The organism is Pseudomonas sp. KB_15 (genome assembly GCF_052114525.1).
GTDB lineage: Bacteria > Pseudomonadota > Gammaproteobacteria > Pseudomonadales > Pseudomonadaceae > Aquipseudomonas.
In genome coordinates this window covers 57,378-407,934 of sequence record NZ_JBFREX010000002.1, presented here as the reverse complement: position 1 = coordinate 407,934, position 350,557 = coordinate 57,378, and the positions used below count along the sequence as shown (strand labels likewise).

General features: G+C 60.0%; 291 protein-coding genes, 4 tRNA genes, 6 pseudogenes and 1 riboswitch (1 of these 302 running past the window's edge). Of the genes and pseudogenes, 160 read left to right on the top strand and 141 right to left on the bottom strand.

Going from position 1 to position 350,557, the window contains the following annotated elements; translation table 11 throughout:
- Nucleotides 1-155: 155 nt before the first annotated feature.
- The 5 genes from AB4Z35_RS04235 (at nt 156) to AB4Z35_RS04215 (ending at nt 4,854) form a co-directional block, all read left to right on the top strand.
- Nucleotides 156-827, top strand: a complete 672-nt coding sequence (locus AB4Z35_RS04235) for a DsbA family protein (RefSeq protein WP_442096123.1) — start codon at nt 156-158, stop codon at nt 825-827.
- 259 nt (nt 828-1,086) lie between these two features.
- Nucleotides 1,087-2,373 (top strand): OprD family porin, encoded by a 1,287-nt coding sequence (locus tag AB4Z35_RS04230; RefSeq protein ID WP_442096122.1) that lies wholly within the window; start codon nt 1,087-1,089, stop codon nt 2,371-2,373.
- An 851-nt stretch (nt 2,374-3,224) separates the two neighbouring features.
- The gene (locus AB4Z35_RS04225) at nt 3,225-3,446 is read left to right on the top strand and encodes a tautomerase family protein (protein ID WP_111286693.1); all 222 of its coding nucleotides are present in this window, start codon (nt 3,225-3,227) and stop codon (nt 3,444-3,446) included.
- A complete protein-coding gene (locus tag AB4Z35_RS04220) occupies nt 3,443-4,099 on the top strand; it encodes a DsbA family oxidoreductase (protein ID WP_442096121.1) in 657 nt (218 codons plus the stop codon). The genes AB4Z35_RS04225 and AB4Z35_RS04220 overlap by 4 nt, the downstream gene beginning before the upstream one ends.
- Before the next feature lie 44 nt (nt 4,100-4,143).
- Nucleotides 4,144-4,854, top strand: a complete 711-nt coding sequence (locus AB4Z35_RS04215; protein ID WP_008046538.1) for an SDR family NAD(P)-dependent oxidoreductase — start codon at nt 4,144-4,146, stop codon at nt 4,852-4,854.
- A 100-nt stretch (nt 4,855-4,954) separates the two neighbouring features.
- On the opposite strand, the gene gstA is transcribed toward AB4Z35_RS04215, so the two are convergent.
- The gene (gene gstA / locus AB4Z35_RS04210; protein ID WP_442096120.1) at nt 4,955-5,584 is read right to left on the bottom strand and encodes a glutathione transferase GstA; all 630 of its coding nucleotides are present in this window, start codon (nt 5,582-5,584) and stop codon (nt 4,955-4,957) included.
- A gap of 153 nt (nt 5,585-5,737) precedes the next feature.
- On the opposite strand from gstA, the gene AB4Z35_RS04205 reads away from it, so the two are divergent.
- A complete protein-coding gene (locus AB4Z35_RS04205; RefSeq protein WP_057400177.1) occupies nt 5,738-6,061 on the top strand; it encodes a winged helix-turn-helix transcriptional regulator in 324 nt (107 codons plus the stop codon).
- A 289-nt stretch (nt 6,062-6,350) separates the two neighbouring features.
- Here AB4Z35_RS04205 and AB4Z35_RS04200 read toward each other — a convergent pair whose 3' ends face one another.
- From AB4Z35_RS04200 to AB4Z35_RS04120, 17 genes are all read right to left on the bottom strand, one after another.
- Nucleotides 6,351-6,926 carry a hypothetical protein gene (locus AB4Z35_RS04200; RefSeq protein ID WP_442096119.1) on the bottom strand — a complete coding sequence of 192 codons (576 nt, stop codon included), beginning with the start codon at nt 6,924-6,926 and terminating at the stop codon, nt 6,351-6,353.
- A gap of 117 nt (nt 6,927-7,043) precedes the next feature.
- Complete coding sequence (locus AB4Z35_RS04195; protein ID WP_442096118.1) at nt 7,044-8,396, bottom strand: phospholipase D family protein; 1,353 nt, start codon at nt 8,394-8,396, stop codon at nt 7,044-7,046.
- A 120-nt stretch (nt 8,397-8,516) separates the two neighbouring features.
- On the bottom strand, nt 8,517-10,346 hold the full coding sequence (locus AB4Z35_RS04190) for an AAA family ATPase (RefSeq protein ID WP_442096117.1): 1,830 nt from the start codon (nt 10,344-10,346) through the stop codon (nt 8,517-8,519).
- Nucleotides 10,347-11,549: 1,203 nt separating this feature from the next.
- On the bottom strand, nt 11,550-12,278 hold the full coding sequence (locus AB4Z35_RS04185; protein ID WP_442096116.1) for a hypothetical protein: 729 nt from the start codon (nt 12,276-12,278) through the stop codon (nt 11,550-11,552).
- 664 nt (nt 12,279-12,942) lie between these two features.
- Complete coding sequence (locus tag AB4Z35_RS04180) at nt 12,943-16,254, bottom strand: DEAD/DEAH box helicase (RefSeq protein ID WP_442096115.1); 3,312 nt, start codon at nt 16,252-16,254, stop codon at nt 12,943-12,945.
- Complete coding sequence (locus AB4Z35_RS04175; RefSeq protein ID WP_442096114.1) at nt 16,247-17,032, bottom strand: hypothetical protein; 786 nt, start codon at nt 17,030-17,032, stop codon at nt 16,247-16,249. Before AB4Z35_RS04175 ends, AB4Z35_RS04180 begins: the two co-directional genes overlap by 8 nt.
- 110 nt (nt 17,033-17,142) lie before the next feature.
- Nucleotides 17,143-17,418, bottom strand: coding sequence for a hypothetical protein (locus AB4Z35_RS04170; protein WP_442096113.1), 276 nt, complete (start codon nt 17,416-17,418; stop codon nt 17,143-17,145).
- The gene (locus tag AB4Z35_RS04165) at nt 17,415-18,395 is read right to left on the bottom strand and encodes an integrase domain-containing protein (protein WP_442096112.1); all 981 of its coding nucleotides are present in this window, start codon (nt 18,393-18,395) and stop codon (nt 17,415-17,417) included. The genes AB4Z35_RS04170 and AB4Z35_RS04165 overlap by 4 nt, the downstream gene beginning before the upstream one ends.
- 893 nt (nt 18,396-19,288) lie before the next feature.
- On the bottom strand, nt 19,289-19,618 hold the full coding sequence (locus AB4Z35_RS04160) for a hypothetical protein (protein ID WP_442096111.1): 330 nt from the start codon (nt 19,616-19,618) through the stop codon (nt 19,289-19,291).
- Between the two features lies 1 nt (nt 19,619).
- A complete protein-coding gene (locus AB4Z35_RS04155; RefSeq protein WP_442096110.1) occupies nt 19,620-20,954 on the bottom strand; it encodes a tyrosine-type recombinase/integrase in 1,335 nt (444 codons plus the stop codon).
- Between the two features lie 172 nt (nt 20,955-21,126).
- A tRNA-Thr gene (locus tag AB4Z35_RS04150) sits at nt 21,127-21,202 on the bottom strand.
- A 78-nt stretch (nt 21,203-21,280) separates the two neighbouring features.
- Nucleotides 21,281-22,105 (bottom strand): FkbM family methyltransferase, encoded by an 825-nt coding sequence (locus tag AB4Z35_RS04145; RefSeq protein ID WP_442096109.1) that lies wholly within the window; start codon nt 22,103-22,105, stop codon nt 21,281-21,283.
- Nucleotides 22,106-22,449: 344 nt separating this feature from the next.
- Nucleotides 22,450-23,679, bottom strand: coding sequence for a methyltransferase (locus AB4Z35_RS04140; RefSeq protein ID WP_442096108.1), 1,230 nt, complete (start codon nt 23,677-23,679; stop codon nt 22,450-22,452).
- Nucleotides 23,660-24,349 carry an ABC transporter permease gene (locus tag AB4Z35_RS04135; RefSeq protein WP_442096107.1) on the bottom strand — a complete coding sequence of 230 codons (690 nt, stop codon included), beginning with the start codon at nt 24,347-24,349 and terminating at the stop codon, nt 23,660-23,662. Before AB4Z35_RS04135 ends, AB4Z35_RS04140 begins: the two co-directional genes overlap by 20 nt.
- Nucleotides 24,346-25,041: an ABC transporter permease gene (locus AB4Z35_RS04130; RefSeq protein WP_442096106.1), complete on the bottom strand. Its 696-nt coding sequence runs from the start codon at nt 25,039-25,041 to the stop codon at nt 24,346-24,348. The genes AB4Z35_RS04135 and AB4Z35_RS04130 overlap by 4 nt, the downstream gene beginning before the upstream one ends.
- Nucleotides 25,042-25,118: 77 nt before the next feature.
- The gene (locus tag AB4Z35_RS04125; protein WP_277533627.1) at nt 25,119-25,865 is read right to left on the bottom strand and encodes an ABC transporter substrate-binding protein; all 747 of its coding nucleotides are present in this window, start codon (nt 25,863-25,865) and stop codon (nt 25,119-25,121) included.
- Nucleotides 25,866-25,878: 13 nt separating this feature from the next.
- Nucleotides 25,879-26,652, bottom strand: coding sequence for an ABC transporter ATP-binding protein (locus tag AB4Z35_RS04120; protein ID WP_007972784.1), 774 nt, complete (start codon nt 26,650-26,652; stop codon nt 25,879-25,881).
- 564 nt (nt 26,653-27,216) lie between these two features.
- Between AB4Z35_RS04120 and gabP the strand changes: the two genes are divergently transcribed.
- The gene (gabP, locus tag AB4Z35_RS04115; protein ID WP_442096105.1) at nt 27,217-28,608 is read left to right on the top strand and encodes a GABA permease; all 1,392 of its coding nucleotides are present in this window, start codon (nt 27,217-27,219) and stop codon (nt 28,606-28,608) included.
- Between the two features lie 71 nt (nt 28,609-28,679).
- On the opposite strand, the gene AB4Z35_RS04110 is transcribed toward gabP, so the two are convergent.
- From AB4Z35_RS04110 to AB4Z35_RS04095, 4 genes are all read right to left on the bottom strand, one after another.
- Nucleotides 28,680-29,135 carry a hypothetical protein gene (locus tag AB4Z35_RS04110; protein WP_442096104.1) on the bottom strand — a complete coding sequence of 152 codons (456 nt, stop codon included), beginning with the start codon at nt 29,133-29,135 and terminating at the stop codon, nt 28,680-28,682.
- A 6-nt stretch (nt 29,136-29,141) separates the two neighbouring features.
- The gene (locus AB4Z35_RS04105; protein ID WP_110660947.1) at nt 29,142-29,558 is read right to left on the bottom strand and encodes a hypothetical protein; all 417 of its coding nucleotides are present in this window, start codon (nt 29,556-29,558) and stop codon (nt 29,142-29,144) included.
- A 36-nt stretch (nt 29,559-29,594) separates the two neighbouring features.
- Entirely contained in the window at nt 29,595-30,569 is a 975-nt protein-coding gene (locus AB4Z35_RS04100; protein WP_442096103.1) for an alpha/beta hydrolase family protein, read from the bottom strand.
- Nucleotides 30,570-30,637: 68 nt separating this feature from the next.
- A complete protein-coding gene (locus tag AB4Z35_RS04095) occupies nt 30,638-31,696 on the bottom strand; it encodes a PDDEXK nuclease domain-containing protein (RefSeq protein ID WP_442096102.1) in 1,059 nt (352 codons plus the stop codon).
- A gap of 254 nt (nt 31,697-31,950) precedes the next feature.
- Between AB4Z35_RS04095 and AB4Z35_RS04090 the strand changes: the two genes are divergently transcribed.
- Nucleotides 31,951-32,400: a carboxypeptidase regulatory-like domain-containing protein gene (locus AB4Z35_RS04090; protein WP_442096101.1), complete on the top strand. Its 450-nt coding sequence runs from the start codon at nt 31,951-31,953 to the stop codon at nt 32,398-32,400.
- 30 nt (nt 32,401-32,430) lie between these two features.
- Here the strand turns inward: AB4Z35_RS04090 and AB4Z35_RS04085 are convergent, their stop codons facing one another.
- The 7 genes from AB4Z35_RS04085 to AB4Z35_RS04055 form a co-directional block, all read right to left on the bottom strand.
- Nucleotides 32,431-33,237 (bottom strand): TSUP family transporter, encoded by an 807-nt coding sequence (locus AB4Z35_RS04085; RefSeq protein ID WP_442096100.1) that lies wholly within the window; start codon nt 33,235-33,237, stop codon nt 32,431-32,433.
- 72 nt (nt 33,238-33,309) lie between these two features.
- On the bottom strand, nt 33,310-34,389 hold the full coding sequence (locus tag AB4Z35_RS04080) for a hypothetical protein (RefSeq protein WP_442096099.1): 1,080 nt from the start codon (nt 34,387-34,389) through the stop codon (nt 33,310-33,312).
- Nucleotides 34,390-34,718: 329 nt separating this feature from the next.
- Nucleotides 34,719-34,794, bottom strand: a tRNA-Phe gene (locus tag AB4Z35_RS04075).
- Between the two features lie 103 nt (nt 34,795-34,897).
- The gene (locus AB4Z35_RS04070; RefSeq protein WP_007989188.1) at nt 34,898-35,170 is read right to left on the bottom strand and encodes an oxidative damage protection protein; all 273 of its coding nucleotides are present in this window, start codon (nt 35,168-35,170) and stop codon (nt 34,898-34,900) included.
- Nucleotides 35,167-36,234: an A/G-specific adenine glycosylase gene (gene mutY / locus AB4Z35_RS04065; RefSeq protein ID WP_442096098.1), complete on the bottom strand. Its 1,068-nt coding sequence runs from the start codon at nt 36,232-36,234 to the stop codon at nt 35,167-35,169. Before mutY ends, AB4Z35_RS04070 begins: the two co-directional genes overlap by 4 nt.
- Nucleotides 36,231-38,465, bottom strand: a complete 2,235-nt coding sequence (locus AB4Z35_RS04060) for an AsmA family protein (RefSeq protein ID WP_442096097.1) — start codon at nt 38,463-38,465, stop codon at nt 36,231-36,233. The genes mutY and AB4Z35_RS04060 overlap by 4 nt, the downstream gene beginning before the upstream one ends.
- A 78-nt stretch (nt 38,466-38,543) precedes the next feature.
- Entirely contained in the window at nt 38,544-38,948 is a 405-nt protein-coding gene (locus AB4Z35_RS04055; RefSeq protein WP_442096096.1) for an acetyl-CoA sensor PanZ family protein, read from the bottom strand.
- 233 nt (nt 38,949-39,181) lie between these two features.
- Between AB4Z35_RS04055 and AB4Z35_RS04050 the strand changes: the two genes are divergently transcribed.
- The 7 genes from AB4Z35_RS04050 to AB4Z35_RS04020 all read left to right on the top strand — a co-directional run bounded on the left by AB4Z35_RS04050 (nt 39,182) and on the right by AB4Z35_RS04020 (nt 44,994).
- Nucleotides 39,182-40,846, top strand: a complete 1,665-nt coding sequence (locus AB4Z35_RS04050; RefSeq protein ID WP_442096095.1) for an OFA family MFS transporter — start codon at nt 39,182-39,184, stop codon at nt 40,844-40,846.
- A 263-nt stretch (nt 40,847-41,109) separates the two neighbouring features.
- On the top strand, nt 41,110-41,703 hold the full coding sequence (gene hisB, locus AB4Z35_RS04045) for an imidazoleglycerol-phosphate dehydratase HisB (protein ID WP_007939452.1): 594 nt from the start codon (nt 41,110-41,112) through the stop codon (nt 41,701-41,703).
- Nucleotides 41,703-42,341: an imidazole glycerol phosphate synthase subunit HisH gene (hisH, locus tag AB4Z35_RS04040; protein WP_007989198.1), complete on the top strand. Its 639-nt coding sequence runs from the start codon at nt 41,703-41,705 to the stop codon at nt 42,339-42,341. Before hisB ends, hisH begins: the two co-directional genes overlap by 1 nt.
- Nucleotides 42,342-42,599 (top strand): DUF2164 domain-containing protein, encoded by a 258-nt coding sequence (locus AB4Z35_RS04035; RefSeq protein WP_007989200.1) that lies wholly within the window; start codon nt 42,342-42,344, stop codon nt 42,597-42,599.
- 42 nt (nt 42,600-42,641) lie between these two features.
- Nucleotides 42,642-43,379 carry a 1-(5-phosphoribosyl)-5-[(5-phosphoribosylamino)methylideneamino]imidazole-4-carboxamide isomerase gene (hisA, locus tag AB4Z35_RS04030; protein ID WP_007972753.1) on the top strand — a complete coding sequence of 246 codons (738 nt, stop codon included), beginning with the start codon at nt 42,642-42,644 and terminating at the stop codon, nt 43,377-43,379.
- A 10-nt stretch (nt 43,380-43,389) separates the two neighbouring features.
- Nucleotides 43,390-44,160 carry an imidazole glycerol phosphate synthase subunit HisF gene (hisF, locus tag AB4Z35_RS04025; RefSeq protein ID WP_007972752.1) on the top strand — a complete coding sequence of 257 codons (771 nt, stop codon included), beginning with the start codon at nt 43,390-43,392 and terminating at the stop codon, nt 44,158-44,160.
- Nucleotides 44,161-44,238: 78 nt separating this feature from the next.
- Nucleotides 44,239-44,994 carry a substrate-binding periplasmic protein gene (locus AB4Z35_RS04020; protein ID WP_442096094.1) on the top strand — a complete coding sequence of 252 codons (756 nt, stop codon included), beginning with the start codon at nt 44,239-44,241 and terminating at the stop codon, nt 44,992-44,994.
- A 151-nt stretch (nt 44,995-45,145) separates the two neighbouring features.
- Here the strand turns inward: AB4Z35_RS04020 and AB4Z35_RS04015 are convergent, their stop codons facing one another.
- The 4 genes from AB4Z35_RS04015 to gpmI form a co-directional block, all read right to left on the bottom strand.
- Nucleotides 45,146-45,922, bottom strand: a complete 777-nt coding sequence (locus AB4Z35_RS04015; RefSeq protein WP_442096093.1) for a divergent polysaccharide deacetylase family protein — start codon at nt 45,920-45,922, stop codon at nt 45,146-45,148.
- Nucleotide 45,923: 1 nt separating this feature from the next.
- Nucleotides 45,924-47,243 carry a S41 family peptidase gene (locus AB4Z35_RS04010; RefSeq protein WP_008018959.1) on the bottom strand — a complete coding sequence of 440 codons (1,320 nt, stop codon included), beginning with the start codon at nt 47,241-47,243 and terminating at the stop codon, nt 45,924-45,926.
- A 31-nt stretch (nt 47,244-47,274) separates the two neighbouring features.
- Entirely contained in the window at nt 47,275-48,570 is a 1,296-nt protein-coding gene (locus AB4Z35_RS04005; RefSeq protein ID WP_442096092.1) for a murein hydrolase activator EnvC family protein, read from the bottom strand.
- 241 nt (nt 48,571-48,811) lie between these two features.
- Entirely contained in the window at nt 48,812-50,341 is a 1,530-nt protein-coding gene (gene gpmI / locus AB4Z35_RS04000) for a 2,3-bisphosphoglycerate-independent phosphoglycerate mutase (RefSeq protein WP_015093081.1), read from the bottom strand.
- A gap of 151 nt (nt 50,342-50,492) precedes the next feature.
- Here gpmI and AB4Z35_RS03995 point away from each other — a divergent pair, with 151 nt between their 5' ends.
- Genes AB4Z35_RS03995 through secB form a run of 3 tightly spaced genes read left to right on the top strand, consistent with a single transcriptional unit; the run spans nt 50,493 to nt 51,704 of the window.
- Nucleotides 50,493-50,906 (top strand): rhodanese-like domain-containing protein, encoded by a 414-nt coding sequence (locus AB4Z35_RS03995; RefSeq protein ID WP_008002917.1) that lies wholly within the window; start codon nt 50,493-50,495, stop codon nt 50,904-50,906.
- Between the two features lies 1 nt (nt 50,907).
- Entirely contained in the window at nt 50,908-51,162 is a 255-nt protein-coding gene (grxC, locus tag AB4Z35_RS03990) for a glutaredoxin 3 (RefSeq protein ID WP_008047737.1), read from the top strand.
- Between the two features lie 56 nt (nt 51,163-51,218).
- On the top strand, nt 51,219-51,704 hold the full coding sequence (secB, locus tag AB4Z35_RS03985; RefSeq protein ID WP_007972740.1) for a protein-export chaperone SecB: 486 nt from the start codon (nt 51,219-51,221) through the stop codon (nt 51,702-51,704).
- A 116-nt stretch (nt 51,705-51,820) separates the two neighbouring features.
- Here secB and trmL read toward each other — a convergent pair whose 3' ends face one another.
- On the bottom strand, nt 51,821-52,276 hold the full coding sequence (trmL, locus tag AB4Z35_RS03980) for a tRNA (uridine(34)/cytosine(34)/5-carboxymethylaminomethyluridine(34)-2'-O)-methyltransferase TrmL (RefSeq protein WP_007989218.1): 456 nt from the start codon (nt 52,274-52,276) through the stop codon (nt 51,821-51,823).
- On the opposite strand from trmL, the gene AB4Z35_RS03975 reads away from it, so the two are divergent.
- Nucleotides 52,275-52,715 (top strand): hypothetical protein, encoded by a 441-nt coding sequence (locus AB4Z35_RS03975; RefSeq protein WP_033052685.1) that lies wholly within the window; start codon nt 52,275-52,277, stop codon nt 52,713-52,715. The two genes, trmL and AB4Z35_RS03975, sit on opposite strands and share 2 nt — an antisense overlap.
- A gap of 556 nt (nt 52,716-53,271) precedes the next feature.
- Here AB4Z35_RS03975 and ntrC read toward each other — a convergent pair.
- Together ntrC and glnL are read right to left on the bottom strand one after the other, a co-directional pair.
- Nucleotides 53,272-54,708, bottom strand: coding sequence for a nitrogen regulation protein NR(I) (gene ntrC / locus AB4Z35_RS03970; protein WP_442096091.1), 1,437 nt, complete (start codon nt 54,706-54,708; stop codon nt 53,272-53,274).
- Complete coding sequence (glnL, locus tag AB4Z35_RS03965; protein WP_008002923.1) at nt 54,705-55,790, bottom strand: nitrogen regulation protein NR(II); 1,086 nt, start codon at nt 55,788-55,790, stop codon at nt 54,705-54,707. The genes ntrC and glnL overlap by 4 nt, the downstream gene beginning before the upstream one ends.
- Before the next feature lie 23 nt (nt 55,791-55,813).
- Here glnL and AB4Z35_RS03960 point away from each other — a divergent pair, with 23 nt between their 5' ends.
- Nucleotides 55,814-55,972 (top strand): hypothetical protein, encoded by a 159-nt coding sequence (locus tag AB4Z35_RS03960; protein ID WP_157221388.1) that lies wholly within the window; start codon nt 55,814-55,816, stop codon nt 55,970-55,972.
- Between the two features lie 48 nt (nt 55,973-56,020).
- Here AB4Z35_RS03960 and AB4Z35_RS03955 read toward each other — a convergent pair whose 3' ends face one another.
- The 3 genes from AB4Z35_RS03955 to glnA form a co-directional block, all read right to left on the bottom strand.
- The gene (locus AB4Z35_RS03955) at nt 56,021-56,641 is read right to left on the bottom strand and encodes a DUF4124 domain-containing protein (RefSeq protein WP_442096090.1); all 621 of its coding nucleotides are present in this window, start codon (nt 56,639-56,641) and stop codon (nt 56,021-56,023) included.
- Complete coding sequence (locus tag AB4Z35_RS03950; protein WP_442096089.1) at nt 56,638-57,153, bottom strand: DUF4124 domain-containing protein; 516 nt, start codon at nt 57,151-57,153, stop codon at nt 56,638-56,640. The genes AB4Z35_RS03955 and AB4Z35_RS03950 overlap by 4 nt, the downstream gene beginning before the upstream one ends.
- 291 nt (nt 57,154-57,444) lie before the next feature.
- Entirely contained in the window at nt 57,445-58,851 is a 1,407-nt protein-coding gene (gene glnA / locus AB4Z35_RS03945) for a type I glutamate--ammonia ligase (protein ID WP_008002929.1), read from the bottom strand.
- A gap of 328 nt (nt 58,852-59,179) precedes the next feature.
- Here glnA and thiI point away from each other — a divergent pair, with 328 nt between their 5' ends.
- Together thiI and typA are read left to right on the top strand one after the other, a co-directional pair.
- Nucleotides 59,180-60,634, top strand: coding sequence for a tRNA uracil 4-sulfurtransferase ThiI (gene thiI, locus AB4Z35_RS03940; protein ID WP_008002931.1), 1,455 nt, complete (start codon nt 59,180-59,182; stop codon nt 60,632-60,634).
- 139 nt (nt 60,635-60,773) lie between these two features.
- Nucleotides 60,774-62,594 carry a translational GTPase TypA gene (gene typA, locus AB4Z35_RS03935; protein ID WP_007989225.1) on the top strand — a complete coding sequence of 607 codons (1,821 nt, stop codon included), beginning with the start codon at nt 60,774-60,776 and terminating at the stop codon, nt 62,592-62,594.
- A gap of 219 nt (nt 62,595-62,813) precedes the next feature.
- Here typA and AB4Z35_RS03930 read toward each other — a convergent pair whose 3' ends face one another.
- Nucleotides 62,814-63,251, bottom strand: a complete 438-nt coding sequence (locus AB4Z35_RS03930) for a YkgJ family cysteine cluster protein (RefSeq protein WP_007989226.1) — start codon at nt 63,249-63,251, stop codon at nt 62,814-62,816.
- A 256-nt stretch (nt 63,252-63,507) separates the two neighbouring features.
- Here AB4Z35_RS03930 and AB4Z35_RS03925 point away from each other — a divergent pair, with 256 nt between their 5' ends.
- From AB4Z35_RS03925 to AB4Z35_RS03905, 5 genes are all read left to right on the top strand, one after another.
- Nucleotides 63,508-65,958 carry a glycogen/starch/alpha-glucan phosphorylase gene (locus tag AB4Z35_RS03925; RefSeq protein WP_442096088.1) on the top strand — a complete coding sequence of 817 codons (2,451 nt, stop codon included), beginning with the start codon at nt 63,508-63,510 and terminating at the stop codon, nt 65,956-65,958.
- A 289-nt stretch (nt 65,959-66,247) separates the two neighbouring features.
- Complete coding sequence (locus tag AB4Z35_RS03920) at nt 66,248-69,454, top strand: DUF2339 domain-containing protein (protein WP_442096087.1); 3,207 nt, start codon at nt 66,248-66,250, stop codon at nt 69,452-69,454.
- Nucleotides 69,451-70,827, top strand: coding sequence for a DUF3999 domain-containing protein (locus AB4Z35_RS03915; RefSeq protein WP_442096086.1), 1,377 nt, complete (start codon nt 69,451-69,453; stop codon nt 70,825-70,827). Before AB4Z35_RS03920 ends, AB4Z35_RS03915 begins: the two co-directional genes overlap by 4 nt.
- 307 nt (nt 70,828-71,134) lie before the next feature.
- The gene (locus tag AB4Z35_RS03910; protein ID WP_008002944.1) at nt 71,135-72,145 is read left to right on the top strand and encodes a class 1 fructose-bisphosphatase; all 1,011 of its coding nucleotides are present in this window, start codon (nt 71,135-71,137) and stop codon (nt 72,143-72,145) included.
- A 3-nt stretch (nt 72,146-72,148) separates the two neighbouring features.
- Nucleotides 72,149-72,751, top strand: coding sequence for a DUF924 family protein (locus tag AB4Z35_RS03905; protein ID WP_008002945.1), 603 nt, complete (start codon nt 72,149-72,151; stop codon nt 72,749-72,751).
- A gap of 117 nt (nt 72,752-72,868) precedes the next feature.
- Here AB4Z35_RS03905 and AB4Z35_RS03900 read toward each other — a convergent pair whose 3' ends face one another.
- Both AB4Z35_RS03900 and AB4Z35_RS03895 read right to left on the bottom strand, forming a co-directional pair.
- On the bottom strand, nt 72,869-73,633 hold the full coding sequence (locus tag AB4Z35_RS03900) for a methyl-accepting chemotaxis protein (RefSeq protein ID WP_442096130.1): 765 nt from the start codon (nt 73,631-73,633) through the stop codon (nt 72,869-72,871).
- 93 nt (nt 73,634-73,726) lie between these two features.
- Nucleotides 73,727-74,749: pseudogene (locus tag AB4Z35_RS03895) on the bottom strand (HAMP domain-containing protein); the annotation flags it as partial.
- A gap of 294 nt (nt 74,750-75,043) precedes the next feature.
- On the opposite strand from AB4Z35_RS03895, the gene AB4Z35_RS03890 reads away from it, so the two are divergent.
- The gene (locus tag AB4Z35_RS03890) at nt 75,044-75,298 is read left to right on the top strand and encodes a hypothetical protein (protein WP_008002948.1); all 255 of its coding nucleotides are present in this window, start codon (nt 75,044-75,046) and stop codon (nt 75,296-75,298) included.
- 30 nt (nt 75,299-75,328) lie between these two features.
- Nucleotides 75,329-75,898, top strand: a complete 570-nt coding sequence (locus AB4Z35_RS03885; protein ID WP_442096085.1) for a lipocalin family protein — start codon at nt 75,329-75,331, stop codon at nt 75,896-75,898.
- Nucleotides 75,899-76,011: 113 nt separating this feature from the next.
- On the opposite strand, the gene AB4Z35_RS03880 is transcribed toward AB4Z35_RS03885, so the two are convergent.
- The gene (locus tag AB4Z35_RS03880) at nt 76,012-77,376 is read right to left on the bottom strand and encodes a formimidoylglutamate deiminase (RefSeq protein ID WP_442096084.1); all 1,365 of its coding nucleotides are present in this window, start codon (nt 77,374-77,376) and stop codon (nt 76,012-76,014) included.
- A 146-nt stretch (nt 77,377-77,522) separates the two neighbouring features.
- Between AB4Z35_RS03880 and hutC the strand changes: the two genes are divergently transcribed.
- On the top strand, nt 77,523-78,233 hold the full coding sequence (hutC, locus tag AB4Z35_RS03875; RefSeq protein WP_161793960.1) for a histidine utilization repressor: 711 nt from the start codon (nt 77,523-77,525) through the stop codon (nt 78,231-78,233).
- Nucleotides 78,234-78,243: 10 nt separating this feature from the next.
- On the top strand, nt 78,244-78,816 hold the full coding sequence (locus AB4Z35_RS03870; RefSeq protein ID WP_108230791.1) for a HutD family protein: 573 nt from the start codon (nt 78,244-78,246) through the stop codon (nt 78,814-78,816).
- A gap of 6 nt (nt 78,817-78,822) precedes the next feature.
- Here the strand turns inward: AB4Z35_RS03870 and AB4Z35_RS03865 are convergent, their stop codons facing one another.
- A complete protein-coding gene (locus AB4Z35_RS03865) occupies nt 78,823-80,460 on the bottom strand; it encodes a HAMP domain-containing methyl-accepting chemotaxis protein (protein ID WP_442096083.1) in 1,638 nt (545 codons plus the stop codon).
- Nucleotides 80,461-80,911: 451 nt separating this feature from the next.
- On the opposite strand from AB4Z35_RS03865, the gene hutU reads away from it, so the two are divergent.
- The 19 genes and pseudogenes from hutU to AB4Z35_RS03770 all read left to right on the top strand — a co-directional run bounded on the left by hutU (nt 80,912) and on the right by AB4Z35_RS03770 (nt 105,071).
- Entirely contained in the window at nt 80,912-82,594 is a 1,683-nt protein-coding gene (gene hutU / locus AB4Z35_RS03860) for a urocanate hydratase (protein ID WP_442096082.1), read from the top strand.
- Between the two features lie 151 nt (nt 82,595-82,745).
- The gene (locus AB4Z35_RS03855) at nt 82,746-84,218 is read left to right on the top strand and encodes a purine-cytosine permease family protein (protein ID WP_442096081.1); all 1,473 of its coding nucleotides are present in this window, start codon (nt 82,746-82,748) and stop codon (nt 84,216-84,218) included.
- 69 nt (nt 84,219-84,287) lie between these two features.
- Nucleotides 84,288-85,256, top strand: coding sequence for an ABC transporter substrate-binding protein (locus AB4Z35_RS03850; protein ID WP_007989251.1), 969 nt, complete (start codon nt 84,288-84,290; stop codon nt 85,254-85,256).
- A 70-nt stretch (nt 85,257-85,326) separates the two neighbouring features.
- A complete protein-coding gene (locus AB4Z35_RS03845) occupies nt 85,327-86,178 on the top strand; it encodes an ABC transporter permease (protein WP_007989253.1) in 852 nt (283 codons plus the stop codon).
- Nucleotides 86,175-87,005, top strand: a complete 831-nt coding sequence (locus AB4Z35_RS03840; protein WP_007989255.1) for a quaternary amine ABC transporter ATP-binding protein — start codon at nt 86,175-86,177, stop codon at nt 87,003-87,005. The genes AB4Z35_RS03845 and AB4Z35_RS03840 overlap by 4 nt, the downstream gene beginning before the upstream one ends.
- Nucleotides 87,006-87,172: 167 nt before the next feature.
- The gene (gene hutH, locus AB4Z35_RS03835; RefSeq protein ID WP_442096080.1) at nt 87,173-88,696 is read left to right on the top strand and encodes a histidine ammonia-lyase; all 1,524 of its coding nucleotides are present in this window, start codon (nt 87,173-87,175) and stop codon (nt 88,694-88,696) included.
- Nucleotides 88,697-88,814: 118 nt separating this feature from the next.
- Nucleotides 88,815-90,347 carry a histidine ammonia-lyase gene (hutH, locus tag AB4Z35_RS03830; protein ID WP_442096079.1) on the top strand — a complete coding sequence of 511 codons (1,533 nt, stop codon included), beginning with the start codon at nt 88,815-88,817 and terminating at the stop codon, nt 90,345-90,347.
- A 109-nt stretch (nt 90,348-90,456) separates the two neighbouring features.
- Nucleotides 90,457-91,863 (top strand): amino acid permease, encoded by a 1,407-nt coding sequence (locus tag AB4Z35_RS03825; protein WP_442096078.1) that lies wholly within the window; start codon nt 90,457-90,459, stop codon nt 91,861-91,863.
- 17 nt (nt 91,864-91,880) lie between these two features.
- Nucleotides 91,881-93,086, top strand: a complete 1,206-nt coding sequence (hutI, locus tag AB4Z35_RS03820; protein ID WP_442096077.1) for an imidazolonepropionase — start codon at nt 91,881-91,883, stop codon at nt 93,084-93,086.
- Nucleotides 93,087-93,096: 10 nt separating this feature from the next.
- Nucleotides 93,097-93,816, top strand: a pseudogene (hutG, locus tag AB4Z35_RS03815) (N-formylglutamate deformylase); the annotation flags it as partial.
- Nucleotides 93,817-94,010: 194 nt separating this feature from the next.
- Entirely contained in the window at nt 94,011-94,967 is a 957-nt protein-coding gene (locus AB4Z35_RS03810; protein WP_008002961.1) for a choline ABC transporter substrate-binding protein, read from the top strand.
- A gap of 146 nt (nt 94,968-95,113) precedes the next feature.
- Nucleotides 95,114-96,019 carry an alpha/beta hydrolase gene (locus AB4Z35_RS03805; protein WP_442096076.1) on the top strand — a complete coding sequence of 302 codons (906 nt, stop codon included), beginning with the start codon at nt 95,114-95,116 and terminating at the stop codon, nt 96,017-96,019.
- A gap of 104 nt (nt 96,020-96,123) precedes the next feature.
- Nucleotides 96,124-97,095 (top strand): prolyl aminopeptidase, encoded by a 972-nt coding sequence (gene pip / locus AB4Z35_RS03800; protein ID WP_108230780.1) that lies wholly within the window; start codon nt 96,124-96,126, stop codon nt 97,093-97,095.
- Entirely contained in the window at nt 97,092-97,529 is a 438-nt protein-coding gene (gene dtd / locus AB4Z35_RS03795; protein ID WP_442096075.1) for a D-aminoacyl-tRNA deacylase, read from the top strand. Before pip ends, dtd begins: the two co-directional genes overlap by 4 nt.
- Before the next feature lie 321 nt (nt 97,530-97,850).
- The gene (locus AB4Z35_RS03790; protein WP_442096074.1) at nt 97,851-99,665 is read left to right on the top strand and encodes a glucan biosynthesis protein G; all 1,815 of its coding nucleotides are present in this window, start codon (nt 97,851-97,853) and stop codon (nt 99,663-99,665) included.
- Entirely contained in the window at nt 99,658-102,228 is a 2,571-nt protein-coding gene (gene mdoH / locus AB4Z35_RS03785) for a glucans biosynthesis glucosyltransferase MdoH (RefSeq protein WP_442096073.1), read from the top strand. The genes AB4Z35_RS03790 and mdoH overlap by 8 nt, the downstream gene beginning before the upstream one ends.
- Nucleotides 102,229-102,424: 196 nt before the next feature.
- Nucleotides 102,425-103,222 (top strand): transporter substrate-binding domain-containing protein, encoded by a 798-nt coding sequence (locus AB4Z35_RS03780; RefSeq protein WP_204931013.1) that lies wholly within the window; start codon nt 102,425-102,427, stop codon nt 103,220-103,222.
- Nucleotides 103,223-103,384: 162 nt separating this feature from the next.
- Nucleotides 103,385-104,344 (top strand): amino acid ABC transporter permease, encoded by a 960-nt coding sequence (locus AB4Z35_RS03775; RefSeq protein WP_007996293.1) that lies wholly within the window; start codon nt 103,385-103,387, stop codon nt 104,342-104,344.
- Complete coding sequence (locus tag AB4Z35_RS03770) at nt 104,337-105,071, top strand: amino acid ABC transporter ATP-binding protein (RefSeq protein ID WP_442096072.1); 735 nt, start codon at nt 104,337-104,339, stop codon at nt 105,069-105,071. Before AB4Z35_RS03775 ends, AB4Z35_RS03770 begins: the two co-directional genes overlap by 8 nt.
- 157 nt (nt 105,072-105,228) lie before the next feature.
- On the opposite strand, the gene AB4Z35_RS03765 is transcribed toward AB4Z35_RS03770, so the two are convergent.
- The 11 genes and pseudogenes from AB4Z35_RS03765 to ubiE form a co-directional block, all read right to left on the bottom strand.
- Nucleotides 105,229-105,942 carry a methyl-accepting chemotaxis protein gene (locus tag AB4Z35_RS03765; RefSeq protein ID WP_442096129.1) on the bottom strand — a complete coding sequence of 238 codons (714 nt, stop codon included), beginning with the start codon at nt 105,940-105,942 and terminating at the stop codon, nt 105,229-105,231.
- Between the two features lie 141 nt (nt 105,943-106,083).
- Nucleotides 106,084-107,145: pseudogene (locus AB4Z35_RS03760) on the bottom strand (methyl-accepting chemotaxis protein); the annotation flags it as partial.
- Between the two features lie 235 nt (nt 107,146-107,380).
- Complete coding sequence (locus tag AB4Z35_RS03755) at nt 107,381-108,088, bottom strand: 16S rRNA (uracil(1498)-N(3))-methyltransferase (protein ID WP_442096071.1); 708 nt, start codon at nt 108,086-108,088, stop codon at nt 107,381-107,383.
- Nucleotides 108,085-108,879 carry a twin-arginine translocase subunit TatC gene (gene tatC, locus AB4Z35_RS03750; RefSeq protein ID WP_007996287.1) on the bottom strand — a complete coding sequence of 265 codons (795 nt, stop codon included), beginning with the start codon at nt 108,877-108,879 and terminating at the stop codon, nt 108,085-108,087. Before tatC ends, AB4Z35_RS03755 begins: the two co-directional genes overlap by 4 nt.
- Nucleotides 108,876-109,316, bottom strand: a complete 441-nt coding sequence (gene tatB / locus AB4Z35_RS03745) for a Sec-independent protein translocase protein TatB (RefSeq protein WP_442096070.1) — start codon at nt 109,314-109,316, stop codon at nt 108,876-108,878. The genes tatC and tatB overlap by 4 nt, the downstream gene beginning before the upstream one ends.
- 10 nt (nt 109,317-109,326) lie before the next feature.
- Nucleotides 109,327-109,599: a twin-arginine translocase TatA/TatE family subunit gene (locus AB4Z35_RS03740; RefSeq protein ID WP_007989280.1), complete on the bottom strand. Its 273-nt coding sequence runs from the start codon at nt 109,597-109,599 to the stop codon at nt 109,327-109,329.
- A gap of 25 nt (nt 109,600-109,624) precedes the next feature.
- A complete protein-coding gene (locus AB4Z35_RS03735) occupies nt 109,625-109,957 on the bottom strand; it encodes a phosphoribosyl-ATP diphosphatase (RefSeq protein ID WP_007952422.1) in 333 nt (110 codons plus the stop codon).
- Nucleotides 109,950-110,351 (bottom strand): phosphoribosyl-AMP cyclohydrolase, encoded by a 402-nt coding sequence (gene hisI / locus AB4Z35_RS03730; RefSeq protein WP_007989281.1) that lies wholly within the window; start codon nt 110,349-110,351, stop codon nt 109,950-109,952. Before hisI ends, AB4Z35_RS03735 begins: the two co-directional genes overlap by 8 nt.
- 81 nt (nt 110,352-110,432) lie before the next feature.
- The gene (ubiB, locus tag AB4Z35_RS03725; RefSeq protein WP_007996283.1) at nt 110,433-112,037 is read right to left on the bottom strand and encodes a ubiquinone biosynthesis regulatory protein kinase UbiB; all 1,605 of its coding nucleotides are present in this window, start codon (nt 112,035-112,037) and stop codon (nt 110,433-110,435) included.
- Complete coding sequence (locus tag AB4Z35_RS03720) at nt 112,034-112,657, bottom strand: ubiquinone biosynthesis accessory factor UbiJ (RefSeq protein WP_442096069.1); 624 nt, start codon at nt 112,655-112,657, stop codon at nt 112,034-112,036. Before AB4Z35_RS03720 ends, ubiB begins: the two co-directional genes overlap by 4 nt.
- Nucleotides 112,657-113,427, bottom strand: a complete 771-nt coding sequence (gene ubiE / locus AB4Z35_RS03715) for a bifunctional demethylmenaquinone methyltransferase/2-methoxy-6-polyprenyl-1,4-benzoquinol methylase UbiE (protein WP_007989286.1) — start codon at nt 113,425-113,427, stop codon at nt 112,657-112,659. The genes AB4Z35_RS03720 and ubiE overlap by 1 nt, the downstream gene beginning before the upstream one ends.
- Before the next feature lie 155 nt (nt 113,428-113,582).
- Between ubiE and AB4Z35_RS03710 the strand changes: the two genes are divergently transcribed.
- The 3 genes from AB4Z35_RS03710 (at nt 113,583) to AB4Z35_RS03700 (ending at nt 115,383) form a co-directional block, all read left to right on the top strand.
- Nucleotides 113,583-113,858: a polyhydroxyalkanoic acid system family protein gene (locus tag AB4Z35_RS03710; protein ID WP_442096068.1), complete on the top strand. Its 276-nt coding sequence runs from the start codon at nt 113,583-113,585 to the stop codon at nt 113,856-113,858.
- A 243-nt stretch (nt 113,859-114,101) separates the two neighbouring features.
- On the top strand, nt 114,102-114,524 hold the full coding sequence (locus AB4Z35_RS03705; RefSeq protein WP_007996278.1) for a phasin family protein: 423 nt from the start codon (nt 114,102-114,104) through the stop codon (nt 114,522-114,524).
- Nucleotides 114,525-114,534: 10 nt separating this feature from the next.
- The gene (locus AB4Z35_RS03700; protein WP_442096067.1) at nt 114,535-115,383 is read left to right on the top strand and encodes a phasin family protein; all 849 of its coding nucleotides are present in this window, start codon (nt 114,535-114,537) and stop codon (nt 115,381-115,383) included.
- A gap of 192 nt (nt 115,384-115,575) precedes the next feature.
- Here AB4Z35_RS03700 and AB4Z35_RS03695 read toward each other — a convergent pair whose 3' ends face one another.
- The 10 genes from AB4Z35_RS03695 to AB4Z35_RS03650 form a co-directional block, all read right to left on the bottom strand.
- Complete coding sequence (locus tag AB4Z35_RS03695; RefSeq protein ID WP_442096066.1) at nt 115,576-116,196, bottom strand: TetR/AcrR family transcriptional regulator; 621 nt, start codon at nt 116,194-116,196, stop codon at nt 115,576-115,578.
- Between the two features lie 59 nt (nt 116,197-116,255).
- On the bottom strand, nt 116,256-117,938 hold the full coding sequence (gene phaC / locus AB4Z35_RS03690; RefSeq protein ID WP_442096065.1) for a class II poly(R)-hydroxyalkanoic acid synthase: 1,683 nt from the start codon (nt 117,936-117,938) through the stop codon (nt 116,256-116,258).
- 115 nt (nt 117,939-118,053) lie between these two features.
- A complete protein-coding gene (phaZ, locus tag AB4Z35_RS03685) occupies nt 118,054-118,908 on the bottom strand; it encodes a poly(3-hydroxyalkanoate) depolymerase (RefSeq protein ID WP_116264197.1) in 855 nt (284 codons plus the stop codon).
- A gap of 162 nt (nt 118,909-119,070) precedes the next feature.
- The gene (phaC, locus tag AB4Z35_RS03680) at nt 119,071-120,750 is read right to left on the bottom strand and encodes a class II poly(R)-hydroxyalkanoic acid synthase (protein ID WP_442096064.1); all 1,680 of its coding nucleotides are present in this window, start codon (nt 120,748-120,750) and stop codon (nt 119,071-119,073) included.
- Between the two features lie 260 nt (nt 120,751-121,010).
- A complete protein-coding gene (locus tag AB4Z35_RS03675) occupies nt 121,011-121,382 on the bottom strand; it encodes a gamma-butyrobetaine hydroxylase-like domain-containing protein (protein WP_442096063.1) in 372 nt (123 codons plus the stop codon).
- A 143-nt stretch (nt 121,383-121,525) separates the two neighbouring features.
- Nucleotides 121,526-122,863, bottom strand: a complete 1,338-nt coding sequence (gene hslU / locus AB4Z35_RS03670) for an HslU--HslV peptidase ATPase subunit (protein WP_442096062.1) — start codon at nt 122,861-122,863, stop codon at nt 121,526-121,528.
- A 54-nt stretch (nt 122,864-122,917) separates the two neighbouring features.
- A complete protein-coding gene (gene hslV, locus AB4Z35_RS03665) occupies nt 122,918-123,448 on the bottom strand; it encodes an ATP-dependent protease subunit HslV (RefSeq protein ID WP_007975582.1) in 531 nt (176 codons plus the stop codon).
- Between the two features lie 235 nt (nt 123,449-123,683).
- Nucleotides 123,684-124,397, bottom strand: a complete 714-nt coding sequence (locus tag AB4Z35_RS03660; protein ID WP_007999206.1) for an SPOR domain-containing protein — start codon at nt 124,395-124,397, stop codon at nt 123,684-123,686.
- 1 nt (nt 124,398) lies between these two features.
- Complete coding sequence (argS, locus tag AB4Z35_RS03655; protein ID WP_442096061.1) at nt 124,399-126,135, bottom strand: arginine--tRNA ligase; 1,737 nt, start codon at nt 126,133-126,135, stop codon at nt 124,399-124,401.
- 238 nt (nt 126,136-126,373) lie between these two features.
- Nucleotides 126,374-128,593: a primosomal protein N' gene (locus tag AB4Z35_RS03650; protein WP_442096060.1), complete on the bottom strand. Its 2,220-nt coding sequence runs from the start codon at nt 128,591-128,593 to the stop codon at nt 126,374-126,376.
- Between the two features lie 286 nt (nt 128,594-128,879).
- On the opposite strand from AB4Z35_RS03650, the gene rpmE reads away from it, so the two are divergent.
- From rpmE to AB4Z35_RS03635, 3 genes are all read left to right on the top strand, one after another.
- A complete protein-coding gene (rpmE, locus tag AB4Z35_RS03645; RefSeq protein ID WP_007975586.1) occupies nt 128,880-129,098 on the top strand; it encodes a 50S ribosomal protein L31 in 219 nt (72 codons plus the stop codon).
- 35 nt (nt 129,099-129,133) lie between these two features.
- A complete protein-coding gene (locus AB4Z35_RS03640; protein WP_442096059.1) occupies nt 129,134-129,922 on the top strand; it encodes a thermonuclease family protein in 789 nt (262 codons plus the stop codon).
- 182 nt (nt 129,923-130,104) lie between these two features.
- Nucleotides 130,105-131,373: a malic enzyme-like NAD(P)-binding protein gene (locus AB4Z35_RS03635; RefSeq protein WP_442096058.1), complete on the top strand. Its 1,269-nt coding sequence runs from the start codon at nt 130,105-130,107 to the stop codon at nt 131,371-131,373.
- A gap of 266 nt (nt 131,374-131,639) precedes the next feature.
- On the opposite strand, the gene AB4Z35_RS03630 is transcribed toward AB4Z35_RS03635, so the two are convergent.
- Nucleotides 131,640-134,078 carry a penicillin-binding protein 1A gene (locus AB4Z35_RS03630; protein ID WP_442096128.1) on the bottom strand — a complete coding sequence of 813 codons (2,439 nt, stop codon included), beginning with the start codon at nt 134,076-134,078 and terminating at the stop codon, nt 131,640-131,642.
- A 218-nt stretch (nt 134,079-134,296) separates the two neighbouring features.
- Here AB4Z35_RS03630 and AB4Z35_RS03625 point away from each other — a divergent pair, with 218 nt between their 5' ends.
- The 11 genes from AB4Z35_RS03625 (at nt 134,297) to hemE (ending at nt 150,098) form a co-directional block, all read left to right on the top strand.
- Entirely contained in the window at nt 134,297-135,361 is a 1,065-nt protein-coding gene (locus AB4Z35_RS03625) for a pilus assembly protein PilM (RefSeq protein WP_442096057.1), read from the top strand.
- The gene (locus tag AB4Z35_RS03620; protein WP_442096056.1) at nt 135,361-135,927 is read left to right on the top strand and encodes a PilN domain-containing protein; all 567 of its coding nucleotides are present in this window, start codon (nt 135,361-135,363) and stop codon (nt 135,925-135,927) included. The genes AB4Z35_RS03625 and AB4Z35_RS03620 overlap by 1 nt, the downstream gene beginning before the upstream one ends.
- Nucleotides 135,924-136,547, top strand: coding sequence for a type 4a pilus biogenesis protein PilO (gene pilO, locus AB4Z35_RS03615; RefSeq protein WP_442096055.1), 624 nt, complete (start codon nt 135,924-135,926; stop codon nt 136,545-136,547). The genes AB4Z35_RS03620 and pilO overlap by 4 nt, the downstream gene beginning before the upstream one ends.
- Complete coding sequence (locus AB4Z35_RS03610) at nt 136,544-137,071, top strand: pilus assembly protein PilP (RefSeq protein ID WP_442096054.1); 528 nt, start codon at nt 136,544-136,546, stop codon at nt 137,069-137,071. The genes pilO and AB4Z35_RS03610 overlap by 4 nt, the downstream gene beginning before the upstream one ends.
- Before the next feature lie 13 nt (nt 137,072-137,084).
- A complete protein-coding gene (pilQ, locus tag AB4Z35_RS03605) occupies nt 137,085-139,154 on the top strand; it encodes a type IV pilus secretin PilQ (protein ID WP_442096053.1) in 2,070 nt (689 codons plus the stop codon).
- A 4-nt stretch (nt 139,155-139,158) separates the two neighbouring features.
- Entirely contained in the window at nt 139,159-139,677 is a 519-nt protein-coding gene (gene aroK, locus AB4Z35_RS03600; RefSeq protein ID WP_015093141.1) for a shikimate kinase AroK, read from the top strand.
- Nucleotides 139,678-139,827: 150 nt separating this feature from the next.
- Nucleotides 139,828-140,928, top strand: coding sequence for a 3-dehydroquinate synthase (gene aroB, locus AB4Z35_RS03595; RefSeq protein ID WP_007999227.1), 1,101 nt, complete (start codon nt 139,828-139,830; stop codon nt 140,926-140,928).
- Nucleotides 140,929-140,938: 10 nt separating this feature from the next.
- Nucleotides 140,939-142,528, top strand: a complete 1,590-nt coding sequence (locus tag AB4Z35_RS03590) for an AAA family ATPase (protein WP_442096052.1) — start codon at nt 140,939-140,941, stop codon at nt 142,526-142,528.
- Between the two features lie 350 nt (nt 142,529-142,878).
- On the top strand, nt 142,879-147,324 hold the full coding sequence (gene gltB, locus AB4Z35_RS03585) for a glutamate synthase large subunit (RefSeq protein ID WP_442096127.1): 4,446 nt from the start codon (nt 142,879-142,881) through the stop codon (nt 147,322-147,324).
- 32 nt (nt 147,325-147,356) lie between these two features.
- Nucleotides 147,357-148,775 (top strand): FAD-dependent oxidoreductase, encoded by a 1,419-nt coding sequence (locus AB4Z35_RS03580; protein WP_007997363.1) that lies wholly within the window; start codon nt 147,357-147,359, stop codon nt 148,773-148,775.
- A 255-nt stretch (nt 148,776-149,030) separates the two neighbouring features.
- Nucleotides 149,031-150,098 carry a uroporphyrinogen decarboxylase gene (gene hemE / locus AB4Z35_RS03575; protein ID WP_007997361.1) on the top strand — a complete coding sequence of 356 codons (1,068 nt, stop codon included), beginning with the start codon at nt 149,031-149,033 and terminating at the stop codon, nt 150,096-150,098.
- 63 nt (nt 150,099-150,161) lie between these two features.
- On the opposite strand, the gene AB4Z35_RS03570 is transcribed toward hemE, so the two are convergent.
- Nucleotides 150,162-151,436 (bottom strand): MFS transporter, encoded by a 1,275-nt coding sequence (locus tag AB4Z35_RS03570; RefSeq protein ID WP_442096051.1) that lies wholly within the window; start codon nt 151,434-151,436, stop codon nt 150,162-150,164.
- 119 nt (nt 151,437-151,555) lie between these two features.
- On the opposite strand from AB4Z35_RS03570, the gene AB4Z35_RS03565 reads away from it, so the two are divergent.
- Complete coding sequence (locus AB4Z35_RS03565; protein ID WP_015093147.1) at nt 151,556-152,458, top strand: LysR family transcriptional regulator; 903 nt, start codon at nt 151,556-151,558, stop codon at nt 152,456-152,458.
- A gap of 511 nt (nt 152,459-152,969) precedes the next feature.
- Nucleotides 152,970-153,185 carry a DUF6124 family protein gene (locus AB4Z35_RS03560; protein ID WP_442096050.1) on the top strand — a complete coding sequence of 72 codons (216 nt, stop codon included), beginning with the start codon at nt 152,970-152,972 and terminating at the stop codon, nt 153,183-153,185.
- A gap of 139 nt (nt 153,186-153,324) precedes the next feature.
- Here the strand turns inward: AB4Z35_RS03560 and AB4Z35_RS03555 are convergent, their stop codons facing one another.
- From AB4Z35_RS03555 to AB4Z35_RS03460, 20 genes are all read right to left on the bottom strand, one after another.
- A complete protein-coding gene (locus AB4Z35_RS03555) occupies nt 153,325-154,551 on the bottom strand; it encodes a beta-ketoacyl-ACP synthase (protein ID WP_007997354.1) in 1,227 nt (408 codons plus the stop codon).
- Complete coding sequence (gene fabG, locus AB4Z35_RS03550) at nt 154,551-155,279, bottom strand: 3-oxoacyl-ACP reductase FabG (RefSeq protein WP_442096049.1); 729 nt, start codon at nt 155,277-155,279, stop codon at nt 154,551-154,553. Before fabG ends, AB4Z35_RS03555 begins: the two co-directional genes overlap by 1 nt.
- Nucleotides 155,276-155,737: a hotdog family protein gene (locus AB4Z35_RS03545; RefSeq protein ID WP_007997352.1), complete on the bottom strand. Its 462-nt coding sequence runs from the start codon at nt 155,735-155,737 to the stop codon at nt 155,276-155,278. The genes fabG and AB4Z35_RS03545 overlap by 4 nt, the downstream gene beginning before the upstream one ends.
- Nucleotides 155,734-156,930 (bottom strand): beta-ketoacyl-[acyl-carrier-protein] synthase family protein, encoded by a 1,197-nt coding sequence (locus AB4Z35_RS03540; protein WP_442096048.1) that lies wholly within the window; start codon nt 156,928-156,930, stop codon nt 155,734-155,736. Before AB4Z35_RS03540 ends, AB4Z35_RS03545 begins: the two co-directional genes overlap by 4 nt.
- On the bottom strand, nt 156,927-157,544 hold the full coding sequence (locus tag AB4Z35_RS03535) for a hypothetical protein (RefSeq protein WP_442096047.1): 618 nt from the start codon (nt 157,542-157,544) through the stop codon (nt 156,927-156,929). The genes AB4Z35_RS03540 and AB4Z35_RS03535 overlap by 4 nt, the downstream gene beginning before the upstream one ends.
- A complete protein-coding gene (locus AB4Z35_RS03530) occupies nt 157,544-158,269 on the bottom strand; it encodes a class I SAM-dependent methyltransferase (RefSeq protein ID WP_442096046.1) in 726 nt (241 codons plus the stop codon). The genes AB4Z35_RS03535 and AB4Z35_RS03530 overlap by 1 nt, the downstream gene beginning before the upstream one ends.
- Nucleotides 158,266-159,513 (bottom strand): NAD(P)/FAD-dependent oxidoreductase, encoded by a 1,248-nt coding sequence (locus AB4Z35_RS03525; RefSeq protein ID WP_442096045.1) that lies wholly within the window; start codon nt 159,511-159,513, stop codon nt 158,266-158,268. The genes AB4Z35_RS03530 and AB4Z35_RS03525 overlap by 4 nt, the downstream gene beginning before the upstream one ends.
- Nucleotides 159,500-160,657 carry a sodium:proton antiporter gene (locus AB4Z35_RS03520; RefSeq protein WP_442096126.1) on the bottom strand — a complete coding sequence of 386 codons (1,158 nt, stop codon included), beginning with the start codon at nt 160,655-160,657 and terminating at the stop codon, nt 159,500-159,502. Before AB4Z35_RS03520 ends, AB4Z35_RS03525 begins: the two co-directional genes overlap by 14 nt.
- The gene (locus AB4Z35_RS03515; RefSeq protein ID WP_442096044.1) at nt 160,657-162,996 is read right to left on the bottom strand and encodes an MMPL family transporter; all 2,340 of its coding nucleotides are present in this window, start codon (nt 162,994-162,996) and stop codon (nt 160,657-160,659) included. The genes AB4Z35_RS03520 and AB4Z35_RS03515 overlap by 1 nt, the downstream gene beginning before the upstream one ends.
- A complete protein-coding gene (locus AB4Z35_RS03510; protein WP_442096043.1) occupies nt 162,980-163,684 on the bottom strand; it encodes an outer membrane lipoprotein carrier protein LolA in 705 nt (234 codons plus the stop codon). Before AB4Z35_RS03510 ends, AB4Z35_RS03515 begins: the two co-directional genes overlap by 17 nt.
- Nucleotides 163,681-164,106: an acyl-CoA thioesterase gene (locus tag AB4Z35_RS03505; protein ID WP_007997707.1), complete on the bottom strand. Its 426-nt coding sequence runs from the start codon at nt 164,104-164,106 to the stop codon at nt 163,681-163,683. Before AB4Z35_RS03505 ends, AB4Z35_RS03510 begins: the two co-directional genes overlap by 4 nt.
- Nucleotides 164,099-165,643: an HAL/PAL/TAL family ammonia-lyase gene (locus tag AB4Z35_RS03500; RefSeq protein ID WP_442096042.1), complete on the bottom strand. Its 1,545-nt coding sequence runs from the start codon at nt 165,641-165,643 to the stop codon at nt 164,099-164,101. Before AB4Z35_RS03500 ends, AB4Z35_RS03505 begins: the two co-directional genes overlap by 8 nt.
- A complete protein-coding gene (locus tag AB4Z35_RS03495) occupies nt 165,624-166,565 on the bottom strand; it encodes an LpxL/LpxP family acyltransferase (RefSeq protein ID WP_442096041.1) in 942 nt (313 codons plus the stop codon). Before AB4Z35_RS03495 ends, AB4Z35_RS03500 begins: the two co-directional genes overlap by 20 nt.
- Entirely contained in the window at nt 166,562-167,296 is a 735-nt protein-coding gene (locus AB4Z35_RS03490; RefSeq protein WP_007993771.1) for a glycosyltransferase family 2 protein, read from the bottom strand. The genes AB4Z35_RS03495 and AB4Z35_RS03490 overlap by 4 nt, the downstream gene beginning before the upstream one ends.
- Before the next feature lie 146 nt (nt 167,297-167,442).
- Nucleotides 167,443-169,122 carry an AMP-binding protein gene (locus tag AB4Z35_RS03485; protein ID WP_442096040.1) on the bottom strand — a complete coding sequence of 560 codons (1,680 nt, stop codon included), beginning with the start codon at nt 169,120-169,122 and terminating at the stop codon, nt 167,443-167,445.
- Nucleotides 169,119-169,664, bottom strand: coding sequence for a hypothetical protein (locus AB4Z35_RS03480; protein ID WP_007993768.1), 546 nt, complete (start codon nt 169,662-169,664; stop codon nt 169,119-169,121). The genes AB4Z35_RS03485 and AB4Z35_RS03480 overlap by 4 nt, the downstream gene beginning before the upstream one ends.
- Nucleotides 169,661-169,915: an acyl carrier protein gene (locus AB4Z35_RS03475; RefSeq protein WP_007993766.1), complete on the bottom strand. Its 255-nt coding sequence runs from the start codon at nt 169,913-169,915 to the stop codon at nt 169,661-169,663. The genes AB4Z35_RS03480 and AB4Z35_RS03475 overlap by 4 nt, the downstream gene beginning before the upstream one ends.
- A gap of 9 nt (nt 169,916-169,924) precedes the next feature.
- The gene (locus AB4Z35_RS03470; protein ID WP_442096039.1) at nt 169,925-170,200 is read right to left on the bottom strand and encodes a phosphopantetheine-binding protein; all 276 of its coding nucleotides are present in this window, start codon (nt 170,198-170,200) and stop codon (nt 169,925-169,927) included.
- Entirely contained in the window at nt 170,178-170,990 is an 813-nt protein-coding gene (locus tag AB4Z35_RS03465; protein ID WP_277533900.1) for a lysophospholipid acyltransferase family protein, read from the bottom strand. The genes AB4Z35_RS03470 and AB4Z35_RS03465 overlap by 23 nt, the downstream gene beginning before the upstream one ends.
- A complete protein-coding gene (locus AB4Z35_RS03460) occupies nt 170,966-171,691 on the bottom strand; it encodes a beta-ketoacyl synthase chain length factor (protein WP_442096038.1) in 726 nt (241 codons plus the stop codon). The genes AB4Z35_RS03465 and AB4Z35_RS03460 overlap by 25 nt, the downstream gene beginning before the upstream one ends.
- Nucleotides 171,692-172,046: 355 nt before the next feature.
- Between AB4Z35_RS03460 and AB4Z35_RS03455 the strand changes: the two genes are divergently transcribed.
- A complete protein-coding gene (locus AB4Z35_RS03455) occupies nt 172,047-172,817 on the top strand; it encodes a ParA family protein (RefSeq protein WP_442096037.1) in 771 nt (256 codons plus the stop codon).
- A gap of 126 nt (nt 172,818-172,943) precedes the next feature.
- On the opposite strand, the gene trxC is transcribed toward AB4Z35_RS03455, so the two are convergent.
- Entirely contained in the window at nt 172,944-173,378 is a 435-nt protein-coding gene (gene trxC, locus AB4Z35_RS03450) for a thioredoxin TrxC (RefSeq protein ID WP_442096036.1), read from the bottom strand.
- 194 nt (nt 173,379-173,572) lie between these two features.
- Between trxC and AB4Z35_RS03445 the strand changes: the two genes are divergently transcribed.
- Together AB4Z35_RS03445 and AB4Z35_RS03440 are read left to right on the top strand one after the other, a co-directional pair.
- On the top strand, nt 173,573-173,869 hold the full coding sequence (locus AB4Z35_RS03445) for a type II toxin-antitoxin system HigB family toxin (protein ID WP_277533907.1): 297 nt from the start codon (nt 173,573-173,575) through the stop codon (nt 173,867-173,869).
- On the top strand, nt 173,866-174,267 hold the full coding sequence (locus AB4Z35_RS03440; protein WP_442096035.1) for a helix-turn-helix domain-containing protein: 402 nt from the start codon (nt 173,866-173,868) through the stop codon (nt 174,265-174,267). The genes AB4Z35_RS03445 and AB4Z35_RS03440 overlap by 4 nt, the downstream gene beginning before the upstream one ends.
- Before the next feature lie 6 nt (nt 174,268-174,273).
- On the opposite strand, the gene selO is transcribed toward AB4Z35_RS03440, so the two are convergent.
- From selO to AB4Z35_RS03415, 5 genes and pseudogenes are all read right to left on the bottom strand, one after another.
- Entirely contained in the window at nt 174,274-175,737 is a 1,464-nt protein-coding gene (gene selO, locus AB4Z35_RS03435; protein WP_442096034.1) for a protein adenylyltransferase SelO, read from the bottom strand.
- Between the two features lie 48 nt (nt 175,738-175,785).
- A complete protein-coding gene (mscK, locus tag AB4Z35_RS03430) occupies nt 175,786-179,145 on the bottom strand; it encodes a mechanosensitive channel MscK (protein ID WP_442096033.1) in 3,360 nt (1,119 codons plus the stop codon).
- Between the two features lie 34 nt (nt 179,146-179,179).
- Nucleotides 179,180-180,922 (bottom strand): potassium/proton antiporter, encoded by a 1,743-nt coding sequence (locus AB4Z35_RS03425; RefSeq protein ID WP_007981173.1) that lies wholly within the window; start codon nt 180,920-180,922, stop codon nt 179,180-179,182.
- 274 nt (nt 180,923-181,196) lie between these two features.
- Nucleotides 181,197-181,796 (bottom strand): annotated as a pseudogene (locus AB4Z35_RS03420) (methyl-accepting chemotaxis protein); the annotation flags it as partial.
- Nucleotides 181,797-182,099: 303 nt separating this feature from the next.
- A pseudogene (locus tag AB4Z35_RS03415) lies at nt 182,100-182,756 on the bottom strand (MCP four helix bundle domain-containing protein); the annotation flags it as partial.
- Between the two features lie 341 nt (nt 182,757-183,097).
- On the opposite strand from AB4Z35_RS03415, the gene AB4Z35_RS03410 reads away from it, so the two are divergent.
- The 4 genes and pseudogenes from AB4Z35_RS03410 (at nt 183,098) to AB4Z35_RS03395 (ending at nt 185,680) form a co-directional block, all read left to right on the top strand.
- The gene (locus AB4Z35_RS03410) at nt 183,098-183,328 is read left to right on the top strand and encodes a hypothetical protein (protein ID WP_007971835.1); all 231 of its coding nucleotides are present in this window, start codon (nt 183,098-183,100) and stop codon (nt 183,326-183,328) included.
- Nucleotides 183,325-183,627, top strand: a complete 303-nt coding sequence (locus AB4Z35_RS03405; protein ID WP_204930769.1) for a cell division protein ZapA — start codon at nt 183,325-183,327, stop codon at nt 183,625-183,627. The genes AB4Z35_RS03410 and AB4Z35_RS03405 overlap by 4 nt, the downstream gene beginning before the upstream one ends.
- A 100-nt stretch (nt 183,628-183,727) precedes the next feature.
- Nucleotides 183,728-184,816 (top strand): annotated as a pseudogene (locus AB4Z35_RS03400) (HAMP domain-containing protein); the annotation flags it as partial.
- Between the two features lie 18 nt (nt 184,817-184,834).
- Nucleotides 184,835-185,680: a methyl-accepting chemotaxis protein gene (locus tag AB4Z35_RS03395; protein WP_442096125.1), complete on the top strand. Its 846-nt coding sequence runs from the start codon at nt 184,835-184,837 to the stop codon at nt 185,678-185,680.
- Between the two features lie 131 nt (nt 185,681-185,811).
- Here the strand turns inward: AB4Z35_RS03395 and AB4Z35_RS03390 are convergent, their stop codons facing one another.
- Complete coding sequence (locus AB4Z35_RS03390) at nt 185,812-187,614, bottom strand: acyl-CoA dehydrogenase (protein ID WP_442096032.1); 1,803 nt, start codon at nt 187,612-187,614, stop codon at nt 185,812-185,814.
- A gap of 256 nt (nt 187,615-187,870) precedes the next feature.
- A complete protein-coding gene (putA, locus tag AB4Z35_RS03385) occupies nt 187,871-191,821 on the bottom strand; it encodes a trifunctional transcriptional regulator/proline dehydrogenase/L-glutamate gamma-semialdehyde dehydrogenase (RefSeq protein WP_442096031.1) in 3,951 nt (1,316 codons plus the stop codon).
- A 461-nt stretch (nt 191,822-192,282) separates the two neighbouring features.
- Between putA and putP the strand changes: the two genes are divergently transcribed.
- From putP to AB4Z35_RS03360, 5 genes are all read left to right on the top strand, one after another.
- Complete coding sequence (gene putP, locus AB4Z35_RS03380; RefSeq protein ID WP_277533930.1) at nt 192,283-193,767, top strand: sodium/proline symporter PutP; 1,485 nt, start codon at nt 192,283-192,285, stop codon at nt 193,765-193,767.
- Between the two features lie 289 nt (nt 193,768-194,056).
- The gene (locus AB4Z35_RS03375; protein WP_442096030.1) at nt 194,057-195,472 is read left to right on the top strand and encodes a PAAR domain-containing protein; all 1,416 of its coding nucleotides are present in this window, start codon (nt 194,057-194,059) and stop codon (nt 195,470-195,472) included.
- A complete protein-coding gene (locus AB4Z35_RS03370) occupies nt 195,469-195,858 on the top strand; it encodes a hypothetical protein (RefSeq protein WP_442096029.1) in 390 nt (129 codons plus the stop codon). The genes AB4Z35_RS03375 and AB4Z35_RS03370 overlap by 4 nt, the downstream gene beginning before the upstream one ends.
- 1,569 nt (nt 195,859-197,427) lie before the next feature.
- Nucleotides 197,428-197,751: a hypothetical protein gene (locus AB4Z35_RS03365; protein ID WP_442096028.1), complete on the top strand. Its 324-nt coding sequence runs from the start codon at nt 197,428-197,430 to the stop codon at nt 197,749-197,751.
- 233 nt (nt 197,752-197,984) lie between these two features.
- The gene (locus tag AB4Z35_RS03360) at nt 197,985-198,824 is read left to right on the top strand and encodes a 23S rRNA (adenine(2030)-N(6))-methyltransferase RlmJ (protein ID WP_015093178.1); all 840 of its coding nucleotides are present in this window, start codon (nt 197,985-197,987) and stop codon (nt 198,822-198,824) included.
- Between the two features lie 151 nt (nt 198,825-198,975).
- Here AB4Z35_RS03360 and msrA read toward each other — a convergent pair whose 3' ends face one another.
- The 5 genes from msrA to aceE all read right to left on the bottom strand — a co-directional run bounded on the left by msrA (nt 198,976) and on the right by aceE (nt 209,008).
- On the bottom strand, nt 198,976-199,626 hold the full coding sequence (msrA, locus tag AB4Z35_RS03355; RefSeq protein WP_015093179.1) for a peptide-methionine (S)-S-oxide reductase MsrA: 651 nt from the start codon (nt 199,624-199,626) through the stop codon (nt 198,976-198,978).
- A 216-nt stretch (nt 199,627-199,842) separates the two neighbouring features.
- Nucleotides 199,843-202,536, bottom strand: a complete 2,694-nt coding sequence (locus AB4Z35_RS03350; protein WP_442096027.1) for a putative bifunctional diguanylate cyclase/phosphodiesterase — start codon at nt 202,534-202,536, stop codon at nt 199,843-199,845.
- Nucleotides 202,537-202,765: 229 nt separating this feature from the next.
- Nucleotides 202,766-204,151: an alkaline phosphatase D family protein gene (locus AB4Z35_RS03345; RefSeq protein ID WP_442096026.1), complete on the bottom strand. Its 1,386-nt coding sequence runs from the start codon at nt 204,149-204,151 to the stop codon at nt 202,766-202,768.
- A 274-nt stretch (nt 204,152-204,425) separates the two neighbouring features.
- Nucleotides 204,426-206,351 carry a dihydrolipoyllysine-residue acetyltransferase gene (gene aceF, locus AB4Z35_RS03340; protein WP_442096025.1) on the bottom strand — a complete coding sequence of 642 codons (1,926 nt, stop codon included), beginning with the start codon at nt 206,349-206,351 and terminating at the stop codon, nt 204,426-204,428.
- An 11-nt stretch (nt 206,352-206,362) separates the two neighbouring features.
- Complete coding sequence (gene aceE, locus AB4Z35_RS03335) at nt 206,363-209,008, bottom strand: pyruvate dehydrogenase (acetyl-transferring), homodimeric type (protein ID WP_007902527.1); 2,646 nt, start codon at nt 209,006-209,008, stop codon at nt 206,363-206,365.
- A gap of 383 nt (nt 209,009-209,391) precedes the next feature.
- On the opposite strand from aceE, the gene glnE reads away from it, so the two are divergent.
- The 14 genes from glnE (at nt 209,392) to AB4Z35_RS03265 (ending at nt 227,154) form a co-directional block, all read left to right on the top strand.
- A complete protein-coding gene (gene glnE / locus AB4Z35_RS03330) occupies nt 209,392-212,331 on the top strand; it encodes a bifunctional [glutamate--ammonia ligase]-adenylyl-L-tyrosine phosphorylase/[glutamate--ammonia-ligase] adenylyltransferase (protein ID WP_442096024.1) in 2,940 nt (979 codons plus the stop codon).
- A gap of 307 nt (nt 212,332-212,638) precedes the next feature.
- Nucleotides 212,639-213,673 carry a lipopolysaccharide heptosyltransferase II gene (waaF, locus tag AB4Z35_RS03325; protein WP_442096023.1) on the top strand — a complete coding sequence of 345 codons (1,035 nt, stop codon included), beginning with the start codon at nt 212,639-212,641 and terminating at the stop codon, nt 213,671-213,673.
- Between the two features lies 1 nt (nt 213,674).
- Complete coding sequence (gene waaC, locus AB4Z35_RS03320; RefSeq protein ID WP_442096022.1) at nt 213,675-214,736, top strand: lipopolysaccharide heptosyltransferase I; 1,062 nt, start codon at nt 213,675-213,677, stop codon at nt 214,734-214,736.
- Nucleotides 214,736-215,857, top strand: coding sequence for a glycosyltransferase family 4 protein (locus AB4Z35_RS03315; protein WP_007996588.1), 1,122 nt, complete (start codon nt 214,736-214,738; stop codon nt 215,855-215,857). Before waaC ends, AB4Z35_RS03315 begins: the two co-directional genes overlap by 1 nt.
- Nucleotides 215,858-216,664, top strand: coding sequence for a lipopolysaccharide core heptose(I) kinase RfaP (gene rfaP / locus AB4Z35_RS03310; protein ID WP_442096021.1), 807 nt, complete (start codon nt 215,858-215,860; stop codon nt 216,662-216,664).
- Entirely contained in the window at nt 216,664-217,398 is a 735-nt protein-coding gene (locus AB4Z35_RS03305) for a lipopolysaccharide kinase InaA family protein (protein WP_442096020.1), read from the top strand. Before rfaP ends, AB4Z35_RS03305 begins: the two co-directional genes overlap by 1 nt.
- Nucleotides 217,395-218,147 (top strand): lipopolysaccharide kinase InaA family protein, encoded by a 753-nt coding sequence (locus tag AB4Z35_RS03300; protein WP_442096019.1) that lies wholly within the window; start codon nt 217,395-217,397, stop codon nt 218,145-218,147. The genes AB4Z35_RS03305 and AB4Z35_RS03300 overlap by 4 nt, the downstream gene beginning before the upstream one ends.
- Nucleotides 218,147-219,598, top strand: coding sequence for a lipopolysaccharide kinase InaA family protein (locus tag AB4Z35_RS03295; protein ID WP_442096018.1), 1,452 nt, complete (start codon nt 218,147-218,149; stop codon nt 219,596-219,598). The genes AB4Z35_RS03300 and AB4Z35_RS03295 overlap by 1 nt, the downstream gene beginning before the upstream one ends.
- Before the next feature lie 305 nt (nt 219,599-219,903).
- Nucleotides 219,904-221,661, top strand: coding sequence for a carbamoyltransferase family protein (locus AB4Z35_RS03290; protein WP_442096017.1), 1,758 nt, complete (start codon nt 219,904-219,906; stop codon nt 221,659-221,661).
- Nucleotides 221,645-222,775, top strand: a complete 1,131-nt coding sequence (locus AB4Z35_RS03285) for a glycosyltransferase (protein WP_442096016.1) — start codon at nt 221,645-221,647, stop codon at nt 222,773-222,775. The genes AB4Z35_RS03290 and AB4Z35_RS03285 overlap by 17 nt, the downstream gene beginning before the upstream one ends.
- The gene (locus AB4Z35_RS03280; protein ID WP_442096015.1) at nt 222,775-223,671 is read left to right on the top strand and encodes an antimicrobial resistance protein Mig-14; all 897 of its coding nucleotides are present in this window, start codon (nt 222,775-222,777) and stop codon (nt 223,669-223,671) included. Before AB4Z35_RS03285 ends, AB4Z35_RS03280 begins: the two co-directional genes overlap by 1 nt.
- Before the next feature lie 8 nt (nt 223,672-223,679).
- On the top strand, nt 223,680-225,122 hold the full coding sequence (locus tag AB4Z35_RS03275) for a PIG-L deacetylase family protein (protein ID WP_442096014.1): 1,443 nt from the start codon (nt 223,680-223,682) through the stop codon (nt 225,120-225,122).
- On the top strand, nt 225,119-226,273 hold the full coding sequence (locus AB4Z35_RS03270) for a glycosyltransferase family 4 protein (protein WP_442096013.1): 1,155 nt from the start codon (nt 225,119-225,121) through the stop codon (nt 226,271-226,273). The genes AB4Z35_RS03275 and AB4Z35_RS03270 overlap by 4 nt, the downstream gene beginning before the upstream one ends.
- A complete protein-coding gene (locus AB4Z35_RS03265) occupies nt 226,270-227,154 on the top strand; it encodes a glycosyltransferase (RefSeq protein WP_007996573.1) in 885 nt (294 codons plus the stop codon). The genes AB4Z35_RS03270 and AB4Z35_RS03265 overlap by 4 nt, the downstream gene beginning before the upstream one ends.
- A gap of 69 nt (nt 227,155-227,223) precedes the next feature.
- Here AB4Z35_RS03265 and AB4Z35_RS03260 read toward each other — a convergent pair whose 3' ends face one another.
- Both AB4Z35_RS03260 and AB4Z35_RS03255 read right to left on the bottom strand, forming a co-directional pair.
- A complete protein-coding gene (locus tag AB4Z35_RS03260; RefSeq protein ID WP_442096012.1) occupies nt 227,224-228,447 on the bottom strand; it encodes an acyltransferase family protein in 1,224 nt (407 codons plus the stop codon).
- A complete protein-coding gene (locus AB4Z35_RS03255) occupies nt 228,444-230,309 on the bottom strand; it encodes an O-antigen ligase family protein (RefSeq protein ID WP_442096011.1) in 1,866 nt (621 codons plus the stop codon). Before AB4Z35_RS03255 ends, AB4Z35_RS03260 begins: the two co-directional genes overlap by 4 nt.
- Nucleotides 230,310-230,463: 154 nt before the next feature.
- On the opposite strand from AB4Z35_RS03255, the gene msbA reads away from it, so the two are divergent.
- Nucleotides 230,464-232,266 (top strand): lipid A export permease/ATP-binding protein MsbA, encoded by a 1,803-nt coding sequence (gene msbA, locus AB4Z35_RS03250; RefSeq protein ID WP_442096010.1) that lies wholly within the window; start codon nt 230,464-230,466, stop codon nt 232,264-232,266.
- Between the two features lie 173 nt (nt 232,267-232,439).
- The gene (gene hldE / locus AB4Z35_RS03245) at nt 232,440-233,864 is read left to right on the top strand and encodes a bifunctional D-glycero-beta-D-manno-heptose-7-phosphate kinase/D-glycero-beta-D-manno-heptose 1-phosphate adenylyltransferase HldE (RefSeq protein WP_007991528.1); all 1,425 of its coding nucleotides are present in this window, start codon (nt 232,440-232,442) and stop codon (nt 233,862-233,864) included.
- Between the two features lie 164 nt (nt 233,865-234,028).
- Here hldE and AB4Z35_RS03240 read toward each other — a convergent pair whose 3' ends face one another.
- From AB4Z35_RS03240 to AB4Z35_RS03225, 4 genes are all read right to left on the bottom strand, one after another.
- Complete coding sequence (locus AB4Z35_RS03240) at nt 234,029-234,994, bottom strand: metal ABC transporter ATPase (protein WP_442096009.1); 966 nt, start codon at nt 234,992-234,994, stop codon at nt 234,029-234,031.
- 32 nt (nt 234,995-235,026) lie between these two features.
- Entirely contained in the window at nt 235,027-235,839 is an 813-nt protein-coding gene (locus tag AB4Z35_RS03235) for an aldo/keto reductase (RefSeq protein WP_116262964.1), read from the bottom strand.
- Nucleotides 235,836-237,011, bottom strand: a complete 1,176-nt coding sequence (locus tag AB4Z35_RS03230; protein WP_442096008.1) for an NAD(P)/FAD-dependent oxidoreductase — start codon at nt 237,009-237,011, stop codon at nt 235,836-235,838. Before AB4Z35_RS03230 ends, AB4Z35_RS03235 begins: the two co-directional genes overlap by 4 nt.
- 199 nt (nt 237,012-237,210) lie before the next feature.
- Nucleotides 237,211-237,543: a DMT family transporter gene (locus AB4Z35_RS03225; protein WP_007996562.1), complete on the bottom strand. Its 333-nt coding sequence runs from the start codon at nt 237,541-237,543 to the stop codon at nt 237,211-237,213.
- Between the two features lie 103 nt (nt 237,544-237,646).
- Between AB4Z35_RS03225 and AB4Z35_RS03220 the strand changes: the two genes are divergently transcribed.
- Together AB4Z35_RS03220 and waaA are read left to right on the top strand one after the other, a co-directional pair.
- Entirely contained in the window at nt 237,647-238,549 is a 903-nt protein-coding gene (locus AB4Z35_RS03220; RefSeq protein ID WP_177413774.1) for a LysR family transcriptional regulator, read from the top strand.
- 11 nt (nt 238,550-238,560) lie between these two features.
- Nucleotides 238,561-239,838 (top strand): lipid IV(A) 3-deoxy-D-manno-octulosonic acid transferase, encoded by a 1,278-nt coding sequence (gene waaA / locus AB4Z35_RS03215; RefSeq protein ID WP_442096007.1) that lies wholly within the window; start codon nt 238,561-238,563, stop codon nt 239,836-239,838.
- 148 nt (nt 239,839-239,986) lie between these two features.
- Here the strand turns inward: waaA and AB4Z35_RS03210 are convergent, their stop codons facing one another.
- Entirely contained in the window at nt 239,987-241,426 is a 1,440-nt protein-coding gene (locus tag AB4Z35_RS03210; RefSeq protein ID WP_442096006.1) for a TolC family outer membrane protein, read from the bottom strand.
- A 205-nt stretch (nt 241,427-241,631) separates the two neighbouring features.
- Nucleotides 241,632-241,737: riboswitch (TPP riboswitch) on the top strand.
- Nucleotides 241,738-241,901: 164 nt separating this feature from the next.
- On the opposite strand from AB4Z35_RS03210, the gene thiC reads away from it, so the two are divergent.
- The gene (gene thiC, locus AB4Z35_RS03205; protein WP_442096005.1) at nt 241,902-243,791 is read left to right on the top strand and encodes a phosphomethylpyrimidine synthase ThiC; all 1,890 of its coding nucleotides are present in this window, start codon (nt 241,902-241,904) and stop codon (nt 243,789-243,791) included.
- 151 nt (nt 243,792-243,942) lie between these two features.
- On the top strand, nt 243,943-245,235 hold the full coding sequence (gene cytX / locus AB4Z35_RS03200) for a putative hydroxymethylpyrimidine transporter CytX (protein WP_442096004.1): 1,293 nt from the start codon (nt 243,943-243,945) through the stop codon (nt 245,233-245,235).
- Here the strand turns inward: cytX and AB4Z35_RS03195 are convergent.
- On the bottom strand, nt 245,204-245,950 hold the full coding sequence (locus AB4Z35_RS03195; RefSeq protein WP_442096003.1) for an RsiV family protein: 747 nt from the start codon (nt 245,948-245,950) through the stop codon (nt 245,204-245,206). The two genes, cytX and AB4Z35_RS03195, sit on opposite strands and share 32 nt — an antisense overlap.
- 225 nt (nt 245,951-246,175) lie before the next feature.
- Here AB4Z35_RS03195 and AB4Z35_RS03190 point away from each other — a divergent pair, with 225 nt between their 5' ends.
- From AB4Z35_RS03190 to AB4Z35_RS03150, 9 genes are all read left to right on the top strand, one after another.
- The gene (locus AB4Z35_RS03190) at nt 246,176-246,793 is read left to right on the top strand and encodes an NUDIX domain-containing protein (RefSeq protein ID WP_442096002.1); all 618 of its coding nucleotides are present in this window, start codon (nt 246,176-246,178) and stop codon (nt 246,791-246,793) included.
- A complete protein-coding gene (locus AB4Z35_RS03185) occupies nt 246,784-247,236 on the top strand; it encodes a DUF1249 domain-containing protein (RefSeq protein WP_007977461.1) in 453 nt (150 codons plus the stop codon). The genes AB4Z35_RS03190 and AB4Z35_RS03185 overlap by 10 nt, the downstream gene beginning before the upstream one ends.
- Nucleotides 247,237-247,348: 112 nt before the next feature.
- Nucleotides 247,349-248,164: a 3',5'-cyclic-AMP phosphodiesterase gene (gene cpdA, locus AB4Z35_RS03180; RefSeq protein WP_442096001.1), complete on the top strand. Its 816-nt coding sequence runs from the start codon at nt 247,349-247,351 to the stop codon at nt 248,162-248,164.
- Between the two features lie 202 nt (nt 248,165-248,366).
- Nucleotides 248,367-248,975: a YqiA/YcfP family alpha/beta fold hydrolase gene (locus tag AB4Z35_RS03175; RefSeq protein ID WP_442096000.1), complete on the top strand. Its 609-nt coding sequence runs from the start codon at nt 248,367-248,369 to the stop codon at nt 248,973-248,975.
- 50 nt (nt 248,976-249,025) lie between these two features.
- Entirely contained in the window at nt 249,026-250,930 is a 1,905-nt protein-coding gene (gene parE, locus AB4Z35_RS03170) for a DNA topoisomerase IV subunit B (protein WP_007996550.1), read from the top strand.
- Entirely contained in the window at nt 250,930-251,919 is a 990-nt protein-coding gene (locus AB4Z35_RS03165) for an esterase-like activity of phytase family protein (RefSeq protein WP_442095999.1), read from the top strand. The genes parE and AB4Z35_RS03165 overlap by 1 nt, the downstream gene beginning before the upstream one ends.
- Nucleotides 251,916-252,440 (top strand): retropepsin-like aspartic protease family protein, encoded by a 525-nt coding sequence (locus AB4Z35_RS03160; protein ID WP_442095998.1) that lies wholly within the window; start codon nt 251,916-251,918, stop codon nt 252,438-252,440. The genes AB4Z35_RS03165 and AB4Z35_RS03160 overlap by 4 nt, the downstream gene beginning before the upstream one ends.
- A 7-nt stretch (nt 252,441-252,447) precedes the next feature.
- On the top strand, nt 252,448-254,715 hold the full coding sequence (parC, locus tag AB4Z35_RS03155; RefSeq protein ID WP_442095997.1) for a DNA topoisomerase IV subunit A: 2,268 nt from the start codon (nt 252,448-252,450) through the stop codon (nt 254,713-254,715).
- 443 nt (nt 254,716-255,158) lie between these two features.
- Nucleotides 255,159-255,872, top strand: a complete 714-nt coding sequence (locus AB4Z35_RS03150) for a PqiC family protein (protein WP_007996542.1) — start codon at nt 255,159-255,161, stop codon at nt 255,870-255,872.
- A 271-nt stretch (nt 255,873-256,143) separates the two neighbouring features.
- Here AB4Z35_RS03150 and AB4Z35_RS03145 read toward each other — a convergent pair whose 3' ends face one another.
- Nucleotides 256,144-257,676 carry an AhpA/YtjB family protein gene (locus AB4Z35_RS03145; protein ID WP_442095996.1) on the bottom strand — a complete coding sequence of 511 codons (1,533 nt, stop codon included), beginning with the start codon at nt 257,674-257,676 and terminating at the stop codon, nt 256,144-256,146.
- 135 nt (nt 257,677-257,811) lie between these two features.
- Here AB4Z35_RS03145 and serB point away from each other — a divergent pair, with 135 nt between their 5' ends.
- Nucleotides 257,812-259,026, top strand: coding sequence for a phosphoserine phosphatase SerB (gene serB / locus AB4Z35_RS03140; RefSeq protein WP_007996540.1), 1,215 nt, complete (start codon nt 257,812-257,814; stop codon nt 259,024-259,026).
- Nucleotides 259,027-259,157: 131 nt separating this feature from the next.
- Here serB and asd read toward each other — a convergent pair whose 3' ends face one another.
- The 3 genes from asd to AB4Z35_RS03125 are packed head-to-tail and all read right to left on the bottom strand — an operon-like array spanning nt 259,158 to nt 262,432.
- The gene (asd, locus tag AB4Z35_RS03135) at nt 259,158-260,018 is read right to left on the bottom strand and encodes an archaetidylserine decarboxylase (protein ID WP_442095995.1); all 861 of its coding nucleotides are present in this window, start codon (nt 260,016-260,018) and stop codon (nt 259,158-259,160) included.
- An 18-nt stretch (nt 260,019-260,036) separates the two neighbouring features.
- Nucleotides 260,037-260,852 carry a thiosulfate sulfurtransferase gene (gene rhdA, locus AB4Z35_RS03130; protein WP_442095994.1) on the bottom strand — a complete coding sequence of 272 codons (816 nt, stop codon included), beginning with the start codon at nt 260,850-260,852 and terminating at the stop codon, nt 260,037-260,039.
- A 41-nt stretch (nt 260,853-260,893) separates the two neighbouring features.
- Entirely contained in the window at nt 260,894-262,432 is a 1,539-nt protein-coding gene (locus AB4Z35_RS03125) for an HDOD domain-containing protein (protein WP_442095993.1), read from the bottom strand.
- Nucleotides 262,433-262,598: 166 nt separating this feature from the next.
- Here AB4Z35_RS03125 and motA point away from each other — a divergent pair, with 166 nt between their 5' ends.
- Both motA and motB read left to right on the top strand, forming a co-directional pair.
- On the top strand, nt 262,599-263,450 hold the full coding sequence (gene motA / locus AB4Z35_RS03120) for a flagellar motor stator protein MotA (protein WP_007983959.1): 852 nt from the start codon (nt 262,599-262,601) through the stop codon (nt 263,448-263,450).
- Nucleotides 263,451-263,453: 3 nt separating this feature from the next.
- A complete protein-coding gene (gene motB, locus AB4Z35_RS03115; RefSeq protein ID WP_442095992.1) occupies nt 263,454-264,482 on the top strand; it encodes a flagellar motor protein MotB in 1,029 nt (342 codons plus the stop codon).
- Between the two features lie 51 nt (nt 264,483-264,533).
- On the opposite strand, the gene AB4Z35_RS03110 is transcribed toward motB, so the two are convergent.
- The 4 genes from AB4Z35_RS03110 to rsgA form a co-directional block, all read right to left on the bottom strand.
- Entirely contained in the window at nt 264,534-265,025 is a 492-nt protein-coding gene (locus AB4Z35_RS03110) for a toll/interleukin-1 receptor domain-containing protein (protein WP_310064323.1), read from the bottom strand.
- Nucleotides 265,025-265,984 (bottom strand): caspase family protein, encoded by a 960-nt coding sequence (locus AB4Z35_RS03105; protein WP_442095991.1) that lies wholly within the window; start codon nt 265,982-265,984, stop codon nt 265,025-265,027. Before AB4Z35_RS03105 ends, AB4Z35_RS03110 begins: the two co-directional genes overlap by 1 nt.
- Nucleotides 265,985-265,986: 2 nt before the next feature.
- Nucleotides 265,987-266,394, bottom strand: coding sequence for a TIR domain-containing protein (locus tag AB4Z35_RS03100; protein WP_442095990.1), 408 nt, complete (start codon nt 266,392-266,394; stop codon nt 265,987-265,989).
- A gap of 199 nt (nt 266,395-266,593) precedes the next feature.
- The gene (gene rsgA, locus AB4Z35_RS03095) at nt 266,594-267,625 is read right to left on the bottom strand and encodes a small ribosomal subunit biogenesis GTPase RsgA (RefSeq protein WP_277534052.1); all 1,032 of its coding nucleotides are present in this window, start codon (nt 267,623-267,625) and stop codon (nt 266,594-266,596) included.
- A 107-nt stretch (nt 267,626-267,732) separates the two neighbouring features.
- On the opposite strand from rsgA, the gene orn reads away from it, so the two are divergent.
- Both orn and AB4Z35_RS03085 read left to right on the top strand, forming a co-directional pair.
- Complete coding sequence (gene orn / locus AB4Z35_RS03090) at nt 267,733-268,275, top strand: oligoribonuclease (RefSeq protein WP_007995036.1); 543 nt, start codon at nt 267,733-267,735, stop codon at nt 268,273-268,275.
- Between the two features lie 199 nt (nt 268,276-268,474).
- The gene (locus tag AB4Z35_RS03085; protein ID WP_007995034.1) at nt 268,475-269,086 is read left to right on the top strand and encodes a trimeric intracellular cation channel family protein; all 612 of its coding nucleotides are present in this window, start codon (nt 268,475-268,477) and stop codon (nt 269,084-269,086) included.
- On the opposite strand, the gene queG is transcribed toward AB4Z35_RS03085, so the two are convergent.
- Nucleotides 269,068-270,147, bottom strand: a complete 1,080-nt coding sequence (gene queG, locus AB4Z35_RS03080) for a tRNA epoxyqueuosine(34) reductase QueG (protein ID WP_007995031.1) — start codon at nt 270,145-270,147, stop codon at nt 269,068-269,070. The genes AB4Z35_RS03085 and queG overlap by 19 nt on opposite strands.
- A gap of 63 nt (nt 270,148-270,210) precedes the next feature.
- Between queG and AB4Z35_RS03075 the strand changes: the two genes are divergently transcribed.
- The 12 genes from AB4Z35_RS03075 (at nt 270,211) to AB4Z35_RS03020 (ending at nt 285,216) form a co-directional block, all read left to right on the top strand.
- A complete protein-coding gene (locus tag AB4Z35_RS03075; protein WP_442095989.1) occupies nt 270,211-271,710 on the top strand; it encodes an NAD(P)H-hydrate dehydratase in 1,500 nt (499 codons plus the stop codon).
- Nucleotides 271,698-272,168, top strand: coding sequence for a tRNA (adenosine(37)-N6)-threonylcarbamoyltransferase complex ATPase subunit type 1 TsaE (gene tsaE / locus AB4Z35_RS03070; protein ID WP_204933343.1), 471 nt, complete (start codon nt 271,698-271,700; stop codon nt 272,166-272,168). The genes AB4Z35_RS03075 and tsaE overlap by 13 nt, the downstream gene beginning before the upstream one ends.
- Nucleotides 272,169-273,599, top strand: coding sequence for an N-acetylmuramoyl-L-alanine amidase (locus AB4Z35_RS03065; RefSeq protein ID WP_007995025.1), 1,431 nt, complete (start codon nt 272,169-272,171; stop codon nt 273,597-273,599).
- On the top strand, nt 273,596-275,506 hold the full coding sequence (gene mutL / locus AB4Z35_RS03060; RefSeq protein ID WP_442095988.1) for a DNA mismatch repair endonuclease MutL: 1,911 nt from the start codon (nt 273,596-273,598) through the stop codon (nt 275,504-275,506). Before AB4Z35_RS03065 ends, mutL begins: the two co-directional genes overlap by 4 nt.
- Nucleotides 275,506-276,477 carry a tRNA (adenosine(37)-N6)-dimethylallyltransferase MiaA gene (gene miaA / locus AB4Z35_RS03055; protein ID WP_442095987.1) on the top strand — a complete coding sequence of 324 codons (972 nt, stop codon included), beginning with the start codon at nt 275,506-275,508 and terminating at the stop codon, nt 276,475-276,477. Before mutL ends, miaA begins: the two co-directional genes overlap by 1 nt.
- Before the next feature lie 94 nt (nt 276,478-276,571).
- Entirely contained in the window at nt 276,572-276,832 is a 261-nt protein-coding gene (gene hfq, locus AB4Z35_RS03050; RefSeq protein ID WP_003221112.1) for an RNA chaperone Hfq, read from the top strand.
- A gap of 12 nt (nt 276,833-276,844) precedes the next feature.
- Entirely contained in the window at nt 276,845-278,146 is a 1,302-nt protein-coding gene (gene hflX / locus AB4Z35_RS03045) for a ribosome rescue GTPase HflX (protein ID WP_057712241.1), read from the top strand.
- Nucleotides 278,147-278,242: 96 nt separating this feature from the next.
- Nucleotides 278,243-279,418: an FtsH protease activity modulator HflK gene (hflK, locus tag AB4Z35_RS03040; protein WP_007995017.1), complete on the top strand. Its 1,176-nt coding sequence runs from the start codon at nt 278,243-278,245 to the stop codon at nt 279,416-279,418.
- Nucleotides 279,418-280,287, top strand: a complete 870-nt coding sequence (hflC, locus tag AB4Z35_RS03035; protein ID WP_007995015.1) for a protease modulator HflC — start codon at nt 279,418-279,420, stop codon at nt 280,285-280,287. The genes hflK and hflC overlap by 1 nt, the downstream gene beginning before the upstream one ends.
- 310 nt (nt 280,288-280,597) lie before the next feature.
- The gene (locus AB4Z35_RS03030; protein ID WP_007983998.1) at nt 280,598-281,785 is read left to right on the top strand and encodes an ATP phosphoribosyltransferase regulatory subunit; all 1,188 of its coding nucleotides are present in this window, start codon (nt 280,598-280,600) and stop codon (nt 281,783-281,785) included.
- Between the two features lie 54 nt (nt 281,786-281,839).
- Nucleotides 281,840-283,132 (top strand): adenylosuccinate synthase, encoded by a 1,293-nt coding sequence (locus tag AB4Z35_RS03025; protein WP_007984000.1) that lies wholly within the window; start codon nt 281,840-281,842, stop codon nt 283,130-283,132.
- A gap of 149 nt (nt 283,133-283,281) precedes the next feature.
- Nucleotides 283,282-285,216, top strand: a complete 1,935-nt coding sequence (locus AB4Z35_RS03020; protein WP_442095986.1) for a methyl-accepting chemotaxis protein — start codon at nt 283,282-283,284, stop codon at nt 285,214-285,216.
- 120 nt (nt 285,217-285,336) lie between these two features.
- Here AB4Z35_RS03020 and AB4Z35_RS03015 read toward each other — a convergent pair whose 3' ends face one another.
- From AB4Z35_RS03015 to AB4Z35_RS03000, 4 genes are all read right to left on the bottom strand, one after another.
- Nucleotides 285,337-286,902 carry an ABC transporter permease gene (locus tag AB4Z35_RS03015; protein WP_442095985.1) on the bottom strand — a complete coding sequence of 522 codons (1,566 nt, stop codon included), beginning with the start codon at nt 286,900-286,902 and terminating at the stop codon, nt 285,337-285,339.
- Nucleotides 286,902-287,912 (bottom strand): iron ABC transporter substrate-binding protein, encoded by a 1,011-nt coding sequence (locus AB4Z35_RS03010; RefSeq protein ID WP_442095984.1) that lies wholly within the window; start codon nt 287,910-287,912, stop codon nt 286,902-286,904. The genes AB4Z35_RS03015 and AB4Z35_RS03010 overlap by 1 nt, the downstream gene beginning before the upstream one ends.
- A gap of 309 nt (nt 287,913-288,221) precedes the next feature.
- Nucleotides 288,222-288,308: transfer RNA gene (locus AB4Z35_RS03005), tRNA-Leu, on the bottom strand.
- A 167-nt stretch (nt 288,309-288,475) separates the two neighbouring features.
- Nucleotides 288,476-288,562 (bottom strand) — tRNA-Leu (locus AB4Z35_RS03000).
- A gap of 225 nt (nt 288,563-288,787) precedes the next feature.
- Between AB4Z35_RS03000 and rnr the strand changes: the two genes are divergently transcribed.
- From rnr to AB4Z35_RS02945, 11 genes are all read left to right on the top strand, one after another.
- The gene (rnr, locus tag AB4Z35_RS02995; protein ID WP_442095983.1) at nt 288,788-291,415 is read left to right on the top strand and encodes a ribonuclease R; all 2,628 of its coding nucleotides are present in this window, start codon (nt 288,788-288,790) and stop codon (nt 291,413-291,415) included.
- On the top strand, nt 291,412-292,179 hold the full coding sequence (rlmB, locus tag AB4Z35_RS02990; protein ID WP_442095982.1) for a 23S rRNA (guanosine(2251)-2'-O)-methyltransferase RlmB: 768 nt from the start codon (nt 291,412-291,414) through the stop codon (nt 292,177-292,179). The genes rnr and rlmB overlap by 4 nt, the downstream gene beginning before the upstream one ends.
- A gap of 316 nt (nt 292,180-292,495) precedes the next feature.
- The gene (gene rpsF / locus AB4Z35_RS02985) at nt 292,496-292,918 is read left to right on the top strand and encodes a 30S ribosomal protein S6 (RefSeq protein WP_007982042.1); all 423 of its coding nucleotides are present in this window, start codon (nt 292,496-292,498) and stop codon (nt 292,916-292,918) included.
- Nucleotides 292,919-292,946: 28 nt separating this feature from the next.
- Nucleotides 292,947-293,177 carry a 30S ribosomal protein S18 gene (rpsR, locus tag AB4Z35_RS02980; protein WP_002551829.1) on the top strand — a complete coding sequence of 77 codons (231 nt, stop codon included), beginning with the start codon at nt 292,947-292,949 and terminating at the stop codon, nt 293,175-293,177.
- 36 nt (nt 293,178-293,213) lie between these two features.
- Nucleotides 293,214-294,107: a hypothetical protein gene (locus AB4Z35_RS02975; protein ID WP_007995001.1), complete on the top strand. Its 894-nt coding sequence runs from the start codon at nt 293,214-293,216 to the stop codon at nt 294,105-294,107.
- A 19-nt stretch (nt 294,108-294,126) separates the two neighbouring features.
- A complete protein-coding gene (gene rplI, locus AB4Z35_RS02970) occupies nt 294,127-294,573 on the top strand; it encodes a 50S ribosomal protein L9 (protein WP_007973276.1) in 447 nt (148 codons plus the stop codon).
- 121 nt (nt 294,574-294,694) lie between these two features.
- Nucleotides 294,695-296,092, top strand: coding sequence for a replicative DNA helicase (gene dnaB / locus AB4Z35_RS02965; RefSeq protein WP_007982038.1), 1,398 nt, complete (start codon nt 294,695-294,697; stop codon nt 296,090-296,092).
- Between the two features lie 188 nt (nt 296,093-296,280).
- The gene (locus AB4Z35_RS02960; RefSeq protein WP_442095981.1) at nt 296,281-298,584 is read left to right on the top strand and encodes a YgiQ family radical SAM protein; all 2,304 of its coding nucleotides are present in this window, start codon (nt 296,281-296,283) and stop codon (nt 298,582-298,584) included.
- 339 nt (nt 298,585-298,923) lie between these two features.
- A complete protein-coding gene (locus tag AB4Z35_RS02955; protein WP_442095980.1) occupies nt 298,924-302,199 on the top strand; it encodes a transglutaminase family protein in 3,276 nt (1,091 codons plus the stop codon).
- Between the two features lie 88 nt (nt 302,200-302,287).
- Entirely contained in the window at nt 302,288-304,774 is a 2,487-nt protein-coding gene (locus AB4Z35_RS02950; RefSeq protein ID WP_442095979.1) for a circularly permuted type 2 ATP-grasp protein, read from the top strand.
- A complete protein-coding gene (locus AB4Z35_RS02945; RefSeq protein WP_442095978.1) occupies nt 304,774-305,664 on the top strand; it encodes a transglutaminase family protein in 891 nt (296 codons plus the stop codon). Before AB4Z35_RS02950 ends, AB4Z35_RS02945 begins: the two co-directional genes overlap by 1 nt.
- Before the next feature lie 229 nt (nt 305,665-305,893).
- Here the strand turns inward: AB4Z35_RS02945 and AB4Z35_RS02940 are convergent, their stop codons facing one another.
- Nucleotides 305,894-306,073, bottom strand: a complete 180-nt coding sequence (locus AB4Z35_RS02940) for a hypothetical protein (protein ID WP_007973286.1) — start codon at nt 306,071-306,073, stop codon at nt 305,894-305,896.
- A 68-nt stretch (nt 306,074-306,141) separates the two neighbouring features.
- Entirely contained in the window at nt 306,142-306,729 is a 588-nt protein-coding gene (locus tag AB4Z35_RS02935; protein WP_008003054.1) for a TIGR00730 family Rossman fold protein, read from the bottom strand.
- A 344-nt stretch (nt 306,730-307,073) separates the two neighbouring features.
- Between AB4Z35_RS02935 and azu the strand changes: the two genes are divergently transcribed.
- Nucleotides 307,074-307,520, top strand: a complete 447-nt coding sequence (gene azu, locus AB4Z35_RS02930; RefSeq protein ID WP_104451551.1) for an azurin — start codon at nt 307,074-307,076, stop codon at nt 307,518-307,520.
- A 175-nt stretch (nt 307,521-307,695) separates the two neighbouring features.
- Here the strand turns inward: azu and nadE are convergent, their stop codons facing one another.
- The 3 genes from nadE to AB4Z35_RS02915 all read right to left on the bottom strand — a co-directional run bounded on the left by nadE (nt 307,696) and on the right by AB4Z35_RS02915 (nt 310,871).
- Entirely contained in the window at nt 307,696-308,523 is an 828-nt protein-coding gene (gene nadE / locus AB4Z35_RS02925) for an ammonia-dependent NAD(+) synthetase (protein WP_442095977.1), read from the bottom strand.
- A gap of 4 nt (nt 308,524-308,527) precedes the next feature.
- A complete protein-coding gene (gene pncB / locus AB4Z35_RS02920; RefSeq protein ID WP_442095976.1) occupies nt 308,528-309,754 on the bottom strand; it encodes a nicotinate phosphoribosyltransferase in 1,227 nt (408 codons plus the stop codon).
- A 205-nt stretch (nt 309,755-309,959) separates the two neighbouring features.
- Complete coding sequence (locus tag AB4Z35_RS02915) at nt 309,960-310,871, bottom strand: LysR family transcriptional regulator (RefSeq protein ID WP_442095975.1); 912 nt, start codon at nt 310,869-310,871, stop codon at nt 309,960-309,962.
- A 175-nt stretch (nt 310,872-311,046) separates the two neighbouring features.
- Here AB4Z35_RS02915 and amaB point away from each other — a divergent pair, with 175 nt between their 5' ends.
- The 10 genes from amaB to AB4Z35_RS02865 all read left to right on the top strand — a co-directional run bounded on the left by amaB (nt 311,047) and on the right by AB4Z35_RS02865 (nt 322,074).
- Nucleotides 311,047-312,537 (top strand): L-piperidine-6-carboxylate dehydrogenase, encoded by a 1,491-nt coding sequence (gene amaB / locus AB4Z35_RS02910; protein ID WP_442095974.1) that lies wholly within the window; start codon nt 311,047-311,049, stop codon nt 312,535-312,537.
- 155 nt (nt 312,538-312,692) lie between these two features.
- Entirely contained in the window at nt 312,693-313,976 is a 1,284-nt protein-coding gene (gene amaA, locus AB4Z35_RS02905; RefSeq protein ID WP_442095973.1) for an L-pipecolate oxidase, read from the top strand.
- A gap of 362 nt (nt 313,977-314,338) precedes the next feature.
- On the top strand, nt 314,339-315,472 hold the full coding sequence (locus tag AB4Z35_RS02900; protein ID WP_442095972.1) for a branched-chain amino acid ABC transporter substrate-binding protein: 1,134 nt from the start codon (nt 314,339-314,341) through the stop codon (nt 315,470-315,472).
- Nucleotides 315,473-315,712: 240 nt separating this feature from the next.
- A complete protein-coding gene (locus tag AB4Z35_RS02895; protein WP_008001868.1) occupies nt 315,713-316,627 on the top strand; it encodes an ABC transporter permease subunit in 915 nt (304 codons plus the stop codon).
- Nucleotides 316,628-316,630: 3 nt separating this feature from the next.
- A complete protein-coding gene (livM, locus tag AB4Z35_RS02890) occupies nt 316,631-317,911 on the top strand; it encodes a high-affinity branched-chain amino acid ABC transporter permease LivM (protein WP_442095971.1) in 1,281 nt (426 codons plus the stop codon).
- Nucleotides 317,908-318,783, top strand: a complete 876-nt coding sequence (locus AB4Z35_RS02885; protein ID WP_442095970.1) for an ABC transporter ATP-binding protein — start codon at nt 317,908-317,910, stop codon at nt 318,781-318,783. Before livM ends, AB4Z35_RS02885 begins: the two co-directional genes overlap by 4 nt.
- Nucleotides 318,780-319,496: an ABC transporter ATP-binding protein gene (locus AB4Z35_RS02880; protein WP_008016858.1), complete on the top strand. Its 717-nt coding sequence runs from the start codon at nt 318,780-318,782 to the stop codon at nt 319,494-319,496. Before AB4Z35_RS02885 ends, AB4Z35_RS02880 begins: the two co-directional genes overlap by 4 nt.
- Before the next feature lie 192 nt (nt 319,497-319,688).
- Nucleotides 319,689-319,937, top strand: coding sequence for a hypothetical protein (locus tag AB4Z35_RS02875; RefSeq protein WP_442095969.1), 249 nt, complete (start codon nt 319,689-319,691; stop codon nt 319,935-319,937).
- Nucleotides 319,938-320,234: 297 nt separating this feature from the next.
- Complete coding sequence (locus AB4Z35_RS02870) at nt 320,235-320,996, top strand: SDR family oxidoreductase (protein ID WP_104451541.1); 762 nt, start codon at nt 320,235-320,237, stop codon at nt 320,994-320,996.
- A gap of 172 nt (nt 320,997-321,168) precedes the next feature.
- Nucleotides 321,169-322,074, top strand: coding sequence for a cation diffusion facilitator family transporter (locus tag AB4Z35_RS02865; protein WP_442095968.1), 906 nt, complete (start codon nt 321,169-321,171; stop codon nt 322,072-322,074).
- Nucleotides 322,075-322,176: 102 nt separating this feature from the next.
- On the opposite strand, the gene AB4Z35_RS02860 is transcribed toward AB4Z35_RS02865, so the two are convergent.
- The 7 genes from AB4Z35_RS02860 to AB4Z35_RS02830 form a co-directional block, all read right to left on the bottom strand.
- Nucleotides 322,177-323,310: an AGE family epimerase/isomerase gene (locus AB4Z35_RS02860; RefSeq protein WP_442095967.1), complete on the bottom strand. Its 1,134-nt coding sequence runs from the start codon at nt 323,308-323,310 to the stop codon at nt 322,177-322,179.
- A 201-nt stretch (nt 323,311-323,511) separates the two neighbouring features.
- Complete coding sequence (locus tag AB4Z35_RS02855) at nt 323,512-324,084, bottom strand: HupE/UreJ family protein (protein ID WP_442095966.1); 573 nt, start codon at nt 324,082-324,084, stop codon at nt 323,512-323,514.
- 27 nt (nt 324,085-324,111) lie between these two features.
- Nucleotides 324,112-324,726: an urease accessory protein UreG gene (ureG, locus tag AB4Z35_RS02850; protein WP_442095965.1), complete on the bottom strand. Its 615-nt coding sequence runs from the start codon at nt 324,724-324,726 to the stop codon at nt 324,112-324,114.
- A gap of 23 nt (nt 324,727-324,749) precedes the next feature.
- Nucleotides 324,750-325,424 (bottom strand): urease accessory protein UreF, encoded by a 675-nt coding sequence (locus tag AB4Z35_RS02845; RefSeq protein ID WP_442095964.1) that lies wholly within the window; start codon nt 325,422-325,424, stop codon nt 324,750-324,752.
- Entirely contained in the window at nt 325,421-325,921 is a 501-nt protein-coding gene (gene ureE / locus AB4Z35_RS02840) for an urease accessory protein UreE (RefSeq protein WP_442095963.1), read from the bottom strand. The genes AB4Z35_RS02845 and ureE overlap by 4 nt, the downstream gene beginning before the upstream one ends.
- Nucleotides 325,922-326,215: 294 nt before the next feature.
- Nucleotides 326,216-326,848, bottom strand: a complete 633-nt coding sequence (locus tag AB4Z35_RS02835) for a TetR family transcriptional regulator (protein WP_007991209.1) — start codon at nt 326,846-326,848, stop codon at nt 326,216-326,218.
- 173 nt (nt 326,849-327,021) lie between these two features.
- Nucleotides 327,022-327,576 (bottom strand): hypothetical protein, encoded by a 555-nt coding sequence (locus tag AB4Z35_RS02830; protein ID WP_442095962.1) that lies wholly within the window; start codon nt 327,574-327,576, stop codon nt 327,022-327,024.
- 389 nt (nt 327,577-327,965) lie between these two features.
- On the opposite strand from AB4Z35_RS02830, the gene AB4Z35_RS02825 reads away from it, so the two are divergent.
- On the top strand, nt 327,966-330,041 hold the full coding sequence (locus tag AB4Z35_RS02825; protein ID WP_442095961.1) for an AsmA family protein: 2,076 nt from the start codon (nt 327,966-327,968) through the stop codon (nt 330,039-330,041).
- 118 nt (nt 330,042-330,159) lie between these two features.
- Here the strand turns inward: AB4Z35_RS02825 and AB4Z35_RS02820 are convergent, their stop codons facing one another.
- On the bottom strand, nt 330,160-331,074 hold the full coding sequence (locus AB4Z35_RS02820) for a LysR substrate-binding domain-containing protein (protein ID WP_442095960.1): 915 nt from the start codon (nt 331,072-331,074) through the stop codon (nt 330,160-330,162).
- A 110-nt stretch (nt 331,075-331,184) separates the two neighbouring features.
- Between AB4Z35_RS02820 and AB4Z35_RS02815 the strand changes: the two genes are divergently transcribed.
- The 3 genes from AB4Z35_RS02815 to AB4Z35_RS02805 all read left to right on the top strand — a co-directional run bounded on the left by AB4Z35_RS02815 (nt 331,185) and on the right by AB4Z35_RS02805 (nt 333,116).
- Nucleotides 331,185-331,823 (top strand): FMN-dependent NADH-azoreductase, encoded by a 639-nt coding sequence (locus tag AB4Z35_RS02815; protein ID WP_442095959.1) that lies wholly within the window; start codon nt 331,185-331,187, stop codon nt 331,821-331,823.
- Entirely contained in the window at nt 331,824-332,129 is a 306-nt protein-coding gene (locus AB4Z35_RS02810; protein WP_442095958.1) for a DMT family transporter, read from the top strand. It begins immediately after the preceding gene.
- Between the two features lie 96 nt (nt 332,130-332,225).
- On the top strand, nt 332,226-333,116 hold the full coding sequence (locus AB4Z35_RS02805; protein ID WP_442095957.1) for an alpha/beta fold hydrolase: 891 nt from the start codon (nt 332,226-332,228) through the stop codon (nt 333,114-333,116).
- Nucleotides 333,117-333,205: 89 nt separating this feature from the next.
- Here the strand turns inward: AB4Z35_RS02805 and AB4Z35_RS02800 are convergent, their stop codons facing one another.
- A complete protein-coding gene (locus AB4Z35_RS02800; RefSeq protein WP_442095956.1) occupies nt 333,206-334,093 on the bottom strand; it encodes a DMT family transporter in 888 nt (295 codons plus the stop codon).
- Nucleotides 334,094-334,190: 97 nt separating this feature from the next.
- Here AB4Z35_RS02800 and AB4Z35_RS02795 point away from each other — a divergent pair, with 97 nt between their 5' ends.
- From AB4Z35_RS02795 to AB4Z35_RS02785, 3 genes are all read left to right on the top strand, one after another.
- Entirely contained in the window at nt 334,191-334,985 is a 795-nt protein-coding gene (locus AB4Z35_RS02795) for an AraC family transcriptional regulator (protein ID WP_442095955.1), read from the top strand.
- 64 nt (nt 334,986-335,049) lie between these two features.
- Nucleotides 335,050-335,358 carry a PsiF family protein gene (locus AB4Z35_RS02790; RefSeq protein ID WP_442095954.1) on the top strand — a complete coding sequence of 103 codons (309 nt, stop codon included), beginning with the start codon at nt 335,050-335,052 and terminating at the stop codon, nt 335,356-335,358.
- A 236-nt stretch (nt 335,359-335,594) separates the two neighbouring features.
- Nucleotides 335,595-336,608 carry an AI-2E family transporter gene (locus AB4Z35_RS02785; protein WP_442095953.1) on the top strand — a complete coding sequence of 338 codons (1,014 nt, stop codon included), beginning with the start codon at nt 335,595-335,597 and terminating at the stop codon, nt 336,606-336,608.
- A gap of 134 nt (nt 336,609-336,742) precedes the next feature.
- Here AB4Z35_RS02785 and AB4Z35_RS02780 read toward each other — a convergent pair whose 3' ends face one another.
- Complete coding sequence (locus tag AB4Z35_RS02780) at nt 336,743-338,017, bottom strand: Hsp70 family protein (protein WP_008001051.1); 1,275 nt, start codon at nt 338,015-338,017, stop codon at nt 336,743-336,745.
- A 297-nt stretch (nt 338,018-338,314) separates the two neighbouring features.
- Between AB4Z35_RS02780 and AB4Z35_RS02775 the strand changes: the two genes are divergently transcribed.
- Both AB4Z35_RS02775 and AB4Z35_RS02770 read left to right on the top strand, forming a co-directional pair.
- Nucleotides 338,315-339,259: a DnaJ C-terminal domain-containing protein gene (locus AB4Z35_RS02775; protein ID WP_442095952.1), complete on the top strand. Its 945-nt coding sequence runs from the start codon at nt 338,315-338,317 to the stop codon at nt 339,257-339,259.
- Between the two features lie 27 nt (nt 339,260-339,286).
- Nucleotides 339,287-339,592, top strand: coding sequence for a chaperone modulator CbpM (locus AB4Z35_RS02770; RefSeq protein WP_442095951.1), 306 nt, complete (start codon nt 339,287-339,289; stop codon nt 339,590-339,592).
- A 149-nt stretch (nt 339,593-339,741) separates the two neighbouring features.
- On the opposite strand, the gene AB4Z35_RS02765 is transcribed toward AB4Z35_RS02770, so the two are convergent.
- A complete protein-coding gene (locus AB4Z35_RS02765; RefSeq protein WP_442095950.1) occupies nt 339,742-340,869 on the bottom strand; it encodes a sensor histidine kinase in 1,128 nt (375 codons plus the stop codon).
- 245 nt (nt 340,870-341,114) lie between these two features.
- On the opposite strand from AB4Z35_RS02765, the gene AB4Z35_RS02760 reads away from it, so the two are divergent.
- Together AB4Z35_RS02760 and AB4Z35_RS02755 are read left to right on the top strand one after the other, a co-directional pair.
- Complete coding sequence (locus tag AB4Z35_RS02760) at nt 341,115-346,379, top strand: dermonecrotic toxin domain-containing protein (protein ID WP_442095949.1); 5,265 nt, start codon at nt 341,115-341,117, stop codon at nt 346,377-346,379.
- A 457-nt stretch (nt 346,380-346,836) separates the two neighbouring features.
- The gene (locus AB4Z35_RS02755; RefSeq protein ID WP_442095948.1) at nt 346,837-347,184 is read left to right on the top strand and encodes a DUF6124 family protein; all 348 of its coding nucleotides are present in this window, start codon (nt 346,837-346,839) and stop codon (nt 347,182-347,184) included.
- Between the two features lie 185 nt (nt 347,185-347,369).
- Here AB4Z35_RS02755 and ureC read toward each other — a convergent pair whose 3' ends face one another.
- The 4 genes from ureC to AB4Z35_RS02735 all read right to left on the bottom strand — a co-directional run.
- The gene (gene ureC / locus AB4Z35_RS02750) at nt 347,370-349,070 is read right to left on the bottom strand and encodes an urease subunit alpha (protein ID WP_442095947.1); all 1,701 of its coding nucleotides are present in this window, start codon (nt 349,068-349,070) and stop codon (nt 347,370-347,372) included.
- 160 nt (nt 349,071-349,230) lie between these two features.
- Nucleotides 349,231-349,536 (bottom strand): urease subunit beta, encoded by a 306-nt coding sequence (locus tag AB4Z35_RS02745; RefSeq protein WP_007999385.1) that lies wholly within the window; start codon nt 349,534-349,536, stop codon nt 349,231-349,233.
- On the bottom strand, nt 349,536-350,069 hold the full coding sequence (locus AB4Z35_RS02740; protein ID WP_007990854.1) for a GNAT family N-acetyltransferase: 534 nt from the start codon (nt 350,067-350,069) through the stop codon (nt 349,536-349,538). Before AB4Z35_RS02740 ends, AB4Z35_RS02745 begins: the two co-directional genes overlap by 1 nt.
- A 6-nt stretch (nt 350,070-350,075) precedes the next feature.
- Nucleotides 350,076-350,557: the 3' portion of a GNAT family N-acetyltransferase gene (locus AB4Z35_RS02735; RefSeq protein ID WP_442095946.1), read on the bottom strand. 52 nt of this gene lie beyond the right edge of the window; 482 of the gene's 534 nt are visible here — the last part of the coding sequence; its start codon lies off the right edge, out of view — the gene reads right to left on this strand; the stop codon is at nt 350,076-350,078.

The following is a 350,557-nucleotide window of genomic DNA, read 5'->3' as shown; positions in this document are numbered from 1 at the left end:
GCCGCCCGGAGCAAGCTCGCTCCTACGGGGTTTGTGACGCAACCATTCGACCGATTCAAGCAACAGACTGAAAGCCAATCCGGCGTTTTTCAGGGAGCGCTGCGGCACTAATCTGCCGACATCGAATTTTCCTGAATATCTGTCGGAGCTTGCCCATGATTCTGCATTACATCTACGACCCGTTGTGCGGTTGGTGTTACGGCGCCAAACCGCTGGTGCAAGCCGCCCAGGCTGTGCTGCCGGTGATTGCCCACGGCGGCGGCATGATGACGGGTGCCAATCGGCAACAGATTTCGCCACAACTGCGCAGTTACGTCTTACCTCATGACCGGCGCATCGCCGAATACAGCGGGCAGCCGTTCGGTGAAGCCTATTTCGAAGGATTACTGCGAGATCACACCGCCTTGTTCGACTCGGCTCCACCCATCGCTGCGGTACTGGCTGCCGAGCAAATGGCAGGTCGCGGGCTGGAGTTGCTGGGGCGTTTGCAAAGTGCTCACTACGTGGAGGGGCGCCGCATCGCCGACGAATCGGTACTGTTCGAACTGGCCCTGGGCATGGGGCTGGACCGTCAAGCCTTCGAAAAAGCCTTCATGGCGGCCGACACCGAAGGCCACATCAGGAACAGCCGGGCGCTTCTGGCCAAGGTGGGCGGGCAGGGTTTTCCGACCCTGGCGCTTGAGCACAATGAGCAATTCACTTTGATCGATATTGGGCCGTGGCTGGGCAAGCCCCAGGCATTTGCGCAGTGGCTGGGTCAGTCGCTGCCCGATCAGGGCTCATCCAATTTCGTAGCCACTTGTGGTCTTGATAGCTGCATTGATTGAATATTCCTGCCACGTAAAGCAATTTCTTAGACGATTTTTACCTGTTTTTAGATGATTCATGAAATTGACACATTGTTGAGGGCGCAGCTACGATTCGGCCCAACGCCTGTGGCCGACCGCCACGACTCAAAAACAATAAAAGGCCCGCCGCGAGAAATCGTGGGCGGGCCTTTTTGTTTTCGCCTTGAAATAAGAGCGCAATAGCGCCGTTTCGGCCGTTCGACACAGCGCGTATCAACCGTATCAAGGAAAAAATAAAATGTTGAACAAGCGAATCAGCCTGATCGCACTGGGGATTTTGAGCGCTACACAGGCCATGGCGAACGACCAGGCCGAATCCAAGGGTTTTGTTGAAGACAGCAGCCTCAAAGTGCTGCTACGCAACGCCTACATCAACCGTGACTTCAAAGACGGCAACCCGGATAAATCCGAGTGGGGCCAGGCAGCCATCGGCACGTTCTCGTCCGGCTTCACCCAAGGCACCGTGGGTGTGGGCGTGGACGCTTTCGGTCTGTACGCACTGAACCTGGAGCGCAGTGAAGACCGCAGCGGCGCGCAAGGTATCGATTTCTTCAAAAAGGGCGACAGCGGCCAGCCGGCTGACGACCTGTCTAAGGGCGGCGCAGCGATCAAGTTCCGCCTGTCCAGCACCACCCTGACCTACGGCGACCAGATGCCGGCCCTGCCGGTGCTGAACTACGACAACTCGCGCCTGCTGCCGGAAAGCTACACCGGCACCCTGATCACTTCCAAAGAGATCAAAGGCCTGCAACTGGACGCCGGTCGCTTCACCGCCGAATCGCGTAAAAGCGCCGAAGGCCGTGACAGCGGTGGCTTGAAGTCGATCAACGTATTGGGCGGTAGCTACCAGTTCACCGAGCAATTCAAGGCCGCGCTGTACGCTTCCGACGTCGAAGACGTGCTGAAGAAACAATACGTGAACGCCAACTACGTGTTCCCGATCGACAAGGATCAGTCCCTGACCCTGGACTTCAACGGCTACCGCACCAAGCTGGAAGATTCCTACGTTCGCGAAAACGCTATCACCGGCGACGACAACAAAATCTGGAGCCTGGCGGCCACCTTTATCACCGGCCCACACTCGTTCACCCTCGCGCACCAGCGCAGCACCGGTGACAGCAACCTGGGCTACGCCTACGGCGGCTACCAGAAAGATCAAGGTCGCATCGGCGACGGTGGCAACACCATCTACCTGGCAAACTCCTACTGGTCTGACTTCAACGCCGAAGACGAGCGCAGCTGGCAGCTGGGCTACGGCCTGGACTTCAGCACCTTCGGTGTACCGGGCCTGAGCTACAACTTCGCCTACGTACGCGGTGACAACATCACCACCTCCACCAGCGAAGGCGGCACCGAGCGCGAGATCTTCAACCAGATCAAATACGTCGTACAAAGCGGCCCGGCCAAAGACCTCAGCGTGAAACTGCGCAGCTCGGTCCTGCGCGTGTCGCAGAAGTCGAGCGAGTACAACGTCAGCGGCAACGAAGTGCGTGTGTTTGTGGATTACCCGATCAATATCTTTTGATGATGGGGTGTGGTCTCGAGGCCTGATCAGAGGCTGAGAAAGAAAAAGCCCCGACTGCTTCGGGGCTTTTTTGTGGGCACAAAAAAGCAACCGATAAGGTTGCTTTTAAAAGAGGTCTCACCCGGGCGCTGATTTTCAGGTCATCAACGGGGTTCCTAACGCCGACTATCGCCACCTGATGGCAGTCGGTTTCGCGCTCTTGTGCAGATTTTCTGTCACAGATGACGCTTGTGTCAACCCGAGCGGTAGCCTTGGGGTGGTGTTGGTCAGATCGGCGAAGTCGCGCGTATCGACATCTAACTTATTAGGATGGAGACCATTACGAAATGGAGAAATTGATCGAAACAACTGGGATCGTGATTCCTCGGCTGAAATACGGATAGCTGGTGTGCGCGACCCTACAGTGATAACGGCTTGCGCAATGCTTGATGCTCAATCCATTCGCAGGAAACTCGACTCAGTTGACGAGATGATCAGGGTTTCTGTAGGAGGCAACAGGAGGGGATATCGAACAAATCAATTTCAGAAGGACTTGCTGGCGTCTGTTCGCGAAATGAATGAGAGCCGTATCAGTTCTATCGCAGAGGGTAAGCCTTAGTAAATGCATTCGCGCTTCAGCGCGAACGTGTCGTCCGCTGCGACATGTCCCGAAGACGTGTCGCAAAAAGTGGAAAATTGCGACACGTAAGCAATCGGACGACAGAAAAACGATATAGAGTCCTACAGTACTAATTACACCACGTAACGAATGAAGTTCCCGCCCCCACCTTTATCCCCTCCCGCCAACCCCATACATTCACCTCCAACGCCTTTCCCATCATCCCGACGGGAAGGTCACTGGAGTTTCCCTCATGCCTTTCGTAAGCGTACGCATCACCCGCGATGGCGTTACCACTGAGCAGAAAGCTCAGGTGATCGCCGAAATCACTGAAACCCTGGAACGCGTTCTCAACAAGCGCCCTGACCTGACCCACATCGTGATCGAGGAAGTCGACACCGATAACTGGGGTTACGCCGGCATCACCACCACTCAGTACCGCAAGCAACTGGCCGAGGCGGAGGGGAAGTCATGACGTCGCCCGTCACCATCGATTTCATCTCCGATGTGGTGTGCCCCTGGTGCGCGCTGGGGGCGACGGCGCTGGAGCAGGCGATCGAGAACGTGGCCGGGGACGTCTCGGTCGAGCTGACCTACAAGCCGTTCGAATTGAACCCGGACATGCCGGCCGAAGGTGAGCCAGCGGTCGAGCACTTGATGCGCAAATACGGGCGCACTGCTGAAGACGTCGCCGCCGGCAAGGCCATGCAGATCGCTCGCGGCGAGGTCATCGGCTTCAAGTTCGATCTGGAGAAGCGCACGCACTTCTACAACACCTTTGATGCGCACCGTTTGTTGTTGTGGGCGTTGCAGGAAGGCCGGCAAGTCGAGCTGAAGAAGGTCCTGCTTCGGGGCTATTTCAGCGAAGGCCAGAACCCGAGTGATCACCAGGCGCTCGTGAGTCTGGCGACTGAAGCGGGGCTGGACGGGGCAACCGCACAAGAGGTGCTGGCGTCCGGCGCGTTCGCCGATGAGGTGCGGGAACTTGAAGCGTACTACCAGCAGCGTGGCATCAACTCGGTCCCGGCCATGGTGCTGAACGGTCGCCACCTGGTGTCCGGTTCGCAATCGGTCGAGTACTACGAACAGATGTTGAGAGAAATGGCCAAGGCACCGGCCGACGCCTGATCACAGAATTTCTACCCCATTCTTTATTGTCAGAGGTCTTCATCATGAGCATTTCGAAAAAAGTCATCGTTATCACCGGCGCATCCCAAGGTCTCGGCGACGGTATGGTCAAAGCCTTTCGTGAACTCGGTTACCGGATCGTCGCCACTTCGCGCTCGATCAAGCCGTCCACCGATCCGGACATTCACACCGTGGCCGGTGACATCGGCGAACCGGAAACCGCCCAACGCGTCATCCGTGAAGCGATTTCCCGTTTCGGTCGCATCGACACCCTGGTCAACAACGCCGGGATCTTCATCGCCAAGCCGTTCACCGCGTACACCGCAGAAGACTACGCCAATGTGTTGTCGGTGAACCTCAATGGCTTCTTCTACATCACCCAACTCGCCATCGCCGAAATGGAAAAGCAGGGCAGCGGCCACGTCGTCAACATCACCACCAGCCTGGTGGACCACGCCATCGACGGCGTGCCATCGGTATTGGCTTCACTGACCAAGGGCGGCCTCAACGCGGCAACCAAATCCCTGGCCATCGAATATGCCAAGCGCGGAATTCGGGTGAACGCGGTCAGCCCCGGCATCATCAAGACCCCGATGCACGGCGAGGAAACCCACGCCGCACTGGGCAATCTGCACCCGGTCGGGCACATGGGCGAGGTCGATGATATTGCGCAAGCGGTCGTGTATCTGGACGGCGCCAAGTTCGTCACTGGCGAAATCCTGCACGTGGACGGTGGTCAGAGCGCGGGTCACTGAAAGCGCTTTTTCAAAGCCCGGAAACAACAAAGCCCCTGCATTGCTGCAGGGGCTTCGTTTTGTATGGTGCCGGCATCAGGGAATCAAACCCGGGACCTACTCATTCCAGTTTTTCCGCCCGGAGAGCCCTCTGAACGGAGGGGCGCTCATACATTCGCTCATACCAGGCTTGGAGATTTTTCAAACCGTCGAAATGAATGTCGGCCTGGTAATAGCTCTTCAACCAGGAAGCTCGGCCCCATCCAATCAATGCGAAAAGATAAGCATCGACCACGGTGAAGGTTTCACCCATCAGGAACTGCCTATCGGCCAATTGTTCGTTGATCCACGCGAAACGCTTTTCAAGCTTGGGTTTGACGGTATTCACATACTTACCGGCTAGACCTGCGTACAGCAACGGAATGAAACCCTTGTGGATCTCGGAAGTCAGGAAGCTCAACCATTCCTGCAGTCGGTAACGATCCATGGTGCCGTTGGCTGGTGCCAAACCTATCTCCGGATGCTGGTCAGCCAGATACTGCACGATCACCGCCCCCTCACGCAGGAGTGTGCCATCGTCCAGCTCCAAAACGGGGACGTAACCCAATTCGTTCACGTCGTGATAGCTGTCACCCAGTTCAGTGATCTGCTTTTTGTTGTCCACCTTGATTAGCGTGACATCAATACCAAGCTCGTTCAGCACAATGTGGGGCGAGAGGGAGCATGCGGCTGGCATGTAATACAGCTTCATCTATGAACTCCAGAAAGTGGTGGAGATGTTCGCTTCCAGTCGGAGGAAGCAGCTCCGCGCATTCTAAAGTCATGGTATAAAATAGGAAGAAGGCACTATTTTGTGGTGTAGGTACAAAATATATACCGCCATTCATTTCGAGATTTCCTCACCATGAAAGACAACATATCGGGTTGCTCGGTAGAAGAGGCGATGCGCTTGTTGGGCGGTCGTTGGCGCCTGCTACTGGTTTCGTATTTGCTTGATGGCCCCAAGCGCTTCAATGTTCTGCGGCGCGATATCCCCGCGATATCGCAACGGATGCTCACGCTTGATCTGCGCGCCCTGGAAGAAGCCGGCCTTGTTAAGCGCACGGTGTATCCCACAGTGCCCGTTAAGGTGGAGTACGAGCTCACTGAAGATGGCCGGCGCCTGGAGCCTGTCGTTGAGGTGATGAAGCAATTTGGTTTATGGATCAAGAGCCGCCCAACTGCCTGACTCCTACAGTTCGTCTTGCGCTGATTGAAGATGTCCGCTGTGGTCGATGTCGAATGGTTTTCGCCCGGCCGTTAGATACGGGTTCAAATCGGTCACCGGCCAGGTTGACCGGTGTTAGATTTGGAGATTCTGGTAATCCTCTGGAGGCCTTATAGATCAAGGCCTGCAAGGTCTTTCAAAAAACAACCATAGGTGAGGATTTAAAACGCCAAAAGCTGAGTATGGAGTCCAAGTGCTTGACCCCATGACAAAGATGGCTTTTGCTCCGATATCGGAAAGGCGTTGTGAGCTATTGATTAGACTTTCCCGCTTTTTGCCTTGAAAGGCCCTCTAAGACGCACCTGATCTGAAAATCACTTAATGCGTGTTTAGGAACAAATTCCATCCCTTGGGGCAGCTGTTCAGGATAGGACAGGAGCGCTCCTTTTCCGGTCCCGAATTGCTCAAGGATAAAAGTTTTCAATAAGCTAGGTCGTTGGATGGCGTATGCAGACCGAAATACCGACAAATCACAAATCATGCCTGCGACTTCCACCCAACAGTGCCCATCCCAAGAGGCCTCAATCACCTCGCCGTCATAGCGAGGCATCGGGAGATTTCCAGTACACTTAAAAACGGGGACATCCTCAATAAGTAAATCCCCTAGCATGGCGATTGCGGGAATCGAATGGATTGCCCGGAGTGCAGCAACGAGTCCCGCACTTATCATCACGCAAGAGCCAAAAACGGGCGGTACAGAAGCTAAAGTATTCCTAACCACTTCGGTGATAGCTGCAGGCGAGCTGAGGGTAAAAGATGAATACTCATCGTAAGCTTCAATGCTGATGTCTCGATGGACGATCTTTTTGATTACCTGGTCTCGCAAATGAATACCTTATGATATTTGGTTCGTTTTGCTGAAGTGATGCGATCCAGAGGCGTTATCACACCTATGGTCAGTAGGGCTTAGCTTTGAACAGTGGCGTATTCAGGGAAGGATTGCTTAATAGACCTTCACATCAAACCCCAAGGCACGTAAGGCTTTACTGGTACGACCATTTCTAGGCGGCACCACCTCAGGTCTTGCCCAGCCAACAACTTCAGCAATGGAGTTCAAGCCGTAGCGGGCGATACTGAAGTTCGCATCACGGCCTGCGTAGTAGATGCGCTCCCAGATTTCCGAATCAGCACCTCCATAAAGCACGTAGTGTAGTAGCTTGCGGATGTCCCATCCCTTGCTGTTCCGTTCACTCATGATGAGCGACGCGAATAGCTTCACGCGCCCCTCTTTGTCCATGGATTGCACGCCAGGACGGCCTAACACAGACATAGGTACCTTGATGACATGGTTCATCGTGGCATGAGTTTTTCTGCACAGGATTTCAAACTCATCGACGCTCAAACTGAGCACTTTTTCATTGTCGAGTAGCACGCGGATTTTCGGAGCATTTTGGTAAAAGGTGACATCTTCGGAAGAGGGAGCGGACTGTAGGCCATGCCACCACTCCAGCTCAGCTTTCAACGCAGATTGAGGATCAGCATGATTTCGTTTGTAGTAATCCTCATAAGGCTTACGCAAGTCATCGCCCACATGGTTGTAGTAGTAGGCATGGAGGAACTGATCTACCTGCCAGGCTGGCGGTACGTTTTCATCGACCCAAATAGGGCGGTAGTCTGAGAGCTGTTGCTGGATACCCTGCAATATCCCCAGGGTGTCCAACCACTCTTTTTTGAAGTTGTCCTTACGCCGATCAAATGCGGCCTTGTTTCCCACAAAACTAGGACCTTGCCATTCCTCATGCTTTCTGGCCTTTTTCGCCGCAGCGTAAACGTCTTTGTTCAATGCGCTGAGACGCTCCATTTCGGCAATGTAGTCGGCAGAGATGGGGATGGTGACATCCAGCTCACGCAAGTACTCAAAGAAATCCTCCAACTGAGTGTCCATGCCATTGGCAACCAGTTCATCCTCGCTGACAAAAACACCCGCTTCGATATTGGTAAGCCAGCCATTGTCCGTGTGGTTGGCCGAACCAATGTAGGCACCATAGCCCTTCCACCAGATTACCTTAGGGTGAAAGCAGTCCGGCACGAATCGAGTGAACACGTTGTCCTGCTGGTGTTTGAACAGACGCTTGAGAAACTCAACCGAGACCGGCACCGTATGGTCGTAACGCATCCATAAATCCAATCGTAACTTATTGGAGACTGCGTGGCCCACAAGGTCCTTGGTGATATCAGATGCACTCCCGCCGTAGGCCACAGCAGCCAGCACGCTATCCACCTGCAACTCTCCCGAGAGTGCGGGCAAGATATCCCTAAGATGTGCTCCATTGATTCGGTTTGCGATCAGTTTCAAAGTTGAAGCCTTTCAATTCTTTCAAGCACCAATGGGTAGACCACGACGGTTCAGAAACGTAATGGGTCAAGTCGAGCGGATTAAGACGGGAAATACTCGCCCCGCGTTAATTCATACGGATCAGTCTGCAAGCGATAAAAGACCATCCATCAATTCTTTCAGCTCAGACCTCTCTTCATCGCCGTTCCGGTATAGCGAGCGCTGGATGATCTGCTCTGCGGTCATCAAAGGCCAGAAGCGGTCAGACACATCATCTGGCTTCATACCCACACCAACACCGATGATTGTCTTCGCGTCACAGGTATCGGTGTAGTTGCAAGAGTGCCCGGTCTGAGCTTTGACCAGATTAGGGCAAATATAATTTTCAATTTCGCGTTTACGCGTTGAGTAGAACGGGCGCCCTATTCCTTCGACCTCTTGCTTGCGCTTCTGATTAGCCTTTACCTGGCCAGGATCTCCACCGATATCAGAATCGAGGAATACGCACCAAGGTAAACCCAGCTCGTCGGCAAGTTTGTGCGTTACCCAATGCTTGACGTTGCCACAGCCACCCACATGAATAGGGACGAGTCGCTTGTCATCCAGATCGTGAGCAAGGTTGCCATTCGCTTTCAAGGCTGTGGCGATATGGCGAAGGAAGGTGATGTCAGACTTTCCCTCTACCAAGATAATGCCGGCGGCCCGTTCCATGCCGCTTTCGGGTAAAACGCCCAAACTTTCAGCAGCTTCTTTGAGCACATCTGCATCCGGCATTTTGACGATTTGGTTACCCCGTTCATCTCTTGTGACGTAACGGATACCGTCAATAGGTATTAGGCCAGCCAGTGCTGGTACATGGGTGGTGACGATAATTTGCCGGTTGGGTTGGTTGGACAGCGCCAGCAGTGCCTTCATCAACATCATCTGGTAGTTGGGATGCTGAGAGGTTTCTGGTTCTTCGATTGCGTAGATCACATTGCGCTGCGAAACAACCACCGCTTTTTCCGCCTCAGCGCGAAAGAAGTTCAGCAAGATCAATCGGCGCACGCCACTGCCGCGCTTGTTGATTGGGATGCCGTATTCACCGTCCAAGGTGAAGCTGAAGGTCCATTTCGGCTTTTCCTTGAAGCGTGGGGTAAGCTCATTGGCTAGTTCGGGGGCCATTTCTCGCAGTTTATCCAAGGTACGAGTGGCCACATCCAGCACGCTTTCTTCAATCTGCTGCTCTAGAGCGCTGATCTGCTCCTGCAGTACTGCTTGAGCGTCCTTGACGGCCTGCTGCAATGGATTTTTGGCCTCAGCGTCACCATCGCTGCTTTCACGATCAGCTTTGAAAAGGGCAAAGGTGGGTAGTAGGTCCTGAATCTTACCCCAGATAGACTTGCTGTCGGAGGACAGCCCCTTGTCCACATCCAGCAGCGTTTCTTGACAGGCTATCGGTGCCGCGGCATTGCGAATTGACTGCCGCCAGAGTGCGGCTACACGCTTGTCCAGCACCGCATTTGCAACACCCATCTGCTCACCGAGTTTTTTCAGATCGATCATCTTTAAGCTGAGCAGGTTGCTCAGTGCCGGATTGACGGGATGCTGGCAACGAATCGCTGTTTTATCTTGCTTGCCGGTAGCGGCCTTAAAGGTTTTGACGATTTCCAGAGCCCCTTCGGCATTGAGTAGGTACTCCTGGGCTAACGAGGTCTCGGCGATCTCATCCAACACTAGCGCTTCAGGAAGCTCTTCAAACTCACAAGCGATTTCAAACTGCTCTGCCCCCTCAGCCAGGCAGAAGCAATTCATATCATTCTTGTCCGCTTTGGCGCCGTCGGTCTCGAAGAAAATGGCCAAGGCCTCAAGGATTGTCGATTTTCCATAGTCATTGCGCCCAACGATTCCAGTCATGGCTTCGGCAATGGGAATGACTGTGATATCGCGATAACCACGGAAATTGGTGAGTTTGATGGATTTGATGCGCATGGAGGATGTCCCTATCAAAACGTGAATATTCTCTGGCCGCTGGTAAGCCACACGCCGCACGAGATCAGCGGGAACCAACAGCAACCTTTTTTATGTCACGATACTGGCAATAGGCTAGTTCACTGCTTTGTTAGCGTCCATTACCTTTCCAATACTCTGGGGTGACTTGCCCGCGTGGACCGCAATCTACCGATACGGCCAGTCATTTTTTTGAGCATAGCTAGCTAATGGCGGTAGCAATCCACCCTAAACGGTCAAGTACGTGCAATTCCGTTGCCCTTCGCCAAATAACGGCCTACTTCTCTAGGACCGCGCCGGGGACCCTGGCATTTTCTACGAAGAACGGGTGCGTAGACTCGCGCAAATTCGTTAGCGGCACCCCGCCAAAGTTAGTTAACTGGTTAACTCGGTTGGTTAACTGGGCTGAAAGCCTTACGGGGCGCGGCTTGTAGCCCGGTTAACTAAGCATTTTTACTGGTTAACTCGGCTATCCTTCTATTCGCCTGAGAGCCAAGCGGGCCGTGGCTTTCAGGGCGGTTAACTAAGGAGTTAACTGAGTAAATTGCTCGGTTAACTGGTTAACCGCTCGAACTGGCCGGTTAAATCGGCTAAGAGGCAGGCGGTCATGGGCTTTCAGGGCAGTTAACCTAGGAGTTAACCGACTGACTCACTCGGTTAACTCCTAGGTTAACTGGTTAACTCGATTGGTTAACTGGGCTGGGTCTTTGAAACCGTGGCCTGTAGTCCGATTAACTAAGCACTGACCTAATTAACTCGGCTATACGCCAGTCTTTACCGTTGATAGCTCGCGCTCGTTTCCTCGTTTTAAGCGCGGATGTGATCCGTCATTTCAGCTCTATCAATGACAACGGAAATACTAGGGGTGTCATTCTTCAAAACGACCCCCTCCTACGTGGAGACTGTGCGACATTTTGGTCTGCTGATCAGATGCTTTCTCAGCCGGTCTTTCCGCCGATCTGGGTGTGCCTGTACCCCAGAAAAAACACTGGGGTACAAGTTCCCCCGCTCAAGTCCCCGGAAACATTGGTTGTTCCCACTGTTCCCCCGTTCCCCCGTTTTTTGAAATCAGTCACACATTGGATGACGGACAATCGCGACAGATTGGGGGGGGGGATTGGCGCCTAGTTTTGAGCTGAGCCGAGTCGAGTCGAGTCGGCTAGAGCGAAGGGGGAGGCGTCATCGCTAGCGATAGGGATGCGCGTCTGTTTGGAAGAGCAGTTCTTCAATGTTGAAGCTGGACTTCAGGAGCTCTCGAAGCTTTTGCTTAGCGGTGGCAAGCGTGTCTCGATGCTCAGAAAGCCTGCTCAAAAAGGCCTTCGCTGAATCGTGATCCTCCCAGGTAAGGATCACCTGGTGTGGTTCGTTTGTATCGAGCCACGTATCAGCCCAGTAGTATTTATCACCATTCTTTAGCGCAACAGACGCCTCTGCATACTTGAAATTCAAGAGCTCGTCGCTCGTGGTTCTCTTTGGCATCTTGATTATGATTCGACCAGGAGTGGAGGTTCGATCCCAGGCAACCGTGTCAGACATCTCGCGAAGGAAATCGAACTTGCTGACGTAAAGCGCATCGCAACACGCGGCGAGCGCTGGGTCAACGATGTTAAGGCCCGCGTAAAGTTCATGCCCAAGATCAACGAACATGTTGCTGGCCAATGCAACTTCTTGCATGTGATTGTTCAAGGCATGCATCACTGCGGAGGCTTCGCCAGTTTCTGTCCCTCGGAAGTCACTTGCGGTTTGAAGGATCGACTCAGTCACGTCTTCAAGCGCCTGGAGGGAGTAGTAGAGCTTGGTTAGTGAGCGGCATGCCTTTCGCCTATCGTTGGGTGACAGTTTTCCGATTGCAGATAGTGACTTTCCAACTATGAACTCTACGACTTTGCCGATGAGGATCTCCGCAGTGAGCATGTTCTCTCCAATGACACCTAGAAGGTATTGGTTATGTATAGCTTGAATCACCGCTACTTTCCTAGGCGCGCCAAGTGTTTCCGTTCAGCCGTATAAGACCCTCGGACCAATGTCTGGCCGGTTGCTGCCAATCGTGGTGGATTGCCATTTTCCGCAGCGCTTCAATAAAGAGCTGCGCTGTGCGACTCGCCAATATTTCGAGTCGGCTCAAGAACTTAGGAAAAGGAGATCACGAAACGGGGAAAATTGAAGGAGGTTGGAGCCAGAAACGAAAAAGGCCCACCGTAAGGTGAGCCTAAGTCGTTGTTCTATATGGTGCGGCACCAGGAGTCGAAAATCAATATAACTACATGTTTTATATGATCTTTACGTTTTAATTTGGCAGCTTCTATCTCTAAAAATACCCTTCGGCTCTTGTTCTAACTTGCTGTGTGAGGGGCCTGGATTTATAGGCGCTTCAACGGATTTAGATGAGAGTAGCCATAGACATATGGCTACTTTCGGTTAGGCGCGGATATTTGATGTTCACGCAAGAGTGGAAATGCTTTGTGCGATGAGCCCGAGCATTATGAGTGAGCCACCTTCATACTCCTTTAGCTACACATGAATAAATCCGTTCGCATGATTTTCTGCTGTTTAAACTGTCCGAGTTACAGGTAGGTATTTAAAGGTTCACTAAGGCCAGGGCTTGAGTAATACGGCTCACCACGTCGCCAAAACTCTCACCTTCTTTAAGTGTTCCTGCGTAGGATTCTATGTCCTGATGCTTGTAATGTAACTCTCTTCTGGCTAATCGCTTTTTGCTTACTTCACGAAGAGCGACTTTTTCAACGCTGTCCAAGCCTTCCTTAACACACAAGGCTAAGCAGTTAAGGCCGACAGGTGATTCAGTATCCTCACCTCTATCGACGGTGATTGCTCTGAAAATCTGATTAGGAAGACCAAATATATAAGAAAGTTCGGGGATTATCCTCAAAACAAACTCTCTAGCGAACTCACACTTGCCGACTTTGTTGGCTGGAGTGCCAGTCGATGCCTCCATGCTAGCTAGCGTATGACCTGCCATCCAAAGCTCTAGCAATGGAAATATTATTTGACAAGCATGTTTGCCTCTTGAATTATCGTCCTTAAGCTTTTTGTAAGGGGTGCCCAAAAATACTTCTAAGGTCTCCTTTCTTATCAGAGTTGGAAGTAGGGAGGGGCGACGCTTTAGCCACTCGCGAAGCCATTGATACCAGGCGTCCGTGGTAGCCCAGTGATTGATATCCTTAGAAAGTGGCTCGCCAAGCTCTCGAATTATCGATGCCGATATACCTGATGCGGCTGCTAGGCGATCAGCCCAAGTGGGAAGTTGAGAGATGTCTATATTCGAGTTTCTTGATGATATTGCCGATTCTATTCTTGATGTTATCCATTGTTGGTCGCCTTTTTTTCTCGCTCGGAAGGCAGAAAAAGAGCGTTCAATAGTCGCGCGAGCTAATGCATCTCGCCCTTCTTGCTCCTCATTGTAATCGACCGGCAACCTGCTTAAAAAATAGCTTGGCAAGTTTGGGAGGGGTAATATGCCGCTGTGTATCTGGTCGAGAATTATCGTGAGAGGGTCATCGATAGTTAAACATTGATCGCTTTGAGAGAATATCGATCTTAAGTCCATCCAGTGATTATGGATTCTGCTAGTGCTGTTATCAAAATTAACGACTTTGCTCGGCACTACCAATACAAATCCATAGGAACTATCGCCTGCTCTGCCGGCACGTCCCGCTGCATTTAAGAGCTCGTGAGCCTCCAAGCGTTGCATGGCGTCAGCTTCTTGATCGAATCTACTATCACCACTAATAATTACCACTTCACTGGGGAGATTCATTCCCTGTGCTAGAGTTGATGTCGCCACTAAAACATTCAAGCCATCTGTTCGCTTGAAGAGCGATTCGTGCAAATGTCGCTCCATAGAAAGCAAAAGTCCGTGATGACACGCACTAGAGGATAATAACCTGCCCTCATTCGAAACTTTGATGTAGACATGCTCCTCCCCCCCAAACTCATCGACTACTATCTGGAAAAGGCGCAATTCTTCATCTGTCAGTAAGCATTTAGATGGTTCGAGGTCATCTGAGATTTTTTTTGCTGCACTGTTGGCGAGTGGTATAGTTTGTGTGAAAACTAGAGTCTTGATTTTTTGCCTGGCTGTTGAGGTTGCAATCGTAGCGGACACTTGATTTCCATTGGGCGTTAAATACCAGTTTTTCCCCTCTGGAACGGTGCCTGTAGATAGATTGACTGTTTCGCTAAGTACTGGCATTAATGCGTAATCTTTACGGCTTGCCGAGTGCCAGGTTTGATTCAAGCAAAAGAAGCCAAATGGCTGTACAAGCAACTCTCTTTTCAGCGAGGCAGGCGCATTTATATTTTTGACCTGAGATCGCACGGCTTTTAAGCGTTGCTTTAGTTTGGATATTTCATCGCCAGCATAAACCACGCATCCTCTTACTTGGCGGGTGGGCTTCCATGTTAGCGCCAAGGGCAAGCAGGGTCTATTCGTTAACTCAGAAACCCAGCCTGCAATCTCTTCCGAGTTTTTCATCATTGCCGATAGCAATAGCAAATCAGCCTTAGGTGCTACCGATGTAAAGTTTAGCAGGCAAAGCATAGAGTCTATCGAGCGCCGGCTATGATCCGTATCCCTTGGATGCAGTAAATGGCACTCGTCAAACACCAATAATCCTACACTTGAGAATATATCAGGGTCAAAGCTCAACATTGCTAAGCATCTTTCGGGTGTCATAACGGAAATTGCCGGGAGTGAGTCATTTTCCAGATTAAATAACAACTCATCCAGGATTTCTCGATGAACCTCTGCATTTGGAAAGGTGCTGGCTAGCGCCCTAGTTGTCTGGTCTACTAATGAAAGCGTTGGCGCTAAAAACACCACTTTCATATTGCGTAGTAGAGCTGTCGCGATTTTTAACTCGGAAAGCGTAGATTTTCCAGCTCCAGTCGGGAAGCTTATAACAGAAGATACCCCTGTTTCCAAGTAGCCTGAAGATATAGCTTGGCGATGATTTCTCCATAGATACGGTCTAGCTGAAGCTATGCTTTGCTTCATATCAAACCATTTAACCGCATCTATGCCCTTGGGAGGGTTGGTATTTATAACGCCGGATGGAATCAGATGGTCGGCGACCATCGCCAATAGGGATGCTAAATGCAGTGGGCCGGGAAAGATGTTATGGACTGGATGATCTCCCAGACCGACTAAATCATCAATTTCATCAACACATAATCCCTTTACTCGATCAAAAATAACCTTTGAGTCATGGTCTAGCAAGTCATGCTCATCATCAGTTCCTAGCAATGATGCCGCCAGTGCTCGGACTCCATGCAGTAGCATATAATACAGTGACTCAACAGCTTGCCCTAGGCTGTCAGTGCTTAGGAAGTTATCGGTCCCGGGGACACGCATGGCAAGTATTTTCGAAAGATTTCCATTTGCCAGATGATAAATTGCTTTGAGCAAAGTGGTTTCAACTGAAACCTCGGTGCTCACGATAATGTTTTTTGCTGTTTCGGCAGCGTCAGAACTTGCCTCTGCGATCAGAAACAGCAAGGTTGCAGATACTTCAGGGGAGATGCCATATGCACTTAATGCGCTAGATTTAATATTTTTTGGCATCAACTCCTGAGCGAGCAGTATTACGTGATGAGCTGAGCCGGCGACAAAGGCTGCGGCCATCCGGTTTTCCACATTCTCTGAAGCGGAAACTATCGCCTCATTGGAGAAAGCGAGGCGTGTCATTCGCTTGACTATTTCTATCACATTGTCAGGTAATCTTGACTGTTCCGTTTCCTCACGTAAACAAATACGTGCAGAAACTATCGATGCGTAGGCCTCGGTCAGTTGTTTTGGTAACTCAGCAAGGTCCAGTCCATCCAATTCGGGAGCGCTATTAATCAGTTCTACAGTATCGTTATCAAACATGAGCGGCTACCAAAGTATTGATGTGAGCAATTGATTTTTCAGCTAGCGAAGACATCCAGGGGCGCAGATGCTCTATGTAGAAAATTTCCCCTCCTCGCTTACTCACCTTGCCATCAATAACTTCATCGTAGTCTTTGAAAAGCTTTATTCGTCCGGTGGTCGTGGAGTGGTATTTGCCAACTGTTATACTAACTCGATAGTGTCTGGCGTTTTTCCATATTATGTTCTCAATTGCGAGGTCAGGGTCTACCTCCCTGCTGGTTTCCAATAAGGCAACGACCTCTGCAACTAAAACATTCTCCCTGTCTCCTTGATCGAGCAGCCTGAACTCTGGCCAAACCAAATCACGAATGGTTTTTCTCGAATCATCCGTGGCTTTATCTTCAAATATAGTAGCTGCAATAACTTCCCCCTCACTCAACTCAAGACAGAGTCCATCGAATCCCTTCAAGGCATGAATCATTTGAGGTGCCCGGATAAGTGAGTTCGGATTAGCCTTTTGAGCAGCTATCCACGATATCACTTGGAAGATCCAACCATCTCTATGCCAAGGATCTTCACCAGGAGGAACCGTAAGTAAGCCTATAGCGCCTTGAGCCGCACTGGCCCTCGATGCCGGCGGCCCAACATTCGCTCCCGCTATAATTTTTTGTACATGCCTAGACTGACCTAAAGCTACCCGCGCGATCTGCTCTGCGAGTAAATTTTCGTCCGTGATTGTCCAGACTTGACCATGGCAGAGGGTCGGATGGTCGTAGTATTCCAGCGAAATCGGCATTTTCTTCCTTGCTAGCTCATCTGGCGAAAGCCAGGCGCATGAAAAGGTTGGTCTACCTTGCCAATATGCCATCATTGCTGTCGTTGGTGACTACCAAAATCGGGTCCGATTCAGAGATTGAAAACCCATGACTGCTTTAGGCGTCGAGCAAGCAGCCGGGCCGTCAGCACGTAGTAGTAGCGCACCGCCTCACTCCGCCGGCTCATCCGATGGTTGAGAAACCAAACCACATGCTTTCTTTGCCAAACCCAAGGCGTCTCTCGCTGCCAACGTCTTGCGATCTCACTTTGGATAATCTTCGCTTGGTGTAAATGACGTTGCCGCGTTGCATGCGACCCGTTCAGTACTCCAGCCAAGAACAGCTCCATCTCGAATGATTTACTCATGTCCGTCCTCCAACGTAGGCGGCGGTCACGTCGATCCGACCGTGGCCCAGTTCATAGCTGATCTGCCTCCGTGCCTCATGATCAAGGCACTTATTGATTCGGCAACATTGGCCGCCGTTGATCGGCGCTCGGTGTTGGGTGATTTGTTCGTAGCGCTCACAAGCGTACGCCGCTCGTAGCTCATGGAAGCCCTTGAGGTTGTGTGCATGCAGGATGGCCCGCGCAGGGCGGATGATTTCTTGCAGAATATTCAGGTAGCTTTCATGTGGCGCAATCAGGTTGCGGCTACCCGCAGGCGATACCTGCCGTGCATACCCAAGTGCACATCGAATATGGTCGTCTATCGCAATCCAACGGGGCGCCGAGGCGCCGGCGCGACCGCCTTTGGTGCCATCCTGAATGTTAATCCTGCCTAGGTCGTTAGCCTCACGGCTTAGCCGTGGCAGGTCAGCCAAGATGGCTTCACGCAAGCGCATGCCAGTTGCTCGTGCCAGCAAAACGATCGCGGCAGCGCGTAGCTGATGATGGCCGCAAAGCGCATCGACGATCTGCTTAACCTGTTCGCGGTCTTGGCCCTGCGGCACTGAATGTCGAATCCCGGTGCGCTGCATACCCAACGCCTTGCTCGGACTTGGCAATTTCACATACTGATCACCGCGAATCGCTGCCATGGTCCTATTAACGCTGGATAGCCGATTTTGTGCGGTGCTGACAGCCAGGTCACCGCGCCTAACCACGTTGCGCAGATACGCCGCATAGTCCGCCAATACCTTCCGATCAATCTGCCGCGCATCATTGACCCCAGGCCCCGCTTCAGACCGACACCACTTCACAAATGCCCGCCACCGATCACTGTGTGCCTTGACCGTGCCGTAGTGGCCGCCACCGAACATATCTCTCAGCGTCTGCGGCCCTGCGTAGCTCAATTGCCTGCCGTAGCCGAAATTTCGGCCATCGCGCCTACCTACTAATGCCATGTCTATTACCTCGTATCCGTTTCTCCGATCCGTCGCCCCACGTCATCCCGCCAAGAATGTTGAGTGTTATCAGGGATCAAGGCCCCTGCGGCCTGTGGGGATGTCCTTTAACGCTGGACTGGCGGCTCCTTACGACCGGGAGCATGGGCATCTCATGATCTGGCTTCCTGAGCACCGAAACCGGTGGGCGGGTGGAAGCTGCGCTGGCTGACGAAACCAACGCCACGAGATCCTGAGTCGGGTGAAGGCAGCTATGCGATGACCGGGGCATGCCTGGCTGTCAGCCAGGTGCAGTCCAATCCATGGGCTGCGGCACCATCATCTGCATCGCTGTTGCTGGTGACTTTTCGGTGTTTGTCACGCCGATTGTCACGAGGTGGAATGCCGCAAAGCCTTGTACGAGTTGGGCTGCAGCAGTGGTAGGAGCGCCCGTCTCTTTCCGGGAGAAAGAGACGGGCGCAGGTTGGCGCAAGGAAATGGCCAAGCGGATAGGTTGCTGCAGAGCAGCTAGGAAGGGGGATGAGTTGCCGCAGTGGGCACTTTGCTAGAAGTAGGCATCCATCACATCGCTGTGATCGTGCGAGCCGCCGGACGCTAATCGCACTTTGGGAGAACCACCACGGTGTGGCGTAGCCTTAAAGGTTCTGGCTACCTGGGTTGCTGTCAACGACAGCGCTTTGCCCGATCTTTTCTACGCTTGTGGATAATTTGGGTCAAGGCCCGAATTTTCAGGCGCTCTGCGGCTGTGGATGAAATTATCCACCGGTGGAAATCAGTGGTTTTCCACAGACAGTTGTGTGGGCTTTAGATTTTTTAAGTGAGGTTCATCCAAACAGGGCGGCTTTGCAGCCCTGTTTGGATGGACCCGCGTGGCAGAACTGATTGCGAGAGTCTTACGGATGTACGCTTGCTTTACTGCGGCACTTTAAAAACCAAAGCAGTGTTAGCACCGTCGGCCAAAACAGCGTGTTGAGAACGTCGTGAGCGCTTGCCTGCCAGCGCCAGTATCCGAAGCTTCCTATATCGTCTCGCCGATCTACCCACTCGTCAGCGCACGCAATGATGAAAACAACAAGCCAGCCAATGTATGGCCTGAATCGTCGGGTGCCAGCGATCAACGTTAAATAGACCGCCATACCCAAATAGATATGCAACGCGTCTTTTGACAGCCCGGTTGCCGACACGATGGCGAGCTTGATGCTTTGTGCGGTTGAGATATCCATGTCAATTCCTCCTCTCTGCGCCAGTGCCAGGCTTCGCCTTTATCCGAGTCACGTTAACTCCAATCTGGTTCGCGAATTCGTGTGGAGTGACATGCTCCTGCCGGTTGGCCTCCAGGTATCGGCTCCACCAGTTCATGATCAGCCTGCGCTCCTCGATGAACTCGGCCTTGTGGATGTAGGCGGCACGGACGTTGTTGCGTTCCTTGTGGCTCATCTGCCTTTCAATGGCGGTCTCGGACCACAGTCCTGACTCGATCAGTGCGCTGCAGGCCATCGAACGAAACCCATGCCCGCAGATATCGGTTTTGGTGTCGTATCCCATCGTCCGTAGCGCGTTGTTCACGGTATTTTCGGACATGGGCTTCCAGGGTTTGGCATCCCCTGCGAAGACCAATGCGAATTTGCCTGTGAGTGCATGGATTTTTTCGAGTAGCGCCACTGCTTGCGGCGATAAGGGTACTAAATGGATATCCCCTGCCATCTTCGTACCCCTTGTGGAAAAGGGTACTCCCTCCAACGCGGGTCGAGTGTCCGGTATCTCCCAGGTGCCGCGCTTGAGGTCGAACTCGCTCCAGCGGGCGAAACGCAGTTCGCTGGATCGTACAAACACATGCAGCGACAGCATCACCGTCAGACGGGTAAGTGCCCGGCCTTTATAGATGTCGATCCGCTCTTGCAGTTCCGGCAGTCGCGATAAGGGTAGAGCGGGGCGATGTACCACCCGGGGGGCTTTGATCGAGCCTTCGAGATCGTAAGCAGGGTTTATGGTGATAAGCCGGAGGCGCTTTGCCTCGCGCATGATGCTCTGCAGGTAGTTTTGTACCCTTAAAGCAACGTCGATCGTTCCGCGCTTCTTGATCGCTTCCAAGGGCTGCATAAGGTCATGGGTATCAAGGTCGACAATGGCGCTTGCGCCGATCAGCGGGAATACGTGGGTTTTGAGGCGGCTCATCACTGTCTTGGAATGGCCTGGTGCCCACTTAGCCGACATTTCCGTATGCCAGTCGAGCGCAACGCTTTCAAAGGTTCTGCCTTTGATTACGGCTTCCGCCTTGGCTTGGTGCTTGGTCTCTATAGGATCAACGCCATCCGCAAGCATTCGTTTAACTTCCAAGCGCTTGCGGCGCGCATCAGCGAGGCCAATGACGGGGTAGTTGCCGAACGAGGTCAGTCCTTCGCGTCCGTCAGGTTTGACGTAACGGAGCCGCCAGCCTTTGCGGCCATTGGGTTGGACTAGGAGGTAGAGGCCATCGCCGTCGAAAAGCTTGTAGGCGCGGTCTGTAGGTTTTGCCAAGCGGCAAGCTGCGTCGGAGAGCGGAGCTGTGGTGCGCGACATAAGGGTACTCCCTTTTATCGAAGTGACCTGTATCCCAAACTCTACCCTTAAAACGGTTGGAATCCACCAGTTTCTGACGGAAACCGATGGAATCCCAAAACGAAAAAACCCGCCAGAAGGCGGGTTTTTCGGGGGTTCCAGAGATTTTGAAAGCCTTCTTTGGAACCTTGTATGGTGCCGGCACCAGGAATCGAACCCGGGACCTACTGATTACAAGTCAGTTGCTCTACCATCTGAGCTATACCGGCGTGTCAGGGCGACGATTATAGCGATTGGATTGGTTCTGTAAACCCCTGAATTTTGACTATTTTTACGCGGGCTTCAGGTCAGGCGCGCAGCAGGGTTTTCTTGAGTTTCTGAATGGCTTGCCAGGTTCGACTGTTTTGCATCGCGTGCAGTTGTGCTTCGGCCTGTTCGGCGCGTTGCAGGGCGGCGGCGAGCTGGTGTTCGGCGTCGCTGATCGGGTGGCTGAAGTTGTGGCCTTTGCAGAACTGGAATTCGTCCAGGTTGCACGGCGGGATGTCGAAGGCGGGTTTGAGGTTCAGGTGTTCTTCGGCGAGGTAGTAGGTGTTGATGCCGTCGAACAGGATGGAGTGGTAGCCGGCGTCGGTGACGAGGGTTTCCCAGGTTTGGTCGCGCTCCCACGGGGTTTCGATGAGGATGACCCATGGCCGCCACTGGGTGAAGTCCATGCCGCGCAGGACGGTTTCTTCGTGGCCTTCGACATCGATTTTCAGGAAGTGGATGTCGCGGCCCCGGGCGTGTTCTTCGCAAATGGACGTCAGGGTACGCGATTGGACGGTTTGGCTGCGCACGTCCATACCGGCATCTTTGTGCATCTGCGCCATGGCCGGATCGACGGTCGAGAGGCCGGTATTGGCGATGCCGTAGAAGGTCAGGCTGTCGGCGTTTTCGCCGGCCACACATTGCAGATTGGTGTCTTTGGGGCGTTGCTGGCACAGGGCTTCGTAGTAGTTGGGCATCGGTTCGACGTTGATGCCGGTCCAGCCGTTGTCGTAGAACGCCTTGGTGACTGAGTCTTGGGTAGGATCGTTTGCCCCGACGTCGACGTAGAAGCCGTTCTCGACGATTTTGAGGGCGCGCCACAGGCGTATGTCTTCGAAATTCTGTGCGTAGGAAATGAACGTCACTGGCGCATCCTGTCGTAAGAATGTTCTTGTTCGTGGCCGCGCTGCTGGCGCCCTTGCGTGTGTGTATAACAAGAGTAATGAATCGGTGCAATTTCCCCCGTCTGCGGTCCGGGATTAGGCATTTATGTCGTTTTCATTAAATGCTTATGCACAATGCAGTTGGCAGCGCACTGGGTTTAGGTCGAATTTGTGGATCCGTTCTCATTTGTCCGCAAATACCTGTTTTTTCGATTTTTTATGCAGGTGTACAAAAAATGAACAGCGTGATTTTAGCCCTGAAACAGGCGTGGATCTTGGATCCACGATAATTTCATCAACAGAGTTATCCACAAGCTGTGGTGTATTTAAGTGCGTTCAGCCAGGAGCAGGAAATTACGCGGGGTGAGTGGGGTTTCGCAAAAGGTGCCGACGCGGACACTGTAGCCCTGCTCGGCGAGGAAAAGTGCCCGGTCAAGGACCAGCCAAAGCTCCAGCGGACGTCGGAACAGTCCACGTAGTAGCTCAAGGTTGCGCACCTCGGCCAGTCGCTGCCAACCGGCAGCTTCGAGGGCTGGCCAATCTTGCGGGCCGATTGTGGATAACTCTTTAAGTGTGGCCAGGTGATGGCAGTAATCGGCGAAGGATTTGTCCAGCCAGGCGCTGGGGAGGGAAGGGGTTGGCAGGTACTCGTCAATGCCGCGCAGTTGCCGTTGCAGCAAGTCGAAGCCCAGGCGTCGGGCCATGGAGGTGTCGCGTTGACGTCGCACGCGGGCACCGGCGGTAACGGTTTCACTCATGGGCAACGCGAGGTCGTCGAGGGAAAGCTGTAGGCCGGAGCTTTGGGCGGCTGAGGAAATCGGTGAGTAGTCGGCGAGACTGATCCGGTTGTAGCAACATGGCGCAATGGCGAGTTGTTTGCAGCCTGTCGCGGTGGCAAGTTGAATCAGCCGCACATGCAAATCACCGCAGGCGTGAAGCGCGACGGGTGTGTGATTCGCACTCAGTAAAGAAGCTGCGTCTGCCGCGAGCACATCCTGTTCGATATGCAGCGCATGCAGGTGATGGCGTTGGCTGAGTGCCTGGCCGCTGGTTACCAGTGCCGGGTCGTATTCCAGGCAAGTCAGTTGTTGCCCCGGCTGCAGCAGGCGGCGCCCCAGATGTCCCTTGCCTGAGCACCAGTCCAGCCAATGCTGCGGAGCCTCGGAAAATTGCAATCGACTGGCGAAGGCTTCGATCTGTTGCCATTTACGCCCTGGTACATCGACGTTCAATCGATGGCCCGCCGCTTCTAGCACGCGTGCGGGCAATTCATCCACAGCACTCAAGGCAACGGATGTTGCCGCCAACGAAGCAAAAGGCTCCGGTGCGTGCAGACGATCAGGTTGGTTGTGAGCGTTTTCCGCGTCTTCCAGCGACCGCTCGCGTAGCCATGCGGCCAGCTCCGGGTAGGACGCTTCCCAGGGAAGCTGCAGATGAGTGAACGGCCGGGGTTTCCACAGTGCCTGATGCTCTGTCAGAAAAGCATCCAGCGCGGTGAAGCGGGCGAGCAGGGCCTCGCCCGTCAACACGCAATCTTCAACGCCCTTGGCAGGCATCGACGCGCAACCAGCGCTCCAGCAGCTTGAAGCCGCGTACCAGCACATAGGCCATCACCAGGTAGAACATGCCCGCGGCGAAGAAGATCTCCACCGGCAGGTAGGTCCGGGCAATGATGGTGCGAGCCATGCCGGTCAGTTCCAGCAGGGTCACGGTGCTGGCCAGGGCGCTGGCCTTGAGCATCAGGATCACTTCGTTACTGTAGGCGGGCAGGCCGATGCGTGCCGCGCGCGGCAGCATGATGAAGAGCAGCGCTTTTGGCTTGGACATGCCCAGTGCTCGCGCCGCTTCGATCTCGCCCGGTGGAATCGCCTGGATGGCACCGCGCAGGATCTCGGCGATATAAGCCGCGGTATGCAGGGTCATGGTCGCCGTGGCGCACCAGAACGGATCGCGCAGGTACGGCCACATCGAGCTGTTACGGATCACGTCGAACTGCGCCAGGCCGTAGTAGACCAGGAACAGTTGAACCAGCAGCGGCGTACCCCGGAAAAAGAAGATGTAGCCGTAGGGAAATGCCCGTACCCACCACAGGCGCGACGAGCGGGCGATGCCCAGTGGAATGGCAAGCAGCAAACCGGCGATCACGGCAATGGCCACCAGTTCCAGGGTCAGGGTCGCGCCCTGGGCCAGTTTCGGCAGCCACTTGATGATGACTTCCCAGTTCATTGGGTGCTCCTCGCGAAGCCGCGAGCGGCACGTTTTTCCAGGTAGTGCATGCCAGTCATCGCCAGCACCGTCAGGCCCAGATACATGAATGCGGCCACCATATAGAAGGTGAACGGCTGTTTGGAGACGGTCACGCCGATTTGCGCGTGACGCATGATTTCTTCCAGGCCGATCACCGACACCAGCGCGGTGTCTTTCATCAGGATCATGAACAGGTTGCCAAGGCCCGGAAGGGCGATGCGCCACATCTGCGGCATGATCAACCGGGTGAAGATGCGCCACTTCGACAGGCCCAGGGCCACGCCGGCTTCACGATGGCCTTTGGGAATGGCGAGGATCGCGCCGCGAAACACTTCCGTGGCGTAGGCGCCGAAGCACAGGCCCAGCGCGATCACGCCAGCGGCGAAGGCGTTGAGTTCAAGGTCGGGGTTGCCGAAGAACTCGCCCAGGGCACGCATCAGGTTGACCGTGCCGAAGTAGATCAACAGCACCCAGAGCAATTCCGGGATGCCGCGAACCAGGGTCGAATAAGTGCCGCCAAGCCATTGCAGCGGCTTGTACGGGGAAGTCTTGGCCAAGGCGCCGAGCAGACCGAGCACCAGCCCCAGGCACAGGGCCGAGAGTGCCAGTTTCACAGTCATCAGCGCGCCAGCGGCGAGCGCCGGGCCGAATCCGTAGAGGTCGATAATCATGGATTTCTTTTCAAATCGCGGCAGGCAATGCCGAGAACCGGTGCCGTCAAGGGACGGCGCCGGTCAGGCAGTCAGGATCAGTAGATGCTGAACGGGAAGTACTTGTCGTTGATTTTCTTGTAGGTGCCGTCAGCGACGATTTCTTTCAGGGCGGCGTTCAGCTTCTCGCGGATCGGGTCCTTCTTGCGCACGGCAATACCGATCTTGTCGCTTTCTTCCACTGGATCGCCCTTGAACTCGTAGGCACGGCCAGCGTCGCTTTTCAGCCACTCATAGTTGACGTACTTGTCGGCCAGGATGCCGTCCAGGCGGCCGGAAGTCAGGTCGAGGTAGGCGTTTTCCTGGGTGTCGTAGAGTTTGACTTCAACGCCCGGCATGTTGTCTTCCATGAAGGTGCCTGCCAGGGTCGAGCGCTGGGCGCCGATCACTTTGCCTTTCAAGGAGTCCTTGTCGGTTTTGAAGTCGACGTCTTTCTTGGCGATGAATTGCAGCTTGTTGGAGTAGTACGGGTCGGTGAAGTCCACCGCTTGCTTGCGCTCGTCGGTGATCGACATCGAGGAAATCAGGAAGTCGAACTTCTTGGCGTTGAGGGCCGGGATGATGCCATCCCAGTCGGAGGTCACGACGGAGCACTCGACTTTCATCTTGGCGCACAGGGCGTCGCCGATCTCTTTGTCGAAGCCGACGACATTGCCACTGGCATCTTTATTGTTGAACGGCGGGTAAGCCGCTTCGATGCCCATCTTCAGGGTTTCGGCCATGGCACCGGCGCTGAACGCCAGGGTGACGGCGGCAGCCAGGAAGACCTTTTTGTAGTTCTGCATGTGGGTAGCTCCGTTAGCGGTTGCTGGACATGAATTGTTTGCAGCGTGCCGAAAGCGGGTTTTCAAACACCTGCTGTGGCGATCCTTGCTCTTCTACCAGGCCCTGGTGGAGGAACACCACTTCGCTGGAGACCTGACGGGCGAAGCCCATTTCGTGGGTCACGAGCAGCATGGTGCGGCCTTCTTCGGCCAGTGCGCGGATGACATTAAGTACTTCCTGGACCATTTCCGGGTCAAGCGCGGAGGTGGGCTCATCGAACAGGATGACCTTGGGCTGCATGGCCAGGGTGCGGGCGATGGCCGCGCGTTGTTGCTGACCACCGGACAGTTGCGCGGGGTAGGCGTGGCGCTTGTCGGCGATGCCGACCTTGGCCAGCAGGGCTTCGGCGACTTCAATGGCTTCGGCCTTGCTCTGGCCGAGCACGCGGCGCGGGGCTTCGATGATGTTGTCGAGCACGCTCATGTGCGGCCACAGGTTAAAGTTTTGAAACACAAAACCGATTTCGCTGCGCAGACGATTGATCTGCTTGCCGTCGGCGGCAACCAGTTCGCCATTCTTTGCGGCTTTGAGCTTGAGTTCTTCCCCGGCAACCAGGATCTGACCCTGATGCGGGTTTTCCAGCAGGTTGATGCAGCGCAGGAACGTGGACTTGCCGGAGCCGGAAGAACCCAGGATCGAGATCACGTCGCCGTCGCGGGCGGTCAGCGAGATGCCTTTGAGCACCTCCAGCGAACCGTAGCGTTTGTGCAAGTTGCGGATTTCAAGCGCGGGCGTGGCCTCAGCCATGTGCGTTCCTCATATATGTTGCGCTCCTGCTGTTGGCGGCTTTCCTGACGAGGCGGCCAACCTAGCATAGCGTTTCAATGGCAGCCAACAGCGCTACGGACGGTAAACGGCTGGCGTGTGGCAGGTTGTCGCATCGGCGCAGCAGACTGTCGCCCCATCAACAACCGAACAGCCGTTTGAACCTTGCTCGTCGATAAAAAGCACGGCGGCTGTCGCAAAAAAAGGCGCGATGTTGCCAGCTTTGACGGGGTGTTGGAAGCGCTATCCGGCCAAATGCACAGGTTGTGCACTTTTAATGTGCGCAGGGCCATTTTCAGGTGTGTTTCCGGTGCGCTGATTTGTCACGCAAAGTGGGTCGCAGGGTAACGATCTGGCGAAGTGCCATTAAATTCAATGGGTTGCGATGACCGTCCGGTCAAAGCGAGATCGCCGGGCTAGAGGGATTTGAAACATTTTGGCGCAATTATTGCGTGCAGAATCCAGAACGCCCCGTTGGCTTCTTTTTACGAGAAGGATCGCCGAACGGGATGCATGCATTCGCTTCTCCTTACAAAGGTAGTTTTAATGAGCAGTACCCAAAGCTCTAATGGCCTCGAACAGGGGCTCAAACCGCGCCACGTGACCATGCTGTCGATTGCCGGGGTTATCGGCGCCGGCTTGTTCGTCGGCTCGGGTCACGCCATCGCCGCTGCAGGTCCGGCTGTTCTGTTGGCTTACGCCGCCGCCGGCATGTTGGTGGTGTTGGTGATGCGCATGCTCGGCGAAATGGCCGTTGCCTCGCCGGACACAGGTTCGTTCTCGACTTACGCCGACCGCGCGATCGGTCATTGGGCCGGTTTCACCATCGGCTGGCTCTACTGGTGGTTCTGGGTGCTCGTCATCCCGCTGGAGGCCAACGCCGCCGCGACCATCCTGCATGCCTGGTTCCCTGGCGTGGACATCTGGGCCTTCGCCCTGGTGATCACCATGCTGCTGACAGTGACCAACCTGTTCAGCGTCAAGAACTATGGTGAGTTCGAATTCTGGTTCGCCCTGATCAAAGTCCTGGCGATCATCGGTTTCATCATTCTCGGCGTAGCGGCGATCTTCGGCTTCCTGCCGAACAGCCAGGTCAGCGGCGTTTCGCACTTGTTCGACACTCAGGGCTTCCTGCCAAACGGCATGGGCGCAGTACTGGGCGCGATCCTGACTACCATGTTCTCCTTCATGGGCACCGAGATCGTGACCATCGCGGCCGCGGAATCGAAAAACCCTGGCAAGCAAATCTCCAAGGCCACCAACTCGGTGATCTGGCGGATCGGTTTGTTCTACCTCGTATCGATCTTCATCGTTGTGGCCCTGGTGCCATGGAACGACCCGGTACTGGCAAGCCTGGGCTCCTACCAGACCGTGCTTGAGCGCATGGGCATTCCGAATGCCAAGATTATCGTCGACATCGTGGTACTGGTTGCAGTGACCAGTTGCCTGAACTCGGCGCTCTACACGTCGTCGCGCATGTTGTTCTCCCTGGGCAAGCGCGGTGATGCACCGGCCATGTCCACGCGCACCAACAAAAGTGGCACGCCTTACTGGGCGGTAATGTTGTCCACTGGCGCAGCGTTCCTGGCAACATTCGCCAACTACGTGGCCCCGGCTGCCGTGTTCGAATTCCTGCTGGCGAGCTCCGGCGCCATCGCATTGCTGGTGTATCTGGTGATTGCGATTTCGCAACTGCGCATGCGCAAGCAGCGTATGGCTCGTGGTGAGAAAATCGTCTTCAGCATGTGGCTGTTCCCTGGCCTGACCTACGCGGTGATCGTCTTCATCGTTGCGGCCCTGACCATCATGCTGTTCCAGGATGCCCATCGTGTGGAAATCCTCGCGACCGGCTTGCTCAGTGCTCTGGTAGTAGCGGCCGGCTTGCTGGTTGCGCGCCGTCGCAAACTGGAAAATCGTGGTGCGGTGGTGCTGAACTGATCCATCCCGCGTAACGCAAAACGGCCGCTGTCAGTGATGACAAGCGGCCGTTTTTGTTTGCGCCGTAACCCTTACTCGGCTTTTTCTTCCGGCGCTTCCTGCGACTCGCGGTAGGCGTCCAGCGCAGTGCCGAAGTCAGTAATGAACTGTGGCTCGCTCAGCCATGCCTGGGCGGCGTCGCGGTCCATGCCGTCGGCCCACATGCGGTAGTCGATCAGCATGTCGGCGGCCAGGTGGGTGGCGGCCATGCCTTCGTCGTCGGCGTTTTCCATGTCCAGCAGTTCTGGGTGGTCGACGATGATAAAGGCCAGGTTCGTCAGCAGGACCGAGAGCATTTCGCTGCGGCTGACGGCTTCGGCGTCGCGCATTTTGCTGAACATCGCCAGAGTGTATTCCGGGATCGGCTCGGCGAGGTGGCCGAGTTCATCATCGTCCAGTGCGGCGGGTTTCCTGCCGTGGATATTGATCTGCTTGGCTTTGGCTTTTGCACGCTTGGCGCGTTTCTGTTGCTTGTTCAGGGAGGCCATGGGAACTCAGTTCGGTTTCTGTTGGGTTTGCGCGGCAATGGCGTCGGACGCTGCCACGTAGTCGGCCTGGAAGGCCGGTGATTCGATCCACGCCAGGGCGCCGGCCTCGTCGGTTTCGGTCGCCCATTGGCGATACTCGATCAGCGCGGCAAGGATGAAGTCCATTGCACCTTCCTCGCCTTCCTGCTCGTACACCAGTTCCAGCAACGGGTCTTCGAGGAAGGCCGTGCACAGGGCTTGCTGGCTGATCTTTTCGGCGTCGATCATTTTCTTGAACAGTTCGGTCAGGTCCACCGACTCGAAGTCGATGCGATCGTCGTTCGGGTCCAGTTCCACCGGCGCGGCAGCCCGCTGGGTGCGGTTCTGCTTGGCCTTGGCCTTGGCGCGGGAGGCGCGTTTTTGCTGCTTGTTGGCGGAGGCCATGGGCGTCGTTCCGTATTCGTTGAAAGGGCAATTGACTTAGCTGCGCGGTACTCGCCGCCCGGGGGTATCGGGGGCCAGTTCGCCGTTTTGCAGCCAGGCCAATGCAATGGGCCATAGTGTGGCTTGGTATGCGCTGCGAAAAAAGGCGAAATGTCCGACTTCTTCTTCGCCGATGTCTTCGGGATGGATACGCAGGTGGGAGTTTGTGCTGCCGGTGAAGTAGCCGAGCAGGCGTTCGATGGCCGGGACCGTGCCGTAGGGATCGTCGCTGATGCTGATGGCCAGGGTTTGCGCGGTGACACCGGCAAAGGGCAACTGCCCGGAGGTTGTGCTGATTGTGCGGCCGCTGGAGCGTTTCTCGTAACGGGCAGTAGAGAGGCTCCAGTCACGGACCACGCCGGCGGGCGTGTCTTCCAGCCAGCCGAGACGTTTGCCCGGAAAGTAGCCATAGATCATCGTCACCAGTGGCATCAGCACATGCCACTTGCCGAACATGCGCCAGCGATGGGCCGGCGCATAGTCGCGCCAGTAGGCGAATTGTGCACCGACCGTCACCAGACGCCGGATCAGGTGCCCGGACGCCCCCAGGCCCGCTGCACAGCCGCCAAAGCTGTGGCCGACCACATCGATAGGCTGCCCGGGGAACTCACGCTGTGCGCGCTTGAGCATCGCCTCGAAATCCAGCGCTCCCCAATCGGTCCATGAAGCCTTGAGACCTTTGAGCGATGCCGGCCGCGACTCGCCGATGCCGCGGTAGTCATAGGTGATGACATCGAAGCCGTGGGCGAACAGGTAGTCGGCGAAGCGCGAGTAATGGCGGCAACGGACCGAAGTGGCAGCATTGATGATCACGACCGGACGAGCGGCGTCCTGGGAAGGATGTCGCCAGGTGAAGCCGCCGAGGATGAAGCCGTCCGGGGCGGTTTCCTTGAACGGTTTGCCGGGGGTGGTGTCCGGCAGCGGCAACTCGATGCGAGTGGCGGCCAATGGAGGCGTGTCCTGCAAATTCATCGGCGTCAGACCTTTGCGGGTAGCTGCCAACGATAGTCTTGATGCCGTTGATGAACAATCCATTGGCCTCAACGCAGTGGTTGATCGAGCAGTCGTTCTTCAAGAGCCGCCCGTTCCCGATCCAGTTCGTTGCGCAGTTCCTCTTCACTCGGCAGGACGAGCTTGTACTTGCTGGCGAACAGTTGTTCGTTTCCTTCGAGCACCGAGTAACGCACCACGGATTCATCCTTTTGCGCACAGAGAATGATGCCGACAGTGGGGCCGTCTTCCACGCCGCGTTTCAGGTCGTCGTACATGCGCACGTACATGTCCATCTGCCCCACATCCTGATGGGTCAGTTCACCGCGCTTGATATCGAAGACGACGAAGCACTTGAGCAAGTAGTTGTAGAACAGCAGATCGATGTAGAAGTCTTTGCTGTCGGTACTGATGCGTTGCTGGCGGGCGATGAACGCGAAGCCCTTGCCCAGCTCCAGCAAGAAGCCTTGCAGTTGTTCGATCAGCGCTTGTTCGATCTCGTTTTCCTGAAGCTTGCCGGCATTGGGTAAACCAAGGAACTCCAGTACCACCGGATCACGGATGAAATCCCGAGGGCGGGCTTTCATGTTCTGAATGTTGGTAGCGGCCTCCTGCTTGACGCTGCCGCGATCGCGGCTTGCCAGCAGGCGTTCGTAATACAACGTATTGATCTGGCGTTCCAGGGCGCGGCTTGACCAGTTTTGGGTGGCTGATTCGTTCATGTACCAGAGACGGGCGCTGTCGTTGTCGACCCGAAGCAGGTGGCGGTAGTGGGTCCAGCTCAATTCGTGACGCAGTGCGTCACGAATTGGAAACGCCTGATAGAACTGGCGCATTTTTCGCAGATTGGTCTCGTCAAAACCCTTCCCGAAATCTGCCATAAGCCTGTTTGCCAGGGTCGAAAGCAACTCTTTGCCATACCTCGTCCGTCGTGCGCCGTTTTGTTCGAACTCAACGATGTGCCGCCCGATCTGCCAACAGGTTTGCACTTGAACGGTATCGACCGCCCGAAGCGCCTTCTGACGTGCCTGATGGATCAATTTGCCAAGGCTGCCAGACAGTGATGCGAGATATGGGTCGTGAGTGTCGTTGGGTGTGAGGGTCGTCATGAGGTCTTCCGCAGCAGGTTGAACAGCGAAAGAGAATGACAAGTGAGCACCTTTCGAAGATGCCGGGAGTTACTGAGAAACAGGCAGGAAATGCCGGGTTTGCGGGCAGGACGGGTCTGAATCTGGGCGAGGGCGGAGGAACAAATGGCGTAGTACGTTTCGTACTCAGGTCAAATCAATCTAAAACCCCTCCCTCCGGCTGGAAATCCAAAGGATGTAACGATTGGGTTCTGTAGAGCCCGGGAGTCGCCATCATGAAATATCTCCATTCACTCCTCTTGCCCCTCACCGCCTTAAGCGTGCTGATGTTTCCAGCGATGTCGCCCGCCACCAGCCTGGAGCCCATCGACAGTTCGGGGGTGCAGGTTCAGCGCCAGGAGCAAAACGGCATTGCCTACCTGTCCGGCGGTATCGGCGAGGATGAGTCCAGGGCCATCCAGCAGACCTCTGGCTATAACCTGCACATGACGTTCTCTGTCGGGTCGGGGAATGAATACACTCCTGGCGTGACCGTCGTTATTCAGAAATCCCCGGGGCAAACCGTGCTGACGCTCAATGACGCCGGTCCGCTGGTTTACGTGAAACTACCTGCCGGTAAATACACCGTCATTGCGACGCGCAACGGAGAAATACGGCATGACATTGCCGATGTTGGCAGTGGTGCAGCGCGTAACCTGGTTTTCCACTGGAATGATGCGAGTTAACGAGAAGCTTTAAACCCTGAGTCCTGCGACTCAGGGTTGTTCGTTATTAACACCCGCGTACGCTTGGACGAGTGCAACACGTAAAGGGTTGGTCTCTACGCTCAGCAGCTTGATGGCCAGGGCGCAGCAGACCACGATCAACATAGGTTTGATCAACCGTGGTCCAACCCGAACAGCGGCTCGTGCACCCAGTTGAGCGCCGACGAAGGCAGCCAAAGCCATGGCTATGGCGACCGGCCAGATAATCACACCCTTGGTGATAAAGACCGACAGGGAACCAAGATTGCATGAGGCGTTGGCAAGTTTGGTAAAGCTCATGGCCCGCATCATGCCCAAGCCGCAGAGCAGTACAAATCCGACAATAAAGAAAGAGCCCACACCGGGGCCAAATATACCGTCGTAAAAGCCCAGGATCGGCGCCACGGTAAACGAAAAAAGCAGAACACCGATTCTCTTGCGTCGATCTTCACTGGCCAGCTTTGGAGAAAGCGCAAAATAGATGGCTACCAGAATCAGCATGATAGGCACGCAAACTTCCAGATAGCGCTTATCAATAGAGCTGACCAGCAAGGCACCACTGGCGCCGCCGATAAATCCGCAGATAACCAGGAAACGGCCTTCGCGCCACTCGATCATGCCTTTGCGAGCAAAGGTTACCGTTGCTGAAACAGTTGCCGAAGCGGCCTGGAACTTGTTTGTGGCAATCGCACTGATCGGATCTACACCTGCCAGGAACAGTGCAGGCAAGGTGATCAAGCCGCCACCACCGGCAATCGCATCAAAAAAACCGGCGCAAAAAGCGACGAGCGCCAACATGCCTATTACATCCCAAGACATTGCATTCTCTCTTTATGGTTATTGGCCATTAATCACATGACTGGTCGTTCAACAGCCTGACCACATTAAAAATCAGCCCTGCAGCACTAACGGGTCGTCTGAAACAACGATAGGGGAAGAAAATTTTGAAAGTCCGAAAATACGAACCAGGGCCCGTCTGTTGTCTCTGATGACATCGCGACAGTGCAGAGCCCGGATGTTATTGATGACCATTGCCGATTCCTGGGTCAGCGTGTATTCGACCGGAGTTGCTTCACCCACACCCTGGCAAAGGGCGGTGTAAGCCGTTTTCACAAAGGTCGAGGCGTTGTCATTGACCGAAAAACGATACGAGTTAAAGCGGGCTGCGACCCCTGCCTTGTCGTCGAACTCCAGAATCGAAACGTTGCGGCCATCCTCCCCTTTGCCACTGACAAAGGAGTCACTACGAGTGAACTGGAAGTTACCCGTGGTCAGTGCGAGGCAGTTGGTGACGCCGATTTTTTCGAGTATGGGAGGTAGTGGAATGACTCGCGTAGGTTCCAGGCTCGGGTTCCACAAGGCGGAAAGTATGAGCGACGATGGAGAGGGTGAGTGCCCGTCTTTTGCGTTCACGGCGCACCAGTAAGGCGCCTCTGTATGCGGACCAAGCGCGAGGCCGGAATGGGAACTCAGTTCCTTGATGTCCGGCTCGGCTGGGATCTTGGTCAGTCCGCCGCCCTTGAAGTTGGCCACCAGTCGAACCAGTTTTCCTTCATTGTCCATGTCATAGGCAAAGGCACTGTTATCCACCAGTTTCAACAAGATCTGATTGCGGGCGGCCAGGCAAAGTACGTCGTAACGATTTTCCAGGGATGCTAGATCTGGCAGTTCATTTGGAGGGCTGACATCGGTGATTTTTTGCAGTCCTTCAAAAATCAACACGGAGATAAGGCCATCGGAATAGGCGTCCAGCAGTTCACATTGGTTTTTCGAAAACGAGAACTTTAATTCGGTCGCTGCCAGAGACGCTTTGGACTTGGCTCCTGGTGCCTGCGGCCCGCCGATGGCGGCCAGTTTTTTGGTGAACTTGTGAAGCAGTGTTGACTGCTGAATATCAAAGCAGAAAGTTCTGATTTCTTGTTCAGTAAATAACTCAGCGGTTTCGACGTCTGGTTTGATGGCGTCAGTCATTGCCTATATCTCTGTTGTGCATCTGCTCCCGGTTATGCGGCAGCTCCTCTTTCGATTCTGCACAAACTGAAGATCGGCGTATGTCATCCGTTTCCGTTAAAGCATACGGAGCGTTCTTACAGGCCAAATACTGCCAGGAAGAGGGTGATCTCCAATGTCGGAAGCTTTTCAGGACTCGGCCCCGGCAACCGTTGCGGATGCTGGCGGATGCTGGCGGATGTAGTGATAGGAGGTGGGGAATTGTCGCTTTGAAGGTGACCGGGCCAGTGCCTGATCAAATCGCAGGCATAAAAAAACCCTGAATCTTGCGATTCAGGGTTTTCGGTATTTGGTGCCCAGAGACGGAATCGAACCGCCGACACGGGGATTTTCAATCCCCTGCTCTACCGACTGAGCTATCTGGGCAACGGGGCGCATTAAACGGGTTTTTCAGGGGGTCGTCAAGCAAGTTTTCAAAAAAATTTTAATTATTACCGTCGCTTACGTTCAGACCCCCGATAAATCGGGGTTATTCCGATGGCGGTACGTAGCCTTCGGCCTTGGCGTAATCCTCACCGGAGAAGTACTTGTCCATCTCGCCCTGCAGATATTTGCGATCTTCGGCGTTCATCATGTTCAGGCGTTTTTCATTGATCAGCAGGGTCTGGTGTTTCTGCCAGTCGGCCCAGGCCTTTTGCGAGACGTGGTCAAAAATGTCCTGGCCTTTGGCGCCCGGGAAGGGAGCGCGCTCCAGGCCTGGCAATTCTTCTTTGTACTTGCGGCACATGATGGTGCGGGTCATGACGACTCTCCTGCGTTCAATACGGCGGCCGCGCGTTCGAGCAAGGTTTTGACCGGGGCGGCAAGGCCCAGGCGCGGCGGGGTGGCGAGGTTATACCAGAGCCAGTCAGCCTCGGCCACGTGATGGCCGCTCTCCTGGACCTGAACCAGCCAGGGTTCGATGGATAACTGAAAATGGCTGAAGGTGTGCACCAGGCTCGGCAATGCCTGTTGGGTGCCCAGCTCCAGCGAGTGCTGCGCTGCCAGATGTTCCAGGTCGTCGAGTGCGTCGAGTTCCGGCAGGCTCCACAAACCGCCCCACAGGCCCGTGGAGGGGCGACGGTAAAGCAGAATGGCGCCTTCGGCGTTGGCAAGCATCGGCATCAGCGTGCGCTTTTGCGGGATGGCTTTGCGCGGCTTGGGGATCGGGTAGCGTGTTTCCAGGCCGAGCATGTGCGCCTCACAGCCCTTTTCCAGCGGGCACAGCAGGCAGCTCGGTTTGCTGCGGGTGCAGAGCGTGGCACCGAGGTCCATCATCGCCTGGGTGTAGGCGTTGACCCGGTCGTGCGGCGTGAAGCGCTCAGCGTTGGCCCAGAGCTGTTTCGCGACCTTCGGCTCGCCGGGGTAGCCCTCTTGCGCGGTAAAGCGCGCCAGTACCCGTTTGACGTTGCCATCGAGGATCGGCGCGCGCAGGCCCATGCTGATGCTGGCGATGGCACCGGCGGTGGACAGGCCGATGCCCGGCAATTCAGTGAGTTTTTCCACATCCCGGGGAAATTCGCCGCCGTACTGCTCGACGACGATTTTCGCGGTCTTCTGCAAATTGCGCGCGCGGGTGTAGTAACCCAGGCCCGTCCACAGGTGCAGTACTTCGTCTTCCGGTGCCGCCGCCAGGGCTTTGACCGTTGGCAACGAGGCCATGAAGCGGTCGAAGTAGTTCAGCACGGTGCTGACCTGGGTCTGCTGCAACATGATTTCCGAGACCCACACCCGATACGGGTTGATGCCCTGCTGCCAGGGCAAATCATGACGGCCGTGGCGGTCGAACCAGTCCAGCACCGCCGTTGAAAACTGCTCGGCTCTCATCGCTTGAACAGCTCCTTGAGCGCGTCTTTGAGTTTCGGGTTGACCTTGTCGCCCCATTTCTCGTCGATTTTTTCGCTGATCCTGTCGCCAGCCAGTTTGGCCGCGACCTGGCTCATGCGGTCGTTATCCAAACGGCAAGCCTTGGCACCCAGTTCCAGCGGGCCGCGGCAGCGCAGTGGCCACTCGATGCCGACAAACTTGTCGCCGACCTGACAGGCCGGGTCCGGCATGGCGCTGGTATCGCCTTCGACGATGATGCCGACGCGGTAGTCCATGCCCAGCACTCGCAGATCGATGTCACCGTCACCGTTGACGGTCATGCCCGGGATGCGCACTTTCAGGTCCGGGTTGCTGGCCACGCCGTTACGCAAGGTCAGGTTACCCTTGAGCTCCTGGAACGGTGTGTCCTTGCCCCGGGGTTCGCCGCTGAGGGTTTTGCGGTTGAGCGTGGCGATGCCTTTGCACAGCTGTTGTTCAAGGTTGGCATTGAGCAGCACGCCATTGTTGATGACGAAACTGGCATTGCCATTAAGGGTTTCGATCAACGCTTTCTGGCTGTTGCCATTGCCGGTCAGGTTGCTGTTGAGCGTGACCAGGCCTTTGGCCGGCGGATTCTTGCCTTGGCTTTCGAGGATTTTTTCCAACGGCACACGGGTGATCTTCGTCTGCAGGTTCAGCGCCGGCACTGGCTGGCGCACATCCAGCGTGCCGGTGGTTTCGAAGTTGCCTTCGTACAGATCGCCGCGCAGGTTGGCCAGCGTCAGCAGGCCGCCCTGGCCGGTGGCCTTGAGCGCAGCGTTATGGATCGGCAGTTTTTGCAGGGTCAACTGGCCGAAGGTCAGGTCGGCGTCCACATCGAGCTTGCTCAAGCGTTCCACTGGCAACAGGCGCTCGCTACTCCACGCGTCCTTGGTCGGCGCGGGTGGCAACGGAGTGCTGCCGGCGCCGGCCATGGCATCGGCTTCGGTACTGGCGACTTCGGCCTGACGCACTTGCGTCGTGCTATTGGCCTCGGCGGATTTCGGTGGCAGGTAACGGTCGACGTTGAAGGTGTCGGCCTTGAGCACTGCGCGCAGCGATTGTCTGGCGAAGTCTTCGACGGCAATGCGGCCGCTGAAGGTGCTGTCGTCGACTTTCAGGTTGATGCTGTCGAACGCCAGGCTGGTCGGTGTCGCTGCCAATCGGCTGACCAGCTCGACTTTACTCAGGCTGCCTTCGGCCATGGCCGGGAGTTTCTGGCCGATGCTTTCGACGAATTTCGCCAGGTCGAACTGGGCAATCGAGATACCGCCGCTGACTTGTGGGGTCTTGTCGAGGTCGTTGACCTTCAGTTCACCCAGTGCCCGCAGTTGGTTGGCGGAGATCTTGATGCCGGTCCACTCGGCGACATTGGCGGCCTTGTCCAGCACTAGCTGGCCCTGGGCGGAGAACGTCATGGTCTTGCCTTGCAACGGGTCGCCGGTCACCTCACCGGACAATCTCATGTCTTCGAACTGATAGCGCTGCAGGGCACGTGCGATGCGCAGCTCACCATTGAGCTCGGTACGAACCCGCAGTGCCGGCTGGTTGGCGGACAGGAAAGCCGTGAGCTTGAGCGGAATGTTGACGGAGTCGTGAACCGCACCGGTGCTCAATTGAATACTTTCGGCGCTGAAGCTCTTGCCGGTTCGTTCGTCGGTGTATTCAACCCGCGCGTTGTTCACGGTCAGGCTGTCGATGTCCAGGCGGATCGGCTGGGGCGGTTTTTCCGCCGCGACGCTGGCTTCGGGTGCAGGTTCGATAGTGGCCGGCGGGGTGCTGGCCGCCGTGCCGGTGTTGGCCGTTGCAGGCACCTTGCCGATGTCCTCCCAGTTGCCGTGACCATCCTTGTCGCGGTTCAGGCGCAGGTTCAGGCCTTCGACGCGCACGTCGCTCATCTGCACTTCACGGCGCAGCAGCGGCAGTACGCGCACCGACAGGCCGAGCATCTGCAAGTCGGCGTAGGGTTCGGTCGGTTTGACCATGGTCGCGACACTGGCGTCGTGCAGCTCCAGGCCCAGCCACGGGAACAGGCTCCAGCCGATATCGCCATTGAGCGTCAGCTCGATGTGGGCCTTGTCGCGGGCAATCTGGCGAATTTCGTCTTTGTAGTCGTTGGGATCGAAGAGGTGGGTCAGGGCAAAGCCCAGCGCCACAATGATCAGCAACAGCCCGAGAAGTACCAGACCCAGGATTTTGCCGAACGCTTTCATGGGCGAGTCCTTGTAATTAATCGAATTCAAAATTTAGCCGAGGAGTATAGCGCTCCGGAACGGACGACCGGTCAGTGATCACGCCGGCAGTACATCCAGCGGCAGTTTCAGCTTGGCGGCCAGTGCCTGAGCCTCCAGATGCCCGGCAGGCGCGAGCAGGCGCAGGGTCATGCCCGATTGCGCGGCCATTTTTTGGGCTTCGGCAACCAGTCGCTCGGCAACACCACGGCGACGGGTAATTTTTCGCACACAAATTTGTGACAAGTGCCAGGCGTCCTGGTGCCTTTGCAAGCGGGCCGCGCCCAGCAGGCGATCATTGAAGCGACCGACGATCAGTGTGCCGTCGCGCAAACAGTCTTCGATCAACTGCGCGGCCCCGGAAAAAGGGGCGAACAGCCAGTCCGGGGCGTCGCAGTAGATCTTCTGCAGATCCTGCCGATCCTGGGCAGTGGCTTGGTTCAGCGGCTCGACAATGATCGGCATGGTGATTCCTGTGAGGTCATGAAGTGATAGAGATCAGATGACGTACAAAAGGTGATGTCAGTTTGGTTTTTCTGTCACTTGCAGATGGTAACCTTTGCCCGTTCGTCCGTCCTTCTGCGACCTGTTGTCGCACAACAAGGTGCTCCACCGAAAAAAAACGGTCATGTCTGCGTGCATAAAGGCCGGGAGTTAACTGTGGCTGGCGAACCATACTGATAATTGGGGGATACACAATGACCACGAGCATCACGGCGGACGGCTTCGGCGCCGACCAGCCTGCGTTCCTGTCCAAGGAGCGGATCATCGCCAAGCCCGGTTTCAACCGTTGGCTGGTGCCGCCGGCCGCGCTGGCCATCCACTTGTGCATCGGCATGGCTTACGGCTTTTCGGTGTTCTGGTTGCCGCTGTCAAAGGCGTTGGGCATCACGGCTCCAGTGGCCTGCGCGCCAGACATGAGTTTTATCGCACAGGTCTTTTCATCCCAGTGTGACTGGCCGATCTCGATGCTCGGCTGGATCTACACCCTGTTCTTCATCTTCCTGGGTTGCTCGGCCGCCATCTGGGGCGGCTGGCTGGAACATGCCGGGCCGCGCAAGGCTGGCGTAGTGTCGGCATTGTGCTGGTGCGGCGGTCTGCTGATTTCGGCGCTGGGGGTGTATACCCACCAGATCTGGCTGATGTGGATCGGCTCCGGGGTCATCGGCGGTATCGGCCTGGGCCTGGGCTACATCTCGCCGGTGTCGACCCTGATCAAGTGGTTCCCGGACAAGCGCGGTATGGCCACCGGCATGGCGATCATGGGCTTCGGCGGCGGCGCAATGGTCGGCGCTCCACTGGCTGCGGCGCTGATGGGGCATTTCGCTTCGCCAACCAGCGTCGGCGTCTGGCAGAGCTTCCTGGTGATGGCCGCGATCTACTTCGTGTTCATGATCGGTGGCGCGCTGTCCTACCGCGTTCCGCCAACCGGCTGGAAACCGGAAGGCTGGACGGCTCCGGCGAAAAAAGCCTCGAACGCGATGATCACCCATCGTCATGTTCACGTGAATGTGGCCTGGAAAACGCCGCAGTTCCGTCTGGTGTGGCTGGTGCTGTGTCTGAACGTATCGGCCGGTATCGGCATCCTCGGCATGGCGTCGCCGCTGTTGCAGGAAGTGTTCGGTGGCAAGTTGCTGGGCAATGACCTGGCGTTCGGCCAACTCGACGCTTCGCAACTGGCTTCGATTGCCGCCATCGCTGCCGGTTTCACCGGATTGCTCAGTCTGTTCAACATCGGTGGCCGATTCTTCTGGGCTTCGTTCTCGGATTATCTGGGCCGTAAAAACACCTATTTCGTGTTCTTTGCCCTGGGCTTTGCCCTGTACGGACTGATTCCGAACCTCGGTCATCTGGGCAGCGTTGCGCTGTTCGTGGCGGCGTTCTGCGTCATCCTGTCGATGTACGGCGGCGGTTTCGCGACGGTTCCGGCGTATCTGGCGGACCTGTTCGGTACGCAAATGGTCGGTGCGATTCACGGCCGTCTGCTGACGGCGTGGGCTGCTGCCGGTGTACTCGGTCCGGTGCTGGTGAACTACCTGCGTGAGTATCAGCTGAGCATCGGCGTCGAGCGTGCGGCGGCTTACGACATCACCCTGTACATCCTCGCCGGCCTGCTGGTGCTGGGTTTCCTGTGCAACCTGCTGGTGCGTCCGGTGGCGGACAAATACTTCATGACCGACGCCGAACTGGCCGCCGAACAGGCGCTGGGCCATGACAAAGGCGCTGACAGCAGCACCGTACTGGAGTGGAAAGCCGCGCCGGGCACCACGCCGCTGGCGATTGCCGCGTGGCTGGTGGTGGGCATTCCGCTGGCGTGGGGTGTGTGGGTGACCCTGCAGAAGACGGCGGTACTCTTCCACTAAGTAAAACGCATAGCCCCTGTAGGAGCGAGCCTGCTCGCGATAGCGGTCTGACAGTCGACAGATATGTCGAATGTGAGGGCTTCATCGCGAGCAAGCTCGCTCCCACAGTTGTTTTGTAGTGTGCCAAATGGCTTGTATGGACATGTCTATCGCCGACACCCCCGGATTCACTCCGTCAGGGATATCACCTCTCGTGTTTCTGTTTGGCGCCCGCAAGCCTATAATGGCTGCCTTTTTCGCCCAATGATTTTGCGGAGCTGGTGATGGCCGAACGTATGGCGTCTGTCGAGCGCGACACTCTGGAAACCCAGATCAAAGCCTCGATCAACCTCGATGGCACCGGAAAGGCCCGATTCGATATCGGTGTACCTTTTCTTGAGCACATGCTGGACCAGATCGCCCGTCACGGGCTGATCGACCTGGATATTGTCAGCAAGGGCGACCTGCATATCGATGACCACCACACGGTGGAAGACGTCGGTATCACCCTCGGCCAGGCCTTCACCAAAGCCATCGGCGACAAGAAAGGCATCCGTCGCTACGGCCACGCCTACGTGCCGCTCGATGAAGCGCTGTCGCGCGTGGTGATCGATTTCTCCGGCCGTCCCGGCCTGCAGATGCATGTTCCATACACCCGTGCCACCGTCGGCGGCTTCGACGTTGACCTGTTCCAGGAATTCTTCCAGGGCTTCGTCAACCACGCCAACGTCACCTTGCACATCGACAATCTGCGTGGGCATAACACCCACCACCAGATCGAAACCGTGTTCAAGGCTTTCGGCCGCGCCCTGCGCATGGCCGTCGAGCTCGATGACCGCATGGCCGGGCAAATGCCTTCGACCAAAGGCGTCCTGTAATGCAGACAGTCGCGGTTATCGATTACGGCATGGGCAACCTGCACTCGGTGGCCAAGGCCCTCGAGCACGTGGGTGCCGGCAAGGTGCTGATCACCAGCGATGCCAACGTGATCCGCGAGGCCGACCGGGTGGTTTTCCCTGGTGTTGGCGCCATTCGCGATTGCATGGCGGAGATCCGTCGCCTCGGTTTCGATTCGCTGGTGCGTGAAGTCAGCCAGGACCGTCCGTTCCTTGGCATCTGCGTGGGCATGCAAGCCTTGCTCGACACCAGCGAAGAGAACGACGGCGTCGACTGCATTGGCCTGTTCCCGGGCCAGGTGAAGTTCTTCGGCAAGGATCTGGTCGAGGACGGTGAGCACCTGAAAGTGCCGCACATGGGCTGGAACGAAGTGAAGCAGAAGGTCAGTCACCCGCTGTGGCACGACATTCCGGACCTGGCGCGGTTCTACTTCGTGCACAGCTACTACATCGCTGCCGCCAACGCGCGGCAGGTGGTGGGTGGCGGTCACTACGGTGTCGATTTCGCCGCGGCGCTGGCCGAAGGCTCGCGTTTCGCCGTGCAGTTCCACCCGGAGAAAAGCCATACCCATGGCCTGCAGTTGCTGCAGAACTTCGCTGCGTGGGACGGTCGCTGGTAAATGGCCGTCAAGAAGAAACCGCCGATCCTGACCCTCACTCCCGAGCAGGAGAGCGAGGCCAATCGCAAGATCAAGCGTTTCATGGAAGACCGCTTCGAACTCGACCTCGGCTCGTTCGAGGCGGCTGAGATTCTTGAGCTGTTTACCCGTGAAATTGCTCCGCACTATTACAACAGGGCGATTTTCGATGTGCAGGCGCACCTCAAAGAGAGGTTCGAAAGCATCGAAAGCGACTTGTGGGCGCTCGAAAAAAACTGATTTTCGAGCCAAGCTGAACATTCAATTCTGAAGGTTTGCCAGATGCTGATTATTCCCGCTATCGATCTTAAAGACGGTGCCTGTGTTCGTCTGCGCCAGGGCCGCATGGAAGATTCCACGGTGTTCTCCGATGACCCGGTGAGCATGGCTGCCAAGTGGGTGGAGGGCGGTTGCCGCCGTCTGCATCTGGTCGACCTGAACGGCGCCTTCGAAGGCCAGCCGGTCAACGGTGAAGTGGTTACTGCCATCGCCAAGCGCTACCCGAACCTGCCGATCCAGATCGGCGGCGGTATCCGCTCCCTGGAAACCATCGAGCACTATGTGAAAGCGGGCGTGAGCTACGTGATCATCGGCACCAAGGCCGTGAAAGATCCGGCCTTCGTTGCCGAAGCCTGCCGCGCCTTCCCGGGCAAGGTGATTGTTGGCCTGGACGCCAAGGACGGTTTCGTCGCCACCGACGGCTGGGCTGAAATCAGCACCATTCAGGTGATCGACCTGGCCAAACAGTTCGAAGCCGACGGCGTGTCCGCCATCGTTTATACCGACATCGCCAAAGACGGCATGATGCAGGGCTGCAACGTGCCGTTCACCGCGGCGTTGGCTGCGGCGACAAAGATCCCGGTGATCGCTTCCGGCGGCATCCACAACCTGGGTGACATCAAGACCCTGCTCGACGCCAAGGCACCGGGCATCATTGGCGCCATTACCGGCCGTGCGATTTACGAAGGCACCCTCGATGTCGCTGAAGCGCAAGCTTTCTGCGATTCGTACAAAGGCTGAGGAAACGACCATGGCCCTGGCCAAACGCATCATCCCTTGCCTGGACGTGGACAACGGCCGGGTGGTCAAGGGTGTGAAATTCGAAAACATCCGCGACGCCGGTGACCCGGTGGAAATCGCCCGTCGCTACGACGAGCAAGGCGCCGACGAGATTACCTTTCTCGACATCACTGCCAGCGTCGACGGCCGCGACACTACGCTGCACACCGTCGAGCGCATGGCCAGCCAGGTGTTCATCCCGCTGACCGTGGGCGGTGGCGTGCGTACCGTGCAGGACATTCGCAACCTGCTCAATGCCGGCGCGGACAAGGTCTCGATCAACACCGCAGCGGTGTTCAACCCTGAGTTCGTCGGCGAAGCGGCGCAGCATTTCGGTTCGCAATGCATCGTGGTCGCGATCGACGCGAAAAAGGTTTCCGGGCCGGGCGAAACCCCGCGCTGGGAAATCTTCACCCACGGTGGACGCAAGCCAACCGGTCTCGACGCTGTCGAATGGGCGAAGAAAATGGAAGGTCTGGGTGCCGGTGAGATCCTGCTGACCAGCATGGACCAGGACGGCATGAAAAACGGTTTCGACCTGGGAGTCACCCGCGCCATCAGCGACGCGCTGGGCATTCCGGTGATCGCTTCCGGTGGCGTCGGCAATCTGCAGCACCTGGCTGACGGCATTATCGAAGGCCACGCCAGCGCTGTACTGGCGGCGAGTATTTTCCACTTCGGCGAATACACGGTGCAAGAAGCGAAGGCTTATATGGCTCATCGCGGAATTGTGATGCGCTGAACAAACCAATGCAGGCCAGTGGACATCATGGCGTGCCCAAGGCACTCTTGGGTACGCCATGGATTTCGGTAGCCAGACATGCTTAAGTGCTTTCTTCTAGCCCTCGCCAGTGCTTCTCTGTTGTTCATCAGCGGAGCGCAAGCAGCAGACCGTCCCGATACCGATCTGGTGTTGCTGACGGAAAACTTCCCGCCGTACAACATGGCAAAGAATGGCAAGAATTTCGCGCAGGACGAAAACATCAATGGCATCGCCACGGACATCGTCCGCGAGATTTTCAAGCGCGCCAACATTACCTACAGCCTGACGCTGCGCTTTCCTTGGGAGCGGGTCTACAAACTCGCACTCGAAAACCCCGGATACGGCGCATTCGTCATGGCGCGGTTGCCGGATCGCGAGAAGCTATTCAAATGGGTCGGCCCAATTGGTCCGGACGACTGGATCATGCTGGCCAAGGCTGACAGCAAGATCACCCTCGAAACCTTGAATGACGCGCGCAAATACAAAGTCGGCGCCTACAAGGGCGATGCGATCGCCGAGACCCTCGCCAGGCAAGGGCTCAATCCGGTCGTCGTACTGCGCGATCAGGACAACGCGAAGAAACTGGTCAACGGCCAGATCGATCTGTGGGCCACCGGCGATCCGGCCGGGCGCTACCTGGCGCGCCAGGAGGGGGTTATCGGGTTGAAAACCGTACTGCGTTTCAACAGCGCTGAACTGTACCTGGCACTGAACAAGGACGTGCCGGACGAGACGGTGGCCAAGCTCCAGGCGGCGCTGGATCAGATGCGCAAGGAAGGTGTGGTGGACGAGATTATGGGGCGGTATCTCTAGGATTCAACATCAACCCCTTTAGCCACCATGCCCGGACCACTGTGGGAGCGAGCTTGCTCGCGATGACGGTCTGACAGTTGATAGAGATGTTGAAAGTGATGACGCCATCGCGAGCAAGCTCGCTCCCACAGGTGTTTTAAGTGACAGCAGGTTAGCGGTACACCCCATCCTTGCCATGCGCTGCGGTTGCCCGATTGCCGCGCTCGCTGATCATCTGTTTGATATCAATCCACTCGATCCCCTGGCCCCTGAGCTTGGGCAATTCGCGTTCCAGCACCGAAAGTGTCTGTGGATACGGATGCCCGATCATCACCACTGAGCCCTGCCTGTGCGCAAGGCTGATCGCTATCTGCAACTGAGTGAAGATCGCAGCTTCAGTACGCTCATCGTCGAGGAACACGTCCCGCGAAACGCTGGCCAGACCGATCTTCTGCGCTTCGGCAGCGGCCACGGTCCGGGCGCTGGTGCGGCTGTCGACGAAGAACTTGTGCCGTCGTTGCAAGTCCGCCATCAACCAGGCCATCGCCGCTGGTTGCGCGGTCATGCGGCTACCCATGTGATTGTTGATGCCGCTGGTGTACGGGACCATTTTGAACGCGGCGTTCAGGCGCTTTTCCAGCTCATCAACCGGCAGCTCGGGATGCCAGGCGAACGGTCCGGTGGCCGGATCCATGGGCATGTGCAGGATGACGATCTTGCCGGCGCTATGGGCTTCGCGGGCAAATTCGGTGGCGTGGGGCGTGTCGGGCATGATCGCCGTGGTCACCGGGCCGGGCAGGGCCAGCACGCGACGATCCCGGGGCAGGTTCTGCCCCAGGTCATCGATGATCAGACTCAGGTAGGCTTTGTGGGGCGTCGATCCGGCGGGTTCTGCGTGAGCAACACCCGCCAGACAACACAGCAGACCGATCAGCAACCGCAGAAGCATCTCAGCGGCCGGATGTGATGCTCAACCCTTTGAGCAGGCTCAGGGCCTGGGCCAGTTGGTAATCGTCGTCCTGCGGCATAGGTTTGGCTTTGCCGCTGGAGCCGGTCGGTTTGTCGGCGCCGCCGTTGCCATTGCCCAGGTGACCTTGCAGATCGGCTTCCTTGAAGTAGTCGCCGTCCTGTTCGCTGGTAATCTTGGCCTTGCGTACTTCGATGTCCGGCACGATGCCCTGGGCCTGGATCGAGCGGCCGTTCGGCGTGTAGTACAACGCTGTGGTGATCTTCAAGGCGCGTTCATTGTTCAGCGGCAGCACGGTTTGCACCGAGCCCTTGCCGAAACTAGTGGTGCCCATCAGCACGGCGCGTTTCTGATCCTGCAGGGCGCCGGCGACAATTTCCGAAGCCGAGGCGCTGCCGCCGTTGATCAGCACGACCATTGGCACGGCTTCGCTTTCGTCCTTGCCGGTGGCGGAGAAGCGCAGCTCCGAATTGGCGATGCGGCCCTTGGTGTAGACGATCAGGCCCTTGGTGATGAAGTGATCGACCACTTCCACCGCTGCCTGCAACACGCCACCCGGGTTGTTGCGCAGGTCGAGGATGATGCCTTTGAGCTTCTTGCCGTTGTCCTTGCGCAGCTTGGCCAGGGCCTTGGAAACCTCTTCGCCGGTCTTGACCTGGAACTGGGTGATGCGGATGTAGCCGTAGCCGGATTCCAGCAACTGGCTCTTCACGCTCTTCACTTGAATGACGGCGCGGGCCAGGGTCACGTCGAACGGCGTGCCGCCGTCGCGCACCAGAGTCAGGGTGATTTTCTGGCCGATCTTGCCGCGCATCTTGTCCACGGCTTCGGTCATGCTCTGGCCACGGGTGGGCTGGCCGTTGATCTTGACGATGAAGTCGCCGGCCTGAATGCCGGCCTTGGAAGCCGGAGTGTCGTCAATCGGCGACACCACTTTGATGAAGCCGTCTTCGGCACCGACTTCGATGCCCAGGCCGCCGAATTCGCCACTGGTGCTTTCCTGCAACTCGGCGAAATCTTCAGGGCCGAGGTAAGCCGAATGCGGGTCGAGGTTGCTGAGCATGCCCTTGATGGCGTTTTCCAGCAGGGTCTTGTCGTCCACCGGTTCGACATAAGCGGCCTTGATCCGGTCCATCACCTCGGCAAAGGTGCGCAACTCGTCCAGCGGCAGTGGCGCCTTGGTGGTCGCAGCAGTGCCCGCAGGCGCAACCGCCGGGGCTGGTTGAGCGGCAAACGCCAGAGGCGCGCCGATCACCAGGGCGATCGTCAGGGCCAGCGAGGTAAGGCGGGACAAATGCAGCATGTCGAACGAACTCCTGAATTAGGCGACGCGCTTATCCTTGCGCGTGACACCATTGCGCCGGGTCACTCGGGTGACCCTGCTGACGAATTGCGAAATACAGCGCTGGTGTGTCCTGCCCGCCACTGTTACCGACAGTGGAAATAGGTTCACCGGCTTTTACAACGTCACCCGCAGACTTGAGCAGCGTCTGGTTATGACCGTACAGACTCAAGTACCCGTTGCCGTGGTCGAGAATCACCAGCAGCCCGGCGCCGCGCAACCAGTCGGCGAACACCACGCGACCACCGTGCACGGCATGTACCGCACTGCCGGCAGACGCGCCGATCATCACGCCATCCCACTTGGTCCGGGCATCGTCGCCACGGTTTTCACCGAAGCGCGCCAACAGTCGACCATCGACAGGCCAGGGAAGTTTGCCGCGGGTTGATACAAACGGACCGCCAAAGGTCTCGCCGGAGCTGGAAACCAGTGCGCCAGGTGTCGACTTGACCGGTTTGCGCGGGGCATCGTCGCTGGCATCTGCCAACGCCTGGGCCTCACGTAAACGCTTTTTTTCGGCTTCCTGCTGGGCAATCAGCGCTTTTTGCCGCGCTTCTTCTGCCTCACGGGCCTGGCGGGCCAGGGTTTCCTCAATGGTTTTAAGGACTTTAGACAGGTCTGCCTGATCCTGCTCGCGTGCCGCCAGCTTCTGATCGCGAGCCTTTACGTCGTCATTGAGTTTGGCCAGGACTTGCTGGCGCTCCTTGCGGACTTTCTCGAGCTCGTCACGCTGGGTGTCGAGGCTGCTTTGCTGCACCAGCAGTTGCGCCTGCTGCATGGCGATGTCTTTCTCGACATTGGACAGTTGGCGCAGGGTTTCGTTGAAATTCTTCAACTGCACCAGGCGAGCCTGGCTCAGGTAGTCGTAATAGGTGAGGGTACGGGCGAATCTTTCCGGATTCTGCTGGTTGAGCAGCAGCTTGAGGTATTCCTGGCGACCGTTCTGGTAGGCCGCCCGGGCCTGAATGGCGATCAGTCGTTGCTGTTCAGTGCGCGCGCTCTGGAGTTTTTTTTTCTCCGCATCGAGCCGCTGCAACTCGGCTTCGCTTTTTTTCAGCTCTTTCTGCAGGGCTTCGACCTGCTTCTCGAGCTTGCCCATTTCGGTTTCGGTGCCCTTGAGCTCTTTCTGCACACCGGATTTTTCTTCCTGCAGCTTGCCCAGCAGTTTCTTCAGCTCGGCAATGTCCTGACGCGTGGCGTCCAACTGTTGTTGGGTATCTGCGCGCTCGTCAGCAAAGGCCGGTTGGAGCAGGCAAGTCAGGGCTAGGGCTATCAGGACGCGAAGCATAGGGGCGGGCGGCACCAGGGAAAGGGACGGCCTAGTATGCCCGCCATGGGCGGCAAAAAAAATGCCCATTTCTGACTGTGTGATAACTGGAGCGAAGTTGCCCTTGAAAACACCCCAAAACCATTGTGGGAGCGAGCCTGCTCGCGATGGCGTCCTGACATTCAACGGGTTAGTTGGCTGTCAGATTGCTATCGCGAGCAGGCTCGCTCCCACAGGGTACTGGGGTGTTTGAGCGGCCCGGTTACACCAGAATCGAAGTCCCGGTCATTTCCGCCGGTTGTTCCAGGCCCAGCAACTTCAGCATGGTGGGTGCCACGTCCGCCAGCACGCCGCCTTCGCGGACTTTCAAGTCGCGCTTGCCGACATAGATGAACGGCACCGGCTCGGTGGTGTGCGCAGTGTGCGCCTGGCCAGTGGTTTCATCGGACATTTGCTCGACGTTGCCGTGGTCGGCGGTGATCAAGGCTTCGCCGCCGACTTTTTCCAGGGCATCGACGATGCGGCCCACGCACAGGTCCAGGCATTCAACAGCCTTGACCGCCGCTTCGAACACACCGCTGTGACCGACCATGTCGCCGTTGGCGTAGTTGACCACGATCACGTCGTAACGCTGGTTTTCGATGGCGTCGACGATGCGGTCGGTGACTTCCGGTGCACTCATTTCCGGCTGCAAGTCATAGGTAGCGACTTTCGGCGACGGAATCAGAATGCGTTCTTCGCCCGGGAACGGTTCTTCGCGACCGCCGGAGAAGAAGAAGGTCACGTGGGCATATTTTTCGGTTTCGGCAATACGCAGCTGGGTCTTGCCGTTTTTCGCCAGGTAGTCGCCCAGCACGTTTTCCAGGCTGCCGGCAGCGAAAGCCGACGGCGCAGGGATGCTGGCGGCGTATTGGGTCAGCATGACGAAACCGGCCAGTTTCGGCTGGCGGGCACGCTCGAACTCACTGAAGTTGTCTTCGACGAACACGCGGGTCAGCTCGCGGGCGCGGTCGGCGCGGAAGTTCATGAACACCACGGCATCGCCGTCTTCGACTTTTACCGGCTCACCGATGGAGGTGGCTTTGACGAATTCGTCGCTCTCGCCGCGCTCGTATGCCGCTTGCAGGCCTTCCTGAGCGGTGGCAGCGTTGAATTCGCCCTGGCCATCGACAATCAGGTTGTAGGCCTGGGACACACGGTCCCAACGGTTGTCGCGGTCCATGGCGTAGTAACGGCCGATCAGGCTGGCGATCCGGCCTTTGCCCAGGGCCTGGAAGGTTGCATCGAGCAGTTCGATCGACGATTGCGCACTTTTCGGCGGGGTATCGCGACCGTCGAGGAAAGCGTGCAGGTAGATGTTTTGAGCGCCGCGCTTGAACGCCAGCTCGGCCATGGCGACGAGGTGATCCTGGTGGCTATGCACGCCGCCATCGGACAGCAGGCCCATGAAATGCACGGCTTTGCCGGCGGCGACAGCTTTGTCCACGGCGGCGCAGATGGTCGGGTTCTCGAAGAACTCGCCGTCGCGGATCGATTTGGTGACGCGGGTGAAGTCCTGATACACCACGCGGCCGGCGCCCAGGTTCATGTGGCCGACTTCGGAGTTGCCCATCTGGCCATCCGGCAGGCCGACGTCCATGCCGCTGCCCGAGATCAGGCCGTTCGGCACGGTGGCCCACAGACGATCCAGTACAGGCTTCTTCGCCGCGAAAATGGCATTGGATTCGGGGTTGTCGCTGTGACCGAAGCCGTCGAGAATCATCAGGACCAAAGGTTTAGGCGTGGTAGTCATGGAATCCGCTCTGGCTCGTTAAAAAGGGGCGATGGAAAAGGGAGTCGCAGTTTAAAGCGAAGTTCCGGCCGCGTCACCGCCGGACGGGGTTTGGCCCACCATAGTGGCTGTGTATACTGGCCGACATTTTAACGCCCTGGAACCTCCTTCGATGGTTGCTCACCTGATTGAATTCGCCACTAACCACTACATTCTCGTCGGTATCTTCGTCGTACTGCTGGCGTTGCTGATTGCCTATCAAATGCAGGGCGGCGGCCGTAGCCTGAGCACCGGCGAACTGACCGGCCTGGTCAACAAGGACGCTGGCGTGGTGATCGACATTCGTCCGAGCAAGGATTTCGCCGCCGGTCACATTGTCGGTGCGGTGAACATTCCCCAGGACAAACTGGCCGCCCGCGTTGGCGAACTGGAAAAGCACAAGGCCAAGACCATCATCCTGGTCGACGCCATGGGCCAGACCGCCGGCACCCACGCCCGCGAATTGATGAAATCCGGCTTCACCGCCGCCAAGCTGTCCGGCGGTATCTCCAGCTGGAAAGCCGACAATCTGCCGCTGGTGAAGTGATATGAGTAGCGTCGTCGTCTATTCCAGCGATTACTGCCCTTACTGCTCGCGAGCCAAATACCTGCTCGAGAACAAAGGCGTGGCCTTCGAAGAGATCAAGGTCGATGGCAAGCCGCAGGTGCGCGCCGCGATGGCCCAGAAAGCCGGACGTACGTCCGTGCCGCAAATCTGGATCGGCAGCACCCACGTGGGCGGTTGTGATGATTTGTTCGCCCTGGAGCGCGCGGGCAAGCTCGACGCGCTGCTCAGGGCCTGACGGCAAAACCCCAAACAAGCAAACCTAAAAGAACCCTGGATCAAGAAGGATCTGCGATGACTGACCAACAGAACACTGCTGCGAACGAAGAAGAAACTGCACCGCAATTCTCCTTGCAGCGCATTTATGTGCGTGACCTGTCCTTCGAAGCTCCGAAAAGCCCGGCGATCTTCCGCCAGCAGTGGGAGCCGAGCGTCGCCCTGGATCTGAACACCCGTCAAAAGACGCTGGAATCCGACTTCCACGAAGTCGTGCTGACTTTGTCGGTGACCGTGAAAAACGGTGACGAAGTGGCGTTCATCGCCGAAGTGCAGCAGGCCGGGATCTTCCTGATCAAGAATCTGGATGACGCTTCGATGAGCCACACCCTGGGTGCGTTCTGCCCGAACATCCTGTTCCCGTACGCTCGCGAAACCCTGGACAGCCTGGTGACCCGCGGTTCGTTCCCGGCACTGATGCTGGCTCCGGTGAACTTCGATGCGCTGTACGCGCAAGAACTGCAACGCATGCAGGCTGCCGGCGAGACTCCAACCGTTCAGTAAAAGCGTTTCAATACTGTGGGAGCGAGCTTGCTCGCGATGAGGTCATCAGTTTCAACGTCAATGTTGACTGAAGCACCGCCATCGCGAGCAAGCTCGCTCCCACATTTTTTTGGGTGTTATTTGAAGCCGTTTTGGCGCCAGGCTTCGTAAACCGCCACTGCGACAGTGTTCGACAGGTTCAGGCTACGGCAGCCTTCGCGCATCGGCAGGCGCAGGCGTTGTTCGGCGGGCAGGGCATCAAGCACCTCGGCCGGCAGGCCACGGCTTTCCGGGCCGAACAGGAACGCGTCGCCCGGGGCGAAGCTGGCATCGTGGAACGGCCGCGAGCCTTTGGTGGTGAACGCGAACACCCGCGGGTGACCGAGGCTTTCCAGGCAGCTGGCCAGGTCCGCATGGCGTTGCAGGGTGGCATACTCGTGGTAGTCGAGACCGGCCCGGCGCAGGCGCTTGTCGTCCATCTCGAAGCCCAGCGGCTCGATCAAATGCAGGTGGCAGCCACTGTTGGCGCACAGCCTGATAACGTTGCCGGTATTCGGCGGAATTTCTGGTTGGAAAAGGATGACGTGAAACATGCACGGCTCCGAAGGTAAAGATGACGCGCATTCTACGCCGCCAGAAGGCGTGCGTTCGAAACTATTCCTGCGGGTAATGGGCTCGCTGGCGATTGTCGGGATGATGGTCGGGATGATGATCGGTCGCCTGACCGCGCCAGACCCCAGTCAGTTGCAGCAGGTTGAAGTGACAAGCGATGGACTGGTGGTGTGGTTCAACAACGAGCCCGAGACCCATGGCGAAATGGTGGACGGCAGTGTCGCGCTGCTGTTTGGCGCCGAGGGCAAGGCGCAGAAAGGCCAGCTCAAGCTCGGCGGCAAGGACGTGAACTGGCGGGTACGTTTGAGCGATGGGGGGTTGTTGCTGACACTGGTGGCGGCCCGGCCCCTGCAGGGCGAGTGGGCCGGTAGCGAGGTCGATGACCGCTGGCGGCTGGAGATCCATCTCCGGGAGCAATAAAAGAGGGAATCCCCGGCCTGCCTGTACCAAGGTTCCCGAAACGGGAGGCTCGTCGCGAGTGCGGTATGAGCCTGGTGTAAAGAAGGAACCCCTGACCTGCCTGTATCAAGGGCCCCAAAACGGTCGGGCTCGTCGCGGGTGCGGTGTGAGCCCGGTGTAAAGAGGGGAATCCCCGGCCTGCCTGTACCAAGGTCCCCGAAACCGGGTAGGTGAACTGATTCACTTGAAAGGGTTATTGCAGGGGGCGTGCCAGGTTTTCATGTGTGGTAACAGAAAATTCTGAAGTAATGCTCAAGGCCCCGTAATTCGGGGCTTTGGTGTTTTTGGGGGGGGAGTTTTGCGGCAGATGGAGGCGGTGTTTCGATTCAGCTTTCGTGCGCGATTGCGGTTCACAGTGCATTCAGTCGGTGCATTGATGGCTCTAAAAGCATCGCGAGCAAGCTCGCTCCCACAGGGTTCGATGGTGTCTACACGATAGTGAAAACGCCGAAAAACCACTGTGGGAGCGAGCTTGCTCGCGATTGGGCCTAACGATCAGCGAATAACTACAGGCTGTTTAGCCCTCATCCCCCTCATCCTCATCCCCGCCATCTACCTTCATCCCCAATTCCTTGATCTTGCGCGTCAGGGTGTTGCGCCCCCAGCCCAGCAACACGGCGGCATCGCGGCGGCGGCCGGCAGTGTGTTTGAGGGCGGTCTCGATCATGATCCGCTCGAAGGCCGGCACGGCGCTGTCGAGCAGGCTCGACTGGCCGCGGGCCAGCGCCTGGTCGGCCCACTGACGCAGGGCTTGCTCCCAGTTGGTCACGGGTGCCGAATCCTGCGGCAGGCTCAGCAGCTCCGGCGGCAGGTCGCCGATGTGTACTTCACGACCCGACGCCATCACCGTGATCCAGCGGCAGGTGTTCTCCAGCTGTCGCACGTTGCCGGGCCACGGCAGGTTCTTCAGGTATTCCTCGGTTTCGCTTTTCAGCAGTTTTGGCTCGACGGCCAGTTCTTGCGCGGCGCGGCTGAGGAAATGCTTGGCCAGGGTCGGGATGTCTTCGCGACGGTCCGACAGGCGCGGGATGTGGATGCGGATCACATTCAGACGATGGAACAAGTCCTCACGGAATTTCCCGGCATGCACCAGGGTTTCCAGGTTCTGGTGGGTCGCAGCAATGATGCGCACATCGACCTTCACCGGCACATGACCGCCGACGCGGTAGAACTCGCCATCGGCCAGTACCCGCAGCAAACGGGTCTGGGTATCGGCCGGCATGTCGCCGATTTCATCGAGGAACAGCGTACCGCCGTCGGCCTGTTCAAAACGCCCTCGACGCAGGTTGGCCGCGCCAGTGAACGCGCCTTTCTCGTGGCCGAACAGTTCGGACTCCATCAGGTCTTTTGGAATCGCCGCCATGTTCAGCGCGATGAACGGCGAAGCCGCCCGCGGGCTGTGACGGTGCAGGGCGTGGGCCACCAGTTCTTTACCGGTACCGGACTCGCCGTTGATCAGCACGGTGATGTTGGAGTGGCTCAGGCGGCCGATGGCGCGAAACACCTCCTGCATCGCCGGCGCTTCACCAATGATTTCCGGCGTGCGGGTCAGTGCCGGGGCGACTTCCAGGCCCTGTTGTTCCTGGGCGTGCTGGTTGGCGCGTTTGACCAGGGAGACCGCTTCGTCGACATCGAACGGCTTGGGCAGGTACTCGAAGGCGCCGCCCTGATAGGACGCGACAGCGCTGTCCAGATCGGAGTGAGCGGTCATGATGATGACCGGCAGCCGGGGGTGCTGCTCGCGAATCCGCGCCAAAAGGTCCAGGCCGCTGGCGCCAGGCATGCGGATGTCGGAAATGATCACATCCGGCTGCTGGCGCGCCAGGCGGCTCATCACGCCATCGGCGCTGTCGAAGCTTTGCGTGGTCATGCCTTCCTGCTGCAGGGCTTTTTCCAGGACCCAACGGATAGAACGGTCGTCATCGACGATCCACACGGTTTCACTACGGCTCATGTCGATGTGGCTCCTTGTTCCAGTGGCAGAAAGATCGAGAAAGTGGTGTGGCCGGGGTGGCTGTCACATTCGATCAGGCCCTGGTGCTGGCTGATGATGTTCTGGGTAATGGCCAGGCCCAGCCCGGTACCGTCCGGACGACCGCTGACCATGGGAAAGAAGATGGTTTCCTGAAGTTCCGCAGGAATGCCCGGGCCGTTGTCGATGATCTCGATCTTGGTCACCAGGCGATGGCGCACGTGGCCGATGGTGAACTGGCGCATGGTGCGGGTGCGCAGGCTGATGCGCCCCAGGCGCAGCTCGTTCTGGCTGCTGATGGCCTGCATGGCGTTGCGCACGATGTTCAGGACCGCCTGAATCATTTGCTCGCGGTCGATCAGCACGTCCGGAATGCTTGGATCGTAGTCGCGCACCAAGGTGATGCAGCCCTGGCTTTCGGCCTCTACGAGGTGGCAGACGCGCTCCAGCACTTCGTGGACATTGCACTGGGCCAGTGACGGCAACTTGTTGGAGCCGAGCATGCGATCCACCAGGTTACGCAGGCGGTCGGCTTCTTCGATGATGACGTTGGTGTAGTCGCGCAGGCTTTCTTCCGGCAGTTCGCGGGCCAGCAATTGTGCCGCGCCGCGAATCCCGCCTAGCGGGTTCTTGATTTCATGGGCAAGGCCGCGCACCAGCATCTTGCTGGTTTCCTGCTTGGACAGCTGTGCTTCTTCCTTGGTGATCCGCAGCAAGCGGTCGCGGGGGTGGACTTCGAGCAGCAGCATCGTGTCGCCGTTGCTCAGAATCGGCGTTACCGCGTAGTCGACGGTCAGGGTCTGGCCGGTGAGGGCGGTGAGCATGGCTTCGCGCTTGGTGAACGGGTGCGCTTGTTCGACGGCCTGGCGCAAGGAGTTCAACGCTTCGGTCGATTCGGTAAACAACTCACTGATGAACTGCCCGTGGCTGCGCTGACCGCTGATGGCCAGCAGCATCTCCGCCGCCGGGTTCATGTACTCGAGGCGCAGTTCGGCGTCGAGCAGGATGGTGGCGGTGGTGAGGTTGTCGAGTAGCAAACGGTGGAGTGCGTCGCTAATGGTCATCGGGACCTCTTTTAGAGCAGGGCATGCGCAAGAAAAAAGCGCTGGTACGGGCAAAATGCAAAAACCAAACCAAGGCTCCGAAAAGAAGCGTTCAGCGCCTGAAACAGGCGTTTGACGCTCGTTTGCGTGGCGTTCTGCCGGCTTTTTCGGGTACTTTCGAACCAAAATGGGTTGGAATGTGAGTACGGTGCAAGCAATTGCACCAATATAGTGCGCAAACCTGAACGAGGTTAGAAAAGTCGCAGGAACGGATTTTTTTCTTCGGCGGGTTTGTCGCCGGGCGGGCATTCCGGCCGCTGGCCGTAGTCTTCGAGAGTGCAGGGTTTGATCTTGCGCTTCTGGGCGAGAGACGTGCGCTGCATGTGGAAGGGTTGGCTGGCGGTGCGTTCGACGATGCGCCCCTGTTCGTCGAGGATTTCCACGGACAGGGTATGGCTGCCGCGATCGATGTTGCTCAACGGGAACACCGGACTCAGGCCAGGTTCGGCAGTGGGCTGGCCGTCGAGCAGTAATCGGTAGCGATGACCCCGTTGCAGGCCTGGTTCGCTGGTGACGCTGACGATGATTTCACCTGCGTTGCTGCGGATGGTCGCGTCGGGTTCCGGAACCAGGATGCGCACCAGGTCATAGTGGAACGGCGCTTTTACTTCGGGACTGTCTTCTGCACTCGACGGCGCTGCACTTGTGGGGTTGGCCGCCATTCGATTGCTCTTTACCAGTGGTACACGCGTGGCGTTGCCGGGTTTGGGTTGGTCGGTGAAAACCCGGTTGCCTTGGGGGTCAACGTAAGTAAAAACCTCTGCCGACGCGGGCAGCGCGATGAAGCAGGCGATCAGCAGCCAGGCCTTCAAGGCGTGTGTACTCGTTGCACAGTGAAAGTTGTGGTGGGGCTCTGCTGTACAACGTTTTCGCCATCGATCACTTGCACGGCGAGGCGGTGTTCGCCGCGATCGATGTTCACCAGTTGCAGGATCGGCACATTGCCTGGCTGGCCGCAGGGCTGACCGTCCAGCAGCAGGCGCAACAGGTGGGCGCCTTGCAGGCGGGGCTTGATCAGTACCGTTACGGTGAACGTGCCGTTGTTGGCGCGCAAGGCTTCGGTGGTGGGCAGGCCTGTCAGCTCAAGCACTTCATAGGTCTTGTGGGGCTGTTCATTCGGGGCGGCTTCAGCAATAGGCGCGGCTTCGCCGGGAGGCTGGCGCTCAATGCTGTTGAGGGGCGGCAAGTCGACCGGTTGGGCACTGACGCCGTCAGGCGGTTGATTGCTGTACGCGGTGGCGCCGTTGGCGTCCGTGTATTTGTAGATCTGCGCCGTGGCGGGCAGAACAATCAGCAACAGGATAAAGAGAAAACCACGACCCATGGAATCGACCGGAAACGAAAGCGTTGGGTTGCAGCATAGGTCAGGCGAGGCGGTTGTCCCAAGCAGCTAAACATATGGATATGGTTTGCGAGATATTCCAGGCGCCACAAACCCTTGTGGGAGCGAGCTTGCTCGCGATGGGGGTATTGAATTCATCATCGGTATGGTCTGAAAGTCCGCTATCGCGAGCAAGCTCGCTCCCACATGGGGCATCATCAAACAATGGCAATAAAAAAGGCCTCCACGAAGGAGGCCTCTTTTTGTCACGCCGCGTGTCGCAGCGCTACCGGATCAGCAGCTGTAGTACAGCTCGTATTCCAGTGGGTGTACGAAGGTACGTACCTTGATTTCTTCTTCGCTTTTCAGGGCGATGTAAGCGTCGATGAAGTCGTCGCTGAAAACGCCGCCTTTGGTCAGGAACGCACGACCTTTGTCCAGCTCTTCCAGGGCTTCTTTCAGGCTGCCGCAAACTTGTGGGATCTCTTTCGCCTCTTCTGGCGGCAGGTCGTACAGGTTTTTGTCAGCAGCGTCGCCAGGGTGGATCTTGTTCTGGATGCCGTCCAGGCCAGCCATCAGCAGTGCGGCGAAGCACAGGTACGGGTTGGCAGCCGGATCCGGGAAGCGCGCTTCGATACGGCGGGCTTTCGGGCTCGACACGTAAGGAATACGGATCGAAGCGGAGCGGTTGCGAGCCGAGTAGGCCAGCATCACTGGAGCTTCGAAGCCTGGAACCAGACGCTTGTAGGAGTTGGTCGCCGGGTTGGTGAAGCCGTTCAGGGCCTTGCCGTGCTTGATGATGCCGCCGATGAAGTACAGAGCGGTATCGGACAGACCGGCATAGCCTTCGCCTGCGAAGGTGTTCTTGCCATCTTTCCAGATGGACATGTGTACGTGCATACCCGAGCCGTTGTCGCCGTACAGAGGCTTAGGCATGAAGGTCGCGGTGCGGCCGTAGGCATCGGCTACGTTGTGCACGACATACTTCAGGGTTTGGGTTTCGTCGGCTTTCTTCACCAGGGTGTTGAACTTGACGCCGATTTCGTTCTGGCCGGCAGTCGCCACTTCGTGGTGGTGAACTTCGACGGTCAGGCCCATTTCTTCCAGTGCGTTGCACATGGAGGTACGGATTTCGTGGTCGTGGTCGAACGGTGGAACCGGGAAGTAGCCGCCTTTGACGCCTGGGCGGTGGCCTTTGTTGCCGCCTTCGATGTCCTGGTCGGACATCCACGAACCTTGTTCAGAGTAGATCTTGAACATGGAGCCGGAAATGTCGGACTTGAACTTGACCTGGTCGAAGATGAAGAACTCTGGCTCTGGACCGGCGTACACAGTGTCACCGATAGCGGTGGCTTTCAGGTGCTCTTCGGCGCGCTTGGCGATCGCACGTGGGTCGCGATCGTAGCCTTGCATGCTCGAAGGCTCGATGATGTCGCAGACCAGGATCAGGGTCGGTTCTTCGGTGAACGGATCCAGAACAGCGGTGGAGTCGTCCGGCATCAGGATCATGTCGGAGGCTTCGATGCCTTTCCAGCCAGCGATGGAGGAACCGTCGAACATTTTGCCGACTTCGAAGAAGTCGTCATCCAGCGCATCGCGAGCCGGCATGGTCACGTGGTGCTGAGTGCCTTTGGTGTCCGTGAAGCGCAGATCAATCCACTTGACGTCATGATCTTTGATGAGTTGAACCGACTTCGACATAGTGTCCTCCGGGTGGCTTCGGGCTAGTAATGGATGCCCTTAAATGTGGGTGATGCCGGCGCGAATACTCTGCCAAGGCAACCTGCCTCACAAGGGAGCAAATTGCATGCCAGTGCCCCACCATGGGTTTTTTGCCCCAATTTCACGCCTGTCAGGCGGAAAAGTACCTTAAAGCGGAAAATCCTGCCCTACAATGTGGCGTTCATTTCAATAAATGACCTGTTTTGGTGCGTGCGAAACCTTCTGCACATTAACTGGTTAAACCTTGAGCAATTTCCGCTATAATCCGCGCCCCCCTTTTTCGGCAGGCCATGCGCGCGCTGTTTCCATGAAATTAATCGTAAAAGTCTTCCCCGAGATCACCATCAAGAGCCGCCCGGTACGGATGCGTTTCATCCGTCAATTGGCCAAGAACATCCGTGCCGTGCTCCGCGATCTGGACCCGGCCGTGGTGGTGAACGGCGTGTGGGACAACCTCGAGCTGGAAACCCGCGTCAGCGACCCCAAGGCCTTGAAGGAGATGGGCGAGCGCCTGAGCTGCATGCCGGGCATCGCGCATTTCCTGCAAATCGATGAATACCCGCTGGGCGATTTCGACGACATCGTTGAGAAGTGCAAGCAGCACTACGGTGATGCACTGGCCGGGAAGATTTTCTCGGTGCGTTGCAAACGCGCCGGCAAGCACCCATTCAGCTCGATAGATATTGAGAAATATGTCGGCAGCCAGTTGCGTCGTCAGTGCGGTGCCGCCGGGATCGACCTGAAAAAACCGGAAATCGAAGTCCGAATCGAAGTTCGCGACCAACGGTTGTTCGTGATCCACAGTCAGCACAACGGCATCGGCGGATATCCGCTGGGCGCCCTGGAACAGACGCTGGTGCTGATGTCCGGCGGCTTCGATTCCACCGTTGCGGCCTACCAGATCATGCGCCGTGGCCTGATGGCGCACTTCTGCTTCTTCAATCTGGGCGGACGTGCCCACGAACTGGGCGTCATGGAAGTCGCGCATTTCATCTGGAAGAAGTACGGCAGCTCCCAACGCGTGCTATTTGTCAGTGTGCCGTTCGAGGAAGTGCTGGGCGAAATTCTCGGCAAAGTCGATAACAGTCATATGGGCGTAGTATTGAAGCGTATGATGTTGCGCGCTTCGTCCCGGATTGCCGATCGACTGCACATCGAGGCACTGGTCACCGGTGAGGCGATTTCCCAGGTGTCGAGCCAGACGTTGCCGAACCTGAGCGTGATCGACTGCGTGACCGACAAGCTGGTACTGCGTCCGCTGATCGCCAGTCACAAGCAGGACATCATCGACCTGGCCAACGAAATCGGCACCGCCGATTTCGCCCGGCACATGCCGGAGTACTGCGGCGTCATTTCGGTCAATCCGAAGACGGCCGCCAAGCGCTACCGTGTCGAGCACGAAGAGAAAGAATTCGATATGGCGGTGCTCGAGCGTGCGCTCGAAAACGCCAAGCTGGTGCCGATCGATCGCGTGATCGACGAATTGGGCCAGGACTTGCAGATTGAAGAAGTCAGCGAAGCGCTGGCCGGTCAGATCGTCATCGATATCCGTCACCCGGATGCCGCTGAAGACGACCCGCTGGACCTCGCTGGCATCGAGGTACAAACGATGCCGTTTTATGCACTGAACGCTCGTTTCAAGGAACTGGACCCTACTCGCCAGTACCTGCTGTATTGCGACAAAGGCGTGATGAGTCGCCTGCATGCCCACCATTTGCTCAGTGAGGGGCATGCCAATGTGCGCGTTTATCGACCGAGCTAAGTGCCCGGGGCTGTTTGCCTGTGGCCTGCGTCACCGGCCCCCCGACGCCACCGTCAAGCTGTAACGGCTTTCACGGACGCTACTGTTAATCGCTGCCAAGACTTGTCAGCACACCGAATCCTCTGATCGAGATACACAAGTGATCGAAAATCTACGCAACATCGCCATCATTGCCCACGTTGACCATGGTAAAACCACCCTGGTAGACAAACTCCTGCGTCAATCCGGCACCCTGGAGCGCAACGAGCTCAACGACGAGCGCGTGATGGACTCCAACGACCAGGAAAAAGAGCGCGGTATTACCATTCTGGCGAAAAACACCGCCATCAACTGGAACGGCTACCACATCAACATCGTGGACACCCCGGGCCACGCCGACTTCGGCGGTGAAGTTGAGCGCGTAATGTCGATGGTCGACTCCGTTCTGCTGCTGGTTGACGCTCAAGACGGCCCTATGCCGCAAACCCGTTTCGTGACCAAGAAGGCTTTCGAAGCCGGCCTGCGTCCGATCGTGTGCATCAACAAGGTTGACCGTCCAGGCGCGCGTCCGGACTGGGTTCTGGACCAGATCTTCGACCTGTTCGACAACCTGGGTGCCACCGAAGAACAGCTGGACTTCAAAGTCGTCTACGCCTCGGCCCTGAACGGTATTGCCGGTCTGGACCACACCGAAATGGCTGAAGACATGACCCCGCTGTACCAGTCGATCGTCGACAACGTACCGGCGCCGGCTGTTGACCGTGAAGGTCCGTTCCAGATGCAGATCTCCGCACTGGACTACAACAGCTTCCTGGGTGTTATCGGTGTTGGCCGTATCGCTCGTGGTCGCGTCAAGCCGAACACCCCGGTTGTCGCTATCGGCGCCGACGGCAAGAAGCGTAACGGTCGTATCCTGAAGCTGATGGGTCACCACGGTCTGCACCGTGTAGACGTTGAAGAAGCTGCAGCAGGCGACATCGTCTGCATCAGCGGTATGGACTCGCTGTTCATCTCCGACACCCTGTGCCACCCGGATACCGTTGAAGCGATGAAGCCGTTGACCGTCGACGAGCCAACCGTTTCCATGACTTTCCAGGTAAACGACTCGCCATTCTGCGGTAAAGAAGGCAAGTTCGTGACTTCCCGTAACATCAAGGAACGTCTGGACAAAGAGCTGCTGTACAACGTTGCACTGCGCGTTGAAGAAGGCGACTCGGCTGACAAGTTCAAGGTTTCCGGCCGTGGCGAACTGCACCTCTCGGTACTGATCGAAACCATGCGTCGCGAAGGCTTCGAAATGGCTGTAGGCCGTCCGGAAGTGATCATCCGTCTGGTTGACGGCGTGAAGCACGAACCGTTCGAAAACGTCACCATCGACCTGCCGGAAGAATCCCAGGGCAAGGTGATGGAAGAGATGGGCCTGCGTAAGGGCGACCTGACCAACATGGTGCCGGATGGCAAGGGCCGTGTACGTCTGGAATACAACATCCCTGCTCGTGGTCTGATCGGTTTCCGTAACCAGTTCCTGACCCTGACCAACGGTGCTGGCATCCTGACTTCGATCTTCGACCGTTACGACGTGATGAAGTCCGGCGACATGTCCGGCCGTCAGAACGGCGTTCTGGTTTCGGTTGAAACCGGCAAGGCACTGACCTACTCCCTGGAAACCCTGCAGGCACGTGGCAAGCTGTTCGTTGAACACGGTCAGGAAATCTACAACGGTCAGATCGTTGGTCTGAACAGCCGTGACAACGACCTGGGCGTTAACCCTACCAAGGGCAAGAAGCTCGACAACATGCGTGCTTCGGGTAAAGACGAAACCATCGCTCTGGTTCCACCTGTTCGCTTCACCCTGGAACAGGCTCTGGAATTCATCCAGGACGACGAGCTGTGTGAAGTGACTCCTAAGTCCATCCGTCTTCGCAAGAAGATCCTGGACGAAAGCGAGCGTACCCGCGCTGCCAAGAAAGCCAAGGCATAAGATTTAGCCCCGGCTGAACGAAAACGCCCCCGGTCGAAAGGCCGGGGGCGTTTTTGTTTGTCTGGGATTTATGCGGTGTTTGTGCCGGCCCCATCGCGAGCAGGCTCGCTCCCACAGTGTTCGAGGTGAACCACAAATTGTGTGAACACCACAGAACCCCTGTGGGAGCGGGCTTGCCCGCGAAGGCGGCCGATCAGCCGCCACTAGTTTCAGAAAAAATCAGAACCGCTCGATACTCCGCGAATTCCGCTCGCGCTCCACTTCCTTCGGCTTGTACGCGCAATACCCCGGCCGCGGGCCGATTTTCGGGTGGTTGCGGCAAGTATCCGGGCGCTTTTCATAAATAGTGCACAGACGGCTCTTACGATCCAGGTACAGGCAATCGTTGTTGCTCATGCGCTGGAGTGTGAAGATCTCCGACTTCTGGTTGTAACGCTCGACGATCCCTTCTTTTTGCAGGCGCTTGGCAATGTTCTTCGGCGGATCACCGCGCTCGAACTCGTCGACGATGCCGATGCGGATCAGATCCTTGATCTTGACCTCGACGGGCAGGGTGCAGCAGCTGGACATGCACGAGCCGCACATCGGGGCAGAGTACTTGGCCCAGGTATCGAGGCGGTCGATCTCTGCGGCGGCGATCAGGTTCGGCTTCATCATCGGTTGTTACCAGCGTGTGCATCAGGGCGCGCGATCATACCGGGACTGGTGGATTTTTGAACAACCTTTCGCCAGATTTTTTCGCAGGCGGTGCAAACAACCGGAAAATAGGCACGGGCCCTGCATTGATTCAGGCACAAGACAACGCAATGTCGATCCAGCTCGTATTCAAAGGAAAAACTGCCGAACCAGAGCCTCTACCGCCTGTCAGACCGTCTAGGCTCAGACAACTCCAAGCTCGCTCGAGGTCCTATCGATGACTCAAGAACCACTTGTTCGCGAAGCTGAGGTGGCCGCATTCCGCGACGCCGTCTTGACCAAACTCACCTATGCAGTGGGTAAAGACCCGGATCACGCCTTCGACCACGACTGGTTCGAAGCCATTGCCCTGGCCGCGCGGGACCACATGGTCGAGCACTGGATGGACCACACGCGGCAGATCTACCGTAAAGGTCAGAAGCGCGTTTACTACCTCTCCCTGGAATTTCTCATCGGTCGGCTGCTCTTTGACAGTCTGAGCAACCTCGGCCTGCTCGACGTGGCTCGCGAGGCCTTGACTGAACTCGGCGTCGACCTAGAGCGCATCCGCTTGCTGGAGCCCGATGCGGCCTTGGGCAACGGCGGCCTCGGGCGTCTGGCGGCGTGTTTCCTGGAAAGCATGTCGACCCTCGGCATCGCCGCTCATGGCTACGGCATCCGCTATGAGCACGGGTTGTTCCGCCAGGCGATTGTCGATGGCTGGCAGCAGGAGCAGACCGAACACTGGCTGGATTTCGGCAACCCCTGGGAATTCGAGCGGCCTGAAGTGGTTTATCCGATCGGTTTTGGCGGCAGCGTCGAAACCGTGACCGATGAAAGCGGCAAGTCCAGGCAAGTCTGGCACCCGGCGGAAACCGTGCGGGCCATTGCCTATGACACGCCGGTGGTCGGCTGGCGCGGGGCGAGCGTCAACACGCTGCGCCTGTGGCGCGCCCGGGCCATGGAAGATCTGCATCTGGAGCGTTTCAACGCCGGCGATCACCTGGGCGCCGTGGCCGAAGTAGCCCGGGCCGAAAGTATCTCCCGGGTGCTGTACCCGGCGGACAGCACCGAGGCCGGCCAGGAATTGCGCCTGCGCCAGGAATATTTCTTCGTCGCCGCTTCATTGCAGGATCTGCTGCGCCGCCATCGCAACATGCACACCTCGGTGCTGACCCTGGGCGATCACGCTTCGATCCAGCTCAACGACACTCACCCCTCGATTGCCGTGGCTGAACTGATGCGGCAACTGGTCGACGTGTATGACGTGGCATGGGATGCGGCGTGGCAGGTCACCGTCGATACGTTGTCCTACACCAACCACACATTGTTGCCCGAAGCGCTGGAAACCTGGCCGGTCGGCTTGATGGAACGCATGTTGCCGCGGCACATGCAGATCATTTACCTGATCAACGCCCACCACATCGACTCCCTGCGGGCCAAAGGCATTCACGACTTCGACGTGTTGCGCGCGGTGTCGCTCATCGAGGAAGACAACGGTCGTCGGGTGCGCATGGGCAACCTGGCGTTTCTCGGTTCCCACAGCATCAACGGTGTGTCCGGGTTGCACACGCAACTGATGCGCCAAACTGTGTTCTCCGAACTGCACAAGCTCTACCCGGAGCGGATCAACAACAAGACCAACGGCATTACCTTCCGCCGCTGGCTGTACCAGGCCAACCCCGAGCTGACCTCGATGCTGGTCGATGCCCTGGGCCCTGAGGTGCTGGACAACCCGGAAGAGCGGCTGCTCGCCCTCGAACCGTTCGCCGAGAAAAGCGCGTTTCGCAAGGCGTTTGCCGAGCAACGCCTGCACAGCAAGAAAGCCCTGGCGTATCTGATTCATGAGCGTTTGGGGGTGGCGGTCAATCCGGCGGCGATGTTTGACGTGCAGGTCAAGCGAATCCACGAATACAAACGCCAGTTGCTCAACCTGATGCACACCGTTGCGTTGTACCAGGCGATCCGCGCGGAACCTGAAATCGACTGGGTGCCACGAGTGAAAATTTTCGCCGGCAAGGCGGCCGCGAGTTATCACCAGGCCAAACTGATCATCAAGCTGACCAACGACATCGCGCGGGTGGTGAACAACGACCCGACCGTGCGCGGCTTGCTCAAAGTGGTGTTCCTGCCCAATTACAACGTCAGCCTGGCGGAGAGCATCATTCCGGCGGCGGATTTGTCCGAGCAGATCTCCACTGCCGGTTTCGAAGCGTCAGGCACCAGCAACATGAAATTCGGCCTGAACGGCGCGCTGACCATCGGCACCCTGGACGGGGCCAACGTGGAAATGTGCGAGCGCATCGGCGCCGCGCACATGTTCATCTTTGGCCTCAGCGCGCAGCAGGTGGAGGCGCGCAAGCAGAACCATGAGTTCAGTGCCGTACCGGACATCGCCGCGTCCCATCGCCTGAACGATGTGCTGCAAGCGATTCGTGGCGGGGTGTTCTCGCCGGATGATCCGTCCCGTTACACCGGGTTGATCGATTCGCTGGTGGACTACGACCGCTTCCTGGTCTGCGCCGACTTCGATTCCTACTGGCACGCGCAGATGCGCGTCGAAGCCCATTGGCACGATTCGAAAGAATGGTGGCGTTCAGCGGTGTTGAACACGGCGCGGATGGGCTGGTTCTCGTCGGACCGGACCATTCGCGAGTACGCCACGGAAATCTGGAAGGCACTGGAGTAGTTTTCGGCCAGAACTGCGAGCAAGGCCCGGTTGTTGCCGGGCCGGATCGATATACTGGGCGCCGGATTGCCGAGCGGCAGGGTTCATCAGATTCTGAACACACCACCATCCCTTGTGGGAGCGAGCTTGCTCGCGATGAGGCCATAACATTCAGTATTGATGCTGAGTGTCAGTGCGCTATCGCGAGCAAGCTCGCTCCCACAGGATTTGTGGTGTTTTCACACTAGACTGATCAGACGCTGTACCGCTTGGACTTGCCTCATGACGGGGTTGCTCAGGGATATCGACCATGCAATGGATTTTTATGCTCGTCGGGCTGGTGCTCGGCTGGATACTCGACGAGTCATTCAGTGATGCACTGCTGGGCGCACTACTCGGCTTGGGTATCGGCCAGACCCTTCGCATGGCTCGTATGGACTCTCGAGCGGTGGAGCAGCAGCGACTGCTGGATCAGGCACAGGTTGCGCTGCAAGCGGTCGAGCAACGGCTGGCGCTGCTCGAAGCATCGGGCGTCAAGGCGCCGGAAACCCCTGAACCGCTCGTATCGCCTGAAACCCTCCTTGATGAAGCACCTGCCGCAGCCCCGGAATTGATCTGGGAACTGCCGCCCGAACTCGAGCCGATAGCCGTTGCGGCCTCCGAAACCGGTCGTCCGCAGCCCGCCGATGCCTGGAAGCCAGAAACAATCGCTCGCCAGGCACAACCATCTGTCCCCCCGCCTGGCCCGAATCTCATCGACCGTGCCATCAGTCGCGCCCGTGCCTGGTTGTTCGGCGGTAATACCGTGTTGCGGGTCGGCGTGGTGCTGCTGTTCCTCGGCCTGGCCTTTTTGCTGCGCTATGCCACCGAAGGCGTGGTGGTGCCGCTTGAGTTGCGCTACGCAGGCGTTGCGGCAGCAGCCTTGGGGTTGCTCGGGCTGGGTTGGTGGTTGCGAACGCGCAACAGCAGTTACGCATTGATCCTGCAAGGCACCGGGATCGCCGTGTTGTACTTGACGGTATTTGCCGCAATGCGCCTGCATCCGCTACTCGACCCCTCGGCGGCGTTTGGCCTGCTGGTGGCGGTGACAGTCTGTTCGGCGATTCTCGCCATTACCCAGGACTCCCTGGGGCTGGCCGCCGTTGCCGCACTGGGTGGCTTCGCCGCGCCCATCCTGGCCTCCACCGGCGCCGGCAGCCACGTCGCGCTGTTCAGCTATTTCACCTTGCTCAACGCCGGCATCCTCGCCATTGCCTGGTTCAAGGCCTGGCGCCTGCTGAATGTCATCGGGTTCACCGGCACCTTCGGCATCGGTTTCGCCTGGGGCCTGCGCTCCTACTTGCCGGAGTTGCTGTGGAGCACCGAGCCGTTCCTGATTGTATTTTTCCTTATGTACCTGGCCATTGGTCTGCTGTACGCCCGGCGCAAGCTGATGCAGATGAGCGACGCACCGGCAGAGAGCAGTCGCGAAGCGCTGCTGCAATGGTCGGCGCGCAAGGGTGATTACGTCGACGGCACGCTGCTGTTCGGCCCGCCTCTGGTGGGTTTCGGCTTGCAGTTCGCATTGGTGCAGCATCTGGAGTTCGCTGCGGCGTTCAGTGCCTTGGCGCTGGGCATGATTTACATGGGGCTCGCCCGTTGGTTGATGGCCGGGCGCACGCTGTTGCTGGGGGAAACCTGCCTGGCCTTGGGGGTGATCTTCGCCAGCCTGGCAATTCCGCTGGGGCTCGATGCACGCTGGACGACGGCGGCGTGGGCGGTGGAGGGCGCGGGGATCTTCTGGCTCGGTCTGCGCCAGCAAAGGCCTTTGGCCCGGGCGTTTGCCTTGCTCCTGCAACTGGGTTCAGCGCTGGCGTTTCTCGGCGAGTTGCACAGCAGCGAGAGCAGCCTGCTCGGTGGCGTGCCGTTAGGCGCGCTGTTACTGGGCGTCGCGTTGCTGTTCAGCTTCTACCAGTTGCGTAAAGCCTTGCCGGAACAGATCAGGCCCTGGGAGCTGAAAGGCCTGCCGGTGTTGGCTTGTCTCGGGCTGGCGTTTCTTTATTTGCTGGCACCGCTGTTTTTCTTCAGCCACGGCACGGTGATCAGTTGGGCCTTGGCTGGAGCGCTGACGTTGTTTGTTGGCTTGCGCCTGCCATCGCGCACGTTCGTGTTCACCGCGCTTACTGTGCAATGGTTGGGTGGCGCGCTGTTCCTGGTGACAGGACCGCAGTTCAGTGACGGCCTGCAACCCATGGCACATGGCGGGTTCTGGGCGCCGCTGATGTTGGGGCTGGCCGCGATGGTCGGGGCTTGGCGTTTGCAGGTGGGTCATTCGCTCGGAGCATTCGAAGGGCTGAGTCTGTTGCGGTTGTCCCAGGCGTTGCTGGTGTGGGGCGCAGGCTGGTGGGCGTTGGCCTGGGTCATCGAAGTGCTGCATTTTGCGGCGCTGCCGATGCAGGCGACTTTGTTGTTGAGCATCGCTGCCGTGAGTGTTGCGCTGTGGACGGTGTTGGCGCTGCGCCTGAGTTGGCCGTCACTGGGAGTGCTCTGCACGGCGTTGATTCCCGCTGCGGCGCTGGTGCTGCTGGCGGCCTGGCACCCGCGATATCACCCGGCTGCCAACTTCGGCTGGCTGGCGTGGGCCGCCGTGTTCGTGGTGCATTTCATCTCCCTGCTACGCCTGGCGCCAATGCTGCCGGCGCGCGTGCCGGGTGTCGCCCATGTGCTCGGCTGCTGGCTGTTGATGGGTGTGCTGGCTCTGGAGTTGCGTTACGGCTTGCTGGTGTTGTCCGAGCAATACAACGCCTGGCGCTGGTTGGGTTGGGCGATTCTGCCAAGTCTGTACCTGGTGCTGATGGCGGCACCTCGCGCGTGGCCTTGGCCGTTGTCGGCGTATCCGCGCGAATACCGTGTATACGCCGCCGCGCCGCTGGCGTTGTTGATGCTTGGTTGGTTCTGGCTGGCGAATGTCGCCAGTGACGGCAACGCCGAGCCGCTGCCTTACGTGCCATTGATCAACCCGCTGGAGCTGGGCCTGTTGTTTGCGTTGTTCGGCGTCTATGTCTGGTCCCGCAGCGCGCTGACACAACTGGCGGTCCGCAAGGATTACGCCGCCAATGCCACGCAAGGGGTCGCTGGTGCCTCGCTGTTCGTGTTCTTTACTGCATTGGTAATGCGTACGGCGCACCATTGGAGCGGGGTGCCGTTCGAGCTGGATCTGTTGCTGGGGTCGATGCGGGTACAAGCCGGCCTGTCCATCGTCTGGACCCTGATGGCCCTGAGCCTGATGATCGGCGGCCACTTGCGTCGCCGCCGCGAAATCTGGTTGATCGGCGCCGCCTTGATCGGCGTGGTCGTGGCCAAGCTGTTCTTTGTCGAGTTGAGTAATCGCGGCGGGCTGGCGCGGATCGTGTCGTTTATCGGTGTCGGCGTGTTGCTGCTGGTGGTGGGCTATTTCGCCCCGCTGCCGCCCAAGCGTGCCGAAGCTGTGCCGGATATCGAGAAACCGGTCCCGGAATCAGAAGGAGTGTCGTCTTGAGTCAGAAGCTGAACCTGGGTTGGCTGGGCGCTGTTGCCATGGGGGTGGTGTTGTCGGCGGCGGCTGCCCAGGAAAAACCGGCGGATTTCACCACCCAAGTGCCCTTGTCGGTAACGGGCGAAGGCCCTTGGTATCGCCTTGAACTGCCCCTGAACGTACAACTGAATGCACGGCAGGCCGATCTGAGCGATGTGCGTGTGTTCAACGCCGTGGGCGATGTTCAGGCTTATGCCCTGGCCCGGCAGTCGGCGCAGAGCAGTGAAGCGCGCACCTTGACCGAGGTGAAATGGTTTCCGTTGTACAACTCGGTGGACGCCACTGAAACCGCGCCGAGCGTGCGGGTGCAATCGAGCGCCAACGGCACGTTGGTGGAGGTGCAGCCCTCCAGTCCGCTGGAGGCGGGTGAGGAGGAGTTGCGCGGCTGGTTGCTCGACGCGTCCGCGATCAAGGCGCCGTTGCAGCAATTGATTCTCGACTGGACCAGCGAACGCGACGGCTTCCAGCGTTTCACCCTCGAAGCCAGCGACGATTTGCAGCATTGGCGGTCCTGGGGCGAAGGGCAGGTGGCGCGCCTGATCTTTTCCGACGAGCGGGTCGAACAGCGTGCAATCAGCCTGCCGGGCCAGTCGGCGCGCTACTTGCGGTTGCTGTGGATCACACCGCATTCGGCACCGACACTGACTTCGGCGCAACTGCAAAGCGCCAGTACCCGCAGCCTGCCGCTGCCGTTGGTCTGGTCCCAGGCGTTGGCCGGCAGCAGCGTGAAGGCGGGTGAATACACCTGGCAGTTGCCGATGGGGCTGAATGTCGAGCGAGTGCAGGTCGAGTTGAGCCAACCCAACAGCCTGGCGCCGGTGAGCCTGACCGGTCGTCGCGACAGCAGTCTGCCGTGGCAGCCAGTGGTCAGCGGTTTGCTCTATCGCCTGACCCAGAACGGTCAGGACGTGGTGCAAAACGAATTGCCGTTGTCAGGGCAAATCGTGCAGCAATTGAAACTGACCGTGGACGAACGCGGCGGTGGCCTGGGTGTTCAGGTGCCGACGCTGAAGTTTGCCGTGCGCGCCACGCAACTGGTGTTCCTGGCGCGTGGGCCAGGGCCTTATACCCTGGCGCTGGGGAATGCGACCGTGAAGACCGCGAACCTGCCGCTGTCGACGCTGATTCCTGATTACACCCCGGAGAAACTGGCGACCCTGGGCAGGGCCATGGTGGATGTCGGGTCGGTGGCTACGAAGCCGTCGACGGTCACTACGTCTGCGCCGATCGACACTCACTGGAAGAAATTCGGGTTGTGGACGGTGTTGTTGCTCTGCGTGGTGTTCCTGGTGGCGATGGCGTTCAGTTTGCTGCGCAAGTCTACTGCCAAATCCTGAAGAAGGCTGGCGCTTAGCGCCATTCGCGAGCAAGCCCGCTCCCACACTGGATCTGCTTCATGGCACAGATGGTGTGTGCACAGCTGGTCCAATGTGGGAGCGGGCTTGCTCGCGAATACGGTCTGCCGATCACCAAATATATCGAAACATGCTATCCATTTGAGCTCCACGCGCAGCCCATTTCCAACTACGCTCATCCCCGCACATGAACTCTCTTTGACCGATCACGTCTGATAGGAGGAAATGCGCCCCGACTCGCGTTAAACTGCGCGGGTTTTTAGCCCCCCCCATTCCACCGGAGCCTTCCATGTCCCGCGTTACCTTGAGTCGCTATTTGATTGAGCAGACCCGCAGCAACAACACTCCTGCCGATCTGCGCTTCCTGATCGAAGTGGTGGCGCGTGCCTGCAAGGAGATCAGCCACGCCGTGTCCAAAGGCGCCCTGGGTGGCGTTCTGGGCAGCATGGGCACTGAAAACGTCCAGGGCGAAGTGCAGAAGAAGCTCGACGTGATCTCCAACGAAATCCTGCTCGAAGCCAACGAATGGGGCGGTCACCTGGCCGGCATGGCGTCCGAAGAAATGGACAACGCCTACCAGATCCCGGGCAAATACCCGAAAGGCGCGTACCTGCTGGTATTCGACCCGCTGGACGGTTCGTCGAACATCGATATCAACGCGCCGGTAGGCACTATCTTCTCGGTACTGCGTTGCCCGAACGAATACCTGAGCCAGAACGAGCCCTTGAACGAAAAGGCCTTCCTGCAGCCAGGCACCCAGCAAGTGGCCGCCGGTTACGCCATCTACGGTCCACAGACCATGCTGATCCTGACCCTGGGCGACGGCGTGAAAGGCTTCACCCTGGACCGTGAAATGGGCAGCTTCGTCCTGACTCACGAAAACATCACCATTCCTGAAAGCACCCAGGAATTCGCCATCAACGCGTCCAACCAGCGTCACTGGGAAGCTCCGGTACAGCGCTACGTCGGCGAATTGCTGGCAGGCGAAGAAGGCCCGCTGAAAAAGAACTACAACATGCGCTGGGTCGCCGCGATGGTGGCCGACGTGCACCGCATCCTGACCCGTGGCGGTCTGTTCATGTACCCACGCGACAGCCGCGAGCCTTCCAAGCCAGGCAAACTGCGCCTGATGTACGAAGCCAACCCGATGTCGTTCCTCGTGGAACAAGCGGGCGGTGCGTCCACCGACGGCCACCAGCGCATCCTCGACATCCAGCCGAACGGCCTGCACCAGCGTGTGGCTGTGTTCCTGGGTTCGAAAGAAGAAGTTGCACGTGTAACGGCTTACCACAAGGAATAAACCATGACCGCGCCCTGGAAGCCGTTGCTTGATTGGTGGTTCGGGAGTTCCGAGTCAGCGAGCGAAGTGGCGGCGCAGAAGGGCAAGTTGTGGTTCGGCAAGCGTGACAGCCAGGACCTCGAAGCGCGCGAGCGTTTCGGGGACTGGGCCGAGCAGGCACTGGCCGGCGGATTGACCGAGTGGATGCAACGTCCCGAAGGTTGGCTGGCCCTGGTGCTGTTGCTCGATCAAATCCCGCGAATGATCTTTCGCGATACTCCCAAAGCCTTTGCAGGCGATCTCCGGGCGCAAAAGCTGGTGGCCCAAGGCATTGCCGCGGATTTCGACCGGCAGTTGCAGCCGATTCAGCGGGTGTTCATCTACCTGGTGTTCGAGCACAGCGAAAACCTTGCGGTGCAGAATGAAGGCGTCTCGCGCTACCTCGAATTGGTGGCGCAGCAGCCGGAGAGCGATCGGGCACTGTTCAGCGATTACCTGGACTATGCCGAGCGGCATCAGAAAGTGATTGCGCAGTTTGGGCGGTTTCCGCATCGCAATGCGGTGTTGGGAAGGGAGTCTACGGCTGAGGAGTTGGCGTTTCTCTCCAAGCCGGGGTCACGGTTCTAATTTTGCGCTGTTGCTGAATCCGTCATCGCGAGCAAGCTCGCTCCCACAGGGATCTTTGTCGCACTGGAGATCCACTGTGGGAGCGAGCTTGCTCGCGATGCGGTCCGTAAGATCGCCTCAGATCCTGAAGCTACCAACCAACTGCTTCAACCGCGCCGCCTGCTGCTCAAGATCAGCACACGCACGCAAGGTCGCCTGCAGGTTCTCCACACCTTCCTGGTTCAGCATGTTGATCTCGGTGATGTCGACGTTGATCGACTCCACCACAGCCGTCTGCTCTTCAGTTGCGGTGGCGACCGACTGGTTCATGCCATCGATCTCGCCGATGCGCTGGGTCACGCTGCCCAGGCGTTCGCCCGCCTGGTTGGCGATGCCGACGCTGCTTTCGCTCTGGCGCTGGCTGTCGGTCATGATGCCCACCGCTGCCCGGGCGCCGACTTGCAACTCTTCGATCATCGTCTGCACTTGCTGCGCCGAGTCCTGGGTGCGGTGAGCGAGGTTGCGCACCTCATCGGCCACCACGGCAAAACCACGGCCGGCCTCGCCAGCGCGGGCCGCTTCAATGGCTGCGTTCAGGGCTAGCAGGTTGGTTTGCTGGGAGATGCTGGTGATCACTTCCAGGATCTGCCCGATGTTGACCGTATTGCTGTTGAGGGTTTCGATGTTGCCGCACGAATCGCTGATTTTGGCCGATAACTGCTGCATCGCCGCGATGGTTTTATCCACCACCTGTTGGCCGTCTTCGGCCAGGCTGCGGGCATCGCTGGAATGTTGCGAGGCGAGGGCGGCGTTCTGGGCGATTTCCTGGGCGGCGGCACCGAGCTGGTTGATCGCCGCGGCCACGCTGCTGGTGCGCGAGGCTTGCTGGTCGGAGTTGAACATCGACGAGTTTGACGCGGCGACTACACGCAGTGCCACCTCGTTGACCTGACCGGTGGCCGAGGATACTTCGATGATCGAGGTATGAATGCGCTCGACGAAGCGGTTGAACGACAGCCCCAACGCGCCGAATTCGTCGTGGCCGTGGATGGTCAGGCGTTTGGTCAGGTCACCTTCGCCTTCGGCGATGTCGTGCATGGCGCGGCCCATGGTCAGCAGCGGCTGCATCAGCAGGCTGATCAGCATGCCCAGCAGGGCGATGATGATCACCACGGCAATCACCATGGCGATGATCGCCGAGGTGCGGAATTCGCTAAGCATCGAGAACGCCGTTTCCTGGTCGAGCACCAGCGCCACGTACCAGTCCGCCGATGGCACGCCGTTGACGTGAGTGAAGGAGATGAACTGGCGCTTGCCGTCGATCTCGACTTCCTTCATGCCTGGGCTGACTTTCGGCGTGTCGCCCGGATAGGCCTCGGCCAGGCTCTTGAGCACCAGTTTGCTGTCCGGGTGAATCAGGATCTTGCCGTCGGCACCGACGATGAACGCATGACCGTGACCGCCGAAGTTCAGCGAATTGATGATCGCGCTGACGCTGGACAGGTCGATGTCGGCCCCGGCCACGCCAATCATCTGGCCCTGGTGCTGCACCGGGGTAGCCACGGTGATCACCAGTTTGCCGGAAGAGGCGGCGATATACGGTTCGGTGACGATGGTCTTTTGCGCGTTATTGGCCGCCTTGTACCAGCCACGGGCGCGTGGATCGTAGTCCGCTGCGCGGTTGCCCGCCGGGACTGAGAACATCACACCGTCGGCGCCACCGAAGTAGCTCAGCTGGAAGTTGCCGGTGTAGGCGGGCAGGTCGATGATCCGTTTCAGGCTGGCGGGAGCATTGCCATCGGCGGTGACCTGTTGGGCCATCGATTGCAGCAATTGCATGCGGCTTTCCAGCCAGGTCTGGATGTTGCTGGTGGTCAGGCTGCCGAGTTCCTGCATCGAGGCTTCGGTACTGTTGCGCAAGGTTTCGCGCTGGCGATAGTCGTTGAACAGGATGAAACAAGCGAATGCGACAGCCACCACGAGGGCGGCAGCCAGCAATATCTTGTGGCTGAACTTCATGTTTCTGGTCATGGATGAGCTACCGCAGAGGGTCAGGTCTACAAAAGGGGGGAGCAAATGCCACCGACGTAGCTTTGCGTTGCATTTATGTCGACTGAAGGGCGCCAAAGATTAGGCGGATTTTCTGAAAAACGACGAAATGCTCGATGAACAAGGAAAATGGCTGATTTTCGGCAAAAGGTAGACGAGTGGCCCGATAAATAGCCTGCCTGGCAGGGAACCTGACAGGGGTTTTCTCTTCTAAGCTTCAGCTTGGCAGCCATGCCAATCCCCTACGCCCCCCGGAGTTTCACCATGTCGCTGCGTTCCATCGCCCTGCTTTCGTTCTGCGTATTGCTCGCTGCCTGCAGCAAGGTCAATCAGGAAAACTACTCGAAGCTCTCGGCCGGCATGGCCAAGGTCGACGTGGAGACCCTGTTGGGCAAACCTGCCGATTGTTCAGGCGCGCTCGGCATGTCCAGTTGCACCTGGGGCGACAAGAACAGCTTTATCAGCGTGCAGTTCGCCGGTGACAAAGTGCTGATGTTTTCCGGCCAAGGCCTGAAGTAAACCGGGGCAATTGCCCTCGGGAGAAAAATAATGAAGCGGTTATTGATCATCCTTTTTGCCGGCCTGGTTTTGGCCGGCTGTGCCACGCCTGGCCAGGACCCATTGGCCCCCAAGACTGTCAAAAGCGTCAACCTCAAGCGCTACCAGGGCACCTGGTACGAGCTGGCTCGTATGCCGATGTACTTCCAGCGTGACTGCGCGCAATCCGAAGCCCATTACACGCTCAAGCCTGACGGTAACGTGGCGGTGCTGAACCGCTGCCTGACGGCGCAGTGGCAATGGGAAGAGGTCAAGGGTACGGCTTATCCACAGGTGCCCGGCAAGGGCGACAAACTGTGGCTCGAGTTCGATACCTGGTTCTCCAGGCTGATCCCGGGTGCGGCGAAGGGCGAATACTGGGTGCTGTACGTCAGCGATGACTACAAGACCGCCATTGTCGGTGACCCGAGCCGGAAATATTTGTGGCTGTTGTCGCGCACGCCAACCGTGAACGGTGTGGTGCGTGAGGAGCTGCTGAGCAAGGCGCGTCAGCAGGGTTACGACACTACGCGGCTGATCTGGCGGGCGTCGGAACAGCAGATGGCCGAGACCTCCAACTGATACATATACCCCTGTGGGAGCGAGCTTGCTCGCGATGGCGGACTGTCAGTCAACATCATTGTTGAAGCTGATGGCCCTATCGCGAGCAAGCTCGCTCCCACAGGTTTTTGGTGTCAGCCCAAGAGTTCGCGCAGGACCTGGGTAAAGGCCCGATTGCTTTCTTCTTCGCCGGCATGCCGACCGTCACGCACCACCCACTGGCCATTGACCAACACATCCCGCACCTGGCGATCGCCACCGGCAAACAACCAGCGATTGAGAATTCCGTCGCCACTGGCCGTTGCCAGATACGGATCGTTGCCGTCGAGCACCAGCCAGTCGGCGCGCTTGCCGACTTCCAGTGCGCCAATCGGCTGGCCCAGTGCCTGAGCACCGCCATCCAGCGCGGCATCAAACAACGTGCGGCCGACCATTGGCTGATCCGCGCCATACAAACGATTACGCCGCTGGTCGCGCAGACGCTGGCCGTATTCCAGCCAACGCAATTCCTCCACCACGCTCAACGACACATGGCTATCGGAACCGATGCCCATGCGGCCTCCCTGGGCGAGGAAATCCACCGCCGGGAAAATCCCGTCGCCCAGGTTGGCTTCGGTGGTCAGGCACAGGCCGGCGATGGCGCGACTCTTGGCCATCGACGTGACTTCCTCCGGGTTGGCATGGGTCGCGTGGACCAGGCACCAGCGTTGGTCGACATCGATGTTTTCGTACAGCCATTGCAGCGGACGACGACCGCTCCAGGTCAGGCAGTCGTCGACTTCTTTCTGCTGTTCGGCAATGTGGATGTGCACCGGGCACTGCTTGTCGCTGGCTGCCAGCACTTCACTGATCTGCTGCGGCGTGACCGCACGCAACGAGTGGAAACACAGGCCCAGGGCTTGCGCCGGTTGTTGCGCCAGGAGCGGTTGCAGGCGCGACTGCAGCTTGAGGTAGTTTTCGGTGCTGTTGATAAAGCGGCGCTGACCGTCGTTCGGCGCTTGGCCACCGAAACCGGAGTGGCTGTAGAGCACCGGCAGCAGGGTCAAACCAATGCCCGCCGAACTGGCGGCCTGGCTGATGCGCAGGGCCAGTTCGGCCGGATCTGCGTAAGGCTGACCATTGATGTCGTGATGCACGTAGTGAAACTCCGCGACCGAGGTGTAACCGGCCTTGAGCATTTCGATGTATAGCTGACGGGCAATGACGCCGAGTTGTTCCGGGCTGATTTTTCCGACGAGGCGATACATCAGATCGCGCCAGGTCCAGAAACTGTCATTCGGGTTACCCGCCACTTCCGCCAGCCCGGCCATGGCCCGCTGGAAAGCGTGGGAGTGCAGATTCGGCATGCCCGGCAGCAGCGGACCGCTCAACCGCTCGGCACCATCTGCATGGGAATTGGCCTGGACATGGGTCAATACGCCGTCGGCGCTGACCTCAAGACGTACATTGTTGGCCCATCCACTAGGCAGCAGCGCGCGTTCGGCAAAGAAGGCGGACATGGTTCAGCACCTCATCGTGTGTTATTTGTATATACATATACAGACGTTTGCCTGCCCGGTAAACTCCGGCAAGCTAGCGATATTCACTAAACGACCAAGGATTAACCGTGCCGACTCCGCCTCCAGTCTCTCCGTTGGCCGCGAACATGGGCGACAGTCCGGCGCCCTTGTACGCCCGCGTCAAACAAATGATCACCCAGCAAATCGACAGTGGAAACTGGCCGCCGCACTACCGCGTTCCGTCGGAAAGCGAACTGGTCAACCAGTTGGGCTTCAGCCGCATGACCATCAACCGTGCCCTGCGCGAGATGACTGCCGACGGTCTGCTGGTGCGCATGCAAGGCGTCGGCACGTTCGTCGCCGAGCCGAAAAGCCAGTCTGCCTTGTTCGAAGTGCACAACATCGCCGATGAAATCGCCTCTCGCGGTCATCGCCACACCTGCAAGGTCATCACCCTTGAGGAAGAGGCCGCCGGCTCCGAGCGTGCCCTGGCCCTGGACATGCGCGAAGGGCAGAAGGTGTTCCACTCGCTGATCGTGCATTTCGAAAACGATATCCCGGTGCAAATCGAAGACCGTTTCGTCAACGCGCTGGTGGCACCGGATTACCTCAAGCAGGACTTCACCCTGCAAACGCCCTACGCCTATCTGAACCAGGTCGCGCCGCTGACCGAAGGCGAGCACGTGGTCGAGGCGATCCTGGCCGAGCCGTCCGAATGCAAATTGCTGCAGATTGAAAAAGGCGAACCGTGCCTGCTGATCCGTCGCCGCACTTGGTCCGGTCGTCAGCCAGTTACAGCTGCTCGCTTGATCCACCCCGGTTCCCGTCATCGTCTGGAAGGTCGGTTCCATAAATAGAGAGCCATAAATGAATCAGTTAAAGGTTTTACGCGCCAAAGACTACCCGCGCATGCCGTGGAAAAACGGCGGCGGCAGCACCGAAGAAATCACCCGCGATGCCGGCACCGGCCTGGATGGTTTCGGCTGGCGCCTGTCGATTGCCGACATTGGCGAATCGGGCGGTTTTTCCACCTTCGCCGGTTACGAGCGAGTGATCACCGTTTTGCAGGGCGACGGCATGACCCTGACGGTGGATGGTCAGGACACTCGGTCACTGTTACCGCTGGACCCGTTTGCCTTCAGCGGTGAGAGCAAGGTTTCCTGCACATTGCTCGGCGGTCCGATTCGCGATTTCAACCTGATTTATGCGCCACAGCGTTACGGTGCACGGTTGCAGTGGTTGAGTGGTGAGCAGCGGTTCTTCAGCTCGGCGGGCACGGTGCTGGTGTTCAGCATGAGTGAGCAGGTTGAGGTGTCGGTCGATAACAACGCCCAGCAATTGGGCCGTCATGATTGCCTGCAATTGGAGGCTGATGCCGGATTGCTGGACGTCGCCATCAAGGGGCTGTGCTGCGTGATCGAACTGACGTCGCGCGACTGATCGCGGTCATTCCCGTTCGAGGGTAAAACCTCGAACGGTCGCCTCCAGCTCACTCGACATCTGTTTTAGTGCCTGGATGGTTTTCACCACCTCCTGTTGCGTCGCGACATTTTCCTCGACCCGCTGCGCCACGTTTTCCACATTGCGTGCCACGTCTTCGCTGGCTTCACGCTGTTCCTGCAAGGCATTGGAGATCTGACTGACTGCATTGAGTGACGCGTTGAGCGCGACCTTGACGTCATTCATCGACGCGCCGGCGCTGTCGATCAGATGCTGGCCCTGTAGTACGCGCTCGCGGCCAGTGTTCATGCTGCTGTTGGCCTTTCTCATGCCGCTTTGAATTGTACTCACCAGCACCACAATCTCGGCGGTAGAGCGGGTCGTGCGGGTTGCCAGCTCCCGCACTTCGTCAGCCACCACGGCAAACCCGCGCCCTTGTTCGCCGGCCCGCGCCGCCTCGATGGTGGCATTGAGTGCGAGCAGATTGGTCTGTTCGGCAATGCTGTGGATCATGCCGACAATTTTCCCGATGGCGTTGGAGTGCAGGGTCAATTGGTCGATTTCACCTGACGTCTGGGTCACCAGTTGGGCGATCTGCTGCATCTCGATGATAGAGCGCTCCATGGTGGCAATGCCGCAAGCGGTGATCTGTTCGGCCTTTTGTGTGGTGTCGTGCGCCTGCGCGGCGTTCTCGGCGATGTGCGTAATGTTGGCTGACATCTGTTGCGCAGCGGCGGCAATGGAAGAGGCCGCGCCATTTTGCTCGGCAGCCTGTTTCAGGCCTTGTTCAGACGAGATGCTCAGGTTCAGGGTCGAGGACTCGATATGCTGCGAAGCCTTGCGCACCTTGCCGATCATGCTGGCCAGGCTGCGTCGCATGGCCTCGACCGATTGCATGACGCCCGTTGGCGTCGCGTTACCGATCACCGGATCGCCGAGCCGGCCCTGGGCAATCCGTGTGCTGATACTGGCCAGCTCGTGAGGCTCGGCGCCCAGGTATCGCGCCAGCCTGGCGCCGAACAACAGGGCATAAAGACTGCCAAACAACAGTGCGAGAGCCAGGACCGCGGCCATCAGCCTCATATTGACCACATAGAGTGCCTGGCTATGCTCGAAATGTCGGCGTGCTTCTTTAAGCTGGACATCGGTCAGTTGCGAAAACAGTGAGGTCAGCGGGTCGATCAAGGGGTACAGCTGGTGGACGGCGAAATGCTCCAGGCTCTGACTGGAAACTTCGCTTTGGTTCAAGACCGCCTGCAAACGCTGGAGCGGTGCTTCGGTGGCCTGCATCAGCGGTTCGATTTCACTGATCAGTTGCACCTCTTCATCAATCAGGTGGGTCGACAGATAGGTGCGCCAGAGCGGGTCGACTTCTAGCAGGGCTCGCCGTATCTGTTGCGCCGCCTCGACGCCACTGTGGATGCCGTCGCGGGCCTTGTGGATAGCGTCGACGATCCGGACTGAATACAGCTCGGAGATTTTATTCAGGTCCTGTTGCGGGATGACCCGGTCCAGGTAAACCGTCTCCAGTCCCTGCACCGTAGTGCGCATGCAGTACAGGCCGAGTGCGCCGATGCCGATCATGCTGCTCAGGAGAATGCCGGCAAGCAGGAGCAGGTGGGTTTGGACTTTCCACTGTTTCATTACGGGTTCCTCGCAGAAGTGACGTCAGGGGGCTTGCTCGTGAAGTCGGCGAGGATTGATGGAGGTGGAGTCGGATGTTTCTCATGATGTTGTAGGGTGTTTCTGGAATGCGCTCAATTGGGCATCAGGTGTTACCGAACGCCCCAGCGTGGCGCAAAACCGCGCTCAAGTAACAAAGTCCCATCGCTACAAGAAATCCCCCGGAAAAATTTCATTTTCGCCAGAACCCTTGTTCCAGGCGCTCTCCAGCCGTTTCAGAACTTTTCTTGAATGCTCATTCAGCAAGTTGGCCGCTTGATTGCATATGCTTGTATGTACAAGTAAAGACGTATGCGTATGAGTCGCGAGGACTCAACCATCGTCCACTGATTCGCCGGTGTGCACTGATGCCCATTGGCTTGCTCGCCCACTGCCTGGGTTGGTTTGGATTGATTGCTGAGGAGTTCTTTTCGTGACCGAGAATAAACGTACCAAGTTTCGCGACGTCGAAATCCGCGCTGCCCGCGGTAACAAGCTGACCGCCAAGAGCTGGCTGACTGAAGCACCGCTGCGCATGTTGATGAACAACCTCGACCCGGAAGTCGCCGAGAACCCTAAGGAACTGGTGGTTTACGGTGGTATCGGTCGCGCTGCCCGTAACTGGGAATGCTACGACAAAATCGTCGAAAGCCTGACCAACCTGAACGACGACGAGACCCTGCTGGTGCAATCCGGCAAGCCGGTCGGCGTGTTCAAGACCCACGCCAACGCCCCGCGCGTACTGATCGCCAACTCCAACCTGGTTCCACACTGGGCGAGCTGGGAACACTTCAACGAACTGGACGCCAAAGGCCTGGCCATGTACGGCCAGATGACCGCCGGCAGCTGGATCTACATCGGCAGCCAGGGCATCGTCCAGGGCACCTACGAAACCTTCGTCGAAGCCGGTCGCCAACACTACAACGACAACCTGAAAGGCAAGTGGGTACTGACCGCTGGCCTGGGCGGCATGGGTGGCGCCCAGCCTCTGGCTGCAACCCTGGCCGGCGCTTGCTCGCTGAACATCGAATGCCAGCAGGTCAGCATCGATTTCCGTCTGAAAAGCCGCTATGTCGATGAGCAAGCCACCGACCTCGACGACGCTCTGGCCCGTATCGCCAAATACACCAAAGAAGGCAAGGCGATTTCCATTGCTCTGCTCGGCAACGCGGCTGAAATCCTTCCAGAACTGGTCAAGCGCGGCGTGCGCCCGGACATGGTCACCGACCAGACCAGCGCCCACGACCCGCTCAACGGTTACCTGCCTGCCGGCTGGACCTGGGACGAGTACCGCGCTCGCGCCAAGACCGAACCGGCCGCTGTGATCAAGGCCGCCAAGCAATCGATGGCCGTGCACGTCAAAGCAATGCTCGACTTCCAGAAGATGGGCATTCCGACCTTCGACTACGGCAACAACATCCGTCAGATGGCCCAGGAAGAAGGCGTGGAAAACGCATTCGACTTCCCAGGCTTCGTACCGGCTTACATCCGTCCGCTGTTCTGCCGTGGCATCGGCCCGTTCCGTTGGGCTGCACTGTCGGGCAACGCTGAAGACATCTACAAGACCGACGCCAAGGTCAAAGAGCTGATCCCGGACGACGCTCACCTGCACAACTGGCTGGACATGGCGCGCGAGCGCATCAGCTTCCAGGGTCTGCCGGCACGTATCTGCTGGGTTGGCCTGGGCCTGCGCGCCAAGCTGGGTCTGGCGTTCAACGAAATGGTCCGTAGCGGCGAGCTGTCGGCGCCAATCGTGATCGGTCGCGACCACCTGGACTCCGGTTCGGTATCGAGCCCGAACCGCGAAACCGAATCGATGCAGGACGGTTCCGACGCCGTGTCCGACTGGCCACTGCTCAATGCCCTGCTCAACACCGCGAGCGGTGCGACCTGGGTTTCCCTGCACCACGGCGGCGGCGTCGGCATGGGCTTCTCCCAGCACTCGGGCATGGTGATCGTCTGCGACGGTACTGACGAAGCGGCCGAGCGTATCGCTCGCGTGCTGCACAACGACCCGGCCACCGGCGTTATGCGTCACGCCGATGCCGGTTACCAGATCGCGATCGACTGCGCCAAGGAACAAGGGCTGAACCTGCCGATGATTACCGGTAAATAAACCATGTAGCAGCTGCCGCAGGCTGCGTTAAGGGCCGAAGGACCTTCGTTCCGCTTTGGAATGCCGGGGTCGCTTCGCAACCCGACGCAGCCTTCGGCAGCTGCTACAGGGATTGAGTTAACCCAGAATAACAATCCACAGAGGTTGAACCATGGCTGTCACTGACGAACGTGCAGGCAACAAACCGTTGATCGAGAAGCGCTCGATCGACTACATCCCGGAAGCGGAAAGACACGGTCGTCTGTTTAGCCAGTTCACCCTGTGGATGGGTGCCAACCTGCAAATCACCGCGATTGTCACCGGGGCCCTGGCCGTGGTGCTGGGCGGTGATGTGTTCTGGTCGTTGATTGGCCTGCTGATCGGGCAATTGCTCGGTGGTGGCGTGATGGCGCTGCATGCCGCGCAAGGGCCCAAGCTTGGCCTGCCGCAGATGATTTCCAGTCGGGTCCAGTTCGGCGTGTATGGCGCGGCCATCCCGATCGTGCTGGTGTGTTTGATGTACCTCGGGTTCACCGCAACGGGAACCGTACTTTCCGGCCAGGCGCTGGGCCAGTTGTTTGGCGTCAGCGACAGCGTCGGTATCCTTGTTTTTGCCAGTGTCATCGTGCTGGTCACGGTGCTCGGTTATCGGGTGATCCATTGGATCGGCCGTGTTGCCAGCGTCATTGGCGTGATTGCCTTTGTTTATCTGTTCAGCCGTCTGATGAGCCAGGTCGACGTTGGCGCTCTGTTGCAAATCCGCCACTTCAGCTGGAGCAGTTTCTTGCTCGCGGTGTCGCTCGCGGCGTCCTGGCAGATCGCCTTCGGCCCTTATGTGGCTGACTATTCTCGCTACCTGCCGAGCAAGATTTCCTCGGTGAAAACTTTTTTTGCCGCAGGCGCAGGTTCGGTCATTGGTGCACAGGTGGCGATGGTCCTCGGCGTGTTTGCCGCAGCCTCGGCCAACGGGCAATTCGCCGGCCACGAAGTGGCGTACATCGTGGGTCTGGGCGGTACCGGTGCCACCGCTGCGCTGCTGTACTTCAGCATCGCGTTCGGCAAGGTCACCATTTCCACGCTGAACTCCTACGGCAGCTTCATGTGCATCGCGACCATCATCAGCGGTTTCCGTGGTGACCTGAAAGTCACGCGCTTGCAGCGTCTGGTCTTCGTGCTGGTCATCGTCGGTGCTGCGACCCTGATGGCGTTGCTCGGTCAGCACTCGTTCCTCGGTGCGTTCAAGTCCTTCATCCTGTTCTTGCTGGCGTTCTTCACGCCATGGAGCGCGATCAACCTGGTGGACTACTACTGCATCACTCGCGAGCGCTATGACGTGCCGGCACTGGCCGATCCGAACGGTCGCTACGGCCGTTGGAACCCCCTCGGTATCAGCGTCTATGTCTTCGGTGTGCTGGTGCAGCTGCCGTTCATCTCCACCAAGTTCTACACCGGTCCGTTGGTGGCAGCTTTGGGTGATGTGGATATTTCCTGGATCATCGGTCTGGTGCTTCCCGCAGCCCTGTATTACGTGTGCGCGAAAAAATGGCACGGCGCAGTGCCCGATCAACTGATTCTGCCGGTCGAGCAGGACAGCGTTGTACAACCTAAAAAAAGCGGGGCCGGGCGCGCTGCGGCGCAGGCCTGATTGGACGTTGCCAGGGCTGGATGCCTCTTGACTGCCGTAAGCCAATTAATGATTAGGAGCGTCACAACAATGAAATCGAACAAGACCCTGCTGACCACATTGCTTTCCATGGGCCTGCTGGCCAGCGCTGGCGCCACTCAGGCGGCGGGCTGGTGCGAGTCGGGCAAGCCGGTGAAATTTGCCGGCCTGAACTGGGAAAGCGCCATGCTCCTGACCGACGTGCTGCAAGTCGTGCTGGAGAAAGGCTACGACTGCAAGACCGACAGCCTGCCAGGCAACTCCATCACCATGGAAAACGCCCTGAGCAGCAACGACATCCAGGTGTTTGCCGAAGAGTGGGTCGGCCGCAGCGAGGTCTGGAACAAGGCCGAGAAGGCCGGCAAGGTCGTCGGTGTCGGTGCTCCAGTCGTGGGTGCCGTCGAAGGCTGGTACGTCCCGCGCTACGTGATCGAAGGCGACGCCAAGCGCAAGCTGGAAGCCAAGGCCCCGGACCTGAAAAACATTGCCGATCTGGGCAAGTACTCGGCGATCTTCAAGGACGCCGAAGAGCCTTCCAAGGGCCGTTTCTACAACTGCCCGGCCGGCTGGACCTGTGAACTCGACAACAGCGAAATGCTGAAAAGCTACGGTCTGGAAAGCACCTACACCAACTTCCGCCCAGGCACCGGCCCGGCGCTGGATGCCGCGGTACTGTCGAGCTACAAGCGTGGCGAGCCGATCCTGTTCTACTACTGGTCGCCAACGCCGCTGATGGGCCAGGTTGACGTGGTCAAACTCGAAGAAAAGCCAGGCGTGAACAAGACCGTGGATATCAAGGTCGGCCTGTCCAAGACTTTCCACGACGAAGCCCCGGAGCTGGTGGCCGTGCTGGAAAAGGTCAACGTGCCAATCGACCTGCTGAACCAGAACCTTGGGCGCATGACCAAAGAGCGGATCGAGTCGCCAAAACTGGCGAAGATCTTCTTGAAGGAACATCCTGAAGTCTGGCACGCGTGGGTGAGCGAAGACGCAGCCAAGAAAATCGACGCGGCCTTGTAGGTTGAGCTTCTCCGACTGTCGACAACGGCAGTCGGATGCTTGATCGCAACCCCTTGATTGAGAGTCTCTTATGTTTCCCGAAAGCTTTACCTTTTCCATCGCCGACTGGGTCAACGGTTGGGTCGATTCGCTGGTCACCAACTACGGCGACGTGTTCCGGCACATCTCCGACACCCTGTTGTGGGCCATCGTCAATCTTGAAAGCCTGCTGCGCGCGGCGCCCTGGTGGCTGATGCTGGCGATCGTGGCAGGCGTGGCCTGGCACGCGACCCGTAAAGTCGTGACCACGGCGGTGATCGTCGGTCTGTTGTTCCTGGTGGGTGCGGTCGGCCTCTGGGACAAGCTGATGCAGACCCTGGCGCTGATGATGGTGGCGACGGTCATTTCTGTGTTGATCGGCGTGCCGCTGGGCATCCTCTCGGCGCGCAGCAATCGCCTGCGTTCGGTGCTGATGCCGTTGCTGGACATCATGCAGACCATGCCGAGCTTCGTGTACCTGATCCCGGTGCTGATGCTGTTTGGCCTGGGCAAGGTCCCGGCGATTTTCGCCACCGTGATCTACGCCGCGCCGCCGCTGATCCGCCTGACCGATCTGGGCATTCGCCAGGTCGACGGCGAAGTGATGGAAGCGATCAACGCCTTCGGTGCCAACCGCTGGCAGCAACTGTTCGGCGTGCAACTGCCGCTGGCCCTGCCGAGCATCATGGCAGGCATCAACCAGACCACCATGATGGCTCTGTCGATGGTAGTGATTGCATCGATGATCGGTGCCCGTGGCCTGGGTGAAGACGTACTGGTGGGGATTCAGACCCTCAACGTCGGACGCGGCCTTGAAGCCGGTCTGGCGATCGTGATTCTGGCTGTGGTGATCGACCGCATTACACAGGCGTACGGTCGTGCACGGCATGAGGTGAGCAAATGAACAACGCAACCGTGAGCAAGATCGAAGTCAAAAACGTCTTCAAGATTTTCGGCAACCGTGCTAAGGACGCGCTGGCCATGGTCGGCCAGGGCAAGACCAAGGATCAGGTGCTGGCCGAAACCGGCTGCGTGGTTGGCGTGAACGACCTGTCGCTGAGCATTGGTAGCGGTGAGATTTTCGTGATCATGGGCCTGTCCGGTTCCGGCAAGTCGACCCTGGTACGCCACTTCAACCGCCTGATCGATCCAACCAGCGGCGCGATCCTGGTGGATGGCGTGGACATCCTGCAATACGACATGGAAGCCCTGCGCGAATTTCGCCGGCGCAAGATCAGCATGGTGTTCCAGAGCTTCGGCCTGTTGCCGCACAAGAGCGTGCTGGACAACGTCGCCTACGGCTTGAAAATCCGTGGCGAAAGCAAAGCCATGTGTGCCGAGCGTGCGCTGCACTGGATCAACACCGTGGGCCTCAAGGGCTACGAAAACAAATACCCGCATCAGCTTTCCGGCGGCATGCGCCAGCGTGTGGGCCTGGCCCGCGCCTTGGCGGCGGACACCGACATCATCCTGATGGACGAAGCGTTCAGTGCCCTCGACCCGCTGATCCGTGCGGAGATGCAGGACCAGTTGCTGGAACTGCAAAAGACCCTGCACAAGACCATCGTCTTCATCACCCACGACCTCGACGAGGCCGTGCGCATCGGCAACCGCATCGCGATCCTCAAGGACGGCCGCCTGATCCAGGTCGGCACGCCGAAAGAGATTCTGCATTCGCCGGCAGATGAGTATGTCGACCGCTTTGTGCAGCGTCGGGCGGCGGTGGTCTGAGAAAGTTGTGGTAGCTGGGCCGGCCCCTTCGCGGGCAAGCCCGCTCCCACAAGGATTGGTGTCGAGCACCGGTTTTGATTACACCAGCAACCACTGTGGGAGCGGGCTTGCCCGCGAAGGCGTCAGTGAAGCTGTATCAATATTCAGGTTGTACGCAGAGGTTGAAGATGTCCCAGGCTGAAAAAATCGTTATCACCGAAGCGCAGGTCACTTGGCAGGATGTGGTCGCCGTAGCCCGTCATGGCGCACAGCTCGAGCTGTCGGCGCCGGTCTGGGCGCGCATCGAAAACGCTCAGGCCATCGTCCAGCGCATCGTTACCAGCGGCGAACGGGCCTACGGCATCAACACCGGCCTGGGCGCGCTGTGCAACGTCTCGCTGCAGGACGAACAACTCAGCCAGTTGTCGCGCAACACCTTGCTCAGCCACGCTTGCGGCGTCGGTGCACCGCTGACCGACGAGCAGACCCGCTCGATCATGTGCGCCGCGGTCGTCAACTACAGCCATGGCAAATCCGGCCTGCACCGTCAGGTCGTCGAAGCGCTGCTGGCACTGCTCAACCGTGGCATCACCCCACAAGTACCGTCCCAGGGTTCCGTGGGCTACCTGACCCACATGGCGCACATCGGCATCGCACTGTTGGGTGTCGGCAATGTCAGCTATCGCGGCCAGGTCGTTTCCGCGCAGCAAGCGCTGGCCGAAGAAGGCCTGCAACCGGTCAAGCTAGGGGCGAAAGATGGTTTGTGCCTAGTCAACGGTACGCCGTGCATGACCGGCCTGAGCTGCCTGGCGATTGCCGATGCCACGCACCTGCTGGAATGGGCCGACGTGATCGGTGCCATGAGCTTCGAAGCCCAACGCGGGCAGATCGACGCGTTCGATGCCGAGATCATTGCGCTCAAGCCGCACCCAGGCATGCAGCAGGTCGGGATCAACCTGCGGGCCTTGCTCGACGGCAGCGAAGTGATTGCCCAGAGCAAAGGCATTCGCACGCAAGACGCCCTGAGCATTCGCTCGATCCCGCAGGTGCACGGCGCCGCGCGCGATCAATTGGTACACGCGACCAAACAGATCGAAACCGAACTCAACGGCGCCACCGACAACCCGCTGGTGCTGGGCTCCGCCGACAATTACCGCGTGGTGTCCCAGGCCAATCCCCACGGCCAGTCCGTGGCAATGGCGGCGGACCTGCTGGCGATTGCCATGGCAGAAATCGGCTCCATAGCCGAGCGTCGTCTGGATCGCCTGATCAACCCGCACGTCAGCGGTCTGCCGGCGTTCCTGGTGGCCAACCCGGGGGTGAACTCCGGGATGATGATCGTCCAGTACGTCGCCGCTTCGCTGTGTGCAGAGAACCGTCAACTGGCGCAACCGGCGGTGCTGGATAACTACGTGACTTCGGGCCTGCAGGAAGATCACCTGAGCCTGGGTACCAACGCCGCACTGAAGCTGCATCGTGCGCTGGAAAACTGCACGCAGATCCTCGCCATCGAGTACCTGTTGGCGGCCCAGGCGTTTGAGTTCCTCAAGGAGCAACGCTTCGGTGCCGGCACCGATGTGGCGTGGCGTCTGCTGCGTGAACGTGTTCCTGCGTACGATCAGGACCGTTGGCTGGCGCCGGATATCGCTGCGGCAGCCAGTGTTCTGAAAGACCCTGCTTTGCTGCAAAACGCTTTACCGAACTTGAACTGATTTCCATACACAACCAGCGTGCCAAGGCGCCAGCCCCCTCAACAAGGGGGAAGCGACGGACAACGGATATCTCCGGAGCGTCTGGTAGTTAACAACAAACTCTCAAAAGGAGCATGAAATGACTGCGCTTAATTTGATTCCCGGCCAACTGAGCCTTGCCCAACTGCGTGATGTCTATCAGCAACCGGTTAAAGTCACCCTCGACAACAGCGCCTCGGCCCAGATCGAAGCCAGCGTTGCCTGCGTGGAGCAGATCCTCGCCGAGAACCGCACCGCTTACGGTATCAACACCGGTTTCGGCCTGCTGGCCTCGACCCGCATCGCCAGCGAAGACCTGGAAAACCTGCAGCGCTCGCTGGTGTTGTCCCACGCCGCGGGTGTCGGCCAGCCGATCAGCGATGAGCTGGTGCGTTTGATCATGGTGCTCAAGGTCAACAGCCTGAGCCGTGGTTTCTCCGGCATCCGCCGTGTGGTGATCGACGCGCTGATCGCCCTGATCAACGCCGAGGTTTACCCGCACATTCCACTGAAAGGCTCGGTTGGTGCTTCCGGTGACCTGGCGCCTCTGGCCCATATGTCGCTGGTGCTGCTGGGCGAAGGCAAGGCTCGCTATAAAGGCGAATGGATGGAAGCCACCGAAGCGCTGAAAGTCGCCGGTCTTGCCCCGCTGACCCTGGCGGCGAAAGAAGGCCTGGCGCTGCTCAACGGCACTCAGGTGTCCACCGCTTTTGCCCTGCGTGGCCTGTTCGAAGGCGAAGACCTGTTCGCCGGTGCTCTGGCCCTGGGCGGCCTGACCGTTGAAGCGGTACTGGGTTCGCGCTCGCCGTTCGACGCACGCATCCACGCTGCCCGTGGCCAGAAAGGCCAAATCGACGCCGCAGCCGCTTATCGCGATCTGCTGGGCGAGCGCAGCGAAGTCTCCGACTCCCACGAAAACTGCGAAAAGGTCCAGGATCCATACTCCCTGCGCTGCCAGCCGCAAGTCATGGGCGCCTGTCTGACCCAATTCCGTCAGGCCGCCGAAGTGCTGGCCGTCGAAGCCAACGCCGTATCGGACAACCCGCTGGTGTTCGCCGCTGAAGGCGACGTGATTTCCGGCGGCAACTTCCACGCCGAGCCTGTGGCCATGGCGGCCGACAACATGGCGCTGGCCATCGCTGAAATCGGTTCTCTGAGCGAACGCCGTATCTCGCTGATGATGGACAAGCACATGTCGCAACTGCCGCCATTCCTGGTGGCCAACGGTGGTGTGAACTCCGGCTTCATGATCGCCCAGGTGACCGCAGCGGCCTTGGCCAGCGAGAACAAGGCGTTGTCCCATCCACATTCGGTGGACAGCCTGCCGACTTCCGCTAACCAGGAAGACCACGTTTCCATGGCTCCGGCAGCGGGCAAGCGTCTGTGGGAAATGGCCGAGAACACCCGCGGGATTCTTGCCGTTGAATGGCTGGCGGCGGCTCAGGGCCTGGACCTGCGCGACGGCCTGAAAACCTCGCCAAAACTGGAAAAGGCCCGCGCCATCCTGCGTAACGAAGTGCCGTTCTATGAGAAGGACCGCTTCTTCGCGCCGGACATCAATGCGGCGTCTGAATTGTTGGCCTCGCGCTGCCTGAACGAGCTGGTGACGGCGAAGTTGCTGCCTAGCCTGTAATGGCCCCTTCGTGAGCGAGCTCGCTCCCACATTGGAATGCGTACTCCTGTGGGAGCGAGCTTGCTCGCGATTCGATTTAGCGTCGAATAACAATAATTAGGGACGAGAAATGCAACAGCCAGAAAAAGGTTTGAAACGCGGGCTTTCTGCCCGACATATTCGCTTCATGGCGCTGGGGTCGGCGATCGGCACCGGGCTGTTTTATGGATCTGCCTCGGCCATTCAAATGGCCGGGCCTGCGGTACTGCTCGCTTACCTGATCGGTGGCGCGGCGGTGTTCATGGTCATGCGCGCCCTCGGTGAGATGGCGGTGCACAACCCGGTGGCCGGCTCTTTCGGCCAGTACGCCAGCACCTACCTGGGGCCGATGGCGGGTTTCATCCTCGGTTGGACCTACGCATTCGAAATGGTCATCGTCGGCATGGCCGACGTCACCGCATTCGGTATCTACATGGGCTTCTGGTTTCCGGAGGTTTCCCGCTGGATCTGGGTGCTGGGTGTCGTTTCCATCGTTGGCGGCTTGAACCTGTGCAACGTCAAAGTCTTCGGTGAAATGGAGTTCTGGCTGTCGCTGCTCAAGGTCGCGGCCATCATCGCGATGATCCTGGGTGGTTTCGGCATCATGTGGTTCGGCATCAGCTCGGCTCCCGGCCAGGCGACCGACATCAGCAACCTCTGGACCCAGGGCGGTTTCATGCCCAATGGCATGGGCGGTCTGATCGCTTCGTTCGCGGTGGTGATGTTTGCGTTTGGCGGTATTGAAATCATCGGCGTAACGGCAGGTGAAGCCAAGGACCCGCAACACGTGCTGCCCCGGGCGATCAATGCCGTACCGTTGCGTATCCTGCTGTTTTACGTGCTGACGATGCTGGTGCTGATGTCGATCTTTCCATGGCAGCAGATCGGCAGCCAGGGCAGCCCGTTCGTGCAGATTTTCGACAAGCTTGGGATCAGCTCGGCGGCCACCATCCTCAATATCGTGGTGATCACGGCGGCGATTTCGGCGATCAATAGTGACATCTTCGGCGCTGGCCGCATGATGTTCGGTCTGGCCCAGCAAGGGCATGCACCCAAGGGCTTCGCCCGCCTGTCGCGCAATGGCGTGCCATGGATGACGGTGGTGGTGATGAGTGCCGCGCTGCTCTTGGGCGTGCTGCTGAACTACCTGATCCCGGAAAACGTGTTCCTGCTGATCGCGTCCATCGCGACCTTTGCCACGGTGTGGGTCTGGCTGATGATTCTGGTTACCCAAGTGGCCATGCGCCGCTCCATGAGCGCCGAGCAGGTTGCACAACTGAAATTCCCGGTACCGCTCTGGCCCTATGCTCCGGCGGCGGCGATCGCCTTCATGCTGTTCATTTTCGGCGTGCTGGGTTACTTCCCGGACACCCAGGCAGCGCTGATTGTCGGCGTGGTCTGGATCGTGTTGCTGGTGCTGGCTTACCTGACGTGGGTGAAACCGGCGGCGGGCCAGGCAGCCCTGGTGACGCAGGACCCTACTTTTTCTCATCGATAACCTAATGGAGGCCAAGGATGAAAACTCTCTGGCAACACTGTCACGTCGCAACCATGGCACAAGGTGTCTACTCGATCATCGAGGACGCGGCCATCGTGACGTCAGGAGCGCACATTGAGTGGATCGGCCCGCGTGGTGAGTTGCCGGCGGGCGAGTACCCGGCCGTCAATGATTTGAACGGGGCCTGGGTCACACCGGGCCTGATCGACTGTCACACCCATACGGTGTTTGGCGGTAACCGCAGCGGCGAATTCGAACAGCGCCTGCAAGGCGTCAGCTACGCGGAAATCGCAGCCAGCGGTGGTGGTATTGCCAGCACCGTGCGCGCCACCCGCGCGGCTAGCGAAGACGAGTTGTTCGCCAGTGCCGCCAGGCGCCTGAAAAGCCTGATGCGTGATGGCGTCACCAGCATCGAAATCAAGTCTGGCTACGGCCTGGACCTGGCCAACGAACGCAAGATGCTGCGTGTGGCCCGTCGCCTCGGCGCCGAACTGCCGGTCAGCGTGCGCAGCACCTGCCTGGCGGCTCATGCCCTGCCGCCGGAATACGTCGATCGCGCCGACGACTATATCGATCACATCTGCGCCGACATGCTCCCGGCCCTGGCCGCCGAAGGTCTGGTCGACGCGGTGGACGCGTTCTGCGAGTACCTGGCGTTCTCCCCGGCGCAGGTCGAGCGGGTGTTCATTACCGCCCAGGAACTGGGCTTGCCAGTGAAGCTGCACGCCGAGCAGTTGTCGTCGCTGCACGGCTCGAGCCTGGCGGCGCGTTATCACGCGTTGTCCGCCGATCACCTGGAGTTCATGACCGAGGAGGACGCCATCGCCATGGCCAAGTCCGGCACCGTTGCGGTGTTGCTGCCCGGCGCTTTCTATTTCCTGCGGGAAACCCAGTTGCCGCCGATGGATGCGCTGCGCAAACACGGCGTAAAGATTGCCATCGCCAGCGACCTCAACCCAGGCACCTCGCCCGCGTTGTCGTTGCGCCTGATGCTGAACATGGCTTGCACCTGTTTCCGCATGACTCCGGAAGAAGCGCTGGCGGGCGCGACGATTCACGCTGCCACCGCGCTGGGTATGGCCGCCACCCATGGTTCGCTGGAGGTCGGCAAGGTCGCGGATTTCGTCGCTTGGCAAATCGATCGTCCGGCCGACCTGTCGTACTGGCTGGGCGGCGACCTGGAAAAACGCGTCGTGCGCCACGGCGTCGAATCAAGTTTGTAGGAGATCTGTTGTGGATAAGGTACTGAACTTCAAACAAGGCCGCGTACCGCTGCTGATCAGCATGCCTCACGCCGGTGTGCGACTGACACCTGCGGTCGAGGCCGGGTTGATCCCACAGGCGAAAAGCCTGCCGGACACCGACTGGCACATCCCGCAGCTGTACGACTTCGCCGCCGAACTGGGTGCCAGCACCCTGGCCGCCGGGTATTCGCGATTCGTCATTGACCTTAACCGGCCATCCGACGATAAACCGTTGTACGTCGGTGCGACCACTGGCCTGTACCCGGCCACGCTGTTCGACGGCGTGCCGTTGTTCCGCGAAGGGCTGGAACCTTCGAAAGAAGAGCGCGCCACCTACCTTGAGCAGATCTGGACGCCGTACCACAGCACCCTGCAACAGGAACTGGCGCGATTGAAGGCCGAGTTCGGCTACGCGCTGCTGTTCGACGCGCACTCGATCCGCTCGCTGATCCCGCACCTGTTCGACGGCAAACTGCCGGACTTCAACCTCGGTACCTTCAACGGCGCCAGTTGCGATCCACAGTTGGCCAGTCAGCTGGAAGCCATCTGCGCACGTCACGAAAATTACACCCACGTGCTGAACGGACGCTTCAAGGGCGGCCACATCACCCGCCATTACGGCAATCCGGCGGAGAACATTCACGCGGTGCAACTGGAGCTGGGGCAGTGCACCTACATGGAAGAGTTCGAGCCGTTCCGTTATCGGGCGATCCACCGCCATCGCGAGCAAGCTCGCTCCCACAGGTATGTGTTTATCTTGAAAGCGCGTCGGGACAGTCGCCACCGTGCAAAACACGGTCGCCACAGGTCGCTTTCATCGCTCGTCTGCTGCGTAATGTTCTGGCCACGGTGCACAAAGACACCGGCCCGACAATAATCCGCTGCCGCACGAGAATGCTCTCTATGACAAGCCCCAAAGGTCTGTTCACCCGCTGTCTCTCAATCTTCTGCGGCACCGCTCTGTTGAGCGCCGGTGCCATGGCCGCGGACGACGCCTCCTGCAAAACCGTGCGCATGGGTGTGGTCAACTGGACCGACGTGATTGCCACCAGTGGCATGGCCGATGTGTTGCTCAACGGTCTCGGCTACGAAAGCAAGCAAACCAGCGCCGTGCAGCAAATCATCTTCGCCGGCATCCGCGACAAGCGCCTGGACATCTTCCTGGGTTACTGGAAACCGGCGATGGATAAAAACATCGCACCGTTCGTGGCTGCCAATCAGGTGAAGGTCATGGACAAACCGAGCCTGGCCGATGCCCAGGCCACCCTCGCGGTCCCTGACTACGTGGCAGCGGCCGGTCTGAAAACCTTCGCCGACATCGCCAGATTCAAGGATCAGCTCGGCGGCAAGATCTACGGCATCGAGCCGGGCAGCGGCGCCAACACCACCATCAAAACCATGATCGAGACCAATCACTTTGGCCTGAAGGACTTCAAACTGATCGAGTCCGGTGAGGCCGGCATGCTCGCCGCCGTACAGCGGGCAGTAAATCGCAAGGAATTCGTGGTGTTCGTTGGCTGGACCCCGCACCCGATGAACATCAACATGAAGATCGCCTACCTGACTGGCAGTGAAGATGTCTACGGTCCGAATGAAGGCGCTGCGACCGTCTCCAGCGTGACTGCCCCGGATTACGCCGAGCGCTGCCCGAACGTCAATCGACTGCTGGAGAACCTTACGTTCACCGCCGCCCAGGAAAGCCAGTTGATGGTGCCGATCATGGAGCGTCAAACCGCTCAGGATGTCGCGAAAAAATGGCTGCGTGACCATCCCGAAGACTTGCAGCGCTGGCTGGCGGGTGTCAGCAGTTTCGATGGCAAGGATGGCGTGGCAACAGTTCAGGCCAGCCTGAAGAACTGACACCAAACCTGTAGGAGCGAGCTTGCTCGCGAAGGCGGATTGGCAGTCGACATAGAGGTTGAATGTGCTGGCCTCTTCGCGAGCAAGCCCGCTCCCACAGGAACCTGGTCTTCCCATGCACCTCTGAAATGGCTGACACCCGGCTCATGGCTCCTTACCCGCTTTCCGAGCAGATGACGGCTTTCGTCGAGAAAACCGTCAGTTTCAACAGCACCGACAGCAGCATCACCGGGTTGCGCCAGGCCTACAGCGAGATGTGCCGGGCGTTTACTCCGGCACGCCCCGCCGGGATATATGTGGTCGATTTCGAGTTGGCCGGTGTTGCTGTTCGTTCCTATCAACCGCCGGCCAGTGGTGCGTCCTGCATCGTTTACCTGCATGGCGGTGGCTGGGTGGTGGGGGACCTGGATTCTCACGATTTCATCTGCGCCGAGTTGGCATCGACGCTAGGTGTACTGGTGATCGCCGTCGATTACCGCCGGGCACCGGAGCATCCGTTTCCCGCCGCGTTCGATGATTGCCTGAAGGTCTGGCGAGCACTGCGCAACGGGCCGTTTCAACTCGACCCGCAGCGTATGCTGGTGGTCGGCGACAGTGCCGGTGGCAACCTCGCGGCGGCGTTATGCCTGGCGCTGCGCGATGCCGGCGAACCGGTGCCGTGCGCGCAGGTTCTGATCTATCCCGGATTGGGCGGCGATCACCGGCTGCCGTCGCGCAGTGAGTGCATCGACGCGCCGTTGCTCAGCAGCAGTGACGTCGATTGCTATCACGCGCTTTACCTGCGCGGCACCCGCCAACCGAACGCCTACGCCATGCCATTGCTGGCCCGGGATTTCAGCGGACTGCCACCGGCATTGATCGCCGTGGCGCAATTCGACCCGTTGCGTGATGACGGCGTGTTGTATGCCGAGCGACTGAATGCGGCAGGCGTGGCTGCCACACTTTATGTCGGCGAGGGTTTGGTTCATGGCTGTTTGCGGGCCCGTGGGCAGGCGGTGGAGGTCGATGCGCTGTACGAAACCTTGTTTGGTTATCTGGCGGCAAGACTCTGACTCCGCATGGGCATGCTCATTGACGTAATTCGGGTTTATGATGCCGGACGGCAGAATAATAGAAGTCCCCCCAGGGATGACCTCGACCCCTTACGGAGCGCGCAATGCAGACTTTGTACCCGCAGATCAAACCCCACGCCCGGCACGATCTGGCCGTCGATGCGACCCACACCCTGTACGTCGACGAAAGCGGTTCACCGGAAGGTTTGCCGGTGGTGTTCATCCACGGCGGCCCCGGTGCCGGATGTGATGCCCAGAGTCGGTGCTTCTTCGATCCCAACCTGTATCGCATTGTCACTTTCGATCAGCGCGGTTGCGGTCGCTCCACCCCCCACGCCAGCCTGGAAAACAACACCACCTGGGATCTGGTCGCCGACCTTGAGCGGATTCGCCAGCACCTGGGCATCGACAAATGGGTACTGTTTGGCGGCTCCTGGGGTTCGACCCTGGCGCTGGCCTATGCGCAAACCCATCCTGAACGGGTACACGGCCTGATCCTGCGCGGGATCTTTCTCTGCCGTCCGCAGGAAATCGAATGGTTCTACCAGGCCGGCGCCAGCCGTCTGTTCCCCGATTACTGGCAGGACTACATCGCGCCGATCCCGCTGGACGAGCGCGACGACTTGCTCAGCGCGTTCCACAAGCGTCTGGTCGGCAACGACCAGATTGCCCAAATGCACGCGGCCAAGGCCTGGTCCACCTGGGAAGGCCGCACCGCGACCCTGCGTCCTAACCCGCTGGTAGTCGATCGTTTCTCCGAGCCACAACGTGCATTGTCGATTGCCCGCATCGAATGCCACTACTTCAGCAACCACGCCTTCCTGGAACCGAACCAGTTGATCCGCGACATGGGCAAGATCGCCCATTTGCCAGGCGTGATCATCCATGGTCGCTATGACGTGATCTGCCCGCTGGATAACGCCTGGGAACTGCACCAAGCCTGGCCGAACAGCGAGCTGCAGGTCATCCGCGATGCTGGTCATGCCGCTTCCGAACCGGGGATCACCGACGCGCTGGTACGCGCAGCCAATCTGATGGCCCGGCGTCTGCTCGACCTGCCGCCTGAAGAAGCATGAAGGGCCTGCTGCAACGCGTGCGCGGTGCGCGAGTCGAGATTGCGGACGAAGTCGTGGGTGCCGTCGACCAGGGATTGCTGGTCCTGGTCGCCGTCGAGCCCGACGACACGCGGGCCAGCGCCGACAAACTTCTTAATAAGCTGCTTAACTATCGGGTGTTCAGTGACGCTGAGGGCAAGATGAATCTGTCCTTGGCGGATGTGGGCGGCGGGCTGCTGCTGGTCTCTCAGTTCACCCTGGCTGCCGATACTAAAAACGGGCTGCGTCCGAGTTTTTCGACCGCGGCCCCTCCGGCGCTGGGCGAGGAGCTATTCGACTATCTATTAAGCAAAGCGAAACAGGTGCATGGCACTGTGGCATCAGGTAGATTCGGCGCGGATATGCAGGTGCATCTGGTCAATGATGGCCCGGTAACCTTCCTGTTACAGACCTGAAAGCGCTTGAAACAAGTTTTTAAGCTCATTTCGACTGAAAACAGGGATTTTTCGCGATAAATACTTTGTTACCCCTGATGCGTTGTAACGCGGCCTACTAGATAATCGCGCGCTACGGGGATCAGCGTTCGTTGGTCCATTTTGACTTAGGTAGAGACTTGTCCGGATCCGATTGGGGAATCATTTCGCCCCAGCGGAGTCGGAACAATGCTCGCCAACTTGGCAAGAGTGGTCTGCTAGGGCGGTTTTTTCATACCGCACACCGTGCAGGCCCTTTAACTGGCCGTTGGTTTTTTGATCTGTTTTCGGCGAGGGTTGCTCGTGATTGTTAGTCCCTGTAACGCACCAAAATTGTCCGCCAAACGGTTACGCAGCGCCCTGGTAGCGGGCTCTGCATTGCTCTGCCTGCTCAGCGCCGGCCAGCTTTGGGCATTCAGTCTGGATGATGTATCGGCCAAGGCAAAAGAGCTGGCCGCGCAGAAATACGAAGCGCCGCGCAGTAACCTGCCGAACGAGTTCCGCGACATGAAATTCGCGGACTATCAGAAAATTCGTTTTCTGACGGAAAAAGCCGAATGGGCCGATCAGAAGACGCCGTTCAAGCTGTCCTTCTATCACCAGGGCATGCATTTCGATACGCCGGTGAAAATCAACGAAATCACCGCGAACACCGTCGAAGAGATCAAATACGACCCAAGTCGTTTCGACTTCGGCGACATGAAATTCGATCCCAAGGCCACTGAACAACTGGGCTATGCCGGTTTCCGTGTGCTGTACCCGATCAACAAGGCCGACAAGCAAGACGAAATCATGACCATGCTCGGCGCGAGCTACTTCCGCGTCGTCGGCAAGGGTCACGTCTATGGTTTGTCCGCTCGCGGCATGGCGCTTGATACCGCATTGCCGTCCGGCGAAGAATTCCCGCGTTTCCGCGAGTTCTGGATTCAGCAGCCCAAGCCAGGCGACAAGCACCTGGTGATCTTCGCCCTGCTGGATTCTCCTCGTGCCACCGGCGCCTATCGCCTGACTCTGCGTCCGGGCAGTGACACCATCGTCGACGTCAAGGCGCAGATGTTCCTGCGTGACAAGGTCGGCAAACTGGGTATCGCCCCGTTGACCAGCATGTACCTGTTCGGCGCCAACCAGCCGTCGAAAGTACTGAACTACCGTCGCGAGCTGCACGACTCCAGCGGTCTGGCGATCCATGCCGGCAACGGCGAGTGGATCTGGCGTCCACTGAACAATCCGAAACACCTGGCCGTGAGCAACTTCAGCGTGGAAAACCCGCGCGGGTTCGGTCTTCTGCAACGTGGCCGCGACTTCAGCCACTATGAAGACCTCGACGACCGGTACGACAGGCGCCCAAGCGCCTGGATCGAGCCGAAGGGTGACTGGGGCAAGGGCACCGTCGATCTGGTCGAAATTCCGACCGCCGACGAAACCAACGACAATATAGTGGCGTTCTGGAACCCGGAAAAATTGCCGGAACCTGGCCAGCCGCTCGATGTCGCTTATCGTATGCACTGGACCATGGACGAATCGGCGATTCACGCGCCGGACAGCGCCTGGGTCAAACAGACCCTGCGTTCCACCGGTGACGTCAAACAGTCCAACCTGATTCGTCAGCCGGACGGCAGCGTTGCCTACCTGGTGGACTTCGAAGGCCCGTCCCTGGCGGCATTGCCGGCCGAAGCGGAGGTTCGCAGCCAGGTCAGCGTCGGCGACAACGCCGAGCTGGTGGAAAACAGCGTGCGCTACAACCCTGAAACCAAGGGCTGGCGCCTGACCCTGCGGATGAAGATCAAGGATCCGGGCAAGGCCACCGAGATGCGTGCCGCGCTGGTACAGAACATCGTGCCTGCGGATCTGGCCAAGACGTCGATTCCGTCGTCGAACTCGTCGGTTGCCAAGGCCGACAAGGTTGCCGCCAGGCAACAAGAGAAAGAGGACAAGGAAGCCAAGCAAGCGGAGGCCAAGCAGTCTGACGCGAAGCCTGTTGCAGATGCCAAGGACAAGGCCAATAAAGACGCCAAGCAGCCTGCCGCTGCCGACGCGGCCCCAGCCACACCGGAATCGGCCCCGACTGAAGAAGTCCTGACCGAGACCTGGAGCTATCAGTTGCCTGCCGATGAGTAACTTTCAAGTACGGCCAGAATCTCTTTCCGAGTATCTGGCACATCTGCCGATGACCGACGAGCAGCGCGCGGAACTCGCGGGCTGCCAGTCTTTCAGCGAATTGCATGAACGCCTGTCATCGTCGACGTTCGATGCCCCGACCGACGCCGCCCAGGCTTCGGTCGGCAAACGCCTGACCCTGAGCACCGCCGAAGAGCTGCAGGACGCGGAAATGCTGGCGCTCGACGCCAACGGCCGGGTCTGCCTCAAGGCGACTCCGCCTATTCGTCGGACCAAGGTCGTGCCGGAGCCGTGGCGCACCAACATTCTGGTGCGCGGCTGGCGTCGGATGACCGGCCGCACCAACCCGCCGAAGCCGCCGAAGGACGAACGGGTGTTGCCTGCTGCGCGCTGGCGCACGGTCGGTTCGATCCGTCGCTACATTCTGTTGCTGCTGATGCTCGGCCAGACCATCGTCGCCGGCTGGTACATGAAAGGCATCATGCCGTACCAGGGCTGGTCGTTCGTCGACCTCAACGAAGTGCTGCACCAGCCGCTGCTGCAAACCGCCACGCAGGTGCTGCCGTATGCGTTGCAGACCAGCATCCTGATCCTGTTCGGGATTCTGTTCTGCTGGGTATCGGCCGGTTTCTGGACCGCGCTGATGGGCTTCCTCGAGTTGCTCACCGGTCACGACAAGTACCGTATCTCCGGTAAAAGTGCCGGCAACGAGCCGATTCCAAAGGATGCGCGCACCGCCCTGGTGATGCCGATCTGCAACGAGGACGTGCCTCGGGTATTCGCCGGCCTGCGGGCGACCTTCGAGTCGGTTGCGGCCACGGGTGACCTGGACCGCTTCGACTTCTTCGTCCTCAGCGACAGTAACGACGCCGATATCTGTGTTGCCGAGCAACAGGCCTGGCTGGACGTCTGCCGCGAAGCCGGTGGCTTCGGCAAGATCTTCTATCGCCGCCGCCGTCGTCGCGTAAAACGTAAAAGCGGCAACCTCGACGACTTCTGCCGTCGTTGGGGCGGTGACTACAAGTACATGGTCGTACTCGATGCCGACTCCGTGATGAGCGGCGAGTGCCTGACCAGTCTGGTGCGCCTGATGGAAGCCACGCCGGACGCCGGGATCATCCAGACCGCGCCACGTGCGTCGGGCATGGACACCCTGTATGCGCGCATGCAGCAGTTCGCCACTCGCGTGTATGGCCCGCTGTTCACCGCCGGTCTGCACTTCTGGCAACTGGGCGAGTCGCACTACTGGGGCCACAACGCGATCATCCGCATGAAGCCGTTCATCGATCACTGCGCCCTGGCGCCGTTGCCTGGTAAAGGTGCGTTCTCTGGTGCGATCCTGTCCCACGACTTCGTTGAAGCCGCGCTGATGCGCCGTGCCGGCTGGGGCGTGTGGATTGCCTACGACTTGCCGGGCAGCTATGAAGAACTGCCACCAAACCTGCTGGATGAACTCAAGCGTGACCGTCGCTGGTGCCACGGTAACCTGATGAACTTCCGCCTGTTCCTGGTCAAGGGCATGCACCCGGTGCACCGCGCGGTGTTCCTGACCGGCGTGATGTCTTACCTGTCGGCGCCGTTGTGGTTCTTCTTCCTGGTGCTGTCGACCGCGCTGCTGGCGGTCAACACGCTGATGGAGCCGCAGTACTTCCTGGAACCGCGCCAGCTCTATCCGCTGTGGCCGCAATGGCACCCGGACAAGGCGATTGCGTTGTTCTCGACCACCATCGTGCTGCTGTTCCTGCCGAAACTGTTGAGCATCATCCTGATCTGGGCCAAGGGTGCGAAAGAGTTCGGCGGCAAATTCAAGGTGACCCTGTCGATGCTGCTGGAGATGCTGTTCTCCATGCTGCTGGCGCCGGTGCGGATGATTTTCCACACCCGTTTCGTCCTCGCCGCGTTCCTCGGCTGGGCCGCGACCTGGAACTCGCCACAGCGTGACGACGACTCCACGCCGTGGAGCGAAGCGGTCAAGCGCCACGGTCCGCAAACCCTGCTGGGCTTCTTCTGGGCCATGCTGGTGATCTGGCTGAACCCGAGCTTCCTGTGGTGGCTGGTGCCGATCGTCGGTTCGTTGATGCTGTCGATCCCGGTATCGGTGATCTCCAGCCGTGTCGGCCTGGGCCTCAAGTCCCGTGACGAGAGCCTGTTCCTGATCCCCGAGGAATACAATCCGCCGCAGGCGTTGCTGGCCACCGACCAGTACACCCACGAAAACCGCTGGCACGCGCTGAACGACGGCTTCGTCCGTTCGGTGGTCGATCCACAGCAGAACGCTCTGGCGTGCTCGCTGGCGACCTCGCGTCACCGTGAGGCCGAGCCGATTGAATGGCTGCGGGTCGAGCGGGTACGCCATGCAATGAAAGTCGGTCCTGAAGGGCTGACCAACAACGAGCGTGTGCAATTGCTCAGTGACCCGGTGGCCCTGGCCCGCCTGCATGAGCAGGTCTGGAACGAAAGTCATGCCGAGTGGCTGGGCGCGTGGCGCAAGTCGGTCAATGCCGACCCCCATGCACCGCTGCTGCCGCTCAAGCCGCTGAGCGTCCAGCCTCAGTTGGCCTGATGAAGAAACGCCCCGCTATCCAGCGGGGCTTTTTTTTGCCTGATCGTTCCCAAACCCTTGTGCAAACGGGCGAGTAGTTTAGGATCCGTTCCCGAATTGGTGTGCCCGGATAATTTTTGTCCGTATTGGTGCGTTTCCTCCCGGGGAACCGCCATTTTTGCGCGCCTCACAACGCAATGGTTTTGGGGACTTGAAGATGAAGAAGTATCTGTCGATGCTGCTGGTCGGCGTCACGGCACTGGTTGCAGTCAACGCGGCGCAGGCCGGTGCCATCGATGACGCGGTCAAGCGCGGCACGTTGAAAGTCGGCATGGACCCGACCTACATGCCGTTCGAAATGACCAACAAGCGCGGCGAGATCATTGGCTTCGAAGTCGACATTCTCAAAGCCATGTCCAAGGCCATGGGCGTCAAGCTGGAACTGGTGTCCACCGGCTACGACGGCATCATCCCGGCCCTGCTGACCGACAAGTTCGACATGATCGGCAGCGGCATGACCCTGACCCAGGAACGCAACCTGCGCCTGAACTTCAGCGAACCGTTCATCGTGGTCGGCCAGACGCTGCTGATCCGCAAGGAGCTGGAAGGCACCATCCAGTCCTATAAAGACCTGAACACGGCCGACTACCGCATCACCTCCAAGCTCGGCACCACCGGCGAAATGGTCGCCAAAAAGCTCATCTCCAAAGCCAAGTACCACGGTTACGACAACGAGCAGGAAGCGGTGCTCGACGTGGTCAACGGCAAGGCTGACGCCTTCATCTACGACGCGCCGTACAACGTCGTGGCGGTGAACAAGGTCGGCAACGGCAAACTGGTGTTCCTCGACAAGCCGTTCACCTACGAGCCGTTGGCCTTCGGTTTGAAGAAGGGTGATTACGACAGCATCAACTTCATCAACAACTTCCTGCACCAGATCCACGAAGACGGCACCTACGATCGCATCCATGACAAGTGGTTCAAGAGCAGCGAGTGGCTCAAGGACATGGAGTAACACTCGGTCAAATAGACCGCGTCGCTGCAATCGCGAGCAAGCTCGCTCCCACAGTTAATCCGGGTGAACACAAATTTTGTGTCCGGCACAGCCCCTGTGGGAGCGAGCTTGCTCGCGATAGCGGCCTCCCCGGCGATACAACTTTCGGATTCAACAAACCCAATGAAACAGAAAAAAGCCCAATGGCCCTGGCACGTCCTGACCGTGCTGGTGCTCATCGGCCTGGCCGGCGCGTTGTACTACGCCACCTCGCTGATGTCCTACGAATGGCGCTGGAACCGCGTTCCGCAGTACTTCGCCTACCACGCCGAAGAGTCCCAGCGCGCCGCCGACATCTCCACCGTCAGCGAACTGGTGCGCAAGGGCGACAAGGCTGAAGTCACCCTGCGCAACGACGCCGGCACCGAGCAGCACCTGATCGTCGACGACAACAGCCTGCAAGTCGCCCAAGGCGATGATGTGGCCGAGGGCGATGTGATTGGCGTGACCCGCCATTGGGCCGCAGGGCCGCTGATGTGGGGGCTCTGGACCACCTTATGGTTGTCTGTGGTGTCCGGCGTTCTAGGGCTGCTGATCGGTCTGGCCACCGGCCTGTGCCGGCTGTCGAACAACCCGACCCTGCGCGACCTCTCGACGATCTACGTCGAGCTGGTGCGCGGTACGCCACTGTTAGTACAGATCTTCATTTTCTACTTCTTCATCGGCACGGTGATGAACCTGTCCCGGGAATTCGCCGGGATCGCGGCGCTGTCGCTGTTCACTGGCGCCTATGTGGCGGAAATCATCCGCTCCGGCGTGCAATCCATCGCCCGTGGCCAGAACGAAGCTGCACGGTCGCTGGGTTTGAGTGCCGGTCAGTCGATGCGTCATGTGGTGCTGCCGCAAGCCTTCAAGCGTGTATTGCCGCCGCTGGCAGGGCAGTTCATCAGCCTGGTGAAAGATACCTCGCTGGTGTCGGTGATCGCGATTACCGAACTGCTCAAAAGTGGCCGCGAAGTCATCACCACCTCGTTCTCGCCGTTCGAAATCCTGTTCTGCGTCGCCGGTCTGTACCTGTTGATCAACCTGCCGCTGTCGAAAATCGCCAGCCGGCTTGAGCGGAGGCTCGCGCAAAGTGATTGAAGTCCGCGATCTGGTAAAAGTCTTCAACACCCGTGGCCAGGTGGTGCGCGCGGTGGATAACGTCAGCACAACGGTCGCCAAGGGCGAAGTGCTGGTGGTGATCGGTCCGTCCGGCTCCGGCAAGTCGACCTTTCTGCGCTGCCTCAATGGCCTGGAAACCTTCGATTCCGGCTCGGTGAGCATCGACGGCCTGCAACTGGCCGACCCGAAAACCGATGTGAACGCCTATCGCCGCGAAGTCGGCATGGTGTTCCAGCACTTCAACCTGTTCCCGCACATGACCGTGCTGGAAAACCTCTGCCTGGCGCAGAAAGTCGTGCGCAAACGCGGCAAAAAGGAGCGTGAGGCCAAGGCCATGGCGTTGCTGGAAAAGGTCGGGATTGCGCAGAAGGCCAACGCGTTTCCGTCACGCCTGTCCGGCGGTCAGCAACAACGCGTGGCCATCGCCCGGGCACTGGCGATGGAGCCGAAGGTCATGCTGTTCGACGAGCCGACCTCGGCACTCGACCCGGAAATGGTCGGCGAAGTGCTGGATGTGATGAAAAACCTGGCCGTGGAAGGCATGACGATGGTTTGCGTCACCCACGAAATGGGCTTCGCCCGGGAAGTGGCGGATCGGGTGCTGTTCTTCGATCACGGCAAGTTGCTGGAAGATGCTTCGCCAGCGGAGTTCTTCGATGCACCGAAGGATCCGCGAGCACAGGCGTTTTTGCGCCAGGTTTTGTAATCTCGGCGTCTGAAAAGTCGCCATCGCGAGCAAGCTCGCTCCCACAGTGATTTTCGGTGTTAGTACTTATTGCGGAACACCACAGAACCCTGTGGGAGCGAGCTTGCTCGCGATAGCATCACCTCGGTTCCAAGCGAGCCGAGGCAGATGAATCACCTCAAACCTTGAACTTGCCCACCAGCATCTGCAAATGCGTTCCCAACCGCGCCAGCTCAACGCTGGAGGCCGCGGTCTCTTCACTTGCGGCCGAGGTCTGGTCCGACACGTCCCGCACGTTCAGCACGCTGCGGTTGATCTCTTCGGCCACGGCGCTTTGCTGTTCGGCGGCAGCGGCGATCTGCTGGTTCATCGCCTGAATCGCCGAGACGGTGCGGGTGATGCTTTCCAGTGAACCACCGGCGCGGCGAGTCAGTTCGACACTGCTGTCGGTCAGGTTGCGGCTGTTGTCCATGATGGTCGCCACCTGCTGCGTGCCGTTTTGCAGGCCGACGATCAGCTCTTCGATCTCTTCGGTGGACTTCTGGGTGCGCTGGGCCAGGCTGCGGACTTCGTCTGCGACCACGGCAAAACCACGCCCGGCTTCACCGGCCCGGGCGGCTTCAATCGCGGCGTTGAGCGCCAGCAGGTTGGTTTGCTGGGCCACGGACTTGATCACGTCGAGCACGCTGCCGATCTTGTCGCTTTCGCGCTTGAGTTCGCCCATGGCCTCGGTGGAGTGGCCGACTTCCGCGGCCAGGCGTTCGATCTGGGCGATGGCTTCGCCCACCACTTTGTCGCCCTCGCGGGCCTGCTGGTCGGCGGCGACGGCGGCTTCGGAGGCTTCTTCGGCGTTGCGCGCGACTTCCTGCACGGTGGCGGCCATTTCGTTCATGGCAGTCGCGACCTGGTCGGTCTCGACCTTCTGGCTGTTGACCCCGGCGCTGGTCTGTTCGGTAACGGCGGACAGCTCTTCGGCGGCGCTGGCGATCTGCGTGACGCCATCGCTGATGCCGCCGATCAGTTCGCGCAAGCCCTGGGTCATGCTCTGCATGGCACGCTGCAACTGGCCGAGTTCGTCACGGCGCTGCGACGTCAGGTTGTGGGTCAGGTCGCCACGGGCTACGCGTTCAGCGACGGCCAGGGTCTGGTTCAATGGAATGATGATCTGCCGGGTGATCGCCCAGGCGGCCAGCAGGCCGAAGGCGATGGCCAGTACGGTGGCGAGGGTCAGCATGTTCTTGGCGTGGGCGGCGTCGGTGTCGCGCACGACGGTTTGCGAGACGGTGAGTTTCTGGCTCATGTCCAGCAGGATGTCGCCTTGGGCGGACATGCGTACCAGGGCCTTGGCGCTGGCCACCTGGGAGTCGCGGAACTGGCTGACAGCGGCGCGGTAGGCCTTCAGCGAATCAGTCGCCTGTTGCAGGTTGGCGATGTGTTCTCCGGGCAGTTTGGCCGGCAGGCTCTCGAGGTTCTTCAGGGCGTTGTCGATCGCGTCGAGGGCTGGCTGTTCGGCTTCGGTCTTGCCGCTGTAGGTGTAGCCGCGAACCTGGAAGCGCGCCTGCTGGATCAGTTTGCTCAGGTCGATCACGCTGTTGAACGCCGCCACGCTGTCGCCTTGCAGCATGGTTTTTTCCACTTCGGCGACGCGGGCCACGGCGTTGTCGGCGGTGGCGCCGAGTTTGCTGCGGGCGTCTTCACGCTGGGCGCCGGCCTGGGTCATGTCGCTGAAGGCACGACGGTATTCGGCGACAGCGGCCAGTTGTTGATCGACCATGGCCGTATCAGCCGGTTGCTCGATCAGGCCGCGGGCGGTCTGCAGGCCGCTTTCGAGTTTGCCCAACAGATCGTTGACGGCGCCGGGACCCTGTTCGCCGCGACGCATCTCGTAATCCAGGCGGGCGATGCGCAGGTCCTTGGTCAGGTCGTTGAGGCTGGCGATGAACCCCAGTTTATCGCCACGGCTGGTCACGCCGCTCAGGCCGCTCCAGCCGGTGAAGGTGATCAGCAGGGTCAGTAACAGCACCAGACCGAAGCCGATCCCCAGCTTGCGTTTGACGCTGACGTTTCCCAGATTTTCGGCTAGCCATTGATACATGCTGAAACTCCCCGGACCGCAATTTGGTTTTATGGGGACTGTATCGGCAGGCTGGCGACATTCTGTAGATGTCGGGGGGGACGCTTTCCTTGTAGCAGCTGGCGAAGCCTGCGTTCGGCTGCGTAGCAGTCGCAAAACCCGGCACCTCAGTCATTCTGGTTGGCTGAGTACGCCGTATAGACGACTGCTTCGCAGCCGAACGCAGGCTTCGCCAGCTGCTACGGGTTATGCGTAGTTAGAAAAGCCGTGCCAGCAGCGCGGTCACGGCGGTTTCGACGCGAAGAATGCGCTCGCCCAGTTGCACCGGTTGCAGGCCGGACTTGCCCAGCAGGTCGATCTCGTAGGGAATCCAGCCACCCTCGGGGCCGATGGCCAGGGTCACCGGCTCGCTGAGTGCGCGAGGGCAGGGCGGGTAATTGCCCGGATGCCCCACCAGGCCAAGGGTGCCTTCGGTGATGGCGGGCAGGCGGTCTTCGACGAACGGCTTGAAGCGCTTCTCGATGACGACTTCCGGCAGCACGCTGTCCCGGGCCTGTTCGAGGCCGAGGATCAACTGCTCGCGAATCGCTTCCGGTTCCAGGAACGGGGTCTGCCAGAAGCTCTTCTCGACGCGATAGCTGTTGACCAGCACGATACGCGGCACACCCATGGCCGCCACGGTCTGGAACACCCTGCGCAGCATTTTGGGCCGCGGCAGGGCCAATACCAGGGTCAATGGCAGCTTGGCCGGTGGCGGCTGGTCGAGGGTGACGCGCAATTCCGCTTCGTCGGCGTCCAGGCGCAGCACTTCGGCCGAGCCCATCAGCCCGCCGATCCGCCCGACGCGCATGCTGTCACCGACTTCGCAGCGGTGGACTTCCTGCATGTGCGTCAGCCGGCGATCGCGCAGGATCGCCCGGTCGGCCGAAATGAAATCGGCCTCTTCAAGGAGCAGCAGGTTCACGCTTGGGTCGCTGGCGGCTGGTCGTTGTGATCGTCGGCCGGTTGGTCGTCCGGATGCTCGCCACGCTTGCTGATCAGGCTGCCGAACAGGATGCCGATTTCAAACAACAGCCACATCGGCACAGCCAGCAGGGTCTGCGAGAAAATGTCCGGTGGCGTCAGGATCATGCCGACCACGAAACAGCCGATGATCACGTACGGGCGGATCTTCTTCAGGTATTTGACGTCGACCACGCCGATCCATACCAGCAGCACCACGGCCACCGGGATCTCGAACGCCACGCCAAAGGCGAAGAACAGCGTCATGACGAAATCGAGGTAGCTGGTGATGTCGGTCATCATTTCCACGCCGGCCGGGGTGGCGGCGGCGAAGAACTTGAAGATCAGCGGGAACACCAGGAAGTAGGCGAAGGCCATGCCGGCGTAGAACAACAGGATGCTGGACACCAGCAATGGCACGGCGATGCGTTTTTCATGCTTGTACAGGCCGGGGGCAATGAAGCCCCAGATCTGGTGCAGGATCACCGGGATGGCCAGGAACAGCGAGACCATCATGGTCAGCTTCAGTGGCGTCAGGAACGGCGACGACACGTCGGTGGCAATCATCGTCGCGCCGGCGGGCAGGTACGCACGCAGCGGCGTCGAGACGAAGGTGTAGATCTGCTGGGTGAAGGCAAACAGCCCGGCGAAGATGATGAAAATCGCCGCTACACAACGCAGCAGGCGGGTACGCAACTCGGTGAGGTGCGAAACCAGCGGCATGTGCTGGTCGTTTTCAGGGAGATCGCTCATGGGGCTCGCGGCGGCAGTGTTGGGTCATGAGGGGCTGGCGCAACAGGCGCAGCCGCAGGTGTGACTGGTTCAACCGGTGTGGCTGCAACAACGGGTGCAGGTTCTGCCGCTACAGCAGGTGCTGCGACGCTGGCGGCGGGAACCTGAATCGTCTGCTCTCCCACATGCTCGACCGGCGTAGGCTCCTGCTGGGTCGGCGTGAAGATTTTCCGCGCCTCCTGTTCAAGCGACAGGATGTGCTCGTTGTGCAGTTGCCGACGAATTTCGTCGGCACCGATTTCACGTTCAACTTCCTGTTTGATCGCGTTGAAGCTGCGCTTCAGGCGCCCGACCCACAGGCCAGCGGTGCGCGCAGCGCCCGGCAAGCGCTCGGGACCCAGCACCAGCAGGGCAACGAGGCCGACGAGCAGCAGTTCAGAGAAGCTGATACCAAACATTAGTCTGCGCTCACACGTCTTTGCGGATCGGCTCTTCGACTTTCTGTGCCTGCACGTCGATGGTGTGCGGCTGGTTCACAGAGGCCTGTGGCTGTACCGGCGGAACCGGTTGGGCCGGGGTCGCGTTCGGGTCGGCCGGTTTTTCGTCGTCGTTCATGGCTTTCTTGAAACCCTTGATCGATTCGCCGACGTCAGTGCCGAGGTTTTTCAGTTTCTTGGTGCCGAATACCAGTACCACGACAACCAGGATGACGATCCAGTGTTTCCAGTCAAAAATGCCCATGCTGCTGCTCCTCTCTAATAGTTATTCAGGCGGACGGACGCGAGGCTTTCTCTACGTGTCCGGAGAGACCGAAACGACGGTCCAGTTCATCGAGTACAGCCTGTGGATGCTGCCCCAATTGGGCGAGCATGACCATGCTGTGGAACCACAAATCGGCGGTTTCGTAGATCACATCGCTGCAGTCGCCGCTGACGGCGGCGTCCTTGGCGGCAATGATGGTTTCGACCGACTCTTCGCCGACTTTTTCCAGAATCTTGTTCAAGCCTTTGTGGTACAGGCTGGCGACATACGAGCTGTCGGCGGCGGCGCCTTTGCGCTCTTCCAGTACCTGGGCCAGACGGGTCAGAGTGTCACTCATGTTTGTGTCCTGCGGAATAGATGGCGTGCGGATCTTTCAGGACCGGGTCGACCGTTGTCCAGTCGCCGTTCTCGTAGACGCGATAGAAGCAGCTCTGGCGGCCGGTATGGCAGGCAATGTCTCCGATCTGCTCGACCATCAGAATGATGACGTCGGCGTCGCAGTCCAGGCGCATCTCGTGCAGGGTTTGCACATGGCCGGACTCTTCGCCCTTGCGCCACAGCTTGCCACGGGAACGTGACCAGTAAATCGCACGGTTCTCGGCAGCGGTCAGTTCCAGTGCTTCGCGGTTCATCCAGGCCATCATCAGGACGCGCCCGGTCTTGTGATCCTGGGCGATGGCCGGCACCAGGCCGTCAGCGTCCCACTTGATCTCGTCCAGCCAGTTTTTCATCTTCGACTCCGACAGCGAGCTCCACACTTCAATAGTCGAGCTCAGGCGTTGAAACAGTGTGCCAGTCGTTCACACAACTGGCTATCGGCGAACGACCAGATACAAACCGACGGCCATCATGATGCCAGCTGGCCAATAGTCCAACTGATTCAGTGGCCCGCCAGCGGCAAGGATGGCGCCACCGGCCAGATGGGCCGTACCGAGCAGGCGCAGGAACCAGTCGTCCCGGCGTCGATGCCACGGTGGCGGCGGGTCGTAGGCGTGGGGTTGGGACATGCGTTCGAGCAGGTCGCGGGCCATGTTGGCCAGGTGCGGGATCTGCTCGAACTGGCTGTGCACGTTGCCGAGCAGGGCTTTGGGGCTGACCCGCTCGCGCATCCAGCGTTCGAGGAACGGCTGCGCGGTGTTCCACAAGTCGAGGTCCGGGTACAGCTGACGGCCCAGGCCTTCGATGTTCAGCAGGGTTTTTTGCAGCAGGACCAGCTGCGGCTGCACTTCCATGTTGAAGCGACGCGCGGTCTGGAACAGGCGCATCAACACCTGACCGAAGGAAATGTCCTTCAACGGTTTTTCGAAGATGGGCTCGCACACGGTACGGATCGCCGCTTCGAATTCGTTGAGTTTGGTTTCTGCCGGCACCCAGCCCGAATCGATGTGCAACTGCGCCACGCGCCGGTAATCGCGCTTGAAGAAGGCGAACAGGTTACGCGCCAGGTAGTCCTGGTCTTCCGGGGTCAGGCTGCCGACGATGCCGCAGTCGATCGCAATGTACTGCGGGCTCCACGGGTTCACGGTGCTGACGAAAATGTTGCCAGGGTGCATGTCGGCATGGAAGAAACTGTCGCGGAACACCTGGGTGAAGAAGATTTCCACGCCGCGTTCGGCGAGCATTTTCATGTCGGTGCGCTGGTCGGCCAGGGTCGCCAGATCGGTGACCTGAATGCCGTAGATGCGCTCCATTACCAGCACTTTCGGCCGGCACCAGTCCCAGTAGACTTGCGGCACATAGAGCAGCGGCGAACCGTCGAAGTTGCGCTTCAACTGGCTGGCGTTGGCCGCCTCGCGCAGCAGGTCGAGTTCGTCGTAGATGGTTTTTTCGTAATCGCTGACCACATCCACCGGGTGCAGCAGGCGCGCATCGGCGGAGACTTTTTCAGCGGCACGGGCGAGGATGAACAGCCACGCCAGGTCCTGGGCGATCACCGGCTTGAGGCCCGGCCGGATCACCTTGACCACCACTTCTTCACCGGTTTTCAGTTGCGCGGCATGCACCTGCGCCACCGAGGCCGAGGCCAGCGGCTCGACATCGAAACGGCTGAACACGTCGCTGATTTTCTTGCCCAGCTGTTCTTCGATCAGCTTGACCGACACCTGCGAATCGAACGGCGGCACGCGGTCCTGCAACAGCATCAGCTCATCGGCGATGTCTTCTGGCAGCAGGTCGCGACGGGTGGACAGGATCTGCCCGAACTTGATGAAAATCGGCCCCAGGTCCTGCAACGCCAGGCGCAAGCGCGCGCCACGGCTCAGGTCCAGGGTCTTGCGCGGAAACCAGCGCCACGGCAACGCGTAACGCAGCGCCCGCAGGAACCAGGGCAGCGGCAGGGCGAACAGCAGGTCATCGAGGCGGTAGCGGATCACGACGCGCTGGATGCGCAACAAACGGCGGACGGCAAGCAGCTTCATGCGTTATCGCTTGGGTCGAGGGATCGGGAAAGGCGCTCGAAACGCGCCTCGAGACGTTCAAGATCGAGTTTGATCTGGTCCAGTTCACTGAATCGGGCTTCGGCTTCGCGCTGACCGACAAGGGTGCGCGATTCTTCGGCCAGGTATTCGCCCAGGTTCTGGCCCAGGCTGGCAAAGCCTTGCTGATACCAGCGGGCGCGACTGCGCAGGTGACCGCCGACCAGTTGCGTGGCCACGGGGCCCAGCCAGCGCGAGAGTTCGTACTCCCAGTCCAGCTCGAGGTCCTGAAGGACCGCCGCCAGCTCCAGCAGCACACCGCTGTCGCCGTCGAGCTCGACTTCCGGGCTGTGCAGGACGGCAGTCTTGTCCTTGCTCATCGCCAGTTTCAACAGGCTCGAGGCCGGTGCACGCAACGTGCAGTCGGCGCCGGTTTCCCACTGGGAGGCGAGCATCAGGCCTTCGTCGCTGGGCAGGATGAACAGTTGCAGCGCCGGGTTGCGGCAATCGACGGCAATCACCCGGCCGCTCAAATGCGCCAGCCGCGGCAGCGCCGTGCTGTCGAGACGCAGCACCCGGTTCAGGCCGAGTTCAACGCTGGCAAGCAGCCCGGCGAGCAGCATCAGGGCTTGATGCCGCGGTGCAAGGCAACGATGCCTGCGGTCATGTTGTGATAGGTCACGCGGTCGAAGCCGGCCTCGACCATCATCGACTTCAGGGTTTCCTGGTTCGGGTGCATACGGATCGATTCGGCCAGGTAGCGATAGCTTTCCGAGTCGTTGGTGATCAGCTTGCCCATCAGCGGCATGAAGGCGAACGAGTAGGCGTCGTAGGCCTTGGACATCAGCGCGTTGGTCGGCTTGGAGAATTCCAGCACCAGCAAACGGCCACCCGGCTTGAGCACGCGCAGCATCGAGCGCAGGGCATCTTCCTTGTGGGTCACGTTGCGCAGGCCGAAGGCGATGGTCACGCAGTCGAAATGGTTGTCCGGGAACGGCAGTTTTTCCGCATCGGCCTGGACGAATTCGACGTTGCCGGCCACACCGAGATCCAGCAGGCGGTCACGACCGACCTTGAGCATCGACTCGTTGATGTCGGCCAATACGACCTGACCGGTCGGGCCGACCAGATGCGAGAATTTTCTGGTCAGATCGCCGGTACCGCCGGCGATGTCCAGCACGCGGTTACCGGTGCGCACGCCCGACAATTCGATCGCGAAACGCTTCCACAGACGGTGCATGCCGCCCGACAGAAGGTCGTTCATCAGGTCGTACTTGGCGGCTACCGAGTGGAAAACCTCAGCGACTTTTTCCGCTTTCTGGCTTTCCGGAACGTTTTTGAAGCCGAAGTGTGTGGTGGGTTCGGCATCGCTGCCTTTGCGCTGATCAGTCATATCGCTGTCACCAAAAGAGAATGCGCGACATTCTAATCCCCAAGGCATGCTTTGTCTTGGCAAGGCTGAAGGTAAGATGGGCAACCATCGGGACGTTTTGACGCAGCAGAGGTCAAGATGCCTCGGGAAAGCATCCATAAAGCAGGAGTCATTTGATGGCCCGTATTAGTGTTGAACGTGCCCATGGCCTGGGTAAGGAAGCGGCTCGCGAGAAGGCCGACAAGCTGGCGCAGAAACTGTCCGATCAGTATGGCCTGGAGCCGCAGTGGTCCGGCGATACCCTGAACCTCAAACGCCCGGGTGTGAAGGGCGCGGTGCATGTCAGCGAGAATTCGATCAAGGTTGACGTGGAGCTGGGCCTGATGATGTCGGCCATGAGCGGCATGATCAAAGCTGAGATCGAGAAGGCGCTGGACAAGGTCCTGGTCTGATTCCCGATTGAAATCACATCCCTTGTAGGAGTGAGCCTGCTCGCGATAGCGGTTAATCAGTCAACATTGATGTTGGCTGACACTCCGTCATCGCGAGCAGGCTCACTCCTACATTTTCATGTGGCGCGCCCGACGGTTTATGTCAGTTGTTAGGGTGCCGTTTCTAATTTTTCTCCCTACTTTGTGCCTGAGCCCGACACTTATCCGGGCAGTTCCTCAAACCTTCTGCGCGTGAGGTGCACCATGGCCAAAGCTATTTTGAAGAAAAAAACCGACGCATCGAGCGGCACGCTGAGCGACGTCAAATCCTATGCCCGCAAGATCTGGCTGGCAGGCCTGGGTGCCTACACCAAGGTCGGACAAGAGGGCAGCGAATACTTTCAAGAGCTGATCAAGGCTGGTCAGGTTGTTGAAAAGAAAGGCAAAAAAGTAGTCGCTGAGAAACTTGAAGCGGCGAATGCCGAGATCGATGAAGCCAAGAGTGAAGTGAGCACTTTCAAAGGCAAGGTCGAAGTTCAACTCGACAAGGTCGAGAAGGCGTTCGACACGCGTGTCGCAAGTGCCTTGAATCGTATCGGCATTCCGTCTAAACATGACGTTGAGACACTCTCTGCTAAGCTCGATGAGCTGACGGCATTGCTCGAACGTGTCGCGCGTAAATCTTAAGGAGAACGGGATGGCTGGCAAAAAGAATACTGAAAAAGAAGGCAGCTCGTGGATCGGGAAAGTCGAAGACTACTCCCGCAAAATCTGGCTGGCTGGCTTAGGCGTGTACTCGAAGATCGACACTGACGGCAGCAAGCTCTTCGATGCATTGGTAAAGGACGGCGAGAAAGCCGAGAAGCTGACCAAGAGCGCTGTTGGCAAAACTGTCGACGCCGCCAAGGACTCCGCCTCTTCGGCCAAATCGCGCATCAGCGGCGTGAAAGATCGTGCACTGGGCAAGTGGGACGAGCTGGAAGGGGCTTTCGACAAGCGCCTGAACAGCGCCATTTCGCGTCTGGGCGTGCCGAGCCGCAACGAAGTCAAAGCACTGCACAGCAAGGTCGATACCCTGACCAAGCAAATCGAAAAACTCACCGGTGCCAAGGTTGCGCCTGTTGCGGCGAAAACCGCGGCGGCCAAGCCTGCTGCTAAACCGGCCGCCAAAACTGCTGCCAAGCCACTGGCAAAAGCGGCGGCTAAACCTGCTGCCAAGCCTGCGGCTAAAACTGCAGCGGCCAAACCAGCCGCCGCCAAGGCCGTCGCCAAACCAGCCGTCGCCAAACCAGCGGCTAAACCGGCCGCCAAGCCTGCAGCAAAAACTGCAGCGGCCAAGCCAGCAGCCAAGCCTGCTGTTGCGAAAAAACCTGCAGTGAAGAAGCCGGCAGCTCCAAAAGCCGCCGCGCCAAAACCAGCAGTGGCAGCTGCCAAACCGGCAACCCCGGCAGCTCCGGTCAGCGCTTCGAACTCCGCGACCGCGCCAACCCCTGCTGTCACCCCGACTGCCGCGCCAACTCCATCGACGCCAACCAGTCAGTCCTGATTTTCAGGGCTCAAGAAAACGCCCGGCCTTCACAGGTCGGGCGTTTTTGTTTGTGAGTGCATTCTTGAAAACGACAGAGATCCCCTGTGGGAGCGGGCTTGCTCGCGATGAGGCCATCAGATCCAGCATTGATGTTGACCGAGACGCCGTCATCGCGAGCAAGCTCGCTCCCACAGGGTTAGGGGGGCAGGATTATTCGTGGTCCTCCAGATACTCCATCGCCATCTGTTCGGTCGCAGCCTTGATCGGCGCCAGCAAGTGTGGCGCGACCAGCATCATGATCTGGTAAACCACCAGCCGCACCTCGCCTTCGCGATCGAGAATCCGCTGGTAATCCAGTGAGAACAGCAGGGTCATGGTGATCTGTTCCACCAGTTGCCCCAGCGCCTGGGTATCGCTGACCAGCAGCCCTTGCGCCTGCAATCGCGCCAGCAGCGACGCCAGTGTGCGCTTGAGTGCATTGAGCAGGTTGCGAATGCCCTTGGCCAGTTTCGGCAGGCGCCCGGCGAGGTTCGACAGGTCCTGGAAAAGAAACCGGTAGTGGGACAGGCGTTCGACGATCAGGTGCAGGAACAGCCAGTAATCTTCGGGTGCCAGTTCGACATCGGCCGGTGGATCGAGCAAGGGGGCCAGTTCGCTCTGAAAGCGCTCGAACAGCCCGAGAATCAGCGGTTCCTTGCCGTGGAAGTGGTAGTAGAGGTTGCCCGGGCTGATGCCCATTTCATTGGCAACTTCCATGGTGGAGACATTCGGTTCGCCCTTTTGATTGAACAATTGCAGGGCACATTCGAGGATCCGGTCGCGGGTTTTCATCCAGTCTTCTTAATGATCGGGTCTTGCCACGGCCGGCATAGACCGTGGCTCGTTGAACGTCAGCGCACGCGCACGTAGGTGCCGGGTGCTGCCTCCATCGGTGGGTAGTTCTGGTTGCCGAGCGCCATGTGGGTTTCCTTCTGAGCACCGGAGCGTTCCTGAATCCAGCCCAGCCATTGGGTCCACCAACTGCCGTCGACATGCTTGGCGTCGTAGTACCAGGCACGGGGGTCGCTGCTCAGTTTGCCGTTCTCGACGTAGTTGGCTTTCGGGTTGCTCGGCGGATTGAGGATGCTCTGCACATGACCGCTGTTGGACAGCACGAAGCGTCGCTCGCCACCGAGCAGCAGCGTAGAGCGATACACCGCATCCCATGGCGTGATGTGATCGTTGATGCCGGCGACGCTGAAGCTGTCGACGGTGACCTTCTGCAAATCGATCGGCGTGCCGCACACTTCCAGTCCGCCCGGGTGGGTCAGCGGGTTGTGCTTGAAGAAGTCCAGCAGGTCGCCATGCAGGGCGGCCGGCAGGCGCGTGTTGTCGTTGTTCCAGTAGAGAATGTCGAACGCCGGTGGCTCCTTGCCCAACAGGTAGTTGTTGACGAAGTAGCTCCAGATCAAATCGTTGGGACGCATCCAGGCGAAGACCTTGGCCATGTCGCGGCCGTCCAGTACACCCCGCTGATAGGAACGGCGCTTGGCAGCCTCCAGAGTCTGCTCGTCGGCGAACAGCGTAGCGGGGCTGTCCATCTGACTGTCGAGCAGGCTTACCAGATAAGTCGCGCTGGAGACCCTGCGCAGCTGCCGCTTGGCCTGCAAGTGGCCCTGCAACGCGGCAATGGTCAGCCCGCCGGCGCAGGCGCCCATCAGGTTGACCTCGCGTGCGCCGGTGATCGCCCGGCACACATTCATGGCTTCTTCCACGGCTTCCACGTAGGTCGAGAGCCCCCATTCGCGGTGACGCACATCCGGGTTGCGCCAGCTGATCATGAAGGTTTGCAGGCCGTTTTTCAGGGCGTACTGGACGAAGCTGTTGTGGGGGCTCAGGTCGAAAATGTAGTACTTGTTGATTTGCGGCGGCACCACCAGCAGGGGCTTGGAATACTGCTTTTCGCTCATCGGCTTGTACTGGATCAACTCCAGCAGTTCGTTGCGAAACACCACGGCACCGGTGGTGGTGGCGACCGTCTTGCCAACCTCGAACGCTTGCTTGGTGACTTGACGGGGCAGGCCATCGTTGTGCAGCAGGTCGTCCACCAAATGGCTGATGCCACGTACCAGGCTGCTGCCACCGGAATTGAACAGTTCCTTGACCGCCAGTGGATTGAGAAGGGTGTTGGATGGCGATACGGCGTCATTGAGCAAGGCGAAAGCGAAGTGGGCGCGGGCGCGGTCGTCCGGGCTCATGTTGCTCTCGTCGATCCAGCTCTTGACCTGTTTCTGCCAGCTCAGATAGGCCTGCAGGCTACGGCGATAAAACGGGTTGAGGCTCCATGCCGGGTCGGCGAAGCGAGTGTCTTGCGGGTTGGTCGGGTGCAGGGTTTCACCCAGCAGGACACGGCCAAGCTGACCGCCGAGTTTGAGGGCATGCCGGGCGCTGTGCAGCGGATTGCGCAAGCCATGGGCGGCCACACTGCGCAGGGTCGACACCAGATCCCGGCCGCGCAGGCCGGTAATCGCACTCTGTGCATTGATGAACGCGGCGGGAGTCGGTAAGGAATCCCTCGCTGGTTTCTCGCGCATGAGTCAACACTCCTTCGTCTTCAGGCTAAAAACAAATACACCGAACCAGAACACCATAGACGCTGTAACGGGTTGTTGCGCGGCGCGGCGTCCTGCCGACCGTTGATGCAGCGCTTTAGCCGCCCAATGGCGCCGGACGCGGGTGCATCACCGCGCGCTGGCGCTCCTCCTCCAGGAATTTCATGATGATCGGGGCCACCGCTTCGGCCCGGGTAATCAGGAACAGATGCCCGTCATCGATGATGTGCAACTGGGCGTTGGGAATCCGCCAGGCCAGCAGGCGCATGTTGATCAACGGAATCAGTGGATCATCGTCGCCGGCCAGTACCAGGGTCGGCTGGCGGATCTTGTGCAGCCAGTGAATGCTGGTCCAGCCGAGGCCGGCGAACAGCTGCCAGTAGTAACCGAGCTTGCCCGCTGAGCGCACCTTGGCCGCATGGCTCGCGGCCAGCGTCGGGTCGCGACGGAACGAGCCACCGTAGATCATCGGCGCAATGCGGATCACGTGGGACGGCTGGATGTAACGTCGCGGGCTGGCCATCATCCACAACACTTTCGGTTTGCCCGGCACCATCACCGCACCCGCCGCCGTCGCCGCCAGCACGAGTTTCTTGCAGCGCTCCGGATAGTCGTAAGCGAACTGTTGGGCCAGGGCGCCACCCCAGGACACGCCGATGACGTTGACCTGCCCGTAGTCGAGATAGTCGAGCATCCGCGCCGTGAGTTTCGCCAGGCTCGGAAAACGATATGGCCGGTTCGGCGTCGACGAACCACCGACACCGGGTACGTCGAAGCAGATGACTTCCAGGTCCGGATCCAGCGCCGCGACGAACGGGAACACCAGCTCCAGGTTGGCGCCAATGCCGTTGAAAATCAGCAGGGGCGTCAAGTGAGGCTTGCCGGGGCGTACCGCCGTGCGGAGCGTCTGGCCATCCAGATCGACGGTACGGAATATGAAGGGTTGCGGCATGCTTCTGGCCCTGTGGGTCGTTCTCTCGAATTCTTCCTCGATCCCCTGTAGGAGCGAGCTTGCTCGCGATGAACTCAAGCGCAACGCGTTAATCCGGAAAGAACGCGTTATCGTTAACGTCCATCGCGAGCAGGCTCGCTCCTACAGGGGCGGGTGTGTCAGTTATCGCTCGTGTACATAAGTGCCTGGTGCAGCTTCGCCCGCCGGGTAGGCTTTGTTGCCCAGTTTCAGCGGAGCTTTTTTCAGGTTGCCCGAACGCTGGGCCTGCCAGTTCTGCCAGTGCAGCCACCAGGAATCAGTGTGCTTGGTGGAGTTCTCTTGCCACTCCTCGGCATTGGTCGCCATTTCGGTACTGGTCATGTAACGGGATTTTGGATTGCCCGGCGGGTTCAGGATGCTCTGGATATGCCCGCTGCTGGACAGCACGAATTCAACATTGCCGCCGAACAGTTGCGCTGACTTGTAGCAGGACTTCCACGGAGTGATGTGGTCGCTGGTGCCGGCCAGGGAAAAGATGTCGGCCGTCACCTGCTTCAGGTCAATGGCGGTGCCGCACACTTCCAGTGCATTCGGGCGAATCAGTGGGTTGCTTTTGAACATTTCGATCAGATCGCCGTGGAACGCTGCCGGTAACCGTGTGGTGTCGTTGTTCCAGAACAGGATGTCGAAAACCGGCGGTTCGTTGCCCAGCAGGTAGTTGTTGACCCAGTAGTTCCAGATCAGATCGTTCGGACGCATCCAGGCGAAGACCTTGGCCATGTCCTTGCCTTCGAGTACTCCGGCCTGATACGAGTGGCGCTTGGCGGATTCGAGGGTCTGTTCGTCGACGAACAGCGCCACGTCACTGTCCAGGGTGGTGTCCAGTACGCTTACCAGCAGGGTGAGAGCATTAACCTTGCTCTCGCCGATCGCGGCGTAGTGGCCCAGCAGCGCGGTGCAGGTGATGCCACCGGAGCAGGCGCCAAGCATGTTCACGTCTTTGCTGCCGGTGATGGCGGTGACCACGTCGACCGCTTCCTTGAGCGCCTCGATGTAGGTCGACAGGCCCCACTCGCGCTGCTCCTTGGTCGGATTGCGCCAGCTGACGATGAAGGTCTGCACATTGCTGCGCAGGCAGAAGCGCGCCAGGCTCTTTTCAGGGCTCAGGTCGAACACATAGAACTTGTTGATCTGCGGCGGTACCACCAGCAATGGACGCTCGTAGACCTGTTCGGTGATCGGCTTGTACTGGATCAGTTCCAGCACATCGTTGCGGAACACCACCGCACCTTCGGTCACGCCGAGGGTTTTGCCGACCTCGAACGCACCCATGTTGACCTGGCTCGGCATGCCGCCGTTGTGCACCATGTCCTTGGCCAGATGCGAGAGACCGTCGAGCAGGCTTTTACCGCCGGTTTCGAAGAAGCGCTTGACCGCTGCCGGATTGGCGGCGGTGTTGGTCGGAGCCATGGCTTCGGTCACAAGATTGATCACGAAGTGGCCACGGGCAACGTCTTTGGGCGAGAGGTTACTCTCATCGATCCAGTCGTGGAGTTCCTTGCGCCACGCCAGGTAGGTTTGCAGATAACGTTTGTAGAGCGGGTTCTGGCTCCAGGCCGGATCCGCGAAGCGACGGTCATCGCTGGTCGGTTGAAGCTCGGATTTGCCGAACAGCACGTTCTTGAGTTCAAGGCCGAAATGAGCGACATGCCTGGCGCTGTGAATCGGTTGTTTGATGGCCTGCCTGAGCACCATTCGAGCAGAACCCAGTAGATCTTTTCCACGCAGCCCAACGACAGGATTCAGTCCCAAGGTGTTTTCCGAGGCCTGATACTTCAAGTCATCGTTATTCTTGTTACTCATCTACGACGCTCCATTGTCCTGAGACGAGTACCGGGGTCCTGCTGTGTAGTCACACAGCCAATGCCAGGTACTACTGCTCGGGTGACCGTTAATTCTGCATCGCTGCTTTTAAATTCGCAGAGAGCACTGCAGGGAACTTGCCAGTTCCATTGGTTACCCGAGTTTAATTTTTTTCGCAAGCAGGCCAATGACTGACCTCGCGGCCAAGCATTCAAACAGATGAAATTAGAAAATGCCCTCTAAAGAGCAAGAGGCTCGGATTAGAGCATCAGCTTGACGACGGATTCGTTCGGGTCGCGGGTTTTTCCGGCGGCTTTCAGCTCGGCCAGATAGTCTTCCCAGAGTGCGTCATAACGTCGCGCCAGTTCGTAGAGATATTCCCAGGTGAACAGGCCGCTGTCGTGACCGTCATCGAATGTCAGTTTCAGTGCGTACTGACCGGCCGGTTCCACTTTGGTCAGGCCTACGTTGATCTTGCCAAATTGCAGGATGGGTTTGCCGTGGCCCTGGACCTCGGCGGAAGGAGAATGCACGCGCAGGAACTCGGCGGGCAAGGTGTATTCCTCGTCGGACGCGTATTTCAGCGACAGGGTTTTCGAGGCTTTGTGCAGCTTGATGTCGGTGGGGATCATGACCGGATGTCCGCTTTGTGGAGATCCTTGTGGGAGCGAGCTTGCTCGCGATTGCGGTATCACATTCAACATGAGTATCGAATGAGATGGCCTCATCGCGAGCAAGCTCGCTCCCACAGGTTCTCTATCGCTGTAAGAGTTGCTTACAGGATATAACGGGACAGGTCTTCGTTCTGCGCCAATTCGCCCAGGTGGCTGTTGACGTAGTCGGCGTCGATCAGGATCACCTTGTCGTCATGGGCGCTGGCCAGGTCGCCGGCGCTGAACGACACCTCTTCGAGCAGGCGCTCGAGCAGGGTGTGCAGGCGACGGGCGCCGATGTTTTCGGTTTTCTCGTTGACCTGCCAGGCGATCTCGGCGATGCGCTTGATGCCGCTCGGCTGGAACTCGATGCCCAGGCCTTCGGTTTTCAGCAGTGCGCAGTATTGCTCGGTGAGCGAGGCGTGAGGCTCGCTGAGGATGCGTTCGAAATCTTCAGGGCTCAGGGCCTTGAGTTCGACACGAATCGGCAGACGGCCTTGCAGCTCGGGCACCAGGTCGCTCGGCTTGCTCAGGTGGAACGCACCGGAAGCAATGAACAGGATGTGGTCGGTCTTGACCATGCCCAGTTTGGTATTGACGGTGCAGCCTTCGATCAGCGGCAGCAAGTCACGCTGCACACCTTCGCGGGATACATCGACGCCGCCGGAATTGCCACGCTTGGCGACCTTGTCGATTTCGTCGATGAACACGATGCCGTGCTGCTCGACCGCTTCCAGGGCCTTGGCCTTCAACTCTTCATCGTTGACCAGGCGGCTGGCTTCTTCGTCACGCACCAGCTTGAGCGCTTCCTTGACCTTGAGCTTGCGGCTCTTGCGCTTGCCCTTGCCCATGTTGGCGAACAGGCTCTGCAACTGGTTGGTCATTTCTTCCATGCCCGGTGGCGCGGAGATATCGACGCCGGCCATTTCGGCGACTTCGATTTCGATCTCCTTGTCATCCAGTTGGCCTTCGCGCAGGCGCTTGCGGAACAACTGGCGGGTGTTGGAATCGGCAGTCGGGGCGTCGTCGTTGCTGAAACCCATGCGTGCCGGTGGCAGCAGGGCGTCGAGGATGCGCTCTTCGGCGGCATCTTCGGCGCGGTGGCGAACCTTGACGATTTCCTGTTCGCGCAGCAGCTTGATCGCGGCGTCGGCCAGGTCACGAATGATCGACTCGACATCGCGGCCGACATAGCCGACTTCAGTGAACTTGGTCGCTTCGACCTTGATGAACGGCGCATTGGCCAGTTTGGCCAGGCGACGGGCGATCTCGGTTTTACCGACACCGGTCGGGCCGATCATCAGGATGTTCTTTGGCGTGACTTCAACGCGCAGCTCTTCAGGCAGCTGCATGCGGCGCCAGCGGTTGCGCAGGGCAATGGCGACGGCGCGCTTGGCATCGTCCTGGCCGATGATGTGGCGGTTGAGTTCGTGGACGATTTCACGGGGAGTCATGGACATAATATTCAGTGGACCTCAAGCAAGAATGAGCCGTGGTGCGGTGGCTGCACGGACTTACTCGGCGCAGTCCTGCTCCTCAATGGTCTGGGTGTGGTTGGTGAATACACAGATGTCGCCGGCGATGCCGAGAGCGGTTTCGACGATTTCCCGGGCCGACAGGTCGGTCTTTTTCAGCAGTGCGCTGGCGGCGGCCTGGGCGTAGGCGCCACCGGAACCCATGGCGATCAGGCCGTCTTCCGGTTCAACCACATCACCGTTGCCGGTGATGATCAGGGAGGCGTCTTTGTTGGCGACCGCAAGCATGGCTTCGAGACGGCTCAGGGAGCGGTCGGTGCGCCATTCTTTGGCGAGTTCGACAGCGGCGCGCACCAGGTGACCCTGGTGTTTTTCAAGCTGGCCTTCGAAACGTTCGAAGAGGGTAAAGGCGTCAGCGGTAGCGCCGGCAAACCCGGCGATGACCTGGCCGTGGTACAGGCGACGAACTTTTTTCGCGTTGCCTTTCATCACGGTATTGCCGAGGGAAACCTGGCCGTCGCCGCCCATGACGACTTTGCCGTGGCGGCGAACTGAAACGATGGTGGTCAAGGGAAGAGTCTCCACGCAGCGGGGCGAAAATGCCTTATGCCCATTCATATGGGGGTGGTGGAGTGGATTTCAACTGCGTAGCGGAAGAGGGGACGGGCGGCGTGTTACAAATGGGGATATGTGGTGTTGGATATGACGCCATCGCGAGCAAGCCCGCTCCCACAGGGTTAGCGTAAAACCTTGTGGGAGCGGGCTTGCTCGCGAAGAACGATGACGCGGTGCCTGTGGCAGTCGATCAGCGGCTCTGGCGTTGTTGTAACAACAGATTGCTGAAGCCCGCGCCGGCCAGTTGTTTCTGGGCGGTGGTCAGTTGTTCGCGGTTGCTGAACGGACCGACCAGCACCCGATACCAGGTTTCGTCCTTCACCGTGCCGGACTCGACCGAGACAGCCTGACCCAGCAGGATGATCTGCGCCCGCACCTTGTCCGCATCGGTTTCTTTGCGGAACGAACCGGCCTGCAGGAAAAATTTCGTCACAGGCGCAGCCTTGACCGGTGGTGCTGGCGGAGGCGTGATCCCGGCCAGGGCTGCCTGGGCGCGAGCCGTGTCGATCTTCGCCGCTTCGGCCGGGGTGACCGGCGTTGTCGGGATGGCCGGCACTTGCGGCGTCGGCAGGGTTTTTTCCGGCACGGCATCCGGCGGCACGATGACTTCCGATTCCGGCAGCAAGGTGTAGAAGTCGTACTTCGGCTTCACCGGTTGCGTCGGGCTTGGCGGGGTCTTGTTGGCCTCGGCGATCTTGCTGGCTTTCTGCTGTTGCTGTTGCTCGACTTTTTCACGCTTGACCGTGTCGCTGCCCTTGCCCGGTTCCAGCTTCATCAGGAATACGATGAACGCGCCGACCGTCAGGCCGATGGCCATCCACAGCCAGCCCGGGATCGGTTGCTTTGCAGGAGCTTGGTAACGGCTGGCGCCACGCTTGGGTGCAGGTTTTTTCTTGGCAGCCAACTTACATACGCTCCAGAGTTTCCAGGCCCAAGAGTTCCAGGCCTTGCTTGAGGGTGCGCCCGGTCAGCGCGGCGAGGCGCAGGCGGCTCTGCATCTGTGCCGGGGTATCGGCGGCGAGGATCGGGCAGTTCTCGTAGAAGCTGGAGAACAGGCCGGCGACGTCGTACAGGTAAGTGCAGAGGATGTGCGGGGTGCCTTTTTCGGACACGTTGTTCAGGATTTCGCCAAACTGCGCCAGTTTCGCTGCCAGCTCATGTTCATGCGCCGCTTCGAGGACGATTTGTCCTTCCACTTCGCTGAAGTCCTTGCCGAGTTTGCGGAACACGCCGGCCACGCGGGTGTAGGCGTACAGCAGGTACGGCGCGGTGTTGCCTTCGAAGTTGAGCATCAGGTCGAAGTTGAAGCTGTAGTCGCTGGTGCGGTGCTTGGACAGGTCGGCGTATTTCACTGCACCGATGCCCACCACCTTGGCGATGTTGCGCAGCTCGGTATCGGCCAGCTCCGGGTTCTTGTCCTTGACCAGGGTGTAGGCGCGCTCCTGGGCTTCGGTCAGCAGGTCGATCAGCTTCACGGTGCCGCCATCACGGGTCTTGAACGGACGGCCGTCAGCGCCGTTCATGGTGCCGAAGCCCATGTGCTCCATTTCCATCGGATGGGTCACGAAGCCGGCCTTGCGCGCTACGGCGAACACTTGCTGGAAGTGCAGGGCCTGGCGCTGGTCGACGAAGTACAGCGCGCGATCGGCCTTGAGCTTGCCGCTGCGGTAGCGCACGGCGGCCAGATCGGTGGTGGCGTAGAGGTAGCCGCCGTCAGCCTTGACGATGATCACCGGCAGCGGGTCGCCGTCGGCGTTCTTGAACTCGTCGAGGAACACGCACTGGGCGCCGTTGCTCTCGACCAGCATGCCCGCCGCCTTCAAGTCGTTGACCACGTTGATCAGGTCGTCGTTGTAGGCGCTTTCGCCCATCACGTCGGCCATGGTCAGTTTGACGTTGAGCAGTTCGTAGATCTTCTGGCAGTGGGACAGCGAGATATCCTTGAACTTGGTCCACAACGCCAGGCAGTCGGCATCGCCGGCCTGTAACTTCACCACCAGGCCACGGGCGCGGTCGGCGAACTCTTCGGATTCGTCGAAGCGTTGCTTGGCGGCGCGGTAGAAGTTCTCCAGGTCCGACAACTCGTCGCTGGTGATCGGGTTTTCCTGCAGATAAGCCATCAGCATGCCGAACTGGGTGCCCCAGTCGCCGACGTGGTTCTGACGGATAACGGTGTCGCCGAGGAATTCCAGCACGCGGGCCACGCCGTCGCCGATGATGGTCGAGCGCAGGTGGCCGACGTGCATCTCTTTGGCCAGGTTCGGTGCCGACAGGTCAACCACAGTGCGCTGCACCGGGCCGGCCTTGCGTACGCCGATTTTGGCGTCGGCCAGGGCCGCGTCCAGGCGCGAAGCCAGGGCATCGGTGTTCTGGAAGAAGTTCAGGAAGCCAGGGCCGGCGATTTCGGTCTTGGAGATGTTTTCGTCAGCCGGCAGCGCGGCAATGATTTTTTCCGCCAGGTCGCGCGGCTTCATGCCCGCAGGCTTGGCCAGCATCATGGCGATGTTGCTGGCGAAGTCGCCGTTCTTCTTGTCGCGGGAGTTTTCCACCTGGATCGCCGGCGACAGGCCTTCAGGCAACACACCTTCGTTGACGAGTTGGGTGATGGCTTGTTGGATCAGCTGGCGAATGGTGTCTTTCATGGTCTTCTCTTTCGACCGCAGGCGCGGCGGCGCATCATGCGCTGGTGGAAAAACTGGGCATTATCCGTTGCGAAGACGGGCTTGCCAACTATAGCGGGCAGGTTATGGATGTGTGGTGACAATTAGGGCCCCTTCGCGAGCAAGCCCGCTCCCACATCGAATCTGCGGTGTTCATATCTTATGTGTCTGACACAAAACTCATGTGGGAGCGGGCTTGCTCGCGAAAGCGATCTCAAAATCAATATAGATCTACGGGATCTACATCCAAAGACCAGCGCACCGCCCGCCCGCTCGGCATCTGCTCCAGCACCAACAACCAGCTGGCAAGCAATCGATGCAACGGTGCCCGCGCCGTAGCCTGCAACAACAACTGCGCACGATAGCGCCCGGCCCGGCGCTCCATCGGCGCCGGCACCGGTCCCAGCAATTCAATGCCGGTCAGATTCTGCTCGGCCAGCAAACGTTCGGCCTCGCTGCACGCCTCATCGAGGAAGCCTTCGGCCTGGCCCGGTTTGTGCGCCTCGGCCCGCAACAGCGCCAGGTGCGCAAACGGCGGCAACCCGGCCGCACGGCGTTCGCTCAAAGCCTGCTCGGCGAAGGCGAAGTAGCCTTGCTCGGTCAGTTGCACCAGCAGCGGATGGTCGGCCAGGTGCGTCTGGATAATCACTTTGCCCGGCTCTTCGGCGCGACCTGCGCGGCCGGCGACCTGGACGATCAGCTGCGCCATGCGCTCGCTGGCACGGAAGTCACCTGAGAACAGGCCGCCGTCGGCGTCGAGGATCGACACCAGCGTCACCCGTGGAAAGTGGTGGCCTTTGGCAAGCATTTGCGTGCCAATCAAAATGCATGGCTGACCTTTTTGAATGGTCGCGAACAACTGGTTCATCGCGTCCTTGCGCGACGTGCTGTCGCGGTCGACCCGCAGTACCGGATAGTCCGGGAACAGGATCGCCAGGCGTTCCTCGGCCCGTTCGGTGCCGGCGCCCACGGGGCGCAAATCGACCTTGTTGCACTTCGGGCACTGGCGCGGCACGCGTTCGACGTAGCCGCAATGGTGGCAGCGCAATTCTCCGTAACGCTGATGCACGGTCATTCGCGCATCGCAGCGCTGGCACTCGGACATCCAGCCACAGTCATGGCAAAGCAGGGTCGGGGCGAAGCCGCGGCGGTTGAGGAACACCAGTACCTGCTGCCCGGCGGCCAGGGTCTGGCCGATGGCTTGTTGCATGGGGCCGGAAATGCCGCTGTCCAGCGGGCGGCTTTTGACGTCCAGTCGCAGGAAACGCGGCTGTTTGGCCCCGCCGGCGCGCTCGTTCAAGCGCAGCAGCCCGTAGCGGCCGGTGTAGGCGTTGTGCAGGCTTTCCAGCGAAGGGGTGGCGGAGCCGAGGACAATCGGGATGTTTTCCTGTCGCGCTCGCACTAGCGCCAGATCGCGGGCGTGGTAGCGCAAACCTTCCTGCTGTTTATAGGAGCCGTCGTGCTCTTCGTCGATGATGATCAGGCCGGGGTTTTTCATCGGTGTGAACAGGGCCGAGCGGGTGCCGATAATAATGTCGGCCTCACCGTCCCGGGCGGCCAGCCAGGCATCGAGGCGTTCGCGGTCATTGACCGCCGAATGGATCAACGCGATGCGGGCATTGAAACGCTGCTCGAAGCGCGCCAGGGTCTGCGGGCCGAGGTTGATTTCCGGGATCAACACCAGTGCCTGCTTGCCGGCCTCAAGGGTTTCGCGGATCAACTGCAAATAGACTTCGGTCTTGCCGCTGCCGGTGACGCCGGCCAGCAGGAACGCGTGGTAACTGTCGAAGCCGGCGCGAATTGCCTCATAGGCGGCACGTTGCTCCGGGTTCAGTGGCAGTTCCGGTTGCGCCAGCCAGTGTTCGTGGCGTGCACCGGGGGCGTGGCGACGGATCTCGACCTGCACCAGCTCCTTGGCCAGCAGCAAATCCAGGCTGTCCTTGCTCAGCATCAGTTTGCTGAGCAATTGATGGGCGACGCCGTGGGGATGCTGGGCCAGCGTGGCCAGGGCTTCGCGCTGGCGCGGGGCGCGGGCGATGCGCGGATCATCGAGGCTGGCGCCCGGCGCGGCGGACCAGAAACGTTCCTGGCGCGCTTCGGCCAGCTCACCCTGGCGCAGCAGCACCGGCAGCGCCCAGCTCAAGGTGTCGCCGAGGCTGTGCTGATAATACTGGGACGTCCACAGGCACAGCTTGAACAGCGCGGGCGGAAGCGGTGGCGTGGCATCAAGTAGGGCCAGGGCCGGCTTGAGTTTCTCGGCCGGCACTTCGCTGGTGCTGGTGACTTCCACCAGAATCCCGATCATCTCGCGCCGGCCGAACGGCACCCGCAAGCGCATGCCGGGGTGCAACTGGGCGCGCAGGACGCCGGCCGGAGCACGGTAATCGAACAGGCGGCGCAGCGGCGAAGGCAGGGCGAGGCGCAGAATGGCGTCGGGCACGCGGGGATCTCGATCAGCGGAAGATAAAAGCGGGTTGCATGCCCCCTGTGGGAGCGAGCTTGCTCGCGATAGCGCCGTGTCAGGCAACATATATGCTGACTGACACACCCTCATCGCGAGCAAGCTCGCTCCCACAGGGATCGCGTATTGGGCCGGGAGCCTAGCAGACGACTGGTTTGAGGGACAGCTTGCGTGAACGGGATTGTCTGGTAGAATCCGCGGCCTAATTACGTGCGGTATTCAACAATAGTGTTGGGTGGCGGCACGCTAGCCCGAGGAAAACACCATGAAAGCTGATATCCATCCAGAATACCCGGCAGTTGCTGTTACCTGCAGCTGCGGCAACAAGTTCGAAACCCGTTCGACCTTCGGCAAAGCCCTGGCGATCGACGTTTGCAACGAATGCCACCCGTTCTACACCGGTAAGCAGAAGACTCTGGACACCGGTGGTCGCGTTCAGAAGTTCGCCGACCGTTTCGGTGCTTTCGGCGCGAAAAAGGCCTAAGGCCGATCAACTTGGAAAGCCGCTGCGGTTTTTCCATGCTGATGAAAAAGGCGTCCCTTGCGGGCGCCTTTTTTGTGTCCGCGATCTGGCTTTCCGCCGCCCAGGCCTTTTGCCCGGCCCCCGGCGACCTGGCCAAGGTTGCGGTGCAGCGAGTCGTGGATGGTGACACCCTGCGCCTGAACGATGGCCGCAGCGTGCGCATGATCGGCTTGAACACGCCGGAGCTGGGCAAGAAGGGCCGCTCCGACGAGCCGTTCGCCGTGGCGGCGCGCAAGCGACTCGAAGCCCTGGTGGCGGCGAGCGACGGGCAAGTCGGTTTGCTGCCAGGCAAAGAAAGCAAAGACCATTACGGCCGCACCCTGGCCCATGTCTATGGCGCCGATGGCGCCAACTTCGAAGCGCAAATGCTCGCCGAAGGCCTGGGTTTTCAAGTGGCCGTGGCACCGAATGTCGATCTGGTCGCCTGTCAGCAAGCGGCGGAACGCAGCGCTCGACAAGCCGGGCTCGGGTTGTGGCGCCAGTCACCTGTACTGAAAGCGGAGCAGATCACTAACTCCGGTTTTGCCGTGCTTAGCGGTCGTGTGAGCAAGGTGCAACGTAATCGCGGCGGGGTTTGGATCGAGTTGCAGGATTCGGTTGTATTACGCGTTGCACCCAATCTGCTGGCGCGTTTCGATGTGAATTCGCTGGAGAGTCTCAAAGGCAAGCAAGTCGAGGCGCGCGGCTGGGTGCTGGATCGCTCGCGCAAAGGTGGTCTCAAGGAGGGGCAGGCGCGCTGGATGTTACCCTTGACTGATCCGGCGATGCTCCAAGTCGCGCAGTGATAAAAAATTGTAGACATTTTTTCTTTCGATTGTGAACAGTCTATCCCTTATGTTCCGTGGCTCTTGGCCCAAAGTCGTAGGGCGGGGCGCTTGACAGGGGTGACCGGTCAGTCTTGTGGGGACTTTGCGAGGCGCGTATCCTCGCTGACCAGTCTGTCCAACAGTAAAAGCGGAATGCCAAAATGTCTGATCTGAAAACTGCCGCTCTCGAATATCATGCCAATCCTCGTCCAGGGAAGCTGAGTGTCGAGCTCACCAAGGCCACTGCTACCGCTCGCGACCTGTCGCTGGCCTACAGCCCGGGCGTAGCCGAACCAGTACGCGAGATCGCCCGCGATCCTGAGCTGGCCTACAAGTACACCGGCAAAGGCAACCTGGTTGCAGTCATTTCCGATGGCACCGCGATTCTCGGCCTGGGTAACCTCGGCCCATTGGCTTCCAAGCCAGTGATGGAAGGTAAAGGCGTGCTGTTCAAGCGCTTCGCCGGCATCGACGTTTTCGACATCGAAGTCGACTCCGAAAGCCCGCAAGCCTTCATCGATACCGTCAAGCGCATCTCCATCACCTTCGGTGGCATCAACCTGGAAGACATCAAGGCACCCGAGTGCTTTGAAATCGAACGCGCTCTGATCGAGCAGTGCGATATTCCGGTATTCCATGATGACCAGCACGGCACCGCGATCGTGACCGCCGCCGGCATGATCAACGCCCTGGAAATCGCTGGCAAAACCCTGCCGGAAGCCAAGATCGTCTGCCTGGGTGCCGGTGCTGCCGCCATCTCCTGCATGAAGTTGCTGGTGAGCATGGGTGCCAACATCGAAAACATCTACATGGTCGACCGTACCGGCGTGATCCACTCCGGCCGTGACGACCTGAACCAGTACAAGGCTGTGTTCGCTCATGCGACCGACAAGCGCACCCTGGCTGACGCCCTGCAAGGCGCTGACGTGTTCGTAGGCCTGTCCGGCCCGAACCTGCTGAGCCCTGAAGGCCTGCTGTCCATGGCGGCCAACCCGATCGTGTTCGCGTGCTCCAACCCTGATCCGGAAATCTCCCCGGAGCTGGCACACGCCACCCGTAACGACGTGATCATGGCCACCGGTCGTTCCGACTACCCGAACCAGGTCAACAACGTACTGGGCTTCCCGTTCATCTTCCGTGGTGCCCTGGACGTTCGCGCCAAGCGCATCAACGAAGAAATGAAAGTGGCTGCGGCCAACGCCCTGCGTGAACTGGCCAAGCTGCCAGTGCCTCAGGAAGTGTGCGACGCCTACGGCGGCATCAAGCTGGAGTTCGGCCGTGAGTACATCATTCCGAAGCCAATGGATGCCCGCCTGATCACCCTGATCTCCGATGCCGTGGCTAAAGCCGCCATCGAGACCGGTGTGGCGACCCTGCCGTATCCGAAGAACTACCCGCTGAAAAGCGTGGATGACGTGTTCAACGGCTAAGCCGTTGTAGCGCTTCAACGAAAAGCCCCGGCTTGTGAGAGTCGGGGCTTTTTTGTGCCTGACAGTTTTGTGCCACCTGTCAGGGCCTCTTCGCGAGCAAGCTCGCTCCCACAGTGGGCGATGGTGTACATCGAATTTATGTACGCCGCTGATTCCTGTGGGAGCGGGCTTGCTCGCGAAGAGGCCGGACCAGACAACATCAAAACCGGCAGGCAAAAAAAGCCCCGCACTTCTTTCGAAGGCGGGGCTTTTCAATATTGCTGCTATCAGAACAAATCGATCGGCGCCGCTTCGTCCGCCGGCAGCGGGCTGCCCGGTACTGTGCCGTTGCCTAACTCATTGACCGACGGTGGCGTATCTTCGGCCTTGAACAGCTCGAAGTAGGCCCCTGGCGTGCCCGGGCTGGCCGCGCGGCCGCTGATCGGGTCGACCCGCAGGCTCAGAAGGCCTTCCGGCTCCGCTTGCGTGTGCGGCGGTTTGCCTTTGAGCGCAGGGCCCATGTAGTTCATCCAGATCGGCAGCGCGACGGTGCCGCCGAACTCCTTGCGGCCCAGGCTTTCCGGTTGATCGAAACCGGTCCACACGGTGGTCACGTAATCGGCGTTGTAACCGGAGAACCAGGCATCCTTGGATTCGTTGGTCGTACCGGTCTTGCCGGCAATGTCCGGGCGGCCCAGGGCCAGTGCGCGGCGACCGGTGCCGAGCTTGATCACGTCCTCAAGCATGCTGTTGAGGATGTACGTGGTGCGCCCGTCAACGACGCGTTCAGCCACGGCGGGTGCTTGTGGCGCCTGCGTGGCGCCCGGGGCTTCGCCTGGCGTTGCGTTGACCGTGAAGGCTTGAGGGGCGGGCACGGCAATGCCATCGCTGGCAGCGCCGCCCTGAGGCACGCTCGGCGGGTTGGCGACGAACAGCGTGTCGCCGTTGCGGCTTTCGATCTTGTCGATGATGTACGGGGTGATCTTGTAGCCGCCGTTGGCGAAGGTGCTCCAGCCGGTGGCGATTTCCATTGGCGTCAGGGTCGCGGTGCCCAGCGCCAGGGACAGGTTGGGTGGCAGGTCCTGTTTGTTGAAGCCGAAGCGAGTGATGTAGTCGATGGTCTTGCCTACGCCCATCGCTTGCAGCAAGCGGATCGACACCAGGTTGCGCGACTTGTACAGCGCTTCACGCAGGCGAATCGGGCCGAGGAAGGTGTTGGTGTCGTTCTTTGGACGCCAGACCTTGTCCAGGTACTCGTCGACGAACACGATCGGCGCGTCGTTCACCAGGCTGGAGGCGGTGTAGCCGCTATCCAGTGCGGCGGCGTAGACAAACGGCTTGAAGCTCGAACCCGGCTGGCGCTTGGCCTGCAATGCGCGGTTGTAGTTGCTCTGCTCGAAGGCGAAACCGCCGACCAGTGCACGAATGGCGCCGTTCTGTGGGTCCAGGGACACCAGCGCGCCCTGGGCCTGCGGGATCTGGCTGAACTTCAGCGAATTGTCCGGCTGGCGCTGCACGCGAATCAGATCGCCGACCTGGGCCACGTCCGATGGTTGTTTCGGGTTGGCACCCAGGCTGTTGGTATTCAGGAACGGCCGGGCCCACTTCATGGTGTCCCAGCTCACGTGCTCCTGGCCGGTGCGGGTCAGCACTTGCAGGCCGTTCTTGTCGACCTGGGTCACGATGGCCGGTTCCAGGCTGCTGATGGTGCGTTGTTTGGTCAGCTCGATTGCCCAGGCTTCGCGAGTCTTGCCCGGCAGCCGCGACTCGGGTCCGCGATAGCCGTGGCGCTGATCGTAGGTCATCAGGCCTTCGTGGACCGCGGTGTTGGCCAGTTCCTGGAGGTCGCTCGGTACCGTGGTGGTGACACGGAAGCCTTCGGTATAGGCGTCGCTGCCATAACGTCCGACCATTTCGGCACGGGCCATTTCGGCGATGTACGGCGCGTTCACTTCCGGGGTCGGCACGTGATAGCTGGCGTTCAGCGGTTCGTTGATCGCCGCGGTGTAATCGGCCTCGGTGATTTTGCCGAGCTTGAACATGCGCCCCAGGATCCAGTCGCGACGCTCCTTGCTGCGCGCCGGGTTGGCCAGCGGGTTGAAGCGCGACGGTGCCTTGGGCAGGCCGGCAATCATCGCCATCTGCGCCAGGCTGACATCGCGGATCGACTTGCCGTAATACACCTGCGCCGCCGCTTCGATGCCATAGGCGCGGTTGCCCAGGTAGATCTTGTTGACGTACAGCTCGAGAATCTCGTCCTTGGTCAGCTGCCGTTCGATCTGCAGGGCCAGCAGGATCTCGGTGGTTTTGCGCGAGAAGCTGCGTTCGCTGCTCAGGAAGAAGTTCTTCGCCACCTGCATGGTGATGGTGCTGCCGCCGGACTGGATGTGTCCACTTTTGACCAGCTGGGTCGCGGCACGCATCAGGCTGCTCGGATCGACGCCGTAGTGGTTGGCGAAATTATCGTCTTCAGCACTTAGTAACGCATTGATGAAATTGGGGGGAATGTCGGCGAAACGGATCGGCGTGCGGCGCATTTCGCCAAATTCTGCGATCAACTTGTTGTCGCTGCTGTAGACCCGCAATGGAATCTGCAACTGGATGCTTCTCAGCGCCTCCACGGACGGTAGGCCGGGACTAAGGTAAAGGTACGCCCCGCTCAGACCCAGAAGGAGTCCGCAGAAAACCGCGACGAAGGACCAACCGAAAAACTTCAGCAGACGAATCAAGGCTTTTGGATATCCAGGGCAAAAATGAATTGGGCAACAGGGTTCAGGCTAAATGAGAACGACCCGCGCTTGAGCAAATGCGGACAAAAAAACGCTGGGCATTATAAGCATTTTTCTGATCGGGAGCGTGGTCGGCGCTGCTGTCAAGACGGGTGGATTGAACGCAATGGACATTGCAGAGTCCGTAACTCACGGAAAGTCATAGGGAATTGGTCGTGCTAGGACTCTTCAACAAAAAATCCGATACGTTCCTGGGAATCGATATCAGCTCCACCTCGGTGAAGCTTCTGGAGTTGAGCCGTCAGGGCGAGCGCTACCGGGTCGAGGCTTATGCGGTCGAGCCGTTGCCGGTCGGCGCGGTGATCGAAAAGAACATCGCTGAGCTCGAAGGCGTGGGGCTGGCCCTCACTCGCGCGCTGGCCAGGGCCAGAACCGGCCTCAAGAGCGTGGCCGTGGCCGTGGCAGGTTCGGCGGTGATCACCAAGACCATCGAGATGGATGCCGGTCTTTCCGAGGATGAGATGGAGAGCCAGCTGAAGATCGAGGCTGATCAGTACATTCCTTATCCCCTGGATGAAGTCGCGATCGACTTTGAAGTCCAGGGCACCTCCGTGCGCCATCCGGAGCGCGTCAACGTGCTGCTCGCCGCTTGTCGCAAGGAAAACGTCGAAGTGCGCGAGGCCGCCCTGGCCCTGGCGGGGCTGACCGCCCGGGTGGTCGATGTCGAGGCCTACGCGCTGGAGCGCTCATTCGGGTTGCTGGCCAGTCGGCTCGCGGTTTCCGGGGAACCTTTGACGGTCGCAGTGGTGGACATCGGCGCCACCATGACCACCCTGAGCGTGCTGCACAACGGGAAGATTATCTACACCCGCGAACAACTGTTCGGCGGCCGGCAGTTGTCCGAAGAAATCCAGCGTCGCTATGGCCTGACGCTGGAGCAGGCGGGGGTGGTGCAAAAGAAGGGCGGCCTGCCGGATGACTATGCCGGTGCGGTCTTGCAGCCATTTCGAGAGGCGCTGGTGCAGCAGGTGTCGCGTTCGTTGCAGTTCTTCTTTGCCTCCGGCCGGTACAGCGCCGTCGACCATGTCTTGCTGGCCGGCGGTACCGCGTCGATCCCGGGGCTGGACCGTTTGATCGAGCAGCAGTTGGGCACGCCGACCCAGGTCGCGAATCCTTTTTCCGAAATGACTCTGGGCAGCAAGGTCAATGGTGCTGCCCTGGCGAGTGATGCCCCGGCGTTGATGATCGCCTGTGGTCTGGCCCTCAGGAGCTTCGACTGATGGCACGGATCAACCTTTTGCCCTGGCGCGAGGAACGGCGTGAAGTTCGCCGCAAGCGCTTCCTGCTGGTCCTGGTGGTCGCAATGGTGGGCACGATGGGCGCGGTGCTGGTCGCGAACCAGGCCATCAGCAGTGCCATCGACCGGCAAGTCGCCCGAAACGATTACATCGGCAAGCAAATCGCCGAGCTCGATGAGCAGATCACACAGATCAATGATCTCAAGGTGCGCCGTCAGCAACTGGTCGAGCGCATGCGCATCATCCAGGACCTGCAAGGCAATCGCCAAATCAGCGGGCGAATATTTGACCAGTTGGCGCGCGCACTGCCCGATGGCGTGTATTTCACCGAAGTGAAAATGACCGCAAAGACCTTGTCCATCACCGGTGCCGCGCAATCCAACAACCGTGTTTCAGACTTGATGCGCAATCTCGAGGCATCAGACTGGTTCGATGCGCCGAGCCTGACCGAAGTCAAGGCCACGGCGGTCGGTCAGGTCGGACAGGCGAACGTCTTCCAGTTGACCGTTCGCCAGACTCAACCCGCAGCACCGGAGGGGGGGAAATGAGTCCAGCCGAATGGTTCGATGAGCTGCGCAAGATCGACATCAATGAGCTGGATACCAGCAACATGGGTTCCTGGCCGCCGGCGATCAAGTTTCTGGTGGTCGGGTTGCTCATGCTTCTGGTGCTGGCCCTGGGCTACAACTTTTCCACTCGCTACCTTGAGAGCCAGCTCGATCTCAAGCGCGAGGAAGAGTCGACGCTTAAGGAGCAGTTCGCTGGCAAAGCCCGCATGGCGGCGAATCTGGATCTCTACACCCAGCAGTTGAAGGAGATGGAGAACTCCTTCGGCATGCTGTTGCGACAACTGCCCAGCGACACCGAAGTGCCCGGCTTGCTGGAAGACATCACTCGTACCGGTCTGGGCAGTGGCCTGGAGTTCAAAGAGATCAAGCTGCTGCCGGAGGTCGCCCAGCCGTTCTACATCGAACTGCCGATCCAGATCACGGTCACCGGGGGTTACCACGACCTGGGCAACTTCGTCAGTGGTGTGGCCGGGTTGCCGCGAATCGTCACCTTGCACGATTTCGACCTTGTCCCCGTCAGCCCCGAAGGTGGTCCGAAACTGCGCTTGAGCATCCTCGCCAAGACCTACCGCTACAACGACAAGGGGCAGCATCAATGAGGCCGGCACGTTGTTTTTCGGCGGTGGTGTTGCTGTCTGCCCTGTCCGGTTGTGGCGCAGGCGATGACTACGACGATCTGGACGCGTACATGAACGAAATGCACCTGCGTGGGCCGGGCAGGATTGAACCAACGCCGGTATTCCGGTCATACCCGACATTCACTTACAACGCGGCGAATCTGCGCAGCCCGTTTTCGCCGCAGATCAGCGCTGATCTGGCGGCCCAGCGCAGGGGTTCACGTAACGTCAAACCTGACCCTGGTCGGGTCAAGCAATACCTCGAAGGATTCAACATCGAGCAGTTTGAAATGGTCGGCACCCTTTCCAATGCAACGGGCTCCTATGCCTTGCTGCGCGGGGCGGGTGGGGTCCATCGGTTGAAAGTCGGCGATTACCTGGGTCGTAACGACGGACGGATCGTTGCGATCAGTGGCTCGCAAGTCGATGTGGTTGAAATTGTCCCTGATGGTCAGGGCGCGTGGCTGGAACGTCCCCGGACCATCCCTTTGAAAGAGCACTCATAGTGGAACTCGAATAATGAACAGGATTTTCTCCACCTTCGGCCTTTCGCTATGGATAGCGTTGTTGTCGCCGATGGTACAAGCGGCCAATCTCAAGGCGCTGGATGTCGCTGCGCTGCCGGGAGACCGTGTCGAGTTGAAGTTGTCGTTCGATGAACCGCCCCCGGTGCCCCACGGCTACACGACGGAGTCACCGGCCCGGATTGCGCTGGATTTGCCGGGTGTCGCCAGTCAGCTGGCCAGCAAAACTCGCGATCTCGGCAGTGGAAATGCCCGTAGTGCAACGGTGGTGGAGGTCCGGGACCGTACGCGATTGATCATCAACCTGACCCAACTGGCCCCGTACGACTCGCGAATCGAAGGCAACAATTTGCTGGTAGTTGTCGGGCAGGGTGTCAAGCCGTCGACATCCCGGCCGGCGGCCACGGCAATGCCGGTTCCGGCACGAGTCGCTACGACGGCAGGCAAGGCCATTCGGGGTGTGGATTTCCAACGGGGAACCCAGGGTGAAGGCAATGTGGTGATCGACTTGTCGGACCCATCGATTGCGCCCGACATACAAGAGCGCGAGGGCAAGATCATCGTTGGATTTGCCAAAACCCGATTGCCTGAGCCATTGCGCGTGCGTCTGGACGTGAAGGATTTCGCCACGCCAGTGCAGTTCGTCAATGCCAGCGTGAGCGGCGATCGAGCCACCATCAGCATTGAGCCCGGTGGCACGTTCGATTACTCGACCTATCAGACCGACAGCAAGCTCACGGTCAGCGTTCGCCCGGCGACGGTCGACGAGCTGCAAAAACGTAATGCCGGGCAACACGCCTACAGCGGCGAGAAGCTTTCGCTGAATTTCCAGGACATCGATGTGCGCTCGGTGCTGCAACTGATCGCCGATTTCACCAACCTCAATCTGGTGGCCAGCGACACGGTTCAGGGGGGAATCACCCTGCGCTTGCAGAACGTGCCGTGGGATCAGGCGCTGGATCTGGTGCTGAAAACCAAGGGGCTGGATAAGCGCAAGGTCGGTAATGTCCTGCTTGTTGCGCCAGCCGATGAAATTGCCGCCCGTGAGCGTCAGGAGCTGGAATCACAGAAGCAGATTGCCGATCTGGCGCCGCTGCGTCGGGAATTGTTGCAGGTGAATTACGCCAAGGCCGCGGACATCGCCAAACTCTTCCAGTCGGTGACCAGTGCTGAAGCGAAACCCGACGAACGGGGGTCGATCACCGTCGATGAGCGCACCAACAACATCATTGCCTACCAGACCCAGGAACGCCTCGACGAGCTGCGCAGAATCGTTACGCAACTGGATATTCCGGTGCGTCAGGTGATGATCGAGGCGCGAATCGTCGAAGCCAACGTCGACTACGACAAGAGTCTTGGCGTGCGCTGGGGCGGTTCAATACAGAACAGGGGCAACTGGAACACCTCCGGCGTCAGCAACGGGGTCAATGGGTCGTCGACCATTGGCACGCCCGGCAGTACCAGCACCAATTCACCGTTCGTCGACATGGGCGCGGTCAATAACACCTCGGGAATCGGCATCGCGTTCATCACCGATAACGTCCTGCTGGACCTGGAGCTGACAGCCATGGAGAAAACCGGCAACGGGGAAATCGTCTCGCAGCCCAAGGTGGTCACGTCCGACAAGGAAACCGCGAAAATCCTCAAGGGCACCGAGATTCCCTATCAGGAAGCCAGTTCCAGTGGCGCGACTTCGGTGTCGTTCAAGGAGGCTTCGCTGTCGCTGGAGGTGACGCCGCAGATCACGCCCGACAACCGGATCATCATGGAGGTCAAGGTCACCAAGGACGAACCGGACTTCCTGAACAAGGTCCAGGATGTGCCGCCCATCAAGAAAAACGAAGTCAACGCCAAGGTCCTGGTCAACGATGGCGAGACCATCGTCATTGGCGGCGTTTTCTCAAATACTCAGAGCAAGGTCGTAGATAAGGTGCCATTTCTTGGCGATGTGCCGTATCTTGGCCGCCTTTTCCGGCGTGATGTGATTTCGGAGAAAAAATCCGAGCTGTTGGTATTCCTCACTCCGCGTATCATGAATAACCAGGCGATTGCTGTGAGTCATTGATTCTGTGCGAAATTTGATTCTTGTTGGACCGATGGGCGCTGGAAAAAGCACCATCGGCCGGTTGCTGGCCAAAGAGCTGCGCTTGCCATTCAAAGATTCCGATAAGGAAATTGAATTGCGCACGGGCGCCAATATCCCCTGGATCTTCGATAAAGAAGGCGAACCGGGCTTTCGTGATCGCGAGCAGGCAATGATTGCCGAGTTGTGCGATTACGACGGAGTGGTGCTGGCGACAGGCGGGGGCGCGGTCATGCGCGAAGCCAATCGTCGGGCACTGCACGCCGGTGGGCGAGTGGTTTATTTGCATGCGTCAGTCGAGCAGCAGGTCGGCCGCACGGCCCGCGACCGCAATCGGCCACTGTTGCGTACCGCCGATCCGGCCAAGACCCTTAGGGATCTGTTGGCGATCCGCGATCCGCTTTATCGGGAAATTGCCGACCTGGTGGTCGAAACCGATGAGCGACCGCCACGAATGGTCGTACTCGACATTCTAGAGCGCTTGCAGCAGCTACCACCCCGTTAAAGCGCCGCGCGAAATGCGCTATCCTCGGCGTCCCGCCATGGCCGTTCAAGGTTGTGGCGGATGGCTACCGAACGGCGTCACACCAGCAGAGGTTGTGGGTATTCGTAAACTCAGGGCAGGACGCCTGATTCATCTTCACTGTGGGGACACATGCAGACACTCAAGGTCGATCTAGGCGAGCGCAGCTACCCGATTCATATTGGCGAAGGTTTGTTGGATCAGCCTGAGCTGCTGGCCCCGCACATTCGCGGACGGCAAGTAGCGATCATTTCCAACGAGACTGTTGCGCCGCTCTATCTAGAGCGTCTGACCCGCAGCCTGGCGCAGTTCTCGGTGATTTCCGTGGTACTGCCCGACGGCGAAGCCTTCAAGACCTGGGAAACCCTGCAACTGATTTTCGACGGCCTGCTGACCGCCCGGCATGATCGCCGCACCACGGTGATCGCCCTTGGCGGCGGTGTGATCGGTGACATGGCCGGCTTTGCGGCCGCCTGCTACCAGCGCGGCGTCGATTTCATCCAGGTTCCGACCACACTGCTGTCGCAGGTCGACTCTTCGGTGGGCGGCAAGACCGGGATCAACCATCCGCTGGGCAAAAACATGGTCGGCGCCTTCTACCAGCCGAATGTCGTGCTGATCGATACCGCCAGCCTCAATACCCTGCCGGCCCGTGAGCTGTCCGCCGGACTGGCTGAAGTCATCAAGTACGGGCTGATCTGTGATGAGCCGTTCCTGACCTGGCTCGAAGACAACGTCGATCGCCTGCGCAATCTGGACCAGCAAGCCCTGACCTATGCCATTGAGCGCTCCTGCGCGGCCAAGGCGGCGGTGGTCGGTGCCGACGAGAAAGAGACGGGTGTCCGTGCCACATTGAACCTGGGCCACACTTTCGGCCACGCCATCGAAACCCACATGGGCTATGGTGTATGGCTTCATGGTGAGGCGGTGGCTGCTGGCACCGTAATGGCGCTGGAAATGTCCACACGACTGGGCTGGATCAGCGAGCAGGAGCGCGATCGTGGCATTCGTCTGTTCCAGCGTGCGGGGCTGCCGGTCATTCCGCCAGAAGAGATGACAGAAGCCGATTTCCTCGAACATATGTCCATTGATAAAAAAGTGATCGACGGTCGTTTGCGCCTGGTGCTGCTGCGCCACATGGGTGAAGCGGTGGTGACCGACGATTATCCGAAAGAGGTTCTACAGGCCACGCTGGGGGCAGACTACCGCGCCCTGGCTCAGCTTAAAGGTTAATAAGAACACGATGACTAGTTTGCATGCCGACGAGGCTTTCCTCGGCCATTACCAGTTGAGTCATGACCCTTTTGCTCCACGGGTGCCTGGCTTCAAATTTTTCCCGGCCCAGCGCAAACCCGTGCTGGGACAACTGCATCATCTGGCCCGTTATAGCCAGTTGCTGCTGGTGGTCACCGGTCCCGAGGGCAGTGGCAAGACCCTGTTGCGTCAGGCCCTGGTCGCCAGCACCAACAAGCAATCGGTACAAAGCCTGGTGGTTTCTGCCCGCGGTGCCGGCGATGCGGCCGGGGTATTGCGCCAGGTGGCCCAGGCGCTGAACGTCGGCCAGGCTGATGCCGACGCTATTCTGGCTCAAGTGGTGCAGCTTGCACTGACCGGGCAGGAAGTCTATCTGCTGGTCGATGACGCCGAACAACTCAACGAGTCCGCTCTTGAGGCGCTGATGATCCTGGCTGCCGGCGCGCCTGAAGGCCGCCCGCATGTATTCCTGTTCGGTGAATCCTCGCTGATTGCTCAGCTTGAGGCTTTGCATCTCGAGGAAGAGCGTTTCCATGTCATCGAACTGCAACCCTACACCGAGGAAGAAACCCGCGAATATCTGGAGCAGCGGCTCGAAGGCGCTGGCCGCGGTATCGAACTTTTCACCGCGGATCAGATCTCTGATATTCACGAAAGCTCCGAAGGTTGGCCTGGCAGCATCAATCAGGTCGCCCGCGATGCAATGATCGAAGCCATGATCGCCAGCCGCTCAGCGGTCAAGCGTCCAAAAATGGGGTTCAATATGCCGAAGAAACACGTATTGGCGATTTCCGCCGTGGTCGTGGTTGCGGTAGCTGCCGCCTGGTTGATGCCGGGTCGCAACAAGGCACCGACCACGGGTGCGCCGGCCAACGAACAGGCGCAACTGCCGCTGGGTCAGGGACAGTCAACAGCGAATGGTGGTGCTCCGGCCGTCGAATTCGCCGGCAACACGCAGCCGATGCCATTGCCGCTGGTCGGTAACTCGCAGCCGGTCATGCGCGGTCCACTGGCTGAAGCGGCGGGTGGCATCACCGAGGGTGACGATGGCGTGCCGGTCGAAGGCTCCAGCGCTACGCCGCCGACCGTTACCACCACGGCACCACCTGTGGGCGTTCCTGCCGGCCCTGCGCCGACGCCAGCCGCCAAGCCAACTCCGGCGCCGACTCAGGTCGCCACCGCCAAGCCAGCGCCTGCTCCAGTGGCCAAGCCTGCTCCAGCGCCAGCCAAACCAGCCGTTGCGGCGGCGGCCAAGCCTGCCGAGAAACCGGCTCCGGTGGCCAAGGCTGCTGGCGGCACCTGGTACACCGGTCAGGCTCCGGGCAACTACGTGGTGCAAATCCTCGGCACCAGCTCCGAAACTGCCGCACAAAGCTTCGTCAAGGAGCAGGGCGGCGAGTACCGTTATTTCAAGAAAGTCCTCAATGGCAAGCCGCTCTACGTGATCACCTACGGCAACTTCGCCAATCGTGATGCAGCCGTTTCCGCCATCAAGGCCTTGCCAGCGAAGGTTCAGGCTGGTAAACCTTGGCCTCGCACTGTCGCCAGCGTCCAACAGGAACTGGCAACAACTCGCTGAAGATTCGGCGGCCTTACCCAGGCCGCCTCTCCAAGCACCTCAAAATTTCTACAAGTGCGCGCCGTCTCTACAGACTGCGTGCCTTGTGGTGTCTGCGTCACAGTAGTCTTTGAGTCGTTGCGGTCAAAATTAAAAAAGTTTTGACTAGCACAGCAGATCGCTTTAAACCTTTCACAAATGCGACATAGATTTGCGACATTTCGTCGTCAAATTTGTGAGGCTAAGTGTCGGTGTGTACAATGACCTCCCTTTTGTCCCCGCAAAGCTGGCGTACGTTCGGCGCGGATGGCAAGTGGTTGAATTGAAAAGAAATTTGCCTCGATCAGAGGCAGCCTGGTGAGAAAGTGTCTATGAAAGCAGGTCTGTACCAACCAGATGAATTCAAGGATAACTGCGGTTTCGGCCTGATAGCCCATATGCAGGGCGAGCCCAGTCATACCCTTTTGCAAACGGCCATCGAGGCCCTGACCTGCATGACCCACCGCGGTGGGATTAATGCCGACGGCAAGACCGGTGACGGTTGCGGTCTGCTGATTCAAAAGCCGGACGTGTTCCTGCGAGCCATCGCCCAGGAAACCTTCGGCGTCGAAATGCCCAGGCAATATGCTGTGGGCATGGTCTTCTTCAACCAGGACCCGGTCAAAGCCGAAGCCGCTCGCGAGAACATGAATCGCGAGATCCTGGCCGCCGGCTTGCAGCTGGTCGGTTGGCGCAAAGTGCCGATCGACACCAGCGTCCTCGGCCGCCTGGCCCTTGAGCGCCTGCCGCAGATCGAGCAAGTGTTCATCGGCGGTGAAGGTCTGAGCGACCAGGACATGGCCGTCAAGCTGTTCACTTCCCGTCGTCGCTCGTCCGTGGCCAACGCCGCCGACACCGACCACTACGTCTGCAGCTTTTCGCACAAGACCATCATTTACAAAGGCCTGATGATGCCGGCGGACTTGACCGCCTTCTATCCGGACCTGAGCGATGAGCGCCTGCAAACTTCGATTTGTGTGTTCCACCAGCGCTTCTCCACCAACACCCTGCCGAAATGGCCGCTGGCTCAACCGTTCCGCTTCCTGGCGCACAACGGCGAGATCAACACCATCACCGGCAACCGCAACTGGGCCGTGGCCCGTCGCACCAAGTTCACCAACGATCTGATGGACCTGGAAGAGCTCGGCCCGCTGGTCAACCGCGTCGGCTCCGACTCCTCGAGCATGGACAACATGCTGGAGCTGATGGTCACCGGTGGCATCGACCTGTTCCGTGGCGTGCGGATGATCATTCCGCCAGCGTGGCAGAACGTCGAGACCATGGACCCGGACCTGCGCGCGTTCTACGAATACAACTCGATGCACATGGAACCGTGGGACGGCCCGGCCGGCGTGGTAATGACCGATGGTCGCTACGCGGTGTGCCTGCTCGACCGTAACGGCCTGCGTCCGGCGCGTTGGGTCACCACCAAGAATGGCTTCATCACCCTGGCTTCGGAAATCGGCGTCTGGAACTACCAGCCTGAAGACGTGATCGCCAAGGGCCGTGTGGGCCCGGGCCAGATCTTTGCCGTGGACACCGAAACCGGGCAGATCCTCGACACCGATGCGATCGACAACCGTCTGAAGTCCCGTCATCCGTACAAGCAATGGCTGCGCAAGAATGCCCTGCGCATCCAGGCGACCATGGAAGACAACGACCACGGTTCGGCGTTCTACGACGTCGATCAGCTCAAGCAATACATGAAGATGTACCAGGTCACGTTCGAAGAACGCGACCAGGTGCTGCGTCCGCTCGGCGAACAGGGCTACGAAGCCGTGGGCTCGATGGGCGACGATACGCCGATGGCCGTGCTGTCCCAGCGCGTGCGCACGCCGTACGACTATTTCCGCCAGCAGTTCGCGCAGGTCACCAACCCGCCGATCGACCCGCTGCGTGAAGCCATCGTCATGTCGCTGGAAATCTGCCTCGGTGCCGAGCGCAACATTTTCCAGGAGTCGCCGGAACACGCTTCGCGCGTGATCCTCAGCTCGCCGGTCATTTCCCCGGCCAAGTGGCGTTCGCTGATGAACCTCGATCGTCCGGGCTTCGAGCGCGCGATCATCGACCTCAACTACGACGAAAGCGTCGGCCTCGAAGCGGCCATCCGCAACGTCGCCGATCAGGCTGAAGAAGCCGTGCGTTCCGGTCGTACCCAGGTTGTGCTGAGTGACCGTCACATCGCCCCGGGCAAGCTGCCGATCCACGCCTCCCTGGCCACCGGCGCGGTGCACCATCGCCTGACCGAAAAAGGCCTGCGTTGCGATTCGAACATCCTGGTGGAAACCGCGACCGCTCGCGATCCGCATCACTTTGCCGTGTTGATCGGTTTCGGTGCTTCTGCCGTTTATCCGTTCCTGGCGTACGAAGTGCTGGGCGACCTGATCCGTACCGGTGAAGTGCTGGGCGACCTCTATGAGGTGTTCAAGAACTACCGTAAAGGCATCACCAAGGGCCTGCTGAAGATCCTGTCGAAGATGGGCATCTCAACTATTACTTCGTACCGTGGTGCGCAGTTGTTCGAGGCCATCGGCCTGTCCGAGGAAGTCTGCAACCTGAGCTTCCGTGGCGTGCCGAGCCGCATCAAGGGTGCGCGTTTCGTCGACATCGAAGCCGAGCAGAAAGCGCTGGCCACCGAAGCCTGGAGCCCACGAAAGCCGATCCAGCAGGGTGGTTTGCTGAAGTTCGTCCACGGTGGCGAGTACCACGCTTACAACCCGGACGTGGTCAACACTCTGCAAGCCGCTGTGCAGCAGGGTGACTACAGCAAGTTCAAGGAATACACCTCGCTGGTGGACAACCGCCCGGTGTCGATGATCCGTGACCTGCTGAAAGTCAAAACCCTCGACACTCCTTTGGACATGAGCGAAATCGAACCGCTGGAATCGGTGCTCAAGCGCTTCGACTCCGCCGGTATCTCGCTGGGCGCCCTGTCGCCGGAAGCTCACGAAGCCCTGGCCGAAGCCATGAACCGCCTCGGTGCGCGTTCCAACTCCGGCGAAGGCGGCGAAGACCCGGCGCGCTACGGCACCATCAAGAGCTCGAAAATCAAGCAGGTTGCGACTGGCCGTTTCGGTGTGACCCCGGAATACCTGGTCAACGCCGAAGTGCTGCAGATCAAGGTCGCCCAAGGCGCCAAGCCGGGTGAGGGTGGTCAACTGCCGGGCGGTAAAGTGAACGGTCTGATCGCCAAGCTGCGTTATGCAGTGCCGGGCGTAACCCTGATTTCGCCGCCGCCGCACCACGACATCTATTCCATCGAAGACTTGTCGCAGCTGATTTTCGACCTGAAACAGGTCAACCCGCAGGCGCTGGTCTCGGTGAAGCTGGTAGCAGAGGCGGGCGTCGGCACCATCGCCGCCGGTGTGGCCAAGGCCTACGCGGACCTGATCACCATCTCCGGCTACGACGGCGGTACCGGTGCATCGCCGCTGACCTCGATCAAATACGCGGGCGCTCCGTGGGAACTCGGCCTGGCCGAAACCCACCAGACCCTGCGCGGCAACGACCTGCGCGGCAAGGTCCGGGTACAAACCGACGGCGGCCTGAAAACCGGCCTCGACGTGATCAAGGCAGCGATCCTCGGCGCTGAAAGCTTCGGCTTCGGCACCGCGCCAATGATCGCCCTGGGCTGCAAATACCTGCGCATCTGCCACCTGAACAACTGCGCCACCGGCGTCGCGACCCAGAACGAGAAGCTGCGCAAGGATCACTACATCGGTACCGTCGATATGGTGGTGAACTTCTTCACCTACGTCGCCGAAGAAACCCGTGAGTGGCTGGCCAAGCTGGGCGTGCGCTCCCTCGAAGAGCTGATCGGCCGTACCGATCTGCTGGAAGTCCTCGAAGGCCAGACCGCCAAGCAACATCACCTGGACCTGACCCCGTTGCTGGGCAGCGACCACGTGCCGGCGGACAAGCCGCAGTTCTGCGGTGTGGAGCGCAACCCGCCGTTCGACAAAGGCCTGCTGGCCGAGAAAATGGTCACCATGGCCACCTCGGCGATCAATGACCTGAGCGGTGCCGGGTTCGACCTGGAAATCTGCAACTGCGACCGTTCCATCGGCGCACGGATCTCCGGCGAAATCGCGCGCAAGCACGGCAACCAGGGCATGGCCAATGCGCCGATCACCTTCCGCTTCAAAGGCACTGCCGGGCAGAGTTTCGGCGTGTGGAACGCCGGCGGCCTGAACATGTACCTGGAAGGCGACGCCAACGACTACGTCGGCAAGGGCATGACTGGCGGCAAGCTGGTGATCGTTCCGCCGAAGGGTAGCGTCTACCGCACTCAGGACAGTGCCATCATCGGCAACACCTGCCTGTACGGCGCCACCGGCGGCAAGCTGTTCGCCGCTGGTACTGCGGGCGAGCGTTTCGCCGTGCGTAACTCCGGTGCCCACACCGTGGTGGAAGGCACTGGCGATCACTGCTGCGAGTACATGACCGGTGGTTTCGTCTGCGTGTTGGGCAAGACCGGTTATAACTTCGGCTCTGGCATGACCGGTGGTTTCGCCTACGTGCTCGACCAGGACAACAGTTTCGTTGACCGGGTCAACCACGAACTGGTGGAAATCCAGCGGATCAGCGGCGAGGCGATGGAAGCCTACCGTAGCCACCTGCAACGCGTGCTGAACGAGTACGTCGAGGAGACCGACAGCGAGTGGGGTCGTGAACTCGCCGAGAACCTCGATGATTACGTGCGCCGTTTCTGGCTGGTCAAGCCCAAGGCTGCCAGCCTGAAATCGTTGCTTTCCAGCACCCGTGCCAACCCGCAGTGATATGCGCCTGAAGAGTTTGATGAGGTTTTAAAATGGCTGAACGTCTGAATAATGACTTCCAGTTCATCGAGGTCGGGCGCAAGGATCCGAAGAAGAAACTGTTGCGTCAACGCAAGAAAGAGTTCGTGGAAATCTACGAACCCTTCAAGCCCCAGCAGTCGGCCGACCAGGCCCACCGCTGCCTGGGTTGCGGTAACCCGTATTGCGAATGGAAGTGCCCGGTGCACAACTTCATTCCCAACTGGCTGAAACTGGTGGCCGAGGGCAACATCCTCCAGGCCGCCGAGCTGTCGCACCAGACCAACACCCTGCCGGAAGTCTGCGGCCGGGTGTGCCCGCAGGACCGTCTGTGCGAGGGTGCCTGCACCCTCAACGACGGCTTCGGCGCGGTGACCATCGGCTCGGTGGAGAAGTACATCACCGATACTGCGTTCGCCATGGGCTGGCGCCCGGACATGTCCAAGGTCAAGCCGACCGGCAAGCGTGTCGCGATCATCGGTGCAGGTCCCGCGGGCCTGGGCTGTGCCGACGTGCTGGTGCGCGGTGGCGTGACCCCGGTGGTGTTCGACAAGAACCCGGAAATCGGCGGTCTGCTGACCTTCGGCATCCCTGAGTTCAAGCTGGAAAAGACCGTGCTGAGCAATCGCCGCGAGGTCTTCAGCGGCATGGGCATCGAGTTCCGCCTCAACACCGAGGTGGGCAAGGACGTGACCATGGAGCAACTGCTCGAAGAATACGATGCCGTATTCATGGGCATGGGCACCTACACCTACATGAAGGGCGGTTTTGCCGGTGAGGACCTGCCGGGGGTGTACGATGCGCTGGACTTCCTGATCGCCAACGTCAACCGCAACCTGGGCTTTGAAAAGTCGCCGGAAGATTTCGTCGACATGAAAGGCAAGAAGGTTGTGGTGCTCGGCGGTGGCGACACGGCGATGGACTGCAACCGTACTTCGATCCGCCAGGGCGCCAAGTCGGTGACCTGCGCTTATCGTCGTGACGAAGCGAACATGCCGGGCTCGCGCAAAGAGGTGAAGAACGCCAAGGAAGAGGGCGTGAAATTCCTCTACAACCGCCAGCCGATCGCCATTGTCGGTGAAGACAAGGTCGAAGGCGTGAAGGTGGTCGAGACCCGTCTCGGCGAGCCGGACGCACGTGGCCGTCGCAGCCCCGAGCCGATCCCGGGCTCCGAAGAGATCATCCCGGCCGACGCCGTGGTCATCGCTTTCGGTTTCCGCCCGAGCCCGGCGCCGTGGTTTGAACAGTTCGAGATCCAGACCGACAGCCAGGGCCGCGTGGTGGCTCCGGAACAAGGCCAGTACAAGCACCAGACCAGCAACCCGAAAATCTTCGCCGGTGGCGACATGGTTCGCGGCTCTGACCTGGTGGTAACGGCGATCTTCGAAGGCCGTAATGCGGCGGAAGGGATTCTGGATTACCTGGGCGTCTGACCCCCCAACCCAGAGCCAAATGCAATACCCCCTGTGGGAGCGAGCTTGCTCGCGATAGCGGTGGATCAGTCGACAGAAATGTTGAATGTGATGCCGCCATCGCGAGCAAGCTCGCTCCCACAGTTGTTTCGCGGTGTTGCTAAACTCTGTATTTCATTGCGACAAATTGACCCGATAGACAAAAGCCTCCGCTCTTGCCGTGCCTTTTGCGCCCGGCTCTGAGAAAATACCCGCACTTTTTTTCCGGATGCCGACATGACTGCCCTGAAGAACGACCGTTTCCTGCGCGCCCTGCTCAAGCAACCCGTAGACGTCACCCCTGTGTGGATGATGCGTCAGGCCGGTCGCTACCTGCCTGAATACCGCGCCAGCCGTGGCAAGGCCGGCGATTTCATGAGCCTGTGCATGAACCCGGCGTTCGCTTGCGAAGTCACGATGCAGCCGCTCGATCGCTATCCAGAACTGGATGCGGCGATCCTCTTTTCCGACATCCTGACCATCCCGGATGCCATGGGCCAGGGCCTGTACTTCGAAACCGGCGAAGGGCCGCGCTTCAAAAAAGTCGTCAGCACCCTGGCCGACATCGAAGCCCTGCCGATTCCTGATCCGCAGAAAGACCTGGGCTACGTGATGGACGCGGTCAGCACCATCCGCCGCGAGCTGAACGGCCGCGTGCCGCTGATCGGCTTCTCCGGCAGCCCGTGGACCCTGGCCACCTACATGGTCGAAGGCGGCTCGTCGAAAGACTTCCGCAAAACCAAGTCCATGCTCTACGACAACCCGCAAGCCATGCACCTGCTGCTGGATAAGCTCGCGCAGTCGGTCACCAGCTACCTCAATGGCCAGATCATGGCCGGTGCACAAGCGGTGCAGATTTTCGACACCTGGGGCGGCAACCTGTCCGCCGCGGCGTACCAGGAATTCTCCCTGGCCTACATGCGCAAAATCGTCAGCGGCCTGATCCGCGAGCACGAAGGCCGCAAGGTGCCGGTCATCCTGTTCACCAAGAACGGCGGCCTGTGGCTGGAGAGCATTGCCGAGGCTGGCGCCGATGCATTGGGCCTGGACTGGACCTGCGACATCGGCAACGCCCGCGCCCGTGTCGGCGACAAGGTCGCGCTGCAAGGCAACATGGACCCGACCGTACTTTATGCAAAACCGGAAGCCATCCGTGCAGAAGTCGGCCGCATCCTGGCCAGCTACGGCAAAGGCAGCGGCCACGTGTTCAACCTCGGCCATGGCATTACGCCGGAAGTCGATCCGGAACACGCCGGTGCTTTCCTGCGTGCGGTACATGAGCTGTCGGCGCAGTATCACGAGTGAGCGCGACCCGATAACAAAAAGCCCGGCATTTGCCGGGCTTTTTGTTTCTGAAGATCGTTTATTTTAAGCTTTCACATTCTTCAGCAGCGGCAACTTCGCCAGCTTCAACGCGATCAGCAGCGCAATCACCAGCAGCGCACCGATGAACAGCCCGATCCCGTTCCATCCGGCCAAGTGCCAGAACACGCCACCTGCCGTACCGGCAATGCTCGACCCGGCGTAGTAGCTGAACAGGTACAGCGACGACGCCTGCCCCTTGGCCTTGGTGGCGCGGCGGCCGATCCAGCTGCTGGCCACCGAGTGGGCGCCGAAAAAGCCGAAGGTGAACACCAGCATGCCGATGATCACCAGCGGCAGCGGCGTGAACATCGTCAGGGCAAGGCCGGCGATCATCAGCGCAATGGTGCTCCAGAGCATTTTGCGTCGACCGAGTTTATCGGCCAGGGCGCCGATTTTCGCCGAGCTGTAGATGCCCGACAGGTACACCACCGAGAGCATGCCAACGAACGCCTGTTCCATGTGATAGGGCTCGGCCAGCAGGCGGTAGCCGATGTAGTTGAACAGCGTGACGAACGCGCCCATCAGCACAAAGGCTTCGAGGAACAGCAGCGGCAAACCGGCGTCGCGAAAGTGCATGGTGAAACCGTCGAGCAGGCTGCGCGGATGCAACGAGCGGGAGCGGAAATTGCGCGACTCGGGGAGGATTTTCCAGAACACCGCCGCCGCAATCAGGGCCAGGCCCCCGATCACCAGCATTGCCGTGTGCCAGCTGACGAAGTCGATCAGCACCCCGGTAATCAGGCGCCCGCTCATCCCGCCAATTGCGTTGCCGCCGATATACAGGCCCATCGCCAGGCCGATGTGCTGCGGGTGAATCTCTTCACTCAGGTAGGTCATGGCGACTGCCGCCAGCCCGCTCAATGACAGGCCCACCAACGCCCGCATCGCCAGCACCGCGTGCCAGCTCGGCAGCATGGCGCTGGCAATGGTGCACAGGGACGCGGCGAACAGCGCGGCGACCATCACCGGTTTACGTCCGACACGGTCGGAGATGGGGCCGGTGATCAACAGGCCGAACGCGAGCATGCCGGTGGCCACCGAGAGGATCAGGCTGCTTTGCGCCGCATTGATGGAGTATTCGTGGGACAACAGCGGCATCATCGGTTGCACGCAGTACAGCAGGGCGAAGGTCGCAAAGCCACCGCAGAACAGTGCCAGTACCGTGCGCATGAATGCCGGCGTGCCTTTTTCGATGTAGATCTCCGCCAACTCAACGGCGATAGCGTCCGGCGCTACGGGAGGAACTTCATGGGCGAGTGGAGCGACAGCAGTTTTCACGGGGGACCTCGGAGGACGCAGCCGGTCAGGCAATGAAAAAAAGCATATAGCTGGCTAATGATTCAATCCAATATATTGTTCGACCTGTTTGATAGCTTTAACGACCTAATGGGGTTTTCATGGAATTGCGTCATCTGCGCTACTTCATCGCCGTCGCCGAAGAACTGCACTTCGGCCGCGCCGCACAGGTGCTGGGCATCTCCCAGCCGCCGTTGAGCCAGCAAATCCAGGCACTGGAACAGGAAGTCGGCGCACGGCTGTTCGAGCGTACCAATCGTCGGGTCGAGCTGAGCGAGGCCGGTCGGCTGTTTCTGGAAGAGGCGCGGCTGGTGCTGGCACAGGTCGACAAAGCGGCGGATGTCGCGCGACGGGCGCAACTGGGTGAGTTGGGTGAACTGAAAATCGGTTTCACCTCGTCGGCCCCGTTCAACTCGACCATTCCCCAGGCGATTTTCTCTTTTCGCCAGCGCTTCCCGGCGGTGCACCTGAACCTGCGGGAAATGAGCAGCACCCAGGTGGCCGATGCGCTGGTGGACGAGTCGATTGAGGTGGGCATCATGCGCCCGCTCGGGTTGCCGGATTGCCTTAGCGTAGTCGAACTGATGCGTGAGCCGCTGGTCGCGGTGCTCAGCTCCAAGCACCCGTTGGTCGAGGGCAGCGAAGAGGGACTGTTTCTGTCAGCCCTGGCGCTTGAGCCTTTCGTGTTTTTTCCGCGTAGCTACGGCAGTGGTCTGTATGCGCAGCTGCTCAGTCTGGCCCGGGACTCCGGATTCAGCCCACACTTTGCCCAGGAGGCCGGTGAGGCGATGACCATCATAGGGCTGGTGGCGGCAGGGCTTGGTGTGTCGGTGCTGCCGGCGTCTTATCAGCGGATGCGTATTGATGGCGTGGTCTACCGGCCGTTGCTTGATCCGGCGGCGGTATCGGCGGTGTGGCTGGTGCAGCGCAAGGACCAGAAGTCGGCGATGGCCAAGGCGTTTGTTGAACTGCTGACGCGTAAGGTTGAGCCATTGAAGCCGTGACGGCTGCGCCGTCAATCGCGAGCAAGCTCGCTCCCACAGGGTTCAGCGCAGTGAACACAATCTTGGTAGCGCCGGGAAACCCTGTGGGAGCGGGCTTGCCCGCGAAGGCGTCCGCAAGAACACCAAAAAGACCCGCTGTATCCCAAGCCAGCAGGAAGCTTTACCGCCGGCCGTGGGACATTTCCGAAATCCCTCGGACAGGCTACAGCGCCTTGCGGCGCTGCCTACAACTACTCCAGAATCCGCCGGCTTGTGCGCTTTGGGGGCCATCGGTAGCTTGATCCGGGTCACTGATTGTCAGTGATCGGGTTTAGCAGCCCGTAGCAAACCGAAGCGCATTAGCGCTCCTGATAGGCAGGTATGTCCATACCTGCCCTTGACGGTGGCTGTGCGCAGGGCGCCTTCGGGCGCGCCGGTTTTCGGTTTGTCCGGTCTGCTAACCTGCGTACAGCTGCCACCCTTATGATCAGCAACGATTCGGCGTGGCCGCCCACTTTCAGGACGCTGAATCATGACCAGTACAATCTTCCTCATCGCCCCCGACATCGACAACCACACCCTGCTGGAATACGCCTGCGTGTCGCTGGCATCAGCCAATGTCATGGCGAGTGATTTCGCGAGGAATCTGAACGGAGCGCAGAGCAATACATTGTTGGGGATTCAGCAGTCGATCATGTTGGGGGAGCTGGCGGTGAATCGGGTGTTGGATAACCTTGATCCACCGTGATCGTTCGGGGAGGCGAGAACCCTTGTGGGAGCGAGCCTGCTCGCGAAAAACGTCCAGACAACGCGGTCATTCAGGCACCGCGCGTTATCGTTGACGTCCATCGCGAGCAAGCTCGCTCCCACAGGGAAAATATTTTAGGTTACGGCCAACGCTTGAAAATCAGCGAAGTATTCACCCCGCCAAACGCAAAGTTGTTGTTCATCACGTACCGGTTACTCATCTGCCGAAACTCGCCGCGCAGGTAGTCGAGCTTGCCGCAATGCGGGTCGACTTCGTCGAGGTTGAAGGTGTGGGCGTAGAGGTCGCGGTTCATCATTTCGATGCTGAACCAGGACTCCAGTGCACCGCAGGCGCCGAGGGTGTGGCCGAGGAAGCTCTTTTGCGAGCTGATGGGCATGTGTTCGCCGAACAGGCTGCTGGTGGCCAGGGTTTCGGCGATGTCGCCCTGTTCGGTGGCGGTGCCGTGGCCGTTGACGTAGCCGATGTCCGAAGGTTTCAGCCCGGCGTCTTCCAGGGCCAGTTCCATGGCCCGGCGCATGGTGATTTGTTCGGGACGGGTGGTGTGCTGGCCGTCGGCGTTGCTGCCGAAACCGACGATTTCGGCATGGATGTGCGCACCGCGGGCCAGGGCGTGCTCCAGTTCTTCGAGCACCAGCATGCCGCCGCCTTCGCCGATGACCAGGCCGTCGCGTGCAGTGTCGTAAGGGCGCGGGCTACGTTGTGGAGTGTCGTTTTTCAGGCTGGTGGCATAGAGCGCGTCGAAGACCATGGCTTCGGTCGGGCACAGTTCTTCGGCACCGCCGGCGAGCATCAGTGGCAGGCGGCCGAACTTGATCGCCTCGTAGGCATAGCCGATGCCCTGACTGCCGCTGGTGCAGGCGCTGGATGTCGGGATCAAGCGACCGGTGAGGCCGAAGAAAATGCTGATATTGGCTGCCGTGGTGTGCGGCATCATCCGCACGTAGGAATTGGCGTTCAGGCCTTCGGCCACCGAGTTGAGCAGCATGTTGCCGAACGCCTTGATCTCGTCGGTGCTGCCGGTGGAGGAGCCGCAGGCGACGCCCATGCGCCCGTCCTTGATCGACTCGTCGCCCAACAGGCCGGCATCGGCCAGCGCCATCTCCGCCGCGCCCACAGCAAGCCGCGAGACCCGGCCCATGCTGCGCAGTTGCTTGCGGGTCCAGTGGCTCGGCACCTTGAAGTCATCGATGGGACCAGCCAGGCGCGTGTTGAGTTCGGTAAAGCGATCCCACTCGTCCATCCGGCGGATGCCGCTGCGGTTGGCCGCGAAGTTGCCGGCGATGGTTTCCCAGTCGTTACCCAGCGAGGTGATGCCGGCCATGCCGGTGACGACGACGCGCTTCATCAGCACAGGCCTCCGTTGACGGCCAGAACCTGCCGGGTGATGTATGAGGCTTCCGCCGACATCAGGAAATTCACCGCGCCGGCCACCTCTTCAGGGGTGCCCATGCGTTGTGCGGGGATCATTTTCATCAGTTCTTCCACCGGCACGTTTTCGTCGAGCATGGCTGTGTCGATCAGGCCGGGGGCGACACAGTTAACGGTGATTTTGCGCTTGCCCAGTTCGATCGCCAATGCTTTGGCCGCGCCGATCAACCCGGCCTTGGAGGCACTGTAGTTGACCTGGCCACGGTTGCCGATCAGCCCCGACACCGAGGTGATGCAGACAATCCGCCCGGCGGCGCGACGACGGATCATCGGCATCATCACCGGGTGCAGCACATTGTAGAAACCGTCGAGATTGGTGCGCATCACCACATCCCAATCGTCCTCGCTCAGGGCTGGAAAGGCTCCGTCGCGGGTCAGGCCGGCGTTGAGTACCACGCCGTAGTAGGCACCGTGGGTTTCCACGTCGGCTTCGAGAATTTCTTTGCAACGGGCACGGTCGGACACATCGAACTGCAGGATGCGCGCACGACGGCCCATGGCCTCGACTTCGGCTTTGACGGCTTCGGCGTCGGCCAGGCCGCTGCGGCAATGCAACACGATGTCGTGCCCGGCCTGGGCCAGACGCAAGGCGATGGCGCGGCCGATGCCACGGCTGGAACCGGTGACCAGTACGGATTCAGTCATGACTGGACTCCTTCGGGTTCATGGAGATATTGAGCGGCCTGGGGTGGGCGGAACACGTTCAGGCGGGCGGTGACGTGTATGCCGGGGGCGTTGATGTGGCACTCGAACACGCCCATGCCGTTATCGTCTTCAAGGGAGCGAATCCCGTGGATGGTCAACTCGGTACCGGCCGGAAAACTTTCAACGTTGCATTCGAATTTTCGGCTGCCGAGCAGGAAACCCAGCTCCACCGCATCACCGCGCTGACGCGCATGGCAACCGGCGAAGGCGGCAACACTTTGCGCCATTAGTTCGATGCCGACCCACGCCGGCAGGCTGCCGTCGGGGAGATTGAACAGGCCATCGGGCTTGACGGTCAGGCGGGTGTGAATCTGCTCTTCATCGAACGCCAGGATCTGATCGATAAGGATCATGTCGCCGGCATGGGGCAGCAGTTCGGCGAGCGGCCAGTCAATCATGGGGCGTCTCCGATAATCAGGCTGACGTTGTTGCCACCGAAGGCAAAGGAATTGCTCATCAGGTAGCGGGGTGCAATGGACGTCAGGCGAGTGGCCGGGGTCACCCATTGCAGCGGCGGCAATTCAGGATCGGGCTGCCCGTCCCAGACGTGCGGCGGCAGGGCATGCTCGCGATTGTCTGCGCTCAGGCTTAACCAGCAGAACGCCGCTTCCAGCGCCCCGGCTGCACCGAGGGTGTGGCCGGTCATCGGTTTGCTCGACGAACTGGGTACGCCGGCCGGGAACAGCGTCGCCACGGCCTGGCTTTCCATGGCGTCGTTGTGCTGGGTGGCGGTGCCGTGCAGGTTCAGGTAGGCGATCTGCTCCGGTTGCAGGTTGGCGCGGCCCAAGGCTTTGCGCATGGCTTGCAGGGCGCCGCGACCGGTCGGCTCCGGGGCGGAAATGTGATGCGCATCGGAGCTGGCGCCGCTGCCGAGCAAGGCAATCGGTTGGCCGTCGCCTGCGCGTTTGGTCATCAGGAACAGCACCGCCGCTTCGCCAATGTTGATGCCATTGCGGTTTACCGAAAACGGATTGCAACGTTGTTCCGAGACCGCTTCCAGGGCCGTGAAACCGTTGAGGGTCAGTTTGCACAAGGTGTCGACACCGCCACACAGCACCGCGTCGCAAATGCCCAGGTCCAACAGGCGCTGGGCGCTCATCAAGGCTCGGGCGCTGGAGGTGCAAGCCGTGGAAATGACATAGGCCGGCCCGCTCAATTGCAGCCACTCGGCGAGGAAGTTCGCCGGTGCCCCGAGTTCCTGTTGCTGATAGTCGTACTCAGGCGGGAACTGCTTTTCGCGCAGGTAATGCGCAAGGCCCTGGCTGGCCTCGTCGATACCCGAGGTGCTGGTGCCCAGTACGACACCGATGCGGTCGCGGCCGTAAGTCTGGATCGCGCTGTCGATCTCCGGGCGGATTTGCAGCGTGGCTTCCAGCAACAACTGATTGTTGCGACTGTGATGGCGCGACATGTCGGCTGGAAGGGTTGCCAGTTTGCCCTGGACCGCACCGACCGGCAGCGTGCGTTGCGGCACCCACCCGGCTTGTTCGCGCATGCCGCCGCAGTCGCCGGCAAACAGGTTGCGCGCGACTTCCTGCTTGTCACGGCCCAGCGCGCAGACCAATCCGAGGGCATTGAGGTAAGCCGTCATGGCGTTTCACCGCTCAGGGGCGTGACTTGATAGGTCGCACCTTTCGCAATCATCAATTCAAAACTCTGCGGTTGTGCGTAGCGGATGTCCCAGCGCTCGGGCAGGGACCGTTGTCTGCCGTGTTGCCAGGCGCCGGGATAGTTGGCCGCCAGTTGATCTTTTGGCGTCAGCGCAAACAGCAACGCCGCGAACAGCTCCCGGGCTTGCGGGTTGGGTGGCAACAGGCCGTCGGCGTGCCAGGTTTTATCATTCAATAGCTGGCGGGCCTGGGGAATGCCCAGCAGGTCCATCATCGACCAGCGGATGCCCGCTTCTTCGCGCTGGATCACCAGCACCCAGTCCAGGCGGTCGTCGGGCTTCAATAGCTGAATATGCAATTGCAGCGGCAACGGCAGATCCGGATTTTGCTCGGGCAGCGGCGCCCGGCCGGCGCAGGCGCTTAGCAGCAGGGCCACAGCAAGTAGCAGAAATCGCAGAGCACCGGTTACCCCTGTGGGAGCGAGCTTGCTCGCGATGGCGGCGATACATTCACCATTAATATTGGCTGACCCACCGCTATCGCGAGCAGGCTCGCTCCCACAGGTTTGGCGCTTCAAGCGGTTGGCAATGTACATCACACAGTTCCTTCAAACGGTTTGCGCGCCACCACATTGACCAGGGTTTCTTCCCGTTGGCCAAAGGGTTTTGGCTTGCACACACCCAAGTATTCGAGCAGGCCGAAATCCTTGGCGCGACTCCACCACAGGTACGGATAAGACACGTTTTGCGCGGTAAATTCGAAACCCTGCCGGCGAATCATTTCCAGGTACTGCGCAGCGCTTTTCTGCACGTGCATCGGGTGGCGAAACAACCAGCGGATCACCCAGGTATCAATGTAGGCCTCGGTGGATTCGGCGAACAGCAGATAACCGCCGGGCTTGAGCACGCGGTAGAACTCGGCCAGCGCCTGTTCCTGCTCCACCAGATGATGGAAGGTCTGGTGGCAGAACAGCAGGTCGATACTGGCGTCCGGCAGATTGAGGCTGGCGCAGTCGCTGCCGATCAACTCCACTTCCATTGCCTGTCGGACTGCTTCTTCGCGGCTCTGGTTCAGGCTGTAGGGATCAGCATCGACGCCAATCAGACGACCGGGCGCAAAGGCCTGGCGCAGCAGCGCGAATGACTTGCCCTGACCACAGCCGGCATCCAGCAGTACCGGGTCGGCAGGCGGCGCTTCGCTGAACAGGCTGCGCAAATCGTTGATCGCCAGCCGCAGCACATAGTGCTGCCAGATCCGGCTGCGCAGGAACCACAAACCGAAACGGGTTTCTTCGACGTAGTTGTCGCTCAAGTAGTTCATGACGCATCCCTTGCACAGAACTCTGATATCACCTTCAACCGGCGCCTGGCTTCGCTGACGAACGGGTTGCGTGGATCCCAGGCATATCCGGCAAGTATGGAGCTGATCATCCCGCGGATTTCCGGCGAACTGCTCTCATGGAAGATCACATCCTGGAAGGTCCCGGCGTACCAGCCTTCGACGTAGCAACGGAACGTGTCAACGCCGCGCTTGAGCGGTTCGGCGAACTCGGTTTGCCAGTCGACGGCTTCGCCTTGCAGCTGACGGTGCAAGACCCCGGCGGCCATGCTCGCCGAACGCATGGCGATGGTCACGCCAGAGGAAAACACCGGGTCGAGGAATTCCGCCGCATTGCCCAGCAGCGCGAAGCCCGGACCGTGCAGGGTTTTGACGTTGGCCGAGTAACCGCCGATGGTTCGGGCCTCGGTATCCCAGCGCGCATTGGTCAGCACGCGGGCCAAACTCGGTGTCTCGGCGATAAAGCCGCGCAGACACTCGTCCAGATTGTCGCTGCGGCTGGCGAAACGTTCCTCGGCGGCGACCACGCCGACCGAGCAGCGCCCGTTGCTGAACGGGATGGTCCAGAACCACACGTCGCGCTGGGTCGGATGAGTGGTCACGAGGATCTTGCTGCGGTCGAAGGCCGGGTGGTCGATACGGTCCTCGACGTGCGTGAACACGGCCTGCCGCAACGGGAAGTTCGACGGCGCCTCAAGGTCGAGCAAGCGCGACAGCACGCGGCCGTAACCACTTGCATCGAGCAGGAAATCAGCTTCGATGCGGTACTCGCTACCGTCTTCGCGGCGCACGCCGAGCTGTGGTTTTTCCGGGGCATTGTTGACGCTGACGATGGTTTCGCCATAGCGGATCTCCACGCCTTGAAGCGCGGCCTGATCGGCCAGCAGCTTATCGAAATCGGCGCGCTGGACCTGAAACGTCGTCGATTTTCCGTGGCTGAACGTCTCGCCGAAATCGAAGGCGCTGTAACGTTCGCCCCAGGCAAATGCGGCACCGGTTTTCAGCTGGAAGCCGGCCGCATTGACGGCGTCAAGCATGCCCGCTTCCTCGACGAAGTCCAGGCAATGGGCCAACAGGCTCTCACCGATGGAAAACCGTGGAAAATGCTGACGCTCGATCACCAGCACATCGTGTCCCTTGCGCTTGAGCAATGCGGCGGCGATGGCACCGGAAGGACCGGCACCGATGACCACGACCTGGCGACATTCCATTTCAACGATTGGCATGGGGGCTCCTTGCCGGGACAGCGGTTTTCAGGGGGACTCGGTGCATGCCGGTCAGGGCCGGCAGCAGTGTGGCGATCAGGCCCATCAGCATCAGTGCAAAGTACAGCGGCGGGCTGATGAGTTGCTGTTGCAGCAACAGGTTGAGAAAGACGATTTCGCTCAAGCCGCGGATGTTCAGCAGCACACTTTCCCGCCAGCGGCTGGCGCCCTTGAACGAGGCCCCGGCCCAGCCGAGGCCGAGCCAGTTGCCCAGCAGTTTGCTCAGCATCGGCAACAGCAGCAGGGCGACCAGTTGCACCCAGCCGAGGCTGTCCATCGCGCTGTGCACATTGATCTGCACGATGCCGAACGTGAGGATCAGCGGGATGGCGATGTACGTCTGCAAGCGGCCCATCCACACGGCCGGCAGCGGCAGGACCAGTGGGGCTTTCAGCGCGGCCATGATCAACACATAGCCGATGCCGAAAATCAGCGCATTGAGCTTGAAGTGTTCGGCGACGACCAGCAGGGCGAAAAAGCTCAGGCTGTAGAGCCATGTCTGACGCAAACCGAGCAACCGCAGCAGCACCGGAAGGCACGCGCCGGCCAGGGGCAGCAGCAGGCTGCTCAGGTGCAGGCTGCCCTGGGCGATGCCGAACAGCGTCCAGCAGGCAAGGTCGATGAGAATCGCGGTTTGCACCAGTCGCCGGGTGGCGCCGGGCGGGTAATCGATGTGCCGCAGGTACAGGTACAACACCGGAATCGCGGTGATGGCGAACAACAGGCCGACGGCCAGCGAGCTGATCCACGGTTGCGCCGGCAACAGCCAGATCGCCGTGGCCAGGCCGCAGGCAAACGGAATGCAAAAGCTGGGCAGGGCGATTTTCAGGCTCTGGCGATCCAGTTGCAGATCGATCACATCGCTGAGGATGTAGCCCAGCAACAGGGCAAAGCTCAGGCTGTAGAGGTTCTTCAGCCAGCCCGGCGACACCAGCTGCGCACCGCTCAACTGCCATTGGGGCTCGATCCAGAAATACATCAATAGCGGCAAGCCGAGGGTCGCCAGCAACAACTGGCTGACGATGGGAATCAGGCCAAAATGACGGCCGACACGGGTCGCCACCGCGAACAACGCCAGCGCCATCGCCCAGAACAGTACGACCATCACGCTGCCCGCTCCACGGTAGTGGCCTCATGCACCTGTCGACCGGCCCACGGCGCGAGCAGGAAGCTGAAGATCAGGCCCAGGCTCACCGACAGTCCGAAATTGCTCACCGCCGGGGTGCTCGACACCGCCAGCAGACCGAACGACAGCCAGGTGGTCAACGCCGCCAGCAAGGTACCCAGCAGGCTCACGGCAGCACCGCCGACTTGTTCGCGCATCAGGATCGCGTAATCGACGCTGATCGCCGTCACCAGCAGCAGGCCGAACAGACTGAACAGGGTCAACGGCTGCCCCAGCCAGCCGAGACTGGCCAGGCTGCACAACGCCGCCAACAGCGGCAGGGCGATGATACGCAACGCACCGCCGAGGCCGAACGGCAGGATCAGCACCAGCACGATCAACACACAGGAGGCGAGTTTCAGTTCGGCGGCACTGACCTGGGTGGCCGCGAAGACGTTGTTCAATTCACCCAGTCGATCCACCAGTGTCACGCCGGGTAAATCCTCACCCTGCAGCCGCAGCAGGGCCGGGTTGTTGAGGCCTTGCAGGCTGACCATCGCCGCCACGCCGTCATCGGTCGGCCCCAGCCACAGGGCCCGGTAGGGTTCCGCCAGCGGACCGGTGAGCGCGGTGTCGATGTCCACGGCAGGCAATGCCTGTAACTTCGTCAGCTCCGCTTGCAGCGCCTCGGCCGGTACACCGATGTCGAGCAACGGTTGCCAGAACGACGGCAGTTTGCTCAGCGCTTCGCGCACCTGTTGCTGTTGGTTTGGCGGGCTGACCAGCTGATTGAGCGATAGGTAACCCTGGAGCTTTTCCAGGCCAATCAATTGATCCAGTCGCTCTCTCAGGGCGGTCTGGCGTTCAAGCAGTTGCTGCTGATTGGCGGCGCGTATCAGGAAAAACTGGCTGGTGGGTTGATAGCCGGTAATCCGTGCAATGGTCCGGGCTTCGTCGGTCAATTGTTGAGGCGCGCTGATCCACTGGCGGATGTCGTTTTTGCTGCTCAGTTGTAACAGGCCGCCCACGCAAAAGGCGATCAGCAGCGCCAGCAGGACAGGCGTTTTCGCTTGTTTGAGCAGCGCTTCCCGACAATCCAGTAAAAGCTCGCAAACGTGCAATGGCCACTGCGCAGGGCGCAGCTCTACGCCCTTGAGCAATGCTGGCAACAGGCACACGGCGGACAAATAGGCGCCGAGCAAACCGGCGGCAGAGAATGCGGCAATCTGGGTCAGCGCGGGGAAGGGTGTCCAGGCCAGGGCCAGGTAACCGATACCGCTGGTAATCAGGCTCAGGGTCAACCCGGGCAAGGTCATGCGCAGGGCAGGCCAGCTGTGCCAGGGTTTCAGGCTCCAGCTCTTGGACAGGTAATGCAGCGGGTAATCGACCGCGACACCGATCAGGCTCGACCCGAGCACCAGCGTCATCACGTGCATATGGCCAAACAACGCCACGCAGGCCACCGCACCGAAGAGCATGCCTGCCAGCACCGGCACGAATGCCAGCAAGACGCGCCAGCGCCGGAAGGCCAACAGCAGCAACAACAGAATCCCGACGGTGGCACCGCCACCGACCCAGGTCATCTCCCGGGCGGCCTGCTGTTGCCCGCTGGCTGCGTACAACAGGCCGCTGGCGGCGAGCAGTTGCACGTCGTGCCTGGCGGCTTCTTCGCGGCTGTGCTTGAACAGGTCGGCCACTTGCAGCGGCAGGTGCATGTCGAAGGCGTTGCCGGTGGTGCGCGCGCGCAGCAGCACCCAGCTCTTGCCATCGGCATCGGCGACCAAGGCGCCGCTGCCGATGTCCAGTTGCACCGAGCCGCGTTGCGGCTGGCTGTTCTGGATGCGCCCGGTCAGGCCCAGCCAGTCGTCCTGGCTCGGCACCAGGCTGTAACCGTTGAACGGGTCGAACAACGCCTGCACCCGCTGCTGGACAAAGGTGTCGGGGTGCTCGATCAGCAGTTGTCGGTCCGCCGCCTGGAGCATCGCCAGGCGACCTTGCAGCAATTGCGTGCGCAGTGCCGGCAAGTCGGCTTGCAGGGTCCACTGGACCTTTTCGAACAAGCCGCTGGCCTGCCATTGCTCGCCGAGTGTCTGCGCCATGGCGGCGGCCTGCTGGCGATCGCTGTGGCCGACCAGCATCAGTATTTCGCGATTCAGCGGTTCTTGCATGCGTTGTTCGGCGCGCAGTTCCAGGGCGTCGGGCGCCGTGCCGGGTACCAGTTCCATCAGGTTGGCCGACAGCGGCGCGCCGTCACGCCATTGCCAACCGGCGAGCGCCAGTACTGCCAGCAGCAGGAGCAGAAACAGCCGTGGCAACCACCGTTCACTCGGCAAAGTCATGCTGCTCCGCGTCGCTCAACGGTTGGGTGCTGGTGCTGTCCTGCATGCGCAACAACGTACTGTCGCCCTGAGTCTCGAGCAGTTCGATGCTGTGCACCAGTTCTGCACCGGTAATGTTGATCTGGTTGAACACCTGTTTGAGCAGCATCGAGCGCGGCAGCAGCGTGAGCTTCCAGTTCTGCGCGTCGCCGCTCAGGGACAGCTCGAAATCCCGTTGCAGGCCACTGCTGTCGCCTTGCAGCACGGCGAGGAACAAACGGTTCTGCTCGGCACCGGCGCTTTTGCCCGGCAGCATTTGCCAAACAATGCCGTCACGCCGGGCAATGCCTTTGGCGGTGATGCGATAGTCCTGTTGCAGTGGCGTTTTGAGCAGCCACAACAAGCCGTGGTTTTTCGCCAGGACGAACGTGCCCTTGCTGGTCAGCGGCTGGGGCAGGGCGCGCAGGTGTTTTTCCTGGATGAAATTGCCGTGGATCACCTCGGGCCTGGCCAGTTGATCGCTGAGTTGCTGCAGGTCGAAGGCATGGGCCAGTCCAGGAATACCCAGTAGCACGCAGAACACTGCTGGAGCGAGCTTGCTCGCGAAAAGCCTGAGAGCACCGCGGGGTGTCAGGTTCCCAGCATCATCGTTAACGACCATCGCGGGCAAGCCCGCTCCCACAGGGGAACGTGGGTGGCAGAAAATCATGGCAGGGCCCTCTCGACAGCGTCGGTGAAGACCTTCGGCGAGGCCAGTTGCATCTCGCGGCTGGCGAGGTCGACGGCGACCTGTACCGACATGGCCCGGGTCAAGCGTTCACCGGTTTGCAGATCGCTGATCAGGTAGTTGATCTTCAAGCGGTTCTCCCACTCCACCAGGTTGGCGCGCACGTTCAGTTTCTGGCCGAACACCGCGCCGCGCACGTAGCGCAATTGCAGGTCGATCACCGGCCAGGCGTAGCCTGACTCGTTCATCGCGGTGTAGTTGTGGCCGATCTTGTCCAGCAGCGCACAGCGGGCGACTTCCAGGTATTTGACGTAATGGCCGTGCCAGACCACATGCATGCTGTCGACGTCAAAGAACGGTACGACGATTTCCGTGTCGGTGTAGAGAAATCCCTTGCTACGCATGCAACCTCCAGTATTGTTCGGCGATGCGTTGCAGGCACAGGCGCAATTCGCCCTCCAACGCGCGGTCTTCGATCACCGGAGGGAAGTCCTTGGCCAATTCTTCATGCATGGCGGCCAACGCGGGTGGCAGTGGTCGCGCATCTTCGGCCTGGCCGCGCAGCCAGACGCCCTGATTGGCCGCCAGCAACGTGGCGGCTGCCACCTGCTCGGTGAGTTCCAGCACGCGGATCGCATCCCGGGCGGCGATGGTGCCCATGCTCACTTTGTCCTGGTTGTGGCATTCGGTGGAGCGCGAGAAAACGCTGGCCGGCATGGTGTTCTTCAGCGCTTCGGCGGTCCAGGCGCTGGTGCCGATCTGCACCGCTTTGAAGCCGTGGTTGAGCATGGCGCGGTCAGCCGTGGCCCCCGACAGGTTGCTCGGCAAGCCATGGTTGTAGCGCTCGTCCACCAGCAGCGCGAGTTGCCGGTCCAGCAGGTCGGCGACGTTGGCCACGAGGTTTTTCAGGCTGTCCATGGCGAAGGCGATATGCCCGCCGTAGAAGTGCCCACCGTGCAGCACGCGCTCGGCTTCGGCGTCGATGATCGGGTTGTCGTTGGCGCTGTTGAGTTCGATCTCGATGAACGAACGCAGCCAGTTCAGGCTGTCGGCCAGCACGCCCAGCACATGGGGCGCGCAGCGCAGGGAATAGCGGTCTTGCAGGCGATGCAAAGGGGCGGTCGGTGCGTCGATGGCCAGATCTTTACGCAGCCACGCGGCGACCTGCATCTGCCCCGGATGTGGCTTGGCGGCGAACAGGCGCTCGTCGAAGTGCTCCGGGTTGCCTTGCAGCGCGACCACGTTCAGCGCGGTGATGCGCGTGGCCAGATGCAGCAGGTAATCGGCGCGGGCGTACGCCAGGCAGGCCAGACCGGTCATCACGGCGGTGCCGTTCATCAATGCCAGGGCTTCTTTCGGACGCAACACCAGTGGCTGCCAGCCGAGTTCGCGGTGCACATCGGCGGCTTGCCTGCGTTCGCCACGGAACATCACCTCGCGTTCGCCGGACAGCGTGGCGGCAACGTACGAAAGCGGCGTCAGATCACCACTGGCACCCACCGAGCCTTCTTCCGGAATCAGCGGCAGGATGTCGTGTTCAAGGAACGCCTGCAGGCGCTCCAGCAGCTCCACGCGCACTCCGGAAACACCGTGGCACAACGACTGCAAACGCGCCGCCAGTACCGCGCGGGTGGCCTGGGCGTCGAGCAGTTTGCCCAGGCCGCAGCCGTGGAAGGTGAACAGATGACGGGGCAGCGCCTCGACGTGATGCAGCGGTACCGCGACCACGCAGGAATCGCCGTAACCGGTGGTCACGCCGTAGATCACGCCTTCCTTGTCCAGCAGCGAGTCCAGAAAACGCGCGCCCTTGGCGATGCGCTCGCGGTAGGCGGGATCGCTTTGCAACTGCGTCGGCACCTTGCGGTTGGCCAGTGCCAGCACGTCTTCAATGTGCAAAGGGCGTTCGCCGAAGGTTACCGGCTCAAGCGTTGGAGTCGTCATCGGTCTTCCAGAAAGGGTAAAAGTTGAACCATTGTTGGGGCGCTTCGAGGCAATAGTGGCTCAGGCGCTCGGCGTAGCGGGAGGCCCACTGATGAATGACCTGCTCGCGGTCGCTGCGTTTCCAGGTGATTGCGTCAGCGAACGGCTCAATGGTCAGTCGATAGTCGCCGTCGGGCTTTTTCAGGCACAGCAGCAGGTTGATCGGGCATTTCAGCAGGCCGGCCAGCAGCCACGGGCCTTGGGGGAACCTGGCCGGATGACCGAGGAAGTCCACGGTCACGCTGCGTCCGCCATGCAGGGGCACGCGGTCGCCGGCAATTGCCAGCCACTCGCCGCGCTCCAGGCGTTCGCTCAATTGCAGCATGATCCCCGGGTCCAGTTCGCTGACCTGGATCAGGCGCAGGTTGGTCGCCCCGGCCTCGCCCAGCAAGCGATTGAACTGTTCGGCGTGCTTGGTGTGCACCAGCACGTTCATCGTGACTTTCTCGCCGATTTCCGCCAGTGCGCGGCAGACTTCCAGATTGCCCAGGTGTGCGCCCACCAGCATCTGCCCGCGGGCACCGCGCAACTGGTCGCGCAACAGCGCCGGGTCGATGATCTCGATGTGTTCGATGCTCAGCTTGCCGTTCCATACGTCGAGTTTGTCGAGCATGGAATCGGCGAAAGCCATGAACTGGCCGAACACCCGCCAATGGCTCGGGCGTAACTCGCTGCGCCCGCTCCAGTCGGTCAGGCGTTGCTGGTATTGCCAGGCACTGTGTCGGGCGCTGCGACCGAACAGGAAAAAGTACAACACGATGCCGTACAACACTGGGCTCAGTACTCGGCGGCCCAGCACTTTGGCGCCGAACGCGGTGAGCTTCATCAGCCAGAAACTGCCCCGTTCTTCGCGGTCGGCCCAGTGTTGATTGTCTGCGCTCATGCTCGCCACCGTCGCCAGAGAATCATTGGCGCACGCAGCAACATGCCGAAGAACAGCCGCGTATGCATGCTGGAAATCAGGACGTTGTCGTGGAACATACGAAAATGCGAAACGCCGTCCAGCGGGTAGTGGACTTTGGTATGCAGCCATTGCATCGGCTGATTGCGCCAGGCCAGGCGCACCAGGATGTCCGAGTCGAAGTCCATGCGCTTGCCGATTTTCGCTGACTCGATCAACGCCAGAACCGGCGGTAACGGGTAAACCCGGAAACCGCACATGGAGTCGCGAATCTGCAACGACAGGGTGTTGATCCAGACCATGACGTGGGTCAGGTAGCGCGCATACAAACGGCCTTTCGGCACGCTGGCGTCGTACTGCGGGTAGCCACAAATCACCGCCTGTGGGTGGGCGCGTGATTGTTCGATGAAGCGTTTGACGTCCTGCAAGTCGTGCTGGCCATCGGCATCCACCTGCAAGGCATGGCTGAAACCCAGGCGCGAAGCTTCGCGCAAACCGGTCATGACCGCGCCACCCTTGCCCTGGTTTTCGGCGAGGCGGATCAGGTAAACCATTTCACGTTGCGCCAGGCGATCCAGCACCCGGGCGCAGCGCGGACTGCTGGCATCGTCAACCAGAATGCACGGCAGATGGCTGGCGATCAGCGCATCGACCACCGTGGTGATGGCCGTTTCGTGGTTGTACACCGGGACAATGGCGCAGGGGCTATGCATGTTGGTGTACACCTGAGGGACCGTGGTGTCTGCTTCGCGAGCAAGTCGAATCGTCGCACCGCCGCTCCCACACTGGATTTGTGAACGCCGTGGACCCCATGTGGGAGCGAGCCTGCTCGCGATTGAGTGCGCAGCACTCACCCAGCTTATGCATGCGCCGCCTCCAGCAAGATCCGCCCGCTGGAGCAGGTGGCGGTTTCGTTGCGATAGGCGAAATACAATTTGCCGCGCGCAGGGTCGAAGCGCAGGTGCAGCTGGACTTCATCTCCCGGGCGCACCAGTTGCTGGAACTTCAAGACTTCCATGCCGGCGAATTTTTTCGGCAGGTTCATCAGTTGCTGGCCCAGGCTCAGCGCCCAGTCCACCTGTACCACGCCAGGCAATACCGGCGCCTTGGGGAAATGACCGCTGAAATAGGCCAGGTCCGGTGGCACGGCCAGTTGCAGGCTCCATTCGCCATTGCTTTCGACTTGCTCCAGCACCTCTGGGGCTTTGGGGCGCGGCGCCAACAGCAGGGCGTCGACGTCGGCCTGGGGCAGTTTGCCCTGAGTGTTCAGCGGCAGTTGTCGCAGCAGGCGCCAGCGTCTTGGCAGGGCCAGGGCTTCGCAGTGTTGGCTCAGGTGTTGGCGCAATTGCTCGGTGAGGCTGCGTCGACCCTGATTGCGCAGAACATGCAAACCGGCCTCGCTCAACACCAGCAACGCCCCCAGGGAGGCGCGGTTTTCCTGAACGACGCCGAGCCGAGCTTCGATGACCCATTCATGGGCCGTCAGCGCCTGTTCCAGCATCGGCAACGAGATGCGTTTTTCTTCCAGTTTGACGATCCGGTCCAGTCGCCCGAGCAATTCGAAGCGACCATCGACGGCGATGCGGGCTGAATCGGCAGTCTGTTCGACATGACCGCCAGGCAAGTAGGGTGAAGCGATCTGCAGCGCACCCTCACTGTCTTGAGTCAGCGTGACATCGGCAAACGGCCGCCAGAGTTCAGCGCCCTGGCGCCAGGCGATGCCGCCGGTTTCCGAACTGCCGAAAATTTCCGTTGGCCATTGCCCCAGACGCTCCCGCAGGCTCTGTGCGGCCTCGACCGGCAATGCGCCGCCGGAGGAAAACACCCGGCGTACGGAGCCCAAGGCAGGCCAGTCGAGGTTGTCGCCCATGCGCTTGAGCAACGCCGGGCTGGCCACCCAGGCGAAGGCCGGGTGCTCGCGGCTGGCGCGTTGCAGGTCTTCTGGAAAGGCCAACTGCCGACGTACGAACGGGCGCCCGGCACACAGCGGCCACAGCACCCGGAACAGCAGACCGTAGATGTGCTGGGTGGCGACGCTGCCAATGATGCATGCCGGGCCAAGGTCCGCGCCCCATAACTGTTCCAGGGCTTCGACTTCATTGGCCAGTTGGCGCAGGTTCTTTTCGATGCGCTTGGGTTCACCACTGGAGCCGGATGTGCACAGGCTGAGTTGGCAGTGATCGAGATCCAGCGCCGCCGCGCTCAGTGGCGGATGACGAAAGTCGCTCAGGTGCGCATCGTCGGGTTGATCGCTCAGCCACAGATCAACTTCACCTGACCAGCGCTGGCGGGTCTGCGGTTGCAGGTCAGACGGCAGCAGCACACTGACCCCGGCACGCCAGGCACCAAGCAACGCGACCGCCAGATCGGCGGCATCTTCAAGGTGCACGGCCATCTGCCGCACACCCCGGGCTTGCAGGCCGGCGGCCAGACGCAGCGCCTGTTCGCACAGTCGGGCGTGATCCAGTGCCGGCCCGGTCGTTACGGCGCGCTCCGGCTGAGCCTTGAGCAGCAAGTGCTCAAGTTTTATCCAAATCATGGGTGGCCTCGTACCCTTAGTCGTATGAGCCATTCAATGGCAAACATCAGGCCTATCAATCCGTAGGAAATCAGGCCGGTGTACAACGTCCACCAGCTCAGCGGCGCCCAGAGGGTCAGGGCGGCGGCGCACACACCGTTGCAAAGAAAAAAGACGCTCCAGGCGATAGTCACCTGACGGGTATAGCGAATGCCCTCGGCCGGCAATTGCGGCTCGCGCACCCGGGCCAGGCGTTCAACGATCGGCGGGCCGAATGTCAGGCTCGATCCGAACAGCACCAGCATGAAGGCGCTGATCAACACCGGATACCAGCGCAACAGCGCCGGGCTGTCGAACAATGCCAGCAACAGACAGAACACAATGGCCACGGTGGCCATCCACAGGCTGCCAGGCCGTCGTTTGCCGGTCAGCGCCCGGGCCAGCCACAGTCCGCCCAGCAGCAGTCCGAACTGCCACGGGGCGAAATGCTCCATGCCGAAATACACCGCAAAGGGATACAAAAGACCCGCCAGCAGCAGGCCGAGGCCAATCAGTCGATTCATGCGACCGGTTGAACCAGACGGTAGACCGCCTCGACCACGTCACTGACGGTACGCACCGATTTGAATTCTTCGGCGGCGATTTTCTTGCCGGTCTGACGTTTGATGTGATCAATCAGGTCGACCGCGTCGATGCTGTCGATTTCCAGGTCCTGATACAGGTTGGATTCCAGGCTCACACGCTCAGGGTCCAGTTCGAAGAGCTCGACCAAGGCATCGCGCAGGGTGTTGAAAATGTCGTCACGAGTTTGCATGGTCCGGTCTCAAGCTGCCTGTTTTGCGGTGACGAACGCCGCAAGGCTCGCCACGTTACTGAAGTGATTACGTGTGTCTTTGGCATCGGCGTCGATTTTGATGCCGTACTTTTTCTGGATGGCCAGGCCCAGTTCCAGGGCATCCACCGAGTCCAGGCCCAGGCCTTCGCCGAACAGCGTCTGCTCGTTGTCGATGTCTTCGGCGCTGATGTCTTCGAGGCCCAGGGCGTCGATGATCAGCTCTTTGATTTCCAGCACCAGGCTATGGGTGTTCAGATCGCTCATCTTCGGCGAGCTCCTTGATAAAGTAAGAATGCAAATAATCGTTGAGCTTGCGCGAGGCTTGCGGAGCGGGGCCCAGCGAGGCGAAGGTCTGTGGGTCTATATCGGCCCCGACCCGAAAACTGAAGTGCACGCGCCGCTTGGGGATGCGATACCAGGGTTCGGCCTTGGTCAATGTGGTCGGGCTGACCTTGATAATGACCGGGGTGAGGATTTTCGCACCACGCAGGGCGATTGCCGCGCCGCCCCGATGAAAGGCCGGCGCCTGGCCGGGCCGGGTGCGCGTACCTTCGGGGAAAATGATCAGGGTCTGGCCGTCTTTCAGCGCGTCGGCGGCCGCATCGAGCATGTCCATGCTGCCGTCGTTGCTGATGTATTCGGTGCAGCGCAGCGGTCCGCGGGTGAAAGGGTTTTCCCAGAGGCTTTGCTTGACCACGCAGTTGGCGTGACGCACCAGGCCGATCAGAAACACCACGTCGATCAGCGACGGGTGATTGGCCATGATCATCTGCCCGGGACGACCGAGTTTTTCCGCGCCTTCTATGTCGTAGGTGAGCACCCCGGTACGGGCCATGAAACGCACAAAAATCCAGAAACAGCGGCTGACCGTTTGCCGGGCCCGCAGCCGATGGGTCCGGGCGTCGCCCGGCAGACAGTTCAGCACAGGGAAAATCACCAGGCGCAGGCACAGCCCGCCCAACCCGAACAGGGCAAAGCTCGCGGCGGTGGCCAGCAACCGCCAGTAGTAGGCGTCGCGGTTTTTCTCGGTCACGGGTTGCGTTGCCAGGTCCATACACGATTTTTCCAGGCATGTTGGCAGGTGGTTTGCTGGCCGAGCAGCGTACGCAACAGATTCAGCGCGTGTGGCCAGCGGGGTTTGGACAACGCATCCGACGGGCTGTTCAGGGACAACCGCCAGTCGGTGCCGGGGGTAATCAGCAGGCCGACGGCATAAGGGAACGGCACGTCGTCGATCCAGGTTGAGTAAGCCTCGGGCGGCTGCTCTTCGGTGATCACCAGCAGTACCGCGCGAGCACCCTCAGCCAGCAGCGCAGCAGCTTCCAGCATGCCGTGTTCCAGGCCGTCGCCTGCGGCAGCCAGGGCCGTCATTTCGCTGGTTTCACCACGCATGATCGACCACAAACCAATAATCGCGTTATGCACAGACAAGCTGAACTGGGTCGGCGACAGCGGCTGATCGGCGGCCAGATCACTAAGAATGTCGACCGTGCGGGGCGTTTCGCCGTGACGGGAAACAAAGACCAACGGCAGATCCTGCCGACCTTCGGCCAATGGCCAACCGACACTGAATGCCATCCGCGCCAGGCGACTGAGCCGCCGGCGCTGCATGGCCGGCAGAAAAGAAACGTCGGGAGCGGCATCGCTGTTCGGCAGCACGACCGGTTGTCGGCACCAGGCCTGCCAATCGTTCACGCTATCAAGCCCTGGGGCCCAAGCGCGCCATTGGGCGATGTTGAAGTTGATCACAGACATTCATCCCACCCTCACGGGCTTACTTGACGCGGGGAGTGGCCGAGAGACGAGACTCGCCCTGCGTGGCGTTTGGCGCCGAGTGGCGCGCATTATCCCGGTGCCGGGAACGTGTAGCAAATGCTGGTTACATTTTGCTCAATAAGATGAAGCGGCTGACTCGAAAAAATTGAACGATTGGTAATTATTCACAAAGTAATTACCCCGTCTGTCGGCTCTGGCGTCGACTCACCGAGCCGTTTGGGGCTTTTCAAGCAAGAGAAGGCAACTGACTGCGTAGTCCCTGTGCCAGCGAGGTAGCGAAGTAACGCCGTGGACTACTACACTCGGTCATTCTTTGATACACGGAGGTTTTGACATGCGGCGCGTGGTGTTCAATCAGAAAGGTGGCGTTGGAAAATCCAGCATTGCCTGCAATCTGGCGGCGGTCAGTGCCAGCGAGGGTTTTCGCACCCTGCTGGTGGATCTCGATGCCCAGGCCAACTCCACTCAGTACCTGACGGGGCTCACTGGTAACGATATCCCGATGGGCATCGCCGATTTCTTCAAGCAAACGCTGTCTTCCGGGCCGTTCTCCAAGAAGAATCAAGTCGACATCTACGAAACCCCGTTCGATAACCTCCATGTCGTGACCGCCACCGCCGAGCTGGCGGACTTGCAGCCAAAGCTTGAAGCCAAGCACAAGATCAACAAGCTGCGTAAGTTGCTTGAAGAGCTGAGCGAAGACTACGACCGGATTTACCTCGATACCCCGCCGGCGTTGAATTTCTATGCGGTTTCGGCGCTGATCGCGGCCGATCGCGTGTTGATTCCTTTCGACTGCGACAGTTTTTCACGCCAGGCACTGTACGGCCTGATGGCGGAAATCGAAGAGTTGAAGGAAGACCACAACGAAAGCCTGGAAGTCGAAGGCATCGTCGTCAACCAGTTCCAGGCCCGCGCCAGCCTGCCCCAGCAAATTCTCGATGAGCTGATCGCCGAAGGCCTGCCGGTGCTGCCGGTGTACCTGGCCAGTTCGGTACGCATGCGCGAATCCCACCAGGCCAATACGCCGCTGATCCATCTCGACCCGCGGCACAAGCTGACCCAGCAATTCGTCGAGTTGCATAACCTGCTGGAAAACGCCTGATTATCAGGAGACACGGAAAACCTGTGGGAGCGAGCCTGCTCGCGATGAGGGCTTCACAGTCAACATCACTGCTGACTGAAACACCGCTATCGCGGGCAAGCCCGCTCCCACAGGGTCTGTGTTGCTTCAGATACCCTGGCTACGCAGCCAGGCCATCAACTGCGGTAACGGAAAGGCCCCGCTCTGCCGGGCGATTTCCCGGCCGTTTTTGAACAGGATCAGGCTTGGAATCGAGCGAATCCCCAATTGCGCCGACAACTGCTGGTTCGCCTCGCTATCGAGCTTGGCCAGCCGGCACTTGCCCGCCAGTTGCCCGGCTGCCTGCTCGAACACCGGTGCAAACGACTTGCACGGCCCGCACCAGTCCGCCCATACGTCCACCAGCAGCGGCAGATCACCCTTGATCTGGCTGGCGTAGTCGCCTTGCTTCAATTCAAACGGTTTGCTCAGCAGGACTTCGGCCTTGCAGCGTCCGCATTTGGGGTGATCGTTGAGCCGCTCGGCGGGAATGCGGTTGAGGCCGTTGCAGTGGGGGCAGGGGATGTGGAGTGGGTCGGTCATGAGCGATATCCAATTGGAAGCTGATAACACCTAGTTGGAGACGTTTGCTCATGTTTTCAATCGCGCAGTGTCTGGCGATAAAACTAGGCTGAGTCGTGCTGAGCCAGACCGCTGGTCTACCTAGGATTATCGCAACTTGCGATATTTTTGAACTGTGATTAACTCCCCATAGCAGAATGCGATAAGGATGTTGCATGCGAGTGTTTTCCGAAAAACGAATCTGGGACGCCAAGGAAAAGTGGCCGCAGGCGGCCAGCGCGCTGGACCAGTGGTATCGAATGGCAAAGCGCGTCAAGCCAAGTGATTTTGCGGCAATGAAATCTTCATTTCCCGCAACCGACAAGGTCGGTGAGTTTCACGTTTTCGATATTGGCGGTAATAAATTACGGTTGATCGCCTATGTTCGATATCAGCAGCAAAAAATCTACATCAAGCATGTGCTGGATCACCGCGAATATGACCGCGGTAAATGGAAGGAGGGAAGAGCATGAGCGTTCTGATCAAAAACGCGGCCGAGCACTGGGAGTTCGTATCGCCACTGCTACGCAAACCCAAAAACGAAGACGACTATGACACGCTGGTGCAGGCGCTCGACGAGTTACTCGAGATGACCGGAATTGACGAGTCGCATCCTCTGATGAGTCTGGTGGACATCATCGGTGACTGGATTGAGGAATGGGATCACAAGCATCGCCCTATGCCCGAAGCCACGGGTGCCGAAGTGCTCGGTTACATGATGCGCGAACATGGATTGACTCAAAGCGACCTGCCTGGTGTCGGCCCTCAGTCGGTCGTTTCCGAGATCCTGAGCGGCAAGCGCCAGCTCAACCTGCGGCAGATCCGCTGGTTGGCCGAGCGATTCAATGTGCCGGTAGAAGTCTTTATCTGACCCGCCTCACGACGAACAACTGATCTCCAGATGCTTGCCCCATTCCGGCGGCCTCTCTGCATAGCTTTCCATCCCCGGTTGTTCCTCGAACGGATTGCTCAGCACCGCGTGCAGTCGGCGGACTTCCGAGTAGTCGCCGCTCTCTGCCGCATCGATGGCCTTTTGTGCCAGGTAGTTGCGCAGTACGTACAGCGGGTTGACCGCGTGCATCCGCTGGCGGCGCTGCTCTTGATCAAGCGCGCCTTCACGGGCCACCCGGGCGACATAGAGCTCGCCCCAGGCATCAAAGCCCTTGAGGTCGACGAAGTCATCACGCAAGCGAGCGATGGCCTGTTCCGGCGCTTCATCACCCAATCGGCGGAAAAACAGGCTGTAGTCGACGCCGCTGTTTTGCATGAGTTGCAGCAGGTTCTCCAGCAATTTCTGGTCGTCATCCTCCGCGGTGGTCAGGCCGAGGCGGCGGCGCATCAGGTCCAGGTAATGGGCCTGGAACAGCGGCAGGTACAGGCCGAGGGTTTCGCGCAGGGCTTCGACGCTGATGAACGGCGTCAGGGCCTGGGCCAACGCGCTGAGGTTCCACTGGCCAATCGGCACCTGGTTGCTGAAGGAGTAACGGCCCTGGTCGTCGGAGTGATTGCAGATGAAGTTGGCGTCGAAGTCGTCGAGGAAGGCGAACGGGCCGAAGTCGAAAGTAATCCCGAGAATCGACATGTTGTCGGTGTTCATCACTCCGTGGCAGAAACCATAGGCCTGCCATTTGGCGATCAGTTCGGCATTGCGCTCGACCACTTCGCGGAACATCGCCAGGTACGGCTCCGGTTGTTCCAGGCACTCCGGGAAGTGCATGGCCAGCACATGATCACCGAGCTCTTTCTGCTGCTCGGGGCGTTTGGTGTAGTAGAAATACTCGAAGTGCCCGAAGCGCACATGGCTCGGCGACAGACGCAAGAGCATGGCCGCGCGCTCCTGCTTTTCGCGCCACACCGGGGTGTCGGAGCCGATCACGCACAGGGCGCGGGTGGTCGGGATGTTCAGGGCATGCAGGGCTTCGGAGGCGAGGAATTCGCGGATCGACGAACGCAATACGGCCCGGCCATCGCCCATGCGGGAAAACGGCGTCTGGCCGGCGCCCTTGAGGTGCAGGTCCCAATGTTCGCCGGCCTCGTTGTACACCTCGCCCAGCAACAGGCCGCGACCGTCGCCCAATTGCGGGTTGTAGAAACCGAACTGATGCCCGGAATAGACCATCGCCCTTGGTATCGCATCGGCCCAGAGCTTGTGGCCGCTGAACAGTTCGGCGAACTCCGGGGTTTCGGCCTCGACCGGGTCGAGGTCCAGCAACGCCATGGCGGCGGGACTGGCCACGACCAGGCGTGGATTGTCGATGGGCTCGGGCAGCACATGGGCGGAAAACGCATCGCCCAGGCGCTCGAAGCGGTTATCGAAAGTGAGTTCGTCGAGGGCTTTCAAGGGCCGGCTCCAGCAGAATGTCCGAGCATTCTGCTGGGGAAAGGCCGGTTAGTCGAGTTTGGCGGCGGGCGGTTCTTGCGGCGGTTTGCCATCGACCAGTGGCACGATGGTTTTCGCTTCCGGTTCGATCGGCACCATCTTGTATTCCTGGCCGTGCAGGTTCTTGAGGTAAACCTCCATCTGCCGGAACGAGATATTGATGTGCTGCTTCTTGAACTCGCGGTTGATGAAGCGGTTGACCTCATCGAGCACCGGGTTGCGGTCGCCGAGGTCGCGCACGTGCATGCGCAACTCGTGGTCGAGTGTGCTTTCGCCGAAATTCAGGAAGTACACGTGCGGTTCCGGGTCTTTCAGTACGCGCGGGTTATCGCGCGCAGCCTTGAGCAGCAGTTCTTTCACCAGGTCCAGGTCCGAACCGTAGTCGACGCCGAGCTTGAGGGTCACCCGGGTGATGGTGTCGGTCAGCGACCAGTTGATCAGTTGCCCGGTAATGAACGTCTTGTTCGGGACGATGATGTCCTTGCGATCGAAGTCGGTGATGGTCGTGGCGCGGATGCGAATCTTGCTCACGGTACCCGACAGGTTGCCGATGGTGATGGTGTCACCGATCCGCACCGGGCGCTCGAACAGGATCATGATGCCGGAAATGAAGTTGGCGAAGATCTCCTGCATGCCGAAACCGAGGCCGACCGACAGCGCCGCCACCAGCCATTGCAACTTGTCCCAGCTGACGCCCAGGGTCGACAGCGTCGAGACGAAACCGACGCCGGCGATCACGTACGACAGCAACGTGGTGGTCGCGTAGGCGCTGCCCTGGGCCAGGTTGAGCTTGGACAGCACGAACACTTCCAGCAGACCCGGCAGGTTGCGTGCCAGGGCAAAGGTGATACCGATGATGATCAGCGCGCCAAGCATGTCGCCGATGCTGATTGGCACCATGCTCATATTGGCGCCGGTGCCGCTGGTGTATTCGTAGAGGGTGACGTTGTCCAGGTACGAGAACACCGTAATCAAGTCAGCCCAGACCCAATACAGTGCCGCCATGAAGCCGCCGAGCAGCGCCAGGCGGATCAGGCGCAGGGACTGTTCGTTGACCTTCTCGATGTCCATGCTCGGCTCTTCGATCACCCCCTCGCCGTCTCCGGCCTCCTTCGCCGCCTGACGTTTGGCCAGGGCGCGCTGGTAGGCCAGGCGTCGGGCCGCCACGCTGAGGCCGCGCACGAAGGTGGCTTCGATCACCAGCCAGAACATCAGCAGGTACAGGGTGTTGATCAAGCGGTCGCTGAGCTTCAGCGCGGTGTAGTAGTAGCCGAAGCACACGGCCACGAACAGCGCGACGGGCAGGGCGGTGAACAGGATCCCCACGAGCTTGCGGAACAGCGAGGCGTTCTCGTGGGTCGGGCTGCTGATCAGCAAGCGGCTGAGCAGCAAGGTCATCAAGGCGTAGCAGGTGAGCACCACCGGCATGCCGATCACGTCATCGGCCAGCGCCGCCGGTTGCAGTTCGGCAACGGCCACTACGGTCACCAGTGCCATCACCACTATGCCGAGTCGGCGGACCCATCTGCGCAGGAATTCCACCTGGGGCTTTTCCCAGCGGAAATGCAGTTCTGCCACACCACCCGGTGCGAGGATCCGGTAGGCGGTGTAGAACACCAGCCAGGCCCCGGCCATTTGCAGCAGCGCCGCGCCCATATTGGCGTTCTGCCCACGGGCGTCGATTCGCAGGGCCAACCCGCACAATGCAAGGCCCAGGGAAACCGGCATCGCCAGCAGGATGTTGATCAGAATCGCCTGCGGCGTGTGCCACTGGCTATCGCGTTTGAAGTGACCGATGTCCTGGTGAACCTTGATCAGTCGCGCGTACAAATTCTTGCGGCGCCACAACAGCGCACCGATCAGCAGTGCCAGTGGCAGGAACAGCAGCGGGCGCTGGGTCAGGCCGTCGGCCAGTTCGCTCAGGCTTGAAAGTACCGGTAGTGAATCAAGTTGACGCTGCAGGCGATCCGGCGCACTGCGAATCCACTCCAGCTCCAGCGGCTTGTTGCTCGGAATCCAGAACATCTGCTCATCGAGTGTCGCCCGCAGGCTTTGCGCCGTGCTGAGCAGTTGCTTCTGGTTCAGTTGCAGGGTGATGGATTCATTGAGCACCGCACTCAGTTCGCGGTTGAGTCGCTCCAGCAGGTCGGCACGGGTGGTGGCCAGTTCCATCAGGCTTTTGCGCAGCTGCGGGGTGACTTGCTCGGGGGGTTGGGTCGACAGCAGGTTTTCGACGTAGGTGGTCGGACTGCTCAGCAACTCCCGTTGCTGGCTGACTTCGAACTGATACAGGCGAATGTCGGCGATCTGGTCGGCCAGGTTGCGGTCGAGCCGCAGGCGCGGCAACGCTTGTTTCTGTTTGTAGAGAATCTTCGAGAGCAGCAGGCTGCCTTTGAGCACGTTGATTTGCTCGTCCAGCGCCGAATCGCTCTGGGTCAGGCTGTCCAGTTGTTGCTTGGTCTGCAGGTTTTGCTGGGTGACTTCGTTGAGGCGGTCGGTGCTTTTGAGCAGGTAGTCCGAAAGCTTCAGGTTGGCCGCGCTTTCGGTGGCCAGAAGACTGCTGCCGCCGGCTTTCTGCGCTTCGATGGATTGCTGGGTGACCGTTTCCTGGGACAACGCCAGACGCTTCTGGTTGATCAGGGTTTGCAGTTCCTGGATTTCCTTATCCAGGCGGTCGGAGCGCTCCGACAACAGGTCATGCTGGCTGTTGCCGAGGTCTTGCAGTTGGGTATTGCCGGCCAGTTCCTGGCGCCGCAGCGGGATCAGGGCGTTCAGCGCTGCCAGCTCGGCATTGAGCTGGTCGCGCTGTTCGGCGCTCAAGGCCTTGCCGCCGTCCTTGCCGGTCTTGAGGATGTTGTTGATCTGCTGGATGCGCGTCTGGCTGCTCGAAATCTCCGCCTGAGCACGCTCGGGGCGGGTCTGGGCGGTGATGATCAGGCTGTTGGCATCGGCCAGGGCTTTTTGCAGATCGCTTTGCTGGGTGGAGCGCTCAGTGAGCATTTGTTCCAGCTGCTGGATCGGTTCTTTGGCGAAACGCTGCGCCACCGGCACCACGGTGCTGGCTTTGAGGCGGGTCAGTTCACGCTGGTTCTCGACGGTCTGTTTGGGCGCATTGTTCAATTGCTGCTTGAGCGCGACCAGTTTCTGCTCGTAATCACGCTTGTTGTTGAGCTGGCTCAGCGTGTTTTGCAGGACGGTTTGCAGGGCCTTCTGATCGGCTTCCGGCAGTTTGCGGTCGGCGATCTTGTCCAGGCTCGCCTGCACGGCTTCGCTGGAAGGCGGTTCGGCCGCTTGCAATGTACCGACAGTACCGACAGAAAGACTCAAGCCCAACAGGGCAATGGCGAAAATGGAGCGCAGGTTAGGCATAAAGACCGGTCAAGCAAGTGAGAGTGGAAGCAGTTTAGAGGAAGAGTCCGGGGCCCGGGCGACTTCCTTCGGGGAATCTGACGCCCACTTTGCCGATCTTGTTCCCGTCCATGACTGCCACGGTCCAGATGGTGTTGTTCCATTCCACCTGGTCACCCACCACCGGCGCACCGCCGACTTTCTGGGCAATGAAATGGCCCAGGGACATGTCCGGATCGATGCCTTCGACCTTCAGGCCATACAGGGCAGCAACCGCTGCCAGCTGGGCGTCTCCTTCCAGAACGAAGTCGCCGAAGAAGCGCAGATCGAGGCCCCGTTGAGGCGCCTGGCTGAAGAGTTTTCCGAGGGCTGGCAGGTTGTGTTCATGGCCGATAACACACAGCAAATCATCGACTTCGAGCACCGTACTACCCGACGGATGGAGCAATTGTTGACCACGAAACAGGGCGGCGATACGGGTGCCTTCGGGCATTTTAAGTTCGCGCAGGGGCGAACCGATGCACCATTTCTCCGCGCCGAGGCGATAAACGAACAGCTCCCACTCGCTGGTGACGTGCACTTCCAGGGCCGAACGGGAGATGGGTGCAGGCTCCGGGGGGACCGTCACCTTCAACAGCTTGGCGACCCACGGCAGGCTAGTGCCCTGAACCAACAACGATACCAGCACGATAAAGAACGCGAGGTTGAAGTACAGCTGGGCGTTGGGCAGGCCGGCCATCAGCGGGAATACCGCCAGAATGATCGGGACCGCGCCGCGCAGGCCGACCCAGGAGATGAACGCTTTCTCACGACCATGGAAGGCTTTGAACGGCAGCAGGCCAACCACTACGGACAGTGGTCGGGCAAACAGAATCATCCACAGCGCCAGTGCCAGTGCCGGCAAGGCAATTGGCAGCAGATCGTGAGGCGTCACGAGCAGCCCCAGCACCAGGAACATGCCGATCTGTGCCAGCCAGGCCATGCCGTCGAGCATGTGCAAAATGCCGTGACGGCTGCGCACCGGACGGTTGCCGATCATCAATCCACACAGGTACACCGCGAGGAAGCCGCTGCCGTGCAGGGCGTTGGTCAGGGCAAACACCACCAGGCCACCGGCGATGACCAGAATCGGATACAGGCCGGTGGCCAGGTTGATGCGATTGACCAGTTGCAGCATGAGCCAGCCACCGCCCAGGCCGATGACAGCACCAATGCCGAACTCGCGCAGCAGGTGGGTCAGCAGGCTCCAGTGCAGGCCGGTCTGGCCGCTGGCGAGCATGTCGATCAGGGTGACGGTGAGGAACACCGCCATCGGGTCGTTGCTGCCGGATTCGATTTCAAGGCTGGCGGTTACCCGCTCGTTCAGGCCTTTGCCACCCAATAGCGAGAACACCGCCGCGGCGTCGGTGGAGCCGACGATGGCGCCGATCAGCAGGCCCTGGATCAGGTTCAGGTTGAACAGCCATGCGGCCGCCATGCCGGTCAACCCGGTGGTAATCAGTACCCCGACGGTGGCGAGGGACAACGCCGGCCATAACGCCACGCGGAAACTCGACACCCGGGTGCGCAAGCCACCGTCGAGCAGGATCACCGCCAGCGCGAGGTTGCCGACCAGATAAGCCGTGGGATAGTTGTCGAAGATAATGCCGCCGCCATCGACGCCGGCCGCCATGCCGACGGCCAGGATGATCACCAGAATCGGGATGCCGAGGCGGGACGAAAGTGAGCTCACCAGAATGCTCGCACCTACCAGCAACGCGCCGATCAAGAACAGGCTGTTGATGGTCGTCGCATTCAAAGGCAGTACTCCAGAAAGCTGAAAGGCGGGCGCAAACTGACCATGCAGTCTGCGTGCCAGCGATTCTAACCTGTTGAAATGTGATGCTGTCAAAAAGCTTTTCACTAAGGCGAACGCAGGTTATCCCTGTAGCAGCTGGCGGAGCCTGCGTTCGGCTGCGAAGCAGTCGCTGAATCGGACACCGCGGTGTTTCAGGTGAATCGAGGACTCGAATTTTACGACTGCTTCGCAGCCGAACGCAGGCTCCGCCAGCTGCTACAGAGGGGCGTGGCCGTTAGAGGCTAAACCGCCCAACCAGGGTGTTCAGGTCCACCGCCAGGCGTGACAGCTCACTGCTCGCCGCGCTCGTCTGATTCGCCCCGGTGGCCGATTGCACCGACAGGTCGCGAATGTTCACCAGGTTGCGATCCACTTCACGGGCCACCTGCGCCTGTTCTTCGGCGGCGCTGGCGATCACCAGGTTGCGTTCGTTGATTTCGACGATGGCGCTGTTGATGGTATCCAGCGACATCCCGGCGCCGCGGGCGATGTTCAGGGTCGATTCGGCGCGCTCGGTGCTGTTGCGCATCGAATCCACCGCGTGCCCGGTGCCGCTCTGGATGCTGCCGATCATGCGTTCGATTTCACTGGTCGACTGCTGGGTGCGGTGAGCTAGGGCACGAACCTCGTCGGCCACCACCGCGAAACCTCGACCGGCCTCACCGGCGCGCGCGGCCTCGATGGCGGCGTTCAAGGCCAGCAGGTTGGTCTGGTCGGCCAGGCCACGGATCACATCCAGCACCTTGCCGATGTCGCGGGACTCATTGGCCAGGTCGCCGATCAGGGTCGCGGTACTTTGCACGTCGGCGCTCATGCGTTCGATTGCGCTGACGGTTTCCTGCACCAGATCACGACCGTCACCGGCAGACGTGGTGGCGTTCTTCGACGCTTCGGAGGTGCTGACCGCGTTGCGGGCGACTTCTTCCACGGCGCTGGTCATTTCATTGACCGCAGTGGCGGCCTGTTCGATTTCGTTGTTTTGCCGGGTCAGGCCGCGGGCACTTTCGTCGGTGACGCTGTTGAGTTCTTCGGCAGCGGACGCAAGCTGTGTGGCCGAGCCGGAAATGCGCTGCAGCGTGTCGCGCAGTTTTTCCTGCATCTTCGACATGGCCAGCAGCAAGCGGCCGGCTTCGTCTTCGCCGTCGACGGTGATCGGGCGTGTCAGGTTGCCTTCGGCAATTTGTTCGGCGGCGCTCAGGGCGTTGGCGATCGGTTGAGTGATGCTGTTGGTCAGCAACCAGGCGAACAGCAGCGTCAGCGCAGTGGCAATCACCAGCAGGGTGATCACCAGGTTGAACGCCGAATCATATTGGTCGGCGGCCTGCTGGTTGGTGTCTTGGGTCTGCTGGGTGTTGATCTCCAGCAGGCGGTTCAACACGGTGTTGATTGCCTCGGAGTTGCTCAGCAAGTCGGTGTTGAGCAGGTTGCGCAGTTCATCGACCTGATTGTTACGCGACAGGGTCTTCATCCGGTCTTCGATCTGGCGATATTGCCCCAGCAGTTGCACGTATTGATCGTAGGTTGCACGTTCCTGCGGGTTGGCGATCAGCCTTTCGTAGGTCACCTGGGCGGTGCGAATCTGCTGGTTGCGCAGTTCCAGCAGTTCCATGGTTTTCTGCTGCACGTCAGGTTCGCGGTTCACCAGCAAACGGTAGGACAGCACGCGCAGGCGCAAGGTGAGTTGGGTGAACTCGTCCAGGCTCTTGATGCTCGGCACACTGTTATTGGTGATGTTTTCGGCGGCGCCGCGGATCTTGCTCATCTGATTCAAGGCAAACACCCCCAGAATCATCATCAAGCCGCCGATCAGCGCAAAGCTGAGGAACGCTCGAGGGGCGATATTCATATTACGAAGGGACATGGCGTTCACCAAAAAAGAGCGCATCCGTGCGGGGCTTAGGCTGCTGTATGAATGACTTATCGGTCGCCGGACTGAAGTCTTGAGTCCTGCTTGTTTTAGCCGGTTGCACCTAATGGCGACGAAGTGCAGGAACCAGATCGGCCTGTCACAGTCTTTAAAACTCGCGAGGAAGGTCGCCCGTCAGCAAAATCAAGGCTTTGCGCCTGTATAACCCTGGCATCCACGGTGACTTTTCTTTATCGTACGCGCCCTTTGAAAAAGCCCGGAAAATCAAAATGTTGGAAGCATCTCTAAGCCAATTGGAACAACTGGTCAGCGATCTGGTGCAACAGAACCAGACCCTGCTCGGCACTAACCAGACCCTGACTGCAGAACTGGCCCAGGCCAAGGATGAAAACGAAAGCCTGCAACTGAGCCTGATGGAGCAGGAAGAGAAGCAAGGCGCCACGGCGGCTCGCATCCAGGCCCTGGTTGAGCGTGTCAGCGCGGGTCCTGTCAGCGCATGAGTTACAACGCCGCAGGGGTAAAAGTCGTCTCGATCCTGGGGGAGGACTATTCGATCAAGGCACCGGCCGGGGAAGAACAAACCCTGCTGGACGCCGCGATGATGTTGAAGGCAGCCCTGGCCGAAACCAAGAGAAAGTACCCGACGCTGATCGGTGACCGACTGCTGGTGCTGGCGGCGATGAATCTGTGTTCCCGGCAGATTGAAATGCAGAAGCAGCACAAGCTCGAACTCGACCGTTACCAAGAGCAAGTCAGCGCCACGGTTGAAGTGATCTCCAAGACGATCAATCAGGCCTGATCGGCTTTGCGCACAACCAAAGAATAGATTGTCGGTTGGTTTGTATACAATCGGCACGGCTGTTGCAGTGTTTCAGCCTCTTATTCTTTGGGGGTGCTCCATGCAGTTCTGGCGACGCAGTATTCAATGGCAATTGATCCTGAGTATGGGCACCGCCCTGCTGGTCAGTATCCTGATCGTGGTTGGCATTTATACCCTGGTGGTCAATCGTCTCGCCCAGAGCTATCTGGTCGAGCAAGCCTTGCCGTCGAGCATCGAAGCGATGCGCAACGACATCGAGCGGATCCTCGTCCAGCCCCTCACCGCCGCCAAGGACATCGCCAGCAACAGCATGGTGCGCGACTGGCTGGCCGGGGGTGAAGACAGTACCCGGACCGGCACGTTTGCTACTTATCTCGAAGGCCTGCGCGCCGAGCACAAAGCCTTTACCGCGCTGATTATCGGCACGGCGTCCAATCACTACTTCACCGAAAAAGGCCTGGACCGGACCCTTAGTCGTTCCAATCCCAAGGACGCCTGGTTCTATGCGTTCCTCGACAGCGACCAGCCGCGCACCCTCAATATCGACAACGACACGGCCACCGGAGAATTGGCGCTGTTCATCGACCTCAAGGTCGAGCAGGCCGGTAAAGTCGTGGGCGTTGCCGGGCTTGGTCTGAGCATGAAAGAACTGTCGGAGCTGATTCACAACTTCAGCTTTGGTGAGCGCGGCAAGGTCTATCTCGTGCGTTCCGACGGTTTGATCCAGGTTCATCCTGAAGCGCAATTCAGCGGCAAGCGCACGCTGGCTGAGCAGATTGGCGAGTCAGCGGCGCAAGCCGTCATTGGTCAGCTCTCTACCTTCAAGGCCGCTGCCACCAACAGCAGCTTCCAGCGCAACGGCGAAGACTTTCTCGCGTTGAGCCTGCCGCTTCGTGACCTCGGCTGGACCCTGGTGGCCGAAGTGCCGCAGTCGCAAATTTATGCCGAAGCCCGCCGCGCCATGTGGATGAGCAGCGGCATCGGTTTGGCGGTAGCGCTGGTGTGCCTGTTGCTGGTGGTGTTGCTGGCCCGTGGGTTGGTACGGCCGATTCGTCAGGTAACAGCGGCGCTGGTTGCCATCGGTAGCGGTGGTGGAGATTTGACCCACCGGTTAGATTCCAGTCGCGCCGATGAGTTGGGCGATCTGGCTCGCGGTTTCAATCGGTTCCTGGATAGCCAGCGCGACATGATCGGCGAAGTGCTGACCACCAGCGAACGCTTGCGCACGGCTGTGGGGCAAGTGGCCAGGGTTGTGGATAACACCGCCGAACGCTCCGGCCGCCAACAGGAAATGACCGATATGGTCGCCACTGCTGTCCATGAAATGGGCCTGACCGTTCAGGAGATCGCCCAGAACGCCGGCAATGCGGCGGTGGCTTCGCAAACGGCCCGGGACGAAGCGATGCAGGCGCGGGAAGTGGTGGGTGGTTCGATCCGCCACATTGAAAGCATGTCCCAGGAGATCGGCGTCGCGGCTACGGCGGTGGGTGAACTGGCCCTTCAAGTGGCGTCCATCGATCAGGTGCTGGCGGTGATTCGCGGGATTTCCGAGCAGACCAACCTGCTGGCGCTCAACGCCGCCATCGAAGCGGCGCGGGCCGGGGGCATGGGGCGTGGGTTTGCCGTGGTGGCCGATGAAGTGCGCACCCTGGCGCGACGCACGCAATCGTCCACCGATGAAATCCAGCAGATGATCGGCAGCCTCAAGCAAGGCGCGGAAAACGCGGTGTCGTCGATGCATTCCGGGCAAGCTGCGACGGGCACGGGTGTTGAGTCGAGCCAGCGTACCGGCGCCTCATTGACCGCGATCACCGGGCAAGTGGAGCGCATTAGCGACATGAACCATCAGGTGGCGACGGCGACGGAAGAGCAGTCGGCGGTGACCGAAGAAATCAATCGCAATGTGCAGGGGATTTCCGATCTGGCCCGGGCGACGGCGGGGGAGGTCAGGGCCTGTCGGGATGATTGCCAGACGTTGCAGCGGTTGGCGGATGATCTGGCGCGGCAGATGGGTGGGTTCAAGCTAGGGTGATGTGGCGTATGTTTTGACGCCATCGCGAGCAAGCTCGCTCCCACACTGGATCGCGTTGACCTGATGGACGCGGTCCCCTGTGGGAGCGAGCTTGCTCGCGATTGGATTTCAGTCAATCCACAAAGGCTGGATCAGAACCACTCATCCTGCATGCCCAGGCAAACATCATCCCGCGCCTCAAGAATCGCCAACTCATGGTGGCAACCCGGAACTTCCCATGTCAGGAAGTAGCGCGCCGCCTGCAGCTTGCCTTTATAGAAGCCGACATCCGCCGCATTGCCCTTGGCCAGGCCTTCCTCGGCGCGGATCGCCTGTTCCAGCCAGCGCCAGCCGATCACGGTGTGACCGAACACCTTCAGGTACAGCGCCGAGTTCGCCAGGCTGCTGTTGACCTTGCCCTGGGCCAGGTCTGTCAGCAGGCCGATGGTCACGGTTTGCAGGCGTGCCACCAGTTTCTCCAGCGGCTCGCGTAGCGGCGTCAGCGAATCAAACGACTGGGCGCGCTCGGCGGTGTCGGCGATCAAACGGATCAATTGCTTGAGCCCGGCGCCGCCGTTTTGCGCCAGTTTGCGGCCCAAAAGGTCCAGCGACTGAATGCCGTGGGTGCCTTCATGGATCGGATTCAGGCGGTTGTCGCGGTAGTACTGCTCCACTGGGTACTCGCGGGTGTAGCCGTGGCCGCCAAGGATCTGGATCGCCAGTTCGTTGGCCTTCAGGCAGAACTCTGATGGCCAGGATTTGACGATCGGCGTCAGCAGGTCCAGCAGTTCATGGGCCTGTTTGCGTTCGGCTTCGGTTTCCAGGGTGGTGGTGTCGTCAAACAGTCGCGCCGCGTACAGGCCGAGATCGAATGAACCTTCGACGTAGGCCTTCTGCGTCAGCAGCATGCGTTTGACGTCGGCGTGCTGGATGATCGCCACCGGTGCGGTGTTCGGGTCCTTGCTGTCCGGCACGCGACCCTGTGGACGTTCGCGGGCATATTCCAGCGAGTACAGGTAGCCGGCGTAGCCGAGCATCACCGCGCCCATGCCGACGCCGATTCGCGCTTCGTTCATCATCTGGAACATGTAGCTCAAGCCATGGTGCGGCTTGCCCACCAGATAGCCGACACATTCGCCGTTATCGCCGAAATTCAACGCGGTGGATGTGGTGCCGCGCCAGCCCATCTTGTGGAACAGCCCGGCCAGCAACACGTCATTGCGCTTGCCGAGGCTGCCATCGTCGTTGACCAGGAACTTGGGCACGATAAACAGCGAAATGCCTTTCACCCCGGCCGGTGCGTCCGGCAGCTTGGCCAGCACCATGTGCACGATGTTCTCCGACAGCGGGTGATCGCCACCGGAGATGAAGATCTTGTTGCCCTTGAGGCGATAAGTGCCGTCAGACGCAGGTTCTGCACGAGTACGAATATCCGACAGCGATGAGCCCGCGTGGGGTTCGGTCAGGGCCATGGTGCCAAAGAAACGGCCGTCGATCATCGGTTGCAGGAAGCGGCGCTTCTGCTCGTCAGTACCGAAGCTTTCGATCAGGTTGGCCGCGCCCATGGTCAGGAACGGATAAGACGTCGACGCGGCGTTGGCCGACTGGAAGTGGGAAAAGCAGGCCTGCGATAGCAAGGTAGGCAACTGCATGCCGCCGGCGTCAAAACTGCGCGCGGCATTGAGGAAGCCGGCCTCGAGGAAGGCGTCCACCGCCGGTTTCACTTCCGGAATCAAAATCGCCTGACCGTTTTCATAGCGCGGCTCGTTCTCGTCGCCCTTGCGGTTGTGCGGGGCGAAGAACTTCTCGGCGATGCTGCGGGCGGTGCCGATGGCCGCATCGAAGGTTTCGCGATTGTGTTCGGCGAAACGCTCACGCTGGGTCAGGCCCTCGGCATCGAGGACTTCATACAGCTCGAAAGCCAGATTACGGGAACTGAGCAACGTCTCGGACATGGCGGCCTACCTTTTATTGGGATGGGCCGAGTCTAGTCTTGTGAATTTATGCTGAATAGCATGATTGATGAGCGTGATAACTGGGCAGGGCGGCGACTTTGCAGGCACCACAAAACAAATGTGGGAGTGAGCCTGCTCGCGATGGCGGCGGCACATCCAAAACGGGTGTGACTGACAAACCGCTATCGCGAGCAGGCTCGCTCCCACAGGGATATTGCGAACCGGGCAACCATTGCGGCAGCCCGGCTTATCGGGTTTAGCCGATGGTCATCAAGCTCGCATTACCACCCGCCGCAGCGGTGTTGACGCTCAATGCACGCTCGATCACCAGACGCTCCAGCGCAATGTTGGTTTCGCCCTGCGACAGGCCCTGAACCCCAACAATCGCACCGGCACGCTTGGCCACCTGCTGGCACAGCGCACGCAACTGGTCGGAATGGCCATGATGCAGAACCGCATCAAACACCACTTCGTCCTTGTTCCAGTCGGAAACCAGTTTGATGCGTGCCTGAATATCCTTCGACAGACGTGCGAACAATGCCTTGGTCAAGTCAGTTTCCGGCCAGACCGCAGAACCGCCGACAGCCAGTACCGCCGCCAGTTGAGTCAGCAGGTCGCCTTCGACTTCCGCCAGGCACAGTACGTGTTCCCGTGGCAGGATCGCGTAGCTGTTGCGCTCGCCGGTCGGGCCAGCCAGCACGCGGGTGATCCCGCTTTGCGATTGTGCGGCGAACTGCACGCACAGGGTGCTCAGGTCGGCAAACTTGTGGCTGTCGGCCCAGGCTTTCAGGGCGGTCAGCGGTTTGCTCATGGCGTCGCGCAGACGAACGTCCGGTGCCGCGGCGGCATCACCGCGAGCGAAGGACTGTTCGATCGCATCCGCAGGACGCGTCGACAACAAGCGGTACAGGTACAGCGGGCCACCGGCTTTCGGGCCGGTACCCGACAGGCCTTCGCCGCCGAACGGCTGCACGCCGACCACGGCACCGACGATGTTGCGGTTGACGTAGACGTTACCGGCGTTGACGTTGTCGATCACCTTGGCGATCGTTTCGTCGATGCGGGTGTGCACGCCCAGCGTCAGGCCATAGCCGGAAGCGTTGATCTGACCGATCAGTTGATCGATGTCTTTGCGCTTGTAGCGAACCACGTGCAGCACCGGGCCGAAGATCTCCCGCTGCAGTTCGTCGAAGCTTTCCAGTTCGATCAGCGTCGGCATCACGAAGGTGCCGCGTTTGACTTCTTCGGCGTCGGCGATAGCCACCTGGTACACACTACGACCCTTGTCGCGCATGGCCTGGATGTGTTTCTCGATGCCAGCCTTGGCTTCGGCGTCGATCACCGGGCCGATGTCCACGGACAGACGCTCAGGGTTGCCGAGACGGCTTTCAGCCATCGCGCCCTTGAGCATTTCGATGACGCGATCAGCGGAATCTTCCTGCAAGCACAAGACTCGCAGGGCCGAGCAACGCTGACCAGCGCTGTCGAACGCCGAGGACACCACGTCGATCACCACCTGTTCGGTCAGGGCCGAAGAGTCGACGATCATCGCGTTCTGGCCGCCGGTTTCGGCGATCAGAGGAATCGGACGACCCTGGCTGTCCAGGCGGCCGGCGATGTTGCGTTGCAGCAAACGCGCGACTTCAGTGGAGCCGGTGAACATCACGCCTTTAACGCGCTCATCGCCCACCAGGCCGGCACCGACGGTTTCACCGCGACCCGGCAGCAGTTGCAGTACGCCTTGCGGAATGCCGGCTTCGAGCAGCAGGCGCACGGCTTGAGCGGCGACCAGCGGCGTTTGCTCCGCAGGCTTGGCCAATACCGGGTTACCGGCCGCCAGGGCAGCAGCCACCTGGCCACTGAAGATCGCCAGCGGGAAGTTCCACGGGCTGATGCATACAACCGGGCCCAACGGGCGGTGAGCATCATTGGTGAAATCGTTGCGTGCCTGCACCGCGTAGTAACGCAGAAAGTCCACGGCTTCACGCACTTCGGCGATGGCGTTGGCAAAGGTCTTGCCGGCTTCACGAGCCAGCAGGCCCATCAACGGCTGGATCTCGGCTTCCATCAGGTCGGCGGCACGTTCCAGGATCGCGGCGCGCTCGGCGGGCGGCGTGGCCTGCCAGATCGGTGCGGCGTTGAGGGCGCACTGGATCGCGTTGTCGACGTCTTCGACGGTGGCTTCTTGCACGTGGCCGACCACATCACGCAGGTCGGACGGATTCAAAACCTGCGCCGGGGCTTCGTTGCTGGACGCGCAACCGAGCATCGGCGCCGCTTTCCAGTGGTTGTGTGCGGTAGCGAGAAGCGCGCAGGACAGCGATGCCAAACGATGTTCGTTGGCCATGTCGATGCCGCTGGAGTTGGCGCGTTCGGAACCGTAAAGATCACGCGGCAGAGGAATGCGCGGGTGCGGCAGGCCGAAACCACCTTCCACTGTCGCCATCTGCTCGATGCTCGCCACCGGGTCGGCCACCAGTTCCTGAATGGAAATCGACTGGTCGGCGATACGGTTGACGAACGAGGTGTTCGCGCCGTTTTCCAGCAGGCGACGCACCAGGTAGGCCAGCAGGGTTTCGTGGGTGCCGACCGGAGCGTACACACGGCACGGACGGTTCAGCTTGCCTTCGGAAACCTTGCCTACAACTTGTTCGTACAGTGGCTCACCCATGCCGTGCAGACACTGGAACTCGTACTGGCCCGGGTAATAGTTCTGACCGGCGATATGGTAAATGGCCGACAGGGTGTGGGCGTTGTGCGTGGCGAACTGCGGGTAGATGACTTCCGGCACCGACAGCAGTTTGCGTGCGCAAGCGATGTAGGAAACGTCGGTGTACACCTTGCGGGTGTAGACCGGGTAGCCTTCCAGGCCTTCAACCTGGGCGCGCTTGATTTCGCTATCCCAGTACGCACCTTTCACCAGGCGGATCATCAGGCGATGACGGCTGCGGCGTGCCAGGTCGATCACGTAGTCGATCACGTACGGGCAACGCTTCTGGTAAGCCTGGATCACGAAGCCGATGCCGTTCCAGCCGGTCAGTTGCGGCTCGAAGCACAGGCGCTCGAGCAGATCCAGCGACAGTTCGAGGCGGTCGGCTTCTTCGGCGTCGATGTTCAGGCCGATGTCGTATTGCTTGGCCAGCAGGGTCAGCGACAGCAGGCGCGGGTACAGCTCATCCATCACGCGTTCGTACTGGGCGCGGCTGTAACGCGGGTGCAGGGCGGACAGCTTGATCGAGATGCCAGGGCCTTCATAAATCCCACGACCGTGGGACGCTTTGCCGATCGAGTGGATGGCTTGTTCGTACGAGGCCAGGTACTTCTGCGCGTCGTGCTCGGTGAGTGCGGCCTCACCCAGCATGTCGTAGGAATAACGGAAGCCCTTGGCTTCGAACTTGCTGGCGTTGGCCAGGGCTTCGGCGATGGTTTCGCCGGTTACGAACTGCTCGCCCATCAGACGCATGGCCATGTCGACGCCCTTGCGGATCATCGGCTCGCCACTTTTGCCGATGATGCGGCTCAGGGACGAAGTCAGGCCGGCTTCGTTGTGGGTCGACACCAGTTTGCCGGTCAGCAGCAAGCCCCAGGTGGCGGCGTTGACGAACAGCGACGGGCTGTTGCCCAGGTGCGGCTGCCAGTTGCCGGTGCTGATCTTGTCGCGGATCAGTGCATCGCGGGTGCCTTTGTCCGGGATGCGCAGCAGCGCTTCGGCCAGGCACATCAGCGCCACGCCTTCCTGGGACGACAGGGAGAATTCCTGCAGCAGGCCCTGAACGATGCCGGCACGGCCGCCAGCGCTCTTCTGGTTGCGCAGTTTTTCAGCAATCGAGGCAGCGAGTTTGTTGGTGGCTTCGGCCATCGGAGCCGGCAGGCGTGCCTGCTCGATCAGCATCGGCACGACTTCCGGCTCAGGGCGACGGTAGGCGGCGGTGATCGATGCACGCAGTACCGATTGCGGCAGGATGCTTTCGGCGAATTCGAGGAAGCACTGGTGGGCGTGATCCAGAGGTGCGTCGACGGAGTCGTCGGAATCCTTGGTCAAACCGCTCAGCTCGGTCAGGGTTGCACCACCCTCGAGTTTTTCCAGGTAATTGAAGATTGCCTGCTTGATCAGCCAGTGCGGCGTGCGATCAATCGAGGTCGCGGCGGCCTTGAGGCGTTCGCGGGTCGGGTCGTCAAGTTTGACCCCAAGGGTGGTGGTAGCCATGTTTTTATCCTCATGTTTGCCACGACGGCGTGGCATCAGCTGGCGGCAAGATTAGCCGTGCGACTGTCGAGGTGCAACCTGGTGCAACCCTTTTTTTGCAGGAAAAATCGGCGCCTCGTCGGGAATTAAATTCTGGTACGAGCGTGCTGCTCCTGCTTGGTGCTTTTACTTCTAATGAAGCGCCTGAACTGCGTCAAAAGGGAACAAAAAACATTTGGATACGGGTAAATCACCTGGGTGCAACTTATTCTCGAAAAATGGGTTGCACCCGATTTGCTTTGTTGCATAGCATTCGCGCCCCAAGGTGCAACCCGTCGAAAAGGCAGGTGTGCCGGCTGATGGCTTTCCTGGGGAAACATCAGTCATAAATGCGCGGGATCCAGGATCGTCTGTCAAACGCATGCGTTTGCGAGCGGTTCACCAGCCGCTGCTACATAAAAACAAAGCCAGGGCGTAACTTAATGAGCGTTAGCAATCCAACCCTGATCACGTTCGTGATCTACATCGCAGCAATGGTGCTGATCGGCTTGATGGCCTATCGCTCCACCAACAACCTTTCCGACTACATTCTGGGCGGCCGTAGCCTGGGCAGCGTCGTGACCGCACTGTCCGCCGGTGCCTCCGACATGAGTGGCTGGTTGTTGATGGGCTTGCCCGGCGCGATCTACATGTCCGGTCTTTCCGAAAGCTGGATCGCCATCGGCCTGATCGTCGGCGCCTACCTGAACTGGCTGTTCGTCGCCGGCCGTCTGCGCGTGCAAACCGAGCACAACGGTGATGCACTGACCCTGCCGGACTACTTCGCCAGCCGTTTCGAAGACAAAAGCGGCCTGCTGCGGATCATCTCTGCAGTCGTGATCCTGGTGTTCTTCACCATCTATTGCGCTTCCGGCATCGTGGCCGGCGCCCGTCTGTTCGAAAGCACCTTCGGCATGTCCTACGAGACTGCGCTGTGGGCCGGTGCTGCGGCGACGATTGCCTACACCTTTATCGGCGGTTTCCTGGCCGTGAGCTGGACCGATACCGTACAAGCCACCCTGATGATCTTCGCGCTGATCCTGACGCCGATCATCGTGCTGCTGGCCACTGGCGGCGTCGACACCACTTTCCTGGCCATCGAAGCGCAAGATCCAGGCAACTTCGACATGCTCAAGGGCACCACTTTCATCGGCATCATCTCGCTGATGGGCTGGGGTCTGGGCTACTTCGGCCAGCCGCACATCCTGGCGCGTTTCATGGCTGCCGATTCGGTTAAATCGATCGCCAAGGCCCGTCGCATCTCCATGACCTGGATGATCCTGTGCCTGGGCGGCACCGTGGCAGTCGGCTTCTTCGGTATCGCCTACTTCTCGGCCAACCCGGCCGTGGCCATGCCAGTGAGTGAAAACCACGAGCGTGTGTTCATCGAACTGGCCAAAATCCTGTTCAACCCATGGATCGCGGGTATCCTGCTGTCGGCCATTCTGGCTGCCGTCATGAGCACCCTGAGCTGCCAGTTGCTGGTGTGCTCGAGCGCCCTGACCGAAGACTTCTACAAGACCTTCCTGCGTAAATCCGCTTCCCAGGTTGAATTGGTGTGGGTCGGTCGTGCCATGGTGCTGTTGGTGGCCCTGGTTGCTATCGCACTGGCGGCCAACCCGGAAAACCGTGTTCTGGGTCTGGTGAGCTACGCCTGGGCCGGTTTCGGTGCCGCATTCGGTCCGGTCGTACTGATCTCCGTGATCTGGAAAGACATGACCCGCAACGGCGCACTGGCCGGCATCCTGGTCGGCGCGATCACCGTGATCGTCTGGAAACACTTCGAACTGCTGGGCCTGTACGAAATCATCCCGGGTTTCATCTTCGCCAGCCTGGCGATCTACTTCGTCAGCAAGATGGGCACGCCGACTGCCGGCATGTTCCAGCGCTTTGCGGCTGCAGAGAGTGATTATCGTCTGAACAAGTGATGAGTGATGGGTTGAACTCTTCCCGGCTCTGATAAAAGAACGGCTCGCAGCTTTTGGTGCGGGCCGTTTTTTTTGCACACATGGTGCAGGGAACTGGCGTTGGTCCCCCCAATATCCGTGGTCCTTTTCAGTGTTGGTCGTGAGAAATTTCCTGATTTTCTCGGCCGTCTTGAGTTTCCTCTTCGCCCACGTACTTTGCGTTAGCCCACTCATTCCGAGTCGGTGTTACCCATCGTTAACAGTGGCGCGTTTCCCATGAAGGAGGCGCCGGTAGAGAGGGAAATCAGCAATGGCAAAGGGATACTTCATTCGTGAGGGTGACAAGACCACCTGCGGTGGCAAAGTTCTGGAAGCCGATACGCACATCTCGATGTTTGGCTTCGCGCACGCGCGCGACGGGGACCAGGTTTCCTGCGGAAAAGACAATAAAACCTACGTGATCGCTGGCGGTGTTTCATACATCAAAAGCAACGGCAGGATGGTGGCGGGATCGCTGGATAGCTTCAGTAGTTGTCCTTGCAAAGCCGGGCTTATCCCATCGCAGTCCACGGCGAAGTACGAGTCCAGCCGCAGTACGGAACCACACACCATGCGGACCACCACTGCGCAGGCTTCGCCCGCCGCAGCCAGCGCTCCGGCCGCGTCACGATCATCCAGCTACGCCCCTGTACCAGGCTCTCCCATGCCGATGCGTGACAACAGTGCACAGGCTGTAGAGCCCGGCTTTTACATCGTTCCAAAAAGCACCACCCGCGAACAACTCGAAGCCTCTTTGTTCACCCTGCGCGACCCGGCGGTGATGGGCAAATTCAAACTGCTCAATCCCAATCTGCGCGACGTCAAAGCCGGCTCGATGATCGTGCTGAGCGACCCCAATAACTACCAATGCTCCCGTGAAGAAGCCCTGCTCATGGATGTGGCGGCCAAGACCAATCGGGTGCTTGAAACGCTTAGCCCGGAGGAAGCGGATTTCATGGTGCAACACCGTGATGCCATCCAGACCTTCTTGACCTATGGCTCGAACGCTATCGGCATCGGTGCGAGCATTTTCAAGAACAACCTGGATAACGTCGATAAAACCTTGCGTGAAGTGGAGTCGCTGCATCAGCGTTCATTCCTGCGCGATGGACATCTGAACTCACCGACATTTCTGGCCGAGCGCCAAAAGCTGCTGGCACAACTCGATAGTCACCTGACAAGCCTGACGCGCAAAGGCATCGGTTTCCCACACCACCCCAATTTGAACCGTGCAATGTTCCTCTCTCCTCCCAGTCTGGTTCACCGCTGGACGGAAGCCGGCGGCGTGGGGCAGATACCGGGGTATGCGACTCATCTTGAAGGTGTGGCTAGGGCGTCCAAATATCTGAACTACGGTGGCTGGGTTGGCACGGCTATTGGTGGTGGGGCGTCGGTTATGAAAGTTCAGGATGTGTGTACAGCAGGAGATACGGAAGCTTGCAAAAGGGTGAAATTCACCGAGAGTGGATCTTTTATCGGGGAATTGGTCGGTGGTAGTGCTGCGGGCGTGATCTTTGGCGCTGGTACGACAGGTGTAATCTGCGCAGGGCTCGGGATAACTACTGCAGGCGCGGGAACCCTAATATGTGGGCTTGTAGTGGCAGGAGCTGGCTCTTTGGCTACAGGATTTGCCCTCGGCAAGACGGGTGAAAAAACAGGCGAACTAATCTACGAGACGCTGAAATGAGCGTGAGTTTCGCGCAAAAGTTATTTCTGTGCATCAGCATTACTGGTTTTGGCGGGCTTCTAGTTTTCCTTGGTATCGCGTTGCATTTGGCTTACGCCAAAATGGATGTAATGCTGGAGCATTTAAAAAACTGCCCGGCTATTATGGTGCGGGCGCCTTTCAAGAACGGCGGGGCTTGGGGAAGGTTGTTCGTACTTGGTGCAGTAATGGGTGTGATGACTATGCCAAATTTTTATCTTCGCGATGGTGGGGCCGATGCGAAAGATCTGGAAAGCTTTCCTGAAGGACTTAGGAAAAAACTAATAGTTTTGCACTGGGGTGGGGTTGCTTGTATTGCTTTATTGCTTGTGCTTTTTGCAGTCAACGCGCTTGGCTATATCCAGTAATGCCCCTGAACTAAATGTTGTCTGATTTGTAAAATTAAAATAAATCAGTCCTCTTTCGTCCTGTGTTGCACTAGCTGTAGCTACTGCCTGCGTTGCGCCATTGGCATGTAGTGTGTTGGTCGTTGGAGTTAGTTCTTATGCTGGAGGGGGATTTGGTGGTGTACTTGGCGAAATGGTCGGAGAACAGATTTACGAGGCAGTGAAGTGATTACAGCTAAACTAATCATCGGCGGTTTGGGTGGCGTGGTCATTATCTGCCAATTCATCTGCATTGGAGTAGCTTTGTATCTGAGCTATACGAAGGGTGACTTAATGTCGTCGCACTTCAAAAGCAGCTCGTCTCTGCTGGCTTTCGGGATATATAAGAGTACGAGTCTTCATGGCAGATTGCTGTTGGTAGGAAGCATTTCTAGCATTCTTACGTTTCCAGGGTTCTTCCTTAAGCGAGGTCTAGCCAATGCTGAGGATATAGATAGCTTCCCCCTCCCGCTTAAGCGCAAACTTGTAATTTTGCAATGGAGCTTTATTGGGCTTGTAGTTTCAATGATATTGCTTGTCGTGATAGGGAAAGCGGATCTCCTCCATTAGTCGAAAAGTGGGCAGCCGACCTGGTGGCGTGCCCATTATTTACACCCGTTCGCTGCTCGGCCTGAACAGATGGATCGAAAATAAATGAAGCCCAGAGTAAAGAAATGCAAAAAATGTGGAGTGCTGGATAGAGACGGCTTATCGCTAATAGAAGGTGGGTGCTGTCTTTCGTGCCGATTAAAAAAATATGAGATGGGAAGCTTTAATATTTTGAAGGAGGCACCACTTCGATTAAAAATCCTACTTGGTGGGGTTTCGTTGATTTTTATAATGCTTTCAATTTACGCTATATATCATCAACATCTACTTTTGCCTGGAGGCGCTCGTGGTCAACCATTTCTGGTAGAGTTTTCAGGGCTTGGAGTGCTGATGCCGGTGTTTTCATTAACGACGTTTTCAATAAGCTTTTTGTCGTTAATTATTTCCAATTGCCATCGGCATTCTAGCGACCATATTTATAAAAAAATAATAAAGTACAGCTTTCACGCTGGTTGGATTTTGTACTTGATTTCGATATTCTTTTTTCGGAAATAATCAGGAAACTAATATTTGGCGATTTACAAACGCATCGCAAGTCGATCGACAAGGTTCTCCCTTTGCGCCTTTCAGCCTCAAATTAATTTGATAAATTGTAGCTGTTACGGCTTTTTCGGGTGAGGTCCTAGGACGTTTCCTTCAAAACGTAGCGGTTTTCATGAAGTGGTGCGATGTGAGTTCCATCGATAGTCTTTGGCGGTCACTGACCATTCAGTGGTGGGGTGTAGGAACCTCTCAAGACCGTTAGAGCTATATTGGCGTCACTGCCTGGTTTGCGGCCGTTTGCATGCGGCCGTAAGATCAGTTGCGGCGGCTATGCGCGGGCACGCTTCGGTGTGGTCGAGTTTTGCTCTCAGGTCTCGATATTCCTACCCCGTGCATAGCTGCCACCCTAGCCCGTAGGAAGGCTAATGGCAGGTCCATTTCCTCCCTGGAGCGTTAAAAATGAAATCAATACATCCCGACCCACCCTACGAAAAACCAATCCCCCATCCCGACAACCGTTTCATGGCATTGACCAGCAACTGCAACGACATGCCCACCCTGTTCGTCGACACCCACGCGCCACTCGACATTCTCACCGACGCTGCCAACTACAGAATCCGTGCGGTTACCCAAGTGCTTGAGAACCTGTCCATGCGCGGTTCGATCGAGTGCGAGTCGTTCATCCTCAGTGATTTCGCCTTGCTCTGCGCCATTCCGTTGCGCGATGGCTGTGATGTGCTGGATGTGGTTGGGCGGCGGTTGCGGGCGCGGCCATCTGCGTAGCGGCAGAGGGCTTTTGTGGCGAGGGAGCTTGCTCCCGCTCGGCTGCGCAGCAGTCGTCACCGGGGGAGTGCGGTGTGTCAGGCCAGGCCGGGGTTCAGGTTTTGGGGCCGCTTCGCAGCCCAGCGGGAGCAAGCTCCCTCGCCACAGGAGGTGGCGGTTGCGCCCACTCAGCCGCGAACCCCTGACTTGCCGGCCGGTAAAAGGTAAACTTCCCGGCCTTCGCAGGAGCAGCCATGAATTATCGTCACGCCTTCCATGCCGGCAATCACGCCGATGTGTTCAAACACCTGACCTTGACCCGCCTCATCGCCCTGATGTCGCGCAAGGAGCAGCCGTTTGCCTATCTCGACACCCACGCCGGCATCGGTTTGTATGATCTTCAGGGTGACCAGGCCAGCCGTACCGGTGAGTACCTGGAAGGCATTGCGCGTTTGTGGGATCAGCCGGATCTGCCGATCCTGACCGCGGATTACATGCAAGTGCTGCACGAGATGAACCCGGATGGCCAGTTGCGCTATTACCCGGGGTCGCCGGAGCTGGCGCGACGTTTGACCCGTCCGCAGGATCGCGTGTTGCTCAACGAGAAGCACCCGGAAGACGGCGTGTTGCTCAAGGACAACATGGCCGGTGATCGCCGGGTCAAGGTGCACCTGGGTGAAGGCTGGCACGTGTCGCGGGCCTTGCTGCCGGTGCCGGAGAAGCGTGCGGTGATGTTGATCGATCCGCCATTCGAAAAACTCGACGAGATGCAGCGTTGTGCCGCGTCGCTCAAAGAAGCGATTGGCCGGATGCGCCAGACCGTGGCGGCGATCTGGTATCCGGTGAAGGATCAGCGTGCGCTGCGTCGTTTTTACCAGGACCTGGCCGGTACCGGGGCGCCGAAGTTGCTGCGGGTGGAGTTGCTGGTGCATCCGCTGGATACGCCGAACAGCCTGAACGGCTCCGGGTTGGCGATTGCCAATCCGCCGTGGGGGCTGGAGGAAGAGTTGCGTGAGTTGTTGCCGTGGTTGTCCGAGAAGCTGGGGCAGACCCAGGGTGGGTGGCGGATGGATTGGTTGATTGCCGAGAGTTGATCAGTTATTTCATTGGCGTCTGATCTGACGCCTTCGCGGGCAAGTCGAATCGTCGCACCGCCGCTCCCACAGGGTCTTGTGTCGATCACAGAACCCGTGGGAGCCTGAAAGCCTTCGCTGGCGTGCCAGCTCCTACATTCGATCCTGTCGATCAGATCGGGCAGGTCACGCCAGTCCCGCCAATCCCGCAGTAGCCTTCCGGATTCTTGGCCAGGTATTGCTGGTGATACGTCTCGGCAAAATAGACGGTTGGGGCCTGGTCGATTTCGGTGCTGATTTCACCGAGGCCGGCCTTGGACAGTTCAGCCTGGTACGCTTCTTTGCTCTTGAGTGCGGCTTCCAGTTGTTCTGGCGAGGTGGCGTAGATCACCGAGCGGTACTGGGTGCCGATGTCGTTGCCCTGACGCATGCCCTGAGTCGGGTTGTGCAGTTCCCAGAACATCGCCAGCAGCTCCTGGTAGCTGACTTTGGCCTTGTCATACACCACCAGCACCACTTCGGCGTGGCCGGTCAGGCCCGAGCAGACTTCTTCGTAGGTAGGGTTCGGCGTGAAGCCGCCGGCGTAACCCACAACAGTGCTGACCACGCCTTCACGCTGCCAGAAGCGGCGTTCCGCGCCCCAGAAGCAGCCGAGGCCGAAGATCGCGAAGTCGACATCTTCGAAGAACGGGCCGAGCAAGGGGGTGTCTTTAAACACAAAGTGCTTTTCAGGCAGGGTCATCGCGGTTTCGCGGCCAGGCAGAGCTTGTTCTTTAGTAGGGAGCACGTTTTTGTTCACCAGAATTTCCGAGCGCAGAACCATGATCAGTCCTCTCAGTCAGGTTGAGTTGTAAATAAACAGGCTGCCAGTGTGCCCAAATACTGCCGGTTAAGCACTATCAAGGTGGGAGCGGGCTTGCTCGCGAAGGCGTTGGGAAAGTCGACATCAAATTTGCCTGATCTACCGCTTTCGCGAGCAAGTCGAATCGTCGCACCGCCGCTCCCACAGGTTTTGTGTCATCCACAGGTTTTGTGTCTGTCAGGCGATTGGGCCACGCGGGTAGCGTTTGAGCTTTTCGATCAGCTCATTGCCCGGGATCGGACGGTCGAACAGGTAGCCCTGGCCGACGTCGCAGCGGTGACGGCGCAGGAACGACAACTGCTGGGCAGTTTCGATGCCTTCAGCCACGACCTTGAGTTTCAGGTTGTGGGCCATGGCGATCACCGCGGAGGTGATTTCCATGTCGTCCTGGTTGTCCGGGATTTCGTGGATGAAGCTTCGATCGATCTTGATGATGTCGATGGGGAATTTTTTCAAGTAACTGAGCGACGAGTAACCGGTGCCGAAGTCGTCCATGGCCAGGGTCAGGCCCAGGCGCTTGAGCTGGTCGAGTTGCAAGTGGGTGTCTTCGGTGGCTTCCAGCAGCAGGCCTTCGGTCAGCTCCAGCTCCAGCAAATGAGCCGGCAGGGCTTCTTCCTTGAGGATGTTGGCAATGGAGGCCACCAGGTCCGGATCGGAGAACTGCTTGGGCGACAGGTTGATCGCCACTTGCAGGTTGCCCAGGCCGTAGGCGGTCAGCGCTTTGCTCATGCGGCATGCCTGGCGGGCGATCCATTTGCCGATCGGAATGATCAAGCCGGTTTCTTCGGCGACGCTGATGAACTGATCCGGGCGGATCATGCCCTTTTCTGGATGATCCCAGCGCAGCAGTGCTTCCATACCCAGCAGGCGCCCGCTGCGCAGGCACAGTTTGGGCTGGTAGAACACGTCGAGTTCGTTCTGGGTCAGGGCGCGGCGCAGGTTGTTTTCGACGAACAGCTTGTAGCTGGCCTCGGCGTTCAGTGCTTCGGTGAACACCTGCACCTGATGTTTGCCGTTGGCCTTGGCCTTGTGCAGTGCCAGTCCGGCGTTACGCATCAGGGTTTGCGGGTCGCGCCCGTGCAGCGGGGCACAGGCCAGGCCCACAGAGCCGGTGACGCTGATCAACTGGTTGTCGACGAACATCGGTTTGTCGAGGGTCGCCAGCAACTGGTTGGCCACTTGCTGGCCCACCGTGAGATCGCTGTTGTCCAGCAACACGGCGAATTCGTTACTGGCGAATCGCGCCAGGCTGCCGCTCGGGATCAAGCTGTTGCGCAGGCGCCGGGCCAGGCTGATCAGCAGTTTGTCGCCGGTCTGGTGGCCGAGGCTGTCGTTGATCCGCTTGAAGTTGTCGATGTCCACCAGCAACAGGCTGATCGGCGCGTCGCTGTCCCGGGCGAAGCGTTCATCGAGGTTGCGGATGAAGGCCGGGCGGTTGCCGAGGTTGGTCAGGTTGTCGGTGTAGGCCAGACGCTCGATACGCTGCTGAGCGAGCTTGGTCTGGGTGATGTCTTCGTAAATGCCGATGTAGTGAGTCAGCTCGCGGTTGTCGCCGTAAACCTTGGAGATCGACAATTGGCCCCAGTAGGGTTCGAGGTTTTTCCGGCGGCTCTTGAATTCGCCCTGCCAACTGTTGCTCTTGACCAGCGCCGAAGGCGCGTCGAACAGCAGTTCGCTGAGGTTCTCCAGGGCCGGCAGTTCCGACAGGCGCTGACCGTGCACTTCTTCGGTGGAGTACTGGGTGATCGCGGTGAAACTCGGGTTGACGTATTCCACCACGCCGTCGCAGTTGACCAGCAGAAAGGCGTTGGCACTTTGTTCGACCGCACGCTGGAACAGGTGCAGGGCGCTGGTGGCGGTACGCCGGTTGTGGTTGCTGATGACCTGGGCAAACTGGTCCGCCAGTTCGCCGGCGAAGGCGATTTCATCCGACTGCCAGGCGCGGGTCGCCCCGGTTTGCTCCAGGCACAGCACGCCGACCACCTGGCCATCGACGCGGATACTGGCGTCTAGCATCGCGTTGACGTCGCGCGGGCGCAGGCTTTCGGCCATCTCCCGGGTGCGTGGGTCGCGCATGGCGTTATGGGCGTCGATGGCGCGGCCGGTGTGCAAGGCGTCGAGGTAATCGGGGAAAACACTGACGTCGATCGGCTGCGGCAGCAGGTATTCCTGATTCGTGCGGTGATAGGCCGAGATCGGCACTAGCATCGAGCCTTCGAGGTGCCACAGACTGGCGCAGTCGATTTCGTAAATGTTACAGGCGCTGCGGGTGATCAGCTCGGCGGCTTCGCGCAAGGAATTGTTGCTGCTGTAGCGTTGACGGGTGAGCAGCAGGATGAGGTCCTGCTGGGCACGCACCCGGTCCAGATGCAGCAGTTGCTCCTGCTGGGCTCGCTGATTGAGTTCCAGGGCGATTTGCAGGCGTGAGTTCTGGGTTTCCAGATCCAGGGCTGGTTGCAGCGGGTCATCCTCGAACAGGCCGTCAATGACCAACAGGTAGCCGCGTAACAGATGTCGATTGTGTTGTTTGTAGGCTTCGCCCAGTTCCAGCAGATTCAGGGAGCCCGAGGCGGTGTGCAGGGTGTAGCGGATCAGGTAATGCGTGCTTTCAGTCAGCTGTTGCTGGATCGCGTCGTGCAGTTGATAGCGTGCTTGCGGCTCCATCAGGCTGGCGTAGGGCGAGCCAACCAGCGCACACAGCTCAACGGCGGGCAGGCCGAACTGGCGTTCGCAATTGGGATCAAGAAACAGCAGCGCCCAGCTGGGTTCATTAAGCCGTTCGAAACGCAGCATGCCGAGCCGCGAGGGCACAGGCAACTGCGTCACTACCTCGGCCACCATACGGCTGGCGGCATCGGGTTGGCTTTTCATGGAGGGGAACTCGCTTCGAATATGCTGAACGCGCTGGGCTCTCGCCCTCTTTACTGTTGCCTGCGGCAAGGTTGCATCATTGCGACACCGACTGACAAGAGAGATGAAGGCCAAGTGCTATAAGAATATGTCGGCAGGCGTGAAGATTTCTGCAGTGCCCGGCAAAAAGTATTGCTATTGATCAGATTGCAGCCTTTGGGGTCGTCCCGAAGGCTGCGATTTTTTGCCATTACCGCAAATCAATGCCTGTCGATTGCAGCAACTTGCCATCCCGATCGTGGTAATTCACCTGAATGCGTTTTGCATCGATGACCAGATGCGCGAAGTTATCCTGACTGATGACTTTGCCGGTCAATTCTTGCCGATATTCGCCTGCGGCGTTCCGGGCCAGCGGCCGGTCGAGGATAAAGCTGGATTGAGTGGCATAGGGCAGCAGTCTGGTGTTGCACAATGGCGACGACACGATGGTGTGCACTTCGAAGTCCTGGTCTTCACTGTGGGTTAACCGACTGGTCAGCGAACCGTGAACATCACCGGAAATGAAGATGACATTCCTGATGCGGTGCGTACGAATGGTCTCCAGCAAACGCAGCCGTTGCCCGGGAAAACCGCCCCAGGCGTCATCCCCGTCGCGTTTGGCGTCAGGAAAGAACATCACGCTGGTGACTACCATCCTGACCCGGGCGGGGCTGTGGGTCAGCCATTGGCACAAGGCATGTTCCTGTTCAACATCAAGGATGCGTCGATCATCGGCGGACAGATTGCGCCGGGTGCGACTATCGGTGACGAACCATTCGATATCGCCATCGATGAATTGATACCAATAGTGCTTCGGATGGCGGCCGATCCGGCCATCGTCAAATACCGGGCTGTGGCTGGCCTGATATAACTCATAAGCAGTGATGGCGTTTTTATACAGAACATCATCGCCTGATCTTTTCTTCTTTGGCCAGTTATCTTCAATTTCGTGATCGTCGAGGATCATGTAAGTCGATACGTTGGCCATTAACCTGGAAATATGTGGCTGGGAGAACGCCGCACGGTATTTTGCGAGTATTTGCTGATATTCGCGGTCAGGCGCGAAAAAGTTCAAATCGTCGACATAGATCTGGTCGCCAGTCATCAACATCGCGCTGACCGGCGGGTTGGCTTGCTGTGCCAATTGTGCCATCGAGGCAAATATCCGGTCGCCCAGTTGTGGCGCCGACGGGATACCGGCGGTCATCCGCAAGTAACGACATGAGCCGACAATATAGGCTCGCGGCGTGCCGACAGTGCCGGACCGGGTGCGCAAGCGATAGAGTTCTTGCGGCCATTGCAGCGGCAGTTCTTGCAGCGACTCCTCGGTGTGCCCGGTACTCGTGGTGCTGAACCAGCCGGCCTGGTATTCGTATTCGGTATCGGCCGCCAGGTTATTGAGAACAATGACATCGGACATGTCTTGCAGGCTTGTCAGCCTTATAAAGATACTTTTAAGCCATTGTTCATGCCCTGGCTGCCGATAACGAATTCCGGCAAATACGGGGGCATCTTTTTGCGCTACGCCGCGCACAAAGATACGCGCGTGATTAGTTGTGGTGTGGCCAATAATCGGGCCGACAGTTGGTTTGAGCATGTTTGAGTCCATTCGCTGCCAGTTAATCAGGCAGTTGGTTGTTTTGGCTGTAATAGGGGGCATTCAGCCAAGACTAGTTATTTGGCCCGAATAAATAACTGGCAGAAATGGATTCGAGTTGTGGGCTATATCAGCCACAATTGTAGGAAGGCGTTTTAAATAAGAACTTCAGGTAAAAAAAAAGCCCCGCCAAATTGGCGGGGTTGAGGTACGAGCGTGGCGCTCGGAAACGTGGAACGCGACAGGCCCTCCAGTGAAGGAGGGCTTGTCGGTGTTACAGGAGCATGGTGCGGATGTCGCCCAGCAGGTCGCTCAGACGCTTGGTGAAGCGTGCAGCGGCGGCGCCGTTGATCACACGGTGATCGTAGGACAGCGACAGCGGCAGCATCAGCTTCGGCTGGAAGGCTTTGCCGTCCCAGACTGGCTGGATGGTTGCCTTGGAAACACCGAGGATCGCCACTTCCGGCGCGTTGACGATCGGCGTGAAGCCGGTGCCGCCAATGTGCCCGAGGCTGGAAATGGTGAAGCAGGCGCCTTGCATCTCGTCCGACGAGAGCTTCTTGGTCCGGGCTTTTTCAGCCAGGGAAGCAGCCTCGGCGGCCAGTTGCAGCAGGCTCTTCTGGTCGACGTTCTTGATGACCGGTACCAGCAGGCCATCCGGGGTGTCGACGGCGAAGCCGATGTTCACGTATTTCTTGCGGATGATCGCTTTGCCGCTTGGCGCCAGCGAGCTGTTGAAGTCCGGCAGTTCCTTGAGCAGGTGCGCGCAGGACTTGAGCAGCAACGGCAGGACGGTCAGCTTGACGCCGGCCTTCTCTGCAACGGCTTTCTGGGCAACACGGAACGCTTCGAGTTCGGTGATATCCGCCGAGTCGAATTGCGTGACGTGTGGCACGTTCAGCCAGCTGCGGTGCAGGTTGGCGGCGCCGACCTGCATCAGGCGGGTCATCGGCACTTCTTCGATTTCACCGAAGCGGCTGAAGTCCACGACCGGAATCGGCGGGATGCCCGCGCCACCGGTTGCGCCAGCAGCAGCGGCAGGTGCTTCCTTGGCCTTCTGCATCATGGCCTTGACGTAAACCTGCACGTCTTCTTTCAGGATGCGACCGTGCGGACCGCTGGCGCCAACGGCGCTCAGCTCGACGCCGAATTCGCGGGCCAGTTGACGCACGGCAGGGCCGGCGTGAACTTTTGCACCAGGCTTGGCTGGAGCAGCGGCCGGCGTTGCAGCAGGTGCAGCGGCGGCAGGGGCAGCAGGTGCGCTCGGAGCAGCAGCGGCAGGTGCGGTCGCAGCAACAGGTGCAGCCGGAGCGGCGCCTTTGACTTTCAGTTTCAGGATCAGGTCGCCGGTACCGACTTCGTCATCGAGCTTGATGGAAACGCTTTCCACCACGCCAGCGGCTGGCGATGGAATTTCCATGCTCGCCTTGTCGGACTCCAGGGTGATCAGCGACTGGTCGGCCACAACGGTGTCGCCGGCCTTGACCAGGACTTCGATGATCTTGGCCTTGCCCGCCGAACCGATGTCCGGAACGTGGATATCCTGAACGCTGTCGGCCACTGGAGCAGCCTGGGCTGCCGCAGGTGCAGGTGCAGCAGCAGGTGCCGGAGCGGCAGCCTGGGCCGGAGCAGCAGCCGGTGCCGCAGCACCCGCCACTTCCAGATCCAGGATCAGGTCGCCGGTGCCGACTTCGTCGTTGAGCTTGACGCTGATGGCCTTGACCACGCCAGCGGCAGGCGAAGGGATTTCCATGCTGGCCTTGTCGGACTCCAGGGTGATCAGCGATTGATCAGCCGCGACGGTGTCGCCGACCTTGACCTGGATTTCGATGATCTGGGCCTTGCCTGACGAACCGATGTCCGGCACGTGCACTTGCTGAACGCTGGCGGCAGCCGGCGCAGCAGCAGGAGCGGCGGCAGGAGCAGCAGCCGGTTTGGCTTCAGCCTTGGCAGCCGGCGCAGCGGCACCTTCGACTTCCAGCTCCAGCAGTTCGTCGCCTTCTTTCAGGCGATCGCCCAGCTTCACTTTCAGGCTCTTGATGATACCGGCCTTCGGCGCAGGCACTTCCATGCTCGCCTTGTCCGATTCCAGTGTCAGGATGCTCTGGTCGGCTTCGATACGGTCGCCGACCTTTACAAACAGTTCAATTACTTCACCTTCACCGCTGCCGATGTCAGGTACGCGAATGAGTTCGCTCACAGAATCTCTCCTCAGCAGTCCAGTGGGTTGCGTTTTTCCGGGTTGATACCGAACTTGGCGATGGCCTCGGCCACCACTTTAGGTTCGATGTCACCACGGTCAGCCAGTGCTTCCAGGGCTGCCAACACCACGAAATGACGGTCGACTTCGAAGAAATGACGCAGTTTCTTGCGGCTGTCGCTGCGGCCGAAACCGTCGGTGCCCAGGACTTTGAATTCCTTGGACGGTACCCACTGACGGATCTGCTCGGCGAACAGTTTCATGTAGTCGGTCGAGGCGATGACCGGACCTTTACGGCCGTTCAGGCACTCTTCGACGTAGCTCAGCTTAGGCTTCTGGCCCGGGTGCAGACGGTTGGTGCGCTCAACGGCCAGGCCGTCGCGACGCAGTTCGTTGAAGCTGGTAACGCTCCACACGTCGGCGCCGACGTTGAACTCTTCACGCAGAATCTTCGCCGCTTCACGGACTTCACGCAGGATGGTGCCGGAGCCCATCAGCTGAACGTGGTGCGCCGCTTCGCGGGTGTCTTCTTCGAGCAGGTACATGCCTTTCTTGATGCCTTCTTCGGCACCGGCCGGCATGGCTGGCTGCTGGTACGACTCGTTCATCACGGTGATGTAGTAGAAGACGTCCTGTTGCTCTTCGGTCATCTTCTTCATGCCGTCCTGAATGATCACCGCCAGCTCGTAGCCGTAGGTTGGATCGTAGGTGCGGCAGTTCGGGATGGTCGCGGCCAGCAGGTGGCTGTGACCGTCTTCGTGTTGCAGGCCTTCACCGTTCAGGGTGGTACGGCCGGCGGTGCCGCCGATCAGGAAACCACGGGTGCGGCTGTCGCCAGCGGCCCAGGCCAGGTCGCCGATACGCTGGAAGCCGAACATCGAGTAGAAGATGTAGAACGGCAGCATCGGCTGGTTGTGGCTGGAGTACGAAGTACCGGCAGCGATGAAGGAGCTCATGGCGCCCGCTTCGTTGATGCCTTCTTCGAGGATCTGGCCCTTCTGGTCTTCCTTGTAGAACATCACCTGGTCTTTATCGACTGGCTCGTAGAGCTGGCCGACGGAGGAGTAGATGCCCAGCTGGCGGAACATGCCTTCCATACCGAAGGTACGGGCTTCGTCCGGGATGATCGGCACGATGCGCGGGCCGATTTCCTTGTCCTTGACCAGTTGCGCGAGGATCCGCACGAAGGCCATGGTGGTGGAGATTTCGCGGTCGCCCGAGCCGTCCAGGATCGCCTTGAGGGTGTCCAGTGGCGGAGTCGGGATGTTGAAGCTCTTGGCGCGACGCTGAGGTACGAAGCCGCCCAGTGCGGTACGGCGCTCGCTCAGGTAACGGGCTTCGGCGCTGCCTTCTTCCGGTTTGAAGAATGGCAGGTTTTCCAGCTCGTCGTCCTTGACCGGGATGTCGAAGCGGTCGCGGAACAACTTCAGGCTGTCGACATCGACTTTCTTGGTGTTGTGCGCAGTGTTTTTCGCTTCGCCTGCACCGGTGCCATAACCCTTGATGGTCTTGGCCAGGATGACGGTCGGTTGTTCTTTGTGGTTGACCGCTTCGTGGTACGCCGCGTAGACCTTGTACGGGTCGTGGCCGCCACGGTTGAGCTTCCAGATCTCGTCGTCGGACAGATCGGCAACCATCGCCTTGAGTTCTGGCGTGTTGAAGAAGTGTTCACGCACGAACGCGCCGTCTTTGGCCTTGTAGTTCTGGTACTCGCCGTCGATGACTTCGTCCATGCGGCGTTGCAGGATGCCGTCGACGTCCTTGGCCAGCAGTGGGTCCCAGAAACGACCCCAGATGACTTTGGTCACGTTCCACTGAGCACCGCGGAACACGCCTTCGAGTTCCTGGATGATCTTGCCGTTGCCGCGAACCGGGCCGTCGAGGCGCTGCAGGTTGCAGTTGATGACGAAGATCAGGTTGTCCAGCTTCTCGCGGCCGGCCAGGGAGATCGCGCCCAGGGATTCCGGCTCGTCGCACTCGCCGTCGCCCAGGAAGCACCAGACTTTCTGCTTGCCTGGCTGGATAAAGCCACGGTGTTCCAGGTACTTCATGAAGCGAGCCTGGTAGATCGCCTGGATCGGACCCAGACCCATGGATACGGTCGGGAACTGCCAGAAGTCAGGCATCAGCCAAGGGTGCGGGTAGGACGACAGGCCCTGACCGTCGACTTCCTGGCGGAAGTTGTTCATCTGGTCTTCGGTGATGCGGCCTTCCATGAATGCACGGGCGTAAACGCCTGGCGAGGTGTGGCCCTGGAAGTAGATCAGGTCGCCGCCGTGTTCGTCGCTCGGGGCCTGGAAGAAGTAGTTGAAGCCGATGTCATACAGGGTCGCACTGGAAGCGAAGCTGGAGATGTGACCGCCGAGGTCAGAATCTTTCAGGTTGGTACGCATTACCATGGCCATCGCGTTCCAGCGTACCAGCGAGCGAATGCGGCGTTCCATGAACAGGTCGCCAGGCATGCGTGCTTCGTGGGTAACGGGGATCGTGTTGCGGTAAGGCGTGGTGATGGCGTAAGGCAATTGCGAACCGCTGCGGGTCGCGAGTTCACCCATACGGGTCATCAGATAGTGAGCACGGTCTTCGCCTTCTTTGTCGAGAACCGATTCCAGGGCGTCCAGCCATTCCTGGGTTTCGACGGGATCGAGGTCTTGCATGGCTTGCTCCAGGGCGGAAAGGCTACCAGAATCGGTTGCCTGAGTTAGCGACTGGCCTTGTGGGCAGACGTTATGAATTCTTGGATTGCCGACAGGTTGTTCCGGCGGCGTGTAGTTTTACTACAAATCTTCCGGCATTTCAGCCCGGCTAATGTATATACGAGTAGTAAAACTACAGATGAGCGGCTTGTGGCCCCCGGCTGCGTTGTGAGAATAATCGTTAAGGTTGGTCTTTTTCCAACTACAAAAGGTAAAAGCTTGATGCTGGCTGCCAAAATTAAAGAAATTTCAGCTATTTCTAACTTTTGTTCGACAGTTCCTCAGGTAGTGGGTTTTCGAAAACCACTACATGCAGTCCGTTGTACGCCGATCAAGGATAGACCATGAGCCTCCCTTCGCTTGCCGAACTGCCTGCCATTCTTCAGCCGTTTGTCACCCGCGCCGAGCAATCATTCCGGGCTGCCGTCGCCGCTTTGGGTGACGATCACGGGTTGTCTGCCTGGACACCTGAGCGCTGGGCGCAATTTGCCCGCGTCACCGCCGCCAGCGATTTCGTGATTGAACAGTGTGTTCGTGACCCTTTGATGTTGCTGGAGCTGGTTCGGTCCGGCGAACTGGACCGCCGCTTCGCTCCCGGTGAGTTGTGCGGGCAGATTGCCGCCGCCGTGAGCGCGGCCGAGACCGACGATCAGCTTGGCCGCGCCTTGCGCCGTCAGCGTGCGCGCCACCAGGTGCGGATCATCTGGCGCGACCTGACCCGCCAGGCTGACCTGGTCCAAACCTGCCGCGACCTCTCGGACATGGCCGATGCCAGCATCGATCAGGCTTACCAGTGGTTGTACACGAGGCATTGCCAGCAGTTCGGCGTGCCAACCGGGCGGCGCAGCGGCGAGCCGCAGCAGATGGTCATCCTCGGCATGGGCAAGCTCGGCGCGGTGGAGCTGAACCTGTCCTCGGACATCGACCTGATTTTCGCCTACCCCGAGGGCGGCGAAACCGTCGGCGCAAAGCGTCCATTGGATAACCAGGAGTTCTTCATTCGTCTGGGCCAGCGGCTGATCAAGGCCCTGGACCCGATGACCGTCGACGGCTTTGTGTTTCGCGTCGACATGCGCTTGCGTCCCTACGGTTCGGCGGGTGCGCTGGTGCTGAGCTTCAATGCGCTGGAGCAGTATTACCAGGATCAGGGTCGCGACTGGGAACGCTACGCGATGATCAAGTCGCGGGTGGTGGCCGGCGACCAGGTGGCCGGCGCGCAACTGCAGGACATGCTGCGACCGTTCGTTTATCGGCGTTATCTGGACTTTTCGGCCATCGAAGCGCTGCGCACCATGAAGCAGCTGATTCAGCAGGAAGTGCGGCGCAAGGGCATGGCCGACAACATCAAGCTCGGTTCCGGCGGAATTCGCGAGGTCGAGTTCATTGCCCAGGCGTTCCAGCTGATCCACGGCGGCCGCGATTTGAGCTTGCAACAGCGCCCACTATTAAAGGTGCTGGGCACATTGGAAGGTCAGGGTTACCTGCCGCCAGCCGTGATCAGCGAGCTGCGTGAAGGCTACGAATTCCTGCGTTACACCGAACACGCGATTCAGGCGATTGCCGACCGCCAGACGCAAATGTTGCCCGATGGCGAGCAGGATCAGGCGCGTATTGCCTTTATGCTGGGTTTCGCCAACTGGACGGCCTTCCACGAACAATTGATGTATTGGCGCGGCCGCGTGGCCTGGCACTTCGGGCAGGTGATCGCCGATCCCGACGAAGAGCAGGGCGCCGAAAGCGAAGTGGTGGTCGGCGGCGAGTGGTTGCCGCTATGGGAGGAGGCTCAGGACGATGAGGCCGCTTGCCGCCAACTGGAAGAGGGTGGTTTCAAGGATGCGCCCAAGGCCTTGAAAGCCTTGGCTGGCTTGCGCAGCAGTCCGCAATTGCGGGCGATGCAGCGTCTGGGACGTGAACGACTCGATGCGTTTATTCCGCGTTTGCTGGCGCAGGCCGTGGAACATGCCAATCCGGATCTGGTGCTGGAACGGGTGTTGCCGCTGGTTGAGGCCGTGGCCCGTCGTTCCGCATACCTGGTACTGCTGACCGAGAACCCCGGTGCGTTGCGGCGTTTGCTGACGCTGTGCGCGGCGAGCCCGTGGATCGCCGAGCAAATCACCCGTTTCCCGCTGCTGCTCGACGAATTGCTCAACGAAGGCCGACTGTTCAAGCCGCCACTGGCGCCAGAACTGGCAGCCGAGTTGCGCGAGCGCCTGACGCGGATTCCCGAGGACGACCTCGAACAGCAAATGGAAGCCCTGCGCCACTTCAAGCTGGCGCACCGCTTGCGGGTGGCCGCTTCGGAAATCGCCGGCAGCCTGCCGCTGATGAAAGTCAGCGATTACCTGACCTGGCTCGCCGAAGCGATCCTGGAACAAGTGCTGGCACTGGCCTGGCGCCAGACCGTGGCCAAGTACGGCACGCCGCTGCGCACCGATGGCACCTTGTGCGATCCCGGCTTCATCATTGTCGGTTATGGGAAAGTCGGCGGCCTGGAACTCGGGCATGGTTCGGACCTGGACCTGGTGTTCATCCACGACGGCGATCCGCAGGCTGAAACCGATGGGCCGAAACCCATCGATGGCGCGCAATTTTTCACCCGGCTGGGGCAACGGATCATTCACTTGCTGACGGCGCAGACCAACTCCGGTCAGTTGTACGAAGTGGACATGCGTCTGCGGCCGTCCGGTGCGTCGGGGTTGCTGGTGAGTTCCCTGGGGGCGTTTGCCCGTTATCAGGAGAACGAGGCCTGGACTTGGGAGCATCAGGCGCTGGTGCGGGCGCGAGTGTTGGTGGGCAGTCAGGATGTCGGCCAGGCATTCGAGAAAGTCCGTGCCTCGATATTGGGCAAAACGCGTGATCTACCGACCCTGCGCCAGGAGGTCAGCGAGATGCGCGCCAAGATGCGCGATAACCTCGGCAGCAAGAGCACCGCGGCCGGTACCGGGGCAAATGCCTTTGAAGCCACGGCGCCGTTCGATATCAAGCAGGACGCCGGAGGTATCGTCGATATTGAATTTATGGTGCAATACGCGGCCCTGGCGTGGTCCGAAACACACCCGCCATTGCTGCGCTGGACGGATAACATCCGCATTCTGGAAGAGCTGGAGCATGAAGGGCTGATGCCTGTCGAAGATGCCAGCCTGTTGCGTGAAGCGTATAAAGCGTACCGTTCCGCCGCCCACCGGCAGGCCTTGCAGAAGGACCCCGGGGTGATTCCGGGCGACCAGTTCACGGACGAACGGCAGCAGGTCATGCGGATCTGGCGTGAGCTGGGGCTAAACTGACACGGGATTTTTGATACGCCCGATACCCCTGTGGGAGCGAGCTTGCTCGCGATAGCGGAGGCACAGTCACCATTGATGTTCGGATGTGACGCCCTCATCGCGAGCAAGCTCGCTCCCACAGTAGATCTGCAGTGTCAGGCAGATCGAGGTACACCAATACCCAATGTGGGAGCGAGCCTGCTCGCGATAGCGGAGTGACAGTCGACAGCAATGTTGAAGGTGATGACCCCATCGCGAGCAGAGCGCTTCCACAGTGATTTTCGAGGCGGGGAGGCGTAGGCCTCCCCGGTTCGTTTATGGAAACCACATGAAAATTCTGATCGTTGGGCCCAGTTGGGTCGGTGACATGGTGATGGCGCAGACACTTTTCCAGTGTCTTAAGCAACGCCACCCGCAATGCGAAATCGACGTGCTGGCCCCCGAGTGGAGCCGGCCGATTCTTGAGCGCATGCCCGAAGTTCGCCAGGCCTTGAGCTTTCCGCTCGGTCACGGCGTTCTGGATCTGGCGACGCGTCGGCGCATCGGTAAATCCCTGGTCGGCCAGTACGACCAGGCGATCCTGTTGCCCAACTCCCTGAAGTCGGCGCTGGTGCCGTTCTTTGCCGGCATCCCGAAACGCACCGGCTGGCGCGGCGAGTTCCGCTATGGCCTGCTCAATGACGTGCGCACGCTGGACAAAGATCGTTACCCGCTGATGATCGAACGCTTCATGGCCCTGGCTTACGAGCCGGGCGTTGAATTGCCAAAACCCTATCCGCGCCCGACGCTGCAGATCGACCCGGTTACCCGCGAAGCTGCGCTGGCCAAATTCGGTCTGGTCCTCGACCGTCCGGTGTTGGCCCTGTGCCCCGGCGCCGAGTTCGGCGAGTCCAAGCGCTGGCCGTCCGAGCATTACGCCAAGGTTGCCGAAACGAAGATCCGCGAAGGCTGGCAAGTCTGGCTGTTCGGTTCGAAAAACGACCATGCCGTGGGCGAAGACATCCGCGCGCGGCTGATTCCCGGTCTGCGTGAAGAGTCAGTGAACCTCAGTGGCGGCACCTCGCTGGCCGAAGCCATCGACTTGATGTCCTGTGCAGATTCGGTGGTGTCCAACGACTCCGGCCTGATGCACGTCGCTGCCGCGCTGAACCGCCCGCTGGTCGCGGTCTACGGGTCGACGTCGCCGGGTTTCACGCCACCGTTGGCCGAGCATGTCGAAATCGTACGCCTGGGCATCGAATGCAGCCCATGCTTCGACCGCACCTGCCGTTTCGGCCATTACAACTGTTTGCGCCAGCTCATGCCGCAGGCCGTGAACGAAGCCTTGCAGCGGTTGCAAGGCACTGTGGTCGAGGTCAAATAGCTTGCGGGTTCTGTTGATCAAGACTTCTTCGCTGGGCGATGTCATTCACGCGTTGCCGGCGTTGACCGACGCAGCGCGGGCGATTCCCGGCATCAAATTCGACTGGGTGGTGGAAGAAGGCTTTGCCGAGATCCCGACCTGGCATCCGGCGGTGGGCAAAGTGATTCCAGTGGCGATCCGTCGCTGGCGCAAAAACATCTGGCAGACCATCAAGAGCGGTGAATGGAAGCGCTTCAAACAAAGCGTTCGCGCCACGAAATACGACTTGGTGATCGACGCCCAGGGCTTGCTGAAAAGCGCCTGGCTGACCCGTTACGTCAAGGCTCCGGTGGCCGGCCTCGATAAGAGCTCGGCGCGCGAGCCCATCGCGGCGCGCTTTTACAATCGACGTCTGGCTGTTGCCCGCGGGCAGCACGCGGTGGAGCGAGTGCGTCAGTTGTTCGCTATCGCTTTGGGCTATGACTTGCCCAATGGCCTGGGCGACTACGGTTTGAATGTCGAGCGCCTGGTGGAATTGCCGCGCAAGAATCCTTACGTGGTGTTTCTGCATGGCACCACCTGGGATACCAAGCACTGGCCTGAAGCCTATTGGCGCGAGCTGACCGAGCGGGTCGGTTACCTTGGCGTAGGGGTGAAGTTGCCTTGGGGCAATGCCCTGGAGAAAGCCCGCGCCGAGCGCATCGCCGCGGATTTCAAGCACGCCGAAGTGTTGCCAAAATTGAATCTGGCGGGTGTCGGCAAGGTGCTGGCCGGCGCGCAAGCCTGCGTGGCCGTGGACACCGGTCTTGGTCATCTGGCCGCTGCGCTGGATGTGCCGACGCTGTCGCTGTTCGGCCCGACCAATCCGGGCCTGACCGGTGCCTATGGCAAATCGCAGATTCACCTGGCCAGCGACTTCCCCTGTGCGCCGTGCCTGCAAAAGAAATGCACTTACCAACCGACGGCCGAAGATGCCCGTCAGTTTGACCTGAAGCGCGAGTGGCCATTGTGCTTCACGCGACTGAATCCCGAGCGTGTCGCCAGCCGACTGAGCACGTTGTTACTGGCTGAGGAGCTGCGCTGATGCAATTGGCATTTGTCCTGTACAAATATTTCCCGTTCGGCGGCCTGCAGCGCGATTTCATGCGCATCGCCCTCGAATGCCAGAAGCGCGGCCATCAGATTCGTGTCTACACGCTGATCTGGGAGGGCGACGTGCCGCCGGGCTTCGAAGTGCTGGTGGCGCCGGTCAAGGCGTTCTTCAACCATCGGCGCAACGAAAAGCTCAGCGAGTGGATGGAAGCGGACCTGGCCAAGCGCCCGGTCGATCGCCTGATCGGCTTCAACAAGATGCCGGGCCTGGACGTCTACTACGCCGCCGATGGCTGCTTCGAAGACAAGGCGCAGAACCTGCGCAATTCGCTGTATCGCCGCTGGGGCCGCTATCGCCACTTCGCCGAATACGAGCGGGCGGTGTTCGCCAAGGACGCCAAGACCGAAGTGTTGATGATTTCCGAGGTCCAGCAGCCGTTGTTCATCAAGCATTACGACACGCCGCTGGAGCGTTTCCACCTGCTGCCGCCGGGCATTGCCCAGGATCGTCGCCGGCCGGCCGATGCCGATGAAATTCGTGCAGGGTTCCGCGCGGAATTCGACCTCAAGGACGACGAACTGCTGCTGGTGCAGATCGGCTCCGGGTTCAAGACCAAGGGTGTCGATCGCAGCCTCAAGGCACTGGCGGCATTGCCTGCCGAGTTGAAGAAGCGCACCCGGTTGTTTGTAATTGGCCAGGATGACCCCAAGTTATTCCAGATGCAGAGTGCGACCTTGGGGCTGGGCGACAACGTTACGTTCCTCAAGGGACGCAGCGATATCCCGCGTTTTCTGTTGGGTGCCGATCTGTTGATCCACCCGGCGTACAACGAAAATACCGGCACCGTGCTGCTCGAAGCACTGGTGGCCGGCTTGCCGGTGCTGGTGAGCGCGGTGTGCGGTTACGCCCACTACATCGCCGAGGCCGATGCGGGCCTGGTGCTGGACGAACCGTTCGATCAGGCACAACTGACACAGTATCTGACCGGCATGTTGAACGACGCTCTGGCAAGGGCGGCCTGGAGCCGCAATGGTCTGGCCTTCGCCGAAACGGCCGACCTCTACAGCATGCCGCAGCACGCGGCCGATGTGATTCTGGCGGAGCACGCTTAAATGAAGTTGATGCTGGCTGAACCGTTCAAAAGCCTCTGGGCCGGACGCGACCCGTTCGCCGAAGTCGAGGGGCTTGAGGGCGAGGTGTACCGCGAGCTGGAAGCACGCCGGACATTACGCACGGAAGTCGACGGCAACGGGTTTTTCGTGAAAATCCACCGTGGCATCGGCTGGGGCGAAATCTTCAAGAACCTGCTTACAGCCAAGCTTCCTGTACTGGGCGCGGGTCAAGAGTGGAGGGCCATCCAGCGCCTGCAGGAAGTCGGCGTGCCGACCATGACCGCCGTGGCGTACGGCGAGAGGGGCAGCAACCCGGCCGACCAGCACTCGTTCATCGTCACCGAAGAGCTGGCGCCTACGGTCAGCCTCGAAGATTTCAGCATCAACTGGATCAAGCAGCCGCCCGAGCCAAGACTCAAGCGCGCGCTGATCGCCGAAGTCGCACGCATGACCGGCATGATGCACCGCGCCGGTGTCAACCACCGCGACTGCTACATCTGCCATTTCCTGCTGCACACCGACAAGCCGGTGACCGCCGATGACTTCAAACTCTCGGTGATCGACCTGCACCGCGCCCAGACCCGCCCGGCGATCACCTCGCGCTGGCGCAACAAGGACCTCGCCGCGCTGTACTTTTCGGCGCTGGACATCGGCCTGACCCGCCGCGACAAGCTGCGTTTCCTCAAAGGCTATTTCCAGCAGCCGCTGCGTCAGATCCTGAGTGAAGAGGCGGCTTTGCTGGCGTGGCTCGACGGCAAGGCCAACAAGCTCTATGAGCGTAAACAGCGATACGGGGATGCGCTCTGATGTCGGGTTGGAGACTGGAACCGGCCTACAGCGACCTGGCCGATGACTTCGGCAGCCTCGAGGCTGTGTTTGCATTGCAGGGCGAGCAATTGACCAGTGACCTGCTTTCGGAGGTCATCCGTGTCGAGCGCAATGGCGTCAACTATTATGTCAAACGGTATGTGGGCGCCGGCAAAGGCTTGCGTCGTTACCTCGGCAAGCCTCGGGTGAAGATGGAATGGCAGAACCTCAAGCGTTTCGCCAAGTGGGGCATCCCCACCGCCGAAGTGGTGGCCTGGGGGCTGGAGCGGCGCGGTGCGGCCTACGCTCGCGGCGCGATGATTACCCGGGAACTGCCGAATACCGAAGACTTGTCGGCGCTGGCCGAGCGACGCGACCCGAAACTTTCGGATCGCGCCTGGGTCGATACTGTCAGTCGTCAGTTGGCTGAATACACCCGGACCATGCACGACCACCGCTTCACTCATAACGATTTGAAGTGGCGCAACTTGCTGATCGACGATGAGGCTCGAGTGTTTTTGATCGACTGCCCCAATGGCGATTTCTGGCGCGGCTTCTGGCTCAAGTACCGCATCACCAAGGATCTGGCGTGCCTGGACAAGGTCGCCAAGTATCAACTGTCGGCGACCCAGCGCCTGCGCTTTTACCTGCAATACCGCAACCGGACCCGGCTTAATGCTGCGGACAAAAAACGCATCCGGCACGTGGTGAGATTTTTCGAGGGGCGCGAATGACTGATTTTCTGGCTGCTGAGGACCGTGCGCTGCTTGAGCGCCATGGTCTCGGCACGTTCGAGGCACTCTGGGCCAAGCAGCTCGATGCGGTGGATGAACCCAACACCGGTCGCGGCGGCTGGAGCAGCGTGTTTCGGCTGGATCTGGAAGGTCATGGTTTCTACCTCAAACGCCAAAGCAATTACCTGACCCGCACCTTGCGCGCCCCGTTCGGCGAGCCAAGTTTTGCACGCGAGTTTCGCAACATCTCCCACTACCAGAAACTGGGGATTCCGGCGCTGGAAGCGGTTTTTTACGGTGAGCGCAAGGTCGATGGCGAAGTCCGGGCGATCCTGCTGACCCGTGCCCTGGATGGTTGGGACGACCTCGACTCGCTGTTGCAGCGCTGGGATGAATTGAGCCCCGAGCAGCACTCGGAAATCCTCAGGGCCAGTGGTGAGCTGGCCCGGCATCTGCACGCTGCACGACAGGTGCACGGTTGCTTCTATCCCAAGCACATTTTCATGCGCGCCACCGGCAATGGCTATCAGGCGCAATTGATCGACCTGGAAAAGACCCGGCCGCTGCTGTACGGGCAGCGTGACCGAATCAAGGACCTGGAACCGCTGACGCGCCGTGCGTCCGAGTGGGGCGAGTCGCAACTGCGGGAATTACTGGCCGCCTATCTGGATCAACCGCAGGAAAGCTCATTGATCGACAGCTGGCTGCAGCGCTTGACGGCGCGGCGCAGCCAGAAGAGGCCGCGCTGATGCAATTGTCTGAATTGAAGTCCGCCGGCCGCAATCCGGTTTTGCCGCTGAGCATATCGCTGGCCGATGCTGCCGGCCCCGCCGATTTACAACTGCTGAGCCTGTTGCGGGTGTTGCCGGGGCAGCGTTATGTCGGTGCTGGTGTCTGGCGTGGTCGGCCGGTGTTGGCCAAGTTGCTGGTCGGCAGCAAGGCTGCGCGGCACTTCCAGCGTGAACTGGACGGCGTGCGCTTGCTTGCCGCTCAAGGATTGACCACGCCGCAACTGTTGGCCGATGGCCTGAAAGAAGGCGAGGGTGGCTGGCTGCTGTTCGAGTTTCTGGAGGGCGCCGAAAGCCTGGGTGATACCTGGAAGCAGGTTGAGCAGCAACCGGTACTGTCCGATGGGCAAGGGGCAGTGCTGGCCGAGGCGTTGGGCGCAATCGGTCAGATGCATCGCAAGGGCCTGTGGCAGGAAGACCTGCACCTGGACAACCTGCTGCGTCAGCGTGGTCGACTGTACTTGATCGACGGCGCCGGGATTTGCTCCGAAACACCGGGGCAGCCGCTGTCGCGGCAGAAAGTCCTGGAAAACCTCGGGGTGTTCTTCGCCCAGTTGCCGAAGTCGCTGGAACCCTTCATTGAAGAGTTGCTGGTGTATTACCTGCTCAGCAACGGCGAACACGCGTTGCCCATGGAAGCGTTGCAGAAGCAGATCGACAAGGTCCGCAGCTGGCGCCTCAAGGACTTCCTGATCAAGGTCGGCCGCGAGTGCACGCTGTTCAGCGTCCAGCGCGGGGCCTTCGGATTGCGGGCTATCCGCCGCGAGGAAGAGTCGTCGATGGTGCCGGTGCTGGAGCGGGCCGACGCCTTGCTCGATCAGGGGCATCTGTACAAGACCGGCGGTGCGGCGAGCGTTGGCAAGGTCGAGGTGGATGGCCGTACGCTGGTGATCAAGCGCTACAACATCAAGGGTTTTGCCCACTGGCTCAAGCGTTTCTGGCGCCCGAGCCGGGCCTGGCATTCATGGCGTGAAGGCAACCGCCTGGCGTTCCTCGGGATTGCCACGCCCAAGCCGCTGGCGTTGCTGGAGATGCGTTTTCTATGGCTGCGCAGCCGTGCCTACTTGATCACCGAGTATCTGCCGGGGCCGGACATCATCGAACGTTTTGCGCCGTATGTTGAGCGTGGCGATGCACCGGAAGCCGAGCTGGCGGCGCTGGATCATCTGTTTGCCGAGTTGATTCGCGAACGCATCAGCCATGGCGACTTCAAGGGGCATAACCTGTTCTGGCAGCAGGATCGCTGGGCGTTGATCGACCTCGACGCGATGTGCCAGCACGGCTCCCTCGGCAGCTTCGCCCCGGCGTACGCAAGGGACCGCGCGCGGTTCATGCGCAATTGGCCCGAAAGCAGTGCGCTGTATCAGGTCATCGATCAGCGTCTTCCCAAGGACCTCTCCAGCGCGACCTGAATCGGACCTTTGGTCCTTTCGCGAGCAAGCTCGCTCCTACAGTGGGTCTATGTCGCACATATTTTGTGTGCGGCCGAGAACCACTGTGGGAGCGAGCTTGCTCGCGATGGCGGACTACCCGTCAACCCATGATTGGCTAGTGTCCCGGATTTTATGGGCGCCCAAGAGCTTGCCTCTTGCGGCTAGAGGCTTGCCGCTGCTTTTACGCTATAATCCCGCCCTTTAGCTGTCTCTCGCCCCTTGCGAGGGCACATTAATTTTTGAGGCGCTTGCGCCTGTATGCAGACTAAAGAGGCTAGACCCCTGTGGCATTGACGATTCTTGGCCTGTCCGGCGCCCTTAGCCATGATCCTTCCGCAGCCCTGTATATCGACGGCAAGCTGGTCGCGGCGGCTGAAGAGGAGCGCTTCGTACGCGATAAACATGCAAAGAACCGCATGCCCTACGAATCGGCGAAATTCTGCCTGGAACAGGCCGGTATCAAGCCGTCCGACGTTGACGTAGTAGCGATTCCATTCGCCCCGATCAGCCTGTTCGGCAAGGCCCGCTGGCAGTACGCCAAGCGTTACTGGTACGCCCCGGACCGTGCACTCGACGCGATCCTGATGGGCAACCGTCGCTACAAGCGCTATCGCAACAAGATCGTCTGGTGCCTGGAGCAACTGGGTTTTGATCCGAAGAAGATCAAGATCGAGCCGGTCGAACACCACCTGGCCCACGCCTCCAGCGCTTATCACTGCTCCGGTTTCAAAGAGAAAACCGCGATCCTGGGCATCGACGGCAAGGGCGAGTACGCCACGACCTTCTTCGGTTATGGCGAAAACGGCAAGATCCACAAGATCAAGGAATTCTTCGACCCGGACTCCCTCGGCGGCCTGTACGGCGCGATCACCGAGTTCCTCGGTTTCGATATGCTCGACGGTGAGTTCAAGGTCATGGGCATGGCGCCGTACGGCGACGCCAGCAAATACGATTTCTCGCGCCTGGCTTCGTTCGAAAACGGCGAGCTGGTGATCAACACCGACTACGCCAACGTCATCGGCCTGCGTCGCTATAAAGAGAAGGGCAAGGGTTATTACTTCTCGCCGAAGCTGATCGAGTGGCTGGGTCCCAAGCGCGAAGGCGACATCGCCGACGAGCCTTACATCCACTACGCCGCGAGCATTCAAGCGCTGTTCGAAAAAATTGCGCTGCAGATGATCGACTACTACCTGGGCGACGTGCTCAAGGAAACCGGCAAACTGGCCTATGCTGGTGGCTGTGCGTTGAACGTCAAGCTGAACCAGAAAATCATTGCCCGCGACGACGTCAAAGAGCTGTTCGTACAGCCTGCATCCGGCGACGCCGGTACCGCGGTGGGCGCGGCAGCCTATGTGTCCCACGCCCGTGGCGTACCGGTCGAGAAGATGGAACACGTCTACCTCGGCCCGTCGTACAGCAACGAAGATGTTATCGCTGCGTGCGCCCGTCACGAGAATCAGCCAACCTGGCGCAAGCTCGACAACATGCCGGAGCAGATCGCCAAGATTATGGTCGACGGCAACCCGGTGGCCTGGTTCCAGGGCCGCATGGAGTTCGGTCCGCGTGCATTGGGTGGTCGCTCGATCATCGGCTGCCCGAGCGTGCCGGGCGTGGCGGATCGCATCAACCACCAGATCAAGTTCCGCGAGCGCTGGAGGCCTTTCTGCCCGTCGATGCTCGACACCGTGGCGCCGCAGATGATCAAGATCGATCACCCGGCTCCGTTCATGACCTTCACCTTCGAAGTGGCGGAAGAATGGAAAACCCGCGTGCCGGAAGTCGTCCACGAAGACGGCACCTCCCGTGCCCAGGTGCTCAAGCGCGAATACAACCCGCGCTACTACGACATGATGAAAGCGCTGGAAGTGCTCACCGGCAACGGCGTGTCGCTCAATACCTCGCTCAACCGTCGCGGCGAACCGATGATCTGCTCGCCGACCGATGCGCTGAACATGTTCTTCGGTTCGGATCTACAGTATCTGATCATGGAAGACATCCTGGTGGTCAAAGAGGGCGCGAACGCCTATGACACGTTCGGCTGAACGTCATGTGCTGCAGTTCTGCCACGGCTATGACGGGCCGTTCCTGGACTGCGCACGACAGTACGCCAGCCTGTTCGCGGGGACCGGTTATCGAGTGACCACGGTGTTCCTCACCGGGGTCGCCGATGCCGAAGTCGCCGCGAGCTGTGCCTCCGATGAAGTGCTGTTCATGGAGTACAGCTCCAAGGCCATTCGTGGCCTGAAGCTGGGAGCCATCGGCGATCTGCGCAAGATCGCCGTGTCGCGCAACTTCAGTTTCTGCATCGCTCACCGCTTCAAACCGATCTATATCGCCTTGCTCGGTACGTCGTTGCCGGTCATTGGCGTGCATCACGGGTTTGAAGACTACAAGCGCGGCAGCCGCAAACTGTTCGCCCATATATTCCGCAAGCGTTTGAGCCTGCTCGGTGTGTCCGACGCGGTGCGCGACGACATGCGCAGTTGCCTGCCGAAGTGGCCGGCTTCGCGAATTCAGACGTTGTACAACCGCATCGACGTCGATGCCTTGCAAGCCACGCAGGTGTCGGCTCGCGAGGCCCGGGAAACCCTCGGTCTGGCGGCGGATGCCTGGATCGTCGGCAACGTCGGACGGCTGCATCCGGACAAGGACCAGGCCACGCTGCTGCACGGTTTCGCCGAAGCGTTGCCGGGGTTGCCGGCCAACAGCCAGCTGGTCATTCTCGGTAAAGGGCGTCTGGAAGAAAACCTCAAGGCTTTGGCCCGGGAACTGGGTATCGGTGACCGGGTGCTGTTTCTTGGGCAGGTGCCGGATGCGCGCAACTACTTCCGCGCCTTCGATGTGTTCGCCCTGAGTTCCGATCACGAACCGTTCGGCATGGTGCTGCTGGAGGCCATGGCCGCCGGTGTACCGTTGCTGGCCACCGCCTGCGGCGGAGCGAAGGAAGTGGTCGAAGGCGTGGGTATCCTGTTTCCGTTGGGCGATGCCGAACATCTGGCGAAGGGGCTGCAACATTTGGCCGCCATGGATGAGCAGCAACGCCGACAGTGTGCCGAGTTGATGCTTGAGCGCCTGCGCGAACGCTTTTCCGACCGCGCCGTGCGCGATGCTTTCTGGCACTTGCCGCACGTTACCGAACTGGCACAGAGGGGCTGATGCTCAACCGATTTCAAGGCTGGCGCGAGCGTGGCTGGGCGGTAGTCGACGCCTCGACTTACGCCGAAACCTGGCAGCGTTATGGCGGCAGCGTCGCGACTCATCCCATGGTGGTCGAGCGGCTGGCGAAACTGGCCGACATTCCTGTGCGTTACCTGGCCTGGGTGCAGGCTGACGAGATCAAGGCGGCGATCCCGACCTGGGGCCGCGACCTTGCCTTGTCCAAGGACGTACTCAAGCGTCGCGGCAAGAAAGGGCTGTTCGATCTGGGTAACGCCGAGATCATCCTGCCGGCTGCTGCCGATGCCCAGGCGCCTTTGCGCCATCGCGGGCGCTATCTGTCGGCGTTGAACGAGGGGCGGTTCACCGGCATCAGGTTACAGGCCGAGCAGCTGGCCATGGCTCGCACACCCGAAGAACTGTCGAAAAAATTTCGCTATAACCAGCGTCGCGAATTGCGCCTGCTTGAAGAGGCCGGTGGCGTGGTGCGGCCGGTGTCCGAGTTTTCCAGCTTCGATCTGGCGGCGATTTACTGCGTCCTGTTCCAGCGCCGCTGGGGCTTCCCGGCGACGGGCGCCGAACGCATGGCCGAGGTCATCGAGCTGCTGCGCGAGTGGCTGATCGGTTCGGTGATTTTCCTCAACGATGCACCGATTGCGATTCAACTGGTGTACCGCGTCGAAACACCGCACTGGATCAGCGTCGAGTACATCAACGGTGGGGTCGATCCCGAAACCCGTGAGTTCAGCCCCGGCAGTGTGCTGAGTTTTCTCAATACGCAAAGCGCCTGGGAACATGCCCGGGCACAGGACAAGCCGTTGCGCTTTTCCTTCGGGCGCGCCGACCGTGAATACAAGGATCGCTGGTGCAACCCTGTGCCGGTTTTCACCGTATGAGCCAAGCCATGAGCCGCAAACAGCAACTGCTCAAGCGCCATCGGCGCAATAAACGTATCGGCCTGTTGATTGCGCTGGTGCTGTTGATTGTCATCGGTGTGCTGGTGGCCTGGTGGTTGCCGCTGGTGCTGGCGGTTCTCGGCTGGATTGCCCACGAAGCCTGGTTTGCAGATCATCTGTTCTACTCACCGAAAGACGATTACCAATACAGCTTTCCCCCCTACACGCCACAGCCCAAGGTGCACCTGAACGGTGAACATTTGCGGCTGGACGAAGGCGTGATGCTGGTCGACGACGCGACGCTGGTGTTGGCCCTGCGGGTAAAAAGCACCTGGCTGGGACGGTTTATCGATCCGGTGGTCGAGTTGGCGGGGGGCGAAAATCCTGACCGGCAAACCTTCGAGCGGGGCGTGAACGGCCTGCGTTACCTCAATCTCAGTGGTCAGGCCCAGGCGCTGTCCCGTGGTGACCTGCGCTTGCGAGGGCGTTTCTGTCGAGTGTTCGGTGAGCCTGTGCTGTGGGCGTTCGAGCATCCGGATTACCGGCGTCAGCGGGTGATGGTCATCGCGCCCCACGCCGATGACGCCGAGCTGGCGGCCTACGGTTTGTACAGCCAGGCCGACGAAACCTGGATCGTCACGCTGACCGCCGGTGAAATCGAAGCCGAACACTATCGGCAGATGGGTCTGAACAAGGTCGATGCGGCCCGCTTGAAAGGCCGCCTGCGTACCTGGGACAGCATTGCCGTGCCGCGTTGGGCCGGTGTGCCCGAGGCTCACTGCGTACAGCTGGGTTATTTCTGTCTGCAACTGGCGAGCATGCAGGCCGCGCCAGCCGTGGCGGCGGGATCGCGGGAAGCCGACCTGAGTGACACCCGGCTGTTCCGCCAGTTGAATCCTTTCGTGCTACCGGGCGATGCCGATGGCGCGCCGACCTGGAGCAATCTGCTGGCGGATCTGCGCGAGTTGCTGCTGCGGGCCCGGCCCGAGGTCATCGTCCTGCCGCACCCGACCCTGGATCCGCATCCCGATCATATCTGCGCCCAGGCAGCAGTCCTCGAAGCCTTGCAAGGCCTGGACTGGCAACCGACCACGCTGCTGGGCTATGCCAACCACTTGCACGACAACGACCGCTGGCCGATGGGCGATACCGGTGATGGCATCGCCTTGCCGCCGGCCTTCGACGCGGCCCAACCGATGCAGCCTTATTGCCTGCCGATACCGCTGGAACAACAGCGAGACAAAGCCATGGCGCTGGGCATGATGCACGACCTGCAACCGCAGATGCCGTTCAAGCGTCGCTTGCGTCGGTTGATACAACGGTTGTTGGCCGGCCGGTTGCCGCCCACCTATGGCGAGAACGAATTCTTTCGCAAGGCAGTCCGGCGCCACGAGCTTTTGTGGTCCCTCAAGCACACACCAGGCAATGTTTCTCAGCGGGGAGAGTTATGAGTCAGCGGTTAAAGGTCCTGCAGCTGCAGCCTGACTACAATGTCAAAGCCCATGATTTCGCCGACCTCGCGGAGCAAATCGTCAAGGCCCTGCCCAGTGACCGCTATGAAGTGACTGCCGCGTTTTTGCGTGGCAAACCCGGGCCGGGCGAAGCGGTGAGCCGAGCCGACCGTTCGGTGTACTTCGAATTTTCCGACAAGTCCCTCAAGGGCATGCGCCTGCGGGCCATGTGGCGGCTGTATCAGTTCTGCCGTCGGGAAAAATTCGATGTGGTGATCTGCAACCGCTTCAAACCGGTCAACATGATGCTGGCACTCAACCGCTGGTTGAAAGTGCCGCTGTGCATCGGCATTTCCCACGGTTTTGGCGAGTACGACCGTTTTTACCGGCGCCGCCAGACCCAGCGCCTGATCGATCGTCACTGGCGCTTCGTTGGTGTGTCGCCTGCGGTGAAACAGTATCTGCTGGATTGCGACTGTGGCTTCACTGACCAGAATACCTACGCCATCACCAATGCCATCGACATCGAGCAAGCCGAAGGCCTGCAACACAGTCGTGAAAAGGCCCGTGAAATGCTGGGCATCGATCCGTCGGTGCGGCTGATCGGTGCGTTGGGGCGACTGGTGCCGGTCAAAGGCCATATCTATTTGCTGCAGGCCTTTGCCGCGCTCAAGGACAAATACCCGAATACCCAGCTGGCGATCATCGGTGCCGGTCGCGAAGAGTCGCGCCTGGCTGCGGAAATCGACCGCCTCGGCCTCAGCGGTCGTGCCCATTTGCTGGGGTTCAAGGAAATCGCCCTGCAGTACATTCGCGCTTTCGACATCTGGACCATGCCATCCCTGGCCGAAGGCCTCGGGCTGGCGCTGCTTGAAGGCATGAGCGGGCATTTGCCGGTGATTGCCTCGAACGTGCCGGCCATGTTGCCGCTCATCGAGGGGGCCGGTGGCCTGGCGATTACGCCGAAAGATGTGCCGACGCTGCAGGCTGCGCTGGACACCTACCTCGGGCTGTCGGATGACGAGCTCAAGGCCAGGGGCGAGCAGGCCTTCCGTTATCTGCAACAACACCATGACATCGAGGTATTCCGCCAGGAATACCTGAACCTGATCGACTCCGGCCTGGAACAGGCCCGCAAGGAACAGCCATGAACGACGCGCAACCCATCGTCACGGTCATCATCGCGTCGTATAACCACGCCCCTTACATCGAGGAAAGCATTCTCAGCGTCCTCAACCAGACCTATCGGAACATTGAGTTGCTGGTGGTCGACGATGGCTCGAAAGACGACAGCGTCGAGCGGATCAAGGCGTTGCAGGCCATCCATGGTTTCGACTTCCGGGTTCAGGAGAACCAGGGGCTGACCAATACTCTCAATGGTGCGATTGCCCGGGCAAAGGGCAGTCTGATCGTGCCGTTCGGTTCGGATGACATCATGTTGCCGGAGCGGATCGCCACGCAGGTCGCTCATATGGACGGCAAGCCCGAGGTCGGCATTTGCGCCGGCAATATCGAGCTGATCGATGCCGATGGCAATCTCTACCCCGAGAAGCGCCAGCGCCGGGATGTCCCGTTCCGCCGCCTGGACTTTGACGACATGTTCCTGGAGCGCAAGCCCTATCCTCCGGCACCCACCCTGATGATCCGTCGCGAAGCGCTGGACAAGGTGGGCGGTTTCGACCCGACCATTCGCCTGGAAGACTTGCTGATCGAGTTGAAGGTGACCCATGCCGGTTACTTCATCGATGGTCTGAACGTGTTGATGGCGCGCTATCGCAAGCACGCCACCAACTCCTACAAGAACCACCGCTTCATGATCGACAGCATCCTGCGTACCTACGCGCTATTCAGCGATCACCCGCTGTATGACGAGGTGCGCTACAAGTTTCTCAATTCCATGTTCCTCAAGACCGCCAACCGTGATCGCAAGCTGGCGCGGGAGTTGCTGGCGCAGATTCCGTTCAAGGCCTGGAACAAGAAGACCTGGCGTGGGCTGGGCCGGATGTATTTCTCACGGTTGGAGAAAGACTGAGCCGCAGGCGGGACTCAAATGGATATCGGGACGGCATGACAGATCCGCGGGACCTGCCCCGGCGATTGCTCAGGGTTGTTGAACCATATTCTCCGAGAGCTCTTTGCGGGCATTCCTGTTTTGGCGTAGCCAGTGCAGGGTTTTCTTGCCGGCGTCGATCCCGGGTTTTTCGATATACAGGTAAGTCAGGCTGCTGATGATGATCAGCAGGCAGCTGCACACTGCCAGCAACGGCAGGAAGACCCAGGCTTCCCGACTGTCGAGATGCAATAGCAGTGGCAGTCGCTGTACCAGTACCCAAAGCACGAAACCGTGCAGCAAATACGTGCTGTAGCTGATTTCCCCCAGCCAGCGGATGCTGTGTGGCTTCAGGGCGCCGAACAAGGTATTGCCAGACGCCACGATCACAAAAAACAGTGAAAGCAGCAGCAATGCTCCCAGGTTGAATGCGCGGTTGAATGCCGTGAAGGCGATCGCCAATGCGAGCAGGGCGATGATGCCCGCCAGCGGAGACAGGCTCCAGGCGACCCATTGTGGCCGGCGAATCCAGTACGCCGCAGCGATGCCGCCGAGGAAACTGGCCATGTAGTGCTTTTTCAGCGAGTGTTCCCAGCCGACCACCTCGTAAAGGGCATAGATGCCCACCAGGCACAGCACCGTCGACATCCAGCCGCCGCGATAAATGAACACCATGGTGACCAGTGGCAGGGCCAGGTAGAAAAACACCTCGTAACTCAGCGTCCAGGTAACATTGGAGATCAACATGCCGGTCTGATGGTACTGGTTGACGTCCGGCCGGTCGAAGGTCAGCCAGGCCAGGGTCTGGCCAATGAGCTGGGTCGCGGGATCCTTGAGTTCCCAGTCTTGCAGATAGAACACGGTGACAAACACGGCCAACATCAGCGGCAGATAGAGCGGGTAGAGGCGAAACAGCCGCGATACCGCAAACGCCAACCAATCGTGTTTCTGTCCGTGGGTGAGCAAGCGGTCCCAGAACAGAAAGCCGGTGATCATGAAAAACAGGGCAACGCTGCCTTGGCCGAGCTGCGAATAGAAATTGCTCGGCGGAAAATCGATCACGCCGGTTTGCAGGAAGATCCAGGTAATGATTGCGTGGTGCACGAACACGCCGAAGGCCAGGTACCCGCGCAAGCCGTCGATGCCGGCATAGCGGCTTTCACCAGAGTGCTCCAGCTGTCGGCTGATGCTCGGTACGGTGCGCAACAGCAGCGCAGCGGTCGCGATGGCGAGCAGGTAGGCCGTCATCGCGATAAGCGGGTTGGTTTCTTTCATCGGTGAGCCTGGACCGGAGGGCTCCCGGCCAGCACTTGCCTGTGCAAATTATCCACGTCGGCTTTCGAAGCCGTCGCGGCGTATCCCTGCAGCAGCGCTTCGAAGTGATCCTCGAACAGCCAGTGCCGATCTTCTGCGTAGCGCTGCATGTGGCGCAGATTCCGCCGACGCAGGGAAGGGCTCAATGATGAAGGGTATATTCGCAGGTCGGCCAGGTCGATCAGGCCAAACTCGCCGTCCTCCAGCACCAGCACATTACCCAGGTGCAGGGAGCGGAAGTAGACCCCTTGCTGATGCAATTGAGCCATGAACTTGCCGAAACGTTCCACGAGTGCCTGGCGCACCGCCGGGGCGGTGATGCCTTGCAGGATCTGGCGCAGCGTGTTGCCCGGCAACGGAGAGTAGTGCACAGCGGTGCTGCCGTCTTCGAACCGGTAGAGGTCGAGGATGTGCGGTGTGGGGATGCCCATGTTGCGCAACTGAACACTGTTGGCGGCAAAGCGCTCGGAATAAGGGGTGAAGCTGCCCGAGGTGTACCAGCGGCGGCGGCGGAACAGCTTGAGGAAGCTGCCATCGTTCAGGCGCAGGACTTTAGGGCCCAAACCGTCTTCTTCGATGATCCGGGCCTCGGCAATCAGTAGTTGCAGGGCACTTGGTGTCATGGTCTTGATCGGCATGTCCAGCAGGCGTCTGGCCCGCTGATTGATGCTCAGTGCGGCAATCAGTGCCAAGGGGATCCACAGCAGGAACCAGTGCTCCTTGGGGCGAGAGATAATCCCGCCACCTTCAGTCAGGCTCGCGCCGATACCGAAGGCCAGCCAGGCTGAGGCAATGATAAACAGCGGTTGCACGCGATGGCGCCGGCTACTGATGAAGCCCCACGCGAGAAAAAACAGCCATGGCAGCAGACCGATAATGCCGACGTAGTAGAGCACGCCCAGGACAAAGCTATGGGGTTCCTCAAAGGGGTAGCCGACACCTGGGTCCAGAGTCAGCTCGGCGTTGTAGCCGTGTCCGATCCATGGATGTTCAGCAATCTTGTCCAGGGTCAACTGCCAGAGCTCGATACGGAAGGAGCTGCCTCTTTCGAAGATTTTGTGTGCAAACAGCACGAACGTCGCCGTTCCCGCGATGAACATGGAGCCAAGCATGAAGACCGAGCGTCGGTTCCAGCAGATGAAGCACAGCCATAGTGCAGCCAGTGTCAACGCAACCAGTGGGGTCCTGGAACCGGTGGCCAGCACTGTGGCGAACATGATTGCCATCGCCGGTATGCTCAACCAAAGTACCTGGCGTCGCTTGCAGGTCATGCTCAGGCTCAGCCAGTAGGTACAGAAAAAGCCGAAAACGTGGGAGCTGAGTAGTGGATTGTCGAACGCGCCTACACCGATCAGGCGCATTTCCGGTTGGTAGGTCTGGCCGAACCTGTACAGGTTGTAGACGGAAGCGATCAGCGCGACCATCGCAGCGCAGAACAGCAGGGGCTGAATGATTTCGCTGCGATAGCGCACCAGCAGGTAGCAGCCAACGAACAGAAACAGGGTATGCAATGGTGGTTTGAACTGACCAAAGTCAATACCGTCGCCCGGCCCCCAGCGCAGGCTGAGCAGTGCCCATGCCAAAAACAGCAGGACTGCAATGACGACCGGTTCGTGCAGCAATTCTTTGCTGAGTCGTGGACGCAGGCACAGGGCAATCAGTGCCGGAATGCTGAACAGGCCATAGTAAAGCTTGTGAAGGACACTGCGCCCTGGCAGGAAAAACAGCGCACAAAGCAGCAATAGATAACCGAGCGGAAGGATCCACAGACAAATGAAATCGAAGATCCTATTGGACGTGCTGTTCAAAGCGTTTAATTGCATGCTGAGTAACTTATTCCTGAATTGAGCGACCGTACCAAGGCAGGGACAGCAGGTGGCTATTTGACGCGCCACAATACACAGACTGTATGCGATTGCCAGAACCCTGAGGAAGCTGTGCTAAAGTCAGCGTCCTTTTCATCGACATTCGCGTGATATGACCGACTCCAGTCTCTCCGCAAGCCCATCAAGCTTGAAAATCTACTTCCGCCTGCTCGGCTATGTCCGGCCGTACATCAGCCTGTTTCTGATCAGCATCGTCGGTTTTCTGATTTTCGCTTCGACGCAGCCAATGCTGGGCTACATCCTCAAGTACTTCGTCGACGGTCTGTCCAACCCTGAAGCGGCACTGTTTCCAACCGTGCCCTACCTGCGCGACCTGCAACTGCTGCAGGCGGTGCCGTTGTTGATCATCTTGATCGCTGCGTGGCAGGGATTGGGGTCGTATCTGGGCAACTATTTCCTGGCCAAGGTTTCCCTGGGCCTGGTCCATGACTTGCGGGTCCAGTTGTTCAACAACCTGCTGGTATTGCCAAACCGGTATTTCGACAAGCATAACTCGGGGCATCTGATTTCACGTATCACCTTCAACGTGACCATGGTCACGGGGGCGGCAACAGATGCGATCAAGGTCGTTATTCGTGAAGGCATGACAGTGATCTTCCTGTTCGCCTCGCTGCTGTTCATGAATTGGCGCCTGACGCTGGTCATGGTCGCCATCCTGCCGCTGATTGCCATCATGGTGCGCACGGCCAGCAAGAAATTCCGCAAGCAGAGCAAGAAAATCCAGCTGGCCATGGGGGACGTGACACACGTGGCCTCGGAGACCATCCAGGGCTATCGCGTAGTGCGCAGCTTCGGCGGTGAAGCCTATGAAGAAAAACGCTTCTTCGACGCCAGCCAGGGCAATACCGACAAGCAACTGCGCATGACCCGCACCGGTGCCATCTACACGCCGCTGCTGCAATTGGTGATCTACACCGCCATGGCCGTGCTGATGTTCCTGGTGCTGTTCCTGCGCGGCGATGCGTCCGCCGGTGACATGGTGGCCTATATCACCCTGGCCGGCCTGCTGCCCAAGCCGATTCGCCAGCTGTCCGAAGTCAGCTCGACCATCCAGAAGGGGGTGGCCGGTGCCGAAAGTATCTTCGAGCAACTGGACGTCGAGCCTGAAGTCGATACCGGCACCGTCGAACGTGATGTGGTCAGCGGTCGCCTGGACGTGCGCAACCTCAGCTTCACCTACCCTGACACCGAGCGTCAGGTGCTCAATGACATCAGTTTCTCGGTCGAACCCGGGCAAATGGTGGCGCTGGTGGGGCGTTCGGGTAGCGGCAAGTCGACCCTGGCCAACCTGATTCCGCGTTTCTATCACCATGACAAGGGCGAGATCCTCATCGATGGCGTCGAAGTGGAACAGTACAAGCTGTTGAACCTGCGTCGGCATATCGCCCAGGTGACCCAGCACGTGACCCTGTTCAGCGACACCGTGGCCAACAACATCGCTTATGGCGACCTGGCCGGTGCCCCCCGTGAAGACATTGAAAAAGCGGCCAAAGATGCCTACGCGATGGATTTCATTGCGCAATTGCCCGACGGCCTGGACACCCAGGTCGGGGAAAACGGCGTGCTGTTGTCCGGTGGCCAGCGCCAGCGCCTGGCGATTGCCCGGGCACTGTTGAAGAATGCTCCGCTGCTGATTCTCGATGAGGCGACATCGGCACTCGATACCGAGTCCGAGCGGCATATTCAGGCAGCGCTGGATCAGGTCATGAAAGGTCGCACCACGCTGGTGATCGCTCACCGCTTGTCGACCATCGAGAAAGCTGACCTGATCCTGGTCATGGATCAGGGGAAAATCGTCGAGCGCGGCACCCATGATCAACTGCTGGCGCAAAACGGCTACTACTCGCGCCTCAACGCGATGGGCCTCGACGCCCCGGCCGAAGACATCGCCTGACCCCGAAGGGGCGAGCCTGGCTCGCCCCTTCGCACGGGTGTCGTCTGGCGGGTTTTTTGCTCAAAAAATGAGCAATAAAACCCGGCGAATCATCCGGTTGCAGCCACCGCACAAGCCGACACCAACCCTGTGTTAATATCGCGCCCCTGTTCATTCTGTATGTGGGTTGCACCATGAAGTTGTCCATGCCGCGATTCGATCAAGCCCCTGTCTTGGTGGTCGGCGATGTCATGCTCGACCGTTACTGGCATGGTGGTACCTCACGGATTTCTCCTGAGGCGCCGGTGCCGGTGGTCAAGGTCGATCACATCGAGGACCGCCCGGGCGGTGCTGCCAACGTTGCCTTGAACATTGCTGCCCTGGGGGCTCCGGCCTCGCTGGTCGGCGTAACCGGCGACGATGAAGCCGCCAACAGCCTGGTCAACAGCCTCAAGGGCGCTGGCGTGCGGGCCATCTTCCAGCGCATTGCGCACCAGCCGACCATCGTCAAGCTGCGGGTCATGAGCCGTCACCAGCAACTGCTGCGTATCGACTTCGAAGAGCCTTTCGCCACCGACGCCCTGGCGTTGGCGGCGCAAGTCGATGAGTTGCTTGAAGGCATCAAGGTGCTGGTGCTGTCCGACTACGGCAAAGGCGCGCTGAAAAACCATCAGGCGCTGATCCAGGCCGCCCGTGCCCGTGGCATTCCGGTGCTGGCCGATCCCAAGGGCAAGGATTTCTCGATCTACCGTGGTGCGAGCCTGATCACGCCAAACCTCAACGAATTCGAAACCATCGTCGGTGGTTGCGCCGATGAGCACGAACTGGTGAGCAAGGGCGCGCAGCTGATGCACGACCTGGACCTCGGTGCCTTGCTGGTGACCCGTGGCGAGCATGGCATGACCCTGCTGCGTCCGGATCACCCGGCGCTGCACTTGCCGGCTCGCGCCCGTGAAGTGTTTGACGTAACCGGCGCCGGCGACACGGTGATTTCCACCCTGGCGGCCGCGATTGCCGCTGGCGAAGAACTGCCCCACGCGGTGGCCCTGGCCAACCTGGCGGCTGGTATCGTGGTCGGCAAGCTCGGTACGGCGGCCATCAGTGCGCCGGAGCTGCGTCGTGCGATTCAACGCGCGGAGGGTTCCGAGCGCGGTGTGCTGGGGCTTGAGCAGCTGTTGCTGGCGGTCGATGATGCGCGCGCGCATAACGAACGGATTGTCTTCACCAACGGTTGCTTCGACATCCTGCATGCAGGCCACGTGACCTATCTGGAACAGGCACGGGCCCAGGGCGATCGCCTGATCGTGGCGATCAACGACGATGCATCGGTCAGCCGCCTGAAAGGGCCGGGCCGTCCGATCAACAGCGTCGACCGGCGCATGGCGGTGCTGGCCGGTCTGGGAGCGGTGGACTGGGTCATCAGTTTCCCGGAGGGTACCCCGGAAAACCTGCTGAGCGCGATCAAACCGGACGTGCTGGTCAAGGGCGGCGACTACGGGATCGACCAGGTCGTCGGCGCGGACATCGTGACAGCCTACGGCGGTACCGTGAAAGTGCTGGGGCTGGTGGAAAACAGCTCGACCACCGCGATTGTCGAGAAGATCCGCAAGTCCGAGTAACACTCGGGCTTTTTGTGGCGAGGGGGCTAGCCCCCGTTGGGTCGCGAAGCGACCCTAAAGCCTGCAATCGTGATGTGCCTGAAACATCGCATACGATGAATATGCGACTGCTTCGCAGCCGAACGGGGGCAAGCCCCCTCGCCACAAGAATCCACGTGATCTTCCTATCGTGCCGCCTTGCGCGGCACCATCCTCTTCAGCAATTGCTTCGCCTTCCCGCGCAACCGCGCCAGCCCCGAATCCTTCCCGGGTGGTGTCAAACCCTGCTGCCTCACCCAGTCTTTCCAGCGAATTCGCTCATCCCTCACCAGCCAGCCTTCCTGCCGGGCAAAGCTCTCGGCCAGGTACAGCCCGCGCGTGCTGGCCGGGTACAGCTGATCCTTTTTCAAGGTGTAGAGCTCAGCCATCGGGTGGCCGTCCTGCAAGGGCATCAAGTACAGATCGGGGCGCTTGCGGTCGAGGCGGGCGACAAGTTGATCGCCTTCCAGTCTTTCATCGACATGGAACAGGCTCAGGGATTTGGCGTCCTTGGGAACGTCCAGGCGCAAGTCATAGATCAGTTGCAGCGACGCCGTCGGCAAATGCACGTAAGCCCGCGGACGCTCAATCAGCATCAGGTTGGCGCAACGTACCGGCCGCGCCGAGCCGGACAGTGGCGACAAACGAAACGGCAGCGCTTCACGGTAATGCAGGGCGGCCGAGTAGGGCGCCGGCAGCCAGGTGTCATTGAACCGCCCGCCGAGCCAGCCTTCCGGGGTTTCCAGCAGGCATTCTTCGGCAATCTCCTGGATCGCCGTGTGCAGTGGCAGGTTCAGCTCATGGGCCGGCACGTACCCGGAAATCAGCTTGAGCACCACATCGCCGCGGTCTTGCCGGCGTTGGCGCACCAGCACCCAATAGTCGCGATTTTGCCAATGCAGGGTAAGGCGCACCGAAACCCCGAGATTGGCCAGCTCCAGGGCAAACCGTTCGCTGTCGCCGACCGTCACCGGGCGACGACGTTGCAGGGTCTGGGAGAAATTCAGCGGCCTGCCGACGCTCTGATAAGCCAGGCCTTCGGGAGTCGCTTCGACGAATAACGGCAGGGTCTTGAAGTTGCTCGGGTTCTTTCTGATGAGCGTACGCGACATGTCGGCTCCTGCTTAAGGCCGCGTGGGCGGCATCAGTGGCTACGTAGGACCTGGGCAACGGTCGCGACATTGTGGGCGAGGTGCAGCGGGTTGATGGTCCCGACAATAGCACTGGCAACACCCGGATGTTCAAACAAAAGCTCGAAGCTGGCGCGCACCGGATCGATGCCCGGACTCAGGCATGCATGACCACTGGCGAGGGCTTTTTTGACCAGAATGGCTTTGCCGTGTGCAGCAGCATAGTCAATGACGGCCTTCTCGTTTTGTTCGTTCAGATTGTAGGTGACCATCGCGCAGTCGCCTTGCTCCAGCGCCTTCAGGCCGCCGTCGACGGTTTTGCCGGAAAAGCCGAAACCGCGAATCTTGCCTTCGGCCTTGAGCTCGGCGAGGGTGGCGTAGACTTCGCAGTCATTGAGGATCGCCAGGTCGTTACCATCGGAGTGCACCAGCACCAGATCGATGAAGTCCGTTTCCAGGCGTTGCAGGCTGCGTTCCACCGACATTCGCGTGTGTGCAGCGCTGAAATCGTGACGGGACTGGCCGTCGACAAACTCTTCGCCGACCTTGCTGACAATCACCCACTCCTGACGCTGACGGCGCAGCAATGGGCCGAGGCGTTCTTCGCTGCGACCATAGGCCGGGGCGGTGTCGATCAGGTTGATGCCCAGGTCGCGGGCGAGTTTGAGCAGCATGCGGGCTTCATCGTCATCGGGAATCCGGAAGCCGTTGGGGTACTTCACCCCTTGGTCGCGGCCCAGTTTTACCGTGCCCAGGCCCAGGGGCGAAACCAGCAGGCCGGTGCTGCCCAGCGGGCGATGCAAGTCGTGCAGGGTCGGTTGGCTCATGGCAGCAGTTGCTCCCAGGCAGGTACGCCCATCGGCGGCTTCGGCAGATCAGGCAGCGCTGCCGGGTGACTTGGCTGGATGCCGTCGCGGGCCAGGCTGGCGATGACCCGGTCGGCGAAGTCTGGCGCCAGGGCGAGTTTGGTCGGCCAGCCCACCAGCAGGCGGCCTTCTTCGGCAACAAAGGCGTTGTCGGGACGCGTCAGCCCCGATTGCAGCGGTTCGGCGCGATCCACGCGCAGGGTCGCCCATTGCACCGTGCTCAGGTCGATCCAGGGCAGCAATTGGCCGAGTTCTTTCTGTGCGGTGGCGATTTGCTCGTTGGGCTCACGGGCCACGCCTTCGGATTCCGCGATATCGCCGCCCAGGTACCAGACCCATTGGCCATCCGCCGCCGGGTGCGTGGTCACGGTGATGCGCGGCTTGGTACCGCCACCCAGGCAGTGGGCGTATAGCGGTTTGAGGCTCGGCCCCTTGGCGATGATCATGTGCAACGGGCGACGCTGCATGGCGGGCTGGTCCAGGCCCAGTGCTTCAAGCAATGCTGCGGTTCCGGCGCCGGCGCTCAGGACGATGCGTTGGGCGCGGATTTCGCGCTCATCCACCTTCAGGCCCAGCAGCACGCCACCTTCGAGCAACGGTTCGATTTTCTGCCCGGCAAGCAAACCGTCTCCCGCCAGATCGGCCAGGCGCTGGATCAGGCTTGGCACATCGACCACCAGTTCCGCCAGGCGATAGACCTTGCCCTTGAAGCGCTTGTCCTGCAGGGCTGGCGGCAATTGCTCGCCCTTGACCTGATCGACGCGGCCGCGCACGGCTTTGCTGGCAAAGAAACTGGTGAGGTTGCCGGCGAGGGTGCCGGGGGACCACAGGTAATGGGCTTCGGACAGCAGGCGAACGCCGGACAGATCCAGCTCGCCGTCACCGGCCAGGGCTTCACGCCAGCGGCGCGGCATGTCGGCGATGGCTTCCGAGGCGCCGGTCAGGGCGCCATGCAGCGCGTATTTGGCGCCGCCGTGGATGATGCCCTGGGACTTCACGCTCTGCCCGCCGCCGAGGCTGGCGCTTTCCACCAGCACGGTCGAAAAACCCTGGCGGCGCAGGCGCGCATTCAGCCAGAGGCCGGCGACACCAGCGCCGACAATCAGAACGTCGGTGGAAATAACGGATGGCATGCAGCGACCTCTGTGTTCAAGACGAGGGCGCAGTATACAGACTCGAAGAAGAGTGGATTTGTTGGTGATCAATGTGGCGGACGCAAATCCTGTGGGAGCGAGCCTGCTCGCGATAGCGGTGGGTCAGTCAACATTGATGCTGAATGCCATGCCGCCATCGCGAGCAAGCCCGCTCCCACAATGGATCGGGTTTCTAATTTTAGTGGCCGGCAGTATTGGAGAAAAGCTGGATGACCACGACGCCCAACACAATCAACGCCATCCCCAGCATCGCTGGTACGTCCAGCTTCTGCCCATAGATAAACAGCGCCGCGACGCTGACCATCACGATCCCCATGCCGGCCCACACGGCGTACGCCACACCCACGGGAACGCTGCGCACCACCAGGGTCAGCATCCAGAAGGCAATCCCGTAGCCGAGGATGACCAGCACCAGTGGCAGCGGGGTACTGAGGCCTTTGACGGCTTTCATCGAAACAGTCGCAATCACTTCGGCGCAGATGGCTATGGCCAGGTAGTAGTAAGCGGTCATGGGTCAATCCTCGTGTGAAGTGTTGCTCTCTGAGGTCGGCATTCTAGTGATTCGCCAGATGCGGTAAAGTCATTACCTATCTATTTGAAAGATGGGTTGATCCATGAGCATGCAATGGAATCTGGAGCAGTTGCGGTTGTTTGTCAGCGTAGCGGAGCAGCGATCGTTTTCTGCCGTGGCGCGGGATCAGCGCAAGGCGCAGTCGGCGGTCAGCAGTTCGATAGCGTTGCTGGAGGAAGACCTGGGCGTCAGCCTGTTCGACCGCAGCAGCGGCCGTCAACCGAAGCTCACTGAAGCCGGCACGGCTTTGCTGGACGAAGCGCGGGAGGTGTTGCGCCAGTGCGAACGGCTCAATGGCCGGGCGTTGGCGATGATGCGCGGTCAGGAGGCACGACTGCGTGTGGCGCAGGATGAAGCGATGCCTTATCAGCCGATCATCGAAAGCTTCGAGGCCCTGGCGGAAAAATTCCCCAGCCTTGAAGTGCAACTGACCAGCGCCGCCCAAGGCGATGTCGCGCGCAAGCTGGTGGAACGGCGCGCGGATCTGGGGCTGCTGTTCTTTCACGATCAGATTCCAGAGGCACTTGAGCGGCGGGTGCTGGGCAGCGTGGAAATGGTCACGGTGTGCGGCAAGGATCATCCGTTGGCGCGCAAAGGCGCAGTGGACGGCCAACAACTGGCACAGCATCGGCAGTTGCTGATGTCCACGGAGTCGAGCATTTATCCCGGCAGTGATCCCGCCAGCCCGCAAGTCTGGCGCGCCGACAGTTTCTATGTGATGGCCGAATGGCTGGTGCGTGGCCTCGGCTGGGCCTGGCTGCCACGCCACGTGGTGCAGTACCCGACCTATCAGAATCAGATGGTCGAACTGGTCAGCGAATGGACCCCGCCAGCCCTGGTGGTGGAGCTGGTATGGCGCAGGGATGAACCGCTCGGTCCGGCCGCGCGCTGGCTCGCCGAACGTTTTGCCGTGCACTTGCAGGCGATTGGTGAAAAAAGCCGATAAACTCCGCCGCCATGAATAGAACTCTCTACACCGCGCTGTTTTATCTGGGGCTGCCACTGGTAGCGATTCGGCTTTGGCTGCGCGCGCGCAAGGCGCCGGCGTATGCCAGGCGCATCGGCGAGCGCTTCTCCTACGGGATGCCGGTGATGAAACCGGGCGGCATCTGGGTGCACGCCGTCTCGGTGGGCGAAAGCATTGCTGCCGCGCCGATGATCCGCGCCTTGCTGGCGCGCTACCCGGATCTGCCGATCACCGTGACCTGCATGACGCCGACCGGTTCGGAGCGCATCCTGGCACTGTTCGCCAATGAGCCGCGCATCCAACACTGTTATTTGCCTTACGACCTGCCTTGCGCTGCCCGGCGCTTCCTCGATCGGGTCCGGCCGAAACTGGCGGTGATCATGGAAACCGAGCTGTGGCCCAACCATATCCATCAGTGTGCCAAACGCGGGATCCCTGTGGCGTTGGCCAATGCGCGGCTGTCCGAGCGTTCGGCCAGGGGCTACGGCCGGTTCCCCAGGCTGACCCAGCCGATGCTGGCCGAGATGAGCCTGTTCGCGGTGCAGACCGAAGCCGAAGCCCGACGCTTGCGCGACCTGGGCGCGCGGGCGGAAACCGTCGAAGTGACCGGTTCGATCAAGTTCGACCTGACCATCGACCCGCAACTGCTTGAGCGCGCCAGCCAATTGCGCGGGCAATGGCAGGCGCTGGAGCGACCGGTGTGGATCGCGGCCAGTACCCATGACGGCGAAGACGAGGTGGTGCTGACGGCCCATCGTCAGTTGCTGGACAGTCACCCCGATGCCTTGCTGATTCTGGTACCGCGTCATCCGGAACGCTTCAATTCGGTGTACGGGTTGTGCCTGCAACAAGGGTTCGCCACGGTCCGGCGTTCCAGCGGCGATGCGGTCAGTGCGAATACTTCAGTGCTGCTTGGCGACACCATGGGCGAGTTGCTGTTTCTCTACGCCCTGGCTGACAGTGCTTTTGTCGGCGGCAGCCTGGTGCCGAATGGCGGGCATAACCTGCTGGAGCCGGCGGCCCTGGCCAAACCGGTGCTGAGCGGGCCGCATCTTTTCAACTTCCTCGAAATCGCCGCGCAGTTGCGCAGTGCCGGGGCGTTGCAGGAAGTGGAGGATGCCGAAGGCCTGGCGGTGGCGGTGCAGCGGTTGTTTGAACTGCCGCTTGATGCGCAGCGCATGGCAGAGGCCGGGTTGAATGTGATGCGCGCCAATCAGGGTGCGTTGCAGCGGTTGCTGGACGGGTTGGGGCGGTTGATCGACCGATAGGCCGTGCTGCCTTCATTCGCGAGCAAGTCGAATCGTCGCACCGCCGCTCCCACATTGGATCTTCTGTGAGCACAGGTTTTGTGTACGACAGTAGGTCAATGTGGGAGCGGTGGTGCGGCATTCCGACTTGCTCGCGAAGCTTTTGCTTTTACTGCTCCGGTCTCGCTTTCAACTGCTCAGCCGCAGCCTTGGCCAGATCCGGCGGCAGGAAATCCTTGTCCGGGTTGTAGTTGGGATTGAGCCAGCGTTTCAGGTCTTGCAGATCCCCCGGATTCAACGTGCCGGCCTGTTGCTTCAGACGCAGGTTGTCGAGGATGTAGTCGTAGCGGGTGTTGTTGTAGTCGCGCACCGAGCTGTACAGCTGGCGCTGCGCATCCAGTACGTCGACGATGTTTCGCGTGCCCACCTGATAGCCGATTTCCGTCGCTTCCACCGCACTCTGGTTGGAGATGATTGATTGCTTGCGCGCCTGTACCTGCTCGACATCGGTGTTTACCGCGCGGTGCAGGTCGCGGGTGTTTTCCACGATCTGTCGGCGCAGGGACTCGCGCTGCTGCTCGGTCTGGTCCAGTTGTGAATACGATTGACGCACCTGGGAGCTGATCAGGCCGCCGCTGTAGATCGGTATGTTCAGTTGCAGGCCAACGGTCGTTTGCTCGACGTTGCCACCGTACGGCAGGGGTTGGTTGTTCGGGTTGCTGAAGCCCAGTGCGTCGTTGTCGCCTTTCTCGTACTTGGCTATCGCATCAACCGTTGGCAAGTGCCCGGACTTGCGCTGCTTGAGGGTTTGCTCGGCGGCGCTGACGGCATAGTTGCTGGCCAACAGATTGAGGTTCTGCCGGCCCGCCGTTTCGACCCAGGCCTTGGCGTCGTTCGGTGCTGGCGGCAGGATCGGCAAGTTATGGCTGATGCCCCAGATCGAGTTGTACTGGCGGTTGGTCAGGGTGATCAATGCTTCAAAGGCGTCGTCCACCTGGCGCTGCGCAACGATGCGGTTGGCGCGTGCGGTGTCGTAGCTGGCTTGTGAGTTCAATACGTCGGTCTTGTCCGAGAGGCCGACATCGAAACGCTCGTTGGATTGATCGAGCTGGCGTTTGAACGCCGCTTCTTCGGCCTTGGTCGAGGCCAGGTTGTCCTGGGTGCGCAGCACGTTGAAATAGCTGTCAGCGGTTTGCAGGATCAGGTTCTGCTCGGTCGCCGAGAGTTGCAGGGCGGCCTGTTCATTGACTTCCTTGGCGGCCTGGAACTGGAACCAGCGGTCAGCCCGGAACAGCGGCTGCGCCAAAGTGGCCTGGTAGGAATGAGCATCGCGGTTGGACGTGGCGGACGGTTGATCGAGATCCGTACGCACCTCGGAAATATTGGCGCCGCCCGAGAGGTTCGGCAGCAGCCCGGCGCGGGCCTGGGGTACGACTTCCTTCTGCGCGCCGTATTGGGCAATGGCAGCCGCCAGATCGGAGTTGTTGTTGACGGCTTCCTGATAAACGCTGACCAGGTCCGTCTTGGTCGATAAGGGCACATCTGCTGCCCAGGCCATTCCATTGGACGCACAAGACACGGCAAGGGCCAGTGAGAGTTTGCGCAGCATAGATGTTCCCTAGATTTGATATTACACAGATAATTTGAACGCCAAGGCTAAGGCGCTGCTTTGACAGCGTCAATGCGCGGCTCAGCGTAGCGAGTGTAGTTGTGCATTCGGGTGGCAACAATCCTGATACTGCGTGCAATAACGCCATTCATCATGGTGTTTGCCGTGGGGTTGGCGTTCTTTGCCAGTTGTGTCTAGACTGGCCGGGTTCTTGTCGGGGTGCCTTGCTATGAGGCTGAGATCGAATAATTTCGGATCCCGTTGAACCTGATCAGGTTAGCGCCTGCGTAGGGAACAAGATTTCTCGTCACCCGGCGAGTCCTCTTGTGCTTCGTCCGGGATGTTGTTCGACAATCGAACACCCCTCGAGCACCGAGCACAGCACAGCTGGTTTTCCCAGCGCCCGTGCGTCCATTCGTTTACAGGTTCGCTCCGACAAAAATCCACTGCCTGGATGCTGTCTGGAGAGCCCGTGATGACTACAAAAGCAAAAATCGCCACCAACCTGAGTGACTCGGCCAAGGTCGATCAGCAATCGGTTCAGCCGTTTACCCGCTCGCAAAAAATTTATGTCCAGGGCACCCGCCCGGACATCCTCGTGCCGATGCGCGAAATCAGCCTGGACGTGACGCCGACCGACTTCGGCGGCGAGGTCAACGCACCGGTGGTGGTGTACGACACCTCGGGCCCGTACACAGACCCCAATGTCATCATCGATGTGCGCAAAGGCCTGGCCGACGTGCGTTCGCCGTGGATCGAATCCCGTGGCGATACCGAGCGCCTGAGCGGCCTGAGCTCGAATTTCGGCCAGGAACGTCTTGCCGATCCGGAGCTGACCAAGCTGCGCTTCGCTCACGTCAACAATCCGCGTCGCGCCAAGCCGGGTGCCAACGTCAGCCAGATGCACTACGCGCGCAAAGGCATCATCACCGCCGAGATGGAATACGTTGCCATCCGCGAAAACATGAAGCTGGAAGTGGCTCGTGCCGCCGGCCTGCTGGACCAGCAACACGCCGGCCACAGCTTCGGTGCCAGCGTGCCGAAAGTCATCACTCCAGAATTTGTCCGTGAGGAAATCGCCCGTGGCCGCGCGATCATTCCGGCCAACATCAACCACACCGAACTGGAACCGATGATCATCGGCCGTAACTTCCTGGTGAAGATCAACGGCAACATCGGCAACAGCGCCCTGGGTTCGTCCATCGAAGAAGAAGTGGCGAAACTGACCTGGGGCATTCGCTGGGGTTCGGACACGGTCATGGACCTGTCCACCGGCAAGCACATCCACGAAACCCGCGAGTGGATCATCCGCAACTCGCCGGTGCCGATCGGTACGGTGCCGATCTACCAGGCCCTGGAAAAGGTCGGCGGCGTGGCCGAAGACCTGACCTGGGAGCTGTTCCGCGACACGCTGATCGAACAGGCCGAGCAGGGCGTCGATTACTTCACCATCCATGCCGGCGTGCTGTTGCGCTACGTGCCGATGACCGCCAAGCGCGTGACCGGCATCGTCTCCCGTGGCGGTTCGATCATGGCCAAGTGGTGCCTGGCGCACCACAAAGAGAACTTCCTCTACACCCATTTCGAAGACATCTGCGAAATCATGAAGGCCTACGACGTCAGCTTCTCGCTGGGCGATGGCCTGCGTCCGGGCTCGATTGCCGATGCCAACGACGAAGCGCAGTTCGGCGAGCTGGAAACCCTCGGCGAGCTGACCAAAATTGCCTGGAAACACGACGTGCAATGCATGATCGAAGGCCCGGGCCACGTGCCGATGCAGTTGATCAAAGAGAACATGGACAAGCAGCTGGAGTGCTGCGACGAGGCGCCGTTCTACACTCTCGGCCCGCTGACCACCGACATCGCGCCGGGTTACGACCACATCACCTCCGGTATCGGTGCGGCGATGATCGGCTGGTTCGGTTGCGCCATGCTCTGCTACGTCACGCCGAAGGAGCATCTGGGCCTGCCGAACAAGGATGATGTGAAGACCGGGATCATCACCTACAAGATCGCCGCGCATGCCGCCGATCTGGCGAAGGGTCACCCGGGCGCGCAGATTCGCGACAATGCCTTGAGCAAGGCGCGCTTCGAGTTCCGTTGGGAAGACCAGTTCAACCTGGGCCTCGATCCGGACACCGCCCGTTCGTATCACGATGAAACCCTGCCGAAGGATTCGGCCAAGGTCGCGCACTTCTGCTCGATGTGCGGGCCGAAATTCTGCTCGATGAAGATCACCCAGGAAGTCCGCGAATACGCGGCCAACCAACGGATCGAAGCGGTCGACGTGGACGTCGCCCAGGGCATGGCCGAACAGGCCGAGCGCTTCAAGCAGGAAGGCAGTCAGCTGTACCAGAAAGTTTGATCTGACCTGAAAAGGTGGGGCCTGAAAGGGCCTCATCGCCAGCAGGCTGGCTCCCACATTGGATCTGTGGCGTTCACAAGTCCCCTGTGGGAGCCAGCCTGCTGGCGATAGCGGTCGACACAACAACAAATGTCCCTCTGAGATAACACCTTTGAGCATTCAACCCAGCACTTACTCCCCCGATATCGCGGTGCCGACCGACAAGCGTGTGTTCGGCGGTCGTGACCTGTTTTCCCTGTGGTTTTCCCTCGGCATCGGCCTGATGGTCTTGCAGACCGGTGCATTGCTCGCGCCAGGCCTGGGCCTGTCGGGTTCGTTGCTGGCGATTTTCCTCGGCACCCTGGTCGGCGTTCTGCTGCTCGCGGCGGTCGGGGTGATTGGCAGTGATACCGGCCTGTCGTCGATGGCCGCGCTCAAGCTCAGCCTCGGCACCAAAGGCGCGAGCCTGCCGGCGGTGTTGAACCTGCTGCAATTGATCGGTTGGGGATCGTTCGAAATCATCGTCATGCGCGACGCCGCCAGCCTGTTGGGTGCGAAGGCGTTCAGTGATGGCAGCCTGCTGTCCAATCCGGTGTTGTGGACCCTGTTCTTCGGCGCACTGGCGACCCTGCTGGCTGTTAGCGGTCCGTTGACCTTCGTGCGGCAGATCCTGCGTAAATGGGGCATCTGGCTATTGCTGGCCGCTTGCACCTGGCTGACCTGGAACCTGTTCGCCAAGGCTGACCTGGCCGCGTTGTGGGCCCAGGCCGGTGACGGTTCGATGCCGTTCGCCGTGGGTTTCGACATCGCCATTGCCATGCCGTTGTCGTGGTTGCCGCTGATCGCCGACTACTCGCGCTTCGGCAAGCGGGCGAAAAACGTCTTCGGTGGCACCGCCATCGGTTTCTTCATCGGTAATTTCTGGCTGATGAGCCTGGGCGTGGCCTACACCCTGGCGTTCGCGCCGAGCGGTGAAGTCAATGCGTTGCTGCTGGCGCTGGCCGGTGCCGGCCTGGGGATTCCGCTGTTGCTGATTCTTCTGGATGAATCGGAAAACGCCTTTGCCGATATTCACTCGGCAGCGGTGTCCAGCGGGATTCTGTTGCGTGCCAAAGTCGAACACCTGGCCCTGGCTATCGGCGTTATCTGCACGCTGATTGCCCTGCTGGCGCCGTTGGCCCAGTACCAGAATTTCCTGCTGCTGATCGGTTCGGTGTTTGCGCCGTTGTTCGGCGTGGTGCTGGTGGACCACTTCATCCTGCGCAAGCGTAGCAGCCAGGTGGCCTCGGCGGCACTGCGCTGGCCGGCGCTGCTCGCCTGGCTGGGCGGGGTCAGCACCTATCATGTGCTGGCCAACCTGTACCCGGATGTCGGCGCCACCCTGCCGGCACTGGTCCTGGCAGGGCTGCTGCAGCTTGTGCTGGGCCGGGCCTTCAGTTACGGCCGGGAAACAGCTCGGGCTTGATAATGCCGTTCAGGCGAGGGTAGGGGATCTTCAGTTCGACATGGCCCAGCGCGTAAGGCGCGATGCTGCTGGTTTCGTACTTGAGGATCACCCCACCGTAGGTCAGTGCCACGTTCCGGGTTTTCTGGAACGGCCAGCTCTTCACGAACTCCGGTTCCTGATCGAGCTTGGTGCTGATCAGCCAGCTGTTGTGCGCCACCTGCGCCGCTTTCCAGAACGCTTCTTCCTGCCCTGGCACCAGCATGTCTGACAGCGTCAGCACTTTATGCTGCTGGCGCGAATAGTTGATGAAACCTCGACCTGGGGTGCCATGGGCACTGCCGGTGTCCAGGTAACTGGACAATTCGACGATCACCAAGCCGTCATGCTGCTCACGTACCTTAGCCTGCAGATAGCTGCTGTTGCGCGGGCCGGCGGTGCGCAAAAACTCTTCGCGATAGGCCGCCAGGGTCGGGGCGACCGGCGCGTCGGGCGAGGTGCGGGTCATTTGCAGCAGGCGTTTTTCGATGATGCCGTCAAGTGCAGGCTCGGCCGGGAAGTGCAGGGTGTCGATGTTGACCAGCGGGCAATCCGGGTTGCTGCAACCGGGCTTGAGTTGCTCGGAAGCGTCGCGGGTGGTTTCCAGCGGTGTCCGGTAGTTGGGCTGGAACAGGCTCGCGCAAGCGCCCAGGGTCAGGGCGATAGCGGCCACGGAGGCGATTTTGAAAAGCGACATGAGCGTCCTTTCTGAAACAGGGGGGGCAAAAAGTTACCGGCTTCGACTCTCAACAAAGCAGTCAGTTCGCCACTAAGCTAATTAGAGTGGGTTTCGCCCTCACCGTCTATCCCGCTGACGGGAAAGGGGCTGCATCAAACATCACGGGCGCGTTAGGATGGCGCGAAGTCGAGGCCCAGGAAAAAAAGGAGCCTCGAACAGGATTTGCAGTAAAAGAGGATTGTCATGACGGATTTTGCCAACGCCATTCCGATCGCCGTTGATATCGTGCGGCGCGAAAAGTGCTACGAGGGCTTTTACAAACTCGAACGCGTGCACTTGCGCCACGAATTGTTCGCCGGGGGCATGAGCCGCGAGATCAATCGTGAAGTGTTCGTTCGCCATGACGCGGTCTGCATGCTGCCCTACGATCCGCAGCGCGATGAAGTGGTGCTGATCGAGCAGTTTCGCGTCGGCGCCATGGGCAAGACCGACAACCCGTGGCTGATCGAACTGGTCGCTGGTCTGATCGATAAGGATGAAGTGCCGGAAGCAGTTGCTCACCGCGAGGCGCAGGAGGAAGCTGGGCTGGAAATCGGGGCGCTCTGGCCGATGCTCAAATACTTTCCATCGCCGGGCGGCAGCAACGAATTCGTGCATCTGTACCTGGGGCGTTGCGACACAACCGGGGTTGGCGGCCTGCATGGGCTGGAGGAAGAGGCAGAAGATATTCGCGTCACGGTCTGGGCTTTCGACGATGCCCTGCAAGCCGTGCGCGACGGACGTATTGCCAACGCGGCGAGCATCATTGCCTTGCAATGGCTGGCTTTGAACCGCGCTGAAGTGAGGGGGTTATGGTCGTAAACAAGCTGCGCGATCGCTATCGGGTGGACCTGGTGGGGCTGCAAGCGTCCTGCGAGGCGAACTACGCGCGCCTGATGCGACTGCTGCCGGACATGCGCAGCGAGCCCGCCGCGCGGCGCATCGCCGTGACCCATGGCGACCAGATGCTGGGTGTGCTGGCTCTGGAAGTGTTGCTGACCTGTCCCTACACCACGACCCTGCAAGTGCGTCAGGAACACAGCCTGCCGTGGTTGCCGGTGCCGCAACTGGAAGTGCAGGTCTATCACGACGCGCGCATGGCCGAAGTGGTCAGCGCCGAACATGCGCGACGCTTTCGCGGCATCTATCCTTACCCGAACGCCTCGATGCACCAGCCGGACGAAAAGGCCCAGTTGAACATGTTTCTGGGCGAATGGCTGAGCCATTGCCTGGCGCTGGGGCATGAGTACGAAGTCGTCCGTTAACTGAGCGCCGCAGTTGTGAACTGTGTCAGGTTCACAGATTTCCCCTTTCGACCGTCCCCCAGCATAATTGCGGCACTTACCCATCCCCGTGATCACGCCCTGGGAGAACGCCTTGCCGAGCGTATCCACATTGACCACCGCCGATCCGGCGTTGCTGGTGCAACTCTCCGACAGCCACCTGTTTGCCGAAGCGGACGGTGCGTTGCTGGGCATGAACACCCGCGACAGTCTGCAAAAGGTCATCGAGTTGGTGCGCGCGCAACAGCCGCAGATCAATCTGATCCTGGCCACGGGTGACCTGTCCCAGGACGGGACGCTTGCGTCCTATCAGCAATTTCGCGAGATGACGAGCCAGTTGGATGCGCCGGCGCGCTGGATTCCCGGCAACCACGACGAGCCGCAGATCATGGCCGCGGCGGCGGTGCAGAGTGCTTTGCTCGAACCGGTGGTGGATATCGGCAACTGGCGGGTCACGCTGCTCGACTCGGCGGTGCCGGGCTCGGTGCCGGGTTATTTGCAGGACGAACAGTTGCAGTTGCTCGCCCGCGCGTTGAGCGAAGCGCCGGAACGCCACCATCTCGTGTGCTTCCACCATCATCCGGTTTCGATTGGTTGCGCGTGGATGGAGCCTATCGGTCTGCGCAATCCTGAGGCGTTTTTTGAAGTGCTGGATCGTTTTCCACAGGTGCGTGCCGTGCTGTGGGGACATGTGCACCAGGAAATCGATCAATTGCGTAACAGCGTGCGTCTGATCGCCTCGCCGTCCACCTGCATTCAGTTCGAGCCGGGCAGCGAGGATTTCAAGGTTGGAGAGCAGGCGCCGGGCTATCGCTGGTTGCGGCTGTTGCCCGACGGGCGGCTGGAAACCGGGGTGGAGCGGGTTACCGGGTTCGATTTCACTGTGGATTACGGCTCCAACGGCTACTGACTGTTCATTTTTCAGGTAGACCGAGGCGCGGCCTTCGCGAGCAAGCCCGCTTCCACATTGGATCTGCGTCATTCACAAATCCCCTGTGGGAGCGAGCTTGCTCGCGATGACGTCTTCAAAGACACCTCGAATTCTGCGGATATCCCCGATTCCCCAGAGTCCCTGTAAACTCCGTCTCTTTAGCCGACGTCAGGGAGCTCAAATGTCCGGTTCGATCCTTTATATCCACGGCTTCAACAGCTCGCCGTTGTCGAAGAAGGCCTGTCAGTTGGTCGAGGTGATGGAACGACTGGGCCTGAGCGAACACTTGCGCGTTCCGGCGTTGCACCACCACCCGCGCCAGGCTATCGACCAGCTGGAACAGGCGATTGCCGAGCTGGGGCGGCCACTGCTGGTCGGCAGCTCGCTCGGCGGCTACTATGCCACTCACCTGGCCGAGCGCCTTGGCTTGAAAGCCCTGTTGATCAACCCTGCCGTCAGCCCGCACCGGATGTTCGACGGCTTTCTGGGGACGCAGAAAAACCTGTATACCGAAGAGACCTGGGAAATGACCCACGACCACGTGACGGCCCTGGCCGAACTGGAAGTGCCGGCACCCCAGGAGCCGCAGCGTTATCAGGTATGGTTGCAGACAGCTGACGAAACGCTGGACTATCGCCTCGCCCAGCAGTATTACCGGGCATGCGCCTTGCGTATCCAGGCCGGCGGCGACCACAGTTTCCAGGGTTTTGCCACGCAACTGCCGGCCATGTTGAGTTTTGCCGGCATTGGCGCCGATTTGTATCAGGCAATCGATTTCACCGCATTGTGAGCGATAGCCCCATGAATTCTTTTTTCACCGAACACTGACGACGAGACCCCATGGCCACTCCCAGCGCTAGCTCTTATAACGCAGACGCCATCGAAGTCCTCTCGGGCCTCGACCCGGTGCGCAAACGCCCCGGCATGTACACCGACACCAGTCGGCCGAACCACCTTGCCCAGGAAGTCATCGACAACAGTGTCGACGAAGCCTTGGCCGGGCATGCCACATCGGTGCAGGTGATCCTGCATGCCGACCATTCCCTGGAAGTCAGCGATGACGGCCGTGGCATGCCGGTGGATATTCACCCCGAGGAAGGTGTTTCGGGCGTCGAACTGATCCTCACCAAGCTTCACGCCGGTGGCAAGTTTTCCAACAAGAACTACCAGTTCTCCGGCGGCTTGCACGGGGTCGGCATTTCCGTGGTCAACGCCTTGTCCACCGAAGTGCGGGTGCGGGTCAAGCGTGACGGCAACGAATACCAGATGACCTTCAAGGATGGCTACAAGGCCACCGAGCTGGAAGTCGTCGGCACTGTTGGCAAGCGCAATACCGGCACCAGCGTGTTCTTTGCGCCGGATCCGAAATATTTCGACTCCCCGAAATTCTCCATCAGCCGCCTCAAGCACGTGCTCAAGGCCAAGGCCGTGTTGTGCCCGGGGCTGCTGGTCAGTTTTGAAGACAAGGCCACCGGCGAGAAAGTCGAATGGCATTACGAAGACGGCCTGCGTTCCTACCTGGTGGATGCGGTCAGCGAATTCGAGCGCCTGCCGGACGAGCCGTTCTGCGGCAGCCTGGCCGGTAATAAAGAAGCGGTGGATTGGGCGCTGCTGTGGCTGCCGGAAGGTGGCGACGCGGTGCAGGAAAGCTACGTCAACCTGATCCCGACCGCCCAGGGTGGCACCCACGTCAACGGTTTGCGTCAGGGCCTGCTCGACGCCATGCGCGAGTTCTGCGAATTCCGCAGCCTGTTGCCGCGCGGTGTGAAGCTGGCGCCGGAAGACGTCTGGGAACGCATTGCCTTCGTGTTGTCGATGAAGATGCAGGAGCCGCAATTTTCCGGCCAGACCAAGGAGCGCCTGTCGTCCCGTGAGGCGGCGGCGTTCGTCTCCGGTGTGGTCAAGGATGCCTTCAGCCTGTGGCTCAATGCCAACCCGGAAACCGGCATGCTGCTGGCGGAACTGGCGATCAACAACGCCGGCCGTCGCCTCAAGGCCAGCAAGAAGGTCGAGCGCAAACGCATTACCCAAGGCCCGGCGCTACCGGGCAAGCTGGCCGACTGTGCCGGACAGGACCCGATGCGTTCCGAGCTGTTCCTGGTGGAAGGTGACTCCGCCGGCGGCTCGGCCAAGCAGGCACGGGATAAAGAGTTCCAGGCGATCCTGCCGTTGCGCGGCAAGATCCTCAACACCTGGGAAGTCGACGGCAGCGAAGTGCTGGCCAGCCAGGAGGTGCACAACATCGCCGTGGCCATCGGCGTCGACCCGGGCGCGGCGGACATGAGCCAGCTGCGCTACGGCAAGATCTGCATCCTCGCCGACGCCGACTCCGACGGTCTGCACATCGCGACCTTGCTCTGCGCGTTGTTTGTCCAGCATTTCCGCCCGTTGGTGGATGCCGGTCATGTCTATGTCGCCATGCCCCCGCTGTACCGCATCGACCTGGGCAAAGAGATTTACTACGCCCTCGATGAAGCCGAACGCGATGGCATCCTCGATCGTCTGGTGGCCGAAAAGAAACGCGGCAAGCCGCAGGTCACCCGATTCAAGGGGTTGGGTGAAATGAACCCGCCGCAGCTGCGCGAGACCACCATGGACCCGAACACCCGGCGCCTGGTGCAGCTGACCCTGGAAGATTTCGAGGCTACCTCGGAAATGATGGACATGCTGCTGGCGAAGAAACGCGCCGGCGACCGCAAGACCTGGCTGGAGTCCAAGGGCAACCTGGCCGAGGTATTGGGCTGATGCGTCTGGGCTTTGCCCTGGCCTGCGGGTTGATGTTGACGTCGATCGCGGTATCCGCCGAGCCGGCGATACAGTTGCGCCTGTTGTCCGAGCATGTCGTCGACGGCATGCGCGGCGGCAACCTGTCCGGGCTGGCGCAGTGCGGCAATGAACTGTGGGCGGTTTCCGACCGCGACGATGATCAGATCTACCGCCTCGATACCAGCGAATCTGCCTGGCAGGCCGAAACGGTGCACATTGACGTACCGACGGTGCCTGACAGCGGATTGCCCTGGGGGCTGAAGTCTCGCGTTTGGGGCGCTTCGTTCGTGCGTGGCGGTAATCTGGACTTCGAGGGCATCACCTGCGACAGCGCCGGTAATCGTTATGTGGTCAGTGAAGGCCATGCCGCTGTCTTGCAGGTGCCGCCAACGGGGCCTGCCTCTTGGTTGAAAATCTCGCCGATGCTGGTTCGCGAGGCGCGGGCCAGTGGCCTGCTGTTGCAATTCAACGCGCTGTTCGAAGGGCTGGCGATCAATCCGGCGGGCGATCAGATGTGGCTCGCCGCCGAACGTCAAGGCCGCGGGCTGCTGATGATCAAGCGCAAACAGACGTTGTGGGACTGCGACGGTGGCTGCGTGCTGCTGAGCGAGGCGGGCATGGAAATGCAGCCCCAGCAGTTTCCCCACGCCAGAGCTGTCCCGCGGGATTTCTCTGACCTGTCGCTGTTCAACGGCAAGCTGTTCACCCTTGAACGCAACGCTTACCAGATCTGCCGCCGGGATCCGCAGACGGCCAAGGTCGAGCGCTGCTGGTCGTACGCCGCCGAGTTGTTGCAGGAAAACCGTCGTTATCCACAGAACTACGGGCTGGAAGAAGCATTGATAGTGGATGCCGATGGCGCCTGGGTCGGTGTCGACAACAACTTTGGCGCGCGCGCCGATGGCGAAGTGCGTCCGGTGGTCTGGCGCTTCGCTGCACCGGAAGGTGGCTGGAGTGCCAAGCCATGAGCCGACAAACGCCGGGTCAGCGCATCGGTCGGGTGTTTATGGTACTGGCCTGGTGTGCGGCGCTGTTTCTGGCGACGCGGTTTTTCGGCCAGTGGGAAGCGCGACAGCAAAATCCGAATGTGGTGGTCAGCTCGCAGCAGGGCGAAGGTTTCATTGAGGTGAAACTGGTCAGCAATGCCCAGGGGCATTTTGTCGCCAGTGGCCAGATCAACGGCCAGACGGTGGACTTCATGCTCGACACCGGGGCGACCGATGTGTCGATCCCGGCGGACCTGGCCAGGCGCTTGAAGCTCGAAGAAGGATTCGGCGTGACCCTGAGCACGGCCAATGGCTTCAGCCAGGGCTATCGCACCCGTATCGAGCGCCTGCAACTGGGCGACATCGTGTTGCACGACGTGCGCGCATTGGTGGCGCCGGGACTGCATGGCGATCAGGTGTTGCTCGGCATGAGCGCACTGAACAAACTTGAATTTACCCAGCGCGGTGGCACCATGCTGCTGCGCCAGACAACGAACCGATGAGGCCCGCATGAGCGACTCCCTTGATCTCAGCCTGGACGGTGTAGAACGCCGGTCACTGGCTGACTTCACCGAAAATGCCTACCTCAACTACTCCATGTACGTGATCATGGACCGTGCCTTGCCGCATATCGGCGACGGCCTGAAACCGGTGCAGCGGCGCATTATCTACGCCATGAGCGAGTTGGGGCTGGACGCCGATTCCAAGCACAAGAAATCGGCGCGTACCGTCGGTGACGTGCTCGGTAAGTTCCACCCCCACGGCGACTCGGCCTGCTACGAAGCCATGGTCCTGATGGCCCAGCCGTTCAGCTATCGCTACACGCTGGTCGACGGCCAGGGCAACTGGGGTGCGCCGGATGATCCCAAGTCCTTCGCCGCCATGCGTTACACCGAAGCGCGGCTGTCGCGTTATTCCGAGGTGCTGCTCAGCGAGCTGGGCCAGGGCACGGCAGACTGGGGCCCGAACTTCGACGGCACGCTGGACGAGCCGCTGGTATTGCCGGCACGTTTACCGAACATCCTGCTCAACGGCACCACCGGCATCGCCGTGGGCATGGCCACTGACGTTCCGCCGCACAACCTGCGTGAAGTCGCCACGGCGTGCGTGCGTTTGCTCGATGAGCCCAAGGCCACGGTCGAACAGCTCTGCGAACACATCCAGGGCCCGGACTACCCGACCGAAGCGGAAATCATCACCCCGCGCGCCGACCTGCTGAAAATCTACGAAACCGGTCGCGGCTCGGTGCGCATGCGCGCCGTGTACCACATCGAAGACGGCGACATCATCGTCACCGCGCTGCCGCACCAGGTCTCGGGCGCCAAGGTGCTGGAGCAGATCGCCGCGATGATGCAGGCCAAGCCGTCCAAGGCCCCGCAAATCGCTGACCTGCGCGATGAGTCCGACCACGAGAACCCGTGCCGGATCGTGATCATTCCGGGGGCGCGCAAGAACTTCGACCACGATGCCTTGATGCAACACCTGTTCGCCAGCACCGAGCTGGAGTCGAGCTACCGGGTCAACATCAACATCATCGGCCTGGACGGCAAGCCGCAGCTGAAAAACCTGCGGGCGTTGCTGGTGGAGTGGCTGGAGTTCCGGGTGCAGACCGTGCGTCGTCGCCTGCAATTCCGCCTCGACAAGGTCGAGCGTCGTCTGCACCTGTTGGACGGTTTGTTGATTGCCTACCTCAACCTGGATGAAGTGATCCACATCATCCGTACCGAGGAGCAGCCACGGGCCAAACTGATCGAACGTTTCGCCCTGAGCGAAATCCAGGCCGACTACATCCTCGACACCCGCCTGCGTCAGTTGGCGCGACTGGAAGAGATGAAGCTGCGTGCCGAGCAGGATGAACTGCTCAAGGAACAAGCCAAGCTGCAAGCCCTGCTGAGCAGCGAAGCCAAGTTGAAAAAACTGGTGCGCAGCGAACTGATCAAGGACGCTGAAACCTACGGCGATGACCGCCGGTCGCCTATTGTCGAGCGTGCCGAAGCCAAGGCCCTGACCGAGCACGATCTGCTGCCGAACGAGAAAGTGACGGTCGTGCTGTCGGAAAAAGGCTGGATTCGTTCCGCCAAGGGCCACGAAATCGACGCCACCGGGCTTTCCTACAAGGCCGGGGACGGTTTCAAGGCGCTGGCCGCCGGGCGTTCCAACCAGTTTGCCGTGTTTATCGACTCCACCGGCCGCAGTTATTCGGTGGCTGCCCACACCTTGCCGTCGGCCCGTGGCCAGGGCGAACCGCTGACCGGCCGCCTGACGCCGCCGCCAGGGGCAAGTTTCGAATGCGTGCTGATGCCGGAAGACGATGCGCTGTACGTGATCGCCTCCGACGCCGGTTACGGTTTCGTGGTCAAGGGTGAAGACCTGCAGGCCAAGAACAAGGCGGGCAAGGCCCTGTTGAGCCTGCCGAACAACGCCAAGGTCATGCTGCCGCGCCCTGTGGCCGATCGTGAGCAGAACTGGCTGGCGTCGGTGACGACCGAAGGTCGCCTGCTGATCTTCAAGATCAGCGACCTGCCACAATTAGGAAAAGGCAAAGGCAACAAGATCATCGGGATTCCCGGTGAGCGAGTGGCCAGTCGCGAAGAGTATGTGACGGACATCGCCGTATTGCCGGACGGTGCAACACTGGTGTTGCAGGCCGGGAAGCGTACCTTGTCCCTGAAAGCGGACGACCTCGAACACTACAAAGGTGAGCGTGGCCGTCGTGGCAACAAATTGCCGCGTGGTTTCCAGCGGGTAGATGCACTGCTCGTCGAAAACCTAAATTAGGCGACTTAGGGGGCGTTCTCGACTAGTTTCACCACCGCGCCGGGTCTGCTGTTGTGCAGGGCAAGGCGCGAGAAGCGAAGTTTGGTCATTCCAAATAAGCTTCGAGCAACACAGCCCTGCTCAACAGCAGGCCCGGCCCTTCGGGTTGTGCCTTAAAACGGGCCAGGCTGCGTTGGAGGCCTTGGAAAGGGAGTAACCATTACCAGCGGCCTCCGCCTTGCCTGGCCCGTTTTAAGGCGACAACGCGGTGGTGAAACTAGGCGAGAACGCCCCCTGGAAGCGCCGAACTACGAATTAACCCGTAGTTCGGCGCTTTGCGCTGGAGTCGGAACGCATATTCACGGATGATATGGCCTTTCAAGCGCCGGCATTGCCGCGCGTTATTCATATTTGTTGAGTATTTTCACTGTGGTCAGCCTTTTAGCGATCACCTGGATGGGACGATGACTGCTCTGCGCCTTCCTTTTATTCTTATGCTCGCCGGCATTCTTGGCCTGGCGGGCTGCAGCGTTCACCAACCGGTGTCGTTGTATCAGCTGGACGCTGGAAGTCCGGCTCAGCCTGCACAGAACGCGGGCATGGCGGTATTGTTGGGGCCGGTCACGGTGGCCGACTACCTGCAACGCGAAACCCTGTTGCAGCGTCAGCCGGATGGCAGCCTGCAAGCCTCGACGGACGGTCGTTGGGCCGGCAGCCTTTCGTCGGATATCGACCAACTGCTGCTGCGTCAGGTCGCAGGTCATCTGGACAGCCAGCGCGTAGTGCTGGCCCCGGCTACAGTGGGTTTCACCCCGGATGTTCAGGTGCTGCTGACCATCACACGCCTGGATTCGGGTGAAAAACAACCGGCGATCCTCGACGCGCAATGGCGCCTGATCGATCGTCGCGGGCAGGTCCGTGAGAACCGCATCATCCATTTGCAGGAACAGCATGCAGGTAGTACGGCGGCTCAGGTCCAGGCGCAGGGCGTGTTGCTGCAACGCCTGGCCGAGCAACTGTCGGTGGCGCTCAAGCCGCTGGCCAATCAGCCGCCGATCGCCGAAGTCCCGCGCAAACCGGCGGCCAAGCCGGCAGCGCCTGCGGTAGAGCAGGAAAAGCAGCCGAAGATCCCGATGGCCGCGCCTGTTCGTACGGATATGGAAGTGTTCCGCTTCTGACCCCGGATGGATTTGAAACAAAGCCCGCATTGATGCGGGCTTTGTTGTTTCTGCGGGTGGGTTTGTAGCAGCTGCCGAGCCTGCGAGGCTGCGTTCGAGGACGAAGTCCTCGCAATCCGGTAACGCCGTTTGTCTGAACGCGCCCATCGCCTGGCTTTACGACTGCTGCGCAGCCGAACGCAGCCTCGCGGGCTCGGCAGCTGCTACAGACAACAAATAAGCCCGCAGACGATCACTCATCTGCGGGCTTCATCGTGGCCGGGCCTAAGGCTTAAGCGCGACGTTCATGCATCCGCGCCAGTTGCCGCTCCAGCATCGATGGATACGGCTCCATCAAGCGTTCCACGCAGCACGCACCTTCAGGACTGGCAATCGGACGGATCCGTGCCCGCTGGCGGATCAAGGCGTCATCACTGATCTTGCGCTCCACCAGCAGCAGGTTGCGGCTGTGTTGCGACAGGGCCAGGGCGTCCTGGGCGGAGTCGGTCAGCAGCAGGTCGATCTGGCTCAGACCGAACAGTTCGTCGCCGAGGGTCAGGCCCAGCTGCAATTGCAGGGTGATGCCGCTGTCTGCGACTTCGATCTGCAACTGGTGGCCCAGGGCCCGCAGCAACTCGCCACAGCAAATGGCATTGGTCAGGTAGTCGTCGCCGCTGTCTTCGGTGTGGAACAGCATCAGCGTGCTACCGTCGTTCAAGGTCTCCACTTCGCCTTGATACAGCGATGCGGCCTGGTCGAGGCAGTCGCGATAACGTTCGAGCAGTTCCTCCAGGCGCGCCCGCGGCAGGCGACGCAGTTGTTCCTGGGAGCCCAGTTGCACGGCCAGTACCGCGCTGTGTTGCGGCACGCTCGGCGTGGCCTTGCGAATCACCGGTTGCGGGGTGCTGCCCAGCGATTCGTCGCGCAGATCGGCGAACGGGTCTTCGTCATCGTCGTCTTCGGCGGTGCTGACGATCTGCCTTGGAGCTGGCTTGAGCGCCGCTACCGGACGGCTCTCGTCGAAACTCGGGTCGCGCAGGTTACGGACTTCGAAGGCCGAGTCGGCCTCATCATCATCGACGTCGTCGAATTCCGGTTCCGGTTCCGGCACAGGGGCGGGCTCCGGGGCGGGCTCCGGGGCAAAGTTGGCGTGCAGCTGACGCGCCAGGTCGCCGATTTCGTCCTGGCGGTCGGTGGCCGGGGTGTATTCATCGATATTTCGCAGCCACACCCGCAATTGCAGCAGCGGCGTGGAGAGATAACGCCCCATTCGCAGACTCAGGGCCAGGGACAGGGCCAGCAGGATGGCGCTCAGAATGCCCATGCTTTGCAGGCTGATGGTCATCGGCTGCTGGAACTGGTCCATGTCCAGGCTGATGCGCAATTGCCCGGCCGTCACGTCCTGGAAGGTGATCTTGCTCTGGTACATGCCCTCGGCTTCGCCCAGCAGGCCATGCTTGGGACGCTGACCAGACTCGGCGAGGATGCGGTTGTCCGGGCTGTAGATGGCGGCGTGGGCCACCAGCTTGTTCTTGGTCAGGTTATTGAGCAGCACGTTGAGGCTGAGGATGTCGTTGGACACCAACAGCTCGGTGGCCGACGTGGCCGTCTGCGTGGTCAGGCTCTCGCCCAGCGCATCCGCCTGCTCGTGCATGGCCTGCTTGAACTGCAAGCCCATCACGCCGGCATAGATGACCAGGGCCAGGGCGACCAGGATCACGTTATGGCTGGCGATGCGCAATGCAATCGGTACACGGCGGTGGCGCAGTGCACGGAAGATCAGCAGGAAGAAGTTATCGGTTTTTACTGGCGTGGGCCGGTTCACTTGAGCTCGGCTCTTTTGTCCGTGAAGTTGACGCGCAGTATAGCGACAGGCCCTAGACCGTCAAAGCGCTCACGGTGCCCGATGGTCACTGAAAGTGGGTAGAATGCGGTTTTTTTCCACCTGCGGGGGTGCGCCTTGCGCGAAATCGTCCTGATAAACATTACGGGAGTCGACCGTCCGGGTCTGACTGCGGCCATTACCGGCGTTCTGGCCCAGGGTGGTGTGAACATTCTCGACATCGGTCAGGCGGTGATCCACGACACCTTGTCGTTCGGCATCCTGGTTGAAATTCCCGACACCGAGCAAGGCAAGTCCGTGCTCAAGGACATCCTGTTCAAGGGCTACGAGCTTGGTCAACAGGTGCGTTTCACGCCGGTGTCCGAACAGGATTACCAGCAGTGGGTCGGCAACCAGGGCAAAAAACGCCACATTGTGACCCTGTTGACCCGCAAGGTGACAGCCGGGCAGTTGCAGGCCGTGAGTTCGATCACCGCTAAATATGGCCTGAACATCGATCACATCGATCGTCTGTCCGGGCGTATGCCGCTCGACACGCCGGCCGACAAGGGCAAGGGCTGCATCGAGTTCTCCGTGCGCGGCGAGGCGGCTGATCCGCAAGCACTGCGTGCCGAATTCCTCAGCGTCGCCCAGGAACTGAACGTCGACATCGCCTTCCAGGAAGATTCGCTGTTCCGTCGCAACCGTCGCCTGGCGGTGTTCGATATGGACTCGACCCTGATCGAAGCCGAAGTGATCGACGAGCTGGCCAAGGCTGCCGGTGTCGGCGACAAAGTATCGGAGATCACCGAGCGGGCGATGGCTGGCGAACTGGACTTCCGCGCGAGTTTCAAAGAGCGTTTGGCCTTGCTCAAAGGTCTGGATGTTGGCGTGCTGGACTCTATCGGCGCCTCATTGCGCCTGACCGAAGGCGCAGAAACCCTGTTCGCCGAACTCAAGCGCCTGGGCTACAAGACCGCGATTCTGTCGGGCGGCTTCACCTACTTCGCCAAGCAATTGCAGGCGAAGCTGGGTATCGACTATGTGTTTGCCAACGAACTGGAAGTGGTCGACGGCAAAGTCACCGGCGTGGCGGTCGAGCCGATTGTCGATGCGCAGCGCAAGGCCGATTTGCTGAAGGAACTGGCACACAAGGAAGGCTTGCGCCTGGAGCAGACCATTGCGGTTGGCGACGGTGCCAACGACCTGCCGATGCTGGCGATTGCCGGGTTGGGCGTGGCATTCCGTGCCAAGCCGCTGGTCAAACAGTCGGCCAAGCAGGCGATTTCGACCCTGGGGCTGGATGGCGTGCTGTATCTGCTGGGCTTGCGCGATCGGGACGGACAGCTGTAACTCCGCAAAACAACTGTAGGAGCGAGCCTGCTCGCGATGAACCTGAGAACGACGCGGGTTTTCAGAAAGCCCGCGTCATCGTTGGCGACCATCGCGAGCAGGCTCGCTCCTACAGTGAATGGCGGTGTCTATCAGGCTTCTGGTGAGCCCATACCCTGACCCATCTGCACCGCTGTACCAGCAGTCATTTCCTCAGCCCACTTCACTTGATCCGGCCCGAACAGCACGACAGCGGTCGAACCCAGCTTGAAGCGACCCAGTTCCGCACCTTTTTCCAGGTGGATCGGTGCGCGGGAGGCTTCGTCGTAACGGAAGGTTTTCAGTTCGCGTTTCGGCGGCGTGACCAGGCCCGCCCAGACGGTTTCAATCGATGCAACGATCATCGCACCCACCAGCACCACGGCCATCGGGCCGCGCTCGGTGTCGAAAATGCACGCTACGCGCTCATTACGGGCGAACAGTTCCGGAACGTTTTCAGCGGTTGTCTGGTTGACCGAGAACAGGCGGCCAGGGATGTAGACCATCTCGCGCAGGGTGCCGGCCAGCGGCATGTGCACGCGGTGGTAGTCCTTCGGCGACAGGTAGATGGTCGCGAAGTCACCGCCCATGAACGGCGCAGCATTCGCCGCATCGCCGCCCAGCAGTTCCAGCACGCTGAAGCTGTGGCCCTTGGCCTGGAACACGCGACCGTGCTCGATCGGGCCGAGCTGGCTGATCGCGCCGTCGGCCGGGCTGAGGATCGCGCCCGGGGTTTCGTCCAGCGGGCGGGCACCGTCTTTCAGCGCACGGGTGAAGAACGCGTTGAAGTGCTCGTAGGCGGTCAGGTCTTCGACCAGCGCCTGGGACATGTCCACCTGATAACGCTTGGCGAACCAGGCGGTAAAGGCATTCTTGAACCAGCGCACGCGGCATTCGGCGATGCAGCCGGCCAGTCGCGAGAGCAAGTTGTGGGGCAGCAGGTACTGGCCGAGGAGAAACAGACGCTTGTTCATTAACGGTCCTTAACAATCTTAAATTTCTACCGGGGTATCGGGATGGTTACCCCATTCGCCCCAGGAGCCGGCGTAGCCCTTGACCCGCGGATAACCGAGAGACTTGGCCACCAGATAGGTGAAGCCAGAACGATGATGGGTCTGGCAGTGGGTAATCACTTCTTTGTCTTTGCTGATCCCGAGTTGTTCGAGGATCTGCGGCATGTCGGTGCGGATGCGCAACTGGCGTGCCTTATCCATACCTGCGGTCCATTCGAAATTGACTGCGCCGGGAATGTGCCCGCCCTTGGCTGCCAGGACTTTCTCACCTGAAAACTCCAGCGGCCCGCGCGCGTCCCAGATTGCCAGGTCGGCGGCGCCGAGACGGCTTTGCAGGTATTCGCGGGTGGCGGTGGGTTCGTCGTGCAAGGTCAATGAAACCGGGCCACCCACGGTTGGGGGAACCTGGATCGACATGGGCAAACCTTCTGCCAGCCAGGCCGGCAAGCCGCCGTCGACATAGTGGTAATGACTGTGGCCGATGACATCCAGCAGCCAGATAAAGCGCCCGGCCCAACCGCCGCCTTCGTCGTCATACACCACGTAGACCGCATCGGGATTGTGTCCCAGCTCACCAAACAGCGCTTCGAGTGCTGCCTTCGGGGGCATCAGACCCGGAGCGGGGGGCTGGCCGAGTTGCGTGCGTTTCGGATCGACAAAGCGAGCGCCGGGAATGTGCCCTTCGGAGTAGCGGGCGGCACTGGTCAAGTCCACCAGAATCAGTTCGCGGGCGTCGAGACGAGGGAGCAAGTCGCTCGGCTCGATCACCAGCGGCAAGCCAGAGAAGTCAGACATGTGAGGTCTCCAGAGCACAAAAGGGAGGATTGTAACGCAGCTTATTGGCCTCGGTGGCTAAAGCTGTGCAGGGCTTTTTCGATGCATTGCGCGGTTTTGCCGAAGGCCTGTACGGAAATTTCCGAAAACGGCCCGCCACCCTGATCCGCCACGACGATCATGATCACCCGGCCATTGTTGACCAGTGAGCGCAGCAGCAGATGTTCGCCGCTGAACAGCGAGCGCAGGCTGTTGGGCAAAAGGGCCGAGAATTGCGCGTTGTTGGCTGGCGTCAGGCGCACCTGGGCTTGTTGTGCGAGCAGGCGTTGCAACACGCTGCTCTGGCTGACCACGAAGTTCAGCCCGGCCGCTTCCTTCGGCAGGCCGGCCGTCTGGTGCACGCGCAGATTGGCGTGGGTGCGGTCGGCCATCAGAATCATCACCCGACGCATGCCGCAGGCCACGAGGGCGTCCCGGGCGGCGATGGTCAAGTGCATGGCGTTGGTGAAACGACTCGGCTCGACCAGCAATTCGGCACATTGCTTGCGCCACGTCGCCAGCTCTTCGGCACTCGGTGCCGCCGCTGGCAGCAAACCGGCGTGGATACGGTTCATACCCCACGGCCAGATCAGCGATTCGGCGGGGTGCCAGAGGTCGGGCATGGCGTGTTGGCGTGCGCTGTTGGCGGCTTGCTGGTGCAGTTGCTGCTGCACCTCGCCCATCGGCATTTGCAGGTAAAGGCAGGTCAAGTACTGCCAGCGCTCACTGTGCGGGCTGTCCCAGGCCTGTTGCGCCGAAAGTGCCAGCCCATTGGCCAGCAACACTGTATTGGCCGGTTGATTGAGCCAGCGGCGCAGGGTCGGATCGTCATCGAGGCGGTTCTGCTGGCGCAGTGGATGCTCGCTGTCACGGGCGATGCGCAGGACTTTCACCAGTTCCCGCTTTTCGGTGAGCAACAGCCGATAACCCTGCTGCACCCAGATCGGCAAGCGCCAGATCTCCACCAGTGCCTGGCCGATGTCCAGCAGGCGTACGCCAAACAGTTGCTGTTCGACTTTGCGTGCCGACTCACCTTTATGGATGACCCGCAGCTCCCAGTCTTCGAGCAGTTCTGGATGGGTCAGCGCCAACGGCCACAGGGGCGAAAGAAACAGCAGGCTGCCCCAGTGGATGTCCTGCCACAGGCGTGCCAGGCGACTGGCAAAAAAGCCGTTGGCCTGTTGCGTGGCGTGCTGGCTGATCATCTGTAACTGACGCAGGGCTTTGGGAATCCCGGACTGGGGTTTGACGGGCAGGCGCGCGAGCAGCTCTTCCGTGCGCTTCAACCCGAGGCGATTGATCGCGATCTCAAGGTTTTCCGCCGGCGCGGTCATGCCGCCATGGGGGTGCCGGTTGGCTTCGCGAATCACGCTCAGGGCCAGGGCCGGGCTGCCTTGCATGAGGTCGGCGATGTCGCGCAGCGAGCTGCGATTGTCGCGGATGGCCTTGCAGACCCGGTCGTGGCTGGCTTGCGGAACAGGCAGGCGCACGCTGTCGAGCAGCTTGACCCAGCCTTCGAGCGTCGTCGGTTTTGGCGTTGGAACGTTCGTTTCGTTAACCATGGTGGGAGGCGATCATCGTCAACATTACCTATGCCCGGATTGGGTCAAATTGGCTTTTCGCCTGAACGGCCTATAGTCTGGCGCAGTTTTGCCGATAAGTAGAAGAAGAGATTTTTTAACTTCCGAATATGACCTTGAACCCGACTCAGTAAGTGCTCTCCTACCTATGGCTAAAATTATCGGCATCATCGTCGTATTCGCGAGCGTGCTCGGCGGATACGTGCTCTCCCACGGCAAAATCGGCGCACTCATCCAGCCTTTCGAGGTGATGATTATCGGGGGGGCGGCCCTTGGCGCATTCCTGCAGGCCAACCCCGGCCACATGACGATGCGCGTGCTCAAGAAGGCCTTGGGCATGTTCGGTTCGCGCTTCAACCACGGCTTCTATCTGGAAGTGCTGGGGCTGATCTACGAAATCCTCAACAAGAGCCGGCGCGAAGGCATGATGGCGATCGAAGGTGACATCGAAGATGCTGCCGCAAGCCCGATCTTCGCCAAATACCCGACGGTGTTGAAAGATGAGCGCATGACCGCGTACATCTGCGATTACCTGCGCATCATGTCTTCCGGCAACATGGCTCCCCATGAGCTTGAAGGCTTGTTCGACATGGAGCTGACCAGCCTCAAGGAAGACCTGGATCACCCCTCCCACGCAGTCAATGGCATCGCCGACGCCATGCCCGGTTTCGGTATCGTCGCGGCGGTATTGGGTATCGTGGTGACCATGGCTTCCCTGGGTGAAAGCGACCAGAAAATGATCGGTCTGCACGTCGGTGCAGCGTTGGTAGGTACCTTCTTCGGTATTCTCGCCGCCTACGGTTTCTTCGGTCCGTTGGCCCACGCCCTGGGTCACGATGCCAAGGAAGAACTGAACGTCTACGAAGCCATCAAGGCCTCTTTGGTTGCTTCGGCTTCCGGCATGCCGCCATCGCTGGCGGTGGAGTTCGGCCGCAAGGTTCTGTATCCGGCGCACCGTCCTAGCTTCGCTGAGCTGGAACAAGCGGTTCGCGGTCGCTAAGTTATGGAAAATAACCAGCCAATAATCATCAAGCGCGTCAAGAAATACGCGGGCGGGCACCACGGGGGTTCCTGGAAAATCGCCTTCGCGGACTTCGCGACAGCGATGATGGCGTTCTTCCTGGTGTTATGGCTGTTGTCCACGGCAACGCCGGAACAGAAGATCGCCATCGCCGGTTACTTCAAGGACCCGATCGGTTTCACCGAAAGCGGTACGCCGTACATCATCGATCTTGGCGGCACGCCGACCCTGGCACCGGAAAACACCCTCAACCCCGAGGTGAAGTCCCAGCCGCAGCCGGACAAGGTCACCATCGATACCGACCAGGTCGAAGGCATGGCCGAGCAGGTCGAAAAAGAACGCCTTGAACTGTTGCTGCAAGAACTGCAGAACAAGGTCGAAGAAAACCCGCAACTGCAGAAGTTCAAGGACCAGATCCTGTTCGAAATTACCCCGGACGGCCTGCGCATTCAGATCGTGGATGCCGAGAACCGGCCGATGTTCGACTCGGGTTCAGCCCGTCTGAAACCGTATTTCGAAGACATCCTGCTGGCCATGGCCGACACCATCAAAGCGGTGCCGAACAAGATCAGCATCAGCGGCCACACCGATGCCAAACCGTACACCGGCACCGGTGATTTCGGTAACTGGGAGCTTTCAGCCAACCGTGCCAACGCCGCACGTCGTGCGCTGGTGGCGGGCAGCTACCCGGAGGCGCAGGTGGCGCGCGTGGTCGGTTATGCCTCGTCGGCCCTGTTCGATCGCGAGCATCCGTTCAACCCGGTCAACCGTCGCATCGACATCGTGGTGCTGACCAGGAAAGCCCAACGTTCGATCGAGGGTTCGCAAGGCGCGGAACCAGCACCTGAGACACCGCAAGGTTCGGCAGCTCCGGGAGCCGCGCCGGCCGCGCCGGTCGACCCGAATGCGTTGCCGGCGGACAAGGAACCGCTGCCGGCCCACGAGCTGCGCGAACGGTTGAATCTGTTTGATGCTCCGGTGCCGAAACCGGGTGAAGCGCCCAAGCAGTGACGCACAAAAAAGCCGACAGCGATGTCGGCTTTTTTGTCGGCGCTTTCTGTATTAAAAACCGCGGATGATTCGGGACTTGAGATCGGCGTGGAAGCGATCCGCATTGGATTTGTTAACGCTACGCACTGACTCGCTACCGGTCACCGAATCCAGTGCCATCGAACGCTTGAGCATCGCTTCGTTTCGATAGGCATCGATAAAGAACTCGATGTCCCGGTCGCTGGTCAGCTTCGGCCACTTATCGAGGTACAGCGGCAGTTCCGCCGGGCCGGTCTTGAACGAGCAGATGCGCCGATTTGTGATGGTCGCCTCGCCGATTTCGAACGGCACCCACCAGGACAGCGCGGTTTTCTCCGACACCACCGCCAGCAGATGCGTGCATTCGCTGATGTTGCGGGTAATCACCCCGGTGATGTCGTCGGTGGTCTGGGATTCGGCATCCAGTACATCGAGGTAGGTCTTGATGCTGGCCTGGATCAGGCGCGTGTTGATTTTGACCGCGTGGGCGCGATCCATGTGGCGGTAGCTGATAAACACTGGCATCAGAAATGTCCCTTGATCGCGAGTTCGCGGTAATAGGCGCCGAGGGCGGTGAGGCGGCAGCCGGTGGAGTGGATGGCGGCGTAGTACATATGCTCGGCGTCTACCGGTTCGATGAGGCTGTGACGGTTGCACTTTTGCAACTGGGCGAAGACGTCGCCGTGCTCCGGGTTGAATTCAGGCTCGGTGGTCTCAAAGCTGGGGGCGAGGGGGTACACCGACTCGGCTTCGGCAAACCATTCGGGGAGTTTGCGCAGGATTTCCTTGGGGATCAGCGGCGACACTTCGCGCAGGGAAATGAACTGCGACACATTGGTCTTGAACACCGGGCGCTGTTCCCAGGCATCGAGGGCGTTGTCGACAAACGAATAGAGGCTGCCGGGAGTGATTTTGCCCAGGATGTTCGCTGCACCACCGTGCAGGGCCTGGAGCAACAATCCGGTGAACACACCGTGCTGCGCGCCCTCCATCGCCGGCTCGTCCTTTTTGCAGGCGGTCAGAATGGTCATGCCTTCGCCGACCACGCTGCCCTCACTGCGCAAGGCGCGCAGCTCGCCGGCCGAGCCGCTCTGGCAACAATCGAGAATGATCACTTTGTTTTTGATCTTCGTGGCCTTGCTCGCCCAGTTGAGAATGTCGCTGAGGCGAATCCCGTCCTTGGCGCTCTTGTAATCCTGCGGGATCAACATGCCTTCATCGGTGTCGTTGTCGAAGCTGCCGTGGCCGGCGAAATACAGCAGCGCGACATTGCAGTCCCCGGCAAACAGCTCGCGGATCTGGTCTTCGAGTTTTTCCCGGCTCAGGTAGTCCTCGGCGGAAGTCAGCACGATGTTCTTGAAGTTCGGATCGCCATTGGCGTCGGTCTTCAGCACGGAGGCCAAGGCCATGGCGTCATTGCTGCAACCGCTCAGGCGCGATACATGGGTGTAGTCGTTGATGCCGATAAACAGTCCCTTGCGCATGGTTACACCGCCGTGTGCTGGCGAATCGCATCGATGATGCTGTTGGTGTTCCACGCACATTCGGCATGTGCTGCGTCACGTACCACCGTGGAAATCCGCTCGGCACCGAACGGCTTGATCGCAATGATCACCTTGCCCATGCGCTTGGCGATCTCGATTTCCTTGTTGATCCACTTGCTGTAGGTGGAGTACATCCCGGCCATGATCAATACCGCCGAACACGGGCGGATCTTGTTTTCGATGGCCTCCTCAAGTTGTTTGTCGGTTTTCGCGCCGACAATAGGGTTGTCCGGTGGCACCGAAAAATTCTTGTAAGTGAAACCGGGCTTGGCGTTGAGCAGGCGCACGAGATTGTAGTGAGCGTCGGGGTAGTTCCACGAGTGGCTGATGAACAGATGGTAGGTTTGCATGGGTGTCCCTCGATGTCGCTGGAGTGCGAAGAGGGTTTGAACTTAGGCGATTGCAGGGCGGCCACAAGGGCGGGGTGCGGAAAGAGAAATGCCCTACAAGCGCGCGTGCGGGCGTCTTACAGGAAGGTCTGATGTTTGAGTGGGGGGAAGATCCGGCCGCCGACCGCCCCGCTGAAGGCCGGGCGGTCGGGACATCTGTTTAGTAGCCGTTTTCCGGCAGGCTGGCGATGATCGAGCGGTAGCTGTTCATCCGTTGCTGCTGCACGCGGCCGTCTTCAAGAGCCTTGAGGAGGGCGCAACCGGGTTCACGGTCATGCTTGCAGTCGCGGAAGCGGCAGGTGCCAAGCAGGTCGTTGAACTCGATGAAGCCGGCTTCGACGTCGGCGCGGCTGACGTGGCCCAGGCCGAATTCTCGGATACCCGGGGAGTCGATCAACTCACCGCCGCCGGGGAAGTGGAACAAACGCGCGGTGGTGGTGGTGTGAGTACCCTGGCCAGACAGCTCGGACAGCGGGCCGACGCGGGCTTCGACATCCGGCAGCAGGCTGTTGACCAATGACGACTTGCCGACACCGGACTGGCCGACGAACACGCTGATGCGCCCGTCCAGTTGTGCCTGCAACAGTTCCATGCCATTACCGTGGTGCGCAGACACTTCCAGAACCGGATAGCCGAGGGTGCGATACACCGCCAGCAGGGCGTTCAGCGCCGGGGCGTTGTGTTCGTCGATCAGGTCGAATTTGTTCAGCAGTAACAGCGGCTTGATGCCCGCATGCTCGGCCGCCACCAGATAGCGGTCGATCAGGTTGGCGTGGGGTTCGGGCAGCGGTGCAAACACGATGACGATCATGTCGACGTTGGCCGCCACAGGCTTGAGCTGACCACGGCTGTCCGGGCGGCAAAGTTCGGTGTTGCGCGGCAGTTGCGCCACGATCACCCCGATGCCCTGGTTGCCGGCACGCCACACCACCTGATCGCCGGTCACCAGCGCCGGCAGGTTGGCACGCAGGTGGCAACGGAACACTTGGCCGGCCAGTTCGCCGTCGCGGGCCTCGACCTCGACCTGCACTCCGAAGTGCGCGATCACCAGACCGTGCTGTTCCGGGCCCAGATCGCCGCCCTCAAGTGCCTCGACAGCCGAGGTCTCGCGTTTGGCGGCGCGGGCAGCGCGTTCGCCCTGAATCTTTTCGATGCGCCAGTTTTGGCGGCGATTGAGTTGGCGTTTGGCCATGGGTGTTCCGTATCAAGAATGCAGCGATTAGGTAAAACGGCCGCGAGTTTAGCACGCCCGGCCACCGGCCTAGGCTAAACTGCGCAGCATTGCCTAGGAGCCGACACATGCAAAACCCGCAGAACCTGATCTGGATCGACCTGGAAATGACCGGTCTGAACCCTGATACCGACGTCATTATCGAAATGGCCACCATCGTCACCGACAGTGACCTGAACACACTGGCCGAAGGCCCGGTGATCGCCATTCACCACAGTGACGAAATCCTCGCCGGCATGGACGAGTGGAATACCCGTCAACACGGCGGCTCCGGGCTGACCCAGCGGGTTCGCGACAGCCGCATCAGCATGGCCGAAGCCGAAGCCGAAACCATCGCGTTCCTGGAGAAGTGGGTGCCGAAGGGCAAGTCGCCGATCTGCGGCAACAGCATCTGCCAGGATCGTCGCTTCCTTTATACCCACATGAAATCCCTGGAAAGCTATTTCCACTACCGCAACCTCGATGTGTCCACGCTCAAAGAGCTGGCTGCGCGCTGGGCACCGGACGTGCGTGACAGCTTCAAGAAGGGCAGCACCCATCTGGCGCTGGACGACATCCGCGAATCGATCGCTGAACTGCAGCACTACCGCAAGCATTTCATCAAGTTCTGATTCACGGTCGTCCGTTCCGGCCCCATCGCGAGCAAGCTCGCTCCCACTGTGTCGGCGCTGTACCTGTGAGAGCGAGCTTGCTCCGGGCGGCGTTCCGACGATGGCGTAGGCACAGTCGCCACCAGTGGTCGGGTAGCGCCCTCTTTTGGTGCCTGGGTGAACTGAGTAGACTGCGCGCCTTTCTGCAAGGACCGCCACCATGTTGCTGATGCTCTACCTGATCGCCATCACCACCGAAGCCATGACCGGTGCCCTGTCTGCCGGGCGTCGCGGCATGGACTGGTTCGGTGTGGTGCTGATCGCTTGCGTCACGGCGCTGGGTGGCGGTTCGGTGCGCGATGTGCTGCTCGGGCATTACCCGCTGACGTGGGTCAAACACCCGGAATACCTGGTGCTGACCACGGCTGCCGCCATGATTACCGTGTTCACGGCGCGCTGGATGCGGCATTTGCGCTCACTGTTCCTGGTGCTCGACGCCATGGGTCTGGTGGCCTTCACCCTGATCGGCTGCATCACCGCGCTGGAAATGGGGCATGGCATGTTGGTGGCATCGGTCAGCGGCGTGATCACCGGCGTTTTCGGCGGCATCCTGCGGGACATTTTCTGCAACGATATTCCGCTGATCTTCCGGCGTGAGCTCTATGCCAGCGTGTCGTTTGCGGCAGCGTGGTGCTACATGCTCTGCATCTATCTGCAATTACCCGATGAACAATCGATTCTGATCACCCTGTTCGGCGGTTTTCTGATGCGCTTGCTGGCGATCCGTTTTCATTGGGAAATGCCCAAGTTCGTCTATAACGACGAAGCCTGACGTTCGGCATGTTGCCGCAACGCCCACTCGACATGTTCACGTACCAGCGCCGACGGGTGCTCCCGTCGCGCCTTCAGCGCTTCCAGCACTGGAATCGTTGAAGGCGCATTCCCCAAACCTACCGCCAGGTTGCGCAACCAGTTTTCATAGCCCGTCCGGCGCAAGGGCGAGCCTTCGGTGCTGCTCAGGAATTTCTCCTCATCCCACATGAACAGTTCCGCCAGTTCGGCGTTGTCCAGGTTGTGCCGTGGCTTGAAGTCGCTTTCACCGGACGGGCGGGCGAAGCGGTTCCAGGGGCAGACAATCTGACAATCATCGCAACCGAACACCCGATTGCCGATCAGCGGCCGCAACTCTTCGGGGATGGCGCCTTTGAGTTCGATGGTCAGGTAGGAAATGCAGCGCCGCGCATCCAGCACATAGGGGCCGACGAAGGCGTTGGTCGGACAGATGTCGAGGCAGGCGCTGCACCGCCCGCAGTGTTCGGTGGCGTGGGGCGGGTCTACCGGCAGCGGCAAGTCAACGAACAGTTCGGCGAGGAAGAAATAACTGCCTGCCTTGCGATTCAAAACCAGAGTATTTTTACCGATCCAGCCCAGACCAGCCTGTTCGGCGATGGCTTTTTCAAGCACGGGGGCACTGTCGACAAAGGCGCGGAAGCCGAACGGTCCGATCTCGGCCTGAATTTTTTCCGCCAGTTGTTGCACGCGTTTGCGGATCAGCTTGTGGTAATCACGGCCCAGGGCATAACGCGAGACGTAGGCTTTTTCCGGTTGGGCGAGCATTTTTGCCATCTGCGTGTCGCCGGACAGGTAATCCATGCGCAGCGAAACCACGCGCAAAGTGCCCGGCACCAGTTCTTCCGGATGCGAGCGCTTGCTGCCGTGGGCGCCCATGTAGTCCATTTCGCCGTGGTAGCCGGCGGCGAGCCAGCGCTCCAGGTGCTGCTCATGCTCGGCCAGGTCGAGGCCGCTGATGCCGACTTGTTGAAAGCCCAGCTCTCGGCCCCAGTCTTTGATGGATTGGGCGAGGGCAGGCAGGTCTGTGGTAATAGCGGGCATGAGGCGAGAGAAACCGGAGCTGAGGTGCGTATAATTCTGCCAGACATCGGAGCCCGAAGACGCATGCCGCACACTAAAGATGAATTACCCGACGCGCTGTACAGCGCCGCCCAGGTGCGAGCACTCGACGCGAGCCTGATTGCCGCTGGCACAGCGGGCTTCGAATTGATGCAGCGCGCGGCGCGGGCGACCTGGCGGGCCTTGGTCCGCCAGTGGCCGACGGCGGGCGAATTGAGCGTGCTGGCCGGTCATGGCAACAATGCCGGGGACGGTTATCTGGTGGCGGCGCTGGCCAAGCGTGCCGGTTGGGCAGTGCGGGTACTGGCAGTGGGGGATCCTCAACGCCTGCAGGGCGATGCGGCGTTGGCCCATGCCGAGGCGGTGTCTGAAAAAGTGGTCATCGAGCCTTGGACCGCACAATCCGGATTGCGCGGTATTGTGCTGGATGCTTTGCTCGGCACCGGCTTGAGCGGCGACGTGCGTGAGCCGTATGCCAGTGCCATCGCCGCGATCAACGCCAGCGGGTTGCCGGTTGTGGCGGTGGATATCCCTTCGGGGCTGTGCGCCGATACCGGCCGTGTGCTTGGCTGCGCAGTGTGTGCCGACCTGACGGTGACGTTCATCGGGTTGAAGCTGGGGTTGTTCACCGGTGAGGCGGCGGATGGGGTCGGCGAATTGGTATTCAATGACTTGCACGCCAATCCGCAGTTGATTGGCGGCGCACCTTTCTCCGCTCGTCGTCTGACTGCTGCAAACCTGCCGCGTCCAGCGCCCCGGCCCCCGACCTCCCATAAAGGCCGATTCGGCCATGTGCTGCTGATCGGTGGTGATCGCGGTTTCGGTGGTGCAATCCTGCTGAGCGCACAAAGTGCGCTGCGCAGCGGGGCGGGCATGGTGTCGGTGGCGACCCGCAGCGAACACGTTTGCGCCGCGCTGGCGCGGATCCCCGAGGCGATGGTGCTGGGCACTTCGTCGGCCAATCAGTTGATGGGTTTGCTTCAAAAAGTTTCAGTGTTGGTTGTCGGTCCGGGGCTGGGCCAGGCCGGCTGGGGGCGCAGCTTGTTGTCGGCCGCCGCCAACGCGCCGCTGCCGCAAGTCTGGGACGCCGATGCACTGAATATGTTGGCCGAGGAACGTGTGAGTTTGCCCAAGAATTGCGTGCTCACGCCGCATCCGGGCGAAGCTGCGCGGTTACTCGGAATGAGCACGGCCCAGGTTCAAGCCGATCGACCGGCTGCGGCCCATGCATTGAGCAAAAAATATACAGCGGTCGTAGTCCTGAAAGGTGCCGGCAGCCTGATCGCCCATCCCGATGGGCGTCTGGCGCTGTGTCATCAAGGGCATCCGGCGATGGCCTCTGCCGGTTTGGGCGATGTGCTGGCCGGTTTGCTCGGCGCGCTGCTGGCCCAGGGCATGGCGGCATTCGACGCGGCCTGCCTGGCGGTCTGGCTGCACGCCAATGCCGGTGAACAACAAGGTAAATTCGGCCGTGGTCTGGCGGCCAGTGATCTGATTCCAGCCATTCGTCAGTTGTTGGAGGAGCAAGCACCGTGTCTGAAGTAACCCTGTACCTGGCCGATGAGCAGGCCATGAGCGACTTTGGCGCACGCATTGCCCGAATTACCCAAGGCCACGGCCTGATCTTCCTTGAGGGCAACCTGGGGATGGGAAAAACTACGTTGTCCCGAGGCATCATCCGCGGTCTGGGGCATGTCGGGGCAGTAAAAAGTCCGACCTTCACCCTGGTCGAGCCCTACGAGATCGGCGACATTCGCGCTTTCCATTTCGACCTGTATCGCCTGGTCGACCCGGAAGAGCTGGAATTCCTCGGTATCCGCGACTACTTCGAAGACGACGCCCTGTGCCTGATCGAGTGGCCCGAAAAAGGTGCAGGCTTTTTGCCAAAGCCCGACCTGACCATTACCATTAGCCCGCAAGACAGCGGACGTTCGCTGAAAATTTTATCCCAGGGTTCGCGTGGCGAGTCCTGGTGTGCCGCTTTGGCATTGGAATCCAAATAGATGATGGGGTTAGGTATGCGCTTTCGCGCGTTGGTGGCTGCCGTAGGGGTGTTGTTTCTGGCGGTGACCGTCGACGCTGTGGCCGATACGAAGGTCAACAGTGTTCGTCTGTGGCGGGCACCGGACAACACGCGGCTGGTGTTTGACCTGACCGGCCCGGTGCAACACAGCGTCTTTACCCTGACGGCTCCGGATCGCCTGGTCATCGACATCAATGGCGCGACCCTCGGTGCGCCGCTCAACGTCAATACCTCGAACACCCCGATTACCGCCATGCGCTCGGCCCAACGCACGCCGACCGACCTGCGGGTGGTCATCGACCTGAAAAAGGCCGTGACGCCAAAAAGCTTCTCCCTGGCGCCGAACGCCCAGTATGGCAACCGGTTGGTGGTCGATCTGTTCGATAACGCCGCAGATGCCGCTCCACCTCCAGCGCCTGCACCCTCGGTCGCCACGGTGCCCGCCGTACCGGTAACACCTGCGGAACCTGCAATCAAGCTGCCACCGGCCCCGGCCGGCAAGCGCGACATCGTTGTGGTGATCGACGCCGGACACGGCGGCGAAGACCCGGGTGCATCGGGTTCTCGCGGTCAGCGCGAGAAAGACGTGGTGTTGCAGATCGCCCGCGAAACGCAGCGTCAGATCAGCGGCATGAAAGGCTTCCGCGCCGAACTGACCCGTACCGGCGACTATTTCATTCCGTTGCGCGGCCGTACCGAAATCGCCCGCAAGAAAGGCGCCGACCTGTTCGTCTCGATCCACGCCGACGCCGCGCCTTCTGCCGCCGCTTTCGGTGCTTCGGTATTTGCCCTGTCCGATCGTGGCGCAACCTCGGAGACGGCCCGCTGGCTGGCCGACAGCGAAAACCGTTCCGACCTGATCGGTGGTGCCGGCAACGTCAGCCTCGATGACAAGGACCGCATGCTCGCCGGCGTGCTGCTCGACCTGTCGATGACGGCATCCCTGACGTCCAGCCTGAACGTTGGCCAGAAGGTGCTGAGCAACATTGGCCGGGTTACGCCACTGCACAAGCAGCGGGTCGAGCAGGCCGGGTTCATGGTGCTGAAGTCGCCGGATATTCCGTCGATCCTGGTGGAAACCGGGTTCATCTCCAACGCCAACGAAGCCTCGAAACTCGCGGCATCGAACCACCAGCAAGCGTTGGCGCGTTCGATCAGCAGCGGTGTGCGCCAGTTCTTCCAGCAGAACCCGCCGCCGGGCACTTACATTGCCTGGCTGCGTGACTCCGGCAAGATTGTGCAAGGTCCACGTGACCATCGCGTCAACCCGGGCGAGACCCTGGCGATGATCGCCGTGCGTTATCAGGTGTCGCCAGCCACCCTGCGCAGCGCCAACAACCTGTCGAGCGATGAGCTCAAGATCGGTCAGCACCTGACTATTCCGGGCACTGAATTGGCGGCCAAAGAATGAATCAGGTCCTGAACAGTGGCGCACGAATCGAGCTGCTCAGCCCGCGACTGGCGAACCAGATTGCCGCGGGTGAGGTGGTTGAACGCCCGGCTTCGGTGATCAAGGAATTGCTGGAAAACAGCCTCGACTCCGGTGCCAGACGCATCGATGTCGATGTGGAGCAGGGCGGCGTCAAGTTGCTGCGGGTACGTGACGATGGCAGTGGCATTTCCGCCGATGACCTGCCGCTGGCCCTGGCCCGTCACGCCACCAGCAAAATCCGCAACCTGGAGGACCTCGAACAGGTCATGAGCCTGGGGTTTCGCGGTGAAGCCCTGGCATCTATCAGCTCCGTCGCGCGCCTGACCCTGACCTCCCGCACCCGCGACGCCGATCAGGCCTGGCAGGTCGAGACCGAGGGCCGGGACATGGCGCCCCGTGTGCAGCCTGCGGCCCACCCGGTGGGCACTTCGGTTGAAGTGCGCGACCTGTTCTTCAACACGCCGGCGCGGCGCAAGTTTCTCAAGACTGAAAAAACCGAATTCGATCACCTGCAAGAAGTGATCAGGCGTCTGGCCCTGGCGCGCTTTGATGTGGCGTTCCATCTGCGCCATAACGGCAAGACCATCCTCAGCCTGCACGAGGCCCACGACGATGCGGCCCGTGCCCGGCGCGTGGCGGCGATCTGCGGCCCGGGCTTCCTGGAGCAGGCACTGCCGATCGAAATCGAGCGCAATGGCCTGCATCTATGGGGCTGGGTCGGCTTGCCGACCTTCAATCGTAGCCAGGCGGATTTGCAGTATTTCTTCGTCAATGGCCGTGCCGTGCGCGACAAGCTGGTGGCCCACGCGGTGCGCCAGGCCTATCGTGACGTACTGTTCAATGGTCGGCACCCGACCTTCGTACTGTTTTTCGAGGTCGATCCGACCGGCGTCGACGTCAACGTGCACCCGACCAAGCACGAAGTGCGTTTCCGTGAAGGGCGCATGGTTCACGATTTCCTCTACGGCACCTTGCACCGCGCCTTGGGCGATGTGCGCCCCGACGATCATCTGGCGGCGCCGGTTGCCACGGCCATCGTCCGGCCTACCGGCCTCGAAGCCGGTGAATTCGGCCCCCAGGGCGAAATGCGCCTGGCCGCCAATGCGCTGCTGGAACAGCCTCAGGCTCAGCCGTCGTTCAATACGCCGGCGGGTTCGGGATCCGGTGCGGGTTATCAGTATCAATACACGCCGCGTCCGCAGTCCGGCGTTCCTGTCGCCGAAGCTCAGGCCGCCTACCGCGAGTTTTTTGCGCCGCTGCCCGAGGCCAATGCCGTCGCGCTACCGGCCGGGCAGGACGACATCCCGCCGCTCGGTTATGCGCTGGCGCAACTCAAGGGCATCTATATTCTTTCGGAGAACGCCCAGGGTCTGGTGCTGGTGGACATGCATGCCGCCCACGAGCGGATCATGTATGAGCGTCTGAAGGTAGCGATGGCCAGCGAGGGCCTGAGCGGCCAGCCGTTGCTGGTGCCGGAGTCCCTGGCCGTCAGTCAGCGTGAAGCCGATTGCGCCGAGGAGCATGTGGCCTGGTTCCAGCGCCTGGGCTTTGAATTGCAGCGCCTGGGCCCGGAAACCCTGGCGATCCGGCAGATTCCTGCACTGCTCAAGCAGGCCGAGGCCAACCGGCTGGTCGCCGACGTCCTGGCTGATCTGATGGAGTTCGGCACCAGCGACCGCATTCAGGCGCACCTGAACGAATTGCTCGGAACCATGGCCTGCCACGGCGCGGTTCGTGCGAATCGGCGTTTGGCCCTGCCGGAAATGAACGCTCTGCTGCGTGACATGGAAAACACCGAGCGCAGCGGTCAATGCAACCATGGCCGACCGACCTGGACCCAACTGGGCCTGGATGATCTGGACAAACTGTTCTTGCGCGGTCGTTGATGAGCCAGTTCCCACCTGCGATTTTCCTGATGGGCCCGACCGCCGCCGGCAAGACCGACCTGGCCATCGAGCTCAGCAAAGTCCTGCCTTGCGAGCTGATCAGCGTCGATTCGGCGCTGGTCTACCGTGGCATGGACATCGGCACCGCCAAGCCTTCCAAAGAGCTGCTGGCGCAATATCCGCATCGTCTGATCGATATTCTCGACCCGTCCGAGAGCTATTCGGCTGCGGATTTCCGTCGTGACGCCCTGGAGGCCATGGCCGATATCACCGCGCGCGGAAAAATACCGCTGCTGGTGGGCGGCACCATGCTCTATTACAAGGCTTTGGTTGAAGGTCTGGCGGATATGCCGGCGGCCGATCCCGACGTCCGCGCGCAGATCGAAGAAGAGGCTGCACGCCTTGGCTGGCAAGCCTTGCACGAACAATTGGCAGTGATCGATCCGGAGTCTGCGGCGCGGATTCACCCGAACGATCCCCAGCGCCTCAGTCGAGCACTGGAAGTTTATCGTGTCAGTGGTCAAAGCATGACTGCCCTGCGTTTGCAACAATCTGTGCAAAGTACTGAAGCAGCCGCTTCGGGACGGCAACAATTGCCCTATACTGTCGCGAACTTGGCCATTGCCCCGGCAAATCGCCAGGTACTGCACGAGCGAATTAAACAAAGATTCACTTTAATGTTGGAACAGGGATTCATTGACGAGGTCGTAGCCCTGCGTAAAAGAGGTGACCTGCATGCCGGGTTGCCGTCTATACGTGCAGTAGGCTACCGCCAAGTCTGGGACTACCTGGATGGCAAGCTGACGTCAGCCGAGATGCAGGAGCGTGGAATCATTGCCACGCGCCAATTGGCGAAACGCCAGTTCACCTGGCTGCGCAGTTGGACTGACCTGCATTGGCTGGACAGTCTGGATTGCGACAATCTGCCGCGCGCCTTGAAATACCTGGGGACCATCTCCATATTGAGCTGAGTCCTTGCAATTGCCGTCTATCCTTGGGGGTGTGGCGGCCAAAGCCATCTGTTTACCTATTTTTTTATATTGAATCCTTAAAGGAGTGCGGCACATGTCAAAAGGGCATTCGCTACAAGACCCTTACTTGAATACTTTGCGTAAAGAAAAAGTTGGGGTGTCCATCTACCTGGTCAACGGTATCAAACTGCAAGGCACGATCGAGTCTTTCGACCAATTCGTCATCCTGCTGAAAAACACCGTTAGCCAGATGGTCTACAAACACGCTATCTCTACAGTGGTGCCGGTTCGTCCAATTCGTCTGCCTAGCGCAACCGAATCCGATGCAGGTGACGCTGAGCCAGGTAACGCCTGATAGGAGTCTCCTTTGTTCTTTGAGCGCCACGGTGGTGGTGAACGAGCCATTCTCGTTCACTTGGATGGTCAGGACCCTGAGGCGCGCGAAGATCCGCAGGAGTTTCAGGAGTTGGCAATTTCGGCTGGCGCCGAGACCGTCGCGTTTTTCAACGTGCCGCGTCATCGGCCAACCGCCAAAACCCTGATCAGCAGCGGCAAGGTCGAAGAGTTGCGCGACCTGGTCCAGGCCGAACAGGTCGATCTGGTGATTTTCAATCACATCCTCACGCCCAGTCAGGAACGTAACCTCGAACGTATTTTCGAGTGTCGCGTGATCGACCGCACGGGTTTGATTCTCGATATCTTCGCCCAACGCGCCCGCACCCATGAAGGCAAGCTCCAGGTCGAACTGGCCCAGCTTGAGCACATGAGTACGCGGCTGGTTCGCGGCTGGACTCACCTTGAACGGCAGAAAGGCGGTATCGGCCTGCGCGGTCCGGGTGAAACCCAGCTGGAAACCGACCGGCGCCTGTTGCGGGTTCGCCTGCGGCAGATCAAGGGACGCCTGGAAAAGGTCCGCAGCCAGCGTGAGCAATCGCGCCGTGGCCGCAAACGAGCGGACATTCCGACGGTTTCGCTGGTGGGTTATACCAACGCCGGCAAATCGACGCTGTTCAACTCGGTGACCGATTCCGATGTCTTCGCGGCTGACCAGTTGTTCGCCACCCTCGACCCGACCTTGCGCCGACTCGAGCTCGATGACCTCGGCCCGATCGTGCTGGCTGACACCGTGGGCTTCATTCGCCACTTGCCGCACAAGCTGGTCGAGGCTTTTCGGGCTACGCTCGAAGAGTCGAGCAACTCCGACCTGTTGCTGCACGTGATCGACTCCCATGAACCCGAGCGCATGGCCCAGATTGAACAGGTCATGGTGGTGCTCGGAGAGATCGGGGCTCAAGACTTGCCGATCCTGGAGGTCTATAACAAACTCGATTTGCTCGAGGGCGTGGAGCCGCAGATCCAGCGCGATGCCGATGGCAAACCGCAGCGGGTCTGGCTTTCGGCGAAAGATGGTACGGGTCTGGACCTGCTCAAGCAGGCCGTGGCCGAGCTGCTTGGCGATGAGTTGTTTGTTGGCACCTTGCGCTTGCCGAATCGATTTGCTCGACTGCGTGCGCAGTTTTTCGAACTCGGTGCTGTACAGAAAGAAGAGCATGACGACGAAGGCATCAGTTTACTGGCCGTTCGTTTGCCACGAGCCGAATTGAATCGGCTGGTGAGTCGCGAAGGTTTGCAACCGATGGAGTTCATCGAGCAACACACTTTGCAATAAAAGCCTGAGAAAGCGGTTGTGCCGTGGTGACAGGCATTCTGTAGCATTGGTCGGCGCGCCGTGGGTGCGTCTTTGCTTTATCAGATGGAGAGCGCTATGGCTTGGAATGAGCCGGGTGGCAACTCGAATAATCAGGATCCTTGGGGTGGCAAGCGTCGTAACAACGGCGACCGCAAGGGGCCGCCGGATCTCGACGAGGCCTTCCGAAAGCTGCAGGAAAGCCTGAACGGTTTGTTCGGTGGCGGTAAGAAACGTGGTGGTGACGACGGCGGTGGTCCGGGCAAGAGCGGCGGCTTTGGCGGCCTGCTCGGCATCGGCCTGGTCGTGCTGGCCGCCGTATGGCTGTACAGCGCGGTTTATGTCGTCGACGAGCAGGAGCAAGCCGTGGTGCTGCGCTTCGGCAAGTACTACGAAACCGTGGGTCCGGGCCTGAATATCTACTTCCCGCCGATCGACAGGAAGTACTTGGAAAACGTAACGCGTGAGCGTGCCTATACCAAGCAGGGCCAGATGCTGACTGAAGACGAGAACATCGTCGAAGTGCCACTGACCGTGCAGTACAAGATCAGCAACCTGCAGGACTTCGTGCTGAGCGTCGATCAGCCGGAAATCAGCCTGCAGCACGCGACCGACAGCGCCTTGCGCCATGTGGTGGGTTCCACCGCAATGGACCAGGTGCTGACCGAAGGTCGTGAATTGATGGCCAGCGAGATCAAGGAGCGTCTGCAACGCTTCATGGACACCTATCGCACCGGTATCACCGTCACCCAGGTCAACGTACAGAGCGCAGCGGCACCGCGCGAAGTCCAGGAAGCCTTCGATGACGTGATCCGGGCCCGTGAAGACGAGCAGCGTTCGCGCAACCAGGCTGAAACCTATGCCAACGGCGTCGTGCCGGAAGCCCGTGGTCAGGCCCAGCGCATCCTTGAAGATGCCAATGGCTACCGTGACGAAACCGTCTCGCGCGCCAAGGGTGAGGCTGATCGCTTCACCAAGCTGGTCGCCGAGTACCGCAAGGCTCCTGAAGTCACCCGCCAGCGTCTGTACCTGGACACCATGCAGGAAGTCTTCAGCAACACCAGCAAGGTTCTCGTGACCGGCAACAAGAATGGCCAGAACAACCTGTTGTACCTGCCGCTGGACAAGATGGTCGAAAGTGGTCGCAGCACCAGCACTCCAATGACCGGTGCGACAGCCACCAGCAATGAAGCGAATGCACGTGCGGCAGCAGATCTGCAGCAACAGCAAGCACGTACCAGGGAGAGTCGCTGATGAGCAATAAATCGCTGATCGCCCTTATTGTCGGCGTCGTCGTGGCGATCGCTGCCTGGAACTGCTTCTACATCGTGGCTCAGACCGAGCGTGCGGTGTTGCTGCAGTTCGGTCGCGTGGTCCAGGCCGATGTTCAGCCAGGCCTGCATGTGAAAGTGCCTTACGTCAACCAGGTGCGCAAATTCGACGCACGCCTGATGACGCTGGATGCACCGACACAACGCTTCCTGACGCTGGAAAAGAAAGCCGTGATGGTCGATGCCTTCGCCAAGTGGCGCGTGAAGGACGCAGAGCGTTACTACACCGCGACTTCCGGCCTCAAGCAGATTGCCGACGAGCGTCTGTCCCGTCGTCTGGAATCGGGCCTGCGTGACCAGTTCGGTAAGCGCACCCTGCACGAAGTGGTGTCGGGTGAGCGTGATGCGCTGATGGCGGATATCACGGCTTCGCTGAACAAGATGGCTGAAAAGGAACTGGGCATCGAAGTTGTCGATGTTCGGGTCAAGACCATCGACCTGCCGAAAGAAGTGAACCGCAGCGTGTTCGAACGTATGAGCACCGAGCGTGAGCGTGAAGCTCGCGAGCACCGCGCCAAGGGTAACGAACTGGCTGAAGGCATCCGTGCCGACGCCGATCGTCAACGCCGCGTGCTGCTGGCTGAAGCCTATCGTGAATCCGAGGAGGTTCGCGGTGACGGTGATGCCCAGGCCGCTGCGATCTATTCCAAGGCCTACGGTCAGGATCAGGAGTTCTACGCGTTCTACCGTAGCCTGCGCGCCTACCGTGAAAGCTTCGCGAACAAATCCGACGTCATGGTCCTCGACCCAAGCAGTGACTTCTTCCACTACCTGGAAAAAGCCAAGCCTTGATACGACGTTGACCTGAATCCTCCCGCCGGGCGGCTAAAACCTCTGGCGGGGTGATCCTTTGGGAAAACGTGTGTATGATGCGGCAGCCGGGAAATTCCCGGCTTTTTTGCGTCTGCATGTTTGATTGCTGTTTTTAAGCAGATGCCGGGCCGATGGGCTCGACAGTTTTTCGAGGAAAGTGGTCAGCGAAGCCGGTAGAAGGGCTTTTCGCTCCGTCGCTCATGCGCGTGGTTTGTGCATGAGCTGATCATTTTCTGCTTCACTCAAGGATCGCCGACAGGCTGGTCGCCCGGATATAGGGGAAGGCGTAATGGCAACGGTAGACCGCTGGCTTCTGCCAGATGGCATCGAAGAAGTACTGCCACCGGAAGCGGCGCGTATTGAAGTCGCGCGTCGTCAGGTGTTGGATCTGTTCCAGAGCTGGGGTTACGAGTTTGTCGTGACTCCCCATATCGAGTACCTGGAATCCCTGCTGACCGGCGCAGGCCAGGACCTGGATTTGCGCACCTTCAAGGTCATCGACCCGCAATCGGGCCGGCAGATGGGTTTCCGTGCCGACATCACGCCGCAAGTGGCGCGCATCGATGCGCATACCCTGCGTCGCGAAGGTCCGAGCCGTCTGTGCTATGCCGGTAGCGTGCTGCATGCTCAGCCTCGCGCCTTGTCGTCCTCGCGCAGCCCGATTCAGCTGGGTGCCGAGTTGTACGGCGACGGTAGCCCAAGCAGCGACGTCGAAGTCATCAGCCTGATGCTCGCCATGCTGCAACTGGCCGATGTGCCGGATGTGCACATGGACCTCGGTCATGTCGGCATCTACCGTGGCCTGGCCCGCGCCGCCGGTTTGTCCGGTGAAGTCGAGCAGCAGTTGTTCGACGCATTGCAACGCAAGGCCATCGATGAGGTCATTACCTTGACCGAGGGCTTGCCTGCCGATCTGTCGGGCATGCTGCGCGCGTTGGTCGATCTGTGTGGCGGTCGTGAAGTGCTGGCTGCGGCCCGTGAGCGTCTGGCCAAGGCGCCGGCACAGGTGACGGCGGCGCTGGACGACTTGCTGGCGATTGCCGAGCGGCTGTCCGTGCGTTTCCCTGAGCTGCCGCTGTATTTCGACCTGGGCGAGCTGCGCGGTTACCACTACCACACGGGTGTGGTGTTCGCCGTGTTCGTGCCGGGTGTTGGCCAGTCGATTGCCCAGGGCGGTCGTTACGATGACATTGGCGCCGACTTCGGTCGCGCCCGTCCGGCTACCGGCTTCTCCACCGATTTGAAAACCCTGGTGACCCTGGGGCGTGCTGAGATCGAGCTACCGTCTGGCGGTATCTGGATGCCTGACAGTACGGATGCGGCACTCTGGCAGCAGGTTTGCCAGTTGCGCAGTGAGGGTCAGCGTGTCGTTCAGGCCTTGCCTGGACAACCTTTGGCCGCCGCCCGTGAAGCGGACTGCGACCGGCAATTGATTCAGCAGAACGGGCTTTGGCAAGTATCGCCACTGGCTTCTTGAGTTTTCCCGCCGGCTGCCGCCGGCACCAAGTTTGCGCGAATGAGGACAAGTGTTATGGGTAAGAATGTCGTAGTCCTGGGCACCCAGTGGGGTGATGAGGGCAAAGGCAAGATCGTTGATCTGCTGACCGAACATGCTGCCGCCGTAGTGCGTTACCAAGGTGGCCACAACGCTGGTCACACCCTGGTGATCGACGGTGAGAAGACCGTCTTGCACCTGATCCCGTCGGGCGTGCTGCGCGAAGGCGTGCAGTGCCTGATCGGCAACGGCGTGGTGGTTGCACCTGACGCCCTGATGCGGGAAATCGTCAAGCTGGAAGAGAAAGGCGTACCAGTGCGCGAGCGCCTGCGTATCAGCCCTTCCTGCCCGCTGATCCTGTCCTACCACGTAGCGCTGGACCAGGCCCGTGAAAAGGCCCGTGGCGAGCTGAAGATCGGCACCACCGGTCGCGGCATCGGCCCGGCGTACGAAGACAAGGTTGCACGTCGCGGCCTGCGCATCGGTGACCTGTTCCACCGCGAGCGTTTCGCCGCCAAGCTGGGCGAGTTGCTGGATTACCACAACTTCGTACTGGTCAATTACTACAAAGAGCCGGCCATCGACTTCCAGAAGACTCTGGACGAGTGCATGGAATACGCCGAGCTGCTCAAGCCGATGATGCTGGACGTCACCGCCGAGCTGCACAATCTGCGTCGCGCGGGCAAAGACATCATGTTCGAAGGCGCCCAGGGCTCCCTGCTGGACATCGACCACGGTACCTACCCGTACGTCACCAGCTCCAACACCACCGCTGGCGGTATCGCGACCGGTTCGGGTGTTGGCCCGATGTTCCTGGATTACATCCTCGGCATCACCAAGGCCTACACCACCCGTGTGGGTTCGGGTCCGTTCCCGACTGAGCTGTTCGACGATGTAGGTGCGTTCCTGGCCAAGCGTGGCCACGAGTTCGGCGCCACCACCGGCCGTGCCCGTCGTTGCGGCTGGTTCGATGCCGTCATCCTGCGTCGCGCCATCGACGTCAACAGCATCTCGGGCCTGTGCCTGACCAAGCTGGACGTACTGGACGGCCTGGAAACCATCAACATCTGCGTTGGCTACAAAAACGCTGACGGTGCAGTGATCGACGCACCGACCGACGCCGACAGCTACATCGGCCTGGAGCCGGTGTACGAAGAAATGCCGGGCTGGAGCGAGTCGACCCTGGGTGCCAAGACCCTGGAAGAACTGCCGCAGGCTGCGCGTAACTACATCAAGCGTGTCGAAGAGCTGGTCGGCGCGCCGATCGACATTATTTCGACGGGCCCGGATCGCAACGAAACCATCGTTCTGCGTCATCCGTTTGCTTGATAAGTCGTTGATGTAAAACACAAAGGCTCCTTAATCGGGGCCTTTGTCGTATTTGTCTGCAGGACGGCATGACCTTTGCTGTGAACATTAAAAAAGCATTGCTTCCGGCGTGCTATCAATTTAATGGCGCCAAAGCAGAGGGATTTCAGATGTCGGCCGTTCTCTCGTTGTTACAAAGCCGTTTGTTGCGGCCCGTGTTCGTTACCCTTGGTATCGCCCTTTTGGTGCAGGTGCTGGTCGCTGTTGCCCTGACCCGGAGCACGGTGACTGCGCTGGAAGCCGATCTGGGCCTGCGCCTGGGCGCGGACAGTCAAAAGCTTTCCGCTGAGCTTGAACAGGCAGGGCGTGAAGTCACGTCCAGTCTGGACAACCTCTCTGCCAGCACGCGTCAGCGCCTCACGGCCGGTTTGTCCTCGCGACTGGAGGAAGAGCAGGCGCAATTGCGTTCGACCCTGGAAAAGGACCTGAAGGACTCCGCCAGCGACATGGCGCAGCTTCTGGCTTCTGTCGCGCCCCGCGCCATGTGGGACAACGACGTTCCAACACTTTCCGAGTTCGCCCGCCGGGCCCAGCGCAATCCCAATGTGCTGTTCGTGGTGTATGACGACGCCGCCGGCCAACACCTGACGCGCTACCTCAATCGGGAAAACCCGATCAACAAGGCACTGCTGGAAAAAGGCCAGGGCGAGCGGGCGCTCGACAAGGTGCTGGATGCGGCGAAGAGCGATCCTTCGGTGTTCTACGTCGAGGCCTCAATCAGTCCTAACGGCGTAGAAATCGGCAAGGTCCTGATGGGGGTCTCGACTGCTTCGGTGGAGACTGATCTCGCGGCTCTCGACAAACGCTTCTCGGCCTTGATCGCCAGCAGCGATCAACTGGTGGGCGACAGCCTGAAAGGCGCGGCCGCCGACAGCGCAACAGCCATGCGCTCGCGTCTGCAGTCAGCGCAGTCCACGGCGGCTGAAATGAAGGTAAATACCACCGGCACCGTACAGGAAGCTGCTGCGACATTACGCTGGCGCATTGGTGTATGTCTGGCGGTGGTGGGTTTTGGTGTCCTGCTGTTGTTGGCGGTGGTGCTTGGTCGCCGAGTGGTCAATCGCCTGAAAATGCTGATCGTTGCCATGGATGACCTGGCAGCGGGCGAGGGCGATCTGACCAAGCGAGTGCAGATCAACAGCAAAGATGAAATCGGCGACATGGCCTCGGCGGTCAATCGCTTTGTGGATAAGTTGCAGCCGATCGTGCGCGAGGCGGGCGATGTGGCTCAGCGTACCGGTGTGGAAATTGGCGCCATGACCTTGCGCAACGCCGGCGCGGATGCGGCGGCTGGCATGCAGCGCGACGAGGTGGCGGAGAGTTTGCGTGCGCTGTCGCAAATGGCTGATGAAGCCCAGTCGGAAAGCCATGCCATGCAGGCGGCGCTGAAGCAGGTCGTGGACATTCGTCAGGCCACCGATGAAAACACCCGGACCTCGGCGAAAGTCGGCAGCCTGATCGAGGAGCTGGCGGGGCAGGTCAATACCGGCGCGCAAGTCATCGAGCGACTGGCACAGCAAAGCGAGCAGATCGAAGTGGTGTTGACGGTGATTCATGGTATCGCCGAGCAGACCAACCTGCTGGCGCTGAACGCGGCTATTGAAGCGGCGCGTGCTGGCGAGACCGGGCGCGGGTTTGCGGTTGTGGCCGATGAGGTGCGGGCGCTGGCGAGCAAGACGCAGAGCTCCACCGGCGATATTCAGGCGCACATCGTTGCGCTGCAGCAAGGCGCGCGTGAGGCCGTGGCGGCGATTGGTCAGGCCGGGCGCCAGGCCAGTGAAGGTTTGCTGGTGCTGCGTGACAGTGCGCGGTTGCAGCAGTCGGTGCAGGCGTCTGTCGAGCAGGTCCATGCGGCGATCGGTCTGGCCACACAGGCCGCGGCGCATCAGGCGCAGGGCGCACAGGCGGTGCGGGGACGGGTCCAGACCATTCACGCCCAGGCCGAGAAGGCGGCGCAAGCTGTCGTGGAGACCACTGCGAGCGGCAAGGTGCTCGATGGTCTGGCGGCGCAGTTGAAGGCGAGCCTGGGGCAGTTCCGGGCGTAATGCTTTGTCAGGGATGGCCTCATCGCGAGCAAGCTGGCTCCCACATTTGATCTCGGGCGGTCACAAAGTTTGTGTCCGCCGATGAACCCTGTGGGAGCGGGCTTGCCCGCGATGGCAATCTCAGCGACTCAGATACATCCGGGTCGTAAGCAGATAGACCGGCAACCCCGACACCAATATCAACAACGCCGCATAAGGCGCCGCCGCCGCAAATTCAACATTCGCGGTATGCGCCCAGACTTCCGTTGCCAGGGTGTTCAGACCGGTGGGGCTCAACAGCAAGGTTGCCGTCAGTTCCTTCATCGCATCCAGGAATACCAGGGCAAAAGCCGCGCCCAGTGCCGGGAAAATAATCGGCAGTGTCACTCGGCAGAACGCACTGAATGACGATGCGCCCAGTGTGCGTGCTGCTTCCTCGAGTTGCGGCGCTGCCTTGTTCAGGGCGGTGCGGATCGGCGCCTGGGCCAACGGCAGAAACAGCAGGGCATAAGCGATCAGCAGCAGTGCCGAGGTCTGGTACAGCGCCGGCACATAGTGCAGGGCGAAGTACACCAGTGTCAGCGCAATCACCAGCCCAGGCAGCGCGTGCAGCAAATATGGCAAGCGCTCGGCCCAGATCGCCAGTTGACCTTTGTAGCGCACGACCAGCAGGCCAACCGGCACCGCCAGTATCAGGCACAGCGCCGCGCCACCCAGTGACAGTGCGAGGGATGACAGCAGTGCCTCGCCGATTGCCGCCACGGGAAAGGCGGCCGAGGATCCCACCGCCAGCCAGTAGGCCAACATGCCGAGCGGTATCCCGCTACCGATGATTGCCAGCAGCAGGCAATAAAGCTGTCCCGCCACTGCCCACGGTCCCAGTTGCACCTGCTCGGCATTGCGCGCCGCGCCTTGGCCGGTGCGCACATGTCGGCCTTTGCCGCGTACGCGTAATTCCAGCCATAGCAACATCAGGCACAGCGCCAACAGTACCGCTGAAAGCATCGCCGCGTTGGCATTGCTGAACTCCAACTCGAACTGCTGATAGATCGCCGTGGTGAAGGTTTGCAGGCCGATGATCGACAAAGCGCCGAACTCCACCAGCATGTGCAGCGCAATCAGCAACGAACCCGCCAGCAGCGAAGGCCAGAGCAGGGGCAGGGTGACGCGGAAAAACACGCCCCAGCGATTCTGGCCCAAGGTACGGGCCGATTCTTCCAGGGACGGATCGAGATTGCGCAGGGTCGCCGCCACGGGCAGAAAAATCAGCGGGTATTTGGACAGGCTCATCACCAGGATCGCCCCGCCGAGTCCTTCAAAGTGGGCGCTCAGCGAAACCCAGGTGAAGCTGCTGACAAACGCAGGCACGGCGAACGGCAGGCACAGAATCACCCCCCATAACCGCCGTCCGGAAAGATTGCTGCGTTCCAGTAGCCATGCCAGGGACAAGCCGATCACGCCGCAGGTGACGGTAACACCGAGCATCAGCGCGAGGGTGTTGCGCAGCAGGCCGAATACGTAGGGCCGCCACAGCAGGTGCAAGGCTTCGGCCCAGCCTGCCTGCCAGGCTTTGAGTCCGACATAGGCCAGCGGCAGGAAGCTGAGTACGACCAGCAGCAATACCGGCAACACCAACCCGATCGGCGGACGCTTGCGGCGGGGCGAGTTGTTGCTGCGCAGGCTGGTGGCAGGTAGCGATGCGCTCATCAGTTCAGGCCAACGTCACGTTCCAGATCCAGGGCTTCTTCGGCATTGCCCAGGTCGGCTGGCGTGACTTTCGGTGCTTCCAGCTCGTTGAATGGCTTGAGCCCGCGATCAGATTCCATGCCTTTGTGCAGAGGGTATTCGGCGGTGGTCTGGGTGATCACGCGCTGGCCTTCCTCGCTGGCCATGTAGGCGAGCAATTGCTGGGCTTCTTTGGGGTGTTTGCTGGATTTGAGCACTGCAGCGCTGGAAACGGTGATGAGTCCGCCGACATCGCCGCCGGTGAAGTAATGCAGTTTCGAGTCGAGCTGGCCTTTTTCACGCTGCAGGGCGAACCAGTAGTAGTTGTTGACCAGCACGGTGGCCACTTCGCCATTTTCCACGGCTTTCAATGCAACCATGTTGTTGCTGTAGGTCTTGCCGAATGCGCGCAGCCCGGTCAGCCATTCTTCGGCGGCGTCCATGCCGTGCACTTTGATGATCGCGACGGCTTGTTCCTGGAAGGCGCCACTGGTGGGCACAAAGCCGACCTTGCCTTGCCATTTGGGGTTTGAGAATTCCATCACCGAGGTCGGCAAGTCTTTTTCATCGATCAGCTTGGGGTTGTAGGCGACGACGCGCACCCGGGCAGTCACGCCAATCCAGGTGCCATTGCTGGCGACGTATTCCTTGGGCAGAACGGCCAGCGTGGCATCGTCCGTCTTGGCTAGCAGGCCTTGTTCGCCAAGTTTGTTCAGTGGCGGCGATTCTTCGGTGTAGATCACGTCGGCGGGGGAGCGATCGCCTTCTTCGACGACCTGGCTGGCGAGCTGGTTGCTGCTGCCTTTGCGTACATTGACGTGGATGCCGGTCTTGGCTTCGAAGGCCTTGGCGACCGCGTCGCCGACTTCTTTGTGCTGGCCATTGTAGAGGGTCAGGGCAACCGGATCGGCGGCTTGGGTGAGGGGAGTGGCGAGTGCCAGGCCGAGCAGGGTAGTGGTCAAGCCGCGGCGCAGGGTATTTCGAAACATCATTCGCAGGGTTCCTCACTGTCGCATTGCAAAAACTTGCAACAATGATAAACGATATTGTTTCTCAAATGCGCCTTGTGGGTTGGATTTGCTTTTGGTACGGGCTGCCGATGACCCTGTAGGAGCGAGCCTGCTCGCGATGGTCTCCAACGATAACGCGGGGTGCCTGCATGCCAGTGTCGTCTGGGCGTGCATCGCGAGCAGGCTCGCTCCTACAGAAGGGCGGTAGAGAACATTTCTGGATGCCAGAAACGCAAAAACCCGCTTTCGCGGGTTTCTGTGAAATTCAAGGCCGTAACCTTGAATTTGAATTGGTGCCCAGAAGAAGACTCGAACTTCCACGACCGTAAGGTCACCAGCACCTGAAGCTGGCGTGTCTACCAATTTCACCATCTGGGCAATCATCTTCAGCGTTGCCGCTGTTGATGTGGCGCACTATACGGAGAGCGTTTTGATCTGTAAACCCCTGATTTTAAAATTAATAAACCAGGGGCCAAAAATGCAAAAACCCGCTTTCGCGGGTTTTTGTGTGAGCCTTGAAATTGATCTAATCTCAAGCTCGAAATTGGTGCCCAGAAGAAGACTCGAACTTCCACGACCGTAAGGTCACCAGCACCTGAAGCTGGCGTGTCTACCAATTTCACCATCTGGGCAGTATCGGCAACGTTGTCCGTCGTCGATGGCGCGCACTATACGGAGCGTCTTTTTAACTGTAAACCCCCGACATTAAAAAAACCTGAAAAATTTCGTCAGCGGTCTTCAAAACAGCTTTGCGGTGTCGATACAGGGCTTTAGATGGGTCGTCTTAGCTTGAAATTTCCCGTTTCATTACGCCTATGCCAAACTAACCCGCATATAGACAAGGTGAAAACTCTCTAATGGCCGATTGGCAGTCCCTCGATCCCGAGGCCGCTCGTGAAGCGGAAAAATATGAAAACCCTATTCCTAGCCGCGAACTGATCCTTCAGCACCTTGCTGATCGGGGTTCGCCTGCTAACCGCGAGCAGCTGGTCGAAGAGTTTGGTCTGACCACGGAAGACCAGATCGAAGCCCTGCGCCGCCGCCTGCGCGCCATGGAGCGCGATGCTCAACTCATCTATACCCGTCGCGGCACTTATGCGCCGGTGGACAAACTCGACCTGATCCTGGGTCGCATCAGCGGTCACCGTGATGGCTTCGGCTTCCTGGTGCCGGACGACGGCAGTGACGATCTGTTCATGAGCCCGGCGCAGATGCGTCTGGTGTTCGACGGTGACCGTGCCCTGGCGCGTGTTTCCGGTCTGGATCGCCGCGGTCGCCGTGAAGGCATGATCGTTGAAGTGGTGTCCCGCGCTCACGAAACCATCGTCGGTCGCTACTTCGAAGAGGGCGGCATCGGTTTCGTCGTTGCCGACAATCCGAAGATCCAGCAGGAAGTGCTGGTGACGCCGGGCCGTAACGCCAACGCGCAGATCGGTCAGTTCGTCGAAGTGAAGATCACTCACTGGCCGACGCCACGCTTCCAGCCGCAAGGCGACGTGGTCGAGGTGGTGGGCAACTACATGGCGCCGGGCATGGAGATCGACGTCGCCCTGCGTACCTATGACATTCCTCACGTCTGGCCTGACGCCGTGCTCAAGGAAGCCGGCAAGCTCAAGCCGGAAGTCGAAGAGAAAGACAAAGAGAAGCGCATCGACCTGCGTCATCTGCCGTTCGTCACCATCGACGGCGAAGATGCCCGCGACTTCGACGATGCGGTCTACTGCGAAGCCCGTCCGGGCAAGCTGCGTCTGTTCTCGGGTGGCTGGAAGCTGTACGTGGCGATTGCCGACGTATCCAGCTACGTGAAGCTCGGTTCGGCACTGGATGCCGAAGCGCAGGTTCGCGGTAACTCGGTGTACTTCCCCGAGCGCGTGATCCCGATGCTGCCCGAGCAGTTGTCCAACGGCCTGTGCTCGCTGAACCCGCAAGTCGATCGTCTGGCCATGGTCTGCGAGATGACCATCTCCAAATCCGGTGAAATGACCGACTACTGCTTCTACGAAGCGGTGATCCACTCCCATGCGCGCCTGACCTACAACAAGGTCAGCGCGATGCTGGAAACGCCGAAGGCTACCGAAGCGCGCAAGCTGCGCGGCGAATACACCGACGTGGTGCCGCACCTCAAGCAGCTGTACTCGCTGTACAAGGTGTTGCTGGCCGCTCGTCACGTGCGTGGCGCGATCGATTTCGAAACCCAGGAAACCCGGATCATCTTCGGTTCCGAGCGCAAGATTGCCGAAATCCGTCCGACTATACGTAACGACGCGCACAAGCTGATCGAGGAATGCATGCTGGCGGCCAACGTGGCCACCGCCGAATTCCTGAAAAAGCACGAAATTCCTGCGTTGTATCGCGTTCACGATGGTCCGCCGCCGGAGCGCCTGGAAAAACTGCGCGCCTTCCTCGGCGAACTTGGTCTGTCCCTGCACAAAGGCAAGGACGGTCCGTCGCCGAAGGATTACCAGGCGTTGCTGGCCGGTATCAAGGATCGTCCGGATTTCCACCTGATCCAGACCGTCATGCTGCGTTCGTTGAGCCAGGCGGTGTACAGCGCCGATAACCAGGGCCACTTCGGCCTGAATTACGAGGCGTACACGCACTTCACTTCGCCGATCCGTCGCTACCCGGACTTGCTCACGCACCGGGCGATTCGCAGCGTGATCCATTCGAAGCAGAACACCCCACACGTTCGCCGTGCCGGTGCGATGACCATTCCGAAGGCGCGCATCTATCCCTACGACGAAGCGGCCCTGGAGCAACTCGGCGAGCAGTGCTCGATGAGCGAACGCCGTGCCGACGAAGCGACCCGCGACGTAGTGAACTGGCTCAAGTGCGAGTTCATGAAAGACCGCGTGGGCGAATCGTTCCCGGGCGTGATCACTGCCGTGACCGGTTTTGGTCTGTTCGTCGAGCTTACAGACATTTATGTCGAGGGCCTGGTGCACGTCACCGCGCTGCCGGGCGATTACTACCACTTCGATCCTGTGCACCACCGCCTGGCCGGCGAGCGTACCGGTCGCAGCTTCCGCCTCGGCGATACCGTGGAAGTGCGGGTCATGCGCGTCGACCTCGACGAGCGCAAGATCGACTTCGAAATGGCCGAAAAAACCATCAGCGCGCCGATTGGCCGCAAGAAGCGCGGTGCCGAAACCACAGCGCCTGCCGCGAAAGTCGAGGCAGAACCGGCCCCGGCGAAAACCGGTCGTCGTCCTGCCAAGGAAAAGGCTGTCGAGGCCTATCGTCCGAGCGATGCGGCGGCGAAAAATGCCGAAGTACGCAAAAGTCGTGAAATGAAACAGGCGCTGCTGGCCGGTGCGAAAAGCGGCGGTAAAGCGGCGTCTGCGGGAAAGACCAGTCGGTCGGCGCCTGACAAGGCCGTCGGCGGCAAGCCAGCCAAACCGAGCAAACATCGTAAAGGCCCGCCAAAAGCGGGCTCGGCTCCAGCCAAGAGTGGCGGGGCGCGTAAACCTAAGGCCAAGCCATGAGTCAGTTGGAAAAGATCTACGGCGTCCATGCTGTAGAAGCGTTGTTGCGTCACCACCCGAAACGCGTCAAGCAGATCTGGCTGGCCGAAGGCCGCAATGATCCTCGGGTCCAGACGCTGATTGAGCTGGCCAACGAAAACCGGGTCCAGGTCGGCCAGGCCGAGCGCCGCGAAATGGACGCCTGGGTTGAAGGCGTGCACCAGGGTGTGGTGGCGGACGTGAGTCCGAGCCAGGTCTGGGGTGAGGCGATGCTCGACGAGCTGCTCGATCGCACTGAAGGCGCGCCGTTGTTGCTGGTGCTCGACGGCGTGACCGATCCGCACAACCTCGGTGCCTGCCTGCGTTCTGCCGATGCGGCGGGTGCGCTGGCAGTGATCGTGCCGAAGGACAAGTCGGCTACCCTGACGCCGGTCGTACGGAAAATCGCCTGCGGTGCTGCGGAAGTGATTCCGCTGGTTGCCGTGACCAACCTGGCGCGTACCCTGGAAAAGCTCCAGCAGCGCGGCTTGTGGGTTGTCGGTACGGCGGGGGAGGCGGAAGTCAGTCTTTATGACCAGGACCTCACCGGCCCGACCATCCTGATCATGGGCGCCGAAGGCAAGGGCATGCGTCGCCTGACCCGCGAGCATTGCGACTACCTGGTGAACCTGCCGATGGCTGGTAGCGTCAGCAGTCTCAACGTTTCGGTGGCGACGGGTGTCTGTCTGTTCGAAGCGCAGCGTCAGCGTAGCGTCAAGGCCAAGGCGGCTGCCAAGAAACCCTGATCCAGTTGCAGTCCCTGTGGGAGCGGGCTTGCTCGCGAAAGCGGAGTAACATTCAGCAAAGATGTTGAATGTCGTACCGCATTCGCGGGCAAGCCCGCTCCCACATTGGTTATGCGTCATGTTGAAAATGGTTGGTGTGAACGAGCTGTTCAAATAATCACCAATTACCTTGCGCCTCTCTCGCCCCTTCTCTACAATTGCGCCCCTTGCTGTGATGGCAGGCACCAACGTGTCTAGCGTCCGCAAGTCCATAAGTGTCATTCACTCCTTGTCTGACCGCTTTTGAGCGGCAGGCTACAACCCGTAAGGAGCATTCATGCGTCATTACGAAATCATCTTTTTGGTCCACCCGGATCAAAGCGAGCAAGTCGGCGGCATGGTTGAGCGTTACACCAAGCTGATCGAAGAAGACGGCGGCAAAATCCACCGTCTGGAAGATTGGGGCCGTCGTCAACTGGCCTACGCAATCAACAATGTTCACAAGGCTCACTACGTGATGCTGAACGTTGAGTGCACTGGCAAGGCCCTGGCCGAGCTGGAAGACAACTTCCGCTACAACGATGCAGTGATCCGTAACCTGGTCATCCGTCGCGACGAAGCCGTTACCGGCCAGTCCGAGATGCTCAAGGCTGAAGAAAACCGCAGTGAGCGCCGTGAGCGTCGCGACCGTCCTGAGCACGAAGGCGCTGAAAGCGTTGACAGTGATGACAGCGACAACAGCGATAACGCTGACGAGTAATCCACGGACCTTTTAAGGAGCCTATCAAATGGCACGTTTCTTCCGTCGTCGTAAATTCTGCCGCTTCACCGCTGAAGACGTGAAAGAGATCGATTACAAAGATCTCAACACTCTGAAAGCCTACGTATCCGAGACCGGCAAAATCGTTCCAAGCCGCATCACCGGTACCAAAGCTCGTTATCAGCGTCAGCTGGCCACCGCTATCAAGCGCGCCCGCTTCCTGGCCCTGCTGGCCTACACCGACAGCCACGGCCGCTGAGACCGGGCAGTCGACACGTAGCAAAGGATTGAATGCATGCGGGCCATAGCTGAGTTCATCATGCGCGGCCGTATGCAGGCCACTCTGGTAGTGGCTGGATGCGCGGCGATGCCGTTGTTTTACTGGTTGGGTGCTGCCGCCGGATGCCTTGTGCTCCTGCGGCGCGGATTGAGGGATGCCCTGGGCGTTCTTGCTCTGGGACTGCTGCCGGCGTTGATCTGGTGGCTTTACTCCGACGACCCACGGGCACTTCTGGTGCTGCTGGGGTCTGCGAGCCTTGCGTTGGTTTTGCGCGCAAGCGAGTCCTGGAACCGCGTGCTGCTGGTCAGCATAGCGATGGGAGTGGTGTTTTCAGTGGTGTTGGGGACAGCTTTTGCTCCCCAGATCGAGATGCTGGCGCAGGCTTTGATCAAAGTCATGCCGTCGCTACTCGGTGATGTCTACCAGAAGTTGTCGGTAGACGAACAAGCGCGTTTCGCGTCCCTGATTGCACCGGTCCTGACCGGCCTGATTGCGGCGTTGTTGCAAATCGTCAGCTTGCTGAGCCTGCTTGTCGGGCGCTACTGGCAGGCGTTGTTGTACAACCCGGGCGGTTTTGGTCGCGAGTTTCGCGCCATCCGCTTCCCGCTGTTGCCGGCGATGTTGCTGCTGGCGTGCATGCTTCTTGGGCCGAACATCGGTCCACAGATGGCCATGTTGACGCCGTTGTGCAGCGTACCGCTGGTGTTCGCCGGGCTGGCCCTGATTCACGGGCTGGTGGCGCAGAAGCGACTGGCCAGGTTCTGGCTGGTGGGGTTGTACGTGACGCTGTTGCTGTTCATGCAACTGATCTATCCGTTGCTGGTGGTCCTGGCCATCGTCGACAGCCTGATTGATTTTCGCGGTCGTTCGGCACCGAAAGATGCCGATAACGCGAACGGTGAAGGTTAAAAGTTAAGAGGATTTTCACATGCAACTGATCCTTCTGGAAAAAGTCACCAACCTGGGCAACCTGGGTGACAAAGTGAACGTTAAGGCTGGTTACGGTCGTAACTACCTGCTGCCTTACGGCAAAGCTACCGCTGCGACCCCAGCCAACCTGGCTGCGTTCGAAGAGCGTCGCGCTGAGCTGGAAAAAGCTGCAGCAGATCGCAAAGCATCGGCTGAAAGCCGCGCTGCCCAACTGGCCGAGCTGGAAGTGACCATCACTGCCACCGCTGGCGACGAAGGCAAGCTGTTCGGTTCGATCGGTACTCACGACATCGCTGACGCACTGACCGCCTCCGGCGTTGAAGTGCAGAAGAGCGAAGTTCGTCTGCCGAACGGCACCATCCGCAACGTAGGCGAATTCGACGTAGCCGTGCACCTGCACGCCGAAGTTGAAGCCACCGTACGCGTTGTCGTGGTAGCAGCTTAAGCAGCACTTGTCGGCTGGCACCCTCGGGTGCTTGCCGGTAACATCGGGCACGATCCTGTTTACAGGTCGTGCCCTTTGTCTTTCTGGCATCCCAGTTTTTAAATTCTGATTCCAAGTGGCCATGAACGAAATCTCCGCTCCCGAGCAATACGATCTGCAAACTGCCGCGCTGAAAGTGCCGCCGCATTCCATCGAGGCCGAACAGGCCGTGCTCGGTGGTCTGATGCTGGACAACAACGCCTGGGAGCGCGTGCTCGATCAAGTCTCCGACGGTGATTTCTATCGACATGACCACCGCCTGATCTTCCGTGCGATCGCCAAACTGGCCGATCAGAACATGCCGATCGACGTCGTGACCCTGTCCGAGCAACTGGACAAGGAAGGCCAGACCTCGCAAGTCGGCGGCCTCGGCTATCTCGGTGAGCTGGCGAAAAACACGCCATCCGTCGCCAACATCAAGGCTTATGCGCAGATCGTTCGCGAACGGGCGACATTGCGTCAATTGATCGGCATCAGCACCGAAATCGCCGACAGCGCTTTCAATCCGGAAGGCCGTACCGCGGCCGAGATTCTCGACGAAGCCGAACGCCAGATCTTTCAGATTGCCGAAGCCCGGCCAAAAACCGGTGGCCCGGTGGGCGTCAACGACCTGCTGACCAAGGCCATCGACCGTATCGACACCTTGTTCAACACCGACAACGCCATCACCGGCCTGTCCACCGGCTATACCGACCTCGACGAGAAAACCAGCGGCCTGCAACCGGCCGACCTGATCATCGTTGCAGGCCGTCCGTCCATGGGTAAAACCACCTTTGCGATGAACCTGGTGGAAAACGCCGTGTTGCGTAGCGAGAAGGCTGTCCTGGTTTACTCCCTCGAGATGCCAGGCGAATCGCTGATCATGCGTATGCTGTCTTCCCTGGGTCGTATCGACCAGACCAAGGTCCGTTCCGGCCAGCTTGAAGACGACGACTGGCCGCGCCTGACCTCGGCGGTCAACCTGCTCAACGACCGCAAGCTGTTCATCGACGATACCGCCGGCATCAGCCCGTCGGAAATGCGCGCCCGGACCCGCCGCCTGGTGCGTGAACACGGCGATGTCGGCCTGATCATGATCGACTACCTGCAATTGATGCAGATCCCGGGTTCCAGCGGTGACAACCGGACCAACGAGATTTCCGAGATCTCCCGATCCCTGAAAGCCCTGGCCAAGGAATTCAACTGTCCGGTGGTGGCGCTCTCGCAGCTCAACCGTTCCCTGGAACAACGGCCGAACAAGCGCCCGGTGAACTCCGACTTGCGGGAATCCGGAGCGATCGAGCAGGACGCCGACGTGATCATGTTCGTTTACCGCGACGAGGTGTATCACCCGGAAACCGAGCACAAGGGCATCGCCGAAATCATTATCGGCAAGCAGCGGAACGGCCCGATCGGCTTTATCCGCCTGGCCTTTATCGGTAAATACACCCGATTCGAGAACCTGGCGCCGGGTAGCTACAATTTTGATGATGACGAGTAATTTGTAGCGACTGATCGGTCCTCATCGCGAGCAAGCTCGCTCCCACAGGGATTGCATTGAACCTGTGGGAGCGAGCTTGCTCGCGATGGGGTCACCGCAATTTCCGACCACAGCCGTCGGAATTGGTCAAAATTTGTGCTATATTCCGCGCCCGCGAAATTCAATGAAAGCCAACACCGGTTATCGACATGCAAGCAGCCAAGCCGTTATTTGACTATCCCAAGTACTGGGCCGAATGTTTCGGGCCAGCGCCGTTCCTGCCCATGAGCAGGGAGGAGATGGATCAGCTCGGCTGGGATTCCTGCGACATCATCATCGTCACCGGTGATGCGTACGTCGATCACCCGTCGTTCGGCATGGCGATCATCGGCCGGCTGCTGGAGTCCCAGGGCTTCCGCGTCGGGATCATTGCCCAGCCGAACTGGCAGTCCAAAGACGACTTCATGAAGCTCGGCGAGCCGAACCTGTTCTTCGGTGTCGCGGCCGGCAACATGGACTCGATGATCAACCGCTACACCGCGGACAAGAAAATCCGCTCCGATGACGCCTACACGCCGGGTGGCCTGGCGGGCAAGCGTCCGGACCGCGCCAGCCTGGTTTACAGCCAGCGCTGCAAGGAAGCCTACAAGCACGTGCCAATCGTGCTCGGCGGCATCGAAGCGTCCCTGCGCCGCATCGCCCACTACGACTACTGGCAGGACCGCGTGCGCAACTCGATCCTGATCGACGCCAGCGCCGACATCCTGCTCTACGGCAACGCCGAGCGCGCGATCGTCGAGGTCGCCCAGCGCCTGTCCTACGGTCACAAGATCGAAGACATCACCGACGTGCGCGGCACCGCATTCATCCGTCGTGATACGCCGCAAGGCTGGTACGAAGTCGATTCCACGCGCATCGACCGTCCGGGCAAGATCGACAAGATCATCAACCCGTACGTCAACACACAAGACACTGCTGCCTGTGCCATCGAGCAGGAGAAGGGCCCGGTCGAGGATCCGCAGGAAGCCAAGGTCGTGCAGATCCTGGCCAGTCCGCGCATGACCCGCGACAAGACCGTGATTCGTTTGCCGTCGGTGGAAAAGGTCCGCAACGACGCGGTGCTCTACGCCCACGCCAACCGCGTGTTGCACCTGGAAACCAACCCGGGCAACGCCCGCGCGTTGGTGCAGAAGCATGGCGAAGTGGATGTCTGGTTCAACCCGCCACCGATTCCGATGACAACTGAAGAAATGGACTACGTGTTCGGCATGCCTTATCAGCGCATTCCGCACCCGGCGTACGGCAAGGAAAAGATCCCGGCCTACGAGATGATCCGTTTCTCGGTGAACATCATGCGTGGCTGCTTCGGCGGCTGCACCTTCTGCTCGATCACCGAGCACGAAGGGCGGATCATCCAGAACCGTTCCCACGAGTCGATCATTCGCGAAATCGAAGAAATTCGTGACAAGGTTCCCGGTTTTACCGGCGTGATCTCCGACCTTGGTGGCCCGACCGCGAACATGTACCGCATCGCCTGCAAGAGCCCGGAAATCGAATCCGCGTGCCGCAAGCCATCGTGCGTGTTCCCTGGCATCTGCCCGAACCTGAACACCGACCACTCGGCGCTGATCCAGCTGTACCGCAGTGCCCGTGAGTTGCCGGGTGTGAAGAAGATCCTGATTGCTTCCGGCCTGCGCTATGACCTCGCGGTCGAATCGCCGGAGTACGTCAAGGAACTGGTGACCCACCACGTCGGTGGCTACCTGAAGATCGCCCCGGAACACACCGAGGAAGGTCCGCTCAACCAGATGATGAAACCGGGCATCGGCAGCTATGACAAGTTCAAGCGCATGTTCGAGAAGTACTCCAAGGAAGCGGGCAAGGAGCAATACCTGATTCCGTACTTCATCGCCGCCCACCCGGGCACCACCGATGAAGACATGATGAACCTGGCCCTGTGGCTCAAGGGCAACGGCTTCCGTGCCGACCAGGTGCAGGCGTTCTACCCGTCGCCGATGGCCACCGCCACCGCGATGTACCACTCGGGCAAGAACCCGCTGCGCAAGGTCACCTACAAGAGTGACGCGGTGACCATCGTCAAGAGCGAAGAGCAGCGCCGTCTGCACAAGGCGTTCTTGCGTTATCACGACCCTAAAGGCTGGCCGATGCTGCGCGAAGCACTGACCCGCATGGGCCGCGCCGACCTGATCGGGCCGGGCAAGAACCAGTTGATTCCGTTGCATCAGCCGTCGACTGACAGCTACCAGAGTGCCCGTCGCAAGAACTCGACACCGGCCGGCAGCCACAAGGTTGCAGGGGAAAAGACCACCAAGATCCTGACCCAGCACACCGGCCTGCCACCACGTGCCAGCGATGGCGGTAACCCGTGGGACAAGCGCGAACAGGCCAAGGCTGCGGCGTTTGCCCGCAACCAGCAAGCGGCCAAGGAACGCAAGGACGCGGCCAAGGGCAAAGGCCCCAAGCCGACCCGCAAGCCCGTCGTGCCGCGCTGAGTCTCGCTTGAGCTGAACAGAACGCCAACCTTCGGGTTGGCGTTTTGCATTCCGGGCTTGAAAAATGTACTGGAGCTGCTGGCCTCATCGCGAGCAGGCTCGCTCCTACAATGAAATGCATTCCCCCTGTAGGAGCGAGCCTGCTCGCGAAGAGGCCGGAGCTGCCAACCAATTTCTGGCTGGTCGCCACATTTGCGTGCAATCAATTTCGACCATTTTCCTGTATCGCCCGATTTTGGTGCTGTACTGCCTCAGGTAATCGAAGAAAGCGCCAGCGCTGCTGGATGGCATAAGTCTTGCGCGCTTTCCCATACGCTCAAGGCTCGCAGGAGGCACGCCGTGTCGATTCATGTCGCATTGCACCACGTCACGCATTACCGCTATGACCGCGCTGTCGAGCTCGGCCCGCAGATCGTTCGCCTGCGCCCCGCCGCTCACAGCCGCACGCGGATTCTGTCCTATGCGCTGAAGGTCTCCCCCGAACAGCACTTCATCAACTGGCAGCAGGACCCCCAGGGTAATTACCTGGCGCGCCTGGTGTTTCCGGAAAAAACCGATGAATTGCGAATTGAAGTCGACCTGCTGGCAGAAATGGCGATCTTCAATCCGTTTGACTTCTTCCTTGAGCCCTACGCGGAAAAGATTCCCTTCGCCTATGCCGTGGATGAGCGCAAGGAGCTGGCGCCGTACCTGGAAACGTTGCCGCTGACGCCGAAGTTCAAAGCCTATCTGGACGGCATCGACCGCACCCCGTTGCCCGCCGTGGACTTTCTCGTCGCGCTCAATCAGCGCCTGAGCGAAGACATCGACTACCTGATTCGCATGGAGCCCGGCGTACAAACGCCTGAACACACCCTCGAACAGGCCTCCGGTTCGTGCCGCGATTCCGCCTGGTTGCTGGTGCAACTGCTGCGCAACCTGGGACTGGCGGCGCGTTTCGTGTCGGGCTACCTGATCCAGCTGACCGCCGACGTCAAAAGTCTCGACGGCCCGTCGGGCACTGAAGTGGATTTCACCGACCTGCACGCCTGGTGCGAGGTGTACCTGCCCGGCGCCGGCTGGATTGGCCTGGACGCGACATCCGGGCTGTTTGCCGGTGAAGGGCATATTCCGTTGGCCTGTAGTCCCGATCCGTCCTCTGCGGCGCCGATCAGTGGCCTGGTGGAACCGTGCGAGTGCGAATTCAGCCACGAAATGTCCGTGGAGCGGATTTGGGAGGCGCCACGGGTCACCAAGCCCTACACCGACGACCAGTGGCTGGCGATTCAGGCCCTGGGGCGGCAGATCGATGCCGACCTGCTGGAAGGCGATGTGCGCCTGACCATGGGCGGCGAACCGACCTTTGTGTCCATCGATGACCCGGACGGCGCCGAGTGGAACACCGCCGCACTGGGGCCGGATAAACGACGCTTGTCCGCCGAACTGTTCCAGCGCATGCGTAAACACTACGCGCCCAAGGGGCTGGTGCATTTCGGACAGGGCAAGTGGTATCCCGGCGAGCAATTGCCGCGCTGGTCGCTCAATTGCTACTGGCGGCGTGACGGCGTGCCGATCTGGCACAACAACGCGCTGATTGCCGATGAACAGGAAGACTACGGCGCCACAGGCGAACTGGCCGGACGTTTCCTGGCGAGCGTTGCCGAACGCCTGAAAATTCCGACACGTTTCGTGTTTCCGGCCTACGAAGACAATTTTTATTACCTCTGGCGCGAAGGGATGTTGCCGCAGAACGTCAGCGCCGAAGACTCACGTCTGGAAGAACCGCTGGAGCGTGCGCGTCTGCGTAAAGTCTTCAGTCAGGGTTTGGACAAGGTGATTGGCCAGGTCCTGCCGCTGGCACGCACCACCAAGGGCGATCAGTGGCAGAGCGGCCGCTGGTATCTGCGCGATGAACACTGCCGCCTGGTGCCGGGGGATTCGCCGCTAGGGTATCGCTTGCCGTTGGGTTCGCAACCCTGGGTGAAAGCGGCGGAGTATCCGTTCATTCATCCGCAGGACCCGAACCAGGACTTCCCGCCGCTGCCCGACACTGCACAACTACAGAGCCAAAGCGCTTCTGCCGAGGTGCAAGAGCGGGCGCCAGACATCGACGAGTCCGCCGACTGGCTGACCCGCACCGCGTTCTGCGCCGAAGCGCGGGAAGGCCGGTTGTACCTGTTCATGCCGCCGCTGGAGCGGGTCGAGGATTACCTCGAACTGGTCGCCGCCATTGAGGCCACCGCGCAAGAGCTGCTGTGTCCGGTATTGCTGGAGGGCTACGAGCCGCCGAGCGATCCGCGCCTGAGCAACTTTCGCATCACTCCGGACCCGGGGGTGATCGAGGTCAACGTGCAGCCGTCCGCGACCTGGGATGAATTGGTCGAGCGCACCGAGTTCCTCTATGAAGAAGCGCGCCAGACCCGCCTGACCACCGAGAAATTCATGATTGACGGCCGGCACACCGGCACGGGCGGCGGTAACCATTTCGTGCTGGGTGGCGCGACACCGGGTGACTCGCCGTTTCTGCGTCGTCCGGATCTGCTGCGCAGCCTGATCAGCTACTGGCATAACCACCCGTCCTTGTCCTACCTGTTTTCCGGATTGTTCATCGGCCCGACGTCCCAGGCGCCCCGCGTGGATGAAGCGCGCAACGATGCCTTGTACGAACTGGAAATCGCGTTTGCGCAGATGCCTGAACCGGGTGAGGCATGTCCGCCATGGTTGGTGGATCGGCTGCTGCGCAATCTGCTGATCGATGTGACCGGCAACACCCACCGCGCCGAATTCTGCATCGACAAACTCTATTCGCCGGACGGTGCCACCGGGCGCCTCGGATTGCTGGAGCTGCGTGCGTTCGAGATGCCGCCCCATGCGCGCATGAGCCTGGCGCAACAATTGTTGCTGCGGGCGCTGGTCGCGCGGTTCTGGCGCGAGCCCTATGCACCGCCGAAGCTGGCGCGCTGGGGTACGGAGTTGCACGATCGCTTCCTGTTGCCGCACTTTATCGAGCAAGACTTTGCCGATGTCATCGTCGACCTCAACGCCGCCGGTTATGCGGTGCGGGCCGAATGGTTCGCCGCGCATCTGGAGTTCCGTTTCCCCAAGGTTGGCGACTACGCCGTCAGTGGTATTGCGCTGGAACTGCGCCAGGCGCTCGAGCCTTGGCACGTGCTGGGCGAAGAGGGCGCCATGGGCGGTACGGTGCGTTATGTGGATTCGTCGCTGGAGCGTTTGCAGGTCAAGCTCAGCGGCTTGCCGCCCCAGCGTTATTTGCTGACCTGCAATGGCATCCCGGTGCCATTGCAACCCACGGGGCGGGTCGGCGAGTTCGTGGCCGGCGTGCGTTTTCGTGCCTGGCAACCGGCCAACTGCCTGCAACCGACCATCCCGGTCCACGCGCCCCTGGTGTTCGACCTGCTCGATACCTGGATGCAGCGTTCGCTGGGCGGCTGCCAGTATCACGTCGCCCACCCGGGCGGACGCAATTACGACAGCTTGCCGGTCAATGCCAACGAGGCCGAGAGTCGACGGATGGCGCGTTTCTTCCGCATCGGGCACACACCGGGAAAACTTCCTGTCCCGATTCTGGAAATTAACGACGAGCTGCCGATGACACTCGATTTGCGACGTTTCTAAACCGTACGCGACGCTCGGATTTTTCGTATATCCGGGTGTCACGAGCCTGCGTTAGTCTGACCGTTCATTGCTGTCTGCCGAGCTTTCCATGCCTGACCTGCTAGACCGCTACCCGCTGACGGCGGGCACCTATCACGAACTGCTCGACGACAGTGGCGCCGTGCGCCCGCACTGGCGCCGGCTGTTCGAGCAGTTGCAACGCAGCACGCCGGCGCAATTGGTGCAGCGTCAGGCCCTGCTGACCCGGCAAATCCAGGAAAACGGTGTTACCTATAACGTTTATGCCGACCCCAAGGGCGCTGACCGGCCATGGGAACTGGACCTGCTGCCCCATGTGATTGCGGCTGATGAGTGGGAGCAATTGTCGGCCGGCATCGCTCAGCGGGCGCGATTGCTCAATGCCGTGCTGGCTGACCTTTACGGTCCGCAACGGCTGATTGCCGAAGGTCTGCTGCCCGCCGAGCTGGTGTTCGGTCACAACAACTTCCTTTGGCCCTGTCAGGGGATCAGCCCGCCTGACGGGGCCTTCCTGCATTTGTATGCCGTGGATCTGGCGCGCACGCCCGATGGCCGCTGGTGGGTCACGGCGGACCGTACCCAGGCGCCGTCGGGCGCCGGGTATGCGCTGGAAAACCGTACCATCGTGTCCCGGGCGTTTCCCGAGCTGTACCGTGATTTGAAGGTGCAACACCTGGCCGGGTTCTTCCGCACCTTGCAGGAAACCCTGGCCCGTCAGGCCCCGAGTGACGAGGACGCACCCTTGGTGGTGCTGCTGACACCAGGGCGTTTCAACGAAAGCTATTTCGAACATTTGTACCTGGCGCGTCAGCTCGGTTATCCGTTGGTAGAGGGCGGCGACCTGACGGTGCGCGACGCCACGGTCTACCTGAAGACTCTGAGTGGTCTGCGCCGGGTTCACGCGATCATGCGTCGGCTCGATGACGATTTCTGCGACCCGCTGGAGTTGCGCACCGATTCGGCCCTCGGCGTGCCGGGCCTGCTCGAAGCCGTGCGGCAGGGGCGGGTGCTGGTGGCCAACGCTCTGGGCAGCGGTGTGCTGGAGTCGCCCGGTTTGTTGGGTTTCCTGCCGAAGATCAATCAATTCCTGTTCGGTGAAGAATTGATCCTGCCATCCATCGCCACCTGGTGGTGCGGTGAAGCGCCGGTTTTGGCCCAAGCCCTGGAAAAGCTACCGGAACTGCTGATCAAACCGGCGTTTCCGTCCCAGAGCTTTGCACCGGTATTTGGCCGTGATTTGAGTGAAAAGCAGCGCCAGGAACTCGCCGAGCGCATGCAGGCACGGCCTTACGCTTATGTGGCGCAAGAACTCGCGCAATTGTCCCAGGCACCGATCTGGCAAGCCGAAGACGGTCAGCTGCAACCCCGCGCCATCGGCATGCGCGTATATGCGGTGGCCAGCCGCGAGGGTTATCGGGTGTTGCCCGGTGGCTTGACCCGGGTCGCCGCCGACGCCGATGCCGAAGTGGTGTCGATGCAGCGCGGTGGTGCCAGCAAAGACACCTGGGTGCTGGGCGATCGTGTGCCCAGCGGCGAACAATGGAAGGCCCAACGCAACATCGGCGTGCATGACCTGGTGCGGCGCGATCCGTATCTGCCATCGCGGGTGGTGGAAAACCTGTTCTGGTTTGGCCGTTACTGCGAACGTTGCGATGACAGTGCCCGTTTGCTGCGCATCATGCTGACGCGCTATGTCGACGGCGACGACCCGCAAGCCCTGCAGGCCGCGGTGGATCTCGGCGAGCGGCTGATGCTGCTGCCCGATGAGGGTGAATTGCCTGAACGCCTGTTGGCGGCGCTGCTCGGCGACGACTGGCCGTTCAGCCTGCGCTCCAACCTGCAACGCTTGCAGTGGGCCGCTTCGCAGGTGCGCGGCAAGCTCTCGCGGGAAAACTGGCAGGCGCTGGTGGAGTTGCAGCGCGAAGCCATGGAGCTGGAAACCGAAGAGCCGGATTTCGGCGAGTTGCTGGATTTCCTCAACCGTTTGGTGATGTCCCTGGCGGCGCTGTCCGGCTTTGCCCTGGACGACATGACCCGGGACGAAGGCTGGCGTTTCCTGATGATTGGCCGGCGGATCGAGCGCCTGCAATTTCTCAGCGGCAGCCTGGCGGCGTTCCTGCGGGGCGCCGGGGCTTTCGATCAGGCCGGGCTGGAATGGCTGCTGGAACTGGGCAACAGCAGCATCACCTACCGTTCTCGATACCTGGCGGTGGCACAGCTGATCCCGGTGCTCGACCTGCTGTTGCTCGACGAGCAGAACCCTCACGCCGTGTTGTTCCAGTTGAAACTGGTGAACCGCACCCTCAAACGTCTCAACGATGACTTTGGTGGGCCGCGCGAAGCAGCGCTGCCGCAATTGGTTGAACGTCTGGCGCGATTCGATCTGGGCTGCCTGGAAAACCCGCTGTTCGGTGACGCGAGTGTTCGCGCCGCCATCGAGGGGCTGGCCGCACTGTTGCAGGAGATCGCCGACGCCAGCGGGCAAGTTTCCGATCGCCTGGCGCTGCGGCACTTTGCCCATGTCGACGATGTCAGCCAGCGCACGGTGTCCGTCTGATGAGCGCCCACTACCAGATTTTCCATGACACCCATTATCACTACGACAGCCCGGTGTCCCTGGCCCAGCAACTGGCGCATTTGTGGCCGCGGCCTTGTGCCTGGCAGCGTTGCACCGACCGGCAATTGCAGATCAGTCCGCAGCCGACCTCGCGCCGCGATGAACTGGATGTTTTCGGCAACCCGCTGACACGGCTGGCGTTCGAGCGTCCCCACGATGAATTGCTGGTCAACGCCAGTCTCACCATCGAAGTGTTGCCTCGACCTGTGCCGGACTTCAGTCGGTCTCCGGCGTGGGAGCACACACGAAACGCGCTGACCTACAGCAGCCAGCCGTTGTCGCCAGAATTGCTCGAAGCCTGCCGATACCGGTTTGAATCGCCGTATGTGCATTTGAAGAGAAACTTCGTCGAGTTTTCCGAGAGCTGCTTCCCGGCGGGTCGACCGCTGCTGCTCGGCGTGCAGGCGCTGATGGAGAAAATCTTCAGCGAGTTCACCTTCGATGCCGAAGCGACCCAGGTGGCGACGCCACTGGTGGAGGTGCTGGAGCGCCGGCGCGGGGTCTGCCAGGACTTTGCTCACCTGATGCTCGCTTGCGTGCGTTCCCGTGGATTGGCCGCGCGGTACATCAGCGGCTACTTGCTGACCCAGCCACCGCCGGGGCAGCCACGGCTGATCGGTGCTGATGCGTCCCACGCCTGGGTTTCGGTGTTTTGCCCGGTGCTGGGGTGGGTGGATTTCGATCCGACCAACAATGTGCAACCGGCTCTGGAGCACATCACCCTGGCCTGGGGCCGGGACTTTTCCGATGTGTCGCCGTTGCGGGGGGTGATTCTGGGAGGAGGGAACCACGACCCGGAAGTGCGCGTCACCGTGATGCCTCTGGATTAACGCAGGTCCCCTGTAGGAGCGAGCTTGCTCGCGATGGACGTGAACGATGACGCGTACTGTCTGGAAAAATGCGCTGCCTTCGAATTTTTCGCGAGCAAGCTCGCTCCTACAGGGGGCGCAGTCATTTCAGGTAGGGTATTTCAGATTGGCCTGTGAGGGTCGGCAGCAAAGCTGCCAACCCTGGACACAGATCCGGTGGGCCAGATCAGATCAACCGGCCCGGAGGTTCTCAGGCGTCGGGCGCCGAGTCTTTCGGTGCATCAACATCGTCTTCTGCCGCCACTTCACCCTCAGGGTTCAGTGCCGCTTCTTCAGCTGTAGCTTTCTTGCGCTGAAGCTTTTCCTCTTTCTTCTGCTCCTTGGCCAAGTCTCTCTGACGTTTGGCGAAGGAATAATTAGGTTTGGCCATGGGCGATCCTCTGGGGTCGAAGGTGAGGTTGAGCGGCGCATATTCTGCCCTGTATCGGTGCCGAGCCGTTAGCTGGGTTTTTGCTCGGCCCACTTTGGCGCTACGGACGGTTGCCAGGCATCCAGCGCATCGAGCAGGGTTTGCGGTGATTCGCTCACTTGCAGCATGTCACGGTGCTGCCCGCGAACGAAGCCTTCGCCGACGATGTGATCGAGAAAAGAGGTCAATTTGCTGTAGAAACCGTTCACTTCCAGCAAACCCAGCGGTTTTCCGTGGTAGCCGAGCTGACCCCAGGTCCAGACTTCGAACAGCTCTTCCAGGGTGCCAAGGCCACCGGGCAGCGCGATAAAGGCATCGCTGAGCTCGGCCATCCGTGCCTTGCGCGCGTGCATGCCATCGACGACTTCCAGGCGAGTCAGGCCGCTGTGGCCGATTTCCTTGTCCTTGAGGCTTTGCGGGATGATGCCGATCACTTCACCGCCGGCCGCCAGGGCCGCATCAGCAACGATGCCCATCAGGCCTACGGCGCCGCCGCCATATACGAGGGTCAGCTTGCGCTCGGCCAATGCCTGGCCCAAGGCCACAGCCGCTTCACGATAAGCCGGGTTGGTGCCGGTGCTGGCACCACAAAATACACAAACAGATGCTAAAGACATGCCTTGCTCCATGGTCGATCAGAGCCACAGAGTAAAGGCAGGCGCACGGCACTCCAAGGGCTAGACTTCTTGTTTTGGCGTTTCGTACGTTCCGCTGGCGCCGCAGGCGTAGGCGGCGAGCAAACTGCACAACAGGCTGTTGATGGACATAATCAGTGCTCCGGGTTGAGGGGGACGGCCTGATGATAGGGCCGGACCAGACGCTTGGCCGGTAGATTGTTTTCATCGGTGTCATAGCCTGAAAGTTGTATACAATTTTTGATTCAAGTCATATGAACTTGCGAAGTTTTCAGGCAGTCTTCTGTCCATTCGCGATTTTGTTAACCCTGCCTTGGAGATTCACCATGTTTGCCAAACTCGTTGCGGTATCCCTGTTGACACTGGCCAGCAGCCAACTGATGGCTGCCGAGTGCAAAGTCACCGTCGACTCCACCGACCAGATGTCTTTCGACACGAAGGCCATTGAAATCGACAAGAGCTGCAAGACGTTTACCGTGGAACTCAAGCACTCCGGCAGCTTGCCGAAGAACGTCATGGGCCATAACTGGGTGCTGAGCAAAGAAGCCGACATGCAGCCGATCGCCACCGACGGCCTGAGCGCCGGCATCGACAAGAACTATCTGAAAGAAGGTGATGCGCGTGTTATCGCTCACACCAAGATCATCGGCGCTGGCGAGACAGACTCGGTGACCTTCGATGTGTCCAAGCTGGATGCCGCTGAAAAATACGGTTTCTTCTGCTCGTTCCCGGGTCACATCTCGATGATGAAAGGCACCGTAACCCTGAAGTAATCAGGCACACCGCGTTATCGTTCTTCGCGAGCAAGCCCGCTCCCACAGGGACACCACCGTACCTGTGGGAGCGGGCTTGCCCGCGAAAGGGCCAGAAGCATCGACACATATTTTGGCCAAAGAAAAAGCCCGCTGAAGCTCAACACTTCAGCGGGCTTTTTCATTCACTCACGGCTCAAGGCGCAAACGGCATCACCCGCTTGTGATGGGTCTTGTTGTACGTGTCGCAAATGATCCTGAACGCTTCCTCACGCACCGGGTTGCCGTGCAGGAAGGCGTCGATCTCGGCGTAGGTCACGCCGTGGGAGGCTTCGTCCGGTTTGCCGGGTGACAGGTCTTCCAGGTCGGCGGTCGGGACTTTCTCCACCAGCGACTCCGGCGCGCCGAAGCTGCGGGCGATGGCGCGGACCTGGTTTTTCACCAAGCCGCTCAGTGGCGCCAGGTCGCAGGCGCCGTCACCGAACTTGGTGAAGAAACCCATCACCGCTTCCGCCGCGTGGTCGGTGCCGATCACCAGGCCATGGGCCGCGCCAGCGATGGTGTACTGGGCGACCATGCGCATGCGCGCCTTGGTGTTGCCGAGCACGAAATCCACCGACACCGCATGTTTGCCTTCGAAGGCCGCCACTTCATTGGCCAGGGCCTTGACCGCCGGACCGATGTTCACCGTGTGGCGTTCGTCCGGTTTGATGAAATCCACCGAGGCCTGGGCGTCGTGCTCATCGAACTGGGTTTCGTAGGGCAGGCGCACGGCGATGAATTTGTAGGCGGCATCACCGCTGCGCTGGCGCAGTTCGCGGACGGCACGCTGGGCCAGCAGGCCGGCGGTCAGGGAGTCGACACCGCCACTGATGCCCAGTACCAGGGTCTTGAGCCCGGAGTTGACCAGGCAGTCCTGAATGAAGGTCACCCGCCGGGCGACTTCGGCCTCAAGGGCGGCTTCGTCGGCGAATGGCGGCTGGACCTTGAGCTGTTCAGCAATCTCACGCTGTACGGCTTGCATGAATTCACTCCTTGCTTGATGTACTTGAAAGGGCGGCAGGTACTTGGAAAACGTGTCGCAAGTACGCGACGAAATTCGGGTCTTTGCAGTGCGTCTTGCCAGGCTCGTCGGAGATCTTCGCCACCGGCTGGCCGTTGCAGGCGGCCATTTTAAGCACGATGCTCATCGGTTCGACACCCGGAATATCACAGGTCAGGTTGGTGCCGATGCCGAAGCTGACATTGATCCGACCGCGCAGCGCCCGGAATATCTCCAGGGCCTTGGGCAGGGTCAGGCTGTCGGAGAAGGTCAGTGTCTTGCTCATCGGGTCGATGCCGAGCTTGTGATAGTGGGCGATGGCTTTTTCCGCCCAGATCACCGGATCGCCCGAGTCGTGGCGCAAACCGTCGAAAAGCTTGGCGAAAAACAGATCGAAATCGCCGAGGAAGGCATCCATGGTGATGCAATCGGTCAGGGCAATCCCCAGCAGGCCACGGTATTCGCGGACCCAGCAATCGAGTGCGGCGATCTGGCTGTCGATCAGCCGCGGGCCGAGTTGCTGGTGCGCCATGATCCATTCGTGGGCCATGGTGCCCAAGGGTTTCATGTCCAGCTCCCGGGACAGGTGCACGTTGCTGGTGCCGACAAAGCGTCCGGGGAAATCGTGCTTGAGCACATTCACCACTTCTTCCTGCACGCGGTAGGAAAAACGACGGCGGGTGCCGAAATCGGCCACCTGCAATTCGGACAATTCATCGCTGCTGGCGTTGGCGCTCAGCCAGTCGAACTTGCGGTAGAGCTGTTCACGGGCCTGCCCCAGCACGACTTCGCGGTAGCGATAGCGATTGCGCACCTCGCTGACCAGCGCCAGCAGCGGCACTTCGAACAGGATCACATGCAGCCAGGGGCCCCGCAGGCGGATGAACAGCTCACCGTTTTCGATGCCGGTGTGGATGTAGCGCAGGTTGAAGCGAAACAAGCCGAGAAAGCGCAAAAAGTCCGGCTTCAGGAAGCTGATGCGTTCCAGAAAGCTCAATTGGTCGGCGCTCAGGCTCAGTTCGGCCAGGCGCTCGATCTGGAAGCGGATTTCCGCCAGGTACGGGCGCAAGTCCTCCTTGTTACGGCAACGAAACTCCCATTCGACTTCGACGTTCGGGTAATTGTGCAGCACCGCCTGCATCATCGTCAGTTTGTAGAAGTCGGTGTCGAGCAGGTTCTGCACGATGCGATCGGCAAACACACTCTCGCTCATAACGGGAATCTCCAGCGTTGCAGCGGTATTGATCAGTGGCGCTAGTGGCGCATATCAGGGACAAGGATTACCAGCAGTTTTTTAGCCGCAGCAAATCCCCTGTAGGAGTGAGCCTGCTCGCGAATGCGGTTTGTCGGTCACATTGATGCTGGATGTGCCGACGCCTTCGCGAGCAAGCTCGCTCCCACAGGGATTGTGAAAGGGCTCAATGTTGTGGGGTATCCGGGCTATCGATCTGCTCCAGCATCCACTTCACAAAATCCCGCACCTTGGGCACTTCCGCCGAATGCTCCGGGTACGCAAGGTAATAGGCGTCGGTGCTGGGCATTGCATGCTGCCAGGGAATGACCAGCTTGCCGTCGGCCAGTTCTTCTTCCACCAGAAAGCGGGGTAACAGCGCCACGCCGCAGCCGACCTGGGCGGCGCGGATGCACATATAAAAGGTTTCGAAACGCGGGCCGTGGTAGCTGTGCTCGGTGTGGTAGCCCTGGTGGTCGAACCAGTCATGCCATGCCTGGGGGCGGGAAGCGTTTTGCAGCAGGACCAGGTCGGTCAGTTGCGTCGGGTCGGTGAACGGCGTGTCCGGCAGGCTACCCGGGGCGCACACCGGCACCAGCTCTTCGCCGAACAGCTTCAGGCATTCGGTACCGGGCCGCGAGCCCTGGCCGAAGTAGAACGCCAGGTCGCTGCGACCTTGCAGCAGATCGTCGGCTTCCTGCTCGCTGCACAGGTCCAGATGGATCGACGGGTGCCGCAGGCGCCAGCCTTTCAGGCGGGGCACCAGCCAGCGCGCGCCGAAGGTCGGAGGTGTGGAAACCCGCAGGACTTCTGTTTCGCCACCGTAGGAACGCAGGTAATGGGTCGACATCTCGACCTGTGTGAGAATTTTTCGCACCTCAACCAGGTACAGATCGCCGGCCGGCGTCATCTGCAGGCGTCGGCGCACCCGGCGAAACAGCAGGTGCTGCAACAGCTCTTCGAGTTGCGCGACCTGTTTGCTCACGGCACTTTGGGTCAGGTTCAGCTCTTCGGCGGCCCGGGTGAAGCTCAAGTGCCGGGTAACGGCTTCGAAGCACTGCAACGCAGCGATCGATGGCAGGTAGCGTTTATTCAGCATGGGCGGTCCTTGGTTCTTGTTTCTTTATTGCCAGCAATGCACAGCATGAATAAACGGAATGATATCTCTCTTAAAGGTCGTTTGTTGAGTAACCTCCGGACAGCTAAAACTACAGGTCTGATCAGCCGTGAATTTCCGGCTGCACGTGTTCTGTCTTTTGCTTGAGGAGTGACCCATGGTTGCCGCATTGCTTGATCGTCTAGGTGTGAACCCGGCCCTGTACCAGAACGGCAAAGTGCCAGTGCATTCGCCGATCGATGGCAGCAGGATCGCCGCCGTGAACTGGGAAGGCGCCGCTGAAGTCGAGCAGCACATCAGTCGCGCAGATCATGCGTTCGAACTGTGGCGCAAGGTTCCGGCACCGCGCCGTGGCGAACTGGTGCGGCAATTCGGTGAAGTCCTGCGCGAGTACAAGGCCGACCTCGGCGAACTGGTTTCCTGGGAAGCCGGCAAGATCACCCAGGAAGGCCTGGGTGAAGTTCAGGAAATGATCGATATCTGCGACTTCGCCGTCGGTCTGTCCCGTCAGCTGTACGGCTTGACCATCGCCTCCGAGCGTCCTGGCCACCACATGCGTGAAACCTGGCATCCGCTGGGCGTCGTCGGCGTGATCAGTGCGTTCAACTTCCCGGTCGCTGTCTGGGCCTGGAACACCACGCTGGCGCTGGTCTGCGGTAACCCGGTGGTGTGGAAACCGTCGGAAAAGACCCCGCTCACCGCACTGGCCTGCCAGGCGTTGTTCGATCGCGTCGTGAAAAACTTCAGCGATGCACCTGCGCACCTGTGCCAGGTGGTTATCGGCGGTCGCGATGCTGGTGAAGCGCTGGTGGATGACCCGCGCGTGGCGCTGATCAGCGCCACTGGCAGCACCCGCATGGGCCGCGAAGTGGCACCGAAAGTGGCCGCGCGCTTTGCCCGCAGCATTCTCGAACTGGGTGGCAACAACGCGATGATCCTCGGCCCGAGCGCCGACCTGGACATGGCTGTTCGCGCGATCCTGTTCAGCGCCGTCGGCACCGCCGGTCAGCGCTGCACCACCCTGCGTCGCCTGATCGCTCATGAGTCGGTGAAAGAAGAAATCGTTACCCGCCTGAAAGCCGCTTACTCGAAAGTGCGTATCGGCCATCCGCTGGAAGGCAACCTGGTCGGCCCGCTGATCGACAAGCAAAGCTTCGAGAACATGCAGGATGCTCTGGAACAGGCCTTGAGCGAAGGCGGCCGGGTGTTCGGTGGCGAGCGTCAGTTGCAAGATCAATTTCCGAATGCCTACTACGTGTCGCCGGCCATCGTCGAAATGCCGGAGCAGAGCGATGTGGTCTGCCACGAAACCTTCGCCCCGATCCTGTACGTGGTCGGTTACAGCGATTTCCAGGAGGCTCTGCGCCTGAACAACGCGGTGCCACAAGGCCTGTCCTCGTGCATCTTCACCACCGACGTGCGTGAAGCAGAGCAGTTCATGTCGGCGGTGGGCAGCGACTGCGGCATCGCCAACGTCAACATCGGCCCGAGCGGCGCGGAAATCGGTGGTGCGTTTGGGGGCGAGAAAGAAACCGGCGGCGGTCGTGAGTCCGGCTCCGATGCATGGCGCGGCTACATGCGCCGCCAGACCAACACCGTGAACTACTCGCTGGAGTTGCCGTTGGCGCAGGGCATCACGTTCGACTAAATCTCGAGTCGGACAGTGATCTCCTGTGGGAGCGGGCTTGCTCGCGAAAGCGGTTTATCAGTCACATTGATGCTGGATGTGCCGACGCTTTCGCGAGCAAGCCCGCTCCCACATTTGAATGAATGTGTTTGTTAGGTTTCTGTTGGAGTCTGGCAATGCCGTTACGCGATGAGTGTCTGTGGGAAAAACTGACGCCGCAAAGGCCGGACAATTCGGCCCTCAAGGGTGAGGTCGCGGTGGATGTCTGCGTCATCGGCGCCGGGTTTACCGGGTTGTCGGCGGCGGTGCATCTGCTGGAGCAAGGCAAGACCGTTTGTGTGCTGGAGGCCCATCGTGCCGGCCATGGTGGTTCGGGGCGCAACGTCGGGCTGGTCAATGCCGGGATGTGGATTCCCCCGGACGAGATCGAAGCCGGGTTCGGCAAGGAGGTCGGCAGCCAGCTCAACCGCATGCTGGGGGCGGCGCCGTCCCTGGTGTTCAGTCTTGTGGACAAGTACAACATCGATTGCCAGTTGCGCCGCGAAGGCACGCTGCACATGGCGCACAACGCCCGTGGCGAAGCCGACTTGCGCAGTCGTGAAGAACAATGGAAACGCCGTGGGGCGCCGGTGGAGTTGTTGACCGGTCAGGCCTGCGAACAAGCGACGGGTACCCAAAAGATCGCCGCCGCGTTGCTCGATCGCCGTGCCGGTACGCTTAACCCGATGGCCTACACCACGGGGCTGGCCAAAGCGGCCATCGGTCTGGGTGGTCAATTGTTCGATCATTCCCCGGTCACCCGACTCGAACGCCAGGGCCAGCGCTGGTCAGTGCAAACCGCCCAGGGTTCGGTCATGGCCGAGAAAGTGGTGATTGCCTCCAATGCCTACACCGAAGGCGACTGGACGGAGCTGCGGCGCAATTTCTTCCCCGGTTATTACTACCAGGTGGCGTCGGTCCCGCTGACCGAAGAGGCTGCGCAGCAAATCCTCCCCGGCGGCCAGGGTTCCTGGGACACCCGCCAGGTCCTGAGCAGCATTCGTCGGGATAAAGACGGACGCCTGCTGCTGGGCAGTCTCGGCAATGGCAATCAGAAACCGGCCTGGTTTCTCAAGGCCTGGGCTGACCGGGTGCAGCAACATTATTTCCCGTACCTCAAACCGGTGGAGTGGGAGTGCACCTGGACCGGTTGCATCGCCTTCACCCCCGATCATTTGATGCGCCTGTTCGAACCGGCGCCCGGCTTGGTGGCAGTCACCGGTTACAACGGTCGGGGCGTGACCACGGGAACGGTGGTCGGCAAGGCCTTTGCCGATTACCTGTGTAACGGAAATCCTCAAGCACTACCGATTCCTTTTGCGCCCATGCAGCCATTGGCCGGGGTGGGGTTGCGCAGTTGTTTGTATGAGGCGGGATTCTCGCTGTATCACGCAGGCCAGTGCCTGCGGATCGTGATCTGAATGTTGATTTTCGTAGTGAAAAGCGGCGCTTTTTTGATCTGCAGCTAGCCTGTAGTGGTGCGGGTTGTAGCAGTCCCGCACCAGCAGTGTGCACTTCGGTGACGCACGTTGTTACAGGCTGGTTGCACGTCGTTTAAAGCCGCGGTTGCAATGATGGCGCAAGCGGGTTGCGCCTCAAAAAAATAATGGTTTTACCTTCCGCGGTTTAGACGGTTGCACGCCCAATGAAAATGGGCCCGAAACAGTCGAAATAACAAGAAAGCAGCGACTTTTTTCAGAATAAAAAACCGATGGCACGGCCCTTGCTCTGAGCATTCATTGAAGTCGCAGTGCCAATTAAAAAAACCATGGAGCACCACCTCATGTCCCAGACGTTTTACAAGAAAGGCTTTCTGGCCCTCGCAGTGGCAACTGCGTTGGGTGTTTCTGCGTTTGCTCAGGCTGACATCAAGATCGGCGTAGCGGGACCAATGACAGGCGCCAACGCGGCATTTGGCGAACAGTACATGAAGGGTGCACAAGCGGCGGCCGATGCGGTCAACGCGGCTGGCGGGGTTAACGGGGAGAAAATCGTACTGGTCAAGGGCGATGACGCCTGCGAACCGAAACAGGCTGTGACGGTCGCCAAGGACCTGACCGAAAAGAAAGTCGTTGGTGTGGTAGGTCACTTCTGCTCCTCGTCGACTATCCCTGCCTCCGAGATCTACGACGAAGCCGGCATCATCACGATCACCCCGGGCTCCACCAACCCCAAGGTGACCGAGCGCGGCCTGAGTGCCATGTTCCGCATGTGCGGGCGTGACGACCAGCAAGGTATCGTGGCTGGCGACTATGTCGTCGACGTGCTCAAGGGCAAGAAAGTCGCCGTACTGCACGACAAGGACACCTACGGTCAGGGCCTGGCGGACGCCACCAAGGCTCAGCTGGAAAAACGCGGCGTGAAGCCGGTGCTGTACGAAGGGCTGACCCGCGGCGAGAAAGACTTCAGCGCTGTCGTCACCAAGATCCGTGCGGCCGGTGCCGACGTGGTCTACTTCGGCGGCTTGCACCCGGAAGCCGGTCCACTGGTTCGGCAACTGCGTGAACAGGGCCTCAAAGACGTCAAGTTCATGTCCGATGACGGCATCGTGACTGACGAACTGGTGACCACCGCCGGTGGCCCACAGAACGTTGATGGCGTATTGATGACCTTCGGTGCCGACCCACGCCTGCTGCCAGACAGCAAGACCGTGGTAGACGCCTTCCGCAAGGCCGGTACCGAACCTGAAGGCTACACCCTGTACGCCTACGCTTCGGTCCAGACCCTGGCTGCTGCCTTCAACGGCGCCAAGTCCAACAAGGGTGAAGACGCTGCCAAATGGCTGAAAGCCAACAAGGTCCAAACCGTCATGGGCGAGAAGACCTGGGACAGCAAGGGCGACCTGAAAGTCTCCGACTACGTGGTTTACCAGTGGGACAAGGACGGCAAATACCACCAGCTGGAAAAACAGAAGTAAGGGCTGACCCGATCGGCTGAACCCCACAGTTCCCTTGTGAGAGCGGGCTTGCTCGCGATGACGGACTGACAGGCAACACATTCGTTGAATGTCAAACCGCAATCGCGAGCAGGCTCGCTCCTACAGGGGGCGGTGGTGGCCTGTCTGATCGTGGCTGACATTGCTCCGACGTATATCTGTATTTTCCTTAGAAGAACCGCACAGCCACATGTGCAGGTTCTCATTGCGTGAGATTGCGTTATGGATGGTATTTTCCTGCAGCAACTGGTCAACGGCCTGACCCTCGGGTCGGTCTATGGCCTGATCGCCATCGGCTACACAATGGTCTATGGCATCATCGGCATGATCAACTTCGCCCACGGCGAGGTTTACATGATTTCCGCTTACCTCGCGGCAATCAGTCTGGCTCTGCTGGCATACTTCGGTATTGAATCCTTCCCCCTGTTGATGCTCGGCACACTGATCTTCACCATCGTCGTCACGGCGGTGTATGGCTGGGTCATCGAGCGTGTTGCCTACAAACCCCTGCGTAACTCCACCCGACTGGCACCGCTGATCAGCGCCATCGGGATCTCGCTGATCCTGCAAAACTATGCACAGATCGCCCAGGGTGCCCGCCAACAAGGCGTTCCGACACTGCTGACTGGTGCATGGCGAGTAGAAGTCGGGACCGGCTTCGTCCAGCTCACTTACACCAAGATCTTCATTCTGGTCGCAGCGTTTGTCGGGATGGGCCTGCTGACCTATGTCATCAAGTACACCAAGCTCGGCCGCATGTGCCGCGCGACCCAGCAAGACCGCAAGATGGCCTCGATCCTGGGGATCAACACCGACCGCATCATTTCCTACGTGTTCATCATTGGTGCAGCGATGGCGGCCCTGGCCGGTGTGCTGATCACCATGAACTACGGCACGTTCGATTTCTACGCAGGCTTCGTCATCGGCATCAAGGCGTTCACCGCCGCGGTGCTCGGCGGGATTGGCTCGCTGCCTGGTGCCATGCTCGGCGGGATCATCCTCGGCATCTCCGAGTCGCTGTTCTCAGGTCTGGTCAACTCGGACTACAAAGACGTCTTCAGCTTCTCGCTGCTGGTTCTCGTTCTGGTCTTTCGGCCCCAGGGCCTGCTCGGCCGTCCTCTTGTGTCGAAGGTGTAAGCGATGTCTTCAACCACTCATAAAATCGATCTCAAAAAAAGCCTGGTTGACGCGGTTCTTGCCGGCCTCGTGGCCCTGATTGTGTTCGGCCCGATTGTCGGCATCGTCCTCGATGGCTATGGCTTCAACCTGGAAACGACCCGGGTAGCCTGGATTGTCGCTATCGTCATGGCCGGTCGTTTTGCCTTGAGCCTGTTCCTGCAAACCCCAAAGGGCCTGAGAATTCTCGAAGGCTTTGAAACCACCGGCTCCGGGGTTCATGTACTGGCGCCTGATTACAAATCCCGGTTGCGCTGGATCATCCCGCTGATGATTGTCATCGCCGTGGCGTTCCCGTTTTTCTCCAACTCCTACCTGCTGGGTGTGGTCATCCTCGGGCTGATCTACGTATTGCTGGGGCTGGGATTGAACATTGTGGTCGGCCTGGCCGGCCTGCTCGACCTGGGTTACGTGGCGTTCTACGCCATCGGCGCCTACGGCCTGGCGCTCGGTTATCAGTACCTGGGGCTGGGTTTCTGGACGGTGTTGCCACTGGCGGCGATCACGGCCGGTCTGGCTGGTTGCATCCTTGGTTTCCCGGTGCTGCGCCTGCACGGTGACTACCTGGCGATCGTGACCCTGGGCTTCGGTGAAATCATTCGGTTGATCCTCAATAACTGGCTGTCCCTGACCGGCGGCCCGAATGGCATGGCAGCGCCGTTGCCAACCTTCTTCGGCATCGAGTTCGGAAAAAGGGCGAAAGAGGGCGGGGTGCCGTTTCATGAATTCTTCGGCATCGCCTACAACCCTGACGTGAAGTACTACTTCATCTACGCCGTGTTGTTCCTGGTGGTCCTGGCCGTGCTGCACATCAAGCACCGCCTGACCCGCATGCCGGTCGGCCGCGCCTGGGAAGCCCTGCGCGAAGACGAAATCGCCTGTCGTTCAATGGGTCTGAACCACGTGCTGGTCAAGCTCTCGGCATTCACCATCGGTGCTTCGACTGCCGGGCTGGCCGGGGTGTTCTTCGCCACTTACCAGGGTTTCGTCAACCCGACCTCGTTCACTTTCTTCGAGTCGGCGCTGATCCTTGCCATCGTGGTACTCGGCGGCATGGGCTCGACCATAGGTGTCGTAATTGCAGCCTTCGTGCTGACCGTGGCTCCGGAACTGCTGCGTGGCTTCGCCGAATACCGCGTGCTGCTGTTCGGCATCCTGATGGTGTTGATGATGATCTGGCGACCGCGCGGCCTGATCCGGATCAGCCGTACCGGTGTGACCCCGCGTAAAGGAGTAGCGCCATGAGCGAAGTCGTACTCAGTGTCGAAAAGCTGATGATGCACTTCGGCGGCATCAAGGCGTTGAACGATGTCAGCCTGAAAGTCCACCGCAATTCGATCTTCGCCCTGATCGGCCCCAACGGCGCCGGCAAGACCACGGTGTTCAACTGCCTGACCGGGTTCTACAAGGCCTCCGGCGGCAAGATCGAACTCAATGTGCGTGGTCAGCAGACCAACGTCATCAAGTTGCTGGGCGAGTCGTTCAAGCCAACCGATTTCGTTTCGCCGAAATCCTTCGCCAGTCGACTGTTCTACAAGGCGTTCGGTGGCACTCACCTGGTGAACCGTGCCGGGCTGGCGCGTACGTTCCAGAACATTCGCCTGTTCAAGGAAATGTCGGTGCTGGAAAACCTGCTGGTGGCCCAACACATGTGGGTCAACCGCAGCATGCTCGCCGGCATCCTCAACACCAAAGGCTACCGCAAGGCCGAAAGCGATGCGCTGGACCACGCGTTCTACTGGCTGGAAGTGGTGGACCTGGTGGATTGCGCCAACCGTCTGGCCGGTGAGCTGTCCTACGGCCAGCAACGCCGCCTGGAAATCGCCCGGGCCATGTGTACCCGTCCGCAGATCATCTGCCTCGACGAACCGGCGGCCGGCCTCAACCCTCAGGAAACCGAAGCGCTGAGCGCGATGATCCGGCTGCTGCGCGACGAGCACGATCTGACCGTGGTGCTGATCGAACACGACATGGGCATGGTTATGAGTATCTCCGACCACATCGTGGTGCTGGACCACGGCATCGTCATCGCCGAGGGCGGACCCGAAGCGATTCGTAACGATCCGAAAGTGATTGCGGCCTACCTGGGCGCCGATGAAGAGGAAGTGGTGCTATGAGCCAACCCATCCTCGAACTCAAGGAACTGGATGTGTTTTACGGGCCGATCCAGGCCCTGAAGAAAGTCTCGCTGCACATCAAGGAAGGAGAAACCGTCAGCCTGATCGGCTCCAACGGTGCCGGCAAGTCGACCCTGCTGATGTCGATTTTCGGCCAGCCAAGGGCGGCGGACGGGCAGATCCTTTATCAGGGCGTGGACATTACCCACAAGTCGTCCCACTACATCGCCTCCAACGGCATCGCGCAATCGCCGGAAGGGCGGCGGGTGTTCCCCGACATGACAGTCGAAGAAAACCTGCTGATGGGCACTATCCCTATTGGTGACAAGTACGCCAAGGAGGACATGCAACGCATGTTCGAGCTGTTCCCGCGGCTCGAAGAGCGGCGTACTCAGCGGGCGATGACCATGTCCGGTGGCGAGCAGCAGATGCTCGCCATCGCCCGGGCCCTGATGAGCCGGCCCAAGTTGTTACTGCTGGATGAGCCGAGCCTGGGCCTGGCGCCGATCGTGGTGAAGCAGATCTTCGCCACCCTGCGGGAACTGGCCAAGACCGGCATGACCATTTTCCTGGTGGAGCAGAACGCCAACCACGCCTTGCGGTTGTCGGACCGGGCGTACGTGATGGTCAACGGCGAAATCCGCATGACCGGTACCGGCAAGGAGTTGTTGGTCAACGAGGATGTGCGTAACGCCTATCTCGGCGGGCACTGAGTTTCAGTGGTTACACACAAGCCCCGGCGCGCGAGCGTATCGCGAGCAAGCTCGCTCCCACAGGGTTTTTGGCGTGCCTCCGGGAAATTGTGGAAAACAATATTCAAGAGCTCCCGAAGCGCGACATAAAGCCGCTGCAAATAGTTGTTTTGTCACGGTTTTGACTTGTCCCCGTTTGCTGTGGAGCCGGCTGTGAATAACGTGGGAGTAGCTGGCTGCAGGCCTTTGAAAACGTGGCTTGCAGAGGCGTGGTTATTTTTTGATCAGGTGTTTTTGCGCAACTCTCAGGCTGCTTTGTCAACCTTTTTGTTCGTGATGAAGCTGCGTGGATTCAGCGTGGACAAGCCTGTGGATAAGTCTGTGATTAAACTCTGGAAAGACCCGGCTGAAGGCCGTAGTTACTGGCTTGGCGCCATCGCTGGTTTGACCCGTCAGTCATGAAAATGGCCAAGGGCTACACAGCAGGTGGTTGAGGGTCAAGCAAAAAAGTTTTGAATCCCCGCGCAAAGCCTTGTGGATAGCGGCTTGCAGCTTTTTCACTTGCCCCCAAAGACTGTGGACCGGCCTGTGGATAACGTGCGCGCACATGGCTGCAGGCCACGATGGTCAAGGGCTTGCCGGGATTGAGTGTTTTTTGAACAGTTTGAACGGTGGTTGCCGCTGTGATCAAGGCCGGGCATGCTGCCTGCTGATTTTCTATTCCAATGGCTGGCGATCAGCCGAAGCAAGGAGAACACGATGTCCAACACCCTGTTTATTACCGGCGCGACCTCCGGTTTTGGTGAAGCCTGTGCCCGTCGTTTTGCCGACGCAGGCTGGAAACTGGTGCTGACAGGCCGTCGTGAAGAGCGCCTCAATGCGCTGTGCGCCGAGCTGTCGAAGCAGACCGAAGTCCATGGCCTGGTGCTCGATGTGCGTGATCGCAAGGCCATGGAAGAGGCGATTGCCAATCTGCCGCCATCCTTCGCCAAGCTGCGCGGGTTGATCAACAACGCGGGCCTGGCCCTGGGTGTCGATCCGGCACCCAAGTGCGACCTGGACGATTGGGACACCATGGTCGATACCAACGTCAAAGGCCTGATGTACAGCACCCGCTTGCTCTTGCCACGCCTGATCGCCCATGGTCGCGGCGCCGGTATCGTCAACCTGGGGTCTATCGCCGGTAACTATCCTTACCCGGGCAGCCACGTGTATGGCGCGACCAAGGCGTTCGTCAAACAATTCTCCCTGAACCTGCGGTGCGACCTGCAAGGCACGGGCGTGCGCGTCAGCAACATCGAGCCGGGCCTGTGCGAGAGCGAGTTCTCGCTGGTGCGTTTTGCCGGTGACCAGGAGCGTTACAACGCCACTTACGCAGGCGCCGAGCCGATCCAGCCGCAAGACATCGCCGAGACCATTTTCTGGGTCCTCAATGCGCCTGCGCACATCAACATCAACAGCCTGGAGCTGATGCCGGTGAGCCAGACCTGGGCCGGGTTTTCTATCGAGCGTAAGTCTTAAGACCGAGTAACGGCCAATCGCGAGCAAGCTCGCTCCCACATGGAAATGCGATCAACTGTGGGAGCGAGCTTGCTCGCGATGAGGCCGGAATAGACACAACAGGACATCAGCTAGACTCCTCCCTCAAGCAACCCGCCACACCCGGCGGTCTAGAGGTATTAGAGGAGATCCAGTGAGTAATCGAGGCGAGCAGTCGCTGCTCAAGCAATCGACCTTCCTGATGCTCGCCGTGACATTCGCCGGGATCATCACCGGTTTTGTTTCGGGCGCACAATCCATCCTGTTCGATGGCTTCTTTTCGTTAGTCGCGGCCTTCATCAAGGTGCTGATGCTGATCACCGCCAGGCTGATCGCCAAGGAAAGCAACCAGCGCTTCCAGTTCGGTTACTGGCACCTGGAACCCATGGTGCTGGTGATCGAAGGCAGCTTCCTGTTCCTGGTTGCCATTTATGCCTTTCTCAACGGTGTGTTTGGAATCATCAGTGGTGGCCGCGAGGTCGAGCTTGGTCTGGTGATCCTCTACGCAGCGGTGTTTACCGTTGTTGAACTGATTTATTTTTTCTACGTCCGCCATCGCAATCGCACACTCAAATCATCGCTGATCCAGTTCGACAACATCAGTTGGCTGGTGGACGCGATGCTGTCGGCGGGGCTGCTGGTGAGTTTCCTGATTGCGCTGCTGCTCAAGACCCAGGGTTACGACAAGTGGGCGGTGTATGTCGACCCGATGATCCTGATTCTGCTGGCCTTGGGCATGCTTCCTCCGGCGTTCAAAATCCTCGGACCGGCATTGCGCGATGTGTTGGGGATTGTCCCGGATCAACTGGACGACAAGGTGCGCCAGGTGATGGACGAGGCCAAGGTCGAGCATGGTTTCGACGACTACATTTCCTACGTGCAGAAGCACGGTCGGGCGTGTTTCATTGAGATTCACATCGTATTGCCGAAGGATTACTGGCTCGACGGAGTAGGGCAACTGGACAGTTTGCGGGAGGAGATTTCCGCGAAGCTCGGTAAGCCGGATGCAGCGCGATGGCTGACCATCAGCTTTACCGGGGATCGCAAGTGGACTGAGTGACAGGTAGGTGAGCTCTTTGAGGTCAATCGCGAGCAGGCTCGCTCCCACATGGAAATGCGATCAACTGTGGGAGCGAGCCTGCTCGCGATAGCAACCAAACAGTCAGCCGAGATATTGCGCCAACCCGCGATAACAGGTCGCCAGGTGATAAGGCGTGGTCGACGGCATGTCGCGGCGGCTGACTTCACCGTGCTCATCACGGCACTCAAACCAGCCTCCTGCGTGCAGTGAGCGCTGCTGCAATGCCTGCAACTGGCGCAGTACATTCGCTTCACTGTCCGGGCGCAGCGTCAAGGCGCGCAGGTACTCGGCCTGGGCCCAGATACGCTGCGTGGCGTCCCGGACGCCGCCATTCGGTTCGAGGTCGAGCATGGCCCGCACCGCGCCGGTCTGTTGATCGACGCCCAATTGCTCGGTGAAGGCAAAAGCACGTTGCAGCGAACCATGCAGTTTCGAGCTACGCAGCAGAGCGGATGACTCGAGCAGGTAATACCACTCGAACTGATGCCCCGGTTCAAACCAGTTATCCACAGACCCCAGCGGCTTTTCCATCAACACGCCGTGCTGCGGGTCGATAAAACGCACGTGCATGGCTGTGCATAACTCGATGAGTGCGTGCTGCACATCGAGGTCTTCACGCACCGCCAATGTGGCGAGAAATGCTTCGGCCAGGTGCATCAGCGGGTTTTGCAAAGGGCCGCTGTCCAGCGATGCCCAGTCGCGGTCGAGGGTGGCTTCGTACAGGCCGTCGCCCGTGGCGAAACGCTGGGCAACCACTTCCAGCGAGGCATTGAGTACCGATTCCACCAGCGGCTCGCGGACCATGTCCCAGTAATGGGCGCAGGCGAACAGGATGAAGGCGTGGGTGTAGAGGTCCTTACGCTGATCCAGCGGCGCCCCTTGTGCATCGACGCTGTAGAACCAGCCACCGTGCTCGGCATCGTGGAAGTGCCGCTGCAACGAGCGGAACAACGCGGCGGCACGCTCTTCGGCGCCCGGCACCTGTCCGATCAGGCTGGCAAACAGATACAACTGCCGCGCGCAGGCCATGGCCCGGTAACGTTGCGGTGGCAGCGGTTGGTGTTCGGCATCCAGCGCCTCATAGGGCAACGCCATGTCGGCGTTCCAGCCCGGGCCTTGCCAGAGCGGCACGATGACGTTCAGGAAGTGCTGTTGCACCGAGGCGAACAGGGCGGTCAATTCAGGCTGAGAGGCGGAGCGGGAAACAGGCGGCATTGGCTGGCGTCGTCACGGCAGGGGCGATTGCGCGACATGTTAGCAGAGAGGCTGACCTGAGAGAGGCTGTGTCTGTCAGGCCGCCTTCGCGGGCAAGCCCGCTCCCACATTGACCGTATGTGTACATGCGATCGTAACCACACCACAAAAACCTGTGGGAGCGGGCTTGCCCGCGAAGAGGCCGGTTCAGGCACTAGAGAACTAGCCCGCCAGCAGCCACGCCCCGGTCACCGCCGAAGCCGCGCCCGCCAGTCGCACCAACGGTGCCGCCGCCTGAGGCAACACCCGCACCAGCGCGTAACCCGCCGCATGCAACACAGCCGTCGCGGCGACAAAACCAGCAGCATAGGTCCATGGACTCGACATCTCCGGCAGCTCCAGGCCATGAGCCACGCCATGAAACAGCGCAAACAACGCCGTCGCACCCACCGCCATCACCAGCGGTGGACGCACTGCCAGAGCAACCGCCAGCCCCAAAGCCAATACGGAAGCGGCAATCCCGCTTTCCAGTGCAGGCAGGTTCATTCCTTCAAAGCCCAGCATCCCGCCGATCAACAGGGTGCCAACGAAGGTGCAAGGCAGTGCCCAGCGTGCGGCACCTTGTTGCTGTGCGGCCCACAGGCCGACCGCGAGCATCGCCAGCAAGTGATCGATGCCGCCAAGCGGATGGCTGATACCGGCGATCAAGCCATTGTCGCCATGCCCCGGATGGGCGAAGGCGAGAGCTGGCGTCAGCAGCAGGGCCAGGGCGCCGAGAATGCGTTTGAGTGTCATGGATAAGCTTCCTTGTTCAAGTGGTGATCAGGCCGCGATCAGCAAGCCCTGGCGTTCGATGAAGGCGATGATCTCCTCCAGACCCTGGCCGGTTTTCTGGTTACTGAAGACAAATGGCTTGCCGTTGCGCATGCGCTGGGTGTCGCTGTTCATCATCTCCAGCGAGGCACCGACCAGCGGCGCCAGGTCGATCTTGTTGATTACCAGCAGGTCGGACTTGCAGATCCCCGGCCCACCCTTGCGCGGCAGCTTGTCGCCGGCCGAGACGTCGATCACGTAGATGGTCAGGTCGGACAGTTCCGGGCTGAAGGTCGCAGAGAGGTTGTCGCCACCGGACTCCACCAGAATCAGGTCCAGCCCCGGGAAGCGGCGGTTCAGTTGATCCACGGCTTCAAGGTTGATCGAGGCGTCTTCGCGGATCGCCGTGTGCGGGCAGCCGCCGGTTTCCACGCCAATGATGCGTTCCGGCGCCAGGGCTTCGTTGCGCACCAGAAAGTCGGCGTCTTCGCGGGTATAGATGTCGTTGGTCACCACGGCCAGGTTGTAGCGCTCGCGCAGGGCCAGGCACAGGGCCAGGGTCAGGGCGGTTTTGCCAGAGCCGACCGGGCCGCCGATGCCGACGCGCAGGGGTTGTGTGTTCATGTGATTCTCCAAAATAACAGGCCCTAGGAACGGAACAGACGGCTGTATTGGCGCTCGTGGGCCATACACGCCAGGGACAGGCCGAAAGCGGCGCTGCCGTAATGATCGGGATGGATGTGGCTGGCGTTCTGCTGGGCCTGCTGCAACAGCGGCAACAATTCGCTGGTCAGGCGCTGGGCGGCCTGCTGGCCCAGGGGCAGGGTTTTCATCAGCACTGCCAATTGGTTTTCCAGCCAGCTCCAGAGCCACGCGGCCAGGGCGTCCTGTGGGCTGATCTGCCAGGCGCGGGCGGCCAACGCCCAACCCAGGGCCAGATGTGGCTCGCTGTGTTGCTCGAGGAAGGCGCGGGCGGGGATGTCGAGTTCCGGCAAGCCATTGAGCAACTGCTGTAACGAGTAGCCCATCTGTCGGCTCTCCTGATGCAGCTCGCGGGTTTCGCGACTGGCGCGGTGTTCCTCGCAGCGTTGCAGCAATTCGCTCCAGTTGTCCTCACTGGCGGCCACGCAATGGGCGAGCAGCAAGGGTGCTTCGAAGCGTGCCAGGTTCAGCAGCATCTGATCGCTGATCCAGCGTCGGGCGCTGGCGGGATCGTTTACCCGGCCGTTATCCACAGCCATCTCCAGCCCTTGGGAGTAGCTGTAGCCGCCAATCGGCAATTGCGGACTGGCCAGGCGCAGCAGCGCCCAGGCCGGGTTCATGGGCGTACGCCGAACTGGTGCAGTTTCGGCGCGTAGTTGAAGTCTTCATCACCGTGGCGCGAATGATGATGGCCGCCACCGTAGGCGCCATGTTCCGGCTGGAACGGAGCCTCGATATTCTCGGCATGGGCACCGAGTTGCTCGAGCATGGCCTTGAGCACATAATCGTCGAGCAGGCGCAACCAGCCGTCGCCGACTTGCAGGGCGACATGGCGGTTGCCCAGGTGATAGGCCGCGCGGGTCAGTTCGAAGGCATTGGCGCAGGTGACGTGCAGCAATTGTTCGGGGCGGGCGCAGACACGCACGATTCGCCCGTCTTCGGCCTGCAGGCATTCACCATCATGCAATGGCGACTGGCCGCGCTCCAAAAACAACCCGACGTCTTCGCCTTCGGCACTGAAACAGCGCAAACGGCTTTTGCTGCGGGCTTCGAACGTCAGGTGCAGTTCGGCGGCCCAAACGGGTTGAGGGTCGATTCTGCGATGAATCACCAGCATCGGAAGGCTTCCAGCAATGAACAATGCTCAGGCTAGAGCAAGGGGCTTGCCAATCGACATGATGCGTAGGAAATGCCTGACGGAGACGTAGGACGGGTATCGATGGAGTAAGTTTTTTGGTTGAAATTGGTGCGTTGTTTTTGATTTGCGCACCAAGTTGAAGCGGCGCGGTTCAATGTGGGAGCGAGCTTGCTCGCGAAGGCGGCAGTACATGCAATATGTATGTATCTGACACACCGCTATCGCGAGCAAGCTCGCTCCCACATTGATTGCATCAGCCTGGAGGAATGGGCTTTACTCGGTACTGCCGAGCCCTTGCCAATGCTTCAGGCCGATAAAGATAAACCGCAGTTGCTGGGTGATTTTCGCCTGGGGCGTCAGGTGTTCAGGCAAGGCCTCGGCTGGTGGATCGATGATGTCCGGCAGGGTGGCGAACACGCTTTTGACGATCAGATCGGCCATGACGCTCAGGTCGGCGATATCCAGATGCTGCAGTTTCGGCATCAGTGACAAATCTGCCGCCAGGTCCGAACTGATGTCTTCACGCAAACGGCCGATGGCCTTGCGCACCGGCAGCGAGCCACCGTACTGCTCGCGGGCGAGAAACAGGAACTGCGAACGGTTGGCGCTGACCACGTCGAGAAAGATCCGCACCGAGGCATCGATGATGCCGCCCATCACGAATTCGTTGTGCCGCACCAGGCGAATGGTTTCGCGGAATGTCTGGCCGACTTCGCTGACCAGCACCAGGCCCAGTTCATCCATATCGGCAAAATGACGGTAGAAACCGGTCGGTACGATCCCGGCGGTTTTCGCTACTTCACGCAGGCTCAGGCTGCCGAATCCTCGGCCGCCATCCATCAGGCGCCGGGCAGCGTCCATCAGGGCGTTACGGGTTTGTTGTTTCTGTTCGGCGCGGGGCAGCATCGCAAGGGCGTTTTCTGGACAGGGACGCGGCGCACTCTAGCAAATCGGCTTTGCCGGCGTCGAACGACTGTATGGGGGATCACGCGGGGAAGTGCGGTATCTATCAAGCGGACCGCTGAAAAGTCAAAAGCCCAATCCGGGGATTGGGCTTTTTTTCAAGGCGGCCATGGGGCTTAGCTCACGGCGCTGTTGCGTTCGATTACACGGTCACCACCACCTTCAGCGAGGGTCTGGCCTTGTGGGGTGCGATCCGAACCGCCTTCAGCGAGGGTCTGGCCTTGTGGGGTGCGATCCGAACCGTCAGCGGCGAGGGTCTGGCCCTGTGGGGTGCGATCGGTACCGTCAGCGGCGAGGGTCTGGCCCTGTGGGGTGCGATCGGTACCGTCAGCAGCGAGGGTCTGGCCTTGTGGGGTGCGATCGGTACCGTCAGCAGCGAGGGTCTGGCCTTGTGGGGTGCGATCCGAACCGTCAGCAGCCAGGGTTTGGCCTTGTGGAGTGCGGTCCGAGCCATCCTGAGTGATCAGGCCTTTTTCTTTCAGGCGATCATTACCGCCTTCGGCGAGGGTCTGGCCTTGTGGAGTACGGTCGGAACCATCAGCGGCGACGGTCTGGCTGAACACCGAGCGGCTGTCTTTCACTTGTGGTGTAGCCTGGTCAGCGGCAGGCAGGGCAAATGCGGTGCTGGCCAGCATCGAGAGGGTAAGGCTAAGCAGTAATTGGCGTTTCATGATTATTTTTGCTCCTTGGGAGTGCGAATAAGTGGGTACGAGAGCAATGCTACTCTCGATAAGTCGATATGAAAGTTCATAAACGCAATGGTAATAATCAACGGAATTGATTGTTTGCTGCAGGCCCTCTAGAACGGGCATTTCCGGCGATCGGTTTTGCACTGAAGTGGGTATTTTCGACCCATCCGTGACGTGCAAAAGTGCGGGGGGCGGTAACGCTGATCGACTGGTCGGTCGGTATTGGACTGGGCGAGTTCGGCGAAATCGGTCTTTCGATTAAACCTGCCGGGTTTTTATCAGTCGTAGACTTCATGACGGGCCGCTTCCGGCTCGCCGTTTCACCTGTGCGTCGCAGTCGGGGCGCTCAGTCGTATCAGGAGCCCTGTGCAATGACGCGCACTCAAAAAACGTTTGTCTGGACCCTTTCCACCTTCCTTACCTTGTTGCTGGTGCTGGTGCTGATCATCGTGTTCTTCGACTGGAACCGGATCAAACCGCCACTCAACGCCAAAGTTTCCGAAGAACTGCACCGCGCTTTTGCCATCAACGGCAATCTGTCGGTGGTCTGGCAGCCCGAGCCCGATGAAAGCGGCTGGCGCGCCTGGGTGCCGTGGCCCCACGTGGTGGCCGAGGACCTCAGCCTGGGCAATCCGGACTGGTCAAAACAACCGCAGATGGTCACCCTCAAGCGTGTCGAATTGCGTATTTCACCCTTGGCCTTGCTGGCGCAGCGGGTGGTGATCCCGCGTATCGATCTCACCGAGCCGAATGCCCAGCTGCAACGCCTGGCTGACGGGCGCGCCAACTGGACGTTCAAGTTCGACCCCAAAGACCCGAACGCCGAGCCTTCCAGCTGGGTGGTGGATATCGGCGCGATCGGCTTCGACAAGGGCCGCGTCACCCTCGACGACCAGAACCTGAAGACTCAACTCGACGTACTGATCGATCCATTGGGCAAACCGGTTCCGTTCAGCGATATCGTCGGCGACAAAGCGGCGAAAGCCGCGCAGGAAAAGGGCTCGTCACCCCAGGATTATGCGTTCGCCCTCAAGGTCAACGGCGAGTACCACGGCCAGAAACTCGCGGGCCAGGGCAAGATTGGCGGGCTATTGGCGCTGCAGGACGCGGCGCGGCCGTTTCCGCTTCAGGCACAGGTGAAGATCGCCGATTCCAGCGTCGAACTGGCCGGCACCCTGACCGATCCGCTGAATCTCGGCGCCCTGGACCTGCGCCTGAAACTGGCCGGCACCAGCCTGGGCAACCTCTACCCGCTGACCGGCGTGATCCTGCCGGACACGCCGCCCTATGCCACCGACGGCCACCTGATCGCCAAGCTGCACGAGACGGGAGGCGCGGTGTTCCGCTATGAAGAGTTCAACGGCCAGATCGGCGACAGTGACATCCATGGCAATCTGACTTACGTGGCCAGCCAGCCACGGCCAAAACTCAGCGGCTCGCTGCTGTCCAATCAATTGCTGTTCGCTGACCTGGCCCCGTTGATCGGCGCCGACTCCAACGCCAAACAGAAGGCCCGTGGCGGCGACAGTAAACAACCGGCGGACAAAGTGCTGCCGGTCGAAGAGTTCAAGACCGATCGCTGGCGCGACATGGACGCCGATGTCGAGTTCACCGGCAAACGCATCATGCACAGCGAAAAACTGCCATTCAACGACCTCTATACCCATCTGGTGCTCACCGATGGCGTGCTCAGCCTCGAGCCGCTGCGCTTCGGCGTGGCGGGCGGCAAACTGGATGCGCAAATTCGCCTGAACGGCCACACCGATCCACTGGAAGGCCAGGCCAGGATCACTGCGCGTGGCTTCAAGCTCAAGCAGTTGTTTCCTGGCTTTGAACCGATGAAAACCAGTTTCGGCGAACTCAACGGCGATGCTGATATCAACGGACGCGGCAATTCGGTGGCCAAGCTGCTGGGCAGTGCCAATGGCAATCTGAAAATGCTGATCAATGATGGCGCCATCAGTCGCGAATTGATGGAGCTGGCGGGCCTGAACGTCGGCAACTATGTGGTCGGCAAGATCTTTGGCGACAAGGAAGTGAAGATCAACTGCGCGGCTGCCGACTTCGGTATCCAGTCCGGCCTGGCGAGTACCCGCTTGTTTGTGTTCGACACCGAGAACGCCGTCGTCTACATCGACGGCACCGCGAACATGGCGACTGAACAGCTGGACCTGACCATCACCCCGGAATCCAAGGGGTGGCGCCTGATTTCATTGCGCTCGCCACTGTATGTGCGCGGCAAGTTCATCAAACCCGATGCCGGGGTCAAGGCCGTGCCGTTGATGCTGCGCGGAGCCGGGATGGTGGCGCTGGGCGTAATCGCCGCACCGGCGGCAGGGTTGCTGGCACTGGTGGCGCCAAGCGGCGGTGAGGCGAACCAGTGCGCGCCATTGCTGGAGCAAATGAAGGCGGGCAAGGCGCCTGTCACCGTCAAACCAGCCAAATAATCGAGTGCCTGCAAAACCGCCATCGCGAGCAAGCTCGCTCCCACAGGGGATCTGTGTATGCAGGACCAATGTGGGAGCGAGCTTGCTCGCGATGGCGACTTGGCAGCCGCAACCATTCTCACGCCAGAGCATGTCCCGACGCCAACGCCTCTTCGCTTAACCACGCAAAAAACGCCCGAACCGGTGGATGACGTTCGCGTCCCGGCACGCACAGTGCGCTGTAGCCGGCGCCATCGACCTGGATTTCCCCCCGGTACGGCAACAACAGACCACTGGCCACGCTTTCCGACACCAGAATATTGCTTGCCAACACCAGGCCTTGCCCGGCAATCGCCGCTTGCAGGGCGTAATGCTCTTCGTCGTATTCGCGCACGGCGGGCCGGCCGCTCAGCCAGGTTTCGCCGGAGCGAGCGCACCAGGCCTCCCAGCCGTGGGCATAGAGTTTGGAGTTGTGCCAGCGCACGCTGATCAGTGTCGGGGCGCGACTCGACGCCAAGGCCACTTGTTCGGGCGAGCCATAGACACCGAAGGACTCATCGAACAGGCACTGGCCGTACAGGTTGGGGTAATCGTCGAGACTGTAACGCAGCACCAGATCGACACTGGCGTCCTGATGCAGATCGATGACTTCGCAGTGGGTATCGAGGCGCACGTTGATGTTCGGGTGTCGGGCGTAGAAACGTCCCAGCCGTGGCACCAGCCACAGGGCGGCGAAGGCAGCTGTGGTGGAGACCGTCAGGTTGGCGCTGCTGCGTTGCGGGCGCAGGGTCTCGACACTTTGCGCGACTTCCAGAAAAGCCCCGTGCAGGCTCTGGAACAGCCGTTCGCCGCATTCGGTCAGGCGCACCTGGCGTGGCAGGCGCTCGAACAACGGCACGCCGAGCCAGCTCTCCAGGGAGCGGATCTGATGAGACACCGCCGTCGGGGTGACGGACAGTTCCTCGGCGGCAGCCTTGAAGCTCAACAGGCGTGAGGCGGATTCAAAGGCCCGCAGGGCGGTCAACGGCAACGAGGCAAACATTGAATACTCCATGGGTGAAATAGATTCATCCAGACTGATTTTTGCTCATTTGAAGAGGAGCAGCTACGAGCCTCAAGCTGCAAGCCACAAGCCGTTTGAGTTTAGTCCTTGAGGAGGTTCAGATGAGTAAAATTCTTGCCGTTCATGCCAGCCCCCGTGGTGATCGCTCGCATTCGCGCCGTTTGGCCGAAGTGTTTCTGACGGCCTGGCAGGCCCGTCATCCACACGCGCAACTGACCCGACGCGAAGTCGGGCGGGCGCTGATACCGCCGGTCAACGAGGCATTCGTGGCCGCCGCGTTTTACCCCGAGCCCGCCGCTCGGCCACTGTCGATGCAGGCCGATCTGGCGCTCAGCGACGAACTGGTCGGCGAACTGCTTGGCCACGATGTGTTGCTGATCTCCACGCCGATGCACAACTTCAGCGTACCGAGCGGGCTCAAGGCCTGGATCGATCAGATCGTGCGCGTCGGGGTGACCTTTGATCACACCCTGGACAACGGCGTGGCCCAGTACCAACCGTTGGTGCAGGGAAAAAAAGCCCTGATCATCACCAGCCGTGGCGGCTTCGGTTTTGGCCCGGGAGGTGAGCTGGAAGCCATGAACCATGCCGACACGCTACTGCGCACGGTGCTGGGCTTCATTGGCATCACCGACGTCACCGTGGTCGCGGCCGAGGGCGAAGAGTCCGAGGCGCGCACCTTTGAGGTCTCTGCCGCCGAGGCTGAACAGCGCTTGCTCGCGCTGGCCGGGGAGTTCTAGATGGCCTGGCTGTTTCTGCTGATCGCCGCCGGGTTTGAAGTCACCTTCGCCATGGGCATGAAATATGCCGAGGGCTTCACCCGGCTCTGGCCTTCGCTGATCACTGTGGTGGCAGCCGTGGGCGGGATCTACTTCCTGACCCTGGCCATGCGCGAGTTGCCGGTGAGCATCGCATACCCGATCTGGACCGCCATCGGTTCACTGGGCACGGTGTTCCTCGGGTTCGCACTGCTGGGGGAAAGCCTGAGCGTGATCAAGCTGGTCTCGGTCGGGCTGATCGTGGCGGGCGTGGTGGGGTTGAAGTAGGGCGGATGACATAGACTTGTCATCTTCGCTGGCGATGCTTGGCGGATGTCTTGCATCCCGCCTTGCGTCTACTCCCGATCACAAGGATGTCCGCCCATGTCGCAAGGTTCTGCCCCGCGCTACCCGCTGGTGTTAGTCCCGGGAATGCTCGGATTCATCCGTCTGGTGCTTTATCCGTACTGGTACGGGATCGTCGAAGCGTTACACCACGCAGGTGCGGTGGTGTTCGCGGTGCAGGTCTCGCCGCTCAACTCCACCGAAGTGCGCGGTGAGCAACTGTTGGCGCGGATTGAGGAAATCCTGCGGGAAACCGGGGCCGACAAGGTCAACCTGATCGGTCACAGCCAAGGCTCATTGACCGCTCGCTACGCCGCCGCCAGGCGTCCGGAGCTCGTCGCATCGGTGACTTCGGTGGCGGGGCCGAACCATGGTTCTGAGCTTGCCGATTACCTGCACAAGCATTATCCCCATGACAGCGTCCGTGGTCGCCTGCTCTGCTTTTTACTGCGGATGGTCTGCGCGCTGATGGGGTTGCTGGATACCGGTTACCGCGGACCGAAGCTGCCGGTGGATATCCATGCGTCCCATCACTCCCTCACCAGCGCGGGCGTGGCGCTGTTCAACCGGCGTTATCCACAGGGCTTGCCCGAAATCTGGGGCGGTCACGGACCGGAAGAGGTCAACGGCGTGCGCTATTACTCCTGGTCCGGCACCTTGCAGCCGGGCATTACCGATCGCGGGCGCAATCTGCTGGACGGTACCAACCGCAGTTGCCGACTGTTCGCCAAGACCTTCGTCCGCGAAGCCGGGCATTGCGACGGCATGGTCGGGCGCTACAGCTCGCACCTGGGGACGGTGATTGGAGATGAGTATCCACTGGATCACTTCGATATCGTCAATCAGTCGCTGGGGCTGGTCGGCAAGGGGGCCGAGCCGATCCGGTTGTTTGTCGAGCATGCGGCGCGGCTAAGCACGGCTGGACTTTAGACCGCGTTATCGTTCTTCGCGAGCAAGCCCGCTCCCACATGGGAATGCATTCCAAATGTGGGAGCGGGCTTGCCCGCGAAAGCGCCGGATCAGGCAACGCTTATCTTGCGACCAAGCACGGTGGTCCAACGCTCGGAAACAATCACCCCGCCCAGCGTCAACACACCACCTACCAAGTGATACATCGCCAACTGCTCATGCAACACCACCGCTGCAATCAATGCGGTGATCAACGGCAGCAAATTGAAAAACTGCGTGGTACGGCTCGGCCCCAAACGCACCACCGCCTGCATCCACGCCAGCGGCGCGACCATCGAAGCCAGCAGGCAGGCGTACAGCACCAGCGGAATGTTCTGCAGGGTCGGGCCAACTTTCGGTGAGGCGAGGAACAGCGGAAACAGAACCACCACGGCCACCAGCACCTGCAAATACAGGAGCACCAGCGGCGGCAGTTTCAACTGCCATTTTTTCAACAGAGTGCTGTAGACCGCATAGGCCAGGGTGGCGACCAGCATCATCGCGTCGCCCAGGTTGACCCCGTGTTCCAGTAATGATCCAAGGCTGCCGGACGACACCACCACCAGAACACCGGCGAACGACAGCACCGCACCGGCCAGGGCACCCATGGTCAGGCGCTGGCCGAGGCTGATGATCGCCATGGCGAGCGACATCAGCGGCATCAGCGACAGGATGATGCCCATGTTGGTGGCCGAGGTCAGGCTAGCGGCGAAATACGCCAGGCTTTGATAAACGGCCATGCCCAGTACCCCGAGGACAAAGATCTTGCCCAGTTTCGGACGGATCAGCGGCCAATGGGCGAGCACCGGTTTGAGCATGAAGGGCGTGAACAGCAATCCGGCCAGCAGCCAGCGGTAGAAACCGATCTCGGCGGGGAAAATCGCCCCGGCCGACATTTTGGTGATCACGGTGTTGCCGGCCCAGATGAAAATGGCCAGCAAGGGATAAGCGTATTGCATCGGAAAAAACCAGAACATTAATGAAGTGCAATTATCCGCTTGTCTGGATGCAAGCCTATACTTCTATCCGGACAACCCGCCCCTGATGACAGACAGCATGAGCAATAAACACATCGACCTGCTGGATTTCAGCGAACTGCCGTCGGCGGTGTACTTTCGTTACGCCGATTTCGACGCCCACGAATACGCGGCCCCCCATCGACATCCCTGGGGGACGCTGGAATATGCAGCCCACGGCGTGCTGCACATGGACGTCGAGGGCAGCCGCTTCATGTCGCCACCGCAATACGCGGTGTGGGTACCGCCACAGATCGAGCACAGTTTCTATAGCCACCAACCGGTCAACTACCGCGCCGTGTGCCTGGCGCCCAAGGTGTGCGCCGATCTGCCGTCGCGAGCCTGTACCTTGGCCATCAGCGACATCCTCAAGGCGATCCTCAAGGACTTCGCCGCCCGGGACGTGCAAATTCCCGAGCAGGCCGCCGACCAGCGCCTGGCCCAGGTATTGGTGGATCAACTGCAACAGGCCCCGGTGCACGAGTGTTACCTGCCCTACGCCAGCAGCCCCGGATTGCTGGGGATTCTGGAAGCGTTGCAGGCCGATCCGGGGGATAACCAGCCGCTGGCAGAATGGGCCGCACGCATCCATGTCAGCGAGCGCACCCTGGCGCGGCAGTTCGTGCGGGAGCTGGGCATGAGTTTCGGTGAGTGGCGCCAGCGCCTGCGCTTTCTGGCAGCGATTGAAGCACTGGATAGCCAGCGCAGCATTCAAGAGATCGCCTTCGACATGGGCTACAGCACCAGCTCAGCGTTTATCGCGATGTTCCAGCGCCAGGCCGGGTGTACACCGGAGCAGTACCGACGCAGCCATCTGGAGAACAGGAAGGTGTAACAGGGGTTGTCTACACTCCAGTACAAGGCCGCGCCCCTCGGTGTGGCGACCAGGAGAAAACTCCATGAAGATGTTGCGTGCCCCTTTGTTGATGATCGGTTTGCTGCTCTGTTCCCAGGGCTTCGCTGCCACTGCCCAACAGGAAAAGATGACTACCTGCAACGCCGACGCCACGGCCAAAAGCCTCAAGGGCGACGAGCGCAAAGCCTTCATGAGCACCTGCCTGAAGGCCGCACCGGCGGCAAACGATGCCGGCAAGGCCTTGACGCCGCAGCAAGAGAAAATGAAAACCTGCAACGCCGACGCCGCCACCAAAGCCCTCAAGGGTGATGAGCGCAAGGCGTTCATGAGTGATTGCCTGAAGAAAAAATAAACATAGGGCTGAAAAATGTGGGAGCTGTGAGGGCCCCATCGCGAGCAGGCTCGCTCCCACAGTGGAACCGGGCACGCCGGACAAATGTGGGAGCGAGCCTGCTCGCGATGAGGCCGGTCGGGGCACGGCAAAAGAACCTGAACCCCCACTAAGGTCGCCCCACACAATCCCTAGTGCTCGCCCCGGATCGCTGGCAGACTGCCAATCCTTTTTATGCCGTTCGTTTTTGAGGCTGTATGCCAACGTTTTCTCAGCGTCAAATTTTGCTGGTCATCAGCTGGGTCATCATTTTTGGCGGGCTGCTGCTGGTCCTGCCGCTACGGTTGCTGCCCAGCCTGCTCGCCGGGTTGCTGGTGTTCGAGCTGGTCAACATGCTCACCCCGCAACTGCAACGGCTGATCGAAGGCCGGCGTGCTCGCTGGCTGGCAGTGGCATTGCTGGGGACTCTAATTGTCAGCGTGCTGTCGCTGATCTTTGCCGGTGCCATCAGCTTCCTGCTGCACGAGGCTGAAAACCCCGGCGCTTCCCTCGACAAGTTCATGGGGGTGGTCGACCGCGCGCGCGGGCAACTGCCGCCGTTCATCGACGCCTATCTACCGGCCAGTGCCGCTGAATTTCGCGTGGCGATTGGCGAATGGGTCAGCAAGCACCTCAGCGAGTTGCAACTGGTGGGCAAGGACGCGGCGCACATGTTCGTGACCTTGCTGATCGGCATGGTGCTGGGCGCGATCATTGCCTTGCAGCGCGTGCCGGACCTGACCAAACGCAAACCGCTGGCTGCCGCCCTGTTCGATCGTCTGCACCTGCTGGTCCAGGCGTTTCGCAACATCGTGTTCGCCCAGATCAAGATTTCCCTGCTCAACACCTTCTTCACCGGGATTTTCCTGGCGGTGATCCTGCCGCTGTTCGGTATCAAGCTGCCGCTGACCAAAACCCTGATCGTGCTGACGTTCCTGCTAGGCCTGCTGCCGGTGATCGGCAACCTGATGTCGAACACTCTGATCACTATCGTCGGTTTGTCGTTGTCGATCTGGGTCGCGGTCGCGGCGCTCGGTTACCTGATTTTTATCCACAAGCTGGAATACTTCCTCAACGCGCGCATCGTCGGCGGGCAGATCAGTGCCAAGTCGTGGGAGTTGCTGCTGGCAATGCTGGTGTTCGAGGCCGCGTTCGGCCTGCCGGGGGTGGTGGCGGGGCCGATTTACTACGCGTATCTGAAGAGCGAGTTGAAGCAGGTGGGGATGGTTTGACCGGGCAGATGTATTGCCTGGAATGCCCTCATCGCGAGCAAGCTCGCTCCCACATTCAACCAAGTTCCTCCAGATGGAATACGGTCAAATGTGGGAGCGGGCTTGCTCGCGAAGGGCGCGCCAAAGATTTTGGATCAGTCCATCGACCCGTAACGTTTGGCTGCTTCAATCGCCAGACCGCTACCGATACTGCCAAAGATGTTCCCTTCCACATGCCGCGCCTTCGGCAGCATCGCCGAGACGCTGTTGCGCAGCGCCGGAATTCCGCTCGAACCGCCGGTGAAGAACACCGTATCGACCTGGTCAACCCGCACATCGGCGTCTGCCAGCAGTTGGGTGACGCTGTTGCGTACGCGCTCCAGCAGGCTGTCGATGGCTGACTCGAACAGCGCACGGCTCAGGTCCACGCTCAGGCCCGCTTCAATGCGGTCCAGTGGCACGTGGCGATTGTCGGCGTGGGTCAGCTGGATCTTGGTTTCTTCCACTTCCATGGCCAGCCAGTGCCCGGCGCGCTGTTCGATCAGCTTGAACAGGCGATCGATGCCGCCAGTGTCTTCGATGTCGTAGCGCATGCTGCCCAGGGCCAGTTGCGATTTCTGCGAGTACACCGAGTTGATGGTGTGCCAGGTCGCCAGGTTCATGTGGTGACTGGTCGGCATGTAGGCGCCGCTCTTCATGCGGCTGCCGTAGCCGAACAGCGGCATCAGGCCTTGCAGGCTGAGCTGTTTGTCGAAGTCGGTTCCGCCGATGTGCACACCGCCGGTGGCGAGGATATCCTCGTGGCGGTTATCCACACCCCGACGCTCCGGCGACAGGCGCACCAGGGAGAAGTCGGAGGTACCACCGCCGATGTCCACAATCAGGACAAGCTCTTCTTTCTCGATGGTCGACTCATAGTCGAACGCGGCGGCAATCGGCTCGTACTGGAACGAGACTTCCTTGAAACCGATCTTGCGCGCCACGTCTACCAGGGTGTCTTCGGCTTCCTTGTCGGCCATCGGGTCATCGTCGACAAAAAACACCGGGCGGCCCAGCACCACTTCTTCGAATTCCCGACCGGCGGACGCTTCGGCGCGGCTCTTGAGCTGGCCGATGAACAGCCCGAGCAGGTCCTTGAACGGCATCGCCGTGCCGAGGACGCTGGTGTCGTGCTTGATCAGCTTGGAACCCAGCAGGCTCTTGAGCGAGCGCATCAGGCGGCCTTCATAACCTTCCAGGTACTCGTGCAGCGCCAGCCGGCCGTACACCGGGCGACGTTCTTCGATATTGAAGAAGACCACCGACGGCAGGGTGATCTTGTCGTCCTCCAGCGCGATCAGCGTTTCCACGCCGGGGCGCAGCCAGCCGACGGTGGAGTTGGACGTGCCAAAGTCGATTCCCAAGGCACGGGCTGGAGATGCGTTGTTCATGTCTTTCAGGTTCCGGTTAAAAAACGGCCGCGCAGTGTATGTCAGAGCGCGCCAGATTCGAAGGCCGGTTATCTGCTAATTCTTCGCAAACAGTGCCTTGAAAGATGGGGCTTCCCCCCCAAACTACCCTGCATCAACCGGACAGCCGCGGGAGTGCTCGCAAGAAGCCCCGCCTGCTGCCGATAAACTTCTGCCGCGCCGCCCGGTCACAAACTTGAGATCGGTCAAACCAATGGCTGCAAACAAGCGCATGCTGTGGCCCGTGGCGCGATTTGATAACGGATGGTGATTCCCGCGATGGACTTCAAAGACTATTACAAGATTCTCGGTGTGGAGCCGACCGCAGACGATAAGGCGATCAAGGCCGCCTATCGCAAGCTGGCGCGCAAATACCACCCTGACGTCAGCAAGGAAAAGGATGCCGAGGCCAAATTCAAGGACGCTTCGGAAGCCTATGAAGCGCTGAAAAGCGCCGATAAACGCGCCGAATACGATGAGTTGCGCCGCTATGGCCAGCACGGCCAACCGTTCCAGGGACCACCAGGCTGGCAAAGCCGTGGCGGTTTCGGTGGTGGCGGTCAGGACACGGGCGATTTCTCGGACTTTTTCAGTTCGATCTTCGGCAACCGTGGGCCAGGCTTTGGTGGTGGACAGTCGCGTCGCAGCACAGGACGTCGAGGGCAGGACGTGGAAATGGAACTTGGGATTTTTCTCGAAGAAACACTGTCGACCGAGTCGAAGAAGGTCACCTTCCAGGTGCCGCAGTACAACGCGGCCGGCCAGCATGTGAGCAACACCAGCAAGAGCCTGAACGTGAAGATCCCCGCCGGTGTGAGCGACGGCGAGCGCATTCGCCTCAAGGGGCAGGGCGCTCCGGGCGTGGGTGGCGGCGCCAATGGCGACCTGTACCTGACGATCCGTTTTGCACCGCACCCGAAGTTCGACGTCGAAGGCGAGAACCTGATCATCACCTTGCCACTGGCACCGTGGGAGCTGGCGCTGGGCGCTGAAGTCGCCGTGCCGACCCTGACCGGCAAGATCAACCTCAAGGTGCCGGCCGGCAGCCAGAACGGCCAGCGCATGCGCGCCAAGGGCCATGGCCTGATGAACAAGGCCGGTGAGCGCGGTTACCTGTTCGTGCAACTGAAGGCCGTGATGCCGAAGAAATCCGACGATGACATCAAGGCCCTGTGGCAGGAGCTGGCGAAAAAAGCCGCGTTCGACCCGCGAGAGCACTTTTGATCCCTTAGAACCAAGGAGTCACTGACAATGAGCAGTCCCCTGATCGTTCAACTGGACATGGCAGAATTCTGTGAGGCGACCGAGCTGTCGGACGCCTACGTGATCGAAATCGTCGAGCACGGCATCCTCGAACCTCAGGGCACTCAGCCCAAGGACTGGGTTTTCAACGACTACGAGCTGACCCTGGCCAAGCGCGCCGCCAAGCTGCGGCGCGACCTTGACCTGGAATGGGAAGGCGTCGCCCTGGCGCTGGACCTGCTCGAAGAAGTGCAGCAGCTGCGGGCCGAGAACCGCATGCTCAAGCAGCGGTTGGGGCGGTTGTTGGTGGAGTAGTCGTTCAGGTATTTCTTTGCTGTCTGTTCGGACGCTATCGTCGGAACGCCGCCCGGAGCAAGCTCGCTCCCACATTGGTTTGTGTCGTGATGAAAGTCCCCTGTGGGAGCGAGCTTGCTCGCGATGAACGATAACGCGGTATTACGGCATTACATCTTCCTCGGCAACACCACGGTAAACGTCGTGCCATCGCTCTCATTGGAGCTGACTTCAATCGTTCCCCGATGGGCGTCGACCACTTCCTTGACGATAAACAGCCCCAATCCGAGGCTGGTAGTGGGCTCGCCGAGTTCTTCGCTGGCGCTGCGCACCAGCGGGTCGAAAATCGTCGGGATCGCGTCGACGGGAATCGGGATGCCGTCGTTGTGCACCGTCAGCCGAACGCTGTCGGCCTCGCCCTTGAGGGTCAAGGTCACTTCACGTTTGCTCGAGCCATGCTGCAAGGCATTGCCGATCAGGTTTTGCAGCATCTGATCGAGCCTGCGTGGGTCCCAGGTACCGTGGGTGTCACCCTGTACAGTCAGGATCGGATCGCACTCCGGTTGACCGGCACAAGCCCGCGCAATCGCTTCGTGCACCGCTTCGGCCAGGTCCATGGGCGCCGGTTCGATCGGCAGGTGCTTGCCCAGGCGACTGCGCACCAGTTCCAGCAAATCCCTGACCATCACCGCGAGGTGCCCGGTACTGTGCTGGATATTGATCGCGCACCTGAGCGCATCACCTTCGAGCGCGGCTTTGCGCAGCAGAATTTCGGTGGACATGCTCACCGCCTGCAGGGGAGCGCGCAGGTCATGACCGAGGATCGCGAGGAAAATGTCCCGGGAGCGGTTGACCATTTCGGCATAGGCGGCGGTGGATTCGGCCTGGGCCTCGTCGATGGCTTCGTTGAAACGGATCATGTCCTGGAAGTAGGCCAGGTCAGGCGATTGCAGGCTGTTGACCCACAGGCGGATGACGCAGGCGCGCAAATGACGGAATTCACTGGTCATCTGCACCAGATCAAAACCCACGGTATGGCGCAACTCGCCATGGCTGGCACCGGCCTCGTCGAGGCTCGGGGTTTTCTCCGGACCTTCGCCGCGCGCCTTGGCCGCTTGTTCGGAGGGTGACTGGGGCTTGCACATGTCCCGGGCTGCGGCCAGCAGTATCGACCGGGCATGGTCACGCAAGGCGGCGCTGTCCATGGACTCGGCGGCCGGGGTGATGGATGTGGCGAACTGCTCCCACTCATCGACGATGCGATCAACGTGTAGCACGATGAATTCGGAAAGACGCATGGCGGTTACCTGAGCATGAATCGGGGACAGCGGATCGAATATTAGTCCCTTTGGCGGAAAAAACACGACCGCTCATGCACAGGCACGATGGCGGATTATCGGGCGGTATTTATGTATTGAAGGCGACTTGATTTTCGATCCGTCCGGACGCTTTCGCGGTGCTTGTCAAACAGTTATTTGGACTTTTGTTTCAAGCGCTGGGGAATAAGCTGTTGGTTCTTTTTCTTGTCTGAAGTGATCGACCGATGCCTGACTTGCATGGAAGCAACTCGATGGAACCCACCGAAACATCTCCCGCCGATAACACCGGCATTCATTACCAACGCGTGCTGGGCGTGATACCGGACGCTATCAAAAATGCCTCGCCAGCGAGGTTGAAAACCCTTGAAACCCTCCAGCCCCCGATACCCGAATGGTATGGACGCGCACGGGAAATGGACCGCCAATACCTCAAGCAACTGATCGATGAGCGCTGGCGCCTGCAAGGCGTACTGGACAAGACCCTGGGGAACTTGCAACAGGACATCGATGCCTTCGCCGAACCGCTGCTCGACGCGTTATTGCAGTCCAGATTCAATACCACCGAAAAAGCCAGGGATCTGTGCGTCGAACTTGAAGTGCCGGCCCCGATTGCCCTTGTCATCGATAACGGCGCCACGCGTGTGAGCAAATCCACTTTGCTGGAAGCGACGCTGCACAACTTCGAGGCGGCTGAAGCCACTGAAGGCGCATGGCGTAGCGGCTCGAGCGTTTACCGCAAGGGGCAGGCCGGCGCGCTTGAACCCATGCCGCAAATACCCGTGGCCGGGTTTGCAGCGCTGTGCCGGGAGCTGGACATTGGCGCGAAATACCAGCAACACATCAAATCCATCCTGCTGCCCGCCGCACCCCGGGCGCAGCAGAATGTGCAGCAGGATTCGATTGCGAGCGAAAAAGCGGCCTTTCATTTGGCCGCACTGATCGCCCGACTGAAGGGTGACATCAGCGATCACGCCTACGGCAAGCTGCTCGACATCCGCAATGATCGCGCCGGCGTCAGTCTGTATGGCCAGCCTTTGCTCTGCCATCGCCTGTCGCTCATGGGCTTCAGGATGACCGGCATCGTGTTGTTCAGCGCGGTCAGTGAGCCATCGCTGGCCAGGCAGGCTGTCGAGGCCTTGCCCCCCGACAGCCTGAAGTTCTGGCTCGACTGGTCGCAGCGGATTCCGCTGTTGCCGGGCAAGGAGTACGAGCAATACCAGCTGTTGCAGGCGTTCTTCGCCAATGGCCCGCAGGGCGTGATCGATGCGATGCTGCGCAAGGAGGACATTTATCAGCAGAGCCGTTTGTCCGGTCCGCTGATCGCCTACGTGCCGGATGATCCGGATCATCCGCTCAAGGAATATCCATCGCTGACCGCGTTCATGAAATCGCTGATCGGCCAGTTGCGCGATACCGAGTACCAGGCCTTTTTCAGCCGCTTCGTGGCACACAGGGACAAGGGCCGTTTTTTCGCCCGGGTCAAAGAGCGCCTCACCACCTTTACCTGGCATCAGCGCGAACCGCTGGACATGGAGCCATGGTGGCGTGAAACGGCGGTCGAAAATCCCGACGCCGAACCGATCACCAATCAGCTCGCCGGCGAACTGTGGCAGACGCTGTTTGTCGAGCGGCGCGACAAAGCCATCGCCGATGCCAGCCACATTGCCGTACCGACCGACGACGAGGATGCCCAGGCCCGTTTCAAGCGCCTGACCAGTTACCTGTCGATCGGCTGGAACCTCTTCAATTTCGCCGCGATGCTGGTGCCCGGCCTGGGTGAAGCCATGCTCGGCGTCATGGTCGCGCAAATGCTCGCCGAACTGGCGGAGGGCATCGAAGACTGGAGCAAGGGTGACAAGGAGGAGGCCTCGGCGTACCTCAACGGCGTATTGATCAACTTCGCGCAACTGGCACTCATGGGAGCCGGGCATGTCTTGCCAGGCGGTGTGCCGACGCCGATCAAGGTTTCGCCGTTCGTCGAGGGTCTCAAACCAGTGGAGGTAGCCGGCAAGCAGCGCTTGTGGAATCCGCAACTGAGTCCCTATGAGCATTCAGTGACCCTGCCGGTGGACGCGCCGATCAGCGACCACGGCCTGTACTCGCACCAGCAACAGGACTTCCTGCGGCTGGAGGATAAAACCTACAGCGTGAAACAGGACGCGGCGACCGGGCAGCATCGTTTGCTGCATCCGACCCGCGTCGATGCCTATCAACCCTTGCTGGAACACAACGGCGCCGGTAGCTGGAGGACCGAACTCGATCAGCCGCTGGAATGGGACAAAACCCGCTTGCTCAGACGCCTGGGGCCGCCGGCGCAGGAGCTTTCCGACGAGACCCTCGGGCAAGCACTGACCGTCAGCGGCGTGCACGAGAACGTGCTCAGGCGGTTGCACGTGGAACATGAAACCCCGCCGGTCATGCTGGTCGACACGCTCAAGCGTTTCAAGGCGCATGCCGATGCGGCGGCTTGTGCGCAACTCATCCTCGATGGTCGGATCGGTGAGGAGTGGGCCGCTTTCGTTGCGAAATTCATGACTGAATTGCCCGGATGGCCCGAGGGCAAAGCCATTGAAATCTTCGACCAGGCGGACGAGGCAAGCCCGTTGGTTAAAGAGGGGTACGCGGATGCGCAACCGGCGCAGACACTGAGAATCTCGCGCCAGGACCTTGTCGCCGGGAAATTGCCAGAGCGAGTCATCGATTTTCTTGATGAGCAGGAGCTGCGCGAGGTTCTGGGCCAATGGCTGGCCGGCGACAGAAAGGCGCGAATCGAAGCCATACGTGCGTTATTGGCCACGCAGGCGGGCAAATCCACCAGACGACTTTTCGACAGCCTGAATGCGCTTCGCGAGCGCTCGGACAACCCGTTGGTGCAGTTGCTCAAAAGAGATTATCCGCAGCTCTCCACCGGCATGGCTGAAGAGCTGATACAGCAGGTCCAACCCTCCGATCTGCGGCACCTCAGTGCAAAAAAGCGCGTGCCGCTGAAGCTGGCGCAACAGGCGCGGGAAGCTGAACGGCAAGTGCGCCTGACTCGGGCTTATGAGGGGCTTTACCTCGAGGAACTGCACACCCTCGACTGCGACCGGCTGGTCTTGCATACGCTTGAAATCTTGTCGGGCTGGCCAGCGGATCTGCGTCTGGAGATCCGTGAATATTCCGCCCAGGGTGCGTTGCTCGACAGCATCGGCGCGCAGAACGCGACACAGCGCAAGGTGCTGGTTGTCGGCGCCGATGGAAAGTATCAGGCGCGGGACGGGCTCGATCTGCATCTGCACGGTAACGACTCACTGTATGCCGGCATCCTGCACGCACTGCCTGATCAGGCGCGAGTGGCGCTGGGGTATGAGATCCATGACGCCGCAAAGCTGGAGGAAACGATCAAGGCGCAGCCCCTGGCCCGTGATCGGCTGGAACCAGTGCTATTGGAAAACCCGACCCTCAGGCCCGCTTACGATCCTGCCACCATGCGCTTGCGCGGCGGTATGCAAGGTTATGCGCAACAAGTGCCGCGCGGCATGGGGTTGCGGCGGCGCGCGCGCTCACTGTATCCGGGCTTCTCGCCCGAACAGGTCGAAGCGTTGCTGACGGGGTTTACACACAATGGCGGCTCAGTCGATCTACGGCTGACCGCGCGGGAGGCCGAGTTCAATCAGTTGAACCAGACATTGCGGCGCTGGGTGGATTCACCGACGACTTCTTTTCGCTTCAGCGCGGCGGGACGGGCCGAGTGGCAATCGCGCGAGCAGCTGTGCAAATTGATTCGGCAAAGCTGGCAGCGAACCGGCCCCGCAGGCTATGAGGCTCCGGGCGTGGTATTGCCCCAGGCGCTGGAACTGGACAGCTTCCCGATGATTCATCGACACCTGGCCAGCCTGCCGAAGCTTGAGGCCAATTTCGACCATGTCACCAGCCTGAGCCTGCGCAGCGCACAACTGCGTAACGAGCATCTGGCTTTTCTGAATTCGTACCGCCGTGTCAGGTACCTCAATCTGCAGGACAACCAGCTCACCGCCGTGCCGCCAGCGGTCAGCGAGATGCCTCATCTGGCTAATCTGTTCCTCAATGACAACCGCATTGAACTGGATGCCGTGGCGGTGGATCGCCTGAAAAAACTGACGCGCCTGCAATCTTTGGGGCTGCGTGGCAATCCGCTGAAACTCATCCCGGACATCAGCCGGATGCCACGCCTGCAAGTGTTGCTGCTAAATGGAACGGGGCTGGACAGTTGGCCCATCGGGCTGTTTGCCCAGTTGCGACCACGTAATATTTTTCTCGATTTGCGCAACAACCCAATCAGCCGCATCCCCGATGTTGCGCCCGGTTCGTTCCGTGCCGAGTTACTGGCAAGGACTCTGATCAGTCGCGAACCGCAATGGATCTCGGCGGACAACCTCGACACCCTCAAAATGTACATCGAATCGGTTGGCATGGACCCCGAACGTCCGTACCCGCCCCGAGGCACGGTGGACAGCGCGGACTGGTCGGCGGGTTTGACCGAGCGGCAATGGCAACTCAAACAGGAGAGCTGGAACGAGGTCGAGGATGAATTCGACTCGCTACCGTTCTTCAATGAAATCCGCAAACTCACGATGTCCGCTGACTTCAAGGCCGGGGGCGATTATCAGGTGGACCTGACGGCCAAGGTCTGGCGAATGATCGAGGCGATGGAGGTTGACAGTGAGCTGCGGGTGAAGCTGTTCACCGAAGCCGCCACACCCACCGAATGCGTGGATGGCGGGACGCAGTTGTTCAATGCCATGGGCATGCAGGTGTTGATCCATGAGGCCTATGCGTTGCAAAGCGTGGATCTGATCGAGGCGCAGTTGCTGGAGCTGGCATGTGGCAAGTCCCGGCTCGATGAACTCGGTGCAATCGCTCGCCAGCGGGTCGCGGCGCGCGTGGCGGCCGGCGAGCATTTTCGCAGGGTAGACCGCCTGGGGAATGTGACCGGCACCATCGACGAGGTCGAGGTGCATCTGGCGTACATGACCGATCTTGCCGAACGTCTCGACCTGCCATGGCAGGCGCGAGGCATGCAGTTCCGCAACATTGCCGGGGTCAGCAAAAAGATGATTGAAGCGGCGTTCGAGCGGATCGTCGCGCTGGAGGAGGGGGATTTGCTGGTGGAGCGGATTCTTGACCAACCGCTGTGGCGAACCTGGCTGGAGTCGACAAACAGCGAAGAGCTCAGCGGTTTGAAAAGAAGAATCGACGCCACCACCGAGTTGCAGGATGCCTTGCAGCGACGGGCCGAGGCAGTGGCACCGGCTGACCAGACCGCCGTAGAGCAGGAGATCAAGGCGCTTTGTCGCGAATTGGGCAAAAAGGAAGACGAGTACGCCGCAGATCTGCTGATGAGCGACGAGGCTTATACCCAAGCGCTGACTGAGATCGATCAGCAGGTCAGGCAGCGTCTTCTGACGCTTACTCGACAGGCGATGGATCGGGCCCGGTTGCCGCGATTGAAAATTTCTTCCGCTCAATAAGAACCGAAAAGGCCAAGGCCTCGACATAAGAGTGTGGGAAGTGTCTTCAGTTTCCGAGGGTTTTTCCTCGTGCGCAAAGCGCTTTCCTGCATCTTTAAACGCTTATCGACAGGCCTTGTTCAACCGCTCTCAAAGTTACTTCACGAAAGCTACAAAACCTTGTGCCATTGCCTACGGTTGCGCCAGAATCCGCCGGCTTGTGCACCTAGGGCCTGGCCTCTATCGTTTCCCTGCCACTGCCCATCGGTGGTCGGGTTTAGTCGCCCGCTGGTAATTGAAGTTGCACAAGCGTCCATCAGACAGGTGTTTTCTACCTGCATTTGATGGTGGCTGTGCGCAGGGCACCTTCGGGTGCGCCGGCTTCTTCAATTCCCCGGTCCGACTAACCTGCGTACAGCCGCCACCCCATTCGTTTAGTCGCGAAGTGGTGTCGGCATCACTTATGGAATTGAAGATCATGTTCAAGGTAACGCCAAACCCTCCGGAAACAGATCCGGCATCGCCCTACGAATCCCTCGACCATCACTTCCCACCTACCGAAAAAAAACCACCGAAACGCAAAGGCCAACTTTTCATCGTCTGCCCGGACGTCAACACCGAATCACTGCTGGCCAATGCTTCGCAAGATCTGCTGTCCATCAGTGCAATCGCCGCCGACCTCGCCGACCATGTGCAAGGCTCAAGCCGCTCCGTGGCCCTGGCACTCAGCCGCATGGCCGATGGCGTGCATTTGCTGGTGGATAAAGCGCTGGATCACCTGGATGAACCGGAAATGGCGGCAATAATCGCCAAACAAACCAACTGACGAAACCTGCGTTCGATTCTGTAGCAGCTGTCGAGCTTGCGAGGCGGCGTTCGGCTGCGAAGCAGTCGTAAAGTCAGACGAAGCGGTGTTTCAGATATACCTCGCACCCAGGTTTTACGACTGCTGCGCAGCCGAACGCCGCCTCGCAAGCTCGGCAGCTGCTACGGAGCCGTACGCAGGCAAACTCAGAACAGGAAATACCGCTGTGCCATCGGCAATACATCCGCCGGTTCACACCACAGCAACACACCATCGGCCTGGACCTGATAGGTCTGCGGATCGACATCGATATTCGGCAGGTAGTCGTTGTGGATCAGGTCGGTTTTCTGCACCTCGCGGCAACCTTTGACCACGGCGATTTTCTTCTTCAAACCCAGGGCCTCGGGAAGGCCGGCTTCCTGCGCGGCCTGGCTGATGAAGGTCAGGCTGGTGGCATGCAACGAGCCGCCGTAGCTTGCGAACATCGGGCGGTAATGCACCGGTTGCGGGGTCGGGATAGAGGCGTTGGCGTCGCCCATCAGGCTGGCCGCGATGGCGCCGCCCTTGAGAATCAGCGTCGGTTTCACGCCAAAAAACGCCGGACGCCACAGCACCAGGTCGGCCCATTTGCCGACTTCCACCGAGCCCACTTCGTGACTGATGCCATGGGTGATCGCCGGGTTGATGGTGTACTTGGCGATGTAGCGTTTGGCGCGAAAGTTGTCGTTGCCTTCGCCATCACCGGGCAAGGGGCCGCGCTGTTTTTTCATCTTGTCGGCGCTCTGCCAGGTGCGCGTGATGACTTCGCCGACCCGGCCCATGGCCTGGCTATCGGAGCTGATCATCGAGAACGCGCCGAGGTCGTGGAGGATGTCTTCGGCGGCAATCGTCTCGCGGCGGATGCGGCTTTCGGCGAAGGCCACGTCTTCGGCAATGCTCGGGTCCAGGTGGTGGCAGACCATCAGCATGTCGAGGTGTTCGTCAATGGTATTGCGGGTGAACGGCCGGGTCGGGTTGGTGGAACTCGGCAGTACGTTGGCAAAACCGCAGGCCTTGATGATGTCCGGTGCATGTCCGCCACCGGCACCTTCGGTGTGATAGGTGTGAATGGTGCGACCCTTGAAGGCGGCGAGGGTGGCCTCGACGAAACCGGACTCGTTGAGGGTGTCGGTGTGGATCGCCACCTGAACATCGTACTGATCCGCCACGCTCAGGCAGTTGTCGATGCTCGCCGGCGTGGTGCCCCAGTCCTCATGCAACTTGAGGCCGATGGCACCGGCCTTGACCTGTTCGATCAACGGCTCCGGCAGGCTGGCGTTACCCTTGCCGGTCAGGCCGATGTTCATCGGGAAGGCATCGGCGGCCTGGAGCATGCGCGCCAGGTGCCATGGTCCGGAGGTGCATGTGGTCGCATTGGTGCCGGTGGCTGGCCCGGTGCCGCCGCCGATCATGGTGGTGACGCCGCTCATCAACGCCTCTTCGATCTGCTGCGGGCAGATGAAGTGGATGTGGGTGTCGATACCGCCGGCAGTAAGGATCATGCCTTCGCCGGCGATGACTTCGGTGCTGGCGCCAATGGCGATGCTGACGTTGGGCTGGATGTCCGGGTTGCCGGCCTTGCCTATCGCGGCGATGCGCCCGTCCTTGAGACCGACGTCGGCCTTGACGATACCCCAGTGATCGATGATCAGCGCGTTGGTGATTACCGTGTCGACCACATCGGCCGCCAACAATTGGCTCTGGCCCTGACCGTCGCGGATCACTTTGCCGCCACCGAATTTCACTTCTTCGCCGTAGGTGGTGAAGTCCTGTTCCACTTCGATCCACAACTCGGTATCGGCCAGGCGCACCTTGTCACCGACGGTGGGACCGAACATGTCGGCGTAGGCTTGACGGGAAATCTTCATGTGTTCGCCTTGAGATTCAATTGAGTTTGAGGCTGTTCGCTTCGCCAACAGATTCGCGAGCAAGCCCGCTCCCACAGTTGCCCGCATTCCAACTGGAGGAACTCGGTCGAATGTGGGAGCGGGCTTGCTCGCGAAGGGGCCGGTGCAGACATCGCATTAATCAGAGATCGCCCATGATCCTGCCGGCAAAGCCGAACACCCGACGATGCCCCGCCAAATCCACCAACTCCACCTCGCGGCTCTGCCCCGGTTCGAAGCGCACCGCCGTACCGGCGGGGACGTTCAGGCGCATGCCGCGGCTGGCGGCGCGGTCGAACGTGAGCGCGTCGTTGGTTTCGAAAAAGTGGTAGTGCGAGCCGACCTGGATCGGCCGGTCGCCGCTGTTGGCCACCATCAGGCTGAGGGTGCGCCGGCCGACGTTGAGTTCGATCTCGCCGGGCTGGATCTGGTATTCACCGGGAATCATCAATGGGCTCCTTGGAGAATCTTGTAGTAGAGGGCAGTCGGCTTGTAGCGGCCGCTCGGGTCGCAGGCATAGTCGGGAATTTCGCCGGCGCGGGTGTAACCCAGCGCCTTGTAGAAGTCTTCGGCAGGAGAGCCCGCCTCGGTGTCGAGATAAAGCATGCCGCGCTTGTGCTGCAGGGCGGCCTGCTCAAGCGCAGTCATCAATTGTTGGCCGAGACCGCGACGTCGCGCCTGTTCGCGCACCAACAGCTTTTGCACCTCGGCACGGTTCAGCCCGTTGGCTTTCTGGCACAGCGTCAGTTGCACGCTGGCCAGCACCTGTTCGTCCTTGACCACCACCCACAGCAACACATTGCCCTTGTTCAGGTTCTCCTGAACTTCATCAAAATACGCGCGGGCCTGGGTGGCATCGAGGTCGGCCATGAAGCCGACACTGGCGCCATAGCCGACGGCATCGAGCAGCAGGTCGATCAATCCCTGACGATAGTGCGCAAAGCTTTCAACGTTGACGCGTCGCAGTTGGGCGGGGTTCATCGGGTATCACTCCTTGCTGGCGCTCGGCGGTTGCGCGCCAGGATTGAGGGTCAGTTGCATGAAGGTCAGGTCCAGCCAGCGACCGAACTTGGTGCCGACCTGGGGCATTTGCCCGGTGGTCACGAAGCCGATGCGCTCATGCAAGCGAATGGATGCGGCGTTACCGCTTTCGATGGCGGCGACCATCACGTGCTTGCCGCAGCCTTTGGCGCGCTCGATCAGTGCTTCCATCAGTTGCGGGCCGAGGCCATTGCCACGCTGGTCGCTGCGCACGTAGACCGAATGCTCGACGGTGTGGCGGAAACCGTCGAACGGTCGCCAGTCGCCGAACGAGGCGTACCCGAGCACCGAGTTGTCGGCATCGACAATCACCAGAATCGGATAACTCTGGGATTGCCGGGCGCTGAACCAGGCCTGGCGGTTTTCGAGGTCGACCGCTTGCTCGTTCCAGATCGCCGTGGTGTTGAGCACCGCGTCGTTGTAGATGT

Bases quoted from the DNA above. Each gene is read 5' to 3' on its own strand.
- hisB (WP_007939452.1), top strand. From the start codon at position 41,110: ATGGCCGAACGTATGGCGTCTGTCGAGCGCGACACTCTGGAAACCCAG.
- hisI (WP_007989281.1), bottom strand. From the start codon at position 110,351: ATGAAAAACTGGCTGGACGAGATCAAGTGGGACGCTGACGGCCTGGTG.
- dtd (WP_442096075.1), top strand. From the start codon at position 97,092: ATGAAGGGCCTGCTGCAACGCGTGCGCGGTGCGCGAGTCGAGATTGCG.
- pncB (WP_442095976.1), bottom strand. From the start codon at position 309,754: ATGAGCGAGAGTGTGTTTGCCGATCGCATCGTGCAGAACCTGCTCGAC.
- AB4Z35_RS04050 (WP_442096095.1), top strand. From the start codon at position 39,182: ATGACCACGAGCATCACGGCGGACGGCTTCGGCGCCGACCAGCCTGCG.
- AB4Z35_RS03975 (WP_033052685.1), top strand. From the start codon at position 52,275: ATGCACGGCTCCGAAGGTAAAGATGACGCGCATTCTACGCCGCCAGAA.
- AB4Z35_RS03195 (WP_442096003.1), bottom strand. From the start codon at position 245,950: ATGTCGCTTTTCAAAATCGCCTCCGTGGCCGCTATCGCCCTGACCCTG.
- AB4Z35_RS03345 (WP_442096026.1), bottom strand. From the start codon at position 204,151: ATGCTCAAACCAACTGTCGGCCCGATTATTGGCCACACCACAACTAAT.
- AB4Z35_RS02755 (WP_442095948.1), top strand. From the start codon at position 346,837: ATGTTCAAGGTAACGCCAAACCCTCCGGAAACAGATCCGGCATCGCCC.
- AB4Z35_RS02950 (WP_442095979.1), top strand. From the start codon at position 302,288: ATGCCTGACCTGCTAGACCGCTACCCGCTGACGGCGGGCACCTATCAC.
- AB4Z35_RS03515 (WP_442096044.1), bottom strand. From the start codon at position 162,996: ATGACTTTGCCGAGTGAACGGTGGTTGCCACGGCTGTTTCTGCTCCTG.
- AB4Z35_RS02845 (WP_442095964.1), bottom strand. From the start codon at position 325,424: ATGAACCCGGCCTGGGCGCTGCTGCGCCTGGCCAGTCCGCAATTGCCG.
- AB4Z35_RS02855 (WP_442095966.1), bottom strand. From the start codon at position 324,084: ATGACACTCAAACGCATTCTCGGCGCCCTGGCCCTGCTGCTGACGCCA.
- nadE (WP_442095977.1), bottom strand. From the start codon at position 308,523: ATGCAAGCCGTACAGCGTGAGATTGCTGAACAGCTCAAGGTCCAGCCG.
- AB4Z35_RS02760 (WP_442095949.1), top strand. From the start codon at position 341,115: ATGCCTGACTTGCATGGAAGCAACTCGATGGAACCCACCGAAACATCT.
- AB4Z35_RS03920 (WP_442096087.1), top strand. From the start codon at position 66,248: ATGCAATGGATTTTTATGCTCGTCGGGCTGGTGCTCGGCTGGATACTC.
- AB4Z35_RS03520 (WP_442096126.1), bottom strand. From the start codon at position 160,657: ATGGTCGTACTGTTCTGGGCGATGGCGCTGGCGTTGTTCGCGGTGGCG.
- fabG (WP_442096049.1), bottom strand. From the start codon at position 155,279: ATGACTGAATCCGTACTGGTCACCGGTTCCAGCCGTGGCATCGGCCGC.
- AB4Z35_RS04235 (WP_442096123.1), top strand. From the start codon at position 156: ATGATTCTGCATTACATCTACGACCCGTTGTGCGGTTGGTGTTACGGC.
- AB4Z35_RS03850 (WP_007989251.1), top strand. From the start codon at position 84,288: ATGAAATCGAACAAGACCCTGCTGACCACATTGCTTTCCATGGGCCTG.
- AB4Z35_RS03190 (WP_442096002.1), top strand. From the start codon at position 246,176: ATGACGGATTTTGCCAACGCCATTCCGATCGCCGTTGATATCGTGCGG.
- hutI (WP_442096077.1), top strand. From the start codon at position 91,881: ATGAAAACTCTCTGGCAACACTGTCACGTCGCAACCATGGCACAAGGT.
- argS (WP_442096061.1), bottom strand. From the start codon at position 126,135: ATGAAAGACACCATTCGCCAGCTGATCCAACAAGCCATCACCCAACTC.
- AB4Z35_RS03470 (WP_442096039.1), bottom strand. From the start codon at position 170,200: ATGAGCGATCTGAACACCCATAGCCTGGTGCTGGAAATCAAAGAGCTG.
- AB4Z35_RS02960 (WP_442095981.1), top strand. From the start codon at position 296,281: ATGCAAGCAGCCAAGCCGTTATTTGACTATCCCAAGTACTGGGCCGAA.
- AB4Z35_RS04060 (WP_442096097.1), bottom strand. From the start codon at position 38,465: ATGAAAGCGTTCGGCAAAATCCTGGGTCTGGTACTTCTCGGGCTGTTG.
- AB4Z35_RS03275 (WP_442096014.1), top strand. From the start codon at position 223,680: ATGAGCCGCAAACAGCAACTGCTCAAGCGCCATCGGCGCAATAAACGT.
- AB4Z35_RS02895 (WP_008001868.1), top strand. From the start codon at position 315,713: ATGGATGGTATTTTCCTGCAGCAACTGGTCAACGGCCTGACCCTCGGG.
- hisH (WP_007989198.1), top strand. From the start codon at position 41,703: ATGCAGACAGTCGCGGTTATCGATTACGGCATGGGCAACCTGCACTCG.
- hutC (WP_161793960.1), top strand. From the start codon at position 77,523: ATGGGCGACAGTCCGGCGCCCTTGTACGCCCGCGTCAAACAAATGATC.
- AB4Z35_RS04070 (WP_007989188.1), bottom strand. From the start codon at position 35,170: ATGACCCGCACCATCATGTGCCGCAAGTACAAAGAAGAATTGCCAGGC.
- hutH (WP_442096079.1), top strand. From the start codon at position 88,815: ATGACTGCGCTTAATTTGATTCCCGGCCAACTGAGCCTTGCCCAACTG.
- rfaP (WP_442096021.1), top strand. From the start codon at position 215,858: ATGAAGTTGATGCTGGCTGAACCGTTCAAAAGCCTCTGGGCCGGACGC.
- AB4Z35_RS03810 (WP_008002961.1), top strand. From the start codon at position 94,011: ATGACAAGCCCCAAAGGTCTGTTCACCCGCTGTCTCTCAATCTTCTGC.
- secB (WP_007972740.1), top strand. From the start codon at position 51,219: ATGACTGACCAACAGAACACTGCTGCGAACGAAGAAGAAACTGCACCG.
- AB4Z35_RS03505 (WP_007997707.1), bottom strand. From the start codon at position 164,106: ATGCGTAGCAAGGGATTTCTCTACACCGACACGGAAATCGTCGTACCG.
- AB4Z35_RS03265 (WP_007996573.1), top strand. From the start codon at position 226,270: ATGAACGACGCGCAACCCATCGTCACGGTCATCATCGCGTCGTATAAC.
- AB4Z35_RS04180 (WP_442096115.1), bottom strand. From the start codon at position 16,254: ATGTTTGATAACGATACTGTAGAACTGATTAATAGCGCTCCCGAATTG.
- AB4Z35_RS03560 (WP_442096050.1), top strand. From the start codon at position 152,970: ATGACCAGTACAATCTTCCTCATCGCCCCCGACATCGACAACCACACC.
- AB4Z35_RS03775 (WP_007996293.1), top strand. From the start codon at position 103,385: ATGAAACAGAAAAAAGCCCAATGGCCCTGGCACGTCCTGACCGTGCTG.
- AB4Z35_RS03105 (WP_442095991.1), bottom strand. From the start codon at position 265,984: ATGCGCAAGGGACTGTTTATCGGCATCAACGACTACACCCATGTATCG.
- hutH (WP_442096080.1), top strand. From the start codon at position 87,173: ATGTCCCAGGCTGAAAAAATCGTTATCACCGAAGCGCAGGTCACTTGG.
- AB4Z35_RS04085 (WP_442096100.1), bottom strand. From the start codon at position 33,237: ATGTCTTGGGATGTAATAGGCATGTTGGCGCTCGTCGCTTTTTGCGCC.
- AB4Z35_RS03530 (WP_442096046.1), bottom strand. From the start codon at position 158,269: ATGAACTACTTGAGCGACAACTACGTCGAAGAAACCCGTTTCGGTTTG.
- AB4Z35_RS03270 (WP_442096013.1), top strand. From the start codon at position 225,119: ATGAGTCAGCGGTTAAAGGTCCTGCAGCTGCAGCCTGACTACAATGTC.
- AB4Z35_RS04125 (WP_277533627.1), bottom strand. From the start codon at position 25,865: ATGCAGAACTACAAAAAGGTCTTCCTGGCTGCCGCCGTCACCCTGGCG.
- AB4Z35_RS03300 (WP_442096019.1), top strand. From the start codon at position 217,395: ATGACTGATTTTCTGGCTGCTGAGGACCGTGCGCTGCTTGAGCGCCAT.
- AB4Z35_RS04035 (WP_007989200.1), top strand. From the start codon at position 42,342: ATGGCCGTCAAGAAGAAACCGCCGATCCTGACCCTCACTCCCGAGCAG.
- rnr (WP_442095983.1), top strand. From the start codon at position 288,788: ATGGCCGATTGGCAGTCCCTCGATCCCGAGGCCGCTCGTGAAGCGGAA.
- AB4Z35_RS04110 (WP_442096104.1), bottom strand. From the start codon at position 29,135: ATGGCCTCCCTGAACAAGCAACAGAAACGCGCCAAGCGTGCAAAAGCC.
- gstA (WP_442096120.1), bottom strand. From the start codon at position 5,584: ATGAAGCTGTATTACATGCCAGCCGCATGCTCCCTCTCGCCCCACATT.
- AB4Z35_RS03390 (WP_442096032.1), bottom strand. From the start codon at position 187,614: ATGTCCGAGACGTTGCTCAGTTCCCGTAATCTGGCTTTCGAGCTGTAT.
- AB4Z35_RS03705 (WP_007996278.1), top strand. From the start codon at position 114,102: ATGGCCAAAGCTATTTTGAAGAAAAAAACCGACGCATCGAGCGGCACG.
- AB4Z35_RS03375 (WP_442096030.1), top strand. From the start codon at position 194,057: ATGGCAAAGGGATACTTCATTCGTGAGGGTGACAAGACCACCTGCGGT.
- AB4Z35_RS03365 (WP_442096028.1), top strand. From the start codon at position 197,428: ATGAAATCAATACATCCCGACCCACCCTACGAAAAACCAATCCCCCAT.
- AB4Z35_RS02745 (WP_007999385.1), bottom strand. From the start codon at position 349,536: ATGATTCCCGGTGAATACCAGATCCAGCCCGGCGAGATCGAACTCAAC.
- AB4Z35_RS04100 (WP_442096103.1), bottom strand. From the start codon at position 30,569: ATGAATTTGCAGGACACGCCTCCATTGGCCGCCACTCGCATCGAGTTG.
- mscK (WP_442096033.1), bottom strand. From the start codon at position 179,145: ATGCCTAACCTGCGCTCCATTTTCGCCATTGCCCTGTTGGGCTTGAGT.
- AB4Z35_RS03495 (WP_442096041.1), bottom strand. From the start codon at position 166,565: ATGAGCGCAGACAATCAACACTGGGCCGACCGCGAAGAACGGGGCAGT.
- AB4Z35_RS03620 (WP_442096056.1), top strand. From the start codon at position 135,361: ATGGCACGGATCAACCTTTTGCCCTGGCGCGAGGAACGGCGTGAAGTT.
- AB4Z35_RS03735 (WP_007952422.1), bottom strand. From the start codon at position 109,957: ATGAGTGACACTCTGACCCGTCTGGCCCAGGTACTGGAAGAGCGCAAA.
- AB4Z35_RS04005 (WP_442096092.1), bottom strand. From the start codon at position 48,570: ATGCTTCGCGTCCTGATAGCCCTAGCCCTGACTTGCCTGCTCCAACCG.
- hflC (WP_007995015.1), top strand. From the start codon at position 279,418: ATGAGCAATAAATCGCTGATCGCCCTTATTGTCGGCGTCGTCGTGGCG.
- AB4Z35_RS03710 (WP_442096068.1), top strand. From the start codon at position 113,583: ATGGCCCGTATTAGTGTTGAACGTGCCCATGGCCTGGGTAAGGAAGCG.
- AB4Z35_RS03280 (WP_442096015.1), top strand. From the start codon at position 222,775: ATGCTCAACCGATTTCAAGGCTGGCGCGAGCGTGGCTGGGCGGTAGTC.
- AB4Z35_RS03460 (WP_442096038.1), bottom strand. From the start codon at position 171,691: ATGTCTGTGATCAACTTCAACATCGCCCAATGGCGCGCTTGGGCCCCA.
- azu (WP_104451551.1), top strand. From the start codon at position 307,074: ATGTTTGCCAAACTCGTTGCGGTATCCCTGTTGACACTGGCCAGCAGC.
- AB4Z35_RS03015 (WP_442095985.1), bottom strand. From the start codon at position 286,902: ATGAGCGCATCGCTACCTGCCACCAGCCTGCGCAGCAACAACTCGCCC.
- AB4Z35_RS02780 (WP_008001051.1), bottom strand. From the start codon at position 338,017: ATGAACAACGCATCTCCAGCCCGTGCCTTGGGAATCGACTTTGGCACG.
- phaC (WP_442096064.1), bottom strand. From the start codon at position 120,750: ATGAGTAACAAGAATAACGATGACTTGAAGTATCAGGCCTCGGAAAAC.
- AB4Z35_RS03675 (WP_442096063.1), bottom strand. From the start codon at position 121,382: ATGATCCCCACCGACATCAAGCTGCACAAAGCCTCGAAAACCCTGTCG.
- AB4Z35_RS02885 (WP_442095970.1), top strand. From the start codon at position 317,908: ATGAGCGAAGTCGTACTCAGTGTCGAAAAGCTGATGATGCACTTCGGC.
- AB4Z35_RS02900 (WP_442095972.1), top strand. From the start codon at position 314,339: ATGTCCCAGACGTTTTACAAGAAAGGCTTTCTGGCCCTCGCAGTGGCA.
- msrA (WP_015093179.1), bottom strand. From the start codon at position 199,626: ATGGTTCTGCGCTCGGAAATTCTGGTGAACAAAAACGTGCTCCCTACT.
- amaB (WP_442095974.1), top strand. From the start codon at position 311,047: ATGGTTGCCGCATTGCTTGATCGTCTAGGTGTGAACCCGGCCCTGTAC.
- ureG (WP_442095965.1), bottom strand. From the start codon at position 324,726: ATGAACACACAACCCCTGCGCGTCGGCATCGGCGGCCCGGTCGGCTCT.
- AB4Z35_RS04135 (WP_442096107.1), bottom strand. From the start codon at position 24,349: ATGAACTGGGAAGTCATCATCAAGTGGCTGCCGAAACTGGCCCAGGGC.
- motB (WP_442095992.1), top strand. From the start codon at position 263,454: ATGGAAAATAACCAGCCAATAATCATCAAGCGCGTCAAGAAATACGCG.
- AB4Z35_RS04015 (WP_442096093.1), bottom strand. From the start codon at position 45,922: ATGCTTCTGCGGTTGCTGATCGGTCTGCTGTGTTGTCTGGCGGGTGTT.
- AB4Z35_RS03910 (WP_008002944.1), top strand. From the start codon at position 71,135: ATGTCCCGCGTTACCTTGAGTCGCTATTTGATTGAGCAGACCCGCAGC.
- rhdA (WP_442095994.1), bottom strand. From the start codon at position 260,852: ATGTCTGACTTCTCTGGCTTGCCGCTGGTGATCGAGCCGAGCGACTTG.
- AB4Z35_RS04170 (WP_442096113.1), bottom strand. From the start codon at position 17,418: ATGAGTAAATCATTCGAGATGGAGCTGTTCTTGGCTGGAGTACTGAAC.
- phaZ (WP_116264197.1), bottom strand. From the start codon at position 118,908: ATGCCGCAACCCTTCATATTCCGTACCGTCGATCTGGATGGCCAGACG.
- AB4Z35_RS03695 (WP_442096066.1), bottom strand. From the start codon at position 116,196: ATGAAAACCCGCGACCGGATCCTCGAATGTGCCCTGCAATTGTTCAAT.
- AB4Z35_RS04095 (WP_442096102.1), bottom strand. From the start codon at position 31,696: ATGACGACCCTCACACCCAACGACACTCACGACCCATATCTCGCATCA.
- AB4Z35_RS03640 (WP_442096059.1), top strand. From the start codon at position 129,134: ATGCTGATGAAAAAGGCGTCCCTTGCGGGCGCCTTTTTTGTGTCCGCG.
- hflK (WP_007995017.1), top strand. From the start codon at position 278,243: ATGGCTTGGAATGAGCCGGGTGGCAACTCGAATAATCAGGATCCTTGG.
- gabP (WP_442096105.1), top strand. From the start codon at position 27,217: ATGAGCAGTACCCAAAGCTCTAATGGCCTCGAACAGGGGCTCAAACCG.
- tatC (WP_007996287.1), bottom strand. From the start codon at position 108,879: ATGAGCGATCTCCCTGAAAACGACCAGCACATGCCGCTGGTTTCGCAC.
- ubiE (WP_007989286.1), bottom strand. From the start codon at position 113,427: ATGACTGATCAGCGCAAAGGCAGCGATGCCGAACCCACCACACACTTC.
- AB4Z35_RS04225 (WP_111286693.1), top strand. From the start codon at position 3,225: ATGCCTTTCGTAAGCGTACGCATCACCCGCGATGGCGTTACCACTGAG.
- AB4Z35_RS03230 (WP_442096008.1), bottom strand. From the start codon at position 237,011: ATGCCATCCGTTATTTCCACCGACGTTCTGATTGTCGGCGCTGGTGTC.
- AB4Z35_RS03350 (WP_442096027.1), bottom strand. From the start codon at position 202,536: ATGAAAAGCCAACCCGATGCCGCCAGCCGTATGGTGGCCGAGGTAGTG.
- AB4Z35_RS03720 (WP_442096069.1), bottom strand. From the start codon at position 112,657: ATGCTGCTCGCCGGGCTGCTTGCCAGCGTTGAACTCGGCCTGAACCGG.
- AB4Z35_RS04020 (WP_442096094.1), top strand. From the start codon at position 44,239: ATGCTTAAGTGCTTTCTTCTAGCCCTCGCCAGTGCTTCTCTGTTGTTC.
- AB4Z35_RS03075 (WP_442095989.1), top strand. From the start codon at position 270,211: ATGCCGCACACTAAAGATGAATTACCCGACGCGCTGTACAGCGCCGCC.
- AB4Z35_RS03485 (WP_442096040.1), bottom strand. From the start codon at position 169,122: ATGATTTGGATAAAACTTGAGCACTTGCTGCTCAAGGCTCAGCCGGAG.
- AB4Z35_RS02815 (WP_442095959.1), top strand. From the start codon at position 331,185: ATGAGTAAAATTCTTGCCGTTCATGCCAGCCCCCGTGGTGATCGCTCG.
- AB4Z35_RS03445 (WP_277533907.1), top strand. From the start codon at position 173,573: ATGCGAGTGTTTTCCGAAAAACGAATCTGGGACGCCAAGGAAAAGTGG.
- glnL (WP_008002923.1), bottom strand. From the start codon at position 55,790: ATGACCATTAGCGACGCACTCCACCGTTTGCTACTCGACAACCTCACC.
- AB4Z35_RS03580 (WP_007997363.1), top strand. From the start codon at position 147,357: ATGGCTGAACGTCTGAATAATGACTTCCAGTTCATCGAGGTCGGGCGC.
- AB4Z35_RS03010 (WP_442095984.1), bottom strand. From the start codon at position 287,912: ATGATGTTTCGAAATACCCTGCGCCGCGGCTTGACCACTACCCTGCTC.
- AB4Z35_RS04155 (WP_442096110.1), bottom strand. From the start codon at position 20,954: ATGTCGCGCACCACAGCTCCGCTCTCCGACGCAGCTTGCCGCTTGGCA.
- AB4Z35_RS03540 (WP_442096048.1), bottom strand. From the start codon at position 156,930: ATGACGGCTTACCTCAATGCCCTCGGATTGGTCTGCGCGCTGGGCCGT.
- AB4Z35_RS03455 (WP_442096037.1), top strand. From the start codon at position 172,047: ATGCGGCGCGTGGTGTTCAATCAGAAAGGTGGCGTTGGAAAATCCAGC.
- queG (WP_007995031.1), bottom strand. From the start codon at position 270,147: ATGCCCGCTATTACCACAGACCTGCCTGCCCTCGCCCAATCCATCAAA.
- hldE (WP_007991528.1), top strand. From the start codon at position 232,440: ATGAAGTTGTCCATGCCGCGATTCGATCAAGCCCCTGTCTTGGTGGTC.
- putP (WP_277533930.1), top strand. From the start codon at position 192,283: ATGAGCGTTAGCAATCCAACCCTGATCACGTTCGTGATCTACATCGCA.
- dnaB (WP_007982038.1), top strand. From the start codon at position 294,695: ATGAACGAAATCTCCGCTCCCGAGCAATACGATCTGCAAACTGCCGCG.
- AB4Z35_RS03160 (WP_442095998.1), top strand. From the start codon at position 251,916: ATGAGCCGACAAACGCCGGGTCAGCGCATCGGTCGGGTGTTTATGGTA.
- motA (WP_007983959.1), top strand. From the start codon at position 262,599: ATGGCTAAAATTATCGGCATCATCGTCGTATTCGCGAGCGTGCTCGGC.
- AB4Z35_RS03085 (WP_007995034.1), top strand. From the start codon at position 268,475: ATGTTGCTGATGCTCTACCTGATCGCCATCACCACCGAAGCCATGACC.
- AB4Z35_RS02935 (WP_008003054.1), bottom strand. From the start codon at position 306,729: ATGTCTTTAGCATCTGTTTGTGTATTTTGTGGTGCCAGCACCGGCACC.
- AB4Z35_RS03295 (WP_442096018.1), top strand. From the start codon at position 218,147: ATGCAATTGTCTGAATTGAAGTCCGCCGGCCGCAATCCGGTTTTGCCG.
- AB4Z35_RS03865 (WP_442096083.1), bottom strand. From the start codon at position 80,460: ATGAAACAGTGGAAAGTCCAAACCCACCTGCTCCTGCTTGCCGGCATT.
- AB4Z35_RS03025 (WP_007984000.1), top strand. From the start codon at position 281,840: ATGGGTAAGAATGTCGTAGTCCTGGGCACCCAGTGGGGTGATGAGGGC.
- AB4Z35_RS03110 (WP_310064323.1), bottom strand. From the start codon at position 265,025: ATGCCAGTGTTTATCAGCTACCGCCACATGGATCGCGCCCACGCGGTC.
- AB4Z35_RS03610 (WP_442096054.1), top strand. From the start codon at position 136,544: ATGAGGCCGGCACGTTGTTTTTCGGCGGTGGTGTTGCTGTCTGCCCTG.
- AB4Z35_RS02765 (WP_442095950.1), bottom strand. From the start codon at position 340,869: ATGCGTCTTTCCGAATTCATCGTGCTACACGTTGATCGCATCGTCGAT.
- hslU (WP_442096062.1), bottom strand. From the start codon at position 122,863: ATGTCCATGACTCCCCGTGAAATCGTCCACGAACTCAACCGCCACATC.
- AB4Z35_RS03500 (WP_442096042.1), bottom strand. From the start codon at position 165,643: ATGACGACTCCAACGCTTGAGCCGGTAACCTTCGGCGAACGCCCTTTG.
- AB4Z35_RS03410 (WP_007971835.1), top strand. From the start codon at position 183,098: ATGTTGGAAGCATCTCTAAGCCAATTGGAACAACTGGTCAGCGATCTG.
- waaA (WP_442096007.1), top strand. From the start codon at position 238,561: ATGAATAGAACTCTCTACACCGCGCTGTTTTATCTGGGGCTGCCACTG.
- parE (WP_007996550.1), top strand. From the start codon at position 249,026: ATGGCCACTCCCAGCGCTAGCTCTTATAACGCAGACGCCATCGAAGTC.
- AB4Z35_RS03065 (WP_007995025.1), top strand. From the start codon at position 272,169: ATGATGGGGTTAGGTATGCGCTTTCGCGCGTTGGTGGCTGCCGTAGGG.
- AB4Z35_RS04190 (WP_442096117.1), bottom strand. From the start codon at position 10,346: ATGCGCATCAAATCCATCAAACTCACCAATTTCCGTGGTTATCGCGAT.
- glnA (WP_008002929.1), bottom strand. From the start codon at position 58,851: ATGTCGAAGTCGGTTCAACTCATCAAAGATCATGACGTCAAGTGGATT.
- hisA (WP_007972753.1), top strand. From the start codon at position 42,642: ATGCTGATTATTCCCGCTATCGATCTTAAAGACGGTGCCTGTGTTCGT.
- AB4Z35_RS03925 (WP_442096088.1), top strand. From the start codon at position 63,508: ATGACTCAAGAACCACTTGTTCGCGAAGCTGAGGTGGCCGCATTCCGC.
- AB4Z35_RS03235 (WP_116262964.1), bottom strand. From the start codon at position 235,839: ATGAGCCAACCGACCCTGCACGACTTGCATCGCCCGCTGGGCAGCACC.
- AB4Z35_RS02795 (WP_442095955.1), top strand. From the start codon at position 334,191: ATGAGCAATAAACACATCGACCTGCTGGATTTCAGCGAACTGCCGTCG.
- AB4Z35_RS04120 (WP_007972784.1), bottom strand. From the start codon at position 26,652: ATGGCTGAGGCCACGCCCGCGCTTGAAATCCGCAACTTGCACAAACGC.
- ntrC (WP_442096091.1), bottom strand. From the start codon at position 54,708: ATGAGCCGTAGTGAAACCGTGTGGATCGTCGATGACGACCGTTCTATC.
- AB4Z35_RS04185 (WP_442096116.1), bottom strand. From the start codon at position 12,278: ATGCTCACTGCGGAGATCCTCATCGGCAAAGTCGTAGAGTTCATAGTT.
- hemE (WP_007997361.1), top strand. From the start codon at position 149,031: ATGACTGCCCTGAAGAACGACCGTTTCCTGCGCGCCCTGCTCAAGCAA.
- AB4Z35_RS03845 (WP_007989253.1), top strand. From the start codon at position 85,327: ATGTTTCCCGAAAGCTTTACCTTTTCCATCGCCGACTGGGTCAACGGT.
- AB4Z35_RS02770 (WP_442095951.1), top strand. From the start codon at position 339,287: ATGAGCAGTCCCCTGATCGTTCAACTGGACATGGCAGAATTCTGTGAG.
- AB4Z35_RS03125 (WP_442095993.1), bottom strand. From the start codon at position 262,432: ATGGTTAACGAAACGAACGTTCCAACGCCAAAACCGACGACGCTCGAA.
- AB4Z35_RS04175 (WP_442096114.1), bottom strand. From the start codon at position 17,032: ATGCCGATTTCGCTGGAATACTACGACCATCCGACCCTCTGCCATGGT.
- thiC (WP_442096005.1), top strand. From the start codon at position 241,902: ATGACTACAAAAGCAAAAATCGCCACCAACCTGAGTGACTCGGCCAAG.
- rpsR (WP_002551829.1), top strand. From the start codon at position 292,947: ATGGCACGTTTCTTCCGTCGTCGTAAATTCTGCCGCTTCACCGCTGAA.
- miaA (WP_442095987.1), top strand. From the start codon at position 275,506: ATGAGCCAGTTCCCACCTGCGATTTTCCTGATGGGCCCGACCGCCGCC.
- AB4Z35_RS02740 (WP_007990854.1), bottom strand. From the start codon at position 350,069: ATGAACCCCGCCCAACTGCGACGCGTCAACGTTGAAAGCTTTGCGCAC.
- AB4Z35_RS03315 (WP_007996588.1), top strand. From the start codon at position 214,736: ATGCAATTGGCATTTGTCCTGTACAAATATTTCCCGTTCGGCGGCCTG.
- AB4Z35_RS03995 (WP_008002917.1), top strand. From the start codon at position 50,493: ATGGTTGCTCACCTGATTGAATTCGCCACTAACCACTACATTCTCGTC.
- AB4Z35_RS03590 (WP_442096052.1), top strand. From the start codon at position 140,939: ATGACTAGTTTGCATGCCGACGAGGCTTTCCTCGGCCATTACCAGTTG.
- AB4Z35_RS03545 (WP_007997352.1), bottom strand. From the start codon at position 155,737: ATGATTGACTGGCCGCTCGCCGAACTGCTGCCCCATGCCGGCGACATG.
- AB4Z35_RS03885 (WP_442096085.1), top strand. From the start codon at position 75,329: ATGAAGCGGTTATTGATCATCCTTTTTGCCGGCCTGGTTTTGGCCGGC.
- AB4Z35_RS02775 (WP_442095952.1), top strand. From the start codon at position 338,315: ATGGACTTCAAAGACTATTACAAGATTCTCGGTGTGGAGCCGACCGCA.
- AB4Z35_RS03565 (WP_015093147.1), top strand. From the start codon at position 151,556: ATGGAATTGCGTCATCTGCGCTACTTCATCGCCGTCGCCGAAGAACTG.
- AB4Z35_RS04130 (WP_442096106.1), bottom strand. From the start codon at position 25,041: ATGATTATCGACCTCTACGGATTCGGCCCGGCGCTCGCCGCTGGCGCG.
- AB4Z35_RS04090 (WP_442096101.1), top strand. From the start codon at position 31,951: ATGAAATATCTCCATTCACTCCTCTTGCCCCTCACCGCCTTAAGCGTG.
- AB4Z35_RS03260 (WP_442096012.1), bottom strand. From the start codon at position 228,447: ATGAAAGAAACCAACCCGCTTATCGCGATGACGGCCTACCTGCTCGCC.
- AB4Z35_RS04105 (WP_110660947.1), bottom strand. From the start codon at position 29,558: ATGGCCTCCGCCAACAAGCAGCAAAAACGCGCCTCCCGCGCCAAGGCC.
- rpmE (WP_007975586.1), top strand. From the start codon at position 128,880: ATGAAAGCTGATATCCATCCAGAATACCCGGCAGTTGCTGTTACCTGC.
- AB4Z35_RS03210 (WP_442096006.1), bottom strand. From the start codon at position 241,426: ATGCTGCGCAAACTCTCACTGGCCCTTGCCGTGTCTTGTGCGTCCAAT.
- putA (WP_442096031.1), bottom strand. From the start codon at position 191,821: ATGGCTACCACCACCCTTGGGGTCAAACTTGACGACCCGACCCGCGAA.
- AB4Z35_RS03950 (WP_442096089.1), bottom strand. From the start codon at position 57,153: ATGGGTCGTGGTTTTCTCTTTATCCTGTTGCTGATTGTTCTGCCCGCC.
- mdoH (WP_442096073.1), top strand. From the start codon at position 99,658: ATGAGTAACTTTCAAGTACGGCCAGAATCTCTTTCCGAGTATCTGGCA.
- mutY (WP_442096098.1), bottom strand. From the start codon at position 36,234: ATGAGAGCCGAGCAGTTTTCAACGGCGGTGCTGGACTGGTTCGACCGC.
- AB4Z35_RS03370 (WP_442096029.1), top strand. From the start codon at position 195,469: ATGAGCGTGAGTTTCGCGCAAAAGTTATTTCTGTGCATCAGCATTACT.
- AB4Z35_RS03255 (WP_442096011.1), bottom strand. From the start codon at position 230,309: ATGCAATTAAACGCTTTGAACAGCACGTCCAATAGGATCTTCGATTTC.
- AB4Z35_RS03700 (WP_442096067.1), top strand. From the start codon at position 114,535: ATGGCTGGCAAAAAGAATACTGAAAAAGAAGGCAGCTCGTGGATCGGG.
- AB4Z35_RS02945 (WP_442095978.1), top strand. From the start codon at position 304,774: ATGAGCGCCCACTACCAGATTTTCCATGACACCCATTATCACTACGAC.
- AB4Z35_RS03525 (WP_442096045.1), bottom strand. From the start codon at position 159,513: ATGCCAATCGTTGAAATGGAATGTCGCCAGGTCGTGGTCATCGGTGCC.
- AB4Z35_RS03880 (WP_442096084.1), bottom strand. From the start codon at position 77,376: ATGTCCGCCTTCTTTGCCGAACGCGCGCTGCTGCCTAGTGGATGGGCC.
- hisF (WP_007972752.1), top strand. From the start codon at position 43,390: ATGGCCCTGGCCAAACGCATCATCCCTTGCCTGGACGTGGACAACGGC.
- AB4Z35_RS02835 (WP_007991209.1), bottom strand. From the start codon at position 326,848: ATGCTGCCCCGCGCCGAACAGAAACAACAAACCCGTAACGCCCTGATG.
- AB4Z35_RS03900 (WP_442096130.1), bottom strand. From the start codon at position 73,633: ATGTTCAACTCCGACCAGCAAGCCTCGCGCACCAGCAGCGTGGCCGCG.
- AB4Z35_RS03030 (WP_007983998.1), top strand. From the start codon at position 280,598: ATGGCAACGGTAGACCGCTGGCTTCTGCCAGATGGCATCGAAGAAGTA.
- AB4Z35_RS04165 (WP_442096112.1), bottom strand. From the start codon at position 18,395: ATGGCATTAGTAGGTAGGCGCGATGGCCGAAATTTCGGCTACGGCAGG.
- ureC (WP_442095947.1), bottom strand. From the start codon at position 349,070: ATGAAGATTTCCCGTCAAGCCTACGCCGACATGTTCGGTCCCACCGTC.
- trxC (WP_442096036.1), bottom strand. From the start codon at position 173,378: ATGACCGACCCACTCCACATCCCCTGCCCCCACTGCAACGGCCTCAAC.
- AB4Z35_RS03150 (WP_007996542.1), top strand. From the start codon at position 255,159: ATGACTGCTCTGCGCCTTCCTTTTATTCTTATGCTCGCCGGCATTCTT.
- pilO (WP_442096055.1), top strand. From the start codon at position 135,924: ATGAGTCCAGCCGAATGGTTCGATGAGCTGCGCAAGATCGACATCAAT.
- AB4Z35_RS02915 (WP_442095975.1), bottom strand. From the start codon at position 310,871: ATGCTGAATAAACGCTACCTGCCATCGATCGCTGCGTTGCAGTGCTTC.
- ubiB (WP_007996283.1), bottom strand. From the start codon at position 112,037: ATGAAGCTGCTTGCCGTCCGCCGTTTGTTGCGCATCCAGCGCGTCGTG.
- AB4Z35_RS03285 (WP_442096016.1), top strand. From the start codon at position 221,645: ATGACACGTTCGGCTGAACGTCATGTGCTGCAGTTCTGCCACGGCTAT.
- AB4Z35_RS04080 (WP_442096099.1), bottom strand. From the start codon at position 34,389: ATGACTGACGCCATCAAACCAGACGTCGAAACCGCTGAGTTATTTACT.
- phaC (WP_442096065.1), bottom strand. From the start codon at position 117,938: ATGCGCGAGAAACCAGCGAGGGATTCCTTACCGACTCCCGCCGCGTTC.
- AB4Z35_RS03905 (WP_008002945.1), top strand. From the start codon at position 72,149: ATGACCGCGCCCTGGAAGCCGTTGCTTGATTGGTGGTTCGGGAGTTCC.
- AB4Z35_RS04140 (WP_442096108.1), bottom strand. From the start codon at position 23,679: ATGCCTGCCAAGGGCGTTGAAGATTGCGTGTTGACGGGCGAGGCCCTG.
- AB4Z35_RS03475 (WP_007993766.1), bottom strand. From the start codon at position 169,915: ATGCAAACTCGTGACGACATTTTCAACACCCTGCGCGATGCCTTGGTC.
- hfq (WP_003221112.1), top strand. From the start codon at position 276,572: ATGTCAAAAGGGCATTCGCTACAAGACCCTTACTTGAATACTTTGCGT.
- AB4Z35_RS02830 (WP_442095962.1), bottom strand. From the start codon at position 327,576: ATGAAACGCCAATTACTGCTTAGCCTTACCCTCTCGATGCTGGCCAGC.
- AB4Z35_RS03240 (WP_442096009.1), bottom strand. From the start codon at position 234,994: ATGTCGCGTACGCTCATCAGAAAGAACCCGAGCAACTTCAAGACCCTG.
- orn (WP_007995036.1), top strand. From the start codon at position 267,733: ATGCAAAACCCGCAGAACCTGATCTGGATCGACCTGGAAATGACCGGT.
- AB4Z35_RS02880 (WP_008016858.1), top strand. From the start codon at position 318,780: ATGAGCCAACCCATCCTCGAACTCAAGGAACTGGATGTGTTTTACGGG.
- msbA (WP_442096010.1), top strand. From the start codon at position 230,464: ATGACCGACTCCAGTCTCTCCGCAAGCCCATCAAGCTTGAAAATCTAC.
- rsgA (WP_277534052.1), bottom strand. From the start codon at position 267,625: ATGGCCAAACGCCAACTCAATCGCCGCCAAAACTGGCGCATCGAAAAG.
- amaA (WP_442095973.1), top strand. From the start codon at position 312,693: ATGCCGTTACGCGATGAGTGTCTGTGGGAAAAACTGACGCCGCAAAGG.
- tatB (WP_442096070.1), bottom strand. From the start codon at position 109,316: ATGTTTGGTATCAGCTTCTCTGAACTGCTGCTCGTCGGCCTCGTTGCC.
- AB4Z35_RS03870 (WP_108230791.1), top strand. From the start codon at position 78,244: ATGAATCAGTTAAAGGTTTTACGCGCCAAAGACTACCCGCGCATGCCG.
- AB4Z35_RS04215 (WP_008046538.1), top strand. From the start codon at position 4,144: ATGAGCATTTCGAAAAAAGTCATCGTTATCACCGGCGCATCCCAAGGT.
- grxC (WP_008047737.1), top strand. From the start codon at position 50,908: ATGAGTAGCGTCGTCGTCTATTCCAGCGATTACTGCCCTTACTGCTCG.
- AB4Z35_RS03960 (WP_157221388.1), top strand. From the start codon at position 55,814: ATGCGCAAGAAAAAAGCGCTGGTACGGGCAAAATGCAAAAACCAAACC.
- AB4Z35_RS03220 (WP_177413774.1), top strand. From the start codon at position 237,647: ATGAGCATGCAATGGAATCTGGAGCAGTTGCGGTTGTTTGTCAGCGTA.
- AB4Z35_RS04230 (WP_442096122.1), top strand. From the start codon at position 1,087: ATGTTGAACAAGCGAATCAGCCTGATCGCACTGGGGATTTTGAGCGCT.
- glnE (WP_442096024.1), top strand. From the start codon at position 209,392: ATGAGCCTCCCTTCGCTTGCCGAACTGCCTGCCATTCTTCAGCCGTTT.
- AB4Z35_RS03020 (WP_442095986.1), top strand. From the start codon at position 283,282: ATGTCGGCCGTTCTCTCGTTGTTACAAAGCCGTTTGTTGCGGCCCGTG.
- AB4Z35_RS04205 (WP_057400177.1), top strand. From the start codon at position 5,738: ATGAAAGACAACATATCGGGTTGCTCGGTAGAAGAGGCGATGCGCTTG.
- AB4Z35_RS03395 (WP_442096125.1), top strand. From the start codon at position 184,835: ATGATCGGCGAAGTGCTGACCACCAGCGAACGCTTGCGCACGGCTGTG.
- AB4Z35_RS02810 (WP_442095958.1), top strand. From the start codon at position 331,824: ATGGCCTGGCTGTTTCTGCTGATCGCCGCCGGGTTTGAAGTCACCTTC.
- AB4Z35_RS02940 (WP_007973286.1), bottom strand. From the start codon at position 306,073: ATGGCCAAACCTAATTATTCCTTCGCCAAACGTCAGAGAGACTTGGCC.
- AB4Z35_RS02805 (WP_442095957.1), top strand. From the start codon at position 332,226: ATGTCGCAAGGTTCTGCCCCGCGCTACCCGCTGGTGTTAGTCCCGGGA.
- AB4Z35_RS03480 (WP_007993768.1), bottom strand. From the start codon at position 169,664: ATGAATCGACTGATTGGCCTCGGCCTGCTGCTGGCGGGTCTTTTGTAT.
- AB4Z35_RS03635 (WP_442096058.1), top strand. From the start codon at position 130,105: ATGTCTGATCTGAAAACTGCCGCTCTCGAATATCATGCCAATCCTCGT.
- asd (WP_442095995.1), bottom strand. From the start codon at position 260,018: ATGAACAAGCGTCTGTTTCTCCTCGGCCAGTACCTGCTGCCCCACAAC.
- parC (WP_442095997.1), top strand. From the start codon at position 252,448: ATGAGCGACTCCCTTGATCTCAGCCTGGACGGTGTAGAACGCCGGTCA.
- AB4Z35_RS04160 (WP_442096111.1), bottom strand. From the start codon at position 19,618: ATGGATATCTCAACCGCACAAAGCATCAAGCTCGCCATCGTGTCGGCA.
- pilQ (WP_442096053.1), top strand. From the start codon at position 137,085: ATGAACAGGATTTTCTCCACCTTCGGCCTTTCGCTATGGATAGCGTTG.
- AB4Z35_RS04055 (WP_442096096.1), bottom strand. From the start codon at position 38,948: ATGCCGATCATTGTCGAGCCGCTGAACCAAGCCACTGCCCAGGATCGG.
- aroB (WP_007999227.1), top strand. From the start codon at position 139,828: ATGCAGACACTCAAGGTCGATCTAGGCGAGCGCAGCTACCCGATTCAT.
- AB4Z35_RS03535 (WP_442096047.1), bottom strand. From the start codon at position 157,544: ATGTACATTGCCAACCGCTTGAAGCGCCAAACCTGTGGGAGCGAGCCT.
- AB4Z35_RS03510 (WP_442096043.1), bottom strand. From the start codon at position 163,684: ATGATTTTCTGCCACCCACGTTCCCCTGTGGGAGCGGGCTTGCCCGCG.
- AB4Z35_RS03765 (WP_442096129.1), bottom strand. From the start codon at position 105,942: ATGAACGAAATGGCCGCCACCGTGCAGGAAGTCGCGCGCAACGCCGAA.
- aceE (WP_007902527.1), bottom strand. From the start codon at position 209,008: ATGCAAGACCTCGATCCCGTCGAAACCCAGGAATGGCTGGACGCCCTG.
- AB4Z35_RS03440 (WP_442096035.1), top strand. From the start codon at position 173,866: ATGAGCGTTCTGATCAAAAACGCGGCCGAGCACTGGGAGTTCGTATCG.
- AB4Z35_RS03890 (WP_008002948.1), top strand. From the start codon at position 75,044: ATGTCGCTGCGTTCCATCGCCCTGCTTTCGTTCTGCGTATTGCTCGCT.
- ureE (WP_442095963.1), bottom strand. From the start codon at position 325,921: ATGCTGGTGATTCATCGCAGAATCGACCCTCAACCCGTTTGGGCCGCC.
- AB4Z35_RS03840 (WP_007989255.1), top strand. From the start codon at position 86,175: ATGAACAACGCAACCGTGAGCAAGATCGAAGTCAAAAACGTCTTCAAG.
- AB4Z35_RS03740 (WP_007989280.1), bottom strand. From the start codon at position 109,599: ATGGGCATTTTTGACTGGAAACACTGGATCGTCATCCTGGTTGTCGTG.
- AB4Z35_RS03930 (WP_007989226.1), bottom strand. From the start codon at position 63,251: ATGATGAAGCCGAACCTGATCGCCGCCGCAGAGATCGACCGCCTCGAT.
- AB4Z35_RS03165 (WP_442095999.1), top strand. From the start codon at position 250,930: ATGCGTCTGGGCTTTGCCCTGGCCTGCGGGTTGATGTTGACGTCGATC.
- AB4Z35_RS03825 (WP_442096078.1), top strand. From the start codon at position 90,457: ATGCAACAGCCAGAAAAAGGTTTGAAACGCGGGCTTTCTGCCCGACAT.
- AB4Z35_RS03225 (WP_007996562.1), bottom strand. From the start codon at position 237,543: ATGACCGCTTACTACTACCTGGCCATAGCCATCTGCGCCGAAGTGATT.
- AB4Z35_RS02870 (WP_104451541.1), top strand. From the start codon at position 320,235: ATGTCCAACACCCTGTTTATTACCGGCGCGACCTCCGGTTTTGGTGAA.
- AB4Z35_RS02825 (WP_442095961.1), top strand. From the start codon at position 327,966: ATGACGCGCACTCAAAAAACGTTTGTCTGGACCCTTTCCACCTTCCTT.
- AB4Z35_RS03175 (WP_442096000.1), top strand. From the start codon at position 248,367: ATGTCCGGTTCGATCCTTTATATCCACGGCTTCAACAGCTCGCCGTTG.
- AB4Z35_RS03405 (WP_204930769.1), top strand. From the start codon at position 183,325: ATGAGTTACAACGCCGCAGGGGTAAAAGTCGTCTCGATCCTGGGGGAG.
- AB4Z35_RS04220 (WP_442096121.1), top strand. From the start codon at position 3,443: ATGACGTCGCCCGTCACCATCGATTTCATCTCCGATGTGGTGTGCCCC.
- thiI (WP_008002931.1), top strand. From the start codon at position 59,180: ATGAAATTAATCGTAAAAGTCTTCCCCGAGATCACCATCAAGAGCCGC.
- waaF (WP_442096023.1), top strand. From the start codon at position 212,639: ATGAAAATTCTGATCGTTGGGCCCAGTTGGGTCGGTGACATGGTGATG.
- AB4Z35_RS03305 (WP_442096020.1), top strand. From the start codon at position 216,664: ATGTCGGGTTGGAGACTGGAACCGGCCTACAGCGACCTGGCCGATGAC.
- AB4Z35_RS02790 (WP_442095954.1), top strand. From the start codon at position 335,050: ATGAAGATGTTGCGTGCCCCTTTGTTGATGATCGGTTTGCTGCTCTGT.
- AB4Z35_RS03805 (WP_442096076.1), top strand. From the start codon at position 95,114: ATGGCTCCTTACCCGCTTTCCGAGCAGATGACGGCTTTCGTCGAGAAA.
- AB4Z35_RS02785 (WP_442095953.1), top strand. From the start codon at position 335,595: ATGCCAACGTTTTCTCAGCGTCAAATTTTGCTGGTCATCAGCTGGGTC.
- AB4Z35_RS02820 (WP_442095960.1), bottom strand. From the start codon at position 331,074: ATGGAGTATTCAATGTTTGCCTCGTTGCCGTTGACCGCCCTGCGGGCC.
- AB4Z35_RS04010 (WP_008018959.1), bottom strand. From the start codon at position 47,243: ATGCTGCATTTGTCCCGCCTTACCTCGCTGGCCCTGACGATCGCCCTG.
- AB4Z35_RS03185 (WP_007977461.1), top strand. From the start codon at position 246,784: ATGGTCGTAAACAAGCTGCGCGATCGCTATCGGGTGGACCTGGTGGGG.
- AB4Z35_RS03555 (WP_007997354.1), bottom strand. From the start codon at position 154,551: ATGAAGCGCGTCGTCGTCACCGGCATGGCCGGCATCACCTCGCTGGGT.
- livM (WP_442095971.1), top strand. From the start codon at position 316,631: ATGTCTTCAACCACTCATAAAATCGATCTCAAAAAAAGCCTGGTTGAC.
- AB4Z35_RS03490 (WP_007993771.1), bottom strand. From the start codon at position 167,296: ATGCATAGCCCCTGCGCCATTGTCCCGGTGTACAACCACGAAACGGCC.
- rplI (WP_007973276.1), top strand. From the start codon at position 294,127: ATGCAACTGATCCTTCTGGAAAAAGTCACCAACCTGGGCAACCTGGGT.
- mutL (WP_442095988.1), top strand. From the start codon at position 273,596: ATGAATCAGGTCCTGAACAGTGGCGCACGAATCGAGCTGCTCAGCCCG.
- rlmB (WP_442095982.1), top strand. From the start codon at position 291,412: ATGAGTCAGTTGGAAAAGATCTACGGCGTCCATGCTGTAGAAGCGTTG.
- gltB (WP_442096127.1), top strand. From the start codon at position 142,879: ATGAAAGCAGGTCTGTACCAACCAGATGAATTCAAGGATAACTGCGGT.
- AB4Z35_RS03360 (WP_015093178.1), top strand. From the start codon at position 197,985: ATGAATTATCGTCACGCCTTCCATGCCGGCAATCACGCCGATGTGTTC.
- AB4Z35_RS02975 (WP_007995001.1), top strand. From the start codon at position 293,214: ATGCGGGCCATAGCTGAGTTCATCATGCGCGGCCGTATGCAGGCCACT.
- AB4Z35_RS03780 (WP_204931013.1), top strand. From the start codon at position 102,425: ATGAAGAAGTATCTGTCGATGCTGCTGGTCGGCGTCACGGCACTGGTT.
- AB4Z35_RS02860 (WP_442095967.1), bottom strand. From the start codon at position 323,310: ATGCCGCCTGTTTCCCGCTCCGCCTCTCAGCCTGAATTGACCGCCCTG.
- rpsF (WP_007982042.1), top strand. From the start codon at position 292,496: ATGCGTCATTACGAAATCATCTTTTTGGTCCACCCGGATCAAAGCGAG.
- pip (WP_108230780.1), top strand. From the start codon at position 96,124: ATGCAGACTTTGTACCCGCAGATCAAACCCCACGCCCGGCACGATCTG.
- AB4Z35_RS02800 (WP_442095956.1), bottom strand. From the start codon at position 334,093: ATGCAATACGCTTATCCCTTGCTGGCCATTTTCATCTGGGCCGGCAAC.
- AB4Z35_RS03855 (WP_442096081.1), top strand. From the start codon at position 82,746: ATGGCTGTCACTGACGAACGTGCAGGCAACAAACCGTTGATCGAGAAG.
- AB4Z35_RS03465 (WP_277533900.1), bottom strand. From the start codon at position 170,990: ATGGACCTGGCAACGCAACCCGTGACCGAGAAAAACCGCGACGCCTAC.
- gpmI (WP_015093081.1), bottom strand. From the start codon at position 50,341: ATGACTACCACGCCTAAACCTTTGGTCCTGATGATTCTCGACGGCTTC.
- trmL (WP_007989218.1), bottom strand. From the start codon at position 52,276: ATGTTTCACGTCATCCTTTTCCAACCAGAAATTCCGCCGAATACCGGC.
- AB4Z35_RS03100 (WP_442095990.1), bottom strand. From the start codon at position 266,394: ATGCAAACCTACCATCTGTTCATCAGCCACTCGTGGAACTACCCCGAC.